The sequence below is a fragment of the Myxococcus sp. SDU36 genome, from assembly GCF_030168875.1.
GTDB classification, from domain to species: domain Bacteria; phylum Myxococcota; class Myxococcia; order Myxococcales; family Myxococcaceae; genus Myxococcus; species Myxococcus vastator.
The window spans coordinates 1,143,316-1,597,711 of record NZ_CP077414.1 but is presented as its reverse complement, the minus strand read 5'-3'; the positions used below and the strand labels follow the sequence as shown (position 1 = coordinate 1,597,711).

Genomic DNA, 454,396 nt, shown 5'->3' with positions numbered 1-454,396 from the left:
ACGCTGCGCGTTGTCCGCTCGCCAGCGGACCCGGCGCGGGCCTCCGTTGGCCCCGTGCTGCACGCCGCCCTGCAGGTGGCGGACGGCGCAGGGCGCTCCCTGGTGCTGGACGCCGTGGACTGCCGGAGCGTGCTGGACGCGCTCGGCCAGGGCGACGCGCCGCCGTGCGTGTGCGCCACCCTCGGACGCGCGCGCTGCATGCCCTGCCGCTTCGCGGGCATGGAGAAGGACCTGGCCGTCCTGCGGGCATTTGAAGAAGGCCAGTGGAGCATCCAGGAGCAGCTCGCCAGCCAGGACTCCATTCCCACGGAGGTGCTCACCGGTGCGCTGGTGGCGCTCAACGGCCTGCTGCGCGCCTCGGAGCTGCGCCGCGAGCAGGAGCTGGCTGACGACAAGGTGAAGGCGCGGGGGCGCACGACGAGCGCGACGGACTGACACGCGGCCCGTCGCGCCGTCCTGACCCGGCACGGCTCGGAAGACCGGGACCCATGCAGTGCCCACCCCCAACACCTGGAGTTCGTCATGAAGCGTTTCACGCTGCTGTTGCTGTGCACCCTCTCCGCTGTCGGCTGCTCTTTCGCCCCCAAGTCGTGGCGTCTTCATGGCTTCGCCAGTCCGCCAGGTGTCCCCTCGGATGCGTGGGACGTCTGCGCCAACTCGATGCTGAGCGACACCGGCCGCATCATCACCGGCCCCGCGCACGAAGCTGGCTTCCAGCAGATGAAGCCCTTCGAGCAGGACTGCATGCGCGCTGAGTACCTGCGAGCCTGCCTGTCCGATGCCTACCAGTTGGAGCGCGCGCAGGGGCTCAGGCTGCGCCCCAATGCCGTGAGCTGGAGCGCGGACTGGAGGGACGTCCTCGACGACGCGGTCGACAAGTACTGCGACGACGAGGGCGGCGACACGTCCGGCGCTCGCGGCCTGGTCCGCGTGCTGAACGAGAAGGCCGAAGAGAACGGCCGCCGCTGTGTCCCCTGCACCACTCACTGACGCGCCGCCCTGCCCCGCTGGCGCAGTCGCGCCAGCGGGGCCCACGCCACCACCACACCGGAGACTCACCGTGAAGGCACCCAACAGCCTCAAGTCCGCGCCCTGCGCCAGGGGGCTGTTCTCGCGCCGATGACGTCCGGCGCCAGCCCGCATCGGGAGGAAGGACATCCCTCGTGCGGGCATTCCAGCCACAAAGCGGGAAACAAGATTGGAGCGACTTAAATATTTGTCATATATGGACTTCAATTCCTGATTTCGGGCAGGAGGGGTTCATGTCAGCAGTGCGGTTGGGACGCGTCGCGACGTTCAGCGTGGCTATCGGCTGTGCCGGTGCCCCTGAGCTGAGCGGTACGCGGGACTATTGGCGCACAGGCCCCCATGTCTACGTCCGTGGGCCCTGGGAAGCCGTCACCCCGTCATCCAACGTGGACGAGGTCATCGACCAGCTCTGCCCCACCGTCATGAAGCTAGAGAACGCGACGACGGGCGATTACGGGCAGGAGTACTGCGGCGCCATCTACTCACTCGGAGACGGCGTCTACTACGCCAGCGCAGCCTCACCATTGGGAGAGCCCGCGCCCGTTGGCCCCGCGAAGCTGAAGAAGTGCATCCCCCCGCGCTACGTCGTCGACGAAAGAGGCCGGGCGATTGTGCTCGGGGACTTCCACAGCCACCCATGGTCCCCCTCGCCGATGTCGGAAACGGACCGACTGAAAGCGACGCAAATCTGGAGCATCCGCATCCAGTTCGACCGCACCTGCACCATCACCAAATTCGTGCCGAATCTCGGCAGCGAGCAACCCGGAGAGGTCTACCTCCGACAACGCAAGCGATGGAAGCTGGTGGGCATCATCAAGCAAGAGGACAAGCGCCTCGGGGTCGTCACCGCGGTGGATGACTGAGGGATGAGCGTGTCGATGCACATCCGGAATCGTGGCCCGCACGGAGGCCCCATGAAGCGCGTTCTGTTGCCCCTTCTCTGCATGCTCCCGGCATGCGCCCTGTTCCAGAAGCCGCCGCGCCCAGTCCATGCCCCACCGGAAGAGGCTGCGATCGTCGAAATCCCGCTCGCGTTTCCGACCGAGGGGCGACAGGTCATCAGCGGCACCACCCTTCGCGCCATCCAGCTCGCCATGGACGACTTCCTGCCCTGGGACCGGAAGCTGCCCAGCGACGCCACGCCGCTCTACGAGTGCCTCAACCGCCGCGAGTCCTACGAGGTCGTAACGGCACCCGCCTCAGATGGCGTCGTGCTCGTCAGCATCATCCCGAACCCGGATGCATGCGACATCGCCACGGCCCCCATCCTGGACGTGGGTGCCACCTATGCGGTTGATGTGAAAGGCTGGCGCATCCTCGCGGTGCGGCTGTAGTCGCACGAGAAGTCGCCGCCGGGGATGCGCCGGCATGGCCCGGCAGGGCAGCCGCGTGCAGCCGCCCCGCCGGATGTGTCACGCGACCTGGGGCTGCCCCCCGAGGGGCGCCCTTGATGCGCAGGTGCGCCGACACCGCGTCGTAGAAGTCGGGCCACGACTCCCAGTGGCAGAACACGTAGGCGTGGGCGTCAGGCGCCAGCGCATGGCTCGCAGCGGCCAGGGCCTGGCGCAGCACCCGCATCCCCTGGCGGGAGCCGTCGGCGCGGATGGCGGCGGCCGTCTTCCCCTTCCCCTCGTAGGCCCTGCCATAAGGCGGGTCCGTGAGCAGGAGGTCCACGGACGAGGACGGTAGGTCCACGAGTTGGTCGCGGCAGTCGGCGAGATACAGGGTGACGAGGGCGTTCTGGAGGTAGGGCTTCACGGGCACCCCTTTCAAGGTGATGGGGGAGGCTCCCTGGCGGGAGGGGTATCGGGGGAGGTAGCGCTCGTTGCGGGCAGGGGCGCTGGGAGGGGCCCCCGAGCGCATCTTTCAGGGAGGTATGGCCGCAGGAGGAGACATGGCCCTGGACGTCGTCTTCGAGCGCTTCGTGAACCAAAGCCCCTTGCCCGTCATGGCGCGACTGCTCATGCAGCGGGCCCTGAGTCCCGAGTGGCTCGACGGCTTGTTCGAGCAGCATCGCCAGCGGCAGTACACCCGGGAGCTGCTCTTCTCCACCGAGGTGGACCTGATGGCGCTGGTGGCCCTGGGCCTGCGGCCTTCGTTGCATGCCGCAGCCCAGGCCAGCGACGGGTTGAAGGTGTCGATGCAGGCGCTCTACGACAAGGTGAACCACACCGAGCCGCGGGTGGTGCGGCGGTTGGTGCAGGGGTGCGCGGAGCGACTGACGCCGGTGCTGGGGCAACTGAAGCTTCAGCAGCCGTCCTGGGCGGCGGGCTACCGGGTGCGGGTGTTGGATGGAAACCACCTGGCAGCCAGCCAGAAACGACTCAAGTCCCTGCGAGGCTTCCGGGGAGCGGCACTGCCCGGCCAGTCGCTGGTGGTGTACGCGCCGGAATGGGATTTGGTGGTGGACATGGTGCCAGCGGAGGATGCGCACGCGCAGGAGCGCGCGCTGATGGGGCCGGTGCTGGAGCGAGTGCAGCCGGGGGAGTTGTGGCTGGCGGACAGGAACTTCTCGACGACTCGGATTCTCTTCGCCGTGGCGGACAAGCAGACCACCTTCCTCATCCGCGAGCATGGCCGCTCCCCGAGCCCGGCCGAGGTAGGGCCGATGAAGAAGGTGGGACGAGTCGAAACGGGCGTCGTCTTCGAGCAGGCCGTCGAGATTGAGGACGAGCAGGGACGGAGGATGCGGCTGCGACGGATTGAGTTGCGGTTGGAGAAGCCGACCGAGGACGGCGACACCTGCACTCGGCTGCTGACGAACGTGCCCACTGAACGAATGGGTGCCAAGGAAGTGGCGGGGTTGTACCGGCGGCGATGGAGCATCGAAGGGATGTTCGGCCGACTGGAGTCAGTGTTGAAGAGCGAGGTGAGCACGCTGGGCTACCCGCGAGCGGCGCTGCTGGCCTTTGGCTTGGCGGTGATGGCGTACAACGTGCTGGCGGTGATGCTGGCGGCAGTCGAGACAGAACACCGATTGAAGCCGGCGGAGGTGTCCAGCTACTACGTGGCGGACGAAGTGAAGGCCACCTATGGCGGGATGATGATGGCCATTCCCGAGAAGCTCTAAGGTGAAGAAAGGGTATGCGCCGAGGCAAGAAGTGAACCGGCATGTCTCGACGGCGCGGGTGCTACGGGGAGACGAACGCACCTGACAGCTTTGAGGCAGGCCATTGCGATTCTTCCTTGCGGCGCAGACGCGAAATGACTGTCTAAAATCGGTCCGTCGCGGCGTGACTCCAGGGAACGAGGCGTCTTTCACGAAGCCAGGACACGAAAAAACCGCCCACGGGGGCGCGGAGAGTCGCGAGCGAGGGCTCTCGCGGCGCCCGACATCCCCAGGGAACGGCACGCTCCCAACACCTTGAAAGGTAAGCGTTCAGGTGGGATGAGCGGTTGAAGAAGGAGCAGGCCAGCAGCCGACGGTAGGCTCGTCGCTCGCTAACGCGGCGTGGGGCATGGGACACGGCGTGTCGTGGCCGAGGTCGACCCCAAGGATGCGCGCATCGCGGAGCTCGAGCGTCAAGTCGAAGAGCTGACTCGACTGGTGCAGGAGCTGCGGGAGCAGTTGCGGCGCAACTCGGGCAACTCGAACCGGCCACCGTCGAGCGATACGCCGGGGCAGAAGGCGGAGCGGCGCAAGCAGAGCGGGAGTGGGAAGAAGCGCGGGGGTCAGCCGGGACACAAAGGCCTGACACGCGCGCTGGTTGCCGAGGAGAAGGTGAGCGAGTTCAAGCACCTCTTCCCGTCCGCGTGTGAGAATTGCTGGACTCCCCTCTCGCCCGAAGGCGGCACGCGGGTGCGGCGCTACCAGTCCGTGGAGTTGCCGCCGCTCAAGGCCCACGTCACGCAGTGGGTGCGCCATGGCGTGGAGTGCCCCAGGTGCAACCATGAGACGTGGGCAAGCACCGCGCCGATTCCGGCGTCGCCCTTCGGCCCGCGGCTATCCGCCGTCGTTGGCCTTTTGACGGGCGTCTACCACCTGAGTCGGCGCTCGGCGGTGAGGCTTCTGGGGGATGTGCTGGGCATCGACATTTCTCTGGGGGCGGTGAGCGCCGTCGAGGCGCGCGTCAGCGAGGCGGTGAAGCCCGCGGTGGACGAGGCCTGGGCCCAGGTGTTGTCGGCGCCGGTGAAGCACACGGACGGCACCCAGTGGCTTGAGGGTGGCCAGGCGCGCGCGCTGTGGACCATCGCCTCGTCAATGGCCACCGTCTTCAAGATTCTGATGGACGGCAAGTCGCGGACGCTCGCAGCGCTCTTCGGCCTGAAGCTCGGTGTCCTCGTGAGCGACCGCGCCACCGCGCTGAATTTCTGGGCCATGGAAGCGCGGCAGGTGTGCTGGGCTCACCTCTTGAGGAAGGCCATTTCCTTCTCGGAGCGCGACGGGCCAGCCGGAGCGATTGGGCGCGAGCTCCTCGACTACATCGGCATCCTCTTCGACTACTGGGGACGACTCCAAAGCGGCGAATTGCAGCGGGACACGCTGCAAGGGCGCATGGCCCCAGTACGCGCCCAGGTGGAGGCCCTGCTTGAGCGCGCGGTGGCCGCGAGGCTGCCGCACGTCTCCGGCTCCTGTGAGGACATCCTCGAGCACCGGGCGGCGCTGTGGACTTTCGTCGACAGGGACGGAGTCGAGCCCACCAATAACCACGCGGAGCGCGAGTTGCGCGCCTTCGTCCTGTGGCGCAAGCGAAGCTTCGGCACACAGAGCACCCGGGGGAACCTCTTCGCCGAGAGGGTGATGACGGTGGCGCACACCGCCCGCAAGCAGGAAAAGAATGTGCTCGAATTCCTGACGGCCTGCTGCACCACCGCCCGGACGGGGGCGCCCCCGCCCTCGCTCTTCGCCGCGCCCTGAGCGCTACGTGGCCTTCCCGCCCATGGGGAAGTAGCGCGTCGCGTTCCGCTCTCCTGCGCTGCGCACGCGGCCCTCGTGCTTCAACCGCATCATCGGCCGATGAAGCGCCCGAGGCTTTTCTCCGACGTGCGCGGCGATGACCGTCATCGTCTCGCCCGGACACGCCTGCACCGCATCGAGCAACCGCTTCGCGAGGTTGGCGACGGCACCTGAAGAGCGTCGGACTCTCGTCCCCTGCCGCTGCATCGCCACGGAGGGCGCGGGAGCCAACACCGAGAACGCTCGCTCCACCGCCGCCTTCACCAGGCGTTGCTGCTCCACCATGTGCTCGTGGACCAGTCGTTCAATCTTCGATTCCAGCGTCGCAGGGGTTTTCGTGTGCATCCGCCACGGGTTGCACACCGCGACGACGGCCTCAACACCACCCCTGAACGGTTACCTTGAAAGGGGTGGCGCTCAGGACTCGTAGGCAGCCGCGATGGACGGGAAGACGCCAGCGGCGGCGAGCCAGCCGGCACGCACAAGCACGGAGCACTCCCGGAATGGGGGCAGCACCGCGCCCGTCACCGCTGAGCGCCCGTCCATCACGGCGCCGCAGGACAGGTACAACGTGATTGCTCGGCGCGGTACAATCTGGCGCTGCGGAATTAATCGGGATTTTTCCGAGGGGGAACTGAGGGCAGACCCCCATTTTTCTGGGCCCCTCGCGTTCCTGGCGGGCCGCTGGCGCACGCTCCAGCCCCGCACCTGGGCCGGCACGGTGGGTTGCGGATTCCCGCGTGATGTGAGATCTGCCGGGCACGTCCAGCCCTTCCATGAGGGGCTGCCTGTCCCGTTGCTCCATGCGCCCCTCTCCTCAGACGCCCAGGTTCGTCCTGGAACAGCCGAGCGAAGCTGACCGCCGGCACCTGATGCGAGGAAGCGGCCAGACCGGGCCGATGACGCCACCCTGCCCCCGCGTCCTTGCGCAGCCGAAGCGGCCTGCACGGCGGCGCTCTGCCGCTCGCGAGCCTGCCCGGCCTCCGCCCTGACCTGTCACTCCGTCCCGACGGAGCGCGTGCGGCGTCGCCCACACCGCGCCCGTCGAGGCGCTGCTCGATTCATCCGCGTGCTCGGGGCCCCATGGGTCCGCGGGTACGGCTCCCTCACGAGAACAGCTCAACCATGAACACCGCTTCTTCCCAGGCGGCCCCCAACGGCCGCTCGCGATTCCTCGACCTTCCTCGCTTGAAAGCGGAGTGGTTCTCCAATGTTCGCGGCGACCTGATGGCCGGGCCCGTGGTGGCGCTCGCGCTCATCCCAGAGGCCATCGCCTTCTCCATCATCGCGGGCGTGGACCCGAAGGTGGGCCTCTATGCCTCCTTCATCATCGCGGTGATGACGGCCTTCTTCGGAGGCCGCCCCGGGATGATCTCCGCGGCCACGGGCGCGATGGCGCTGCTGATGGTCACGCTCGTCAAGAACCACGGCCTCGAGTACCTCTTCGCGGCCACCATCCTCACCGGCGTGCTTCAGCTCACCTTCCGGCTGCTGCGACTCAGCCGCTACATGAAGTTCGTCCCCCGCGCGGTGATGACCGGCTTCGTCAACGCGCTCGCCATCCTCATCTTCCTCGCCCAGTTGCCTCAGTTCGTCGGCGCGAACTGGCAGATGTACGCGATGGTCGCCGGGGGGCTGGCCATCATCTACGGGCTGCCACGCCTCACGAAGGCCGTTCCGTCTCCGCTGGTCGCCATCGTCGTCATCACCGCCATCTCGCTCCTCAGCGGCGCCTCCGTGCGCACCGTGGGGGACATGGGCGCGCTGCCCACCGCGCTGCCCTTCTTCCACATCCCCCAGGTGCCCTTCACCTTCGACACCCTGCGCATCATCTTCCCCTACGCGCTCACCCTCACCTTCGTGGGCCTGCTCGAATCACTGCTCACCGCCGCCGTCGTGGACGACATGACGGACTCGCCCAGTTGCAAGCACAGCGAGGCCGCCGGCCAGGGGCTCGCGAACATCGCCGCGGGCTTCTTCGGCGCGATGGCGGGCTGCGCGATGATTGGCCAGTCCGTCATCAACGTGCGCTCCGGTGGCCGCGGCCGGCTTTCGACCTTCGCCGCGGGCGTGCTGCTCCTCTTCCTCATCCTGGTGCTGGGGAGCTGGGTGGCGCGCATCCCCATGGGCGTCCTCGTCGCGGTGATGTTCATGGTCTCCGTCGGCACCTTCGACTGGAAGTCGCTCGGGGCCATGCGGCGCATGCCGATGAGCGACTCCATCGTGATGGTGGCGACGGTGGTCACCGTCGTGTTCACCCATGACCTGGCGAAGGGCGTCGCGGTGGGCGTGGTGCTGAGCGCGCTGCTGTTCGCGCGCACCGTCGCCAAGCTCGTCAACGTGGAGAGCTCGCTCGCCCCCGATGGCCTGAAGCGGCACTACCGCGTCTCAGGCGAGATCTTCTTCGTCTCCGTGGAGGGCTTCGCCAGCGCCTTCGACTTCAGGGAGCCTGTCAAGGCGGTGGAGATCGACCTCACGCACTCCCACATCTGGGATGCCTCGGCCGTGGCGGCGGTGGACCGGGTGGTGCTCAAGTTCCGCGACCGGGGCGTGGTCGTGACGCTCATCGGCCTCAACGAGGCGAGCGCCACGCTCCTCGGGCGCATCGGCATTCATGACAAGCCGGGGGCGTCGCTCAGCAGCGGCCACTGACCAGAACCATGCACTCCCCTGCCCCCAGGTGCCATTGCCAGGTTACCCAGCTATCCTGGCTACGCATCACCTTCCTACAAAAGGAGAATTCATGCGTAAGGGCATCATGGTGGGCCTGCTGGCGGTAGGGCTGCTGACGGGCTGTGGCGGCATCGAGGAGGAGGCTGCCGCCGGGCTCGAAACGGAGGCCCAGGCGATCCCCTGTCGTGACATCACCGGCCGGGATTACGTCGTCACGTACTACGCGGAGCCCGCGAAGGTCACCAAGGTCGGTGAGCTGCTCTGCGGATGCAGCACACCGGAGACGGTCCTCACCGGCACGAAGACCTCCTACTACGAGAAGGTCTACGGCTGCGTCGCGATGTAGCGACACAGCCCTGCCCGCCCTGACACCGCGGTACGGCGCGCGCGCACGGAGACCTGCACAACACTCCAAGCAGGCTCCAGGGCTGCGCTCCTTGCGGCAACTGGCGAAGCCGGTGGCCCCGTCCCCCCCCGGTCAGCGCTTCGGGCGGACGGCCTTGCGCGGCGGGGCTGGGTCATCCTCGCCTTCCACGAGCGCGATGAGCGACGCCACGCTGCGGTGCCGCTCCACCGGGTGGCGCAGGGGCAGGTCGGCGCGCACCGTGTAGTGGTTGCGCCGCCCCTCGCGCTCTCGCTGGAGGTAGCCGCCTTCCTCCAGGTCACTGACGATGCGCTGCACCGCGCGCTCGGTGATGCCCACCCGCGACGCCACGTCCCGCAGGCGCACCTCCGGGTCCGCCGCGATGCACAGCAGCACGTGCGCGTGGTTGGTGAGGAACGTCCACGAGGGAAATTCCAGGTGCGTCCCTTTCAAGGCGTCCATGAGGCTCCCGCCACTGCTCGAATCCACGACGATTGACAAGCGACACGAAATTCGCATATTTCCAGTCGCGCATCAAGCGTCGCGAATTTATATTCCAGAAATGCGGACCGAGCAGGGACGGACGCCACCTCCTCCGCCCCCCTGGTCCGGGAGGGGTTCGGGAGGAGAGCCCCAGGCCTCTCGAGGTTTCCCGGCAGGAATCCATTCGACGGAGAGAAACGGTTCATGTCTCACTCAGTGACGGAGCCCCAGGCGTCAGGCGCCCTGCGGGAGCGCGAAGGGAATGAGGTGGCGGCGGCGCCTGACGGCTTCTCATTGGAGGCGCTGCTGCCGGTCCTGGAGGCGCTGGGCGCGCCCGCGGGCGTCAACGTGGAGGCGCAGGCCGTGCAGCGGTGGACGCGCGGCGAACGCGCGGCGGCCGGACGGACCTGGCCCGAGCGCCTGGCATCCGCCTGCGAGGCGGTGGGCCTGCGCGCGGTGGCGCGGCGCGCGTGCGTGCGCGAGGTGATGGCGGGTGAGGTGCCCCTGCCGGTTGCCCTGCTCGGGCCGGAGGGCTGGTGCCTCGTCACCGCGCGCAGGCCCGGGCAGGTGCGGGTCCACTCGCGAGGCGTGGCGCACCCGGACTGGGTGGGCGGGCCCGCGCTGATGGCCACGGCGGGCGCTGAGACTCCGGCGCAACCGCTGGACTGGACGGTGGCGGTGCCCGCCGCGCCGCTGGAGCGGCTTGGAGGCGGCGACCCTCACGGCCACGGCGACCACCCCACGCCCATGCAGCGGCTGCGCTCGCTGCTGTGGCTGGAGCGGGACGACCTGAAGGTGGTGCTCGTCTACGCGGTGGCAGCGGGCCTGCTGTCGCTGGCCACGCCGGTGGCCGTGCAGGCGCTGGTGAACACGGTGACGTTCGGCACCCTGCTGCAGCCGCTGGTGGTGCTGTCCATCCTCGTCATGGCGGCGCTGGCCTTCGCCGCCACGCTGCGGGCGCTCAACACCCACGTCGTGGAGGTCATCCAGCAGCGCATGTTCGCGCGCGTCGCGCTGGATGCCTCGCACCGCATCCCCCGGGTGCGGCAGGAGACGTTCGACCGCAACTACGGCCCGGAGCTGGTCAACCGATTCTTCGACGTGCTCACCCTCCAGAAGACGCTGTCCATCTTCCTCCTGGAGGGCGTCAGCCTCGTGCTCCAGGCCCTCATCGGGATGGTGGTGCTGGCCTTCTACCACCCGGTGCTGCTGGCCTTCGACGTGGTGCTCATCGCGGCCACCGCCTTCATCATCCTGGTGCTCGGCCAGGGCGGCACGGCGACGGCCATCGAGGAGTCGAAGGCGAAGTACGCGGTGGCCGCCTGGCTGGAGGAGCTGGCGCGGCACCCGCTCGCCTTTCGCTCGCGGGACGGGGCGGTGCTCGCGGAGGAGCAGGCGGACGTGCTGACGCGCCGCTATCTGGGCGCGCGGCGCCGGCACTTCAGCGTCGTCTTCCGGCAGGTGGTGGGCTCGCTGGGCCTGCAGGTCGTGGCCAGCGCGCTGCTGCTGGGCCTGGGCGGCTGGCTCGTCATCCAGCGGCAGCTCACCCTGGGCCAGCTCGTGGCGGCCGAGCTGATCGTCACCACCGTGCTGACCTCGTTCGTCAAGTTCGGCAAGCACGTGGAGGCCTTCTATGACTTGCAGGCCGCCCTGGACAAGCTGGGGCACCTGGTGGACCTGCCGCTGGAGGAGGACGGCCCCCACCAGGAGCCGCTGCCGGAGGAGCGCGACGGGCTGCCGGTGCGGATCGACGGCGTGCACTTCTCGCATGGCGAGGCGCGGGCGGCGCTGACGGGACTGAACCTGGAGCTGGCGCCCGGGGAGAAGGTGGCCCTCCTCGCGCCCAGCGGGGGCGGAAAGAGCACCCTGGCGGACCTGCTCTTCGGCCTGCGCCAGCCCACCCAGGGCCGGCTGGCGGTGGGCGGGGTGGACACGCGGCGCGTCTCGCTGGCCGCGCTGCGCTCGCAGGTGGCGCTGGTGCGGGGCGTGGAGGTCCTGGAGGGCTCGGTGCTGGACAACGTGCGCGCGGGGCGCGCCTCGGTGCCCCCGAGCGAGGCGCGGCGGGCGCTGGAGTCGGTGGGGCTGCTGGAGGCCGTGCTGTCGCTGCCGCGCGGGCTGGACACGCCGCTGGGCCCCAGCGGGGCACCGCTGTCGAGCGGCCAGGTGCGGCGGCTGATGGTGGCGCGCGCGCTGGCGGGCGCCCCCCGGCTCATCGTCCTGGACGAGGTGCTGGAAGGCCTGAGCGAGCGCGGACGCCAGGAGGTCATGGACTCGCTGCTGTCACCCGGGGCGCTGTGGACGCTGGTGGTGCTGGCCAGCGAGGAGGACGCGGCCGTGCGGCGCATCACCCGGCGCCACACGCTGGCGGAGCTGATGGCGGGCTCGAGCCCGGAGGAGCGCTGAACATGGCCACGACACCCCTGACGCAGTCCCTGGTGGGCGAGCGCGCCGAGCGCGCCGCCTTCACCCTGGTGCGCGCCCCCCGGGCCGCCCATGTCCTCACGCGCGTGCTGCTGGCGCTGGTGGGCGCCGCGGTGCTGCTCGCCTTCGCGCCCTGGCAGCAGACTGCGGTGGGCCACGGCCGCGTGGTGGCCTTCACCCCGGTGGAGCGGCAGCAGTTCGTGGAGGCCCCCATCGAGGGGCGCGTGGTGCGCTGGGAGGTGCGCGAGGGCAGCCGCGTGAAGAAGGGCGACCTGCTGGCGGAGATATCCGACAACGACCCGCAGTTCATGTCGCGGCTGGAGCTGGAGCACGCGGCGCTGTTGCAGCGGCTGGAGGCGGCGCGGACGCGCGCGGAGGCGCTGGAGTCGCGCGCGGAGCAGCTCTCCGGTTCGCGCACCCTGGCCACGTCCGCGGCGGAGGCGCGGGTGGCCATGGCGAGGGACCGCACGCTGGCCGCGCAGCGCGCGCTGGAGGCGACGGAGGCGGCGTACCGCACCTCGAACCTCAACCTGGAGCGCCAGAAGCGGCTGGCGGAAGGCGGCCTCACCGCCACGCGCGCCCTGGAGCTGGCGGAGCTGGAGGCGGTGCGCGCCGGCACCGAGGTGGACCGGGCCCGGGTGACGCTGAGCGCCGCGCGCAGCGAGGAGGCCGCGCTGCGCGCCGACCAGGGCCGGGTGGGCAACGACGTGGGCGCCTCCGTGGCGGACGCTCGCGCCTCGCGCGCGTCGGCCCTGTCCGAGGTGGCGTCCGTGCAGGCGGAGCTGGCCCGCATGGACGTGCGCCTGGCGCGCCAGCGCACCCAGGAGGTCCGCGCCCCCATGAACGCCACCGTCTTGCGGCTGGTGGGCGGCCTGGGCGGGGAGATGCTCAAGGCGGGAGACCCGCTGGCGGTGCTGGTGCCGGACACCGAGTCGCGCGCGGTGGAGCTGTGGATGGAGGGCAACGACGTGCCGCTGCTGGCGGACGACCGGCGCGTGCGGCTCCAGTTCGAGGGGTGGCCCGCGGTGCAGTTCAGCGGCTGGCCGTCCGTGGCGGTGGGCACCTTCGGCGGCAAGGTGGCGCTCATCGACTCCACCGACGACGGCAAGGGGAAGTTCCGCATCCTCGTGGTGCCGGACGAGACGAGCGACGCGTGGCCCTCGGGGGCGTTCCTGCGCCAGGGCGTCCGCGTCAACGGCTGGGTGTTCCTCAACGAGGTGACGGTGGGCTTCGAGGTGTGGCGCCGCTTCAACGGCTTCCCGCCCGTGGTGGACAGCGCGGAGCCGACACAGGCGAAGAACAAGGAGGACAAGGGATGACGTGGGTGAGTCTGCGCGCCGTGCTCCTGGCGAGCCTGCTGGCCGCGCCAGGGCGGGCGTCGGAACAGGCGCGCGTGGAGGGAGGGGAGGCCACGCTGTCCCTGGAGGCGGTGCTGGAGTCGGTGGAGCGCCACTACCCCGTCGTCGAGGCGGCGCGCCGGGACGCGGAGGCGGCAGGCGCGGAGCTGCTGGCGGCCCAGGGCGGGTTCGACCCTGTCCTGCGGGGCCGGGCGGCGAGCACGCCGCTGGGTGGCTACCCGTACACCCGCTTGGAGGGCGTGGTGGAGCAGCCCACGCCCCTGTGGGGCGCCAACCTCTTCGCCGGCTGGCGACGGGGCACCGGCGAGTTCCCGACCTACGCGGAGCAGTACCAGACGAACGCGCTGGGCGAGGTGCGCGCGGGCGTCAGCGTGCCGCTGTGGCGCAACGGCCCCATCGACCGGCGGCGGGCCGCCGTGGCCCGCGCCGAGCTGGGCACGGACGCCGCCGCGCACGCCGTGGAGCAAGCGCGGCTGGAGTCGTCTCGCGCCGCGACGTGGCGCTACTGGGAGTGGGTGGCCGCCGGGCGCCGGTACGCCGTCGCCGCGGAGCTGCTGCGCATGGCGCGGGCCCGGGACGGCCAGCTCTTCGAGCGGGTGCGGCGCGGCGACCTGGCCGCCTTCGAGCAGGTGGACAACCAGCGGGCGGTGGTGCAGCGCGAGGGCCAGGTGGTGGCCGCCGAGCGGCTGCTCCAGCAGAGCGCCATGGAGCTGTCCCTCTTCCTGCGCGACGCGGAGGGCCAGCCCGTGCTGCCGCAGCCCGCGTGGCTGCCGCCGACCTTCCCCGTCCCCGTGGCCGCGGAGGAGGCGGTGGGTCCGCTGGCGATGGAGGACGTGCTGGGTCGCCGGCCGGACGTGCAGCGGCTGGAGCTGACGCGTCAGCAGCAGCGCGTGGAGCACCGGCTGGCCCGCAACCAGCGCGCCCCCGCCGTGGACGTGAGCGTGGCGGCCGCGAAGGACCTGGGCGCGGGCAGCCCGAAGAGAGACAAGCCGGAGCTGGAGGTGGGGCTCCTGCTGGACATCCCCACGTTCAACCGGGGCGCCACCGGCCGCGCATTGCAGGTGGAGGCCGGGCTGGCCCGGCTGGAGGCCCAGCTGCGCCTGCAGAAGGACCGGGCACGGGTGGAGGTCCGCGACGCGCTCTCGGCCTTGGAGGCGGCTCGGGAGCGCGTCACCGTGGCGCGACGGGAGCTGACGCTTGCTCGCGAAATCGAGCGGTCCGAGCGCACGCGCTTCGAGCTGGGCGAGAGCACGCTCCTCTTCGTCAACCTGCGAGAGCAGACAGCCGCCGAGGCCGCCGTGCGCGAGGTGGACGCCCTCACCGACTACCACAAGGCCGTGGCCAGCCTGCGGGCCGCCGCCGCCCTCCCGGTGGCCGTGCGCTGAAGGCGCCCCCCCCGTGCATCCCCCTCCGAATCCGTGTATCTACGGGCTCCAAGTTTGCCACGTTCCCGACGTTTTCCGGACCTCGCTCGGAGGAGACCGCCATGATGGACCGACCCATGTACCTCAAGCCGAACGTCGCCATCGAGCCGCTGTACAACCAGTGGTACGCGTGGTGGTACCTGCTGTCCCCGGCGACGGCCCCGCTGTTCGTGACGAACCTGCACCAGAAGCTGATGCAGTCCTTCGTGGCGAACCCGGACGTACACGTGGCGGCCCTGAAGAACCCCATGTTGATGGGCGGCCCGTTCATCAACCACCCGGCGGCGAAGGCCCCGCGCGTGAAGGAGCTGTTGGAGCGGACGCAGAAGGAGCAGGCCAACATGCTCGCGTACACCAAGGCGGTGGCGGAGTTGGAGCAGCTCATGGCGCCCAACAACGGCGGCTCCCTGGAGGGCCTCTACGCCAAGGTGCCCGACATCCTCCGCGGCTACGTGGAGCTGACGTACGACTTGAGCAACCGCGCCAGCGCGCGGTACATCGAGCCGCTCCTGTACCGCAGCCCCTTCCACAAGGAGTCCTCGCAGAGCGTGACGCTCATGCAGGTGGACGGCGACTGGCGGCCCTACATCTTCAGCACGCCCCGCCTGGAGGAGGACACGCCCCTGTGGCTGCGCGTCCCCTACAAGCACGAAGGCCTGGACGCCCTCTTCCGCATGCGCCACACGCCGGGCTCGCCCGGTCAGGTGGCGGAGATGCTCGGCGTGCCCGCCTCCGCCGCGGACGCCTTCGCCGCGCTCTTCACCGACGTCGAGCCCCGCCGCACGGAGCGCTACACCGGTGAAGGCGTGCGCGTGCGCTACTTCGGCCACGCCTGCGTGCTGCTGGAGACGAAGGACGTCAGCATCCTCACCGACCCCGTCATCAGCTACGAGTTCCCCACGGACCTCCCCCGCTTCACCCACTCCGATTTGCCCGAGCGCATCGACTACGTGGTCCTCACGCACGGCCACGCCGACCACCTGATGATGGAGACGCTCATCCAACTGCGGCACCGGGTGGGCTGCATCATCGTCCCGCGCAACAACGGCAACTCGCTGGCGGACCCGTCGCTGCGGCTGATGCTCCACCACAACGGCTTCAAGAACGTGGTGGAGATTGACGACCTCCAGGAGATTCCCGTGCCGGGCGGCTCCATCACCGGCCTGCCCTTCCTGGGCGAGCACAGCGACCTGGCCATCCAGGCCAAGACGGCGCACCTGGTGCGCCTGGGCGGCAAGTCCATGCTGATGGCCGCGGACTCCAACGCCATCGAGCCGCGCATGTACCAGCACCTGCGCGACATCGTCGGCACCATCGACGTGCTGTTCCTCGGCATGGAGTGCGAGGGCGGCCCGATGAGCTGGATGTACGGCCCGCTGCTGTGCAATCCCCTGCCCCGGAAGATGGACCAGGCCCGCCGGCTCAACGGCTCGGACAGCGCGCGCGCCATCGAAATCACCCATTACCTGTCGCCCAAGGAGGTCTACGTCTACGCCATGGGCCAGGAGCCGTGGCTGCGCCACGTGATGATCCTCGTCTACGACGACAAGGCCCCGCAAATTGTCGAGTCGAACAAGTTCCTGGAGCACTGCCGCGCCCACGGCATCCAGGCCGAGCGCCCCTACGTGAAGATGGAGCGCATCCTCGCTTGAGTCCACGGCGCCCCCGAGGTGCGCGGCCCCTGCCCCACCTCGGGGACGCGCGTCACGCCGCCGCGGCGGCGTCGAGCAGGCCCCGCTTTCGCAGCGCCTCCAGCACGCGCCGCAGGCCCACCTCCACGGTGTCCACATCCGAGCGGACGGTGACGTCGGGCGCCTCAGGCGCCTCATAGGGGTCCGACACGCCGGTGAAGTGCGCCAGCTCGCCGGCCAGGGCCTTCTTGTAGAGCCCCTTCACGTCCCGGGCGATGAGCACGTCCAGGGGCGCCTGGACGAAGACCTCCACGAAGGGGATGCCCGCCTCCTCGGCCAGCCGGCGCACCTGGGCGCGCGAGCCCGCATAGGGCGAGATGGCCGCGGCGATGACGCCCACCCCGTGCTTCGCGAGCAGCCGGGCCACATGACCGATGCGGCGCACGTTCTCCTCGCGGTCCTCGCGGGTGAAGCCCAGGCCGCGGGACAGCCAGGTGCGCACCTCATCGCCATCCAGCACCTCCGCGGGCATCCACGGGGCCAGGTGCGCATGCAGGGCGCGGGACAGGGTGCTCTTGCCCGCGCCTGACAGACCTGTCAGCCAGAGTATGAAGCCCGCCGAACGCCCCATGGTGACTCCAGAACGACGCCCCTGAGCGTCCCCGAAACGCTAACACGCCACGCGGCCTCCGGGACTTGACCCGTTTTCCGTGGCCATGCGACAGAGCCTTCACGTCATGCAAAGCGCGTCCAACTCGAGCCCTCACGCCCCCGACCGCTGGTTCCCCACTCGCAAGCCGTTGACGGACCCGCGGCTGCGGCTGTTCTGCCTGCCGTACGCCGGTGGCAGCGTGGCCATCTACAACCAGTGGAGCCAGGGCCTGCCGGCGGGCGTGGAGCTGTGCCCCGTCCAGCTCCCGGGCCGCGAGCGGCGCCTGTCGGAGAAGCCCATTGGCAGCCTGACTGCCCTGGTGGACGCGCTGCTGCCCGCCATCGCGCCGCTGCTGGACCGCCCCTTCGCCTTCTTCGGCTACAGCATGGGCGCGCGCATCTCCCTGGAGCTCGCGCGGCGCCTCCAGGCCCGCAACGGCCCGCGCCCCGTCGGCCTGTTCCTGGGGGCCGCCGGGCCGCCGTCCGTCAACGCCCGCGAGCCCATCCACCACCTGCCCGAGCCGGAGTTCATCGCGCAGCTGCGGCGCTATGACGGCACGCCCGAGGAGATCTTCCAGCACCGCGAGCTGCTGGAGCTGGTGCTGCCCATGCTGCGCGCCGACTTCGGCATCGCCTTCACGGAGGACGGCCCCCAGCCCGCGAAGCTGGAGGTCCCCCTCTCCATCGTCGGCTCGCCCGAGGACACGCACGTGCCCACCGCGAACCTGGAGCGCTGGCGCGACGAGACGCGGAGCGAGGACGTCCGCGTCCGCCTCTTCCCCGGCGGCCACTTCTTCATCAAGTCGCAGCGGGACGCCCTCCTCGCGCACGTCAGCGAGGACCTGAACCGGTGGATGGGCCGCGCGCCCTGAGCCCGCCGGCTACGCCGCCTGGAACCGGGGCGGCGTGTCCCCGGCCAGCGGCACGGTGAACTGCCAGCGCACCGTCAGCGGCTGCCCACGGGGCCGGTTCACCGCCACCGCCGCCTGGTGCCGCTCCGACGGGCGCAGTTGAACGAACTGCCACGCCTCCGGCACGTCTTGCATCCGCGGGTCGAAGGAGATGCGCGGCGCCTGTCCCGGCTCCAGGTGGAAGGCGAACTGATCCAACGGCAGGGACAGCCCCGCGCCGCGCGCCTTGATGTAGGACTCCTTCAGCGTCCAGTACTCGAAGAAGCGCTCCCGGTGCCGCTCCGGCGGCAGGGCCTTCAGCGCCGCCACCTCCGAGGCGGCGAAGTAGTGGTCCGCGATCTCCACCGTCTCCCCCTGCCGCTGCGCGTCCTCCACGTCCGCGCCCAGCTCCGCGTCCCACCCCACCGCCACCAGCGCCATGCCGTCCGTATGGGACAGGTTGAAGCGCAGCTTCGGGCCCCACTCACCCCGCACCGTCGGCCGGCCGTACGTGTTGGTGTCGAAGGCCCAGGCCTCCGGCGCCACCGGCGCGTAGCGCGACAGCGTCAGCCGCACCAGCGCATGGCTCACCAGGTACTGGCGCTGGTGCCGCTCGAAGCGGAAGCGCTGCTGCTTGTCGCGCTCCTTCGCGTCCAGCAGCGCCCAGTAGGCGTCCAGGAGGCGCCGGTCGTCGATGCGCTCGGGCTCGACAATCCATACATGGACCTCATCCGGACGCAGCGCGAGGGGCTGGAAGTCGGTCGGCATGCCTCCTTTCTACCACCGCTCTGTGCTCGCTCCTGCGTGCTTCTGCGTGGCATGGCCACTGATGGCCACTGTCACCGCCCCCCGAGGCAGTTTGCGCACACCGTTGTCCCCGCCAACCTTTCGCTCGCTCGTGTTGGGGTTCGCGGTGGTGGCGTGATGGGGGGCAGGGACGGATGGAGCTCTTTCCAATTCAGTTACTCTTCATGGTGGTTCTGATGAACCGCTATGTCCTCGGGCCATTGCTACGGCGCCTGAAGGGGCGGCAGTTCGACCGGGTCGACGACACCTACCTGCCGCGAGTCGCCATCGTCATCCCGCTGTTCAACGAAGGCGAAGGCATCTACCACGGCGTCCGCAGTCTCCTGGAGCAGGACTATCCCAGCCACCTGCTGCAAATCGTGGTGGTGGATGACTGCTCCAAGGATGACAGCTACGCCTGGGCCTTGAAGGCGGCGGAGGGAAACCCCAACGTCATCGTCATGCGCAACCCGGAGAACATGGGCAAGCGCAAGGGCATCAACCGCGCGGTGAAGGCCGCCACGGACGCGGAGATCATCGTGTCGGTGGACTCGGACGTCATCGTCGACAAGGCCGCCGTCCGCCAGCTGGTGCGCCGCTTCGCCAGTCCGCGCATCGCCGCGGTGGGCGGCCGCACCTACGTGACGAACCGTCATCAGAACTGGATGACGCGGATGATTGAAATCAAGTTCCACTTCGCCCAGGAGTGGCTCAAGGACCTGGAGCGCAGCTTCCGCCAGGTGATGTGCCTGTCGGGCTGCCTCACCGCGTACCGCCGCCACGTGCTGCTGGAGCTGGAGCCCATCCTGGAGGCGCGCGCCATTGCGGGCATCCCCATCAAGTACGGCGAGGACCGGTTCCTCACGCGGCAGATCGTCAAGCACGACTACGAGACGGTCTACACGCTGGACGCCTTCTGCTTCACCGCCGCGCCGTCGACGCTGGCCGGGTACTTCTCCCAGCAGCTCCGGTGGCGCCGCTCCAACCTGGTGGACCTGCTGGGCGGCCTGTCCCACGCCTGGCGGCTCCATCCGGTGGTGACGGTCCACTACGTGTCGCAGCTCGCGCTGCTCCTCTCCTACCCGCTGGTCATCGTGCACAACGTCTTGACCGGCGAGTTCTGGGACATCCTCGCCTTCCACTTCCTGGTCATCGGACTGCTGGGGGTCATCTATCGAATCGAAACGCGGCACCTTCCCGCGGACCGCCGGGTCCACGGCGCCAGCTTCCTGCCCATGGCCATGCTGATGCCGGTGACGTACGCGCTCTTCACGCCGCTGGCCCTGCTGACGCTGGACTCCGGGAGCTGGGAGACACGGGGCAGCGCCAACGCCGCTCCCGAGACGTCACCGCTCGACTCCGGGGGCCGCTTTCCTCCCACCCATGCTGGTGAAGGCACCACGCCATGAACCAACGCGTCGCCAATCGCGTCAACAGCATCGCCGTCTCGGCCTACAAGTTCATCGGGTCCCTGCTGCTCACGCTCATCATGCTCGGGCTGGTGTCCTTCCTGTCCGTCCAGGGCTTCTTCCTGGTGAGCCGCAGCTGGGTGACGCCCACGGTCATCTCGCCAACGGACCCACAGATTCTCACGCTCAATACCCAGGTGGCCGCGCAGACGTCCGCGCGCGACCACGTGTTGTCGGACCGGCGGTCGGTGGAGAACCGCATCTCCGATGCCGAGCGCACCATCGGCGCGGAGCACGCGTTCCAGCAGCGCTTCCTCGTCGCCCTGCGCGGCGAGCGCGACGCCAGGGACCGGGTGGCGCGGCGCCTGTCGTCCCTGCGCCGTGAGTACAGCAGCGCCCGGGCGGAGATCATACAGTCCAACCGCGCCTACGCCGGCCTGGCGCGAACGCGCGCCGACGCGCTGTACAACGCCCGCCTCCTGGAGCAGGAGGAGAAGCTCACCATCAACCACCACCTGGCGCAGCTGGCGCAGAGCAACCTGTCGCTGGCGCAGTCCTCGGTGGACCTGGAGACGCGGCTGGATTCGCTCCAGCGGGAGATCGCCGGCCTCTCCGCGGTGCAGTCCGGCATGGGCAAGGACGAGACGCCGCAAGGCATGACGTCCGACGTGCTGCTGCTGGAGCGCGAGTACACGCACTCCGTCCTGGAGCAGGCCCGCGCGGAGGCGACGCTGAAGAGCCTCCAGACGGACCTGGCCGCCCTGGACGAGGTGGCCCTGCGCTACGACACGCTGATTGCGTCGCTGCGTGCGTCGCCCTACCTCAAGGCCATCGAAAAGGACCTCACGGTCGCCTTCGTCCCGTACGAGAACATCCCGAACGCCGAGCAGGGCACACCGCTGTACTCGTGCGCGGCCAAGGTCTTCTGGTGCCACGAGGTGGGCGTCATCGGGCGCGTGCTCGAGGGCGAGGTGTCCCTCAAGCACCCCATCCGCCAGTACATGCTCCGCGGCGTCATGGTGGAGGTCCAACTGACGGACGCGCCTTCCGCCCGGGAAGACCTGCTCCACCTGGGCCGGCCGCCGCTGCTGCTGTGAGCCCAAACACCCTTTGCCTGGAGACGGCCTCGGAGCCGGAGACACTCGACCATGCGGATGACCGTCACTTGTGGCGCATTGCTTTCAATCGCCGCGCGGCTGGCGCTGGCCCAGCCGGCGCCTCCTCCCGCGGGAGAACTCACGTCGCAGTCCAGCGAGGACCGGGCCGCCGGTTACTGCGACTTCGTGCGCGGCGTGGGCAGCGCGGAGGCCGCGCTCGAGCTGGCGCCCGAGGTGTTCGGGGCCTTCGGCGTGGTCAACGCGGGCGAAGCCACCGGTGGCACCGGTACCACGCCGCTAGGTGAGCCCACCCCGCGAATCACCGCGGGTTTAATGTACGACTTCGTGGGCCTCTACCGCGGCCGTGCCCTCCACAAGCGCGCGGAGGCGGACTGCCGCAGGCAGCGCGCGATGGTGGTGCTGGAGGCCGCCATCCGCCAGGGCAACGGCCTGGGGGAACAGGCCGCGCTGGAGGCTCGGGCTCGCGTGCTGGAGGAGGCGCTGCCCAACGCCGAGGCGCTGCTCACGTCACTGCGCAACGACATGAAGCAGGGCCAGGTGACGCTGGAGGAGCTGAACGCGGTGCAGGTCCGGCTGGATGGGCTGCGACAGCTCGCCACCAGCACGCAGGTCGCTCGCGCGCGGCTGGCGGCACGGCCCCGGTTTCAACAAGGTCAGCGGCTGGAGAGCGTGCTCAACGAGCTGCGCGCCGCGGATGACCAGCTCGAGTCGTATAACGGCGCGCTGCGCCGCTCGCGCGCCTGGCGCGTCAGCTTGCGCGGCGGGTACGACGAGCTCATCGACGCCGACCAGGACCTGCCCCTCTTCGGGCAGCTCACGCTGTCCTTCAACCTGGGCCACCTGTGGCAGGGCTCGGCCAACGCACGCGCGCGGGAGGGCCGCCGCCGCGCGACGCTCGACGACGTGTCGGGCGTGCCCCAGCGGGTCAACGAGCTCATCGCCGAGCTGCGCGCCGTCCACCGCACCGAAGAGGGCCGCCTGCGCGAATTGAGCACCCTGGTGTCGGACCTGGAGGCCCAGCTCCAGTCCATGGACGCGCTCCAGACGCGGGAGATTCGCCGCTTCCGCGGCTACCTGATGATGGAGCTCACCCGCCTGCGCGCGGAGCAGGCCTATCTGCGCGCGCACGTGGAATCGCTTCAGTCCTTCCTGGGTGCCCGGTCGCCGTGACACCGCGCCGGCTGCTCGTGGGCTGCGGCGTCATGGCCGCGCTGCTGGGCGCCGGCGCCCGTCCGGCGGATGGGGACCGGGATGGCGGGGTTGCGGCGCCACGGCTCGCGCCGAGAGAACGGGGGGAGCCACGCCCCCCTGGGGCTTCCCGGAAGAAAGGCAGGCGCATGCTGACGCGCGTCCCGTTGTCCCGACTGAAGGTCACGGAAGGACGCCTGGAGCCCGGCCCCGGCGAGCAGCTCCTCGTCGACGGGCCCCGCATGCGCGCGGTCGTCCCTGGAAGCACGACACGCGACGTGGCGCTGCGCTTCACCCTCCTGGGCCCCACCGAGCGCCAGGTGGCCCTGGCCTCGGGGGAACAGCGTCAGCAGGTGGGCCTCAAGCTCTTCGCGGTGGACGCGTGCAACGTGCTGTACGCGATGTGGCGGCTGGCGCCCAAGCCGGGCATCGTCGTCAACTTCAAACGCAACCCGGGACAGCACACCAGCCGCGAGTGCGGAAACCGGGGCTACGCCATCCTGCGCCCCGCGCGGCACGTCCGGCTGGAAGCGCCCGCGCCAGGCGAGCCCCACACGCTGCGGGCCCAGCTCGACGGCAACGTCCTCCGCGTCTGGGCGGACGACGCGCTCGCGTGGACGGGCGAGGTGCCCCAGGAGGCGCTCGCACCGGAGGCACCGGTGGGCCTGCGCTCGGACAACGTGCGGCTGAGCCTTCAGCTCTCCACGCAGCCGCCCTGAAGCACGCGAACGCCACCACGGCCGCGTGAGCGCACGGCCTCCCATGAGCGCCACGTCGACCGCGCGGCGCCCAGGGGACCTGGCATTACAGATGAGGCCGCGGGTCCGCCGCCGGCGTCTGGGGCTTCTCCTGCTCACGCTCGGGCAGCAGCTCCGCGCAGAGCGAGGACGTGTTCTGCGTACACGCGCCCCCGGCCTCCAGGTCGAACTGCCAGCGGTGGCGAGGGCACACCAGGTAGCGCCCCTCCTCCACCCAGCCCTCGGACAGGTCGGCGCCCTGGTGGGGGCAGAAGCGCTGGATGGAGAAGCGCCGCCCACCGGCCTCCACCACCGTGCGCTCGCGCTGCGACTCGGTGGAGCGGATGCCCTCGCAGAACTCGCGCATGTCCTCGATCTCCACCCCCAGGAAGCCGTGCAGCACCGGCTCGTACACGTCCGGGTTGCGGCTCAGGCGCAGGCGGAACGACAGCAGGAAGTCCTCCCACGTGAGCTTGCGGTCCAACACGCGCCCCACGTCGGCCGCGCTCGTCTTCAGCGTGTAGCGGACCTCTTCCTGGATGTTTTCCACCACGTGGACACGGCGCGCCTTGAAGTCCACGCGCAAGCGCTGCTCCGGGAGCTCCGTCAGCTCCACGTAGAGCGGCATGCCCACGCGCTCGTGCAGGTCCAGGAGGTCCAGCTTACGCTGCAGCTCCACGCGCAGCCGCTCGTGAATCTCCGCCACCTCCGCGACGAGCAGGTTGCGCCGCCGCTCGCGGAACACGGACTCCTGCCGCTTCGCGTAGTCGTCCAGGTACGCCTTCATGTTCTCCGGCGTTACCCGCTCGGCCACCTGCGAGACGAACTCCAGCGTCTTCGCGTCCAGCACGTCCCCGGGCATCGGCTCCAGGTAGCGCGTCTTCCCCTGGGGCAGGCGCTGCCGCAGGAAGGCGAAGAGCTGCGTCGCGTTCGGGAAGATGTTCACCTTCTCGAAGTTGAGGTGGAACTGCGCCGGGTCCAGGAAGGCCGCGGGCCCGGCCGCCGCGATGTACGCCCGCGGATGAAGCACCTCGAGCGTGCGCGCCACCGCCTCGAACTTGCTCTCCCGCTTCTTCAGCGCGATGGCCGCGTACGTCTCCGTCGGGTACTCGTAGCAGGTGGGGTGCCAGATGGCCCCGGAGAACTGCGCGGAGAACACGTCGATGGGCCCCTCCTCCGCGGCGATGCGCCCCATCCGGTCATGGAGCTTGCAGTCGTTGAGGTTGAGGAAGCACTGCCCGTCACCGCGCACCATCACCGCGGAGTCGCGGTTGGTCCCCTGCTCCGACACGAACAGCTTCACGTAGCCGCCCTTGATGGGGGCCTCGTAACCGTCCTCGCAGGCGATGACCTGCTTGCAGCCATACCTGCCGAACACGTCCTGCAGCTCGGAGCGGTGGAAGCGCGGCACCAGCACCGTGAAGTCGCGCTGCCGGAGGGTGGCCAGGAACTCCGGGTCGAAGTGGTCCTTGTGCTCGTGGCTGACGTAGAGGAAGCGCTCCTTGCCAGGCGTCTCCAGCTTCTCCCGCACGAGCGGCGCCAGGTGGTGGTTGCACGGCAGCTGCATCCACGCCGAGTCGAAGGCCCCGCGGGGCGACAGCCACGGGTCCATGACGACAAGGGCCCCCGCCGTCTCCACGATGAACCCGGCGTGGCCCAGGAAAGTAATGTGCATGGGAAGTCTTCCTCTCTGACAGCCAGTGGGCCGGCCTGAACGCCGAGCCCCGACGGACGACACAGGGCTGCCGGCGGCTGGCTGGCGCGTCGGCGCCCGCAAGGTGGGGAGGCCGCAGCCACACGCGCCACCCGCCCGGGAGGTGGACCTTCCCGTCCATGGACGCACGAAGGGCGCGGAGGACCTCGTCGGGTCCCCCACGCCCTCGTGGGACTGCGGACTTGCGCTCAGGCGCGCCCCCGGTCAGCGGGCGCGCCAGGCGTCAGCGGCTCACTGCTCCGGCGCGATTTCGCGCACGGACAGCCACTTGAAGTCCACGTCGTCGGTGCTGTCCCAGCGGAACGTGGCGATGGGGCCGCCCCACGAGAGAGGAACCGCGCCATCCGCGCCGCCACAGTGCTCGGCGTCACCGCCCCAGTCACCGGCGTCCACGAAGTCGTAGATCTTCTCCCAGGAGACCTTGTCCGCGTTCTCGTTGAGGTACATCTCCAGGTGCACGGCCTCCTTGCCGTTCACCTGCGTGTTCCGCATCACCGTCTTGAAGCCCACCCAGCGGCCCGTCAGCGGCTCCGTCACCTGCTCGTAAGGCGCCTGCTCGTAGGAGACGTGCCACGACTCCTTCTGGAAGCGGGCCCGGCCATCGAAGTGCAGCGCGCCCTTGTAGCTGCTGCCCTCGCAGCCCTCGTTGTCGTCGTTGTGCTTCCCGCCACGCGCATACATGTCGAAGTTGTCGGACTCATCGGACGCGGAGTTGAGCTTCACGAAGCCCGTCATCTCGATGTTCTTCCAGTCATTCGGCGACTGCATGTAGCCACGGCTGGTGAGCACGTCGCGGTCATACGTGGCGATCTCATTCGGCTTGTAGCCAGAGGACGTGAAGACGTTCATGCGCACCTTGTCGCTCTTGAGATTCCAGGAGCCGTCCGAGTTGCGCGTGAGGTCGTCCTGCGGATCGAAGCGACTGTCGGACATCGCGTCGTCGGCCAGGAACCACTGCTCACCGCCGGAGACGGACGGGTGAATCATCGTCACGCCGAACTTGTCCGCGCCCGACTCGCCAGGCTGCTCGGGCTCGGTGGACGGGTCGCCGGGGTTCGTCGAAGGCTCCTCGTCGGGCGGCAAGGTGGTCACCGGCTCATCCGGCGACGTGTCAGAGTCCCCAGGCGCCGGGGTGCCGGGGGTCTGCTGTCCAGGGGTCTGCTCGGACGGAGAGGGAGCAGGCACCTGCGGAGACTGACCAGGGGTCTCGGTCTGCCCTGGCGTGTTCGAATCCTCGTTGCCAGCTTCATTCCCGCAGCCCGTGATGGCGGCCAGAGCGAAGAGCGCACCACACGTCGAGGACAGAAAACGATTCCGAGTCAAAATAGCGTCCTTACTGCTTGAGGCATGAGGGTGACGAGCCCCCAGACGCCTATCGCCTGGAGTGCGCTCGACGCGTCTTTCCGTCGGGAGGAGTAGCTGCCCTCAGGGACGGTGACGCCTGGCTGGTCTCATAGCCCCGTGTTTGATTTTTCCAGCCGGGACGGTTCCAAACCCACCGCCGTCAAAACCACTTCCCAAACATTTGGGATGTTTTTGACTGGTCGTATGCTCCCTGGCCGGCCATTTCTTCGGTTTTCTCGATGGAGTGCGGGCAGAATTCCTATTTGTGGAAGGCTCGGATGACTCCTATCTGACGCCACCATATGGAAACCTTCCCAAGCGTCGGCAGTCCGGGCCTGTGGGCCGGCTTTGTCGCCTTCGTCATCGCGATGCTGGCGCTCGATCTGGGCGTCTTCCACCGCAAAGCCCATGTGGTGAAGTTCAAGGAGGCCCTGGGCTGGAGCGCGGTGTGGGTGAGCCTGGCGCTCGTCTTCGGCGCGGGGGTCTGGTGGAACTTCGGGCCCGAGCCCGGCCTCCAGTTCATCACCGGCTACCTCATCGAGAAGTCGCTCTCCATCGACAACATCTTCGTCTTCGTCGTCATCTTCTCCGCGCTGCGAATCCCTTCGCTGTACCAGCACCGGGTGCTCTTCTGGGGCATCCTCAGCGCGCTGGTGCTGCGAGCCATCATGATCTTCGCGGGCGTGGCGATGCTGGCCCGCTTCCACTGGCTCATCTACGTCTTCGGCGGCTTCCTCATCCTCACGGGCGTGAAGCTCTTCCTCCAGCGCAACAAGGAGGACAACCCGGAGGAGGGCGCGCTGATGCGGCTGGCCCGGCGGACCATCCCCTCCACCCCCAACTTCGACGGGCACCACTTCTTCACCGTGGAGAACGGCCGCAAGCTGGCCACGCCGCTGCTGATGGCGCTGCTGCTGGTGGAGGCGTCGGACATCCTCTTCGCGCTCGACTCCATCCCCGCGATCTTCGCCGTGACGACGGACCCCTTCATCGTCTTCACGTCCAACATCTTCGCCATCCTCGGCCTGCGCTCCATGTTCTTCATGCTGGCCGGCGCGGTGGAGAAGTTCAGCTACCTGAAGGTGGGCCTCTCCGCGGTGCTCGTCTTCGTGGGCACGAAGATGGCCATCATCGACTTCGTGAAGGTGCCGCCCGCGGTGTCCCTGGTGGTCATCGCCGGCCTGCTGGGCGCGAGCATCGCCGCGTCGCTCATCAAGGCCCGGCACACGCCCGCCGTCGACATGCCTGACGCGCCCAAGCTCTGAGACGCGCCGCGGCCTCACGCCGCGCTCTCAAGAAGCCCACTCCGCGCAGCAAGCGGGGTGGGCTTTCTTGCGTCCGACGCAGCGGCGGAGCCGGAGCCCGCAAAGCAGAAAGGCCGTGAGTCCCGATTCGGACTCACGGCCTTTCTTGAGTGGGCGCAGCAGGGTTTGAACCTGCGACCCCTGCCGTGTGAAGGCAGTGCTCTACCGCTGAGCTATACGCCCTTCTGCTGCCCGCCGCCGGTGTTGCCAGCCGCGAACGCGGGTGTAGATGCCACTGGCCCGCTCAGGTGTCAACGCATTTTCGACTACAGCGCGTCGAGCTTCTCATCGAGTTCGCGCAGCCGGCGCTTGAGGCCGGAGAGCTGCTTGCCCAGCGTCTTGAACTCGCTGCGGGGCGCGAAGTTCAGCGCCTTCATCAGCTCCTCCTGCCCCCGGTCGAGCGCCTGCTTGCCGCGCTGGGCTTTCCCAATGGCGTTGGCAATGGCCATGGCGCGGCGGTCGTCGGCCATGAGCTTCTCCATGGCCTTGCCCGACACGTTGAGGGCCTGCTTCTTCAGGTCGTCCTTGATTCCCATGACGTCTCCCGCTCAGGGCTCGTCGATGAACTGCGTCTGCAACTGCGCGAAGACGCGATCGGCGATGCCCTTGTACTTCATGCGCTCAATCAGCGGCTGCAGGTCGCCCTTCATGGAGATGCGGCGCTTGAGCACCGCCTCCACCGGGTCCAGCGTCCCCTTGAGGAGCTGCTTCCAGACGCTGTAGGGCGCGCGAGCCAGGTACACCGGCTCCAGCTCCTCCAGGTCGTCCGGATCCGCCAGGACGCGTGCCTTTTCGATGCGGCAGTCACCGGGGACGACGTGCACCACGAAGGTCTTCGCCAGCATGCCGGGCTCGGCTTCCACCACCGCCCCGAAGTCGCCCTTCCAGCCCCTGCCGGCCATGGCGCACTCGGGATCCTCATTGGTGAGGCGGACCGCTTCGTCCACCCACTCCTTCGACGGGAACTTCGCCATCTGGACTCCTAGCCCCTCCGGAAGATGCTCTTGATACTGGAGAAGAGCCCCCGGTCGTCGCTCCCGCTGCTGCTGGAGCTGGGCACCTGCTGTGAGTGTCGCGACGCGACTTCCTGGAGCGCCCGCTTGAGCTGCTCCGGCGTGTCGCGGGTGGCGAGGTCCACCTTGCGCATGCCGCTCGCGTCCTCCACCGTCACCTGGAGCAGACACTCCTCGGTGAGGCGGAAGTCGATTTTCCGGCCAGCCGCGGCCGAGGGCACGCGCACCGTGCCCAGATATTCGTTGTCCACCAGCAGGTCACTGTCCCCCTGGTAGATGTCCAGCTCGATGAAGGGCGAGCCCGGCTCCTTCGGCGGAGGCAGGCGGAAGCTCTTCACCATGGGGATCAGCGAGTTCTTCTCGATGATGCGCTTCACGCGCCCGTTGGGCATCGCGTAGCCAATGGGCATGGACAGCGCGTCCAGCAGCGTCACCGCGTCGATGCTGCCCAGCGAGTCGCCCAGCAGCGCCGCGCCCAGGGCCACGCACTCGTCCGGGTGGACGCCCTTGCGCGGCGCCTTACCGAAGTGCGCCTGGATCTTCTGCTGCACCAGCGGCATGCGGCTCTGGCCGCCCACCAGGATGATTTCGTCGATCTCCGCGCGGGAGATGCCCTTCTCCTCCAGCACGCGGTCGCAGATCTCGAAGGTGCGGTCCACCAGGTCGCCGGTGAGGCTGTTGAGGAACTCGCGCGTCAGGGGGATGCGCAAATCCAGCGGCTTGCCCTTGCGCTCGTCGATGAAGGGCAGGTCGATGACGACGTTGGGGATCAGCGTGAGGTCGATCTTCGCCGCCTCCGCCGCGTTCTTGATGCGCTGGAGCGCGATGGGGTTCTCCGTGCCGAGGTCGACCTTGGTCTCCTCCCGGAAGCGCTCCAGCACGTACTCCATGATGCGGTTGTCGAAGTCCGCGCCGCCCAGGAAGGTGTCGCCACCCGTGGCCAGGACCTCGAAGACGTTGCCGGCCAGGTGCAGCACGGACACGTCGAAGGTCCCGCCGCCCAGGTCATAGACGAGGACCTTCTGATCCAGCCCCCGGTTGAAGCCGTAGGCCAGCGCCGCGGCGGTGGGCTCGTTGACGATGCGCTTCACGTCGAAGCCCGCCAGCCGGCCGGCCTCCTTCACCGCGTTGCGCTGGTTGTCGTTGTAGTAGGCCGGGACGGAGATGACCGCCCCTTCGATGGGGCCGCCCAGGAACTGCTCCGCGATGGTCTTCACCTGGCCCAGCACGAAGCTGGACACCTGGGGCAGCGAGTACAGCTTGCCGCCCATCATCACCGCGGCGTCCCCATTGGCGCCTTCGACGATGTCGTAGGGGAAGTACCCCTTGAGGTCGTCCACCGACTTGGAGTTGTACTTCCGCCCGATGAGCCGCTTGGTCCCCCAGAGCGTGTTCTTGGGGTTGGTGACCATCTGATCCTTGGCCACCCCGCCCACCAACAGGTCGCCGCGCGCCGACAGCGCCACGACGGAGGGCAGCGTGAGGTTGCCGCGATCGGTGGGGACGATCTTCGGGATGCGGTTGCGGACGGACGCCACCAGCGTGTTGGTGGTGCCGAGGTCAATCCCGATGATGCGAGGTCTGTCCGCCATGAAGTGACGGGGCTCGTGCCGGAAGACGCCGCCCCTGATTCCACTGTCTATCACGTCGCGCACGGGAGTGCGCGTTTCTGGGCGACGGTGTCAGTCCGCCGGGTCCGATCCACCCGGAGGGGGACTTTGCGGCCCCATGGCCCCCTCGGGCTCCGCCTCCAGGGTGGACAGGGTGCACCGGTCGAACGGAGCGTCTTCCCCGCCGGGCAGCTCCTGGAGGAACCGGGACGGCCGCAGGAGGATGCGCTCCCCGTCCCGGGGCAACACCGACTGGGGGTACACCAGCGCCAGGGTGTCCCGCGCCCGGGTCAGGGCCACGTAGAACAGCCGCCGCTCCTCTTCCTCCTCCTCAGGCAGGCGCGTGGCCAGTGACAGCGGAAACCGTCCGTCCGCCAGCCAGAGGACGAAGACGGCCCGCCACTCCAGCCCCTTGGCCTGATGGACGGTGGACAGCGTCAGGCACGCCTCGGGCGCCCCCTCCCTCAGGGCCTCCCCCGCCGCGAACTCCGACACCAGGGCGATCTCCGACAGGAAGCGCGCCACGTCCTCGAAGCGGCCGGCGAACTCCGCCAGTTGGCGGACGTCGTCCTCCCGGTGCTCCTCCTCGGAGGACTCCGCCCGGAGGAAGTCCGCGTAGCCCCCGGCGAGGACGTCCTCGATGAGCCGCCCGGGTGAGGGGGGCGCCTCCGGCCGGGTCAGCCGCCCCATCAGGTCACCGAAGGACTGGAAGCCCTGCCGCGCCTTGCGTGGCAGGTGCGCGCGGACGTCCGCATGGGCCAGCCCCTCCGCCAGGGGTGTCCCCTCCGGCAAAGCGCGCAGGGCGGTCCAGAGGTGCTCGGCCGTCGCCGGTCCCACGCCTGGGACGCGCCGGATGACGCGCTTGAAGGCCAGCTCATCCCCCGGGTTGTTCACCAGCCGGAGGTGGGCCAGCACGTCCTTGATGTGGGACTGCTCGAAGAAGCGGACGCCGGAGCGCACCCGGAAGGGGATGCCGCGCCGGGTCAGCTCCAACTGGAGCTCCAGCGAGTGATTGTGGGCCCGGTACAGCACGGCCATGGCCTCCAGGGACAGGCCCTGCTCACGGAGCTCACCGATGCGCTGGGCCACGTAGGCGGCCTGCTCCCCGGCATCCCGGACGGGGACGATGAGCGGCTTGACGCCCGGGGACCGGGCCGCCGTCAGCACCTTGGGGAACTGGTTCGGGTTGAGGGCGATGGAGGTGTTGGCCAGCCTCAGGATTTCCGGCGTGGAGCGGTAGTTGCGCGTCAGCGCGTGGACGGAGCAGCCCGGGTAGCGTTCGGGGAAGCCGATGATGTTGGTGAAGTCCGCGCCCCGGAAGCTGTAGATGGACTGACAGTCGTCCCCCACCACCGTGAGGTCCTTGCGCTCCCCGGCGAGCAGATCCACCAGGTCGCCCTGGAGCCGGTTGGTGTCCTGATACTCGTCCACGAGCACGCAGCGGAAGCGCTCGGTGAGCTGCGCCTTCACGTCCGGGTGGTGCGTCAGCAGGCGCTTGAGGTGCACCAGCAGGTCATCGAAGTCCATCAGGTGCATCTGCGCCTTGCGCTGCTGGAAGCGCGCGGCGGCGGCGAGCACCTCGGGCGCCAGCGGCAACATCTGCGGTCGGCGGTCCATCAGGACGTGTGACACGGGCTGCTGGAGGTTGGCCGCCAGGGACACCAGGTCCAGCACCAGGTCAGGCCGGGGAAAGCGCTTGTCGCTCTTGAGGCGGCGCTCGGCGATGCACGTCACCATCAAGTCCCGCGCGTCCTCGCGGTCCAGCACGGTGAAGTTCCTGGAGAAGCCCAGCACGCCCGCGTACTGGCGCAGCAGCACGTGCGCGGCATGGTGGAAGGTGCCCCCGAGGATGCGCCGCACGTCCACGAAGGCGCCGGCCAGCTCCTCCACCCGGCGCGTCATCTCCCGCGCCGCCTTGTTGGTGAAGGTGAGCAGGAGGATGCCCTCGGGGGGGACGCCCCGCTCCAGCATGCGCGCCACCCGGAAGGTCAGCGTGCGCGTCTTGCCGGAGCCCGCGCCGGCAATCACCAGCACGGGCCCCTCCCCCGCCTCCACCGCCCGCAGCTGCTCCTCGTTGAGGAGGGCGGCGTAGTCGATACGCGGCGAGGGCGTCGCGGCCGGAGCCTGGAGCGTATCGGTGCGGGAGGCCATGGGGGCGCAGACTCTAACCGCCCCGGCGCCCCGGGACACCCGGATCAGGGACCGGGCTTGAGCGCGGTCAGCCGGGCGGACGCGGCCGCGCGGACCTGGGGCGATGGGTCCCGCGCCCGAGCCACCTCCAGGAGCAGCCGCCCCACCTCCGGCAGCTTCGTCGCCACCGAGTCCAGCGCGGCGGTGCGCTCCTTCACGCCGTTCTCCAGGCGCTCCCGCACCCCGCGGTCCGCGCACGTCTTCACGCCGGGCGTCTGCTCCCGCAGCAGCAGCTCCGCGTCCGCCAGCCGCGCGTCCGCCAGGCGCTTGGCGTCCATCGCCTTGCGCTCGAACTCCGCCAGGTCCTCGGGGAACTCGGTGCTCGCGCCCCGGGCGCGGGCAATGGCCGCCACGGCGAAGTTCGCGTTGACGGCCGCCGCGCAGAGCTGCCGCGCCGACGCCAGGGGCACGCGGCCCTCGGGCGTCACCGGCTCCTCCTGCGCCACCTCCAGCGACCACAGCGCCAGTTGCCGCGCCGCCACCGCCGCGGAGAAGTGCTGACGCCGCTCCTCGCGAATCTGCACCCAGCGCCGCAGGATGACCGGATCCGGCACGCCCGACTCGGCGGCGCGCTGGTACTCCGTGGACGCCTGGGCCAGCTGCCCCGACAGGTCCAGCAGCACCGCCACCGTGAGGTACATCTCCGCGCTGTTGGCGCGCTCTCGCAGGGAGTCCAGACGCGAGGACACCTCGTACTCCGCCACCGGCCTGGGCAGCGCCGTCAGCACCGTGCGCAGGGACTCCAGGGCGTGCTGGCGAATCAGCGGGTTGCGCGCCGCGCGCAGGCTCTCCAGCAGCGGATCCAACACGCGCACCGATACGTGCTGGCCCAGCTCCTCCGCCGCCTGCCAACGGTCCAGCGCGTCGGGCGCGACCAGCGCGCGGTTCAGGTCCTCCACTCCGCGCAGGTAGTGCCCCACGTGGGCGGCCTGGGCCAGCGGCTCCGGCCGAGCCAGGGCGGCGCGCTCGGCGCGGGCGTGGGCGAGCCGCGCCGGGAAGGCCGTGAGCTTCGGGCCCAGGGGATGGGCCTTCACCCGGGCCTCGGCCTCGTCCACCAGGCCGGAGACGAGCAGGCCTTCCACCTCCAACTGCAGCAGCAGGACGCGCGCCTCCTCGCGGTGCGCGCCGGCCGGGTGCTCCTTGAGGTACGCGAAGAGCTTCGTCGCGCCGGAGGCCTTGGCCTGCGCGAAGGCCTGGGCATCCAGGCGGGCCTCCACGTCCTGGCGGCGGGGATCATCCGGCGACGCGCGCAGGTACTCCGCCAGCTTGCGCGGATCCTCCGTGGTGGCCAGCTCGCGCGCCTCCGCCTCCGCCAGCAGGCGCTTCGCCTCGTCCCGCTGGACGCCCTCCGGGTGCTCCTGGAGGAACTGGCGCCAGCCGGCGACGGAGTCCGTCTCCTTCGCGCCGTTGAAGCGCAGGCCCTCCAGCAGCGTCTTCGCCGTGCGCGCCTGGGCCGCGTCGGGGTACGCCTCCAGGAAGCGCTTGTAGGCAATCACCGTGTGCAGGCGCCTGGCTTCCTGGAACTCCAGCTCCTCCAGCCGCGCCTCGGCCGCGTCGGTGTCCACGTGCGTGGGGTACTCGCGAAGGAAGGCGCGATAGCCGTCGATGGTGTCCTTCTTCGCCGCGCGGTCATACGGCGAGGGCAGACAGCCAGTGGCCAGCAACAGGACGGCGAGGGCTCGGCGAAAGGAGGCCATGTCCCTGGAGCCATACCGCACCCGCGCCCACCCGGAAACCCGAGCCTGGACGGACGGTTGCCTGGGTGGGTTTTTTGACGACACAGCGTCCCGGGCGGACCATGTGCCCCCAGGACGCTACAGGGAGGTCGCACCATGAGGACAGTCACGCTGATGGGAATCCTCGCCACGCTGGCGACCGGCTGCGCCACCACGGGCGCGCCGCTGGAGCCCTGGCTGGACTCCTACAGTCTTCGCTACCGCTCCGCCTCCCCGCCCGCCTTCCCGCGCGAGTCCCTCTCCAAGCAGGTGGCCACCGCGGACCGCGAGGCGCCCGCGGAGCGTCCCGGCAAGGTGGCCGCCCGCCCGGCCGGGGCGCCGGGTGGAAAATCCCGCGCGACGCCGGCCCGGGCCACGCGCCCCACCCCCGTGGCCGGTGACGCCCGCGCCAAGGTGGTGACCACGGCGCGCTCGCTGGTGGGCAAGACGCAGGTCTCGCTCAACGGCCGGAAGTACCCGTCCGACTGCACGGGCCTCATCGAAGGCGTCTACGCCCAGGCCGGCGTCACCTTCCGGGGAACGGTGCGGCCCGGCGACAACGGCGTCACCGCCATGTACCGCTTCGCCCGCTCGCGAGGCCGCGTGTATTCGGAAGAGCGGCCGACGCCGGGCGACCTCGTCTTCTTCAACGAGACGTATGACCAGAACCGTGACGGGCGCCGCAATGATGGCCTCACCCACGTGGGCATCGTGGAGAACGTGAGCGCCAGTGGGACTGTCACCGTCATCCACCGCGTGCGCCGCGGCGTCGTGCGCTACCGCATGAACCTGGAGCGCCCGCACCTTCGGAGGGATCCCAAGACGGGCGAGGTGCTCAACGACATGCTCCGGCACCCGGGCCCCAACCGCGCGCCCGTCCTCACCGGGCAGCTCTTCGGAGGCTACGGCAGCGTGCTGCCCAATCGCCCCAAGGCCCAGAAGCCCGTCCCCGTGGCACTGCGGTAACGGGCCCCTGGATTTCCGACTACGCGCGCGCCGTCCGGTCCCACGCGGCGCGCTGCGAGTTGCGCAGGAAGCGCCAGAACCCCACGACGATGGCCAGGTTCATGGTCACGAAGTAGTACGCCACCGACGCGGCCTTCTTCGCCGTGCCCCGCTTCAGCACCCCCGTCTTCCCCAGGTACGCGAGCGCGTAGAACAGCGCCTGGCTGAACAGGGTGAACTGGTAGAAGTGCCGGTCCAGCAGGAACAGGTTCGCCACCAGCGCCAGCCCCATCAGCGCGGGGGCGCACCAGCGCAGCAGCTTGTGCGACCAGAAGGCGAAGGCCGGGAAGCCCGCGGTTGGCAGCAGCAGCCCGGGCACCATGCGGATGCTCTGGAAGTTGCCCGCGGCGATGCGCGCCCGGCGGCCGAACTCCTTGCCGTAATCCTCCGTGGTCTCCTCGTGCGCCACGGCGTGCTCTTCGTAGACGACCTTGTAGCCCTGCTCCAGGATGCGCAGCGGAATCACGAAGTCGTCCACGATGGTGGACGGCGGCAGGTGGGTGAACAGCGAGCGCCGGATGGCATAGAGGCCACCGTTCGCCCCCACCACCGCGCCGCGCCGCCCCTCGTACATCTTGATGAGCGACTCGTAGCTCCAGTAAGCGCTCTCCTCGTAGTCCTGCTTCGTGGGGTTGTAGAGCCGCAGCTTGCCGCAGACGGCCCCCACCTCCGGGTCCTCGAAGTGGCGCACCAGCCGCTCGATGGCCTCGGGTTCAATCATCGTGTTGGCGTCGGAGAGGACGACGATGTCCCCCTGCGCCATGGGGATGCAGCGGTTGAGCACCGTCGTCTTGCCCGCCCGAGGCGCCGGCGACAGCCGCACCCGCGCGTCGGAGCAGCCGCGGACGAGGTCATCCGTCCCGTCCGACGAACCATCCGAACCGATGAGCACCTCGAACCGCTCCGCCGGGTACGCCAGCGCGAGGCTGTTCTCCAGCTTCTGCTGGATGCACGAGGCCTCGTTGTAGGCCGCCACCACCAGGCTCACCGAGGGCAACGCCCGCTGCCCGCCAAAGCCCTGCTTGACTGTTTCCGCGCGCCGTACAGCTCGGGCGTTCTTGATGAGCACCTGCGCGGCCCCTTCGAGCAAAAAAAGGCTCAAGGGGTAGAGAAAGTAAGTGTGCGCGAGCAGCAGCACCGCACCCCAGAAGAAGACCTCCGCCATCAACCCTGCCTCCCAAGCACCCAGTCCTCGCAACGGTTCCGGGTTCAGCAAGAGGCGTGCCTCGTCCACGCGCTTGAAATCACACGCAGTGGCGCCACGGAGGGCCCGGCGCTGGGTGAGGGACTGGACTTTCTCCAGCCCTCGCGCCCGAGGACGCGGTCGTCGCTTCAGGGCGAGGCGGCGTCCGCGTCAATCTGCGCGATCAGCCGAGCCGCCGCCTGATGGTTCGGGTTCAGCGCCACGGCGTCGTCCAGGAGTGAACGGGCGGCGGCCGTGTCCTTCAGCTTCAGCGCCACGCGCGCACCGAGCAGGTAGGCGCGCAGCAGCGTGCTGTCAGCCTGGCGCAGCGCCTCCAGCTCCTTGGCCACCGCCTCGAGCGACTCCGGCGGCGACCCGGCGCTCAGCGCGTACTCGGCCCGAACCAGCGTGCTCCACCGGTACGGTGCGCGCTCCACGTTGCGCAGACGCTCTGCCAGGGCCAGGGAGTCCGGCGCCGCCAGGACAGAGGCATGGAGGGCGCGTGCCTTGAGCCGTGCCGCCGCGGCGCTGGGCGGCTCGGACTCCGGCGCCTTGCTCAACTGGGACACCTGCCCGTCCAGCTCCTTGCGCAGCGTGTCGGTGGTGACACGCAGGGACGCCATGTCGCGCGCGTTGGCCTCCTGCTCCTGCTGGAGCGAGGTGCGGCGAGCCACCTGTTCGGACAGGACGCGCATCTTCGCCGCGGCCTCCAGCCCCCGGGCAATGGCATCGCCCCGGAGCCGCAGCCGCTCGGCATCGGCCTGGACGTCGGACAGCTTCAGGGTGAGCGCCACCGCCAGCTCGGCCTGGACGTCGACGTAGCCGGGATTCGCGATGGCGATGACTCCCAGCCGCTCGATGGCCTGCTCGCGAGAGGCTGCGTCATCCCGCCGGAGCAGCACCGATGCCCGGTCCGTCGCCTCCACCACGGCGGCGGGAATCTCCACCCCACGACGCTTCAGCGCGACGTAGCCCAGCGAGGCCACCACGATGAGCCCGACCAGGCTGGCCAGCACGACCCGGGGACGGATTCGTTGAGCCCTGCCGTTCTCGAACGCTCGCGCGCCGTCCATCGACAGACGGGTCGACGCAATTAGGTCCGGAGGGAGCTCCAGCGGGGCCCGGCGCGACGCGGCTCCGGCCAGAGGGCCCAGGTCCGAGCCACTCGCGTCGTCGAGGGAGCTCAGCCCCCCTGCTGTCCCGGTGCCCGGCGTGGCGGTGGGCTCCGATTCAGGAGGGCGCTGGATGCCACCATCAGCGCCCGACAGTGGCGACAGACCGAAGGGGCTCGTCGACCGGACGCCCGCGAAGGGTTCGGCGGCATCAAGCGCGGGCATGGGAACGGGCGGCACGGAGCCGAAGACCCGCTTCGACCCCACAGGCGCCTCGGAGGCAGACGGCGGAACGGCGCTGAACGTCTGACTGCGACCCAGCGGCGCCACGGAATCACTGGCGGGAGGCGCGGCGAATCCAACAGGGACGCCGTCCAGCGAGGCGGCGCCCTGGGAGGCAACCCGCGGAATCGGGCTCACGGGAGGAGGCGTGGGCACAGAACCCGGGTCTGGCGTCATGGAGGCGTCAGCCCGCGCAGGTGCGTATGCACCAAACGTCTGGGTCGCTTGACCTGGTGCCACGGAGCCAGGTCCGGCACTCCCTGGCGACCCAGGTTGCTGTCCGGGAACCGCGCCGTAGGTCTGCGTTCTTCCCACAGTGGGAATCGCAGGTGCCACCGGAGGCACCGCGCCGAACGCCTGTGTCCCGGCTCCGGGAGCCCCGCCCCGCGGCGAGGCGCCAGCATCAGCCGCCGGTCCCCTGAAAGGGATTGTCCCGAACGCCTGCGTCCGCGGCTCGGAGGCGACCGGGGGTACCGCGCCGAACGTCTGCGTCGCGTTGCTTGCATGCCGCGGGCCCGGCACCTCGGCGAAGGCCTGCGTCCTGCTCACAGGGGGCGCCACGCCGAACGTCTGCGTCGCGTTGCTCGCTGCCGGAGCGGCCCCGACGCTCTGCGCGGCTCCAACGGGAGGCACCGCTCCAAACGCCTGCGTCGCGTTGTCGGCGCCCTGCCCCTTCGAGGCCACCGCACCGTACGACTGCGTCGTACCCGCCGGAGCCCCTGGCGAAGGTGTTTGCGCCGGACGGTCCGCGGCCCCCGCGCCGAACACCTGCGTCGTCGTCGTGACGGACGAACCCGCCGTGGCGCCGGGGGGCGTCCCCGCGAAGAGCTGCGTGGACTTCATGCTCGAGCGCGCGGGCCCCGCCCCGCCCGTCACCGCCGGAGTCGAACCCGAGGGCGGCGACGCGCCGTGTGGCGCGGCCTTGAACACGTGACCACAGCGCGTGCACTGAACGGAGGCACCGCCCGGTGGCAGCAAGCGGGAGTCGAGGACGTACTGCATCGAGCACTGAGGGCACGAGATCTGCACCCGACGTGCTTACCACACGGGCCCGGCGTCCGGAGGCGCGCCCAGCGCCGCGGCTGCCCGGAGGGTCTGCAACTTGGCAGCACCCACGCCACGGACGGCATCCACGTCAGCCCAGCTCTTGAACCCGCCCTGCTCCTCGCGAGCCTCCACGAGGCTCCGCGCCAGGGAACGCCCGACGCCCGGGAGCAGGGCAAGCTCCTCTTCGGTCGCCGAGTTCAAATCCAACGGACGCCCCAGGGCCAGCGCCTGAGCCCCGGTCGGCACCGCGCCGTCACCGCAGACGGCCACACCATCCGGACGGATCCGCACTGACGCGGCGGCGCAGTCCAACGCGGGCGCCGCATCCGGCCAGCGCAGGCGTGCGACCACGCCCACGCTCAACACCCCCAGCGCCACGGCGGCGAGCGCGGCGGTGCGGCTCGCCACGCTTTCAGACCTTCTCGCCCATCAGGGCCGCCGTCTCGGAGACGGCGGAGACGCCTTCCGGCGGCATGGGCTGATCCAACCCGAAGGCGGTGTGCAGCGCGCGCACGGCCAGCTCCGTGTACTTGGCGTGGACCACGCATGACACCTTGATCTCCGACGTGGAGATCATCTGGATGTTGATGCCCTCGGCGGACAGCGCCTGGAACATCCGCGCCGCCACGCCCGAGTGATTGCGCATGCCCACGCCCACGATGGACACCTTGGCGATGTCCCCGTCCGTCTCGATGCCGGACGCGCCAATCTCCTCGGCGACCTTCCGCACCACCTCCTGCGCGGTGAGGAAGTCCGTCTTGCCCACGGTGAAGGTCACGTCCGTGCGGCCGTCCTTGGACGGGTTCTGCACGATGAGGTCCACCACGATGTGCTTCTCATTGAGCGGACCGAAGATCTTCGCCGCGGCGCCCGCGACGTCCGGCACACCGCACACCATGATCTTCGCCTCGTTGCGGTCATACGCGACGCCGCGGACCAGCACATCCTCCATGGAACTGTCCTCCTCACACACGAGGGTGCCGGGGTCGTCGGAGAAGGACGACTTCACCCACAGCGGCACCTTGTACTTCATGGCGAACTCGACCGAGCGGATCTGCAACACCTTGGCGCCCACGCTGGCCAGCTCCAGCATCTCCTCGTAGGTGATGCGGTCCAGCTTGCGCGCGGACGGAACCATGTTGGGGTCGGTGGTGTAGACGCCGTCCACGTCCGTGTAGATTTCACAGGCGTCCGCGTTCAGCGCGGCGGCCACGGCCACCGCGGTGGTGTCGGAGCCGCCGCGGCCCAGCGTGGTGACGCTGCCGGACTCGTCCACGCCCTGGAAGCCCGCCACCACGACGATGTGCCCCCGGGCCAGCGCGGCGCGGATGGGCTGCGCGTCGATGCTCTTGATGCGCGCCTTGGAGAAGGTGCTGTCGGTGACGATGCGCACCTGGTGCCCGAGGAAGCTGGTCGCCTTCCCCTGCTGGGCGTGGATGGCCATGGCCAGCAGGCCGATGGTGACCTGCTCACCGGTGGCCACGACGACGTCCTGCTCGCGCTCGTCCGGCCGGTCGGTGATTTGCGTCACCAGCTTCAGCAGCCGGTTCGTCTCGCCGGACATGGCGGACACGACGACGACCACGTCATGCCCGGCCTCCTGGGCGGCCAGACAGCGAAGGGCCACGTTCTTGATGCGGGCCACGTCACCTACGGAGGTACCGCCATACTTCTGGACGATGAGTGCCACGGCGCCTGCAACCTCCCTCTTCAGACGGGCGGGAGCTATACGAGCCCGGCCGCCGGGTGTAAAGCGCCGGCCAGCACCCCCGCGCCCGTTTACGCTAGGGTGCCCGCCCTTTCGCCGCACCCCTTGGAGCCCCGAATGTCGCGCCCCCGTATCCTCATCGACGGTGACACCCTGAAGCTCGAGGAAATCCTCCAGGTGGCTCGCAACGAGGCCACCGTGGAGCTGTCGCCCGACGCCGCCACCCGCGTGCGGGCCTCGCGCGCCCTGGTGGACCGCGTCGCCGCCGGAGACACGCCCGCCTACGGCATCAACACCGGCTTTGGCACGCTGGCCGAGGTCCGCATCGACAAGAAGGATTTGCGCGACCTCCAGCGCAACCTCATCCTGTCCCACGCCTGTGGCGTCGGCACGCCCCTCCCCCTGCCTGAAGCGCGGGCGCTGCTGCTGCTGCGTTGTAACGTGCTCGCCAAGGGCTACTCCGGTATCCGCATGGAGACGCTGGCCCTGGCGCTGGACATGCTGAACCGGGAGGTCGTGCCCGTGGTCCCCGAGCGGGGCAGCGTGGGCGCCTCCGGAGACCTGGCCCCGCTGGCGCACCTGGCGCTCGTCCTCATCGGCGAAGGTGAGGCCTTCTACCAGGGCCAGCGGATGCCCGCGAAGCAGGCGCTGGAGCGCGCGGGCCTGCAGCCGGTGGTGCTGGAGGCCAAGGAGGGCCTCGCCCTGGTGAACGGCACCCAGGCCATGTGCGCCGTGGGTACCCTGCTCCAGCTTCGCGCGGAGTCCCTGGCGGACCTCGCCGACGTCGCGGGCGCCATGACGCTGGAGGGCCTGCTGGGGAGCCACAAGCCCTTCATCCCTGAGATTCACGACGTGCGCGCGCACCCGGGCCAGAAGGACGTGGCGGCGCACCTGCGGCGCATCCTGGTGGGCAGCGAGCTGGTGGAGTCACACATCCACTGCAGCAAGGTGCAGGACCCCTACTCCCTGCGCTGCATGCCCCAGGTGCACGGCGCGGCGCGCGAGGGCATCGCGTTCTCCCGGCGCATCCTGGAGGTGGAGGTCAACAGCGCCACGGACAATCCGCTCGTGTTCGCGGACACGGAGCGCATCGTGTCGGGCGGCAACTTCCACGGCCAGCCCATCTCCCTGGCCATGGACGTGGTGGCCATGGCGCTGACGCAGCTGTCGTCCATCAGCGAGCGGCGCGTGGAGCAGCTCGTGAACCCGGCGCTGTCCAACCTGCCCGCGTTCCTGGCGAAGAACTCCGGGTTGAACTCCGGCTTCATGATTGCGCAGGTGACCAGCGCGGCGCTGGTGGCCGAGTCCCGCGTGCTGAGCCACCCCGCGTCCGTGGACTCGATTCCGTCGTCCGCGGGCCGCGAGGACCACGTGTCCATGGGCATGACGGCGGCGCTCAAGGGACGTCAGGTCAGCGACTTCGCCCGTTCGTGCCTCGCGATTGAAATCCTGGTGGCGGCGCAGGCCCTGGACTTCCGCCTGCCGCTGAAGCCCGGCAAGGGCGCCCTCGCGGCGTACGAGCTGGTCCGCTCGAAGGTCCCCCACATGGACAAGGACCGCGAGCTGCACCGGGACATCGAGGCGGTGACCCAGCTCGTCGACTCCGGCGAGCTGCTCGCGGCGGTGCGCTCCGCCACGGCGTGAGCGGAATCAGCGTCTTGTCCGATGTCGATGGGCCCGAAGCCGAGAGCGTGCTCTCGATGGCTTCGGGCTCATTTCCGTGACGTGACCCCACGCGATGAACAGCGCCGCGCAGGGCGCGCCCTGGCTTCACGGTCCGGTGCAGCTCGCGGTCCTTGTCGTTTCGGCGACAAGGCCAGACAGGTCACGACAGGCCCTACACGCCTCGGCGCCTGGGCGCGCGCGCCGTCACCTGTCGCATGCTCCAAAGACAGGTGATGTTTCCAGTTGAAACCCTCATGGACTCCACGGCCGCGAGGAACGCGCGCCGGACGTCCTCGCGTGCGTCGGGCGGGAGCTGGTCGGCGTCGTAGGTACTGGCGAGTGAAGCCCAGACCTGCTCCGGCGGCCCGCACTCCTGGACCTCGAGGTCGAAGACGTCGACATACTCGAAGGCGAGGCCGAAGAGTGCCCTCAGCCCCTCGGTGGAGCGGAAGCGCGTGTCGCCCAGGCTCAGCACGGGGCGCGGCTGCGCGTCGATGGCGGATTTCATCAGGGCTCGGAACACCGCGAGCACCCCAGAGGGTACGAAGCCGCCGCCGACGACGCAGGACAGCTTCCCGTCGGGCTTCAGGGTGCGGCGAGTCTCGGAGAGGACCGTCTCACAGTCATCCATCAGCATGAGGGCCAGGTGGCTGAGCACGACGTCGAGACTGGCGTCCTCGAAGGGGAGCGACTGCGCCACGCCTCGAATCAGCGTGGCGGCCCCCTTCAAACGCGACTGGGCCTGAGCGAGCTCGTCCTCGCTCATGTCCAGGCCGACGAGTCGCGGCGGCTGAGGCTCCCGCCGAGCGAGCAACTCAAGCAGGTAGCCATCACCGCAGGCCAGGTCGAGCACCGTGTTCGGCCGCGCGTCCTGGGGAACCTCCGCCGCCAGCAGCGCGTAGGTGGAGGCGAAGCGGCTGTCGCCCCGAGTCACAGGCGTCTTCGCGAACCACCGCGCGGTCACGCCCGCGAGCCGGCGGTGGTAGTCGAGGAGGTAGGACTCGGTGTCGGACGGAGCCATGGTGCCCCATAACACAGGCGGAGCCGTTCACCGGGGCAGCCCGCGCGCAAGCCTCGAATCACCTCCCTTGAGCTGGCGGCGCAGTTCCTCCGTGGACATCGACGGCGTCCCCACTGAAGTCATGAGCGTCTGTCCATCCTCGGAATAGAGCGCCGGGCGCCGGTACAACATCCGGAGCGCGTGCAGGTGCGGGTACACCTGTGACGCTTCGGGGTTGAGTTCGCGCAGATGCTTGCGAAGCAGCGGCGCGAACTTCGGGCTCATGGCCGGGAAGATGTGGTGCTCCTGATGGTGGCTGAAGTTGTAGTGCAGCCAGTCCATCACCGGATGCGTCGCCACGCTGGCCGTGTTCACGAAGGGGTTGTCGGACTCCTCGTGCGCGGCCAGCAGCCAGTGGTTGGTGGCGATGTAGATCATCAAGGTGATGTTGCCGATGAGGAGCGGAAGGATGAGCGCATAGAGCGCCCCTAGCGGCCCCATCCACCAGCCCACCGCGACCCAGCCCAGCGTCAGGAGCACCGTGAGGATGCGCTCCCGCGTCCGGTGCATGTGCACATGCTTGAACTGTGGCAGCCGGCTGTGATGCCACAAGAAGGCCTGTCCCTGGGCGGTGAAGAAGAAGCTGAAGCTGACGAAGCTCAGCAACGAGCCCGAGCCCGGGGACATCGCGTGGAACACCTTGGCGAACCACTGGGTCCGCCACTCACTCTGACGCGGCAGGATGTCCGGGTCGCGAACCAGGACGTTCGCCGCGCTGTGGTGTGCCTGGACGTGCCACGCCCGCCAGTTCCCGGGCGTCACCAGGAACGGGCTGAAGCCCACCCAGCCCAGGAGACTCTCGAGCGCCCTGCTGCGGAACACCGCGTGGTGCAGCGCCTCATGCGCCGCCAGGCCCACGGCCGTCACCAGTTGCCCGAGCACGAACGAGATGAGCAGGCACGCCCACCACGGCAGCCGCCCGCTCCCCGCGGCCCACATCAAGCCCCCCATCACCGGAACCAGCCCGAGCGCGATGACGCCTCGCAGGGGCTGCGGCTGGAAGGACTCCGGCGGCATCAACCGGCGCAGCTCGGACCGCAGCCGCCGGGGATCATCGGCGGGAATGGGCCCCGCCTGGGAAATGGAAGAACTCATGCGTTCACCCGAAGGAAGGAGGTCTCAAGCCATGGGCCGCGCAAGGCCGCCCTCGAGCAACATCCGAAGCCGCCCCGCCTCATCGAGCGCCGCCACGCTGCCGCACTCCAGCAGGTCGCCATCCACTCGCGGCGGCAGCGCCTTCAATGAGAGCTGAAGCGGCGCTCCACCCCGGACGTCCACCAGGCCCCGGTCGAACGTGGCCCGCTGGAACTGGATGGGCGCGAACACCGCGCTCGACTCCCCATCCACGTGCATCGCGCTCAGCCGCAAGGCGGCATCCAGGACGAGCGCGGGCACGGTGCTGCCCGCCTGACGAGGCTCGGTCGGCAGCCCCAACCTCGCGAACCGGGCCGACGGCTCGATGTGAATCTCCTCCAGGCAGTCGAACATCCTCCGCAGCTCGATGGGCGCACCCGCCGCGCAGTGCGGGTCGTGGACCCGCAGTGCCTTTCCCGACGGCGCCGCCGCATCCAGCTCCGGCGTGCCCCGAGGCGGCTCCGCCGTCAGCGTGAACCGCGCCTCCGCATAGACGAGGTCCTTCTCCAGCACGACCCCCGAGGCATGGACGATGTCCCCCATCAGCCGGACCCGCACGCCAAGACGTCCGGGCTCATCGATGAGGGGCGTGCATTCGGCGCGCAGGTGCTGGCGGCCCCCCGGCTTGACGCGGATGAAGCGCGAGAACCGGACGTCCTCGATAGTCACGGTGCGCAGCTCCGGCCGCCCGTTGCCCACCGCCGCTTGCAGCATCAGATCCAACGCCCAGGCCCCAGGCAACGTGGGCGTGCCACGCACAAGGTGGTCCTCCAGGCACGGCACACTCGCCGCATCCACGACCAGCTCGCGCTGCACGGGCCCGGCCGACGCGGAACGCGCCTCCTCCGGGGGCAGGACCTCCAGCGCGTAGTAGGAACGCTCGCTCTCCGTGAGCTGGACGTTGATGGCCTGCCGAGGCCGCCCATCCACGAGCTGGAGGAAGAGCGCTTCGCCCTCCTCCGCTCGGATGCCACGCAGATGCCGGCTGGCACCGAGCACGCGGTACTCCGAGCCCCGCGTCATGCCGATTCCATCCCAGGCCAGCCAGCCCACGCTGCACCAACGGACCTCCTGGCTCGCGTCGCTGACCCAGGCGCAGAGCCGGTCCAGCGCCTCGTTCGCCGCGCCGTAGTCCGCCTGCCCGTCATTCCCGATGTAGCTGAACGCGGAGGTGAGGACGTGGAACGGCACCGGCCGCGCGAGCCGGCTCACGCAGGCTTCCCGCAGGTTCCGCAGCCCCAGCAGCTTGGTGCCCAGGTTCGTGCGCAGCTCCCCGAGCTGCCTGCGGTTCAGCTTCTTGGACGTCTGCGTGCCCGCCCCATGCACCACCAGGTCCAGCCGCCCATGCGTGTCGACGATTTCCTGGACCACGCGGTCCACGTCCGACGCGCGCGTGACGTCCACGGCCCGGTAGAGCACCTCACCCGGGAGCCGGCCCAGGCCCTCCAGCGTGGCCTTCAGCTCGCGAGCGGCCAGGAAGCGCTCGAAGCGCTTGCGCAGCTCCGACATCCGCACGCCCCGGTTGCTGGCCAGCTCCGAGGCGTAGAACTCCCGCTCCAACTCAGGCAGGTCTTCCTCACGGGCCTGCAGCACGCGCAAGGGTGCCTCATCCGGGTCACTCCGGCCTACGAGCACCACCTTGCATCCAAACCGCTTGAGCAGGGCCCCCGCGAGGACCGCCGTGACACCCCGCCCTCCGCCCGTGAGCAGGACCACGGAGCGCGAGTCGAGCGTCGCCGCCGGGTCCGCCGTGACGTCCGTCACCCGCAGCACGCGGACACAGCGCACCGGACCATCGAAGCAGACCTCGATGGAGTGATTCCCGTCCATCTCCGAGCCTACCTCCGAGCCCAGCTCCGCCTCGGCCAGCTCGAGCGCCTCCTGGAGCGGCATGGCCGTGGTGGAGAGGGCCCGAACGTTCCGGGCAGGCACTTCCCGCCCGATGGACTTGAGCATTCCCGCGAACAGCCCCGACATCGGATGCAGGCATCGACGTGCGCCCACGGCGCCCATGCACAGGCTCGCCAGCTCCACTTCACCACGAGACAGGCGCTCATACGCGCGACGGGCGACCAGGAAGAGCAACTCCAGGGCCCCGTGCTTCATCGCCGTGTCCGCGACCACCGCGGCCTCGCCCCCCCCTGCCTCGATGCGGCTGACCGCGAGGATGACCTCCGGCTCGAAGCCAAGCGCGGCCAGTCCGGCCTCCGCTGAAGCGTCGGTCGTGAGGTCGACGTACCGGAGGCGTCCCGAGTCCGAACCGGTCCCCGGGCAGAGAATCAGGTGCTCCGCTCCACAAAGGGCATCGGCCCGGGCCGCGAGCTCGCGCGCGAGTGCCACGTCCTCCGCGATGAACAGCACCCGACGGCCTCTGAGATACGACGGCCGCGTCTTCCGAGCCGGCCGCTCCACCAACACGGGTGACAGGTACTGAATGGGCGCGGCATGGTCGAAGCCCCCCGCTGCGCCCTCGCCAGAAGACGACGCGGATTCGACAGAACGGGAAGTTGCCAGCCGCGCTCCCTCGGACGGTCGGGACGGCAGCTCGCTTCGGCCGTCCGTCACGGCATCAATGTGAGTCCGAAGAGGCGGCGTGGAGGCGTCGATTCGCGCCCCCTGCGAAGGCCGCTCGCCTTCGACATCCCGCCCGTCCGCCATCGGCCGGAGCTGCACTTCGAACCGGAGCCCCGTCGCGACATCGGCGTGGAACCGCAGCGTTCCAGCACGCCCCTCCGCCGCCGCCTGTACGGCGCGCAGCAGCGCCAGGCTCTCCGCCGCCGAGTGCGGCGGCAGGTCGACACCCGCACCTGTCCCCTTCGCGCCACGAGTCGAAAGCTGAAGGTGGCACATGGGCTTCAAGCCGAGCCTTCGGGCCTTCTCCGCCGTCGTCACCGCGAAGAGCGCCGCGCCTTCCTCGGGCTGCTGTGCCCCTCTGACTTCACCCGGCCTGCCAATGTGCGTACTGCCCACGAGGACCAGCTCGAAGCCACTCTCCAGCAGCCCTCGCGCGGCCTGGAGCGCCGCCGAAGACGACGCCGCCCCCGCATCCACCACGAAGTTGGGCCCCTTGACGTCGAGCGCCCCCGCGACACGGCCGGGCGTGACGTTCGGCATCATCCCCTGGAGCGTGTACGGCCCCGAGGGGCGGAGGCTCCCCATCACCGCGGATTGAAGACGCTCCGCCAGGGGCAGCACCGCGGCGGACGCTGGCTCGCGACGAGCCTTCTCCCGCAAGCGCCGTTGCAGCGTGAAGGACAGGACGCGCTGGACCGCCTCGACGCCACGGCGCGTCTTGCCTTCGAGCCCCAAAACGATGGCCGTCCCCGCGCGGAGCGTGTTGAACGTCCCCAGCTTCTGGACGAGCGCACTCGCGACCACGAGCCCCAGGTGCTGCGTCGCGTCCATGTCCTCGGAGATGTCGGGCAGCAGGCGCACCGTGGGCGGCAGGCGCAGTGCCTGCAGGTCGAAGCGCGTGCCTGGCTCGACGGGAACACCGGCTTCGGGTCGCCCGTGTCCATCCGGGAACAAGCCCTCCGCGGCCACGACCACGAGTTCAGCATCCGACGGGGTGCCCTCGCGCGACCTCGGCGCTGACGACGGCCCCCGGTACTCCTCCAGCACCAGGTGGGCATTGGTTCCGCCGAAGCCAAAACCGTTGGTGGCGGCACGACGAGGCAATTCGCCGTTCTCCGGCCAGGGCTGCTCGCGCGTGTTCACCTCGAAGCCCGGCCCCATGGCGCGCAGCGAGGCACCGGGCGCATCGAAGTTGGACTGCACCGGGAAGGTCCGATGCTCCATCGCCTTGCACAGCTTGATGACCGAAGCGGCACCCGCGGCCCAGCCAACGTGGCCAATCAGCGCCTTGACGCTGGCGAGCTGAACGCCGCTGCGCTTTCCGCCAAAGACGCGAGCAATCGACTTGAGCTCGGTGGCGTCCCCCGCGGGAGTGGCGGTTCCGTGCGCCTCGACGTACTGCACGCTCGCCGGGTCAACCTGGGCCCCCGAGTAGCACGCCTCCATCGCGGCCACCTGCCCCTCCGACCGGGGCACGTTCGCCGAGCTGCTCCGTCCATCACTGGAGAGCCCCGCGCCGCGAATGACGGCATGGACCCGGTGTCCCGCCGCGACGGCGTCCTTCAAGCGCATCAGTCCCACGACGCCCGCGCCTTCTCCGAAGATGACGCCGTCCGCACGCGCGTCAAAGGGCCGGCTCCCCGTGCCGGACAGTCCGTTGAACTGGGAGAACAGACAGCTGTTTCCAGGCCCCGGAGAGAACACGCCGCCCGCGAGAATCAGGTCCGCGTCCCCACGCTCGAGCGCCTTCATGCCCAGCGCCATGGCATAGAGCGACGACGCACAAGCAGCGTCCAGCAGCGTGGTGGCGACGCCCTGCCCCACCACGTCCGTCACCACGGCCTGCAAGGTGGGATGCGGCGCCAGGTCACTGGAGATGGCGTCCACCCCAAAGGCCTCACGGGCGGCGCTCGCGAGCGCCGCGACGTCCTGAACCCGCTCGCCCCGGGCGCACAGCAGGGCCTCTCCAGCCTCCACGCTCAGCGCGGCGTCGTACTCGGCCGACCCTTCCGCCGTCGAACCGAGCAGGCACTGGATGCGCGCGGGCGACTTCGATGCCACGGGCTTCAGTCCCTGCATGGCCTGCGAAAGGGCGATGGCCAGCAGCTTCTGCTCGCGGACGTACTGCTGGAAACGCGCCGAGTCGAAGCCCGGCGGCGAAACCAGGTCCTCGTCCCGCACACACCCCGAGAGCAGGGTGTACGTCCGGTCTGGAGTCCCCGCGGGGCCCGCGAAGTCCGTCACCAACTCGGGCCGCAACAGGCCCTGGTCGACGATGCCGCTGATGCCCTTCCGGATGTTCTGCCAGTACGTCTCCGGGTCCTTCGCTCCCCCGGGAAGGATGCAGCCCAGCGACACCACGGCAATGCCGCTGTCGTCGACCGCGGCCGCATCCACGGACTTCGGCTCGGCCGGAAGCAGCTTGCTGATGACGCTCACCTCGGCAGCCGCCTCCGCCGGGATGATCTTCTGGACGATGCGCGCCAGGACTCCCGTGGTTCCGCAGTCCACGAAGCGCGTGCACCCCGCGCGGGACAGCGTCTCCACCGTCCCCAGGAAATCGAACGAGCGCACCAGGTGCGATGCGAGCGCATCCGCCAACTCTTGCTGCCCGCCTACATAGGCGCGCCGCTCGATGGGTGAATAGACGCGGCCACGCGGCGCCTGCATGGGCACACGGCCCAGCAGCTCGCGGAAGGCCTTCGCGGCCGGCGCCATGTCTGGATGGTGGAAGGGGTAGCGGCTCGAAACGAAGGTGAAGCCCTGCCCCCGGCCTTCCAGTAGCGCGCGGAGACGTTCGAGCGGACCGCGCGCTCCCGCGACCACCGTCTGCCGCGCATGATTGCGTCCCGCGACGTGCAACCCCGACGCGCCGCACTCCGCGATGGCGCGGACGGCCTCGGGCTCACCGAGCGCCACCGCCGCCAGCGTCCCGAAGTCGTCGGGAAGCACCTGAAGCGCCCGGATGCGCTGGCAGACCACCTGCGCGCCAGCGCGCAAGTCGAGCGCACCCGCCGCCGTCATCGCGGCAATCTCCCCGAAGCTGTGCCCCACGAACACGTCCGGGCACACCCCCTGACGCTGCATCCACCGGGCCCCCAGGACTCCGGACAGGTAGATGCCCAACTGGTCGAGCTGAGGCCGCTGTTCCAGCGCATGCCGGACGTCCGCGACGTCACGCGCGGCGAGCAACGGCTCCGCCTCCACCCCGGCCGCACGACATGCGGCGGCGACACCTTGAAGCGCGTCTCCGAAGTCAGGCTCGAGCGCCTTCAACTGGAGGTAGAGCTCGGGCTCGAACGACCCCTGCCCGGCGAACAGGAAGGCCGTCGCCCCTGGCGGCAGCACCAGCGCATCGGGCCGCTCGGCGGTACGCGCCGCGGGCGCTCCCTCCAGCGAAACGACGCGGGACGTCCCCAGGGACGCCGGGTCCGCGAGCAGCGACTTCGCCAGCGCCCGGAGCGGCTCCGGAAACACGTCCTTGAGCGCCGAGCCCCCCTGCTGGACGCAGTCCCGGAAGCTCCGTGCCCCGGCGCGCTCGAAGATGTCCGACAGGGAGTCGAAGCACCGAAGGAAGGACTCGGGAAACGAGCACAGGGCGCCCGACGTCCGGTCCGCACAGAGCACCGTCTGGAAGCCGCACGCCACCGGCGTCCCATCGCTCTTGAAGGTCCGGAAGCAGAAGCGGATGGAGACCTCTCCCCGCTCCTCCAGCGTCGTCAGCACCACCAACCGGTCTCCCAGGTTGGCCGGTGCCAGGTTGCGCGAGTAGCCCTCGTAGGTGAGCAGCAGCACCTGGTCGAAGTCGCGCCGGAACTCCGGCACGTCGAACACGTCCGGGCTGAAGAGCAGGTGCTCCCGCCCAGCACACTGGAACTTGAAGTTCGTGAGGAAGTGATGGCTCCCGTAGGCCATCGTGTCATCGAAATGAATGTCGTACGGGACCGCGAAGTAACCCATGGCGATTGGCTCCGGTACGAGGTTCAGGAATCGAGCGCGAGGAGCGCTCGCACGTCGTGGTCATGGGTGAGAGACACGCGCTGCGCCACGGGACGCCGTGCGTCCGGTAGCAGCCCGTCCACCGTGCTGGAGAGCCCCGCATCCACCACCCAGATGGCGCCGTTCACCCGGCGCGTCCTGGGCCCCAGGAGGAGCTCGGTGACGTCGGCGACATCCTCGGCGGTGCAGAGTTCCCCGCCTGGCGTGGCTGTCTCCCAGCGCGTGACCCGGCTCGCCGCGTCGGGGAACATGCGCAGCAGCTCTCCATGCACTGGTCCCGCGGACACGCAGTTGGTCCGGATGCCATCCTGCGCCAACTCCGCGGCCAGGTAGCGCGTCAAGGACTCCACCCCGGCCTTCACCACGCCCTGACAGCCCAGGTCGTGCATGTACCGCTGGGACATCGAGGTGGACATCGTCACGATGCTGCCGCCGCCACGCCGGGCCATCAGGGGCCGCGCGCGCATGGCGCACTCATAGGTTCCCGTGATGCACGTACGGAACGCCTTGTCCCAGTCGCGCGGAGTAATCCGGTCAAACGGTCCGATGAGGCCGTTGGACGCGTTGCACACCAGGAAGTCCAACCCGCCGAACTGCGCCTCGATGCTGGCGAACATCCGGTCCAGGTGCTCTTCCTGCGCGACCGAGCCCCAGGCGTGGAACGCCTTCCCCCCTGCGTCAACAATCTCCCGAACCGTCCGCTCTCCCTCGTCACGGGAATGGAACGAGTTCACCACCACCGTCGCCCCCGCGCTGGCCAGGCGCGCCGCGATGACCTTGCCAATCCCCTTCCCGGAGCCCGTGACGAACGCGACCTTCCCCGCGAAGGGCAGCACGGCAGGCGGCGGCGCCTGACGCGGCGCTCGGTCCTCGCGCACGTGCGTCGCGACCACCGGTGGCGCCACGACCTGCACCGGCGCCGCGACCGCCAGCCGGGCGCGCGCCATGTCGCAGATGGAGGAAATCGTCCGCAGCCGCTGGGAAGGCTGCGGAGCATCCGTCAGGCCCAGCTCCTTGATGAGCACGGCCATCACCTCGGCCTGCTTGACCGAGTCGACGCCCAGCTCGTCCTCCAGGTCCGCATCCGGCGTCAAGAGCGCTTCCGGATAGCGCGTCACCCGAGCGAAGACGGCACGGACCCGCGCCTCCAGGTCCGCCACCGGCGGGCCCGCGGATGCCGCCGGGGACACGGAAGCCACGGCAGGCACCGGTGGAGGCGTCGCGATGGCGGCAGGCCGCGCGTCCGCGAGCAGCCGCGCCACCACGTCCGCCATCGCGCCCAACGTCCGCGCCTGAGCGCCCCGTGGCAGCCGCTCCGGCGGAATGTTGAACTCGCGCCCGACCACGGCCGCGATCTCCGCCAGCTTGACGGAATCAATGCCGAGCTCGTCCTCGAGCTGTGCGTCCGCCGTCAGGATGTCCACGGGGTACCGCGTGACGTCCGCGGCACAACGGCGAATCCGCTGGAGAACGTGCTCGACCGCGTGGGTGCCCTGATGCGCTGCGTATGTTGTCATTGCCGACCCCTGGTTTCCCGGTTCGCGGCAATGAATGCATCAGGGGTCTGACACGACTTGCGGAGGCGGATGTCCCCGCACATTCAGCGCACGCAGAAGCTCGCACGCGGGAAATATTTCCGGCGGACGCAAGTTCATCCTTGCGCTGGCGGCTCGTCCGTGGGGCGGACGATGGCCCGCAGGTTCACCAGTGGCGCTGCCCCTTGCTCTTGTGCGCCTTCGCGTCCTCCGGATTCTGGATGCGCGCCCGGTACACCTTGCGGCACACGGAGCAGTAGCACCGCATGAAGGGAGACGGGTGATGCGTCTCCACGCTGAACCGCACGCCGCGACAGTGGCAGCAGCCTTCGAGCTTCATCACTTGTCCTTGGAGAGAATGAGCACGCTATAGGGTCCCAGGTTGTTCAGCGTGCCACTGGCCGGCATGCCGTCCTTGCCGTTCCACCGGCCGCCCACGTCGAAGCTCTGGGCGTTGCCGAAGTCATTGGAGTAGCCCTGCCAGTCGCTGTTGAAGCGCACCTTCCAGGTGCCGTCGGCGGGCAGGCCCAGGTCGTAGTTGGACAGGTGCTTGCCGCCCATGTTCACCACGACGATGGTGTCGTCGCCCGCGCCGCCCTTGTCCCAGCGGTGGAAGGCGACGACCTTGTCGTTGTTGTTCACGTGGTGGACGTTAACGTTCTCACCGCGTAGGCCGGAGGTGTTGTCGTTCCAGTTGCGCCGCAGCTTGATGAGGTCCGTGTACGCCTGATTGATGCCTGCGAAGGTCTCCTTCTTCTTCCAGTCGAGCGGATCCGCGTCCTGGAAGTGGCCGTCCTCCAGGAACTCCTGGCCCTGGAAGATCATCGGGATGCCGGGGCTCGTCATGGTGAGCGCGGCGCCGATGATGGAGCGCTTCTTGGCGTGGTAGCCCCCCGCGTCCCACCCCCCCACCTCGCTGGGCAGGCGCTGCTTGCCGTTGGCCACCTCGTCGTGGCTCTCCGTGTAGATGACGCGCTGGAGGGCGCTGCCGTTGTACTTGAAGCGGATGGCGTCAGCGACGGCGTTCATGTCCCGGTCGCTGTCGGAGAACGCCGTCAGCGCTTCGCGCATCGGGTGGACGAACCTGGCGTCCCACTGGCTGTCGAAGTTCGCCCCGTCCGGGTGCGTGAGGGCTCCGTCGGCGCCCAGGTCCTCGGCGATGATGATCTTCTGGGGGAACTCACGGTTGACGGCGTCGTTGATGTCGCGCAGCAGTTGCCACCCCTCGGGGTTGTCCACGCCGCTCGCCATCCGGATTTCCTTGGTGGCGTCCACGCGCAGGCCGTCCATGTGGTAGTCGCGCAGCCACATCATCGCGTTGTCGCGCAGGTAGTCGCGGACCTCGTGGCGGCCGTAGTCGGGCCGGGTGTCCCCCCACGGCGTCTTGGCGCGCCAGTCCGTGTAGAAGTAGCTGCCGCCCTTTCCGTACGTCTCACCGTCGAAGTCCCAGTGCGGCAGGTCGCTGGGGCCCAGGTGGTTGTAGACGACGTCCATGACCACGCCGATGCCGCGCTTGTGGGCCTCGTCGACGAAGCGCTTGAGGTCGTCCGGCGTGCCGTAGGCGCTCTCCGGCGCGTTGGGATAGGCCGGGTTGTAGCCCCAACTGAAGTCCGCAGCGAACTCGGCCGTCGGCATCATCTTGATGACGTTGATGCCCAGGTCCGTGAGGTGGTCCAGCTTGTCGATGGCGCTCTGCCAGTTGCCAGGACCCCAACCGGGCTCGTCGTTGAAGGTGCCCACGTGCATCTCGTAGATGACCGCCTCGTTCCAGGGCGGCATCCGGAAGTCGTGGTCGTGCTTCCACTGGTACGCGCTGTGGTCGACGATGATGGAGTTGCCGGTGGAGTTGGTGACGTCGTTGGCGCGCGGGTCCCCCTTCCAGCGCCAGTCACCGTGCTTGCCCTGGATGACGAACTGGTACTGGTCGCCCGCCTTGGCGCCGGGAACGTCGAGCGAGAAGTTGCCGCTCGGCTCGCGCTGCAGCTCCACCGCCTGCCAGTTGCTGAACTCACCCGCCACCTGCATGCGCTGGGCGTTGGGCGCCCACACGCGAAACAGGGTGCCGCCGTCGTAGGGAATCGCGCCCATGCCGGGGCGGCTGGACGGCTGCGTGGGCACCGCGGCGGCGCTCATCCGCAGGGGCTCCGGCAACAGCGTCCCAGGGGTGTGTTGCAGCGACTGCGCGCCCGTCTCGCGGCTGCCCGCCAACGTGGCGGTGTGCCGCTGGGCTTCCGAATTGCGCGTCTGACGGGCGTCGTCGAAGAAGTCCTTCACCGGGGCGCGCTGGGACGCGGCGGTGGTCGCCGCCGCTGGACGCTCCTTCGCGCGCGGCTCGGCGGCGCGCTGGGGGGCGGAAGTCTTGGCGGTGGCGGGACGGCTCGGTGGATGGATCCGGGAGGTCATGGCTCGGCCGTGGTTCGTGCGAGGAGTGGGGGCTCCCCGAGTATCGGCTGACCTGAGGCGAGGTTGCGTCCACCCGGCGCAAATTTCCGCTGATGTCCGACATTTGAACCGACAGTTTCCAGGGATGCCATGAATCCCCGGCTCTGACGCGGTCCGCGGAGGTGACGCGAGAGGCCTGTGATCCGCCCCTACCCCACGGCGGTGGCGACCGGAGCCGCAGCATCGGCGGCCTCCGGAAGCGCGTCGAAGCTCTCGAACGGGTTCTCCAGCATCTCCCGGAGCGTGTTGGCGAGCACGCCCGCGTGGAATCCGTCGATGAAGCGGTGGTCGAACGTGGCGTTGATGTTCATCACCTTGCCCGGCACCACCTTGCCGTCCTCCACCACGGGCACCTCCTTCACCGCGCCGGGCGCGACGAAGATGGGCACGCGCGTGTACGGCGCCAGCGGGACGTAGGCCGTGTCCAACCCCAGCGAGCCCACGTTGGTGATGATGGCGGACCCGAAGGCGTCCTTCGGCATGCCGAACCGGCTCATGTCCAGGTTCAGCGTGTACATGAAGAAGGACAAGAGCCAGGTGAAGGTGTTGAGGAACAGGTAGGGGATCTTCTGGATGGTGCCCTTCCCCTTCTCCAGGGCCACGTCCCGGCGCTCTCGGACGCGGCGCACCGCCTCCTCCAGGTCGTTGGCGATCTCCTTCAGGTTCTTCTTGTCCGCGTCCTCGATGCGGGCCGACGTGAGGTCCACCTTGCCGCCGTCCGTCTGGACGACGAGCGTGGACAGCGTCACGCGCTGACGCAGGTAGATGCGGTTGAAGCGGAGGATGGCGTTCGCGTCCGGGCAGCGGCGCAGCGCCTCGCCCATGGCCTTGGCCACCAGGTGCGTCACCGTGAGCCGCACCCCCGTGCGCTGACGGAAGGCCTCGATGTACGCCATCGCCTTGTCCATGCGGACGGTCAACGTCCCGTAGACGGTGGGGTCGTACGCCGTCTTCCAACTTCCAATCGCAAGCTTGCGAAAGCTCGACAGGTCCCGCTTGGGGATCAACTCCAGATGCGCCATGTCCCCAGTGTCGCCGCATGGCCCACCTCAAGGGAAGGGCGGGTCCCCCGGCCAACGCCCCTGCCCGCCCCGGATTCAACATGACGCACCGGGTCGTTGTTCAAACCCCGGCTTTCCAGGAACAACCCTGCCAGTCGGCCGCCTTCTCCACGACCTGTCGGAGTGAAGAATTCACTGTAAGTATAAAATTCACGGCATTCATTGCATGACACGCTCTCTGGGGACGTCAATTCCAAGCAACGTCAATTGATTCTCGGGAGAGGTCGGGAAGACCCATTTACATTCAGTGCCCGGGCGGAAGACCATACGCCCTCCATGGCTGGCTTCCGCTTCTGTTCCGCCCTCTTGCTGATGTTTGCCCTCACGTCCTCGGCCCACGCGGCCGAGGCGGGCCCCCCTGTCAACGTGCTCGACGGGTGGCGCTTCCGGTGGGGTGACTCCCCCGTGGGCTCGGAGGGCACGCCCCTGTGGGCGAAGGAAACGGGGGATTCGAAGGAATGGCGGACCACCCCCGCGCTCGTGGCGCCGGAGGGACGCGGCGACCACAAGTTCATGTGGCTCAGCATCCCCGTCCCCGACGGCGACTGGACGGAGCCCGCGCTGTACCTGGGCGAGGTCACCCACGCGTTCGAGGTGTACGCGAACGGCCGGCACGTCTACACGAGCGGCAAGATCCGGCCGGACAGCTACGAGATTGGAGAGAACCTGTCCTGGCACATCGTGCCCCTGCCGCGCGACGTCCTGGGCACGCGCGTGCTGCTGCGCATCCAGTCCAGCAACCCCAACATCGGCGTGACCCAGGCCGCGCAGGTGGGCTCGCGGTACGACCTGCTGGTCTACGTGACGCGACAGGGCCAGGCGCCCTTCGTCATCTGCTGTCTGCTGATGGCGGTGGCGCTCGGCGCGGGCGGCGCCTTCGCGCTCCACTGGCGGCGGCGGATGCTGGCGGGCCTGGCGGTCTCCGCGGCCAGCGGCGGCATGATCCTCCTGGGCCTGAGCGGCATGCCCACGGCGCTGTGGGGTTCGTCCGCTGGCGCGACGCTGGGCACCACGGTGGGCATCTTCCTGCTCGTCGCCGGTCTGATGGAGTTCGTCTCGGACGCGCTGCTCGACAACCGGCGCGGCTGGTTCCAGAAGGCGGCCATGGTGTTCTCGCCCGTGGCGGGCCTGTGCGCCCTGGCGACGCTCCTGGACCTGGGCATCGGGCAGCGCATCCTCGTGCCCTACCTCCCCATGGCCATGGTGGTGCTGCTGGTGGTGCTCTCGGTGGCCATCACCCAGGCGTGGATGGGCAACCCGGACGCGCGCTTCTTCGTCGGCGGCTTCGCGGGGCTCGTCATCTCCATCGTCCTCACCATCCTCCCCGTCATCGGACTGGTGGGCTGGTCGCTGGGCAACGTCACGCACTGGGGCTACGTCGCGTTGACGCTGTCGCTGCTGGGCATCGTCACCCGCCGCTCCATCATGGTGGTGCGCACGCTCGAAGCGCACACCCACCAGTTGGAGGCGCGCGCACAGGAGGTGCGCAACCTGGCCGAGCGCATGGGCAACGGCGCCGGCGAGCTCGCCACGGTGGTGCAGCAGCTCCGCTCGTCCAGCGACGAGCAGACCGAGGGTGTCAGCCGTCAGGCCGTGGCGCTCCAGGAGGCGGAGCAGACGGTGAAGGAGATCCGCCGCAGCTCGCAGATGACGGCGGAGAAGGCCAGCGCGCTCGCGGCCTCGGCGGAGAGCGCCGAACAGGTGGGCCGCGAGGGCACGGCCGCCCTGGAGCGCACGCTGTCGGACCTGGCGGCCATCCGCACCGAGGTCTCCGACATGGCCCGGCGCATCTTCGCGCTCGACGAGCGCACCCGCGAGGTCTCCGGCATCGTGGACTCCGTGAAGGACCTGGCGGATCAGTCCAACATGCTGGCCATCAACGCCGCCATCGAGGCGGCGCGCAGCGGCGAGAGCGGCCGTGGCTTCGGCGTGGTGGCCCGGGAGATGCGCGGCCTGGCGGACCAGTCCATCCAGGCCACGCACCGCATCCGCGAGGTGCTCGACGGCGTCAGCAACAGCATGCGTGAGGCGGCCCGCTCCAGCGAGAAGGGCGACGAGCGCGTGCGGCTGAGCCTCGACGCCGTGCGGACCTCCAGCGCGCAGTTCCAGCAACTGGCCGACATCATCGGCGACACCAGCTCCAGCGTGCGGCAGATCACCGCCGCCGTCAGCGCGCAGGACGCGGGCACCCACCAGATGGCCCAGGCCATCCAGGAGCTGTCCGGGCAGATGCAGCGCACGCTGAAGACGGTGCAGGAGACGCAGGAAGCCACCCGCTCCGTGCAGTCGCTCGCGGAGAGCATGTCCGGCATGGCCAGCCAGACGCTCAAGGCGGAGGGCCTGTCCGTGCCCGCCGCGCAGGCGCAGGCGCGCTGATTTCGCGGCCTCCCTCTTTCCGAGCCCGGCGGCCCTCGGGGCCAGCTCGGAGGCTCCGGCGGGCGCTGGGATTTCAGCCCAGCGCCTCCTCCAGGAAGGGCGCCGTCTGACTGACGGGCATGCCCACCACCGCCTCTGGTGGCCCCGCCACCACCACCCGCCCGCCCTTGTCTCCAGCGCCCGGTCCCATGTCGATGACCCAGTCGCTGGCGGCCACCACGCGCATGTCGTGCTCGACGAGGATGACGGTGTTGCCGGAGGCCACCAGCCCCTCCAACTGCGTCATCAGCTTGTCCACGTCGGAGGGGTGCAGGCCCGTGGTGGGTTCGTCCAGCACGTACAGCGAGCTGCCGCGCTGGGCGCGCTGGAGCTCCGTGGCCAGCTTGATGCGCTGGGCCTCGCCGCCGGACAGCTCCGTCGCCGGCTGCCCCAGCCGCAGGTATCCCAGCCCCACCTCCCGCAGGACGGCGAGCGGCCGCTGCACCAGCGGCTCCTCATTGAAGAAGTCGTGGGCCGCGTCCACCGTCATGTCCAGCACCTGGGCGATGTTCTTGCCCCGGTACAGAATCTCCAGCGTCTTGGCGTTGTAGCGGGCCCCCTGACACGTGGGGCACGGCGCGTAGACGCTGGGCAGGAAGAGCAGCTCCACGCTGACGAAGCCCTCGCCCTCACACGTCTCGCAGCGGCCCTTGGCCACGTTGAAGGAGAAGCGGCCCACGTCGTAGCGCCGGGAGCGGGCGGCGGGCGTCGCGGCGAAGCGCTTGCGGACGTTGTCGAACAGCCCCGTGTACGTCGCCAGGTTGGAGCGCGGCGTGCGGCCAATCGGCTTCTGGTCCACCTGCACCAGGCGCTTGAGGCCCTCCATGCCGGAGGCAATCCTGCCGCCGGTGGTGTGAATGACGGTGCGCTCCAGCGCCTCTCCTTCGTCCTCGTCCTCCGGCACCGCGTGGCCCAGGTGTCCGGCCACCAGCTCCACCAGGACCTGGCTCACGAGGCTCGACTTCCCGGAGCCGGAGACGCCCGTCACCGTGGTGAGGACGCCCAGCGGGAAGTCGACGTCCAGCGCCTTCAGGTTGTTGCGCGACACGCCCCGCAGGCACAGCCAGCCCTTGGGCGAGCGCCGCGCGCCGCGGTGCTGCTCCGCGTCGCCGAAGAGATAGCGCCGCGTCCGGGACGCCTTCACCGCCTTCAGGCCTTCGAGCGGACCGCTGTAGAGAATTTCTCCGCCCTGCTCGCCCGCGTCCGGCCCCACGTCGACAATCCAGTCCGCGTGGCGGATGACGTCCACCTCGTGCTCCACCACGAACAGCGAGTTGCCCGAGCCCTTGAGCTGATCCAACGCCTTCAGCAGCGCGGCGGTGTCCGCGGGGTGAAGCCCGGCGGACGGCTCATCGAGCACGTACACCACGCCAAACAGGTTGGAGCGCACCTGCGTGGCCAGCCGCAGGCGCTGGAGCTCGCCAGGGGACAGCGTGGGCGTGCCGCGCTCGAGCGACAGATAGCCCAGGCCCAGCTCCGTCAGGACGTTGACGCGCACCAACACGTCGTGGGCGATGCGCTGGGCCACCAGCGCCTTCTCCGGATGCGCGCGGGCGAGCGTGGCCACGTCCTTGGCCGTCCCGTCCGCCACGGGCGCGAGCAGGACCGTGAGCTCGCTGAGCGGCAGGCGTGACAGCTCGCCGATGTCGAGCCCCGCGAAGGTGACGGAGAGGGACTCGCGGCGCAGGCGTTTGCCGTGGCAGTCGGGGCAGTCGCCGCTCACCAGGTACTGCGAGACGCGCCGCTTCATCAGCGCGCTCTGCGTGGTGGCGAACGTCTGGAGCACGTAGCGCCGGGCCCCCGTGAAGGTGCCCATGTAGCTGGGCGGCTCCTTGCGCTTGAGGGCTCGCTGCGTCTCGGCCGGCGTGAAGCCCGCGTAGACGGGCACCGTGGGCTGCTCGTCCGTGAAGAGAATCCAGTCCCGGTCCTTCTTCGGCAGCTCCCGCCACGGCCGGTCCACGTCGTAGCCGAGCGTCACCAGGATGTCGCGCAGGTTCTGTCCGTGCCACGCCGGAGGCCAGGCGGCGATCGCCCGCTCGCGGAGGGTCCGCGTGTCATCCGGCACCATGGACCGCTCGGTGGCGTCGTAGATGCGGCCCAGGCCGTGGCACCTGGGACACGCGCCCGCGGGCGTGTTGGGCGAAAAGGCGTCCGAGTCCAGGTGCGGCTGGCCCCGCGGGTACGTGCCCGCGCGCGAGTACAGCAGCCGCAACGAGTTGGCCAACGTCGTCACGCTGCCCACGGACGAGCGCGTGGTGGGCGCGCCGCGGTGCTGCTGGAGCGCCACGGCCGGGGGCAGCCCGTCGATGGCGTCGACCTCCGGCACCCCCGCCTGGTCGATGAGCCGGCGCGCATAGGGGGCCACCGATTCGAAGTACCGCCGCTGCGCCTCCGCGTAGAGCGTGCCGAACGCCAGCGACGACTTGCCCGAGCCCGACACGCCGGTGAACACGACGAACGCGTCGCGAGGGATTCGGATGTCGATGTTCTTCAGGTTGTGCTGGCGGGCGCCGCGCACCTCCACGAAGCCCTGCTCGGCGGCACCTGACGCGTCTGAGTCCTGCTTCGAACGACGAGCCCTGGCCATGCGCCCCACGCTGAGTTGTCAGAAAGGGATGAACCGCGGCGGCGTTGTACCCGAGGCAACCGAGGGAGACACGCGCGAACACGGGCCATGGCCCGGGACTGGACGAACGCCTCCGGACTCACCGGCCAGGCAGCGTCAGCAGCACCCGCGCGCCCGGCCCCGGGCTCTCCACCACGCGCGCGTCGCCGCCATGGCCCCGCGCGACCTCGCGCACGAGACTGAGTCCCAGCCCCACGCCCCCCGCGTCCCGCTCCAGGCGGTGGAAGGGCGTGAAGACGTCCTCACGATGCGCCTCCGGGATGCCCTGCCCCGCGTCCTGGACAGCGACCTCCCACTGCGCGTCCCGGTGCGCCAACTCCAGCCGCACCTCGGACCCACGAGGCGCGTAGCGGAGGGCGTTGGCCAGCAGGTTGTCCACCGCTCGACGAACGGCCATCGCATCCATCCGGCCATTGGCTTCAGCGGGGCCCACCACACGCAGCGACACACCGCGACGGTCCGCCTCCGCCCGAACCCCCGCGGCGGCTTCGTCGAGCAGCCCGCGCAAATCCCCTGGCTGCAAATCCAGGGCGCCCCCCGCCGCCGACAGCTCCAGCAGCGCACCGGCGACGCTGGCCAGCCGGTCCACCTCGCGCCGGTTCTCCTCCAGCACGGTGCGCAGCTCCTCCGCGCCGCGCTCGCGCCGCAACGCCAGGTCCAGGCCGGTGCGCATGAGGGCCAGCGGCGTGCGCAGCTCGTGCGCGGCGCGCGCGATGAGGCGCTCCTGCGCTTCACGCGCCGCGCGCACGCGCACCGCGGACTCGGTCAGCGCCAGGCGCACCTCCCTGATTTCGTCCCGAGGCTCATCCACGGGCACGGGTGCCACCATGCCTCCGTCGCGCGAGCGAGCCACCTGGTCCGCGATGCCATGAAGCCGTCGCGCGAGCCCCCTCGCCTGCCAGCCCTGGATGCCAATCAGCACCCCGCCCAGGAGCAGCGCCAGTACGGTGGCGACGGTGGTGAAGGTGCCCACCGCCTGGTCCACCGTCCCCAGGGACGCCACCAACTGCAGGACATGGGGCACGCCCTCCGGCGAGCGCACCTGCACCGTCAGCACGCGCAGCCGCAGGCCCGTGCCCAGACGCTGCGTCTCCAGCCGGGACGTGGGCCCGTCCTCGGGTAGCACGCGTTCATGGACGGTGGGTGATTCGGGCGGGAAGACGGACAGCAGCGTCCCATCCGGTCCGTAGAGCCGGGTCGCGGGGACGAAGGCACGCACCTCGCCTGCCAATGGGGAGGGCTCCACGTGCAGATGCGGGCGCCCATCCGGAGCGTCGAAGAGGCTCACGCTCTCCGCCGCGGCTTGCGACAGCAAGGCTTCGTCCAGGGTCCGCTCGAGCACCACGCGGAACACCTGGACGGCAACGCCCAGCGCGGCGACCACCGCCACCATGGGCACCACCGCGCCCCACAGCCACAACCGGCGGACCAACCTCACCGCGCGCCCTCAATCACCAACCGGAAGCCCACCCCACGCACCGCCTGGATGGTGACGCCTTCCGCGCCCACCTCGGTCAGCTTCGCGCGCACGTAGCCCACGTAGACATCCACGATGTTGGGAGGCCCATCGAACGTGGGGCCCCACACCTTCGCCAGCAAGGTGGACCGGGTGTGGACCTCGCCCGCGCGCGAGGCCAGCTCCCCCAGCAGGGCGAACTCGCGGCCCGTCAAGGCCACCTCCCGGCCGCCACACGTCAGCATCCGCCGCCGGGCATCGAGGTGGAGGGGCCCTCCGCCCCAGGATTGCGTCTGGCCCTCGGAGCGGCGGTGCAGCGCCTCCAGGCGCGCGAGCAGCTCCTCGAAGGCAAAGGGCTTCACCAGGTAGTCATCCGCGCCCGCGCGCAGGCCCGTCACCCGCTCACCCACCGTGCCGCGGGCGGTGAGCATCAGCACTGGCGTCATCAACCCGCGTTCGCGCCAGCGCCGCAGCAGCGCCACGCCGTCCATGCCGGGCAGGGCCCAGTCGAGGATGATGGCGTCGTAGGCCACCTCGCCAGCCTGGTCGAGCGCGTCCTCCGCCGTGCGGCAGGTGTCCACGAGGTGGCCCTCTTCTCCGAGCCCCCGCCGGAGCAGGTTCGCCATCCGCTCCTCGTCTTCCACCAGCAGCAGCCTCACGGCACCGGCCTCCGTCGCCCCATCATGCACGCGCCCGCGCGCGCGTCCCACCCGCGAACCACGGGTAGAGCGTGGGGAGGATGACCAGGGTCAGCAGCGTGGAGGTGACGAGCCCGCCCACCACCACCGTGGCCAGGGGCCGCTGCACCTCGGCCCCCACCCCACGCGCGAGCATCATCGGAATGAAGCCCAGCGCCGCCACCAGCGCCGTCATCAGCACGGGCCGGGCCCGCTCGCGTGCCGCCATCACCACCGCCTCCCCGGGAGCATGGCCGTCCGCTTCCAGCCCCTGCTCGCGCGACATCAGCACGACGCCGTTGAGCACCGCGATGCCGGACAGCGCGATGAAGCCCACCGCGGCGGAGATGGACACGGGCAGGTCCCGAGCCGCCAGCGCCATCATCCCGCCCACGCACGCGAAGGGGACGTTGGCGAAAATGGCCACCGCGGGACGCATGCGGCGGAAGGCGAACAGCAGCACGGAGAAGATGAGGAGGGCCACGGCGGGGAGCACAAGGGAAAGCCTTTGCCGTGCCTCCGTCAAGGTCTCGTACTGGCCGCCCCACTCGAGCCGGTAGCCATCAGGCGGAGCGAGCGCCTGCTCCACGCGGCGCCGCGCCCGCTCCACCACCGTCCCCAGGTCCGCGCCTCTCACGTTGAAGCCCACCACCAGCCGGCGCTGCCCCCCTTCCCGGCTCACCAGCCCAGGCGAGGACGTCAACCGCACGTCCGCCACGCGGGAGAGCGGCACCAGGCCCCCCGCCTCCGTGGGGAGGGGCAACTCGGCCAGGGAGAAGGCCTCGGTCGCGCCCGTCAACCGCAGGACGATGGGCACTCGCACCGACCCATCCCAGGTGGCGCCCACCTCCACGCCGCTGCGCACCGCGCTCACCGCCTCCAGCACGTCCACCGCGCCCAGCCCCGCGCGGGCCGAATCCAGCGGACGAGGCGTCACCTCGAAGAGCGGCACCTCCGGCGGCGCGAGCACCCGCACGTCCACCGCCCCCGGCTCCTGGCTCAGCAGCGCCGCGGCCCGGCGTGCCAGGCGCCCGAGTTCGGCCAGGTCCTCGCCGTAGATGCTGAGCGCCACGTCCGTCACCGCGCCGCCGAGCAGCTCGTTGAAGCGCATCTGGATAGGCTGCGTGAAGGAAGGGTCTCCACCTGGGACCCGGGCTTCCAGCACCTGCCCCATCTCCTCGATGAGCGACTCACGGGTGAGCCCGGGCCGCCACGCCTCCCTCGGCGCCAACGACACGAAGACGTCCGCCATCTCCAGGCCCATGATGTCGGTGGCCACCGCGGGGCTGCCCACGCGCGAGACGACCTGGCGCACCTCCGGAATCGCTTCGAGCAGGACGCGCTCCATCCGGCCCGCTTCGCTCACCGCGGCGTCCAGGCTGATGTCGGGAACCCGCGTCGTCTGAATCACCAGGTCGCCTTCATCCAGCTGCGGCGTGAACTCCGTGCCCGCGCGAGCGAAGCTCCACCCTCCCACGCCCAGCAGGAACACGGCCACGGCGGCCACGGGCACGCGCCGGCGCACGCTCTGTCCCAACAGCGGGACGTAGAGACGCTCGAACCAGCGGACCAGCAGCGGCTCCCGCGCGGGGACGTGCTCGGGGCGAATCAGCCAGCTCGCGGCGGCGGGGATGAAGGTCAGCGACAGCAGCAGCGCGGTGGCCAGCGCGAAGACGACCGTCATCGCCATGGGCCGGAACATCTTCCCGTCCACGCCTCGCAGCGACAGGATGGGCAGGTACACGAGCAGGATGATGAGCACGGAGAAGAAGACGGGGCGGGCCAGGGACACGGCCGTCTCCTCGACGTGCTCGCGAGGCGGGCGCTGCTTCTCCTCCGGTGACAGGTGCGCCAGCCGGTGGAACAGGCCCTCCACCATCACCACCGCGCCATCCACCAGCAAGCCGAAGTCGATGGCCCCCAGGCTCATCAGGTTGCCGGGGATGTCCAGCGCCACCATGGCGGCTGTCGCGCCCAGCATGGACAACGGAATGGCCGAAGCGACGAGCAGGCCCGCGCGCACGCTGCCGAGCAACAGGAAGAGGACACCCACGACGAGCAGGCCGCCCTCCAGCAGGTTCTTGCCCACGGTGCGCACCGTTCCCCGCACCAACGTGGCGCGGTCGTAGACGACGTCCAGCCGCACGTCCTCGGGCAGCAGCGCTCGCACCTCGGGAAGCGCGCTGGAGATGGCGCTCGTCACGGCGAGCGCATTGGCATCCCGGAGCATCTGCACCATGACGTAGACCGTCTCGCCGCGGCCGTTGGAGGTGGCGCTGCCGATGCGGGGCAGTGCGCCTTCGGCGACCTCGGCCACGTCGCCCAGGCGCACGGCCATGGCCCCGGGCCGCGGAATCAACGCCTCCGACAGGTCGGCCGGCGCCCGAGGTCGCGCCACGGCGCGAATCAGGACGTGGCGCTCTCCCACCGGAAGGCTCGCGCCCGGAGCGCTGCCGGTGGCGCGCTCCAGCGCGTCACGCAGCTGCGCGAGCGTCACGCCCCGCTGAGCCAGCCGCACCGCGTCCGCGCGCACCTCCAGCGTGCGCTGGTGGCCTCCCCAGCTGTTGACCTCCACCACGCCCGGCACCGAGCGCAGGCGGGGCGCCACGCGAAACTGCGTCAACTCGAGCAACTGCGCGCCCGTGCGCTCCGGCGAGGACAACGTGAAGTGGAACACCTCACCCAACCCACCGGTGAGGGGCCCCAGCTCCGGCGCGTCCACCCCCGGGGGCAGCGTGGAGCCGAGCACGTTGAGGCGCTCCTGCACCTGCTGCCGGGCCCGGTACGGGTCCACGTCGTCCGCGAACACGGCGGTGACGGAGGAGAGGCCATAGCGCGACAGGCTGCGCTGCTCCTCGAGTCCGGGCATGCCGCCCAGGGCCACCTCCACCGGTCGCGTCACCAGCCGCTCCACCTCCTCGGGCGTCAGGCCGGGCGCGCGCGTGAGGACGAGCACCTGGTTGGTGGTGATGTCCGGCATCGCGTCCAGCTCCAGCCGGAGCGACACCGCCACGCCCGCCAGCGCGAGCACGCCCGTGAGAGCCAGGACCCAGACCCGGTGCCGCACCGACCACCGCACGAGGGCTTCAATCACGGCGTCACCTCTTCGCCGGCGCCGGCCTGCGCATCCAACAGCAGCGCCGCGCCGTCAGCGGCGACCGCGTCCCGGGCGGACAGCCCCCCCTTCACCAGGGCCTCCGCGCCGGAGGTGGCCAGCACCTCCACCTCCCGGCGCACGGCCTGCCCCTCACCGCCGCGCGTGAAGACGACCGTGCGCGCGCTGTCGAAGGCCAGGGCGCGCGCGGGCACCAGCACCGTGTCCTCGCCCGCCGCGGCCTGGATGCGCAGCCGGCCCCCCTGCCCCGCGCGCAGCACGGTGGCGGTGTCCTCCGGCTCGAACCACGCGCGCCACGTCCCATCCGCCGCTTCGACGACGGGAGACTGGCCCACCCACCGCACCGGAACGGCGAGGCCCAGGGACGACACGAAGGCGAAGCTGGCGCCCTCGGGGGGACGCGCGGACAGGCGGGCCTCCAGGCGCGAGGGACCGTCGGCGGCCACCCGCAGCAGGGCGGCGCTGGCCTCGGGCTGCATCTCCCCCAGCACCGCGCGCACCTCGGTGACGATTCCGCCGATGGGACTCTTGAGCCAGACGGTGCCGCGCTCCGCCACGCCCCGTGCCTCCCCGGGGGAGATGCCCGCCACGCGGAGCACCGCATGCGCCGCGACCAGGGCGGCGCGGGCCTCGGCCTGTTGCGTCTGGGCGTCGGCCAGATCGGGCAGCTTCGCCAGGCCCTGGGCATGCAACGCCTCCAGGCGCTCCACCTGCCGCGAATAAGCCTCCAGCCGCAACGAGGCGGCGCTGGCGGCCCCCGCAGCCTCCACCACCTCCGGCATCAGCACCTCCACCAGCGGGGCTCCCGCCTTGACCTGCTGGCCCGGCCGCGCGCGGACCTGCTGCACACGGGCGCGGAACGGCGCGGAGAGCACCGCGACGGCCTCCGGGCTGGACAGCACCAGCGCGGGGGCCTCCGCCAGGGCGACGCGAGACGCCGCGCGCACGGGCACCCACGCAGAGGACGCGGAGGCGCGCGCGGGGGGCGGCGTGGGCGGAACCTCCGGGGTGGAGGAACCGGACGTGCACGCCCCGGACAGGACTAACATCGGCACAGCGACGAGACTACGGACGAAGGGCGTCATGGCAGAGCGGAGAGCAGGAGGTGGAGCCGCGCGGCGGCGAGCGAGGCTTCGCCACGTGCGAGCGCGAGCCGGATGTTGGCGGCGGCCCGGGCGCGGCGGGCGCGCAGGACGTCGGGCAGGGTGCTCTGGCCCGCGCGCAGCAACACGTCGGCCAGCCGCACCGCCTCTTCGGCCTTGGGCACCAGGGTCTTCTCGACGACGGAGAGCTGCGCGGCGGTGTGCTCGCGCTCATGGAACGCCAGGGCCAGCTCCGCGGCGGCGCGCAGCGCGGCTTCCTGGGCCTCGCCCTCCAGGCGTTCAGCGGCGGCGAGGAGCGCGCCACGCTCACGCTGGCCAGCGTCGAACAGCGGCGGCGTCACGCCCACCATCAGCAGGCCGCTGAGCCCGCCGTAATACTCACGCACGCCCTGCGCGCCCACCGTCACCTGCCAGCCTCGCGCGGCCCGGACCTCCGCCGCGCGGGCCCGCTCCGCCGCGCCCAGCAGCCGCCGGGCCTCCGCCTCTGGAAGCTCGGAGGCGCGCGCCAGCCACCGCGCTTCTTCGGAAGGCGGCGGCAAGGCCACCTCCGGCAGGGCCTCCGCGACCACCAGGTGCGCATCGGGCCGACGGCCCACCAGCACCGCCAACGACAGCCGCGCGTGCGTCACCTCCGCTTCGCGCGCCAGGAACGCCAGCTGGGCCTCGGCCTCGAACCCCTCCGCCTCGACCAGCTCCAACCGGGTGGCGCCGCCCAGCGCCAGCGCCTCCGCGACGGAGGTGCGCAGCGCACCCGCCAACGTCGCTTCCTGCTCGGCCGTCGCAGCGGCCTGCTGGGCCGACCAGAGCGTGAGCCAGGCCCGCGCCACCTCCAGCCGGCGGTTCAGCAGCGCGGCCACGGCTTCGCGCTCCTGCGCCCGGGTCTCCGCGCTCGCCGCGGCGCGCTGGGCCCCCGACAGGTTCGACAGGAAGAGCGGCTGCTCCACTGACACCGTCAGCTCGAAGCCCGGACCGTCGGGCTGGGCGCGCCGCCCCGGCACCACGCTGAGCGTGGGGTTGGCGGCGAGCCACGGCAGCCGCGCGTCCCACACACGCCGTGTTTCCACGGCGCGCGTCAGGCTCGCGGGCAACGCGGCCTTCGCGGCCAGCGCCTGGGACTCTGCGAAGGTGAGTGGAGGGGCCTCTTGCGCCGGTGCCGCGGCGAGGAGCGTGACGAGAAAGGGCCACATGCCGCGCACCCTAAGGAGGGCGCGCGCGTGCCGGTTGAGGGCATCCTGAGAGAATTCTCAGAGAAGCCCTATCGGGTGGGGCTCTTGCGCGGCGCCGCCGCCTGCCTGCACGCCACCAGCAACATCACGGTGAACGTGGCCACCAGCACGACGACCTCTTCCCAATCCGCCAGCGGGTCCTCGTTCTCATTGAGCAGCGCCAGGCTGAGCAGGCACAGCACCAGGTGCACGGAGAACACCGGCAGGGACGCGCGGCCCAGCGCCTCCAGCACGCGGGGACGCAGCCAGCGGAACAGCTTGGGGCTCAGCCAGCTCGCCAGCAGCGCCACGGCCAGGAAGTTCACCAGCCGCACGGGCGCCAATGTCCACTTGTCGATGAGGGCGCCATACAGGTCCAGGTCGATGCTGAAGATGCCCACCTGGTAGCGCATCAGCAGCAACGCCACGCTCACCACCAGCGCCCCGCTGAGCAGCACGGGCGAAACGGCCTCGCGCTGCTCCGGCGCCGTGGCACGGCCCACGCCCAGCCACACGCCCAGCACCCACAGGAACTGCCAGGCGAAGACGTCGAAGGCCCCTGACAGCTCGATGCGCAGCGGCGGCCACGGCAGCACCGGAATGAACACCAGCAAGTCGTAGAGCGAGCGCTTCAAGCCCAACTGCGCCGACAACCACACCAGCCCGCTCAGACACAGGATGCGCGTCCACCCTCCCTTGCGCGCGCCCAGCAGGATGAAGGGCGTCAGCAACAGCAGCACGACGTAGAGCGGGAGGATGTCGAGCAGCGGCGGACAGTAGAGCAGGAACAAGCTGCTCCACAGCGCGGTGACGGGGTCCTCATGGAAGAAGCCCAGCAGGTTGTGGATGGCGGGACGGTGCGTCGCCATGCCCAACGTCCCGATGACCGCGAACGCGAAGGCCAGCAGCGCCACATGGTAGCCGTAGACCTTGAGCGCTCGCTGCCAGAGGCTGCGCCACAGCACGTTCGGGTCCGCCACTTCAAGCTTGTTGGCGTACACCACGCCCACGAGGAACGCGGACAGGAAGACGAAGCCCTCGGCCGCGGAGACGAAGCCGAAGGGCTGGTTGCTGATCGTGTTCAGCCGCGTTGGCAGGTGCGTCAGCGTCATCAACACGAGCAGGATGCCGCGCAGGCTGTCGAACTCGGGTCTGCGATTCATGGGGACGAAGGTCGGCTTGAAGGGCGCTTGGGGCAGGTGGGCCGTTGAGGATGCCCTCAACGGAGGATTCCACACCGTCCATAGCCCATTCCACCAGGTCAGGCCCAGCGCCCGCCCGCTGCTCAGCCCAGCGAGTCGAGCAGGACCTTCACCGCGTCACGCGTCGGACCCGACGACGTGTCCACCACCGTCTTCAACATGCCTTTCGCCTGCCCCAGGGTCGCGGGCTCCACCTCTTCCAGCGCGGACAGCGCGGCCCCTTGCAGCGCTGGCGCATCCACCGAGGAGAGCTGGGTCTGCAGCAGCGACAGAGCCGGCTGCGCGGGCGCCCCCAGCCGCAGCAGCGCCACCGCGGCGCAGGCGGCCACGGAGGGATTCGCATCCTGGAGATGCCCGGCCACCGCCTCCTGCACTGCGGGCGACGCGGGGCCGGTGAGCCCCAGCAGCGAGAGGGCCTCCACGCGAATGGCGGGCTCCGCCTCCTTCAGTGCGCGGCGCATCGCCTCCTGAAGGTCGGGGAGCGCGGGCAGCGCCCCACCCTTGCGGCGCGCGTCCTCCATCAGGCTCCGCAGCGACGTCAGGGCCAGGTAGAGCCGCGTGCCCTCCGCGGTCCGCGCCTCCTCCAGCAACGCGGGCGTGGCGACCTCGGGAGCCAGTGACGCCAGCGCGCCGAGCGACTCCAACGCCGCGCCCGCCACGTCCTCCTCCGCCTTCAACAACGGCACCAGTCGCGGCAGCAGGGGCACCGCGGCGTCCCCAATCCGCCCCACCGCGCCCGCCGCCGCGCGCCGGACCGCGGGATGCGCATGGCCGAGCGCCGCTTCCAACGCGGCGAGCTGCGCGGGCTCGACGCGGCACACATTGGCCAGCACCAGCGCCGCGTCCTCCACCGCCGGGTGACCGGCCTCCAGCCCCGTCAGGGCCGCCGTCACGGAGCGCACGGCGGCGTCAGCGAGCCGCGCCGGCGGAGGCCACCAGGCCACCTGCAACACGGAGAGGATGGCCCCCACCGCGGCGCCCGGCCGGACCATGGCATCCAGGAGGAACTGGGCCGTCCGCTCCCGGAGGAGGTCGTCCTCCGCTCCCAGTGCGTCTCCCAACCACTCCTGGGCTTCCTCCTGCTCGGGACCCGATGACGTGGAGAGCAGAACAACCCATTCATCGACCGAGCGGACGCGGTTCACCAGAGATTCCTCGAACGAAAATTGCCGGGTGGGACGCAACCCGGGCAAGGCTCAGGCGATAATCCCGCCAAGCTTCCTGATTTCCAAGAACGAGATTCCATCATGAGCTACCGCATCCGATCGGGTGACACGCTGTCGGCACTCGCGAACCGCTACGGGACGTCCGTGTCCGCGCTCGCCAAGGCGAACAACATCAAGAACCCGGACCTCATCTATGCGGGCGCCACGCTCAAGATTCCGGGCCGCAGTGATGACTTCCAGGCGTCCGGCGGGGCCGCCGCGGGTGGTGCGAGCGGGGGCCGTGCGGGAGCTGCTGGCAACGCGGGCGCCGCTGGCAACGCGGGCGCCGTGGGCACGGATCCAGGCCGCTTCGGCTCCAACGCGGAGCGGCTGGCCGCCTCGGCCCGCTCCATGGCGTCGAGCATGAACACGACCGGCTGGTGCGCCAAGGGCGTCAACCGGGCCCTCTCGGCGGCGGGCCTGCACGTCAATCCCCTGCCCTCCGCGTACATGTACGGGAACGTGCTGGCGCGTGACTCGCGCTTCCGCGAGGTGCGGCTCTCGGATGCGCAGATCCAGCAACTCCCGCCGGGCGCCATCGTCGTCACCGACGCCTACAACCGGCCGGGCAACCCCCACGGCCACATCGCCGTCACCCTGGGCAATGGCATGGAAGCGAGCGACCACATCGGTCGGCTCAGCACGGGTGGCACGCAGCGCGTCTTCATTCCCGTCTGAGCGGACCGCACGCGCAGTCTGTGTAACAGCGAGCGCAGCGCACACGCACGCTCGGTAACTGGCTAGGCTACGCGCGCCACGGGTCCACCGGGCGCCGCCGCCAGTGGCAGCGCATCCAGGTCAGGCCCCGCGGCTGCACGGCGGGCCGGTCATGGCCCTCTCACTGCCCGGCGCCACCGGGCACAGGAGAACCTGGATGCGCGCATCGAAGAATCCCCAGCGCTTGCTGCACGCGGCACTCCTCTGCGCCCTGTCCTGGAGCGGCCAGACGCGGGCCTCCGGCGCGGAGCCGCGTGCCCCCGCGGACGCGAGGACGCGGCCCCATCCCCAGAACGCGAAGGCCCTGCTGCACGAGGAGCGCCTCCTCGCGTCCGAGCCGCACCTCATCCCTCCGCCGCTGCCGGACTGTCCTGGGATGATCGACAACGGCGTCGTCCGGCTTGGCGTCGCACCCGCGGGGCACCTCAACCTCCCCTGTCCTACCAATCCCATCTCCAGCGGCACCTTTGGCACGAGCACGATTGGCCTGCGCTACCTGCCCACCAACGGCGAGGCCGCCGCGCCAGGCAGCCCGTGTGAAGGCTGGGGTGTCGCGAGCGCCGACCTGGGCATCTCCGGCCACAGCTCCGCGGCCTGCGGCGCGTCCTCCAACCTCACGGTGGAGCTCAACGCGCCGTCCCCCATCTCCACCATGTCCGTCGTGCGAGTGGGGAACACGCTCCGGGTGACGCACATCTACAGGCCGTCGCCCGTGACGAACCACCTGTACCAGGTGGACGTCCTCATCGAGAACATCGGCACGGCCTTCATCTCCGACCTGCGCTACACGCGCGGCATCGACTACGACATCCTGCCCAACACCTTCTCCGAGTACGTCACCGTCGCGGGCACCACGAGCAACCCCTGGGTGGTGGGCGCGGTCGACAACAACTTCGTGTCGCTGGATCCGCTGGCCTTCAATTACTCACTCATGGGCGGCACGGGGGACTTCACCAACGTGGGGCCCGGTGACCTGGGCGCGCAGCTCGACTTCCGGTTGGGCGCGCTCGCCGTGGGACAGGTCCGCTCCTTCCGCACGTTCTACGGCGCCGCGGGCAACGAGCCGGACGCGCTCAGTGCCCTGTCGGCCGTGGGCGCGAGCACGTACTCGCTGGCCAAGGGGAACTGGAACGGCACCGGGGACCCGCTGAGCCCCAACGGCGCACCCACGGGGACGTTCGGCGTGGCCACCGGCCAGCCGAACACCTTCATGTTTGGCTTCCTCCCGCCGGAGTCGCCGACGAGCTGCACGGTGGAGTGCCCCGGCATCCTGTCCCACGGCGTCTACACCGTGGACCACGCGGGCACCCTGGACCGCTGCGTCGTCAACGGCCAGTACGCGAACAACACCGTGGCCGTCACCTCCCTGTTCGGCGAACGCGTCGAGTTCACCTGCAACGACTACGGCAGCCCGCACGGCAATCCGTGCACTGTCGGCCCCGGCGCTGACACCTGCAACCTGGCGGCCTTCCAGAGCCTGTGCAGCAGCCCGGCGTTCGCGCGGTATTGCCTGTAAGCGACGCCGCGCTCAGACCTTCAAGCTCGACGGCGGCGGCGCGTCCGGAACGCGCCGCCGCAGGAGCGAAGCGCCCACCAACAGCGCGATGCCCGCCGCCACCGCCCCACTGGTGAAGGGCGCACCGGGCCCTATCCGTGAGTAGAGGAAGCCGCTCCACACCGGCCCCACCACGCGCGCGAGCCCGCCCGCCGAATGCACCACGCCCAGCACCCCGCCACGCAGCTCGCGCCCCGCGAACCCGGAGGCCAGGCTGGCCATCAGCGGCTGCAACAACCCCGTCCCCGAGCCCACCAGCACCATGGCCAGCACCAACATGGCCCCGTGGCTCGCGGCGGCGATGCACGTGAGCCCGGTCCCCATGCACGCGGCGCCCACCAGCACCAACGTGGTGTCCCGGACCCGGCGCGTCAGCCAGCCGATGACGAAGGCCTGAAGCACGAAGGTGACCAGGCCCATCAACGCGAAGAGCCGACCAATCTCCTGCTCACCCCAGCCGAACCGCACCTGGGCCAGCAGCCCCAGCGACACCTGGAGGTTCGTCATCCCGATGAACACCAGAAACGTCAGGGCCAGCACCGCGCCCAGCCCGGGCCGGGCCAGGACGTCGGACAGCCGCACCCGGGGGCGGCCTGGCTCCTCGTGCCGCTCTTCCCGCGGGCGGTGCGTCTCCGGAAAGAAGAAGAACACGCCCAGCATCGCCGCCGCCGCCATCACCGCGCCCGCCAGCGGTGGCGCCCAGGCGCCATGCACATGGAGGACGCTGCCAATGACGGGTCCCAGCACCATGCCCAGGCCAATGCCCGCGCCGACCAGGCCCATGGCCGCGGCCCGCCCGCCCTCCTCCGTGACGTCCGCCACCGCCGCCTGACACGCCGCCAGGTTGCCCGCGGTGGCGCCCGCGAGCAGCCGCGACGCGAACAACCACGGCAGCCACTGGACGTGGGTGGAGTACGCGAACAGGGCCATGGAGATGGCGTTGCCCAGCAGGCTCAGCAGGATGACGGGACGGCGCCCCACCCGGTCCGACAGCCGCCCCAGCACCGGCGAGGCCACGAGCTGCGCGAGGGAGAACAACGCCAGCAGCACGCCCGCCGTCGTGGCCGTCCCGCCCATGGACTCCACGTAGAACGGCAGCAAGGGGATGATGAGGCCGAAGCCCACCAAGTCCAGGAACACCGTGACGAAGACGAGCGCCCGTACCCGTCGCTGCACGTTCCGGGGCGCGGGAGAAGTCCATGATGGCGGGGGCATGTGCCAGATGATTGACGGCCCTGCCCGCCAGGGGAACAGGTTTCGCGTCCGGCGAATGGCCAGATTCAGCCATGATAGCCTTCACATCCCCGAAAACCCTGCACACCGACAGGGACCTGGCCTCGGGGATTGAGAGGAACGTCACCATGTCTACCCGTCGACACCGTCTGTCCTGGAGCGTCGCCGTCCTGCTGGCCTTCGCGGCGACCGCCGTGAGCGCGGAGTCCCCCGAGCCCAACGTCGCCGTGGCGAGCGCGGCGGAGTGCTCGCAGCGCGTGCAGTCCGACGCAGAGCTCCGTGAGGGCGACGTCTCGGGCCTCGCCTGTATGTCGGTCCGGTGCAGCTCCGACCAGGATTGCCGTGACGCGTGCCCCACGGCGCGCACGGCGACGTGCTCCTTCAATGCGTGCAGCTACACGTACAGCGGCGGTGGAGGCGGAGGCGGCGGTCCGACGTGTCCGTCGACCCGGTGCATCGATGACGCGGACTGTGTCTGCCGCGGCGTCCAGGGGTACTGCGCGAACCGGGCCTGCGCCTACTGAGCCGCGCTGCCCGCCAGGGTCCGCCTTCAGCGCCGCTTCGCGGGAGGCGGGCCCACGGGCCTGGGGACCAGCAGGTCCTCGAAGAGGGCGAACACCTGCTCCGCCCCGCGCTGGAGCGCCGGCGCTCCGGCGTGCGCCCACTGTTCGAGCAGCCACCCATCCGTGGCCTGTCCGATGCCCATGAGGGACGTGAGCAGCAGGGACTCCGGCACATCGCCACGCACCGCGCCCAGCGCACGCCCGTCCTCCAGGACACGCTGGAACCACGCCACCAGCGGCCCTTCGAAGCGCAGCCACGCCTCCTGGAGCTTCGGATGGGTGCGCGCCTGCGACATGCTCCGGAGCAGCCGGGCCGAGCGCTCGTCGTCCACGATGTGCGTCGTCAGCGCGAGGTAACGCGCACGCAGGGCGCGCCAGAAGCCGTCCGCGTCCGCGGGCCGTTGCCAGGCGCCGAAGCGCCGCGCCAGCGTGTCCAGCGTGAGGGCCAGCACGGCGGCGTACAGGTCGTCCTTGCCCTCGAAGTAGTAGTACGCGACGCCCTTGGAGAAGCCCGCGCGCTCCAGGATGCGGTTGTAGGAGGCCCCGTCGAAGCCGTGCTCCGCGAACTCCTCCGCGGCCACGTCGAGGAGTGCCTGTCTGCGCTCGGGGTCGAGCCTGCTGGCGCGGGGACGGGGCATCGGACGCAGCGCTTCTATCAGGATGCGCCAGGCGTGTCGCCGAGCGCCGCGCGATGCAGGTCGTGCCACGCGGCGATGGCGCGGTCCGCCCGGACGAGCGTCCCGTGTGTCAGCGCGCCGGAGCGAGGCAGGCTGGAGCGAACCATCCGGTAGTCGTCCGGCTGGATGAAGCGGAACTCGAACGCAATCGCCAGCCGGGCGGCGAGCCACCGGAGCCCTGGCAGCCGGACGTATCGCTGATGGAAGCGCGCCGCGATCCACGTGTGCTCGGCATCCACGGGCGTGCAGACCACGGCGGCGTCCAGCCGGGGCGAGAAGCGCAGGTGGAGCACGCCCGGATAGCCCACGTCGATGTCGAACCGGAACCCCGTCCCGGGCGGACGCGTCTCCTTGCGCAGCCAGCCGACGGTGCGGATGGCCCCCGCGTCCACGTGGACCTCGTAGGGGTCCAGCCGCGTGTAGCCCGGCGGGACATAACGCCGGTGCGCGAAGGGAAAGTGGTGGAGGTCCATCATCCCCTCCATGACCCGCGTGAAGCGCGCGTTCCAGACCTCCTCCACCGCGGCGCTGCTCGAATCAGGCTCCGGCGCGTCCGCGAGCCAGGGCAGCGCGGGAAGGGCTTCTGGCGCCCGGCCCCCCAGCCACGCCCAGATGAACCCATGTGCCTCCCGCACCGGATGCAACCGCAGCGCGAGGCCTCGCGAGGGCTTCGCGTCACGGCCCTCACAGGGCATGGCCAGACAGGCGCCGCCTCCGTCGTACCGGAAGCCGTGGTAGGGGCACTCGAGCGCCCCCTGCCGCACGCGTCCAAGCCCGAGGTCCGCGCCCCGGTGGGGACAGGCCGCATCCGCGCAGTGGGCCTCGCCCGCGGCGTCCCGCCAGAGCACGAGCCGCCGCCCCAGGCGCTGGATTCCCAAGGGCCGTCCCGCCCCGAGCGCCGGTGACCGCGCCACCGCGTACCAGTGCGCCGCCCACTGTTCGGCGTGCTTCGAGCCCGTCGCTTCGTTCATCGAACACCTGTCCTGGACCATCGGTTGGACCACTGGTCTAATACTGGCGGCCGGACTGGGTGCTCGCAACCGAAAACGCGCGGGAGTGCCTGCCTGGCTGGCTCAGGACGCTTCCGGCTTCGGAGGGAAGCGCGACAGCAGCTTGTGCACGGCGTCGTTGATCTTCTTCTGGAGTTCATCGGGCGACAGGTCGCGGTGGAGCTCCGCCTGGGCGGTGCCGCGCCAGACCAGCCGCTGCTCGCGGGCATCCACGCCGTCGAGGATGAGCGTGCCCACGTCATATTCGCGGACGTAGGTGCGCGGTCCTCCCATGCCGTACGGATAGCCATAGGGCCCGTAGAAGGAGCTCCATGGGCTCCAGTAGGGGCCCCAGGGGTAGCCATAGAAGGAGTCCACCGTGTCGATGGACACCTTGGTGTCGATGGCCCCCTGCCATCCCACGAAGAAGTCCGGGTCCGCGCCCATGTCCACCTTCTGGTAGCCGCGAGCCTTCAGCTCCTGGTCCACCGCCATGCGCACGCGCACGTCGACGATGTCGTTGTAGACGCGGGCGTCCTTGCCCTGGGGCTGCGGCAGCCAGGCGTAGCGGCGGAAGTCCTCGATTTGCTCGACGGCGCTGGGGTCGTAGTTGGTATTGACGCGGATGCCCGAGCAGGCCGCCAGCGCCAGCCCCAACAGCACGGGGGTGATTCGGAACAACAGCCGCATGGGAGCCTCCTGGATGTCGGGGCGCGGACACATCGCGGCACCGGCTCCCTGCAAACCTAGGCGTCCGTCACGCGACCCTCGGGTACGGCCCGCACGTCCGGCGACTGTGGCGGAGCAGGTCCGGGCGAAAGGTCTGCCCGCTCGGGATGAAACCGCTGAATCCGTTGTTCGGCCTGCGCCTTCGGATGCCAGACCGTCTATATCCCCGGTCTTCGGCTCGCAGCCCCCAGTTTCAGGAGCAATCCTTGACACCTCTCCATCGACGATTCCCCGGCGCCAGGCATGTGCTGATCTCCGCGTGCACCACGGCCCTGCTCACCTCCTGCGCGTCCTCCACCTCCGCGGAGAAAGCCGCACCGCCCGCCCCTGTCGCCGCGGCGCCCGCCGAGCCGCCCGCGTCCAAGCCGAAGCCCACGTATGGGACCTTCGGCTTCGACACCCCCGGCATGGACCGCGACATCGTGCCGGGCAACGACTTCTACGGCTTCGCCAACGGCACCTGGGTGCGGCGGACGGAGATTCCGCCGGACCGCTCCAGCTACGGCATGTTCACCACGCTGGCGGAGCAGGCGGACCAGCGCAACCGCGAGCTCATCGAGGCGCAGCGCCAGGCCCCCGAGGGCAGCGAGGCCCGGAAGGTGGGAGACCTCTTCGCCAGCTTCATGGATGAGGCGGCCATCGAGGCCAAGGGCGTGACGCCGCTCAAGCCGGAGCTGGAGCGCATCGCCGCCATCGGGCAGCGCGAGCAGCTGGCCACGGTGCTGGGCGCCACCCTGCGCGCGGACGTGGACGCGCTCAACATGGGCGACGTCACCACGGACCGGCTCTTCGGCCTCTGGGTGGCCGAGGACCTGAACGAGCCGTCGCGTTACGCCCCCTACCTGCTGCAAGGCGGCCTGTGGCTGCCCGACCGGGACTACTACCTGGCCGACAGCCCGCGCTTCACGGAGCTGCGCGAGCGCTACCAGGCGCACATCGCGGCGATGCTGAAGCTGGCCGGCTTCGATGACGTGGAGACGCGCGCGAGCCGCGTCTTCGCCCTGGAGCGGAAGATGGCCCAGGCGCACGTGTCGCAGGTCGACACGCGGGACATCTCCAAGGCGAACAACCCCTGGCCGCGCGCGGAGTTCACGAAGCGCGCGCCCGGCCTCGCCTGGAAGGCGTTCTTCACCGCCGCGGGCCTGGGCACGCACGAGCAGTTCATCGTCTGGCAGCCGAGCGCGCTGACGGCCCTGTCGAAGCTCGCCCAGAGCGAGCCCCTGCAGGCGTGGAAGGACTACCTGGCCTTCCACGCGGTGGCCCGCGCGGCGCCGTACCTGCCCAAGGCCTTCGTCGACGAGAGCTTCGCCTTCAACGGCAAGACGCTGACCGGAACGCCGGCCCTGAAGGAGCGCTGGAAGCGGGGCGTGGACGCCACCAACCACTCCATGGGCGAGGCGGTGGGCAAGCTCTACGTGGCGAAGCACTTCCCGCCGGAGGTGAAGGCGGAGGCGGAGGCCATGGTCCGCAACATCATCACCGCGTTCGAGAAGCGCATCGACGCGCTGACGTGGATGTCGCCCGACACGCGGACCCGCGCCAAGGAGAAGGTGGGCACGCTCCAGGCGAGCATCGGTCACCCGGAGAAGTGGCGTGACTACTCGGGGCTCGACATCGTGGCCGGTGACGCCTACGGCAACGCCGAGCGCGCCGTCCGCTTCGAGTACCAGCGCAACGTCGCCAAGCTGGGCCAGCCCGTGGACCGGAAGGAGTGGTACATGGTGCCGCAGCTGGTGAACGCGCTGAACTCACCGCAGCAGAACTCCATCATCTTCCCGGCCGCCATCCTCCAGCCGCCCTTCTTCGACGCGAACGCGGACCCGGCCGTCAACTACGGCGGCATCGGCGCGGTCATCGGTCACGAAATCGTCCACAGCTTCGACGACGTGGGCGCGAAGTTCGACGCGCGCGGCAAGCTGGAGAACTGGTGGACGAAGGAAGACGAAGCGAAGTTCCAGGCCGCGGGGAAGGCGCTGGCGGCGCAGTACAACGCCTACCGCCCGCTGCCAGACCTGTCCGTGAATGGCGAGCTGACGCTGGGAGAGAACATCGCGGACATGGCGGGCGTGGCGGTGGCCTATGACGCCTACCAGCTCTCCCTGGGCGGCAAGCCCGCGCCTGTCATCGACGGCTACACCGGCGACCAGCGCTTCTTCCTCGGCTTCGGTCAGGTGTGGCGCACCAGCTACCGCGAGCCGTACCTGCGCCGCATCATCATGACGGACGGCCACGCGCCGGGCCCGTACCGCACCGCCACCGTGCGCAACCTCGATGCCTGGTATAGCGCGTTCGACGTCAAGCCCGGGCAGACGCTGTTCCTGGCTCCCGAGCAGCGCGTCCGCATCTGGTAGACGTCATTTGACGGCGAGGTGTGCCGGCCCGGCGGTTCGAATTCAATATCAAACATGAAGGCGCTTGAAATGTCTCACCTGGCAAGCAGTGGCCCCGTGCTCGAAACGCCGCGTCTCCTCCTGCGGCCTCCCCTGGCCGAGGACCTGGATGGCTTCGCCGCGCTGTCGGCCGACCCGGAGTCGGCGCGTTTCATCGGAGGCGTCCAGCCGCGGTTGATGGCGTGGCGCAACCTGTATGCGATGGCGGGCGCGTGGTCGCTCCAGGGCTTCGCGATGTTCTCCGTGCTGGAGAAGTCCACGGGCGCGTGGGTGGGACGGGTGGGCCCGTGGAAGCCGGAGGGCTGGCCGGGAACGGAGATTGGCTGGAGCCTGCTCCGCCAGTTCTGGGGCCGGGGCTACGCCACCGAGGCGACGGCGGCGACCATGGACTGGGCCTTCGACCACCTGGGCTGGACCGACGTCATCCACTGCATCGTGCCGGAGAACACCCCGTCCCAGCAGGTCGCGCTCCGGCTGGGGTCGCGCGTGCTGGGCCCGGCACACATGCCACCGCCGCACGATACGACCCGCGTCGACCGCTGGGGGCAGAGCCGCGACGAGTGGCGCGCTCGCCGCAAATAGGCGTCGCGTGGCTCCAGGGCAGGGTCCGCCTGCCTGCTCCCAGGGGCGGCTGGCACCCAATTCGCCAGGAAAGACGGGAAGTTGAGGGACCGGCCAAGCACATGTTACGACCGGCGATGGCCAGTCCCTCCTCCCCCGTATTGGCCATTCGGAGCCGGGTTTCCATGAGCGAGCGCAACGACGTCCCGAGGACCACTGTTCCCGTGGCCCCCCTGCCTGTGTCTGGCGCGCCCGCGAGCCCCAACGCTCCGGCCCCGGAGACGCCGGCCCAGGCCCAGGCCACCGCGCCCGCGGCCGCCGCCAACACCCGCGCCGAGGATGAAGCGCGCGAGCGCATCGCCTCCCTGGAGCGCGAGGCCAAGGCCCTCAGCGTCTCGGAGCCCCACTCGGCGGCGCTGCTCTTCCACGAGGTGGGCCTGCTCTGGGAGGAGCCGCTCAAGAATCCACGCAACGCCGCGGTGGCGTTCCAGAACGCGTACAAGCTGGCGCCGCGCTACCTCGTCAACATCCGCGCGGCCCGCCGGCTCTTCGCGGACGTGGGCAACTGGCAGATGGTGCTCCAGTTGATGGACGCGGAGCTGGCGGCCACCGACGACGCGCGCCACCAGGCCGCGCTGCTCTTCGAGAAGGGCATCATCCTCCAGGAGCGCCTGTCGCGGGACGAGGAGTCCGCCGCGTGCCTGAAGCAGTGCCTGGAGCGCCGGCCCACGGACGTCGTCGTCCTCACCCAGCTCGAGTCCGTCTATGCCGTGCGCAATGACGCGCCCGCGCTGGTGGAGGTCTACCGGCTGATCGCCGCCACCGTGCAACAGCCGTCGCTGCGCGCGCACTACCTCACCGCCGCGGGCCTGCTGATGGAAGAGCGGCTCAAGCAGAAGGAAGGCGCCGCGGCCCTGTTCCGCGAGGCCTTCGCGCTGGACCGGTCGGACCTCCTGCTCCTGGCGGCCATGAAGCGGCTGGCCGAGCGCGAGGGCCGTGTGGATGAGCTGCTCGCCGCGCTGGGTGCGGAGGCTGCCGCGCTGGGCGCGCAGGCGGCGCCCGCGTACCTGCAGATCGCCAAGGTCTACGAGCGCAACAACCGCAAGGACGACGCGCTGGCCGCGCTGCTCGCCGCGCGGCAGGTGTCTCCCAACGAGCCGCTGGTGCTGAGCGAGCTGGCCGGCATCTATGAGACGCAGGGCCGCTTCGAGGAGCTGGCGGACGTGCTGCTGGCGCGCGTGGGTTCGCTCAACGACGAGAGCGAGCTGGTGGCCACCAACCTGCGGCTGGCCGCGCTGTACGAGGAGGACCTCAAGCGCGAGTCGGACGCGGCGGCGCGGTATCAGGCCATTGTCGCCCGCATCCCCGGCCACGCGGCGGCGCTGGCGGGCCTGGGCAAGCTGTACTACCGCATGCAGGACTGGGAGCGGCTGGTCGCCGTCTTCGACGCGGAGGTCGCCGCCGCCGAGGACGCGAAGCAGAAGGCCGCGCGCATGTACAAGGCGGCCGAAATCCTGGAGGAGCGGCTGGGACGGCAGGAGGACGCCATCTCCCGCTACAACACCTGCCTCCAGTTGCAGCCGGGCTACCTCCCCGCGCAGAAGGCCCTCACGCGCCTCTACGAGCGCCAGGGCCGCTTCGCGGAGCTGGTGGCCATGTACGAGCAGGACCTGCTCCAGACGAGCGACCGGGATCAGCTCATCACCACGCTGAACAAGATGGCGGTGGTGTACGAGGACCGGCTGGGCGATCTGGACCACGCCATCGAGTGCATGAAGCGCATCCTCGACCTGGCGTCGGACCACCTGCCCACCATCAGAAACCTCGCGCGGCTCCATGAGCGGGCCAGCCGCTTCCGCGAGCTGCTGGAGACGCATGACCTGGAGGCGTCGCTCGCGGGCGACACCAAGCAGGTGCTGTCGCTGCTGCACCGCAACGCGGAGATCCTGGACGAGCACCTCAAGGACCGCGCGGGCGCCATCGCCGCGTATGAGCGCGTGCTGGCGCTGTCCCCGTCCTACCTCCCCGCGCTCAAGGCGCTGGGCCGCTTGTACGCGCAGGATGGCCGGTGGGAGAAGCTGGTGGACATGTACCGGGCGGAGTCGGAGAGCTCCGCGTCCACCGAGCAGGCCGCCGCGCTCATCTACAAGATTGGCGAGCTGTACGAGCAGCGGCTGAACCAGGACAACGAGGCCATCGCGTCGTACAACGAGGCGCTGATGCTGGCGCCCAGCTACTTCCCGGCGCTGCGCGCGCTGGCCCGCATCTACCGCGCGCAGGCCGCGTGGGAGAGCCTGGTGGAGGTGCTGCGCGCGGAAGCCGCCAACCGCACCGACCCGCTGGAGCGCGCCAACGCCCTCTACCAGGCGGCGGCCATCTGGGAGGAGCAGCTGCTGCGGCCCGAGCTGGCCATCGACACGTACCAGGAGGTCCTGCGCCTGACGCCAGCCCACGCCGCCACGCTGCGCGCGCTGGAGCGGCTGTACCTGGCGCAGGACAACGTGAAGGAGCTGGTCGGCATCCTGGACCGCGAGACGCAGGTGGGCACCACGTCCGCGGCCAAGGTGACGGCGTACCTGAAGCTGGCGCGGCTGTACCTGGACCGCTTCCAGGAGCCCTCACGCGCGGCCCAGTGCTGCGAGGCCGTGCTGGCGCTGGACGCCGGCAACCTCACCGCCCTCACGCTGCTGGAGCGCATCCGCGCCTCGGACCGGCCGCGCCGCGCCGAGCTGCGCCAGCGCATCGCCGACCGGGTGACTGACCCGCGGCTGGCCACGGCCCTGCGGCTGTCCGCCGCGGTGGACCTGGACCGCAGCCCCGCCGAGGGCACGCTGGAGGCCTACAAGCGCGCGTTCGAGGCCGACCCGGGCGATGCGCGGCTGGCCTTCCTGCTGGAGCGCGGCCTGCGGCAGGCGGGTGACGCCGCGGGGCTGGCGCGCATGTACACCATGCGGCTGGCGTCCGCGCAGGACGCCGACGAGGCCCTGGAGATGCTGCTGCGCACCGCCGAGCTGGCGGACACGCGCTTCAACGACTTGGAGCGGGCGGCGGCGCTGTACCGGCAGGCGCTGGAGCTCCAACCGCAGTGCCTGCCCGCGCTTCAGGGGGCTCGCCGCGTGGCCTTGAAGCGGGGCGACTTCGCGGGCGCCCGCGCCGCACTGGAGGCCGAGGCCCGGGTGTCGCGCGATCCGCGTGGCGCCATCGAGGCGTTCATCGGCGCGGCGAAGCTGGCCACCAGCCGGTTGAATGACCCGGACGGCGCCACGGCGCTGTACCGGCAGGCGCTGGAGAAGGATCCGCTGCACGCGGGCGCGCAGACGGGCCTGGAGGAGCTGCTGGCGCAGCGCGGTGGCTCCGCGGACCTGGCGGCCCTGCAGGAGCGGCGCGCCGAGGCGAAGCTGGCGCAGCGGGACGGACTGGCGGCGGCCACGGCGTTCGTCAGCGCGGCGCGTCTGCACCACACCGCGCTGAATGACCGCGCGCGGGCGCTGGACCTGCTGGAGAAGGCGCTGTCGGCGCAGCCGGGGCATCCAGAGGCGCTGGAGCTGCGTGGCACGCTGCTGCTGGAGGCGCAGCAGTACCCGGAGGCCGCGGCCATGCTGAGCCAGCGCGTGCAGCTCGGCGGCGACCCTCGCGTCCTGGCGCAGTTCCACATGACGCTGGGGAACCTGTACGCGGCGCACCTCAACGACGCGAGCCGCGCCGCGGCGCACTACCAGACGGTGCTGGCCACCCTGCCCCGTCACCTGGAGGCGCTGGAGCGGCTGGCCGGGCTCCACACCCAGGCGCGCAACTGGGCGGGCGCGGTGGACTGCCTGCACAAGCTGCTCCAGCAGGAGCTGCCGCCGGAGCCGCGGGCCCGCTTCACGCTGGAGCTGGCGCGCACGTATGACGAAGGGCTGGGCGACGCGGGCGCGGCCACCCCGCTCTACCGCCGCGCGCTGGAGCTGTCCCCGGGCAACCCCGCCCTGGTGGACCGGCTGGTGGTCCTCTATGAGCGTGCTCGCAACCTGCCGGAGCTGGCGCAGCTTTTGGAGGCCCAGGCCGCGGGCCAGCTCGCCGTGGAGCCCAAGCGCGCCGCGACGCTGCGGATGCGGGCCGCTGACCTTTACGCGGGGCCGCTGTCCGAGCCCGCTCGCGCCACCGCGCTGTACCGGCAGGTGGTGGAGGGGGATGGCACCAACCTCCAGGCCCGGGCGGTGCTCGCGGAGCTGTACGCGCGGGACTCCTCATCGGTGCCGATGGCCATCGAGGAGCACCGGCAGATTCTCCGGCAGGACCCGACGCGCGTGGACAGCCTGCATGCGCTGTTCAAGCTCTGGGAGGGCCTGAAGCAGCTCGACAAGGCGTTCTGCGCGGCGGCGGCGCTGCACTTCCTGCGCTCCGCCAACGAGGTGGAGCTGGCCTTCTACATGGAGGCCCGCACGCGGCTGGCGCAGGAGGCGCGCGAGGGGCTGACGCAGTCGGACGTGGACTCGGTGCTGATGCACCCGGGGGCCCGGGGCCCGCTGCTCGAGGTGCTGCGCGCCATGGGCGAGCACCTGGAGAAGGTGTACCCGCCCAACTTCGACATCGTGGGCGTCAATCCGAAGACGGACCGGCTCAAGCCGGACTCCGCCGTGTACAAGGCCATCCGCGCCGTGGCGCAGGTGTTCGGCGTGGAGAGCTTCGAGGTCTACCAGGCGCGGCGCGGGCTGACGGTGCTGGAGACCACGGAGCCCATGTCGGTGTGCATTGGCCAGGACGTGGTGCGGCGCTTCAACGCGCGCGAGCAGAAGTTCCTCCTGGGCCGCGCGGCGCTGGGGTTGCTCAACAAGACGGCGGTGCTGGAGAAGCTGTCGCAGGGCGAGACGGCGGACCTCTTCGGCAGCGCCATCCGCTTGCACGCGCCGCAGTTCAGCGCGCTGGGCCGGCGCAACGACGAGTCGGTGAAGCAGCTCAAGCGGGCCTTCCCGCGCAAGGCGCTCAAGGCGCTGGAGCCTCCGGCGATGTCGCTGGGCGACGCGCAGAAGGTGGACCTGGCGCCCTGGCTGGAGGCCATTGACTACTCCGCGGACCGCGCGGGCCTGCTGCTGTGCGGCGACGTGGCGGTGGGCCTGGGCATGGTGCTGCGCGAGGACCCGAACTTCGCGGGCGCCCGGCTGGATACGCCCGAGCCCATGATTCAGGCCGTGCGCGAAGTCGAGCGCCTGAGCACGATTCTGGCGTGGGCCTTCACGGACGACTTCTTCCGGCTGCGCCAGCGGCTGGGCCTGGGGCTGTAGGCGCCTTCGGAGCGCGGCGGGAGCCCTACTCCCGCCGCACCACCGCGCCTTCTGGCAGCCCGGTGATGATGCGCGTCAGGGCGTCATCCACGGGCCCGCGCTGGGCGGACTCCACCGTCACCTTCACCCGGTAGTCCTTGGCCGGGTCGAACTCCGGGTAGGAGCCGATGGCCACGTGCGGCATGTCGAGCGCCACCCGGTCCAGCACGGCGGCGATGTCGCTTTCGCCCAGCCGGAGGTAGAGGCTGCTCACCGCCACGGGCGACCCGCGCAGCCGCGCGAGCACCGTCTCCAACTGCATCCGGAACAACTGCGGCACGCCGGGCAGCAGGAAGACGTCCTCCACGGTGAGCACGGGGAACCAGGTGCTGGACTGGTGCAGCAGCACGGCGCCCTCCGGGGCATCCGCGAGCCGCAGGGCCTCCGGCGTCACCTGCCGCTCCTCGGTGGCGCGGGACAGGATGAGGTCCAGCATCTCCTGCAGCCGCACCACCTTGCGTCCCATGGCCAGGGCCACCGCGCGCACGGTGACGTCGTCATGGGTGGGGCCGATGCCGCCGCTGGTGAAGACGTAGCGCGCCTTGCGCCGGGCCCGAGCCACGGCGTCCACGATGGCGTCCACGTCGTCGAGGACCGTCTCCACCGAGAGCAGCGGGATGCCCACCTCGCGCAGCCGTTGGATGAGGTGTGGCCCGTTCAGGTCCTGGACCTTCGCCGTCAGGACTTCATTGCCGATGATGACTGCCGCTGCGCCGGTCCGCTCCATAAGGGGCGGGATTCTAGTCGAATCACACGGACTTCGCCTCGGAACGTCGGGGCGGCCTCGCCGCGTGAGGCGTCACGCGGCGAGGCGCGGGCTCACGGCGTGGTGAACTGGGTCAGCCAGTCCAGGTTCGTTCGCAGCGACCAGGGCTGGGTGCCCAGGCGCCAGGTCGAGTCGAGCAGCAGCCCGATGCAGCTCCCCGTGCGCATGTAGCAGTGGTCGGCGGACAGGTCCCCGACCTGGCTGTCCCTGACGATGTACCAGCCACTGCCGTTGCCCTGGAGGCAGGAAGTCGCCAGCGGGCAGGAGTAACCCGTCAAATCCCTGTTCTGTGAGCGGACCCCGGACTCGGTCGGACCGAGGAAGGCGTCCCCCTCGCCATTGACCACGCGCAGGCGGTTGCTGGGCAGCGCGCGGTTGCCATTCGCGACGCAGGAGGACAGGTTGTAGATGGAATAGTCGACGCCAGCGCCCAGCCCGTACGCCGCCTGGACGCGCGAGTCATGGTTCTTGGCGAGAATGGCCATGATGGAGCCTTGGCTGAAGCCCGCCACGACGATGCCCTTGGAGCAGTCCGCCTTGGAGCGTGAGCAAAGGGTGCCGACCGCGCTGGTGGAGCGGCTGCTGTCGAAGATGCAGCGGGAGCGAGCGGACATCGTGCTGCAGGAGCCGAAGGTGGCGTTGTCATACTCGACGGTCGCGGCGACATAGCCGCGCGAGGCCATCTCCTCCACCGCGGCCAGCGCCGAGGAATGGTCGTAGTTCTCCGTGGTGCCCACCGTGTAGATGAACACGGGGTACTTGCCCGACGCCGCAGGCTCCTGCCCTCGCAGGTTGTACGTGGCACCGCACAGCGAGGTACCACCCCCCCGGTAGGTCGCCGAGAAGCTGCTCAACGACTGCGCACCCGCGGCGGACGTCCATGTCAGGGCCAGGAGCAATCCAAGACGGAAGGCCAGCTCAGTCTGCTTCATGACTTCTCCTCGTGGTTTTGAAAGGTGTCGACAGACACGGGCCCGCGCGGACTGCACTCACAGGCAGGCTCGCGCCGACCATCTAGCCTTGGAGAACAGCCCCTGTCTATCCTGCTTTTCATATTGTCATGTTCTTGCATATTCAATTCCGCATCGCGGAAATGACTGCCATTGCCCCAGCACGAGCGACCCCTGCGACAGACAATTCCCGCCGGCCTGACATCACGCGTCGGAGGCGCCCCGCGCGTTCCGCATCGCGAAACACAGCCATCGATTTCCCGGCGGATGTCTTTCCACTTCGAACGCACATGGATACTGTGCCCGCCACGAACCGGACGGGGAGGTTGCGATGCAACGACTCGTAGTCGGACTCCTGGCAGCGACACTCGGACTGATGGCTTGCACGAAGGAAGAGGCTTCGACGCCGAAGCCAGCGGGGGCGCCCACGCAGGCGGAGCCCGTGTCGGACCTCAAGACAGACAAGGGCGTCGACGTGGAGAGGCAGGTCGTCTCCATCGGCGCGCTCAACGACGAGAGCGGCCCGGGCGCGGCCATCGGCAAGCCCTTCGCCGCGGGCAAGCGGCTCCTGGTGAAGCAGGTGAACGCCGGTGACAGCGGCCTGCTGCCCGACGGATGGAAGCTCGAGCTGGTCGAGCGCGACCACGCCTACAACCCGCAGAACGCGGTGCAGGCGTACAGCGACATCCACGACGACGTGCTCTTCTTGGGCACCAGCTTCGGCACACCCAACACCCTGCCGCTGCGCGACAAGCTGACCGCGGACGGCGTGGTGGCCTTCCCCGCGTCGCAGTCGTCGGAGATGGCGCGCCACCCGTACACGCCGCCCATCGGCGCCTCGTACAAGCTGGAGGCGATGCGCGCCCTGGATTGGGCCGTGGAGCACGCGGGCGGCGCGGACAAGGTGAAGGCCGCCATCGTCGCGCAGGGTGACGACTACGGGAAGGACGGCCTGGAGGGCTGGACCGAGGCCGCGAAGTTCCACGGGGTCACCGTCGTCTCGCAGCAGAGCGTCGCCCCCGGCCAGAAGGACTTCGCCGCCATCGTCACGGCGCTCAAGGCGTCGGGCGCCAACTACGTGCTGCTCACGGTGCTGCCCAGCGCCTCCGGCCCCATCCTCGGGACGGCCGCGCAGCTCAAGTACATGCCCAACTGGGTGGGCCAGACGCCCGCGTGGGTGGACCGCTTCTTCGACCCCAAGGTCATCCCGCCCCCCGTCTTCACCCACTTCTACTGGGTCACCGGCCTCACCTACTGGGGCGACGACGTGCCGGGCATGAAGGACTTCCTCACCCTGCACGCGAAGCATCCGGACACGCCCAGGGACTTCTACACCCTCTCCTCATACATCCAGGGGCGCGTGCAGCTCGAGGCCCTCAAGGCCGCCATCGAGGCCAAGGACGTCACCCGCGCCGGCTACCTCAAGGCCCTCAAGGCCCTGAACACCACCGCGAGCGGCATGACGGCGGAGCCGGTGAACCTCACCCGCTTCCCGTATGAGACGGCCGTCCAGGTCCGCGTGCTCAAGCCCGTGCTCGACCAGGGCACGTGGAGCGTCGTCGCCGGCTACGCCCGGCCCAAGGCCCTGAACCCCACCACGTCCCGGGCCGCCGATGTCAGCAAGTAGTCCACCGCTGCTGCGCGTCCAGAACCTCCAGGTCGTCTACGCCTCGGTGGTGCGAGCGCTCCGGGGCATCACCCTGGAGGTGCCCGCCCAGGGCGTCATCGCGCTCCTGGGCCCCAATGGCGCCGGCAAGTCCACCGCGCTGCGCGCCATCAGTGGCCTCCTGGACCTGCACGACGGCGCCATCACCCAGGGGCGCATCGAGCTGAGCGGCCACAGCCTCCTGACCCTGACCGCGGACAGCCGCGTGCGCGCGGGCGTGGTGCAGGTGATGGAGGGCCGCCGCATCCTCGACGCGCTCTCCGTGGAGGAGAACCTGCTCGCTGGTGGCTTCGGGATGGGCCTCCAGGCGCGCAAGGAGCTGGTGGAGTCCGCCTTCACGCGCTTCCCGCTGCTGCGCGAGCGGCGCAGGCAGCCCGCGGGCTACCTGTCGGGAGGAGAGCAGCAGCTGCTCGCCATCTGCCGGGGACTGATGCGCCGCCCGCGCGTGCTGCTGCTGGACGAGCCCTTCCTGGGCCTCTCCCCCAGGGCGGTGGGCGAGGTGTCCGAGCTGATTCGACGCATCAGCGAAGAGGGCGTGACGGTGCTGCTGGTGGAGCAGAACGCGAAGGTGGCGCTGGGGCTCGCCAGCCACGGCTACGTCCTGGAGACGGGCAAGCTGGTGCTGGACGGCCCCGCCGAGCGGCTTCGCGAGGACCCGGACGTCCAGGAGTTCTACCTGGGCTTCGGTCGCGAGGGACAGCGCGGCTACCACGAATTGAAGCGCTACCGCCGCAAGCGGCGCTGGCTGTCGTGAGGAGAGGCATGGCCCTGCTCGAGCTCGACAACGTCGGACTTTCGTTCTCCGGAGTCCGTGCCCTGGATGGCGTCAGCTTCTCCATCGAGGCCGGCGCGCTGCACGCCGTCATTGGCCCCAACGGCGCTGGCAAGAGCAGCCTCTTCAACTGCGTCAGCGGCATCCACCGCCACATGGAGGGGCGGGTGTGGCTGGACGGCAAGGACCTCACGGGCGTGGGCCCCACGGGCATCGCCCGCCTGGGCGTGGCGCGGATGTTCCAGAACCTGGCGCTCTTCGAGCACCTGACGGTGCTGGAGAACCTCCTGCTCGGCCGCCACACCCGCTACCGCACGGGCCTCTTGAGCAACCTGTTCTGGACACGCGGCGCGCGCGCCGAGGAGGTCCGGCACCGGGAGAAGGCCGAGGAGGTCATCGACTTCCTCGACCTGGAGCACTTCCGGTGGATGCCGGTGGCGGTGCTGCCCTACGGCATCCGCAAGCGCGTGGAGCTGGGCCGGGCGCTGTGCATGGAGCCTCGCCTGCTCTTGCTCGACGAGCCCACCGCCGGCCTCAATCAGGAGGAGACGGAGGACATGGCCAACCACCTGCTCGACATCCGCCACGAACTGGGCGTGACGCAGGTCCTCATCGGCCATGAGCTGCGCTTCGTGATGGACCTGGCCACGCAAGTGACGGTGCTGGACCGGGGGCGCGTCATCGCGAACGGGCCCCCGGCCTCGCTGCGCGAGGACGCGCGCGTGCTGAGCGCCTACGTCGGCGGGACGGTGGCGGCATGAGCGCGGCGCTGCCCATGACGCTGGCGGGCCAGCTCTGGCTCCAGGCGGAGCAGCGCCCCCACGCGGTCGCCATCCGCGAGAAGCAGCGCGGCCTGTGGCGGGAGCTGTCCTTCCGAGACTACCTGGACCGCGTCGGCTGGGTGGCCCGCGCCCTGTGGGAGCTGGGCGTGCGCGCGGGAGACTCCGTCGCCATCCTCAGCGACAACCGGCCCGAGTGGCTGTTCATGGACCTGGGCGCGCAGGTGCTCGGCGCGCGCTCCGTGGGCATCTACCAGACGAACCCGGCCGCGGACGTCGCCTACATCCTCAACGACGCGCGCTGCGGCGTCGTCCTCTGCGAGGACCAGGAGCAGTACGACAAGGTCGCCGCCGTCGCGGCCCAGACGCCCTCCGTCCGCCACGTCATCGTCATCGAGACGCGCGGGCTGCGCGGCGTGGAGGACGCCCGGCTCCAGCCCTGGTCGGGCTTGCTGGAGCGGGGCCGCGTGTTGCTGGCGGTGACACCGGCGTGGCTGCGCGAGCAGCTCGCCCAGCGCACGCCCGACGAGGCGGCGATGGTCATCTATACGTCTGGCACGACGGGCGCTCCCAAGGGGGCGCTGGTCTCCAGCCGCAACATGCTCCAGGGCTCGGAGCTGTTCGTCGAGCGGCTCGGGCTGGGGCCAGGGGACAGCGTCGTCTCCTACCTGCCGCTGTGCCACGTGGCGGAGAAGCTGTTCAGCCTGCTGCTGCCGCTCGTCGTGGGGGGCCAGGTCCACTTCGGCGAGTCGCTGGAGACGGTGCAGCAGGACCTGGCCGAGGTGTCTCCCACCGTGTTCCTCGGCGTGCCGCGCATCTGGGAGAAGATGCACGCCACGGTGCAGGTGAAGATGAAGGACGCGTCGTGGCTCAAGCGCACCCTCTTCACCACCTTCACCCGGCTGGGCGGCCAGCTTCGCGAGCGGCGGCGCGACGGTCAGCGCCGCTGGTGGGACTCGCTGGTGTGGTTCGTGGGAGACCTGCTCGTCTTCCGGCCGCTCCAGGCGCGGCTGGGGCTGCGACGCTGTCGCCTCCCCCTCTCCGGCGCGGCGCCCGTCTCCCCGGAGCTGCTCGCGTGGTTCGACGGCATCGGCGTGCCCATCCGGGAGGGCTACGGCCAGACGGAGAGCGCGGGCACCAGCCACCTCAACCTCCCGGACGCCACGCGGCTGGGCACCGTGGGGCGCACCGCGCCAGGGGTGGAGTGTCGCGTCGCGGAGGACGGCGAGGTGCTCATCCGCGGCGCCAACGTCTTCCTCGGCTACCTCAACCGTCCGGACGCCACCGCCGAGGTGCGTGGCGAGGACGGGTGGCTGCACACCGGGGACCTGGGTGAAGTCGACGCGGACGGCTACCTGCGCATCACCGGCCGCAAGCGCGAAGTCCTCATCACCTCCGGCGGGAAGAACCTCTCCCCCGAGCGCATCCAGAGCGCGCTGAAGAACAGCCCGTACATCAAGGAGGCGGTGGCCATTGGTGACCGCCGGCCCTTCGTCAGCGCCCTGGTGCAGGTGGACCCGGAGACGGTGGCCGACTGGGCGCTGCGCCGCGGGCTTGCCTTCACCTCGTACACGGATCTCACGCAGCGGCCCGAGGTGCGCGAGCTCATCGACGCGGAGGTGGCCCGCGCCAACGAGGGCCTGGCCCGCGTGGAGCAGGTGCGCGCCTTCCGGCTGCTGCCGCGCGAGCTGACGCAGGACGCGGGCGAGGTGACGGCGTCGCTCAAGGTGCGGCGCAAGGCGGTGCTCGAGCTGCACGCGAGCCTGGTGGAAGCGATGTACGCGAGGACACGCGAATGACGCAGCTGCTCCAGCTCAGCATCTCCGGCCTGGCGCTCGGCGCGAGCTACGCGCTCGTCGCCCTGGGCTTCTCGGTGGTGTACCGGGCCTCCCGGCTCTTCAACTTCGCGCACGGCGAGCTGCTCAGCCTGGGCGCGTTCCTGATGACGGCGCTCGCGGAGGTGCTGCCTTGGTGGGTGGCGCTCGCCGCCACCGCCACGCTCACCGGGGGACTGGCCGCCCTGCTGGAGCGCGCGGTGCTGCGCCGCATGGTGGGCCGGCCCGTCTTCACCACCATCATCCTGACGCTGTTCCTGGGGCTGCTGCTGCGCGCGGGGATCGTCATCGCCTTCGGCGCGGACACGCGCGGCATGCCCACGCCGTGGGACGCCATGGCGGAGGTGCAGGTGGGCGACGCCACGGTGCTCGTGTCCTCGCTCATTTCCCTGGGCGTAACGGCCGCGGTGCTCGTGGGGCTGCACGGACTGGTGCAGCGCACGCCGCTGGGCGTGGCCATGCGCGCGTCGAGCGAGAACCAGGAGGTGGCGCTGTCGCTGGGCATCCCCGTGGGCCGCGTGCTCGGCTTCACCTGGTTCCTGGCGGGCGCGACGGCGGCGGTGGCCGGCATCTTCCTGGGGATGTTCCCCCGCTCGGTGGACTCCAACCTGGGCTACGTCGCGCTGCGCGCCTTCCCCGCCATCATCGTGGGCGGGTTGGAGTCCGTGGTGGGCGCGGTGGTGGCCGCGTTCATGCTGGGCCTGCTGGAGGTGCTGTCGCAGGCGTACGTCAACCCGCACCTGGGCGCCTTCGGCCACAACTTCCACGCCGTCTTCCCCTACGCCGCGATGATTCTCTTCCTGGTCCTGCGTCCGCGCGGGCTGTGGGGGGAGCACGAGGTGCGCCGCGTCTAGTGCGCGCGCTCGCGAGACGACCCATGCCCACCCGCCCCCTGGTGATTCGCTACGAGGACGACCTGAAGCTGCTGCCCGGCACCTGGCACAAGGCCGGCGCGGTGCTCGCGGTGGCGGTCGCCCTGGCCTACCCCTGGCTGGCCAGCGCGCGCTGGCTCACGGTGGGCAACCTGGGGCTGGTGGCCATCGTCGGCGCCGCGGCGCTGATGGTGCTGACGGGGTTCGCCGGGCAGGTGAGCCTGGGGCACGCGGCCTTCCTCGCGCTGGGCGCGTACACGGTGGCGGTGCTCGGCGCGAAGCTCGGCTGGCCGTTCTGGCTGGCGCTGCCCTGCGCGGGGGCGGTGTCCGCGCTCGTCGGCGTCGTCATTGGCGCGTTCGCGCTGCGGCTCAAGGGGCTCTACCTGGCCATCGTCACGCTGGGCCTCGTGTTCCTCACGCAGCACCTGCTGCTGGCCTACCCGGACGTGACGAACGGCCTGAGCGGGACGGCCGTGCCCATGTCCTGGTGGTTCCGCGACGAGGCCAGCGGGGGCGGCGCTCCGCTGGGTGGCACGTGGACGGTGGGCGGGGTGCGCCTCACGTTCGAGCGGAAGCTGTACTTCGTGTTCCTGCTCGTGTCGGGCGGCGCCGTCTGGCTGACGCGCAACGTGCAGCGCTCGGACAGCGGACGGGCGATGATGGCGGTGCGGGACCAGGACCTGGCGGCGGAGGTGCTCGGCGTCGACACGACGCGGGCCAAGCTCCAGGCCTTCGGCGTGTCGTCGTTCCTGGCGGGGGTGGCGGGGGCGATGTTCGCCTTCCAGCAGCAATACATCACCGTCGAGCCGCCCTTCGACCTGAACCTGTCCATCCAATACATCGCGATGATTGTCCTGGGGGGCGTAGGCTCCGTGTTCGGCGCGGTGAGTGGCGCGCTGGCGTTCACGTTCCTGAGCCCGCTGGCGGAGACGGTGGGCGGCGCGGTTCCGCTGCTCAATCAACTGACGTCCTCGCAGCAGGCGACCGTGTTGCTGTCGGTGGTGGTGGTGCTCGTGCTGGTGCGCGAGCCGCTGGGGCTGTTCGGGGTGTGGCTGCGGGTCCGGCGGTACTTCCAGGCGTGGCCGTTCCGCTACTGAGGTCCGCCATGACGAATGACGTTCAACCGAGGAATGGAGACTCACCATGAAGCGCGCGCTGCTTGCCGTCCTGTTCGTGTCGCTCCTGCCAGCGTCCGGTGCCGAGGCCCAGCAGCCGGACCTGCGTGACTACGAGGCGGGCTTTTACGTCCCACACCGGGGCGTCATCACCAACGTGTACCTGCGTCACGTCTCCGCCTCCGGCGATCGTGACTTCTCGCAAATCCAAGCGGCCTTCCGCGCCACGTACGTGCTGAAGTTCGGGGAGCTGGTCGTCGTCCCTTTCGACGTGAGCCTGCCCGTGGTGGACGTCACGGTGTTCCAGGCAGACCCCGCCGCGCCCACGGGGCCCAAGACGGCGCTGCGCGCCTCGGGTGTGGGTGACGTCACCTACATCCCGACGATTGGCTACGGCCTGGTCCAGAACGCGGAGGACCACACGCACACGTGGTTCGCGTTCACGCCCTACGTCACGCTTCCGACAGGCACCTATGACAACACCCGGTTCGTGAACATCAGCGGCAACCGCTGGGTGGTGCGTCCGCAGCTCGTCGCGGGCCAGCGCTTCCTGAAGGCGTTCACCGTGGAGGCCATGGTGAACATGGCGTTCCAGGGCGACAACGATGAGTTCCTCCTGCCCACTGCGAATGGGGCGGCCCAGGTGACGCTGAGCCAGGCGCCGAGCTTCGGCGGCATCTTCCACCTGGGCATGGACCTGTCCCCCACGTTCTTCACCGGCGTGGGCTACCTCATCGACGCGGCGGGCAGGCGCGCCGTGGAGACGCCCGCGGGCGAACTGGAGATTGCCTCGCGCCAGACGGTGCAGTCGCTGCGGCTGACGATGGGCATCCGCCTGGAGAAGGCCTCCACGCTGATGCTCCAGTTCCAGCCGGACATCGGCGCGTCGGAGGGCATGACGAAGAGCCAGTTCGTCGGCGCGCGCTTCACGCACGTGTTCTTCTGAGCGGCCTCGGCGGCGCTGTCGCGGTGTGGGGCCGCCAGAACAGGCGGCCCCTTCCGCGTCAGAAGAGCACGACGCCTCGGGCATTCACGCCGCGCTGCATGTCCGTGAAGGCCTGGTCAACCTGCTCCAGCGTGTACGTCGTCGTCACCAGCTCATCGAGCTTGAGCTTGCCCTGAGTGTAGAGCTCCAGGAGCCGGGGCATGTCCCTGTGGACGTCGGCCGTGCCGAACCAGGAGCCGAGCAGCCGCTTCTCGAACAGCGGCAGCACGAAGATGTTGAGGCTGAGCTGCTCCTTCACGCTGCCCACGCCGACGACGACACACGTGCCCGCCTTGCGCGTGCACAGGTACGCCTGTTCGATGGTCTCCTTGCGCCCCACGGCTTCGTAGGCGTAGTCCGCGCCGCGTCCGCGCGTCAGCTCGCGAATGGCGGCCACCGGGTCCACCTCGCGCGCGTCCACGACGTCCGTCGCGCCGAACACCCTGGCGAACTCCAGCTTCTTCGGATGGACGTCCACCGCGATGATGCGCTCCGCCCTGGCGAGCACCGCGCCCTGGATGATGTTCAAGCCCACACCTCCGGTGCCGAACACCGCCACCGTGGCCCCGGGAGGCATCTGCGCCGTGTTGAACACCGCGCCCACGCCCGTGGCCACCGCGCAGCCAATCAGCGCGGCCTTGTCCAGCGGCGCGTCCTCCGGCAACCGCACCGCGGCCCGCGCCGGCACCACCGCGTACTCCGCCAGCGCCCCCAGCGCGGAGAACACGTTCAGCTCCCGCGTGTCCTTGTAGAGCCGCGTGCCGCCGTCCGGCATCCGGTTGCTCGCGTTGATGCGCTCGCCCAGCTCACACAGGTTCGGGCGTTGGATGCGGCAGAAGTAGCACTCGCCACATTGCGCCACCCAGGAGAGGACGACCTTGTCACCCTTCTTCACGTGCGTGACGTCGTCACCCGCTTCCTCGACGACGCCCGCCCCCTCGTGCCCCAGCACACAGGGCAGCTTCATCTTCACGGTGCCATTCAGCACGGACAGGTCCGTGTGACACACGCCGCACGCCACCATTCGCACGAGCAACTCGCGCGCCCGCGGAGGCTCGAAGCGCACGTCATCCACGGTCAACACGTCCTTCTCGAAACACACGGCGGCCTTCATGAGGGGGCTCCTGGGTCATAGAGAAAACGAGGGGGGAAATGCTCAGAGCTGGATGGCCTTCAGCTCCTGGAACTCCTCCAGTCCGTAGCGGCCCAGCTCGCGGCCGTTGCCGGACTGCCGGTAGCCCCCGAACGGGGCCAGCGGATTGAAGCGTCCGCCATTGATGTCCACCTGGCCCGTGCGCAGGCGCCGCGCGACGCGCTTGGCGCGCTCCACATCCTCGGACCAGACGCCGCCCGCCAGGCCGTAGATGGTGCCGTTGGCGATGCGGACCGCGTCGTCCTCGTCCGCATAGGGCAGGATGGCCAGCACGGGGCCGAAGATCTCCTCCTGCGCGATGACCATCTCCGGCGTGACGTCCGCGAAGACGGTGGGCTTCACGTAGTAGCCCCTGGGAAGGCCCTCGGGCTGCTCCGGCCCGCCAGCGACGAGCCGCGCGCCTTCGCGAATCCCCTGCTCGATGTACTGCCGGACCCGCGCGCGCTGGGCATGGGAGATGACCGGCCCCAGCTTCGCCTCGTTCTTGAACGGATCCCCCAGGGTGAAGGCCGCCGCTGTCTCGGCCGCGAGCCGGGCCGCCTCCTCGTGCAGCGCGCAAGGCACCAGCAGCCGCGTATGCGCCGTGCAGGTCTGCCCCGAGTTGAGGAAGCAGTTGCCAACGCCGCGCTTCACCGCGTTCTTGAGGTTCACGTCATCGAGCAGGATGGAGGCGGACTTTCCACCCAGCTCCAGCGCCACGCGCTTGACGGTGGCGGCGGCCAGCTCCGACACCCGCCGCCCCGCGCGCGTCGAGCCCGTAAAGGACACCATGTCCACCTCCGGGTGGCTGACGAGCGCCTCGCCGACGAGGGGGCCCGTGCCCGAGACGAGGTTGAAGACGCCCGCAGGGACGCCCGCCGCATGGAGGATGTCCGCGAGGATGAAGGCGTTGAGCGGCGCCACCTCGCTGGGCTTGAGCACCACGGTACAGCCCGCCGCCAGCGCCGGCGCCACCTTGGCCACGATTTGATGGAGTGGGTAGTTCCAGGGGGTGATGCAGGCGACGACGCCCACGGGCTCGCGCACCACCAGGGAGTTGCCCACCTGCTCCTCGAAGGAATGCGCCTGGAGGAGCTTCACGTACGAGCCCGTCACCGCGATGGGTGTGCCCACCTGGATGGCCTTCGCCAACCCCAGCGGCATGCCCACCTCGCCGGTCATCGTCCGCGCGAGCTCATCCTGTCGCGCGGTCAGCCCCTCCTGGAGCCGCTTCAGCACGTCGACCCGCGCGGCGACGGGCAGACTGGACCAGGGCTCGAAGGCCGCGCGCGCCGCGCGCACCGCGCGCTCCACGTCCTCCACCGCGCCCTCGGGGACGCGCCCCATCACCTCCTCGGTGGAGGCGCTGTACACATCGATGTGCCCCGAACCACGAGGCGCCACCCACTCACCGCCGATGTACAGCCTGTCGAAGACCTGCATAGGGTTTTCTCCCGCGAGCTCAAACACGTTCGAGGACGGCGGCGATGCCCTGCCCCACGCCAATGCACATGCTCACCAGCGCATGGCGCCCGCCGGACACCTGGAGCTGACGCGCCGCCGTCAGCGCCAGCCGCGCGCCCGAGGCCCCGAGCGGATGCCCCACGGCGATGGCACCACCGTTCGGGTTCACCCGGCTGTCGTCCTCGCCCAGCTCCAGCAGCTTGAGGCAGCCCAGCACCTGCGGCGCGAAGGCCTCGTTGATTTCGATGACCTCCATGTCCCCGAGCGCCAGCCCCGCCCGCTCCAGCGCCTTGCGCGCGGCCGGGACGGGGCCCAGTCCCATCGTGCGCGGCGGGACTCCCGCGATGGCAGCCGACACGATGCGCGCCAGCGGCTTGCACCCCGCGCGCTCCCCCACCGCCAGACTGCCCACGAGCAGCGCCGCGGCCCCGTCGTTGATGCCGGAGGCGTTGCCCGCCGTGACGACCCCCTCCTCCGCGAGCGACTTGAGCGAGGCCAGCTTCTCGAGCGTCGTGTCCGGGCGCGGCTGCTCGTCCACCGCCACGGTGATGACGGCGCCGCGGCGCCCCGGCAGCGCCACCGGCACCAGCTCGCCGTTGAAGAAGCCCCTGGCCCTGGCCGCCTCATACTTCCGCTGCGAGGCCAGGGCGAACCGGTCGCTTTCCTCACGGCCGATGCCCAGCTCGCGAGCGACGTTGTCCGCCGTCTCCGGCATCGTGTCCCCGCCATGGCGGCCGACGAGCAGAGGGTTGGGGAAGCGCGCCCCCAGCGTCGTATCGAAGAGCTTCGCGTCCCGGCTGTAGGCGGACTCCGCCTTCGCCAGGGCGAAGGGGGCGCGGCTCATGCTCTCCACGCCTCCCGCGACGAACAGCTCGCCCTGCCCCGCCAGCACGGCGCGAGCGGAGTCGAGCACCGCCGCCAGCCCGCTGCCGCACAGGCGGTTGACCGTCAGGCCTCCGGTCTCCACGGGCAGCCCCGCGAGCAGCGCCGCGTGGCGGGCCACGTTGCGACAGTCCTCGCCCGCCTGGTTCGTGCAGCCGATGACGACATCCTCCACGTCACCTGGCTCGAAGGGGCCCCGCGACAGGAGCGCGCGGAGGACACCGGCCAGCAGGTCATCGGGACGAACGGGGGACAGCGCTCCGGCGTGGCGACCGAACGGCGTGCGCAGCCCGTCGTAGATATAAGCGCTCATCAGGGGCAGCTCTCGGGGGTGAGGAGGGAGACGCCGAGCCGTGCCCGGCGCGACAACCAGGGGCTCGCGCGGTAGCGCGGATCCCCCGACGCGGCATGAATCGCTTCCAGTGCCTTCAACAACCGGCGAGGCCCGAGCGCGTCACCCCACGCCAGCGGCCCGCGCGGGTAGCCCAGCCCCAACGTCACCGCCGCGTCGATGTCCTCCGGACTGGCGATGCGCTGCTGGGCGATGTCACAGGCGACGTTGACCACCGTGGCGAGCACGCGCTGCGCGACGAAGCCCGTGCTGTCGTGGATGCGGGACACCGCCGTCCCATCCGCGGACAACAAGGCGACGGCCGAGTCGAGGAACGCGGGCCGCGTCACTGGCGTGCTCATCGCCGTGCGGCGGCGCTCCGGTCCGAAGAGCAGGTCCACCGCCACCGTCCGCGCCGGGTCCACCTCCAGCGCGAGCGCGGCGGTGGTCGCATCCCGGCCCAGCGGCGCGATGAGACACAGGGACTCCGGCGCGGGGCGCTCGCCGTCGTCCGGGAACCACCCCGCCGCGCGGACCAGGGACAGCAGCGCGTCACGCCACGCCGGCTCGTCCGCCGCCACCCAGACCGGACGGCGCTCGCCCGTGGGAAGCGCGCGCGCGGGGACCGGCTGCTGCCTGCCACCCTCGTGAGCGTAGAACCCGCGCCCGCTCTTGCGCCCGAGCAGTCCCGCCGCGAGCCGCTGGCGCAGCACGTACGACGGACGGAAGCGCGGCTCCTGGTAGAACTGCTCGTACACGGACTCCATCACCGGGTGCGAGACATCCAGCCCCGTCAGGTCCAGCAACTCGAAGGGCCCCATCCGGAAGCCGGCGGCGTCGCGCAGGATGCGGTCGATTTCGTCGAACGACGCCACGCCCTCCTGGAGGATGCGCAGCGCCTCCGTGCCGAAGCCGCGCCCGGCATGGTTGACGATGAAGCCCGGCGTGTCCGCCGCGCGCACCGGGCGGTGCCCCAGGCGCTTCGCGAGGGACACCAGCGCTTCGCCCACCCAGGGCTCCGTGCGCGCGCCCTCGATGACCTCCACGACCTTCATCAAGGGCACGGGGTTGAAGAAGTGGAAGCCCCCCACTCGCCCCGGGCGCTCGCAGGACGCGGCGATGGCGGTGACGGACAGCGACGAGGTGTTGGTGGCCAGCAAACACTCCGGCCCGACAATTCCCTCCAGCCGGGTGAACAGCTCGCGCTTCACTCGCAGGTCCTCGACGATGGCCTCCACCACCACCTGGCAGCCCGCGAGCGACGCCTCGTCGACGACGACCTCGAGCCGGGCCATCGCGGAGCGCGCGTCCTCGGCGGACATGCGTCCCTTGGACGCCAGCGCGTCGAGCGTCGCCCCCACGGCCGCGCGCGCCTCCGCCGCCGCCCGCGGACGGCTGTCAAGCAGCCACACGGTGATGCCCGCCTGGGCGGCGAGCTGGGCAATGCCGCGCCCCATGACACCCGTGCCGACGACCCCCAGGATGAGCCCCGCGCCGTTGACGTCGAGCATGTCAGTCCCCATCGGGCTTCTCGGCAATCACATCCACCATGGCGGGCATCTCAATTTCGCTATGCGAAACTGAATTTCGCAAACCTTGACCCTCTTTTACTGTCTGTCTATCGTTCTGACAATCCCGCTCATTCCAGGACCGCGAACCCATGCCACGTTTCGCCGCTCCCTCCTTTCCCCCCAATGAAGAAGTCGGTGCTTCCTTCGTGGATTCGCTGGAGCAAGTGAGCGCCGAGGAAGTGAAGGACCGGCAGTTCGTGACGGCGCTGGCGCGCGGGCTGGAAATCCTGCGCGCGTTCACGCCGCAGCGGCCCATGCTCGGCAATCAGGAGCTGGCGGCGAGCACCGGCCTGCCCAAGCCCACCATCTCCCGGCTGACGCACACGCTGACGCGGCTGGGCTACCTCACGTACTCGGAGCGGCTGGGCAAGTATCAGCTCGGAACACGGGTGCTCGCGCTGGGGTTCGCGGCGCTCTCCAACATGGGGGTGCGCGACGTGGCCCGGCCGTTGATGCAGGACCTGGCGGACTACGCGAACGTGCCGGTGTCGCTCGGCAGCAGGGACCGGATGAACGTGGTGTACGTGGAGCACTGCCGCTCCACGGCGGCGGTGACGCTGCGGCTGGACATCGGCTCGCGGCTGCCGCTGGCCACGACGGCCATGGGGCGCGCGCTGCTGGCCGCGCTCCCGGAGGGCGAGCGGCGTTACTTCATGGACCACATGGCCAGGCGCGAGCCGGAGAAGTGGCCGCGCATCGAGGCGAGCCTCGAGAAGGCGCTCGAGGACTACCGCACGCACGGCTTCACGCTCTCCATCGGAGACTGGGACCGGGACGTCAACGCGGTGGGCGTGCCCTTCATCCCTCCGGACGGCAGCGGCATCCTGGCGTTCAACTGTGGCGGCCCCTCGTTCCTGCTGCCCAGACAACGGCTGCTGCTGGATATCGGTCCGCGACTGGTGAACCTCGTCCGCAACGTCGAGACGGCCCTTCAGCGCCGCTGACAAGGAAGACACTTCCATGGCTCGTGAGGACGAAACACTTGCTCAACTGCTGTCCATGCTCGAGCGCTTCGTGAAGGAGCGGCTCATGCCCAACGAGCGCCGGGTCGCGGACGAGGACGCCATTCCCTCGGACATCGTCGGGGAGATGCGGGAGCTGGGCCTGTTCGGCCTGTCCACCCCCGTGGAGTACGGCGGCATCGGCCTGAGCATGAGCCAGGAGGTCCAGGTGGCCTTCGTGCTCGGGCAGACGTCGCCGGCCTTCCGCTCGCTCATCGGCACCAACAACGGCATCGGTTCGCAGGGCATCATCCTGGATGGCACCGAGGAGCAGAAGCGCAAGTACCTGCCCCGGCTGGCGTCGGGAGAAATCGTCGGCGCGTTCGCGCTGACGGAGCCCAACGCGGGCTCGGACGCGTCGTCGCTGCGCACGACGGCGCGCCGCCAGGACGACCACTACGTGCTCAACGGCACCAAGCGCTTCATCACCAACGCGCCGGAGGCCGGCTTGTTCACGGTGATGGCGCGCACGGACGTGGAGGACACGGGCGCCAGCGGCATCTCCGCCTTCCTGGTGGAGGCGGGCACGCCGGGGCTGCACATCGGCCCCGCGGACAAGAAGATGGGCCAGCAAGGCACCCACACCGCGGACGTCCTGTTCGAGGACTGCCGGGTTCCGGGCTCGCAGTTGCTGGGTGGCCAGGAGGGCCAGGGCTTCAAGACGGCGATGAAGGTGCTGGACCGGGGGCGGCTGCACATCGCGGCGGTGTGCGTAGGCATCGCCGAGCGGCTCATCCGGGAGAGCCTGCGCTACGCCATGGAGCGCCAGCAGTTCGGCAAGCCCATCGCGGAGTTCCAACTCATCCAGGCCATGCTCGCGGACAGCCGCATGGAAGCGTACGCCGCGCGCTGCATGGTGCTGGACGCCGCCGGGCGCAGGGACCAGGGAGAGAACATCAGCACCGAGGCCTCCTGTTGCAAGCTGTTCGCCAGTGAGATGGTGGGGCGGGTGGCGGACCGGGCGGTGCAGATTTTCGGTGGCGCCGGGTACATCGCGGACTATGGCATCGAGCGGTTCTACCGCGACGTCCGCCTGTTCCGGCTCTACGAGGGCACCAGTCAGATTCAGCAGCTCGTCATCGCGCGCAACATGATGCGTGAGGCGAGCTGAGCCCGCCCCTTCGAACGCCCACCGGGTCGTCGCCCATTGCGCCTCCGGCCTCCCCCTGATGCAGTAGTGTCAACTCCAGAGGGGAGTCTCGATGCGCGTCCTCATCTCCACCTACGGTACCCGAGGTGATGTTCAACCCTTCGTCGCACTCGCCAAGGCCCTGATGGCGCGTGGTCATGTCGTCGCGCTCTGCACGCCCACCGGATTCCGCGGCATGGTGGAGCGCCACGGCGTTCCGTACGCGCACATGGACAATGCGGTGCTGGAGCTGACGGAGGCGGTCCTTCGCGCCCCCACGCGCGCCGAGCAGCGGCGGCTCTTCAAGGGGTTCGGTGCCATCATCCGGGCGGGCCTGGAGGACGAGTGGCGCGCGGCGCAGGAGCTCAAGCCGGACGTGCTCGTGTACCACTCCAAGGCGCTCGGCAGTCACCACATCGCGGAGAAGCTCGGGGCAGCCGAGCTGCTGGCGATGCCGCTGCCGCTGACGCCGACGCGCGAATTTCCAGTGCCGATGCTCCCAAGCTTTCGACTCGGCGGTTGGCTCAACGCGCTCAGCTACCGGCTCATCACGTTGGCCAACGCGGTCTGGGCCGGCGCGACCAACGACTTCCGGGTGAAGACCCTGGGCCTCGCGCCGCGCTCACGCTTCGCCGACTCGATGAAGAAGGCCGATGGCTCCGCGGTGCCGGCGCTGTACGCGTACAGCGAGCAACTGCTGCCGCGTCCCGCGGACTGGCCCTCCCACGTTCAGGTGACGGGCTGCTGGTTCCTCGACGAGGCGGATGGCTGGACACCGCCCCCAGCGCTACACGCGTTCCTCAATGCAGGGCCACGTCCCGTGTACGTCGGCTTCGGCAGCATGGGCGCGGCGCACGCTGAAGCGCGTGGCGCCACCGTCCTGAAGGCCCTGGCGTTGACTGGCGAGCGCGCGGTGCTGGCCACGGGCTGGGGAGGCTTGAAGACGGGCGCGCTGCCGCCGAACGTCTTCAGGCTCGAGGCCGCGCCGCATGATTGGCTGTTCCCTCGAATGAGCGCGGTGGTTCATCACGGAGGGGCCGGCTCCACCATGGCGGGCTTGCGCGCGGGCAAGCCCACTGTCATCAGCCCCTTCCTGGGCGACCAGCCATTCTGGGGGCACCTGGTTCAACGCGCGGGCGTCGGGCCCTCGCCGGTGCCACAGAAGTCGCTCACCGCCGAACGTCTGGCGGAGGCCATCCGCACGGCACTCTCCCCAACGGTGCTGGCCCATGCGGCGGCGCTGGGCGAACGCATCCGAGCAGAAGATGGAACCGCGCGCGCCGTGCAGCTCATCGAGCAGGAGCACGCGAGGTGGAACCACCGCGATGCGGGCGCGTGCCCTCCGGTCGGCTCGTCGGCGGTCAACCCGTACCGTGCTTGAACTCGGCTTCACTGTCAGTTAGCGTTCAATTCACGCAATTCCGGGAGGGTGAAGTGCGCATCCGTGACGCACAGGTTGAAGCACTGCGCGACGTCAGGGAGACGAACTTCATCGAAGAGCTGGTGGTGCACCTGCGCACCCACTTTCCGGATGAGGTCAAGGACCTCTCCGGGGACTCGCTGCGACAGGAGCTCCGGATGGGGCTGACCCGCGCCCGCGGCTACGGGCTCGCCCGTGGTGAGCTGCAGACGCGGTTCGTCGGGCTCGCGGCCCTCTTTGGCTGGGCCTTCGACCTGGACGAGCCCTGGGTGGCGGAGGCCCTCTCCGACACGACCTTTGAGCCCGATGAGCGGATGAACAGGGTCGAGACCCGCTTCCAGCGGCGGCTGGAGATGTCCGCGCGCAACGCGAAGGCACGCGCGGCATTCGGAATCGAAGCGTAACGCGGCGGAGGGAGCCCCCCATGGCGCATGACATCGTCTTCAAGCCCTCGTCGGTCTTCGACCCGGAGCGGGCCTACTTCAGCAACTGTGGCCCGAGACAGACTCCTCCCAGCCCCCAGGACTCGAGCGCGGCGAAGCTCACCCAACTGAAGGCCGCGAAGGCCGCCGCCACCTCCATCTCCGCCGGGGGCGACGTCATCCTGCCCTGCATGAAAGCGGCGCTGCAGACCCTGGAGGCCACGGTCGTCGACATGGAGGGGAAGCCGCTCGACGACATCCTCATCGAGCTGCGCAAGAGCCCCACCGAAGCCCTGTCCGCCAGGACCGATGCGGAGGGGACGCTGCGCTTCCAGGGCCTCGCGCCGGGGACGTATCAGCTCGGCCTCCCCGACCTGGACCAGGACCGCTGGGAGCTCATCGGCAGTGAGCCCCTGTCAGCGGAGCGGGCCGCCTGCCGCGACGAAGCAGCCTGGACGGCGCCGCGCCCCGCGGCGCAGACGGGCCCCACCGCCCACGTCATCCAGCAAGGCGAGTGCCTTTCGACGCTCGCCCACCAGCATGGACTCCACGCGGACACCGTCTGGGACCTGCCGGACAACCGCGACCTCAAGCGCCGGCGGAAGAACAAGAACATCCTCCTGCCGGGGGACACCGTCATCCTCCCTCCGCGCCGGCTCGCGCTGCGGGACGTGGCGCCCGCGAACGCCTATCGCATCCGCCGCAAGGATGCGGCCGAGGCGCTGCGCATCCGCTTCCTGGACCGGCAGGACCGGCCCCGAGGCGGAGCGTCCTATCTGATTGCCATTGACGGCCCGAATGGCACCGAGGAGCGCACGGGGAAGACGGATGGAGACGGCTTCGTGCATGAGTCCGTGTCAGCGACCACCTCCGAGGTCCGAGTCACCCTGGGGCAGGAGCTCGAACGGGAGACGTTTGTCTTCCGCGCGGCGCACCTCGACCCGCTCGACACCCTCTCCGGAGTGCAGGGGCGCCTGACCAACCTGGGCTATCCCTGCGATAAGGATGAGGGGAAGCTGGGCGCCTTGACTCGCCGCGCGCTGCGGGACTTTCAGCGTGATGAAAAGCTCACGGTGACCGGCGAGCCGGACGCAAGCACCCGCGCGGCCATTGAAGAAAAACACCTCGCCTAGCAACGGCGCGGCGAGCATGGGCCGTGCACGCATGGCCCGGGGGAACCAGCGTGCCCATCACCATCACCCATCTCAACGTCGACCGCTGCTCCGTGGACGGAGGCGTTGAGGTCATCCTCACCGGGACGCAAATCCAGGCGGGGGCCACGGTCACCTTTGGAGGCACCAGCGCCACCGTCCTCCAGGTCGCGCCGCCCACCCAGATAAGGGTGCGCACGCCCAAGCGGGAGCGGGCAGGTCAGGTCACCGTCACGGCGACGAACCCCGACGGCACGTCGGCCCCGTGGGGCACCCTCTTCGAATACTACGCGCTCGTGAGCAAGTGCAGCCCCGACGCGGGTTCAATCGTGGGCGGCACCCAGGTGACCGTCACCGGCCGGGGCTTCATCGCCGGCATGGTGGTCGACTTCAACGGCGCTGCCGCGGCCGCCGTCAACATCATCTCCACCACCGAGCTGACCTGCCAGACGCCTCCCAACGCCGTGGGTGCGGTACCCGTGGACGTCTGGACCAGCGCGGCGCGCACCGCGGGGGGGCGCTGCGGCAATGGCTTTCGTTTCAGTGGCCCGGCGACCACGGGGGCCAGTCCGCGCGAGGTGCCGCTGGCCGGTGGGACGGACATCACCCTCCAGGGGCAGTACTTCGGCGCGGGTGCGGCCGTCACCATCGGCGGAGCTCCCGCGACCCACGTCGTCGTTCAGTCCGACACGCGAATCACCGCGCGCACGCCCGCGCATGCCGCCGGGGCAGTGGACGTGGTCGTCACCGTCGGGGCCGCACCCGTCGGCACGCTGGCGGGGGGACTGACGTACGTTGGCGCGGCGCTGACCGCCATCACGCCCGTGCTGGGACCGGCGGCCGGTGGCACGGTCGTGACGGTCCAAGGCCAGCGGTTCGCCAACGGCGCCGTCGTGACCATCGGCGGAGTCAACGCCGTGCCCACAATCTGGGGCGACGCGAACACGCTCACCGCGACGGCACCCGCCCTTCCAGCGGGCGAGCATGACGTCGTCGTCCAGAACCCGGGCGAAGCCGCGGTGACCCTGCCCCGGCGCTTCAAGTCCATTGGCGCCCCGGTGACCGCTGGGGTCCAACCCCCGCGAGGCGGGACGGCCGGTGGAACAGCCGTCACGCTCACGGGCGACCACTTCGCCGCGGAGGTGAACGTCCGCATCGGAGGGGTCGCGGCCACGAATGTCGTCAGGGTCTCCGCAACCACCCTCACGGCCACCGCGCCCGCGCACGCGGCGGGGACGGTGGATGTCGAAGTCCAGAATGCGGGCGGCGCCTGGGTCACGCTCGCCAACGCCTTCACCTACTCGGACGTCAGCGCCGTGGAGCCGAGCCGGGGCCCTGTCGCGGGAGGAACGGCCCTTGTCATCCGGGGGAGCGGCTTCGACCCGGCCGCGACCGTCACCCTGGGAGGCGTCCCCGCGACGGGGGTGGTCTGGCATTCGGCCAACGAGCTCGCCGCCACCACCCCCGCGCATGCCGAGGGGACGGTGGACCTCGAGGTGCACAACCCCGGGGGCGCGCTCACGCTCGCGGACGGCTTCTCCTATTCGCCCGTCACCTCCATCGAGCCCGCCGCCGGCCCCCTCGCGGGAGGGAGCGTGGTGGTCCTTCGCGGAGGCCCTTTCGCCGATGGGACGACGGTGGAGTTTGGAGCGCTCGCCGCCGCGGCGCTCGACCGCCGCTCAGCGCAGGAGCTGGCGGCCACCACGCCGGTGAGCGCCGCTATCGGGCCGGTCGACATCGTCGTGCGCCACAACGCGGTGGTGAACCGGGTCGCCGGTGGCTTCGTCTATCAAGGGCTCGCGGTCATCCACGCCGTCGAGCCCGTCCAAGGACTGCTCGATGGCGGCACCCCCATCACCCTCACGGGCGACCACTTCCAGGAAGGCGCGACCGTGACGGTCGCGGGGCAGCCCGCGACCCACGTCCAGGTGGTGTCGCCGACCACCATCACCGCGAGGACCCCTTTCGGTCCACCTCCAGGCATGGGAGGGCTGCGGGTCGCCTCGGATGTCGCTGTCACGAACCCAGGCGCCGCGGCGGTCATCGGTGCCGGGCTCTACACCTACCGGGACGCGGCGCGGCTCGTCTCGGTGGCTCCGGCGCGAGGCCCTGTCGGTGGCCGGTGGGTCACGATCACCGGGCAGAACTTCACCGCGGGCGCGCGGGTCTTCCTGGGCAACACCGAGCTCACCGGGGTGACGTTCGTCGATGCCCAGCACCTGGAGGTCCGGCTCCCGGAACACGCACCGGGCGCGGTCAACCTCTCCGTGCAGAACCCCGGCGAGCCCCGCTCCGCGGCCTTGAACAACGCCTTCACCTACGTGACCACGCCCACCGAGTCGGGCGACAACGAGGTGGTGTTCATCCTGGACGGGGAGGCGTACTTCCACGAGCTCCGGTTGCTGCTGGAGCAGGTCCGGCAGGCGCCGCCGGACCCGAACACGTATGTCCGCCTGGCCTTCTGGATGATTGAGCCCTCGGTGACGGTGGGCGACGCAACCTGCTTCGAGCAGCCCCCCCATCGCTTGCTGACGTACATCGAGAAGCTCGTGCGGGCGGGTCACGACGTCGACGTCATCGCCTGGCATGCCCCGAAGCATGAGCGGCAGTTCAACAGCATGGCGGACGACGTCGCGAAGGCAAACGAGTCCTTCGCCGAAGCCATCCGGCGCATCGACACCGACGCCATCGCCACGGGCCCCCAGGTGGGACGCGCGCGAATGTTCCTGGAGCACTACGAGGGGGACATCGTCGGCGCGGCGAACCATCAGAAAATCGCGATTGTCTCCATCGCGGGGCAGCGCACGGCCCTGGTCGGCGGGCTCAACCTCTCCAACCACTACTTCGCGCCCCACGACCACAACGGGAACCAGACCTGGCACGACACCGCCGTGCGCCTCTGCGGCCCGGTGACCGATGACGTCGAAGCGGAGTGGATGCGGCGCTGGAGACGGACCAACGACGTGGCCACCCAATGGGTGTGGAATGCCTTTGGGAGCGGCGGCGACGTCGTGGCGCGCAACTACGCCTACTGGTCCAGCACGACCGTGAAGCAGCAGGCCGTCAGCATCCACGAGAACACCACCCGGCAGGCGCGCCACCCTGACAACCGCAGCGTGAGCATCGCGCTCACGCGCTCCGTGGGCACGACGCGCTACCGCCACATCCGAGACGCGGTCATCGAGCGAATCAACGCGGCGGACGACTACCTCTACTTCGAGAACTACCACTTCGCGGACCCCGACCTGCTCCAGGCCGTCTACCGACGCCATGAGGCGCGGAGACTCGCGGGTCACGAGCTGAGGGTCGTCATCGTCGTGCCCATGCAGGGCGGCACCATGGCGTACATGACTCGCCGGGCCTGGCTGCACATGGTGCTGCGCTTCCGGAGGCCCGATGGGACGCCCTACTGCCGGATGGTCAGCTATCTCGATGACGCGGGCACTGCCCGACAAATCGACCGCACGACGTGTGCCACCTGGAACGTCGTGGACAGCTTCGACACCAACAGCCCGACACCTGGACTGAGGAACCGGTGGCTCGAAAACGATTGCATCCAGTTCCAGCCGACCCTGGCCGACGCCATCACGACGGTGCCCCTTCACAAGATCACCACGGTGGATGGGGATCTCCACTTCTACTCCTGCTTCAACGCGGCTGGCGCGGGCAACGTCTATGTGCACTCCAAGGTCGCCGTCTTCGATGACCGCTGGCTGGTGTGTGGCACCGCCAACTGGTCCTTCCGCAGCATGCAGTACGACGGGGAGATCGCCGCCTTCGTCGACTCACCCCCTGTCGCGCAGGGGGCGCTGACGAACCTGCTCCACCACTACAACCCGGGATACCCTGTCGACTCCACGACCATCGAGGCGGCGGCGGCCTACAACCTCAACCATTTAACGGTGCACGGAGTGCACTACGGCGGCGCCGCCTATGCCTTGCTCCCGCTCTTCCACCACCTGACGCCGGGGCTCGACATGGGGAGAGCCATGCCCGTCGTCGCCAACGACGGGCCGAACTTCACGTGGACCTGAAGCAGGACGGCCCGCCAGGCCTCCGGAGGTTCGCGCGCCGTCACTTGCGCTTCAGCAGCTTGCGAATCTCCACCAGCGACGCGGTCGTCACGGCCTCGATGCCCTGCTCGCCGTCGATGTGGACGATGCGCTCGTGCGGCTCCCGGCGGCGGATGGCGGCCACGTACTGCCTGGCAATCCGCCGCTGCGCCTCGTCCGCCTCGAACAGCTCCGCCGCCCCGCCGCGCGCCTTGCGCCGCCGGGCCGCCACCTCCGGCGCCACGCCGACGAACAGCGTCAGGTCCGGAGACACCGCGCAGGCATTCACCGCCTCCACCCACTCCATGGGCAGCGACGCGCCCTGGTAGGCCAGCGACGACAGGACATACCGGTCACACAGGACGAGCTGCCCCGCCGCCAGCGCCGGCAGCACCCGGGCCGTGAGGTGGTCCGTCCGGTCCGCGGCGAACAGCAACGCCAGCGTCTCCGGCGCCAGCGGGCCCGCCCCACCCGGCAGCCCCAACCGGCCCGTGAGCGCCTGGCGAATCAGCGTCCCCACGGGGCCGTCGGACGGCTCCCGCGTCGTCAACACCGAGTGCCCCTCCGCGCGCAGGGCCGCGGCGAGCCGCTCCACCTGCGTCGTGGTGCCAGCCCCATCCAGCCCCTCCAGGACGATGAAACGCCCTGGACGGCGCGCGGCGGCCTTCTTCCGTGCGGCGCTCACCGGGGCAGCAACGCCGAGGGGTCGTCCAGCCGCAGCTCGCTGCGCAGGGCCAGCATCGACTCGTATTGCTTCAGCTCGTCCACCAGGACCTTCCGGCCCGAGCGGTAGCTGATGAAGGCGTAGACGAGCAGCGACACGGACACCAGGGCCGCCGCCCACGCCAGCAGCGGCGTGCGAAGAGAATCGTAGAAGAGCTTGCCCGACGCCCCACCCACCAGGAGGGCAATGACGGTGGACACCCCCGCTCGGGCGAAGCGCGTCGTGCTCTCGCGGGTGGAAAGGCTGGCTTGGAGCTGGTCGAGCCGAGCCCGGAGTTCCTGGGTATTGGAAGTCATCACGGCGCCAAATACCCTACATCACTGTGACGGTCGCGTCGAGTCGGTGCCTACCCACCGGCCGGCCGTAGGCCCTCCAACGGCCCCCTGCCCACCTCATCCCCGCCATCATCCCCACATGCGCCCTGCGACGGGTTGGCTTGCGAGCCACCCTCGCCCACGCTACATGCGCGACTCATGCAGCCCTCCGCCCGGACCGAAACCTCCATGAGTCACGACAGCGAGATCTCCTCCATTGACGACGCCATCCGTGACATCCAGGAGGGCAAGTTCGTCATCGTCGCCGACGACGAGGACCGTGAGAACGAGGGCGACCTCATCATGGCCGCGGAGAAGGTGACGCCCGAGCACCTGGCCTTCATGGTGCGCCACACCAGCGGCATCGTCTGCATGCCCATGCTGGCGGAGCGGCTGGACGCGCTCCACCTCCCGCAGATGGTGTCGGACAACACCGAATCCCACCGCACCGCCTTCACCGTCTCCGTGGACTACCGCCACGGCACCCACACGGGCGTGTCCGCGGCGGACCGCGCGAAGACCATCCGCGCCCTGGTGGACCCCACCAGCAAGGCCGACGACTTCCTGCGCCCCGGGCACATCTTCCCGCTCCGCTACCGCGAGGGCGGCGTCCTCCGCCGGGCCGGCCACACGGAGGCCACCGTGGACCTGTCCCGCCTCGCCGGCCTGTCCGCCTCCGGCATCCTCTGCGAGTTGGTGAAGGACGACGGCACGATGATGCGGATGCCGGACCTCAAGCGCTTCGCCCGCGAGCACAAGCTGTCGCTCATCACCATCGCGGACCTCATCGAGTACCGCCGCCGCAAGGACCGGCTGGTGCGCCGCGAGCCCGGCCAGCAGACCGTCAACACCCGCTACGGCGAGTTCACCGCCCTCACCTATTCGTGGCTGCCCGACGGCGTGAAGTCCCTCGTCCTGGTGAAGGGCGACCCGGCGTCGCGGCCCAGCGCCCTGGTGCGCCTGCACGCCGCCTGCGCCCTGGGCGACGTGTTCGGCTCCCCGTCGTGCAACTGCAACGTGCTGCTGGACCAGGCGCTGGCGCGCATCGCCCGCGAGGGCGCCGGCGTGCTGGTGTACCTGCCCGGCATGCACGGGGATGACTTCGGCATCCACCACAAGCGCAACACCGACGGCAGCACCGGCCCCACGCGCGGCCCCCAGGACTCGCGCGACCTGGGCATGGGCTGCCAGATTCTCACCGACCTGGGCATCCGCACGCTCCAGGTGATGACCAACTCGGACTTCACCTACCGCGGGCTCGCGGGCTTCGGCCTCACCATCGACAAGCGCGTCCCGCTCCAGCCGGACTGACGCGCCCCTCGCCGGGCGGACCGGGACTGCGTCAACCCAGGTCCGCCAGCGCGCCCTTCACCGCGTCCAGCGTCGCGGGCAGCTCCACTGGCGGGTTGGCGAACTGGCTCATCACCTCCGCCAGCGCGCCGCGGTGGTAGCCCACCTTGAAGTCAGCGAACTTCAGGCCGTGCGCGGTGGACACCACCGCCACGCGCGAGCCCCGGGCAATCACGCCACGCGCCACCAGCTTCTCCAGCGCCGCCAGCGCCACGCCCGTGTGCGGACAGGTGAAGGTCCCCTCGCGGTCCGCGCGCGCGGCGGCGTTGGCCAGCTCGGACTCGCTGGCGTCCTCCACCACGCCGTCGAAGGCCTTGAGCACCTTCACCGCGCGCTTGAAGGACACCGGGTTGCCAATCTGGATGGCCGACGCCAGCGTGGGCTCGGCCCGCAGGGGCACCAGCTCCTGGAAGCCGCCCCGGAACGAGCGCGCCAGCGGGTTGGCCTTCTGCGCCTGCGCCACGGCGATGCGCGGCCGGCGGGTGATGAGCCCCAGCGACAGCATCAGCTCGAAGCCCTTGCCCAGGGCGCTGGCGTTGCCCAGGTTGCCGCCGGGAATCACCACCCAGTCCGGCGGCTCCCAGCCCAGGTCCTGGCAGAGCTCCACGGCGACCATCTTCTGGCCCTCGATGCGCAGCGAGTTCATCGAGTTGGCCAGGTACAGCCCCGTGTCCGCCGTCACCGCCTGCACCAGCTTCATGCAGCCGTCGAAGTCCGTGTCCAGCGACAGCACCCGCGCCCCATTGGCGATGGGCTGCACGAGCTGCGCGAGCGACACCTTGTCGCGGGGCAGGAACACCACCGCCGGAATCCCCGCCGCCGCGCAGTAGGCGGACAGCGCCGCGGACGTGTCCCCCGTGGAGGCACACGCCACCGCGCGCAGCGGAACGCCCCGGGCGCGCATGTGCTTCACCGCGGAGACGAGGACGGTCATCCCCCAGTCCTTGAAGCTGCCCGTGGGCGAGACGCCGCACTCCTTCAAGTCCAGCGCGGCCAGCCCCAGCTCCGCCGCCATGCGAGGCAGCGGCTTGAGCGGCACACGGCCCTCGCCGAGCGAGACGATGTCCTCCGCTGGCAGTTGCGGATACGCCCACTCCCGCTTGCCCCACACGCCCGAGCCGTCCGGCAGGCGCGCGGAGCCGAAGCGTGTCTCGAAGCGGCGCTTCCACTCCGCCGCGGACACCGTGCCCAGGGCCTTCACGTCGTGCGCGACCTCCAGCAGGCCACCGCAGCGCGGGCACCGGTACACCACGTCCATCAGCGAGGCGCGGAAGTCACAGCCCTCACTGCACGCGTACTCCGCGCGGAACTCCGAAGCCGCCCCCTCGCTCATGCCTCCTCCAGTGCCCGCGTGCCACACTCCGGGCAGCTCTTCCCGAGCCGCACGCGGGTATGGCACGACACGCAAGCGCGCCAGCCGTCATCGTCGTCGGCAGGAGACTTTCCAGGCGCCGCGGCCACCGTGGGCTTCACCCGAGGCAGCCGCATGCCGCAGTGGTCGCAGAGCAGCCCCGCCGCCTGGGTGTTGCGGCAGTAACGGCAGACGACTGCGCCCAGCGGCGCGGCGGTGCGCACGCCGTCGTCCGGGGCACGTCCGGTGTCCAGCTCGGACATGGGCGTCACTGGCACGGCCCCCATGTCCCTGGCGCGCGTCAGCTGCAGGTCCGGGACCACCTGCGCCGGCAAATCGGGCCCGGAACGCAGCCGCGTCACGTCCAGGTCGGGCAACACGGCGGTGGCCACCGGCGCACGGCCTCCGGCATGCGGTGTCACTTCCAGCTCCGGCAGCGTCGCGACAGGCGTGGGCTCCGCCACGGCCGCGGGGAACCGCTTGCCGCAGACGTCGCACTCCGTCCCTTCGGGCTGAACGTGGTCACAGAGCGGACAAATAATCATGATGTGCGAACGTTAGCGGGCCGCCGCCGACATGGCGAGCAAGCGGACACCCAGCCTGCCTCCCGCCTCGCTGGGTCAGGAGCCACCCGAGCCCAGGACGTCACCCCTGCGACAGGGGCTGCCCTGTCATGGGCACGAAGCGAACCGGCAGCAGGGACTCCACCTGGGGCACCTCTCCGGGCCGGAGGGCGCGCTGGATGCGCAGCAGTTGCTGAGTGCCTCCCTGGGGCCCCACCGGAATGAGCATGCGTCCGCCCGGCTTGAGTTGCGAAAAGAGCTGAAGCGGAACATCTGGCGGCGCCGCGGCGGCGAGGATGGCATCGAAGGGCGCCTGCTCCGGCCAGCCCAGTGAGCCGTCTCCCTCCCGGAACGAGACGTTTTCGAAGCCCTGCCGCTCCAGCACCTCTCGCGCCGACCGGGCCAGCTCCGGGATGATTTCGACGGTATAGACGGCGCGGCACAACAGGGACAGGAGCGCTGTCTGGTAGCCCGAGCCGGTGCCGATTTCGAGGACGCGCTCGTCCCCTTGGAGCTGGAGCGCCTCCGTCATCAGCGCCACGACGTAGGGCTGGCTGATGGTCTGCCCATGACCGATGGGCAGCGGCACGTCCGCGCGGGCCTCTTCGCGCAGGTCCTCCGGCACGAAGTCGGCGCGGTTCAGCCGGGAGATGGCCTCCAGGACCCGCGAGTCCTTGATGCCATGCCGCGACAGGTAGTCGGCCCTTCCCCAATCACCCATGCCCCTAGCCTAGCCATGACAGGCGCCCTAACCCACCTGTGCGAGCGCGAGCCGCCCTTCCCAGCGTTCCTCGAGCGCCTTCACGAGGCCCTGGTTCTCCTTCGCCTTCATGTCCGGGTCCTTCTCCAGGATGCGCCGAGCCTCGGACTGCGCCATGGAGAGCAGGTCTCCGTCCCGCGCCAGGTTGGCCACCGCCAGCTCGGGCAGGCCACTCTGGCGCGTGCCCAGGAATTCTCCCGGGCCTCGAATCTCCAGGTCCTTCTCCGCGATGACGAAGCCGTCGCTGCTCTGCTCCATCACCGTCAGGCGCTCGGCGGACTCCCAGGAGCGCGCGCTTCCGGCCACCAGGTGGCAGAAGCTCGCCGCCGCGCCGCGCCCCACCCGGCCCCGGAGCTGGTGAAGCTGTGACAAGCCGAAGCGCTCGGCGGACTCCACCACCATGACGGAGGCGTTGGGCACATCCACGCCCACCTCCACTACCGTCGTGCAGACGAGCAGGTCCACGCGCTTCTCGCGGAAGTCCTCCATGACGGAGTCCTTCTCCTCCGCCTTCATCCGCCCGTGCAGCAGCCCCACCTTCGCGTCGGGGAACACCTTCCGGAGCTTCTCCACGCCGCGCGTGGCGTCCTCCAGGTCCAGCTTCTCCGACTCCTCCACCAGCGGGTAGACGACGTAGGCCTGGTGCCCCTTGAGCAGCTGCGCGCCCACGGACTCGTAGACGAGCGCGCGCTGCTTGTCGTTGAACACCCGCGTTTGAATGGGCGTGCGGCCCGGCGGGAGCTGGTCGATGACGGACAGGTCCAGGTCGCCGTACAGCGTCATGGCCAGCGTGCGGGGAATGGGCGTGGCCGTCATCACCAGCACATCCGGCTTGGGGCCCTTGCTCATCAGCGTGTGGCGCTGGAGCACGCCGAAGCGGTGCTGTTCGTCGATGACGACCAGGCCCAGGCGCTCAAAGGAGACGTCGGCCTGGAGCAGCGCGTGCGTGCCCACGGCCAACTGGATTTCGCCTCGGGCCACGGCCTCACGCACCTGGCGCCTGGCCTTCGCCGTGCCCGCCGCGCTCACCAGGCCCACGCGGTAGCCCAGCGGCTCCATCACCTTGCGGAAGTTGCGCTCGTGCTGCTCGGCGAGGATCTCCGTGGGCGCCATGACGGCCACCTGGTAGCCGGCCTGCAACGCGATGAGGGCGGAGACCATGGCCACCGCCGTCTTGCCGCTGCCCACGTCGCCCTGGACCAGCCGGTTCATGGGCTCCGGGCGCGCCATGTCCCAGCAGAGCTCCTCCACCACCCGCGCCTGCGCGCCGGTGAGCTGGAACGGCAGCGCATCGCGCGCCTTGGCCAGACGGGGCTCGGACACGTCGAAGGAGATGCCGACCTCCGCCTTCACGCCCTGCCGCTTGAGCGCCATGCCCAGTTGGAGGAAGAACAGCTCGTCGAACGCGAGCCGCCGGTGCGCGGGGCTCTGGTGCGCGTCGAGCGCCTCCAGGTCCGCGTCCCCGGGCGGGAAGTGGATGAAGCGCAGCGCGTCCGGAAGGCCCATCAAGTCCAGGCGTCGGCGCAGGTCCGCGGGCAGCGGGTCATCCAGCTCGTGCGCGTACTGCTCGCCCACGCGGGAGGTCAGCTCGCGGAAGGAGCGCTGCTCGCCGCGCTCGAAGCCCGGGTACACGGGGACGATGCGGTTGAAGTGGACCGACGTCGTGGAGTCCAGGTCCTCCGCCGGCTCTATCTCCGGATGGGCCATCTCCCGGCCCGTCATGGTGGCGCGGACCTCGCCGGAGAGGACGAGGCGCGTACCCACGGTGAACCGGCTCTTCAGCCAGGGGCCCGCGTTGAAGTACGTGGCGGCGATGCTGCCCGAGCGGTCCCCCACGACGGCGCGGAACATGCGCCGGCCCTGGCGGCCCGCGACGAAGTCCGCCACCTTGACGATGCCCACCGTGACGCCCCGCTCCCCGGGCTCCAGCTCCGCGATGGTGCGCAACCGGCGGCGGTCCTCGTAGCAGCGCGGCAGCATGAAGAGGATGTCGCCCATGCGGCGCAGCCCCTTCTTGTCGAGCGCCGAGACGAGCCTGGGCCCCAGCCGCTTGCCCAGCGTCTTCAGCGGCGACGACAGCGGCCCGGAGCGCGGCGCGATGGAGAGGAGCTTCGCCTCGGAGCGAGAGGCCTCCGCCGCGACAGCCCGCTTCTTCTTTCGCTGCGCCTTCTCCTTGCGCGTCTTCGCGCCGGGAACCGCCTCCGGCCCCGTGTCGAGCGCGGCCTGCCGGAGTCCCTGCTTCGCCCGAGACGACGGCGCGCCCTGCCGCCCGTCGGAGGGCTGCGGCGCGGCGACGTTCGCCCGCGGCGGCGCCATCCGCGGGGGCCGGGCCGCCAGGAGGTCCGAGTCCATCCCGGCCTGACGTCCCCGCGGCCCATCAGGACTCATGCGCGGCAGGGGACCCGCACCGCCGCCTCCACGCGCAGGGGCCGAGGCGCCCCCCGAAGCCGGTCCTCGAGGCGCCTCCGGCCGCGGGCGCGACGAGGGCAGTGGCTCCGCCGACTTCCAGGGCGGCACGTACCCCGGGGGCGTCGTGCCTCCCGAATTTACCGGAGCAGCCTGCGGGGTCCGTGGCCGAGCCGGAACCGCGCCCTCCATCGTCACGCCGCGCAGCTCCGCGGGCAGCTCCACGCCGCTGACCTTCAGCCCGGCCACGACGCGCCGCAGCGCGGCCTTGCGGCGCTCGGGCATGGCGTGGTCCACGTCGGGCAGCGCGGCCCTCAAGTGGTCCAGGGCCCGTGCGTCCACGCCGCTGGCCCCGGCAAGCGCGCGCTCCAGTACCGGGCGCAACGACTTCACGGTGGCCAGCATCGCGAAGTCGCGCTGGCACACGTACCGGAGGGGTCCAACAAGGCTGGCGAGCGGGTGGTTCACGCGGGGGTTCCGCCGTACATCCTACGGAACGGGGATGACGTCGCCCACAAAACGAGACCGGGGAAGCGAGCCCTGGCCCGCTCCCCCGGCAACTCACTGCGGCTTCCGAGGTTCAGCTCTCGCTCGCCGATGCCTCTTCCGCGGGCTCCTCGAAGCGGATCTCCTGGATCTCCAGCTCGCGCACGCCGCCGGGGCTCTGCACCGTGGCGACGTCACCCACCTTCTTGCCGATGAGCGCGCGCGCCACCGGTGAGGTGACGGCAATCCACCGCTTCTTCAGGTCGGCCTCGATCTCCCCCACGAGCCGGTAGCTCACCGGCTTGTCGGTTTCGGTATCGAGCAGGTCCACTGTCGCCCCGAAGATGACCTTGTCGCCGCCCAGCTTCGAAGGGTCGATGACCTCCGCGCGAGCAATCCAGTCGTTAAGGGTCAGGATGCGCCCCTCGATGTGCGACTGCTTCTCCTTCGCCGCGTGGTACTCCGCGTTCTCGCGCAGGTCGCCATGTGCGCGAGCGACCTCGATCTCGCGCGAGATCTTCCCCCGCTCGACGGACTGGAGGTGCTTCAGCTCCTCCTTCAGCTTGCGCAGTCCGGACGGGGTCATCGGGATGTTGTCGCTCCCGCTGCTCATCGACACAGCTCCTTCCACCACACCCAGGTTCAAGACGATGGAGGGCCGACGCTCCGCTTCCAGAGCCCGGCCCCCGCGACCAGCGTCCAATGTAGGGAACCACTGACAAGTTGGTCAATGAAACCCGTACAGGGAACGGCAGATGGGCTGGGCGCGCGCCCGGTGACCCGCTAGTCTGCCCCCGTGCTGTCCGTCCAGGAATTGCGCGCGCTCGGTGCCGCGCTGCCCGCCAGTACCTTCCAGCGTCAACTGGGGCCCTTCGCACTCATCCAGCGCCCGCCCTCCGAGGCCTCGGCCGCGGTGCTCGCCCCCACGCGCATGGCGGCGCCCTCGGAAATCGAGCAGGGCATGCTGGCCTTGCTGTTCGAATTCGAACACCTGCGCGTGGCCACCCTGCCGCCGCTCGACGCCACCGACCGGCTGCGCATTGGCCGCCGCATGGACTGCGACCTGGTCGTCGACGACGCGTCCGTCTCCAAGATGCACGCGGAGCTGCGGTGGAACGAAGCCGACCAGCGCTGCACCGTGCAGGACCTGGGCTCCACCAACGGCACCTTCCTCAACGCCCGCTCCCTGGGTGGCCGAGAGGCGGTGCTGCGCGATGGTGACATCCTGAGCGTGGGCAACGTGCAGTTCTGGTACTTGCTCACCCGAACCCTGCATGAGCGCCTGCGCGCGGGCGAGGCCACCGGGCTGGGCTCACGCAGCGGCTGAGCCTTCACGCGTCCCCACGCCCACGCTGTTTCCGAACGCGACAGGAGCCCGCATGTCCACACCGCCACGCGACGAGCGCGACTACTTCGAGCGCATCTACACCGTCACCGCGCAGGTGCCGCATGGGAAGGTGGCCACGTATGGGGACATCGCCGTCATCGTCGGTGAGGGCTGCGATGCCCGCGTCGTGGGGCATGCACTGGGCGCGTTGGGCACCCGCGCGGACAGCGTGCCCTGGCAACGCATCATCAATCGCACGGGTGGTATCAGCACCTCCGGTTACGGACAGCGCGAGGCCCTGGAGGCGGAGGGCGTCACCTTCGACGAGCGAGACCACGTCCGGATGGCGTCACATCACTGGACTGGGCCCAGCGAGGCGTGGGCCCGCGCCCATGGGTTCCAGCCGTTGCCTCCGCGCGAAGTCGTGAAGACACCCGGCGCGCAATTGAATCTGTTCTGAACAGGCGGTCGCCTTCCCGTCTGCTTGCGTCGAGGCACAGACGCGCGAAAGTTCGGACTCCGGCCATGGGGCCGGCGTCCAAACATGCCGCTCGCGCTGCTCCGCTGGGGAGTCTTCATCCTCCTGTGCCTGTTCGCGCCCCAAGCCCTCGCCGGCGAAACAAAGCCCCGGCGAAGTGAGGCGAAGGGGGCTCGGCTCGTGCGTCTCAAGAACGGGCAACTGCTCCACCACGACGCCGCGGACGCGTACCGGCGGATGAAGGCTGAAGCCCGCTCGAAGAACATCTACCTCTGGGTCCGCAGCGGCTACCGCTCCCCCGCGAAGCAGCGGCGGCTCTATGAGCGCTACCGCAAGGGCAAGGGGCCCCAGGCGGCGCGGCCCGGGCGCTCCAACCATCAGCGGGGCCTCGCGGTGGACCTGGTCATCGGCGGCGTCAAGACGCCGACCTATGACTGGCTCGTGTCGAATGCCTGCCGCTTCGGCTTCAAGCGCACGGTGCGCTCCGAGCCCTGGCATTGGGAGTACCGCCCGCGCAGCACCCGCGAGCCGGCGCCGGGCCGCGACTGCGTGGGCCGGCCCTTGAAGCGCCCACGGCCCAGGCCTCCTCCCGTGGCGAGCACCGAGAAGAGCTGAAGCGCCCTAACGCCAACGCGGGGCGTCGTCAATCCGGCCCCAGGGCATCCCGACCTCACGGGTTGGGGCCATTTGGCCGGGGGGACTGATTTTTATCAGACATCTCGATTACGGTGAGCAGCCATGCTCGTCGTCACATCGAACCTCGAAGCCGTCACCGTCCACGCGGAGGGGGCGCTTTGTACGCGGGTCGCCACGGTGCCCATGGCGGGAGGGATGCTGCCCTCGCAGGTGCGAATCAATGGCCTGCCCTTGTCGTTGCAGCCCGGCTCGCTCCGGGCGTCCGTGGTCCACGGCCCGTCGGGGCTCGCCGTGCGCGACCTTCGTCCCACCTACGACGTCCAGCTTCCGCCAGAAGTCGACGTGCCCGCGGAGCACCGTGCCGTCGAGGAGGCCGAGCACCGCCTCTCCGACCTCACGCAACAGCTCGCCCGCGTGGGCCAGGAGTTGGAGGCGCTGTCGAAGCTGTCCCCCGGCTTCCCTCCCCGGCCGAAGGAAGCACAGGAGCCCCGGGGCGCCCCCGTGTCCGCGATGCTGTCGCTCATGTCCTTCGTGGACACGGAGCTGGCGGCGCTCCATTCGCGGAAGCTGGAGCTGGAGCGGCAGCAGCGTGACGCCGAAGCCGAGCTGCGCTTGCGGCGCAGCCGCGTGGCGGAGGCCTCATCGTCCGTGCGAGGCCAGCGCGCTCGCGTGTACCGCGCGGTCGTGCTGACGCTGTCAGGCCCCCTCCCCGCGGACCAGGGGGCGCGGCTCGCGCTGGAGTACGCCGTCCAGGGGGCGCGCTGGGTGCCCACCTATGACTTGCGCCTGCCGCGCACGCTGGAGGAGGGAACGCTGCGCATGCGCGCCTCCGTGCTCCAGCGCACCGGCGAGGACTGGACGGGGGTGAAGCTCGCCGTCTCCACCGCGGACCTCGCCCGCCACGCGGAGGTCCCCGAACTGAAGGCGCTGCGCATTGGCCGCCACCAACCGCCTCCCGCGCGTTCGGGCTGGAGAGAGGCGCCACCGGGGCTCGAGGAGCTGTTCTCGGGCTACGACGCCAGCCTGCCCACGCCGACGCAGCCCGAGCCCACGCCCCTGCCCGCCGTCTTCGAACAGCCCCGGGAGAAGAACAAGAGCGGCGCCATGCCCATGGCGCCCGAGCCCGACTACGCCATGGAGGAAGTGGCCGAGCCACCTCCGCCACCACCGGGAGCCGCCCCTCGACGTGTACCGGCGCGCCCCAGCGCCGCGGCCCCGTTCCCAGAGAAGAAGAAGTCCCGGGGCGGCGTCATGATGCCGCGCGCGAGCCGGCCGCCACCTCCGGCCAAGGTGGAGGCGGAGGACGAAGGTGCCTTCGACGATGACGAAGACGGGCTCAGCCTGGATGCCGCCTCGCTGGGAGGTGGCGGCGGAGGGGGTGCCGAGCGCACGCCTCCACGGCAGAACCCCTCCGACGCGCTGCTGGACTACGACCGCTTGACGATGGCGCCCGCGGAGGACCTGGGCGCGCGTGGCAGGCTGCAGCCGCGTCCCGGGCACCTCACCCGGGAGCTGGTGGCGCTGGCGGAGGTCCACGCGCAGCTCGACATCACCGTGCGAGTCGCGCTGAGCGTGAAGGAGACCTTGTCCGTGTGGGCGGCCACCGCGCCGGCGTGGTCCCAGCCGCCCCGGACGTCCTCGCCGCACTTCGATGCGCGCTTCGACGTGGAGACGCGCGCGGACGTGCCGTCGGACGGCGCGTGGCACACCGTGCCGGTGTTGTCGGTGCCGGTGGGGCTGTCCGCGGAGTACGTCTGCGTCCCCTCCGTGGAGCCGCGGGCGTTCCGCACGGTGCGCGTGGAGAACCGGACGCCGTATCCGCTGCTGGCAGGTCCGGTGGACGTCACGCTGGAGAACGAGTTCCTGATGACGTCTCCTTTGCCCACCATGGCCCCGGGCTCGACGCAGCGGCTGGGGCTCGGCGTGGAGGAGTCCATCAAGGTCGCGCGCAACACGCGCTTCGACGAGGCGACGGGCGGCATGTTCGGCGGCTCGACGATGCTGACGCACCACGTGTCGGTGGAGCTGGCGAACCGGCTGGCCAATCGCGTGCTGGTGGAGGTGTGCGAGCGCGTGCCCACCGTCCCCGCCAGCACGGAGAAGGACATCAAGGTGGAGGAGCTGGAGGTCGCCCCGCTCTGGCAGAAGCGCCTGCCCCTGCCCGGCGAAGAGAAGGTGGAGGGCGAGCGAGCGTGGCGCGTGGTGCTCCAGCCGGGTGAAGCACAGACACTGAAGGCGACATGGACCGTCAAGATTCCGGGCAACAAGATGCTCGGCGGCGGAAACCGGAGGACATGATGGGCACCCCTTTCATCCTGCCCGTGGTCAAGGTCACCGTCCTCGAGGACCGGGCGCTCGTCGAGCGGCGGGGGGAGGTTCCCCTGTCAGTGGGAACGCAGCGGCTGGTCATCCAGGGACTGTCCCCGCTCGCGGTGGACCGCTCGCTCCAGGCGAAGGTGGCGGGTGGCACCATCTCCCAGGCGCGCATCCGCCGGGCCGCGAAGCCGCAAGCGCCCGAGGCCGAGCGCGAGCACCGCACGGCGCTCGGAGCGCGCGTCGCGGAGCTGGAGCAGGAGCTCCGGCGCGTAGCGGCCGATGAGACCCGGCTGTCGGCCCGGCTGCGGCTGCTGGACACCGCGCGCGCCGAGGTCCACCGCGCCATCTCCGAGCAGGCAGGCGCCGGACAGGCGCGGCCGGAGACGTGGCGGGAGCAATTGGAGACCGTGCGCCGCGAGCAGGTGTCAGCGGACTCGGCGCTCCGTGAGGCGCAGCGGCAGGCGCTGCGCCTGCGGCAGCAGCTCGACGAGGCGCGGGGCTCTCAGTCGGCCGTCGAGCTCCTGGAGCCGAAGGTCGACGTCCAGGCGGAGCTGGAGGTGGGCCACCCCACCGGCGGGCCCGCCACGTTGTCCGTCACGTATCTGGTGCCCTGTGCGGCCTGGCGGCCTTCCTACCGCGCCACGCTGTCCCGCGAAGGCTCCGGTGAGTCCGTCACCCTGGAGTGCGAGGCCGTCGTCTGGCAGCGCACCGAGGAGGAGTGGAAGGACGTGGAGCTGGCCTTCTCCACCGCGCGGCCCACGCTGGGCGCCACGCCGCCGCGGCTCCAGGAGGACCGGCTGTGGCTGCGGGACAAGACGGAGCGCGAGAAGCAGGTGGTGGAGGTGGCCATCCGCGAGGAGGTCATCCAGACCGCGGGCGAGCCCGGCGCGGCGCGGCAGGAGGAGGCGTTGCCGGGCATGGACGACGGCGGCGAGCCCCTGACGGTGACGGCCCCGCATCGGGCCACCGTGCCGTCCGACGGCGAGCCTTATCGCGTCCCCCTGTTCCAGTTCACCGCGCCCGCGGCCTCGGAGCTGGTGGCCATGCCGGAGCAGTCGCCGCTGGTGCACCGGGTGGCCCGGTTCGACAACACGGGCCCCACGGTGTTGCTCGCGGGCCCCGTGAAGCTGGTGCGCACCCACGGCTATGTGGGGCGCGCGCAGCTGCGCTTCACCGGCAAGGGTGAGCGCGTGAAGCTGGGCTTCGGGAGCGAGGACGCGCTGCGCGTGGCGCGCACGGAGGACGTGGGACGGGAGACCAGCCGGCTCACCGGCCGCAAGGTGACGACGCACCAGGTGCGGCTGTTCCTCTCCAACATGGGCGCGCAGGCGGTGCCGGTGGCCATCGAGGAACGGATCCCCGTCTCCGAGGTGGAGGCCGTGGAGATTCAGTTGCTGCGGGAGAGCACGAAGCCCGCGCCCGCCCGCGTCAGCGAGGAGGGCATCGTCCGCTTCGAGCTGACGGCGGCGCCCCGCTCGCAGCAGGAGCTGGCGATGGACTACGTGGTGACGAGCGCGGCGAAGGTGGCCGGGCTCTGAGCAGGCTCGGGTTCCACCGCGAAACAGCCCTGGGGGGCCGGGACTTCCGCCACGGTTGCGACGGCAGCATTCATCCCCCCGGGAGGAAGCCCCATGAGCGTCACTCGCGCGGTGTGCACCGTCGGCATGCTGGTGTCTGCCTGCCTGTCCTCTCCGGCCGTGAGGGCAGCGCCGCCCCCGGAGCAGGAAGCGACGCCCCCTCCGCCTCAGCTCGCGGTGGAGGTCGGCGGGACGCTGTCTCCCATGCGGCACCCCGCGACGGAGGTGCCGACGCTGCGTTCACGGGTGAAGTCGGTGAGCGCCCGGAGCGGCGCGGCGCGGCTCTCCGGTGGGATTCACTTCAACCTCGTCCGCGCCTCCGAGCGGAGCGACTGGTGGTGGACGAACGGCATCGACTGGTACCTGGCGGGAGGTGACGTCCAGGTCCTGGCGATGCGGCCGGGGCTGGAGAAGCGCTTCTCGCTGACGCGAATCGTGACGCTCGGGGTGAGCGCGTTCGGCAACGCGGCGGAGGTCTCCTTGCCCACGGGGCGGCTGGGTGGCAACAACTTCTACGAGGGCCGCAGGAGCAAGTGGGCCTTCGGCGCGGGCGGACTGGCCGCCATCCAGCTCAAGCTCGGCCGCTCCGTGCATGCCCGCGTCCACGGCGGATACACGCACTACTTCGAGAAGGCAGACGGGCTTCAGCCGACTCCCGATGCGGCGCCGTTCACGGTTTCGCTGGATGGGCCGTTCGCTGGGGCGCTGCTTGGATTGGACCTCTAGAAGCCGCGTCGCGCACCTGTTCCCGGACCTGCCGGGCGGCGAGCCCTCGCGGCACGAGCTGGAAGAGCGAATCGCGAATGAAGCGCCCCGCTGGATTCTCCCACTGGGCAACGCGCCCCATGCTCCAGGAGCGCGTCACGAAGCTGTTGGCGCGCTCGAGCCGGCGTTGTTCGTAGGCCACCAGCGCCGCATCCACGGAGCCCTCGCCAGCCAGACACTCCGCCAGCACCACGGCGTCCTCGATGGCCTGACACCCACCCTGCCCCAGGTTGGGCGTCATCGGGTGCGCGGCGTCTCCCAGCAGCGTCACCCGGCCCCGGCTCCAGCGGCTGGCGGGCGGCCGGTCGTGGATGTCCGTACGGATGATGTTCGCCTCATCCGTCGCGGCAATCAGGTCCGCGATGGGCGCGTGCCACCCGCCGAAGATGGACTGCAGCCGGGCCCGTGTTTCCCCGGGAGCATCCTGCCCACCGGCCGGAGCATTCTGCGTGGCGAACCAATACGTTTGTCCGAAGCCAATGGGCACCACCCCGAAGCGCGCCCCAGGCCCCCACGTCTCTGAAAAAAGTCCCGGCGTCGCGCTCGGGACGTCTGGACACACGCCCCGCCAGCTCGTGTAGCCTGAATAGCGCAGCGGCGCGTCGCCCAGCAGCGCCCCACGCACCACCGAGCGCAGTCCGTCCGCGCCCACCAGCGCATCGCCCGTCACCGAGCTCCCGTCCGACAACCGCACCGTCACCGTCTGGCCGTCGTCGTGAAACGCCGTCACGGTGAGCCCCAGCCGGACGTTCTCCTCCCCGGCATGGGCCAGCAGCACGGATTGGAGCCGCGCCCGGTGGGCGCACACCAGCGGCAGCCCCAGTTCCTTCTGAATCCAAGTCACCGGGAGCCACGTGATTGCCGAACCCGACGGCTTCAGAATCGCGATGTCCGTGGCACACGCACCGGTCTGGGCCACCTCCTCACACAGGCCGATGCGGCGCAGGGCCGCCGTGGCGTTCATCTGCACCGTGAGACCCGCGCCCACCCACTTCAGGGCCTCGGAGCGCTCGAAGACGGTGACGGAGATGCCCACGCGCCGAAGCGCGCAGGCCAGGGTGAGTCCACCAATTCCAGCCCCAGCCACGAGAACATGCCTGGGCGATGACGTGCTCATCCGCCGCGCTTTAGCAGGTCTGCCACGGCGAGTCGCGACTCATGTGCAACCCAGTGACGGGAGGTCAGTGCTGCACCACCGCCACGTAGTTGCCGTACCGCGTCTGGATTTCCGACACGTACTTCACCGGCTCGGAGCCGCGGACATAGCCGTGGCGGGCTCGCTTGAAGTACTGCGGCTGTTCGAGCAGCAGCATCGCCTTCGCCACGTTGCCGTACCACTTGTTCGGATCCAACCCCTGCTCGATGGCCAGCCGGCGGGCATCCAGGACGTGGCCCAGCCCCGCGTTGTAGGAGGCCAGCGCGAAGCGCAGCCGCTGCTTGAAGGGAATCTCCGGGGCGATGCGGCCCAGCATCTGGTGCATGTACTTCACCCCCGCGTGGATGCCCTGCTCCGGGTCCTCCAGCTTGACGAAGCCCAGCTCCTTCCCGGTGACGGGCATCACCTGGAAGAGGCCCTGGGCGCCCACGTAGCTGCGCGCCTTCGGGTTGAAGCGGCTCTCCTGGAACATCTGCGCCACCATCAACCGCCAGTCCAGGCCGTACCGCGCCGAGTACGACTGCACCAGGCTGTCGTAAGGCGAGATGCTGCCCTCGGCCGTCGCGAGGCTCGTCGGGGGCGGCTGGTGGCGGCGGCCCTCGAAGTAGCGGCGGCGCGTCATGTTGTACTCGACGCCCCGGTACGTCTTCTTCACGAAGCCATCGAGGAACGCCTGCAGCTTCGCGTTCTCCTTCCGAACGGCGAAGGCGATGCCGTAGTGGCCGTCCTTCCCGGCCGGCTCGCCCTGCCCCGGCAGCGTGAGGGCGGCCTCCACGTCGTCCCGGAACACCTGCTCCGCGGCGAGGATGTGGCTGTCGGTGAGGGTGTACGGAATCTCGCCGCGCGCCACGCGGTCCAGGAGCGCGCTGATCTCCTGGTCCTCGGGCTCCTCGACGACGGTGAAGCCGTGCACGCCCTTCAAGGCGCTCAACGTCGCGGCGTGGCTGGTGCCCTTCGGCACATGAACCGTCTTCCCCTTCAGCGCCTCCAGCGACGCGAGCTTCGGGGCGCCGCTGCGCTGGACCAGCACCTCGTCCGTGTAGAGGTACGGGCGGCTGAACGACACCCGCTCCCGGCGGGCCGCGGTGTCCGTCATCGCCGCGGCAATCAGGTCCCCGCGCCCTTCCCTCAACCACGGGATGAGCTGGTCGAAGGTCGGCGGCACGACAATCTCCAGCCGGACGTCGAGCTCCTTCGCGATCATGTTCGCCAGGTGGTAGTCGAAGCCGGCCTGGTCCCCGCGGTGGAGGTAGTAGCTGACGGCGCTGTTGCGGGTGAGCACGCGCAGCACGCCACGCTTGCGGATGCCGTCCAGGTCCCCGGTGAACCGCTTCTCGCGGTACTCCGTGAGGGCGAACTCCACCAGGAACGTGTTCAGCGCGGTGCGGAGCCTCGGGTTCTCCAGACGCATGGCCCACGCCAGCGGACGGGCCTTGGCGACGGGAAAGAGCGCCTCCACGTCCGTGTTGTACGTCTCGATGGCCGATAGCAGGTGGCTGTCCACCACCGTCAGGGGAAGTTCCCCGCGCGACACCTGCCACACCAGATGCTCGGGCTCGGCGGACTCAGGAGCCTCCGCGATGACGAGCCCCGGGGCCTCCTTCTTCGCCAGCGCCTGGAGCGACGCGGCGAAGGTGGAGCTGGCGCGGACGTGAACGGTGCGGCCCGCCAGGTCCTCCACCTTCCGCGGCAGGTCGTCCGCGCCCCGGCGGCCCACGACGACCTCGTTGACGCGCGTCAGGGGGCGCGTGAAGGCGACCTGCTTCTCCCGGTCCTTCGTCACCGCCAGGTCGGCGGCGATGACGTCCCCGTGGCCCTCCTGAAGCAGCGAGATGAGCTTGTCGAAGCTGTCCACGGTGAGGAACTCGACCGCCAGTCCGTGCTTCGCCCCGAAGCGCTCCAGCAACGCGCGGTCCTGCGCCTTGGGCATGCCCTGGCGCGGGAGGAAGTCCTCGTCGGTGCCCTCCACCAACACGCGCAGCACGCCCCGCTTCTGGAGCTCCGGGAGGTCTCCCTTGAACGGGGGCTCCTTCAACCGCGCGCTCACCGACTCCGTGGTGGCGCCCGTGGGCGCCAGGGGCGCTTCCGGAAAGGGTGAATCCTCCGGGTTCGCCGAGGCCGTGGCAGCGGGCTTCGACGGTTTCGCCGGAGCCTCCGCAGGCTCCTTCTTGCAAGCGACCAACAGGAACAGGGCGGCGGAAACGAGCCACCGCGAGGACGACGGGCTTGGACGGACCAACGGCATCAGGAGGTACCCCCTTGGCACGGATGTCCGCGACGCGACGCCCCAGGCCGGAGGCGCACGAACACCCTCGACGTAAATCTCTACCCGATTCCGCATGGTCGATTGAACCCACCCCTGGCCTTGACTTGCCGGGTGGATTCCGAAGCGCGGCGGGCGCGCACACATGCGCACTCACGTTGAGTGCGCGGCTCACCCGAACCAACGGCCCGCTTCGGGCGCGAAGACGCGGACGCGTTCAGCCAGCGACGGCGGCAGTCGCGCGCGCAACGTGGCATGGACGGCGTCAGGAGGAAGCGCCTGGCTGAAGTGCATGAGGACCAGGGCCTCGTTGCGGAACTGGTCCGCGCGCGCGAGGAGCTCGTCCAGGTGGAGATGCGCCTTCGCCTGGGCGTCCTGCACGGAGTGGCTCGCGTCGACGAAGGTGCACTCGAGGATGAGGACTCGCGAGTCGAACAGGCTCGGCTCCGTGTCCAGGACGCGAGACACGGTGTCGGTGGTGCAGGCGCGACATCACGGCGAGCGACGCCTGGACGTTCTCCTCGATCTCCGCGGGCAGGAAGACCTGGGGTGCCCCCTTTCCGATGAGCCGACGGATGCCGAGCAGCGAGCCCAGCCCGCTGGCATGGTCCGGGTGCGCGTGGCTCAAGAAGATGCGGTCCGAGCCGCAGAAGGAACGAATGGGCAGCCCCACGTCGAGCACCACGTCCAGCTCGGGCACCTGGAGCGACGTGTACACGCCGCCCACGGAGACGCCTCGGACCGTGTAGGGACCTGCCTGGACTTCAGTGAGCGATGTACGCATCGTTGCGACTCCCCTCCAGTCAGGGCCCTATATGGAAAACGCCTCTCTTCAGGAAGTCGTCGCGCCGGAAGGCATCTGCTACGGCTGCGGCTGCAAGAACCCTCACGGCCTGCACATCCAGAGCTACTGGGATGAGGACGGCATCCACGTGGTGGCTCGCCACACGCCCGATGACCGGTACAGCGGCTGGCCGGACCTCGTCTATGGCGGGTTGATTGCCATGCTGGTCGACTGTCACTCGAACTGGACGGCCATGGCGTACCACTACCGCGCGGAAGGCCGCTCGCCTGGCAGCTCGCCGGCCATCGAATGCGTCACGGGGAGCCTGGGCGTGAAGTTCATCAAGCCCACGCCCATGGGCGTCCCGCTCACCCTCCGTGCGCGGGTGGAGGGCGAAGTCGGACGCAAGAGCCGAGTCCTCTGTGAGGTCTTCGCCGGCGAGACGCTGACCGCGGTGGGCGACTCCATCTTCGTCCGCGTCGACACGGCCCAATTGAAGGCCGCGGCGCACGGCCGCGAAGGCTGACGCGAAAGGCCCCGTGCCCTACCCCTTGTCGGGCACTGGCAGGCCCAGCTCGGCGCGCAGCTCCGCGGTGCCGCGCCCCATCTGGTACCGGCGATGGTTCTCCGCGGTGGTGAAGCTCCGTGTCTCCATCCGGTCCACGTAGAGCGCGCCGTCCAGGTGGTCCAGCTCATGCTGGAGGATGCGCGCGTACCAGCCCCGGGCCTGGATGGTCACGGCCTGGCCGTGCTCATCGAGCGCCTCCACGCGCACGGCGCTGGCGCGAGGAACCAGGGCCGCGAAGCCCGCCACGCTCAGGCACCCTTCGTGGAACTCCGCGGGTGCCGCGTCCTCCACCACCAGCCTGGGATTGATGAGCACGTGGAAGGGAACGGGCCTGCGCCCTCGCGCCGCCAGCTCCCTTTCCGACAGGCCCGCCTGATACTCGGCCCGGTCCTCGATGACGACGACTCGCAGGCCCACGCCCACCTGGGGCGCCGCCAGCCCGACACCGGGCGCGTCCCGCATGGTGTCGCGCATCTGCTCGATGAGTCGCGCCGTCTCCGGGCTGGCAATCTCCTCCGGCGTCAAATCGCGCGCCTTGCGCCGCAGCACCGGGTCCCCCGCCTGGACAATCTTGAGCACCATGCCGCCAGCGTAGCAGGGCCCGCTACGCGCCGGACTGACGACGGCCCTCCACCCACTGCCGTCCGGGGGTGGTGTCCACTCCGCACCGTTCCAGGCCGGGGAAGACGACGTCATGCAGGGCCTGGATGAACACCTCGAGCTTGCGCGCATGCGGCAGCACGCCGTGCGCCAGGAGCGTGGCGCTGTCCGCATCGGACAGGCCCTTCGCGAAGAGCCTGGGCGACACGCTCTCCTCCAGCATCTCCGGCAGGTACGGCGAGAGCAGCGACACGTCGCCCGATTCGGAGGCATGCGTGAGGTAGGCCCACCCTAGACGGCTGTGCGCGACCTCGTCCCGGAGGATGTCCCGAAGCACCGCGCGCACCCGAGGCGGTCCGTCCACGGCCAGGACCGAGGTCAACCCGGCTGTGCTCTCGGTCTCCGAGATGCAGCAGGCGGCGACGACTTCGTAGAGCACTCGCTCGCGAAGGCCGAGGTCTCGCGGAGCGGTCTCCCGCGCCACCAGGGGCACGGGGGGCATCACCTCTTGCCCGTAGGTGCGCGCCATCAGCTCGCACATGCCCGCGTGGCGCCGTTCGTCCTCCGACGCGCGGCGCGCGAGTTCCACCAGCGTTTCGGGAGTGGCCAGCTCCTTGAGCGCTCCCGCCAGTCGGGCGAAGCGTAGACTGGCGTCCAGCTCCTCCTGCCTGCGGAAGACCCAGGTCTCCGCGACGAGCTGCCGGAGCGCGGCTGGCATCGTTCGCCCCGGTCTCCGGGGCAGACCCGGGTCGGCCGGACAGCCATCATCAGGAGCGTCGTTCATGGTGGCCTCGAAACGCTGAGCGTAGCCGACGCGCGAGACAGGCCGCGCGAAAGGAAGCATTTGTCGCAGCGAGTCATTGCGGTGGGCAGCGCACGGTCCGGGCGCAGGCGCGTCCACGCTGATGCTAGGCTGACGCGCCATGGCTCGTCGCAAGAAGGCCGATGAACTGGCCTCCCGCGTCCGAAACCTGCTCGCGATGGACGCCGCGGGCATCATGCGCAGGCTCGAGGCCCGCCAGGATGAGATGTTCGCGCTCTTCTCCCGCCTGCGCAGCCGCGAACCGCTCCTGGACTCCATCGCGTCGCGGTACGCCAGCGGCGCGTTCGACCAGCTCATCCACCTGCCCGAGCAGGAACAAGCCGTGGTGGACCACTTCTACGGCCGCCTGGACGAGCTGCGCTGGTACTTCACGTACACCGAGGACATGCCCGGCACCGCCCAGCTGCTCTTCTCCAAGCTGCACAAGCGGCTGGAGGAGTCCTACCGCGTGCTCGTGGTGACGCTGGGCCCGCCGGTTCCGCCAGATGGCTCCCGCGTGGTGGATGTCGAGGCCGTCCGGCACGACGCCGCCGAAGCACCTCCACGAAAGACGCTGGCACGCACCACGCGGCGCGCGTGAGTCGCCCCACCCACGAACAGGATGACCGAGTGACGGACACGACAGGCCCCGGGAAGAGAACCGACTCGGCTTCACGAGTCATCGCGGCCTCGCCAGAGGCCCTCTACCGGGCCTTCGTGGAGCCCGAGGCCGTGGCGACGTGGCTCCCACCGAAAGGCATGAAGGGCCACCTCCACGCGTTTGAACCCCGCGCGGGCGGGACGTACCGGATGACGCTCGCCTACGACAACGCGGACCACACCGCGCCCGGGAAGACCTCCGCGCACGAGGACGTCGTCGAGGGCCTCTTCGTGGAGCTCGTCCCCAACGAACGCGTCGTGCAGCGATTCGCGTTCGAATCGGATGACCCCGCCTACGCGGGCACGATGACCATGACCTGGACGCTGACGCCCGTCGCCGGGGGCACCCGCGTCACCATCACCTGTGAAGACGTGCCCGCAGGCATTCGCCAGGAGGACCACATCGAGGGACTGACCTCGACCCTGGCGAACCTCGCGGCCTACACCGGGTAGCCGGACGTCGCGGCCTCACGCCGCGGGAGCTGGCGCCGCCGCCACTCCGGCCTGGCGCTTCGGCGAGAGCTTCCGCATGGACGTCTTGCCCACCACGACGTCCACCATCTTCTTCGCGCGGGTCCAGACGCTCTCCTGCACGTAGGGGATGCCGTACTTCGCGCAGAGGGCCTTCACCTGCGGCTGCACCTCCCGGTACTTCAGCATCGGCAGGTCCGGCCAGAGGTGGTGCTCAATCTGGTAGTTCAGCCACAGGTGGGCGAAGTCGTTCAGGTCTCCGCCCGTCCGGTAGTTCGCGCTGCCAATCACCTGCTGCACGTAGCGCTCGCCACGGCTCTCCGGCTTCGAGTCGAAGCGGTACAGGTCCTCGCCCGTGTGGTTCGGGCCCACCACCAGGAACGTGTGCAGGCTGGTGAGGACGTCCGCCATCACCGAATTGCAGAACGCGCTGAACGACGCCCACGGCCCCAGCACCAGGTAGAGCGCCGGGAAGAGCCCGAACTGCACGGCCGAATACGGCAGGTAGCAGCTCAGCAGCAGCTCCTTCAGCTCCTCGCGCGTCAGGTCCCCACCCTTGCGCCGGCCCTTGCGGCGCAGCGAGCTGAGCGTCTCCGGTGCGTAGTAGCTGGCCCGCCACGTCAGCGCGAGCAGCGTGAGCTGCACGTACCGCAGCGCCAGCGAGCGCTCCGGGTTGCGCAGCGTCCCCTCCGCGTTGCGCTCCAGGAGGTCGGGGTCCGCGTCCTCGCCGGTGTGCGAATGGTGGAGCACGTTGTGCTCGAACACCCAGGCCTCCGGCAGCATCCAGTCGAGCCAGTCGAGGTAGCGGCGGCGCCCCTTTGCGAAGCCCTTGCCCGTGCGAGACGCAGGCAGTCCCGGCACCCTGTCATAGCCCCGGTGCCCCACGTGGTGCATCAGCAGCCAGCGCGTGGAGCGCCCCACGCTGAGCGCCGCCGCGCTGAGCGGGTTCGGCGCCAGCCAGCACGTCGCCGCGCCCAGCACGGTCGCCGCCCTGCCCCAGCGTTCAATCTTCCGGAGGTGCGCCGCATCCGCCTCTCCGAGCGATGCGTCCAGTTGCTCACGCAGCGCCTTCAACTCACGGAGAAACCCCTCCACGTCCACGGAAGAAATGTCGAAGTCGGGGGCGGACTGGGACGGCATGAAGAGCTCTCCTGGGTCACGGAGGTGGCGCGGGGGAAGGAGGCAACGGCGCGGCGCGAAAGGTAGCCGCCAGGGTCCGCGGGCGTCCAGCCACGCTTTCCCTCGGCCCCTGCTTCCACACGAGGCCATGCGGAGGCACGAAGCGCGGGTTATACCCCGCACTCTGAGTCCGGCCCACGGGGTGGCGACTCACGCCCTTCGAAAGCAAGGTTCCGACATGACAGACCTGTTCGCTCCCCTCGAGCTCCGAAAGAGTGTCATCGCGCCCAACCGCATCTGGCTTGCGCCCCTGACGAACACCCAGAGCCATCCCGATGGCTCGCTCTCCGACGCGGAGCTTCGCTTCCTCGCGATGCGCGCCGACGGCGGCTTCGGCATGGTGGAGACGTGCGCCGCCTACGTCTCGCAGGACGGCAAGGCGTGGCCGGGCGAGCTGGGCGTGCACGACGACGCGATGCTGCCCGGGCTGAAGCGCCTGGCCGCGCGCATCCATGAAGGGGGCGCCCTGCTCTCCGCGCAGCTCTTCCACGGCGGCCTGCGCGCCAACGCCGAGGTCAGCCAGCGTGAGGTGTGGAGCGCCAGCGCGTATGACGCGGACGGCCTCCGCTGCCGCGCAGCCACCGAGGCCGACATCGAGGGTGTCATTGAAGCCTTTGCGAGCGCGGCGCGCCGCTGCGCCGAGGCGGGGTTCGACGCCGTGGAGCTCCATGGCGCACACGGCTACCTGCTCTCGCAGTTCCTGAGCACCGTCTTCAACCGCCGGCAGGACCGCTGGGGCGGCGCGCTGGAGAACCGCTGGCGCCTGCTGCAGGAGACCGTGCGCGCGGTGCGGCGCGCGGCGCCCTCCCTGGTCCTCGCCGTGCGCCTGTCACCGGAGGACGCGGGGCAGGCCAAGGGCCTGGATTTGGACGAGTCGCTGGAGGTCGCGCGCATGCTCACGAGCGAGGGCGTGGACATCCTCCACCTGTCCCTGTGGAAGGCGGCGCTCAACACCCGGAAGCGGCCAGAGCAGCACGCGACGCCGCTCTTCCGGCACGCCGTGGGCCCCGGTGTTCGCATCGTCGTCGCGGGCGAGGTGCGCACGCGCGAGGAGGCAGAGGCCCAGCTCGCGCGCGGCGCGGACGCCGTGGCCGTGGGCCGCGCGGCCATCGCGAATCATGACTGGCCGCGCCGCGTGCAGCGAGGCGACGCGCTCCAGGAGCCGCCGCTGTCCCCCAGCGCGCTCAACGCCGAGGGACTGTCCGACGTCTTCGTGAACTACATGCGCAACTGGCGCGGCTTCGTGACGGACCAGCCCACCTGAGGCGGCGTGTCAGCGCCGGGTGCCCGGGGGCGCCGCGGTGATGCCCAGGTACTCCTGGAGCGGCTTCACTTCCAGCTCCGCGCGCTTGAGCGACTCCAGCGCGCCCACCGCCATGCGCGCCGCCTGCACCGTCGTGTAGTACGGCACCGAGTGCATCAGCGACTCGCGGCGGATGGAGAAGCTGTCGGCGATCTCCTGCTTGCCGAAGGTGGTGTTGATGACCAGCACGATTTCGCCGTCGACAATCTTGTCGACGATGTTCGGGCGGCCCTCCTTCACCTTCTGCACCACCTGCGCCTCGATGCCCTTCGTCGCCAGGTAGGTGTGCGTCCCGGCGGTGACGATGAGCGAGAAGCCCATGCTGCGCAGGCGCCGCGCCAGGTCCACCACCGCCGGCTTGTCGTCGTCCTTGACGGAGATGAACACCTTGCCGCTCTTGGGCAGCTTCACGCCCGCGGCGAGCTGGCTCTTGGCGAAGGCGGACGCGTAGTCGTTCGCCAGGCCCATCACCTCGCCGGTGGACTTCATCTCCGGCCCGAGGATGACGTCCACGCCCGCGAAGCGCGCGAAGGGGAACACGCTCTCCTTCACCGCCACGTGCTTGAACTCCGGCTCTTGCGTGGCGCCCAGCTCCTGGAGCGTCTTGCCCACCATGCAGAGCGCGGCGATCTTCGCCATCGCCACGCCGGTGGCCTTGGAGATGAAGGGCACCGTGCGGCTCGCGCGCGGGTTCACCTCCAGGATGTAGATGGTCTTCCCCTGGATGGCGAACTGCACGTTCATCAGGCCCACCACGCCCAGCTCGCGCGCCAGCGCGATGGCCTGGTCCTTCATCCGCTCCACCAGGTCCGGCGACAGCGAGTGCGGCGGCAGCGTGGCCGCGGCGTCACCGGAGTGCACGCCCGCCTCCTGGATGTGCTCCAGCACGCCGCCAATCATCACCGCGCCGGTGCGGTCCGCCACCAGGTCCAGGTCCACCTCGATGGCTTCCTTCAGGAAGCGGTCGATGAGCACCGGGTGCTCGGGCGAAGCGCTCACCGCCTCGCGCATGTACCGCTCCAGGCTGGACACGTCGTAGACGGTCTCCATGGCCCGGCCGCCCAGCACGTAGGAGGGCCGCACCATGACGGGGTAGCCGATGCGCTCGGCCACCTTGAAGGCCTCCGCGTGGCTGCGCGCGACGCCGTTCTCCGGCTGCTTCAGGCCCAGCTTCTCGATGAGCTTGGAGAAGCGCTCACGGTCCTCCGCGCGGTCGATGGCGTCCGGCGGCGTCCCAAGAATGGGCAGGCCCGCCTTCTCCAGCGGCACGGAGATGCGCAGCGGCGTCTGGCCGCCGAACTGGACGATGGCGCCCACCGGCTTCTCCCGCTGGGACACCTCGAGCACGTCCTCGATGGTCAGCGGCTCGAAGTACAGGCGGTCCGACGTGTCGTAGTCGGTGGACACCGTCTCCGGGTTGCAGTTGACCATCACCGTCTCGTAGCCGGCCTCGCGCAGGGCGAAGGCCGCGTGGACGCAGGCGTAGTCGAACTCGATGCCCTGGCCGATGCGGATGGGGCCACTGCCCAGGATGAGGACCTTCTGGCGGTCCGTGGGGGGCGCCTCGTCCTCCTCCTCGTAGGTGGAGTACAGGTAGGGCGTGTACGCCTCGAACTCCGCGGCGCAGGTGTCCACCCGCTTGAAGACGGGCCGGATGCCACGCGCGTGGCGGTGCGCCCGCACGTCGTCCTCCGGATAGCCCAGCAGCTTGCCCAGGTACTTGTCGGAGAAGCCGTGCGCCTTGGCCTGCCGGAGCACGTCATCCGGGAGCTGGTCCAGGCGGCCGTACTCCTGCAGCGACTGCGCCTCGTTCACCAGCATCTGGATGTAGCGCAGGAACCACGGGTCGATGGCGGACAGCCCGTGCACGTCCTCCACCGTCAGGCCCTCGCGGAAGGCCTGGGCCACGAACCAGGGGCGCTCCGGGCGGGGGATGCGCAGCGCCTCGCGCAGCACCTTCTCCCGCTCCTCCTTCTCCGCGGGCAGCTCCGGAGACTCCAGGCCCACGCGGCCCAGCTCCATGGAGCGCAGCGCCTTCATGTACGCCTCCGGGAAGGTGCGGCCAATGGCCATCACCTCGCCCACCGAGCGCATGCTCGTGGTCAGCGTCCGGTCCGCGTGCGGGAACTTCTCGAAGTTGAAGCGCGGCACCTTCACCACCACGTAGTCCAGCGTCGGCTCGAACGAGGCCGGCGTGTCCCGGGTGATGTCGTTGCGCAGCTCGTCCAGCGTGTAGCCCAGCGCCAGCTTCGCGGCGATCTTCGCGATGGGGTAGCCCGTCGCCTTCGACGCCAGCGCGCTGGAGCGAGACACGCGCGGGTTCATCTCGATGACGACCATGCGGCCGTCCTTCGGGTGGATGCCGAACTGGATGTTGGAGCCACCCGTGTCGACGCCAATCTCCCGGATGATGGCCAGCGACGCCTGCCGCATCCGCTGGTACTCGCGGTCCGTCAGCGTCTGCGCGGGCGCCACGGTGATGGAGTCACCGGTGTGCACGCCCATGGGGTCCAGGTTTTCAATGGAGCAGACGATGATGACGTTGTCCGCCGTGTCGCGGACCACCTCCAACTCGTACTCCTTCCAGCCCAGCACGCTCTCCTCCACCAGGATGGTGGTGGTGGGGCTGGCCTTCAGGCCCGAGCGGCAGATGGCCTCGAACTCCTCGCGGTTGTACGCGATGCCGCCACCGGTGCCGCCCAGGGTGAAGGACGGGCGGATGATGGCCGGGAAGCCGATGTCCTCCACCAGTTGCATCGCCTGGTCCAGCGTCGTCGCGTAGCCGCTCTTGGGCAGGGCCACGCCAATCTTCTGCATGGCCGCCTTGAAGAGCTGGCGGTCCTCGGCCTTGTTGATGGCCTCCAGGGACGCGCCGATGAGGCGCACGCCGTACTTCGCCAGGATGCCCTGCTCCGCCAGCGCCTTGGCGAGGTTGAGCGCCGTCTGGCCACCCATGGTGGGGAGGAGCGAGTCCGGCCGCTCCGCGGCGAGGATGCGCTCCGCCGCCTCCACCGTTATCGGCTCGATGTAGGTGCGATGCGCGAACTCAGGGTCCGTCATCACGGTGGCGGGGTTGCTGTTGAGCAGCACCACCTCCACGCCTTCATCCCGGAGTGCCTTGATGGCCTGTGTACCGGAGTAGTCGAACTCGACGGCCTGCCCGATGACAATCGGACCCGAGCCAATCACCAGAACCTTGCGGATATCGGTACGCTTGGGCATCGGGGCGCCCCCATACCAACGTCCGCCCCCACATGCGAGGACTGTGTTGAGGCCGCCCGCTCGCACGGACGCCGGGCCCCGCCCGCCGTCCTCTGCTAGGCTCCGCCGCCCACGGAGGTTCCATGCGCCACTGGTCCCTGGCACTGCTCGTCTCGCTCGCGTCCCCCGCCCTCGCCCAGGATGCCGCCGCCCCCGCGCCCGAAGGCGCCCAGCCCCCGCCGACCGCGGTGAAGGCCCCCACGCCCGAGGCAGCGCCCAAGACGGCCGAGGCAGCGCCCAAGACGGCCGAGGCCGTGCCCAAGACGGCCGAGGCCGCGCCCAAGGCCGCCGAGGCAGAAGCGCCCCAGGCGGCCGAGGCAGCACCCAAGGCGGCCGAAGCTGCGCCCAAGGCGGCCGAAGCTGCGCCCAAGGCGGCCGAGGCAGCGCCCAAGACGGCCGCGGCCCCCGCGGCGCCTCCTGCCGCTGAAGCCCCCGCTGCGCCGGCTGCCGCTGAGGCACCCGCCAAGAAGGCAGGCGCCACCGCCGCCAAGAAGGCCGAGCCCACCGCATCGCCCGGGGCATCCGCGGAGAAGGCCGAGGCCGCGCCCCCGAAGTCCGCGGCCCCCGCCGCGCAGAAGCCGGCGACCGCCGAGTCGACTCGCGCGGCGCCCACACCGCCCCAAGCGGACGCACCGCCGATTAACCTGCCTCCCGGAATCCTTGACTTGCAGCGCGAGCCCGTCCCGGACACGCCGCCGCTGTCGCCCGAGGAGCAGATCCACCGGGACATCCAGGCGGACGCGCGCTTCCTCTTCCAGTCGCTGCTGACAGGGGACGTGCGCACGGCCTCGAACGAGCTGCTCTACCCGTTCAGCCTGGAGGCGGAGCGCTACGCCACGCCGGAGGAGCTGGTGTCGGCGTGGGTGAAGCAGCTGCGGCTGAAGCGTACGGACCTCATCACCCTCTATGACGTGGAGGTGATGCCGCTGGAGGCCATGGAGAAGAAGTACGGCAAGGCGCCCGCGCGGCTGGGGTTGGACCTGCGCAACCCCAAGGAGGTGTGGACGGCCGTGGGCAACCTCTCCGGCCGCCCCGCCGTCCTCGTCTACCGCCAGTACCGCGACGAGTTCCGCGCCTTCGCCTACACGGACTGAGCGGTCAGCTCAGGGCCTTGACCAGCTCACCCAGGCGGGCAAGGCCCTTCTGCAGCACCTCGCGCGAGGTGACGAAGCTCATGCGCACGTAGCCGTCCGCGCCGAACGGCTCGCCGGGCACGGCGGCGACGCGGAAGTCGTCGAGCAGAATCTCCGACAGCTGCATCGAGGACGTCACCGGCTTGCCCTTGTACGAGCGGCCCAGCAGGCCCCGCACGTCCGCGAAGGCGTAGAAGGCGCCCTCGGGCATCCGGCAGCGCACGCCGTCCAGCGCGTTCAGTCCCGCGACGAAGAAGTCACGGCGCTCGCGGTACTCCTTCACCATGGTGGTGATGGTGTCCGGCGGCCCTTGCAGCGCCGCCAGCGCGGCCTTCTGGCCAATGGACGAGGCGTTGGACGTGGACTGGTCCTGCACCATCTGCATGGCGGCCACCAACGGCTTGGGCCCGGCGATGTAGCCCAGGCGCCAGCCCGTCATGGAGTACGCCTTGCTCATGCCGTTCACGACGACCAGCCGCGGCACCAGGTCCGGCGCCACGTCGCTGATGCCCAGGCGCTCGTCGGTGAAGAGCAGCTTCTCGTAGATGTCGTCCGTGACGATGAGGCAGTCGTGGGGCCGCAGCACCTCCGCGATGCGCTCCAGCGCCGCGCGCGAGTAGACGGCGCCGGTGGGATTGCCCGGGCTGTTGATGATGACGGCGCGCGTGCGCGGCGTGAGCGCGCGGCGGATGGCGTCCGGGTCCGGCGCGAAGCCGTCCTCCTCGCGCGTGGGGACGATGACGGGCGTGGCGCCCGCCAGCCGCACCATGTCCGGGTAGCTGACCCAGAAGGGCGCGAAGATGATGACCTCGTCACCCTCCTCCAGCGCCGCCTGGCAGAAGTTGTAGAGGGCCTGCTTGCCACCGGACGTGACGAGCACCTGGTCCGGCGTGTAGCGCAGCCCGTTGTCCCGCTCGAGCTTGGCGCAGATGGCCTCGCGCAGCTCCAGGATGCCGTTGGTGGCGGTGTACTTGGTGAAGCCCGCGCGCAGCGCCTCCACCGCGGCCTGCTTCACGTAGTCCGGCGTGTCGAAGTCCGGCTCTCCCGCGGCCAGGACCACCACATCCACACCCTTGGCGGCGAGCGCCTTGGCGCGCGAGTTGAGAGCGAGCGTCGGAGACGGCTTGATGGCCTGGAGCCGGCGAGCGAGTTTCATGTCCCCTGCCTAACGCGGAGCGCCACGCCGGACAAGGGGCCTGCCCGCTACTTCCTTCCAGCGAACTTCGCCTTCAAACCTTCGTGCACGTTGGGCGGCACCAGCCCGGTGACGTCCCCCCCGAAGGAGGCCACCTCCCGGACCAGGTTGGAGGAGATGTAGAAGTAGTCCTCCCCCGTCATCATGAAGACAGTCTCCACGTCGGGCGCCAGCTTGCGGTTCATGTTCGCGAGCTGGAACTCGTATTCGAAGTCCGACACCGCCCGCAGGCCGCGGACGATGACGCCCACATTGCGGCGCCGCACGTAGTCCACCAGCAGACCGTGGAAGGCGTCGACCTCCACCCGGTCGTCCTGGACGGCCTCGCGAATCAACGCGCGCCGCTCGTCCTCGGTGAAGAGCGGTGTCTTCTTCGGGTTCACCGCGATGGCCACGATGAGCCGATCGAACATCTTCAGGCTGCGCTGAATGAGGCTCAGGTGCCCGTTGGTGAGCGGATCAAAAGAACCAGGATAGATGGCGACCGGCATGTGCCTGGAAGTCTCGGATGCCCCCGGCAGCCGGTCAAGGACTGCTCACGGCGCCCGATAGAAGCTCACCAACGTGTCCCCGAAGCGGCGCTGGTCTTCCCGGGCGAGCCCCGCATGTGTGTCCGGGGCCGCCTCGCGCTTGTCGTGCTCCACCACCACCATGCCGGAGGGCGTCAGCAGCCCGGCGGCCACGACGCCGTCCAGCACCGTCTCCACCACGCGCGCGGCGTACGGCGGGTCCGCGAAGATGAGCTCGAAGCGGTCGCCTCGCCGTTTCAGCGTCTCCAGCGCCCGGGCCACCGGCGCGGACAGCACCTCCACCTGCCCGGAGAGCCCCACGGCCCGCGCATTCTCACTGCAGAGGGTGAGCGCCTCGCGGTCCTGGTCCACCAGCACCGCCTGCCCCGCGCCGCGAGACACGGCCTCCAGGCCGAGCGCGCCGGTGCCGGCGTAGAGGTCCAGCACCCGCTGGCCGTCCAGGAACTGGCCCAGCACGTTGAAGAGCGTCTCCCGGACGCGGTCGGCCGTGGGGCGGATGTGAAGGGACGAGGACTTGGGGCCGGCCAGGGCGCGGCCCTTGGCGGTGCCGGCGACGATTCGCATGGGGCCCCTTCTACACCGCTCCGGCCTCAGTCGCCCCGCTTCTCCGCCAGGAAGCGCAGCGACGCCTGACCCGTGCGCGTGGCCCCCAGCGCGGCCAGGACCTCGGTGGCCTCCATGAAGGACAGGGCCTCCAGCTTCTCCCGCGCGGCGTCGTCCAGCGGCGGCAGTTGCTCCTCCAGCACGCTCAGCAACTGGCCCGCGGGCAGTCCGGCGGCAGCGGCCTTCTCCTCCACGCTGGCGCGGACGTCCGGCGGCCACGCCCCCAGCGCGAGCCGCTCGAAGCCGCCCACGCAGTCCACCTTGCGCACGCCCGCCGCCACGTACGTGGGCAGCCCGCCGACCCGGGCCGCGCCCGCCTCGCCCACCGACAGCGCGGCGTCGTACTCCGAGGCCAGCTCCACCAGGCTCCGCAGCAGCCGCACGTCCGGCTCGCCCTCGCCCAGCGCGGACTCCGGCACCCGGACGAAGTCCACCGGCACCTTCCACTGCCTGAGGCCCTCCAGCAGCGTCCGGTACGCGTCCACGAACCCACCCGAGGCGGCCGGTCCCGTCAGCTCCAGCGCCAGCTCGCGCTCGGTCACCGGCGCCACCAGGGCATTCACGGCCTCCACGGCCTCGTAGGAGTCCAGCCGGGACAGGTCCAACGACACCAGCGAGAAGCCGGCGTCCACCACGCGGTAGATGCCGTCCTTCAGGGCGTCCAGCGTGTCCGCGTCCGCCCGGGCCACGCGAATGGGCCCGGCCTGGAGGAACAGCGGCCGCGCGTGCTCGGCCTCTGCGGCCACCTGGTGCGCGGCCGCGACGAAGCGCTCGGGCGCCCCACGGTCCGACAGGGGGTGGGGGCAGGCCAGCCCCAGCACGGCGTCCTCGGAGCGGGCCGCGCGCAGCAGCCCTGGCAAGGCGCCCTTCGCCTGTACCGGCAGACACGGCAGCGCCACCGGCGCCTCCGCCAGGGCACGCAGCAGCTCCCGGGGGTTGAGCAGCGGCACGCGCGAGCCCGCGCCCACCCGCGCCACCGTGTTCCCCGGCCGTAACGTCAGCACCTTGTCCAGCACGTTCATGGAGCGCGGAGAATCATCCGCCCGCGCCGTCCGAGGCAAGGTGAAGCTGTCAGGAGCGTCCGCTGGGGCACGCCCCCGGGGCCCGAGGGCCGTCAGTGGACCTCACCCAGGTGGGCGTAGGTCTCGCTCTCGATTTGAATCGTGGTGTGGTCGATTCCGAAGCGGTCGTACAGGTCGTGCTTCACCGCGGAGAGAATCTCGTCGTTGTTGCAGACCATGGGGTCCTGCACCACCAGGTGCGCTGACAGCGCGTAGACGCCGCTGGAGATGGTCCACACGTGCAGGTCATGCACCGCCGTGACGCCCTGCGCGCGCAGCATCAGCTCCTTGATTTGCGCCAGGTCCACGTGCGCCGGCACCGCCTCCATCAGCACGTCCACCGCGTCGCGCACCAGCCGCACCGCGCCAATGACGATGACGAGCGAGATGACCACCGAGATGATGGGGTCCACGACGTACCAGCCCGTGTACGCCATGATGCCCGCGCCCACGAGCACGCCCACCGACGACAGCGTGTCCCCCAGCACGTGCAGGAAGGCCCCGCGCACGTTCATGGAGTGGGAGCTGTGCAGGAACCCCAGCGCGCCCAGGTTGGCCAGCAGGCCCACCGAGGCCACGATGGCCATGGGCCCGATGTCCACCGGCGCCGGCGAGCGCACCCGCTCCCACGCCTCATAGAGGATGAAGCCGGTGATGCCCATCAGCAGCACGCCGTTGAGCAGCGCGCTGAGGATCTCCATCCGGTAGTAGCCGTACGTCTTCTTCACGTCCGCCGGCTTGCCCGCGAACCACAGCGCCACCAGGCTCAGCGCCAGCGCGGACACGTCCGTCAGCATGTGGCCCGCGTCGGACATCAGGGCCAGCGAGTTCGTCAGCCAGCCGCCCACCGCCTCCGCCAACGCGATGGTGGCCGTCAGCACCAGGGCGAAGATGAGCCGGCGCTTGTCCTTCTTCCGCTCCTCCGCCAGTCCGCCCTTCCGGGGACCGTGCCCATGGCCGTGCCCATGCCCATGGCCGTGATGATGATGGTGGCCATGACCGTCGTGGTCATGCTCGTGACCATGCCCGGCTTCACCGCGGGTGTAAGGGGAGGTAGTCACAGGAGAGGGGGGTGCGGATAATGCCCATTCATGAGGTATGAGAGGCCGGGAATCTGGCCGCCGCCAGGCCCGGCGTCCCCTGCTCCGGAGCGTGGGGAGACGCGACGGAGGTGGGGATGGACTACGGGAAGCATCTGAACCTGCACACCATCATCATGCTCAGGGATGTCATCCGCAAGTGGTGGCAGGTCGAGCTGACGTTCGCGGACCGCCACGGCGTGGTGCGTGAGTGGCAGCGCGGGGAATTCAGCCCGCCGCCGAACGCCCTCTGCCGCGTCGCCCTGACCTCGAAGGAGGGCTTGCGGCGCTGCGGCCAGTCCGTCCGGGTGCTGAACGAGAAGTTCAAGGCCAACAAGAAGGTGCGCCGCTCGCTCATCCACGACTGCCACCTCAACTTCACCATCGTGGGCGCGCCCCTCTACATCGCCAACGAATACGAGGGCTTCCTCTTCGTCGAGGGCTTTGCCCGCCAGCCGCTCGACGCGCGTGAAGCGGACGTCCTCAAGTCGAAGGTGCGCCAGTTCGCCCCGCCGCACGCGGCGCTGGACGGGTTGAGCGAGCAGGTCCCCGTCCTGGACGGCGCCGACCTGAGCAAGCTGTCCGACCTGCTCGAGTGCGCGGCGAACGAAATCGCCAGCCACGAAGCGGCGGAGGCCTCCCGCCAGGAGGACGGCGCGCCCGCCGTGTCCCGCGAGCTGAATGAGCGCTACCGCTTCGAGAAGATCATCGGACGCTCCGGGCCCATGATGGAGGTGTTCCGGTTGATGGAGAAGGTGGCCAACTCCGACTCCACCGTCCTCATCAACGGCGAGTCCGGCACCGGCAAGGAGCTGGTGGCCCGCGCCATCCACCTCAGCGGCCCGCGCGCGCAGCAGCCCTTCGTGGTGCAGAACTGCTCCGCCTTCAACGACAACCTGCTGGAGAGCGCCCTCTTCGGCCACACCCGCGGCGCCTTCACCGGGGCGCTGCGCGACAAGAAGGGCCTCTTCGAGGTCGCCGACACCGGCACCTTCTTCCTGGACGAGGTGGGCGACATGTCCGCCGCGCTGCAGGTGAAGCTCCTGCGCGTGCTCCAGGAGGGCACCTTCCTGCCCGTGGGTGGCACGCAGCTCAAGGAGGTCAACGTCCGCGTCATCGCCGCCACCCACAAGGACCTGGGTGAGCTGGTGAAGCGGGGCGAGTTCCGCGAGGACCTCTACTACCGCATCAACGTCATCCGCGTGCAGCTGCCGCCCCTGCGGGAGCGGCGCGACGACATGCCCGTCCTCATCGACCACTTCCTGCGCAAGCACCACCGCGAGGGCCAGCGCGCGCGGGGGCTGGACGCGGAGGCCCTGGCCATCCTGGGCGCCTACGCGTGGCCGGGGAACATCCGCGAGCTGGAGAACGAAATCGAACGCCTGCTCGTGCTGGGGGGCGAGCTGGAGTCCATTCCCGCCGAGCTCATCTCCAGCCGCATCCGCGACGCCGTGTTGCCCGGCGGAGGCCCCTTCATCTCTCCGCGCGCCCACGGCAAGCTGCACGAGGCCGTGGAGGCGCTGGAGCGGGAGATGATTCAGCAGGGACTGATGCGCACGCGCTACAACAAGAGCCGGCTGGCGCGAGAGCTGGGCATCAGCCGCTCCAACCTCATCCTGAAGATCTCCCGCTACGGCCTGGACAAGGGCCTGCCCGAGGACGAGGCGGAGCTGGGCGACGCATGAGCCCCGGCACGCGGTACTTCCACCAGGACCGCCTGCGCGTCCCGGACGGCGCGGAGCTGTACTACCAGGTCCAGGGAGACGGCCTCCCGGGCATCGTCCTCTGTGACGGCCTGGGCTGTGACGGCTTCGCCTGGAAGTACCTGGCGCCCTACCTGGTCCGGAACCACCGCGTGCTGCGCTGGCACTACCGGGGCCACGGCCGCTCCACCGTCCCCGCGGACCGCTCGCGCATCGGCATGCGGTACACCTGCGATGACCTGCGGCGGATGCTGGACGCCGTGGGGATGGAGCGCGCCGTCCTCTTCGGCCACTCCATGGGCGTCCAGGTGGCGCTGGAGTTCCAGCGCCGCTACGCCCAGCGCGTGTGTGGGCTCGTCCTGGTGTGTGGCAGCTACGGCAACCCGCTGGACACCTTCCACGACTCCACCGCGCTCAAGCGGGCGTTCCCGCTCATCCGCCGCGTGGTGGAGCGCTACCCGGAACAGGCCGCCCGCATCATCCACACGGTGCTGCGCACGGAGCTGGCGGTGCAGCTGGCCATCACCCTGGAGATGAACCGGGAGCGCATCGCCCGGAACGACCTGGCCCCCTACTTCGACCACCTGGCCCGGATGGACCCCGTCGTCTTCGTGCGCACCCTGGAGTCCATGGCGGAGCACAACGCGTGGGACCACCTGCCCTACGTGGACGCCCCCACCCTGGTGGTGGCGGGCGGCCAGGACAAGTTCACGCCCGGGTGGATCTCCGAGGAGATGGCCGCCCGGATTCCGGGCGCCGAGCTGGACCTCATCCCCGACGGCACCCACACCGCCCCACTCGAAGCCCCCGGGCGGGTCGAGGCCCGCGTCGAGCGCTTCCTTCGGGAGCGGCTGAATGTGCGCACCGCCGCCCTCTCCCCTTCACCTACACCGGCGGTGAGTCCTCCCCCAGGCCATTGAGCGGGCATAAACGCCCGTTGGAAGGTGCCGACACCCGGGTGTTGTTCATGGGTGGCAGGAGTGAAAACCCGCCCGCTCGGATGCTGGACTTCCGGCTGCATTGCAGGGGACGCACTCGCGGCATATAAGCGCCCGCCTTCCGGGTTCCGGTGGGGTTCGGAAGCCCCGACCTCCTCGGGCGTACCCCACCTTCCATCACAGTTCGGTTCGTATGATTCCTCGCGAAAACATCCGTAACGTCGCCATCGTCGCCCACGTTGACCATGGCAAGACCACGCTCGTCGATCACCTGCTTCGGCAGGCGGGCACCTTCCGCAGCAACGAGCACGTCGCCGAACGGGTGATGGACTCCAACGACCTCGAGCGAGAGAAGGGCATCACCATTCTCGCGAAGAACACCGCGGTCAACTACAAGGGCATGCAGATCAACATCATCGACACCCCGGGTCACGCCGACTTCGGTGGTGAGGTGGAGCGCGGTCTGCGCCTCGTCGATGGCGTCATCCTGCTGGTGGACGCCGCCGAAGGTCCCCTGCCCCAGACGCGCTTCGTGCTCAGCAAGGCCCTGGCCATGGGCCTGAAGACGGTGCTGGTCATCAACAAGATCGACCGCCAGGACGCCCGCGCGAAGGACGTGCTGGACCTGGTGTACTCGCTCTACATCGACCTGGGCGCGGACGAGAAGCAGCTGGAGATGCCCGTCCTCTACACCGTCGCCCGCCAGGGTCAGGCGTCCACGGACCTGGACGTGCCCGGCAAGACGCTGGAGCCCCTGTACGACGCCATCATCAACCACATCCCGCCTCCGCCGACGTCGCAGGAGACGACGCTGCAGTTGCTCGTCGCCAACCTGGACTACGACGACTACGTCGGCCGTCTGGCCGTGGGCCGCGTGCAGGCCGGCCGCATCACCGCCAACATGCCCGTCTCCGTCTGCCGCGAGGGCGGCAAGCTGCAGCCGGGGAAGATCGTCAAGCTGTACGGCTTCTCCGGCCTGAAGCGCGTGGAGATTCCGGACGCGGGTCCGGGTGAAATCGTCTCCATCGCCGGCATCGAGGAGATCTCCATCGGCGACACCATCGCCGACGCCGAGAAGCCGGTGGCCCTGCCCCGCATCACCGTGGACGAGCCCACGATGATGATGATCTTCAAGGTCAACGACGGGCCGCTGGCGGGCAAGGAAGGCAAGTTCGTCACCTCCCGCAACCTGCGTGAGCGCCTCTACCGCGAGGCCTACCGCAACGTGGCCGTCCGCGTGGAGGACACCGAGACGCCGGACGCGTTCCGCGTGGTGGGCCGCGGCGAGCTCGCGCTGGCGGTCATCATCGAGAACATGCGCCGCGAAGGCTACGAGCTGACGGCCTCCAACCCGGAGCCCATCACCAAGGTTGTGGACGGCCAGGTGCACGAGCCCATGGAGCTGCTCTTCTGCGACGTGCCGGAGAACAGCGTGGGCGCCGTGACGGAGCGCCTGGGGCCCCGCAAGGGCCGCATGGTGGACATGGGCAGCCTGGGCTCGGGCCGCACCCGGCTCCAGTTCCGCATCCCCGCGCGCGGCCTCATCGGCTTCCGCTCGGAGTTCCTCACCATCACCCGTGGCGAGGGCATCATGAGCAGCCAGTTCGACGGCTTCGAGCCGTGGTTCGGCTACATCCCCAAGCGGCAGAACGGCGCCATCGTCTCCGACCGCCTGGGCGACACCGTGCCCTACGCGCTCTTCAGCATCCAGGAGCGTGGCTCGCTGTTCATCGGCGCCAGCACCACGGTGTACGAGGGCATGATCATCGGCGAGCACTCGCACGCGTCCGAGCTGAACGTGAACTGCTGCCGCGAGAAGAAGCTCACCAACATCCGGGCCTCCGGCCGCGACGAGAACGTCATCCTCACCCCGCCGCGTGAGATGGGGCTGGAGAAGGCGCTGGAGTGGATTGCCGACGACGAGCTGGTCGAGGTGACGCCCAAGTCCATCCGCATGCGCAAGCGGGCGCTGGCGGTGGGTGACCGCTACCGCGCCGAGCGTGACCGCAAGCGTGAAGAGCGCGCGGCCGACTAGGCCTCCGCGCCCGACTGAAGTGCCGAGGGCCCGTTCCCACAGCGTTGGGGGCGGGCCCTTCGTGCGTCCGCGCTCAGAACGTGTACTTCACCTTCGGAAACACGGCGAAGGACGTGATGTTGGGACCGATGATGTAGCGGGCCAGCAGGTCCGCGCCGACGGAGAAGTGGTCCATGCCCGTGGCGTACTCCACGCCGAAGCCCAGGCCCGCGTTGGGCGCGCTGACGGCGCGTCCCGGGTCGCCCGCGCCAGGGTCCACGGGCGCCGGGTCCAACCGCGTGTAGCCCGCCACCACCTTGGGCGTGAGGAACAGCCGGTCCATGACGCGCACGTGGTAGGCCACCGACGCGTTGAAGAAGGCCATGGTGAAGTTGTCCGACAGCGCGCACGTCTCCGTGCCGGGCAGGTAGCCCGCGAAGCAGTTCTGCGCGGAGGAGCCGAGCCCGAAGTGCGCGCCCAGCGACAGCTTCTCCGTGAGGTCGTACCCCACGCCGAGCTGAAGGTACGTCTGGGCGTTGGAGTAGGCGTTCTCACCGCCCACGGTGAAGAACACGCCGATGTCCGTCTCGGTGAAGAAGCCGCGGCGCGGCTGGAACTCCACCCCCTCCGGTGGCGTGGCCGCAAGAGCCGGAGACGACAGCAGCGCGAGCGCGGCAATCAGCTGAGACTTCTTCACGGGTCCTCCCGACAGACGTGCCCTCCCAGCGCAACGCGGGAGCGGCGCAGACGTTAATGACGCCCCCGCGGAACCGGCAGTGGGGGAAAAACGAAAGTGGCGTGGACCGTTTCGTCCACGCCACTCGGGTCCTTCACGGGCCGCGCCCGCCGCTCACCCGCCCGCGGGCGAAAAGAGCCAGGGGTACGTCACCGACACCACGCCGCCGCCCTTGGGCTCCGGGAACTTCCAGCGGCGGATTCGCGACAGCATGCAGCGCTCCGCCGAGGCGCTGTTCAGCGTCGTCTCGGAGACAGTCGCGTCGGACACCGCGCCCGTGGGGTCGATGACGAAGGCCACCGCCACCTTGCCCGCGAGGCTCGGGTCCTTGTTCAGCTCCGACTCGTAGCAGTACTTGATCTCCCCCTGGTGCCGCCGGATGACCTTGGCGATGACGTCCTTGTCCAGGCCGCCCACCACCGTCGTCTTGCCGGGGATGACCTTGGTGATGGACTTGCCACGGCCGCCCAGGTCGATGCCGCCAGAGCCGCCCGTGCCACGGCCGGTGCCCTGCGTCCCGAGCCCACCGATGCCCAGCGCGGTGCCACCAGCGCCCTTGCCGGTACCGCGCGAGCCCAGGCCGCCGACGCCCTGCGCGTCACCCATGGCCGCGCCGCCCTTGAGGCCGCCCAGCGCGTCGTTGATGCCCGTGCCGAAGCCGCCGGGGCCGAACACGTCCGACGCCCCACCCTTCATTCCCTTGAAGGCGCCCAGCAGGCCAGCCTTGCCCACCGCCTGACGGTCCTTCTCCTTCTTGCTCTTGTCCACCACGGGCGTGCCGGGCTTGGAGGGCGCCGCCTCCTGCTGCTTCGCCTCCTCCTTGCCGAACTTGCCTTCCTCGTCCTTCGCCTTGGCGCCCTCTTCCGGCGCGGACAGCTGGAGCTTCTTCGCCTCCAGCTTCTTCTGCGGGGTGATGAGCAGCTTCGCCACGCGCTGCTGGGACTCGAAGATGTCCGCGCTCCGCGGCAGCTCCTGGCGCGGCGTCAGCACCATGGCCAGCACCACCGCCAGGCCCGCCAGCAGGCAGATGCTGGTGATCTTGAAGAACGTGAAGTCGGAGTCCTTCAGCGACGCGGCGGTGATGACCGGAGACGGCTTCACGTAGCGCGCCACGAAGGACACCGTGCCCAGCGACACCTCCACCCGGTCATGCAGGCCCAGGGTGAAGCGCTGCTCGGCGGCGTCACCGGCCTGGCCGGAGAGCGCGCCCGCGGCCCGCAGCGCGTCCTTGGTGCGCACGTTGCCCTGGTTGGTGACGAAGGCGCGCGAGCCCGCGGGCGCGCGCACCTCCAGCCCGTCCTTCTTGCTGACGGCCAGGACGTGGCGCTTGCCCACCGACGGCGCGAAGACGTTGAAGAAGTTCTTCTTCGCCTCGCCGATGGTGACGGGCACGCCGTCCTTGAAGTGCTGGACCTCCAGCAGGGTGTCGCCCCACAGCAGGGCGACCTGGAGGACGCGCGCCTCGGGCGTGGGCCGGGCCTCGGGAGGCAGTGGCTCCTGGAGGTGTGGCGCCACCGTCCGCCGCGTCGTGGAGGGCATCGTGCGAGGCTGGAGCCCCGGAGGCGCCTGCCGGGGCGGCTCGACCGGAAGCACACCGGGAGAGGCCACCCGCTCCACGCGGTTGCCCAGCGCCGTGGACACCTGGCGCATGGGCGGCGGCGGCGCGGGCACCAGGTTCGGCAGGTCTGCGCGCGGCTGCGTCTGCATGCCACGCATCGGCGGCGGTGGCGTGGCCACCCGCCCCTGGAACACCGGCCCCGCCACCCGCGCCCCCGCGGGAAGCGGTCGCTCGGGCTGGGTCGCTCCGAAGAGCACCTCCACCCGGCTGCCGCCCACCATCAACACATCCCCCGGGTTGAGCGCCGTGGGCAGGACGAGCCGCTGTCCCCGCACCTCCGTGCCGCCCTCACTGCCCAGGTCGATGGCCGTTACCGAGCCATCCTTGTCCACCTTCAGCATCACATGGAGATTCGAGACCCGCGGGTCCTGAATCTTCACTGCTGCCTGAGCGCCCGACCCCACAATGACGCTCTCGGCCTCCGACACGGCTTCCGCCGTGGAGCCATCCGGCCCGGTGATCCGAAGCGTCAAGCCGTTGTTCTTCGCCGCCGCCATGAGGATTTTCCCTCTTCCCTTCCGCCCTGAGAACGACTGCCGCCGCCCGCTGCCGCTAGAGGTTGTCGACTGACTTCTGTAACTCTGGATCGAAGTTGTCCCGGACCTTGATGAGACTCTGGAAGTCCGTCTTCTTCCGGTGGAGCAGGTACGAGCCCTCGGGCTTCGTGAGCTCGCCTTCCACCGCGACATCCGTGAAGTCGATGACCGTCTTCTTCCGGAACACGGTGCGGTCCTCCTCCTGGATGACCTTCACCGTGTCTCTCGACTCCTGCGCCATCGCCACCGAGGGTGCCGCCCACAGCCCCAGCACCACCACCGCTGATACGAGTCGCCTCATGCTCAACCTCCCAATGCACAGCGCGATCCAACCTCAAGTCCTTGAATCCAGGGGAGCTCGCCTCCTCATCCGGATGTTGCAGCCTGGAGAGAGGAAAAAAGTTCCGTCTCTCTTCGCCAGAACTCCAGCCTGCCCGCTGGGGTGATGCCCCGGATGCCTGTCCAACCCCACTCCGCCCACGGGGTTGGCGAGCGCCAGGTGGCTCGCACCAGCCCCTGTCGCGAAGACGGCGTTGCCACTTCGGTGAGTGGCAACGCCGCGGGGTCCTGCATCTCGCTTTCAGGGACAGCCGCTCTACTCGCCCGCGGGCGCACCTTGCTCACCGGCGGCCTCACCCGCCGGAGCGCCGTCCGGAGTGGGCTCGGAGCCGGAGCCCCCCATGGCGTCATCCTCGGGCCGGGTGCCCGCGCCACCCGTCGCGTCGTCCGCGGGCATCGCCTCCGTGCCCTGCCCCGGCGGTGCGCCCGCGCCGCCCGTGGCGTCACCTTCCGGCGCCACCTCCGCGCCCTGTCCAGGCTCCGCGCCCTCCGCACCTTCGGCGCCCTGCGCGGGCTGCTGCGCGCCACCGCCGCCGATGGCCTCATCCGCCGGAGCGCCTTCGCCTTCCGCGGTGGCGGGCGCGGCCTCGGGCGCCGGGGTCTTGAGCATGTTCTCCAGGCCCTGGACCTTGGCGATAATCATCTGCTTGTCATTGTCGGACGTCGTCTCCAGCCCCTTGCAGCGGTCGAGGAACGTGATGGCCTTCTGCCAGCCCGCGCGGTCCGACGCATACGCCCAGCCCGCGCCGCACACGGCCTCCGGAAGGTCCGTGCGGGTGGCCAGCACCTTCTCGAACGCCTCACCCGCGGCCAGCCCCTTCTTCGGATCGCGCCCCTTCTGTCCGTCCAGCGCCCAGGCCAGGTACAGCGTCGCGTCCGGCGAGCCCGGCTCCAGCTCCGCGGCCTTGCCGAAGGAGCGCTCGGCGCCCACGTAGTCGCGGTAGCTCAACGCCAGCGCGCCCAGGTTGAGGTAGCCCGGGGTGAACTTCGCGTCCAGGGAGATGGCCTTCTGGAACTGCACCAGCGCGCGGGCCCGGTCGTCCAGCTTCAGGTAGACCATGCCCAGCAGGTTGTAGAGCGCCGGATCCTTCTCCGAGTGCTTGCGCGCGTTGCCAGCCAGCAGCTCCGCCAGCCGGTACTTCTCCCGCGCGTAGGCCACGTGCGCCAGGTTCTTGTACGCCCCCGGGTTGTCCTTGTTGCGCACTAGCACGCGGCGCGCGGCGGCCTCGGACGCGTCCAGCCTTCCGGCGACGCGATAGGTGATGGACAGGCTGTTGAGCAGCGACGCGTCGTACTCGCGTCCAGGCGTCTTCAGCGCCCGCTCGAACAAGGCGATGGCTTCGTCCAGCCGCCCCTGCTCCCGGTACATGACGCCCAGGTTGACCACCGCGGGCACGTGCGCCGGGTCCAGCAGGAGGACCTTCTCGTAGGCCACGCGCGCGTCGTCCGGACGGCCCTGGCGCTCGGCGATGACGCCCAGGTTGAACTGCGCGTTGAGGCTCTGCGGCAGCACCTCCACCACCGCCTCGAAGCCCTTGCGCGCGCCGTCCAGGTCCCCCGCTTCATAGGACTGGAGCGCCGCCGCGAAGGCGGACTCCGCGCTGCCTGACTTCTGCGTGGGCGGCGGCACCGGCTTCGGCGCGGGCTGCTGCGCCGCGGGCGGCGTCACCTCCGGCACGTCGGTCTGCTTCTTCTGCGGCCCCGACGCACACGCCGCCGTGAAGGCCAGCGAGCCGACGAGGAGCGAACGGAACCAGTTCATCTGCGTCTTCCCCGCCCCAACCTGAAAGGAATCCATGCGAAACGGCTTCATCGCAGCACCTCCCCGCGCGCCGCCGTGGGTGCCTGCGCCTCGTCGTCCAACGGCATCGACGAATCCGCCGGGTCCTCCGGCGTGGAGGCCGGCTCGGAGGCCGGGACTGGCGTCGTCGCGGTGGCGCCTTCCAGCACGCGCACCAGGTCCGACCGGACGAGCGTGTCACTGCCGCGGTAGTTCACCTGCCGCACCTGCGCGTAGGCGCCCGGACGCAGGCGGTTCACCTGGTCCTGCGCGGCCAGGGTCCACGGGCTGTAGACCCCCAGCTCGTAGGCCTTCTCCAGCGCCTTCTCCAGGGCCTCGGAGGCCTTGTCCTCCAGCGGCAGCGCCAGGTTCTCCAGCTCGCCGCGGTACATGGCGAGCTGCTCCTCGTCGAGCCCGGACGGGTCCGGCGAGTCCATGATGTTGCGCGCGAAGTCGGCGTAGGCCAGGCCGATGCGCGTGAGCGCCGCGATGCCCCAGTCACCGGAGCCGGTGGACAGGACGGCGAGGTACTCCTTCTCCAGCCGCACAATCTCCTTCTGCTTCGCCGCCAGGTCCCGGCGGATGGTGCTCACCCGCGAGAAGCGGATGCCCGTGTAGCGCTTCCACGCTGGCTCCAGCGACAGGAAGCGCGCGTGGCCGTAGGCATTGAGCACCACCGTGTCCTTGCGCGCGCTCTCCGGCAGCCGGTTCCACGCCCGCACCAGCTCGCCCTGCACGCGCTCCTGCTCGCGCGCGTTCTTCAGTTGCTCGTACGCCAGCAGCTCGTGGTAGCGCGCCTGGTACACCTGCGCGGAGGTGGAGCGCGAGTCACGGCCGTACGTCTCCGCGAAGGCGCCGAAGGCCCGGGCCGCCTCGCTCCACTTCTTCTCCTTCTCCCACGCGAGCGCCGCCGCGAAGGCCACCTGCGGCACGTCCTTGCGGTCCTTGAAGCGGGAGACGTACGCGTTGTAGGCGGCCACGGCCTTCTGCGGCTCACCCGCGCCTTCCCACCAGACGCCCGCGTTGAACTGCGCGTCCGCTACCCAGCCGCCAGCCTCGTCCAGCAGCGACTTGCGCTCGGCGGCGAGCCGCTGGCGCTTGGACTCCGCGTCCTCGGCGCCCGGCGCGGCCTGCGTCCTGGCGGCCTTCTTCGTCACCTTGCGCTTGCCGTTGGCGTCGTCCGCCTTCAGCGCGGCGTCGTAGCTGGCGACGAAGGACTCCGCCATGACGGCGGCCTTTCGGTACTCGGCGACCTTCTCGTAGAGGCCCGCCAGCGAGTAACGCGCCTTCAGCTCGAAGGGGCTGCGCGGGTACTCCTTGAGGAAGCGCTCGCCCGCGGCCAGGCCCTTGTCGATTTCGCCCGCTTCCTGCGCGATGATCATCACGTAGGTGAGCGCGCGATCCGCGTTCTCCGACTTGGGGAACTCGGACACGAAGCGGAGGAACTCCTCGGCGGCCTTCTTCGGGTTCTTCTCCTGCTTGTAGACGACCTCGTCCACCCACTTGTACTGGCTGCCTTCGACGACGTGGCTGACGCGCACGGCGAAGTCCGTTCCCGGTTTGGCCAGCTTCTTGTTCTCCAGGAACTTCTTCGACAGCGTGTTCAGCTCGATCCACTCCTCGCGGCTCTCCAGCACGTACATGGTGAGGTCGGCCGCGTCGCGAGAGCGGCGCTCCTCGGGGAACTTCTCGATGATTTCACCGAAGCGCCGGGCCGCGTCCACGAAGTGGCTGCGGTCATAGAGGATGACGGCGGCCTGGTAGCGCAAGTCGATTTCGTCCTGCGTGTTCGGATACAGCTTCACGTAGACGTCGCACGCGGCGACCAGCCGGTCCTCGAACTTCGTGAGCGCCTCTTCCTGACGGTCCTTCGCGTCGCGCTTGACGATTTTCTGCTTGGCGACGTCGCCCTTGTCCTTCTTCTCGTCGACCTTCTGGCCGTCGCGCAGGTCGCTCTGGGCGAGCTGGCCGCGCTCAATCTTCACCAGCTTGTCGTAGGCGAGGATGGCGTTGTACGAGGCGCTCTTGCGGTACGTCTCGTTGGACACCTCGCGCGCGGTGTCGCGGTCCGGAATCTTGAACGCCACCACGGCGTCGTACTCGGCCGCGGCCGCCTCCCACTCCTCCAGGGCCCAGAGGATTTCGGCGTAGAAGAAGCGGAGGTTGAAGGCGGAGTCCGCCACGAAGTCCGGGTTCGCGTTGGACGCGAACGCGTCCACGTACTGCTTGTAGATGTCACGCGCCAGCCGGTAGGTCTCCACCTGGCGCGTCTTCTGCGCCTCCTGGTGGTACTCGGTGACCATGACGCGCATGGCCTCTTCGGTGACGTTGAAGGCGTTGCGCAGGACGGTCGTCTTGTCCTCGTTGGCCTGCCACCACTGGCCACCGGGGCTGTAGAGGTCCACCATCCGCTTCATCTCCTTGCGGACCTGCTGGCGCTGGCGGAGCCCCTCATGGGCGCGGACGATGGCCTGCTGGTACTCCGGCGCGTTGGCCCCCATGGGCTCGTCGTCCACGAGCGTGCGGTACGTGAGGATGGCGCTGTCGAAGTGGCCCGCGTCCACCAGGCCCGCGGCCGTCTTGGCCAACAGGCGGCCCATGCGCTGCGCCGGCGCCTTCTCCTTGAAGTAGGAGATGGCCTGCTTCGGCTGGTCCAGTTGGACGTAGAAGACGGTCAGGTCGTTGAGCGCCTCGGTGCGCAGGTCGCCCAGCTCGGGGCTCTTCGAGGCGTAGTCCACCACCTCGTGAAGCTTCTTCAGGCCCGTCTCGTAGTCGCCGGTGTTGTAGTCACACCAGGACAGCTTGTAGACGGCGTAGGCGTAGATCTTCGGCACGCCCGAGTCCCGCGCCTTCTCGTAGTTCTGCTTGGCGGGGATGAGCTTGTTGTTCTCGAAGTAGTGGTTGCCGAGCTGGATGTACGCGTCCGGCACGAACTGCGACGTGGGGAAGTCGCGAATCAACTCCTCGTAGCGGGCCACCGCGTCCTCGCGGCGTCCCAGCTCGTAGTAGTTGTACCCCATGGAGAAGAGGACCTCGTCGCGCTGCGGATAGTCCGGGTACGCGCGGAGGAGGTCCTCGTAGATGCCCATCGTCTCCGTGCGGTAGCGCTCGCTGCCCGCGTGGTCCTGCTTGGGCGCGTCCACCTTCTCACCGCGCGCCACGGCCGCGTCGTATTCCTTCTCCGCCGCGAGGAAGCGCGTCATCTCCAACTCGTAGAGGTACTTGGACTTCTCCCAATAGAGCTCCGACAGGCGGTAGAGCATCTCCGCCTTCTGAGGATTGCCGTCCCGCAGCTTGGGGATGAGGCGCTTGAAGGCGGCGATGGCCTCGTCGCGCTTCTTGTCCGCCAGCGCGTCCCGCCTGGCGTCCGGGATGCGGGGCAGCTCCGCGAACTTCGCCGACGCGGGCCGGACACGCGCGGGCCCCTGCCGCACGTCCTCCGGCGCGACCCCTGGCGGCGGCGCCTTCTGCGCTGCCTTGCGGTCGGCCTGTGCCTTCGCGGCCTTCTTCTTCCCCGCCGCCTTGCTGGACACACCGGAGGTCTTCGACGCGGACGCCGCGGCGGGCTTCTTCCCCCCCCTGCGAGCCTGCGTTTCCGCCGCCTCTCCCACCCCGCCAGTGATGAGCACCGCGCCCACCGCCAGCGCACCGAAACGAAGAACCACCTTCATGCGAGCTCCTGCCGTGAAGCCGACCCGGCATGCGGGCAATCCAGCACCCACTGACGAGGGACGACGGAAAGTAGATGCGCACTTCTGGATTGAGAAGTGGCGGCGTCACGTGGAGCCGGCCCCTCAAGGTAGGTGCAGGCGTGACAGCCACGTCGGGGAGCCTACGGCTGCTGCTCAGCTGTCTTGGCCGGGCAGCCACGCTTCAGCGTGTATTGGTAGTAGCCAATCTCGTCGATCCAGAACTCGCCCTGGAACTTCCAATAGTTCCAGGCCGCGCCCGGCATCTTCGGGCGATACAGCGACTGCCCCTTCAGCAGCGCCTTCTGGTCCACGCCGGCCTGCAGCAGGTCCTTCTCATCCAATGCCGTCTGCACGCGGATGATTTCCGCCTGGTCGGAGAAGGTCCGCAGATTGTCCGCTGCCTCACGGATGCGGCTCTGCGCCAGCGTGCCGCCCACCTGCAGCAGCGTCCCGCGTATCTCCTCGAGCGACGCGGTGGACTGCGCCGCCAGCGGCGTGCCGCGCCAGCGTCCGTTCGCCAGCGCACGCTTCTCGTTGTCCACGCGCTCCAGCATCCGCATCACCTCGCGGATGCGCTCGTTGTTGCGCAGCCACAGGTACACCGGGCGCGGCAGCCGGCGGTTCTCCGCCGCCACCAGGTTGAAGGACTGCACCAGCGGCACGCCCTCCCCGCTGAAGGGCTCCAGTTGGGTCTCCATGGGGCCGTAGAGCTCGTCGAAGGCCGCCAGCGTCGTCTTCACCTCGTCGTAGAGGCACGAGTAGTAATAGACGGTCGCCTTGAGGATCCACGACTCGGGCTGGAAGGCCCCGGTGAACTGCGGCGCGTGCAGCGCCTGGAGGCTGCCGAGCGCCCCGCCGAAGTCCTCGTTCTGGAAGCGCGCGAAGCCGTTCTCGAAGAGGGCCTGGTCCCAGTAGCGCGAGTAGCGCGGCACCCGCTCATAGGCGGCGCTGGCGTCGGCGTACTCACCGCGGCGGTAGTGGAGCCGGCCCAGGGCGATGAGCGCCAGGTGCTGCGTGGCGCGCAAGTCAAGCTGCCCCTCCTTCGCGGCCAGCACCGCGTTGAAGGCGGCCAGCGCGTCCTTGTCCAACACGGAGGACTCGCCGGGGCGGCCCGGGAAGCGCGGGTCCGCCAGCACCACGCCGAGCAGGTAGCGCGACTTCGCGTACACGCGGCTGTCCCGGGGCACCGCCTCCAGCAGCGCGCGCGCTTCCTCGAAGCGGCTCTTGCGCTGGCTCACCGTGCCCACCAGGTAGTTGACGCGCGCGAGCACCTCCCTGGGCAGCGTCACCCAGCGGTCACGCACGTCGTCGGTGGAGGCCTGGGCGAGGATGCTGGGGATGAGGTTGTGCTCATCCAGTTGCTGCTGCAGGTCCACCAGCCCCTCCACCGCTTTGAGGTATGAGGGGTGCGAGGGCCCGGCGTTGACGATGGCCGCGTAGGCGATGAAGGCGGCGACGGGCAGGCCCTTCTGGGCCAGGGCCTGTCCGAGGAAGTACTCCGCCTTACCCTTCACCTCCGCGTCGGAGGCGCGCTCCGCGAGCTCGAAGAAGAGGGGCGCGGCGGTGTCCATGTCACCGGCGTTGAAGGCGGCCAGCGCGCGGTTGTAGCCACCCGAATCAGGCTGGGCGGACACCGCGAGCGGCGCCAGGGCGACGAAGAGGCTGAGCAGTCGTTTCATGGCGGTTCGGGCCTTCCTGCGCATCAGAAGAGGACAGAGAAGCCGGCGTAGAAGCTCACGTTGTTGAGGACGTCCGAGGACGGCTCGGCCACCAGGTCGCGGCCCAGGATGATGTCCTCGCGGTAGTTCTTCCGCGTCTTCGGGTCGACGCCGTCGAACTTCTCGTAGCGGCAGCTGCCGCTCAGGTTCAGCGAGGCGAAGTCCTGGTTGGCGGAGCGCGCCGCCTCCAGCGCCTCGAAGTCCGCCAGGTTGCAGCCGTCCACCCGGTCCACGCGCGCGGTGTAGATGAGGTCCCTCACCTCCACGCGCAGCGCATACGACTCGCCGAACTGGAGCCGGAAGCCGCCCCCCACCGAGCCCATGAACTTGGTGCCGGTGTCACCGAAGCGCGCGGGCACCTGGAACGAGTCGCCCTCCACCTCGTTCGTCACCTCGGGGCGGATGAGGTGGCGCGTGGAGCCGACGCCCGCGCCGCCACTGAGCACCACGCTGAACTGCGCGAGCGAGTTGTTGAGGAAGGCGAACTTGCCGTAGAGCGGCGTCACCTCCACGCCCGCGTGCGCGCCCCACACCAGCAGCAGCGACGAGGCCGCCTGCGCCTGCTCACGGACCTTGTCGATGAGCTCCAGGTTGAAGGCGCTCTCGTTCGAGTACCAGTTGTACTGGCCCATCACCTGGAGGGCGAAGTTCTCCTGCAGGTGGTAGGTGTAGTGCGCCGCCGTGCCCGCGTGGTTGGTGTACTTCCCGTTCACCTGCACCGTGGCCGGGTACACCGTCAGCTCGTGACGGCCCTCGTCCGCGAAGCGCTTCTTCTGGACGATGTGCACCGACACGTTGGGGTTGTAGAGCGGCGCTCCGTTCACCAGTCGCTGCTGCCGCGCATCCGTGGTGCGCGGCGCGTCGGCGGCCAGGCCGTCGGACGCCAGCACCGGCGCATCATCGGGAACTGGCGGCGCCTCCTGCCCGGCCACGCCCGTCGCCGCGGGCGCGGAGTCCGTCTCCACGGTGGGCGCGGGCTCGGCGGCGGGCGCCGGCGAGGGGTCGTCAACAGGGGAAGGCTCGCCGGCGGGCACCTCGCCCGTGCCCTGCTCAGGGGCCGCGCTGGAGCGGACACCCGCGGGCGGCGCGGACGCTTCGGCGGCCTCGGCGGGCACCCGCGGCTCGGGCCGGGACGAAGAGCCGACAGGAGCGTCCGGAAGCGACTGCGGCGGCGCGGACGGCGGCGGCACGGACGTCTCCGCACCGGGCGCGGGCACTTGCTGGACCTGCGCCAGCGCGAAGGCCGGAGCCGGGACGCGCGGCGCGGCCTGCGGGGCCGTGGCGACAAGGAGCGCGAGGGACAGGAACGGTCGCATAGTCAGGTGGACCTAGAAGGAGAAGGTGTAGCCAAGGTCGAACTGCACCAGGTGCGTGAGGCCAGGGCTGCGCGCGGGCTCACCCGTCGCCTGCCCCGCCTCCCACGCATCCCGCATCAGGTTGACGCGGTAGTTGTCCCGGAAGACCCAGTCGCGCAGCTCCAAGCGCACGCCGTGCGTGTCCCGGATGAAGAAGCGGAAGCCCACCGCCGCGGACACCACCGGGGCGACTCGCGACTCATTCACCCAGAAGTCCTGGGTGGCCGAGCCGCGATCATCCACCGACGTGCGGTTGTCACAGATGCCCAGGTCGCGGTTCACCACCTGCGTGCACTGGATGACGGAGTTGCGCTTGAACGAGCCCAGCCCGCCGCCCCCCCAGACATAGGCCTGGAAGTGGGCCGGCAAGTCGGACAGCAGGCTGAGCTTCCCGTAGATGGGCGCCCAGCGGACGCCGGCCACCCCGTGCAGGTTCATCTGCCAGAGGTCTTCCAGCTCGTCGGTGACGCGCTTGTCCTCCCGGTTGAGGAAGCTCTCGGAGATGGAGCGCGCCAGGCCCGTGTGACGGCTGGCCGCGTAGCCGGCCCGCGCCTCCACCGCGAAGGTATTGAAGAGGTTGTAGGCCACGCCGGCGTTGAAGACGTAGTGCGCCGTCAGGTGCGTCTGCAGCGGCAGACCGACACCGAAGGACACCTCCAACTTGCCGCCCGGCTCGTACAGCCGGTTGCGGACGACGACGCTGTCCAGGACGTTCTCGTCATCCTGTGCCGCGGCAACCGGTGCCGCCAGCGAGACGGCCAACGAAGCAAAGACGCAGAGCGTGCGTGCGATCATAATCCTGCCCGGCCCGTGGGGTGGGCCACCATGAGCGGGAGTGCAAGGAACTCCCCGAGCCACGGAGTCCGCGTCACCTGACGCTTGAGACTCCTTCGTGGTGCCTGGAGGTGCGCACGGCTTCCACGACCGACAAGCCGCGATGGCCAGGAGTCGGAATTCTTTTCACGGTCGCTCCCACCGGACGCCCACCGGTCAACGTTTCCGGGGCATGCCGTGGCACGGGACGTGATGAAGCAGGCAGGCGGGTCGTCACGCGGGGCAGACACCTGCCCACCCGCGGAAACCGCGCGCCACCCTGCCCCGCAAGACAAACGCCCCGCCCGGATGCCCGACGAATCGGGCCCGGAAGCGGGGCGTTTCGAGCGCTCAGACGCTCAGCGGCGAACTACGCGCCGCGCGCGGCCTTGTGCTGCGCGCGCATGGCCACCTTGATGCTGGGGCGGATGTAGACGACGCCGTTGTTGTGGCCGGCGACGGCACCCTTCACGAGCACCAGGCCCTTCTCCACATCCACGTCCACCACGGTCAGGTTCTGGGTGGTGACCTGATCCACGCCGTAGTGACCGGGCATCTTCTTGTTCGGGTACACGCGGCCCGGCGTCTTACGCTGACCGATGGCGCCCGGGTGACGCTGGTACTCGTGCGTACCGTGCGTCTTCGTCTGCGAACCCTTGAAGTTCCAGCGGCGCATGACGCCGGCGAAACCGCGACCCTTGGTGACGCCGGTCACATCGACCAGCTCGCCCTTGGTGAACATGTCCGCCTTGACGGCGTCGCCCACGTTGAAGGAGGCAGCCTCCTCCGGCGTGACGCGGAACTCCTTCAGGTGGCGGCGGTAAGGCGCGTTGGCCTTCTTGAAGAAGCCCCGCTCAGCCAGGTTGAGAATCTTCTCGCGGATCTCACCATAGCCCAGCGTCACCGCCGAGTAGTTGTCCTTCTCAGGGGTGCGCTTGCCAACGACCTGGCAGGTGCCCACGTCGATCACCGTGACCGGGACGAGGTTGCCCTCATCGTTGAACACCTGGGTCATGCCGATCTTCTTGCCAATCAGACCCTTCACGTCGTCCTCACTGCCAGCGCGCTGGTGGCGCGGAAAAACCCAATAAGTTCAATGACCTGGACTGCACGCGTCCCCGCGGTCGCCAGGAAGCGGCGCAATGTAGCAGACAGGTCCCCGCCGTCAAGCACTACGGGCGGATGCCTCTCTCACTGCGCGCGATCCAACCGCGGGTAGAACGGTGCGAGCTGCGCATCGTTGATGCGCTGTGCATACACGTCTTCGCCCAGGAGGAACAGGGCTTGATCCAGATAATCCTCCGAGGCCTGGACCTGTTCCTCCTTGGCGGCGATTGCCTGGTCGAGCTCCGCCATGCGGTGCTCGTGGTCCAGCTTCCGCGCCTCCTCCTCGTCCTCCATCTCCAGCAGGCGCTTGTGCGCCAGGATGCCGGCGGCGCCGGGCTGGCCGGGCACGGGCGTGAGGGCGGTGGCCAGGTTGGACTCCAGATCCTCCAGTTGCCGGCCGACCCGCATCTGCTGGAGCCGGTTCTTCTTGAGGTTGCCGCGGGCCAGTTCGATCTTCTCGGGTGACTCGCCGATCAGCTCCATGTCGCTGATCTTCTTCTCGAGCTTGAGCAGGCCGTCCTCGGCGTAGCGCTGTTCGGCCTTGCGAGACGCGAGCGTCTTGCGCAGGTCCTTCACCTTGCCGTCGATGGCGTCCACCGCCTTCTTCCACTTCTTGACGATGGCGGCGTGCTTCGCCCGCTCCTCACCCTGCACGGCGAGAAAGTCTGAATACGCCGCGTCCTCGTCGTTCATCTCCTGCTCGAGCGCCGCCAGTTCATCCCGGCGCGCCACCACGGCCTCTTCGGCGCGGTAGACGCGGTCCATGGAACGGGGGCAGGTGGGCTTGCCCGGCAACCTGTCCCGAGCCAGGTCGCCCAACTGGAAGATGAGATCGTTGTAGCTCTCCTTCGCCATGAAGGGATTTCTACGCCCAATGCTCGGCCACTGTCACCGGCGGAGCGAGAAAGCCGTGTCATTCCCTCAGGAGTCACCCGGGACGGCGCTGGCCGGCGCGTCGGCGTGGACCACGGGCCCCAGGGCCCCTTCGGCCAGGGACAGCAGCTCCCGGGAGCGGTCCTGCTCCTCGGTGCGGTTCAGCTCGCAGACCCACGCGGAGGAGAGGTCCGCCTGCTGACGGGCCAGCTCCGCGGTCGTCTCGTAGCGGGCGGCCGACGCGCGGGCAAAGGCCCCCTCGCGGCGGAGCTCCAGCAACGTATCCGGATCCAGCTCGATGTCCTCGGGAGGAACCGGCAGTGGACCGCGGCCCAGCGCGGCCAGCCGTGCGAGCAATCGCGAGGCGTGAGCCCGGCAGAACGCGGCCAACACCATCAGCCGTGCCCGGACCCTCGCATCCGCGATTCGCTCCGCCAGCGCCGTCATCCGCCGGGCGGAGACGACCTCCGCCTCCCACGCGGCGGCCAGCGCCGCGGCCAACCGGGTATGCCTCGCACCCATTGACGTCCCCCTGTTCCCTACCTTCAATCCGCCAACGTAGGAACGCCTCGCGCGGGATTCAACCGAGGGCGCGTTCAACCATCCAGTACCCACCAGCCGCGAGGATTCCGATGGACAGTCCCCTCACGGCCCTCGTGTGCAAAGCCGGACGGCGCTGGACCATGCGGAGGACGGGCAGCAGCACCGCCACCACCACCGCCTGCCCCAGCTCCACGCCGACGTTGAAGCCCAGCAGCGCCGTCACCGCGGACTCGCCCAGGCCGTAGCCGGCCAGCACGCCCGCGAAGCCGAAGCCGTGGATCAGCCCGAAGAGGAAGGTGACGAGCACCCGGTGCCGGTGCTCGCGCAGCACCAGGTTCTCCACCGCCACGTAGATGATGGACGCGGCGATGGCGGCCTCCACCCACCGGGCCCGGGCGCCGTCCAACACCACCCACCCCAGCGCGGCGGCCCCCAGCGTCAACGAGTGCGCCACCGTGAAGGACGTCACCAGCAACAACACCCGCTTCCAGCCGCCCCCCACCAGCAGCACGGCCAACAGGAAGGCCAGGTGGTCCACGCCCTCGAAGATGTGGCGCATGCCCAGGCCCACCCAGGCCGCGAAGCGGCTCGAGAGCGGCGTGCCGCGTCCGCCCTCCGGGACGTCCACCTCCGGCCGCGCGGCCTCCGCGAACACGGCGCCCGGGACCTCCCCTTCCCTCACGCTGCCCAGGAGCACCCGGTACTCCGGCGGCAGCCGCGCCAGCACCCGGAAGCGCTGGCGCATTCCGCCCGGTGGACACGTGAAGGTGGCGGACAGCTCCACGAAGGACTGGCGCGGCGCCGCGGCGTGCGCGGTCCGCGCGCATGGCAAGCCTCCGGAAGTCAGCGGCATCGCGTCCCAGACGCTCGCGGCGATGGCGTCACGCCGCGCGTCCAGCGCGGCCCGTGTGAGGAGCGAGCCCCCGTCCGCGTCGGCCAGGAGCAACGCCAGCGTCCGCGGCGTCATCGTCAACAGCTGACGGACCTCGGGCGCTTCGGGCCCGGCACGGTGCGCTTCAATATAGAGGATGTCGGCGTCGTGCGCGGCGGCGGCGCCCGTGGCCAACAGCAGGCACGCGAGCATGGCCCGGGGGGAGACCCACGTCATGTCCCCTCCAGCCTGCCGTCACCGCCCGCCCGCGTCCACCCCGGGCGCTACTCCGAGACGAAGCGCAGCTCCACCTGCTGGCGGCCGCTCATCGGATCATGCCGCGCGCCGCAGGAGAAGCAGTGGAGCGCCTGGTCCCAATCCCAGACGACCTTCACCTCTTCGCCGCAGCAGAGCATGGGCATGACGCGCAGCAGCTCGTCCGGCTCTGGCTCCATGGGGCCCGGCAGCGCCTCCGGCTCCACCGCCACGAAGGTCGGCCGGGGGTTGACGGCCAGCGTGCGCGCCACGTGCGCCAGCTGCTCGTACCGCACGTGGTTGGCCCAGCCGCGCGCCACGGCCTCCAGGTGCCCCTGCTGGGCGGGCGTGAGAAAGGCATCCGCCTCCGCGCGGTGGCCGCAGTACGGGCAGCCCCAGACGGGAACGCCCTCCACGCACTCGTGGGCGTTCTCGAAGGGGAAGAAGCCCAGGAGCTTGTGCAGCACCGCGCGCGAGTCCATGGGCCCCGGACGCGTCTTGAAGGGCCGCTGACACTCCGGGCACTCGCGGCGTGTGAAGCCCACGGAGTCCCGCGGCAGCTCCACGCCCATCACCTCGGGCGCCCGGCGCCTCACGCCGAGGCCGCCCGACGGCCGTGAGACACCACCGCCAGCAGGAACGCCACCATCGCGAACAACAGCAACAGGTGGACCCAGTAACCCTCGGTGGAGCCAGTGGCCAACCCCAGCCCCCACAACACCATCAGGATGATTCCCATCGTCCAGTACACGCCGCACCTCCACGCACGCACCACAGCCTGGCGCGGGCAAACCTAGGAACAGGCCCCCGGACGGGCAACCCGGTCCTTTTCACAGCCTCCCGTTGGGAACGGCACGTCCCAAACCGGGTATTTTTTCAGCTCCGCCAGGGAATCCAGCGCACCCGAAGTGGCGAATTCGTTGGCGCTCTTAAGGAGGAACACGCCGCGTACGACCTCTGGCACGCGGGCTGCTTAGGCGCTGCTCCGTCGGCAGGTCGGTACATCCGTATGGATACACGGGGCGCGAGCGGCACGGCGGCGCCGGGAGGGGTGGGATGAGGGGCTGGACGGTGGCGGTGGCGGCGGCGGCTTGGTTGGTGGGGACGGGGACGGGGGCGGTCGCGTTTCCGGTGCAGGTGCCGGAAGGCGCCCAGGGCGAGGGGCCGGAGGTGACGGAGCTGCGCGCGAGGCTGGCCGAGCGCGACGCCGAGCTGAAGGCGACCCTGGCGAGGCTGCACCTCTACGAGGATGAGGCCCTCTACGCCGAGGCCGAGGCCCTGGGAATCACGGAGATGGTGAAGGCCTCTGGCCTCCCCGCCCGGCAGCAGCGAAGGCTGGCGGTGGCCATCGTCCGCGAGGCGGCTCGCAACAACATCGACCCGCTCCTGGTGGTGGCAGTAATCCGCTGCGAGAGCTCCTTCAACAACTACGCGGTGTCCCACGTGGGGGCCATGGGCCTGATGCAGGTGATGCCGGCCACCGGCACCTGGCTGGCGGACAAGGCCGGCCTGCGGCTGGGCCGCTCCAGCAACCTCTTCGACTCGGAGACCAACGTGGAGCTGGGGACCGCGTACCTGGCGGACCTCATCCAGCGCTTCGGCACCGTGGAGAAGGCCCTGGTCGCCTACAACGCCGGCCCCGGGCTGGCCCGCCGCATCCTGGCCAAGAAGGAGGTCCGCACGAAGTTCATGGCGGGCTATCCCGCCAAGGTCGTGAAGGAATTCCGCAAACTGAAGGCCGAACAGACGAAGCAGCTCACACTGCGAGAGGCCCAGAAGGCGCACGGCCAGAAGAGCTGAGCGCTGAGCGACACGCCTTGCGACGGATGCACGACAGTCGCGAGAAAGTTGCGGGGTGGGGGGTAACCAAAACCGCGGACCCTGTGCACTGTGCGCCAGGCGGGAGCACCCCACGGGTCCTCCGTGGAAGGACTGGAGCGAAGACGCTCCAGCCAGGGCTCCGCGCCAACTTGGAGAGCACAGCAATGGCGGCGCTACAGATCCACCGTGAAGAGTCCGCAGGTTTCGTGACGCTGCGACTGGAAGGCACGCTGGACGGCAAGACGGCGGAAGAAGTCCAGACCTCCCTGAGCGCCCTGAGCGGGTGTGAGGTCGTCCTGGACTTCGCCCACCTGCGGGAGTTCAAGGACAGCGCCGTGGGTGTCCTGACTCGAGGCCTGGTGGAGCGCCCCGTCCAGCTGCGAGGCCTGGCCACCCACCACGAGCGGATGTTCCGGTACTTCGGTGTGGGCACAGGGACGTCGCCGCGCCCCGCCTACTACACGCCCGAGGACCTCTTCCTGTCGTAGGCGCTTCGCCGCCCCGGGAGGGAGGGAGCGTCCGCGGTGCAAGCCCGGACGCGAGGCGTGTTGGCAATCGAGGGAGTCGGCTACAGTGGCGGCAGATGAACCAGCCTGCCCGCGCCCTCTCCCCGGTGCCCTCCCCCGCAAACGCGCGCTCGGCGATGGAACGCATCGCCACCCAGTTGGGCCGCGCGGTGCAGGGAAAATCCGCCCAGCTCCAGCTCGTGGTGACGTCCCTGGTCGCCGGCGGCCATGTGCTGCTGGAGGACGTCCCGGGTGTGGGCAAGACGACGCTCGCCGAGGCCCTGGCCAAGGCCTGCGGCCTGAGCTTCGCCCGCGTCCAGTTCACCGCGGACCTGATGCCCGCCGACGTGCTGGGCGCCCAGGTCTTCCACGCGCAGACGGCCACCTTCCAGTTCCGTCCCGGTCCCCTCTTCCGGCAGCTCGTGCTGGCGGATGAGCTCAACCGCGCCCCGCCGCGCACCCAGTCCGCGCTGCTGGAGGCCATGGCGCAGGGGCAGGTCTCCCTGGACGGCGCCACGCACGTGCTGCCCGCGCCCTTCACGGTGGTGGCCACGCAGAACCCGGTGGACTTCTCTGGCACCTACCCGCTGCCGGACTCGCAGCTGGACCGCTTCATGGTGCGCATGTCCCTGGGCCACCCGACGCCGGAGGTGGAGGCCGGGCTGCTCGTCACCCGCGACGGCACGCCGCCCCTGGACGCGGTGGAGAGCGTCTCCGGTCCCGAGGAGCTGGCGTCGCTGCGCTCGTTCGCGGCGGCGCTCCGGCTGGACGCGTCGGTGGCGGACTACGTGGTGCGGCTGGCCACGGCCACGCGCTCACACGGGGACCTGGAGCGAGGCGCCTCCACCCGCGCGGTGCTCGCGCTGGGCGCGGCCGCGCGGGCCAACGCGCTGTGGGACGCCCGGGACTTCGCCACGCCCGGAGACGTCCGCGCGGTGCTGGTGCCCTGCTGGGCCCACCGCATCCTGCTGCGCAGCGCCGTGCAGGGCGTGTCCGCGCGCGACGAGGCGGCGCACCTGCTGGAGGAGATCGCCCGAAAGGTCCCGGCGCCCCGGTGAAGCCCCGGCTGCCGCCATGGTGGGCCCGGGTTCGCGCGCGGCTGCGCCCGCCGCGCACCCTGAAGGTGACGCGCATCGGACGCACCTATCTGGTCGTGACGTTCGGCGTGGGCCTGGGCGCCCTCAACACCGGCAACAACCTCCTCTACCTGCTGCTGGGCCTGCTGCTGAGCATGGTGGTGGTGTCGGGCGTCCTGTCCGAGCGGTGCCTGCGCTACCTGTCGGTGCGGCGCGTGGGCGCAGACGCGGCCTTCGCCCAGGAGCCCTTCGCCTTCCGGTGGGCCATCTCCCGCGGCCAGGGCCACGCCTTCGCGCTCACGCTGTCTGAGACGGACTCGCCGCTCACCGGCGGGGGCGGCGTGGGCTACCTGCCCGCGGGGGTGGACCACGTCGTGCGCGCGGACCTCACCGCGCCCCAGCGCGGGCCCGTGCTGCTCACGGGCGTGCGCGTCACCACCACCTGGCCGCTGGGGCTGTTCGCCAAGACGCGCACCTTTCCGCTGGAGAGCACGCTGCTCGTCTACCCGCGGCGGACCTACGCCTGCCAGGACCCGGGCGCGCCGGAGCAAGGCCCCGTGGGCGACGCGGGCAATCCCCGCCGCAATGACGGCAATGGGGATTTGAGCGGTCTGCGGGAGCTGGCGTGGGGTGAGGACGCCCGGCGCATCCACTGGATGAAGAGCGCCTCCGCCGGGAAGCTGCTGCGGGTGGAGCGCGAGCGCGAGGAGCGGCGCACCTTCATGCTGACGGTGGCGGACGAGCTCGACGCGGAGGCGCTCGAGCGCCGCTGCGAGGAAGTGGCCGCGCTGGCCCACCGGCTCATCGAGGAAGGTCACGAGGTGGGCCTGGACACGCCGGAGGAGCGCCTCCGCCCCGCCGCGGGTACGGCCCAGGAGCGGCGCCTGCTGCGGGTGCTGGCGTGGCTGGGGCACGCGCGCCCTCGCGGTGACGAGGAGGCGGCATGAGGAAGGGCACGCGGCTGAGGCTGGTGCTGCGGGACCTGGGCTCCGGGTTCGCCTTCGCGTCCATGGCGGTGTCCGGCCAGCTCCCCATCTGGTCGTTGGTCCTCTACGGCGTGGCCCTGGTGGTCGCGCTGGCGGGGCGGCGTCCCTTCTCCAACCGGGTGAAGCTCACGGCGCTGCTGCTGCTGGCCGTGGCCCTGACGCTGGGCACGAACGTGCTCGCGGGCTCGCTCGACCTGGTGGTGGCGGCCTGTGCCTTCGCGGGCCTCATCTCCGCGCAGCGCCTGCTGTCCACGCCGGACGCGACCACCGACGGCCAGGTCCACCTGTCCGGCCTGTTGATGGTGGCGGGCGGCGCGGCCCTCTCCGGTGAGCTCGTCTACGGCCTCTTCCTGATTGTCTTCGGCGTGCTGGCCAGCATCGCCCTGGCGCTGGGCGTGGTGGAGTCCGCCGTCCCCGAAGGCGAGCCCGTGCCGGTGCGCGCGGTGATGGGCCCGCTGGCCACGGGCGTGGGCTTCGCCGTGGTGGGCGCGGTGGCCTTCTTCATCCTCTTCCCCCGCCTCAACTGGAACATGATTGGCCCCAGCGCCTCGCCCGGCCTGGGCGTGGCCACCGCGGGCTTCTCCAACACCGTGCGGCTGGGGGGCGCGGGCACCATCAAAGGCAACCCGCGCATCGTGCTGCGCGCCACCCTGTCCCCGGACCCGGAGAAGGACGCGCTCGACGCGTACTGGGTGGGCCGCACCTATGACGTCTTCGACGGCCAGGAGTGGTCCAGCGCGCGCACCACCAGCGACGGCGCCGGGTTCATGACGACGCTGCGGCCGGGCCGGGAGAACCTGGTCCACCAGCGCGTGGAGCTGATGCCCGCGTACGGCGCGCGCACGCTGGTGGCGATGGAGACGCCCTCGCGGCTGGGCAACGCCGTGGCGAACACGCGGCAGGGCTCCCGGCGCACCCAAATCGAGGAGCGGGGCGGCGGAGAGGTGCGCTTCCGCGACTCCGGCATCTCGTATTCCTATGAGGCCTACAGCTTCCCGCCCGGCGCCAGCGGTGACGACGTCCAGGACCTGCCCCCGGAGGAGCAGGACGCCCTGCTGGCGCTGCCGGAGGGGCTGGACGTCCGCGTCGCCCAGACGGCCGCGCGGGTGCTGAATGGCGAGCGCGACCCGCTGGCCGCCGCGCAGAAGCTGTCCGCGTGGCTGCAACGCGAATACAGCTACACGCTGGAGTTGAGCGGCGACGTGCCAGACCCGATCGCCGACTTCCTCTTCCAGCGCAAGCAGGGCCACTGCGAGCACTTCGCCACCGCGCTCACGTTGATGCTGCGCACCCAGGGCATGCGGGCGCGGCTGGCCACCGGCTTCTTCGGCGGCGAGCGCGTGACAGGCGGCTACGTGGTCCGCGCGGGTGACGCACATGCCTGGACGCACGTGCTGGTGCCGGGACGCGGCTTCATCACCGTGGACGCGACGCCGCCGGCCCACCGCGCGAGCCAGTCTCCGCGCCTGCTGGAGCAGCTCATCAACATCTACGAGGTCGTGGAGTCGCAGTGGCGCGACGTCATCCTGGACTACAACTTCCGAGATCAGCTGACGGTCCTCCGCTCGCTCAGCCGCTCGCACGAGGTTCCGAAGAAGGACGAGCCGCCTGGCCGTGCGCCGCCTCCCCGGGCCTTCGGCGCCGCGCTGCTCGCCGCCGCCGCGGCCTATACCGCCTGGCGGTTGCTGACGCGGTTCCTGTCGCGTGAGCGACCGCTGGAGGCCACGCGCTTCGCGGACGCGGTGGAGGCGCAGCTCACCGCCGCGCGAATCACGCGCGGCGACGGAGAGACACTGGAAGCGCTGGACGCGCGGCTTGCCCGGGAGCGGCATCCGCTGGCCCCCGCCCTGGCGCCCGTCACCCGGCGCTACCTGGAAGCCCGCTTCGGCGGCCGCCCGCTCCTGCAGGGAGAGGCCACGCGGCTGCTGGCGGACTTGAGACGCGCTGTTCTCACGCAGCCCCAGCGCGTCGCCAGCGAGGGCACTCGCCCGCCACAAGCGCGCGCTTCCTGACACCCTGGCTTCAGTCCCCGCGCCTGACTGTCCGGCTGCCCACCTCGCGTGCCGGCGGCCCGGGCGTGTCAGCGGCCCGAGGCGTCGTTACGCCTTTTCCGGCGGGGCGGCCACGTCGTGGGACGGGCATCGCTCCAACGGCCGCGCCCCCACTGGGAGCACGGCCCCGCGCAGCCCCCGGGAGGCCCGAATGCGAACAGTTCTGAATCTCCTACAGCTAGCGCATCCGGCGATTCATGCCGGTGCAACGTAACGGTTACAGGATTGCGGCTTCGAAGACGCCGCTGGAGCGCGCCAACCCCTCGCAGACATTGGGAGTGGCCCTTCGGGGCAGGTTGGCATTTCCGTTGCTCAAGCTCCCGTCGTCACGTCGTCAGACGAAATCCATCCATCTTCGGCCTCCCCGCGAGGCCCACCGTCGGAGAAAACATTCATGCAGGCATCCACCGAGCAGTCGTCCAACTCCGGCTCCCTGGCGATGTACCTCTCGGAGATCAACCACTACTCCCTCCTCAAGGTGGAGGAGGAGCAGGAGCTCGCGCGCCGCTTCCTCAAGGGCGACCTGGCGGCCGGGCACCGGATGGTGACCGCCAACCTGCGCTTCGTGGTGAAGGTCGCCTACGAGTACCGCTCCTACGGCATCAAGATGTCCGACCTCATCCAGGAGGGGAACATCGGCCTGATGAAGGCCGTGCAGAAGTTCGATCCGGACAAGGGCATCCGCCTCATCTCCTACGCGGTGTGGTGGATTCGCGCGTACATCCAGAACTACATCCTCAAGAGCTGGTCGCTCGTGAAGCTGGGGACCACCCAGGCGCAGCGGAAGCTGTTCTTCAGTCTGGCCCGCACGCGCCGCGAGCTGGAGAAGTTCGGCAGCGGCGACGCGGCGGTGAACGTGGATGACATCGCCCGCCGGCTCCACGTGAAGCCGGGCGAGGTGCGGGAGATGGAGCAGCGCATGGGGGGCCGGGACTTGTCGCTGGACGCGCCCATGGGCGAGGACGGCGGCAACAGCCACGTGGACTTCGTGGTGAGCGCCGCGGCCCCGCAGGACGACGAGTTCGCGGACAAGGAGGAGGCGGGCCTCATCAACGCCCGCGTCCGCACCGCGCTGATGCGCCTGGACCCGCGCGAGCGCTTCATCATCGAGCAACGCGTCATGAACGAGCGCCCCATGACGCTCAAGGAGCTGGGGGAGCACTTCGGCTTCTCGCGCGAGCGCGCCCGCCAGCTGGAGATTCGCGCCAAGGACAAGCTCAAGTCGGAGCTGGCCGCGCTCATGGCCGAGGTGGACCCGGAGGCCGTCGCCGTCCAGCAGTAAGCCGGATTTGACGCGGCCAGCGGCCCCGGCATTCCGGGGCTGGCCCGCCTCGAAGCGCCTCCGCCCTGCTGGCGGGGGCGCTTGCCATTTGCGGGCGTTGTTTCACGGCTGGCCATGGGCCTGCTAGAAGGGGCCGGTTTCCCTTCGAAGGAGCCCCCCGCTTGGCCCACGGTTCGCCGCCGATCTCCGAGGATCGCGTCCCGGTCGCTCAAACGCTCGCGACAGTCGCCCATACTCCGTACGTCCCCCCCGACAAGTCTCCGGCGGAGATGACGATGCGGGCCCTGGTGCTCGGCTCGGTGCTGGGCATCGTGTTCGCCGCCTCGTCCGTGTACCTGGCCATCAAGGTGGGCCTCACAGTCTCAGCGTCCATTCCCGTCGCGGTGCTCTCCATCGCCATCTTCCGGGCCCTGGGCAACTCCAGCATCCTGGAGAACACCATCGTCCAGACGACGGGCTCGGCCGGTGAGTCGCTCGCCTTCGGCGTGGCCGCCGCGCTCCCCGCCCTGCTGCTGCTGGGCTACGACATCAGCCTCACCCACGCCTTCCTCACCGCGGCGCTGGGCGGCGTGCTGGGCGTGCTGATGATGATTCCGCTGCGCCAGGGCCTCATCGTCCAGGAGCACGGCAGGCTGCCCTACCCGGAGGGCACCGCCAGCGCGGACGTGCTCATCGTCGGCGAGCAGGGCGGCACCAACGCCCGCACCGTCATCACCGGCTTCCTGGTGGGCGGCGTGTACAAGCTCGCCTACTCCGGCATGAAGCTGTTCCGCGAGGTGCTGAGCACGCCGCTGCAGGGGCTCAAGAGCGCCACCGTCTCCACCGAGGTGAGCCCGGAGCTGCTGGGCGTGGGCTACATCATCGGCCCCCGCGTGGCGGCCATCACCTTCGCCGGTGGTGTGCTGAGCTACCTCATCCTCATCCCGGCCATCTCCTTCTTCGGCGGCGGGCTGGAGACGCCGCTGCTGATGCACAACGGCCAGCTCATCCGGGACATGTCGCCGGACGAGATTCGCAACGCCTACGTGCTCTACATCGGCGCGGGCGCCGTGGCGACGGGCGGCCTCATCAGCCTCATCCGCTCGCTGCCCACCATCATCGGGGCCTTCAAGCGCAGCCTGGAGACGCTGAAGGCGTCGCGGGGCCAGGGCGCCATGCCGCAGCTCTTGCGCACGGAGCAGGACCTGCCCATCACGCTGGTGCTGGGCGGCAGCGCGATGCTGGTGCTGGCCATCTGGCTGGCGCCGCCGCTGGAGGTGAACTTCATCTCCGCCATCCTCATCGTCATCTTCGGCTTCTTCTTCGTCACGGTGAGCGCGCGCATCACCGGAGAGATTGGCAGCTCGTCCAACCCCATCTCCGGCATGGTGGTGGCCACGCTGCTCATCACCTGCCTCGTGTACCTGCTCATGGGCTGGACGTCGTCCGAGGACCGCTTCATGGCCCTCACCACGGCGGCCATCGTCGGCATCGCCGCGTCCAACGGCGGCACCACCGCGCAGGACCTCAAGACGGCCTTCCTGGTGGGCGGCACGCCCCGGCGCCAGCAGGTGGCGCTCTTCGTCGGCGTGCTCACCAGCGCGATGTTCATCGGCCTGGTGCTGGTGACGCTCAACCGCGGCGCCACCGTCACCATCCCCGAGCCCCACCCGGGCGTGAAGGTGACGGAGTTCTCCAACGAGACGCGCGTCCAGCACACCTTCCCCTGGGCCGTCTCCGCCGACACCCTGGCCGCGCGCGGCCTGGACGTGGCGGCGCTGCGCAAGGCCGTCTGGGCGCAGGGCTACGAGCTGAACACGCAGGGCGCCACGCCGGAGCTGCGCAGCTGGCGCGACGTGTCCTCGCAGGACCTGGGCGCGGTGACGCTCAACGTCCCCAGCGGCGCCCCCATCCAGGTGGCGGACCTGGGCGCCGTCACGGACGGCCCGGAGCGCACCTACAAGGAAGGCTACGTGCGCGGCGCGGACACGCCGGTGCCCGCGGGCAAGTACCTGCTCGATGCGTCCGACACCATCCAGTACGTGGTGGACCCGGGCATCGGCGGCCGCATCAGCGTCTACGAAGGCCAGCAACTGACGCGCTACGCGGCGCCCAAGGCGCAGCTCTTCGCGCTCATCATCGACGGCATCCTCACCCAGAAGCTGCCGTGGGATTTGGTGCTCCTGGGCGTGTTCATCGCGCTGATGCTGGAGCTGTGCGGCGTGTCCTCCCTGCCCTTCGCGGTGGGCGTGTACCTGCCCATCAGCAGCAGCGCGCCGCTCTTCGTGGGCGGCATGGTGCGCTACTTCGTGGACCGCATCCGCGGCGGCGAGTCCGACTTCTCGCCGGGCACCCTGCTCTCCTCCGGCTTCATCGCCGGTGGCTCCATCGCTGGCGTGCTCATCGCGTTCCTGGAGATCGCCACCGACGGGGCAGGCACCCGCGCGCTGAACCTGCCTGCCCTGCTGGGCAACCAGGGCGGCCTGGGCGGCTTCCTCAACCTGGTGGGTGAGAGCGAGCACGCCCACCCGCTGTGGTCCAACCTCTGGGGCCTGCTCTTCTTCGGCGGCCTCACGCTGTTCCTGCTGCGCTCCGCCCTCAGGGGCCAGAGCGCCGCCGTGTCCCCGCCGCCGCAGAAGGAAGCGTAGGCCGGTTGAAACACCGCTGAGACACCCCGGGGCGGCGAGGCGCATTCCTCGCCGCCCCGCTCATTTCCGGGGCGGGTGCGGCGTGCCTCCTGAAACCCCGTCCAGGAGGCGGCGCGCACCCACCCGGGCCGGCGCGCTCAGAGCGGCGAGTGGGAGGGCGGCACGTGGTCGGGCGGTGCGACGCCAGCGGCCTCCGCGCACACGTACTCCGTGCGCAGCGGCGCGACGACGCCGAAGGTCGCCGCGAAGACGACGGGGCCCCACCACGGCCAATACACATCCACGCGGGAGAAGCCGTGCTGGCACTCCGGCGTCACCACGTTCGAGGTCGTCAGTCCGGCGACCAGGCTCACGCCCGTTTGCTGTTCGGGCGCCCCTCCGCGCGGCGCTCCGGAGCGGAGGCTCATCCGGAAACACCCCGTCAGTGAGAGCAACAGCAGCGAGCACGTCAGCAACCGCGCCATGGACGTCCCCCCGCGCCGGCGGATGACGCATGTGGCAACACAACCGGAAATCCCCGTCATTCTCATCCCCGTCACCGGGACATCACCCAAGCCCTGGGACTTCCACGGGCCGTGTCCTGGGTGGCCGTCCAAAATCAGGTTAGACTTGGGTGACAGCATGGCCCACCCCCCTAAAGCCATCCAAGAATCCAACGCGGAGCCTCAGCTTTCGCCCGAGGCGCGCGAGAAGGTTGAGTTGGCGAAGACGTTCGCCTTCCACCTGCTCAAGGGCATCAAGCAGATCGGGATGTATCGCCACAACGAGTCGCGTTTCCCGGAGTTCCTCGGGAAGGCGCTCGAGTCGATTTCCTCCTACACGGAGAAGTTCGGCCCCCTGTCGATGAAGGTGGAGCAGCAGAACTTCCTGCTCCTCGGTGAGGCGCTGTTCTCCGAAGACACCCCGCTGCCCTACAAGTTCTTCCGCGACGGCATCCGGCAGCTCATCTTCCGCCCGGGCCTCACCGTGGAGGAGCTGACCACCTTCACGCTCATCGCCCTGTCCGAGCCGGAGCGCGGCGCGGAGGACGTGCTGGCGCAGCTGTGGCGCGCGAGCATGGAGCACGTGGAGTACGTGGTGGTGGAGGGCTTCTCCATGGAGAACGCCTCCGAGGAGGAGGTGCAGGTCGAGGTGGACAAGGTGGTGGGCTACCTCTACTCGCGCCTGCAGACGAACTCGGATGACTACCTGCGCTTCGCGCGCGTGTCCGCGGAGGACCTGGACGCCAGGCTGGACGGCGTGGAGCAGATTCGCGGCCTCGTGGTGGGCGGACGGCACGCCTCGGACGAGCTGAAGGCGAAGCTGCAGCGAGAGGTCTCCGAGGAGGAGAACGCCCGGCTGTTCCCCAAGCTGGTGAGCGCCGTGTTCCAGGTGGTGGAAGGCGGCGTGGATGACGCGTCCCTGCTCGAGGAGATCTTCGTGCAGCTCCTGGACATGCTGCTCCTCCAGGACGACTTCGGCACCGTCAACCAGATTGTCCTCAAGCTGCGCGCGCTGTCCCAGCGCGAGGGCAGCGAGGACCTGGCGAAGATGCTGGAGAACTTCCTCCACAAGATGGGTGAGGAGCAGCGCCTGATGCGCGTGGGCGAGTCACTCAAGACGACGCGGCCGAAGAACCCCGCGGACGTGTCGCGCTACCTCCAGGGGCTGGACCGGGACTCCATCATCCCCCTGCTGTCGGTGCTGGAGAGCATCGAGGTCGCCGACAACCGCACCTTGCTGTGTGACGCCCTCGCGGGGTTCGCGCGCGAGCTGCCCGAGCCCTTCGTCGCGCGCCTGATGTCAGACCGGCCGCAGACAGTGCGCGACATGGTCTACATCCTGGAGAAGAGCAACCACCCGGAGCGGGTGAAGATGTTCGGCCAGGTGCTCAAGAGCCCCAACCTGGTGGTGAAGCTGGAGGTGCTCAACATCATCGGCCGCGGCCGAACGGGCGAGGCCCGGCGCATCATCGTGGACGCGCTCGCGGACCCCATCTCCCAGGTGCGCATGCTCGCGGCGAAGCTGCTGCCGGAGTTCGACCGCGACAAGGCCTACGTGGACCTGATGCGCATGGTGCGGGAGCCCGGCTTCGACAAGAAGACGCCCGACGAGCGCGCCGCGGTGTACGCGGCCATCGGCTCCACGGGCACCCCGGGCGCCCTGTCGATGATGCAGCAGATGCTCGCGACGAAGCCCTCGCTGCTCAACAAGAAGCGCGTGCTGGAGGACAAGCTGCTGGCCATCCACGGCCTGGGCGGCGCGTGCTCCATCCAGGGCTACAAGATGTTGCAGGCGGTGGTGGAGGACAAGAACCAGCCGTTGGAGGTCCTCACCTCGGCTCGCAAGGCGATGTACCAGACGAAGAAGACGCTCTTCGGAGACTCGGCGCTGTCGGAGGAGGCATAGGCGCATGGCCGACAACCTGAAAATCACCCAGTCGCAGGACGAGAACACCAGCGAGTTCGGCCGCGAGCACAACGAGAAGCTCCAGGGCCTGGCGCGCTCGCTGGTGGCCGGCATGTACATGCTGGTGCGCTCGGTGAAGATGTATGACCCGGAGAACGCGGTCTTCCAGAAGCCGCTGCACCAGCTCCAGGACATCATCAATCAAATCATCGGCAAGGAAGGCCGCCTGGAGCTCACGGGCGTCAAGGAGTCGTTCTACCTGAACGGCATGCTGGTGAAGGTGGACCTCAACTCCATCGAGAACCAGCGCTACCTGCTGGCGGAGCTGCGCTCGAAGGACGTGGGTGGCTTCACGCTCACCAAGCCCGTCACCGTTCCGGACCTGAAGAACTTCATCTGGATCTTCAGCAAGGAGCAGACGGCCGCGTCCGAAGAGGACGGCCTGTCCAACCGCAAGCTGCTCAACATGCGGGTGGCCAAGTTCTCCAAGCTGAAGGAGAAGCTGAACAAGGACCTGGACAACCCGGGCGACCAGAAGGTGGACCGCAAGAAGTACGCAATGACCATCTACGCGCGCGCCGTGTTCTTCCTCACGAAGTACCTGCAGTCGGTGCGCGCCGGCAAGCCCATCAACGCCTCCAAGGCGCTGCGCCTGGTGCAGGACTTCGTCGACATCTCCTACGAGCAGCGGACGCACTTCCTGGGCATGACGACCATGCGGCGCGAGGACGACTACCTCGTGTACCACCAGGTCAACGTGTGCCTCATGAGCGTCGTCTTTGGCGCGGAGCTGGGCCTGACGAAGCCGCAGCTGCGCGACCTGGGCTACATCGCCCTCTTCCACGACGCCGGCATGGCCACGCTGTCGGAGGAGCTGTCGACGAAGCGCGGCGCCCTGACGGCCGAGGAGAAGCAGACGGTGCAGCGCGCGCCGCTCATCTCCGTGCGCAACATCCTGATGGAGAAGGGCTTCAGCCGCTCCACCCTGCTGCGCGTGGTGACGACGTTCGAGCACAAGACGGACTTCGGTACCGCCGTGCGCGACTCCCGCGGCAACATCCAGATGATCATCCCGAAGACGAACCTCGGGGCGTACGCGAAAATCATCGCCATCTGCGACGCGTACGACGCCCTCACCTCGAAGCGCCCCTACCGGGATGCCTACGGCCCGGAGGTGGCGCTGATGCTGATGTGGTCGGAGATGCGGAACAAGTTCGACCCGGAGCTGCTGTCCGTCTTCATGCGGGTGATGGCCATCCAGCCCGTGAAGGTGCTGTCCAAGCGCCAGCAGTCGCTCAGCGTGTCCGGCCTGTAGTCCGCTTCGTGCCGCCCGCCGCCTTCCGGGGCGCGGGCTGCTTTCGGGTGGCGAGTGGCGCCTCCGGCGCGGGGACCGTGGCCCGGAGCAGCGTCAGGGCCGCCTCCAAGTCCGCGGGAATGGGCGCCTCCAGCTTCAGCACCTTGCCCGTGCGCGGGTGCGCGAAGGACAGGCGCCACGCATGGAGCGCCTGACGCCCCAGCCGCTCCTGGGCTTGCGCCGCGGCGCCCTTTGGCTTGCGTCCGGCGCCGTAGAGCGCGTCGCACAGCAGGGGGTGGCCGGCTTCTGACAAGTGCACGCGAATCTGGTGCGTACGGCCGGTGAGCAGGTCCACCTCCACCAGCGCCGCGCCTTCGAAGGCCTCGAGGACGCGGTACACGGTGACGGCGTTCTTGCCCTCCTTCACCTTGCCCGTGAAGCGCTGGCGGTGGATGGGGTGACGGCCGTAGAGCGTCTCGATGCGCCCCTCCGCGGGCGGCACGCCGTGCACCAGCGCCAGGTACGTCTTCTCCACCGCGCGCGTCTTGAAGGCCTTCTGGAGCGCGACCAGCGCCTGCTCGTTCTTCGCCACGACGAGGCAGCCGGTGGTGTCCTTGTCGAGCCGGTGGACGATGCCGGGCCGCAGCTCGCCCCCGACACCGGCCAGGTCCTTCACCCGGTGCAGCAGCGCGTTGACCAGGGTGCCAGAGGCGTGGCCCGCGCCGGGGTGGACGACCATGCCCGCCGCCTTGTCGACGACGACCAGGTCGCGGTCCTCGTGCAGCAGCGCGAGCGGGAGCTCCTCCGCCAACGGGACGGCGGGAACGGGCGCGGGAATGTGGAGGACGAGCAGCTCACCGCCGCGCAGACGCCGGGCCGGCTTGGCCGGCTGGCCGTCCGAGAGCACATGCCCGGCCTCGATGAGGCCGTGGATGCGGGAGCGCGTGAGGTCCGGGAACGCGCGCGCGAGGTACTGATCGACGCGCTCGCCGCGAGCTTCGGGCGGAGCGCGGAACTCTCGCGTGTCGGGCGCTACCACGGGGAGGGGGTTACCAGATCTTCGACTTCACATGCGCCTTCGAGCGCAGGACGATGTCGTTGATCGCCCGCTCGAAGAAGTTCATCTTCGTGAAGATCTCCTGGCTGACGCGGCTCTTGTAGAGCTCGCGGCCCTCTTCCAGTTCCTCCTTGAGGACCTCGAAGAGGTTGTCCTGTTCGATTCCCTTGATGATCTTCTGCTCGTTGTAGAGCGAGATATCCGAGGCAATCGCACGGGCGAGCCGCATCGCCTTGACCTTTTCCTCGTCCGTCATCGTGCTACCTACTTAGGCAGCGGCTGAAGGCGAGTCAACTTTCCTCGCAACGCCGGTGACATCCGAGCACTTCCAGGGGGCGCCCCTACTTCCGGCCTGCCTTCTCAGAAGACAGGGCGAGGTAGCTCTTGGAGACGCGGAGTGGATCCAACCCCAGCTCGCGGGCGAGGTTCATCAGGATACCTCGCAGGTAGACGGCGGGCGGGAGCGCGGTGTAGCGGTCCGCCTCCACGTTCTCCAGGTGACTGCGCGTGATGCGGGTGCGGTCGGCCACCTGCTGGAGGGTCATCCCCCGGGCCTCGCGGACCTGGCGGAGCAGCTCGCCGTTGAACTCGGCGTCGGACGGGATTTCCGGAATGCGAGGCCGGGGCTCCCGGGCCCGCGACGCGACCTGGGACACCTGCGCCAGCGCCGCCTCCGCCGTGGCGATGGCGGAGTCCTGGGCGAGCTGCGGTGCGTCTCCCAGGGGCCGTCCAGCGCGCGCTCCAGCCCGGCCGGGCTCGGCCTGCGCCTCCGCGGAGGGCCCCGGATGGACAGGGACGATGGCGGTCGGCCCGGCCTCGGGCGCCGGGCTGGAGGGCTCCGGGGGAGCCGACGGCACCAGGCTGGCGCTTGCAGGGACTGGCGAATCGCTGGCCGGAACGGCGTCAGGCACCACCGCGGCGGCCTCCTGGGCCACGGCCGGCTCACCCACCGAGGCCGCGGGCACCGCACTGGAAGCCTCGCGCGGCGACTCAGCGCTCACAGCCTCCGTGCCCGCCCCATCCGCCGAAGCCTGGGGCTGGATCGACGCCACGGGGACATCCACCGCGCTCCCCATCCGCTGCGTGTCCTGCAGCGAGCTGGACACATACGCGAACGAGAACCCACGGAAGAACGACGCCCGGAAGTCCGCCTGTCCCAGGGTCGCGGGCATCGGCTCCGCCCGAGGCTCCGTCGCCTGGTCCGCGGCCTCCGCTTCCCCGTCCCGCCCCGTGCTCGCGGTCTCCGAGTCCTCCACCGGCACGTCTCGCACTGCCCCTGGCCTCCCGTTCGTCCCCGCTTCGGGGACCTGCGTCGACAGGCGGCCAGTCTCATCTTCCGCGCCGGGTGCGGCAACCCCCACCAGCGTCGGCTCCGCACGCTTTTCCACCGGCGCGTCGGCGTGGGCCCCCGAGCCCCCCGTCGCCGCCGCGTCCATCAACCGGCGGGCCGGGAGCCCCAGGTCCTTGTCGTACTCGGCGCGCAGCTCTTCGTCGGAGAGAATCTCCAGCGCCTCGGCCATCCGAGCGCGGAGCCCATCCACCTGGCCCTCGTCCACGAGCGCATAGACGGCGATGGAGTCCGGTGAATACAGCTCATTGAGCCGTTCGTACGCCGCCCGAATCTCCTCCATCGGCGCGGTGACGGGGACTTCGAGAATCTCGTAATAGGTCTGCTGCTCGAAGGGCTTCATGGTGTGGAGCGCTGGGGGGAGCCGTCGAGCGCGAGGATACGCGTTGCGATGCCCTGAATGGCAGTGGCCGCCGCGGAATCCGGCCGCTCGAGGAGGACGGGCTTGCGCTTGCGCACCGCGCGCCACGCCTCGTCGTCGTAGCGGATGGCCCCCAGGACATCCATTTCGATGCCAAAGAACTTCTTCCATGCGGCGGCCACGGACGCGCCCACGGACAGGTCCGCATCCGTGCGCGCCTGGTTCACCACGAGCCGGATGCGGAACGCGGACAGCTCCCGCTCCAGGCGCTCCGCGATGGCCGGGTCCTTGCGCCGGGCCTGCGCCAGCACGTCATGCAGCGTGCGCAGCGCCCCCTCTCGGGTGGTGAGCGCGTCCTCCACCAGGTCCTCGATGCCGTACTGCGACTCCACCTGCTGGAGCTTGCGGAAGAAGGCCGCCTTCGCGAAGCGGTAGGCGTTCTCCACCGACGTGGGCTCGGGCAGCATCACCAGCACGCCGTGGTCGGCGAGGATGAAGAAGTCGATGGTGTTGAAGCTCGTCCCCGCGCCCAGGTCCAGGATGAGGTAGTCCGCCGACGTGCCCATCAATGTCCGCAGCAGCTTCTGCTTCTGCGCGTACTTGAGGTTGGCCGCGTCCAGCGCGTCCTGCGCCCCGGCGATCAGCGAAAGCCTCGGGATGCCGGTGGGGATGATGACCTCTTCCAGCTGCGCCTTGTTCCGCCGCAGGAAGTCGGAAAGCGTCGCGTTGGGTTGACCGACGCCCAGGCACGTGTGCAGGTTGGCACCGCCCAGGTCCACGTCCACGAGCAGCACGTTGGCCCCGGATTGGGCCAGGGCCACGCCCAGGTTGGCGGACACCATGGACTTGCCAATGCCGCCCTTCCCGCCTCCCACGGCGATGATGCGCCGGGGGCGAGGACGGCGTGACAGACCAGGAGGGCCGGAGACCATGGGGCCTGGCTCCGTGGGGCCCAGGACACGGGATTCGGTCCGGGGCGCTCGCGAGGGTTGGGACATGCCCCCCCATCAAATCCCGAACCCAGGGTCTCGTCGACTCCCCGACCTTCTGCATCCGTTCAGTGGAACATCCCGGCCCGCGCGTGCGCCGGAAACCCGTCACTCCCGGTGTTTCCAGCCCCACGGCGAGCCCGGAGGCCTGGCAGGCAGGCGTTACTCGTCGAGCAGCTCGACGTTCCAGTACGACGCGTCCGCCAGGTGCAGGAACGGCAGCCACTCCCGGTACGTCACCTTGCGGCTGGCACCGCGGAACAGCGGCGTCCAGCGGGGGCGCACGGGCTTCTTGAGCAGCTTCATGTGGGCCTGCTCTGGCGTCCGCCCCCCCTTCCTCAGGTTGCAGGGGACGCAGGAGCACACGACGTTCTCCCACGTCGTCTTGCCACCCTGCGTGCGCGGCATGACGTGGTCCAGGTTCAGCTCGCTGCGCGGCAGACTCTTCCCGCAGTACTGGCAGGTGTCGTTGTCGCGCGCGTAGATGTTGAGCCGGGAGAAGCGCACCCGCCCTCGGGGCAGATGGTCATACGCGCTGAGCACCAGGACACGGGGAACGCGGATGGTGCGCTCGATGGTGGTGATGCAGTCCTGCGTCGCGCTCAGCTCCGCCCAATCCGCGAACTCGTAGAGCCGGTACTGCGAGTCGATGGCCTTGGCCACCCCCAGGTACAGGAGCGTGAACGCCCGCTTCACCGAGGTGACATGAACCGGCTGGTAGTACCGGTTGAGGACAAGCACGGCGCTGTTGATCATGGCGGGTTCCCTGGAATGGCGGCCGCGACGGCATCCGCGACCGCCTGGAGCTCCTCCTCCTCGAGACACCGGACGTCGAGGAGCACCTCGCCATCCGCGATCCTGCCAATAACCGGCGACCTTCCTCCGCGCAGGCGGTCCAGGAATGTTTCCGGCGTCTCTAGGGTGAGGATGCACGCGGAGGACGGCAACCCGGCCAGCGGCATGGCACCCCCACCCACCTGTCCCACCACGCTGGCCACCCGCGCACGCACACCCCGCCCCGCCAGCAGGCCCTCCAGCCGTACCGCCCGGGCGCGCAGGTCCTCTGGCGACTGGGCAAGCAGGCGGTGCACCGGGACCTCCTCCGCCCGGCCATCCCGGTACAGCACCAGGGTGGCTTCGAGCGCGGCGACCGTCAGCTTGTCCACCCGCAGGGCCCGCATGAGCGGGTGGGCCTTGATGCGCGCCAGCAGCGCGGACCGGCCCACCACGACGCCCGCCTGGGGTCCTCCCAACAGCTTGTCTCCCGAAAAGGCCACCACGTCCGCGCCCGCCGCGACGGCCTGGGCCACCGTGAGCTCGCGGCTCAGGCCTTCGCCCTTCAGCGGCACCAGCGCGCCCGCGCCCAGGTCCTGGAACACCGGCACGCCACGAGCGCGGCCCAGCGCCGCCAGCTCCGCGACCTCCACCTCTTCCGTGAAGCCCACCAACGCGAAGTTGGAGCGGTGCACCTTCACCAGCAGCGCTGACTCCGAGCCCAGCGCCGCCGAGTAATCCAACAGCCGCGTCCGGTTGGTGGTGCCCACCTCCACCAGCTTCGCGCCCGACTGCCGCATCACCTCCGGGACACGGAAGCCGCCGCCAATCTCCACCAGCTCACCGCGCGACACCACGCACTCGCGGCCGGACGCCAGCGCCGCCAGCACCAGCAGCACCGCGCCCGCGCAGTTGTTGACGACGACCGCGTCCTCCGCGCCCGTCAACGCGCGCAGCAGCCCCACCAGCGGCGCGTAGCGGCTGCCCCGCGCGCCTTCATCCAGGTCGTACTCGAGGTTGGCGTACCCCCGGGCCACCTCCGCCACGCGCGCCACGGCCGAGGCCGCCAGGGGCGCGCGTCCCAGGTTGGTGTGCAGCACCACCCCGGTGGCGTTGTGCACGGGCCGCAAGCCCGGTGCGGCCAGCGTGTCCAGGGCGTGCTGGACGTCCGCGTCCTCGAAGCCCGGCCCGCCCGAGGCCACCAGCCGGCCCCGGGCCCGGTCGACCGCCAGGCGGAGCGCGGCCACGGCACGGGCCCTGGGGACTCCACTCAACAGGGGCTCCAGCGACGGGCGCCGCAGCAGCTGCTCGACGGAGGGGAGCGCGCGCAAGAGCGCATTCTTCCCACCGTCTCCAATGTTCGACGGGGCGCCCACGCCCCGAGTCTAGGGGAGCCGCCGGGCAAGTTCCAGGCGCGCCCCGGAACATCGGGGTGACAAAAAGGAAAAGGCCCAGCCTCCCTCGGGAGACTGAGCCTTCGGACTGAGCGCCAGGAGCGCTCAGGAGGTACTCAGGCCGGGCGAACGTTCTGAGCCTGCAGGCCCTTGGGGCCACGGGCCACGTCGAACTCGACCTTCTGGCCTTCCTGCAGCGTGCGGAAGCCCTGGGTCTGAATCGCAGTGTGGTGGCAGAAAAGATCCTCGCCCCCGCCGTCCTGCATGATGAACCCAAAGCCCTTCGCGTCGTTGAACCACTTCACGGTACCAGTCGCCATTACGCTTCTCTTCGTCTTTCTCTACCAGCTTCATGAATTGAGCTGGTTGCCACGCCGTGTGAAGGTGCGGCCTTGGCCATGTGTCACGTTTCCGGCCAGTTGCATAGGGGGACCCCCACACGCGGGCACCCTTTTTCAGGGCGTGGACACAACCCGCGGCCTTCGCGCTCCATTCCGCACGAATTCTCTACCGACACCACCCAGCAAGCGCCCGGATGGCGCCGGCGCACCTACTTCGCGGCGCTCTTGAGCACGGGCAGCTTGGGCGCCCGTCCGTACAGCAGTTGGTACGTGTTGAAGGAGCGCAGCACGCGCTTGATGTAGCCGCGCGTCTCGGAGATGGGGATCTCCTCCACCCACGCGTCCAGCGCCAGGTCCGGCCTGTCGGACCTCCAACGATTCACCGCGCCGGGCCCCGCGTTGTAGCTGCCCACCGCGAAGGGCGTGTGTCCGTTGAAGCGCTTGAGCAGGCCGCCCAGGTAGTGGGCTCCCATGCGGATGTTGAGGTCGGGCTGGAGCAGCTGGTCCACGCTGAAGCGCTTGAGCTTCAGCTCGCGCGCCACGCCCTTCGCGGTGGACGGCATCAACTGGGTGAGGCCCATCGCCCCCGCCCATGAGAGCGCCTTGGGGTCCAGCGCGCTCTCCTCCCGCATCAGCGCCTGGAGCAGGTCCGGCTCCACGCCCGCGTCCGCGGTGTGCTTCTCGATGAGGTCGCGGAAGGCGTTGGGATACGCCACCTCCCACACCACGCGCGTCTGCGCGGTGATGGGTCCGCTCAAGTCCTTGCGCAGCGCCAGCCGCGCCACCGCGTGGGCGGAGCGCTCGTCCCCGGCCTCGTGCAGCACCAGCACCAGCAGGCGCACGGACTCCGCGGGCAGGTTGGTCCGGTTGACGGCCAGCAGCTCGGACGACACGGCTTCCTTGAAGCCCAGGCGGTAGAGCTCCACGCCCGCGCGGAAGTGCGGGTCCTCGCCCATGGGGCCGGCGAACAGCGGCCAGGGGCTGACGGCCTCGGGCACGGTGAAGACCTCGGCGGACACCTTCTCCAGCCGCGGCGGGTCCACCTTCGCCAGCTGCGAGCGCGCCATCAGCCCGTAGTAGGTCGCCGGGTGGTCCACGGAGAGCTTCTCGAACAGCTCCGCCGCGCCCTGGATGTTGCCCTTCTCCTGCATCGTCCGCGCCCGCCAGTAGCGCGCGCGCTCCACGTCGTAGCTCTCGTCCGCCTTGGCGAACTGCGCCTCGATGCGGTCCAGGAACGACAGGCCGGAGTCCTCCACGCCGGTGGTGCGGGCAATCCAGAACGCCTTGAAGAGCGCCTCGCCCAGGAAGTCCCCCTGCGGGTACAGCCGGGCCAGCGTGTCCAGGCGGGCCATGGCCTCCTTCGGGCGGCCCGTCTTCAGGTAGAGGTCGGCCGCGTAGAAGAGGCCGTCATCCGCGAACGAGTGGTCCGGGAACTCGCGCGCCAGCCGCTCGTAGGTCTCCATGCCCCGCGCCTGGTCCACGATGGAGCGCGACGAGCCGAGCACATACAGCACGCGCGCCAGCAGGTCGCGGTCCTGGCACTTCTCCGCCACCGGCGTCAGCACCTGGATGGCGCGCGTGTGCTGGCGCTCCTTGCGCATGCCCTTGCCGAAGACGAAGTGCGCGCGGCAGGCCAGCGGGTCCGGGAGCTTCAACTGCGGCAGCAGCGGCTCCAACTGCGCCAGACCGGCCTTGTTGCGGTGCAGCTCCACCAGCGCCTCGCCGCGCCCCACCTTCGCCTCCAACGGCGGCGTCTGCCCCTTGAGGCGCCGCTCGGCCTGCTTCGACAGGGCGGACAACGGATGCGCGGCCCACAGGCGCCACAGCGCGGCGCGCTCGGCGACCCTGTCCTTCTTCTCCGCGGCGATGTCGGCGATGGCCATCAGCGCCTCGGCGCCCACGTTGCGGCCCCAGCTGGGCGCCGCGCGCGACGTGAGCGGCTCCAGCGCGGCCATGGCGCCCTCGGCGTCCTTCTTCTTGCGCAGCACGCGCGACAGGGCCAGCCGCGCGTCCACGTACAGCTTGGACTCCGGCGGCACCTGCTCCAACAGCACCGCGGCTTCGTCGAAGCGGCGCAGGCTCTCCAGCGCCACGCCGCCATGCGTCAGGCAGCGGTCCTTCAGCGCGGGGTAGTCCGGGGCCAGCGCGGCGAACTCCGTGGCGGCGGACGCGTCATCCCCGGCGCGGACGGCGGCCAGGGCGCGCAGGTAGCGCACCGGCGGGCTGTCGCCCTCGTCCTTCAGCAGCTCGCGGGCGCGCGGGTACTGTCCACGATCGAACGCGTCACGGGCCTCCTGCTTCTTGCCCTCGCCGAAGTACGGCGCCAGGTCCTCCAGCCCGTAGCGGCGGCCCCGGTGCATCACCGGCGTGGGTGGCGCGGCGTTGGGAAAGGCGGGGTTGAGCACCTCCACGTAGCCCACCGGCAGCGGCGCCTTCTCCGAATCAGGAGGGGGCGACAGCTGCGCTTCTGGAGGCGCGTTGCTGGGGTGCTGGGCCGGCGCTTCGGACGCCTCGTGCTCGGCCGGGGTGGACGAAACCGCCTGCGGGGCGGGGGCCTGCGCGGTCATCAGGAGCGCGGAGGCGGCGACGGCGAGCTTGGAAAGGAAGGGCTTCATACGCGGGGGCAGGTTCCCAGGGAGATGCGCGCGGGCTCGCCCCAGGACAACCAGCAGGTCATGGAAAATTTCCGGAGGCTGACACAGGTTAGACTGTCCGCCTCCTCATGGACATCCGGACACAGAGCGCGCTGCTGGCATCCATCATCGGGCTCGCCCTGGGCGTGTCCATGTTGCTGCGGCCCGGCAGGCCCAGGGTACTGACGCTGTACTCCGTCTTCGCGCTGACGGTGGCCGGCTACTACCTTTCGCTCTTCTTTCACAGCATCTTCCCGGCCGGCGCCTACCCGTGGACATCCCGCATCTTCGTGGGCGCCACCATCTTGGTGGGTTCGCTGGTGCCGGGCGCGGCTGTCGCCTTCTTCCTTGAGTTCCTGGGCGTCAGCAAGGGGACGAACCTGGTGGGCCGCCGGCTCGCCCTGCTGTCCGCCGTGCTGGGGCTGACCGTGGCCGTCACCCCCCTGGCCGACAAGCTCTGGGCCCGGGTGGGCATGGGCGTGTGGGTGCTGGGCACGTTGCTGACCTACGGCTCCTTGCTGCTCCACCGGGTCCGCACCACGGAGTCGCGCATCGAGAAGTTCCGGCTGGCGTACCTGGCCATTGGCGCGGGCGCGGCCATCCTCTTCTCCGCGCTGGATTTCCTGGTCAGCTTCGGCATCCCCTTCCCCACGCTGGGCTCGGTCTTCTCCACGCTGTACCTGTTCTTCCTGGCCCACACGCTGCTGCGGCTGCGGCTGATGGACCTGCACGAGCTGCTGGGCAAGATTGCCTCGCAGACGGTGCTGGCCAGCATCCTGGCCGCCGTCTTCACGGTGCTGACGGCGTGGGGGAAGGAGAACACCGGCCTCTTCCTCTTCAACACGGTGGTGGCCGCGTTCGTCATCCTCATCCTCCTGGAGCCGCTGAAGGTGAAGGTGGAGGAGATGGTGGTGCGCATCTTCTTCCGCGAGCGCTTCGCCCTCCTGGACTCGCTGGGCTCGCTGCGCGTGCGCATCGCGAACGTCATCGAGATTTCCGAGCTGGCCCGGCTGGTGCTGGACACGCTCCATGAGACGGGCCGCGTGACGCACGCCTCCGTGTACCTGCTGGCGGAGGACCGGCCCGGGTACCGGCTGCTGGACTCGCGAGGCCCGCTGCCGGTGGCCTTCCTGGACACGGCGGTGGCGCGCGGCCTGCTCTTCGCGGCGGCCAGCGGACAGAAGGCGGTGCTGCGGGAGAACGTGGAGCGCCGCATGGCCACCATGCGGCTGCAGGCGGTGGAGGGCAAGCGCTACCGGGACGAGCTCAAGCGGCTCAACGACACGCGCGCGGCGCTGGTGCAGGTGAAGGCCGGCATCGCCGTGCCGCTGATGGGCAATGACCGCGTCATCGGGTTCCTCAACCTGTGGGACGAACGGGTGCCGGAGGCCTTCGCGTCCGACGAAATCGCCATCATCCTGGAGGTGGCGGAGCGGCTGGCGACGGTGCTGGAGAACTCCAAGCTCTACGAGAAGATTCGCGAGCGGGACCGCCTGGCCGCGCTGGGTGAGATGGCGGCGGGGCTCGCGCATGAGATTCGCAACCCGCTGGGCGCCATCAAGGGCGCCGCGCAGTGCCTGGACCCGGCGCAGTTCCACGGCGAGGACGCCGAGTTCCTCGACGTCATCGTCGAGGAGGTCAACCGGCTCAACGGCGTGGTGACGGCGTTCCTCGACTACGCGCGTCCGATGAAGCAGAGCTTCGGCACCACCGACCTCAACGAGGTGGTGACGCGCACCATGCGGCTCATCCAGAACGACGTGCCCTCCAACCTCCACCTGGCCGTGGAGCTGGACTTGATGTTGCCGCGCGTGGACGGCGACGCGGAGCAGCTCAAGCAGGTGCTCATCAACCTGGTGCAGAACGCGGTGCAGGCGCTCGGGACGCGCGAGGGCCGCATCAGCGTGCGCACGGAGAAGCCGGAGCGCTTCGGGGAGCTGCGCAGCGCCGGCGCCGAGTTCGTGGAGGTGCAGGTGTCCGACAACGGCCCCGGCATTCCTCCGGACCAGCACCCGCACATCTTCGTGCCCTTCTACACGACGAAGCAGAAGGGCACCGGCCTGGGGCTGGCCATCTGCCAGCGCATCGTGAAGAACCACGGCGGCAGCATCTCCGTGCAGAGCAAGGCCGGCGAAGGCACCACGTTCGTCATCCGTTTCCCCGCCCTCCCCTCCGAGCAGCAGCCCGCGGACGCCTCCTCCGTGGAGGGCCTGCCCGCTGGGAATCGGCCGTCGCAGTCCCTGCCCGTGCCCGACGAGCTGCGCGACGAGGGCAAGGCCTCCCACGTGGAGGCCCGCGCCAAGCGGGAGCGCCGCAAGCGGCTCCGCGCGTAGCGACACCGCTTTCGCCCCTGGGGGCGAGCACCTATAGGGTGATTCCCATGAGCGCATGCCCCTTCTGCCAATCCGCGATGCAGCCCGCTCCGAGCGGTGAGCTTCCCCTGGAGACCTGTGGTGACTGCGGCGCCGTGTGGTTCGAAGGCGATGCGCTCGCGAAGGTCATGGGAGGCGCCGTCTCAGACGCGCTCCTGCGCCGCGCGAAGGACCGGCCGGGAAGCTGCAAGGGCTGCCACGGTGAGCTCCAGTTCGTTCCGGAGTGCCCCCACTGCTCGACACGCTCCCCCACCTGCCCGCGCTGCGGACATGCGCCCCTGCCCGTGGTGGAGGTGTTCGACGTCCCCCTGGAGGTGTGCTCGGGCTGCGCGGGGGTCGCCCTGGACGCGGGCGAGCTCCAGCAACTCCAAGCCGCCGTCGGTACGTACCGCAATGCGCCGCTCGACCTCCGGCCCACGGTGCGAATCGAGGAGAAGCCGTGCTGCACCGCGTGCCGACGAGACATGCTGCCAGCGCATGGTTTTGTATGGGAAGAAGCCCTCTACTGTGGAAGCTGCGCCCCGAGCGGCGCGACCCCGTTCACGGAGGAGATGGACAGCGGCAAGGGCATCCCCCTCGTCGTCCCCGGTCGGCGGGGGGCCGTGCTCAATGTTGGCGGCTTCGTCTCCGCCGGCATGATCTGGCTGCTCAAGCGGATGATGTCCCGCTCCCGCCACACCTTTCGCTTCTGACGCACGGCGGATACCCGCCAGGCCTCAGCCGAGCGACGCGGTCGCCTCGGCCAGCCTCTCCTGCGCGGCCTCCCAGCGGGCGTAGAGGTCTTCCAGCTCCTCCTTGCTCGCGCGGTGCGTGTCCATCAGCGGCTTGGCGCGCGCGAAGTCGTTGTAGAGGGCCGGGTCCGCGAGCTGCGCCTCGCGCTCCTTCTGCCCGGCCTCCACCTCGGCGATGCGGGCCTCCAGCTTGGCGATCTCCTTCTTGAGGGGCCCTTCCACCACGCTGCGGCGCTGGCGCGCCTCCGCCTCCAGCCGCTTGCGGTCCTTCTCCGTCATCGGCCCGGAGGCCACCTTGTCGCCCCGCGCAGGGGCCGCGGCCTCCGCCGCCGCCTGCTGGAGCTTCTGCTGGTGGTACAGGTAGTCGTCCAGGTTGCCCGGGTGCGGCGTGAGCTTCCCGTCCGCCACCTCCCACACGTGCGACGACAGGCCGTTGATGAAGCTCCGGCTGTGGCTGACGAAGAGCAGCGTGCCGCCGTATCCCTTCAGCGCTTCAATCAACATCTCGGCCGAGTCCAGGTCCAGGTGGTTGGTGGGCTCGTCCATCAGCAGGAAGTTGGACGGCACCAGCAACAGCTTGGCCAGCGCCACCCGCGCGCGCTCCCCCCCACTCAGCACGCCAATGGGCTTCTCCACATCGTCGCCGCTGAAGAGGAACGCGCCCAGCACGCCGCGCACGTAGCTCTCCGGCTTGTCCGCGGCCAGCGGGCGCACCTCTTCGATGATGGTGTTCTGCCGGTTCAGCTTGTCCGCGTGGTGCTGCGCGTAATAGCCCACCACCACGTTGTGCCCCAGCGTCACCGTCCCGGTGTCCGGCGCCAGCTCGCCAGCGACCATCTTCAGGAGCGTCGTCTTGCCCGCGCCGTTCGCGCCCACCACGGCGATGCGCTGCCCACGCTCCACGCGCCCGGTGAGGCCGTCGTAGATGGTCTGCGCGCCGTACCGCTTGGTGATGCCCTCCAGCGTCACCACGTCGCGCCCGCTCCGCTCGACCTCGGGGAAGCGGAACTTCATCGACGTCCGCTCCTCCAGGACCTGCACCTTCTCCAGCTTCTCCAACATCTTGGCGCGGCTCTGCGCCTGCCGCGCCTTGGTCGCCTTGGCGCCGAAGCGGTCGATGAAGCCCTGCAGCTCCGCGCGGCGTGACTCCACCTTCTCTGCGCGGGCCCGGAGCAGCTCCTTCTCCTCGGCGCGCAGGCGCTTGTACTCGTCGTAGTTCCCCGCGTACTCGCGCACGCCCTCCACTTCCAGGGACACCACCCGGTTGATCTGCCGGTTGAGGAAGTCCTTGTCGTGGGAGATGAGCACCAGCGCCTTGTTGGAGCGGCGCATGAAGTCGTCGAACCAGGTGAGCGTGGGCACGTCCAGGTGGTTGGTGGGCTCGTCCAGCAGGAGCAGGTCCGGGTCCTGGAGCAGCAGCCCCGCCAGGGCCGCGCGCATCCGCCAGCCGCCGGACAGCGCGGAGGTGGGCTTGGCCAGGTCCGCGTCGCGGAAGCCCAGGCCCTTGAGGATGCGCTCGGCGTGGTGGCGGCCGTAGCGGTTCTCGAAGTCGTCCAGCTCCGCGTGCAGGTCCGCCAGGGACTGGGACAGCTCCAGCTGGTCCTCCTCGTCCGTGGCGGCGGCGAGCGCCTCCTCGGTCTCCTTGAGGCGCGCCTCCATCGCATCGCGGCCGGGCACGGTGCTCATCACCGCCTCCACCACGGTGCCCTCCGGCAGGCCGGCGATTTCTTGCGGCAGGTAGCCCGCCCGGGCCTTGCGGCTGTACTGCACCGTCCCCGAGTCGGGCTGGGCCACGCCCGCCAGGATTTTCATCAGCGAGCTCTTGCCTGTCCCGTTGGCCCCTACGAGGCCCACCCGGTCCCTGGGACCCAGCGTGAAGCTGTCCTGATCGAAGAGGACCTTCTTTCCGTACGAGAGACAGAGGTCCTGGGCGATGACGAGGCTCATGGCGCCGGGGATGTAACAGCCCGCGGGCTCCTCGGGAATGTCGGATGTGCCTGCCCGTTCGCTCTGGGGCCCCACAGGGGCTTTCCGGGTTGGGCCGGGGCCTGCCTATACTCTGGCCCCACATGGCTGCCCCCTGTCCCCATTGCGGAAGCACCGACGGCGTCGATCATCTCTGCTCAGGCCAGAGCCTCCAGCTCCTCGGCCAGGTGCTCGACGGCCGTTATAAAATCGAAAGCGTCCTGGGCCAGGGCGGCATGGGCATGGTGTTCCGCGCCACCCAGACGTCCGTGCAGCGCCCGGTGGCGGTGAAGACGCTCAACCCGTCGCTGGCCGCCGCCCCCCAGTTCTTCGAGCGCTTTCGCCGGGAGGCGGAGCTCGCCAGCCGGCTGCGCCACCCCAACGTCATCACCATCTTCGACTTCGGCCGGTCGCCGGACGGCACCTGCTACTACGTGATGGAGCTCCTGGAGGGCGAAAGCCTGAAGGAGACGGTGAAGCGCCAGGGCCCCATGTCCCTGCGCCGGGCCTTGAGCCTCGTGGAGCAGGCGTCGCAGGGGCTGGCGCACGCGCACGCGGAGGGCTGCGTCCACCGTGACTTGAAGCCGCACAACATCATGGTGCAGCAGCTCAGCGGCCAGGACTTCGTCAAGGTGTTGGACTTCGGCCTGGTGAAGGCCATGGAGGCCGAGGAGGAGGAGCAGCTCACCTCCACCGGCCAGGTGCTGGGCACGCCCCAGTACATGCCGCCCGAGCAGGCCGGCGGCGAGTCCGTGGACCAGCGCTCCGACCTCTACTCCATGGCGGGCGTGCTCTACTTCTGCCTCACCGGCAGCTCGCCCTTCGGCGCGAACACGGTGCGCAAGGCGCTGACGGCGTCGCTCACCCAGCCGGTGCCCGCCGTCAACACCAAGCGCCAGGGCGCCCCGGTGCCGGCCGCGCTGGATGCCTTCTTCAAGAAGGCGCTTGCCCCGGAGAAGGAGGACCGGTACCAGAACGCGCAGGAGTTCATCGACGCGATGCTGGACACCGTGGCGGACCTCACCTCCGAGGAGCTCGACGCCATGCCGAGCGGCGGCGTCTCCAGCGCCAGCGAGCGCGGCAGCAACAGCCGCAGCCGCTCCAACCGTCAGGGCAGCCAGAGCGGCATCCGCTCCTCGCGGGTGGGCGCCGCGCCGACCCTGGGCCGGGGCTCCACGCCCTCCAACGTCGTCGTCGCCAGGGCCCAGGGCGGCGGGGGCGTCACGGCGTCCTCTCCCAGCCGCGTCCGCTCGCAGACGTCCCGGTCCGCGCCGCCTCCGCCCCCGCCTCCCGAGCCGGAGGGCATGTCCGCCGGCAAGAAGGCGGCCCTGGTCGCCGTGCCGCTGGTCCTGCTGGGCATTGGCGCGGCCGTGGTCCTGGGCACCCAGGGTGGCGGCGGCGCCCCCGCGACGCCGGTGGAGGTGAACGTCCCCCGCGATGCCTCACCGGCCACGACGCAGGTCGCGACGGGAACACCCGAGGAGCCGTCCCTCCTCACCGTGAGCCTCGACTCGACGCCGTCCGGCGCATCCATCTACGAAGGCGATGAGATGGTGGGCACCACGCCCACGAAGCTCCAGCTCCGCCGCGACAAGGTGCACTCCTTCAGCTTCCGCATGCCGGGGCACCAGGACAAGGAGCTCACGCTCAACCTGCGCCGGGTGGCTGGGGATACGCAGACGGCGAACGTGGTGCTGGAGCCCGTGCGCGCCGCGGGCCCCGGGCGCTCGCCACGCCCTCCGCCGAAGCCGGCGAGCCCGTCCGGTCCGGACATCTCCGTCTTCGAGTAGTCCCCACCGGGGGGGCGCGCGGAATCGCCGCGGTGCCCCCCGAGTCCTTCCGCCACCCGCGTCAGGCGAGCTTCGCGAGCGTCGGGAGGACTTCCCCGCTCTTGCCCACGACGCGGTGCTCGAAGCGGCTGGAGTTCTCCGCCGGGTCCAGGTTGACGAGCCACGTCTCCCCGCCGGCCTTGCGCACCTGGTCCACGATTCCAGCGGCCGGGTACACGGCGCCGGAGGTCCCCGCCGCCAGGAAGACGAGGCGTCCCCCCGAGGTGGCGGCTCGCAGCGAGAAGTCCTCAATGCGCTGGATGTCCGCCGGCTCCAGGTATTCGCCGAACCAGACGATGTGGGGCCTCAACCGCATGCCACATGCGTCGCACTCGGGCACCGTCCCCGTGGGGTACACGGTGGCGTCGTCGAACGGGGGCCGCTCGCAGCGGCTGCAGCGCGTCTTGAAGAGGTTGCCGTGCATCTCCACCACCCGCTGACTTCCGGCGCGGGTGTGCAGGCCGTCGACGTTCTGGGTGGCGAGCAGGAAGCGGTCCCCCAGGTGGCGCTCCCAGGCGACGAGCGCCTCGTGGCCCGGATTGGGGTGGACGGCGGCGGCGCCCTTGCGGCGCTCCGAGTAGAAGCGCCACACCCGCGACGGGTCCTTCCGGAAGCCCTCGGGCGACGCCACGGCCTCCACGTGCTGGTCCTCCCAGAGTCCGCTCATCCCACGGAAGGTGGGGACTCCGCTCTCAGCGGAGACTCCCGCGCCCGTGAGCACGAGCAGCCAGGTATTCGAATCGAGGATGAGCGAATCCATGTCGGCTCCTGTGCGGCGGAAAGCGAATCAAGTTATGGAGGGGACGCTGACTCTACCGGGGCCTGACGCTCGCGGGGGTCACCTGGCGAGGTCCCATCATGGCGGAAGTCACCCTGGATCTACGCGGCATGCCCAAGGCCGAAGCCTACGCCGAGCTGAAGCAGCACGCGCGCGCGGTGCTCGAGGGCATCGACGACGACATCACCGGCATGGCCACCATGAGCTGCCTGCTGCACCACGCCTTCGGGCACCTGTGGACGGGCTTCTACCGCGTCGTCACGCCGGGAAAGCTGCTCCGCGTGGGCCCCTACCAGGGCACGCTCGGGTGCCTGGAAATCCCCTTCGGCAAGGGCGTGTGCGGCGCCGCCGCGGCGAAGGGCGAGACGATGGTGGTGGCGGACGTCCACGCCTTCCCGGGCCACATCACCTGCGACGGACGCTCGACGTCGGAGATTGTCGTCCCGGTGTTCGGTCGCAACCGGGAGCTGCTCGCCGTGCTCGACATCGACTCCGAGCACAAGGACACCTTCGACGAGGTGGACCGCCGCGAGCTGGAAGAGCTGGTGCGCTGGTTCCAGAAGTAACGGCGGCCCGCGTCAGGGCGCTCAGCGCGCGCGTGCGTACGCCACGGCGAGCTGCCCGGCGAAGCGCGCGTTGTGGGTGAGCAGCGCCAGGTTGGCCTTGAGCGTCTTGCCCCCGGTGCGCTTCGCCATCTCCGACAGGAGGAAGGGCGTCACGCCCTTGCCGCGGATGCCCTGCCGGTCCGCGTCGGCGAGCGTCGCGGCGATGTGCAGCTCCACCTCGTTGCGAGGCAGGGACGTCTCCTCGGGCGGAGGCACGGTGTAGAGCACCCCGCCCTGCTTCAGCGACTCGAAGCGGGCGCGGGCGATGCGGGCGGCCGTGTCCACGTCATCCGCGCGGTGCTCCAGGGGAATGCCGGAGCCACGGCTGTAGAAGGACGGCAGCTCGTCCGTCCCCACGCCGATGACGGGCACGCCGGCCGTCTCCAGCAGCTCCATCGTCTTGGGCAGGTCCAGCACGGACTTGGCGCCCGCGCACACCACGGCGACGGGGAACCGCGCCAGCGCGGCGATGTCCTGGGAGATGTCGAAGTGCTCGGACGCCCCGCGGTGCACCCCCCCAATGCCGCCGGTGGAGAAGACACGGATGCCCGCGGCGGCGGCCATTTCACACGTGGCGCTCACGGTGGTGCCCCCCGTGGCGCGCGTGGCCATGGCGACGGCCAGGTCCCGGGAGCCCAGCTTGAGCAGGCGCTCCTTGCCCTCCGCCAGCCGGCGCATCTCCGGCTCCTCCAGCCCGATGCACAGCTGTCCATCGATGATGGCGGTGGCTGCGGGAACGGCGCCAGCGCGGCGGATGGCCTCCTCACACGCCCGGGCGGCGGCCAGGTTGTCCGGATAGGGAAGGCCCTGGGCCACGACGCTCGTCTCCAGGGCCACCAGCGGTTGGCCGGCCTCGAGCGCGCGGCGCACCTCTTCCGAAAAGCGTAGGTCCATGCCCAGGCGTTTAGCATGCCCGTCTCCCAACGTCGGCTTGCGCGCGCGGCCCCTCGGGCCTATTCCCCTGCCGCCGTGTCCACGTCCACCACCGCCGTCGTGCCCGCCCCTTCGCGCGGCGTCTCCGCGTCCGACTTGGCCATCGTCGGCGTCGTGATTGTCTGGGGCACCAACTACACGGTGGTGAAGGAGGCGATGGAGACGCTCCCTCCCCTGGCCTTCATGTCGCTGCGCTTCACCATCGCGGCGTTGGCCATGGGCGCGTTGCTGCTCGGCGTCGAAGGCTGGAAGCCGCTTCCCCGCCCGGTGTTCCTCAAGCTGCTGGGGCTCGGGCTGGTGGGCAACACCGTGTACCAGTTGTGCTTCATCCTTGGCCTGGCGAACACCTCGGTGGCGAACAGCGGGATGCTGACGGCGGTCACGCCGGTGCTGGTGGCCGCGCTCGGCGCCCTGTTTGGCGTGGAGCGGCTCACCCGCCCGCTCGTCGTGGCACTGGGCCTGGGCGTGGTGGGGATGCTGCTGGTGCTGGGGGGACGCGGCGCGTCCCAACATGGCGCGTCCTCGCTGGGCGACGGGCTCATCGTCGGCGCCAGCCTCTGCTGGGCGCTCTATACGGTGGGCATCCGCACCGTGGGCCCGGAGGTGTCCGCGCTGCGCATCACCGCCATCAGCATGCTGACGGGCGCGCCGGGCGTGGTGCTCGCGGGCGTGCCCGAGCTGCTGCGACTGGAGACCGAGAACATCACCGCTGGCGCCTGGGCGGGCGTCGTGTACTCGGCGCTGGTGCCGCTGGTGCTCGCGTACTTCATCTGGGGCCGCACCGTGCAGAGGGTGGGCAGCAGCCGCGCGGGCCTCTACAACACCGGCATCCCGGTGGTGGCCGCCCTCACGGCGTGGGCCGTGCGCGGAGAGCGCCCCACCTGGATGCAGGTGCTCGGCGCGGGGCTCGTGCTCACCGGCGTGCTGCTCAGCCGGCGGAAATCGTAGGCCCCGCGGCCTGACTCACTCCCGGCGACCCCGCTCCACCGCGAGTCCGTACTCCTCAATCTTCTTGTCCAGCGTGGGCCGGCTGATGCCGAGCAGCTCCGCGGCGAGGACCTTCTTCCCCGACGCCTCACGCAGGGCTTCGGCGATGGCGTCGCGCTCCAGCCGGGCCACGCGCCCTTGCAGCGTCTTATCGCCCTCGCCGCCGCCGTCCTGGAACTCCGGGGGCAGTTGCAGCGCGCCCACGCGGCTTGACGCATACAGCAGGCCCAGTCGCTCGCCCACCAACTCCAGCTCGCGCAGGTTCTGCGGCCACGCGTACTCCAGCAGCAGCCGCCGGGCCTCGGGGCTGAGCGTCGGTGGCTCCTTGCGAATCCGGCGGGCCGCGCGCGCCGCGAACTGCTCCAGCAGCGGCAGCACGTCCGCGCGCCGCTCACGGATGGGCGGAGGGTCCAGCTCGAAGCCCGACAGCGCCCGAGCCAATGAGGACTCCACCTCACCACGCGCCGCCAACAACGACACCGATGCGGGCGCGGTCGCCAGCACCCGCACATCCACGGGCTCCTCGCCCCCCTGACGCGCGGGCGCCGAGCGCCGGGCCAAGGCCCGCGCCAACCGCTCCGAAGCGGGCCGCGCGAGCGACTCCACGTGGAGCAGCACCAGCGAGCCCCCATCCGCGCGCAGCAGCGCGGACACGACAGGCGGCTGCCCGGGCGCGCTCGCCCTGCCGAACAGCGCCTCCTCCACGGCCTCGGCGGGCTCCCGGCAGTCCACCACGATGAAGGGCCCCAGGGCTCGAGGCGAACGCGCATGGACGAAGCGGGCCAGCAGCGCCTTGCCCACGCCCGGCTCGCCATGAATCACCACCGGCGCGGCGCTGGCGGCCACCCGGCGCGCCAGCTCCAACAAGGCCCGCAGCGGTCGGGACGTACCGGAGAGCGCGGCCACGGGCGGCTCCGCCTCCACGCGGGAGCGCACGGTGGTGTAGGCCTCGCCACCCAACCGTCCAAGCGCCGCGAGCAACTGGCCCTCGCCCTCGCTGAACTTCGGCTCCGCCCGTGTCACGTACAGCACGCCGAAGGGCATGCCGCCCGAGGCAACCAGGGGCGCGCAGAGGATGTCATCCGTCTGGACGAGTTCCTTCCGCTCCAGCGCGGCTTGCGCCAGCGCGCGCGGCATCGTCAGCGCCTCCGCGCCCGCCACCGCCGCGGTGAGCAAGCCATCACTGCTGCCCAGCAGCGCGGCAGCGCGGTCGGCGTTGAGCGCGTGCGCGACCTCGTCCGCCAGGCGCCGCAGCACCAGGGCGCCACTGGTTGCCCCCAACAAGGCGATGCCCGCCGAGTACATCGCCGCCGCCGTGCCCACGTGCGGCAGCACTTCTTCAATCGGAACCTGCCCGACCTTCTCCGGCCCATCGGCAACCAGGGTCACCGGGGGCGGCTCGAAGAGGGCCGTCGTCGCGCCCACGCGCACCTGGTCACCGGGCTTGAGCACCACTTCGCCCACGAGGCGCTCGCCGTTGACGAACGTCCCGTTGCGCGAGCGCAAGTCGCGGATGCACGACTGCCCGTCGAGGACGGAGATCAGCGCGTGCTTGCGGGAGACTTGATGGTCATCCAGCGGGATTTCACACGACGGACTGCGGCCAATCGTCGCCTCCGCGAGCACGTCGTGACGACGCCCCGCGGAAGGACCGGTGAGCAGCAGGAGGGCGGGCATGGGGCGCGGAGCCTAGCGCCCCGCGATGGCCGGGCAAGGCCCCCCGCGCCACTTGCTACATCGGCCGTTCGGCGTTCAGGAGTTCACGGAGTTCCCGCTCGTCCAACGCCCGGCCTTCCCGGCTGATGGCCAGCGCGTTGACCTGGGTCTCCGCGACCTCTACGTGGGCGCCCTTGCGCCACTCGGTTGTATGCACTGCGCCATCCACGAGCTTGCCCACCACGGAGCCCTCATCCCGGCCCATGACCTCCAGCCACAGGTTTTCCGTGACGGTGCTCCCTTCGGGATGGGTGTCGAAGGGTGCGCGCACCAGGAAGGTGAGCGGCTCCATCAGGCCCTTGCGCTGGAAGCGCGCCAGGAAGGACGGGAGCACCAGCTGGGCCTCGCGCCGCATGGCCTGGGTCTGCTCCTCCGGTTCCTTCTCGAAGCGCTCGCGATAGGGCTCCAGCATCTGGGACGTGTTGTGCCGGCCCAGCGGGGACACCACGGTGAGGAAGAGCCCCTCATGGCCCTCGAAGGTGTCCAGGGGGACGCCCAACAGGTTGGCGCGGGCCTCTTCCGAGGGCACGAGCGTGAAGACCTGCCCCTCGCTGGTGCCCACCTGGGTGCGCAACGCCGGCCCCTGCCCGAAGGCCAGGTCGGTGCACAGCTCGTGAAGGAAGCTCTCCGCGGCCAGCAGGTCCTTCTCGGCCAGGTGGAAGATTTCCAGGTCCCGAGCCCCGAACTTCTCCATCCCGTGTGAGTGCACCCACAGGGGCGTGTCCCCCTCCGTCGCCTCCACGGCATGGAGGTGGACGTGGTCGCGGATGTCGAAGTCCAGCTCCGTGATTTCCACCACGTCGTCGGGTTCGTGGAGCTTGAAGGCGGTGAGGTCCACCAGCACGCCCCGCACGTGCTCCAGCAGCGTGCGCACGGCCCACAGCGCCTCGAAGACAGGCAGCGTGGGCTGCGCCCCACCCGGCTCCACGGACAGATGGTAGTAGGCCGTGGCGCGCCCCAGCCGCTCGAAGGCGTCCGGGCTGCCGCTGAACACCTCCTTGCGGAAGCGAGGCAGGCCCTCGGAGCCCCGCGTCAGGCGCACCAGCACCTCGGAGCCGTCCGCCCGCAGCGTGAAACCCTCGCCGTCCGCGTCCGGGGTGAACTCCACCTCATCATTCGCGAAGGACGCGCGCAGTGCCTCGATGGGAGCCGGGCCCTCCTGCTCCGTCGCCAGCAGGTAGACCTCCATCACAGGTGCTTCTCGATCTGCCGGAAGAGGTCCACGCGGTCCACCAGGTTGGTCAAATAGTCGAGCTTGTCCGTGGGAAGCACGAGCACCGGCGACAGGCGGTAGCCCTCGAACCACTCCTCGTAGAGGGCGTTGAGGCGCTGCAGGTACCGGGTGGGGATGTCCCGCTCCATGGCCCGGCCGCGGATGCGGATGCGCTCACGAATCGTCTGCACCGGGCAGCGGAGGTAGATCATCAGGTCGGGAGGCCGCAACGACTCCGAAATCGTCTCGTACAGCTCGCAGTACGTCTTCCAGTCCCGCTTGTCGATAAGCCGCTGCCGGTGGAGGTTCTTGGCGAAAATCTCCGCGTCCTCATAGAGGGTGCGGTCCTGAAGCACCGTCCCGGAGGTGCGCTCCAGCTCCCGGTGCAGGCGGAACTTGTGCGTCAGGAAGAAGAGCTGCGAGCGGAACGCCCACGTCTTCATGTCCTTATAGAAGTCCGCCAGATAGGGGTTCTGGTCGTTGGGTTCGAAGGAGGGCGTCAACCCGTACTTCCGGCAGAGGAAGGACGTCAGCTCCGTCTTTCCGGCGCCGATGTTGCCCGCGATGGCGATGAACTTTTTCCTGGCCACACCACCCCTGCTTGTAACCCCGCCGAGCGGCGCGCACCAGAAACAACGTGTAGGTAGGACGTGGTAGAAGAAGTGCATGCCCCCCCGTCGTCCCGTTCAACGCGTGACAGGTGCCGCCGTCCTCCCTCGTGGGAGTCGCCGCCTGACCGCCTGGACAGGGAGCTTCGGCGGGCAAGCCCGCGGGCCCGGGCACCTTCCGGCCCTGAACATCGGCCCCCAGGAGGCGGGCTGAGGGATGCGCAAGCTCTTTTGCATTTTCGTGGCGGGCGTCTGGACGTTCGTCTGTTTCTTCCTCGCCATCCTGGCGATGCTGCTCACGCTCAACCCATCGAACTCCATCTGGGTGGCGCGAAAGATCTGGTCGCCCGTGCTGCTGTGGGCAGGGGGCGCGACACTGGAAGTCATCGGCCAGGAGAACGTGGACCCGAGTCGGCCCACCATCTACGTGGCCAACCACCAGTCCACCATCGACATCCCGGCGCACTTCATGGCCGTCGCCGTCCCGTTCCGCTACGTCGCCAAGTCGCAGCTCAAGTGGGTGCCCCTCATCGGCTGGTACCTGGCGCTCGCGGGCCACGTCTTCGTCAACCGGTCCAACCGCTCCAAGGCCATTGCCTCGCTCAACGCGGCAGCGGCCAAGATTCGCGGCGGCACCAGCATCTTCCTGTATCCGGAAGGCACCCGCTCGACGGACGGCCGCGTCCTGCCCTTCAAGAAGGGCCCCTTCGCCCTGGCGCTGAAGGCCCGCGTCCCCGTCTGCCCCGTCACCATCGAGGGCTCCGGCAACCTGATGCCCAAGTCCACCTGGAACATCACCCCCGGGCCCATCCGCGTGAAGATTGGCCAGCCCATCGACACGACCACGTTCGCCGAGGGTGACCGCGAAGGCCTGGCCCGAGCCGTCCGCGCCGTCATCATCGCGGACAGCCTGACGCTCGGGGGCAAGGGCGGCGACGTGGATGACGCCGTCGCCGCCGCGGGCGCCGAGGGCATCAGCGACGCGCGCGCCCGCGCAGCCTCCTCCTCCTGAGAAGCCCCTTCGAGATGACCATTCGCCACCTCCGTTCCCCTCCCTGGATTCGCGCCGCGGTGCTCGGCGTGGGCCTCCTGGCTGGCTGCAGCACCACCTCCACCCACTCCGCCAAGGCGCGCCCCACCGATCCACTCTCCCAGGCGCGGGCCTACCTGGACGAGCATCAGCCCACGAAGGCGCTGGGGCTGCTGACGGAGTTGCACCGGCAGTCGCCGGACAACCTGGACGTGGCGCGCTCGCTCACCGAGGCCTACGTGAAGGCGGGACAGACGGACGCGTGGATCGCGGAGCTCCAGAAGCGAATCGCGGCGGGTGAGCGCGCGAGCGACCAGTACATGCTGGGCCTCGCCCTCTTCTCACGCGCTCGCGACGCGGGGGCGCCCAGCGTCGCCGCCTTCGAGCGCGCCGCGGCGTTGGCACCGGACACCGCGGAGTTCCACTACCGGCTGGGGCTCGCGCGGCTGGAGTCCGAACAATACGCAGAGGCGCTCGAGCCGCTGCGGCGCGCCACGGCGTTGGCGCCGGACCGCACCGCCTGGCGCCTGCCGCTGGCCAAGGCGCTGCACCGCACGGGAGACGCGCCCGGGGCCGTGGAAGCGCTCGGCACGGTGGTGCGGGGCCAGCCCACCCCGGCCGAAGTCACCACCGCGCGGGCGCTGATGGAGCAGATCGCGGACCCCTTCTCCGGCTTCCCCAAGGCCGCCGAGGCGAAGCTGGAAGAAGGCATGCGCTACCTCAAGGACCTGGATGCGCCCCAGCACGCCATCCTCGCCTTCGAGGAAATCCTGCTCGACTACCCGGACGTCGCGGTGGTGCATGCGCTGCTGGGCCTGGCCTACCAGCGCCTGGATGACGCGGGACGCGCGGTGGATGAGTTCAAGCAGGCCATCGAGCGCGCCCCCCGCGACGGCAAGAACCACTTCTACCTGGGCGAGCTGTACCTGGCGCGCCAGCGTCCCGACGCGGCCCGCGCCTCCTTCGAAAAAGCAGTGGCGCTCCATCCACTGCTCGAGACTGCCTGGTTCCACCTGGGAGACCTCCACCTGGAGCGCAGGGACCTCACCGCCGCCCGCGAGTCCTTCACCGTGGCCACCTCCCTGGCACCGGAGGCCGTGGCGATGCGAGGCAAGCTGGCGCTCGTGTACCAACTGGAGGGTGACTTCGCCGCCGCCGAGCGCGAGCTGCGCCGCGTGGTCGAAAAGGACCCGGAGAACATGGAGTTCAGCCTGCGCTTGGGGCTGCTCTACACCGAGCAGGCGATGAAGGCCTCGCGTCCCGAGGCGCGGAAGAGCGCGGCCAGTGAAGCCGAGCGCTGGCTGATGAAGGTGCTGGAGACCCAGCCTGAAAACGCGGTGGCGTCCCGTGCGCTTCAGCAACTCAAGGCACAGTAGCCATCCACAGGCCCAGCCCTCTACACTCGTTGCCCGATGAGCGACGGTCGCAAGCCCCCTCCGCCTGGAACGCAGCCTCCTCGGGCGGCGTCTCCGTCTGGCTCTCAGCCGCGCACGCCGACGAACCCCGGCATGCCGCGCGCACCCAGCCAGTCCAATTTGCGGGTGATGTCCGCCGCGCGCGCAGAGCCGCTTCAGAAGGAGAAGCCAGACGGTCCGCTGGGGAAGCGGCTGGCGGGAGATGCGTCGAATCACCTCCTCAACGGCCTCTCCATCCTCAAGGAGCTGGTCGCGGACTTCCGCCAGAGCGACCGCTTCTTCAAGTACAAGGCGTCCATCATCGCCGGCTGGCTGGTGATGACGGTGATGAGCCTGGCCATTGCGTGCCCGGGCAGCACGGTGCGCAAGGGGGACATGGACGCGCGCCTGGTGCTCAGTGACAGGTTGGACCGGCCCTCGGTCACCATCTGGAACGAGAGCAAGGAGCCCTGGTACGACGTCACCCTCACCGTCAATGGGCAGTACCAGGCAGCGGTGCTGACGGTGGCCCCGGGTGAGTTCATCACCATCACCCCCAAGCAGCTGATGGGCTCCAGCGGCGCCGCGCCCGCGGACCTCCGCTTCCAGTCCATCCAGATGCGCAGCCGGGATGACAGCGCGGACCTCACCGAGGACCTCAACGCCGCCTGGGAGCGCCTCCGCAAGCCGCAGCGGTAGTCCGCCCTGGACACACGAAGGGCGCCCTTCCTCTCGGAAGCGCGCCCTCGCGTTGCTCCCAGCCCCTCCTCACGAAGGGGCCAGGTATGCCGTCTGTACTGAACTACTCCGCCTTCGTCTCTTCCGCAGGCTCAGCCGCCGCCTCGGTATCGACAGGAGCAGCCTTCTCCGGCCGGTCCACGAGCTCCAGGAGGGCCATCTCCGCGGCGTCGCCCCGGCGGAAGCCGAGCCGAACGATGCGGGTGTAGCCACCAGGACGGGTGGCGTACCGGTCCTTGTACTCGCTGAACACCTTCTGCAGCACGTCGCGGTCCTTGACCGTACGGGCCGCCAGGCGAACGTTGGCGAGGCCGCCACGCTTGCCCAGGGTGATGATCCGCTCCGCGATCTTCCGGGCCTCCTTGGCCTTGGGAAGCGTGGTGCGGATGGCCTGGTGCTCCAGCAGCGAGGTCACCATGTTGTTGAGCATCGCGAGCCGGTGGCTCGTGCTGCGGTGAAGCTTCCTCTGTCCGACCTTGTGGCGCATCGTCGTGCTCCAGAGTCCTTGTGGGGACTCCACCACTCCGGCCGTGTCAGGTACCGGGTGGGATGGGAGGACCCGGCACGGGGCCCACCGCTGTCATTCGGACCGGAAGACGTCCCAGCCCCCTCCCCTCGCGCCGCTGACTGCCGTACCCGCGGCCGCGTGGGGAGGTCCTGCGTGAACCCTACTACGCCTTCGGCTGCGCGGGAGCCGGCGCCTGCTTCGGCGGCCAGTTCTCCAGCTTCATGCCCAGCGACAGGCCCATCTCCGCGAGGATCTCCTTGATCTCCTTCAGAGACTTGCGGCCGAAGTTCTTCGTCTTGAGCATCTCGGCCTCGGTGCGCTGCACGAGGTCGCCGATGGACTTGATGTTCGCCTGCTGCAGGCAGTTCGCCGAGCGGACCGACAGCTCGAGCTCATCCACCGAGCGGAACAGGTTCTCGTTCAGCTTCGCCTCTTCCTTCGGCGCCTCGGCGACGACGGGCTCCTCCGTCTCGTCGAAGTTCACGAAGACGGTGAGCTGCTCCTTGATGATCTTCGCCGCGTACGCCACTGCGTCCTGCGGCGACACGGAGCCGTCCGTCCAGACCTCGAGCGCCAGCTTGTCGAAGTCGGTGACCTGGCCGACACGCGCGTTGGTGACCTGGTAGTTCACCTTGCGGATGGGCGAGAAGAGCGAGTCGATGGGAATGGTGCCGATGGGCGCACCCGCCACCTTGTTCACGTTGGCCGGCGTGTAGCCACGGCCGCGGCGGCACGTCAACTCCATGCGGAGCTTGCCACCCTCGGAGATGGTGCAGATGTGGTGGCCCGGGTTGAGGATCTCGGTGTCCGGGTCGGTGATGATGTCACCGGCCTTGACCTCCTTGGGTCCCTCCGCCTCGATGCGGAGCGTCTTCGTCTCGTTCGTGTGCATCCGAAGGAGGACTTCCTTCAGGTTCAGCACGACGTCCGTGACGTCCTCGGACACCTCGGGGATGGTGGTGAACTCGTGGTCCACGCCTTCAATCTTCACGGAGGTGATGGCGGCGCCCTGCAGCGACGACAGCAGCACCCGGCGGAGCGAGTTGCCCAGCGTCGTACCGAAACCGCGCTCGAGCGGCTCCGCGACGAACTTGCCGTAGGTGGGGGTCGCGCTGTCCTGATCCACCTCCATGCGACGGGGCTTGATCAGGTCACGCCAGTTCTTCGCAACGAACGTATCAGCCATGGTGTACCGCTCCTCAAGTCGTGCCGCACCACCGACTTACCCACCGGCCTGGCGGGAGGATGCGCACGCGGGGACTGCGACTGCTTGAAAGCAAGACGCCCCGGCCTCGTCGGCCAGGGCGTCCACTGCGACATCCAGCGTGCTTACTTCGAGTAGAGCTCGACGATGAGCTGCTCGGAGATGGGCATCGTCAGGTCCTCACGGTTCGGAACCGTGGTGACCGTGCCCTTGAACGCCTTCTTGTCCAGGGAGATCCACTGCGGAACGCCACGGCGGTCCACCGTCTCCAGGGCCTCGGAGATGCGGAGCACCTTGCGGCTCTTCTCCACCACCTCCACCGCGGTACCCGGCTTCACGGCGAACGAGGGAATGTTCACCTTGCGGCCATTCACCTGGAAGTGGCCGTGACGCACCAGCTGGCGCGCCTCGTTGCGCGTGTCCGCGAAGCCCATGCGGAACACCACGTTGTCCAGACGGAGTTCCAGCTGCTGCAGGAGGTTCTCGCCCGTCTTGCCCTTGGCGGCGGACGCGCGGTGGTAGTAGCCGCGGAACTGGTTCTCCAGCAGGCCGTACATGCGCTTGACCTTCTGCTTCTCGCGCAGCTGCACGCCGTAGCCGGAGAACTTCACGCGGCCCTGGCCGTGCTGACCCGGGGGATAGGGGCGACGCTCAATGGCGCACTTGTCCGTGTAGCAACGGTCGCCCTTGAGGTACATCTTCAGGTTTTCGCGCCGGCAGATGCGGCAGACGCTGGCAGTGTAACGAGCCATTGAGGGGTCCTTAGAGGTGATCTGGAGCCGCCCACACACCAGGGCGTGAGGGCAGCCCTGACGAAGGGGTTAGACGCGGCGACGCTTGGGCTGACGGCACCCGTTGTGCGGGATGGGCGTCACGTCGCGGATGAGGTTGATCTTCAGACCGGCGGCGGCCAGCGCGCGCAGCGCCGACTCGCGGCCCGCGCCAGGGCCCTTCACGAACACGGACACGTTCTTCAGGCCGTGCTCCATCGCCTTCGCCGCGGCGTCGCCAGCGGCCACCTGCGCCGCGAACGGGGTGGACTTGCGGCTTCCCTTGAAGCCACGCGCCCCGGCGGACGACCAGGAGATCACGTTCCCGGACACGTCCGTGATCGTGATGATGGTGTTGTTGAACGTGGACTGGATGTGGACCACGCCGTTGAGGATGCTCTTCTTGCCCTTGCGCTTCGACTTCTTCGCGGCAGGGGCCTCGCCCTCGGTGCCCGTGGGCGCCGCCGCCGAAGTATTGATCTCGTCAGCCATGTGGATTGCTGCTCCTGAGAGGAGGTGATCGACGCCGGCACCTCATGGGACCGGCGCTGCGTTTAGCGGCCCGCCGCCGGCTTCGCCCGGACGATGCCCCGCTTCGGACCCTTGCGGGTACGCGCGTTGGTGTGGGTCCGCTGGCCACGAACCGGCAGGCCCTTGCGGTGACGAAGGCCCCGGTAGCAACCCAGGTCCATCAGCCGCTTGATGTTCATGGTGACTTCACGCCGGAGGTCGCCCTCCACCTTGTAGCTGGCCTCGATGATCTCGCGGATCTTACGGGCCTGCTCCTCGGTGAGGTCCTTGGTCCGGGTCGTGGGATCGATGCCCGCCGCGGCAATGATGTCTTGCGCGGACTTGTTGCCGATCCCGTAGATGTACTGGAGCGAGATCACCGCGCGCTTGTTGGGCGGCAGATCGATGCCGGCGATACGAGCCATCTTCGGTCTTCCTTCCTAAGTGGAGTTGGTCTGAAGCCAACGGCCGGTTGGCCGTTAGCCCTGGCGCTGCTTGTGCCGGGGGTTGGAGGCGCAAATGATGCGCACGATTCCCTTACGGCGAACAACCTTGCACTTGTCACAAATCTTCTTGACGGACGCCCGAACCTTCATTGGAGCGAACTTCCTTCCTCAGCAAAAGAAAAGCCCAGCGGGCGGCCCACCATTCCCAGGCGGGAACACCCTACTACTTCGCCCGGTACGTGATCCGACCGCGCGTCAGGTCGTATGGAGACAGCTCGACCTTCACTTTGTCACCCGGGAGGATGCGGATGAAGTGCATCCTCATCTTGCCCGAGATGTGCGCGAGCACCTTGTGGCCATTGTCCAGCACCACGCGGAACATCGCGTTCGGGAGGGGCTCCATCACGGTCCCCTCAACTTCGATGGAATCATCCTTCGGCAAGCGTCAGACTCTCTTCCCCGGACCACGAACCTCTTGGAAGCGCGGCGGGATAGCACTTTGGTCCGCAAGTGGCAAGCGCCGCGCGACTGCAAAACTTGGATTCCTACCAACCCCACATAACGGCGGACTATTTCACCCGCAGTCACGGCAAAATCAACTCTTCCTGTCAGCCCCCGTCAAGGCCCATCCCTGGATCGAGTCCTCTGACTGAGGGGTGAACTTGCGCCCTTCCCTCACGGGAGTCCAGGCCGCCCCAGGCCGGAGCTCCCCGTGTCCGGGAAAAGCAAGCTCCGCCCCTGGCGCGGCAAGCCGGTGAGCGGGCACCCACCTGGCCCTTTCCTGACTGCCAGGCGGATCAGGACGTGCCCGCCGCGGCCCTGATTTCCTCGTAGATGCCCTCCGGTGTTCCCACGCCGTCCACGCTCTTGAGCAGGCCCTTCTTCTCATAGAAGGCCTTCAGCGGCGCCGTCTCCGAATCATACTTCTGGAGCCGCTTTTCAATGACCTCGGGCATGTCATCCGGGCGCTGGACGAGCCCGGTGTTGCACTTGTCACAGTACCCCGCCCGCTTCGGAGGGCTCTGGTAGACGTGGTAGACGCTGCCGTCCGCCGGGCAGACCCGCCGTCCGGAGCCCCGCTCCACCAGCTTCGCGTGCGGCACCTCCAGCGAGATGACGGCGCTCAGCTGCTTGCCCAGGCGGTTCAGCATCTTGTCCAACGCGTCCGCCTGTCCCGGCGTGCGTGGGAAGCCATCCAGGACGAAGCCCTTGGCCACGTCCGCCTCCTTGAGGCGCTCTTCGACGATACCAATCACGACCTCGTCTGGGACGTACTGCCCGGCCGCCATCAGCGGGCCGGCCACCTTACCCAGCTCCGTGCCCTCCGCGACTGCCTTGCGGAGGATGTCCCCGGTGGAGATCTGGGGGATTTGGAAGTCGGCGAACAATCTCTTCGCCTGCGTCCCCTTCCCCGCGTTCGGCGGCCCCAACAGGATCAGGTTCATGTGTCCTCTCAGCTCCGAAGGAAGGCACGGAAGTCGTAGGACTCAAACCCCCGAGCGCGCTCCGTGTGCACCAGCGAATATCCTTGACCATCACCTGGCCTGGGAACGACGAGGCGCCCCTCCCCGCGACGGGGAGAGGCGCCCGGAACGCCCGCGCGGAGGCTCAGGCCGCCACGCGCACCCGGCCCCGGATGCGCGGGCCGCGAGGGCCGGCGAAGCCCTCGTAGTTACGACTGATGAGGTGCCCCTCAATCTGCTGCACCGTATCCAGCGCCACACCCACGACGATCAGCAGCGCCGTACCGCCGAAGGTGAACCGCACCCCCAGCAGGCCGCTGATGACCGACGGAATCACGCAGACGACCGACAGATAGATGGCGCCACCAAACGTGAGCCGGTTGAGCACGCGCTCGATGAACTCCGCCGTCTGACGGCCCGGACGGATGCCTGGGATGTAGCCACCCTGCTTCTTGATGTTGTCCGCCACATCGTCCGGCCGGAACGTCAGCGCCGTGTAGAAGTAGGCGAAGAAGATGACCATCACGACGAACAACCCGTTGTAGATCCACAGGTTGCCTTCGATGGCACGCTGGAAGCCCTGCAGGAACGGGAACCAGGTCCCCAGCGTGGCCGGGAACGACAGCACGGCGCCCGCGAAGATGGGCGGAATCACGCCCGAGGTGTTCACCTTCATCGGGAAGTACGTCGCCTGGCCGGCGAACATCCGGCGTCCCGCCATCCGCTTGGCGTACTGGATGGGGATGCGCCGCATGCCGCGCTCGACATAGACGACCGCGGCGATGATGACGAGCATGAAGAAGACCAGCGCCAACACCTCGGCCACGGAGATGACGTCCTGACGGGTCAGGTCCATCAGCTGCTTCGCGCCCGGGAGCAGACCCGCCACGATACCGGCGAAGATGATGAGCGAGATACCGTTGCCGATGCCGCGCTCGGTGATGCGCTCACCCAGCCACATGATGAAGGCCGTGCCGGCCGTGAGGCTGACCACCGTCATGAAGGTGAACCACACGCTGTCGTCGGGGACGACCACCTGGGTGAAGCCGCTCTGGCCACCGTCGGAGCGGCCCAGCGACGCCAGCCACCGCGAGATGCCGATGCCCTGCACGATGGACAGCGCGATCGTGCCGTAGCGGGTGTACTGGTTTATCTTCTGCCGGCCGCCGGCGCCTTCCTTCTGCAGCCGCTCCAGGCTGGGTACCACGACGGCGAGCAACTGCATGATGATGGAGGCGCTGACGTACGGCATGATGCCCAATCCGAAGATGGACATCTGCTCCAGCGCGCCGCCGGAGAAGAGGTTGAACAGCGAGACGAGGCCGCCCGACTGCTTCTGGGCGTCCATGAACGCGTTCATCGCCGAACGGTCCACGCCTGGCGTGTTGATGAAGATGCCGATGCGATAGACGGCGAGCAGCGCGAGCGTATACGCGAGCCGACTGCGCAGCTCAGCGATACGGAAGACGTTGGCGAAGGCGTTCAGAGCCACGGGGTAGCCATCCTCTTCGAGAGGGTTCTGCCAGGACGACAAAACGCCCCTGTTCCACGAGCGGGAAAGGGGCGCAGAAGCCTACACAAGCGAAACTGCGCGCACCACTAGCAAGTGATGCGCGCCAGACACGCTCAGGCCTTGGGCTGCCGGGGAGCCTTGACGCCCTTGCCAGCGTGCGCCTTGGCCGCGGACTCCGGCTTGTGGGCCACCAGCGGAATCTCTTCCACCGCGCCGCCCGCCTTCTGGATGGCAGCCTTCGCCGCCTCAGAAGCCTTGTGCACGACCACGGTGACCTTCTTGGTCAGCTCGCCGCGGGCCAGCAGCTTCACACCGTGGTAGCGGCCCTTGACCAGACCGACCTTGCGCAGCGTCTCCACGTCCGCCGTGGCGCCGGCATCGAAGTGCTGCTCGAGGTCCGACAGGTTGACGACCGCGTAGGCGGTCCGGTTCGGCGGCGTGAAGCCAAACTTCGGCAAGCGCCGCTGCAGGGGGCTCTGGCCGCCCTCGAAGCCTTCGAACCGCATGTTGCCGCTGCGGGCCTTCTGGCCCTTACCACCGCGGCCGGCCGTCTTGCCAAGACCACTACCCTGGCCGCGGCCCACGCGCTTCTTGCGGTGCCACGAGCGCGCCGGACGCTGCAGTTTGTTCAGAGTGCTCATCGTCTCGATCCTCTCGTGACTCAGGCCTTGTGCTGCTTGGCCTGATACGCGATCGCCCGCTCCCGCAGGGCAATCTTGGCGGGCTTACGGCGCTTGGGCGCCGGCGCCTCGTCGGAAACGGTTTCCAGGGTGACCAGGTGCTTCACCTTGAACGCCATCCCGCGAATCGCAGGCGTGTCCTTGAGGAGCCGCTCGTCACCGAACTTCTTCAGGCCCAGCCCACGGATGGTGTCCAGCATCTCGCTGGACGACCCCGAAAAGCTCTTCACCAGCTTCACCTTGAGCGCCATGGGCTAGCCCCTCTGCTCCCCGGCGAGCTTCGCCGGCTCGACGTCCTTGCCGCGGAGACGCGAAACCTGCTCCGCGCTGCGCAGCAGCTTCAGGCCCGCGACAGTGGCCTTCAGCACATTGTGCGGGTTCCGCGAACCCTGGCTCTTGGTCAGGATGTTCCGGATGCCCGCCGCCTCCAGCACCGCGCGAACCGCGCCGCCGGCGATGACGCCCGTACCCTGGCTGGCCGGCTTCAGAAGCACCCAGCCAGCGCCGAAGTGCCCGAGCACCTCGTGCGGAATGGTGTGACCCACGAGCGGGACGCGGAACAGGTTCTTCTTCGCGTTCTCACCACCCTTGCGGATGGCCTCGGGGACTTCGTTGGCCTTACCCAGGCCGACGCCCACGTGTCCGGCGCCGTCCCCCACCACCACCAGGGCGGCGAACGAGAAACGGCGGCCGCCCTTCACGACCTTGGCCACGCGGTTGATATTCACCACGCGGTCGGTGAGGTCCAGATCGTTCGGATTGATCGGAGTTGCCACTTGGGGGATTCCTTTCGAATTCTTAGAACTTCAGCCCGGCCTCGCGCGCGGCGTCGGCCACGGCGGCGATGCGCCCGTGATAAGGGAAGCCGTTGCGGTCGAACACCACCGCTTCGACGTTGGCGGCCTTGCACTTCTGCGCAATCAGGGAACCCACACGCTTCGCGTCCGCCTTCTTGTCGCCCTCGTCCTGACCCTTCAGGTCCTTGGACAGCGACGAAGCAAACGCAAGCGTCTTGCCCGTGGTGTCGTCCACCACCTGCGCATAGATGTGCTTGAGGCTCTTGTAGACGGTGAGCCGCGGCCGCTCTGTCGTGCCCGACAGCTTCTTGCGGATGCGGTTCTTCCTCTTGAGACGGGCTTCGATCTTCGTAGGCATGGCTGCTTCCTTTTCCGTCCGGAGGCGATGCGGCCTTCCGCCGCCGGATGATGCCACCAGGCCCAGAGGACCTGGTGGAGTTTGGAACACTCAGGAAAGACGGGACGACTAGGTCGTACCGGTCTTGCCCTCCTTGCGGCGGATGCGCTCCTCGGAGTACTTGATGCCCTTGCCCTTGTAGGGCTCTGGCGGACGCAGCGAGCGGATGTTCACCGCCGTCGCGCCCAGCACTTCCTTGTCCGAAGAACGGAGCGTCAGGCCCACGGTGGGCAGGCTGTCCTCGTTGCGCGGCGCCTTGTCGACTTCAGCGGTCACGCCCTCGGGCAGGTTGAAGACCACCGGGTGCGAGTAGCCCAGCGCGAAGTGAATGGCCTTGCCCTTCACCTCGGCGCGGAAGCCAACGCCGCGGATGTCCAGCTTCTTCTCGAAGCCCGTGCTCACACCCTTCGCAGCGTTCGCGAGGATGGTCCGGGTCAGCCCGTGCATGCTGCGCGCCTCGCGCGAGTCATCCACACGCTGCACGGTCATCTGACCGTCCTTGATCTCGACCTTGACCTTGCCAGGCAGCTTCACCGACAGCTTGCCCTTGGGGCCCTCGAAGTTCACCTGCTCGCCGGCGACGACGGCCTTCGTCTTGTCGCCGAGCTTGATCGCCAGTTTTCCAATCCGACTCATGGTTGCCTCGGTCCTGTGTGCCTGGGGCGCGCTCCCTCGCGGGGCGCCGCACCCGGGCGGCTGGCTAGTAGACGGTGCAGAGCAGCTCGCCGCCGACCTTCTGCTTGCGGGCCTCGGAATCCACCATGATGCCACGCGAGGTGGAGAGGATGGAGATGCCCAGACCACCCAGCACCTGCGGAATCTCACGCACGGCGGCGTAGCGGCGCAGGCCCGGCTTCGACACGCGGCGGATACCGGTGATGGCAGGCGCCCGGTCCGGACCGTACTTCAACTGCACGGAGATCTCCGGGAACACCGTGCGCTTGTTCTGCACCGTCTGCTCGTGCACCACGAACTCGCCGATGTAGCCCTCGTCCTTGAGGACCTTGATGATCTCGAGCTTGAGCTTCGAGTGGGGGATGACGACCTTGTCGTGACGCGCGCGCGACGCATTGCGCAGGCGGGTCAGCATGTCGCCGACGGGATCATTGACCGGCATGGGATACCTTCCAAACCGAGGCCTCGTACCGAGCGCCTCGCGTTCGCGGCCACCGCGCCTGCCGGGCCCATCCCGGGGGTTCGCGCTGACCGCCACTACGAACTTCCTGCTTCAATGTGCCTGGCCGGCCGGTGAGGCCCGCCAAGCACCCTGCCCTTCCGGCTACCAGGACGACTTGGTAACGCCGGTGATCTCGCCGCGGAGGGCGCGATTGCGGAGGCAGATACGGCACATCTTGAACTTGCGCAGGAACGCGCGCGGCCGGCCACACAGCGGGCAGCGGTTGTACTGGCGCACCGAGAACTTCGGCTTGCGCTTTGCCTGGGCGATCTTGGAGAGCTTGGCCATGTTTCGTCGGGTCCTTGGCTCGAGGGCTTACTGACGGAACGGCATGCCGAAGTGACGCATCAGCGCCAGCCCCTGCTCGTCGTTGGCCGCAGTGGTGACGAAGCTGATGTTGAGCCCCTTCACCTTCTCGATCTGGTCGTAGTTGATCTCAGGGAAGATGATCTGCTCGCGCACGCCGAGCGTGTAGTTGCCCTTCCCGTCGAACGCCTTGGGGGACACGCCCTTGAAGTCACGCACGCGCGGCAGCGCCACGGTGATGAGGCGGTCCATGAACTCGTACATGCGGTCGCCGCGCAGCGTGACGGCGGCACCGATGGCCTGCCCCTGGCGCAGCTTGAAGTTCGCGATGGACTTCCGGGCGCGCGTGACGATCGGCTTCTGACCGGTGATCGCCGCGAGCTGGTCCACCGCCGACTCCAGGATCTTGTTGTTGGCGAGCGCCTCGCCCAGACCCATGTTGACGACGATCTTCTCCAGCCGGGGAACCTGCATCGGGTTCTTCAGGCTCAGCTCCTTCAGGAGGGACGGAACACCTTCCTTGAAGAAACGCACCTTCAGACGGGCCGGCTTGGACTCCAGGCCTTCCTCGATGTTGGCGGCGAAGCCAACCTTCTTGGCCTCTTCCTTCTTGCCCCGCTTCGCCTTCTTTTCCTTCTGCTCGGCCTTCTTCTCGTCAGCCATCGTCCTGTCCTCTGCTTCGGGGCGCCGTCGTGGACCCAGCGCGCCCGATCAGTCCTTCGTATGGAACCTGGAAACACCGCGAGGGCCCCTGTTGCTCCACGGGGCCTCCATGCCTGCACGCCCGCCCTTCGCCACCACCGGGGTGGGCAAAGGGCGCGCATACATGCACCAACGCGGACACCTAGTCAATCAGGGCGTCGCAGTTCTTGCAGAACCGCTTCTTCTTGCCCTCTTCACCTTCAGTACGGATGCCCACCCGGGTCGGCTTGTCGCACTTGACGCAAACCACCTGCACGTTCGCCAGCGCGATCGTGCCCGGCTTCTCGACGATGCCGCCTTCAGGGCTCTGGGGCGTCTTCTTCATGTGACGCTTGACCAGGCGCAGGCCCTCGACCGTCACGCGCTCAGCCTCGCGATCGATCTTCAGCACCTTGCCGCGCTTGGTCGCCGGGTTCTTCTCGGAGGCCTCGGCCCCGGCCATGACCTGGACCGTGTCTCCTACCTTCAGCTTCTGCATGGCTTCCTCTCTCTGGCTGCTCGCCGTCCGGCCTGCCGTCCTCTCAGAGGACTTCGGGCGCCAGCGAGATGATCTTCATGAACTTGCGGGCGCGGAGCTCACGGGCCACCGGCCCGAAGATACGCGTACCAATGGGCTCCATGTCCTTGTTGATGAGGACCGCGGAGTTGCCGTCGAACTTGATGTAGCTGCCGTCCGGACGACCCACCTCGCGCCTGGTGCGAACGATGACGGCCTTGGCCACGTCACCCTTCTTCACCTTCGAGTTGGGAAGCGCCTCGCGCACCGAGACGACAATCACGTCGCCGATGGACGCATACTTGCGCTTCGAGCCGCCGAGCACCTTGATGCAGAACACCTTCTTCGCGCCCGAGTTGTCCGCCACGTCGAGCACGCTCGTCATCTGAATCATCTGGAAATCTCCTGTCGCCGGTGACCATCCCGCGCCGCCTCACGGCCGCGCGGAAGGGGCATGCGTGCTAGACGTTCTTGCTCTTCTCCAGCACCTCGACCACGCGCCAACGCTTGTCCTTCGAAGCGGGCTTGGTCTCGGCGATCCGGACCCGATCACCCTCGTTGATGGTGATCTTCTTGGGGTAGTCGTGGTCCTCCACGTGCGCCTTGTACTTCTCGCGCAGGCTCATGATCTTCCCGTACTTCGGGTGCGGAGCCCGGCGCTGGACGGTGACGACCACCGTCTTCTGCATCTTGTTGGACGTGACAATCCCCACGCGCGTCTTGGGACGGCCACGGGTGGAGGTCTCGGCAGCCTGCGTCTCGGTCGCTTCAGCCATCTTCTCTCTCACTGTCTCTCATGCACCCGGGCATTGGCGCCCGGATGGCCGCACGCGCTCCTCTATCAGCTATCAGCTGAGCGCGCTTGGAGTCGTGGGTGTTCAGCCCTGGGCATTCGTCTTCTGGGTCAGCACGGTCAGGATCCGCGCCAGGTCGCGCCGGTGCTGGGTGCGCTCAGCCGGGTTGTCCAGCGAACCGGTCCGCCGCTTCAGCTGGTCCTGGAACAGCGTCGCACGCAGTTCGGCCGCGCGCTGCTTCAGGTCGTCCGCTGACAGTTCCTTCAATTCCTTCGCAGTCGCCATTTCACTCTCCATGCGAGAGGGAGCCGTCCAACGGACCGGCCCCCGCCGCTCGGTGCCTAGAGGCTCAGGTCCGCGCGGGTCACGATCTTCGTGAGCACCGGCAGCTTCGCCTGCGCCAGCTTCAGCGCCCCAGTGGCCACTTCCGGCGTCATCCCCTCCATCTCGTAGAGGATGCGGCCGGGCTTCACCACCGCGACGTAGTACTCCACGCCACCCTTACCGGTACCCATTCGGGTCTCCGCGGGCTTCTTGGTGATGGGCTTGTCCGGGAAGATACGGATCCAGATCTTGCCGCCACGCTTCACGTGACGCGTCATCGCGATACGAGCCGCCTCGATCTGCCGAGAGGTGATCCACCCCGGCTGGAGGCTCATCAGGCCGTACTCACCGTAGGTCATGTCGCTACCCCGGTGGGCACTGCCAGGCATGCGGCCCTTGTGCATCTTGCGGTACTTCGTACGAGCAGGCTGAAGCATCGTCGCTGTCCTTCGCCGCCCTGCCCCGGGCGCCCCTTGGGGGAGCGCCCGGCGCGGGTGGGCTGGTTACCGGTTGGAGGGCATGGGGGCCTGGCCACCCTTGCCCGGGAGGACCTCGCCCTTGCAGACCCAGACCTTGCAGCCGATCTTGCCGTAGGTCGTCTTCGCCTCGGCGAAACCGTAGTCAATGTCCGCGCGCAGGGTGTGCAGGGGCACGCGGCCCTCGCGGTACCACTCGTAGCGCGCCATCTCCGCGCCACCGAGGCGGCCCGAGCAGGCGACGCGGATGCCCTTGGCGCCGAACTTCATCGCCGTCTGCAGCGCCTTCTTCATGGCGCGGCGGAAGGCAATGCGGCGCTCGAGCTGCGTGGCGATGTTCTCCGCCACCAGCTGCGCGTCAGTCTCCGCCTTGCGGACCTCGACGATGTTGAGGAAGACCTCGTTCTTCGTGAACTGCTGGAGGTCCTTCTTCACCGTCTCGATGCCCGCGCCACGCTTGCCGATGACGATGCCCGGCCGCGCGGTGTGGACGTTGACCTTGACCTTGTTGGCCGCGCGCTCGATCTCCACCTTCGACACGCCCGCGTGGTTCAGCGACTTCTTCACGAACTCGCGGATGCGGATGTCCTCGTGGAGCCACTGCGCGTAGTTCTTGTGCTCGAACCACTTGGAGTCCCAGGTCTTGATGACACCAAGCCGGAACCCGATCGGATGAACTTTCTGTCCCAACGTGATTCTCCTTGAAGCGTCCGGGCAGGGCCCGACGGGTCCTACTTCTTCGCCTCGGCGAGCACCACGTGGACGTGGGCCGTCTTCTTCTTGATGGGGGTGGCCCGGCCCATGGCGCGCGGCATGAACCGGCGCTGGGTGGGACCCTGGTCCACGGAGATGGTCTTCACGTAGAGCGTGTCCACGTCGACCTGGCCCTTGGACTTGTCAGTCGCGTTGGCCACGGCGCTCTTGATGAGCATCTCCACCGGCTTGGCCGCGGCGCGCTTGGTGAACTTCAGGATGTTGAGGGCCGCCTCGACAGGCTTGCCCCGGATGAGCTCCGCAACGGTAGAAATCTTGCGGGGGCTCATGCGCAGAAAACGCAGATGTGCAGTCGACTCCATGGTCTTCTCCTCAGGCTCTCAGGCAATGCGCCAGGCTACTTGCCCGGGGCCTTGGCGACCTTCTTCTCCGCCGAGTGACCGCCGAACGTACGCGTCGGGGCGAACTCGCCGAGCTTGTGGCCAACCATGTTCTCCGTGACGAACACCGGGATGAACTTCTTCCCGTTGTGCACCGCGAAGGTGTGGCCCACGAACTCCGGAAGAATCGTGGAGCGGCGGGACCACGTCTTTACGACCGACTTCTTGTTCGTCGTGATCATGTCCTCGATTTTCTTCACGAGGAAGTCGTCAACGAACGGACCCTTCTTGATCGAACGAGCCATGGAATCCTCTTACTGGCTGCGCGCGCCCTGGCGGCGGCCGGAGACGATGAACTTGTCAGTGCGCTTGTTGGTGCGCGTGGTGAGCCCCTTGGTCTTCTTGCCCCACGGGGACACAGGGTGCGGGTTACCCTGACCGGACTTGCCTTCACCACCGCCGTGCGGGTGGTCGACCGGGTTCATCGCCAGACCGCGGACGGTGGGACGGATGCCCAGCCAGCGGCTCTTACCCGCCTTGCCGATACGGATGATCTCGTGCTCGATGTTGCCCACCTGGCCCACGGTGGCGCGGCACTCGATGAGGACCTTGCGGACGGTGCCGGAGGGCATGCGCACCTGCGCGTAGCGGTCCTCCTTCGCCATCAGCTGGCCGGACGTGCCGGCGGAGCGGATGACCTGGGCGCCACGGCCCGGCTTCAGCTCCACGTTGTGGATGACCGTACCCACCGGGATGTTCTGCAGCGGAAGGCTGTTGCCAGGCCGGATGTCCGAGCCCTCGCCAGCGAACACCGTGTCACCCACGCTCAGGCCCACCGGAGCGAGGATGTAACGCTTGTCGCCGTCCGCGTAGTGGAGCAGCGCGATGTTGGCGGTGCGGTTCGGGTCGTACTCGACGGCCACGACCTTCGCGGGGACGCCATCCTTGTCCCGGCGCTTGAAGTCGATGACGCGGTAGCGACGCTTGTGGCCGCCACCCTGGTGCCGGCGGGTGATGTGCCCGTGGACGTTGCGACCACCGGAGCGCTTGAGCGGCTCGGTGAGGCTCTTCTCGGGCGAGTCCTTGGTGATGTCCGCGAAGTCGGACACCGTCATCAGACGGCGGGCGGCGCTAGTCGGCTTGTACTTCTTGATGCCCATGGTGTGTTCCTCAGGCTGGCTTAACGCCGTGGCGTCAGGCCGCCCCTCCCTCGAAGAGTTCGATCGAGTCGCCCTGCTTCAGCGTCACAACCGCCTTCTTGAAGTTGGGCCGCTTGCCGATGCTACGACCCACCCGCTTGATCTTGCCGCGGACGATGTTGGTGTTCACGCCCTCGACGGTGACCTTGAAGAGCGTCTCCACCGCGCGGGCCACGTCGTGCTTCGTCGCCTTGCGGTCGACGATGAACGAGTACTTGCGGAACTTCTCGCGGGCCTTGTCCAGCTTCTCGGTGATGAGCGGGCCCTTGATGACGTCGTTCAGATTCATGACAGCGCCCCCTCGAGGGTCTTCGCGGCCGCGGACGTAAGAACGAGGTGCGAGTGCCGGAGAACGGCCTCGAGGTTCAAGCCCTCGGGCGGCAGCACGTCGAACTTCGCCAGGTTCCGCACGCTGCGGTGCAGGTTGGTGTTGCCCTTGTCGTCAATCACCAGGGCGTTCTGGAGCTTCAGACGCTTGGTGAGGACCTCGAAGGCCTGCTTGCTCTTCGGAGCATCCAGGGAGAAGCCGTCCAGGATGATGAGCGTCTTCTCCTGGGCCCGCAGGGACAATGCGGACTTCAGGGCGCCGCGGCGCACCTTGCGGGGCGGGCGGTAGAAGTAGTCGCGCGCCTTGGGAGCCATCGCCTTGCCGCCGCCCACCCAGTGGGAAGCGCGGATGGAGCCCTGACGAGCGCGGCCGGTGCCCTTCTGCTTCCAGGGCTTCTTGCCGCCGCCGCTGACCAGCGAGGTGTTCTTCACCCCGACCGTGCCGCGGCGCCGGTTGATCTGCTGCATCTTCGCCACCTCGTAAAACAGGTGGGCGTTCGGCTCGGTGCCGAAGACATCGTCGGAGAGCTCAATCTCCGACACCTTCTTCAAATCCAGGTCGACTACGTCAAACTTCGCCATGGCACTTTCCTCGCGGGGGTCGGAGTGAAACCACTCGAACGCCCACCCGCTTCCTAGGACTTGATCTCGACGTCAACGCCAGCCGACAGATCCAGCTTCATCAGCGCATCCAGCGTCTGCTGCGTGGGCTCGAGGATATCGAGCAGGCGCTTGTGCGTGCGGATCTCGAACTGCTCACGGCTCTTCTTGTCCACGTGCGGAGACCGCAGCACCGTGAACTTGTTGATGCGCGTGGGAAGGGGGATCGGACCGGCCACCTTCGCGCCCGTGCGCTTGGCCGTCTCGACGATCTCACCCGCACTCTGGTCCAGGAGCTTCGAGTCGTACGCCTTCAGCCGGATGCGGATCTTCTGTGTCGCCATTCGCAAGAACCTCTTTGGACGAACTCTGCCTCTGCCGCGGGAGGGCGTTACGACCGACATCCCCTGGATTTCACAGAGCCGTTTCTTCAGAACGAAGGGGCGCGGTGTCTACCATCCCGCCCCAGGGTGTGCAACTGGATTCCCATCGGCTCCCTGAAAATTCCCTATCTGAGGGACCCAGGGAGCCGTTGGGGGTCTCGGCTACTCGACGACTTCCGCCACGACGCCGGCGCCCACCGTGCGGCCGCCCTCGCGAACCGCGAAGCGCAGCTCCTTCTCCATGGCCACCGGGGTGATGAGCTCCACCTCGATGGCGATGTTGTCGCCCGGCATCACCATTTCGACGTTCTCCGGCAGCTTCACCGAGCCCGTCACGTCCGTGGTGCGGAAGTAGAACTGCGGACGGTACCCCTTGAAGAACGGGGTGTGACGGCCGCCCTCTTCCTTCGACAGCACGTAAATCTGCGCCTTGAACTTGGTGTGCGGGGTGATGCTGCCCGGCTTGGCCAGCACCTGGCCGCGCTCCATGTCCTCGCGCTTCAGGCCACGCACCAGCGCGCCGATGTTGTCGCCCGCCATGCCCTGGTCCAGCAGCTTGCGGAACATCTCCACGCCCGTGACGACCGTCTTCTGCGTCGGACGCAGGCCGACGACTTCCACTTCCTCGCCGACCTTGATGATACCGCGCTCGACGCGGCCGGTGGCCACCGTGCCGCGGCCGGAGATGGAGAACACGTCCTCCACCGGCATCAGGAAGGGCTTGTCCGTCGCGCGCTGCGGCGTCGGGATGTAGCTGTCCACCGCCTCCATCAGCTTCAGCACGGCCGGCTCGCCGATGTCGCTGGTGTCACCCTCCAGCGCCTTGAGCGCGGAGCCCGGGACGATGGGGATGTCGTCGCCAGGGAACTCGTACTTCTTGAGCAGGTCGCGGACTTCCATCTCCACGAGCTCGCGCAGCTCGGGGTCGTCCAGCATGTCCACCTTGTTCAGGAAGACCACGATGTACGGAACGCCGACCTGGCGCGCCAGCAGGATGTGCTCACGCGTCTGCGGCATCGGCCCGTCCGCCGCCGACACCACCAGGATGGCGCCGTCCATCTGCGCCGCGCCCGTAATCATGTTCTTCACGTAGTCGGCGTGACCCGGGCAGTCGACGTGGGCGTAGTGCCGGTTCGCCGTCTGGTACTCGACGTGCGCGGTGGAGATGGTGATGCCGCGCTCACGCTCCTCCGGCGCCTTGTCAATCTGGTCGTACGCCAGAAACGTGGCGCCGCCCGTCTTCGCCAGCACCTTGGTGATGGCGGCCGTCAGCGACGTCTTGCCGTGGTCCACGTGTCCGATCGTGCCGATGTTCACGTGGGGCTTGTTACGCTCGAACTTCTCCTTGGCCATGGCCTCTCCTCACGGGGTTGCCGGTCCGAAGCCCGGCACGTCTCGACTCGCGGAAAACAACTGCGAAGGTGCTGCGTCCTGCTCCAAACCCGCCACAACGTCAACTGAAATCGCCCGGCCGGTCCGCGGCCGGGCCAAGCCGAAGCCACTCAGCGGTTGAGCGCCGTCTTGGGCGCGGGCGCGTAGTGGCTGAACTGCATGGTGTACGTCGCCCTTCCCTGGCTGCGGCTGCGCAGGTCGGTCGAGTAGCCGAACATGGCCGCCAGGGGCACCTGCGCCTGGATGGCCTGCACGCGGCCAGGCCGGGGAGTCATCCCCTGCACCTTCCCGCGGCGCCCGTTCAGGTCGCCGATGACGTCGCCCATGAAGTCATCAGGCGTGACGATTTCGCAGTTCATGATGGGCTCGAGGAGCACGGGCGTGGCCGTGCGCACGGCATCCTTGAACGCCAGCGAGCCGGCGATCTTGAACGCCATCTCGCTGGAGTCCACGTCGTGCATGGAGCCGTCGAAGGCCTCCACCTTCACGTCCACCATGGGGTAGCCGGCCACCGGGCCGTTCTGCATGGCCTCCGCGCATCCGGCCTTCACCGCGTCAACGAACTCCTTGGACACCGCGCCGCCGGTGACCTTGTTCTCGAAGGAGAAGCCCTGCCCCGGCTCATTGGGGGCCACGCGCAGCCAGATGTGGCCGTACTGGCCTCGGCCGCCCGTCTGGCGGATGTACTTCCCTTCCATCTCCACCTGGGAGGTGACCGTCTCGCGGTAGGCCACCTGGGGCTTGCCGATGTTCGCGTCGACCTTGAACTCGCGCAGGAGGCGGTCGACGATGATTTCCAGGTGGAGCTCGCCCATGCCGGCGATGAGCGTCTGCCCCGTCTCCTCGTTCGTCTTCACGCGGAAGGACGGGTCCTCCATGGCCAGGCGCTGCAGCGACTGGAGGATCTTGTCCTGGTCCGCCGTCGACTTCGGTTCGATGGCGATGTCGATGACGGGCTCGGGGAACTCCATCCGCTCCAGGATGATGGGCTGCTTGTCGTCGCAGAGCGTGTCGCCCGTGCCGGCCAGCTTCAGGCCCACCACCGCGCAGATATCACCGGCGTAGCACTCGGTGATTTCGTCCTTCTTGTCCGCGCGCATCTGCACCAGCCGGCTGACCCGCTCTCGCTTGCCCTTCACCGAGTTCCACACCGCCGAACCCGCCTCCAGCTTGCCGGAGTAGACGCGGAGGAAGGTCAGCGTCTGGGACTGGAACGAGGGGTCGTTCATGATCTTGAACGCCAGCGCGCTGAAGGGCGCGTCGTCCCGCGTCTCTCGCACGGCGTCCTCGCCGTTGGGCGTCTTGCCGTGGATGGGCGGCACCTCCAGCGGACTGGGCAGATAATCCACCACCGCGTCCAGCAGCGGCTGCACGCCCTTGTGGCGAAAGGCCGAACCGCAGAACACCGGGAACAGCTTCAGGCCCACGCAGCCCTTGCGGATGGCGCCACGCACTTCGTCCTCGGTCAGCTCCACGCCCTCGAGGAACTTCTCGGTGAGCGCGTCGTCCTGCTCGGCCGCGGCCTCGAGCAGCTCGGCGCGGGCGGCTTCCGCCTCCTCCTTGAGCTCCTCTGGGATGTCCGTCTCGTCGTAGCGGCTGCCCTGCTCGGAGTCCTGGAACACCAGGGCCTTCATCTTCAGCAGGTCGATGACGCCGCGGTGCTTGTCCTCCGCGCCCAGCGGCAGCTGCATGCGGACCGCACGCGCGCCCAGCTTCTCGCGGATGGTTCCCACGGACATCTCGAAGTCGGCGCCCACCCGGTCCATCTTGTTGATGAAGCAGATGCGGGGAACCTTGTACTTGTCCGCCTGGCGCCACACCGTCTCCGACTGCGGCTCCACGCCGTTCACCGCGTCGAACACCGCGATGGCGCCGTCCAGCACGCGCAGGCTGCGCTCCACCTCGATGGTGAAGTCCACGTGTCCCGGCGTGTCGATGATGTTGACGCGGTAGCGCTGGTCGCGCCGCTGCCAGAAGGCGGAGATGGCGGCGGACGTGATGGTGATGCCGCGCTCACGCTCCTGGACCATCCAGTCGGTGGTGGTGTTGCCTTCGTGCACCTCGCCCATCCGGTGGATGGCGCCGGTGTAGAAGAGGATGCGCTCCGTGGTCGTCGTCTTGCCGGCATCGATGTGCGCCATGATGCCGATGTTGCGGTAGCGCTCGAGGGGGTACTCACGGGCCATGACTCAATACCTCTCCAGGAAGGAAGGGCGGGCCCGAGGCCTCGACACCTGCCGGCCGGACGATTTCAGAGAACCTGCTACATCTAACAAAACCGCCCGGATGCATCCTCTGCATCCGGGCGGCAACCGCGAAGCCTCGAGGGCCTACCAGCGGTAGTGAGCGAAGGCCTTGTTGGCCTCCGCCATCTTGTGCGTGTCTTCACGCTTCTTCACCGCGTTGCCGCGGTTGTTGGCAGCGTCCATGATCTCACCGGCCAGCTTCTCCTGCATGGTCTTCTCACCACGCGCCTTGGAGTAGGTGATGATCCAACGCATGCCGAGCGCCACGCGGCGGTCCTGGCGGACCTCGACGGGCACCTGGTAGGTGGCGCCACCGACGCGGCGGCTCTTGACCTCGAGCACCGGCTTGACGTTGTCGAGGGCCTTCTTGAAGGTCTTGAGGGGGTCTTCCTTCGCGCGCTCCTCGATGAGGGCGAAGGCTCCGTAGCAAACGCCTTCCGCGATGGACTTCTTGCCCTTCCGCATCAGGTCGTTGACGAACTTGGTGACGAGCCGGTCCTGGAACTTCGGATCCGGAAGAATCTTGCGCTTGGCGACTACGCGACGGCGAGGCATCTCTTCTCTCTTCCCTTACGCCCCACTCCCATTGGGAGAAATCCACGGGGCTTCAATTGCTGCAGGAGGAACTTCACAAGGACGCTCCCCAGGGTGCGGGGCCATGCGTCCAGACGCTGCGCTACAGAAGGTGATCCGCGTGACGAGCGATCAGCTCGGACGCTTCGCGCCGTACTTGGAGCGGCTCTGCTTGCGACCCGCGACACCCACGGAGTCCAGCGTTCCACGGACGATGTGGTAGCGGACGCCCGGGAGGTCCTTCACACGGCCACCGCGAATCATCACCACCGAGTGCTCCTGGAGGTTGTGACCCACGCCGGGGATGTAGGACGTGACCTCGATCCCGTTCGTCAGACGAACACGGGCCACCTTGCGGAGGGCCGAGTTCGGCTTCTTCGGGGTCGTGGTGTACACGCGCGTGCAGACGCCACGCTTCTGAGGGGACTCCTTGAGCGCGGGGCTCTTGCCCTTGACGACGAGCTTCTCGCGGCCCTTGCGGACCAGCTGGCTAATGGTCGGCACTGATACCTCTTCTTCGGGTTCGTCGCCGCCAGAGACACCAAGCGGCGCATATCTACCTACAGGACTACGGAAAGGCGCGCGAGTATAGGAAGGGGCCCATCCGTGTCAAGCACGGCCTGTCCCTTGCCTACAACCGGCCAGGGTCCCAGGTCCCATTCCCCGGCTCGGCGCTTCCACGCACGGCGGGTCTACAACGGGGCGGTCCTCTACTCCGCGTGCGGTTAGAAGTCGAGGACCATCACGACGGCGTCCTCGCCCTCGTCGACGTAGTAGTTCGGCCGGATGCCGACGGGGCGGAAGCCGAAGGCCCGGTAGAGTTGGAGCGCAGCCTCGTTGCTCTTGCGCACCTCCAGGGTCGCCAGGGTGCAGCGCCTGGCCCTCCCCCGCTCCAGGACCTCGTCCATGACGGCCCGCGCCACGCCCCGGCGCCGGTGCTTGGGCGCGGTGGCCACGTTCAGCACGTGCACCTCGTCATGGACAATCCAGAAGATGGCCAGCCCCAGCAGCTCCGGCCCGTCCAACTCCCGCGCCTCCTCCACCAGGAGGATGGTGGACCATTCGTGCTGGAGTTCGCGCTTGAGCAGGTCCTGGGACCAGGGGTTCTTGAACGCGGCCTGCTCCAGCAGCATGACCGCGGGCAGGTCCTCCGACATCATCTGCCGGATGATGTAGCCGTGCCGGGCGCCGGGCGCCGGCTCCTCGCGCATCCGCCTCATCGGCTTGCCTCCCGGGCAAAGGGCGCCACGCGGCGCACCTGCGCCGAGGCCCGCACCTGCGCCAGCTCTTCCGCCGCCAGCGCCCCATACCGCTCCCGAACCAGCTTCTCCCGGATGGCGGCGCGCGCCGCCTCGTAACCTTCCGGATATTCGTCCGCGTGCTGCTCGAAGTGGCGGCGGACCTCGGTCTCCCCCACTTGCGCCCGCAGCCGGATACGGCTGTCGAGGATGCGCTCGGCCCGAAGCCCCCGGGCCAGCACCCGCTCCAGTCCCTGCACGTCCACGTCATGGCGGGACAGGAACCGCTTCAAGGCCGCCTCCCCTCCCAGCCCCGCCTGGAACGCCTCCACCCGCGCCTGGACCTCCGCGGGCTCGGCCGGGAAGGCCTGCAGCCGGTCGGCGTTCAGGACCTGGACCCGTTGGTTGATGATGAACTCCAGGGCCCCCCGGAGCGTGTCCTCGTCGAGCGGAAACTCCAGGGCCTGCACGCCTCCTCGCTGGAGGAGCGCGACCCGGGCCTCGAAGCGCAGCTCGCTCAAGGTGAGCACCTGGCCCTCGATGATGGCCACCACCCGGTCCGCGACCCGGGCCTCCACGGCGGACGGCGGGGCCGCCGCGTTCCCCACGGCCGGCGCCAGCGAGAGCCAGCCCGCAAGCCACAGGGTATCCGCGCCGAGCCAGCGAGGCGGTGACATGGGCTCCCTCATCCTCCGGCGACTTTATACATCTCGCACGGTCCGGACAGTCCTTGCTGGCGCGTGCCTACCGGCTGGTTACGTTGAATCGGGTACACCACGGCGGGAACAAATGGCGGACGACTATTACCAGACCCTCGGCGTCGACCGGTCGGCTTCAGCGGAGGACGTCAAGAAGGCGTACCGCAAGCTGGCACGCAAGTACCACCCGGACGTCAACCCGGGCAACAAGGCCGCCGAGGAGAAGTTCAAGCAAGTCAGCGCGGCGTTCGAGGTGCTGTCGGACGCTCGGAAGCGCAAGCTCTACGACGAGTTCGGCCCGGACGCGGAGAAGATTGGCTTCGACGAGAAGAAGGCGGAGGCCTATCGGGCCTACAAAGCCTCGGCCGGGAGCGCTGGCGCTGGGGGCATCCCCTATGGCGCCGAGGGCTTCGACCTGGGTGACCTCTTCGGCGACCTGTTCGGAGGCCGCGGCGGTGGCGCGGCGGGCGGCGCCCCGGGGGGCTTCGACGTCGGAGAGATGTTCGGGCGTCGCGGCCGCGGCTCCGGGCCGGAGCGTGGAGACGACCTGACGGTCCGCGTCCAGCTCACCCTGGCCGAGGCCGTCTCCGGTACCGAGCGCCCCCTGGCCTTCAGCCGTCCGGGCCGCTGCGCCACGTGCAGCGGCCGGGGTACGTCCGGGCCAGTGTCCACCTGCACCGTTTGCAACGGCACGGGCCGGTCCCGCCGGTCCGGGAGCCTGTTCGGTGGCGCGGGGGCGTGCCCCAACTGCCACGGCACGGGCAAGGCCGCGCCGCCCTGCCCCCAGTGCGGGGGCTCGGGGATGAAGGAGGAGCAGGCCCGGCTGACGGTGAAGATTCCCGCGGGCGTGCACACCGGCTCGAAGGTGCGGCTCTCCGGCCAGGGGGCGGCGGGGACACGAGGCGGCCCCCCGGGTGACCTCTACATCGAGACCGAGGTGGCCGAGCACCCCCTCATGCGTCGCGAGGGCGACGACCTGCACCTCGACCTGCCCGTGACGGTCTCCGAGGCCCTGCTGGGCGCCGACGTGCGTGTCCCCACGTTCCAGGGGGAGGTCACCGTGAAGGTGCTCCCCCATTCCCAATCCGGCCGCCGCATGCGGCTGAAGGGGCGCGGTGTCCCCTCGCTCAAGGGCGGAGCACAGGGCGACCTGTACCTCCACCTCCAGGTGAAGGTCCCCGAGGAGACCACCGCCGAGGCCCGGGCCGCCGCAGAGGCGCTCGCCCGGGCCTACCAGGGCGACGTCCGCCGCGAGCTGACGCTCTAGCCTCTTGCCTCTTGTCCTGGGCGCCGCACCGTCATAGACGGACGGCGCCCCACCTTTTCACGCCGCCGAACCCTACGGAGCACACGCGCACATGGGCCTCTTAGACATCTTCACGGGCGGCTCGGGCCCCGAGAAAGCCCTCAAGCTCAAGCCCAAGGTCACCCAGAAGTACGGGGACCCCTCGACCCGGCAGAAGGCCCTCCAACAGCTGGGGGAGATGAAGGTGCCCGAGGCCGTGTCCGTGCTGCTCAGCCGCTTCACCATCACCGTGGACCCGCTCACCACGGACGCGGATGAGAAGGAGCACACGTTCGAGCTGGTGAAGAGCTTCGGCAAGGACGTCGCCGTGCCTCCCATCCTGGAGTTCCTGCGCACCAGCGAGCAGGCCGCCTCGTGGGCACTGCGGCTGCTCGGAGAGCTGACCTCCGAGGAGGAGACCATCACCGCCTGCGTGAGCGCGCTCCAGCACCTGTCCGCCCACTACACGCGCAACCCGGAGAAGCGGGTGGTGCTGCTGCACCACGTGGCCGGCAGCCAGGATCCCCGCATCCCCCCCGCGGTGGTGCCCTTCCTGGAGGACATGTCGGACGACGTGAAGATCGCCGCGCTCAAGACGCTGGGCGCCTTCAAGTACGAGCCGGCGCGCGAGCCCATGCTGAAGCTGCTCACCGCCGACGAGACGGCTCGCCGGGTGCAGACGTCCGTGCTCAGCGCGCTGGCGGAAGGCGGCTTCTCCGTGGAGGGCTACCAGGAGAAGGTGGCGCCGCTGCTGGTGGAGCCCTACGCCCTGGGCAACGACCAGCGCATCCAGCGCCGGGCCTGAGCCCCGGCTGTCGGCCAGCCGACATGGACACTGTCCTCCGGAAGGCCTCGGAGGACAGAGGCCGTTCACATGCGCGCGGAACTTGAGCAAGGATTCACCCGTGCGCTCAAAGAAGAAGGGGACGCTGGCGGAAGTCGTACCACTGCGTCCGGTTGCGAAGGCGGCCAAGAAGACTCCGAAGCGGCCCGCGAAGCCGCTCCCCTCGGTGGATGCGGATGTGGCTCACCGCGCCCTGCTGGAGATGTCGCGGCACCTGACGGACAACGCGGGGCCCACCGAAGCGCTCCGCTCCCACCTGCAGACCCTCCACACGCTCCTCAAGCCGAAGGTCTGCTACGTGGCGCGCTACTTCCCTTCCCGGGAGCAGCTCCACGTCGAGCACGTGCGAGGCCGCTACGACGACCGCGTCACCGCCGCCGTCCCCGGTGAGGGCGTGGTGGGCCGGGCCTTCTCCCAGAAGGCGCTGCTGCGGGATGGGGACATCATCGCGGTACCGCTCGAGGGCCCGCAGGGCGTCGGTGGCGTGCTGGTGGTGCTGGGCTCCCGGCGCGAGCCGTCCGACATGCTGTTGCAGTCACTGGCCGCGCAGCTCACCGCCGCCTACGAGGTGGCGCGCCTGCGTGACGACAGCGCCCGCCGCAACAAGGACCTGCAGACGGCCATCGCCGGCCTCAAGAGCCTGGAGCAGAACCGCGAGGAGCTGCTGGGCAACGTTTCGCATGACTTGAAGAACCCGCTCACCACCATCAAGTCCTACCTGGCGATGATGGGCCGCGAGAAGCTGGGGCCCCTCACGGATGCCCAGCGCCGCGCGGTGCAGATCTGCGACCGGAACTCGGACCGGATGCTGCGCATGGTGAATGACTTGCTGCTCATGTCCCGGCTCCAGTCCGGGAAGATGCAGCTCAATCAACGTCCCTTCGGACTCAAGGCAGTGGCGGAGGAAGTGGTGCGCTCGCTGGGGGCGCTCGCGGAGCACTGCAAGGTGCGCGTGTTGATTCCCCCCTGCCCCGAGGTGTTCGTCCGCGGCGACCGCGAGCGCATCGCCGAGGCCATCCACAACCTCGTGGAGAACGGCATCCACCACAGCGAGGCGGACGACTCCGTCGAGGTGCGCGTCTCCGCCGAGGACGGCCTGGCGATGTTGACCGTGAAGGACAGCGGTCCGGGCATGTCCAGCGAGGCCCTGGAGCACGTCTTCGATGCCTTCTACCGCGCCACCCCGGGCATGCCCCGGCCGCCCGGTGCGGGGCTCGGGCTGCCCCTGGTGGGGAAGATTGTCGCCCTCCACGGCGGACGCATGGAGAGCGCCAGCGTCCTGGGTGAAGGCAGCACTTTCCAGATGGTGCTCCCCATGTTCGCCGGCGCCGTCAGCGCGCCGGAGATGGCCCAGGCCGCGCCCAAGTCCGGCGGCATCCTGCTGGTGGAGGACGACGCCGACTGCCGCGAGGTGTTGCAGCAGGTGCTGGAGCAGGAAGGCTACCGGGTGATGGCCACCTCGGGCGCCTCCGAGGCACGGTCCATTCTCTCCCACATCCGGCCGGCCATGGTCCTGCTCGACCTGCGGCTGAGCGAGGAGGACGGGCAGTCGGTGCTCCGCTACATCCGCGGCAACGAGTCGCTGGCGGACATCGTCGTGTACATCATCTCTGGAGCAACCGAGGTGGCGTCGCTCACCTCGGGCCAGGGGCTGGAGCGCATCGACGGCTTCTTCGAAAAGCCTCTCAACCTGCCCAAGCTGCTGGACACCGTCTCCGCGGTGGTCCGGCCCAGTCGGCGAGCCCCCGCCGTGCCTTGAGTGGGGGATTCGCCGTGGGCGCGAACAAGAGGTGGGCGGAAGCCACCTCGGTTTGTCTAGTATCCCCGCGGTCCCATGAGCACATCCGTCTACTCCCGCTATCGCGCCGCCTTCGCCCAGGCTCTTGCCACTGCCCTGGGCGTGCCGGCCGCCGACATCGAAGCCCAGGTCAAGCCCGCCGAGCCGGCGCACGGCGACCTCAGCTTCGCCACCTTTCCTCTCGCCAAGGCCCAGAAGAAGGCCCCGCCCGCCATCGCCGCCGGGCTGGCGCAGTCGCTCAGCGTCCCCGGGCTGGAAATCAAGGCCGTGGGTCCGTACGTCAACGCGCGCTTCACCGCCCTGCCCTTCACGGCGGAGGTCATCGACGCCGCGCGCGGCGCGGGCATTCGCTACGGCGGTGACGAGGACGCGGGCCGCGGCAAGACGGTGGCCATCGACTACTCGTCGCCGAACATCGCCAAGCCCATTGGCTTCCACCACATCCGCACGACGTTCCTCGGCCACTGCATCGCCAACATCTACCGGGCGCTGGGCTGGCGGGTGGAGGGCATCAACTACCTGGGCGACTGGGGCAAGCAGTTCGGCCTGGTGGCCGTGGGCTTCCAGGAGTACGGCGACCCGGCCCGCATCGACGACATGGGCCACCTGGTGGAGGTGTACGTCAAGGCCAACAAGCGCGCCGAGGCCGAGCCCGAGTTCGACGAGAAGGCCCGCGCCTTCTTCCGCCGCATGGAGGCCGGTGACGCCGAGGCCCTCAAGCTCTGGAACCAGTTCCGCGAGACGAGCATCAAGGGCTTCAAGAAGATCTACGCGCGGATGGGCATCGCGTTCGAGCACATCGAGGGAGAGAGCCGCTACCAGGGGAAGATGGACGCGGTCATCGACCAGATTGCGAAGAAGCCCGGCGTGAAGGAGTCGCAGGGCGCGCTCATCGTCGACCTGCCCTACGCGGAGAACGAGCCGCCCATCCTGCTGAAGAAGAACGACGGCAGCACGCTGTACGCCACGCGTGACCTGGCCGCCGCGCAGGACAGGTACGAGCGCTTCCAGTTCGACAAGTCGCTCTACGTCGTCGCGCAGGACCAGGCGCTTCACTTCCGGCAGGTGTTCCGCACGCTGAAGGAAATGGACCTGCCCTGGGCGGACCGCGCCGTCCACATCGCGTTCGGCCGCATCCACGGCATGAGCACGCGCAAGGGCCAGGTGGTCCAGCTCAACGACGTGCTGGACGAGGCGCGCGAGCGCGTCTCCGTCAAGGTGCGGGAGAACGTGGAGGCCGGCCGCATCCAGACGGACGACGCGGACGCCCTCTCCGAGCAGATCGCCCTGGGCGCCATCGCCTTTGGAGACCTCAAGCACAAGCGCGCCAGCGACTACACCTTCGACTGGGACGAGGTGCTCAGCTTCGAGGGCCACACCGGCCCCTATCTCCAGTACGCCCACGCGCGCGCCGTCAACGTGCTGCGCAAGGGCGGCGGCGCTCCGGCCAGCTACGACGCGGCCCTGCTGACGCTCCCCGAGGAGCAGGCCCTGGTGCGCGAAATCATGCGCCTGCCCGAGGTGGTGCGCGACGCGGCGGAGCAGTACGAGCCCAGCCTCGTGGCGCGGCTGCTGCTCGACGTGGCCTCGGCGCTCAGCCGCTACTACACGCTGGGCAACCAGGAGCGCGACAAGCGCATCAACGTCGAAGGCAATGACGCACTGCGTGCTGCGCGACTCGCCCTCATCGACGCCGCCCGGGTTACGCTGGCCGCGGGGCTGACGCTGCTGGGCATTCCCACGCCCGACAACATGTAGCCGGGAGCATTCTTGGAGACCGCGCTGTCACCGACTGCGAATCAGGGAGCGTCCTCACTGAAGGACGAGTTCGGCCCCATGGGCCGGGCGCTGGGAACGCGCTACCTGGAGAGCGTGCACTTCCCGCCGGAAGCGGAAACAGAGCTCCGGAACCTGCACGCGAAGGGCTTCGTGGTGCACGTCATGCGCACCACCGCATGGGTGAACTTCCTCTACCTGACGTGGGCCATGGTGCGCCGGGCGCTGCCGCCCGTGCGCGCCGTGGTGAACCTGCGGCCGTGGTTCACCAAACCGTGGCGCCAGGCGAAGCAGGGCGGTGACTTCACGCAGCGCTTCGAGCACGCCCGGCAGACGGGGGGCAGCGGCCTGGTCTTCCTGCGCCGCACCGCCCTGCTCCGGCCGTCCGGGAAGGAGACGCGCGAGGACCCCTTCCCCGCCCTGGTGGCCATGGCCCGCCAGTCCGACACGCCGGTGTACCTGGTGCCGGAGCTGTTCGTCTGGGAGAAGCGCCCCGCGCGCCTGAAGCCCAACTGGGTGGACGTGGTGTTCGGCAGCCCGGAGGCACCGGGCTTCCTGCACTCGATGCTGGCCTTCTTCCGCAACTACAAGCGCGCGCAGTTCCGCGTGGGCGAGCCCATCGACCTGCAGCGCTTCGTCGCGGAGAACCCTCGCGACTCGGATGACCTGCTTGCCCGCAAGGTGCGCAGCAGCCTCCACGTCCACCTCGCGCGCGAAACGCGGGCCGTGTTCGGTCCACCGGTGAAGCCCGCCTCACGCGTCATCGACGAGACGCTGCGCGACAGGGCCCTGCGCAAGGTGGTGGAGGAGTGCGCGGCGGAATCCGGGCGCAAGCCAGAGAGCGTCCTGCGCGAGGCGCGCCGCAACCTGGAGGCCATCGTCGCCAAGCCCAGCCCCACCGCGCTGGCCTTCACCTCCCCCGTGCTGGAGTGGGTGTTCAACCGCATCTACGACGGCATGCACGTGGACGAGGCCGGCCTCCACCGCGCGCTCAAGGCCGCGAGCCACGCGCCCATCGTCCTGTGCCCCAGCCACAAGAGCCACGTCGACTACCTGGTGATGAGCTGGGTGCTGTGGAACCGGGGCTACGCGGTGCCCCTGGTGGCCGCCGGCGCCAACCTCTCCTTCTGGCCCCTGGGCACCTTCTTCCGCCGCTGCGGCGCGTTCTTCCTCCGGCGCTCCTTCAAGGGCGACAAGGTCTACGCCGCGTCCTTCAAGGCCTACGTGCGCAAGCTGGTGCACGACGGCATCCACCAGGAGTTCTTCCCGGAAGGCGGCCGTTCGCGCACGGGCAAGCTGTTGCTGCCCAAGCTGGGCATGTTCACCTGGCAGGTGGAGTCCGTGCTGGAGGGCGCGCGCGATGACCTCATCTTCGTGCCGGTGGCCATCGACTACGAGAAGGTCGTCGAGTCCGGCAGCTACTCGAAGGAGCTCGCCGGCGGCGAGAAGAAGCCCGAGGACCTCAAGGCGCTGTTGAGCACGCCCAAGGTGCTGGCGGCGCGGTACGGCCGCATCCACCTGGGGTTCGACGAGCCCATCTCCCTGCGTGCGTTCATGCAGGCGCGTGGCATCAACCCGGACGAGCCGGTGTCAGACGAGCAGAAGAAGGGGCTCGTCCGCGCGCTGGGCAACCGGGTGATGTACGGCATCAGCAAGGTGTCCACGGTGACGCCGCACGCGCTGGTCAGCACCGCCCTGCTCTCGCACCGCCGCCGCGGCCTGACGCAGCGGGAGATGGCGGACCGCATCAACATCCTGCGCCGCATCGCCGTGGAGGAGGGCTCGCCGCAGTCGGTGGAGATGCGCAACGCCCCCAGCAACCCGGAGACGATGGGCCCCATCCAGGACGCCATGCGCACGTTCATCTCCGACGAGATGGTGCGCACCCAGGAGGCGCGCGGCGAGGTCATCTACCAGGTGGAGGACGCACGCCGCCCGGAGCTGTCCTTCTACAAGAACACGCTGATGAACCTGGTGGCCTCCCGGAGCCTCGTGGCCAACGCCATGCTGGCCAGCGGCAGCCCCGCGCCCTTCGACACCGTGAAGGAGCGCGCGCTGTTCCTGTCCCGCCTCTTCAAGGTGGAGTTCATCTACCGGGTGGGCACCACGTTCGACTCCATCTTCGCGGAGACGGTGGAGCGGCTGGAGCGCATGGGCCTGGTGCTCGAGGAGAACGAGACGCTCCGCGTGGCCCCCGAGGCCCACGCGCGTCCGGACCTGGAGTTCCTGGCCGACATGCTGCGCGACTACCTGGAGGCCTACCTGCTGGCGGCCATGACGCTCCAGGACGTGGCCAACGGCACCGTCGAGGACCGGAAGTCCTTCGTGAAGATGGCCCTGGAAACGGGCCGCGCGGAGTACCACGCCGGCCGCCTCACCGCCTCCGAGTCCCTGGCCAAGGTGACGCTGGAGAACGCGGTGGCGTTCCTCGTGGATCAGAAGCTGCTCATCGAGGCCGACAAGAAGCTGACGCTGGGCCCCGCCGCCACCGAGCAGCAGGCCCGCACCCAGCTCGTTGACGACATCCGTGGGTACCTGAAGCGCGGCTGAGCGGCCCGCCAGTCCTCAGGGCTGCGTCGTGAATCCACGCGGACCTCGACCGGCAGCGGGTTTCCTTCCAAGTCCGTGAAGCTGTCACACACCCCAGGACGCCCAGGAGGCGAAAGCCACGCCTCCATGTCCGCCGCGCTGCTCGAGCCAGGATGAAGGACGTCAAGGTTCGGACAGTACAGAAACAGGAGAAAGCCCGTTGGAGAACGCCACCCCCAGCGACGTTGCGCCCCCTCCACCGGGGCCGCCCTCTGGCACCCGCTTCAGCACGAGCCCCAGGTGGCTGGCGGTGGTGAGCGCCGCGCTCGCACTCGGCGCGTTCATCCTCGTGGGCGGCACCGTCCAGCTCGCCAACCCGGCCTTCGGCATCTGGTTCACCGAACTGGTCGTGTTCCTGGGCCTGGGCTGGGTGATGCTGCGCAACGCGGGCTGGCGCCCCGTCCTCTACACGGGGCTGCTGCCAGCGCCGCGAGCGGCCACCCTCTTCGGCTTCCTCCTGGGCGTGGCGAACTTCTTCGCGGTGGTCGTCCCCATCCAGTTCCTGGCCCAGTCGGTGGCGCCGGAGTGGCTGACGCGGATGTTCGACAGCTCGAAGCTGTTCGCGGACCAGACGCCGCTGGAGCTGGCCATCATCCTCCTGGGGGTGTCGGTGGCCGCGCCCGTTTGCGAGGAGTTCTTCTTCCGCGGCATCTTCCAGCGGGGCATCACGCCCTCGGCGCCCGCGCCCACCACCGCGCCCCTGGTCATCTCCGCCGTGGTGTTCAGCGCCTTCCACCTGGACCCGGTGGGCTTCCTGGCTCGCACGGAGCTGGGCCTGCTCTTCGGGTGGCTCTACCTGCGCACCGGCTCGCTGTGGCCCGCCATTGGCGCCCACGCGGCCAACAACCTGGTGTCCTCGGTGCTGTTCCTGTCCGCCAAGGCCCTGGGCGCGGAGGCCTCCGAAGCGACGTCTGAAGCGACGGACCCTCGCCTGGTGTTCGTGCTCGCGGCGGCGGGCTGGGCGGGCATGAGCGTCCTGCTGTCCTACGCGCGGCGGCAGCCCGGCGTCTGGGGCCCCGGCACACGCGCCAGCGACGAGGAGGCCCGGGAGCCCGGCCCCACGCCTTCGCTCGCGCGGCTGATGCTTCCCTGGGTGGTGGGGGCCACGGTGTCACTGGGCCTGCTGGTGGCCGTGGACTCGCGAGGCCTGTCCCTCAACTTCTACGACGCGCAGCACCCGCTGCCGACGCTGGAGTCCACCAAGGCCCCCGCGCTGCATGCGGAGCGCAAGGCGCTGAGCGCGCTGCGCGCCTCGGCGCGCCGAGGGGAGCTGCCCATGGAGGCCTACTACGAGGAGCGGCAGCGGCAGATTCGCGCGCACCGCGTCCAGACCGGGCCAGGGCTGAAGCCCTGACCCGCGGCGCGTCGCTTCAGACGAAGCGGTACGTGCTGACGTGGAAGATGGGGCCCACCATGGCGCTGGTGAGCGTGTTCCCGTCCACGCTGCCTTCGGCTTCGATGCGCTGACCGTCCTTCTTTATCTTCCGGTCTCCGCCAGCGAGCTGGTACGTGGTGCCGTCGTCGCCCTCCAGCACCCAGACGCCCGTTTCGATGTCACGGAAGACGACGCGACCGGTGAGCTTCACGCGTCCTCCTGCTGGAGCATCGCGCGGGCGATGACGAGACAGATGAGGGTGTTGAAGCCCAGCCAGGGCTTGGCGAGGAACGCGAAGGGCAGCCACGCCAGCGCCGGCGCCCCGGCCCAGGCCGTGTAGGCCAGGAAGCCCGCGAAGCCGAGCGCCAGACCGCCCATGGCCGACCGCAGCCCACGCCACTTGATGGCCGGCAGCGACAGGAGCAGCGGGATGAGCGCGCTGTAGAACAGCGGGTTCACCGTCCGGCCCCGGCCGAAGATGATGCGCTCCCAGTCCGGGAGAGGCAGCGACGCCACCTGCACCACGTCCCCCGCGGCGCCCTCAGCGCCCCCGAACCAGCCACGCAGGAAGAAGGCGCCCACCGTGGACAGCAACAGGGTGAGGAGGAAGGCGGGCCGCACCAGCACGTTGAGGTAGCCCGGCCGCGCCCGGCCGCGCAGCGTCAGCAGCACGAACGCCAGCAGCGCCAGCGCCCAGTACAGCGGCGGCCACTGCGCCGAGCCCCCGCCGCGCAGCGACGCGAGCGACGCCTCCGCGTTGAGCAGGCCGTGGCCGTACTGCTCGCTCCACGCCTGGTCCGCCGACTTCTTCGCGCCCGCGTAGAGAGCCTGCTCCACCTCGTCCGGCCCCTTGGCGCCGGCCGCATACAGCATCGCCGACACCGCCGCGACGTGCGGCGTGGCCATGCTCGTGCCCTGGTAGGACGCGTAGACGAAGCGCGAGACGTCGCGCGGGTCCAGCGTGTTCTGGAGGATGCCCCCCTGGTCGCCCCGGCGCTTGTCGCCACCCGGCGCGGCGATGTCCAGCTCCTTGCCGTAGGAAGAGTATGGAGCCAGCACGCCGTCCGGCCCCACGGCCGACACCGCCACCGCGCCCGGGTAGGCCGCGGGGAACTCCACCGTCGCACGCCCGCCGTTGCCGGCCGCGGCCACCACGGTGACGCCCTTCTTGCGCGCGTACTCCACCGCGCTGGCCATCACCTGCGAGTACGCCCCGCCGCCAAGGGACAGGTTGATGACGTTGGCGCCCTTGTCCGCCGCGAAGCGGATGGCGTCCGCGATGTCCGCCGTGTTCCCGCCACCGAAGTGGTTGAGCACCTTGACGGGCATCAGCGTCGCGTCGAAGGCCACGCCCGCCACGCCTTCGCCATTGTTGGTGGCCTGGGCGATGGTGCCCGCCACGTGCGTGCCGTGCCCATGGTCGTCGTTGGCGTGCTCGTCGTCGTTGACGAAGTCGAAGCCCTTCACGAACTTCACGCCCTTGAGGTCCGGCGCCTGCTTGAAGTCGCCGTGGTCCTCGTACGCGATGCCGGTGTCCAGCACCGCCACCACCACGCCCTTGCCCCGGTTGCGCTCCCAGGCCTTGGGCATGTCGATCATCCGCAGGTTCCACTGCTGCGTGAAGTGCGGGTCGTTCGGCGTGAAGCTGGCGCGGACCTCCATCAGTGGCTCGGCGGCCTCCACGGCCGGGTGCTGGCGGATGCGCTCGAGCACCCCGTCCACGTCGTCCACGCCGACCGCCACCGTGAGCGCCTCGTCGGCGCTCTCCACGGAGTTGAGCTCCAGGTCGACGCCCCAGTCGCTCTCCCAGGCGTCGAACTCCGCCTTCGTCGTGCCGTCCTTGAAGTCCACGACGATGGCGCCCGCCACCACGTCCCGGGCATCGAGCGTTCGCAGATTCGCGGGGGGAGGCGTGTCCTGCTCACGAGAAGCGGGCGCACAGGCGGCCGTCAGCGTCAGGGCCAGCGCCGCGCCACCCAGGGTCCATCGCACCTTCCGCATCAGGCCACTCCTTGAGAAACGAAACACGCGTCTGGAAGACCCCTACGAACGAACGTCGCGACGATTGGGTCTGCACCGACAGTCTGGATGTCCTCTCTCCCTGCGTGCAAGGGCGGCAAGGAGGAGAAACGTGAAGAAGTACAATGGTTTGCGCTACATCGGTCATCCGCCGGAGAGCCGCCGCAGCCAGGCCGCGACGGCCCGACCGACCTGAGGAAGGTTCCGCTGGAAGGTGGGACCGGCATCGTCGATGACCTCTAAGTCGCCCCCCGTCCGAGCGACAGCGGCGGAGATGGCGGCCCGGGGCAACCGGGTGTCCTCCTCGCCCTGTACCACCAGGAGTGGGCACGTCACCCGGGAGAGGACTTCCGGCGCCACCAGGGCCGGGGCCACCAGACACAGGCCTCCCACGGCGGGGTGCTTCGCCTGAAGCGCCAGCGCCACCTGAGCGCCCCCGTGGAGCGACGCCACCGCCAGCGCGTGGGTCCCCGCGTTCTCCAGGAGCATCCGCATGGCGGCCTCCGCGTCCGCCAGCAGCTCCAGGTCCCGGCCCCGCTTGCCCTGGCTGGCCCCCACACCCCGGTGGTTGAAGCGCAGCGTCGGAAAGCCCGCGTTCGCCACCGCCCAGACCAGCTCCGCCGCGATGACGTGGTCCATCCCGCCCCCCTCGTCCGGCCGGGGCGGAATCACGAGCAGCGGCGGCGCCCGGTTCCCCCGGTGCGCGGTGCCCTCCATGACCTCCGACCCCACCGGCACCAGCGTCGCGCGCTCGAGGAACTGACCTTTCTGGACCATGCCCCACCTTAACCCCTGCCCCCTCGCGCGGCCGCCCACACGCGCCGTCCGACAAAAACCCACACACGATTCCACGCAAAATCTCCGCCAGAAGGAAACTTCCAGGTGGATTCGAGGACAATGCGGAAACACCCCCAGACTCCGCAGGAGCCCCCACCTCATGAGCACCATCCAGCGCGGACGGAACAGCATCGCGCAGACCTCCCGCAGCACCGCCGACCGTGTTCGTGGAAGTGGCGCACCTGCCACCAACACCGTGCAGCCTCCCGTGACGGGTGGCGCCGCTCAGCGCGGCGTCGTGGTGGATGGCTTTGACAGCCGCTCCGCGCAGACGCGCGCCGTGGGTGGCGTCTTCACCGCGCCCGCGGGCTCCAAGGACAAGGTGTTCGACGGCAAGCTGGTGGGCGCCGGCGGCCAGACGTTCGAGCCGAACACGCCGCTCAACCAGGTGCCCGCCTTCGTTCCGGCGAACAACCCGAACGCCACGGCGACGGTCGTCTACGTCAACGGCATCAGCACCAACAAGGACGGCCAGGCGCGCGAGCTGCAGGCCCTGGCGAACAGCACCGGCATGCGCGCCATCGGCGTGCACAACGCCACGTCCGGAATGATCGCCGACGTCATCCAGGCCGCGAAGGACAAGCTGAACAAGGGCAAGAACCCCGCGGTCGACTCGCTGTCGGACATCGTCTACTCCGAGCTGAAGGCGGGCCGTGACATCCACCTGATGGGCTACAGCCACGGCGGCCTCATCACCTCGCGCGCGCTGAAGGATGTCGGCAACCGGCTGCGCATCGAAGATGGGATGTCCAAGGCGCAGGTGGAGCAGCTGCTCAGCCGCGTCAACGTGGAGACCTTCGGCGCGGCGGCGGCCACCTACCCGGACGGCCCCAACTACGTGCACTACGTCAACAACAAGGACGCCGTGCCCGTCATCTTCGGCCAGGGCAGCAAGGGTTGGACGCCGGGCGACCTGTTCCGCGACGCTGGCAAGGGCGCGCAGGTCCACCACTTCTCCGAGGGCGGCATGTTCAGCGGCGCCCACTCGCTGACGGAGACGTACCTGAACCACCGCGCCCCGTTCGACGAGGCCCGCGCCGGCAACTTCTGAGCCGCCCTCCCCTCACGGGGAAACAGCAGAGGCCACGAGGCTCATCGCCTCGTGGCCTCTTGCATTTCAGCCCTGGAGCGCGGGCGCGCTACACGGACTGCAGCACGTAGAACTTGAGGTACTTCCCCTCCGGGAACTGCAGGCGCACCGGGTGGTCCGGCGGCTGGTAGCGCTCCTCGACAAGCGCCAGGTCCACGCCCGCCTTGAAGCCCGCCTCGCGCACCGCGCCCATGAAGTCATCCGGAGTCACTCGCGCCGAGCACGACGCCGTCGCCAGCAGCCCACCTGGCCGGAGGATGGCCAGCGCCTGCCGGTTGAGGGACGCGTACCCGTCAATGGCCGCCTGCACCGCGCGCTGAGTCTTCGCGAAGGCGGGCGGGTCCAGGATGATGAGGTCGAAGGTGCGGCCCTCTTCCTTGAAGGACTGGATGATCTTGAAGACGTCCGCCGCCAGGAAGTCGTGCTTCTCCGCGGCGAGGCCGTTGCGCGTGAAGTTCTCCCGAGCCAGGGCGATGGCGTCCGGGTCCTGATCCACGGAGAACACGCTGTTGGCCCCGCCCAGCGCCGCGTTGACGGAGAAGCCGCCGCTGAAGCTGAAACAGTTGAGCACGTCGCGGCCCTTGCCCAGCCGCCGGATGAGGTAGCGGTTCTCCCGCTGGTCCAGGAAGAAGCCCGTCTTCTGCCCCTTCCAGGCGTCCACCAGGAAGGTGGCCCCGCGCTCGCGGATGGGAATCAGCTCCGGGGCCTCGTGGCCGTAGAGCATCTTCCCGGAGCCGCGGCCCTCGTCCTCGTCGACGTCGTCGCGGCCCACCTCGTCACGGCCGATGATGCCCTTGAGCCCAGGCACGCCGGCCTTGAGCGCCTCGATGAGGAGCGGCCGGTACGGCGTGAGGCCCGCGGAGTACAGCTTCATCACCGCCCAGCCCGCGTACAGGTCCACCACCACGCCCGGCAGGCCGTCGCCCTCGCCATGAATCAGGCGGTAGCTGTCCGTGTCGGTGAGGTCGATGAGCGCCGTGCGCTCGGACAGGGCCTGGCGCACCCGCCGGGTGATGAAGCCCGCGTCCACGGTGTCACGCGGGTCGCGCGTGAGCACGCGCACGGCGATGGCCGAGTGCGGGTCGTAGTACCCGCGTGCCACGAACTTCCCGTTCTCCGTCAGGTCCACCACGCTGCCGGCCGGAATCCTCGGCACGTGCTCCAGCGCCTTGCGGAACACCCACGGGTGCCCCGCGCGCAGGTGGCGCCCCAGCCCGCGCGCCAGCTCCAGCTTCACGACATTCACGGTGTCACTCCTCACGGGCCGCGCCGCGGCCCCTCCGGGCCAGGATGGCGCGAGCCAGTTCCTCGAAGCCCCGCCCCTCGGGCGCCCGGGTGATGAAAGCAGGTGGCGCCGCAATGCGGTCCAGGACGGCCCGCACGTTGGCCACGCCCACGCCCAGTCCAAAGGCGGCGAACATCGGGGCGTCGTTGAAAGAATCCCCCGCGTATACATAACGGCCGTCACGCGGGTCCAGCCGTTCGCCCCACGCCGCCCGCGCGAAGCGCCGCGTGGCGCTCAGCTTGTCGAAGCGGCCCAGCCAGCAGTTGATGTGGACCGACGAGCGCACGGCCGTCACGCCTCGCGCCACCAGCAGGGACTCGATGCGGTCCGCCCCCGCGGCCCCCAGGCGGGCCTCCTCGTTGTAGTCCACCGCCAGGTCCACTTCCGTGTACGCGCTGTCCATCGACAGCCGCGCGCCAGGCACCTGCTTGAAGACCCGGGCCACCTCGGACTGGAGTCGCCGCCGGTTGGCCACCCGCTCCGCCGGCGCCTCCGCGTAGACCTTCCGCAGCCGGCCGTGCGCGCCCTTCAGGAAGAACAGGCCGCCGTTCTCCACGATGACGCCATCCACGGGGAGCTGCCGCGCCCAGGCCTCTCCCCAGCCCGCCGGGCGGCCGCTCACCAGCACCACGCGCAGGCCCGCGGACGACAGGCGCTCCAGCGCCCGCACCGTGCCCGAGCGCAGCTTGTGGCCCGTGGTCAACGTGCCATCCACGTCGGAGAAGACGCCCTCCACGCGGGACAGGTCGGCCTCGCGAAGCGGGCGCGGGAATCGCGCCTTCATCACATCACGTCCAGGCCGGCGAGCAGACCTTGGAAGGTGACGATGGTGGAGCGCAGCTCGTCGGGCGGGAGCTGGCCCACCTGGAGCTTGCGCGCCTTGCGCAGGAAGGCGTCCAGCTCCGTCGCACGGCCGTAGAGGGACTGGCCGCTGCCGGCCGCCTCGGCCAGGGCCCGGGCCGCGCCCGCGGGGTCCGAGCCCACCAGCGACATGGCGCGCTCCAGCCGGACGCCGCACGACGCCCACACCTCGCGGTCATGGATGATGAGCAACTGGCGCTGGTTCACCGCGGACAGGCCTTGGACGAAGGTGTCCAGGGCCTCCACCACCGTCACCAGCTCCGCGCGGGAGGGGTTCGGGAGGATGGACAGGCGGCCGACCTCGGCGCGCATCTCCACGACGTGCCGCTTGTCCTGCGCGCGCAGGTTCCGGTACGCGGCCGTGCGCCCGAAGGCGTCCAGCTCCGTCTGGAGCTGCTGGGCATTCCACTGCACGTCCTGCGCCTCCGCATCGCGGACCTTCTTCAGGCGCGCGGCGAGGATGCGGCCCAGGTCGGCGGTGATGGCGCGGACCGTCACCGCGGCCTTCACCTCCGCCGCGTAGCCCGGCACCACCTGGGCCCGCGTCACCTCGCCCAGGAGGCTCGCCGACTCGAACACCAGGTTGCTCATCTGCTCGCGGAACCGGGCGCGGACGCGCTGGATTTCCGCCAGCAGCGTCCACCGGTCGCTCACCACCGACGGGTTGCGCATGGCCTCGCCCAGTTGGGTGATGCCCTGGGCAATCTGGCTCATCGCCTCCTGGAGGATGCCGACGGGGGCCTGCGGGCTCGCGCCACCCGGGGACTGCACGGGGAACTCTTCCCGGATGACGTTGAGCAGGCCGTTGACGTCCATCACCGTGTCGCGAATGACTGGCGCCATCTCTTCCCAGAGGGAGAGGTCCGGCGAGGAGTCCACGACGGGCGCCTCGTACCGCACCAGGTCGAGGTCGCTCAGCCGGGAGATGGCGTGCGCGGTGGCGACGTACACCTTGCGCAGGCGGCCGGCGAACGCCGGATCCGGATGGGACTGGAGGATTTCTTCGAGTCTCGCGGACAGCGAGGCCTGGGGGTTCTCAGCGGCTTCAGACACGGGTGTCACACTCTAGCGCTCGACTTCCGCGCGGGGGAGTTCTAGCACTCGCCTGCGGGCCATGCCGCTGGCTTGGGAGCGCTACGGGATGATTCAGGTCTGTCTTGTGAAGGACGGTCAACTTCTCACCGGTGGTGAAGAGCTGCTGGGCGAGGAGGGCCGGAAGTGGATCGACGTCCTTCATCCGACCGAGGAGGTGTTGGCCCGGCTGGCCGCGCGGTTCGGGTTGCACAAGCTGGCCGTGGAGGACTGCCTCCACCTGGACCAGCGGCCCAAGCTGGAGGAATACCCCAACCACCAGTTCGTCGTCCTCCAGGGATTCACCGTCACGGGCAAGGACATCTGCGAGCTGACGTTGCACGAGCACCACTACTTCCTGGCGAAGGACTGGCTCATCAGCGTCCACGAGCTCCCCTTCGCCGGCCACGACACCGTGTTGCGCCGCGTGAAGGACGACCCGCAGGCGACGCTCATCCGAGGGACGGACTTCGTCTTCTACATGCTCGCGGACACGCTGGTGGACGCGCAGTTCCCCATCCTCGACGCGTTCAGTGACGAGCTCGAGGACCTGGAGGACGCCATCTTCGAGAAGCCGGAGAAGTCCCACCTGCAACGCATCTTCGCCCTGAAGCGGATGCTGGTGACGCTCCGGCGGGTACTGTCGCCCCAGCGCGACGTGGTGGGCCTCTTGTCCCGGCGAGGCATCCCCCATGTCCACGAGAAGACGACGCTCTACTTCCGTGACGTGTACGACCATCTGGTGCGGCTGTACGAACAGATTGACGCCGGGCGCGACATCATCGGCAACGTGATTGATGGCTACCTGTCCATGGTGGCGAACAAGACGAACGACATCTCCAAGCAGCTCACCATCTTCGCCACCATCTTCCTGCCGCTGTCCTGCATCGTCGGCTTCTTCGGCCAGAACTTCGACCGGCTCTACACGAACGGCGCCTGGTACTTGATGTGGGCGTCGATTCTGGGGCTGCCGGTGGGGATGATCTTCTGGTTCAAGCACAAAGAGTGGCTCTGACATTTCCGCGAGGAGAGGAAACATGCTGACCGTCACCGTGGATGGCGTCCCCCTGCACTACCGGGACGAAGGCAAGGGCCTGCCCGTGCTGCTGCTGCATGCGTTTCCGCTCAACGGCAGCGCGTTCGACAAGCAGGTGAAGGCGCTGTCGGGGCGCTACCGCTTCATCGTCCCGGACATCCGGGGCTTCGGTGAGAGCGCGCTGGGCGACGGCCCCACGGAGATGTCCCGCATCGCGCGTGACGTGCTGGCGCTGCTGGACGCGCTGAAGCTGGACACCGTGGTGGTGGGCGGCGTGTCCATGGGAGGCTACGCCGCCATGGCCCTGCTGCGCGAGGACGCGGGCCGCGTCAGCGGGCTGGTGTTGATGGACACGCAGGCCACCGCGGACGACGCGGAGGGCAAGGCGCGGCGAGAGGCCTCGGCGACGCAGGCCTTGGAGGCCGGCGTGGAGCCCATCATCCAGGCCATGCTCCCCAAGCTGGTGGCCGCGGGACCGGACTCACCGGTGGCCCAGGAAGTGGCCGCACTGATGCGCGCGGCCTCCCCCGCGAGCGTCGCGGCCGCGCTGCGCGGCATGGCCCTGCGCCCGGACAGCAAGGACATGCTGGCGCGGTACGCGGGCCCGGCACTGGTCGTGGTGGGCGAGCACGACGCGCTCACCCCGCCAGCCAAGGCGAAGGAAATCGCCGGACTGATTGCCGGAGCGAAGCTGGAGGTCATTCCGGAGGCGGGGCACCTGGCCAACCAGGAACAGCCCGAGCGGGTGAACGCCGTGCTGGAGGCCTTCCTGACGTCGCTTCAGGGGCCCAGCGCCTGAGTGAAGGCTGGTGGCTCGCCGTGCCCCGTGCGAGCATGCGGGCCGGACGTTCCAGCCCGTTTCCGCCGAGGGTGCCGTGGACCGCATGCATTTGAAGGACGTCGAGGACCGCGACGCCGATGGCCACTACGGCCGGCTGATTCGCATGGCCCGCGAGGTGGGCTCGCCCGTTCCGCAAATCTGGCACCTGTTCGCCTACAAGCCTCGGCTGGGTGAGGCCCTGTCCCGCTTCACCCATGAAGTCATGCGGGGCCCTTCCCCGCTGTCGCCCGGACTGAGAGAGCTGATTGCCGCGTACACCTCGCGCGGCAACCAATGCTTGTTTTGAACGGGCTCTCACGCCGCGGTCGCGGCGGAACTGCTGGGTAGTCCCGACATGGTGAAGGCGGTCCTGGAGGACGTGGCGACAGCCCCCATCTCCGAGGCCGAGAAGGCCCTCTTTGTCTTCGTGGACACCCTCAACCACCGCGCGGCGCAGGTGGGACGGGAAGACATCGCGCGCTTGAAGGACGCCGGGTGGACGGACGAAGCCGTCTTCGACACCGTGACGGTGTGCGCGCTCTTCAACTTCTACAATCGCTGGATTGACGGAACCGGCGTCCAGGACATGCCCGCGGAGATGTATCAGCGCAGCGGGCAGCGGATGGCCGCCGCAGGATATGCGCCGCCGCCACCACCAGCGAAGCCCGAGGAGTAACGCCGCCGCGTGAGGGCTCAGCGGCGATGCTTCCGCTGGGCGGCTTCGAGGACGGAGTCCTTGAGCAGATAGCCGAATCCGGCGTTTCTCAGGCGGAGGGCCAGGTCGCTGGCCGTGGTGCGCAGGCGCTCCGCCGTGACCTCCAGATGCCAGTCGCACAGGGCAAGCTGCGACAAGAGGTAGGCCCGGCGCGTCTGGGCCGCCGACAGGCGATATGTCTTGAGGTACTCCAGGGTGCCGTCCGGACCGACGATGGCCTCGCCGATGTGGTTCTCCTCCGCCGGGTCCAGCGAGCTATGGAAGCGCTGGAGGAGAAAACCACCCGCCTTGTAGACACGGGTGGACGTCATGTTGGCGCCGAAGAGGCTCCCGGCCATGAACCCGTGGAAGTCGGCCCAGTCCTGGCGCATCCGGTGCACCTCGTTGCGCAAGGCCTCCAAGCTGGACACCCGCGCGTCATCCAGGGTCAGCCCCCATTCGGGCGCGTCCCCCAGGAATCCGTACTGGAGCAGCAGGTCGCCGTAGAAGTCCTCCACCAAGGTCCTGTGGAGCGCGCGGTAGTCGTCCGGGTGCGCGACGACGAAGGCCGACAACAACACGTCCGCGTTGAACAGCAGCAGGCCCACCTGCCGCGGATGGATTTCGAAGGTGCGCAGCGCCCCATCCAACATCGGCGAAGCCCACCCGGGGACCGAACCCTCGATGCGAGGGTTCAGGCCTCGCGCGAGGCCCTCGCGTGAATACTCGGCCCAGGCAATCTCCGGCCCGCCGAACTGCAAGGACAGGAAGCCCTCCATCGCCAGATGCAACGGGAGCAGCCGCAGCTGGCGGCGGTCCTCACGGTGCACCATCCGGTGCAGCAGCCGGATGGAGAAGGGGCCGGCCTTCAGGCGCTTCCCGTCCACGGCTTGCAACTGCGTTCCATAGACAGCTTCCGCCTGGCGGTTTCCCCACGTCATGACCAGGCCGTGAGGGACATACGAGATGTACTTGAGGCCAGGCTCCTTCAGCCCACCCTTCACCGAGACGACCGCGGCCACTTCGTCGTACGTCCGCAAGGACATGCGGAGGTCGCCACGCACCTCGTCCCTCAAGACGGGCACCAACCGGATGCCACCCCAGACTTGCGAGGGCGCCAACCGCAGGCCCGCGGGCTCCAGCCGTTGAATGAGCCGTACGTCCGTCATGATTCGGCCTCCTCCGCCAGCGGCGCATCCTGACGGCGCCCCTCGTCGTGGCCCTGCCGCCCCCCGGCGTCCCGCTGCAACATCGCGCCCACGCGCGACGCGAGGTAGGCCTCCAGCTCGGAGAGCGACGCCGCCCCCTCCGCGAAGCGCGCGAAGCCCAGCACCGTGGGCACATCCTCCGCGTCCCGGACGCCCACCGTGGGCACGGCCGCACCGAAGGAACGGGGGGCATACCCCTCTGAGTCGAACACCGGATTGATGTGGACCAGCGCCGTGCGGTGCTTGGGGTCGAGCTTCGAGCGGAACACGCGCGTCAGCTCGGCCACCGCCCTGGGCGGGTCATTGTCATAGCCATCGGAGACGATGACCACCAGGTCGGCGCCCCAGGCCAACGCTTCCAGCAGCGGCGTGGCGATGTCCGTCTGCCCTCGTGCACTGACGAGCAGCGGCTCCTCCACCGGGCACGTCCACCACGCGCGGTACTCCCGTGCGGCAGCGGACAGCAGGTAGTGCGTGGCCAGCGCCACACCCAGAGGACGACGACGCTTCTCCAGCGACCCGGACGACGAATAGCTGTTGTCCAGAATCGCGGCCACCCGCTGCAACGGCGACGGGGCCCGGCGCAGAACGCGGGCCGCGGCCTGCTCCAGCGCGGCGTGCAGCTCCGCGTGGCGCTCCCGGCGAACCTCCGGCGACAGGGCCAGGACATACAGCGCCAGCTTCGTCAGGGAGGCCCGCCCCAGGTCCACCGGGGGAGGCGTCCCGCGCCCGCGCGCCGCGGACTCCTGCAGGCGCAGGCGCTCCGCCGCCGTGAGGCGCGGCTCGATGCGCTGGAGGAACACCTCGCGGGAGATGCCGTGCTTCACCGCCAGGCCCTCCGCCACCGTGTAAGGCAGCTCGTAGAGGGCCTCCTGGGTGTAGTGCGCGCGGCGAAAGGTCTCAAGCAAGGGCTGGGTGAAGGAGCGCTTCTTCCAGCCGCGGAAGAGGAACGGCCCCAGCTCCCCCTCCAGCTTCAGGTGCCCGTGGGACACGGCGGCGCGCAGCTTGGAGCGGTACTTCACCGCGTCAAAGGCCAGGTTGGCGCGACCGTGCACGTAGTCCCGGGCAATGGCGCGCGCCCGGCGGTTGTTGATGCGCCGGCCGCGCAGGGACTCCAGGACACGGAAGGCCCGCTGGGGCGGCAGGGCGCGCAGCGCGGCGGCGATGAGCGCGCCCTCCTCCGCCTTGTCCCGGGCATCCGCCGGGCTGCCACTGGCGAGCAGGTTGAGGATGATCTGCGCCTGATTGAAGTGGTTGATGCCCGCGGCGAGCGTCCGCGCGTAGAGCCGGCGGTAGTTGCCCAGGATGTACTGGTGCAGGAACTCGATGGAGACGGACTGGCCACGCGCGTCGCCGTAGAACTCCCGCTGCCCCGTGCAGGAGAAGCAGGCGTTGACGAACATCACCAGGTCTTCGCGGGCGACCTGCTCGCCGCGGACTTCCGCCAGTGCGGCCATCGTGTGCACGTCCTCCCCGGGCACCCGGGCTTGGGAAAGGAAGCGCCGCTCGGGGAAGAGTGAAACGACCGCGGGTCAGGCTCCAAAGGCTTGAATCGGAAGTCGCATCGGAGTCCCGCGAGCGGCGCTCCGAGCCTACCACACGATTCGAGGCGAGTGGCCTGACACCCCGCTCAGCACCCACCTCAGGGCTGGCACGTCACCTGGCTGTTCTCCACGGTGCAGGCGGAGCAGGTGGCCGTCTCCGTCAACACGCCCTGACGGCATTCCAATACGGCCTGGCCGTCCGCGCGGCACAGCCCCGTGCCCTCGGCGCTGGAGGCGCAGGCGTCCCCCGCGACGTTGTTGGACGTATCACACCGCACGGACTCCGACGTCTCACGGCAGCCCAGCGGGCCCCGGCAGGGCAACTCATGCCAGGCGCCACCCCGGCACTCCAGCGCCAGCACCCGCTCCTGACAGACGAAGCCGCCCCCGTCGCAGTCGCCTCCCGCGCTCGGGCCACAACCAGCGAGGAGCAGAGAGCCAACCAACGGGACGAGTGCGAGAAGTGAGCGGTTCATGGGCATCAGCCAATATTTCGAGCGTCCCGGCGCCGGTCAACCACCCAGTGTCTCCTGGAAGAAACGGCGGAAGTTTCCACCCATGACGCGTTCCACCCAGGACGGTGGATGGCGGCGCAGCAGCGCCTCGGTGAGCAAAGGCAACCCGGTGACATCCTTCATGCCACGGGGAAGCGGCACCATGCCGTCGTAGTCGGAGCCCAGCCCCACCCCGCCCTCCCCCATGACGTCCACGGCGTGCTCGATGTGCCGGACCACGTCATCCACGGTGTCACCGCCCAGATAGACGGGGGCGAAGATGATGCCCACCACCCCGCCCCGGTCCGCGATGAAGCGCAGGGCTTCGTCGGAGAGGTTGCGCCAGCCGCCGCCCGCCGCGCGAACGCCCGTGTGCGAGCAGAAGAACCGGACCGAGGGGTGGGTGAAGAGGTCCTTGAGGGTGGACTCCGAGGCATGCGCCACATCCACGCTCATGCCCAGCCGGGCCATCTCCTCCATGACCTCCTGCCCCAGCGGCGTCAGGCCCAGGTTGCCCATCATCGGAAAGGAAGAGCCTCCCAGGTCGTTGTTGGACAGGTGGGTGAGGCCCATGAAGCGCACCCCACGCTGGTGGAGCTCCGCAAGGCGCGCCACCTGGCCTTCAATGGCGTGCCCCCCTTCCACGCCCAGCACCGCGGACAGCCGCCCCTGGGCGAGGTTGTCCTCCAACATGGCGCCAGTGGTGGTGATGCGGGCGGCGTCCCCTGAGCGCTCACAGAAGGACGCCATCTGCTCAATCTGCCAGAGCGCCCGGGTCCACTCGCTTGCCCGGGCGTCCCGGGGCCACCCGCGCCACGCGGCGAACACGGGGAAGCCTCCGATGAAGGGAAAGCCCCGGGTGACGATGGTGAAGCACTGCAGCTTCACCCCCGCCTCCCGCAGGCGGGGGAAGTCCACGTGGCCCTCTTCAGAACGTGCACACAGGTCGCGGTTCCACATGAGGGAATCCGCATGGCCGTCCGCGATGCACCACCGCTGGTGGAACTCTTTCACGTCACCCATGCGCGCAAGTCTGCCCACCCGCGTGCGCGAAACAAGCACCACCCGCGTCCCAGTGCCCACACACAGGCCCTGCCCCGGGGACCGTGCCCCCGCCGCCCCTCAAGGCCCCGACCCGGACGTCGACCGCGGAGGGGCCTCCGGACGCACGGAGTCCTCCCAGCGCAGCACCTCCGCCGTCTGCCGGCGGCAGCGGGCGTCGCGGCGGACCTGGGTGGCCTCCCGCACGGCTTCGTTCGGGCCGTAGGCGTACCCCTGACCGGCCAACACGGCGCGCAGGGCGTCCGCCAGCTCCTGCCCGGACTGGAAGCGCTCCGAGGGCTCCCGACGCAAGAGCCGGCCGAGGATGGCCCGCATGGCCGGGGACAGTCCCTGGGTGGCGCGCTCCACATGCGCCGGGGCCAGGCACGCCATGCGCGCGGCCATCAAGGGCGCGGGCAGCCAGCTGGGCACCTCCGCCAGCAGCACCTCCGCGTCAGGCAGCGGCCCCGCGGCAAGCGCGGCCCGCTCCACGTCCTCCAAGTCCAACAGGTGCAGGCCGGTGAGCACCTCCAGCAGCACCACCCCCAGGGAGAACAGGTCCGCGCGGCCGTCCAGCGGCTTTCGCTCCAGCGCTTCCGGTGAGGCGTAGGCCAGGTCTCCCCGGACGACCTGGGTCTCCGTGACGAGGCGCCCCGGCAGCTTCGCCCAGGCCATGGCGAAGTCAGACAGCTTCACGTGGCCCCGCGCGTCCAGACGCAGGCTCCGCGGCGACACGTCCCGGTGGACGATGCCCAACGGACGGCCCCGTGCGTCTTCCAGCGTATGGGCATGATGCAGCGCATCCGCCACTTCCGCGCCCACATAGGCGGCGAACGCCTCCGAGAAGGGGCGGCGCCGCAGGGCCGCGTAGCTGATGAGCGTCTCCAGGGACTTTCCGTCCACGTGCTCCATGACGAGGTGGGGCAGTCCTTCATGCACCCGCACCAGGAACACCTGCACGATGGCCGGGTGGCTGAGCCGCATCAGCAGCTTGACCTCTTCCCGCAGACGCGCGCGGCCCTGCGCGTCTTCGACATCCTGCAAGCGCTTGATGAGCACGAGATCGCCGGGGACGCCCGCATAGTGCCGCCGGGCGAGCAGCAGCTCTCCGGAGCCCCGTGCCCCGAGGTAGCGGATCAACTCATAAGCCGTGGCCCCGGTGGTGAAGAGGATGAAGGGCTTGGAAGCGGGTGGCTCTGGGGGGTGAGTGGACATCTCGGGTGATGCCTCCTGGGCAGGAAGTCCTCCCCTGGGTTGGGAAGGCGTGAGAAAACCTCACGCATCCCTCCTACCACCCACGTCCGACACACCCTTCCAACCTCCCAGCACGGATTCAGGGAAAAAAAGGAAACGGCCCCCGCCGAAGCGGAGGCCGTCTCTGAGCGGTCCGTGAGTCAACGTGCCGCCCGGTGCGCTCGATGCGTTGACTACTTCTTCTTCTGCACCGGCTGCGTCACGGTCAGCTCGCGAACCACCATGTCCTCGCCGTCCTGCACATACGAGGCGCGGACCTGGGCCCCCTCCTCGATGTCATCCAGCTTCAGCGGCTGGTTGTTGTGCAGGATGCGCGTCTGGTCGTTCGTCTTCAGCTCGAGCTGCTTGTTGTTGCTGGTATCGACCACGGTCAGCTCATCGCCGCCGGTGGAGAGCACGCGGCCGCTGACGCTGCTCGCGGCAGCACCCGCCACGCCGGAGCCACCCAGGGCCAGGTCGTCATTCAGGTCCGCCCGGCGTTCAGCCTCGGCCTCGGCCAGGTCCTCGCGCTCCTCCTGTACGTCCTGCCGCGCGCTGGCGACCTCTTCCGCGGCCTCACGCTGTGTCCCAGCGATGTCCTCCTGGGCCTCCGTTTGCGTGCTGGCGATGTCCTCCCGCGCGTCCTGACGGATCTCCGCCGTCTCCTGCTGGGCCTCCATCCGAGCCTCGGCGACGTCCTGGCGCTGCGACTCGACGTTGTCGCGCTTGCTGCAGCCAGTGACGACCAGCGACATACCCGCAACCGCAGTGACCGCCATCATGAGCTTGCGCATTTGTTCCTGCTCCTTTCACGTGGAAATGGGAGAAGGTTTCCCCCTCACTCACTTGCGGCCGAGAGAGCGTTTCCCCCGGCGTTGGGCAGAAAATGGGTGCTCCCCCCGCCCTTGAACAGGGGTTGTCCGGATTACACGGAGGCCTTAGGGGCACGCAGCGGACCACGGGCCGCCTGGCCGCCTGCCTGCCCTACCAGGGAACAAGGGAGGAGAATGGAGATACCGGGCACAGCCGCGCGACCGGCTAAGGGCCGCCGTCCACGCCACCGTCACCGAGCAGCGCTTCGGTGCCAGCGTCAGCGCACAGCGGCGCGCCCTCCCGCGCCCACCGCGCGATGCGCTCGCGCTCCTGTGCCGTCGGCATGGGCACCGGACTCCCCGGAGGTGGCATGTCCTGGAACACGTAGGCTCGCGCCTGGATTCGCGCCGCCATCGCCTGCGCGCCTGGGACGCCTCCATCCTCGGGCGCGAAGTAGTCCAGGCGGAATGACGTCACCCTGCTGCTGCTCGTATCGGCGCCGTGGCACGAGCCCACGCAGCTCGCCGCCATGATGGGCTGGATGTCTTCGCACCACGTGGGCACGGGCCCCGCGTCCCCGCCGTCCGGGGCCCCCGGCAGTCCCAGCACTTCACAGGTGCGCCCCTCCCCTGGCCTCGCCGCGACACAGACGTACGGCGGTGGGCAATCCTGTGCGTCCTCGCACGTCTGGCCCGTGAAGTCGGTGACGTCCAGCGTGCACGCCATGGCCACGCAGACGAAGAAGGATGCGCTCGCGAGAAGTCTCTTCATGGGGCGTGTGGCATGCCCCCCGAGTATACCGGTGACGGCTGCGGGCGCTCGGGCCGGCGAGCGCGTTGACAGCGCGGAGTCACCCTTGTAGTGCGTGCCCAGGTCCCCGTCGTCGCAAGGAGCCGTGAGGCCATGCAGGTCTGGGTCAACGGAGAGACGCGCGAGGTGCCGGAGGGCACCACCCTTTCGGCGCTGCTGGAGTCGCTTCAAGTGGGCGGCCCCGGTGTCGCCGTGGAAGTGAACGCGGAGGTGGTGCGCCGCGCGCGCCATCCCGAACACCACCTCCAGGCGGGGGACCGCGTGGAAATCGTCACCTTCGTCGGCGGCGGCTAGCCAGGAGTCCGCACATGAGCATCCAGGACAAGCCTTTCACCATCGCCGGAGTGACGTTCAGCTCCCGGCTCATCCTCGGCACGGGGAAGTACCCCAGCCACGACATCATGAAGCGCTGCCACGAGTCCTCCGGCACGGAGATGGTGACCGTGGCCGTGCGCCGCCTGGACCTCAAGGCCACGGGCGATGCGTCGCTGATGAGCTGGATTGACCGCAACCGCCTGCGCCTGCTCCCCAACACGGCGCTCTGCTACACGGCGGATGACGCGGTCCGCACCTGCCGGCTCGCCGAGGAGCTGGGCATGAGCAAATGGGTGAAGCTCGAGGTGCTCGGCGACGAGAAGACGCTCTACCCGGACGTGGAGGAGACGGTGAAGGCGGCCCGCATCCTGGTGAAGGAGGGCTTCACCGTGCTGCCCTACACCAGCGACGACCCCATCACCGCCCGCAAGCTGGAGGACGCGGGCTGCGCGGCCGTGATGCCGCTGGCGGCGCCCATCGGCAGCGGCCTGGGCATCCGCAATCCGCACAACATCCGCCTCATCCTGGAGACGGTGAAGGTCCCCGTCATCGTGGACGCGGGCGTGGGCACGGCGTCCGACGCGGCCATCGCCATGGAGCTGGGCGTGGAGGCGGTGCTGATGAACACCGCCATCGCCGGCGCGCAGGACCCGGTGCGCATGGCCGTGGCCATGAAGAAGGCGGTGGAGGCCGGCCGCGACGCGTACCTGGCGGGCCGCATCCCGCGAAAGGCCTACGGCTCCGCGTCCAGCCCGATTGAAGGGCTCGTCCACCACTGACGGCCGGGTGCGCACGGTGGTGCCCTCCCCCCTTCCCCGGCTCGTCGTCATCACCGACTGGCGCCTGCCGTCGGAACGGCTGAGGTGGGCGCTCGCCCGGGCGCTCGACGCCGGGCCCGAGGTGGCCGTCCAGCACCGCCACCCCGAGGCCGCCGGGCGTCGCTTCCTGGAAGAGGCGCGCGAGCTGGCCGCGCTGTGCCTCCCGCGTGGCAACCCGCTCTTCATCAATGGGCGGGTCGACGTGGCGCTGCTCGTCGGCGCCCATGTCCACCTCCCCGCCCATGGCCCTTCCCCTGTGGACGTCCGCCCGCACCTCCCCGCCGGGAGGTGGATCAGCGCCGCCGTCCATGACGTGGCGGAGGCCCATGTGGCCCGAGGCGCGGACCTCGCCCTGGTGAGCCCGGTGTTCGCGCCCGGCTCCAAGCCAGGGGACACGCGGCCTTCCCTCGGGCCGGAGGGGTTCAGCGCCCTGGCCGCGGCGCTGCCGTGCCCCGCGCTGGCCCTGGGCGGAATCACCCCCCCGCGCGCGGTGACGCTGCCAGAAGCGGCGGGCTTCGCGGTCATCTCGTCCGTCCTGGAGGCCGACGACCCCACGGCGGCGGCGCGGAGCCTGCTGGCCGCGTGCGCCAGGCGGGCTATGCTGCGCGCCCCGTGAGCTCAACTCCCGCTGCCGCAGCGCTGCGCCCCCTCGCCATGGGGGAGATGATTGACCGTGCCGCCACCTTCTGGCGCTCCCACCTGAAGCCCCTCTTCGTGCTGAGCTTCGGCTTCACGCTGGTGAACTACATCGTGACCAAGGCGACGCTGGTGATGGGCCAGCGGGTGGCGCCCCTGTTCTACATGGGGAACGCGGAGGCGCGCGCCCAGTTGGACCCGGCGGTCATGCTGCCGCAAGCGAGCATCACCATGGCGCTGTGGATGGGCCTGTTCCTGTTCCTCGTCTGGACGTACTGGCTGGCCACCGTGGCCGCGTCCCGCTACGTCCTCGCCTCCCAGTTGGGAGAGCCGGTCCGCCCCGCGGAGGCCCTGCGCCGGGGCTTCTCGCGGCTGGGCACGCTGACCGGGGTGTACCTGCTGTCGCTCGGCTGGTCCACGCTGGTGACGGTGGCGCTCATGCTGCCCGGGCTCATCCTCGCGGTCATCGGCATCGCCGTCGGAGTGACCTCGGGCTCCAACACCCTGGCCGTCGTGCTGGGCGTGGTCGGTGCGTTGCTCGCGAGCCTGGGCCTGCTGGCCGCGGCGCTCTGGTACATGCTGCGCTTCCTGCTGGTGCCCCCGGTGCTGGCCATGGAGGACCTGGGCGCCTGGGAGACCTTCCGGCGCTCCGGTCAGCTCCTGTCGGGCCGCGTGGAGCCGGGCTTCATGGGCCGGGTGATGGTGCGGGCGATGATTCTCTTCACCGTGGTGAGCCTCATCCTCATCTCCGTCCAGCTCGTCTCCGGGTTGCCGTCGTGGCTGGCGATGATGCCCTACGGCAGTCCCTTCGATCCGGGGACCATGGCTCGCACGCCGCAACTGCTGCTGGTGCCCGTGGAGCTGCTGCAGACGGTGGCGCAGTCCTTCTTCACGCCCATCAACTTCGTCTTCTGCGCGCTCTTCTACCTGGACATGCGCGTGCGCCGCGAAGCCCTGGATTTGGAGCACCAGCTCAACACGATGACGCCCGTCGTCTGACGGCGCGCCCTGGACTCCACCGTGCCGAGCCTGCCCCTCCTGCTGCTGCTGGCCTCCCTGCCCTGCGCCGAGCGCGAGGACCTCGCCCTGGACCTGCGCGAGACGGCCGAACACCGCCCGGCCGGGTTCGCCGATGAAGTGAGCACGCTGTCAGCACGCCTGGGCGGAATCCCGCTGCCTCCCGCCCAGGACGGGGACACCCCGCCCGAGCGCGCGGAGCAGCTCGCCCGCTTCCTGAAAGAGGCCTGTGACGTCCAGGCGCTGGCGAACAGCCCTAGCGCCGTCCCACCCCCACCGACAGAACCCGAGCGGCTGGAGGCCATCCTCGACCGGCCCGAGTTCGCCCGCGCACGCCAGCGGCACGGCGATGCCTTGAAGCGCATCATGCGGGAGGTGACTGCGTGGCTGGAGGGCCTCTTCGAATCGAGAGAGGCCCAGGGCTTCGCGGTGGCCACGCGCGCGGTGATGCTAGGGCTGGCGCTCGCGCTCATCCTTTGGAGCGTGCTCCGGCTCCGCGCGAGGCGTGGACGCGAGGCGGAGCGGGCCTCCGTCTCCTCCGCGGCGAACGCGGAGCCGTGGGTCCTGGACTCTCCGGCGGAGCACCTGCGCAGGGCCCGAGCGGCGCTCTCCACCGATGCGCGCGAGGCCATCCGGGAAGGACTGCTGAGCCTGCTGTCCTCACTGGAACAGCAACGGCTGGCCCGGCCAGACCGTGTGCGGACGAACCGTGAGCTGGCGGCGGAGCTGCCGGGCCGCGGCGCACCCGCGACGCTGGTGCGCGAGGTGGAGCGGCTCATGGGCTGGTACGACCGGACCTTCTATTCGCTCGCGCCGGTGGCACAGGAAGAAGCCGCCCGCTTCGTCACCGAGGTCGAGTCGCTGAACGGAACCCTGGCCACGGAGGGCGCGCGGTGACGAACACCCGGGCCGTCGTCTTCTTCGGAGTGCTCATCGCGCTGGCCCTGGCGGTGGGCCTGTCCACGCGCACGGACGCACCCGACTCGCCGGTGCCCACCGTGGAGAACACGGCGCCGCAGGGGGCTCGCGCGCTCTATCTGTACCTCCGCGAGGGGGGCCGGGCCGTGGACACGCAGCTTTCGCCGCTCGAAGCCCTTCCCCCTGGCACGCGAACCCTGGTGCTGGCGGCGCCCGAGGGCAGGTCCGTGTCGACGGAAGAAGTCACCGAGCTGGAGCGCTTCGTCACGGAGGGCGGGACGCTCGTGTACCTGTCGCCCCGCGAGCTGGGGAAACATCAGGCCGCGCTCGAGGCGTGGCTGCATCTGGAGTCCGGGCTGATGTTGCCCGCGAGCAGCCGCGGCCTGGATTCGACGTTGTCCGACGTGGGGGGGACCACCGTGGATGTGTGGCTGCCCGTGGGCCCCCTGCACGGACTCTCCCGGCTTCGAGTCTCCCAGGACCGGGGCCTGCGCATGGACCACGAAGACGCCGTGCCCGTCGCCGGACTGGGCGGCGCGGTGGCGGTGTGGCGCAGGGCCGTGGGCAAGGGCGAGGTGTACGTGCTGGCCGGCTCGGACCTGCTGGAGAACCGGCGCCTGGAGCTGCTGGACAACCTGCGCTTCTGGGAAGCGCTGGCCGCCCGCGGGCCCCTGCTGTTCGACGAGTACCACCACCAACTCGCGCCGCCGCCCCCCTTCTCCCGCGGCATCTGGGTCTTCGCGGCGCAGGTGCTGGCGGTGGGCCTGCTCTACGTCGTGTCGCGAGGCACACGCTTCGGCGCCCCGCGCCCGCTGCGCGTGGAGCGGCACCGGTCCGCGCTGGAGTACGTGCGCAGCATGGGCTGGCTCATGCGCCGCGCGAAGGTGGAGAAGGAGCTGCTGCCGGAGCTGGACCAGGCCCTGCGCCAGCAGCTGCAGGAGCGCCTGGGCATCCCCCTGAGCCTGTCGGACGCGGACGCCGCGCGCCTGATGGAACAGGACGGAGGCGTCCAGGCCACCGAGTACCTGGAGGCGAAGGCCGACCTCACGCGGACCCACGCGCAGCCCACCGTGGCACCGGCGGACTACGCGCGGGTGGCCCGCCGCTACGCCCACCTGGAGCGGGCGCTGGCGGGCCGCGAAGCCCGCCCCTAGGAACGTCAGAGCTCCTTGCCGTCCGCCATGAGCGCCGCGCCGACATGGTGGCGAATCTCATCCACGCGCGCGTCCCAGCTCTCGTTGAAGATGCGCTCGGCGCGCTCGCGGTTCGGACCGGGCTTGTCCGCCAGGCACTCGTCCACCTTGCGCACGAAGTCCTCGGTGTCCTTCGCAATCTTGCAGAGCCCCACCTTGCGCACCTCCGGCAGGTCCGTGGACACCACGGGCAGGCCGGACGCCAGGTACTCACGCACCTTGAGCGGGTTGGCGTTGAGCGTCAGCTCGCTGACCTTGAACGGCATCAGCGCCACGTCGAACGCCTTGCTGTAGCCGGGCAGGTCCGCGTACGGCTTGCGGCCCAGCATGTAAATGTTCGGCTCGGCGCGCAGCGCGGAGTCGTCACAGTCCGGCGTCGTCTTGCCGATGATGACCACCGAGCCCTCCGGGTGGGCGCGGGCCGTGGCGATTAGGGCCTCCTGGTCCACCCAGTCCGCCACCAGCCCGAAGAAGCCGATGATGGGCTTGGGCAGGCGGGCGATGTCCGCGGGAATCGTCGTGGCCGGCTCACACGCCTTCACGAAGTGGGTGAAGTCGGTGCCATGCCGCACCAGCACCGTGCGCGGATTGACGCGGGCCTTGTTCTCACGCAGCCGCTCCGCGGAGGTGATGCAGAGGTCGGCGCGCTTGAGCAGCCGCTCCTCCAGCTCCGCGATGTGGCGGCCGTTGGTGTCGCTGAAGGCGGAGAACTCGTCCACGCAGTGGTAGATGACGAACTCCTCGCCCAGCGTTCCGGACACCGGCGCGGACGCGGGCAGGAAGCTCCAGGAGATGGGCTTCTGGAAGCCCAGCTGCTTCATCGCCCGCAGCACCTGGAGCCGCAGCAACCGCCGGTTGGCGCCACGCACCAGCTCCGAGCCGTAGAAGGGAATGGCCAGCGGCGACAGGACGTGGATGTTGGGCTCCACCTCGCGGACGCCTTCGGTGAAGCGGCCCAGCTTGTCGAAGATGCGCTTCACGTCATGCGCGTTGGCCTTCGGCGCGCGGTTGCCGATGCTGTTCACCCAGAGGACGCGGTTCTCCCGGGAGAGAATCCGCATGATGTGGACCTTCGACAGCGGATCCCCATCCCAGTCGTTGGAGAACACCACCAGGTCACGTCCGCGCAATGCCCTGCGCGCGAGGTCCAGCTCATCACTGCGCCGCATGTCTCGTCTCCCCCAGGCCTGAACCTTGTTCGTGTGACGACTTCAAAGCGTTGTTGGAGGACAGCTCCCCGTACAACGAGAGCAGCTCCGGCCCCGCATCCACCTGGGGCACATGCATGGGCCCTGCCGCCACGGCCTCGCGAATCACCCGCGCCAGCTCCCCGGCATTGCCCGCGGCGAACACGCGGGTGGGCTCGGGCCGGACACAGACATCACTGGCCACGCAGGGCACGCCCAGCGTCAGCGCCTCCCTCACGGAGAGGGAGTCTCCGTCATGCGTGGTGGGCCGCACGAAGGCGTCGCTGCGCGCGATGAGCCCCAGCGCGGCGGAGTGCTCGAGCTCCCCCAGCACCTCCAGATGGCCCGCCACGTGCGCCTCACGGACGTCGCGGATGAACGCCTCGGACTCCAGGCCCGGACCGAAGAGCGCCAGCCCCACGTCCGGCCACGTCCGCGCCAGCTCGCGCAAGGCCCGGAACATCAGCGTGCGTCCGTAGACGGGCGATGGATGGTGCGCCATGGACAGCAGCACCCGCCGCCGGGAGCGCGCGGCCTCCACCGTTGATGGAACGGGCCCCGGCCGCACCTGCGAGGCGCAGAAGGCCGGGAGCACGTCAATCTTCTCCCCGGGCACGCCGCAACCCACCAGCGCGGACCTCACCGCTTCGGACACGGCGACCACCCGCGCGTAGCCCGCCAGCGCCACGCGCGCGAGGTTCCGCCGCGTGCTGGACGCGGCGAGGTAGTCCGGCAGCAATCCAGAGTGGAGCGTGATGACCCGGGGAGACTTCGGCCCGGGCAGGCCCCCCACCATCCCCGCCAGCACCCAGGACTTCGGGTTGTTGCCACTGGTGTGGAGGTGAATCGTCCACCCGGTGGCAACGTGCCGCGCGAGCCGCAGGGCGAACGGAGCGGCGCCGCGAGCCGGGATGACGTCCGGAGCCGGCCGGCCACCCTTCCCGATATCGAGCACCTTCACGTCGACCCCGCGGCCGCGCAGGGAGCCATGAAGCTGTTGAACATGAACCGCGACGCCGCCATGCGGCGGCGGATAGTCCCCAACGAGCAGCACGCGCATTGATGTGGCTCCCGCGGACTACTGGCGCAGCGTGGAAGACGACGGCACCGACACCAGTGGCACGCGGGGAGGCTCCTGCCCCATCTCCCGCTGGTACGTCCCTATCGGATCCGGGTCCTGCCGGATGACCCTCGCGGGCACCCCTGCGACCACCGTTCCCGGCGCCACGTCCTTCACCACCACCGCGTTGGCGCCAATGACGGCGAAGTCACCGATGTGGATGTTGCCCAGGATCTTCGCGCCCGCGCCCATGCGCACGTAGTCACCGATGACGGGGGCGCCCTCGATGCCCGAACGCCCGCCAATGGTCACCTGCTGCGAGATGAGACAGTGGCGTCCAATCCGCGCGGCCCTGTGGATGACCACGCCGATGCCGCCGTAGCCCAACTGCGTCCCTTCGCCAATCTCCGCGTCCTCGGGGATGTGCGAGCTGTGCAGATAGTAGATGGCCTTGCGCAGCACGGCTGGCAGCAGGGGAACACCCCGCTTCTTCAGCCCGCGCGCGAGCCGGTAGAACGTCATCGCGTCGACACCCATCACGCCTCCCAATCCCCATGTTCCGACCCGCACCAAACTAGGTACCACCCCGCGGGGAGGGAAGTGCGCTACCCCGCCCTTCGCGCCCGCAGCCCCGCGATCAGGCTGAGCGGTCTCACCCCCGTGAAGTGCAGCACCACCAGGTATCCGGTGAAGAACAGCGTCCCGGCCACCGCCAGTGGCAGCACGCGCCACAAGAAGCCCGTGGGCAGGTGCGCCCAGGTCCCGTGGGCACCGGCCCGCAGGACGAACACCGCCGCCGCCGCCGCGCACGCCGCCAGCGTCGCCTTGCCCAGCGACGGCCAGGGAATCACGTCCGCCACACTCAGCTTCCGCGACGGCGTGGACAGCGCCGCGGGCACCCGGGCCAGCAGCATGGCCTTGCCCACCACCTCCGCCACCGCCCACGAGCCGATGCCGCCCATCAGCCCGAAGTGCTTCACACCCAGCCACACCAGCGGCACCGTCACCGCCGCCTTCACCGCGTAGGACGCGAAGATGGCCCGCGTCTGCCCCCGGGCGCGCAGCGTCCCGTCCATGGGGAGGATGGAGAGCACCACGCCCAGCACGCTGATGCGGAAGACGGGCACCGCGGGCAGGAACTTCTCACCGAACATCGCCCCGATGAACTCCGGCGCCGCCGAGAAGAGGAACGCGGCGAAGGGCAGGAAGAAGTAGGCCAGCTTCCCGGCCGCTTCACGGAAGGCCTCCACGCCTTCCTCCAGACGGCCCTCGCGCTCCAGCTCGCCCAGCCGCACCATCAGCACCTCGCTGGTGGGCGTGTACAGCAGGTCCACCACCGGCAACTGGAAGCAGCCGACGCGGTAGAGCGCGTACAGCGCCGGCGCCACCGCGCCCGCCACCGCGTACAGGTGCGCGTTCTGTTGGGGAATGGCCAACAGCATGGCCGCGCCGAACGGCGCCGCGTAGGTCAGTTGCTCGCGGAAGCGCTGGCCATCCACCAAGGGCCCGGCGGCACCGCGCAGTGACACCACCCACGTCGCCAGGTAGCGAAGCGCCGCGAAGGCCGCCACCGCCATCATCATTCCGTAGAGCGAGGCGCCCAGGAGCGGCGGCACCACCATCACCGAGGCCCGCACCGCGTCTGACACCAGGTACACGACCGCGGACGCCTTCGTGCGGCCCTGCGAGGTGAGGGACACCTCCAGCGGGAAGCTCCCCAGCAGGAACGCGGTGTACGCGGCCAGCGGCAGGCGGTACTCGGCCAGCGCGGGGTTGGAGAACCAACCCGCCACATACCCGAGCAGCGCCCACACCGCGCCCGCGCCCACCAGGCCCATGGCTGACATGAACAGCAGCGTCTGTCCCAGGAAGGGCCGCTTCGCGTCCGTGCGCGGCAGGAAGTAGTAGAGGCTCTGCACCACGCCGAACGGCAGGACGTAGTAGAGCGTCGTGGCGATGAGGAACAGCTGGTAGTACGTCCCGTAGTCGTCCAGGTTCAGCACCCGGGCGAGCACGAGGGGAATGGACAGCGTCAGCCCGGCGGTGAACAGCCGGGCCAACACCAAGGGGCCGGCGCGCCCGAGGAACGAGCCCCCGGACGCGGCCGATGTGGAACTTCCGCTCACGGAGCCTCCTGGAGGGTCGTGGCGGTCTCCGGACCCACCACGATTTCGTTGCTGTTCGCTGGGTTGGGGCTCACCCGCGCCGGGGCACTGCTCAACTGGTTTCCCCCGGCGGGGGCACTGATGAAATGGGGGCGCTTCCCCGGCACCGGGCTGCTCATGCCCAGCACCCCGAAGCAGTCATCCAGTTGGCAGCCGGTGAGCGCCGACGAGTAGTCACCGAGCATGCCCAGGCTGAAGTTCTCCCACAGCACCTTGCGCTTGAGGGTGAACGGGTCACCGCCAATGCGGTTGGGCATGTCCTCCGTGGTGACACCGGAACGGAAGCCGTTGGCCGACAGCACGCGGATGACCTCGTCCGAGTACCAGCCGTTGCAGTAGGCGAAGTCGCGCACGATGATGCCCACCTCGCGCTCGATGGCGCGCTTGGACTCCAGGATTTCGCGCTCCACGACCTCCTGCGGCTCCAGCGTCAGCACCGTGTGGCCCAGCGTGTGCGCGCCGAACTCGAAGCCGTCGCGCGCCATGCGGCGCACCTCGTCCCAGTTCATGACGTCGCCCTGCTCCGGCACCAGGTCCGCGCCGCCGCCGAGCTGCTGCTCCAGCGCGTCGATGATGTCCGTCAGCACGCGCGTGGGGTGCTCGCCGATGAAGTCGTCCAGCGACGCCGACACCGTCTTCTGTCCGGAGAGGATGGGCCCCAGCAGTTGCAGCGCGGGCGCGGGCAGCGAGTCGTAGAACGGCCGGAAGCGGCGCTCCTGGACCCGGCGAAGCAGGTGGAACAGCCGGTCATGGTTGAAGCGCTTGTCGGTGTTGATGAACGCCGTGGGCAGATAGGTGATGGCCGGAACGCCCATCTCCTTGAGCACCGGATAGGCGTGCCGGTAGACGTCCCGGTAACCATCGTCGAACGTCACGACACACAGGTCCTTCTTCGCCACCCGGCGGCCATGCATGACGTCCACCGCGTCACCGATGGAGGCCAGCTCGAAGCCCGCCGCGTGCGCCTCCTCCAGATGCCGGCGGAACGTCTCCTGGGAGATGAGCAGCCCGGGAATCGAGCGCTGCAGCTCCCCGGTGAAGTCGCTCACCACGCGGTGGTAGCTGACGATGAGGATGCGCCTCCCGCCGGACTGGGAGCGCCGATACGCGGCCATCGCCCGCCGCATCCCGCTGTAGTGGATCATCCCCGCCGCCGCCGCCTTGACCGCTCTTCGCAACACCTTGCCCGTCGCCATTCACGCCCTCCGCGCGGATCGGCTGCGTCCGCCTCGCATGCCCGCGCACCGTTGCAGGGGAGGTGCCAGGAGGTTGGGCACCCCGGACCGGGCAGTCGAGTGGGCCGTCCGGCCGAACGGCTCGCCTGGTGAGCAGTGGACGTTCCCCTCCGTGGAACCCTGGAGGCCCCCGGCGGGCACCTGCGACCACATGGGGAGGAAAACCTTTCCTCCTCCCGGGCTCGCCCTTTCTCCGTCCAGGCCACCACCTTGGGTTTCACTGGTGGACGTTCTGGTTTCCGGATACGAACGCCCCCGCCGATGCCTCCCTTCTCCGCCGCCCCCGCGCTTGCCCTGCATGACGTCAGCAAGCGGTATGGCCGCCGGTGGGCACTGGCGCGTCTCACGTACGCGCTCCCCGCCGGACGCTCGCTGCTGCTCACCGGCCACAACGGCTCCGGGAAGACGACCCTGCTGCGCCTGCTGGCCACCGCCCTGAGCCCTACCGCGGGCCGGGTGGAGGTGCTCGGTCGCGACGCGGTGGTGGAGCGCGACGCGGTGCGCCGTGACGTGGCGCTGCTGTCGCACGCCAGCTTCCTCTATGAGGACCTCACCGCGCACCAGAACCTCACGGTGCTGGCCCGGCTCCTGGGGCTGCCTTCGCCCGCGGACGCCGCCAACGCGGAGCTGACCCGGGTGGGGCTCAGCCGCCGCTCCGACAGCCCGGTCCGCGGCTTCAGCGCCGGCATGCGCAAGCGTCTGGCGATTGCCCGCCTGCTGCTCAAGGCGCCGTCCATCGCGCTGCTCGACGAGCCCTTCGGTGAGCTGGACCCCGCGGGCATCCGCGACATGGAGGCCATCATCGCCCAACTCAAGGCCAGCGGCGTCACCGTCATCCTGGCCACCCACCTCGTCGAGCAAGGCCTGACGCTGTGTGAAGAGCGGCTTCACCTGCAGGACGGCCGGGCGGTGGCGGCATGAGCGCCTCGCGTCCCCGCCCCATCGGCCTCTTGACGGCCACCCTGGCGCTGCTGCGCAAGGACCTGCTCATCGAGTGGCGCACCCGCGCGCGCCTCAACGCCATCATCTTCTTCGCGCTGGCCACGCTGCTGATGTTCTCCTTCGCGCTAGGCCCCGACACGAAGCTGCTGGAGAAGAACGCCGGCGGCTACTTCTGGCTGGCCATCCTCTTCGCCAGCGTGCTCGCCCTGGGCGAGTCCTTCCGCGTCGAGTCGGAGAACGCGTGCATGGACGGCATCCGGCTGGCGCCCGGCGACGCCCGCGCCATCTTCCTGTCCAAGGCCCTGGGCAACACCCTGCTGCTGACGGCCCTGGGCGTCCTGCTGGTGCCCGTCATGGTGGCCCTGTACGGGGTGCGCATCGTCACCAGCGTGGTGGACCTGGGGCTCATCCTCCTGCTCGGCAGCCTGGCCCTGAGCGCCCCGGGGACCGTCTACGCTGCGATTTCGAGCAATGCCCGGGCACGGGATGTGCTCCTGCCTTTGCTATTGTTCCCGCTGGTCATCCCCGCCCTCCTCTCCGCGGCCAAGGCGACCACGCTCGTACTCCAGGGAGACCCCATGAATCAGTTTGGCTCATGGTTGGGGCTTTTGGGCGGATTCAATCTGATTTATTGGGGCGTAGGCTTCTTGCTGTTCCCGCGGATCATCGAGGACTGACGGATGGGAAAGTTCATCAAGTGGGGTCTGCCGGCGCTGTCGCTGGCCGTTCTCGCCGCGGGGTGGTGGCTGGGACTGGCGTGGGCACCGCCGGACCGTGAGATGGGCGACGTGCAGCGCATCATGTACGTGCACGTCCCGCTCCAGTGGGTGGCCATGGTGGCCATGGCCATCAACTTCGTGGTGGCCATCGGCTACCTCATGAAGGCGAGCTGGAAGCTGGATGCCACCGCCGAGGCCTCCGCGGAGATTGGCCTGGTGCTGGGCACCGCGGGGATGATCACCGGCGCCATCTGGGGCCGGCCGACCTGGGGCGTCTACTGGTCGTGGGATCCGCGGTTGACCTCGCAGGCCATCATGCTGGTGACGTACACCGGCTACCTGGTGCTGCGGCGCTTCGTGGAGGACCCGGAGAAGCGCGCGACCTGGAGCGCGGTGGTGGCCATCATCGGCGCCATCAACCTGCCCATCGTGTGGTTCTCCGTGCGGTGGTGGCGCAGCCTGCACCAGGTGCAGTCCACGCCCAAGACGGTGGACCCGGAGATGACGCTGGCCCTGCGCGTGTCGGCGTTCGGCATGTTGTTCCTCACCATCTGGTTCCTGGTGCAGCGCTACCGCCAGGCCCTGGCGGAGCGCCAGGCGGAGGTGGCCCTGCCGGACGCGCTGCCGTCGGACCTCGCCGCCGCGGGCGGCGCCAACTCATCGAGGGTGGCCTGACCATGATGACGCTTTCCACGCAGTGGCTGTGGCTCCTCGCGGCGGCGCCCGGACAGGTGGGCAGCGGCCGCATCGTCGGCGGCTGGGGCTATGTCTGGGCCTGCTACGGCATTACAGTCGCCATGCTCGTTCTCTACGCTGTGTCCCTGTGGGCGCGTCGGCCCAAGGCCCCCACCGACGCCAAGGAGTGAGTCGCCATGTCCCCTGTCGCTCGCAACCGTCTGATTGCCCTGGGGGCCCTGCTCGTCGCGGGGGCTGGCCTGGGATTCGTGGCCTTCGGCAACATCGGAGAGAACCTCGTCTACTACTGGAGCCCGTCGGAGATGCTGGGCCAGGGTCAGAAGGCGTACTCGGCCACCATCCGCCTGGGCGGCGTGGTGGAGCCGGGCAGCATCCAGTGGAACGCCGAGCACACCACCCTGCACTTCCGCGTGGCGGATGACGTCAAGGAGGGCGCGCCCAGCGTGCTGGTGCGCTCCACGGAGACGCCGCCGCAGATGTTCCGCGACAAGATTGGCGTCGTCGTGGAGGGCACCTACGACAAGTCCGGCGTCTTCAGCTCCAACCGGCTGATGGTGAACCACTCCAACGAGTACCGCGCCCCCAAGGAGGGTGAGGATCCTCGTCAGTGGCAGGAGACGCTCTCCGACGCCACCACCGTGATGGGTGCGAAGTGAACGGAACCGTGGGCTACGGCCTGGTGCTCGGAGGGCTCGCGTTCGCTGCCTTCGGCGCGCTCGTGGGCCTGGTGAGCGGCCTGCGCCGCAGTGACGCGGGCTTCCCGTGGGTGCTGCGCGCGGTGTGGGGCTTCGCCGCCTGCATGGTGGGCGCCAACCTGGTGATGGTCCATGCGCTCGTGACGCACGACTTCAGTGTGCGCTACGTGGCGCAGGTGGGCAGCCGGGCCACGCCGCTGGTCTACACCATCGTCTCGCTGTGGAGCGCGCTGGAGGGGTCCATCCTCTTCTGGGGCCTCATCATGGGCGGCTACATCGCCGCCTTCGCCTTCATCCACCGCAAGGAGCACGCGCGCTACATGCAGCTGGCGCTGGGCACCATGCTGGCGGTGGGCGTCTTCTTCGCCTTCCTCATCGCGGGCCCGGCCAACCCCTGGGGCGCGGTGTCCCCGGTGCCGGCGGACGGCCCCGGCCCCAACCCGCTGCTCCAGAACCACGTCCTGATGATCATCCACCCGCCCATGCTGTACCTGGGCTACGTGGGCATGACGGTGCCCTTCGGCGTCGCGGTGGCGGGCCTGCTGCGCGGCGAGATTGGCGAGGCGTGGATGGCGCCCCTGCGGCGCTGGACGCTGGTGGCGTGGCTCTTCCTGTCCATTGGCATCATCCTGGGCGCCTGGTGGGCCTATGCCGTGCTGGGCTGGGGCGGCTACTGGGCGTGGGACCCGGTGGAGAACGCGTCCTTCCTGCCCTGGCTGACGGCGACGGCGTTCATGCACTCCACCATGGTGCAGGAGCGCAAGCGGATGCTGAAGCTGTGGACGCTCAGCCTCGCGCTCGCGTCCTTCGTGCTCACCATCCTGGGCACGTTCATGACGCGCTCGGGCATCTTCAACTCGGTGCACTCCTTCACCCAGTCCGACATCGGGCCCACCTTCCTGGTGTTCCTGGGCGTGCTGCTGGTGCTGTGCGTGGGCCTGCTGGCGGTGCGCGGTCCGCTGCTGGTGCCGGAAGGCCAGCTGGCCTCGCCGCTGTCCCGCGAGGCGAGCATCCTGGTGAACAACCTGGTGTTCGTCGCCATCACCTTCACGGTGCTGCTGGGCACGCTGTACCCGCTCATCTCCGAGGCGGTGCGCGGCGTGCGCGTGAGCGTGGGTGAGCCGTACTTCAACAAGATGGCGGTGCCGGGCGGCATCGCGGTGCTCTTCCTGATGGGCGTGGGGCCCGTGCTCCCCTGGGGCAAGCCGGACAAGGCCACGCTGCGCCGGCAGTTCATCATCCCCGCCGTGGTGGGGCTGGTGGTGACGGCGGCGTGCTTCGCGGTGGGCCTGCGCGGCGTGTACCCGCTGATGACCTTCGGGCTGGCGGGCTTCGTCACCGTCGTCACCCTGCGGGAGCTGGTGGCGCCGGTGCGGGTGCGCATGGCCGAGCGCAAGGAAGGCCTCGTCGCCGCGGTGACGACGAGCGCGCTCAAGGCCCAGCGCCGCTTCGGCGGCTACGTGGTGCACCTGGGCATCGTGCTCATCATCGTCGCGGTGGCCGCGTCCTCCGCGTACGTGAAGCACACCTCCGGCACGCTGAAGAAGGGGCAGGTCATCGAGCTGGGCGGATACCAGATGAAGTACCTGGGCCTGGTCAGCGGCGAGGAGCCGCACCGCACCTACGTGGCTGCGCGCGTGGAGGTGACGTCCCCGGGCGGCAAGGTGTCCGAGCTGAAGCCGCGGCTCAACTACTACGAGCGCAGCACGGACCCCATTGGCACCCCGGGTGTCCGGGAGACGCCGGGCGAGGACCTCTACGTGTCGCTGATGGCCTTCTCCGAGCAGGCCGGCACGGCGAGCATCAACATCTGGGTCTTCCCGCTCGTCGGGTGGATCTGGTGGAGCATCCCCCTGCTGGTGCTGGGCACGCTCATCTCGCTGTGGCCGCGCCGGAAGGCCGCCATGGCCATGGCGGGCGCGCCGGCGGTGGGTGCGTCCCCGCTCACGGGTGGTGACGCCGAGCGAGGGGCCGCCTGATGAAGGGCTGGCGCTACACGCTGGGCTTCGTGGTCCTCTGCGCGGGCCTGCTCTTCGTGTTGTTCAAGGGCTTCGGGCGCAACCCGCACGAGGTCCCCTTCATGATGAAGGGCAAGCCCGCCCCGGACTTCGCGCTGCGCGCGCTGGACAGCGGTGAGAAGGTGAGCCTGGCGGACCTGAAGGGCCGGCCGGTGGTCATCAACTTCTGGGCGTCGTGGTGTAGCCCGTGCCGCGTCGAACACCCCGTGCTGGAGTGGGGCGCGCGGCAGTACGGCTCGCAGGCGGTGTTCCTGGGCGTGGTGTTCCAAGACACCGACGACAACGCGCGCGGCTTCCTCCAGCAGCACGGCGCCAGCTTCCCGCAGTTGGTGGATCCGCGCTCGCGGATGGCGCTGGACTACGGCGTGGCGGGCGTGCCGGAGACGTACTTCATCGACCCCAACGGCGTCATCCGGGGCAAGCATGTGGGCCCTATCGACCCGCAGACGCTGGCCCTGCGCATCCAGGAACTGTCCACGCCCTCCGCCCCCGCCGAGGCCGCTCGGAAGTAGCCCCTGTCGTCCCAACGAGGTGGCGGTATGCGGTGCCAGGAGTGTGGTGAAGACTCCAATTCCCGGTTGCGGTACTGCGAGAACTGCGGGGCGACCATGCCCGAGCCGCCCAAGGGAACGGGTGCCCGGTCCGCGCTCCGCTCCTCGCGGCCCCAGCGCGACTTGGAGGTGCCCGCCTACGCGGCGGACATCCTCGACGAAGCGGATGAGCACTCGCGGCCCTACGTCGCGAGTGACGCGCCCGAGCTTCCGCCCGAGGACAAGACGGACCCGGGCCAGTCCGCCCCGCCCTATGACGGGCCGAAGTGGCTGGCGCACGTGCCGGCCCACTCGCCCACGGTGCTGGGGGTCATCGTGGTGGGCTGCGCCGTCGTCCTGTCCGCCCTGCTCTCCTCCAGCGGCGTGGGCCTCCTTGGTGCGCTGCTGGCGGTGGTGAGTGGCACGGTGCTGTGCGCACGCGAGCTGCGCGCCGCGGAGCAGTCCCCTGGCTTCACCGAGCGGATGCCCGCGGTGCTGATGACGCCGGAGGCCGCCGCCACTGCCACCGCGGTGATGGTGGCGCTGGCGCTGCGCTCGCTCAGCCTGGGCGTGCTGCCGCTCCTGATGGTGGCGGGCGTGGGGCTGGTGGCCCATGACCAGTACCGCAAGGTCATCGCGGGAGCGGACGGCGTGGGCGCGTACTTCGAGCCCCGGCAGCTTTTGGCGATGCCGCGGTTGGTGGGCCTGGGCGGCGTAGCGGTGTGCCTGCTGGCGCTGTTCGCGCCGTGGGGCACGGTGAAGCTGGACCTGGGGGTGCCGGACAACGCGCCGGTGCCCCAGGGCCCGCCCGAGCTGCGTGTCATCGCCACGCAGCGGCCCACCGACGACATGCTCTACAGCTACGGCGGCGGCGTCACCCACCTGCGGGGCTGGGACTTGCCGGCGTCGGTGGTGGTGGAGCTGGCGCTGCTGGCCGTGCTCGCCCTGCTGGCGCTGCGTCCGGAGGTGGAGCGCCCGTCCTGGACGCGCTACCTGCCCGCGGGCGCGGTGGCCCTGGCGCTCGCCTTCGCCGGGCTCCACATGCGCCTGCTCCCCGGGCCCTTCGTCTTCGTCTTCGGCCTGGGCGCGGTGGGCTTCGTCGCCGTGCAGCACCTGCGCGCGGCTCGCGCCGCCGAGCTGGCACCGCGGTACGACGACTCCGAAGATGAAACCGAAGAGGCGGGCTGAGCCGCTTCAGCCCGCGAAGGGCACCGGCGCGACGCCGCGGACGCCCGGTGTCAGCTCGAAGAGCCCACCGGCCAGCGGCTGGGCCTCGAGCTCCTCCGCGCTGAGCCCGTCCCGCCCGGTGGTGACGAACAACCGGTCCAAGGCATCTCCGGCGAAGGCGACGCTGGTCGTCTTCGCCACGGGCAGCTGGTACTCGGCCAGCCACGCGCCTTCCGGGGAGAAGCGGCGCACGCAGCCGCCTCCGTAGAAGGCAATCCACAAGCCGCCCTCCGCGTCGACCGTCATCCCGTCGGGGAAGCCGTGCGCCTCCTCGAAGCGGAGCAGCTCCCGGCGTCGGGAGGCCGCGCCGTCCGGCCCCAGGTCGAAGGCGTAGGTGACGCGCCGGGGCGAGTCGTTCACATAGAGGGTCCGCCCATCGGGGCTGAAGGCCGGGCCGTTCGTCACCGTATAGCCCTCATCGATTCGCGCGAGGTGCCCCTGGGCGTCGAACCGGTAGAGCCCGCCGGTGGGCGCCTCCTCGTCGTCATCCATGGTGCCCACCCAGAAGCGGCCTTGCGGGTCCACCTTCCCGTCATTGCAGCGGTTGTGGGGGCGCTCAGGCTCCGGATTCAGCAGCCGCTCCAGGCGCGCGCTCCGGGGCTCGTAGAAGGCCAGGCCCCGCTCCGTCCCCGCGATGAAGCCTCCACCCTTCCTGGGCGCGAGCGAGGCGATACGCAAAGGGGTGTCCCAGCTCGCCTGCGCGCCGCTCTGGAGCTCCAGCCGGTGCACCTTGCGGCCCGGAATGTCGAGCCAGTAGAGCGCGCCCTCCGTGGCCATCCAGAAGGGGCCCTCGCCGAGCACGGCCCGTGCGGGCCAGATGCACCTGGCTTCGTCGTGCCTGACAACGTCCGCAGTGCGCATGCGTGGCGCCTCCAAGAGAGCGAGAGACAACGTCCGTGGGCAAGATAGCCACGCCGCACGCGCCGGGCAGGCACGCGGCGGCGGACGCGACCTCGTCCGGCTGGCCATGCCTTGCGTCCTCTGACTGACCCACCAGGTTGAGGTCCGTTAACCCGACGCACAGAACAGGGTTATCCCAGAACTTCCGGTGATGGAGGGCGCTCCGGGTTCCCGTACCTTGGGCAGGCCTTCAACGACGAGCAGACACCATCGCGAATCCAGGCACGGGGGGAGCGCGGCATGGTCAGTCCGAGGACGGCACCAGTCCGGACAGGAAACACCAGTACCTTCATCCTGAAGCAGCGCAGGCTGCATCTGGTCCTGGTGGATCCACAGGAAGTGCCCTACGTGGATACGGAGTACGTGCTCACGGTCGGCCGCACCGAGCACTGTGGAAGGACCGCGGCGGATGGCTCGCTGAGCCACGAAGTGCCGGGCCTCGCCGCGGGGGAGCTGCTGGTGAAGCTGTCCGGGCCGCCAGCGCCGCCGCCCCGCCGGAGCGCGCCGCCCGCCGCCCCCAAGGGCGTGCCACCGCCCTACCCGCCCACCATCACCGATGAGGACTTTCCGGACGCCGCGCCCGCCGCCGCGTCCGAGCCGGTGACGCTCCGCTGGGCGCTGCAGCTCCAGTCGCTCCCGGGCTTCGAGTCCGACGCGCTCCGGGCCGCGCAGGAGCGGCTGCACAACCTGGGCTACGCCATCGACGGGGAGCGTGGGTCGCCCGGAGCATCGACGAAGTCCGCCGTGCGAGCGTTCCAGCGCCGCCATGGCCTGCCGGAAACGGGACAGCTCGCGGACATCTCCCGCGAGCTCATCCGCCTGCACGACGCCTGAGGCCCTACCCATGGCACGCATCTCACTGACGGCCAGTGTCGCCCTCGCTGCGCCCGGAGGACGCAACCGCAACCGCCTCCGTCCCGCCAGCCATGGCGTCGCGGACTTCCGGCTCCGCAGTCCGGGAGGTCCCCAATCCCGCTGCCACCGCCCCGCGCCCTTCCCCGCGCTGGCGGGGGGTGATGACGGCTTCCACTTCGCGCCCGAAGTCGAGCCGGTGGAGCTGACGTGGAACCTGCTCAATACGGGCGGACGGGTGCGCGCCGGAAAGCTGGAGCTCTTCACGCGCTACCGCAAGGCGCCGCTGTGGTCGCGTGAGCTGGGCGCCGAGGAGCTGCTCCAAGGCGAGCACCAGTGGAGATGGGATGGCCGCGTGCCCAAGTCGGAGACCTTTCCGGATGGCGTCGTCACGGTGGAGCACTCGCCCTACAAGCTGAAGCTGACACTCCAGGGCAGCGGACTGGCGCAGGCGCCCGTGGCGTGGACGTTCTTCCACGTCCTGGTGGCGGGCGTTGACCTGGAGCTGGGCGAGCCCCGGGTGCTCTCGCGACCACGCGACCGCGAGCTGACCCAGGCGTTGAGGCGGCTCCCCGCGCCCGGCGAGAAGGCGGAGCTCCGGCTGGTGGGGAACGTCTTCAAGACGAAGCCATCGGAGATGATCGACGACACCGACCACCAACTGCACCGGAAGCACTGGGGCGGCGGACCGGAGCTTCCGCTGTTCGCCCGGGCGTGGCTGAAGGACTCGCGCGGCAACCGGGTGGATGCCCCCAAGGCCCTGGGCCGCGTGCGCTTCCTCTGGGACTGGGAGGACGAGACGGAGGCGCTCGACCACCATGCGCCCACGGCCCGTGCCTTCCTCAGGCATGCGCTGGACCGGCACTGTTCGACGTCACGACCCAAGGGCGACAACGCGCACCGGGACGTGGGCGGCAAGCGCGGCGCGCCGTCCTCGGCGGTGTTCCCCAGGCAGGCCGGCTACGCGCCCCAGGCCGAGCCCCGTGACGGCGCCTTCCCCTTCCGCGTCACGCCCTGCAACAAGCGCGGCTGGGCGGCCTACAGCCAGGCCTGGACGACGGGCGCCTTCGCGGGTCGCACCGGCGTGGTGTTCCAGCCGTCCAGCATCGCGGGAGACGCGTGGCGCGTCACCGTGCAGCTCGCCTATGACCGCCGCAGGGACGGCGGCGTGGTGCTGGACGTGGATGATGACGGACCGCTGCCCGCCGCCGTGCGCGCGTCCACCGGCGTCTTCGAGTCGTGGCGTGAGGTCCACCTCTCCCGGCTCTTGCGCAAGGACGCGGGCGCCTCCGGACTCTCACTCTCCACCGTGCAGGGCCACTTCGAGCAGGCCTTCCTGCGCCTGGAGGACCGCACGGGCGGGGGCTCGGGATGGAGCGCCGAGGACTACAACGCGCGCATCGCCGCGGCCGTGGCGGAGTCCCGGCACTGGGAGCTCCGGGCGGCCATCGACCCCGCGGTGGACCAGTACGCGGCGGGCGGCCACGCCGTCACCTTCCGCACCCACGCGGAGTTCCTGGCCGAGGTGCGGCGCGTGAAGCGCTGCGGCGATGCGGACCTCCCCCTGTGGCTGGCACCTACGCGGGAGCGAAAAAAGCCCCTGCTGGCGGCGCGCGAGTATCACCACCAATGCAAGGACTGGGCGAAGTTGCTGCTCACCCGGGCGCTGGACTCGGCGCTGGGAACGGCACCGGGCATCGCGCTCTTCCAGTTCTCCGGGCTCTACAACCTGGAAGATGCGGTCGGCGGCATTCGCGTCAACGGGTTCGCGTCGGAATTCCCCTCGCGGAATCGAGACCGCTGCGCCGTCATCCAATGCGCCGCGCCGGACAACTACCGAAACACCGTCAACACGCTGGAGCAGACGCTGGCGCATGAGATCGGGCACCAGCTCTTCCTGCCGCATGCCCCCTTCCCCACGCACCGCGAGATTGGCGGCGCCCAGGCGAAGCGCCACGACATCGACGGGAAGGACTGTCTGATGGGATATGACTTCACGACGGTGCGGCGCTTCTGTGGGCTCTGTCTCCTGCGCCTGCGGGGATGGAATACCCGCGCCCTGCGCCCTGCCGGTGCCCGGAACGCGCGGCCATGAGCGCCTTCGTCCTCGCCGGGCCATGGCTGCTCGTGCTGACCCTGTCGGCGGCGCGCCCCCTTCCCCCGCCGTCCCAAGCCAAGACGGTACCGCCCCCACCGCCTGGAGGTACGCCCATGCGCATCCAACTCAGACTGCCCAAGGCGCAGCTCGTCACTTCAGAAGACCTGAACGTGCACATCACCCTGTCCAACGAGAGCGCCACGCCCCTGGAGTTTCCCGACCCCTTCCGGCACTCCGACCAATCCCTGACGTACACCGTCACGGGCCCCGAGTACCCGAAGGGCCATACCGTTAATCACTACAGGGTCATCGAGCGTGAAGGCACGCAGCCGCTCGGTGGCCTCGTCCCGCCTCAGATCGAGCTGGGCCCGGGACGCAAGCTCGAATCCGTCGTGCCGATCCAGGAATGGCTGCCCATCCGCCAGCCCGGCCGTTACCGGCTGACCGCGAGGCTTCAGTCCGCGGGTATCGACATGGTGTCCGCGCCAGTCGAGTTCGACATCATGTCAGGACGACCAGGCTCCGCGTCCGCAGGAGTGATGATGGGGGAGGGGGCGTACTCGGAAGTGGGCACTGTGTGGCTCCAGCACATGGAGGGGCAGTCGCTGCTGATGCAGGCCGTCTTCATGGACGATTCGGACGAGGAGGGAGGCGGCGTCTCCCGGCGGACCTCGAGGGTGTTGGGGACGGTGGCGCCAGGGGCGTCCGACGCACTTGCACCGTGGACCAACGATGCGACGGGCGGTGAGGCCGTGACCTGGGTCCTGTGGCGCCATGGCGCGTCGATTCTCGCCCTGGCTCCGCCCGCGACGACCACTGCACCCTTCCGCTTTGATTTAGAGGCGCCACCCGAGCGGATCGTCCGTCCGCCCCTGGAGACGAATGCCGGAGAGCTCTTCGTCCCCATCGTGGATGCTGGGGGCAGTGGGCTCCGACTTCTGCGATTCCGGTCGAGCATGAATGCGACCCAAGTCACGCCCGGAAAGGAAGTGGGGCGCGTGAGGCTTCCATCCGCGCCCCTGGGAGCTCGGGCCACGCTGCAGCCCGGGTCCGTGGGCAATGGCATCAGCATCGTCATCGTGAGCGAGGCCGCGGGAGGGCTGGAAGTCCAGCACCTGCGAGCCACGGGCGCCCGTCGCCTGAGCCGCACGGCGAGCACGCTCCTCCGAGGGCTGAGCGCGCTTCCTGATTCCGAGCCGAGTGTCTGGATTGATGATGCGGGCCGCGTCCATGCGGCCGTGGTGGCGGCGTCGCTGAAGAACCCTCGACAACCCATGCTGGCGGAAGTCCGCTTCCGCTCCGACGGAAGGCTCGCGGCGCCCCCGCGCATGACGCCTCTGCCCGAGCTCCCCACGACGGCACGCGCCGCGGTGGCTCGACACTGCCACCACCCCGACGCCTGCAGAACGGGCGAAGTGCGCTGGGCCATTCTCCTGGAAGACGGGAGGTTGATGCATGCGGGGCAACCCGATTCGCCCTCGTCACCGAAACATCCCGTGACGGGTCCACTCGAGTTGATTGAAACCCACCAGGGCACGACCATCCTCACCACGGACCCCATCCGGGGTCCTGTGTTTGAATGGCTTTAGGACGCGGGGTGATTCCCGACCTGCTTTCACTCCTGACAGCAGACCCCGAGGGCGGTCCGTCAGGAACGTGACACTGCGGCCCGCGTCCTTTCCTTCACCAACCAATTATAGACCCCGTGGGGCCCGGCCTGACTTGCCAGCTCCACGAAATTATCTATCATTACCAGCCCCTGCCTCAACGAATGACGCCCCCTGCCCCACGCCCCAGGAAGAAGCGCGCTCATGCCTTCCCGCAAGCGTTCACCCCCGGCCGCCATGCTGCTGCTAGTCGCCGTGGCCCTGAGCGGGGGCTGTCAGGGATTGAACATGGACGAGGAGATCCGGTTCGCTTGTGATTCGGACAAGCGCTGCAGTCAGAAAAACCATACGTGCGGCCTCGACGGGCTCTGCCACCCCAGCAAGGTGCGCGGCTTCGCCTCGCTCTTCGACGCCACGGACACGTCTGGCGAGGTCCACTCCGCCGCCTATGCCACTTCGGTAGCAGGCAGCGCGTCCCGGAAAGCAGCGCTCGCGGCCCGGGAGCGGCCTGGAGACCATGACTGCGCGAAGCGCTGCGCGAAGCGGCTCGCGGGGTGCACCGCTGGGTGCGAGGGGCGCTTGAAGTGCCGCGAGCACTGCAGCCGCGCCTCGGACCTCTGCTATTCGCGGTGCCGGAACGTCAACGACGCGCTCGAGGTGGCCCGGCAGCGTCGCGACGAAAAGCTCTGCATGAGTGAGAAGGGCCAGATGCGACGATGCACCGCGGCGGAGAACGAGGAACTGAACGCGGAGATTGCGCGGGCGGCGAAGATGTTCTGCCAGGACCGACACGGCGAGCACGTCCTCTGCCCCGAGCAGCGCGAGCAGCTCCAGAAATCCAAACGCTTCATACCAAGGGACTGCCATGGGGTCGGCTGCGACGGTGCCGGGCAGGAATAGACAAGCGGGGTCTGGAAGCACCAAACGCCTTCAGGAAAGAAGAACCATGCGGCGCGAATCCGGTCAGGCGTTTGTGGAAACCGCCTTGACGCTCCCCCTCGTCTTGTTCGTGATTCTGGGCAGCCTGCAGCTCTTCCTGCTCTCCCAGGCCCGCCTCTTCGCGCAGTACGGCGTGTTCCAGGCGACCCGGGTCGGCTCCTTGAATCACGGGGCCTGCACGCCGATGACCCACGCCGCGCTCCTGTCCGTGCTTCCCGCGGTGCATTCCTTCCTCGGCGACCGGACGCTCCCGGGTGTCACCCCCGGCGAACAGCTCGGCGAGGCCTTTGGCCGCTTCCGCGACAACCACTACCTCGGCTACAGGGGCCCAGGTTGGAACAGCGCCGGTGCTGAAACCGAGGCGCTCGTCTGGCTCGTGCGGGAGCAGCCGGTGCCCACGGCCGCGGACGTGGTCGCGTTCGATCAGCCCCTGCCCCGCCCGGGGCGAGCGGAGCCGCTGCGACTCGAGGTCCGGATGATCTTCTGGGCGCCGCTGCGCATCCCCTTCGCGGACTGGGTGTTCTCACGCATCGCCGCGGCACGGCTGGGGCTCGACAGCTTCACGGGCCAGGACCCGCTCATGCTCACCCGGAGCGCGGAATGGGAAGCCGAGGCCCGCCCGAGCCTCGATGCCCGGATGGCGTCCGAGCTGCGGCGCAGGCTCGCGCGCGGCCACTACATGTTCCCCATTGAGGTCTCCTCCACCATGCGAATGATGACGCCTCCACGCTTGTCCGAATTCGCCGGGGCTGAGTGCTCGGCGCCGGGGTTCACGCCATGAACCTCCGGACCTGGCCGGTAGCGCGAGGACAGACGCTCGTGCTGTTCGCACTGACGCTGCTGCTGCTCGTGGTGATGGTGTGCATGACGCTGTCCATGGGCGCCAAGGTGAAGGAGCGCATGGAGCTGCAGACGCTGGCGGACGCTGCCGCATACAGCTCCGCGGTGACGACCGCGCGCGCCTTCAACTCCGTGGCGGTGATGAACCGGGTCCAGGTGGCGCACGCCGTCTCGACGCTCGGGACGCTGAGCCTCATCTCCTGGTCCACGCTGTACTGGAAGCACGCGGACAACGCGGCGGAGCTGTTTCGCCTGATGGCCGTGCCGTATAGCGTCAACACCTTCTTCCAGTGCTATCCGGTCCGCAAACCCATGTGCGGGCTGTGCACGCGTGCGCTCGCACAGACGCTCGTGCTCGCCACGCTGTCGACGGTGCATGCGAATCAGACGCGCGGCAAGCTGCGGCGCGACACGGAGCTCTTCACCGCGGAGACGCTGCCGCGCTGGAACGCGGCGCAGCGCATCCACGCCGCGCAGGTCGAGGTGCTGGCGCGTGCCCGGGCTCGCGCGGGTGACGGCCCCGACGGACTCGCGCAAGAGTACCTGTCCCGGGCGAACCTCGTCGCGCCCGACGAGGTCCGTGTCCAGCCAGCCGGGACGGCCGTCACCCGGCGGGAGCTGAACGATGCGGTGCTCGACCATGCGTCGGCTCGTCAAGGCAGCGAACCGCATGAGGTCGGGCACCTCGTGATGGGCACCCGCGGGCACCCGTTCCTGCGCAACCGGGGCGAGGGGGGCGCGTGGGATCGGATGTTCTCGTCGGACAGCGTCGGCCACCGCTCCCTCCTGCTGTTCGCGGCCGGTCACGTCTTCTACAGCGGCTCCCGCAATGGCAAAGGCTATTACGACAGCGACTACGCGCCGCTTCCCTCGGGCCGGCCCTATGAGCCACGCGCCCATGATGGACAGGGTGGGCGTACACGCGTCACCTTCCTCCCCGCCGCCGACGTGGGCCGGATACCGGGGGCCGTGGCGCGACTCCGCAGGTGGACGATGTGCATGTCGCCCCTCCCCGCCTTCCCCATCGCGGGGGCCATTGGCCTGGCGGGGCGAGGAATTGGCGCTGGCGCGGTGCGGGTCACCGCGACCCAGCACGAAGGCATTGGCCATACGACGCGGCACGCGGTCGAGACGTTTCCGCCCTTCGTCGACTTCAACGGCGCACAGGTCCTGGATGTGGCGAACCTCCAGGGGCAGCCAAAGCTGGTGACGGCGCTGTCGCGCGACCCGGTGCCCGAGCGGGATGTCTGGAACCTCTCGTTCAACTTCCGCACCACTGCCGAAGACAGCAGGACCCTCAGCCTGGGGGGTGGACACACCTTCGGCGGAGCGCCACGTCAGGTCGCGGTGGGCTCCGGCATCGTCTACTACCACCGGTTCCAGCACTCGACGGAGCCGCCCAACCTGTTCGCGCCATACTGGCGGGCCGGCTTGACGAGGCTGTCCATCGACCGGCCCAGGGACGGGTCTCCCGATCGCACCCTGTTCGATACACAAGCGGGTGAGTTCCTGTCGGGCACCGGGGCCACGGAGGTGCACGGCGCGTTTGAAAGCCTGGTCAGGAACGGGTACACCGGATGGTGACGCGCAAGGGACGCCAGGGTGCCGCGAAGGGCGCGCGGGGACAGGCCATGCTGGAGGCCGTGCTCGGCCTCCTCGTGCTGGTCACCGTCCTGATGTTCGGCCTGCACTTCGCCGAGCTCGCGCATCTGTCGCTGAAGGCCCATGAAGCGGTGGCGGCGGCGGCGTGGGATGCCACCGCGTACCGCGTCGAGCGCCCGGGCGTGGACACCGTCGACGACTGGGCCTGGTACGACTCGGGCAGGATTGCCGCGACGCGAGTAACCTACGCCACCAACGAGCGGTACGCGGATTGGGATGGCCGCGGCAGCACACCGGGCGACAGGGGGCCTACGCAGCTCTACTCCCAGGCGGGCCCACTCAACACGGCGTGCATCCGCAGCCAGGACCCACGCAATGGCTTCCGCGTGTCCGCGACAGCGAACACGCCTGCCTACGGAGAGCCGGGCGCGCTCTCGTGCATCACCCAGGGCTCCGTGAGGACCATCAACCTTCCGGCGCGATTCCTCCAAGACGCGGACGACGGCCTCTTCTCCGCCGAGCACCTCTCACGGAGCTCCTTCAGCCTGTGCGGCCTGGGCCGGCCCGCCGCGGGCGACACCTGCCGCGGCTCGCTGAACATCCTCCTGGGGGACCACGGGCTCACCTCGGGAGAGGACGAGGAGCGCGAGTGCGCCCTCCTCCAGGACGACGTCCCTGGCCAGCGCTGTCAGAACCGGGCGTTCTACAGCCTCGCGCACGAGGGGTGGGACCGCTCCATGGGGTGGACGGGGCTGCCCGAGCGATGGGCGAACGACATCGTCGGGAGCACGCCCCGTGGGCGGGTGACGGGCTTCTACCTGAGCTTCCGGGGCGAGGAGTCCGGCACCTTCGGAGAGTCCCACGAGCGCATCTGGCAGACGCAGCCCATGGACCACAACTTCGTGGACGACCCGTCGCTGGGCAGGAGGCGCGGAACGTATCGCGAGGCCTTCGACGCAGCGAACAGGCTCCGTTCGACCTCGGCGACGCGGTTTGTCTACCTCGGGAAATACACATGCGACTGAGCCGAACCCTTCTTGTCGCGACCGCGTGGGTGATGACGCTCTCGGTGGGGCCGGCCGCCTCCGCGAATCCCTTCGTGAAGGACGTCCCGGGGGCCGTTTCGCAGCCGACCCAGGCGGACAAGATGGTCGTCGACGGCGTCGTCATCGAGACCTCGACGCTCGTCTCGAGCAAGGACGTCGCGACGCTGAAGGCTCACTTTCGCGCGCTCTTCGCACGCAGGGGCCTGTACCTCGCGGAGGAGACGGCGGAGATGAAGTTGAAGCTCGGTGAACAGGTGACCGGGCTGGATCCGGAGCGCCTCATCTCGTACAGCGTCATCCTGCAGCCGTCGGGAAAGAATGCGACGACGCTCATCGTCAGCTCGGCGGAGCTGGCCAGGCGGCAGCAGAAGGCGGCGCCAGCGTTCGCGCCCGTCTACCCGGGCAGCGGCCCTGTCACCAGCACCCAGCTCGAGTGGATGAAGTCCATGAGCTACACGACAACGGCGACTCCGGCCGAGGTTCGCGCGTTCTATCGTGAGAAGCTCTCCGCGCAGGGTTACGCGCCGGGCCCGGACGACGCGTTCATCAAGGGCGCGGAGCGCATCGCGCTGACCGTGGCGCCGGGCGTGACGGAGCGCACCGTCTTGCTCATCCAGGAGCTGGGCGTCGCGGAGTGACGAGGCATCTCACGGGAGTCGAAGCCCAGGGGATGCCACCACCTCCGCGCCATGGCTGCGTTGCTTCAGGACGGGCCGAGCGACTGCGCATGCCGGAAGACATTGTCCGGGTCATACTTCCGCTTCACTTCCTGGAGCCGCGAGAGGCTCTCTCCATAGTACGCGCGCCGCCAGCCCTCCAGGCGACGGTCGGCGTAGCCTGAGTAGACTCCCGCCTGGGTTTGGGGACGAACCAGTCCCCACGACGCATCAACCCAGCCTCGCGCGTGCTCGCGCAGCGCCTCCGTGGAGCGCGCGCCGACCACCGTCGTGTGACGAATCATCATCCGTGCGCCGCGGTGCGGGAAGCAGGAGGTGTCATCACCGCGCGCGTAGGCGCCGCCCCAGGGAATGAACTCCAGCTCTCGGTGCTGCGCGTAGCGGCGGTCCACGGTCAGCGCCTCCACACAGGCGCGAATCGCGTCCGCGCCAAGCGGCGCGTCGAAGAAGTTGGAGCGAGTGAACTGGTAGGCGACGTCCCGATACGGACGGCTCGGCATCCACGCGGGCTCCCCGTCATGGTTCAGCAAGCCCACGAGGTAGTCCGCGGCCTGGGCCGGTGCCAGCCGCCTGGCGTGAAGCTCGGACGCCAGCGGGCCAAGCCGCCGCTTCACGTCCTCGAGGTGCGCCAAAGCCCGTGCCTCGTCACCGAGGATGACGCCAAAGAGCTCCACGGAAGGGGGGCTCTCGTCATCGTCCAGCAGCGCGAGCCCCAACTCCAGGTTGACGTCCGGGTCCGCCTCGGGCGCCCACGCCTGCCACTGCTCCACCAGCGCGGCGGCCTCTGACAGTGCCCAGCGCCCATGGCAGAGCGTGAGCGACTCCAAGGGGAACGTCCGGAGCGCTAGGCGAGTGACGATGCCGAAGCCCGCGCTCCCGGCTCCACGCAGCGCCCAGAACAAGTCTGGCGCCTCGTCCCGGCTCGCGTGGACGAGGCGCCCATCCGCGAGGACAACGTCCATCCGCTCAATCTGGTCGGCGGTGAGCCCATGGCGGCGCCCCAGGAAGCCAAAGCCTCCCACGAGCCCGAGCCCGCCCAGCGCGACGAGCCCACACCCGCCCGTGGGAAGCACCCGCCCCCGCGCGGCCAGGGCACGGCTGACCACCAACGCCTGCGCCCCAGGCCCGGCGATGGCGACCTCGCCATCACACTCCACCTGGTTCAGCTCCGAAAGGTCCAGCACCACGCCCGCGCTGGAGGACAGGTCGGCGAAGCAGTGCCCCCCGCTGCGCACCGCGAAGGGCAGTGAATGCTCGACGAGCAGCGCCAACGTCCGCTGCACCTCCGAGGCGTCCCGGCATTGGACCAGGACCCGCGGCAGCGGCAGCGGCTGGCCCGCGGCGAACTGCTTCTTCGCCAGCCCCATTCGCTCGTCGCCCGAGAGAATCACCGAGCCTTGCAGCCGCTGCCCCAGCGCCGCCCAGTCCACCGCCCGGCAACGTTCCTCGAGTTCAGTGGGATTCATCGTCCAGTCCATGCAGCTTCGTCTGAAGTCGATAGAGCTCGGCGTACCGCCCGTTCTCCCGCATCAATTCCTCGTGGCGCCCCTGCTCCACCAAGGCGCCGCGCTCCAGGAAGTAGATGCGGTCGGCGTTGCGGACGCTCGCCAACCGGTGCGTGATGAGCACCACGGTGCGGCCTCGGGCCAGCTTCCGGAGGGACTCATAGACGGCGTGCTCCGCCTTCGCGTCCAGCGGCGCCGTCGGCTCGTCCAGGATGACCAGCGGCGCGTCCCGATACAGCCCGCGGGCCACCGCGAGCCGCTGCCACTGCCCACCCGACAGGTCCTGCCCACCGAGGAACTGCCGCGACAGCAGCGTCTCCCAGCCCCGAGGGAGCGTGTCGATGACCTCGTGAGCGCGCGCCTGTTCGGCCGCGTCGAGCAGCGCTCGTGAATCGGGGTCCTCGCGCTGGTGGCGGCCCAACCGGACGTTGTCGCGTGCGCTGCGCGGCCAACGGATGGGGTCCTGCAACACCATCACCACCCGGTCCGCGACGCTGGCCGGCGTCATCGCCTTCACGTCCACGCCGTCCCAGGTGATGCGGCCCGTGCTCGGATGGTAGAGCCCCCCTATCAGCCGGGCCAGGGTGCTCTTGCCAGAGCCGTTCTCTCCGACGAGGGCGATGCTCTGACCCGCCTCCAGCGTCAGGGAGATGTCGCGCAGCGCCAGCCGCCCCTCCTGCCCCGGATACTGGAAGCTGACGCCTTGCAGCTCGATGCGGCCCGGCCGCTCCGGGGCCTTCACGCCCGAAGCAGGACGGACGCGCGCGGTCGACTGCTCGATGAACTCACGGTAGTCGCTGATGTACAGGCCCTTCTCGAACAGCCCGTGCATCATCACCATCAACTGGGTCAGCGCCGTGCTCGCGCTCCGGATGGCCATCACCGCCGTCCCCGCGACGGCCAGCCCCAGCCACTGCGCGTGGAGCATCATCCCCAGCGCGACGAAGGTCGCCACCAGCCCGAGCCCCGACAGGAGCCGGCCGACCAGCGTCGCCCTCGCGCCGACGAGCCCCAGGTGGACCAGATGCTCTTGAAGCGCCACGGCGCTGTGCCGGTACTCGGCCAGGACATAGTCCTGCGCCTGGTTGGCGCGAATCTCCGGCGCGGACTCCCGCTGCGTGGCGAGCTCCGCCATCAACTGCGCCTGCCGCGTGAGGCCGATGGTGGTCGCCATCCCCACGTACTGGAGCCGCGCCGAGTGAAGCGCCGCCCACCCTTCCGGCAACAGGGCGACCCCGAGCAGCGGCACGAGCAAGGGGTGCAGCCACAGCAGCGCCAGCGCCGCGCCGCCCACGGAGAACACCGCGCTGACGGCCTCCACCAGCGCCGTGGTCGCGCCCTCCAGGTGCATCAGCCCCCGGTCCCTCGCGCGGTGCAGCCGGTCATAGAAGGCCGGGTCGTCGAAGCACGCCAGCTCCACATCGAGGCTGACCCGGAACAGCGCCTCCTCGGCGACCCGGTGCACCCGCGGCGCCAGGTACGCGCCCGCCATGGTGGTGGCGGAGTCCAGGGCCAGCTTCACCAGCAGCATCAGCCCCAGCAACAGCAGAGGCACCAGCACCGCCCGGGGCTGCGTGAAGGCCGGCGCGTCCGCCAGCAGCCGCCCCAGCACCTCGGTCCCCAGCAACAGCGTCGCCGTCGTCGCCACGCCCGCGAGCAGTTGGAGGACGACGACGGCCACTGCGACACGCGGCGAGGCGCGACGCAGCACCGACACCACGGGCCGCACCGACATGCCCACGCGCCGCGCGAGCGCCAGGACTCCGGGGCTCGACGGCGCGGCCCCGCCCAGATGCCAGTAGGGCCGCTCCAGCTCCACCTGGCTTGCGTCCGTGCTCAGAATGCCCCTCCCCCAAGAGTCAGGATGGAGGGCAGCGCATGCTCTGGATGCGCACGCAGCAACTGGTAGGCGACGCCCCCCAAGCCTGGCAGCAGGCCTGGCGCGAAGGCGTCTCGCACCAGCCCACAGGAAGGCCCATGGTCCTCGATGCTGGTGATGAGGGTGGCCAGCAGCCCCTCCCGCGTCACCCCGTCGGGCGCCTCGCCCGCGCGAAGGGCGTGCTCCAGCAGCTCCCAGGAGCCGAGGTCGCCGTGGCAGGCGCAGTGGTTCCAGCCGAGCCCCAGACGCCACGTCGCGGCGGCGGCCCGGCGCAAGGTCAGCCGCGTGTGAGAGCGCTCGAGACCGGGGTCCAGGTCGAGGTGTGCCAATCCAATGCCCACCGCGCCGTGACACCATGCCGCGGCTGTCTTCGCGCCCTCCAACATGCGCAGGTCCAGCCAGTTCTGCTCGTCCGGGTCGAAGAGGGCTTCATCGAACGCGAAGGCCGCGCGCGCCAGCTCCGCGTAGCGCGCCTCACCCGTCGCGCGGGCCAGCAACGTCAGCGCCCAGCCCATGCCCGTGGTGCCGTGCGCGAACCCTCCAACGCCCTCCGGCCACTGCTCGTGCGGCCAGAAGGCCCGGTCGTTCTCGCGCCGCGCCTGCTCGCCAATCGTGTCGCCCAGCGCACGCGCCATCTGGAGGTAGCGCGCCTCCCCGGTCCGCCTCGCCAGCGCGAGCAACGGAGGTATCGCCCCCGCCGTGCCCGACAGGACGTCGTGCGTGTCCGCGGCCGCAGCGGAGTCGGGGATGGCGTCAGCGAGCCGCACGGCACGCGCGAGCCCGTCACCCCCGTCTTGCTTCCAGTCCGCCAGCACCAGCCGCGTCCAGATTTGTGAGCCCAGGCCAATGTAGGCCCCAGGTGGCGGTGGACGCAGGCGGATGCCCTTGCGCTGACGCAGCGCCTCGAAGCGGTCCTCCGCCAGCGTCAGCGTGTGGACCAGCGACGCCAGGAGCGGCTCCAGCCCCTCCACGGGGTCCGCCCGGCCCTTCTCCACTTCGCGCAGGTAGCCCCCGACCAGCAGCGCGACACCGGACGCGCCGCCGTAGAGGTCCTGCTCCAGGGGCTGGACGGACCACCCCGTCGGCCCACGCGTGGGGGCAATCCAGGTGACGCTGCCGTCCGTCCCCCGGATAGCGGTGGAGACGAGCTGGCGCACGATGTCGGCCGCGATACGCCGACGACGCGCATCGACGTCGTCCGTGCGGACATGCGCCGGCAGCATCGACGCCGCATCCGGCATCCACCCGTCGTTGACGTAGGCGCTGACCAGGGTGGCCTGGATGACGTCGCGCTCCAGGGTGAAGTCGGCGGTGCGCCAGTGCGCCAGCGCGGCCTCCACCAGGTTGCACCGAGGCTGCCACCGCGTCCCCCGAGGCCCCTCCAACTGGCCGTCTCCCGCCAGCGTGGTGAAGAACGGGACGTCCCCTTCGAGCAGGTCCTCGACCTCCGCCGCGATGACCTCCGGGTCCGCCGGCGCGGTGGACACGTTGGCGGCCATCCTCGTGAGCAGGTCCATCGCGCGCTGGCGCGCTGGCTCCGCCTTGTGCAGGGAGACCGGGTGCCACAGCATGCGCGCCACTTCCCCGTACACCTCCGTGGCCCGCGGCACGACACGGATGCGGCAGGGCTCGAAGGGCGCGAGCAGCCCTGGAAGGGCCCCCGCACCATCCAGCCGTCGCAGCGTGGCCGTCATGCCGTCGAAGCCCGCCAGGACGTCCGGCCAAAAGCGGGCCAGCGCGGGCTCCGGGCTGGGGTGGTTCTGGGAGACCTGGGCGGGGACCTGGGTGATGCCGACGCGCGCTTCGTCCGTCCCCTTCTGGAGGATGTCCGGCTGCTGCACCATGGGCTGCTGCCCCGGGAGCATTCCGACGGCGGAGTTGTCCACGCCGCGAAACCCGAGCCCCAGCCCCCGCCCCGGCAGCATGCCAATGGACAGCACCGAGCCGCCCACCAACTCCGCGGCGTGGTCCATCGCCTGCCCCAGCTCCGACGGCTTGGGCGGAATGCGCGGGGTGAAGAGCGTCTCGCAGTCCACGACGATGGGGGCATCCCCATGGGCGATGACGTTCTCCGAATGCAGGTCGCTGCCACCCAGCAGTCGCATGACCGCCAGCCAGTGGCCAATGCCCCGATAGAAGCCGCGGAGCGCCTCGTCACCCGAGGCGTACTCGTGCGGGACGAACTCGGCCCAGCCATGCGTTCCCCGCTCCACCACCTCCGGGACGCGGATGGACAGGGGGCCGTCGTGCCGCGCCTTCAGCTCCGAGAGGAACCGCCCCAGCGTCGCGTCAATGGCCACCGAGCGCGGCTTGTAGACCAACCGCTCGGTGCCACACTGGAGCAGCGCCACCGTCTGGCCGCCCCGGTGACTGTCTCCCGCCCCGAAGGACAGGCCCGTCAGCTCGCCCACCGCCCTGCCCTGACACAACACGCCCAGCGCAGGGCGGTCCTGGGTCCAGCGCTCCGCGAAGCGCAGCGAGGCCTCCGCGCGGTTGCGCAGGATGCACTCCACGCGCGGCGGCATCGTCGGATAGTTGGCCGCTTGCGCATCCCAGAAGGCGCGCCGCGAGGAGAGCTCCAGGAACTCCGCCCAGCGCCCCTCGGGGTCCGGATGAGTCAGCCGACCCGTCACCCGCGCGGCGTTCAACTCCAACACAAGCAGCCGCCCCAGCTTGAGGGTGAGCTGCACATAGAGGGATTCGCGCGTCGCGGAGAGAACGACGTCGCGCTCACTCGAAGCGAGCCCAGCAACCCGGTCAAGCCGGGATGCCAGCTCCTCCATCACAGGCAGGAGCAGGCACCCCAGCGAGGCATCGAAGTTGCTGGCGTCCAGGTCAGACGCCATGGGGATTCAGCTCAGCAGCACAAACGGGTCTGCGACCCCGAGCAACCCGTGCCACAGCGACCGGAGATGACGATGGTCTCGTGGACGATGTCCGACTCGGTGAACTCACCACCGATGAAGAGCGGCCCCGCGGGGTTGCTCTTGTCGGCGTTGTTGCGCCACTGATCCACCAGCTCGGTTCCCTGAACGCTCTCGTTCATGACGTGTCTCCTGGTTACGGTTGACGGACGCGTCGAACAGAATGCCAGACAGCAGGGTGGCCTCCTGTCGACTTGGCAACGCTACTCCTTGCTTTCAATTAAAGGCAAGGTTGCCAGGATCGAAAAACGCCTCACCCAACGTGGTGGGCGGAAATATCTGCTCAATCCGTTTGCAAGTGATTGACGCGGCGCGCCTTTCAAGCGCGGTCTCGTCATCCAGGACGCATCGGCTACCAGCGCCCGCTCGAACCACCACCCGACGAGCGCCCACCGCTTGAGGTGCTGCTCCGGCTGGACGAACTCGACGACGTGGACCGAGTGAGCTTCGGCGTCGAGTGACGGGACTTCGCGGTGTGGTGACAGTGCTTGCAACGCACCGTGACTTCAATCGTCCCGCCACTGGAGTACGTCGCGCGGTGAATCGTCCGGCTTGTCTTGGTCGCGGTCACGTAATTGCATTTCATGCACCGGACATGACGTGTGAAGAGCGTGCCATAGCGCTCCACCACCGCGCCGTCGCATGGCTCACACCACCACACGTCGCAATCCACCGAGCCCAACTGCTCCTCGTGAGCCTGCCCTGGCTCCAGGTGGACATCGTCGGCCTCCTCATCGAGCCGCGTCCTCGGCCGTCGCGAACCAGGGCCTCGCCGAGCTGGTCCACCTCCGCGAGCGTCCGCGGCGTGAGCGTCCCGGTCATGTCCACGGACCAGGCTCCGCTTGCAAGCCGCGGCACTGCTTCCACGGTGACACCCAGGGCCGGAGCGCCAAAGGCGCAACACGCCAAGAACACCCAGCACATCCAAGTACGCATGGGCGCGGAAGCCACCCTGCTCAGGAAAGCCGGGTAAGGGGCGGACGGGAGACACCGCGGCATCGTCCCGGGGGCTTTCATGAAATGAGGCCGGTGAGGCCACCGGCGTTTCCTCGATTGCGTCCTCCGCCCCTCCCGGGCGTCACGAAACCAGGCGGAGGCGCATGACGAGGCGGCCTATGCGCCCGTCGCCGCCCGCTCATCCAGGATGGGCACGAAGCCGCCATGGGTCCGGCGGCCCTCGTCGTAGGGCACGTTGTCCGGGTGCATGCGCGAATCGGCCATGGCCTTCCCCCACCCCGCGTCGCGAGCCTCCTTCGACGGCCACTCAATCCAGGCGAAGACGACCTGCTCCTCCGCGGTGGCCTTCACCGCGCCCTTGAAGTCAGTGACCTTCCCGTCGGGGATGTCATCTCCCCACGCGTCGACGACGCGCAGGGCGCCATGCTCCAGCAGCACCGCCGCGAGACGGGACGCGATGGCATGGTAGGCCTCCTTGTTCCCCACCGGGACCGGCACGAGAGAGCCATCGACGTAGCCCGGCCTCCCCGCTCCGCCCTCGTGGAGGTCGGGGACGAAGCCGCCGAAGATCATCCGCTTCCCATCAAAGGGCAGGTGCGCACCCAACTCCTTCATCCGCGGGTCGCGGTACGCCTTCGCGTTCGCTTCGTCCCGCACCGCCTTGCTGGGGTACTCAAGCCAGGAGAAGACGATGACCTCATCAGGCTCGGCCTTCACCGCGCGCCGGAGGTCGGTGACCTTGCCCTCGGGGACATCGTCCCCCCAGCACTCAACGAAGCGCGTCGCACCAAACTCCCTGTACAGCGGCGCCGCAGCGACAGCCGCCTGCCGATACGCTTCCTTGTTCGCCGCGGGTACTGCGATCACGAATCCATCGATATAGGCCATGGCAACGCTCCAGTCAGGCATCCCTGCTTTGACAAGAAAGGTTGATATCAACATAATGTCCCCTGTCAATGTCCAGAGCCGTCCCATTCGCCACGACGCTTCATGTCCGTGACCACTGCCTGTGCCTGGCGGTCCAGCAGGCCGCGCGCGCCCTGGCGCGGCGCTTCGATGAAGCCCTGCGCCCCGTGGGCCTCACGCACGGACAGTTCTCACTGCTGATGTCGCTCAATCGCCCCCAGCCGCCGTCCATCGGTCCGGTCGCGGAGCTCCTGGCGATGGACCGGACCACGCTGACGGCCAACCTGAAGCCGCTTGAGCGGCGCGGGCTGGTGAAGACCACCGTCGACCCGGCCGACCGGCGCGGGCGATTGCTGACGCTGACGGGCGCAGGGCTCCAGCTCCTTCAAGCCGCGCTGCCCCACTGGGAGCGGATGAACGAGGAGACGGAGCGGCTGCTGGCGCGGACCGACGTCGACGCCCTTCGCGCTGGACTGCGGGCGCTGTCCTGAGTCCGCGTCCCGCCTTCGGCGCGCCGGCGGCGTGCGCCGCCCGTTCTGCTATAGGGGGCCCGTGAGCATCGCGACCCACGAAGAAGGCCCGCTGCGAGGGCCGAGCTTCTTCTTCAACCGCACGGCGCTCCGCTCGCTCGCGCTGGCCCATCGCGCCAGCTACGGCGCGGCGCGGCCTCATCCCCACGCTGTCATCGATGGCTTCCTGGGGGAGCCGCTGGCGTCCGAGCTGGCCAGCGTCTTCCCGGGCGCGACCGAGGCCAGTTGGAAGCGACGCGACCACCCCGAGCAGGCGGCTCGGCTGGGACAGCTTCAGCGCAAGGCCTTCGAAGACGTCCCCGGAGCGCTCCGGCACCTGCTCTCGGAGTTCTCCGGCATGGCGTTCATCGACTTCCTGGAGTCGCTCACCGGAGTGCAAGGGCTCATCCCGGATCCACACTTCCGGGGCGCCGGGCTGCACCTCACGTTGCGTGGGGGGCATCTGGCGCTGCACGCCGACTTCAACCGAGATCGCTTCCGCGCGCTCTCACGCCGGCTCACCGTCCTCTACTACCTGAACCCCGGGTGGGAGCCCGCCTGGGGAGGCGACCTCGAGCTGTGGAGCACGGACCTCTCCCGGTGTGAGACGCGAATCGCACCGCTCCTGGATCGCCTGGTCGTGATGGCCCACGGCGACGACCACTGGCACGGACACCCCACCGCGCTGGAGTGCCCCCAGGGACGGGGTCGCGCCGCGGTCGCGGCCTACTTCTACACCGCGGAGGAAGCCCCCAACGCGCCGGAGCCCCACAGCGCCATCTGGGCGCCACCTCAGCCGTAGCTCACGCGTCGCTACGCGGTACGGCGCCCCACGCGGACGCCCCTCCGTCAGGCCGTGGGAGCCACGGCCTTCCCAGCGGCGTCCGTATGCGTGAAGCGGTCCTTGAGACACAGCAAGGGCTTCTCGAAGAAGCGCCACGAGACGAGCGTGAGCGCCAGCAGCACCGCGTACTCGAACAAGATGCCCAGCGCGGTGGCGACGAAGGTCGAAGGAATGTAGCGGGAGAACAGCGGCCGCGTGCAAATGACCGCCAGCGGGGATGACGAGCGCGTGGAAGAGGTAGAGCCCATAGCTCACCTGCCCCACGAAGCGCAGCGGCCGCCACCGCAACACGGCTTGAAGCACCCGCGCGCGGCCGGAGAGCACCCACCCCAGCAGGCCCGCGAAGCCCGCCGCCCAAAGCGTGTACAGGCCCGCCACCATCAGCGCACGGACCTGAGTGCCGCCTGGCCCCGTGAGCGCCGTTGCCATGTGGATGGCGGCCCCCTCGCCGAAGAAGACGAGGGACAGCCCGAAGGCCACGAGCAGCGCGGGCACCGCGAGCCGCGCGCCCCACCGCGCCAGGCCGTCCACCGTGGCGCGGCCATCCACCACGCCCAGCGCCAGCAGCCCCCGAGCGCCAGTCCATCCAGTCGGAACAGCGTAAAGGTGTAGACCTGGATGGGCGCCGCGCCCTCCCACAGGGCCACGAGGCGCGCCGCGGGGGACAGCAGCACGCACGCCCACAAGAGCGCGCGGAGCTGCCCGTTCCGGAGGAAGAACACGAGCAGCGGCCACACCAGGTAGAACTGCTCTTCGATGGCCAGGGACCACGTCACGTTGATGGGCGCGGGACCGAAGTCCGTCATCCATAGGTTCTGCAGATACAGCGCGTAGGTCGTCCAGGCGTAGCGATGCGTGTCGAAAGCCAGGGCTGGCAGCAGCCGCCCCATGACGCCAAACGTGAAGACCAGCACCAGGAAGTACAGGGGCCAGATGCGCAGCGCCCGCCGCGCGTAGAAGGTACGGAAGTAGCCTCCGCGCGCACGCGTCTGCACGAGGATGCGCGTAATCAGGAAGCCAGAGAGGACGAAGAAGAGATCCACTCCCGCCCAGCCCACCTGGAAGAGCGAGCCCAGTGACGCGCTGCGCAGCCCTGTCAGCGAGTGATAGGAGATCACCATCAGCACCGCCACGCCGCGCAGCCCATCCAGCACGGGCAGGTACTCCGGCAGGTGCGGCGGCTCCGTGGGTCCGGTCTTCATCTCGGTGCGGACAATAGGCAGGAACCGCGAGGGCGCCCCACCTGTCCCCAAGGGCATGGACGGCCGGGTCGACCGGGACCGCCCTGGCCCCGCCAGGAGCAGCGATGGCGCGCCACTTTCAGCCCTGACTCTGCAATAGTTCTCGCGATGCCCGCCGCGCCCTCGAGCGACGACATCCTGATGGAGCCCGTGATGCGCCAGCACGCGGCGGCGTTCCATGCGCTTGCGTCGGACCCGGCGGTCAGCGCGACCACCCACCTTCCCTCCCCCTTCCCGCCCGGCCAGGCGGAGGCGTGGATTGACACCGCGATGGGTGCGCGAGCGAAGGGCGAAGCCTTCCACTTCGCCATGCTTCATCCCCAGGACGGCTTCATCGGCTGCTGCTCGCTGGTGGCCCTGTCCCCGAGAGCGCGGACCGCCCAGCTCTCCTATTGGGTCGGCCGGCCCTACTGGGGACGTGGCCACGCGACGCGCGCCGCGCGGTGGATGCTCGACTTCGCCTTCGAAACGCTGAAGCTCGACCGGGTCCGCACGTGCGCCCTGGAGAGCAACACCGCGTCCCTTCGCGTCCTGGAGAAGCTCGGCTTCCAGCAGGTCCTGCGCGCGCCGAACCGGAACCCGAAGTTCTCGCTCGACGATGTCCTCGTGTTCTTCGAGCGCGCGCCCGAAAGCGACAGGAGGCGCCCCGAGGACACGTCCCTTCCTGGCAAGAGGTAGCGGCTCGTCGAGACGAGCTGGCCGGTCGCGGATGTGCGGTCGGGCGCATCCACGCAACCCCCAACGACGACAAGCCGCAGCGGCCCTGCCTGCTCTCCAAGGTCCTGTGGATGAACGCCACCGGTTGAGCGGAACGCCGCGGCCTTCAATCCCTTGCACGCATCCCCAGGAGGTCAATGTCAGAACCTGGCCTTGCGGACGTCGTGGCACCTCCCATATGACGCACGCGCTCATGCTCCGACTCGTGACAATCATTGCCCTGTTGGCCACCCCTCCAACCTTCGCGAACGAAGAGGTGGTCGGCTCCGCATCCTTCGCCGAGCGGGGTCCTGTCCTCAGTCCAGAGGAAGCCTTGGAGCAATATGAGCTCCGGCACATCGGGTTCGATGAGTTCGTCACTGTTTCGCTGACGTTTTCGCCACTGGCCCTGTTCGGACCGCCGAGGTGGTGGACGGTTGCCTACGAGGGGAAGTTCAAGAAGCCGCTCAAGGGCGAGGCTTTCTATCGGAAGCTCGGCCGAGACGACCTGCTGGCGGAGTATCAGGCGAGAAGCACCATGAACCTCACGCTGAAACTCGTAGGTGGAGTCGCAACGGTGGGAGGTCTCACCTATGTAATCGCCGCAGCCGCCTCCCTGCCGGACTACTGCCCATCCGGCCCTGATTTCGCGTCCTGCACCCGCCGCAAATCCGCGGCGGAAGAACGAATGCGCACGAAGTTCTGGGTGGGTTCGAGTGTGAGCATGATTGGCGCCGGGCTGCTGATGTGGGGCGTCTTGCGCGATCCACACCCCATCACCCCCAGCGAGGCGCGTGAACTGGCGGATGGCCACAACAAGCGGCTGCGCCAGGAACTGGGCCTGACGGGTGGCCCCACTCCAGCACCTCGCGCGCGGCCCAACGTCATCCAGGCGCGTGTGACGCCTGTCCTCGGCCCGCACACCGGCGGCCTGATGGTGGAGGGGACGTTCTGAGCAGGCGCGTCAACGTGGCGACCCTCCCCTGCCTGTCAGGAAGCGTGTCACCAGCAAGTCGTGGCGCCACACCCACGCCCGGCCAGCGCGCGTTCCGCCACGACGGACCGTGGTCCTCCCCTGAAGCCGATGCCCGCACGCCCTTCATCACCGTGCGAGCTTGAAAGGACGTCCCGGATGCCCCCCGCCCCCTCCGATGCCTCCCAGCTTGTCGAGCTCGCCGCCCGCCACGGCTTGAAGCTCCAACCCGACACGCTGTCGGTCAACGAGGCCGGGCTCGACTATCGCGTCGTGATGGCGCGCGACCTCGAAGACACCCTGTGGGTCCTCCGCATCCCCCGGCGCGAGGACGTCTCCGCGAAGCTCGCGGACGAGAAGACGATTCTCGACTTCGTCGGTCCCCGGCTGGGCGTGGCGGTGCCGCGGTGGCAGGTCGCCGACCGGGAGCTCATCGCCTACCCCGCGCTGCCGGGCAAGCCGGGGCTGACGCTGGACCCCGCGTCGGGCCAGCCGGTGTGGCACTTCGACCGCGAGTCCCGCGTCTATGCCCGCCACTTCGGTCAGCTCCTGCAGCGGCTGCACGCCATCGACATCGGCGCCGCCCGCCAGGCCGGCCTCGTCGTCGAAACGCCCGAGCAGGTCCGCGCCAACTGGGCCTCCGACATCGCCCGCGTCACCCAGGCCTTCGACGTGGCGCCGTCCCTCACCCAGCGCTGGGAGCGGTGGCTGGGCGACGACGCCTACTGGCCCCGCTTCGTCGCGCTGACGCACGGGGAGCTGTACCCCGCCCACGTCCTGATGGACCCGGACGACTCCCTCACCGGCGTCCTCGATTGGACGACCGCCAAGGTCGGCGACCCCGCGCGCGACTTCGTCTTCCAGAAGATGCTCGGCGTGGACGCCGTGTTCGAGGCCACCTTGGACGCCTACGTCAAGGCGGGCGGACAGGTCTGGGACCGCCTGGGCGACCACTGCGCGGAGCTGCTCGCCGCGTCGCCCGTGGCCTACGCCCTCTACGCGCTGATCACCGGCCAGCCGGAGCACCGGGCGGCCGCCCAGGCGCAGCTCACCCCGGACGCCCCCATGTAGGCACAGCAGGCCGGGCGGCGGGACAGGCCACCGCCGCTCAGGTTTCACTGTCCAATCACGGCCTGGGGCGCTAGGTAGGGACGGCTCGATGGAGCTTCGATGACCGCTGCCCTCCTGTCCCTGTCCCTCGCCTTCACACTCGTCACCGGCCAGTTCGCGCCCCAGCAGGCGGGAAGCGACCCGCTCGCGCCGGAGCTGGAGGCGCGTGCCCAGACGCTGGGCAAGCAGCTCCGGTGCGCCGTGTGCCAGGGCTTGTCCGTGGCGGACAGCCCATCCTCCATGGCGCGCGCCCAGCTCGACATGATTCGCGAGCTCGTCTCCGAGGGGAAGAGCGACGCCGAAATCGTCGAGTACTTCGTCGCCCGTTACGGCGAGTGGGTGCTGCTCTCCCCCCGCGCGGAGGGCTTCAACTGGTTCGTGTGGCTGGGCCCGGTGGCGCTCGTCGCCGTGGGCGCCTTCGTCATCTGGCGGCAGCTCCAGCGCGGCGCGGGTGCCCCGGAGCAGACCGCGCCCGCGACCCCGACTTCGGAAGAAACGGCGGCCCCGGCCGCGCCCGCTGGAGCGCCTCCGGTGGATGAAGAAGACCCGTACCTCCAGGCCGTGCGCCGGGAGCTCGAGCGCTAGGAGCGCCAGGCCATGCAGCCGCAGACGACGAATTGGTTGCCCGGAATCATCGTGCTCGCCATCACCTTCGTGTTGGCGGCGGGCTGGCTCCTCTTGCAGCGCCGCAAGGGCGCCCTGGCATCGGCCGAGCCCCGCGACGGCGTGCTCGATGACCTGACCCAGCGCGCGCAGTCCCTCATCGACCAGCTCCGCGCGCTGGAAGCGGAGAAGCACAACCAGAGCGCCAAGCAGTACGCCGCCGAGAAGTCCCGCCTGGAGCGCGAGGCCGCCGCGGCGCTGCGCGCGAAGGACGAGCACCTCAAGCGCAAGGCCTCCGGCGAGGGCGTCCGTGCCCGTCCCCAGGCCCCGGCCCCCACCGGGTGGGCGTCTCGCAATCCGCAGCTGGTGGGCGCGCTGTGGGGCGCGGGCATCGCGGTGTTCTTCGGGGGGCTGGGCTACCTGCTCGTCTCCGAGCAGCAGACGCGCACCGACGGCATGGAGGCCACCGGCCGCATGCCCCCGGGCGGCGCCTCCGCGCAGCCGCAGGGCGCGGGCATGGGCGAGCCGCTGCAGGAAGGCCCGGAGATGCAGGAGGCTCGCGCCCGGCTGAACGCCAACGCCGGAGACGTGGACGCGGCGGCGCTGCTGAGCCACGAGCTCATCCGCCGTCAGCAGTTCGACGAGGCCGTGAAGGTCACCGCCAAGGGCCTGGCCGCGGACCCCTTCAACGTCGAGCTGAAGGTGCACCGCGGCGTGCTGCGCGCCACCCAGGGTGACATGGCCGGCGCCGAGGCGGAGCTGACGGAGCTGGTGGACACCTGGCCGGACGCGCAGGAGGCGCTCATCTTCCTGGGCAGCCTCGCCCTGCGCCGCGGCGACAAGGCCACCGCGCTGGCCTACTTCGAGCGCTTCTCCGTGGAAGTCCCGCGCAACATGCAGCCGCCGCAGCTCGGCCCCGCGATTGCCCAGCTTCGCGCGGAGGTCGCGGGCGGCATGCCCTGACGCGCGGCCTCCTGGACAGCACCCGCGGCGTCGCTGGCGTTTCCAACACTCAGTGCACCGCGGCCCGCCGGCGGCGCAGGCGCCGCACCTTCTCCACCAGCGTGTCCGGCATCGCCGCCTTGGCTCCGTTGCGCAGCAGGCGCGCCAGGGCTTCGGACTGGGAGAACCAGCGCCCCTCCCACGTCCCGGCATGGACGCGCACGGACAGCGTGCGCCGCTGCTTGGACACCCAGTCGGACTTGTACGTCTCGGTGCCCCGGAGGAAGTCGTACTCAGTGAGGCCGGCCTCCATCGCGTCGCGGAACGTCTCGCCCACCAGCACCAGGCCCACGCTGCGGTTGCGCCACGCCGGGTCATAGCCGGACTGGAAGTACACGAAGCTGTCGCGGTGGAGGATGCCGTACACCGACGCCACGGCCTGGCCACCCACCTTCATCGTGTAGAGGCGCAGCCGGCCCCGCTCCGCCAGGAACTGGGTGGCATCGCGGTGGAACGCCTCCACGCCCGAGCCCTTGATGCCCTGCGAGCCCCCATCCGCGGCCCACCGCGCCGAGTGCAGACGGAAGAAGTCCGTCAGCGGCGCCGCCAGCTCGCCCGGGGCCTCCGTGCGCTCGATGCGGTAGCCCTCCTGCTTCTCCAGCCACTTGCGCCGCCGCAGGAAGTTGTCGCGGCGTCCCGTGCGCTTGAGGAACGCGTCGAAGGGCTCGCCCGGCGTCAGCGTGTCGTACGGACACACGTAGCGCGGCGCCACGCGGACGTCCTGCCCGAAGAAGGTGTCCCGGAGCACGTCGACCGTGGGCGAGTCCTCGCGCAGGTCCGACAAGTCCAACACGTCCCACTCGTCACGCAGCGCGTGCAACATCCGCGCGAAGGCGCCCGCCACCTCGCGCTCACGGCCCCGCCGCGCCACGACATCCAGGTAGTCACTGCCGACGTGCGTCTCCCCCAGGAAGCTCAGCCGCCGCACCGGCACGCCGGTGACGCCCAGGTACTCGACGGCCAGCGGCATCAGGCCCACCAGCGTGCCCGCCGCGTCGCGCGCGGTCAGCACCAGCGGGCGCCGGCCCGTGGCGATGCGCCGGCACCACGGGTACACCCACTCCCAGGCATTGAAGGGCCCCGTGTCGCTCGCGTCCATCAGCGCGGCCCACTCCTCCCGCATCCCCGCCAGCGTGGAGAGGCTGCCCACGGCGCCTACCTCCAGCCGGTGCGCGGCCCACGCTCCCTGTGACAGCTCATCCTCCCGAATCAACGCCCGTCCTCCCGGAGGGGCAGCCGCCCCTCCCCTGTCCCCTGAATGCACCTCAACCCGCGCGCTTCTTCGACCGATGGTCCGACTTCACGGCCTCGCGCACCGCGTGCGCCACGTCCGCCATCACCTCCGGCGTCAGGTCCTGGTGGCACGGAATCTCCACGATGGAGCGCCGCAGCTGCGCCACCTCCGGGAAGGCCGCGGCGTCACAGGCCGGGTGGAAGCGCTTCCAGAAGTCGATGGCGTCGATGCCCTGCGCGCGCAGCCGCGCCAGCACCTCCGCCTTGTCCTGCACCACCAGCGGGTAGAACAGCGGGCAGGCGCCCGGCGGCAGCTGGTTGAACAGCGGCGGAGAGATGTCGCGCAGCCGGCCCAGCAGGAAGAAGTAGTTGCGGCGCCGCTGCTCGACGATGGCGTCCAGGTCCTGGGCCTGGGCAATCCGCTTCGTCAGCGGGCTCATGCCCAGGTCCACGTGCTTGCGGTCGAAGTGCTGCGTCCCCGTGGCCACGCGCTCGATGCTGGCCGCCTTCACCGTGCCATGGCCCAGCGTGCGCACGGCGCTGCGCAGGGCCCGTCCGGCCAGGCCGCCGCGCAGCTCCAGGTTCTGCAGCAGCGCGGACACCGTGTGGCTGAAGGTGGACGCGGACGGCGGCGCGGGCGGCTCCGGCAGGCTGTACTGGCGCGGGCCGTTGACGACCAGCGCGCCCCCATTGGGAACCGGGAGCGTCTTGTAGAGGCAGAAGATGCCCACGTCTCCCGTCGTGCCCAGCGGCACCGCGCCGTCGGAGGACAGCAGCGACAGCGCGCAGTCCTCGATGAGGATGAGGCCGTGCTGGTCCGCCAGCTCGCGCATCCGCGCGACGGGGCCCGGGAAGCCCGCGTAGTGCGTCAGGTACAAGGCCCGCGTCTTCGGGCCGATGCGCCGGGCCACGTCGTCCAGGTCCACGTCCCAGCGGCTGCCCACGCGGTAGAAGCGCGGCGTGGCGCCGGCGTCCACCAGGGCCTCCACCTCCACGCCGTGGTGGTAGGACGGCATCAGCACCTCGCCCGAGTCCAGCCCCAGCATCTTCACCGTCAGCCAGATGGCGTTGCGGGCGAAGTAGAAGTAGCGGACGTTGGGCGAGGAGAACGGCGGGAGCGCGCCGGGCTTAGGCCGCGACAACAGCATGTGTGGCCACAGTGTGGGCAGTGACGGCACGAACAGCCGGCCAGAGTGCTTCATCGTCTCCATCGCGACACCACCTCTTTCACCGCGGGCCCCCACCGGAACTTGGCCGCACACAGCGCCCGGCCGAAGGGGGAGTCATTGAACACGTAGAGCCAGGTGTGGCGCCGGACCTCGTTCGTCCAGTCGCGCTTCCACACCATGTCCGGCCCCAGGAAGTCGAACTCGTGCAGGCCCCGGTCGATGCAGCTTCCAATGACCTCGTCCACCAGGAGCTGGCCCGGGCTGCACTCACGCAGGCTTTCGTCGTAGCCGGGCTTCAGCAGGAAGTAGCGCCCGCCGTATTCCAGGCCGTAGTGGAAGGCCACCGGCCGACCGTCCAACCGCAGGAAGTACAGCGCCAGCCGCTGGCGGTAGGCCGAGTCCCGCGCCAGCTCCGTGTAGAAGCCGCGCGTGCGCGCGTCCTGCGCCATGGCCGTGCCGCGCGCGCCCTTCCAGCCGCTCTGCTCCAGCAGGAAGCCTTCCTCCAGCGCGCCCTCCAGGCCGAGCCCGCTGTCCACCCGCTCGAAGGTGAGGCGGCCCTTCTCCTCCAGCTTGCGGCGGCGACGACGGCAGTTGGCCTTGAGCTTGGACTGCAGGCGCTTCTGGAAGGCGTCGCGCGTCTTGGGCAGCGGCACGTAGGGCGAGCGCAGGGACTCCCACGCGCCCACGGCCATCCCGGACTCGCGCGCCACCGCGTGCAGCCGCCAGGCAGTCCCTCCGTCGGGGACATCCGTGAGCCGCAGCACGTCCCAGCCACCCGCCGACCGCAGGTGGGACACGAAGGCCGCCGCGGCGACCTCCGGCTCCTTCGCCACCAGGTCGAACCGGCAGGAGTGGGCGTTGGCCGCCGCGGACAGCTGCCGCACCGGGACGCCCAGCAGCGTCGTGCGCTCCTCCCACAGCGGGAGCACCGCGCCGAGGCGCCCGTCCGCGTCCCGCAGCGTCAGCACCCGCGGGTTCACGCCGGGAACGAAGTTGTCCATCCAGACGCGGATGAACTCATGCCGGTAGAACAGCTCGTTGGAGGTGGCCTCCACGAGCGCGTTCCACTCGGACTCCAGGGCCATGAAGGCCGCGCGTCCCGTCACTTCGGTGACGCGCGGCGAGGCAGAAAGGTCTCTTGCTTCCATGAGGTATCGGGCGCCCAAGGTGGTGATGGAGGTTCGCGGCTACAACCCGCTGCGGGCCATCTTCAGCAGGCAGGCGGCGACCTTGCGGCTGTCGTGTCGAATCCTGGACCCTGCCTTGAGGAGGTCCGCCTGCACCGGCACCACGCCCGCGCCAATCAAGTCTCGCGGGTGGGCCGACACGACGAACGAGCCGCGACGCGCATAGCGCCGGGTCGCCTCTTCCGTGGGCAGCGTGCCGTTGACGAGCACCGCGTCCAGCACCGGCCCCACGTGGTCCGTGACGGCCTGCACGTGGTCCAGGCAGGACATGCCGTCCGTCTCCCCCGGCTGCGTCATCAGGTTGGCCACCATGACCTTCAGCGCGCGCGTCTCCTTGAGCGCCTGGGCCACGCCGTCCACCAGCAGGTTGGGCAGCACGCTCGAGTACAGCGAGCCCGGGCCGATGGCGATGAGGTCCGCCGTGTAGATGGCCTCCAGCAGGCCCTCGGTGGGCGGCGGAGAGCGCGGGCTCAGCGTGACGCGGCGCACCCGGCCGTGCGCGCGGCAGATGTTGCGCTCCCCCACCACCTCCGTGTCGTCATGCATCTGCGCCACCAGCTGCACGGACGCCAGCGTGGACGGCAGCACGTGGCCCCGGGCGCCCAGCAGCTCCCCGGACATGCGCACCGCCTCCATGAAGTCCCCCTTCAGCTCCGCGAGCGCGGCGATGAGCAGGTTGCCCACCGCGTGACCCGCCAGGCCGCGCGCCCCGCCAAAGCGGAACTGGAAGACGTCCTTGAGCGCGTTCTTTCCACCCGCCAGCGCCACCAGGCAGTTGCGGATGTCGCCCGGAGGCAGCGCGCCGTGTTGGCGCCGCAGCCGGCCAGAGCTGCCGCCGTCGTCGCTCATGGCCACCACCGCGGTGATGTCGATGCCGGGCTGCCGGGCCTTCGGCGTCGCGCGCCGGGCCAGGCCGCGCAGCACCATGGGCAACCCCGTGCCTCCGCCGATGGCGACGATGCGCGTCGGCCGGTCCACCTGCCCCTGAAGCACCTCGTTGCCCTGGCCCTCCAGCTCCAGTTCCAGCCTGCGGCGGGCCTCCGCCCACTCCGCGGGCAGCGGCGCTTCCATGTCCATTCCCACCATGACGCTGACCCCCATCCACGACGCCCCAGCCCGCCTCCCCAGGCGGGCCCACCTCCCGGCCTCCCTCAGCGGAGGCCGGGAAAGCGAAATGCCCTACCGCGCCCCACGACCGAGAAGCACATGCCTCACGGTGTGGAAGATGATTCCCACATCCAGGAACAACGAACCGTTCTTCACGTAGTACAGGTCGAACTCCAGCTTGTTCCGCGCATCCTCCACCGACGCGCCGTAGGGGTAGCGAATCTGAGCCCACCCCGTCAGGCCTGGCTTCACGGCCTCCCGCAGGCCATAGAACGGAATCTGCTGCTTCAACTGCTCGACGAACACTGGCCTTTCGGGGCGGGGCCCCACGAAGCTCATGTCTCCCGTCAGGATGTTGAAGACCTGGGGAATCTCGTCGATGCGCGTGCGGCGGATGAAGCGGCCCACCCGGGTGACACGGTCATCGTTCGCCTTCGCCCACACCGCGCCATGCTTCTCCGCGTCCGTGCGCATGCTGCGGAACTTCCACAGGTGATACGTGCTCCCGAACAGCCCGGTCCTTTCCTGCCGGTAGAAGAGGGGTCCCTTCGAATCCAGCTTGATGGCCACCGCGACCAGCAACAGGAAGGGCGCGGACAGCATTAGCAGGAGGGATGCCACCGCGATGTCGAAGCCCCGCTTCAGCGTGCGGCGCAGCGGGGACACGGTGAGCTCGTCCGCGAAGGCGAAGTCGCTCGCCCGCAGGAACTGCACGGGAATCCGGCGCAGCACCCGCTCGCAGAACCCCGTGGCCTCATACACCCGCCGGCCCTGGAGCCGGCAGCGCAGCAGGCCGTCCACCCAGTTGGCCCCGCGCATGTCATCCGCGGCCTGCACGACGTACGCCGCGTTCAGCCGGGCCGCCGTCTGCTCCAGCGTCTCCCCCGAGGTGCGAGGGTCCGTCAGGCCCACGATGCGGTAGGTGCCCTCCCCGCCCGCTTCAATCGCGCTGGCCACCGCGCGACCCTTGGGCCCTTCGCCGACGATGAGCACCGCGTGCGGGGCACCCACCAGGGCGCGGATGGACACCCGCACCATCAACGTCCCGGCCAGGGCCCCCATGGCCCCGCCCAGCAGCGTGCCCGGCGGGAGCTGCATCGGCACCACCAGCGGGGTGACGAGCATGACGCCGCCCGCCACCATCGCCGTGACACCCGCGGCCTTGAGGAACCGGTAGCCCCTCACCCGGTCCTCCGCGGCCACACGGAGGTCATACAAGTCCAACAGGTACAGCGTGAACTGGAAGGTGATGACGAACGCCGCGCCCACCCACAGCAGCGTGGGCCACAACTGCGACAGCGGCGTGTGCATCCCGTCAGGCGCGAAGAGTGCCGCGCAGGCCGCCGCGCCCATCACGCAGGCCAACGCGATTGCCGAACTTTCGGCGAGGAAGAACGTCAGCTTCTTTGCAGAGAAATAATGGTGAAAAACCCGGAGCACGTGCCCCTCCAACCTACCCGCCCGACCCTCTTCCACCTCCGGCCCCGCCCCCTGTCACCAGGAGGCGGGAGCCGAAGCCAAAGCCACCCGCCGCTACTTCTTCACGTAGTTCTTCAGGTACGGCGCCGAGTGGACCTCCGCGCCGTTCAGCACGCACCCGACGATGGGCGCGCCGCCCAGGCTCTCCACCGCCTGGTGCACCGCCTTGCCCGACGTCACGTTGGCGCGGATGACCATCAGCACGCCGTCCGCCTGGTGGCCCAGAATCGCCGCGTCCGCGAAGGGCAGCGTGGGCGGCAGGTCGATGTAGACCTCGTCGAAGCCCTCACGCACCGCCTTGAGGAACTGCTTCATCCGGCCGCTCGCCAGCACCTGCGCGGTGTCCTCGGGGGTGACGCCCGCGGGGATGAGGGCCAGGCGCGTGGAGTTGAACCGCCGCACCACGTCCCGCACCTCGCAGTCCCCCGCCAGCAGCTCCGCCATGCCCGTCTTGTTGCGCATGCCCAGCGTGGCCGCCACGCCGCCCCGGCGCAGGTCCGCGTCCACCAGCAGGATGCGGCGCTCCGGGTTCGCCCGGGCCGCGGCGAGCGCCAGGTTGACGCTCGTCACCGTCTTGCCCTCCCCCGGCATCGCCGAGGTGAGCGCGACGACCTTCATCGGCCGCAGGTCCCGCATCCGCTCCAGCCTGTAATAAAGGCTGCGGTACTGCTCCGCCGCGGCCGATGCCGGCGCCGTCAACGTCACCACCCGCCGGTCCACCGCATTGCCGCCCGTCGGGTTGTCATCCACTCGGGGGAGGAAGTTGCCCGCCCGTTCCATCGTCTGATCCATGTCCGTCCTCCGTCCTTTTCCGGCGAGACTCAGTTCAACGTCGTGGGGTTGGACACGCTGTTTCGAGCCCCCGAAGCCGGCATCAGAATCCGCCGCTCCGTCTTGCCTTGCATTTCCGGGACCACCGCGAGCACAGGCAGCGTCAGGCGCTGGCGAACCTCGGTACCATCGCGCAGGCTGTCGTCACGCATCTCCAGGACCGAGCCCGTCAGCACCCCCAGGCCCAGGGCCAGGAGGAAGACGATGAGCATGCCCGCCATGCGGTCCGGCCGGGCCGGGGTCGCCGACACGCCCGCCGGGGAGATGACGTTGAACAGGCTCTTGGCGCTCTTGGCCTCCAGCTCCTGCGCGATCTCCGCCTCCACCTTGCGGCTCACCACGCTCTGGTACTTGGTGCGCGCGATTTCGTAGTCGCGGTTCATCACCGCCAGCTCGTGCGCCCAGCGCGGGGTGTTGTTCAGCCGGGCCTGGTACGCCTCGGCCTGCTTCTGGAGGTCCTGAATCTCCTGCTGGATGTTGCCAATCAGCGAGGCCACGCGGGTGCGCTCGACGCGCTCGGCCCACAGGCGGCCTTCAGCGTCCTTGCGGCGCGCGGACATGCTGTCCAGCTCCGTCTTCAGGCGCTTCACCTCCGGGTGGTCCTCCGTCCAGGTGGTGCGGGCGTTGACCAGTGAACGGGTGAGCCCGTTCTCCGCGGCCTCGAGCCGGCCGGCCTCGCTGTCCACCGCGTTGCGAGCGCGGGCCAGGTCGGAGCGGCGCGCCTCGGCGACCCGCAGCTCCTCCGACTTCGTCTGGAGCTGGTGCGACACGCGCTCCAGGCCGCGCATGTTCATCTCCATCTGCTCGGGCAGCTCGCCCAGGTGGTCCACCTTGAACTGGGAGATCTTCCCCTCCCAGGCGCTGACCGCCTTGCCCAGCGCCACCATCTCCTCGTTGAAGAGGTCGGTGGCGCGCGCCGCCTGCGCCTGACGAATCTTCAGCGTCTCATCGGAGAAGATGGTCGGCAGGCGGTTGGCCACCTGCGCCGCCACCTGCGGGTCGCGGTTGGCGTAGGTGAGCTCGAAGGCCGTCTCACCCTCCACGCGCACCGTGAGGTCCTTGCGCATCTGCGCGACGGCGGACTCCATGCCCTTCTCCGAAACGATGTCCGGATAGAGGTTCATCTCCTCGATGGCCTTCTGGAGCACCGGACGCGCCAGCAGCTCCTGTCGCACGGTGAGCAGCCGCTGTTCGATGATTTCGCTCACCGTGCGCTGCACCATCTCCTCACCTGGCCGCTGCGGCTCCACGCGGACCACCGCTGAAGCCTCGTACATGCTCGGCCGGGTCATCACGATGGCTGCGCCCACCAAGAAGACCACTGCTGCGATGGCACCGACCAGGGCCTTGCGTCGCCACAGGGCTCCCAGAAGCTGGTCTGCCGTCATCCCTCGCTCCATGTTCCGCTCCTCCTCCATCCCACGCGCTGTAGCTACCAAGGCGTCACCACCAAACGGACGGCGAACACATTGCGCGTCAGGTCCACCGCGCTCGCCGAATCCGCCAGCCCGACCTGAGCGATCCGATCCACCGCACCCTGCGCCGACAGGCGCCGGTCAATGCGGTACTCCACACCACCACTCACCGCGTAGCCCTGCGACACCCGCGGCGCTCCCCTGAACACGGCCCAGTCCAGCGACGGGGCCTGCCCGTTGCGGAAGAAGCTGGCCGCGCCAAAAAGCGAGAACTTCTGGGTGAACCGGCGCGCCAGCATCACCGACGCGTAGTCCGCCCACAGCGCGTTGGTGAAGCCGTTCGCGCCCACCAGGTCGTGTCCCATCGACACGCCCACGTCGAACAGCTCCCCCTCGCGCTGCAGCTCCACGTTCACTCGCGGAACCCACCCCCCCTGCTGGGCCACCGGCGCCAGGTACCGCACGGGGCCCGCCCGGACGGTGAAGGTGGTAGGCCGCGTCAGCCGATACCGCAACCCCAGCGCCGCGCCGTGCGACTGGCTCAGCGTCCCCTCATAGAGGAAGCCCTGGTACCGGTACTCCAGGCCCAGGCTGAGCCGGCGCGTGGCGCGGTACCAGCCTTCGATGGAGGGCGTGTGCGCGTACCCCGCGCGCTGCCCCACGTCGATGATGCGCACCGCCTCGAAGCGGTAGCCCGCGCGCATGTCCAGCCGCTCCGCCACGCGGTTCGTCACGCCCAGCGTCGCCTGCGTGAAGAAGGTGGGCAGCGTGGAGCGCGCCAGGCCGTCACGCGGCAGCGAGCTGGGGTCCGTGACACGGAACACCCGGATCGCCGTGTCCAGCCGCAGCCGGCGCGTCATCTGGTGCCGGGCCTCCAGGCCGCCCCGGTGGTCCAGCGTCGTCCTGCCCGACCCATGCCGCATCAGCAGGTCGGCCGCGTAGAAGCTGTCCAGCGTGAGGCGCGCGTCCTTCGCCTCCAGTCCCAGCCGCGGCGTCACCTTCGTCATCAGCTGGCCGGTGCCGTCACCGCCCAGCCGCAGGTCGTCGTCGAACCGCTCCTCGGCCGTCAGCCGAAGCCGGGGTTCCCACACCGTCGCGGCCTGCGTGGCGGGCGCGCCGAACATGAGGCCCGCGAGTAGCCACTTCTTCCAGTTGCCCTTCACCGTCGCCCTCCGTCCCGTACGCCAACCACCGCCCACGTCCACGACGCCCACCGCGGCATCACCCTTCACGGAACGACGACGGTGTCACCCGGACGGAGCATGACCTCGTGTCCGCCATCCGGAGCGATGAGGTCGCTGTAGCGCACCGGAATCTGGCCGCCCTTGCTGTCGGTGCGGATGACCACGATGCCGTCCGAGTTGGCGAAGTCCGTGAAGCCACCCGCCAGCGCGATGGCCTGCAGCAGCGACACGCGGCCGCGCAGCGGATAGGCGCCCGGGTGGGCCACCTCGCCGGTGACGAACACGCGGCTGCTGTTCACCTCGCGGACAATCACCGTCACGCGCGGCTCCTGCACGTACGGCTGATAGGCCACCTTCAGGGAGTCAGCCAGCTCCGTGGGCGTCTTGCCCGCGGCGTGGACCTCGCCCACCATGGGCATGGAGATGTAGCCATCCGGACGGACCGGCAGCGTCCGGGACAGCTCCGCGTCACGCCACACCGCGATGTCCAGCACGTCCTCACGGCCAATCCGGTAGGGCTGCTCCGTGTTGTCCACCTTCACCTGCGGCTGGTGCGCGCAGCCCCCCAGGAGCATCACGCCCAACACCGTCCAGAACCCCGCGCTCGTCTTGCCCATCATCAGCTCTCCCTCAAAAGCGTGTGTCGCGCTCCCGGCCCCACCGCGGCCGAGCGTTGCTTCCGGCTGCGTTGCCTTAGCAGCGCGTGTGCCACGTACTGGAGGGAGGGAAAGCCCTTGGATAGCAGTGGGTTACGAAGTGCCCTCCCGGGAGACCCCATGGGGTTCAGGAAATTTTTCCGGCATCGTACCCGCGTCGCACCCGGTGCTTTCTTCAGGCATTGCGCTGATCGGGGAACGACTTTTCCCTCCGCGACCCCTCCCGCTTCCCACTTCCCCGGGGCCGGAGGCTGGCACGCGTCTTGGATTGAGGTGCGCGCAGGGTAGTGAAGTCCACAGCGCATGATGCGTGCGCGAGAACGGGGGAGGGTCAGATGAGGAAGGCGGCTGGGGCGGTGGCGGCGTCGTTCGCGATGGGCACGGGGGCCATGACCATGATGGGTGTGGCCTTCGCGACACAGATGGAGGCCGCGGTGGTCGCGGTGGTGGGCCTGGCGTTGTACGCGAGCAGCGCGCTGCTCACGAACAAGGCGCCGGCGGCGGCGGCCACCAGCGTCGCGAAGCAGGCGTAGTCGTCCAGGGGCGACAAAAGAGGCCGGGTGCCCCCGCGTGGCGGCGCCGGGCCTCTTTCATTATGGTGCGCCGCCATGGCCAAGCCACAGTACTGGCTCATCAAGAGCGAGCCCTCCGTCTACGCCTACGCCCAGTTGGAGAAGGACGGGAAGACGGAGTGGACCGGCGTGCGCAACTTCGAGGCGCGCAACAACATCCGGGCGATGAAGCCCGGGGACCTCTGCCTCTACTACCACTCCAACGAGGACAAGGCCGTGGTGGGCGTGGCCCAGGTGCTCACGCCGCCGGGACCGGACTCCACCGTGCCCGATGAGGACTGGGCCGCCACCTTCATGGGGCCCGTCACCGCCTTCACCCTGCCGGTGGACCTGGGCACCATCAAGGCCACCGCCGCACTGAAGGATTTTCCGCTCGTCACCCGCGGCCGGCTGAGCGTGGCGGCTGTCTCCGCCGCGCACTTCAAGCAGGTGTTGAAGATGGGGAAGACCGTCCTACCGAAGGAGTCCGGTGGCACTGGTGGGGCGCCGCCCCCCGAGGGCATACTCCGGCGCCGTGAGCGCCCCTGACATCCGCGAGCTTCCGGCGCGGGAGACGCGCGGCCTCCGCCCCATGTGGCGCAACCTCGGAGCCTCGTGATGACCACCCTCCCCGACCTCGACCTCATCCGGACCTCCATCGAGGGCATCGATGAGGAAATCCTCGATGCCCTCCGCCGCCGCATGGCGCTGGCGGACGACGTGGCCCGGGCGAAGCTGGCCGCCGCCGCGCCCTTCCGGGACCAGCGCCGCGAAGACTTGCTGCTGCGCCGCATCCGCACCCGCGCCGCGGAGCACGGCCTGGACCCGCACGAGGTGGAGCGCATCTGGCGGCTCTTCATCGACATGTCCGTGGCCCGGCAGCACGAGCTCGTCACCCGCCTGGACACCACGCCCCTGCGCGTGGCCTACCCCGGCGTGGAGGGCTCCTACAGCCACCTGGCCGCGCGCCGCCGCTACGGCCACCGCGCGGGGGGCGTGCTGCTGTCCGGCTTCGACCACGCGCGGGAGGCCGTGGACGCGCTCCGCCGAGGCGAGCAGGACCTGGTGCTGCTGCCCATTGAAAACACCACCGCGGGCAGCATGAACGAGACGTACGACTTGCTCGCCGAGGGCGGCGTGGTCATCACCGCGGAGCTGGTCAGCCAGGTGGACCACCGCCTGCTGGGCCTGCCGGGCGCGAAGCTGGAGGGGCTGCGGGAGGTGCTGTCCCATCCGCAGGCGCTGGCGCAGTGCGAGGCGTTCCTCCGGGAGAAGGTGCCCTGGGCCCGCGCGGTGCCGGACGTGGACACCGGCGGCGCGGCGCAGAAGGTCCGCGAGCGCAACGACGCGTCGGTGGCGGCCATCGCCAGCGAGACGGCGGCGCAGCGCTTCGGCCTGGAGGTGCTCGCGGGCGAGCTGCAGCCGGCCTTCGACTACACGCGCTTCGTGGAGGTGGGCCGCGAGGCCACGCCCCTGGCGCCCGGTGTGCCGTGCAAGACGTCCCTGCTGGTGGTGCTGGAGCACAAGCCCGGCACGCTGGGAGAGATGCTCCAGCGGCTCACCCTGCGCGGGGTGAACCTGAGCAAGCTGGAGTCGCGCCCCATTCCGGGGCAGCCGTGGCAGTACCGCTTCTACCTGGACGTGGAGGGCCACGCCGCCTCCGCGGCGGTGACGGCGGCGCTGGACGACATCCGGCCGCTCACCTCGTCGCTGCGCGTGCTGGGGACGTATGCGCGCGCGGAGCCGCCCCATGCCTGAGTCGCCGCGGCGCATCGCCTTCCAGGGCGAGCCTGGCGCCTACGGAGAAGAGGCCCTGCGCGCGCTGCATGGCGCAGGCGTGGAGGCCGTCCCCTGCCTCACCTTCCGCGCCGTCTTCGAAGCCGTGGCCGAAGGGCGCGTGCACGGCGGCGTGGTGCCGGTGGAGAGCTCGCTGGGCGGGCCCGTGGCGGAGACGGTGGACCTGCTGCTGGAGCATGACGTGCCGGTGACGGGCGAGCTGTCGCTGCGCATCCGCCACTGCCTGCTGGCCCCGCCGGGCCTGTCCCTGGACGACGTCCAGCAGGCGCTCTCCCACCCGCAGGCCCTGGCGCAGTGCGCGGGCTACCTGCGCCGGCGGGGCATCACCCCGCTGCCGGAGACGAACACCGCCATCGCCGCGCGAAAGGTGGCGGAGGAGAAGCCTCCGCACACGGCCGCCATCGCCAGCCGCATGTCCGCGGGTCTGTACGGACTGGCCGTGCTGGAGGAAGGCGTGGAGGACTCGCCGGACAACTACACGCGCTTCGTCTCCCTGGGGCCCGCGCCCGAGCGGACATGGACGCGGAGGAAGACGGCGCTGGCCTTCACCGTGGAGAACGGGCCGGGCGCGCTGTACCGCGTGATGAGCGCCTTCTCCTCGCGCGGCCTCAACGTGGCGCGGCTGGAGTCCCGGCCCCAGCGCCGCGCCTGGGAGTACGTGTGGTGCCTGGACGTGGACGGCGCGCTGGAGGACCCGCGGGTGCGCGAGGCGGTGGCCGCGGCCCAGGCCGCCTGCGTCACCCTGCGGGTGCTCGGAAGCTACGGCGTGGTGTGAGGCGCGCTCAGGCGCTGGTGGCCTGGAGCCCGTCACCGTGCTGCACGGCCGTCTCGTACGCGGAGCGCACCAACTGGACGTAGCGCTGCAGCGCGGGGAGCTGCTCCATGCGCAGCGCCTGGGGCCCGTCACACAGGGCGGCCTCCGGCTGCGGGTGGAAGTCCACCAGCACCATGGACGCACCGGCGATGATGCCCTGGCCAATGGCGTGGAAGACGTCCGGCAGCCCGTCCGGCGGCGGCGCGGCCTGGCCAATGGCGTGCGACGGGTCCACGCACACCGGCAGGCGCGTCAGCCGCCGCACCACGGGCACATGGGCGAAGTCCACCATGTTGCGGTGCGGGTCACCCAGGTGTGTCTTCACGCCGCGGAGGCAGAAGATGATTTTCGGGTTGCCCTCGCTCGCCACGTACTCACACGCGTTGAGCGACTCCTCCAGGGTGATGCCCATGCCGCGCTTGAAGAGCACCGGGAAGACGCGCTGCTGACCAATGCTCTTGAGCAGCTCGAAGTTCTGCGCGTTGCGCGTGCCCACCTGGAGCATGACGCCGGTGGCGTTGCCGGAGCGCTCCAGCGCGTCGCGAATCTCGTCGATGTGACGCGGGTGCGTCACCTCCATCGCGATGACCTTGATGCCGTGCTTGCCCGCCGACTCGAACACCCAGGGCAGGCAGGCGGCGCCCAGGCCCTGGAACTCGTAGGGGTTGGTGCGGGGCTTGTAGGCGCCCATGCGCGTGGTGCGGATGCCGCAGCGAGCGAGCGCCGCCATCATCGTGTCCACGTTCTCCGGGTTGTCCACGGCACACAGGCCGGCGAACACATTCACGGAGCGCTCGTCGAAGCTGACGCCGTTGTACTCGAAGCCCGCGGACGTCCGCTGGCCCTTGTGCCGGCCGATGACGCGGTACTTCTGCGACACACGCACCACCTGCCGCACGCCCGGAATCTGCTCGAAGGGCTCCACCGGCACCTGCGCCGTGGAACCCAGGAGGTAGATCTCCGTAATCGTGTACTCGGAGCCCCCGATGACGTGCGTCCGAGGCGTCACTCCCTTGTACTGAGCAGCGACCTGGAGGACGGCGGACACCACGGACTCAGGCGAGTCCGGCTCGAGCATGACGATCATCTTGGATTCTCCCGGGCGGCGTTGTCGGACTTTACGCGAATTGCGTGAAGTATAGCGGAAAAAGGCCGCGTCAGGTGTAACACTTCGAGCCGCTTTGCCGCGTCCGGACTTGAAACCGGAATGGGGCTTCAAGTCGTCCAGGCCCCGGCGGGCCGCCTGCTAGGCCGGCACGGGGCGGAGCCGGGTGGCGAGCTGGGCGTAGTGGTCCCTCTGAGCGGAATCCCCCAGGTGTTCCCACACGTCGGCCAGGGCCCGGGCGCACTCGGAGGAGCCGGGGGACAGCGTGAGCGCCAGTTCGAAGACGTGGCGGGCCTGCCGGTAGCGCGCCTTGTCCGGGCGGCGGGAGCCCCGCGTCAGCAGCGCGTTGCCCAGGGTGTAGATTTGGACGGCGGCGGACTCGCGGTAGCCCGGCGTGGGGTTGAGCTGCATGGCGCGCTGGAGCAGCAACGCGGCGGCCTCCGGCTCCCCCAGCTCCAACTGGCAGAGGGCGGCGTCGCGGTGGGCCTCGGCCTCCGTGGGGTCCACTTCGATGGCGCGCTCGAAGCAGCGCAGCGCCTCCTCGAAGCGCTCCAGCGTGGCCAGCGACGCCCCCTTCCCGGTGAGCGCCGGGACGTGCTTGGGGTCCACGGCGAGCACCTTGTTGAACGCGAGGATGGCCGCCTCGTGGTTGCCCGCCATGGACAGGCTCACGCCCTCATTGAAGGCCGCGAACAGCAACTTGGACATCTCTCCCCCAGCGCAAGGGTGACACCGGCCGCGCTCCTGGGCCGGAGGGGCAGCCTGTCACCGGGGAAGTCCCCATGGAAAGACGTCATTCCCGGGCGCGCTTTCGTCCCGCTGATGGGAGCCATTGGCCCCTGCGTCAGTCAGATGCGCAGGCCCAGCTGCACACCCGGCCACAGGCGCACGCCCCCCGCGTCCAGGCTCGGCAGGCGGCTCAGGTTCGACGCGGGCTCCCCGCTGACGTCGTGCAGCACGTTGAGCGTGGGCCCGCCGATGATGGCCAGGTTCGGCGCCACCTGGAACCCCGCCACCAGCCGGAGCTGATGCAGGAGGCTGTTGCCTTCGAAGGACACGTCCCAGTCGTAGAGGGTGTTCGTCACCGCGTCCACGTCCAGGAAGAAGCGCTCGGACACCGGGATGTGCGCGCCGAGCCCCAGGCCCAGCGACCAGTGACTGGGACCGCGCGCCCCCTCCATGGAGCCCATGCCCAGCACGAGCGTCGTGTAGAGGTAGCGGCTGCCCACCTTGATGGCGGTGTTGGCGTAGTTGAAGTCACTGCCGAAGGCCTCGACGTGGAACTGGCCGTTGCGCGCGATGCTCACCAGGCCCACCGGCACACCGGACTCCAGCTCCCGTGACACGTTCACCAGTCCGAGCTGGAGGCCGTTCATCCGCCCCGCCACGTTGACGAGGCCCACCTGCGCGCCCTTCACGTCGCCGCCCACGTTGAGGAGGGACAGCTGCGCGCCCCGGGCCTCCGCCGCCCAGTTCAGACCCACGGCCACCTGGAGGCCCGTCACCCGGTCCCGCGCACGGTTGAACCCCACCGCGCCCTGCACGCCGTCAACGTCCCCCGCCGTCCAGTTGCCGCCCACGGCCAGCTGCGCGCCCGCCAGCGACGTGCCGGACACGTTGGCCCCCACCGCGAGCTGCCCCAGCGTGCCGCTGGCCCGCGCCAGGTTGAGGCCTATCGCGGCCTGGACGCCCTCCGCCTTCCCGTGCGTCCAGTTGCCGCCAACGGCCCACTGCGTGCCCGACATGTCGCCCCGCACCACGTTCGCGCCCAGGGCCAGTTGCAGCCCGTCCACCTGGTCCGTGGCCACGTTCGCGCCCAGGGCCATCGCCACGCCGTCCAGCCGCGCCATGCGCGCCATGCCGATGGACACGGAGAGGTGGTTGTCCACGGGCTCGCCGGAGGTCATGAGGTCATTCGTCTGGAGGCCGGGGAACAGGCCCACGTTGACGAAGCGCGACCGGCGCCCGCTGCCCGCCGCGGCGACCTCCGACGCGCCCGCGGAGACCGTCGCGGGCAGGGACCCGCCGCCGCGCATGGCCGTCAACTCCCCCTGCACCGCGCGGAAGGCGGAGGCCGCCAGCACCGTCCGGCCGCCCTCCCCCAGCTCGAACTCCGCCCGCGAGGTCTGGTCCAGCACCTTGCGCGTCACCGAATAGCGGCCCTTCTGCAGCCCCAGCTCGGTGGTGCGGCCCGCGTACTTCTTCAGCTCCACCACCAGACGTCCCTGGGAATCGCGGACGTAGAGCCGCCCGTCCACCAGGTCCTCCAGGACGAGCACCGCGGCGGTGGAGCGCAGGTCCGTCATCACCAGGTCGCCGGTGCCCGCCAGCTCGATGTCATACGCGGGGTGCTGCGCCCCGGCCCGCGTCTCCTCCGTGCGAGCCAGCGTCTCGTGGAAGGCGAACTGGTAGGCCTCGTGCAGCGTCACCCGGCCATCCCCGGAGACGTCCGCCGCGCCTCGCAGGCCAGACACCAGGTTGTGGGTGAAGAACGAGCCGCCGATGCGGTCGGACTCCTGGGACACCTCGTCCTCGGAAGACGACGTGAGGATGGCGTGGCCGCGCACCGCGGAGGACGCATCCACCATGAATGCGGGACGCCGCACCCCGCCCTTCTGGCGGGCCAGCGTGCCGGACGCGCATGAGTCCAGGATGGCGATGCGCACGTCGGCGGGAAGCGACTCCAGCGCCTGGCGCAGTTCGCGGTAGCCGAAGCGGTCCTTCTGCAGGAGCAGCCCCTGCTCGTCGGAGTGGCCCGAATAGTAGATGAGCGCCTCGATGCGCGTGCCCGGCGTGGTCGCCGCCGCCACCATCGCCTTGAAGCGGGCCAGGGCGGACTCCAGCGCCGCACGGTCGCCTTCCAGCAGCAGCAGCGTGTCCCGCGGCTGCACGCCGCCGAGCTCCTCCAGCACGTTGCCGAACGAGCGCGCATCCGTGACGGCGTACCGGAGCCGGGCACGTCCCTCGCCCCCGTCGTTGACGCCCACCAGCAGCGCGAAGCGGCGCACCGACGCCCGCTGCGCCGAGGGCGTGGGAGCCGCGGCGGCCAGGGCGGGCACGAGCAGGAGCGAAAACAGGAGGGACCGCGTCATCACCGCACCTTTTCCAACGTGAAGGACGTCTGGCCCAGGGTATCCGGAAGTGGCAGCGGCAGGGTGCGCGCGTCGCTGGGCTGGCGGGCGAGCGCGCGCGCCGCCTCCAGGACCGACGCCACCTCCAGGGGGGCCTCGGACGTGACGAAGAGGAAGCGCTCGAAGTCCGGCGCGTCATCGAGCTCGTAGGAGTGGGCCAGCGGCACCGCCTCGCCGGGGCCCAGCTCCGTGCTCCCCGTCAGCGTGGAGGGATGGTGCAGCGTCACGGCGCCGCGCCCATCCACCGACACCACGACCCCATGGCGGCTTCCACCCGGCACGTAGCTCAGTTGCAGGACGTCACCGCGGCGCGCCCGGGCCTGTTCACCGAGCAGCTCCGGCTCGCCCGCGCCCTGCCGGTGGACCCGCAGGCGCGGCCCGCCCTTGATGCGCACGGTGTCCAGCATCACGATGAGCGGCACCGGTGACTCGGGCGGCTCCGGCTGCGCCTCTGGCGCGGACATGAAGAGCAGCGCCAGCGAGGCGGCCACGGGGATGCTGAGTGACAGCCCATGCCACCCCTGCGAGTCGCCGCGCCGCGCCGCCGCCGCGCGGGCCAGGGCCTGGTGCTCGCGCCGGGACACCTCGGCGGCGACCGCGGCGGGAGGATGGCGCTCTAGCGTCTGGCGGGAGTCGGCGTCCAGCCGGGCCAGCCTCGCGGCGCCGCCGGGCTCACGCTCGAGCCGGGCTCGCGCGGCGGACAGCGCCGCCGCCGGCAGCTCGCCCAGGATGATTCGCTCCAGAAGCCAGTCAGGGGTGCCAGGGGCCATGCGCAGTGCGTCTCCAGCGCGGCGAAGAGCCCTCGGTGCCCGTGTACCGCCGCCTCCGGCCTCGCGCGTCTCCTGGAACACCGGGCCCTCGAAAATCTGTCACCCGCCCCGGCTCACAGGGTGAGGACCATCAACTCCTCGTCGAGGAAGCGCTCCCCCACCTTCAGCGCGTTGGGCTCCACGCCGTAGGTCCGGAACCCCAGCGAGCGGTACAGCGCGTGCGCGGGCGCGTTCCCCACCGCGACGGCGAGCAGCAGGCACTTGAGGCCGCCCAGCTTCCGCGCCTCGTCGATGAGCGCGGTCAGCAGCCGCCGGCCCACGCCCCGCGAGCGGACCTCCGGCGCCACGTACATGCCCCACACCACCGCCTTGTGCGCCAGCCGGGCCCGGGACTCGCGCTTCAACCCCAGCGCGCCCACGAGCTGCCCACCGTGGAAGGCCCCCAGGACGCACTGGGACTCGCCCACCAGCCAGCCGCGCACGGCCTCCAGGGACAGCGCCGAGTCCTCCTCCACCGAGGCCGCGAAGGACTCCGGGTTGTCCCGCAGCCCCCGCAGCCGCAGCGCCTTGAACGCCTCCGCGTCCTCCGCCACCAGCCCGCGGATGACGACCTGGGTCGGTCCGGCGCCGCGACCCTCCGCCTCCAGGAGCGCCGTGTACCCCGCGATGAAGTCCGGGTAGCGCGGCGCCCAGCCCAGCGACTTCAGGCGCGCGTTGGAGATGGCGCGGTCGCCTCGCACCGTCTCGTTGAGCTGCTCCACGGGAATGCGGGGCGGCATCGGGACGCCCAGGCGCTGGCTGAGCCAGGCCACCGGCTCCTCGGTGGGCGCGGCGCGGTCATCCGCGACGCAGTACAGGGCGCCGGGCTCGCCGCGCGTCAACACCACGCGGATGGACTCCACCAGGTCATCGACATAGATGCGGGAGATGCGTCCGCCGCCGCCTTCGGGCAGCCGGAGCGCCCCCGACAGCAGGCGCGTGTGCATGCCGCGCCCGGGCCCGTAGATACCGGCGATGCGCATCACCATGGCGCCCAGCGGCAGGTAGCGCGACTCCGCCTCGATGCGCTCGCGCGATGACGGCGTGGACAGCTCCACCGGGGTGTCCTCGTCCACGTGGCCCCGCGCGCGGCCATAGACGCCGGTGGAGGACAGGTAGACGAGCCGCGCGGGAGCCTGACCGGCCAGCGCCGAGGCGATGCGCGGGTCCAACCCCGCGTCGGGCGGCACCGAGACGACGACGTGCGCCCCCGCGGTGCGCGTGAGCGCGTCATCCAGGTCGGTGACGCGGGCTCCGGAGCGCTCCAGGTCGGCCCGGCGCGCGGCGTCACGCGTGGCCGCCAGCACGTCGCGCCCGGCGCGGGCCTCCGCCACCGCGAGCCGCGTGAGCGTGTAACCGGACCCCAGGAGGACGAGAGGAGGCGTCATGTCCCCGCGATAGCGAGACCGCGGGGACAGTGCAAGCGACGGTTGCGGCGCGCCTACAGCTCCGCGCTCGAGCGCGGGTCGATGATGCCGCACTCCTTGATTTTGTAGAGGAGCGCCTTGTAGCTGATGCGCAGCTTGGTGGCCGCGCGCCGCTTGTTCCACGCGGTGCGTTGGAGCATGGCGAGAATCGCCTCGCGCTCGGCCAGCATCGCGGCCCGCTTGCCGATGTCCTTCAGGGACGGCTCCCCAGCAGGCGCGGGCGGAGGCGGCGGCTGTGGCACGTCGAAGGGATTGACGTAGCGCGGCGCGGCCACCACCGCGTTCGCGGACTCCATCAACATGGGCGCGTGCGAGGGCGGCGCCAGCGGCGCGACGGACGCAAGCCCGAAGGCGGCCCCGCGCGACGGCATCTCCAGCACCTGCACGGCGGGCGGCGGCGTGCGGAAGCCCTCGTCGTGCGCGCGGCCGAAGGGCCCACCGTCGTCACCCGCGTAGGACGTGGGCAGGGACGGCGCGCTCGCGGGAGCGCGGACCCCGGCCCGAAGCTCGTCGAGCACCAGCGTCGGGTCCTTCAGCACGCACAGCCGGCGGACCATGTTCTCCAGCTCACGCACGTTGCCCGGCCAGTCATAGTCCGCGAAGGCGTGCAGCACCTCCGTGGGCAGCTCGGACACGCCGCTGATGTAGCCCCGGCCGTACTTCTTGAGGAAGTGGTCCGTCAGGGGCACCACGTCCTCACGGCGCTCGCGCAGGGCCGGCAGGCGGATGGCCACCACGTTGAGGCGGTAGAAGAGGTCCTCGCGGAAGTTGCCCAGCGCGATTTCCTTCTCCAAATCGCGGTTGGTGGCCACGACGACGCGGCTGTCCACGCGCACGCTCTTCTTGCCACCGACGCGGAAGAACTCCTCGTCCTGGAGCACCTGGAGCAGCTTGGCCTGGAGCCGGATGGCCATTTCGCCAATCTCGTCCAGGAAGATGGTGCCCTGGTCGGCCAGCTCGAACTTGCCGGGCTTCTCCGCGGTGGCGCCGGTGAAGGCGCCGCGCTCGTGGCCGAACAGCTCGCTCTCCAACAGCTCGCCGGGCAGCGCCGCGCAGTTCACCTTGATGAACGGACGGTTGCGCCGCTGGCTGCGCGCGTGAATCTCCCGCGCGATGACCTCCTTGCCCGTGCCGGACTCACCCAGCAGCAGCACCGGGACGTCGGTGTCGGCGATGCGCTCCACCAGCGCGCGCGCGCGGCGCATGGCGGGCGAGGTGGAGATGAGGACGCGCTGCTCCTGCGCCGGCTCCGCCGCCGGCATCACCCCGCGCGCGGGCAGGACGGGCGCCACGACCTGGCGCTCCGGCGCCCGCGTTCCCAGGGCCCGGGCCAGCGCGTCCTGGAGCTCGTCGTTGCCGAACGGCTTGGCCAGGTAGTCGCTGGCGCCCATCTTCATCGCGCGCACGGCATCGTCCGCCCCCGACAGCGCGCTGAGCACGATGACGGGCGCCCCGCCGCCCATGGACTGGTAGCGGCGCAGCACCTCCAGACCGCTCATCTCCGGCATCACCACGTCCAGCAACACCGCGTCGAAGGAGCCGCCTGACAGCATCTCCAGCGCCTGGCTGCCATTCGCGGCACAGCGCACCTGGTACCCCGCACTGCCGAGCAGCTCAGACAGAAACGTGCGCACCGACTCTTCGTCATCCACCACCAGCACCGCGATCCGGTCCATCCCCTCGCCTCCACTCGCCCGCTGCATCGAAGTCCGACCACCCTCACACCGACAGCCGGGAGGTGCTCCCGACCATCCGGCGAAACTCACGCGCGCGTCGCATGTCCTGCTGCGCCGCGCTCAACAACTGCGTGGGCGTGCCCACCGAATCCGGGAAGCTCACCGTTCCCAGCTCCAGGGACGCACGCACCACCTTCCCCTCCACCTGGAAGCGCGCCGTGTCGAAGCGCGCCGCCACGCGGCCTACCACCTCCTGAACCGACTCCGCGGGCGTCCCCGGCAGCATCAGCGCGAACTGACATTCACCCACGCGTGCCACCGCGTCCGCGTCGCGCACCGTCTGCCCCAGCACCACCGCGCTGTACACCAGCAGACGCTCCGCCATGCCGCGCCCGAACTCCTTGCGGAAGGCCGACCAGCCCCCGACCTCCGCCGCCATCACGGAGAAGCCGCCGCCGTAGCGCTCCGCCCGCCGCGCCTCCAGGTTGATGAGCTCCAGCAGGAAGGGCCGGTTGTAGAGCCCCGTCACCGGGTCATGGAGCGCCTGGGCCGTGCCGGCCTCCTCCCCCGCCGCGGCCCGCAGCACCGCTTCCTTCAGCTTCAGCTGGGCGTGAAGCTTGGTCGCCAGCTCCACGCCAGTGCCCGAACGAGGTACCAGGTCCACGCATTGCCCCCGCTCCAGGCAGTACCGCCGGGCCTCGGCGTCCCGCTCATCCACCAGGTAGAGCAGCGGCACCGCGCCATGGCTGAGCTGCCTCAACCGGCGCGCGACCTGGACGGCCGCGAAGTCAGGCGCCTGCGCGGCCAGCAACACCGCGGCCGGGCGGATGACCTCGAAGAGCGGCACCGCCGCGTCGAAGCGCGTCACCGGCACCACCCGGAAGCCGGCCTCCCCCAGGAGCAACCGGGTCCGCTCCAGGTCTGCTGCTCGTGGCTCGACGACGAGCACGGTGGGCGGCTGTCCGGCCTTGCCCACTCGCTTCCTTCGCACACCCACCGTTCCACCTTCCCGCGTAATTTTTCTCCGCCGCTTTTCGAGGCCCACCCCGGATTTACAGCCTCGAACCCCATCCCGCCTTCTTCATCCCCTCGGATTTACTAGCGAAGGGAAGCTGGCTACCCATTCTGGGCAGCGGATTTAGCAACGGCTGTGCCACCTTTGACCTCATGCAGCCGCGCCTCGAACTCGGCGGCGTCCACGCGGTGCTTGAAGGCAGGCACCCCCTCGATGACGACCACGGGGATGTCGTAACGCCAGGCGGTGAAGGCCTCCGCGTCCTCCAGGATGGAGATGATCCGCAGGTCGAAGGGGATGCGAGCACGCACGGACTCCACGACGGCGGCCGCCTTGTCACAAAGAGGGCAATTGGGTTTCGAGTAGATATCGACGCGCATGCGGGGCAGGATGGACGGTTAATGCGTGGCTTGTCTGGCGACTTCTCGACGATGCCTCTCAAGGACCTCGTCGTCTATCTCGGGAACCGGCGAGCGACGGGGTCCCTGAAGGTGGAGCGTGGGGACGTGCGCAAGCAACTGGAGCTGCGCGAAGGCCATGTGGTCAGCGCCAGTTCCAACCAGCCGCGCGAGTTCTTCGGTCAGTTCCTCATCAATATGGGGCACCTGACGGAGGACCAGTTGGAGAAGGCGTTCTCCACCCAGGCGGAGACGCGCATCTTCCTGGGGAAGATATTGGTGATGACGGGGCTGGTACCGGAAGCCACGGTGCGCGGCACGCTCAGCCACAAGTTCCGGGAGATGATCCTCGACGCCTTCCATTGGGAGGACGGCGACTTCGTCTTCGAGGCGGCGGACACGGCGCCGGAGGTCGCGGGCCTGGACGTCAGCGTGGAGCTGCTGGACGTCCACCGCGAGGGCGAGTTCCGGGAGACGGCCTGGCAGGCCATCCGCGCCGTCTTCCCCTCTGGCGCGGTCCGGCTCGCGGTGGACGAGCGCAAGCTGCCCGAGCGCAAGCCCGGGAGCATGGACGAGCGCATCGTCCAGCTCATCAAGGAAGGCCTCACCATCGACGGCATCGCGCTGGCGCTGCACGCCACGGACTTCTTCCTCTACCAGCGGCTGTACGCGCTCTACCGCCTGGACGCGGTGAAGGTGTCCGACGAGCCGCCCGGGTCCGAGATGTCCGTGGTGGAGGAGGAGGACGGAGAGCCGGGCATCATCGGCTCGGAGACGTCGTCGGACGAGGTGCTCCAGGCCGCGCAGCTGTTCCTCGACGCGGGCAACGCGCGGGACGGCGAGGCGCTGGCGCGGCGGGCGCATGAGATGTCCCCCTCCGCTCGCACGGCGGAGTTCGTCAAGGCGGCCCAGGAGAAGCTCCTGGTGCACCTGCGGCGGGAGCTGGCGGACCCGCCCAGGGTGCCCACGCTCCAGGTCGCGCCCGGGCACCTGAAGACGCTCCAGCTCTCCGCGCCGGAGCGCTACCTGCTGTCGCGCATCGACGGACGGCGCGACGTGGCCGCCATCGTCCACGTGTCGCCGCTGCAGGAGCTGGATGCGCTGAAGTTCTTCGCCGGCTTCGTGGACGCGGGGCTGGTGAAGCTGACGCCGCGCTGACGGACGCGTCAGTGCTCGCCGGCGGCGGAGGCCGGGGCCGTCATCTCCACGGGCGCGGGCAGCCGCTCCAGGCCCAGGCGGAGCGCCTCGCGTCCCAGCCAGGTGCCCCGGATGCGCCACTTGGGGTCATTGACGATGATGGCGGCCACGGCGACGCGCGGGTTGTCCTTGGGCGCGAAGCCCACGAACCAGGAGTAGTCGCGGAAGGGCTCGCGGTCGGCCAGGGAGCCTGTCTTGCCCACGGCGTCGTCCACGCGGAAGCCGCGCTCGCGGAACACGGCGCGCGCGGTGCCGTGCGTGACGGTCTCCTCCAGCATCACCGTGAGGTCCTTCGCGGCCTCCGGCGAGAGGACGGGCTCGCCTTCCACCGGGAGCAGCGGCGCCGGGCCCTCGGGCTCGAAGAGGATGGGGTCCACCCAGCGGCCCTCGTTGGCGGCCACCGCGGCGACGAGCGCGCCGTGCAGCGGGGACAGGTACACGTCCCCGAAGCCCGCGCCCGTGTTGGCCAGGCTGAACGGCTCCTCCGGAATGGCGGCGAGCGACACGTCCGTCGGCACGGGGAACTCAATCTCACGGTTGAAGCGGAAGCGGGCCGCCATGCGCCGCAGCGCGTCCACGGTGAGGTGCTTGTTCGTCAGCTTGGCGAAGATGACGTTGGCGCTCTTGCCCATGGCCAGCGCCAGCGAATAGCAGGAGCCGTCCCGCTCACTGTCCTGCAGGTGCTTCTCGGAGATGCGCCGCTTGCCGCCGTGGAAGCACTCTTCTGTCTCCGGGGTGACGCCGGCCTCCAGCAGCGCGCTGCCGGTGACGATTTTGAAGACGCTGGCCGCGGGGAACACCGCGCGGACCGGGAGGCCTCGCAGCTCCGGCCGCGCCGCCGAGTGCTCCGCCAGCGCCAGCACCCGTCCGGTGGACGGCTCCAGCACCACGGCCGCGCCGTAGGGCGTCTCATAATTGCGGAGGATCTGCGTCAGCGACGCTTGCAGCACCGGGTCGATGGTGAGCCGCGTCTTCTTGCCGCCCTTCTCCTTCACCACCAGCCTCCCGCCCTCCAGCGTCGCGCGGGCCATGAGGTCCGCGGACCTGGGCAGCGGCTTCACCATGGCGATGGGCGGCGCCTTCGCGCGCGAGGGCACGGGAACGGGCGGAACCATCCCCGGCTCCGCGGCCAGCGCCGCGAGGCCCCCGTCTGGAGACTCCCCCCCGAGCACGGCCGCGGCGGACACGGCGGCGGAGCCTGAATGCCCCGCGTCCGTCTGGGCGGTATCCTGGGACGCCGTGCCGGAGCCCGTTGTCCCCGCGTCCGTCTGCGCGCCCTGCGGCGCCGTGCCAGGGGCGCTCGCCCCCACCCCATCGTCTTCGGAAACGCCTGCGGACGCGGGCTGCTCCGGCTCGGTCGCTCCAAGGACGAGGACCAGGGGGAGCAGCGCGGCGGCGGACAGGAGACGGCGGTGGAGGCGCATTGCTACGGGGGGCTCCGGGGGTGAGCGGCGCCTGGATCCTACCGGCTGGGGGCGCGCTGTCCACGGATGCCTCCCCGGCCGCTTCCGCGCCCCGCTGAAATCAGAAACTTGGCGGACGGGTGTGCAACTCCGCTAGGTTCGCCCACACTTTGGACGGATTGAAAGAAACGGTGGTCATCTGGAGCGCCGAGCTCCGCCGGGCCGTGCGCAGTGGCCGGACGGTGGTGCTGCTCGGCCTCTACAGCATGTTCTCCGCGTTGGTGCTGCTGGTGGTCGGCTGGCTCGCGGGAGAAGTCCGCGGCGCCGTCGCCAAGCAGTTGGAGGGCGCTGGGGCGGATGCGAGCGCCTCCGTGCAGATCAACGAGGAGATGCGCAAGGGCGTGCTGGGCTTCCTCACCAGCAACGACTCCGCGATGATCGAGGCCCTGGCGCAGGTGCCGCTGGAGGTGTTGATCGTCTTCAAGATCACCCTCTTCTTCCTGCCCGCGTACATCGCGCTGATGGGCTTCGACCAGATCAGCGGTGAAGTGGGCCCGCGCTCCATGCGCTACCTCACGGTGCGCGCGCGGCGCTCGTCGGTGCTGCTGGGCAAGTTCCTGACGCAGGCGACGCTGCTGCTCGGCCTGGTGCTCATCATCGACCTGGCCATCTTCGTCTACGCCCGCGTGGCCAACCCGGACTTCGGCTTCGCCGCCGTGGCGCTCAACCTGCTGAAGTTCTGGCTGGCGGCCATCGTCTTCTCGCTGGCCTACGTGGCCCTCACGACGCTGTGCTCCAGCCTGTTCCGGTCGCCAGCGGTGAGCCTGGTCTTCAACTTCATCCTGCTGTTCGTCTTCTGGCTGATGGACACCATCGGCCGGGCGTCGGGTGACACGGGCAACCTGCGCTTCCTGCGCTACCTGTCGCCGTCGTACTACGCCAGTGACCTGCTGCACCCGGGCCTGGCGCAGTTCGGCGCGAGCGGAGCCGCCTACGCGGTCTTCGCGCTCGTCTTCCTGATGGCGGCCTACGGCATCCTGCGCGCGAGGGACCTGTGAGCGACGTGGCCATTGAACTGTTCGGCGTCTCCAAGCGCTTCGGCCCCAAGGTCGCCGTCGACGGCGTCAGCTTCTCGGTGCCCAAGGGCGCGGTGTACGGGCTCATCGGCCCCAACGGCGCCGGCAAGACGACCACCTTCTCCATGATGTGCGGCTTCCTCTACCCCTCCGAGGGCACGCTCAAGGTCATGGACGTGGATCCCACCACCCCGGGCGCCCTCAAGGGCCGCCTGGGCGCGCTGCCCCAGGACGCGGTGCTGCCGCCCGGCTGGGAAGTGGGCGCGCTCTTGACGTACTGGGCGCGGCTGTCCGCCCTGGCCGACCCCGAACGCGAGGCGCGCGAGGCCCTGGACAAGGTGGGCCTCATGGAGGCCTGGAACGTCCAGACGCAGGCGCTCAGCCACGGCATGGCCAAGCGCGCGGCCATGGCGCAGGCCCTCATGGGCAACCCGCCGCTGGTGCTGCTGGACGAGCCCACCGCCGGGTTGGATCCGCGCATCGCCGCCCAGGTGCGCCAGGTCATCCGCGACATGAAGGGCCGGCAGACGGTGGTGGTCTCCAGCCACAACCTCCAGGAGCTGGAGGAGCTGTGTGACGCGGCCGCCATCCTCGACAAGGGCACGCTCGCCCAGGCGGGGAGCATGAGTGAGCTCACGGGCCAGGGCGCCGAGTTCCGGGTCCAGATCGCCCGCGGCAGCGTCATCATCCCGGAGCTCACCGGGATGCCCCACGTCACGGACGCGCGCATGGAGAGCGACACCGTGCTGCGCGTGCGCTTCAGCGGCGGCGTGGCGCCCGAGGAGGTCATCAGTCAGGTGGTGCGGCACCTGCTGCAGCACGACGTGCTCATCCTGGGCGTCAGCCGCGGCCAGCGCCTGGAAGACCGCGTCCTGCAGATGCTCTGAAGCAAGGTGTGGGCTGGCGGCAGGCGGCTCAACCCGCCTTGCGCACCCAGCCCACGTAGAGCGCCTCCCGGCGCTCCAGGCGAACCAGTGGATTCCCCGTAGCCTCACACCAGGCGGGGAGGTCCGCCTCCAGCCCGCGATCCGTGGAGACGAGCTCCACGAGCGTCCCTGGCGCCAGGGCCCTCATGGCCTTGGCGAGCGCCAGGATGGGCATGGGGCACAAGGCCCCTCGGGTATCGATGCACACGGCGACGTCCATGATCGGGACTCTGACGGAATTTTTACGAAGTCTCCCAAGTTTGGGGCCCCCTGAGGGGGTGCGCCTCCCTGGAGGGCCAGAGCGGCTTGCTTGCGCGTCTGGAATTCCCTCTGTTAAGACCGCCGCCCTCTGCCCTCGTTGAAAACCCGCTCGGGCCCACATTGCCGGCCCCATGGCGAAGGAGCAAGACCCACTCATGAAGCCCAATGTCATCGTGGCCCTGCTGGTCGGCCTGGTGCTCGGGTTCGTTGGCGGCCGCGTCACCACCGGCCCGTCCACGAAGTCCGAAGTCGCCAAGGCCGCACCGAACTCTCCTGCCGCCGCCCCGGCGCCGGGTGGACGCCGACCGGTGGATCCCACCGTGTTCAAGGTGCCCGTGGAGAACTCGCCCACCCACGGCAGCGCTGACGCGCTCATCACCGTGGTCGAGTTCTCCGACTACGAGTGCCCCTTCTGCAGCCGGGCGAACGTCACCATCGAGAAGCTGCAGGAGCAGTACGGCAAGAAGCTCCGCGTAGTGATGAAGCAGAACCCCCTCTCCTTCCACCCGCGCGCCAAGCCCGCGGCCATCGCCGCGATGGCGGCCGGCGAGCAGGGCAAGTACTGGGAGTACCACGCCAAGCTCTTCGCCAATCAGAAGAAGCTGGATGACGCGTCCCTGGAGCAGTACGCCAAGGACCTGGGCCTGAACCTGGACAAGTGGAAGGCCGAGCTGGGCAACCCCAAGTTCCAGGACATCATCACCCGCGACCAGGCCCTGGCCAGCCAGCTGGGCGCCAGCGGCACCCCGGCCTTCTTCATCAACGGCCGCTTCCTGTCGGGCGCGCAGCCCATCGCCAACTTCCAGGCCCTCATCGACGAGGAGCTGGTCAAGGCGGAGAACCTGGTGAAGGGCGGCGTGCCCGCCTCGCAGGTGTACGCGAAGATCATCGAGAAGGGCGCCGAGCGCGCCGCGCCCAAGGCGCAGCAGCAGCAGCCCGCCGCCAAGGTCCACAAGGTGGAGGTCCCCTCGGACTCGCCCTCCTTCGGGCCGGCCACCGCCAAGGTGACCATCGTCGAGTGGTCTGACTTCGAGTGCCCCTTCTGCAGCCGCGTGGGCCCCACCCTGTCGAAGATCAAGGACGGCTACGCCAAGGACGTGCGCGTGGTGTTCCGTCACCAGCCGCTGGCCTTCCACGCCAACGCGAAGCTGGCCGCCGAGGCCTCGCACGCCGCGCACGAGCAGGGCAAGTTCTGGGAGTACCACGACAAGCTCTTCGCCAATCAGAAGGCCCTGGACCGCGGCTCCCTGGAGAAGTACGCGCAGGAGCTGGGCCTGAACCTGGACAAGTTCAAGGCCGCCCTGGATTCGGGCAAGTTCAAGGCGAAGGTGGAGGCCGACATGGCCGCCGGCAACGCCGTGGGCGCCAACGGCACCCCGACGTTCTTCATCAACGGCCGTGAGTTCGTCGGCGCGCAGCCCTTCGAGGCCTTCAAGCGCGTCATCGACGAGGAGATTGGCAAGGCGGACAAGCTGCTCGCCGCCGGCACCCGGCCCGAGGAGCTCTACGCGAAGCTGAACGCGGAGAACGTCGCCAACGCCCCGAAGGCGGCCGCCGAGGCCCCTGGCGCCCCCGCCGAGCCCCCGGTCCAGAAGGTGGACGTGGGCAACGCCCCGGTAAAGGGCAACAAGAACGCGCCCATCACCATCGTCGCCTTCTCCGACTTCGAGTGCCCGTTCTGCAGCCGCGTGGTGCCCACGCTGAAGCAGCTGGAGGACCAGTACGGCGGGAAGATCAAGGTCGCCTTCAAGAACCAGCCGCTGCCCTTCCACGCCAACGCCAAGCCGGCCGCCGCCGCCGCGCTGGCCGCGCACGAGCAGGGCAAGTTCTGGGAGTACCACGACAAGCTCTTCGCCAATCAGCGCGCGCTGGACCGCGCCTCGCTGGAGAAGTACGCGCAGGAGCTGGGCCTGAACATGGACAAGTTCAAGGCCGCGCTGGACCAGGGCAAGTTCAACGCGCAGATTGAAGCCGACATGGCGCAGGCGTCCAGCGTGGGCGCCAGCGGCACCCCGACGTTCTTCATCAATGGCCGCACGCTCGTGGGCGCCCAGCCCGTGGACGCGTTCAAGCGCCTCATCGACGAGGAGCTGAAGAAGAGCGGCCCCACGGTGGCCGACTCGAAGTAGTCCCCGCCGGGGCCTCGAGGCCCTGACGCGACAAAGGCCGTCGGACTCCTCTGAGTCCGGCGGCCTTCGTCTTTCCGGCCGTTGCCTCAGGACACGGCGATGGCGTCAATCTCCACCTGGGAGCCACGCGGCAGCGCGGACACCTGCACGGTGGCGCGGGCCGGCGGCGCGCCGGTGAAGTAGCGGCCGTAGACTTCGTTCACCCGGGCGAAGTCGCCCAAATCCATGAGGAAGATGGTGCAGCGCACGACGTGGGAGAAGTCCAGCCCGCTGGCGGCGAGCACGGCCTTCAGGTTCTCCATCACCCGCTCCGCCTGCACGGCGACGTCGCCCTGCACCATCTCCATGGTCGCCGGGTCCAGGGGAATCTGGCCGGAGAGGAAGGTCATCTTCCCGGCGTCCACCTGCACCGCCTGGGAGTACGGGCCAATGGCCTTGGGGGCCTGGTCGGAGTGGATTGTCTTGCGAGCCATGCGGCGCACCTCGGGGGTGAGAGCGGCCCGAACCGGGCCGCCGGGGTTTCCGGGCGCTCTAACACGAAAGCCGAGGGCGGTTAGATGCGCTCGACCGAGTAGACGCCCTGGAGCCGCTCGATGGTCCGCATCAGGTCCGTGAGCTGTTTGAGGTCGGAGATGGTGACCTCGAAGGTGTTCACCGCCCGGTCATCCCCGGTGGCCCGGCAGTTGGCCTGGGAGATGTTGACGCCCTTCTTGGAGAAGGTGTTGGTGATGTCCGCCAGCAGGCCCGGCCGATCCGCGGTGAGGACGCGCAGGGTGACGGGGCGCTTGAAGTCGCCCCGGACGTCCCACGACACGTCCACGCGCCGCTCGGGGTCCGTGGCCAGGGCCTTTTCACAGCCGACCGTGTGAACCGTGACGCCCCGCCCCCGGGTGATGAAGCCGGCGATGGGGTCTCCAGGGACGGGGTTGCAACACCGCCCGAAGCGCACGAGGACATCGTCCACCCCGCCAATCTGCACGCCGCTGCGGCTGCTGCGGCCCACCAGCCGCTTCGCCAGGTCGGTGACGCGGGACAGGCCCGGCAGCACCGAGTTGCCCGCGCCACCGGAGGACGCCGAGGCGGCGGTGTTGGCGTCCGAGCGAGCCCCCGCCTCCGCGGCGTTGAGCTTCTCCTGGGGGACGAGCCGGTGCGACAGCTGCTGCGGCGTCACCTTGCCGTAGCCAATGGCCACCAGCATGTCGTCTTCCACGCGGAAGCCCAGGTCCACGGCGACCTTCTTCATCTCACCGGACTTGAGCAACCGGTTGAAGTTGAGCTGGAAGCGCTTGAGCTCGCGGTCCACCAGCTCGCGCCCCAGTTGCAGGCTCTTCTCGCGCTGCTGCTGCTTGATGAAGCCGCGGATGCGCTGCTGCGCCCGGCTCGTCTTGACGAAGGTGAGCCAGTCCTTGGACGGGTGCTGCTGGGGGCTGGTGAGCACCTCCACCGTGTCCCCGTTCTTCATCTTGTAGCGGAGCGGGACGATCTTCCCGTTCACCTTGGCGCCCACGCACCGGTTGCCCACGTCCGAATGGATGGCGTAGGCGAAGTCCACCGGCGTGGCGCCACGAGGCAGCGAGCGCACGTCGCCCTTGGGCGTGAAGACGAAGACCTCGTCGGTGAAGAGGTCCACCTTCACCGTCTCCAGGAACTCCTTCGGGTCCTTCAGGTCCTGCTGCCACTCCATCAGCTGCCGCAGCCAGGCGAACTTCTCGTCATCCTTGGAGATGACGGCCTTGCCCTCCTTGTACTTCCAGTGCGCAGCGATGCCTTCCTCGGCGATCTTGTGCATCTCCGCGGTGCGGATCTGCACCTCCACGCGCTCGCTGAGCGGACCGATGATGGTCGTGTGCAGCGACTGGTACATGTTGGGCTTCGGAATCGCGATGAAGTCCTTGAAGCGCCCCGGCACCGGCTTCCACATCTCATGCACCAGCCCGAGCGCCTCGTAGCAGGAGGGCGCGGCGGGCGCGATGATGCGAAAGGCGATGATGTCGTGGATCTGATCGAAGTCGATGCCCTGTGACTTGATCTTCTTGTAGATGCTGTAGACGTGCTTGAAGCGGCCGCTCACCTCGCCCTTCAGCCCACGCTCGGCCAGCTTGGAGCGGATGAGGTCGCACGTGTCCTCGATGTACTTCTCCCGCTCCTTCTTTCGCTTGTTCAGCTTCTCCTGGAGCGCGAAGAACTCCTGCGGTTTGACGTAGCGGAAGCTCAGGTCCTCCAGCTCCGTCTTGATCCAGGAGATACCGAGCCGGTTGGCCAGCGGCGCGTAGATGTCCAGCGTCTCCTGCGCGATGCGGGCCTGCTTCTCCTCCGACATGTGATCCAACGTCCGCATGTTGTGCGTGCGGTCCGCCAGCTTCACCAGGATGACGCGGATGTCCTGCGCCATCGCGATGATCATCTTCCGGAAGTTCTCCGCCTGCTTCTCCTCCTGCGACAGGCTGGCGGATGCGGAGAACTTGGACAGCTTGGTGACGCCGTCCACCAGTTGGGCCACTTCCGAACCGAAGAGCTCCGTCAGCTCCTCCGCGGTGGCCAGCGTGTCCTCGATGGTGTCGTGAAGGAGTCCGGTGACGATGGACGCCTCGTCCAGCTTGAGCTCGCCCAGGATGCCGGCGACCTCGAGCGGGTGGACGAGGTAGGGCTCGCCTGACTTTCGGAGTTGACCCTGGTGGACCTTGGCCGAATAGACGTAGGCCTTCTTGATGATGTCCAGGTCGGGGTCGGGGTGGTACTGGGAAACCCGTTGGAGGATGTCGTTCAGGCGAATCATCGAATGAGGAGCAATCGTAACTTTGCACCAACGGAGGGGCAACGTTGCCCCACACCTGGACGTCACCTCCCTCCAGGACACCCCGGTTGGTGCGTTCGCTTTCGTTGACCCGGTGTTTTACGGCCCCGTAGATTCGCCTCCGCTCATGTCACAGCTCCTGCTGTCCTCCCTCGCCGTGGTCTGCCCGAACTGTGACGGGTACAACTCGCTTCGCTCGGCCGCATGTGCGCTCTGCGGCCAGGCCCTGGGCGAGCCCGCAGCCGCGCCCCGCCCCGCCGCCACGAAGCCGCCCCCGGCCGTCACCCGGCCTGGTACGCCGCCCGGCAGCCGGCCGGTCGCGGTGTCCAACTTTCCCGGCGGCAAGGTGGCGGACCCGGTGGTTCCCCCTGCCCACAGCGCCATCCCGCCGGGCATGCGCCCCTCCGCCCGGACGCCGCCACCCACCGCCGCGGGCCTGTCGGTGGAACGGCCACCTCCACAGCGTACCCCCACGACGCCCCCGGGCATCATGGCCCGCACGGGCGGCGCGTCTGGCCACGCCACCACCCGCCCGCCCCCGCCAGTTCCGGACAGCGCGATGCCCGGACGGGCCGGTGTGGCCACCGCGGCGCCGCGCGCTGCCCCGCCGGCCGCCTCCCGCTTCGGGCTCGCGGTCATCGCGGGCTCCGCGCGGGGGCAGCGCTACAAGCTGCCTGTCACCGGTTGCGTCGTGGGCCGCCAGCGCGGTGCCATCCTGTTCGCGGACGACGCCTTCGTGTCGCCCCTGCACGCCACCTTCCTGGTGAAGGAGGGCTCGCTGTACGTGCGGGACGAATCCAGCGCCTCCGGCGTCTTCGTCACGGTGGGGGGCACGGAAGCCCTCACCCCACGCACCCTCTTCAGCGCGGGCCAGCGGCTGTTCCGCTTCACGGGCCGCCTGGAGCCCCAGCCCCCCGTGACGGGACGGCCCGCCATCTACGGTGCCCCGGTGCCACTGGGGCAGGCCGTCTACGGGGTGGAGGAAATGCTCGTCGGTGGCCGGGCGGGACGGGCGGTGATGACGGCGGCGCCGCTGCTCACCATCGGCCTGGCCCACTGTGACTTGAGCTTCCCCGGCGACGAGGGCCTCGCGGGGCGCCACTGCGAGCTGTCCCCCACGCCCACGGGCGCCCTGCTGAGGGACCTGTCCGGAGGCCTGGGCACCTACGTGCGCCTCGCGAGCGGCGTCGAACGTCCCCTGCGTCCGGGAGACCGCGTCCGCCTGGGACAGCATGTGCTCCAGGTGGAGACACTGGGCTGACGCGGGGCAGACCACACCGCGGCCGCCCGTCAGGGCGACGTGGGCTGAGCCACGGTGCCGCCCAGGCGCTGCTCGATGAGGGCCCGCGCCTTGGAAGCCGGCTGCTCACGTAGGTGACGGTTCCACCAGCCCCGAGCCTCGTCCTGGTTCTGCCGGTGCCAGTAGACCTCGCCCAGCTTCAGGGCCAGCTCCGGGTCACCGCTGCGGCCGAAGGCCTCGCGATACTTCGTCGCCGCCAGCCCCACGTCCGCGCGCTGCAGGGCCTTGTCGCCTTCGCGTGCCAGCTCCTGCGCGCGCTCGACGTTGCGCGCGCCCGAGACAATGGCCCGGTCATAGAGCGGCACATCGGGGCTCGCGCCCACGGCGGAGTTGTTGGCCCCCGCCGGCACCGGCGCATTCGTGGGCAGCGCGTAGGGCAGGTCCTGCGCGCCCCCGCTGCCCGCGCCCATGAAGAAGTAGTAGGCGAAGAAGCCCAGCGCGGCGACCACCAGCAGGATGGTCAGCGACTTGAAGAAGAACGCCACCCCGCTGCCGCCGCCGGTCCCCGGCTGCGTGTGGACCAGCGAGTCCGTTTGCTCACGCGTGGCGGACATCGCGTCGGCGTTCGCGGGCAGCGGCTCGAGCACCCCCGGCAGGGCGCGCACCGTGGCCTCCATGGTCACCTCGTTGCCCCACCCGGGCAGCGTGGCATCCCGGACGTCACTCTGCGGACTGGCGGCGGACTTGCGCGGCAACGGCGCCAGCACCGCGGACGAGTTGGCCGAGCGCCGCGGCGCCGAGTCCATCCGGCGGCGCTCCTTGTCCACGGCCTGCAGCTCGGCCTTGAAGGCCTCGGCGGTGGCGGGCCGGTCCGCCGGGTTCTTGGACAGCGCCCGGAGGATGAGCCGCTCCATGGCCGGAGAGATTCGCGCATCCGGCCGACGGCGCGTGGGCGGCGGCGGCTCCTCGGTGAGGTGCTTGGTGGCGAAGCCCACCGCCGAGTCCGACTCGAAGGGCAGCAGCCCCGTCATCAACTGGTAGAGGATGACGCCCACCGCGTACAGGTCTGAGCGGTGGTCGAGCTGCGAGCCCCGCGCCTGCTCGGGCGACATGTATTCGGGGGTGCCGCACACGAAGCCCGCGCGGGTGAGCGCCGGACCGTCGTCCGTGGAGTCGGTGATCTTCGCGATGCCGAAGTCCAGCACCTTGACGAAGTCGGGCTCGTTGCGCCGCGGCTCCACCATGATGTTCTCGGGCTTGAGGTCGCGGTGGATGACGCCGGCGCCGTGCGCGTCCGACAGCGCGCTCAGCACCTGGCTGACGATGCGCACCACGCGCCCTTCGTTCAGGGGCCACTCGCGGCTGAGGATCTGGTGCAGGTCCTGCCCCGCCACGTACTCCATGGCGATGAACAGGGCCCCGTCCTCGGCCTGGCCGAAGTCGAGCACGCTGATGGAGTTGGGATGGTTGAGGCGGCTGGCGGCCTTGGCCTCGCGCTGGAAGCGCGCCACGGTGCGCTCGTCCGACAGGAGCGTGTGCCGCAGCACCTTCAGCACCACCACCTTGTCCAGGGAGATCTGGCGGGCGCGGAACACCTTGCCCATGCCGCCCTCGCCAATGAGGGCTTCGACCCGGTATTTGGAGGCAATCGTCTTGCCGACGTACTCGTCCGAATCGGGCGTACGCACGAGGGTCGCGCCACAGGCGGGACAGAAACGGGAAGATTCTTGGGCGTCAGCGCCGCAGGAGGGGCAGTGCAAGGAAACAATCCCCAAAGGGGTGGGACACCGACTTCATCACGCCGCTCGGGTAGGGGGCAAGCCGCGAGCAACGCAAGGCGAGCAACCGGGCCCCGGCCCTGGTACAACCCCTAGCCCTCCATGGACGCGATGGAATACTGCCCCCGCTGTGACACCGAAAATCCTCGGGACGCCTCCGTCTGCCGGGCGTGTGGCTCGCCGCTGCGCTCCGGAACGATGGTGATGGCCGTCGCCAGCGTCGCCTCGCGCCCGCAGGTCTCCATCCGCGTGGTGCGCGCCGATGGCGGCCCCGAGTCCGTCGTCCGCATGCAGCGCGACACCCTCACCTGCGGTCAGCAGGCGGACATCTCGCTCACGGACGACCCCTTCATCATGCCGCTCCAGGTCCGGTTCTTCTTCTCCGGCATCCGCCTGGCCGTGGAGGACGTGGGCGGCGCCAACGGCGTCTTCGTCCGCCTGCGCCAGGAGCGAGAGCTGCCCCCCGGCGGCGAGCTGCGACTGGGACGCCAGCGGCTGGTGCTGGAGCCCATTCCCACCGCGACCACCGGCCCGGGCGGAACCCAGGTCTGGGGCTCACCGGATCCCGGCTACCGGCTGCGGCTGGTGCAACTGCTGGAGGGCGGCCTGCGCGGCGGCGCCTTCCCCCTGCGCGAGGGCGACAACCTCCTGGGCCGCGAGCAAGGCGACCTCACCTTCCCCACGGACGGCTTCGTGTCCGGGCGGCATGCCGTGCTGCAGGTGCGGCAAGACAGGCTCCAGGTCCGGGACGTCGGTTCGTCCAACGGCACCTTCATCCGCCTGTCGGGCCCCACCTTCGTGGACAACGGGGACCACTTCCTCATCGGCCGTCAACTGCTGCGCGTGGAAATCCAGGCGCCCGCGGCCTGAAATGCCAAGGGCCGCACGGGGCATCCCCCGCGCGGCCCTCACTGCCTCGGCGCTCAGCCGTAGGACTTCTCCTTCTTCTCCTGCTCTTCCTTGCAGCGGATGCAAAGCGTCGTCACCGGGCGCGCCTCCAGGCGCTTGGGCGAGATGTCCTCTTCGCACCGCTCGCAGATGCCGAAGGTGCCGTCCTCGATGCGGACCAGCGCCTTTTCGATCTTCTGCAGCAGGAACTTCTCCCGGTCCCGAAGGCGGAAGACCATGGACTGCGCATACTCGGAAGACGCCAGGTCGATCTCGTCGGGGAGGTCGTCCGTGTCGAAACTGGACTCCTCCACCAGGGTCTTCTTGGCGCTCTCGAGCAGGCTCGCCTTGCTGTCCTCGAGCATCTTCTTGTAACGCTTGAGATCTTTCTGGTTCACAGCCTTCGCTCCAGTTCAGCGAGGTTTTGGGGCCCTGCACCCCAAAAAAAGGGCCCGAAAGCTTTATTCATGCCGTCTTCGGTGTCAAGCTGACCTCGGTATGAGCGAGAACACGAAGTTTGATCGAGAGTTCCTGCGCTCGGCCCTCTCGTTGGCCGGCAAGAACGAAGTCGATCACTTCCTTTATATCTGCGACACGCCCATTCCCGCTGAAGAGTTTCGCGGCCGGCCTGCTCGCAAGAAGCTCGTCTACGCCGTCACGATGCCCAAGCTGGCCGAGGAGCACCTCGCCAAGAAGGTCCGCGCGCTCGTCATCCCCGCGTACGACTACTCCCGCACTGAGCGCGTCAAGGTGGCGCTCGTGTCCGCGCTGTCCCAGGGAGCGTTCAAGGAAGGCGACCTGGTCCTTTGCATGACGGGCAAGGTGGGCCGGGCGCCGGACACGCTGATGCAGATGCGCATCGGCGGCTCGCTTGATGACCGCGTCGCCATCGAAGGCGTGAAGCTGGGCGACGAGTTCAACTCCCAGGTGGTGGACGCCCTCATCCAGTTGGCGCTGCAGATTGGCCAGGAAGGCTTCGAGGGCCACCCCATTGGCACCATCATCACCATTGGCGCCCACAACACCGTGATGGAGAAGAGCCGGCAGATGACCATCAACCCGTTCCAGGGCCTCTCCGAGGCGGAACGGAACGTGCTTGACCCGAAGATTCGCGAAGCCATCAAGAACTTCTCCGTGCTCGACGGCGCCTTCATCATCCGCGAGGACGGCGTCGTCCTGGCCGCGGGACGCTACCTGTCCGCGGCGGATGAGGCCGTGAAGATTCCGCTCGGCCTGGGCGCGCGGCACGCGGCCGCCGCCGGCATGACGTCCACCACGGGCTGCATCGCCCTCGTCGTCAGTCAGACGTCCGGCGCGGTCCGGCTCTTCAAGGGCGGCAACATCGTCCTGGAGCTGCACCAGACGGCGCGCCGCACCTGAAGCCGCGCTCAGTCCTCCAGCGACTTCTCCTCGCGGTAGATGTCCGCCAGCGCGTGCGCGCGCTCGATTTCATCCCGAGCCGCGTCCACCACCAGCGCCTGGTCGAAGCGGGCCACGCGCTCGCGCAGAGCGTCCGTGACGAGCCCGCCCACGGTGAGCCGCGCGGACGCGCTCTCCCGCTCGCGGCGCAGCTCCACCACGCGGTCGCCCAGCTCGCTCGCCGCCTCCAGCAACAGCCGCCCGTCCGACTCGGCCCGCTCCAGCGCATCACGCGTGCCGGCCAGGAGGTCCTCCGCCTGCGCCTGGTCCTTCTCCAGCACGCGCACCGCCTGAGCATCACCGCGCTCCTTCGCGGTGGCCCGCCGCGAGGTGAGCTCCAGCAACCGGCGCGCATAGCGCTCCTCCGCGCGCACCAGGTCCGCCTTGAGCGCCAGCAGCGTGGCCGCGGACTTGCGGACCTCGGCGGCCTGGCGCTCCAGGTTGCCGATGAGCTGGTCGAAGGCAGCCAGCGGATCCGCTGGGCGTGACGGCTCCTTCTTTCGTCTCCTCAGCAGGCCGAAGAACATGGGTGTGGGGCGCAGCCTACCCGAAGGGCCGGCACAACAGCCGCACGCGCTGCAACGCCTCCTGCGTGGCCTGCCCACCCGCGGACAGCGCGGACAGGTAGCGCGCCGGGGTCAATCCGTACACACCCAGCAGGTGTTGAAGCAGCAGCAGGCTCTCCGCCGCGCGCCGGTCCGCGGGGGCCAGCGAGGCAGCCTCCACCAGTGCGCCCAGGATGTCCGTCACGCGGTGCGCGAGGTCAGTACCAGGCGGCGCGGCCCCGGGGGGCGGCGTGAGCGTCTCCGGGAAGAGCGCATCGAATGAAGCATCCACCGCCACGGGCGACGGAGCGGCCTGCCCGGCGGCGACAGCCTCCAGCGCCTCCAGGTGCGGCGTGAGTTGCTCCAGCGCATCGCCGGACGCCGGCACGTCACGCGGCAGCAACGTGCGCCAGGGCGTGTCGAACTCCGTGCGCGCCCACAGAATCTCCTCGTCGGAGAGGTGGTGGTAGAAGGCGCGGCCTCCGGCGGCCCGCTGCTCCCGGACGAGGAGGCGCAGGTCCAGGTTCTCCTCGCCCAGGGACACGAAGCTCAACGCGATGTCCAGCGCGTCCATGGGCGCGCGCGTGCGGCGGATGAGCTCCAGGTCCACGCGGTCCTCGCCGTCGGTGATGAGCACCACGGTGGCCCGCGCGAGGTACGGGTCCCTCCCCTGCGCGGCGCGGATGGAGTCGAACGCGGACATCAGCGCGAGCGTGATGTCCGTCTGCCCCTCCGCGGGTGAATCGCGGAAGAGCTTCTCCAACTGCCGGGTGGCCTCCAGCGCGGTGTCCACGCGCGCCAGCTCGGTGGGCACGTCGTTGAAGAAGCTGAAGTACAGCGGGTCGAAGTGCTCGCCCCGGCGGGCCTTGACGCGCAGGTTGTTGAGCTCCGCGATGACAATGGCATCCCGGAAACGGGCTCGCGCGCCGTGCATGGAGCCCGACGCGTCGCAGACGTAGACCCGCACCGCGGTGCGCTTCACCTTCCGAGGGCGCGGAGGCGGCTCGTCGTCCAGGTACGCGCGCACCAGCTGGTGACTGGCGGCCAGGTCGCGCAGCAGCATCCGCGGGTCCGTCAGGACGAAGTTGTGCACCTCATGGAGGCTGCCCGTCGTCTCATACGTCATCGTCTGCGTCGGGTACGGGACGCGCCGGGGCACCGCCCGCGCGGTGCGCGTATCCGCCAGGACGATTTCCTCCGACAGCGAATCCTCGACGTCGAAGTAGCGGGCACAGCCCGCCGCCAGCTCGAACGTGGAGAGCTGCTCGGGCTTCAGGGAGAAGGCCAGGTCCGTCAGCAGCTCATCGGCCCTGGGCGGGCCAGGGACTTCGTCAGGCGCAGGGGGCGCCTCGCCGAACCAGTGCGACAGGCCATCGAGCTCCGCGCGCTCCATCAGTGACGACAGCAGAGGAGGTGCCGGCAACAGCGGCGTCAGCGCCGCACGCGCCGCGTCCGCCAGCGCCACGTCCCCCGCCTCCAACGCCCGCTCGTAGAGCCCCTTCAGCGAGCGGTAGGCCACCTGGGGCTCGCGCCGGGCCGTGTGGCGCACGTGCCGCAGCAGCTCATCCATGGAGCGCACGGCCGGAACGGCCCGCACCCGCTCGCGGGCCTCGGCCACGTGACGCCGCAGCACCATGCCCCGCTCGCGGTCGTGGTCCGCGCCCAGGCGGATGAGCAGCTCGTGCGCCAGGTCCAGGTCCCTGCGCTTCTGCATGACGTCGGTGGCGTTGGCCCGGGCCCGCTCCGCGAAGAACTCCGCCACGGCCAGGCGAGCACTGGAAGGCACCTGACGCGGGGTGCGCCCATCGGCGCGCCCGTAGATTTCCAGCGCCGCGTCGTCATCCTCCGGCTCCGACGAGGGAGGACGGGCAAAGAGCTCCGCCACCTTCACCACGCGCGCCAGTTGGATGAAGCCCTTCTCCAGCACCGCGACCGCGCCGGGAAGTGGCTCGCCCGTGCGCCAGGCCCGCTCCACCAGCGTCAGGCCCTGCTCCACCTCCGCGAGCGCTTGATGGGCCCTGTCGAGCAGCCCCTGCGCCAATGCCCCCGCCCTGCCCTTGCGCAGGCCCAGCGCCTTGAGGAGCCGCGCGTCCGCCGACGTGTGCACGCCGACCCGGTCCAGGTCCCGGTCCAGCGCGGCCAGCACTGGCAGCGCGATGTCCTCTGCTCCGCGCGCACGGCGCCCCAGCAGCGTCCACGCCCGCCAGCCGCCGCGAGCGGGCGCGGGCTGGTGGAGCGCGTCCAGCCGCCGCCGGAGGTCCGCGAGGCGCCGGGCCAACACGCTCAGCGTCCCCTCTCCGCTTCAACGTGTCGCCCGCCGAAGCACCGGCTCATGGCGAGGACCGCCGCGCCAGCACCTGCCGGCTGAAGCGCCCGAAGTCCTCGTCGATGCCGCGCAGCTGTCCCTCCAGCTTTCGAGCCCCCTCGCCCAGGTCACCGGGCATGGTGCCCAGGAGCGCGAGGACACCCTGAAGCCGAACCAGCTCGCCTTCCTTCAACGCGAGCATCGGGAAGCGGCTGCGCACCAGCCGGTCCACGGTGCGCTCGGCATCCGCGCGCTCGGTCATGGATTCGGGCGGTGGAAGCGACGTGAGCAGCTGGGTCAGCCAGCTCCGCAGGTATTTGACGCGCGTCTGGACGAACCCGAACTCCGCCTGGGCCACCGCCGAACGCACGGCCTCCGACAGGAAGCCGGGCGCGGCGCCGCCGTGGTTCGCGGCTAGCTGTCCATCCAGCCCCAACAGCGCGGACAGCTCTCCATCAGGCGCCTTCGCCGCGAAGTCGCCCCGGTAGAAGACGTACGCATCCCCGTTGAGCACCGACGTGGACGTGGGCGGTGGGCTGGGCACCTCGCGCGTGAGGAGCTGGGCATGCTCGCGCAGCCGGGACTCGATGACCTCGCGACACTCGGAGAACACCGCGTCCAGGGACACCCCCTCGCGCCGGAGGTTCTCCGCCACCGACTGCACCGCGCGCCCGTATTGCTCGATGCGTTCGAAGGGCGTGGAGGACAGCACCTCCCGGGCGTAGGCGATGCCCAGCGGGAGCAGCAGCTCCTGCTTGAGGCCCTGTTGCGTCGGGTCCAGGACCGCCAGGGCGTTCTCCAGCTGCGTCAGGCGGCGCGAATCTCCCGCCAGCGCTTCGAGCGGCTCCCGACGTCCCCGGGCCAGGTTTCCCTGGAACGAGAACACCGCGCGCCGGCGCAGCGCGGACACGACGCGGCCGCGGACCTCCGCCTCGGCCGCGCGCAGGCGCTCCAGCGCGGCGGGGGCGCCGTCCGCCAGCTGTCCCGCCAGCTCCCCTGTCTGGGAAAGCTCCTCCTCCAGGTTGTCCGCCAGCCCGACCAGGCCCTCCAGCTTGAGCCCATCCTCGAAGTCCACGCTCTCCGCAGACAGGGCGATCATCTCCTGGGCGCCGTCCAGGAAGCGGGCCGTGGCCTCGCACAACGCCCCATGGACGGGCCGCAGCTCGGGGACGCCGCGACAGAGCGTCAGCACGTCGCCGAACGACGCCAGCAGCGCGATGCCGCCCCGCCCTTCCCCGTGCCCCGCCATGCCGCGCGCCAGCCGCTGCTCCTGCGCCGCCACCAGGGCCCGCGCCGCGGACAGCAACGGCATCCGGTTCTGCGCATGGCGAGGCCCGGGCACCAGCTTGGCCAACAAGGCCCGCGCCGTGGTGGAGACGACGCCGGGCTGCCAGTTGCGGCTCACGGACTCGACGGAGCTCACCTCTTCGGAGGACCCGAGCGCTTGCGCCTCGCGCTCCACGCCGCCCCCCAGCTCCTGCCGTACCCTGGCCAACGCTTCGTCGAACGCGCGCTGCTCCAGGCGGACGATTTCGAGCTGCGCCCGCTCCCGGGGGTCCACCACGGACTTGAGCAGCGCCTCCGTCTCCCCCGCGGGCGGACCGCCCAGGAGGAAGAACCAGCGCAGCGAGTCCAGGTCCTCGACGGTGGCCTCCAAGGCCCGCTCGGGGCGCCGGTAGATTTGATCCCGCACCACCGCGGCCTTGAGCGCCCACAGCGCCTTCACCACCGAGCGTTGGGAGAAGTACTTCGTCGGCACGTAGTCCGGCAGCTTCGCCACCTGGGCCGCCAGCGCGCGCTCCAGCGCATCCGCCAGCAGCTCCACCCCCTCCATGACGTGGCTGGGCACCCCCACCTTCGTCACGGCGTCCTGCAGCAGGTCCACCTGCTGGAGCGACAGCTGCGCGCGCAGGTCCGGCCGAGCGCCATGGGAGAAGCGTTGCAGCATGGCCGCCCGGCTCTCCCGGCGCGCGAAGGACTTGGGCACGAAGCAGATGAAGCTCAGCCGGTCCGCGAAGGCCAGGAGCAGCTCCGGCGAGCGCGCCAGCACCTCGGAGAGATACCGGTTGCTCGTCATGACGACGCACTCGATGCGCCCCGTCGTCACCCGGCGGCCATGCTTCAGCTCCCGCTCGTGCAGCACGTTGAGGATGGAGCGCAGCAGCATGTCCCGGCCGTCGAAAATCTCGTCCAGGAAGGCGTGCTCGGAGCCCAGCATGCCCTCGTCGGTGAGGTACTCGGTGCGTCCCGTCTCCGTGAGCACCTTGAAGTCCACCGGGCCGATGAGGTCCGTCTGCACGGTGGACTCGGCCAACTGCTTGGAGAAGAGCGACGGCGAGCCCGTGCGCTCGTCGATGATGCGCCCCAGCACGGCGCTGGCGATGGCGCTCTTGGCCGTCCCAGGGGGCCCCACCACCAGCACGTGCTCGCGCCCCAGGAGCGCCAGCTCCAACTGCGTGAAGAGCGTCTCTCGCTCCAGGTAGGCATCCCGGAGCTCGGTGAAGAAGTGCCGGAAGGCGCGCGCGGCCTGGACGTAAGGGGACGTTGGTGATTGCACGGACGAACCCGAGGTGGCGGGGAGACGCCATGCTACCCGCCGCGCGCGCCCTATTTGAAGCGGACCGCGCACGCCCCGTCCGGACACTGACGTCCCGCGATGCGAAACCGATAGCGGGCCACGACGCGGTAGAGCGCGTCCAGCAGCTGCCGCAGGCCTGGCGCGTAGTACACGCGGAGCAGCCGCCCCAACGGCCGCCGACCCAGCGCCAGGACCATGGCCTCCAACCCCTCCACCACGGCCCCATCCGACAGGACCAACTGCAGGGCCCGCTCACAGCGGTCCGCACTGACACCCGGGAAGGACGCCAGCACCCCTTCCTCCCGAAACGAGCGCAGGCGCGTCCCCGTCCCGCCCAGCAGCCGATGGAGCCGCCGGGCCGCCCCACCGCACAGGCGGCAGTGCCCGTCATAGAGAATCACGTCATGCCCGGGAGGCGTCGTCCGCGGCACGGGCGCCATCAGCGAGGCCTCAGCGTGTCATGCAGGTGCGCATGCACCGCGCGCCAGATGTCGTGCTGCCGCTCGATGGGGTCCATCAGCGTCATGCCCACCGACGTCGCGGGCGAGCTCCCCTGGAAGGCCGAGTACTGCCGCACCTGCGTCCCGCCCGCGCCGTCCTCGTCGAAGACGAAGCGATTCGTGCCGCGCAGCGGGTGCCCGTCCAGCGTGGTGATGTGCAGCGTGTTCGCGGCCGGCTCCAGGCGCACGGTGATGGGCGCCCACACGGGCGGAAACCCCTTCTCCTCCAGGAACAGCTTCGCCCCATCCACCAGCGCCGCCGTCGCGGGGCGGACGCGGATGCCGGCGGCCTCGAACACCGCCGCCGGATGACGGACGAAGTAGGCGTAGGCCTGGGCGGGGGCCACGTCCGGAATGCTGCTGGTGTAGTCCGTCAAGGACGTGGGCGCGCCGGTGATGGGCGGACTGGGCTTCAGGTGGTCCAGGTGAAGGCGCGCGTACCCATCCACGGCGGCGCTGTCCCCCATCAACCGGCTGGCGGCGGCGGCTTCGGACTGAGCGGCGGTGAGCGCCCCCTGCCGCACCTGCTCCATCAGGTTGCCCGTGGGCTTGGGCGGAAACGCGCCGCCCACGCCGAAGTCGAACTGGTTGTCGGCGCCCGTGCGGGGCCCCGAGCGAGGCCCGGGCACTTGCAGCGCCGGCGGATGCCCCATGGAGGGCCCCCGGTAGGGCTCCACCGTCGAGGACGCCGCGGCGGAGGCCGGCCGGCACTGCGCCGTGCGCGTGGGGGGAGGGACGGCCGCCGGCGCGGCGACGCCCTCGGAGGGCGCGGTACCGGGCGGGAGGAAGGACGGTGACGGCTGGATGCGGGACATGGAACGCCAGTCCCTGCACCCCCACCGCCAGTCCTCGCCCCAGTCCCATCAACCCCTTGGCGCGGCCCGACGTCCCGCTTCCCGTACGCCCGTCCTCCCTTTCGGAAGCACCCCTCCGCCCCGCAAGACAGAAGGGCCGGCCCCCCACTCGCGTGGGAGCACCGGCCCTCTGCGTCACTTCAGGCGGCTCACCGCGCCGCGACTACGACTGGCGGAACTCGGCGTCCACCACGTCGTCCTTCTTCGCGCTGGCCTGCGAGCCCGGCGCCGCGGAAGGATCGGCCCCCGGAGCGCCCTCGGCGCCCGGAGCGCCGCCCGTGGCGCGGTACATCTCCTCGGCGGACTTGTAGCTGGCGGCCTGGAGCGCATCGAGCGCCGTCTTGATGGCGTCCTTGTCCTGGCCGTCGCGGACCTTGTTGAGCTCCGCCACCGCGTCCTCGAGCGCCTTCGCCGTGTCCGCGGACAGCTTGTCCTTGTTCTCCTTCAGCAGCTTCTCGGCCGCGTAGGACTGGCTCTCCGCCTGGTTCTTCATCTCCACCAGTTCGCGGCGGGACTTGTCGGCGGCCTCGTTGGAGCGGGCGTCGGCGACCATCTTCTCCACCTCGTCCTTCGCGAGGCCGGACGAGTGGGTGATGGTGACCTTCTGCTCCTTGCCCGTGGCCTTGTCCTTGGCGCTGACGTTGAGGATGCCGTTCGCGTCGATGTCGAACGTCACTTCAATCTGCGGCACGCCACGCGGCGCCGGCGGCATGCCCGTCAGGTGGAAGCGGCCGAGGCTGCGGTTGTCGCCCGCCATCTCACGCTCGCCCTGGAGCACGTGGATCTCCACCTGCGTCTGGCCGTCCGCGGCCGTGGAGAAGGTCTCCGACTTGCGCGTGGGGATGGTGGTGTTGCGCTCGATGAGCTTCGTCATCACCCCGCCCAGCGTCTCCACGCCCAGGCTCAGCGGCGTCACGTCCAGCAGGAGGATGTCCTTCACCTCGCCGGAGAGCACGCCGGCCTGCACCGCGGCGCCCACCGCGACGACTTCGTCCGGGTTCACCGAGCGGTTCGGCTCCTTGCCGAACAGGCGCTTCACGGCCTCCTGCACCTTCGGGATGCGCGTGGTGCCGCCGACGAGGACGATCTCGTTGAGGTCCTTCGGCTCCACGCCCGCGTCCTTGAGACACTTGCGGCAGGGCTCCAGCGAGCGCTCGATGAGGTCGTCAATCATCGCCTCGAACTTGGCGCGCGTGAGCTTGACGTTGAGGTGCTTGGGGCCCGTCGCGTCCGCGGTGAGGAACGGCAGGTTGACGTCCGTCTCCATCGCGGCGGACAGCTCGATCTTCGCCTTCTCCGCCGCCTCCTTCAGGCGCTGGAGGACCATCTTGTCCTTGCTGACGTCCAGCCCCGTGTCCTTCTTGAACTCGGAGATCAGCCAGTCCATGATCCGCAGGTCGATGTTGTCACCGCCCAGGTGCGTGTCGCCGTTGGTCGCGAGCACGTCGACCACGTTCTCACCTACCTCGAGGATGGACACGTCGAACGTGCCACCGCCGAAGTCATAGACGGCGATCTTCTCGTCCTTCTTCTTGTCCAGGCCGTACGCGAGCGCCGCGGCGGTCGGCTCGTTCACGATGCGGCGCACGGTGAGGCCCGCGATTTCACCCGCGTCCTTGGTGGCCTGGCGCTGGGCGTCGTTGAAGTACGCGGGGACGGTGATGACCGCCTCCGTCACCTTCTCACCCAGGTAGTTCTCCGCCGCGCGCTTCAGCTTCAGCAGCACCTGCGCGCTGATCTCCGGCGCGCTGTACTGCTTGCCGTCGATGTCCACGCGCGCGTCGCCGTTGGGGCCCCGGGCGACCTTGTAGGGGACCAGCGTGGCCTCCTCGGTCACCTCGTCGTGCCGCCGGCCCATGAAGCGCTTGCTGGAGTAGATGGTGCGCTCCGGGTTGGTGATGGCCTGGCGCTTCGCCACCTGACCGACCAGACGCTCGCCGTCCTTCGTGAACGCGACCACCGAGGGCGTGATGCGGCTGCCTTCCTCGTTGACGATCACCTTGGGCTCGCGACCCTCCATGATCGCGACCACACTGTTCGTGGTGCCCAGGTCGATCCCGATAATCTTGCCCACGGTTCGTATCCTCCGGAAAAGACTGCGTTTTCTTTGGAAACTTCTGATGTACGCCCAACGTAACCACCCACCCCTCACTGTCAAACGCGGGGGCCACCGGGCCGCACACCTGAAGGTGGCACTCCCCGCTGCGTAGCGCAGTGCGCAGGGCCACACGCACCGCGTCACAGTCTCGCCACTCGCACGCCACGGGTGCGTAACGCGCTCTACACCTCCGTCACCCCGCGGTAGCAACCGGGCAGGCTTCTGGACAGCAGGGAACGATTCAACCCCTTGGAATCTCAAGCTCGCCCGCCTGCTAACGCCGTGCGTCAGGGCTTGGCGAGGATTGTGCACAGGGCATGGGTGTCGCCGCCCGGTCCCCCACGGGCGCCAACCTTCGGAGCCGCCCTCATGCTGGTCCAGCCCCTCCGCTCTCCCGATCTCCGCCGTGCGCCCACCTCGGACGTCACCGCTGAGCCCAAGGTCGCGGTCCTGCTGAACGCCAACGCCCGGAAGGTCGACGCTCGGGTGGTGAAGTCCCTGTCCCACGTGGTGCCGGAGCAGGACCTGTTCCTCTCCCGCTCGCCGCTGGACGCCCGCCGCATCATCCAGACGGTGCTGGAGCGTGGCTACCCCATGGTCTTCACCGGTGGCGGTGACGGCACCTTCATGGGCTTCGTGAATGAAGTCCTCCACCAGGTCGGCCCGCGCGGCCGCTTCGCGGGGAAGACGGCGCCGCGCTTCGGCGTCCTCAAGCTGGGCACCGGCAATGGCCTGGCCGCCTACGTCAACGCCTCCGGCACCCGGGGCGACGGCATCCTCAATGACGTGCTGCGCGCCCGCACGGGCGAAGTCCCGGGCTACCGCCCCATGGACCTGCTGATGGTGGACGGGCAGCGCGCGCCGTTCGCCGGCCTGGGCGTGGATGGCAAGGTGCTCAACGACTACATCTGGGTGAAGGAGAACCTGGGCAAGGGCTTCTTCAAGAGCGTCCTCAGCGGCAGCGGCGGGTACTTCTCCGCGGTGGCCTGCAAGACGGTGCCTCACTACCTCACCCACTCCCACTGGGTGGAGTGTGAGGTCATCAACGGCGCCTCCGAGGCCTACCGGCTGAGCCCGGATGGCGGCCCCCTGGGTGAGCCGCTGGCCCCGGGCGCCACGCTGTTCCGCGGCCGGCTGATGTTGGCCGCGGCGGGCACCATGCCCTTCTATGGCTACGGCTTCCGCATGTTCCCCTTCGCGGGCCAGCGCCCGGGCTACATGCAGCTGCGGCTGGGCCAGGTGACGCCCACGCAGGTGCTCGCCCACCTGCCCAAGCTGTGGAACGGCCGCTGGTTCCCCGAAGGCCTGATGGACTTCCACGCGCGCGACGTCACCATCCGCTTCGCCAACCCCATGCCCTTCCAGGTGGGCGGCGACGCGGCCGGCTACCGCGAGCAGGTCACCATGTCCGTGGCTCCGGAGTCCGTCGAGCTGGTGGACTTCACCGGCGCGCTGAACTGAGCGCCCGCCGGGTGCCGCCCCTCGCTACCCGCGATCTCGGGACGCCGGGGGCTTTTCGCCCTGCTCCTTGCGCCGGACCACCACGAAGGCGTAGCTGACGCTGGCCTTGCCGTTGCTCTCGCGGTGCAGCGCCAGCTCCTCGCGGAGCGCGGCGGGCTGCGCGCCGGGGATGGACGAAAGGAACGCCTCGATGTCCCGGTAGTGCGCGTCCAGCTCCGCGTCATGGAGCGACTCGGCGGACTCGGGCTCGTAGCCGGCGCCCTCCGCCACCTGCAGCAGCTCGCGCGGCAGCAGCAGCGCCCCGGAGACGCGGCGCTCCCAGAAGTCGAGCGTGGCCTTGGGAGCAAAGCGCCCCACCCGCGCGGGGAACGTGAAGCCCAGCCGCCCGCGCTTCGCCAGCAGGCCGCGCATGTTCGCCAGCGTGGCCTTCAACGGGTAGAGCACGCGGCCCTGGATGAGGATGCCGTTGAACTCGCCGTCGGACAGGCCCAGCGCGTCCAGCGCCACGCGGCGGACTTCAATCTGCTCCGCCAGCCCCTGCGCCCGCACGCGCTCTCGCACCGGGTTGAGGACGGTGTCATCCGTGTCGGCCGCGACGACGGTGCAGCCCAGCTCCCGGGCGAGCAGCAGCGCGGCGCTTCCGTCGGGGCCACAGCCGAGCACCAGCACGCGCGAGCCGGGCTCCAGCTGGGCCACCTTCGCGAAGCGCCGCGTTGCATCATCCGAGCTGAAGGCGCGCCGGACATCCGCGGGGTGATACAGCGGGAAGGGCTCAGGCGGGCTCATGGCTTCCCATATACCCGCCTCGTCCAGAGACTTCCAGCCACGGCCCCTACAAGTAGTAGATGACCCGCTCGTCCTTGTGGAGCCCGTCGTAGATGGCGCGCCGCTGCTCTTCGGACAGCAGGTACACGGACACGCTCAAGGAGACGTACTTGCCCTTGCTGCTGGGTTGCTCGTGGATGGCGTCCGGCGAGAGCTCCGTGCCCATGAGCCGCTTGAACAGCTCACGGACATGCTCCATGAAGCCGGCCCCCTGCGCGCCCATCACCTTGAAGGTGTAGTCGGAGGGGTACTCAATGAGGGGCTTCTTCTCCCCTTCGCCGGCGGAGGGGCTTCCTGCGTCTTCCTTCGTCATGTCTCGTACCAGCGGCTACAGCAGGTTGGCGGCGAGCTCGGCCAGGGCGCTGCGCTCACCCTTGGACATGGTGATGTGCGCGGCGATCTTCTCGCTCTTGAAGCGGTTGACCACGTGGACCAGGCCGTTGTTCGTAGCGTCCACGTACGGGTTGTCAATCTGGAACGGGTCTCCCGTGAGGATGATCTTCGTGTTGTCGCCCACGCGGGTGATGATGGTCTTCACCTCGTGCGGCGTGAGGTTCTGGGCCTCGTCCACGATGATGAACTGGTTGGGCAGGCTGCGGCCACGGATGTACGTGAGCGGCTCTATCTCCATCAGCCCCAGGTCCAGCAGCTCGTGGTAGCCGCGCCCGGCCTTCTTGTCCGCGCGGCTGAGGTTCATCAGGAACTCCACGTTGTCGAAGATGGGCTGCATCCAGGGGTTCAGCTTCTCCTCGACGCTGCCGGGCAGATACCCGATGTCCCGGCCCAACGGGAAGATGGGACGGCTGACCAGCAGCTTCTGGTAGAGCCCCTCCTCCGTCACCTTCTGCAGCCCCGCGGCGATGGCGAGCAGCGTCTTGCCCGTGCCCGCCTTGCCGACGATGGTGACCAGCTTGATGTCGTCGTTGAGCAGCAGGTCCAGGCAGAAGGCCTGCTCCATGTTGCGCGGGCGGACGCCCCACGTGCCGTCCTTGATGTGCCGCACCAGCGGCACCAGCCGGCCCTTGGACCCGTTGAAGCGGCCCATGGCGGTATGGGACGGGTTCGTCTCGTCCTTGAGGAGCACCACCTGGTTGGCGAACAGGGACTCGGCGTCCGGCAGCTCCACCTCGGCGCCCTGGCGGTACATCTGGTCCACCAGGTCCTTGGGGACCAGCCGCTCGGCGAAGCCGGTGTACAGCTCCGTGATCTCCACCCGCTCGGTGTCGTAGTCCTGGGCGATGAGGCCCAGGGCGTCCGCGCGGATGCGCAGGTTGGTGTCCTTGGTGATGAAGACGGCCTGCGTGTCCGGCTCCGCCCCCATCAGGTCGAGCGCCACCCCGAGGATGCGGTTGTCCATCAGGTTGCTGTCCGCCATGGACGGCGGCAGCGCGCGCTCGGTGAAGCTCACCCGCAGCAGGCCACCGTGCGGCAGGGGCACCCCTTCCTTCAGGGAGCCCTCGGCGCGGAACGAATCCAGGTAGCGCGCCACCAGGCGCGCGTTGCGGCCCAGCTCGGAGAGATCGCGCTTGAACTGGTCGATCTCCTCGATGACGTAGATGGGGATGATGACGTTGTTGTCTTTGAAGCCGTAGATGCTGCGGGGATCGTGAAGAAGGACGTTGGTGTCGAGAATGAAGTTCTTACGCATCGTGGGTTGCGCGACCTGAAGGTTCGGCTGCGACCGCGAGGGACCTTGCGACGGTGAGTCTCCTGACCACTATAGGCACCCGCTCCAGGGGAAACAGCCTGCTTGTCGCCAGGATGTGCGGCTGTCCGAAACCCCACGCCCCAGGCGCCGGGGATGACGGCGGTCCCCACGGCGCCTTTCAGCGAGTCACCATGGATCAGCCCTGTAGCACGAGCGGCCGTCCGTTCAGTGCGCCACGACAGGCGCGAGCGGATCATACCCGAGCAGCTCCGCCACCCGCTCGGGCGGCGGCCCCGGGGGCATCCGCTCCCAGGGAAAGCTCCGCTGGAGCGTCTCCTCGTCGAGCGTGAGCTGCCGCCGGGCCTCCAGTTGGAGCGCGTCATCCCACGCGTTCGCATCGAAGTGCTGCCCCAGCCGCGAGCTCAGCGGAGACACCATGGGCGAAGGCTTGAAGGCCACGGCCGCGCCGTGCTCGTCCCGCATGCAGTTCAGCTCCACCGCCCACGCATGGAGCCAGCGCGGCAGGTGCCGCCCCGCCTGACGGAGCGCGAGGAAGCGGCCCTGCGCGGCGCCCTCCACGAAGAGGAAGCGGCGGTCATAGACGCAGGCGGCGGAGAAGGTGGAGGGCGTGAGGGCCAGGGCCTCGGTGCCGATGCGGCGGGCCATCAGCAGGAGCACGTCCAGGATGTGGCCGGCGAGCTTGAGCCCGGGGTGGCTCTGCCCAGGCAGGGGTGGCCGGTTCCAGTCAAAGGCGCGCCCCGGGTTCTGGAGCAACAGCGAGTCCAGGTACAGCAACGGCGTGGCGGCGAGCGCGTCACCGAGCCCCACCTCGGCGCCAGTGGTCCGCCGCAGGTCCAGGTCCGCCACGGGGACGTAGAACCGCCGGCTCCAGAGGATGATGCGGGGCCGGTACGGGTCCGTGCACACGACGCGAAGCTCCAGCGGTCCGACCCGCTCCTCGACGCGCTGGAAGAGCCCATAGGCGCGCAGGGCCCGCTCCAGGCCCTGGGGGCTGTAGGTGCCGAAGACGAGGTCCGCGCGGGAGTCTTCGGCGCTGCCCAGCCCCAGGTCTTCCAGGGTCATCCCCTCGCGCTCGGAGACGGCCAGGTCCGGCCCGCTCAGCGCCTGATAGATGCGACGGTAGCGGGGATTGACGGGCTGAGTCCGAGGCATGGCTCCCACCTATTCGTAGCGGATGTCCACCACCGTGAGTTCGATATCCCCGCGTGGCCGCCGTACCTCGACGGAGTCCCCCACGGCCTTGCGGAGGAGCGCCCGCCCCATGGGGGACTCCACGCTGATGCGCCCCCCGGAGGCGTCGATTTCGTCGGAGCCGACGATTTGATAGGTGCTTCGGCCGCCGTCCTCATCCTCCAGGCTGACCGTCGCGCCGAAGAAGACGCGGGAGCGGTCGGGCTGCTCGGCGGGCGTGACGATGGTGGCGGTGTCCAGGCGCTTCGTGAGGAAGCGGAGGCGGCGGTCGATTTCGCGCAGGCGCTTCTTCCCGTAGATGTACTCGGCGTTCTCGGAGCGGTCGCCCTGAGCGGCGGCGGCGGAGACCTCGGCCGTCACCTTGGGGCGCTCCTCGTTGAGGAGATGGACGAGCTCGCGGTGCAGGCGCTCGGCGCCCGCCCGGGTGAGGTAGCGACGGAACGGGGCCCGCTCGGCGTCGTCCTCGGGCTCCTGTTCATCCGGTTGTACGTCCTGGGACATGGTTCCTGTATATCGCCACGGGGTGACGCGAAGCGAAGGACGGTGGTCCGGACGTTCACCGGAGAGCGGTCGGGGCGCTGTCAGAAACGGCCCCATGCGCTCGCCAGTGGAAAGCGTCGCCGAGTGCTGGTAGGAAGCGCCTGCCCGGGGGCTTCCGGGTGGTGGCGAAAAATTTAAAAAAGAATAGTGCGAGTCGCTAGCTCAGCTGGTAGAGCACCGGCCTTTTAAGCCGAGGGTCGGGGGTTCGATCCCCCCGCGACTCATGTTGTCGCAGTAGAAGGTGTGCCGTCCCCGTCGTCTAGAGGCCCAGGACGCTGGCCTTTCAAGCCGGTAACACGGGTTCGAATCCCGTCGGGGACACTGTAAAAACGCGGGGTTGGACGGGTCAAACCGTCCAACCCCGTTCTTTTTTGGCGACGCCTTGGCGGTGTGGTGACGTTACGGCGGAGTGGGCAACAACCGCTGCCCCGTGGCGCGGTGTAGCGCGACACGTGAAGTCCGGATGCCTGCTCAGCACCGGAAACAAATTCACAACGCGCCCACATCGTCAGTCGAACGTCAGCCTACCCGCTCGCCACTCACTCAACACCGTTTCCGCATTGAACCTCGCGATGCTCGGTGGCCCGTTTGCAAGCTGTTCCAGTACGGCTTCAGCAGCCTGGGGAGCTGACTCCAGGGCATGTGACGCTGCCCACCCACGCACATGGGGATTCGCGCTCCCCAGCAAGTTCAAGAGCGCGCCAGAACCCTCGCTTTTCCGGGTTCGCAGCTCCTTCCAAACTGCATCGATCCGGCGAAACTGCGCATTGGCCTTCCGATGGTCACCCGTCTCGCTCGCCTGACCATGTGCCGCTGCGAACTCTTCGTACATCGAGGCTAGGTCCTGAAGAGAGAGCTTCTCCAGCGACGTCTTCATCAAGGGGAGGCTCCGAAATCGCGAAGGAGTTTCAGTCCGAACTCGCGCTGGGCTTCATAGGACTGTGCCCGCAGCCATTCTCGCACGGTCCTGCCTCCTGAAAACCGCTGGATCGACGAATAGAATGCGCTGACCCTGGTGTGAAGGTTCTTGTCGAGCGCGATGATGTTTTCCGTGTTGTGGAGCGACTTCGGGCCGAACCGCGCCACGTTTCCGTCCGTCTGCTCGACGATGTGATGCCATTCCTTCCCTGGTCCCGCTGGCCCCATCGCTCGTTTGAAGGACTTGAACGACGAGTAGGATTTCACGCCGGCAGGGCCCGAGGGTGGCGTCGCCCCCGAATTGCTCACCTCCCCTGCTCGCTGAAAGATAATGGCGGCACCAGGTCCGCCACTCAGTACCGCCGCCGCACGCCCTACAGGCACCGCCGCGATTCGCATGGCGACTGTGCCCTCGGCGGACAGCACGAGCGCTGGAACTTCCGCCGTGGCGAGAACTGTTCCCTCCAGCGTGCGCGTAGCGGCGGACACCGTGCCCCACGTGGCGATGAGGTTCGTTACCAGTTTTGAGACAGCCTGCACCTGCTCGCCCCTGGTCATGTACCGGAAGCGCTCCAGGTACTCGGGCGACGACTCCAGCAACGCCACGACGGCGACTGGCAGTCGTTGGAGTGCAGCGAGGTTGTCCGCTGGCGACGTCGAGAAGAACTTCCCTACCGCCAGCGCCAGCCCAACGAAGGCCTCTTCCGCCCCGTCCAACGTGCGGCTGATGACGTCGGCATCGTCGTGGACGTCAGCCAGAGGGAAGCCGCTGACCTCCTGCAGTTCGTCATTGAGCAACCGGAAAACCCTGTGCGCCCGTCGTAGAAGCGGCCCAGTTCGAAGCCACGGGACCGAAAGGCGCCATCCCGCCATTCGACAGGCGCCACCCGTTGCTGCGTTCTCCCGCTGCGCACCCACGCGAGGCATCCGTCAGGCCGGAGCACCACAAGATGATCGAAGCGCGCTACCCGGCGCTCCAACTCGGCCCACGACACCTCTCCTGTGGTCAACACCTCCCGCAGCATGAAGCCCACCGCGAGGCGTGCAGGGAACTGCCCCAGTGACACGTCCTTGCCCAAGAGCGCTTCGAGGAGCCGTGAAGCCTGGTGTAGAGCGACAGCAAAATTGACCCCCTCGTGCCACTAAAACTGACCCCCTCTCCGGGCCTGCAAACCAGGGAGGTAGGCAGCAATGGAAGGGACAGCAGTAGTAGCCCTCCGCTCGACAGCGGAGGAGTCGATGGTCGAGCAGGAAGTGGTGCGGCAGGTGCGCGTGCTGGCGGAGGCGGGCTGGGGCGCCAAGCGCATCGCGCGTGAGGTGGGCGTGGCGCGCAACACGGTGCGGCGCTACCTGCGTGCGGGGAGTGCGGCCGACACGCAGGTCCGACCGAAGGCCCGGCGGCTCACCGAGAGCGAGCAGCAGCGCGCGGTGGAACTCTGGGATTCGGCTGCTGAAGGTAACGCCGTTGTCGTCAAGGCGCTGCTGGCGCAGGAGGGAGTGGAGGCCAGCGTGCGCACCGTGCAACGCGCGGTGGAGAAGAGGCGGCGCCAGGTGCACGCAGCTCAGACGGCGACGGTGCGGTTCGAGACGAAGCCAGGGCAGCAGATGCAGGTGGACTTCGGCGAGAAGAAGGTGCGGCTGGGCGGGCAGGTGGTGAAGGTCTTCCTGCTGGTGGCGGTGCTCTCGTTCTCCAGGCGCTTGTTCGTGCGAGCCTTCCTCAACCAGCGCGGGGACGACTGGCGCGAGGGCGTGGCCGCGGCCTTCGTGCACTTCGGGGCGTGCCGCTGGAGGTGCTCTCGGACAACGCCCGGCCCCTGGTGGAAGAGAACAACCGGCAGGCGGGCACCGTGCGCTTCCACCCGGCCTGGGTGCAGTTCTGCCGGGACTGGGACGTGACGCCCAAGGCGTGCGGGCCCTACCGCGCTCGCACCAAGGGCAAGACGGAGTCGGGCGTCAAGTACGTCAAGCGCAACGCGCTGGCGGGCCGGGACTTCGAGGCCTTCGGTGCGATGGAGGCCCACCTGGCGCAGTGGATGGGCGAGGCGGATGAGCGCGTGCACGGCACCACGCACGAGCCGCCCCTGGAGCGCTTCGAGCGCGAGGAGAAGGCCGCCCTGCGCCCGCTGCCCCTGCGAGTGCTGCCGCGCCGTCACCAGCGGCTCAAGCGCAAGGTGGCCAACGACGCGCTCGTGGACGTGGACACAGTGCGCTACAGCGTGCCGCACCGGCTGGTGCGTGAGAATGTCGAGGTGCAGGTGGGGACGACGAGGTGCGCATCTTCCACGCCGGTGCGCTGGTGGCCACGCACGCTCGCCATCGGCAGCCGCACGCGCGCGTCGTCGACCCGGCGCATTGGGAGGGGCTGTGGCGTCCGCGTGACGAGGAACGCTCCGAGAAGGACTCGTCGCTGACAGGCCTCGGGCGCTCGCTGGAGGACTACGCCGCCGTCGTGGAGCAGGACTCGAAGCGAGGTGCCGCATGAGCCACGACCTGGTCCACGCGCGCGTACGGGAGCACCTGGGCCGGCTGCGCCTGGGCCACCTGGCCGAGCGGCTCGACGCGCTGCTGTCGGAGGCGGCCCGCACCGAGCCCACCTACCTGGACTTCCTCGACGCGCTGCTGCGCGAGGAGATAGGCGCCAAGCAGAAGAAGCGCGTGAGCATGGGAATCACCATCGCCCACTTCCCCGCGGTGAAGACGCTGGAGGACTTCGACTTCAAGGCGCAGCCCTCGGTGGACAGCAAGCTGGTGCGGGAGCTGGCCACCGGACGCTTCATCGCGCAGACCGAGAACGTGCTGCTCTTCGGCCCGCCGGGCGTGGGCAAGACGCACCTGGCGATTGGACTGGGACGGGCGGCAGTGGAGGCCGGGCACTCGGTCCTCTTCACCAGCGCGACGGCGCTGCTGGCGGCGCTGGCCAAGGCCGAGAGCGAAGGGGCCCTCAAGGACAAGCTCAACTACTTCGCCAAGCCCAAGCTGCTCATCATCGACGAGCTGGGCTACCTGCCCTTCGAGAAGAGGAGCGCGCACCTCTTCTTCCAACTGGTGGCGCGACGCTACGAGAAGGGCAGCCTGCTGATTACCACCAACCAGTTGGTGGGCCAGTGGGGCGGCGTCTTCGGCGACGACGTGCTGGCCGCCGCCATCCTCGACCGACTGCTGCACCACAGCCACACGGTGCTCATCCAGGGCGACAGCTACCGGCTACGCCAGAAGCGCAAGGCGGGGCTGCTGGGCCGCAGCGCGCCGCCTGGCAACGACGGCTGAGTCGAGCACGAGCGCAGTGCCTCGGACGTGGCCTGCGCGCGCCCTCGCTTGAGAAGCAGCGAGGGCGCGCTCCGGCGGACGCACGCAGGGAAACGACGTAGCATCACGGCGCAGTCCAACTGGGCCCGGGGAGGGGGGCAGTTTTAGTGACGTAAGGGGGTCAAAAGTTCCTGTCGCCTGACACCTGGGTCGGAGTGAGTGCACTTCCCGATATGGGACGCGCGTCCCGCGCGTCCAGCCCCGCGATGCGAAGCAACGTGGCGAACGAATCGCTTTTCGCTCCTCGCGGGGAACGATCCCCAAGGAAGGTCTCTCCCATCAATGGAGAGCGGCGGAAAAGCAGCGATCTGGGAGGCCCCTCCGTTGCGTCCTCTGGATGCTGCCGGTCGGCGGATTCGCGCGCCTCCGTCCGCCCCTCTCCAGGGAGTCCTGCGCGTTGCTGGAATGCGTTTCTGCGAGATGACGAGTCAACCCCGGTGCAACCCAAGACAACGAGGACGACGCAAAAGACCCAATAACAAGCACGCATTCCTCACCTCCGCCCCCAGGGGAGGCAACCAGAGCGAATACTGGCACGCGCGTCTGACACGTCCAGACGAGCGGCAGATTGGTGAAACTCTACGACGTCACGCAGACCTTCCCATATGTATTCAGGGGAGGGGCTCGTCGCGAATCGAAACCACTCAGGAGTGGGATTGAGGCACTGAGTCGCCCCCCAGAATGCAACTTATGGCATTAGGCAAAGCGTTCGCAAAGCCGCTGGACGCACCTCAACCTGGAGGGGAGAGAGCGACGCACTTCGTCGCCCCGCCCCCAGCGCGCCTACGATTCCTTCGTCTGAGCCGCGAGCTGGGGAAGCTGCGTGCGAAGGACCTCGGCCCAGGCATCCAGGCGGCCCGCGATTGATTCGATGCGCGGGGTCTTTCCGTCGAGTCGCACCTGCCACTTCGTGTGAGCGCCCCAGGGCATGGCGGCGACCGTTCCACCCCACGCGGAGGCGAGCGCCTCGCTGTAACGCCTCCCGAAGTCCTCCGTGCTCCCCATGCCGGCCTCGTTCGTCCAGACCTGCCCATCCCGCTGGATGATGCCAAGGTTCACGGTCCTGCCATCCGGCGCCTCCCACTTGAGGCTGAGTGCGCGGCGAAAGTCGCCGGATACCCCCAGGGCGGAGAGCTGGACGATGAACCTCTGAAGCTGCTCCGGCAGCTTCGGGTCCCGCGCCCGCATCGTGTCGAAGAACTCCTCCGCGCTGATGTTTCCGGAGAAACGGTTCACTTCCAGCACCGCCGACGCGGGAACCACAGGCGTCACGGTGACGTGCCCGTCCTCGATTCGCACGACTCCACGCTCGACCATCTGCGTGCGCAACAGGGTCCGAGGAATGACGAGGCGGCCCTGCCCTCCGGGCAGCAGGAACACCGACAGCTCGACGAGCGCGAACGTGAAGCGGAAGCCCGCATGAAGCTGAAGCACCTCAATCAATTGCTCCGTGCCCTCGCGAATTCCGTCACCGACGACCAGGACCAGGATGCGCCCGCGCTTCAAGTTCCGGCTGACCGCGTCGATGAACTCGGGCTCCGGCAGCCGCAGCGCTTCCGGCACCACCTCCCAGAGGCGCTGCGGCTTCTGCCCTCCTCGGAGCTGGCCGCCCAGGGCAGCGGCTTCGAACTCAGCGTAGCTCATGCGGAACAGGCAACTCGCATAGTCCAGGGACTGTGCGACGACCTCCCGCCGGGCCTGGGGGTTTCGCCATAGCTTGGCTTCCGCGATGACAATCTGCCCGTCCGCGGTGATGAACAGGTTGTCGATGAAGCCGCGCGGGGTTCGCATCTCGCGGCACACGGAGATGAGCCCCTCGATGGCGCCCTCGATTTCGGCGACCGGCAGAACTTCGGGGTGCTCGAACATGAGCTCCTGGAGGAACGCCTCCTGAAAGGTCCCGTCAGCCCCACCGGTCAGCGGGACTGGCGTCAAAGGAGCCTGGGAGCCAGATGCCAGGAGTACGGGGGTGCCATCACGCCGGTTCGTTCGTGCCATGCGCTCGAGAAGATACCCATTCACGAGGCTCCGCTGCCTTCAGGATGAGCGCACGCATCCCCGCCCGCGTCACTGCGGCGCGTTACTCGACTTGGCGCGCCCATCACCTCGTGTTCCCCGGCGTGCGCTTCAGTGATAGGCCCTGCTGCCATGTCCGGCGACTCACCCGTCCCCACCTCCGGCGGCTTGCCCACCCTGCACTTCCCCCCCGAGCTCCCCATCTCGAGCCGGGTGGAGGACATCACCGCGGCCATCGCCGCCCATCAGGTGGTCATTGTCGCGGGGGCCACCGGCTCGGGGAAGACGACGCAGTTGCCGAAAGTCCTGCTCGCCATGGGGCGCGGCCGCCCGCGCCAGATTGGCGTCACCCAGCCCCGGCGTATCGCCGCGACGAGCGTGGCGGCGCGCGTGGCACGCGAGCTCGGCACGGAGCTGGGCACGGACGTCGGCTACCAGATTCGCTTCGAGGACCGCTCGTCCCGGCAGACGGCCGTGAAGTTCATGACCGACGGCGTCCTCCTCGCGCAGATTCACAGCGACCCGCTCCTGCGCCGCTACGACACCATCGTGCTCGACGAGGCCCACGAGCGCAGCCTCACCATCGACTTCCTGCTCGGGTGGCTCAAGCGCATCCTCCCCAGACGCCCCGACCTCAAGGTCGTGGTGAGCTCGGCCACCATCGAGACCGAGCGCTTCTCGCGGTTCTTCGGGGGGGCGCCGGTCATCCAGGTGGAGGGCCATACCTTTCCGGTGGACGTGCTCTACGAGCCGCCTCCCGAGGACGCCGAGCTCGCCGACTCCGTCGCCGATGCGGTGGCGGACGTGCTCTCGCTCGACCCGGACGGGGACGTCCTCGTGTTCCTCCCCGGGGAGCGGGAGATCCGCGAGGCCGAGAATGCCCTGAACGCGCGCGAGCTCCGCGACACGGTGGTGCAGCCCCTCTATGCGCGCCTGTCGGCCGCCGAGCAGTCGCGCGTCTTCGCCACCATCCCCCAGCGCCGGGTCATCCTCGCCACCAACGTCGCGGAGACGTCGGTCACCATCCCGGGCATCGTGTACGTCGTGGACACGGGGGTGGCGCGCCTGTCGCGCTACGAGCCGCGCTCGGGCACCACGCGCCTGCACATCGAGCCCGTCTCCCAGGCCAGCGCCGACCAGCGCAAGGGGCGCTGCGGCCGCGTGCGCGAGGGCATCTGCGTGCGCCTCTACGACGAGGCGAGCTTCACCACGCGGCCCGCCTTCACCGACCCCGAAATCAAGCGCACCGGGCTCGCGGGGGTCATCCTGCGGATGAAGTCCCTGGGCCTCGGTGACGTCGAGGACTTCCCCTTCCTCGACCCGCCCCAGCCGAAGGCCATCGCCGAGGGCTGGCGGGTGCTCGAGGAGCTCGGGGCCATCGAGGGCAAGGAGCGCACTTTGACGCCGCTCGGGCACCAGCTCGCGCGCTTCCCGGTGGACCCGCGCATCGCGCGGATGATTCTCGCCGGCGCCGAGTACGGGTGCCTGGACGAGGTGCTCATCGTCGCCGCGGCGCTCAACCTGCAGGACCCGCGCGAGCGGCCACGCGAGGCCGCGCAGAAGGCGGACGAGCTGCACCGGCGCTTCCGTGACGAGCACTCGGACTTCACGGGGCTCCTCAAGCTGTGGGCGTTCGTGCGCGAGGCCGACGGCCGGGGGACGTCCCATCTGCGGCGCGTGTGCCGGGACAACTTCCTGTCCTTCCTGCGGGTGCGCGAGTGGCGGGACGTCCAGCGCCAGCTCGAGGAGACCGTCCGCGAGCTGCGCCTGCCGCGCAAGGGCCGGGGCGCCCCGGCGCGAGGGGACGTCCTGCACCAGGCGCTCCTCACCGGGCTCCTGTCCCGCATCGGCCAGTGGAATCCGGAGCAGCGCCACTATACGGGCGCGAAGCAGACGCGCTTCATGGTTCACCCCTCGTCGGCGCTCGCGAAGAAGCCCCCTGCCTGGGTGATGGCGTTCGAGCTCGTGGAGACGTCCCAGCTGTTCGCGCGCACCGTGGCGAAGCTCGACCCGGAGTGGCTCGCGGCGGCGGCCCCCCACCTGCTCAAGCGCAGCTACTCCGAACCGCACTGGTCGGAGAAGTCCGCGCGCGCCGTGGTGAAGGAGAACGCGACCCTCTTCGGGCTTCAGGTCTTCAAGGAGCGCCCCGTGGCCCTGGCCAGCATGGACCCCGCCCGGGCACGGCTGATGTTCCTCGAGCATGCCCTGGTGCGCGGCGAGTACCGCACCCGGGGGGCGTTCCAGGAGAAGAACCGCCAGGTGCTCGAGCGCGTGGCGCGCCTGCGGGACAAGGCCCGGCGCAGCGAGCTGCTCGACAGCGAGGCGCTGCTGACGTTCTTTGACCGGCGCCTCCCGGCGGACGTGACGGACGGAGCGGGCTTCGAGGTCTGGCGCCGCAAGGCCGAGGCGGCCGACCCCGACGTGCTCGTCCTCTCGATGGAGGACGCTCTCTCGCACGACCCGGACCTGTCCCCAGCGCACTACCCGGACACCATCCCCCTGCACGGCGCGTCCGTGCCGGTGACGTACACCTTCGACCCCTCGGCCGAGGACGACGGCATCACCCTGAGCGTGCCCCTGCTGCTGCTCGCCCAGCTCGTCCCAGGTGAGCTCGACTGGACCATCCCCGGGTGGCAGCGGGAGAAGCTCACCGCCCTGCTCGAGCAGGTCCCCCGCGCCCAGCGCAAGCAACTGGGGCCGGTGCCGGCCCTGGTCGACCGTCTCGAGAAGGAACTGGTCCCCTTCCGCGGGCCGATGATTCCAGCGCTCGTGCGTGCGGTGTCCCGGCTGTGCGGCGTGGACGTGCCCGAGGAGTCCCTCCGGACGGATACCGTGGTGCCGTACCTGCGCATCACACTCCGGGTGCTCGACGAGCGGGGAAAGGAGCTCGCGCGGAGCCGCGATGCCGACGCGCTGCTCGAGCAGCACGGGGGACGTGCACGGGCGGCGCTGCGCAGCGCGGCACCGGCTTCGGACTGGGAGCGCAAGGGCCTGACGGCCTGGACCTTCGGCGAGCTGCCCCCCGTGGTCACCCGGCGGGTCGGCGGGCTCGACGTTCGCAGCTACCCCGCGCTCGTCGACCGGGGCGCTGCCGTGGACCTGGTGCTGCTCGAGACCTCCGCCGCCGCCGAGGCGGCCACGCGCACGGGGGTCCGCCGGCTCCTGATGCTCGCCGCGCGGGGACACGTGGCCGTCAGCGCCGCGCGCATGCCGCTGCCCTTCCCGTCCCTGGACGGCGCGCCGCCCGCGCGGGGCCAGGCCGACGCCTTCCGGGCGCTCGTCCTCGCACGCGGCGTCGACGATGCGTTCAAGCTCGCACCGGGTGCGCCGCTGCCCCGCACGAAGGAGGCCTTCGAGTCACTTGTCCGAGAGGGCTCACCGCGCATCGAGAGCGCGGCCCGGGACTGGGCGAACGCCGTCGTTGTCACCTCCTCGGAGCTCGCCGCGACGCTCGCCGCACTCAAGACGGCATCAAAGGGGCCGAGCGGCGCGGCGGCCGTGCGGGACCTCCGCTCGCAGCTCGGGCACCTGTTCCCCGCGAACCTCATCGAGTGGATTCCCTTCGTGCGCCTGCTGCACTACCCGCGCTACCTCCGCGCGGCCCAGGCACGGCTGTCGCGTGCGGTGGCGAACCCCGGCAAGGACGCGGGGAAGGCCGCGCCCTTCACTCCCCTGTGGGAGACCTTCCTCGCCAGGCGCGCCACCGTGCGTGACCAGGGGGCGGCGCAGGAGCTGCGGTGGGCCTTCGAGGAGCTCCGCGTGGCCATCTTCGCTCCGGAGGTGACGACGCCCGTGTCGGTGACGGTGGCGAAGGTCGGCGCGGCCCTCGCGGCGCTGCGCTAGAAACGGGTAGCGCCACCTCGCCAGGGTGTCGCACCGCGGGGCCCACGGCACCGCTGCCGCTACGGACAGATGAAGAAGATGTCCGTGTAATACGCAGTCACCTGCCCCGACTGCCCGATGTACCCCGAGCAGTCGGCGTGCCACGCCCCCGCCCAGTTCACCTTGGCCGCCTCACGGTAGTAGGTCCGGTGCTGGCCGTACCGCGTTCCACCACCAGGCTCCTCCGCGCGCTGCTCCACCGTGCGCATGTCGCCCATGGGAAGCCCGGCCTCCGACTCCGACTCAGCCGGTCCACCGCAAGCGCTGAGAAGCAGCGCGGAGATTCCAACGACCCAACGAGACAGCGCCATCTGGGACTCCTTGTCGTGAGAAATGTTTCGAAGTTGCAGTTGAAATCTTATCGAGACAGGGCTTGGCGCGTCCACCCTGCGTGAAGGTCTGGTGGAAGAAGTCCGCGTACGGGACGCCCCGGGCGGTGTTGAACGGTGGCCACGGCCACGCCGCGAGGAAAGGCCATCTTGAAGTCCTCGTAGCCCATGTGCGCCGACAGCGTGGGCGGCGTGGGGCTGTCAGGACATGCGTCGCGCATGACGCGCAGCAAGTCTGCATTGCCCCAGCGGAAACCCCTTAGTCTGACATCCCAATGGCGTACGCCACACCCGGGCCACAATCATCCACATTCACTGGATTGCCAGTTTTGCTCGTTTGGATTTGAAATCAATTCAAGACCAATGCTAGTAAGGCATTGGCTTCGGCCACCCCCGCATAAACAACACAGGAGTAGTCCATGACGCGGAACGTGAAGCGTTTCCTGGCTGGCTCGCTGCTGTCTCTCACCCCGTCGCTCGCTTTCGCCGGGCAGCTCGAACTCGACTTTCCCGACTTCCTCACCCAGCGTGGCGAGTACGTCAGCGTCCGCGAGGGCGTGGTGCAGGTCCCCGTGCGGAAGGGCCCTTCGGTGGAGGCCATTGGCCCTGCCATTGAAGACTTCTTCGTCTTCAACCAGACCGGCGTCAACCTGACCCTGGGCCTCCAGATCCTGACGGGCACGTTCAATGGCATCTGGAACACCCACCCCGTGCCCACCGGCACCTATGGTGGGTTCCAGGTCAGCGCCCCCGCCCCCACGCCGCTGGTCGTCCAGCAGTACTACTACACGGTCGACCCGGCGAATCCGGCCGGCTCGAAGACCTGTGTCTGGCGCGTGGAGGTCTCTGACGTCGCCGGAGCCTGCTCCGCGCAGGTCTTCTTCGGGACCTACGGCGGCGCCGTCTGCACCGTCGACACGGCCCAGTCAATCATCGACCCGGTGACGTGTCAGACGCAGATCGTCACCAACATGCAGTGAGTTGAAGCTCGCGCCGCCAGGGCCGCTCCGGAGGCCCTGGTGGTGCGTTCACCGTCATCGACGGTCGGCACGGCTCCAGCGGAACGTCAGCCCGGCATGGCCGGTGGGCGGGCGACTCCCGCCCCTCATGCCCAGGGGAAACTCAAGGCCCCCCTCTGCGCGCACTTCGAGGGAGGGGCTCAAGCGAACCCCAATCCCCAGGGCCCCCCCCGGTGAGAGCAGCAGGTTCGCGCCATTGAACCGCCCCTGAAAGGCGGTGAGCGGTCCCGCGAAGGCGCCCGTCAGCGATGCGCCACCGGTCAGCGTCCACGCGCGACTCAGCCGAAAGTCGAGCAGGGTCTGCGCTCCGAGCCGGAGGTTGACGGGCTCCGTGGAGTTGTTGGTGACGGGCACGAACCAGACTCCAGCGCTCGGAGCGACGGACCACGTCCACCGGGACTGCTCGATGAGCCGGTGCCGTGTTCCGAGCTCCAGGCCCAGCAACGTGAGGCGGCCGCCCCAATCCCAGTTCTTGCCAGCGCCCTTGCGAAACGTGAGCTCGGGGCTGGGGAGGTACGCCTGGTCCCGCCCATGCTCGAAGGCCAGCGCGTTCAATGAAACGCCGACCTCTGTCGTCCCGACGGGGGTTGTCGCGGCGCCGATGTTCCGCGCACCGCTCAGACAGCCTGGCACGAGGACGAGCGTCCCGGCCACCGAGAGCGTCCGTGTGACGAAGCCTCGCATCACGGAGGCCATGCGAACCGCACCCAGACGGGATGGTGGTCGCTCCCGGCGGGACGCCGGTCCACGCCGCGCTCCAGCGGAGCGAGCCCCTGGGCGAAGACGAAGTCGAGCGGAAAGCCGCCAATCACGGAGTCCACCGTGTCCCCCACGCCATCCGAGGCCCATTGGAAGCCCCGCTCGGAGAACAGCTTCACCATCTGCCTCAGGCTCCCCGGGTCCGAGGTATTGAAGTCGCCGGCGATGACCTGCACCGGCCCCGTGCCCTCGAGCGCGTCGATGATGGTCTCCGCCTGGTCGAGCCGCCCGCCCAGCCCGACGATGGGCGTGGCGTTGTGCACGGAGGCCGTTTGAACCAGCGTCCCGCCGAGGTCCAACGTCGCGAGGACCGCGATGCGGCGGCGCTGATGGTACGGGTCGTCGTGGGGGAGGTGGACCTTCCGGTCCGCGGTGATGGGCCACCGGCTCAACAGCGCGTTGCCGAAGTCGTCGTCGTCCACCTGCACGGAGGCGGGGTAGTAGACGTAGGCCAGCCCCAGCTCACGTGCGATTCGGTCGACGGACGCAGCGTCCATCTCCTGCATCGCGATGACATCCGCCCCCGCGAGCGGAGGCCTTGAGAGCGCGGTGATGGCCTCGGTGACGTGTTCGGAGAAGGCCAGGTTGAACGTCACCACGGTGATGGAAGCGGGCGCCTCGGTGGAAACGGAGCCAGGCGTCCGATGGTCGCCGCTGTACCGGGGACCGGCCTCATCGGTGTAGTTCTCCGCGAGCGGGCATCCCGTCAGGAGCGTGAGCAGGAGAAGCGCCCACGGCGGCGCGATGCGCAGCCGCTGGAGGTCGCCAGGCGCCTCCGCGGCGCGTGCGTCATTGCATTTCAAGGACCGGTGCATCGCGCAACTGAACGGAGCAGCGCCCCAGAGATTCCATCCGCCGCGGCGCCAACACCGCACCGCTTCCTCCAACGGCCGCGGAGCAACAGAGGGAGTGAACGCCTTGATTGCGCCGCCGCCTCATGGCCCAGGCCAGCCAGGCGGCCGGATGCCGTGCTTGCACTGCGGCGCTCACGCACCGTCTCAGCGAGCCCAGTCCTCCACTTCACTCGCGGCGGCACGGGCGAGCTTCGCCGCGGCCAAGGGGTCCACCCGCGCGGTGACCAGCACACCGATGACGGCGCCCAGCAACAGCTCCACCCGGCGGGCCACCGTCTTCCGGGGCATGACACCGGCCCGCGCCGCCGCCTCCAGGGCCCGGGTCAGGTGTCCCTGCAAGAGCGCGCGGTAGTCCTCCACCGCGCGATGAGCCTCGGCGTCATGCGGGGCCAGCTCCGTGGCCGTGTTGACGAGCAGGCATCCCCGGCGCGTCAGGGCCGGCGGCGCGGTCCCCATCGTCGTCGCGAGCGACTCGAAGTACGCCGTCACCTGCGGCAGGCCCGCCGGGCCCTTGGCGAAGACGGCCAGCCGGGGCGTGATGACCTCCTGGAGGTACAGCGCCACCGCGCGGGAGAACAGCCCCCGCTTGCTCTCGAACGCCTGGTACAGGCTGGAGCGGTTCAGCCCCGTGGCGGACTCCAGGTCCGACAGGGACGTGGCCTCGTACCCCCGGGACCAGAACACCCCCAGCGCCTTGCGCACCGCCTCCGTCTCGTCAAACGCACGCGTCCGCGCCACATCACCCTCCTTGACAATTCTGAACCGACCGTTTCAGTATGATTCGGAACTGACTGGTTCAGAATACCGCATCCCAGAGGGGAGTCATCATGTCGCTGCTGGCACAGGTCTTCGCGGTCGTCGCCGCGCTCATCCACGTCCTGTTCTTCGTCATGGAGAGCGTCGTCTTCTCGCAGCCGAAGGTGTGGCGGCGCTTCGGACTGAAGTCACAGGCGGACGCGGACGTGGTCAAGCCGATGGCGCTCAACCAGGGCTTCTACAACCTGTTCCTCGCGGTGGGCGTGCTGGTGGGCGTGGCGCTCGTCCACACCGGCGCGGCCGCGTCCGGCGTGGCGGCCGTGGTGTTCGGCTGTGCATGCATGGCGCTGGCGGCCCTGGTGCTGGTGTCCAGCAACCGCCGCTTCCTCAAGGCCAGCATCGTCCAGGGCGCCCCGCCCCTCCTGGCCATCGCGCTCATCGCGGTTCGCCTGGGGGAATGAGCGGGCAAGGCGCCAGGCTGCCGTTGACGCCCCGCCCTTCTCGTCTATGGCTTGGAGCTGCTGCGCAGGTACCGGTAGAACTCGGACTCGCCGCCCAGGAACAGTGACGTGGAGGCGTCCACCACGTCCGGGTAGGCCTCCAGCGTCCGCATGAACTGGTAGAACTCCGGATCCCTGCCGAAGGCCTCCGCGTAGATTTTCGTCGCCTCGGCGTCCGCCGCACCGGTGATGTCCTGGGCCTTGCGGTAGGCCGCCGAGCGGATCTCCTTCAAGTCACGCTCACGCTGGCCCCGGACCTCCGCCGCGCGGCCCATGCCCTCCGAACGGGAGCGCTCGGCGATGCGCTTGCGCTCGGAGATCATCCGCTCGAACACCTTCACCTGGACCTCGTCCACGTAGTTGATACGGCGAATCTGCACGTCGACCAGCTCCACCCCGAACTCCTTGACGATCTCCGCGGCCCGGAGGCGAATCTGGCGGGTGAGCTTGTCCCGTCCCTGGGCGACCTGCTCCAGTGACTCGCCGCCCCGCTCCGTCTCGGCGGTGTACTCGTCGTCCTCGAAGGGACGGTTGGTGGAGCGGACCGCTTCAATCAGCGCGAACGACGCGATGGTGTTGCGCGTCTCACCGTCGATGATGTCGTCGAGCCGGGACTGTGCGTTGCGCTCGTCCCGCAGGCGCTGGAAGAAGCGCAGCGGGTCCACGATGCGCCAGCGCCCGAAGGTGTCCACCCAGATGTACTTCTTGTCCTTGGTGGGAATCTGGTTCGGGTCTCCGCGCCAGTCCAACCACCGCTTGTCGAAGCGGTTCACCGTGTCGACGAAGGGCATCTTGAAGTGGAGCCCCGGGTCCACGACGGACGCGCCCTTCGGCTCGCCGAACCGGGTGATGACGGCCTGCTCGTGCTCGCTCAGGGTGTAGGTCGAGGAGAAGCCCACCACGACGACGAGGGCGGCCAATACGCCGAGGGGAATGACCAGGCGGCTCATCGGCGGCCCTCCGTCTGGCTCGCGCTCCCGGACACCGCGGGGTCGTTCGCCTGCATGTTCAACAATGGCGTGAGGCCCTTGACGGACTCATCCAGGACGACCTTCTGTCCAGCGCTCCGGAGCACCTGGCTCACCGTCTCCAGGTACATGCGGCGGCGGGTGACGTCCGGGGCCTTGCGGTACTCCTCGTAGACGCGCGCGAAGCGGTCCGCCTCACCCTTGGCGCGGTTCACACGCTCAATGGCGTAGCCCTCGGCGCCGCGCAGCGCCTCCTCGGCCTCGCCCTTCGCGCGGGGAATGACGCGGTTCAGTTCGGCATAGGCCTCGTTGATGACGCGCTCCTTCTCCTGGATGGCCTGGTTCACCTCGTTGAAGGACGGCTTCACCGGGTCGGGCGGGTTCACGTCCTGGAGCACCACCTGCTGGATGTCCACGCCCGTCTCATAGCGGTCCGCCAGGTCCTGGAGCAGCAGCTTGGACTGGGTGGCCACCGCCTGGCGGCCCGTGGTGAGGACCTCGTTCACCGAGTGGTCTCCCACGACGGCTCGCATCGAGGCCTCGGAGATGTCCCGGAGCATGCTCTCCACGTTCTTCACCTTGAAGAGGTACTGGTACGGGTCCTTGATTTTGTACTGGACGATCCACTCCACCACCGCGACGTTGAGGTCACCGGTGAGCATGAGCGACTCGCGCTTCATGTCCGAGGTCTCCGCCGCATAGGAGGAGCCCGCGCGCGTGCGGGACGACTCCGTGCGGAAGCCGAACTCCGCCTTGAGCTGACGCTGCACCGGGACCTTCACGATGCGGTCCACCCAGAAGGGCACCCGGAAATGCGGGCCCGGCTCCACCGTGCCCGCGAAGCGCCCCAGCCGGAGGATGACGCCCACTTCGTCCGGCTCCACCTGGGCGTAGCTGGTCATCAACCCCACCAGCAGGAACAGACCGAGCACGACGAACAGGAGGCGGCGCCCCATTCCAGGCCCCAGTTGCCGCTGGAGCTCACGTAGTACTTCTGACGGATCCCGCCCGCGTGGGTCGGAGTTCATGACGCGAGGTTCCCATGCCATCCGTCCGTCTTCCCCCGTCCAGGCTGCTTCATGCAAGGGGAACCACGCGAATTCCTGCCAGCCGGGCACCGTGCGCGGCGCTCACGCGCTTGAACGGTGGGGGCACGTCGCTTCGATTGACGCTCCCCAGCACGGTCATTAGGAAAGTCGCGCTCGACCCGGCGGACGAAACGAAATGATGACCGACACGGCAACGAAGACGTTGGAAGCGGACGGGCAGACGCTCGCCTATCGCGATGTGGGCACCGGAGAACCGGTGGTCCTCATCCACAGCGGTGGCTTCTCCGGCCGCCAGTGGCGGAAGCTGGGCGACACGCTGGCCACCACTCACAGGACTGTCATTCCGGACCTGCTCGGCTACGGCGGCTCCAGCGAGTGGCCCGCGGGAACACCCTTCCACTTCCGCCAGGACCTGGCGGCGCTGGAGGCCCTGGCGGCGCGACTGGAGCAGCCGGCGCACTTCGTTGGCCACTCGTATGGCGGCTTCCTCGCGATGCAGCTCGCGCTGTCACGCCCCCAGGCGGTGAAGTCGCTGGCCGTCTTCGAGCCCGTGGCGTTCGGCGTGCTCGAAGCAGGTGACTGGGAAGGTTCGCCCGACCTGCCGTCCACCTTCGAAGGCACCGGCGAGGCCTGGCTGTCCGCGTTCGTGTCGGGATGGAACGGGCCCGGCGCGTGGGACGCGCTCAACGCGGAGACGCAGCAGGCCTTCCGCAAGGTGGGCTGGAAGGTCTACCAGGAGGTCGCCTCCCTGGCGTCGGACAAGACGACGCGCGAGACGTACGCGACGATTGCCGTCCCCACGCTCCTGCTTGGCGGGGAGCGCACGCCCACCTTCGAACGGCGGGTGCTCGACACGCTGGCCCGGGTGCTGCCTCGCGCGGAGCTGCAGGTGTTCCCGGGCGTGGGCCACATGGGGCCCATCACGCATGCCCGGGAGGTGAACGCCGCCATCCTGCGCCACCTCCAGGCCTGAGGCGGACGCGCGTGAAGCGCCGCCCGCGCGCCCGGAACACCCGGGCACGCAGGGGCGACCTGGCTCAGCTCGGCCTGGCTCGCACGGACTGGAAGGCCCGCGTGGCGCCCGTCACGAGCAGCACGATGAGGCCACCCGCGATGATGCCGGCCACCGCGTTCATCAGCGACGGCAGGAGCGCGCCCAGCAGCCCGCCAACGCCCGGCACCGCCGCGGCCGCGGCGCTCGCGTGCTCGATGAAGTGATGCAGGGGCGCGATGCCGTGCGTGAGGATACCGCCGCCCACCATGAACATGGCGGCCGTGCCCACGATGCCGAGCCCCTTCATCAAGTACGGCGCGGTCGTCAGGATGCCCCGGCCCAGGCTTTGATTGAACCCGCCATCCTTCTTCATCAGGTAGAGGCCCGCGTCGTCGAGCTTCACGATGCCCGCGACCAGACCGTAGACGCCCACCGTGATGAGGATGGCGATGCCGGACAGCACGGCGACCTTCATTCCAAAAGACGCGGCGGTGAGCGTCCCGAGCGAGATGACGACGATTTCGGCGGACAGGATGAAGTCGGTGCGGATGGCGCCCTTGATCTTGTCCTTCTCCATGGCGACCAGGTCCACCGAAGGGTCCGCCACCGCCTTGACGCGCTCCTGCCTCTGCGCCGCCTGCTCCTCCTTGCCGTGCAGGAACTTGTGGGCCACCTTCTCGAAGCCCTCGAAGCACAGGAAGGCGCCGCCCAGCATCAGCAGCGGGGTGATGGCCCAGGGCGCCAGCACGCTGATGGCCAGGGCCGCGGGGACCAGAATCGCCTTGTTGACCAACGAGCCCTTGGCGACGGCCCAGACGACAGGCAGCTCACGGTCGGGGCTGACGCCGGAGACCTGCTGGGCGTTGAGCGCGAGGTCATCCCCGAGCACGCCAGCGGTCTTCCGGGTCGCGACCTTCGTCATCGCCGCGACGTCGTCCAGCAGGCTGGCGATGTCATCAATCAGGGTCAGCAGGCTGCTTCCGGCCACGAGATTCGTCCTGGTGTAGAGGGCACGGGTGCGTCGAAAAGACGTCCCCACCCTGGATATAGCCTGGATTAAGCGCGCCCACGCGGCTTCGATAGCCACGTCCCCCCGCTTGTCCTCCACCCCGCCCCATTCTATTTTCCTTGAATTCACCGAACAGGGTCGTGACATGCGAGCTCGACATCGCGGGTGGGTTCCCCGGTGGATGCTGATGTTCCTGGCGGCTTCCTGCGCCCACCCGCCTCCCGCGCGGCCCCGTGCCCCGCACGCCTGCGAGTCTCCTGGAACGCGCTGCTGGGACTTCGAGGAAGGCCGCGTCCCCGACGGCTGGACGCCCTACCGCGACGAGTTCAGCGGCACGCTGCTCGTGGACGACACCCGCGCATACCGGGGCCGGTACGCCCTTCATGCCCGTCAGCTCGTCGGTGGCACGGAGGGAAGCCAAGGGGGGCCCAAGAAGACGCTCCGCTTCGAGCTGCCCGCCCACTTCGGCCCCGTGCTGTGGGGCCGCGCCTACGTCTACACGTCCCCCGCGCGCCCCATGTCCCACGCGGGCCTCTTCAATGCCCGCTACCCCAGGCCCGGCCAAACGGGCGGAGCCCTGGACACGCTCGACTGGTACGAGGTCGCCACGTACCGGCAGCGCTACATGGCCATCTGGCACCCACCCGAGCCGCCGGGGTTCCCCGAATGGGTGCAGGTGTCGGACACGCCGCTCGTGCTCGACGAATGGGCGTGTCTGGAATGGCTCTTCGACGGCGCCAATGGAACGCAACCGGAGGCCGCCGAGCCGCGCGTCTGGCTCAACGGCACCGAGCTTCAGTGGCCTGAGACCTTCGTCTTCTCCGAGCCACCGACGCAGCAGCGGCCGGTGCGCGAGAAGGTCAGCGACTTCACCGTGCTCGAGGCCGGCGTGTTCCTCTACCAGGGGCTCCCCGTGCCCACCGACTGGTGGATGGACGAGCTCGCCGTGGGCCCGCGGCGCATCGGCTGCGAGTAAGCGCGCTGGACCTGGCCGACTGAATGGGGCATGCGTGAGGCCCACCCGCCACCCGGGGCCCCACCTGGCCCGGCCATCCCGCGAGAGGAGTCCATGCGAGCCTGCCCGTGCTGCAGGGAGGTGCTGACCGCCGGCATCCTGGGCCTGGGCGTCCGCCGCCTCGCGGGGAGCTGCGAGGTTTGCGGCAACAGGGTCTGCCAGGTGTGCCTGAGCACGCAGGTCCTGGAGGCCGGTGACTTCCGGCAACGCCCGGTGGCGCCCGGCCACACGAACCGGAAGGCCCGGGGCCGCGTCTGCCGCGCCTGTTGGTGGGAGCACCTGACGGAGCGAGGCCTCAAGCCCCCCTTCCCCGCCCCGCCTGGCCAGCGCGAGCGGGCCGCCCACGCGGCGAGGTCCTCCTGTCAGCACCCCGACGTCACGCAGGCCATGGGCTTCTGCCCCGGCTGCGGCGACGAGGTCGAATGGAAGGCCGAGCACGGCAACCCCGTCTGCGTGGCGTGCGAGGCGCCCTCCCACCCGCGCTTCAATCACTGCTGGGCCTGTGGCGAGTCCTTCGACGAGGCCAACGCGCCCGAGCCCGTGGCCCAGGGCTACCGGCTCGAGTTCGACTGCGACGCGGACGACTGCGCCGGGAAGCTGGCGTGGCTGATGCCCTGCTGCCCGTGGTGCGGAGAAGCGAAGCACTGGGAGCCCGCGAGCGGCGGCGACCTGGAGTGCACGGAGTGCGAGCACCGCCTGGACCGCGCGTGGGCCCACTGCGTGCGATGTGGCGAAGAGGCCCCCCTGCCAGACGACTGTCTCCGATGCGGCCAGGACCTGGACGACGCCGCCTCCGCCGCGCGCTGTGAGTCCTGTCGCAACATCGTGTGTGGGGACTGCTTCGACACACGCGTCGTTCCCTCCGCCTCCAGTGAGCCCCAGGAGCGGCTCCTGTGCGCCACCTGCGGCGTGGGCTTCGACCGGCCCGCGCCTCCCGTCGAACCTCCCGAAGAGGTGGAGGAAGAAGCCGACGACGCGGACGAATCGCCAGCCGCGGAGCCTGAGCCTGAGCCCGTGGCGTCTGCGTGGGAGGTGCTGGGAATCACGCCCGGCACTCCGCTCGCGGATGCACGGCGGGCCTATTTGTCCCTGGTGGCCCAGTACCATCCAGACAAGGTCGCGCAGCTCGGCCCCAAGCTGCAGGCCCTGGCGCAGGAGGAAACGCGCAGGCTCATCGAAGCCTGGGAGTACGTTCGCAGGAAAACTTCAGATACAGGCAAAACTTAGTTTCCTGGAAACTCCAACCATGCTCCCGCCGACAACCTCGCGGAGAACGGCGATGACAGGAGCCATGGGATGAAGACGAACGGGATGACGTGGAACACCGCGCTGTTGTCAGTGGCCATCGTGCTGGGTGCGTGTGGCGGCGCCGCCGAGGACACGGAGGCGCTCACGCCGGACGCGCTCGAAACCGAGACGTCCGAGCTGAACTCGCCCATCTATGACAGGGCGCGAGCCTTCGCCGCCGCCAATCCCAAGCGGGACGGTGGCACGTGGGACCAGTGGTGTGGTTCGTTGATGTGGCGCTTCGGCCAGTTGCCGGAGTCGTCGGCGCGGCCCTCCGCCATCGAGGCGTTCCGCGCGTCACGCATCATCTCCATGGACCCGACCCAGGCGCCCACGGGTGCGTTTCATTGGTGGGACATTGGCGCGTACGGCCACGTCGGCGCGGACCTGAATGGCGGTGGCGGCACCGTGTTCATGGCCACGCGCAAGCTGGCGCAGTCCTGGGGTGATGCCATCGGCGTGAACAGCGTCCACGGGTATTCGGGCGCGACGGGCGCGCGCTATCTCGGCTGGTCCATGGACTACGCGGGCGGGCGCATCGCGGGCGGTGGCACGCCTCCGCCGGCCGGTGGTGGCCTGCCGCATACGACGACGGAGTACGACGGCGTCCCCGGCCCCATCTATTACAAGCGCATCCAGACGGTCGCCCGGCGCGACTACGGCTACACGGGCCCGATTGACGGCGTCACCGGGCCCAGCACGGAGAAGGCCCGCGTGCGCATCACCGCGCGCGAACTGAACCGTCGCGGCGGCCCCCGCACGTCCGCCCAGGAGGACGGCATCCCCGGGAAGGTCTATTGGACGCGCGTCCAGACGGTGGGCCGGAGCTTCGGCTACACGGGCCCCATTGACGGCATCCCAGGCCCCAACACGTACAAGGCCGAGCACAAGATTTGCGGCTACGCGGTGAACCGCGCGTTCTGACGCGGCGTCCGCGGTCCCGGCGCGAGGCCGGACCTCACCCGGTCCGGTCCTCGTGCCGTCCAGGTTCAGGCGCGAGAGGACGGCTGCACGTCCGCGCCCGCGCGAATCTTGTCGGAGCGCTCCCGCAGCTCGCGCCACGAGTCCTCGTAGTCCTTCTTCAGCTTCGACCAGTTCTCGCCGTGGCTGCTCATCAACCGGCGGAGCGCGGACTCCGTGTCATGGAGCGAGCGGCGGATGAACTCGAGTTCCTGCCGCGTGAGCCGTGAGTCCTCGGCCCGGGACTGCGCGGCGGACGCTTCCCAACCATCCACCTGCGCGCCAAGCGCTCGGAGCTCCGCCTCCCGCTTGCGCTCGTAGCCGGCACGGACGAGCGCCATCTTCGCTTCCATCTCGATGACAGCCTGGTTGGTGTCGTCGTAGGACTTCCGGAGCTCGGCCTTGCCCTGGTCGAAGTTCTGCGTCTGCCGCTTGCCCAGCTCATCCAGCTTGAGGCGGAACTTTTCGAAGACGCGGCGAATCGCGGACATGTCCTTGAGCTCGTCGCTTGCCTGGCGGACGTCGGCCTGCGCCTCCGTTTCGGCAATCCGGGCGTCGAGCCTCCGCTTCTCCGCATCCATCTGCTTCACGTAGGCCTCTTGCTCCGTCATGACGCGTGTCTCCTTCCGCGCGACCTTCCGGGCGCGGCGCTGTGCTGACGTCATGCATGAGGGCTCACCCCCATGGACGCACACAGTGCGGCGGCCGAGCCCCGGGCGTCCGGCTCCCCGGGCCAGCCGAGGAAGGAGCGCGCGCCTGGCGAGTGCATGTCAGGGCGAGGCGCCATGCCGCGTCAGGGGCGTCATGCCGAAGCTGAATCAAATCATCGCCGTCGAGAAGGGCGTCAAGAACCGCTCCCAGCAGGAGCTGACGCAGGCCCATCACGACCTCCAGAAGCCGCAGCTGCTCAGCGGCATCTCCCGCACGTACCAGCCCCGCGACGAGGAGGGTGAGCGCTTCCCCCCCGAATCCACCCGCGTGCAGGTGCGCACGCAAGACATCCTCAAGAAGACGCAAGAGATCCTCACCCGGCTCTTCGACGTCACCGCGACCAAGGACCTCACCAACTGTCACGCGAAGGCAGACGTGCGCGTGGATGGCAGGGTCCTGCTGAAGGGTGTTCCCGCCACCTATCTTCTCTTCCTGGAGAAGCAGCTGGTGGACCTCCACACCTTCGTGATGAAGCTGCCCGCGCTGGACCCGTCGGAGTCGTGGGTTCCCGACCCGGCGCAGGGCCTGTGGGCCACCGAGCCCGTGCAGACGGCGAAGACGAAGAAGGTTCCCCGCAACCACGTGAAGTCCGAGGCCACCGAGAAGCACCCGGCCCAGGTGGAGGTCTATTACGAGGACATCGTCGTCGGTTACTGGAAGACGGTGAAGTTCTCGGGGGCCCTCCCCGCCACGCGCATGAACGACCTGCTGGAGCGCGTGGAGAAATTGCAGCAGGCCGTCAAGTTCGCCCGCGAAGAGGCGAACGCCGTCGAGGTGGAGGAAATGAAGGCCGGCGAGGCCCTCCTCGGCTACCTGTTCGGCTAGACTCACGGCCGCAGACCTTTTGGAGTCCAGACTCAAGCTCAGCAGCAGCTTCACGCCGAGCGTTCTCCGGCCGTCCCCCAGTGCAGGTTCGAGCCCTGCCCCCGCCATTCAGCATCCTACGCGGCGGGGTAGCCCAATCACGGTAGAGGCAGGCGGCATCACGAGCGCGCGAAGCACCCCAAACTCAAATTCCCACTCCAGACTCAGCATTCGCTGTCGCAGGCCCGATCAACCGCTCCCGCCCCCTCCCTCGTGATGCTGGTGCAATTCCAGCCCGCCGCTCCATTCCACCTTGCGCGGCGGTCGTTCAATCGCAGGACCCGAGGTCTCAACCGCAGGCGGGAACTTAAACGTGCGGGTCTCATCCATGGCAGCACCCCGAGCCCGGGCAGGAGGACACCCTACTCGGGCTCACTCTTTTCCAGCGGCGCAGCGGGACTTGACGCGCCTGGGCGGGAGCGCTCGGATGCGCCCCCATGAACCGGCTGCTGACCCGCGCTGAAGCGTCGAACTACACGCAAACGTCCCTTCACTCCGACGTGCTGTCCTTCGTGGACGAGCTCTGCCGCCGCACGAAGCTCGCCCGCCGGGTGGACTTCGGCCTGAGCGGCGAAGGCCAGCCCCTGGTGGCGCTGGTGGTGAGCGACCGCGGCTGCTTCACGCCCGAGCAGGCGCGCAAGCAGAAGAAGGTCGTGGTGATGGTGGAGGCCAACATCCACGCGGGCGAAGTCGAAGGCAAGGAGGCCGTGCTCGCGCTCGCGCGCGACCTCACCCTCACCCGGCTCGGGCAGACGCTGCTCGACAAGGTGTGCCTGGTGCTGGTGCCCGACTTCAACCCCGACGGCAACGACCGCATCAGCCCGAACAACCGGAAGCTCAACCTCCAGGACCTCGAGGGACAGGTGAACCCCGAGGGCGGCGTGGGCACCCGCTACACGGGCGAGGGCTGGAACCTCAACCGCGACAGCACGAAGCAGGAGGCCCCGGAGACGCGCGCCATGGCCGCGCTGCACCAGACCTGGTGGCCCCACGTCTTCATCGACTGCCACACCACCGACGGCAGCATCCACGCCTTCGACCTGACGTTCGACACGTCCCATTCGAACGAGCCGCTCTTCTCCAAGCTCCGCGCCTACAACCGGGGCATGCTGGAGCGCGTCGCCAAGGCCGTGCAGGGCCGCCACGGCTTCGACAGCTTCTGGTACGGCAACTACAAGGCCGAAGGCGACCCGCGCTCGGGCTGGCACACGTACCCGGCGCTGCCGCGCTTCGGCAGCCACTACCGGGGCCTGCTCGGCCGGCTGGACGTGCTGCTGGAGACGTACAGCTACATCGACTTCCCGCGCCGCTGCGCGGTGATGCGCGCGTGGCTGCTGGAGCTCTTCCGCGACGCGGCCCGGAACGCCGCCACCTACCGCGCCATCACCGACGAGACGCAGGCGGACATCATCGCGCGGGGCAGGGCTCCCGACGTGGAGACGCTCGTCGGCATCAACTACGGCGTGGCCACGCGCGATGACCAGGGCGCGCTGGCGTTCGAGTACCCCGCATACGCCCGGCCCGGGGACATGGCGAACATCCTCGCGTTCGACGAGGCGAGCATCACCGCGCGGCGCTACCCCGGTAAGCGCAAGCGCACCTACGCGATGCCGCACCACCGGACCTTCGTCCCCACCCAGTCCGTGAGCACCCCGGAGGCCTATCTGGCCCCCGCGGAGCTCGCGTCGCGACTGGAGGGCCATGGCATCCAGTTCGAGCGGCTGCCCAAGTCCCGGCCGTTCACGGTGGACAGCTACCGCGTGGCCCGGCGCGAGGAGACGTTCAGCCCCGACGTGGCGGCGAACGTGCCACCGCCCGGCGAGGCCGAGGTGCCGCTCAGCCAGAAGCCCAAGCCGGTGCGCTTCGAGACGGTCCTCACGGTGGCCCCGGAGCGCACCACGCGCGAGTTCCCCGCGGGGACGCTCTACGTGCCCACGGCCCAGCGCGCCGGCACGCTCGCCGTGTACCTGCTGGAGCCCCACTCCGATGATGGCTTCTGCCGCTGGCAGTTCCTCGACGGCGCCATCACCCCGGGTGAGTTGTACCCGGTGCACCGCGTGGTGGGCTCCGCCACCGCGCCGAAGAAGGCGGAGTAACCCCGGCGCCGGGACTGGCCGGCGGGGCAGCGCGCCGGGCGCTCAGCGGCGCCGGCTGGGGGGACGCCGGTCGTCACGGACTTCCCGCCGGGACTGGTTCAGCTCCTGCTCCGCCACCTGGATGAGCTCCAGGATGAGCGTGCGCTTGTAGCTCAACGCCCCGGGCTGCCGCAGTCCCTCGATTTCGTCGAGCTCGCGGGCAATGGCCTTCCGTGTCCGCAGCGCGGCGTGCTCGGCGCGCAGGTCACTCCGGGCCTCAATGGCGGAGGCCCGGCCCCACTGGGCCGCCCGGGGTCCGCCCCACTGGGCCACGCGCGCATCCCGTCGGGACCGCCGCGACTGCGCCCAATCCTTGGACATCTCCCGCTCGCTCTCCGCCAGCTCGGCTCGGAGCAGCTTGCGCAGACTGACCTCCACGTTCGCCATCTGCCGTTCGCTCCGGCTGCTCCACGCGGCGTCAAAGCGGGCCAGCAGTTTCCGCAGGTCCTCCACGTCGCGGCGGTCGTCGCGCAGCTCGCTCCGCTCCACGCGCGTGGGACGGGGGCCGAAGCCCTGGGCCTGGGCACTGCCAGTGAGGAGAAGGGCTGCGACCAGCGCGGAAGCGATGCGGTTCATGGGGTGCGTCCTCGTGAGCTCAGGGCCCGCCGTCGTGTTCATGAGGACAGACGCAAACTCCGCGGCTCTATTCAGGACCCATCACCCCGCGGTGGGCCGCGGACTGTGCGATACCACACACCTCTCCTGGCACGCCGTCGCACGTTGGGGATTCCGTTCGGGTGAATCCAAGCCCATCTTCCTGGAATGGAACCCAGCAGCGCGTCAAGACGACCGAAGGAGGACGCGCCGGTGCGCGCCACCATCCTCAACGTCAATGACGCGCCCGCAGTCCTCTATCTCACGGGCCGCATCCTCACGAACGCGGGCTATCACGTCGTGGGAGCCACCAGCGGAACGGAGGCGCTCCGGCTGGCGAGCGGGCGCCCGGACCTGGTGCTGCTGGACGTGCACCTGCCCGACGTCGACGGCTACGAGGTCTGCCGGCGCCTGCGGGAGCAGGAGGAGACGCGCGACCTGCTGATTGCACACCTGTCCGCCGTCTCCGTCCGCCGAGAGGACCGGCTCCGCGGGCTGGCCCAGGGGGCGGACGCCTATTGGACCACGCCGCTGGGAGACGACGAGCTCCTCGCCAACATCGAAGCACTGCTGCGGCTGCAGGCACGGGCCCAGGCGGCGGTGCAGCTCCGCGACGAATTCCTCGCCATCGCGGCCCACGAGCTGAGGACACCGCTCACCGCGCTGCGGCTCAACCTGGAGCGAGTGCTCCACCACCTGGCCCGCACGCGGGGCGATACCGTGTCGCGGAAGACCGTCGAAGCCAGCACCGCACCCGCGCTGCGCCAGTTGGTCCGGATGCAAGAGCTTCTGGACACGCTGTTGGATGTGTCCCGAGTGGGCCACCGGAGGATGCGCCTCCACCTGGAGATGATGGACCTGGCCGAGGCCGCGCGCGACGTGGCCCAGCGGCTGGCCATGCAGGCCCGGGCAGCCGGCGTGGCGTTGACGCTGGCCCTGCCTGAGCGGCCCGCGCTGCTCGCGGGAGACAGGCTCCGGCTGGAGCAGGTCATCAGCAACCTTCTCACCAATGCCTTTCGCTACGGCGACGGCAAGCCCGTCCGCCTCATGGTGGAGGACCATCCAGACGTCCTCCGGATTCGCGTCAGGGACCAGGGCATTGGCATCGCGGAGCAGGACCTGGCCCGCATCTTCAACCGCTTCGAGCGCGCGGTCACCACCGCTGGCACGGATGGGCTGGGATTGGGGCTCTACATCGCCCGGGAAATCGTCGCCGCGCACGAAGGAACACTCACGGTGGAGAGCCAGCCGGGCGAAGGCTCGACGTTTCAAGTCACGCTGCCCCGTCACCGGGTGGAAGCGTACTGACCGAAAGGAAGGCGTGTCGTGTCGTCAGGGGAAGACGGTGGAAGCGAGCGAAAGGCGATGCCACCCCGGTTGGAGACCGGCGTACGCCGGCTCGACTTCATCACCAAGGGCGGCCTGATCCAGGGCGCATCCTACGCGGTGTTGGGCCCTCCCGGCTCGGGCAAGACGTTGTTGGCGCACCAGATTGCCTTCTGGCATGTCAAGCATGGCGGCAAGGCGCTCTACGTGACGCTGCTCACGGAGTCCCACGCGCGCATGCTGGCGAACCTGGAGGCGATGTCGTTCTTCGACGCGTCCGTCATCCCCGACAAGCTCCACTACATCAGCGCCTATCACCAGTTGGAGACCGAGGGACTCAAGGGGCTCCTGGAGCTGGTGCGGCGCGCGGCCCGGCAACACCAGGCCACGCTGCTCATCATGGACGGCATGGACGCGGCGAAGGAGTTCGCTCGCGGCGACCTGACCTACAAACGCTTCCTGCAGGAGCTGCAGACCTTCATCGGCATCATCGGCTGCACGACGATACTGCTGTCCCCTCACTTCGCCGGAGACATGCCTCCGGAGACCACGGCGGTGGACGGCGTCTTCGAGCTGTCGCTCTGGCTGTCGGGACCGCGCGCCGTCCGCGAGCTGGTCGCGCTCAAGTTCCGCGGCAGTGACTCCTTGCTCGGCAAGCACGAGCTCGAAATCTCCGACCTGGGCATCATCATCCACCCTCGCACCGAGGTGCTGTTCTCCAATCCCCAGGAGAAGGAAGAGGGGCGGCGCAGACGGATGGCCTTCGGGGTTCCTCGCCTGGATAAGTCCCTGCACGGCGGCCTCTTGTCGGGGTCCACCACCCTGCTGCTGGGCGCTCCCGGCACGGGCAAGACGCTGCTGGGCCTGCGCTTCCTCCTGGAGGGCGCCAGACAGGGACAGCCCGGTGTCTACTTCGGCTTCTACGAAACGTCCCAGCGGCTCATTGAAAAAGCCGAGGGCGTGGGCATGGGCGACTTCAAGAAGTACGTGGACGCGGGGCTCATCGAAATCCAGTGGCAGCCGCCGCTGGAGCACAACCTGGACGCGCTCGCCGAGCGGCTGCTGGAGCGCATCCAGGAGCGCAAGGTGAAGCGGCTGCGGCTCTTCGTCGACAGCATCGCGGGCTTCCGCTCGGCGACCGTCTACCCGGAGCGGATGAGCCGCTTCTTCTCCGCCCTGTCCCACCAGTTGCGGATGCTGGACGTCACCACCGTCTACTCCGATGAGACGGCCCTCTTCTCCCCGAACGTGGACGCTCCGCAGCCAGATGCCACCGCGTACGTGGAGAACGTCATCCTGCTGCGCTACGTGGAGCTGCGCTCCCAGCTCTACCGGCTGATCTCCATCATGAAGATGCGGGAGAGCCAGTACGACAGCGGCATCCGGGAGTTCTCCATCACCGACAAAGGCATCACCGTCGCGGAGACCTTCGAGAGCGCCGAAGCCGTGCTCACCGGCCATGCCGTGGTGAGGGGAGCACCGCCCAAGGCCAAGAGAAAGTCGCCCATGGGCGTCAGGGCGGCGGCGAAGAAGGCGGCCCGGAAGCCCAAGCGGAAGCCCGCGGGGCGGAGGCCCTCATGAAGACGATTCTGGTCGTCGACGATGAGATGGACATCGCGGAAGCGGTGAAGTCCATCCTCGAGGACGAGGGCTACCGGGTCGTCACCTGCGCGAATGGCCGTGAGGCACTCGACTGTCTGAAGGACGCGCGTCCAGACCTGGCCATCATCGACGTCATGATGCCGGTGATGAATGGCTTCGAGACCATCCGGGCCATCCGCGGCTCGCGGGAGTTCGCGTCGCTGCCGGTGCTCATCATGAGCGCCATCGACCCGTCGGTGCGGCCGCCCGACTACGACTGGGCGGGGTTCCTCAAGAAGCCTTTTTCGCTCGAACGCCTGCTGGAGCAGGTGCACAAGCAACTGCCGCCCGGCCCGGCGCCAGCGTGATGACGTTGCCCTCCGGCTACTCCTTGCTCAGCAGCACGAACTCCACGCGGCGGTTCAGCTCGCGCCCGCGGGGCAGCAGGTTCGGCGCCTTGGGCCGGGTGTCGCCCAGACCCAGGGTTTCGATGCGCGACGCCTCCAGGCCCTCGGCGACCAGGGCCTTGGCCACGGCGTCGGCGCGCGCCTCGGACAGCGTCTTGCGGGCGGCGGCCGCGGGGCGTTCGCGGTTGTCGGTGTGCCCTTCGATGCGGAGCCGGAGCTTCTCGTCCCGCACGAACATGTCCATCAGCAGGGCCAGCCCCGCGGTCGTTCCCTTGCGCGGCGCGGCCTGCTTCTCCGCGAAGCGCGGCGCGCGCGGCAACTCCACCACGTCCTTCTTCAGGCGCACCTTCTGGGACTTCTTCACCGGCGCCTTCGCCAGGGTGAAGGACACCGTGGGCACCGCCTCCCGGGAGAGCGTCACCTTTCGCGTCTGCGCCAGGTAGCCCTGGGACAGGACGTCCAGCCGGTACTCCCCAGGCGGCAACATGATTTCCTCCGGCTTGCGCGCCTTGCGGTCCACCATCACCCGCCGCGGCGCCCCCGAGGCGGACTTCACGTACACGGTGGCCGCGACGGGCCGCTTCCCCGCCATCACCTTCAGCAACAGCTTCGCGGGCGCCACCGGCCCCTGCTCCGGCGCCTCCACCGTCTTCACCGGCGCGGGAACGGGCGGCGTCGGTGAGATGGGGGCCGTCACGGGCTGAGGGGGTGGTGTCGCGGGCGCCCGCGCCACTGGTACACCCGCGTCCGGAACATCGGGAATGGCCACGTCCGCCATGGCGGCCGTCATCTCCGCCTTCACGTCATGGGACAGCTTCAGCTTCAGCCGGGGATCCGGCGCGGTGGGGTTGATGGCGGGGAGCACCCGCACCCGCGCCCGAAGGCCGCGCTGCACCTGCACCGTCACCGACGCCGTCAGCTTCCAGAGGAAGCCGCTCTCCTCGCTGAAGAGGTTCCAGGACTCGTTGGCGTAGGTGACGTGCGAGACGAGGGTGTAGGAGCCCTCCTCCACGGTGAGCATCGCGAGCCGGTGCACCCCGGGGCCGTTGAGCTTGTCCAGGCCGGGGATGGCCAGGGGCTGGCCGTTGACGAGGAAGTCCGCCTCCACCAGCTTGTAGCCCCGCGACGTGCCCGCTCCGGGAAGGCCCTCAAAGGAGATGACGATCTCCGGCGGCGGCGTCTTCACCAGTTCCTGGAGCTGCCGGTCCAGGTCCTCGCGCGCCCGCTGCTCAACGGCGGAAGGCTCCGCCGCGCGCGCGGAGGTGGCGAGCAGGGCCATGAAAACCAGAAGGGGGACTTGAGCGGAGATGGCGGCCACGGGGGCTCACAGCATCGCACAACCTGGCGGCTCCGCGAGTTGTCCGCCACCCCGGCTGACGGCCAGCCAACCCTCGGCCGCCTTCCCTCCCCTGTCCAGGTATCAGGCTGTTTCAGGAGTGAAGGGACTTGTAGCTCCCATGCGGCGAGGTTTCTCGCGCCGCGCGTTCCAGCTACCCACGAGGGCCGCATTGGCGCTACGCCTACGGGTATGACCGACTTCCAGTTCCAGGACATGCTGCCGCTGGGCAAGGACGAGACGCCATACCGGCTGCTCTCCAAGGACCACGTCTCCACCTTCGAAGCCGGCGGTCGCACCTTCCTCCAGGTCGCGCCCGAGGCGCTCACCCTGCTCACCCGCGAGGCCATGCGCGACATCGCGCACCTGCTGCGCCCCGGACACCTGAAGCAGCTCTCCCACATCCTCGAGGACCCCGAGGCGTCGTCGAACGACCGCTTCGTGGCGCTGGAGCTGCTGAAGAACGCCAACATCGCCGCCGGCGGCGTGCTGCCCTCCTGCCAGGACACGGGCACCGCCATCGTCATGGGCAAGAAGGGCCAGTACGTCATCACCGGTGGCAATGACGAGGAGGCCATCTCCCGCGGCGTGTTCGACACGTACCAGACGTCGAACCTGCGCTACTCCCAGATGGCGCCGCTGGACATGTACAAGGAGGTCAACACCGGCAACAACCTGCCCGCGCAGATCGAGCTCTACGCGACGGACGGCGACGCCTACAAGTTCCTCTTCATGGCGAAGGGCGGCGGCTCCGCCAACAAGAGCTACCTGTTCCAGGAGACGAAGGCGCTGCTCAACCCGCAGAGCCTGCTGAGCTTCGTGGACGCGAAGGTTCGCGCGCTGGGCACCGCGGCCTGTCCGCCGTACCACCTGGCCATCGTCGTGGGCGGCACCTCGGCCGAGTACGCGCTGAAGACGGCCAAGTATGCCTCCGCGCGCTACCTGGATTCGCTCCCCACCGAGGGCAACAACCTGGGCCGCGGCTTCCGCGACGTGGCGCTGGAGCAGGAGATCCTCAAGCTCACGCAGCGCACCGGCATTGGCGCGCAGTTCGGCGGCAAGTACTTCTGCCATGACGTGCGCGTCATCCGCCTGCCCCGCCACGGCGCGTCCTGCCCGGTGGCCATCGCGGTGTCGTGCTCGGCGGACCGGCAGATTCTGGGGAAGATCACGAAGGACGGCATCTTCCTGGAGCAGTTGGAGGCCGACCCGGCGAAGTACCTGCCCGAGACGACGGACAACCAGCTCGGCGGCGAGGTGGTGAAGATCGACCTCAACCGACCCATGAGCGAGATTCGCGCGGAGCTGTCGCGCTACCCCATCAAGACGCGCCTGATGCTCAGCGGCCCGCTGGTGGTGGCGCGCGACATCGCCCACGCGAAAATCAAGGAGCGCCTGGACGCTGGCGACGGCATGCCCCAGTACCTCAAGGACTATATGGTCTACTACGCGGGCCCCGCGAAGACGCCGGAGGGCTATGCCTCCGGCTCCTTCGGCCCGACGACGGCTGGCCGCATGGACGCGTACGTGGACCAGTTCCAGGCCGCAGGCGGCAGCTTCGTGATGCTGGCCAAGGGCAACCGCTCCCCCGCCGTCACCGAGGCTTGCAAGAAGCACGGTGGCTTCTACCTGGGCTCCATCGGCGGCCCGGCGGCGCGGCTGGCCAAGGACTGCATCACGAAGGTGGAGGTGCTCGAGTACGCCGAGCTGGGCATGGAGGCCGTCTGGAAGATTGAAGTGGTGGACTTCCCGGCCTTCATCGTCGTGGACGACAAGGGCAACGACTTCTTCGCCAACATCAACAAGCCGTCGGCGGCGAAGAAGGCCTGAGCGGGAGCCCCCTGACGCTCAGGGCCGAGGCGGCTCCCCTGCCGTGGGAGCCGCGGGCGGGGCGCGCCGCTTCGGGATGATGGAGCGGCGCGGCCCCTTGAGGGCCACGCCCAGCAGCATGGTGGCGGGGAGCAGCATGCCCAACCCCTGCGTGAGGTTGTCAGGGGGCTTCACGATGGCCCCTGACACCAGGACGGCGAACAGCAGGCCACAGACGAGCCGGACGGCGAGAGCGTTCACGCCTCCAGCCTAGACAGTCCGTGGCCGCTGTCCAACGGCCCCCTATCGCCGGGCTACCAGATCTTGACGCGCTGCTCGGACGGCAGCCAGTTGCCGTCGCCCTGCTTCACGCCGAAGGCCTCGTAGAACTCCGGCATGTTCCGGACCACGCCGTTGACGCGGTACTGCGGCGGCGAGTGGGGGTCCGTCAGCAGCATCTGCCGCATGGCATCGTCCCGGTACAGGCCGCGCCAGATCTGCCCCCAGCCCAGGAAGAAGCGCTGGTCGCCCGTGAAGCCGTCGATGACGGGCGGCGTCTGGCCCTGGGTGGACAGCTTGTAGGCCTGGTACGCCACGGTGAGGCCGCTCAGGTCGCCGATGTTCTCCCCCAGCGTGAGCTTGCCGTTGACGCTCATGGCCTCCAGCGGGCTGAAGCCGCTGTACTGCTCCACCAGCATGTTGGTGCGCTGCTCGAAGCCCGTCTTGTCCTCGGGCGTCCACCAGTCGCGCAGGTTGCCGTCGCCGTCGGAGCGGCTGCCCTGGTCGTCGAAGCCGTGGCTGAACTCGTGGCCGATGACGCCGCCAATGGCGCCGTAGTTCGTCGCGTCGTCCGCCTCCGGGTTGAAGAACGGCGGCTGGAGGATGGCGGCCGGGAAGACAATCTCGTTCATCGTGGAGCTGTAGTAGGCGTTCACCGTCTGCGGCGTCATGCCCCACTCCTCGCGGTCAATGGGCTTGCCCAGCTTGCCCACCGCGCGCTGGTGCTCGAACAGCTCGCCCCGGCGGACGTTGCCCACCAAATCACCGGCGACGATGTCCAACGAGGAGTAGTCCCGCCACTTGTCCGGGTAGCCAATCTTCACGCCGAACTTCTCCAGCTTGGCCTGGGCCTGCGCCTTGGTGGCGGGGCTCATCCAGTCCAGGCCGTCGATGCCCTTGCGGAAGGCCTCGCGCAGGTTGGCCACCAGCTCCTGCATGCGCTTCTTGGAGTCGGGGCTGAAGTGGCGCTCCACGTAGAGCTGGCCCACGGCCTCGCCGACGACTTCGTTCACCTGGGCCACGCCGCGCTTCCAACGCGGGCGGTTCTCCTCCAGGCCCTGGAGCGTCTTGCCGCGGAACTCGAAGTGCGCCTGCTCGAAGGCGCTGCTGAGCAGCGGCGCGCGGGTGTCCAGCACCTTCAACGCCAGGTACTGCTTGATGACCGGCAGCGGCGTGGACTTCAGCAGCCCGCCCAGCGCCTGCAGGTAGTCCGGCTGACGGACGACGACGGAGGGCGTGGCCTCCGCGCCGGAAGCCTTGAGGAAGCGGTCCCAGGAGAAGCCCGGCGTCAGCGCGTCCAGCTCCGCGACCGTCTTGGGGTTGTACGTCTTCTCGCGGTCGCGGTTGCGCGCCCGGTCCCACTGCTTCGCGGCCAGCGCCGTCTCGAACGCCATGACATCCTGGGCGGCCTTCTTCGCGTTCTTCTCACCGGCCAGCGTGAGCAGCTTCTCGAGGTAGGCCACGTACGCGGCGCGGACCTCGACGAAGCGCGGCTCCTGCTTGGTGTAGTAGTCCCGGTCCGGCAGGCCCAGGCCCAGCTGCGTGGCGTAGACGGTGTAACGCGTGGCCTGCTTCTGGTCCTGGCCCACGTAGATGCCGAACGGCGCCGGCACGCCTTCGCGCAGCAGCGTCGCGAACAGCTCCGGCAGCGCGTCCGCGCGCTTCACGGCCTTCACGCGCTCCAGCTCGTCGCTCACGGGCTTCAGGCCCAGCGACTCGATGTGCTGGGTGTCCATGAAGCTGTTGTAGAGGTCCCCCACCTTCTGCGCGTTGGAGCCGGGGTGGCGCTCCTTCGCGGCGGCGGACTCCTCGATGATGGCGCGCATGGCCAGCTCGGCCTTGTCCGCCATCTCGATGAAGGTGCCGTACCGGGCGCGGTCCGCGGGGATGGACGTCGTCTTCAGCCAGTTGCCGTTGACGAAGGTATAGAAGTCGTCCTGCGGCCGGACGCCGCGGTCCAGGTGCTTCAGCTCCACGCCCAGCGAACGCACGGCCTGCGTGGAGGCGGCCTGGGCGGCGGGCACGGCCGGAGGCGGCGCATCATCGGCAGGGGGCGGCTGCTGCGTGGTGGCACAGCCGGTGAGGAGCAGGGTGCCCAGGGCGCTGCGGGACCAGGCACGGCGGGAGAAGGTCTTCAGGGGGCTCAATGCGGCTCCGAGAGAAGTGAGGGGCGGCGGATGCTGCCAGACGCGGGGGGTCGTCGTCCCTCCGGGCAGGCAGGAAGAACATCCGGGCGCGTACCCTATTCCATGGAGCGGGCCCCGCCCGCACCTTCCGCGCGGTGGGGCCCCTGGCGGCGTGCGCTAACGCTGCGGCTGACCCAGCACGGGCGCCGGTACGGGCGCGGGCGTGGTGGGCGCCACCGCGACGTCCTGGGCCAGCGCGTCCACGTCGTGGAAGCCCTTGGCGCTCACCTCGGCGCCGCGGAACAGGGCCCAGCCCGGCAGGCCGCGCTGGTAGGCGCGCGTCATGTGCCAGAGCTGAAGTCCACTGTTGGACACGAACAGGTACATCGACCGCTTCGGGTTCCAGGGGTTCGGCAGCGCCACGGCCAGGCCCTCATCCGGGCGGCCGTACGTCTTGCCCTGCCAGCGGAAGTAGCGCCGCCCCAGCTCCACGGGGAGCTGCTTCTCGGCCGCCAGCCGCGCCAGCAGCGCGTTGTCCTCCGCGCCGCCGAAGAGGACCAGGTCCCGGTCCGCCAGCTCCGCGTCCGTCACCTCGGCGTCCGGCTTGATGGGCATCAGGTACTCCACGAACGCGTCCGCCAGCACCTCGCGGTAGCCCAGCGCCAGCGTGCGCATGGACTCCGTCTGGCGCGCCGTGCCGTGCACCAGGAGCAGCTTCTCCCAGGCGTCGAGCTGGTTCGACAGCGTCTGGTGGTGCTCGCGCGGAACTGGAATGTCATTGCCGGCGTTGAACACCACGCGGACGGGCGGCTCCGCCGTGCGGAAGGTGAAGGTCTCGTTGAGGCCCTTCACCTCCACGCGCTCCAGCGTGGCGCCCTTCGCGGTGCGCACCTCCACCTGCGTGACGAAGTGCCAGGGTCGCGAGCCGGGCTGCTCCACCTTCAGCGTCACCTCGTAGCCGTCCTTCACCTGCGCGGCGCTGGCGCGGATGCGCGGCTGCGGCAGCCCCGCCTGCTCCACCCACTGCGACACGATGAGGCCCACGTCCCGGCCGGTGGCCTCCAGCACCGCGCGCTTGAAGTCCGCGGTGGTGACGTTCTTGTTGGCGTAGCGGCCGTGCAGGGCATTCATCGCCTTGGAGAAGGGGGCGTTGCCCAGCAGCAGCCGCAGTTGGTGCAGCAGGAAGGTGCCCTTGATGCGCGGCAGCATGTAGGCGCCGTAGCGGCCGTAGTCCGTCTTCGCGGCGGCGGGCACCACGTCCGCCTCGCGCGAGGTGGTGAAGAGGTAGCGCGCGTTGAGGTCGGCCAGCGCGTCGCGCTGGTATTCGAAGGCCTTGTCGGACGTGTCCGCGCCGGCCGGCAGGTCCTTGAGCAGCTTCCAGTACGCGGCGGTGCCGCTGACCAGCCAGTTCTCCCCATCCGTCGCGGGGAACACGGTGTTGGCCCACAGCAGGGGCTTGCCGAAGACGAACGCGTCCTTCACCTTCGACACGTCGCGCTTGAGCGCGGCGGGCTCGGCGGGAGGCGTCCAGCCCTTGCGAGCGGCCTCCAGCTTCTCCGCGACGACGACGGGGCTGAAGGCCGTATAGCCCAGCGACAGGTGCGGCGTGGCGCCGGGCAGGTCGGGAATCCACCGGCCTCCCACCATCTTCTCGCGCAGCGTCGTCTTGCCGTAGTGGGCCAGGAACATCAGCTTCTGGGCCATCTCCGACGTGGTGACCTTGCCATCACACGCGTGCGGCCGGTTGATGGGGCTGGAGGCCAGCATCCGGATGGCGGTGTCCAGGTCGAAGCCCTTCTTGCCGTGCTTCGCGTAGTACTCCTGGAAGGCGATGTCGCGGTTCCAGGTGTTGAAGGCCAGGTCCACCGGGGCGTTGTCCGGGTTGGGCACGTACTCCTTGCGCACCTCCAAGTCCCGGTTGTTGTTGTTGGCCCAGATGAAGTCCTTGAGGTTGCCCGGCGTGTCCCCGGCCTGCCCCTTGCCGCCGGTGCGCCACAGGCGCGTCTTCTTCGTGCCCAGCAACAGACACGCACCCTCGTCCGTCTTCGTGTCCGCCAGCGTCCAGTCGTTGGTGTAGAGGCCGTTGTTGCCATCCTTCATGATGCGGGCGACGTCGTCGATGGACGACGCGTACTGCGCCGCCTTGCGGATGCGGTTGCTCTGGGGCGTGCCGTTCATGTCGAACGGCGACTGCCCCACCGTCGTCTCGCCAATGACGATGCCGGCGGCGTTGACGTACCAGTCCGCGCCGCTGTGGATGCCCCCGGGGAAGGTCTGCATCACGAAGCGGTGGCCCTTGGTGGGCTTCACGTCCAGCACCACGTCCCAGTGGACGCCCGTGTAGCCGCCCCACATGAAGATCTGCCCCATGATGGCGCGGCCATCCGGGGTGGCGGATTGGGTGGCCACGAAGGAGGAGCAGTGGTCCCCCTTCCCCGCCCGCTCCGCGTCCTCCTCCGCCTTGAGGAAGGTGCGGCCGGTGAGCGGCGTGCCCGTGGCCCGGTTCGCTTCGGCGAGCTGCCCCGCATCCACGGCGGAGTTGAGCGTGACGATGTCCAGCAGGTCCAGGTCGCGGTCCTTGAACTTCGCGCCCGCCTGGTTGGCGCCGTCCGCGATGCCCTTCATCTCCTCCAGGAACTCCGTGTCGTACTTGCGCAGGAAGAGCGCGTCCGCGAGCAGCCGCCGGTGGTTCCACCCCTTGGAGGCGTCCGTCTTGTCCTTCTCGATGCCGAGCTTCTCCATGTAGCGGACGATTTCCCGTGGCACCAGCCGGCCGAACTGGTGGCCCCGCTCGTAGGGCTCGCCCTCGATGTGGACGTAGATCCACCCGCCCTCGTCATAGCGGAAGCCCTTGCCGGCCCAGCGCACCGACTCCAGCGGGATGTACGCGGTGATGTCGTCCACCTTCTCCATGCGGACGTCGTCGAACCAGGCGGTGCCCGTGGCCTTGCCGTTGCGGCCCAGGTGGAGCTGCACCCGGTCCGAGGACTGGGTGGCGAAGAAGAGCACCGACGCGCGGCCGCCCGCCTCCGTCGCGGGCGCGGGCGAGCAGTTGGTGAAGGGGAAGCTCTTCATCGACAGGCAGGCGCCGTGCGCCGTGGGGTAGCGCGCCTGCGGGTCCGCCTGGACGCCTCGGGTGCGGACCCAGGCGCTGAGCCGGTAGAGCTGGCCCACCTGGAGCTTCATCGCCTCGGACTCCACCGTCGTTTCGGCGCCGCCCAACGGGTTTTCGATGGCCAGCCCGCGAGCGCCCTCCACCTTCGCAGCGGCGCTGCCGGACGCCTTCCCCTGGCCTCGAGCCTTCCAGAAGGCGGGGAGCGAGCCGGAGCCTCCCGCAATCTCGAAGTTCCCGTTGGGCACGGCGACGGGCGTGGAGGCGGGCGCGGCGGCCCATGAGGGTGCCGCGTGGAGCGTGCTCGCGGACAGCAGCAGCGCGCCGAGCAGCTTGGACGTCATGCGAAGAGCGGACATGAGGCTCCCAGCCCGGAAGGGACGCCGGGCATCGGGTGGAGGTGGCCGGGGCGCATGACACCCCCGCCCTCCCCAAGCGTCAATCGCGATGCGCCACGACACAGCGATGACGCACGGCGCCTACCGGGCTGTCCGCCCGTCCGTCCTTCAACGAAGGACCCAGGCGCTCGTGCGGAGGAGCAGCCGGGCCGCGCGCCTCACGGCATCCACGCGGCGCGCCGCGGTCGCTGGCGGGGTGATGGGCGCATCCCAGTCGAAGGCGCGGAGCCGGTTCAGGAAGCCCTGTTGGACGCAGCCCTCCAGGCTGAAGACGTGGAGGTCATGCGACCAGCGCACCGCCAGACGCAGGTCGCGCGAGAACTCCGTCCAATCCAGGGGCTTCGCGGCGAAGGCGCCGGGGAGTTCCACCCCGCCGCCCGTGACGCCCACCGCCAGGGACTGACTTCCGGACCCGTAGCTCCAGAGCACGGAGGGGCCGTAGGGCCGCAGGAAGCTGGTGTAGAGCATGAGGACCTCGCGGTCCGCCGGCAGGTCGAGCACCCCCACCAGCCGCTGCACCAGCGTGGAGCGGGACTCCCGCTCGTCCACGATGATGGGGAACTGGTAGACATCCACCCGGTGACCGTTCGCGCGGATGCGCTCCATCAGCCGCGCGTACCCTGCCCGCGCATCTCGGACGCGGCGCCCCTGCACGAGCCTGGGCAGGATTTCGCCCAGCTGCCGCCACCCGCCCTCCATCCACCGCCGCAGCTCGCGGATGTCCGGCTCGATGTCCAGCCCCACGCCCTCCCACGTCAAGCCGTGCTCGGCTGTCCAGGCCTGGAAGGCCTCGTAGCGCGCCGTGGCCTGCGCCACGTTGCCTGCATGGAACCAGTAGCCCTCGTCGGTGGGCAGCAGCAGCCACGCCGTGACGGGAATGCCCACCCGGTTCAGCCGCTGGACCACCTGGGCCCGCTCCGGCCCCAGGTCGAGCAGTCCCAGGCTCACCCCGGCCTCCAGCGCCGCCAGGTCCTCCACGACGCCAGGCGTGGCGAACAGCTCGCGCAGAGGCTCCGCCTCCAGCTCGCAAAAGAAGGTCAGCATGTGAGGTTTCATGTCGGCCTCGCGCCTCCCGACGCACCGCTGGGGGACAGTGCGCCATACCACCGCGGAGGAGCCACGGGGCGTTCCGCGAGGGTCGGCTGTTCGATCACGTCCATCCGCGCTTCCCGGACCTCGATACCCGCAAGCGATTCCATCGCGCGGTGCTGGACGCTCGGGCGGTCCGGGCGTCAGAAGGTGGACGGGATGTCCCGCACGCTGACGCGGTGATGACCTGCGATGATTACGAGCAGTTCATGGCGTCCCGAGATGGCACCGATACCCTGCTCCTCATCGAGAGCGTCAAGCCCCGGCTGCGAGGCGTCTCCCACGCCGTGGCCTTCGTGGCGGCGCTGGTCGGGTGCATCCAGCTGGCGCTGCTGCCGGCGCGAGGCCCCCAGTATGTGGCCGACCTCGTGTTCGGCGGCAGCCTGGTGCTGATGTTCGGCGTGAGCGCCACCTACCACCGCTTCACCTGGGGCATGGCTGCGTACCGGCGCATCCAGCGCTTCGACCACGCGGCCATCTACATCCTCATCGCGGGCTCATTCACCCCCATGGCCACGCTGGACACCACGGGTGACACCAGCCGGTATCTCCTCTGGCTGATGTGGATCGCCGCGCTGACGGGCGCGGGCCTCACGCTCCTGGGGGTGCACACCTCGCGGGGGATGCGCTCCGCGCTCTACGTCGCGCTGGGCGCCGTGGCCGCGCCGGTGATGCTGCGACTCCCGGAGGTGATTGGCTCCGGGCGCGTCGCGTGGCTCGTGCTGGGCGGCATGCTCTACGCCGTGGGCGCGGTCATCTATGCGCGCCGCTGGCCCGACCCGATTCCCACCGTCTTCGGCTACCACGAAATCTTCCACCTGCTCGTCGTGGCCGCGGCGGGCGTGCACTACGCCGTCATCGTGGACATCGTGGGCGGCGCCTGACGCCAGCTTAGCGGGTGGGGAGCTCGCGGAAGGTGATGCCCTCCAGGCCCAGGCGCTGCACGGCGTCCTTGAAGCGCTCGGTGCCCACCATCACGGTCGCGAAGTTGCCCACGCGGAAGAGGTCCCGGTCCGTGGGCAGCGAGGCCGCGTCGAGGATGGGGGCGTCCGGCAGCGTGAGCTTGAACCGGCCACAGGTGTCACACGGTGGAGGCAGCTCCGGCGGATAGCAGTCCGGGTGCAGCTGTCCTCGCAGTTCGACTTGAGGCTCCAGGTATTCGGGCGGTGACTTCTGACGGAAGCGCAGTTCAGCCTTCCGGCTCGCGAGCCCTAGAACACCTTCGGCGTGGAGCCCTTCGAAGGCGTCTCGGCGAAGCAACAGCAGATAGCTTCCCTGCCACGTCAGTGGCCCCAGATCGCCACGAGCGGTGCCCACCAATGGGCCGAACGCCGTACCAGGAGGCAGGGCGACACCTGGAGGGGCCAGAGGGCGAACCAATTCCCGGAGACGCACGAACTCGGTGAATGGCTCGGGCCTGGCCTTCAGGAACGCGTCCTGCTCTGGCAGCGCTGACAGCTCGACAGCAGGGTAATTATGGCCGGTAGAGGCCCAGGTCACACGACAGCCGGGGCACTTCGCCAACCCAGGCAGACTCCATTTGTGCGCGGCATTGAAGTCCCCTTTGTAAGCGGCCAACGCCGTCCAGTCCTCCAGGAGCCAGAAGTAACGGGGCATGCATCCTCACGTTCCAGGCCGAGAATAATAGGGCCGGATGGGTCCGCCCATGAGCTGGAAGCGATAGATGAGCTCCCCTGCGTGCTTGAAGATCTCTTCAGGCGACGCGCTTGGGTTACGGCCCCTGAAGTCGCGCCACGCCTGATTCCACGCGCCACCCCGATTGCCTCCCTGATGAATCCTGAGATGGAGGTCTCTCGGTATCGGCATGGTGTAGTCGTGAATTTTGACGCCTTGCTGCACGAACCAGCCGGCGAGGTCCTCGGCCTGGGGAAAAATGTGGTGCTTCTCCCAGCGCCCGGGCGACAGCCGATGTGATGGCGGGATGACTCGCTCAGGCGCACCACCCCAGTTGGGGAACACCATGACAGCGCCCCGAGGCAACTGCTGCCCGATGCCCCAGTTCCGGCGAGGGCCTCGGCCCGGTGCCGCGGCAGCAGCGGGTGGCCGAGCGGGCGGGAAGCGCGCCAGCTCCACCTCTCCAGGCAGGTCCGCGCAGCGGTAGAAACCGCAGGCGTCACCCAGACACAGCAGGGAGACACAAGTGTCCTCGTGCGGAGTCGAACACTCCAGCTCCGCGTCGTCCCATGCCTGCTGTATGGGCGGCTTGACCGAGGTGGAACACCCCAGCCAAAGCACGGCGAGCACTGGAAGCCATCGGAGCAGGCAGGTTCGCATTCCGTGAAGCCTATTCGACCACGAGGCCCCTTCCACCGACCATCACCCTGGATGGGTATTCCCAGGGCGGCCGCGCCGCTTCAGCGTCCGCCGTTTCAGTAGGACCAGGGGAAGCGCTTGAAGTCGCGCTTGCGCTTCTGGACGAAGGCGTCGCGGCCTTCCTGCGCCTCGTCGGTGCCGTAGGCCAGGCGCGTGGCCTCGCCCGCGAAGAGCTGCTGGCCCACCAGTCCGTCGTCGGGCAGGTTGAACGCGTACTTCAGCATCTTGATGGCCGTGGGGCTCTTCGTGTTGATCTCCGCGGCCCAGTCCAACGCGAACTCCTCCAGTTGCGCGTGGGGCACCACGGCGTTGACCATGCCCATCTGGAAGGCCTCCTCCGCCGAGTAGTTGGCCCCCACGAAGAAGATCTCCCGCGCCCGCTTCTGGCCAATCTGCCGCGCCAGCAGCGCCGAACCGTAGCCCGCGTCGAAGGACGCCACGTCCGCGTCCGTCTGCTTGAACACCGCGTGCTCCTTGCTGGCGATGGTCATGTCACAGACGACGTGGAGGCTGTGCCCACCGCCCACCGCCCAGCCCGGCACCACTGCGATGACGGCCTTGGGCAGGAAACGAATCTGCCGCTGGACCTCCAGGATGTGGAGCCGGCCCAGGCGCGCGGGGTCGGACTCGCCCTCCTCGCCTTCGTACTTGTAGCCATCCTTGCCGCGGATGCGCTGGTCACCACCGGAGCAGAAGGCCCAGCCGCCATCCTTGGGCGACGGCCCGTTGCCGGTAATCAGCACGCACCCCACGTCCGTCATGAAGCGCGTGGCCTCCAGCGCCCGGGACAGCTCGTCCACGGTGCGGGGCCGGAAGGCGTTGCGGACCTCCGGGCGGTTGAACGCAATGCGGACCGTGCCCTGGTCCACCGCGCGGTGGAAGGTGATGTCCTTGAACTTGAAGCCCTCGACGGCCTTCCAGCGCGCCGGATTGAAGATGTCCGAGACCATGGTGTTCTCACTCGGGAGGAGAGAAGTGGATGCGCGCGGACCCTAGGCGCAGCGGCAGCGTCCGTCCAGGGATGCGCGCGCAGCCCGCACGAGGGCCAATTGTCCAAACCTCGCGGGAATGCTCAGACCCCAGCCGGAGCGCTCCGTTGGGCGCCCTACAGCGACACGCGGCGGCGCCAGCGCCCTGCTTGTGCGCGGCGGGATGACGGGTGTTCCCTGCCGCCAGGCGAGTCCTGAGCGAGGGAGAACCATGCACCTGGACCCGAGGTTCCTGCTGCACCGGCGCGCCGTGCTGACCGCGATGGTCGGAGGCGCGGCCGTCTCCGTCCTGGGCTGCCTGCGAAATCCGTCACCCACGCCCCCGCCGGAGGGCGTCTACATCCCCGACGTGAAGCCGGGTGAGGACGTCTTCGGCTACGTCCAGCGGCTCCGGGGCGGCTTCGACGAAACGCTCTACAAGCAGGTGCTGGGCGCGGCCAACACCTTCAAGGAAGGCGACTCGCTGGTGGGCGTCGCCGCCGCGGATGAGCACTCGCGTGCGAACGCGCGCAGGCTCTTGGGGCACACGCGGCTGGCGGACGTGCGGCGACACCCGCTGCAGCAGGACGCGTTGCACGCGCTGAGCCTGGAGGCCGAGGACCCGCAGGCGACGGCGCAGACGGCGGACTGGACGCTGGGACGGCTGCGGCGCTTCCTGCTGGAGTCCGATGAGGCCGCCATTCATGCCATCAACTCCGGGCTGGGCAGCGACGCCATTGGCTGCGTCGTCAAGTTGATGAGCGACGCGGAGCTCATCGCGCTGGGAAGAAAGGTGTTCAACCCGCTGCCGGGCAGCAAGGTGGGCGCGCGCGGCTACATGGGAGCGCGCATCCAGCCCAACTCGCCCACCGACAACGTGGACGACATCCGCTGGCAGGTGTTCGACGGCTTCTCGTACGCGGTGGGAGACGTGGTGCTCGGGTGCAACCCGGTGTCCTCCTCGCCGGAGTCCGTGGCCGCCATCGAGTCCGCGCTGCTCGAGGTGCTGGTGACCTTCGGGCTGACGGACGTGCTGCCCCACTGCGTGCTGTCCCATATCGACGTGCAGGCGGCGGTGGAGCGGCGGCAGCCCGGCACCACGGGCGTCTGGTTCCAGAGCATCGCTGGCAGCGACAGCGCCAACGCGACCTTCGACATCTCCGTGGAGAAGATGCTCGCCTATGCGGACGAGCGCACCGGCCCCTACGGGCTCTACTTCGAGACGGGCCAGGGCGCGGACTTCACCAACGGCCACGGCCATGGCTACGACATGGTCCTCCATGAGTCGCGCAAGTACGGCTTCGCGAGGGCCCTGTCCCAACGGGTGTCCCGGGCGAGACACGGCGCGGCGCCGTGGGTGCACCTCAACGACGTGGCGGGCTTCATCGGGCCGGAGGTGTTTCGCACCCGCGAGCAGTTGGTGCGCTGCTGCCTGGAAGACATCGCCATGGGCAAGCTGCACGGGCTCACCATTGGCCTGGACATCTGCTCCACGCTGCACATGGACGTGTCACTGGACGACCTGGACTGGTGCATCGAGCGCATCATGCCGGCGAACCCGGCGTACCTCATGGCGCTGCCCACGAAGAACGACCCGATGCTGGGCTACCTCACCACCGGGTTCCAGGACCACGTCCGCATCCGCGAGCAGTTCGGCTACAAGGTGGATGACCGGATGTGGGCCTTCTTCCAGCGCCTGGGCGTCATCGACGCACAGGGGAAACCCACCTCGCACTTCGGAGATCCCGTCTGGGTCTACCTCCAGTACCTGCGCGCGAAGGGTGACACCCGGCCAGAGGCGGACATCCGGGCGGACGCGGAGCAGCAGCTGTCCGCGATTCGCGCGCGCGGCGTGCCCATGGCGCGTGGACACGGCGCGCACCCGTGGGACCTGGAACCCACGCTGGACGCGGAGCTGCGCCGTGTCTATGCGGACTCGAAGAAGAGCCTGTGGACGGAGCTGACACCCACGTTCATCACCACCGTGCCGGAGGGCGTCCGTCTGGTGTCGAAGTCGCAGGACCGGACGGAGTACATCCTCCACCCGGAGACAGGCGAGCAGCTCGACGCCGCGTCCCTGGAGACCGTGCGCGCGCTGAGGACACGGCACGCGGGACGGTATGACGTGCAGTTGATGGTGTCCGACGGGCTCAACGCGCTGGCCATCATGGACGAGGGACAGCTCGCGCCCTATCTGGAGGCGCTGCGCGCGGCGCTGATTGCCGCGGGGTACCAGCCCGCGCCGGAGCACCTGGTGCTCACGTCCGGGCGCGTGCGCGCGGGGTACCGCGTGGGCGAGGCGCTGTACGCGGGCCTGGAGGACACGGCCCGGCACCGGGCCCTCATCCACGTCATTGGCGAGCGGCCCGGCACCGGCCACCACACCTTCTCCGCGTACATCACCGCGCCTCCCGGGGCCGTCTGGTCCCAGGCTGGCAAGGTGGACCACAACATCACCCGCGTGGTGTCCGGGGTCGCGCTCACGGCGTATGCGCCCGCGCTGGCCGCGCCGGAGACAGTGCGGCTGCTCCAGCAACTGGCGCCCCGAGGCGGGTGACGTCCGGGGGCGACGGCGTGCGGCGCTCGTGCGCGGGTCAGTCCACGACCGCGGTGGCTTCAATCTCGACGAGGACGCCCGGCTCGAAGAGCACGGAGACGCCAATCAGCGAGGCGGGTGCCGGCACGACGCCGAACTCCTTGGCGGCCTGCTCGATTCCGGCCTGGAAGGCAGGCATGTTCTCGAGCTTCCAATCGACCACGTAAATCGTCAGTCGAACGACGTCGTTGAACGTCGCCCCGGCCGCCGCGAGTGCGATGGCGACGTTGCGGTAGGCCTGGGCCACCTGTCCAGCCAGGTCCCCGCGCGCGATGAGCTGCCCATCCGCGTCGTACGCGACCTGCCCTGCGATGTGCACCTGCCGGCTGCCAGTGGCGATCGCCACCTGTCGGTACACGTCGGGCTTCATCATTCCTTCGGGGTTCATCAGCGTGACAGGCATGGGTGCTCTCCAAATGGCGGGGTTGAGGAAAGGAGCGATTGCCGGATGCGTATACCGAGCCCACTGACGAACGGCGTTCCCCACTCCAGCGACCCGAGGGCTACAATCGAGCGTCCGCCATGAAACGCGCCCACCTGGATGAGATCTTCGCCTTCATGGCCGTCGTGGACGCGGGCAGCTTCGTCGGCGGTGGCCGGGCCATCGGGCTGACGCGCTCCGCGGCGGGCAAGGCCCTGGCCCGGCTGGAATCACGGCTCGGGGTGCGCCTGCTCAATCGCACGACGCGCCACGTGAGCCTCACCGACGATGGCCGTGTCTTCCATGAGCATTGCCAGCAGGTCCTGGCGGCGTTGGATGAAGCGGAAGCCAGCGTTGGAGATCGCACGGGCACGCCCCGGGGCGTCTTGCGAATCACCGTGCCCGACGCATTCGGCAGACTGCATGTCCTGCCCGTGCTGAAGAAATATCTGCAGACCTGGCCTGACGTGCAGGTGGAGGTGAGCTTCACCGATCGCGTCGCGGACATCATCGAGGAGGGCTACGACCTGGCCGTGCGCATCAATGTGACCAGCACCGACACGCGACTGGTGTCCCGGCTCGTGGCGCAGCATCGGGTGTTCGTCTGCGCCGCCCCCTCCTACCTGGCCGCGCGCGGCGAACCCCAGACGCTGGAGGAGCTCGCGACGCATGATTGCCTGCTCTTCAGCAGCCGGTCGCGCCGGCAGCGCTGGCGACTGCGCCCGAAGGGGGGCGCCTATGTGACGGTGGAGGGACGAAGCCGCCTTCGGCTCGACAGTGGCGAGGCCCTCCGGGACGCGGCGGTCGCCGGACTGGGCATCGCCTTTCTTCCCGCCTTCCTGGTCGGCGAGGACCTGGCGCGTGGACGGCTCAAGGCGCTGCTGCCGTCATGTGAGACGGAGGTCGTCCGCATCATGGCGTTCTACCCGAGCAAGCGTCACCTGCCAGCCAAGGTGCGGCGCTTCATTGACCTGCTGGTCGCGCCGTAGCGCAGCCGCAAGGAAGGCCAACACCCACACTCGCCCGGGATACCGAGTCTACTCCCGGAACTTCACGACACCGGTCGCGCCCCCCGGATGGGAGCTGCTCGCCGCCCCCCGACGAAGCCGCCTCGCTCGTGGGATGGAGCAACGTCCAGCAGGTCATCGCGTACCGGAGCGCGGACTGCACCGTTCAGCCGATGGGCCTGGGCACGCTCCGCACCTTCACGCCGGGCGAGTTCGCCAGTTGCGTCGCGTCCTGACCCGGTCGTCGAGGGCGCTCGGGCAGCCCGCCAGGCACGGCACCCGAATACACCGTGGCTCCTGTCAGACGCTCCAGGTAGGGTGGCGCTCACTCACGCCACCATGAATCCCGCCGAGAAAGCCGCCCTCTTCCTCGAGCGCCTCCGGGAAGCCCATCCGGATGCGCGCTACGAACTCAACTGGTCCACACCCTTCGAGCTGCTCGTCGCCACCATCCTGGCCGCGCAGTGCACCGACGAGCGCGTCAACCGCGTCACCGCCACTGTCTTTCCCAAGTACCCCGGTCCACGGGCATTCGCCGACGCGGACACCGCCGCGCTGGAGGAGGACCTCAAGCCCACCGGCTTCTTCAAGCAGAAGACGAAGTCCGTGCAGGCCATGAGCCGCGCGCTCCTCGATAAGTTCGGCGGTGAGGTGCCCCGCACCATCGACGCGTTGGTGACGCTTCCCGGCGTGGCGAGGAAGACGGCCAACGTCGTCCTCAACACCGCCTTCAACCTCCCCTCCGGCATCATCGTCGACACACACGTGGCGCGCGTCAGCCAGCGCCTGGGCCTGACGAAGAAAGAGAAGCCCGAGGCGATTGAAGAGGACCTGATGGCGCTGCTGCCTCAGGAGGAGTGGACCTTTTTCGGTCCGGCGACCGTCCTCCATGGCCGCTACACCTGTACCGCGAAGAAGCCGAAGTGCGAGACGTGCATCATCCGCGACGTCTGCCCACGCATTGGCGTCTGACGCCCACCCGCTGCCAATGGGCAGCCCCTGTGAGCGGGCCTCGGCATCGCGCATTGGCTCGCCGTGGTGGGCCTCCCCTCGGCAGAATAGACAGACGCCGCGTCCAAGCCGGACGCGGTGGCGGGGACCGATAGCCCCCCGCCACCCTCCTGTTTCAACCCCTGTACGCGTATTACTTTCCGCTCAGCGCCTTGACGGCCATCTGGGCACTCTTGGGATCGTCACAGGGGTTGCTCAGCGGGAACCACCTGCATCCCTGCGGGGGCTTGCCCTGCGGGAACCATTCGTGGTCGGCCCCGAACGCGAGGACGTAGGCATTGAGGTGTTGGTAGCCGAGCTGCGCCAGGAACTGCGAATCCGGGGTCCAGGGCACGCCGGTGTTCTTGCTGTCGGTGTAGGGCGCCAGCGGGCCGTCGAACGCGGGGGTCGGCTCGAACTGCACGTAATTTTGATTCGCGGCGCTCTGCTGCTGAGCGCCGATCAACTGCCCGACGGGATCATTGGCCACGACGTCGAGACCATAGATGTTGCCCGGGTTCGTCAGCGCCTTCATCGTGTCCTTGTCCCAGGAGTGCGGCACCACGTCCTTGGCATTCCAGACGAAGGTGGCCAGGGCATTGTCGGCACTGAACACGCTCTTGAAGTGCTCAAGGAACGCCGCATTGCCAATCGACGGGCCCGCTGTCGCCAGCAGGTTCACCTGCCGCCACAGGCTCAGGTTCGTGTCCTTCGTGTCCAGCAGCGAGTCCGGATCCATGAGCGCGAGCATCAGCATCGGGGAGAGGGCTCCGCCCAGGCTGTGCCCGGTGAACCAGAGCGTGATGGACTCTTTTCCCTTGAGTCCCCCCAGGTAGGACTGGATGTCATGGAAAGGCCACTGCATTCCGAGGAGCCTCGTAAGGCCGTCCATATCGCCCGTCGTCACCTGCATCTGCGAGGGCGCATTGCCCGAGCGCTTCCACTCCGTCGGATCGATGTCGAGGTCCTCGGTCTCCGCGTCGTAGGTCGACAGCGCATTGGTCCCAGCCACGGCCACCACGTAGACCGGAAGAAGATTGCCGTGATTTCCCACCTGCTGCGCGACGAACATCGCGTTGCTCACCTGAGGGGGGAACGGGCCGTCCAGGGTGTAATACGGGCCCCACACCACTCTCCAATTCGAGAAGGGAGCATTCAGGCTGTTGATCTGCGCCTGCAGGTCACTCTGGCTCCAGGGACCAACCAGGTTGCCCACGGTGGCTTGGCTCGCCAGCCACGAGAGGGCAAACACCTGCTTCTGCATCGGCGTGGGATTGAACATGCGACCTCCGGATAAGGATGTGGTTGGGATTGTGAACCCCAATGGGCCAGCGCCCACGCGGCAACCACTACAAGCGTTGTGCCACCCGCGGCGTGGACGCCTCTGAGAGGGCGCTGCGTCGTGAAGCCCCAGTCCCAAGGCAGTCCTGCGCTGGGGCCTGACGCGTCTCGCCTCAGTTCTGACACGTCAATCCCTGGCGCCGACATGTCAGACAGGGCGAGGATGAGGATGAGGGGCTTCTCAATAGACGTGATACGAACGAACCTGCCCGACAGCGGTAGGGACCACGTCGCTCACGTCGACGGTGAGTCGGGAGACCCGACGCGCGTGGGCGATTCTCTTCGTGGGATGGAAGAACGTCAGGATGACATCCCAGTGGTCCCCCACTACCTGCTGGAGCGGGCTCGCCTCGACCCGGAGGTCCCCGAATGCCAGCCCATCCTCGAGCGCCTGGCCAAAGACCTGCCCGAGTCGAACGAGGTGCATGGCCGCGAAGTTCAGGGCGCGATCTCGAGCGCTCCGGCCCGGGTTCTGCAGTTCGTGGTGGACGCGCGCGAGGAAGCTCTCGACGTCGCCAATGACGGATGGCTTCAGCACGTCCATCGGCCAGCCGTCCAGCCCGCGCAGCGCCGGCACGAGGAGCGGCACCTTGCGGGGAGAATCCCACGGGGCTTCGCCGACAATCCATCCCGGCACCGCCACCCGCGACACCGCGCCGTTCAACTGCCGCCGCAACAGCTCGCGCAGGCGGTCGTGAATTTCCCGGGCAAAGGCGCCCCGAGGCGCGAGCGCATAGATGGGGGTCTTCTCGCGGCACACCGTCCAGACGAGGGAGTCCACCGCCTCCGGATGGCTGTCGAGGTACGAGAGGAGCTGACCGGTGTCTTCCGGATGAGAGAGTCCCGCCTGGACCAGGGAGCGCTTCGGGGCCTCGCTCTCGAAGTCGTAGCCCAGGCTCCCCAGGACATACACCTGCTCCAGCGCCTCCGGGGCGGCGGTCGACGCAGCGGCGGCCCTGGCAGGTGAGCGCCGCGTGCCCTCCTGGCTTTGAGGGGGCAACGCCAGACTTTCGACCGAGCCGAACGGACTGTTCCTCAGCACCCCCTTGGGGTCGCAGCGCCGCTTGAGCTCCGCGAGCTCGTCCATCGCCCCGCCATAGAGGGAGCGCGCCTGGTCCCCCGAGATGGCGTGGGCGCCGTGGAGATAGGGCCGCCCGCCCAGGGTGATGCAACGCTCGAGCGCCTTGCTCAGCTGACGGGCCACCTGCGCTTCCGCCGCAGGTCGGTCCCGCGGCACCATGTAATAGAGGCCGACGGTGTAGAGGAGCTTCGGCGGCGAAGGGGGCACCGGCTCGAACGCGAAGGAGAACTTGTCGTCGGGGGGACGGATGGTCAGCAGATACGCGACCGCCAGGTACTCAGAGCCCTCACCGGACTGGAGCTCCTGCTGGAAGAACTCCATGAACGAACAGAACGCACTCCACTCGAAGGCGTAGTCCGACCAGAGCCGCTTCCAGCCGGGGAACTCACCGACCCAGCGCTCACGCTGCTCGTAGAGCCACCACGGAAAGTCCTTGCCCGCCGTGTCGCTGACATGGGCCGCCCCCACCCCCAGGCCGTCGAGCCGCGCATCCGTGAGGCGAGGAGGCTCCACGGACGAAAACCCCAGCATGCACTGGAACACGTTCCTGGACAGGGAACCGCAGAAGACGTCGGGCCCCTCCGCGCTGTCTCGCAGGCTGGCGAGGGTGCGCAGCAGGTCCTCGACGCGTGGATAGAGGCAGCTACGCAGCAAGGTGAACGGCCGGTGGGGCACTGTCCGGAGGATGACCTCGGTGATGGCCCCGAGTTGCCCCTGCCCCGAGAGCGTGAACCTGAACAGCTCGGGGTGCTCGTCCCGAGCGCACCAGACGGCCTGCCCACTGGGCATGGCCAGGCGCAGGCGCACCACCTGATCGATCTGGCCACCGTGGGAGATCGACCACGGCCCGTAGCCTCCCGCAGACAACGTCCCGCCGACCGTCAGCGACAGGTAATCCGGCAGCACCGCCATGGAGCGACCCTGCCGCTCCAGCGCGCGTTGGACGTCGCCCCAGCGCGCGCCGGCGCTGACTCGAACCCGCCCCTCCTTCAGCACCTCGATCCGCGGCGCCTCCAGCCCCATGGACAGGACAACGCCTCCGTCCACCAGGGTCTGCGCATTCGAGGAGTGCCCGCTGCCACGGATGGCCAGCGGGACCTGGTGCGCTCCGGCCACGTCGAAGGCGTGGAGGACGTCCTGCTCGTCGGCAGGCTTGACGATGACGTGCGGCGTTTTCCGCACCCTCCTGCCGAAGTCCTCTCGGAAATCCTCGGCCGAGCGCGGCGACTCCGCGAGCGCGCCGCCAAGGCGGGCGCGCAGCGCGTCCACGACGTCCCCCGAAGAGGGGCGCGTATAGACGGGCTCCATCCGAGGCCCGCCATACAGGGTGACGAAGGGCTGGCCGCGGCGACCGCTGCCGATGGCCACGCGTCCGCAGTACTCGCCCCGGGCCGACGCGTACCACGCGGCATAGGCGTCCCGAGGGACGGACAGCTCCTCCGCGAGGGCGGCGACCTCCTCCCCGACATCGGAGAACAGCAAAACCTTCTCGCCGGGCGAGTGGCCCCCGAACGCGCTGAAATCGATGGAGCGCCGGGAGCTACCCTCCTCCTTCACCTCGTATGTATCCGGGTAGGCCCCCCGCTGCAGGAGCCGGAAGAACGCCTCGACGAGGGCCTCGTGAGACACGGGCGCCCCTTCGTGCTCCGCGACGGAGCAGCCGAGGCTCTCGCGAATCAGCCGGCGGGCCTCCTCCGGCGAGAGCGGATCGCGTCGATGGTACTCCCTCAGGGCGAACGCCTCGCCCGAGACAGTCCAGTCCAGCGCGAAGCTCAGGGGGGACTGCCCCTCCTGGAACCCGAAATACAGCCGGTAGGCGAGCGTCTCCCCGTCCTCCGCCGCGCCGACGAAGGTGACGCGGTACTCCGCGCGCAGCCGTTCGACTGTCGCGAAGGCGGCGGCAGGCAGGCCCAGGTCCCGGCAGATGTCGAGGAGGCCCGCGTTCAGCGCGTCGAAGGCCTGGGCTCCGGCGAGAATGACACCATAGCGATTGCGGTCGATCCGGCCAGCGGACAGCTTGGTGCTCATGGCGACGCTGAGGCCCTCCGCCCCCACCGCCGCACGCACCTTCGCGAAAGGCAGCCGGTATCGATGCTCCCTATCGGCGTCGATGGTCACGTCCGCCCTCCCAAGGCAGCCCCCAGGTCAGTACGCCGACCACTTGCGGACGGGGCCGATGGTCACGGGAATGACGTCGCTCACGTCGACGGTGAAGCGGTACTCCACGTTGGCCCGCTCCAGGCGCTTCTCCGGCTGGAAGAAGGTCAGCTTGACGTCCCAGGCATCCGAGCCCGGCAACCCCACGGGGCTCTTCAACACGTCGATCTTGTGCAGCTCCATGCCCTCGCGCAGGGCGTGGGCATACACCTGCTCGGCCTGATAGGCATTCGTCGCCGCGAAGTTGAGGGCCCGCTCCTGCGAGGTGAAGCCAAGGTTGCGCAGCTCGTAATAGACCCGCTCCAGGAAGTCGAAGACCCGCTGCTGCTTGCGCTCGTGGAGCTGCTTGCCCGCCTCGTCCGTGGGCTGCGGCCCGGTGACCTTGGCGACCAGCGCCTCGGTGGTCCAGCTGTACATCCCGCGCAGTTGGGGCAGCAGGAGGGGCAGGTTCTGACCGGACTGGAGCTTCACGGTCTTTCCTGCCGTCTGGCCGGGGATGGAGACCCGGTGGATCTTGCCGTTGACCTGGTCCCGGAGGAACTCCGTCAGGCGCTCATAGACGTCGGTGGCATAGGCACCGAATGGCAACAGGGCGTAGATGGGCGTGGCGTCCATGTTCAAGGTCCAGATGACGGACTCCGCCACATGCGCGTTGGCCTCGAGGTGCTCCAGGAAGCTCTCCAGGTTGTGCGGATCCTGGTTCTTCATCGACTGGGCAATCGAGGTGCGGCGCGACTCGCTGCTGAACTCGATGCCCACGGTGCCCAGCGCATACACCTTGCCCGCCGGGGGACCCGCTGGGGGCGCGGACTTCGCATCGAGCTCCGCCCGGCACTCGTGGCACGTGGACGGCCTCACGGCGCCTGAAGCGTGCTCGCTGTGGCTCGACTCGGGCGAAAGGGAAAACGGGGCGGGCAGGTCAGGATGCCGGATCGCGTCGCCCAGGGAGGCGGTGTCCACGGCGTCCAGATCGCGTTTAGACATGGGGGATCCTTTGTACGAGTGAGAGTGGCTGGCGGGAGAAGGGGGCGGACGACGCCCCAGGACGTGGCGCAAGGCGCCTTCGACATTCAGGCGCCCAGTCAAATAACGGCGGCAATCCGTGCCCTCTTCGGGAGGGCACGGATGGGCGCTCTCCAGGAGCGCCCGGCGGACGGCTTCGGGATTCGGGGTGAGGCCCTGGGAGCGCTGCACGCTGAGGAGCAGGCCCGCCACCCCGGAGACAAGGGCCGTGGCGAGGCTGGTGCCACTGCGCACTCCTTTCTTCCCTCCTGGCAGGGCAACGGGAATGTCATCGCCCGGGGCGAGGATGCCATGGCCCTGGTAGGCCGCGCCCCAGTTGCTCGCCTCGAGCGGGACGCCCCGGCGGCTCATCGCGCCCACCGCGAGGACCGAGGAGAGAGCCGCAGGGACATGCAGGCAGGCACATGCGTCGTTGCCCGCCGCCGCGACGATCAAGATGCCGCGTTGCCGGCACTGCTCGACGGCTCGCTCGAGGAGGGGATCGGTGGCGCCGTCAGGCGAGAATTCCCCTCCACTGATGTTGATGACCTGGGCTCCCGCCTCCGCGGCCAGGAGAATTGCCCGGGCCAACTCTATCTGAGAGCACGGGGACACCTCTCCGTCCTCGTCGTCGGTGAAGACAGGCACGAGGAGCCCCTGACACCGGGGGGCCACCCCCTCCACCCCGCTGCCGGGCTGGCCGAAGATGATGCTGGTGATGGCGGTCCCATGCGCCGCCGAGCCCCCCGAGGGCGCTCCGTCCCCCGGAGCCCAGAGTGCGCGCAGTGAGCTGCCTTGAAGGACCGGGTGCGAGCGGTCCACCTGCCCATCCAGGACGGCGATGCAAATGTCTGGACTTCCAGGGGTCTGCTCCCGAAGTCGAGCGATATCACCCAGCATCTTGCACGCCGATTCCTTGAGGGCTCTGGCCACTCCTGCGGCCGCGGCGGGCCCGACAGCTAGCGCCGCGCGGGCTCGCCACGTCCACGTCTTCACATCAGCACATCAGCAGTTCGCGATGCATTGGTCGTAGATTTGGTGACAATTGAGCGGGTTGTCGCCGTGGTTCTGCGAAGCTGCGCAGAGCGCTAACGAGGCCTCGCATTTGGCATTACAGGTGAAGTAGCTCGGCTTCACCCCAGTGGGTGCCTTCACCAAGATGTTGCTCTTTGCGGCCGGCGGATTCTGGGCGGGAAGTCTCACGAATCGTCTCCTTCTACCTGGGTATGAGATACAGCCTCGTAAGAGGCACCTATGCTTCCATGAGCGCAATACCAGCGCAAGCCAATACGCATACATCCCATGCAATCCTATCCAGCAAGTCACCCCTCACTCCGAGCAACGACTGTGGCTAAGAGGAGCCGCGCACAAGGCAAACAAATATGCATGGATTCATGTAGACCTATCCAGTAAGTCCTTCCCCGATCCGACGGCAACTGGGCGAGGGAGGAGTCGCGCAAAGACTGAGTCAAGGTTGGAGGTCCCTCGTCGCCCGTTCTCCGCGAGGTGGCAAAAAACACGGTGCTTGTATTTTCTCCACCGCCCACACCCTGCGTGAACCAACAGACGGAAATGAAGAGGCAATTCAATTTTCCACAGCCGAACGCTGTTGCTGCCTCCGTCGTCCGCCGTCATGCTTCATGGCAATCGAAGCACGATTGCGGCGTTTTCCGTTCACCATGGCCCCTGCCCCAAACTCCCCAGTCCCTGCGCCACCCGCCGACGCCCGTCCGGTGGACGCGCAGGAGCGGCTGGAACTCCTCGACGCCCTGCGCGGCTTCGCGCTCTTCGGCATCCTCATCTCCAATGTGCAGATGTGGTTCAGCGGCAGGGTGTTCCTGCCCCGGGAACAAGCCGAGGCGTCCATCGCCAATGCCTCGCTCCTGGACACCGTCACCCGGTATGCGTTCGAGGTGCTGGTCTCCGGGAAGTTCATCACCCTGTTCGCCTTCCTCTTCGGCCTGGGCTTCGCGGTGCAGCTCGGCCGGGCCGAAGCGCGCGGTGGTGACTTCGTCCCGCTGTATGCGAGGCGGCTGACGGTCTTGCTGGTGTTGGGTGTCCTGCACCTGTTCCTGCTCTGGTACGGCGACATCCTCTCGTCGTATGCGCTGATGGGCTTCGCCCTGCTGCTCCTGCGGCGGCGTTCGGACCGGACGCTGCTCATCATCGCCGCGGTGCTCGTCTTGCTGTTGCCGGTGCTCACGAACCTCCTCTTCCGGCTGCCGCAGCTCCTGGCGGAATCCCCCGAGGCCGGTGCCGCGGCCGTGGCCGCGGCCCGCGAGAAGTCCACCGTTCTTCAAGGGCGGATGCTGACGGCCATCACCGGGGGAAGCTGGTGGGAGGTGACGAAGACCAGCGCCGGGTTCTACCGCGATGAGTTCTTCATGATGATGCTGTCCGGCCTGCTGACCTGTCTGGGCCGCTTCGCGCTCGGGCTCTGGGCGGGACGGCGCGGCATCTTCCAGGATGTCCCCGCGCACCTGGGGTTCTTTCGCCGCCTGCTCGGCTGGGGGCTGGTGGCCGCGGTGGTGGGCTCCGCGCCCGGCCTGGTAGTGACGGTGCTCATGCAGAACAAGGTGCTCACGCCGGAGTCGATGCCGGTGTGGCTGCCCCTGGTGCTGGCGCCGCTGCGCAACCTGGCACAGGTGGGGCTCGCGGGCGTGTACGTGGCAGGCATCACCCTGCTCTTCCAGCGCGCCACCTGGCAGCGGGCGCTGGGACTGCTCGCGCCCGCGGGACGCATGGCGCTGACGAACTACCTGTCGCAGACGGTCATCAGCCTGCTCATCTTCTACGGCTATGGATTGGGACAGGCGGGCAAGCGGGGCCCCTTCGCGTGCGTCGTCATCTGCGTGGGCGTCTTCTGCGTCCAGGTCCTTTGGAGCCACCTGTGGCTGTCACGCTTCCGCTTCGGTCCGGTGGAGTGGGTGTGGCGCTCGCTGACGTACGGAAAGGCCCAGCCCATGCGGCGCGCCGCAGCCGACGCACCCGCGCCCCTGGCGGCGTGAGCCAGAAGGGAGCGTCCGCCAGTCGTCGGCCACGGAATGTGGGCACTTCTCCCGCCGGGCGAAGTGCGCCATGTACGGCCCATGTCGAACCTGGACCTGTTCCCCCCGGCCCCGCCGCCCTCGGAGCCCGGCCCCCTGGACCGGCTGCTCAAGGTGTCCCGCATCTACGTGGAGACGGGCGTCGAGGAGCACCTGCGGGGCCGGGAAATCCTCGCGCGCTTCCCGGACGCCGAGCGCATCCCCGTGGCCTCGCACCAGGGCATCCCCGGGCTGTTCGGCAATGAGGGCAACGCGGAGGCGTGGAACCGCATCAAGGGCAGCACCCTGGTGCTGGGGGTGAAGAAGACGATGTCCTTCACGCCCAACGGGCGCAGCTGCGACTTCATCCCGCCCTCCGCCGCCAACGGCTGCGTCATGAGCTGCGCCTACTGTTATGTCCCCCGGCACAAGGGCTACGCCAACCCCGTCACCGTCTTCGTCAACATCGACCGGATTGTCGCCGCCATCCGCCGGCACGCGGGGAAGCTGGGGCCCAAGACGGAGCCCAACAGCGTGGACCCGCGTTACTGGGCCTATGATATCGGCTGCAACAGCGACTGCGCCGCGGACGCCGCCCTCAGCGACAACGTGCGGGATTTGGTGCGGCTGTTCACCACGCTGCCCAACGCCATGGGCACCTTCGCCACCAAGCTGGTGAATCACGAACTGCTCCGCTACGCCCCCAAGGGCAAGACACGCATCCGCTTCAGCCTGATGCCCGCGGCCAAGGCGAAGCTGCTCGACGTGCGCACCAGCCCCGTCGCGGAGCGGATTGCCGCCATCGACGCGTTCGTCGCCGCCGGCTACGAGGTCCACCTCAACTTCTCCCCCGTCGTCGTCTACGAGGGCTGGCAGGAGGAGTACGACGCGCTGTTCCAACAGGTGGACGCGGCCATCGGCCCCGCCGCCAAGGCGCAGCTGGCCGCCGAGGTCATCTTCCTCACCCACCACCCGGGCCTCCACGAGGTGAACCTCCGCTGGCACCCGAAGGCGGAGTCTCTGCTGTGGACGCCGGACACCCAGGAGGCCAAGGTGTCCCAGGGCGGAGGCCACAACGTGCGCTACCGCACCGGACTCAAGGGCCGCCTGGTCGCTGAATTCAAGGAACTGCTGGCCCGCCGCCTGCCCTACTGCCAGGTGCGCTACGCGTTTTGAGTCGGACTCCGCGTCATGGGCGTGACGTGGGCGGCCCGGCCTGTGGCAGACTCGGCCGGACCATGTGGGATTGGGTCCGCCAACTGGCGGAGTGGTCGCGGGACGATGTTCCGTTCGCCGTGGCGACCGTGACGGTGTGTCAGGGAAGTACCCCCGCCGAGCCCGGCGCGAAGCTGCTTGTCCGCGCTGACGGCACGTTCCACGGCACCGTGGGCGGTGGCCACCTGGAGCAGCTCGTCCTCGCGGACGCCCGCGCCTGCCTGGAGAGAGGAGAAGCCCGTGCCTACCGGTATCCGCTGGGCTCGAAGCTGGGCCAGTGCTGTGGCGGCGTGGTGGACGTCTTCATGGAGCCGGTGAACCACGGCCCGCGCCTGTACCTCTTCGGCGCCGGCCACGTGGGTCAGGCCCTGTGCCGCACGTTGGACGGCACGCCCTTCCAGGTCCACCTGGTGGACGAGCGCCCCGAGTGGGTCCACGGAGAGCGCATCCCCGCCTCCGTCATCCGCCACGAGGAGCCGTGGGACGTCTTCGCCTCGCGGGCCGTCTGGGACGCCCGCCGCACGTACCTCGCGGTGATGACGCACCGGCATGACCTGGACCAGGACATCATCGCCTTCGCCCTGGAGAAGCCCGCGCGCTACGTGGGCCTCATTGGAAGCAACACCAAGTGGGCCCGGTTCCGTCAGCGCCTGGAGGCCCGGGGCGCGACGGCGGCGCAGCTGGCCCGCGTGCGCTGCCCCATGGGGCTGGAGCTTGGCGGCAAGTCGCCCCAGGAGGTCGCGGTGAGCATCGCCGCCGGACTCCTCCAGCTCCACCACCTGGGCGCGGACGCCCCGGGTGAAGACACCGACACTACCGCCGAGGCCCCGTCCTCGGAGACGCCCCGTCTGCGCGGGGTCCCGTCAGGAGAATGAGCAACATGTTCGAGTTCCGGCTCAATGGCGCGACGGTCCGCGTCGATGGCGTCTCCCCCAACACCACGCTGCTCGACTTCCTGCGGGCCCGCGGCCTCACCGGCACCAAGCAGGGCTGCGCCGAGGGCGACTGCGGCGCGTGCACCGTGGCCCTGGTGGACCGGGACGCCCAGGGCAACCGCTGCCTGCGCGCCTTCAACGCCTGCATCGCCCTGGTGCCCATGGTGGCCGGCCGTGAGCTGGTGACGGTGGAAGGCGTGGGCAGCAGCGAGAAGCCCCACCCGGTGCAGCAAGCCATGGTGAAGCACTACGGTTCGCAGTGTGGCTTCTGCACGCCGGGCTTCATCGTCTCCATGGCGGAGGCGTACTCCCGCAAGGACGTCTGTACCCCGTCGGCCGTGGCGGACCAGCTCTGTGGCAACCTCTGCCGCTGCACCGGCTACCGCCCCATCCGCGACGCGATGATGGAGGCGCTGGCCCAGCGCGACGAAGGGCCGGCGCCCGCCACGGCGATTCCCTCCGCGCCGCTCGAAGGCCCCGCTGAGCCGTTGTCCCCGCTGCGCTACGAGGCCGGTGGACAGACGTTCCTGCGCCCCACGTCGTGGGAGGAGCTGCTCGACCTGCGCGCGAAGCACCCGGAGGCGCACCTGGTGGCGGGCGCCACCGAGCTGGGGGTGGACATCACCAAGAAGGCCCGCCGCTACCCCTTCCTCATCTCCACCGAGGGCGTGGAGTCCCTGCGCGCCGTCCGCCGTGAGCCGGAGGGCTGGTACGTGGGCGGCGCGGCCTCGCTGGTGGCGCTGGAGGAGGCCCTGGGTGACGAGCTGCCCGAGGTGAAGAAGATGCTCAACGTCTTCGCCTCCCGGCAGATTCGCCAGCGCGCCACGCTGGCGGGCAACCTGGTGACCGCGTCGCCCATTGGCGACATGGCGCCGGTGCTGCTCGCCCTGGAGGCCTCGCTCGTCCTGGGCTCGGTGCGCGGCGAGCGCACGGTGGCGCTGTCCGACTTCTTCCTCGCCTACCGGAAGACGGCGCTCCAGCCCGACGAAGTGGTCCGCCACATCGTCATCCCCCACGCCGCCGTGCCCGAGGGCGGACGACGGCTCTCCGACGCCTTCAAGGTGTCCAAGCGGCGTGAGCTGGACATCAGCATCGTCGCCGCGGGCTTCCGCGTGGAGCTGGACGCAAGCGGCGTGGTGACGCTGGCGCGCCTGGGCTACGGCGGCGTCGCGGCCACGCCCGTGCGGGCGCGCCGCGCGGAGGCGGTGCTCACCGGGCAGCCCTGGACGGCCGAGACGGTGGCGCGCGCGCTGCCCGTGCTCGCGGAGGAGCTCACGCCCATCAGCGACTTGCGCGGCAGCGCGGCGTACCGGCGGGGGCTGGTGGCGAGCCTGCTGGAGAAGTTCTTCTCCGGCTCGCACAGCCCGGCCCTGGACGCCGCGCCGGGCTTCGACGCGGGTGACGCGCAGGTCCCCGCGGACGCGGGGCGCGCGCTGCGGCACGAGAGCGCGCTGGGCCACGTGACGGGCAGCGCGCGGTACGTGGACGACCTGGCGCAGCAGCGGCCCATGCTGGAGGTCTGGCCGGTGTGCTCGCCCCACGCGCACGCCCGCATCCTCAAGAGAGACCCCACGGCGGCGCGCAAGGTGCCCGGCGTGGTGAAGGTGCTCATGGCCGAGGACATCCCCGGCATGAATGACACCGGCCCCATCCGCCACGACGAGCCGCTGCTGGCGGACCGCGAGGTGCTCTTCCACGGGCAGATGGTCGCGCTGGTGGTGGGTGAGTCCGTGGAGGCCTGCCGCGCGGGCGCCCGCGCCGTGGAGGTGGAGTACGAGCCCCTGCCCGCCATCCTCACGGTGGAGGACGCCGTGGCGCGGAGCAGCTACCACACCGAGCCGCACGTCATCCGCCGGGGCGACGTGGACGCCGCGCTGGACGGCAGTCCCCACCGCCTGTCGGGCACGCTGGCCATTGGCGGGCAGGAGCACTTCTACCTGGAGACCCAGGCCGCCTTCGCCGAGCGCGGCGACGACGGCGACATCACCGTCGTGTCCTCCACCCAGCACCCGTCCGAGGTGCAGGCCATCATCTCCCATGTGCTGCACCTGCCGCGCAGCCGCGTGGTGGTCAAGTCGCCGCGCATGGGCGGCGGCTTCGGCGGCAAGGAGACGCAGGGCAACGCGCCCGCCGCGCTCGTCGCGCTGGCCGCGTGGCACACGGGACGTTCGGCGCGGTGGATGCTGGACCGTGACGTGGACATGGCGGTGACGGGCAAGCGCCACCCGTTCCAGGCCTCCTACGAGGTGGGCTTCGACGACCAGGGGCGGCTGCTGGCCCTGCGCGTCCAACTGGTGTCCAACGGCGGCTGGTCCCTGGACTTGTCCGAGTCCATCCTGGACCGCGCGCTGTTCCACCTGGACAACGCGTACTACGTGCCGGCGCTGGCGTACACCGGGCGGGTGGCGAAGACGCACCTCGTCTCCAACACCGCCTTCCGCGGCTTCGGAGGTCCGCAGGGCATGCTGGTGACGGAGGAGGTCCTCGCCCGCGTGGCCCGGGCCGTGGGGCTGCCGGCGGATGAGGTCCGCGAGCGCAACCTCTATCGCGGCACCGGAGAGACGAACACCACGCACTACGGCCAGGAGCTGGAGGACGAGCGCATCCTCCGCGTGTGGGAGGAGCTCAAGAAGTCGTCGGAGTTCGAGCACCGGCGGCGCGACGTTGCGGCGTTCAACGCCCAGTCCCCCTTCATCAAGCGGGGGCTCGCCATCACCCCCATGAAGTTCGGCATCTCCTTCACCGCCACCTTCCTCAACCAGGCCGGCGCGCTGGTGCACGTGTACCGGGACGGCTCGGTCATGGTGTCCCACGGCGGCACGGAGATGGGCCAGGGCCTGCACACCAAGGTGCTGGGCGTGGTCATGCGCGAGCTGGGCGTCACGGCGGACGCGGTGCGGATGGCGAAGACGGCGACGGACAAGGTGCCCAACACCTCCGCCACCGCGGCCTCCAGCGGCTCTGACTTGAACGGCGCCGCCGTGCGCGTGGCCTGCGTCACGCTGAGGGAGCGGCTGGCCCCGGTGGCCGTGCGCCTGTTGTCGGACCGGCACGGGCGGAGCGTGGCGCCGGACGCCCTGCTGTTCAATGACGGGAAGGTGGGCCCGCGCGGTGAGCCCGAGGTCGCCCTGCCCTTCGCGGACGTGGTGGAGGCGGCGTACCTGTCCCGCGTGGGCCTGTCCTCGACGGGCTACTACCAGACGCCGGGCATCGGCTACGACAAGGCCAAGGGCCGGGGACGCCCCTTCCTCTACTTCGCCTACGGCGCGGCGGTGTGCGAGGTGGAGGTGGACGGCCACACGGGCATCAAGCGCGTGCTGCGCGTGGACCTGCTGGAGGACGTGGGCGATTCGCTCAACCCCGGCGTGGACCGCGGGCAGATTGAAGGCGGCTTCGTCCAGGGCCTGGGCTGGCTCACGGGCGAGGAGCTCCGCTGGGATGCCAATGGCCGGCTGCTCACGCACTCCGCCAGCACCTACGCGGTGCCGTCCTTCAGCGACGCGCCCATCGACTTCCGGGTGCGGCTGCTGGAGCGGGCGCACCAGCACAACACCATCCACGGCAGCAAGGCCGTGGGCGAGCCGCCGCTGATGCTGGCCATGTCCGCGCGCGAGGCCCTGCGTGAGGCGGTGGCCGCCTTCGGACAGGCCGGTGGCGACGTGGAGCTGGCCTCCCCCGCCACGCACGAGGCGCTGTTCCTCGCCATCCAGAAGCGGCTGGCGCGCGCGGCGGCGGAGAACGGACGCGAGGCGGCCTGAGACGCCGCTCGGACGGACGGCGGCGGCCCTGGCTCGGCGTGGGGCCTGGAGCCGCTCCCGCCGGAAGCCCGCCGGGCTCAGCCCCCACGTGCGCTGAAGCGTCAGCGCACGTGCAGCAGCGCCAGCAGCACGAAGAGGCCGTTGAGGCCCACGCCCACGGACATGTAGTTGCCGCTCGCCCGGGACATGCCGGCCGCGACGTTGACATGGCCGAAGTACCCCAGGGCCAGCCGCGTGCCCACCTCCGCGCCCACGTTGAAGCCCGGGTCGCGCGAGGCGCGCGTCGCGGTGCCCATCATCACCCGGCCGTAGGGCACCACCCAGGTATTGACGAAGTGCTGGTAGCCGACGAAGCCGTTGAACTCGGAGATGCCCCGGCTCGTGTAGGCCAGGTTCGAGCCGATGTTGAGCCGCCGGCTCAGGAAGGCCATGGGCTGGATGGTGAGGGCCAGGTCCGCCGACGGCCGCCACGCCCCCACCCGGTACTGCATGGCGAAATCGAAGGGGGGCTTGTCCAGCGCCGGCGCCTCCCACCGGAGCCGTGCCGCCTCCAGGGCGTGCGCTTCGCCACCCCGCGCGTCGTAGAGGTCCGCGAGCGCCAGGGCGCCTTCCTCGATGTCCGCCTCATACACCGTGACGAGCGGCGCCTCGGCGCCCGCGAGGTTGCCGTCCGCCATGCGCAAGCGCCCCAGGGCCAGGCACCCCTGCTGCGAGCCACCGTCACACGCCCTGGAGAAGGCCGTCTCCGCCTGGCTCCGGTCGCCGTCCTGGAGGAGCTGCTCGCCCCATTCGTTGCAGGCCCAGAGCTGGCCCTTCTCGCAGGAGGTGCTGCGGGGCAAGGCTTGAGTCGTGGCGCATGCCACCAGGAGAGGAGCCATCACCGCCAGGAACGCCAGTTGCCGCATGTCCGGTATTCAACCACAAGCCCGCCCGGGCTTCCTCGGTCCCCAAGCCCGGGACAGCGCGCCCGGGTGCCTGGCCGCCTTCCGCCCGAACGGGGCAGCCCGGCCAGCCCTCCATTCCCCGGGAGCCCCCTGGTCATGGGGAGGGCGAGCACAGACCTTGAGGGCATCGAGGAGGACCCGTGGCGCCAGTTGCCTTTCACGAAGACACCTTCCGCCCTCAACCCGCGCAGCCGCTCCCGCGGCAGGAGCCCCGATGAAGGTTCCGGAGATGTTGGAGCACCTGCCGGGGGTCGGCCCCCTGATTGGCCGGATTGCGCACGGGCACGAGGACGCCGTGCCGCGCCGGGAGACCACCGTGACGCTTCCGGACTTCGCCGCCGTACCCCTGCCGAAGACAGAGCGGGCGCTGGGTGACGGCCGCACGCTGGTGGTCCGCAACCCCGCGGTGCGCTCGCCGCGCGGTCCAGGGCTCACGGTGATGACGTACAACATCCTGCTCGGTGGGCAGCGCCGCGAAGCCTTGCTGGGCTACTTCGACGACCTGGAGGCCCAGGGGCGGCTGCCGGACGTGCTGGGCCTGCAGGAGGCCAACGTCCCCATCTCCGTGCTCCTGGCGGAGCGCTACGGCTTCCACCTGGCGTACCAGGGGCATGACGGCGGTCCCGGGGCGCGGCTGGTGAACGGAAAGGCCTTCCTCACCCGGCACCCGCTGGTGGACGCGGCGCACTTCACGTACGCCACCCCCGACGCGGAGCGGGACGCGGCCATCATGCGGCGCGGCGGGGACCCCTGCGAGATTCCCGAGGACCGGGGCGCGCTGTACGTGCGCCTGGAGGTGGAGGGCCACCCGGTGGTGCTCTACAACGTGCACCACACCCTGGGCGACTCCGGCATCAACGCCCGCAACCTCCGCCAGCTCAACGCGTTGCTGCACCATCGCGAGGTCATGCACGCGGTGGTGCTGGGGGACTTCAACGCCAACACCGCCATCAAGACGGGCGGCTCCTGGCTGATGGCGCACCTCAGGACGTACGACGACACCGACACGGTGGAGGAATACGAGGTGCGCTACGGCGAACCCCACGCCAGCGTGGGGGACGAAGGGGTGGGCAACATCGCCGACCCGCGGCTGCGGCACGAACTGCACGTGCTGGAGCAGAGCCTGCCGGAGACCATCGCCCACGCCACCACCGCGCAGGTGCGCCTGCCGGGAGGGACGCTCATGACGCCGAAGCAGGCGTGCGCCGAGCTGCGCTCCGGCCGGGTGCAGCGCGGCAGCGAGCACTGGCTGCGGCTCCAGGACATCGCCGACAGCGCCACCCTCACCTCGCTGCCGGATGAGAATGGCGTGGTGCCCGCGACGGGCAAGCGCTTCGACAACCTCTACGCCAGCCCTGGACTGGTCCCCCGCCTCTTCGAGGTGGACCGCGGCACCGAGTCCTCCGACCACCAGCCCGTGGTGGCGCACTACGATGTGCGGACGCCGGGGTTGAAGGACGGCAAGCCCGCCTCCGGCACCGTCCAGCGGCCCACCTGAGGCGCCAGCCTCACCGGTGCTGGCGCCCCCGTCCCGCGAGGCCTCAGGGCCCCGCGGGACACGCGGGCAGGGACGTAATCCACGCATCCACCAGCCCCACGCCCTCCGTGTCCTTCACCGCGCTGGCCAGTGGCGGCATGCGCGTCATCGACAACGAGTGCATGCGCCGCGACAGGACCGACTTCGACGGGGCTCCCGGGGTGACCAGCATCGCTCCGGGCACGCCCAGCTCGCCCTGCTGCGGCGCCACGCCACAAATCTTCGCGGCCGCGAGCGACGTGGAGTAGCGCAGGTCCGACTCACCGCGGCCCAGGCCATTGGGCCGGTGACAGACGGCGCAGTTGGCGTGCAGGTAGGCCCGCGCGCGCGCCTCCACGGGCTCCGGCCCGGCGTACGTCGGCATCCGGGGCAGTTGCTCCACCGGGGCCGGCAGGGTCAGCACGCCAATGTGCTCCAGGGTCCGGAGCTGCGACGCGATGCGCCCGCCCGGGTATTCGAAGTCCCCGTTGAGCTGCGCCACCTCCAGGCCCAGCACGAAGCCCGCGGTGGCGTTGTGACACTGCATGCATTCGCCCCGGCTGGGGTATGTCCACGTTTGCCCCCCCACCGTCTTCACCTTGCCCGTCTCCAGCAACGTCGCGTCGGTCCCCGCCTCATTCCACTCGTACGTGTAGCCCGCCCAGACGCCGTCCGGATGGCGCATGAAGAGGCGCGTCTCCACGCGCTTCCCGCCCAGGAGGAACGTCTTCACCGTCACGGTGCCGGGAGGCGCGTCCAGCACGCCCTCCGGTCCCACCGTCATCGCCGTCCCGTCCGGCACGCCGAGGAACCGTTCCTTCTGCGCGCCGTCCGACCAGAGCGGGGCATTCACGCCGTATGGGATGAGGCCCGCCGAGGGGAGATTGGCGTTCGTCGGGTCCGCGCAGCCCGTGGCGGACAGCAGCGTGGGAAACGCTTCGCCGCCAGGCGCGGGGGGCAGTGACGCGTGGATGCGGTGCAGTCCTCCCCCCGCGAAGTCCACCACCAGCAGCTCGCCGTCGTTCAGCTCGGCGAACGAGGCGATGCTGAGCGGCGTGGTGACGAGCACCTGGGGCTCCACGGCGGCGCCCGGCGGGGCGTCACCCGGCAGCGTCCAGATGCGGCCCGAGCCGAAGTCACCGAAGACGTACCTGCCCGAGAGCGCCGGCACGGCGGCGCCGCGGTACACATAGCCGCCGGTAACGGAGACGCCTTCGGTGCGGCCATAGACGGCCACGGGCGGCGTCAACCCGGTGGTGCCGCAGCCGCCGCCGCGCACGCACTCGGTTCCCTCCAGGACGCTCCAGCCGTAGTTGCCGCCCAGCTCGACGCGGTTGATCTCCTCGAGGAGCTTCTCACCCACGTCGCCCAGCCAGAGCGCGCCGGTGCTCCGGTCGAAGCTCCAGCGCCACGGGTTGCGGAAGCCGGTGGCGTAGATTTCCTTCCGCCCGCCGCTGGTGGCGTAGGGGTTGGTGGGCGGAATGGCATAGGGCCGCGCGCTGTCCACGTCGAGCCTCAGCATCTTCCCCAGCAGGAGCTCCGGATTCTGGGCCGTCTGGTTCGGGTCCACCCGTCCGCCGCCGTCACCGAAGGCGAAGTAGAGGAAGCCGTCCGGTCCGAACGCGAGGTGGCCACCGTTGTGGAAGGAGAACGGCTGGTCCTGTTCGAGCACGACCTCCGCGCTCGCCGGGTCCAGGGTGGCCCCACCATCCGGGCTGAGGTAGCGGACGATGTACGAGCGGAGGCCCCCCATCGCGTTGTTCCCCACGTAGGAGAGGAACACCTGACCGTTGGTGGCGAACGCCGGGTGGAAGGCCATCCCGAGCAAGCCCGTCTCGTCATGTTCGGTGTTCACCCGTCCGGAGAGGTCAATGACGACGGAGCTGGTGGGCGGCGTGGCGTCCTTGTCGAACACGCGCACCCTTCCCCCCCGCTCCACCACGTAGATGCGACGGTTGTCCCCCGGCGCCTGGAGGGCGAACAAGGGCTGGGTGAAGCTCAGCTCCGGGAACGCGCGAGAGAGGGTGGCCCCCGCGGGGTCCGGGGGCCGGGGAGGCGCGACACACGTCGGGTTCGCGGGGCGCACGTCGAGCCCGAAGGGCACCTGGGTCTCCGGGCCCCCGTCATCTGGCGCCATCGGCGTGCTCCCGTCGCCACCCGTGCCTGGCCCTCCGTCTGCGTGTGGGTCGATGATTTCATCTTCGTCCCCAGGGTGACCGGAGCGGTCATCCGAGGAGCCAGGACATGCGAGCGAGATGCCGAGCAGGCCCATCGCGAGCGCCACCACGCCCAGCAGCATCAGGACAGACGGTCGTCGTTGTTTCATGGCGCTGTTGTGGTGGTTCGGGATGGGGCGAAACGCCAGGGACTGGACCTCGCGGCTGGGGCGGCCTCTGCCGGATGCCGGACCCCGTAGATGGCAGTCGTCGTGAATCAGGCCCGCGCATCGTCTCAGGGACGTTTGCCCCAGGACACTGCGCGCGACCTGCCAGTCCCGCTGAAAAAGACAGACAGCGGAGCGACCCCTTCCCGGGTCGCGCCGTCCCGGGGCGGACGGCCGTGCAGGGGCCGGCCTCACCGCGCGCAAGCCCCTAGATTGCTCGGAAAGGAGGCCTCATGAAGACAGGCAGTGGGACATCCAGCTTCGTTCGTCCGTTCGCGGGCGCCGCGCTCATCGCCGTGCTCGCCTTCATGGGAGTGCCCGCGGCGGCGGTCGCCCAGGGCCTCGTACCCCAGGTGTCCTGCTACCAGCGCGCGACCGACGGCGGACTCGACGATTCCCTGGCCACCCAGCTCTGCCGCGGCGCGCGTTCATCCACGCCCGCCGACTGCTTCGTGCGCGCCCAGGATGAAGGCTCACTTACGCAGAGCCAGGCCGTCCAGTTGTGCCAGTTCGCCGCGCCCGATGAAGACCCCGCGGGTTGTTACCTCCAGGCCCGGGAGCAGACCTTCACGGACCCAGCGCGCGTGCTGCAGCTGTGCCAGCCCGCGGTCCAGAACTGTCCCGGCTACGTGGAGTAGGACGGCGCGGCTCACTTCGTCGGTCGCAGCAACTCCCGCAGGCGAGCGAGGTCCACCGGCTTCACCAGGTGCTCGTCGAAGCCTGCCTCCAGCGCGCGGCGCCGGTCCTCTTCCAGGCCGTAGCCCGTCACGGCGATGAGCACCAGGTCGCGCCCTTCGTCCGTCGCACGGAGCGCGCGGGCCACCTCGTAGCCGTCGAGCCCGGGCAGGCCGATGTCCAGCAATACGATTTCGGGACGCAGCTCGCGCGCCCGCGCCAGGCCGGAGGGGCCGTCCTCCGCTTCGCTGACGGTGTGCCCCTCCAGCTCGAGCAGCTCGCGGACGAGCTGCCTGCTGTCGGTGTGGTCATCCACCAGCAACACGTGACGTCCGGGGGCCGGCGCCACGGGCGCGTCTTGAACCCGAGGCGCGTGTTCGGCCTGGCCGCGCGGCAGCCGCACCGTGAAGGTGCTGCCCTTCGCCAGCCCGTCACTGTGCGCGCGCACGGAGCCGCCATGCAGCTCCACCAACCGCTTCACCAGCGTGAGGCCAATGCCCAGGCCTCCCTGCGCGCGGTCCAAGGTGCGCTCGGCCTGGAAGAAGAGCTCGAACACGCGCTCCTGGAGCTCCGGTGACAGGCCATCTCCGGTGTCGGACACCTCCAGCACCACGTGGCCAGGCTCCTCCCGCGTCACCACGCGGATGTGACCGCCGTGCGGCGTGTACTTGAGCGCGTTGGACACGAGGTTCGTCACGACCTGCTCCAGGCGGCTCGCGTCCCCCTCCAGCCAGGCCCGCGGGGCCTCCACCTCCACCCGGTGCGCCTGCGTCCGTCCGGAGGACTCCAGCGCCGCGACGGCGCGCCGCACGCACTCCGACAAGTCCATGGTCTGCTTCTGGAGCAGGATGCGGCCACTGCTCACCCGCTCCATGTCGAGCAGGTCATCCACCAGCCGCGCCAGATGGAGCGCCTGCCGCTCCACCAGGGCGCGCGTCCGCTCACGGCTGGCGGCGTCCTCCGTCACCGACAGCACCTTCACGCCGCTGGTGATGGCGGACAGCGGGTTGCGCAGCTCATGGCCCAGCATGGCCAGGAACTGGTCCTTGGCGAGGTTGGCCGCCTCGGCCTCCGTCATCTTCGTCCGCAGCGCGGCCTCGCGCTCCATCACCATGGCCGCGGTGAGCGCGAGCGTCGCCCGCAGGTCCTCCAGTTCGGAGATGCCCGTGGGCCCCACGTTGGTGAAGGCATCCGCCGAATCCGGGCGCTCGCGGGCCGCGCGGGCCAGGGCGCGAAGCGGACGCGTCATGCGGCGGCTCACCCAGGCGGCCCAGGCGGTGGCGACGACACAGCACCCCAGCCCCGCGATGAGCAGCGCGAAGAGGGACTGGTTCACCGACGAGGAGAACTCCTCGCGAGGCCCCGAGAACGACACCGTCCAGGGCACCAACCGCAAGCGCGAGTAGGCCGTGAACGACTTCATCCCGTCCACCGTCTGCGTCGCGAAGAAGCCCTCGCGGCTCGCGCGGATTCTCTCGATGTATTCGGGCCGGGCCTTCGTTCCGACGAACCGGGCGCGGCCCCGGCTGCGCGAGAGGATGACGCCCTCCTCGTCCACCAGCGCGCCCAGCCAGTCCCCCGGGACGCGCTGTTCGTCCCAGAGCTTGTCGAAGTGCTGCATGGCGTACGTCGCCACCAGCACGCCCGCGAGCACGCCCTGCCGGCGCACCGGCATCGCCACCACCACGGTGGGCGCCCCCTGGAGGCGCTTGGAGGGAAAGTCGGAGATGACCACGCGTCCCGTCTCCACGACCTCGCGCACGTAGGGCCGCTCATCCACGAGCGCCGTCAGGTCGGTTCCGAAGGGCTGCTCCGTGGAGAACATCGTCCGGCCCTCCCCATCCAGCAGGAAGAGCGAACCCCATTGTGCCTGGGACGCCACCACGGCCCGGCAGGTGGCATGGAAGGTCTCCAGGTCGCCTTGCGCCAGCGGGGCTGAATGTGACAGCACCTCCAGCGCCCGGACCGACTGCCCCAGCTCGCGCTCCACCACGAGCGCCAGCGCACGGGCCGTCTCACGCATGCCCTGCGCACGGGCCTCCCGCTGCGACACCGCGAAGCGGTTCACCGCCCCCGCCGCGAAGAGCACCAGCGGCACGAGCAGGCCGAGCGCGAGCAACCCGAGATAGAAGCGAAGCGAGCGCGGCTTCATCGACCGGCGACCTTCCAGGGAAGCATCGCGCCGCATCCTGCACGGACGGGAGCACGAGGTGCCCTCCAGTACACTGGAATGACGTGGCCTGAACAGTCTCGCGGAGGATGGGTTCAAGCGTCGACTTGCGGATGCATGCTCGCCTCCCGTCAACAGGCCAGGGCCAGGGTCGCGTTGACTGCGGGCGAAGCCGGAGCGCACAGTTTTCCGCGCCATGAACGAAAAGAGCGCGTCCTACCAGTCGTGGCTGGAGTCGTTCGCCAGCGAGCACGGCGCCACCGCGGGCACCATCCACCTTCAGCGGGGAGATGACCTCTTCCTCGTGGCCGCCCTCAACATCCCGCCGCCGTTGATGACGGCCGTCCAGCACGTGCCACACGGCAAGGGAATGGCGGGGCTCGCCCAGGTGCGCAAGCAGCCCGTGCAGACGTGCAACCTGAAGGAGGACACGTCCAGCGACATCAAGCCGGGCGCGAAGGCGGTGGACGCGCGCGCGGCGGTGGCGATTCCGGTGCTCGATGCGACAGGCCGGGTGCGCGCGGTGGTGGGCATCGCCTTCACCGAAGAAGGCGCGCTGGCCGCCGAGCGCGAGACATCCCTGATGGCCGCGGCGTCCCGGCTTCCCATCGCGGATGGCTGAGCCCACGCCGGGCCTGACGGCGGCGGGTGAAGGCGGGCTGTCCGGCCGCGCCGTCATGGGCTGGGCGGCCTTCAGCGGGCTGCTGCTGGCCGCCATCCTGGTGCCCTTCGCCTGGTTCGGCGCCAGCCTGGAGACGGCGGCTGGAGACTTCCTGGCCATGCGGCCACCGTCCTGGCAGGTGGCGCTGCTGCTCGGGGGGCTGCTGGCCGGTGATGTCGTGCTGCCCGTGCCCTCCAGCCTGGTGGGCACCGCGGCCGGGAGCCTGCTGGGCTTCTGGGGCGGCGCGGCCACGTCCTGGCTGGGGATGATGGCGGGCTGCGCGGTGGGCTATGGCCTGGGCGCGCGCGCCGGCACTGCGGCGCTGCGGCGCATGGCGGGTGACGCCGAGCTGAGCCGGCTGTCCCGCGCCGCCGAACGGATGGGGCCCTGGTTCCTGCTCGCCTTCCGCGCGGTGCCGGTGCTGGCGGAGACGTCCGTGCTCTTCGCGGGCACCAGCCGCATGCGCCCCCGGACGTTCCTCACCGTGAGCGCCCTGGCCAACCTGGGCGTCTCCGTGACGCATGCCGCGCTGGGCGCCAGCGCCGCGCGGCTGGAGTCGTTCCTGCTGCTCTTCGCGGGCATGGTGCTGCTGCCCGGCCTGGCGCTGGCCTGGATGCGGCGAAGGACGCCACCGCATCCGGCCCCGGCGCCACGTTAGGGCGACCCGCTCAGCTCCGCGCCGCGCGAGCGTCACGGCCCCGGGCGCGGGCGGCCTTGGCGAGCGCGTCCGCGCCCTTCTCGTCACCGCGCATCCACTCCTTCATCGCGGGGACGACGCTCTTGCTCCAGCCCTTGCCGGCGCGCACGGACAGGTAGTCCTTCACCAGCGCGTCCACCATGGCGGACAGCTGCTCCATCAGGAAGAGCCGCTCGGAGAGCTGGTCATCCTCCTCCTCGCTCATGAGCGCCGGCAGCTTGCCCGCGCGGATGTCGAGGAACTCGGAGTCCACCGTGGCCTCGAACTCCCTCTCGCCCTGGGTGAAGCGCAGGCGGGCCTGGGCCACCAGCAGCCCGCGGTCCAGTGAGTGCTTCACCTGCTCGGAGTACGGCGCCAGGGTGCCCTTGGCGCTCATCTCCGTCACGTCGCCCGCCACGCCGCGCAGGACGACGCGGCCCATGAAGAGGACGCTGACGCCTTCACCTTCCACCTCCACGAGCGGCCCGCCCGCCTCGGTGCGCCACAGGAGCCACGTGAGGAACTCCCGGCCCAGGTAGGCGCGGCCGCGCAGGAGCTGGTCCTGCGCTTTGCCCTTCTCGGCTTCGGCCTCGTCCTTCGTCTCCTCGGTGGCGCCGCCGTCCACGCCGACATCACCGCGCATGAAGGCCGCTTCGGCCCGCGCCTCGTCACGCCTCGCCATGTGCCACCTCCGCCGTCGCCGGCAGGTCCATGCCAATCAGCTCCGTGGTGGGCCCCAGCAGGGACTCGTCGATGCCCGCCGTCTGCGCCATGGCCGACGGCGTCATGCCGAAGAACTTCACGTTCAGCCCGCCCTCCAGCGCGACGGTGATTTCGTCCACCACCTTGCGCGACGCGGACCAGATCTGCACCTGCTGCGTCTTCAGGTTCCAGCTCACGTCCACCGTCGACGTGCGGGGCGTGGCGCGGTTGCGGAGCAGCTGGCGGATTTCGCCGCGGCTCTGCGTCTTCTCGCCCCGGCTGGGCGGACGGCCATTCTCCTTCTCGAAGGCGGCGGCCCACTTCGCCAGCTCCGCCTTGAGCGCCACGGCCGGCACCTTGATGGTGTCGATGCGGAAGGCGAACAGGGCGTACTCGCCGTAGTAGAGACGGCCGGCGGAGAACTCGCTGGACTCCTCGTTCTCCAGCTCCACGAAGCCGACGGCGCGCTCTTCTTCGGAGCGGCGGTCGATGGGCTCGAACGCGTGCGCCTTGAGGCCGCGCGTCAGCCAGCGTTTGACATCCGAGGGCGCTTCCTTTGCCGGTTCGACCCGGAAGCGCGACAGCGTGACAGCACCACGAAGGACAGGCATGGGGCGCGGCAGGATGGGGGGCGAGCGCCGTGCCGTCAAGGCACTCGGCGTGGGTGGCGGCCCACCTCGGCCCCATGACAGGCCCGCCCCACGGCGGTAGCGTGGCGGGCGACATGCGCCGCGTCCTGTCCGCCTCACTGCTGCTCATGGCCCCCCTGGTGCTCTCCGGCTGCTTCCGCGAGACGCGGCCCGAGGGCGACACCCTCCCCTCCCTGGCCCGCGCGCTCTTCGACACCCTGGAGGCCGAAGGCGCCCTGGCCAGCGCCTACGTGGTGGATGCACGGACGGGCGAGCCGCTCTTCACCCACCGCGAGCACGTCCGGCTCCTTCCCGCCTCCACGCTCAAGGTCGTCTCCACCGCGGCCGTCCTCTCCACGCTGGGCGCGGACTTCCGCTACCAGACGCCGGTGGTGCTGGAGGGCTCGCTGGAGGGTGGCCTCTTCCTGGGCGACATCGTGGTGGAGCCCACCGGGGACCCGTCCCTGGGCTCGTGGCGCTTCCCCGAGACGGCCCTGGCGTGCGAGCAGGTGGCGGAGGCCCTCCAGGCGCGCGGCGTCCGCCAGTGGCGCGGGCAGGTGCGCGTGCGCGGCGCGAAGGAGGCGGAGTTCCCGTTCGGCCCTGGCTGGGCCTGGGATGACGCCGCCTATGCCTACAGCGCGGCGCCCACGGCCTTCGTCTTCCGGGAGAACGTGGTGGACGTGGCGCTGTCCCGGGCCGCGGGCGCGGACTGCGCGCAGCCCCCCACCCTCCAGGTGACGCCCGCCTTCGCGACGCTGACAGCCGTGGTGGGCGTGGACACGAACGCGGAGCGCCCCTCCCTGGCCTGCGTGCGCCAGCGTGGCGGGCCCGGCGTGCGCTGCCTGTGGCGCTCCGCCGCGGACACCTGCCCCCGCTCCGCCGCGGTGCGGCTGTCGGTGGACGACCCCGAGCAGCTCTTCGCCGCCTGCGTGGAAGCGTCCCTGCTGGAGCGCGGCATCCCCCGGCTTCCCATGACGCTGGAGGCGCCCACGCCGCCGCGGCCCTCCGTGCCCGCACCCCTGGTCACCCTGGTCAGCCCGCCGCTGTCCGCATTGGTGAAGGTGACGAACAAGGAGTCCCTCAACCTGTACGCGGAGCGCCTGGGCCTGCGCTTCGCGCGCGAGCTCACGGGCACGGAGAGCTATGGCGCCCTGCGCACCGCGCTGACGGAGGAGCTGGCCCGCCGCGGCATCCCCTCGCGGGATTTGCGCCCGGTGGATGGCAGCGGCCTGTCCCGGTACAACCTGGCCACCGCGCGGGGACTGGTGCGCGTCCTCTTCACCAGCCTTCGTGAAGCCTACGGCGCCGCGCTGCTGGACAGCCTGCCCGTGGCCGGCCAGGACGGCACGCTCGCGGCCCGCCCCGTCACCGCCGACACGGCGGGCAACATCCGCGCGAAGACGGGCACGCTGTCGGGACAGCGGTGCTTCGTGGGGGTGGTGGACCGGCCGACAGACGCGCGGCACCCGCGCGTCGTCTTCGCGCTGATGCTGGGGAACATGGACGACGGCACCGCCCTGCCCGCCAATGAGGCGTTCGACCGGTTCGCGGCGGCGCTCGTCAGCCTGCCGCTGCGCTGACGGTCAGGACGCGCCGTCTCATTCTCAACAGTCACACGGCGGAGGCGCGGGCGAACACCCGGCGCGCGGTGGCATTCCCGACGCAACGAAGCCGTTTCCCGTCCCAAGGGACGTGGCAGGCTGCCGCGCGTTTTCCAACCCCGAGGTGAACCGTGAAGCTGACAACCGCATTGACGGCGGCGGTGCTGACCCTGCCGCTGGCTGCGCCGGCCGCCCCCTCCCCCGCGCCCACCGCGGCGGCGCCCCGCAAGGCCGCCTCCCAGGCGCCCGCGACGCCGAAGAAGGAGCAGGTGGACACCTACCACGGCACGGCGGTGAAGGACCCGTACCAGTGGCTGGAGGACTCGTCCGACGCGCAGGTGAAGCAGTGGAACGACGCGCAGAACGCGTACACCCGCGCGCTCCTGGACAAGCTGCCCGGACGCGAGTCCATCCGCCAGCGCGTCTCCGAGCTGCTGAGCTGGAAGTCCCCTGGCTACGGCGGGCTGCACGAGGCCGGCGGCACGCTGTTCGCCATGAAGTACCAGCCGCCGAAGCAGCAGGCCTTCCTGGTCGTGCTCGGCTCGGTGGAGGACACGTCCAAGGAGCGCGTGCTGCTGGACCCCATGGTGGTGGACCCGTCGGGCCACACCACCATCGACTGGTACGTCCCCACGCTGGACGGCAAGAGAATCGCCGTGTCGATGTCGAAGAACGGCACGGAGAGCGGCGACGTCACCGTCTATGACGTGGCCACCGGCAAGCCGCTGCCGAATGAATCCGTGCCCCGGGTGAACGGAGGTACGGCGGGCGGCAGCCTGACGTGGACGGCGGACGGCAAGGGCTTCTTCTACACGCGCTACCCGCGCGGCGAGGAGCGCCCCGCGGCGGACCGGGACTTCTTCCAGCAGGTCTACTTCCACCAGCTCGGCGCGCCCGCGGAGAAGGATACGTATGTGCTGGGCAAGGACTTCCCGCGCATCGCGATGACGGAGCTGGACACGTCCCACGACGGCAAGCACATCTCCGCCGTCGTGGCCAACGGCGATGGCGGCGAGTACATGGTGTACCTGCGCGACGCCGCCGGGAAGTGGTCGCAGGTGTCGAAGTTCGAGGACAAGGTCATCCGCGCGCGCTTCGGCCACGACGGCGCGATGTACCTGCTCAGCCGCAAGGACGCGCCGCGCGGCAAGGTGCTGCGGCTGCCGCTGGCCACGCCCACGCTGGACAAGGCCACGGTGGTGGTGCCGGAGGGAGAGGCCAGCATCCAGGGCTTCTTCCCCACGAAGTCACGGCTCTATGTGAGCGAGCAGCTCGGCGGGCCTTCGCAGCTGCGCATGGTGGACCTGAAGGGCAAGGCGCTGGGGATGGTGCCCACCCTGCCCGTGTCCTCCGTGGGAGGGCTCGTGAGCCAGGGCGATGACGACGTGCTCTTCATCAACACCAGCTTCACCCAGCCGATGGCCTGGTACCGGTACTCGGCGAAGGACAACACGGTGAAGAAGACGGCGCTGGCCCGCACGTCGCCGTTGGACCTGGGCGACGTGGAGGTGGTGCGCGCGTTCGCCACGTCCAAGGACGGCACGAAGGTGCCGGTCAGCATCCTCAAGAAGAAGGGCACGAAGCTCAACGGCAACAACCCGGCGCTGCTGACGGGCTACGGCGGCTTCAACATCTCCATCAGCCCGAACTTCAACGTGCTCGCCGGCTTCTGGCTGGAACAGGGGGGCGTGTTCGCGGTGGCCAACCTGCGCGGCGGCTCGGAGTTCGGCGAGAAGTGGCACGCCGAGGGCTCGCTCACGAACAAGCAGAACGTCTTCGACGACTTCTACGCCGCCGCGAAGCTGCTGGTGGACCAGAAGTACACGCAGCCGAAGAAGCTGGCCATCCAGGGTGGCAGCAACGGCGGCCTGCTGATGGGCGCGTCCGTCACCCAGCACCCGGAGATGTACGGCGCCGTCGTGGCGCGCGTGGGCATCTACGACATGCTCCGGGTGGAGCTGACGCCCAATGGCCAGTTCAACATCACCGAGTACGGCACCGTGAAGGACCCGGAGCAGTTCAAGGCGCTGCACGCGTACTCGCCGCTCCACAACGTGAAGGACGGCACGGCCTACCCCGCCGTGCTCTTCACGTCCGGCGCGAACGACCCGCGCGTGGATCCGTTCCACTCGCGGAAGATGGTGGCCCGGATGCAGGAGGCCACCAAGGCGAAGAACCCCATCCTGCTACGCGGCAACGCGGAGACGGGCCACGGCGCCGGCACGCCGCTGAACGCGCGCATCGAGGAGGAGGTCGACGTGTACGCGTTCGTGTTCAACGCCCTGGGCATGAAGTACCAGCCCCCGGCGAAGAAGGTCGCGGCGCCCAAGCCGCAGTAGCCGCGTGAGGACTGCATCCACCGCCGCCCGGACACTGGCGCGGCGGTGGATGCGGTACGGCGGTGCGACTCAGCAGGTCCAGGTGCAGGCCGTGCCGCCCCACACCTGGTTGCAGCGCCCTTCCGTCTGGGGAAGCGAGTCGCAGAAGGCCTGCGTCGTCCCCGGAAGCGCCTGGCAGCACCCCGTGCACGTCCAGATGCAGGAGGTGCCCTGGTTGACCCCATTACACCGCCCCGGCGTCTGGGGAATCGAGTCACAGAAGGCCTGGGTCGTCCCCCCTTGCGCCGTACAGCACCCCGTGTTGAGCGCCGCCTCTTCGCTCACCGCGTCGGATACCGCGCCTTCTTCATCCACCACGCCACACGCCGTGAGGCCCGCGACGGCCAGCAACACGGCACCATGGAGCGCGAACCGCTTCAGTGAAACACGCATGCGAAACCACCTTTCTTGAGCAAGCTGCCTGAACAGCCTAGCCCAAGGAAAAGCGGAAAAGCACGACGCACTATAGAGGCAGCCAGTGGGTTCTGAAGTTGCCCCGGTTCCACAGAGAGTTCCGGGCTATTGCCATCAAGCAGCGGCCCGGTGCTTCTTTTCGTAGTTGGCAGGAGACTCGTAGTCGAGCGCGGAGTGCCGCCGGTGGGGGTTGTACCAGCCCTCGATGAATTCGAAGAGGGTCATCCGTGCCTCTGCCTGCGAGCGAAGACTGCGTCGATTCAGCAACTCGCATTCAAGTGTGGCGAACTCCCGCAGCGTGCGTACCTCGCGCCTCAGCGTCTCCAACTCCGCCTTCTCGTCGGCGCCGAGGCCGGGCTTGGGAGCGCTGCTGGGGACACCTCCTGTCTGCTTGCTCCAGCTACGAATGTTCTGCTTGGCACAACCGAATTCGGCCGCCAGGCTCTTCAACGACCGGCCAGAGCGGTGCAGTTCAACAATGCGTTGCCGGAACTCTGAGTCGTACGGGGGACGTGTCTTCGGCATCGTGGGGTCCTTTTCGCACAGCGAGTGGGACTCCGCGAAAACGGGGCAACGTCAGGTCGCGCGATGTCCACGCCCATCCAGCCCGAGGAGCAGTCGGTGCAGGCTCGGGTGACGCTGACCTTCATCATCGAGTAACCACCGCCCGCACGGCACCGGTACGCCCCGCCCCCCAAGCGCTGTTGGGGACGGGGCCGTCTTCCGCGCCGCGCGCGTCAGGGCTGTGCCCCCGGCGGTGCCAGGAGCGTACCCGCGAACTGCCGGATGTCGGCGTCGGGGTCGTTCTGGCTGACCCAGGCCAGCAATACCCCCGCTTGGGGCTCGCGCGTGCGGCGCTCACCGAGCAGCCGGACGATGTCATTGCGGACGGCGGATTCCCGCTCCGAGCGCAGCGCCTGCCCCATGGCTGGAAACAGCGGCTGCAAGCTCCGGAAGCTGCTGGCGAAGACGGCGCCGCGACGCACGAAGGGGGAGTCATCCCCGAGCAGGCGCTCCGATAGGAGTTGGTCCACGGTGGGGTCCTGGATGAGCCGTAGTGCGCCGACCGCTGCCTCCCGCACAATCCAAGAACTGGAGCGCAGGGCCGCCTGGATGGTGGGTAGGGCGCGTGGGTCCGCCGTGTTCGAGAGCGCCTTGAGCAGGAGTGCCTGCCGGGCCGGGTCCGACTCTGCTCGCAGCAATTGCTCCAGTTCCCGGAGAAGCGTCTCACCCGTTGAATCGCCCAGCTCGTTCATCCGGCGTGCAGCGTTGCCGAGCGCCAGTGTCGCGGTCGTGCGGAGCTCCTCGTCCGGGCTCTGACTCAGGCGCCGGAGTGCATCCGCGCCTTCAGGCGTCGGCGTCTCCGTCGTCCCCAGCCCTGCGATGGCGTCCACCCGAACGGGGGTCGGCAGCATCGCGTCAGAGGAGATCTGCGCCAGGGCCTGTACCGCCTCGGGAGTGCTGGCGGAGGACAGCGACCCGATGAATGGACTGTACACTTCGCGCGAGCGCTCCTGGCGGATGAGCTCGGGTACCTGGGCCGCCGCGCCCGGTTCCAACTGGAAGAGCGCGTTCAACCGCTGCATCAGCTCCGCGGTCACGGGGCCTCGCTGCGCCTCCTCGAGCTTCGGCACCATGCGCAGCGCGCCCGTGAGGCTGGCCAGTGTCCCCCCTGCGAGGACGCGGCGAAGCTGGGCCCGAGGGTCCTGCGGTATCACCGTTTGGACGGAGAACTCGCTGGAAAGAAGGTGGCCTTGGTTGGCGGAGAACGCGCCGACCAGCAGCGGGATGGAGTGCTTCTCGCGCAGGCGTAGGCGGACCTTCGAATCACCGATGGCGGTTGGCAGACCTGGGCCAGGGACGACCTCGACCCGCTCCTCTCCGCGCAGTGTGTCGACCCAGAGCCCCTCATCCAACACGAGGTGCGCACCGCCAGCGACCGTGATGCGCATGCTCCCTGGCAGTGGCCGCAGGCCCTCTGGCGTGGTCACCATTTGGTAGCGCACCTTCTTCTTCTCGAACTCGCGCGCGCCTTCAAGACGCTGATACGACGCCTCGTATCGCCCCGTCGTATCCACCTCCTGGGCGGGCCAGCGCTCCATCGCCTCCGGCGGTGTCACCACCTGGATGGAGGCCACCAGGGAACGAAGAACGTTCTGACTCAGCAAGTCCACCCCCTGCTCCAGGTGCAGCGTCACCGCCGCGCCTTGGGGGTTGAATTGCACATAGAACGGCGACCGGAGCGACTGGAGCATCATGGACCGTGAGCGCTCGTCGAGTGCGCTCTTGCCGTCCGAGTCGAAGGACAGCGCCGAGGGCCGCAGTAGGTATTGGACATAGACGCGGTCGGCTGCCTTCTCCACGACGGTCGCGGAGAGCTGCGCTGTCAGCGCGGAGAGGACCAGCGGCCCCGCGGCCTTCGCTGCAGTCTGGGGCTCTTCGGTCTGCTTCAACTGGATTTGCTGCTCGAACTCCAGGTCATACACGTACTGTTGACCCACCTTCCAGGAGCGCCGCCAGGAAGGAACAGGTGCTCCCTGCTGCTGGGGCAGGGTTCCCGCCGTGGAAAGCGCGCGTGTTTGGGAGGGCTCGATGCCAGGCGCGTCAGGGGGAGGCTGACGATTGGCCCACCATGCACCGGTGGCGCCTGCCAAGGCGACCCCCAGGGACAAACTCACCCATGTCTGACGCTTGACCAAGACAGCTCCTCAACCTGGAAGAGAGACCCGGGGAGGAGAGAGGTCCTCCCCAGGCAAGGTGTGAAAGGGCTCAGCGCAGGCGCGAAGCCCCTATTGTCTCACATCGCGAGTGACGCCAATCCGTCGCATGTGGGGATGTGCCGGACGCTGGTGTCGGTGGTGTCCTGGACGACGCACCCCACGCCGCCGCCTCCTCCTCCTCCTCCTCCGGTGCCGCCTCCTCCCGTGCTACCTCCGCCGCCCGTGGTGGTTCCGCCAGAGATGGTGCCAATGCCCCCCACGGGAACTCCGTTTGCGCAGGCGAGCGTAATTGGATTCTGCGCCGTGGCCGTGAAGAGGTTCTGGGTCCGGCTCTGGCCGCTCCATCTGGCGATGGTCACCGTGCCCCGGATCTTGATGAACAAGAGTTTGATTTTCAGCTTCACCTTGATGTCACCGGCGAGGGCCTTGATGGTGGCGTCCGCGGTCAGCTTCCAGTTCAAGGTAGAGCAGGAAGATGCAACGATTTGAGTGTTGACGGGGAGTTGCGCCTCAATGAGCGTCAGGGTGCCGTCAACCGACAGGCTCGCGACGACGAAATCCACCCCCGCTGAGGCCGTGGCATAAAGCTTCGCGGAGGGAGTCGTGGTCAGCTTCACCGTCGACAGCCCCAGTTCACCGGTGACAGCGATCCCGGTTTCTCCAGTGACAGCCGCTTTCAGCTTCACGGGATAACCCATCACCGTGATGCTCTTCTCTGCCTCGAAGTACTTGCGGGTGAACTTCGGGGCATCATTCACCGGCCCCACGGTTCCGAACTGCTTCTGGTAGGTCAGCCGCCCTTGATAGTCGAAGACTTCGACCAGGCCGAAGACAGGTCCGGACTGCGGGACGACGCCGGTCGCCTTGCCTCTTAGGACGTCATGCCGGATGTTGAAGACACGCGCCCAGACTTTACCTTCACCCACGGCCTGGAACTGTCCGGTCGTGGTTCCGGTAGTCGGGAACGCAGTTAGCGTCGCGCTGAGAGTGTAGCCCGTTCCGAACGTGTTGTTACCGAAGCCAACCTCCTTGACGAAGTTCTTGGTGAAGACTGGCACCACTGTCGTGGATGGGTTGGATTGCGTGCCCGCGGGTTCCGTCGTGTTCGACGCGTCCGGCGTGTTGCCCTCGTCCTTGAAGCCGATGGCGTCTGGGTCCCCTGCTTCGGTGCCGCCGTAGCAGTACCCGTAGCAGTTGGGGTTAATTTCGTAGTTCATCTCCAGTTGGGCTTGCTGGGCCACGACTGGCGTTGGGTAGAAGATGGCGGAGCCGTCATCCAGTTCGAGCCGGTCTTCAATGGCTTGTATTGCCTGGGCAGATTGGGCGAGTGCCAGTGCCGAAAAGCCGAGCGTGGCTCTCAGGAGGGGTTTCATCATTTTGGGGAGTTCCGGAAGAAGGTGCTTCTTGGGTTTGCCCCCCTTGATGCACTGAGCCTGGAAGGAGTTGGCAGTAAAGGGAATGAGAGATATTTCGTTTTCTTTGGTGTTTGTCAATCTGGGTCCGGATTGACGCGGATGGTGGATGAGACATCGGGGCGGGCAATTTCGACTTGGTGCACTTGAGGCAGGGCGTACCCTGCGGGAAACCGCATATGGCGAGGTGATAGCGAATGGGTGTTTGCTGGTTTTCTTGGATGGATGGCATGTGTGGTCGCAGTGCTGGAGAAAAGGGGGCCCTGCCCGCGCAAGGGCCTGAGGACGCGCGGCAGGCGTACCAGGCGCACTCACTGCAGCAGCGGCTGCGCTGGACGGAGGTGGACGTGCGGGCCTGAGCGATCCCCGCATTTAAGCGAGTGGATCGCCAGGCGCCTACCTGACAGCTCCGTGCGAAGCGGAGTGGTGGGGTACAGGAGGAGAGGCCATACTGGTACGCAAGGTGGCCATCAACGAAGAGCAGGTGCGGGCGTTCCTGGAGAACTTGTTTGAGGAGGACCTGCACGCCAAGCGGGTGTTGTCGCTGTCGCATGCGACGTTGGGGGTGGTGCACGCCGCGTCCTTGTCGGTGCACGCCATTGGCCAGGCGCTGGCATGGGCTCGAGGCGGCGTGCAGAAGCACGGCATCAAGCAAGTTGACCGGCTGCTGTCCAACGAGGCAGTGGACGTGTGGAAGCTGGTGGCCTCGTAGGTTCCGTACGTGCTGGCCGAGCGCACCGAGGCGGAGGTGGCGCTGGACTGGATGGACTTCGAGGCCGATGACCACACCACGCTGGTGGCCAGCCTCGTCACCTCGCACGGGCGCACCACGCCCCTGCTGTGGCTGACGCTTCAGAAGAGCGCTTTGGCGGGGAACCGGGCTCACGCGGAGGATGAGCTGCTGCTGCGGTTGAAGGAGTGTGTGCCCGAAGGGGTGAAGGTGACAATACTTGCGGACCGGGGCTTCGCGGACCAGCGGCTGTATGCCTTGTTGGCACAGGCGGGCTTCGAGTACGTGGTGCGCTTTCGCAAGGGCGTGCGGGTGGAGGTGGGAGGGGGCCACCAGCGTCCTGCGGCCGAGTGGATTCCTGCCAGTGGCCATGCCAAGAAACTGACGGACGTGCGCGTCACGGCGGACCGGGCTCCGGTGCCCGCGGTGGTGCTGGTGCACCAGAAGGGCATGAAGGAGCCATGGTGTCTGGCCACCAGTCTGGAGAGCGCCAGCGCGCGCCAGGTGGTGGACCGCTACTCTCAGCGCTTCTCGTGCGAGGAGACGTTCCGTGACGTCAAGGACTTGAGATTCGGGATGGGGCTGTCCACGGTGCGCGTGAAGAGTCCCGAGCGCAGGGACAGGTTGCTGCTGGTGAGCGCCCTGGCCCAGGTGCTGCTGACGCTGCTGGGCGCCGCCGGGGAGAGTCTCGGTATGGAGAAGGGCTTGAAGGCCAACACCGTCAAGACGCGCACCTACTCGCTCTTCCGTCAGGGCTGCATGTATTACCAAGCCATTCCTATGATGAAGGAGGAGCGCCTACGGCCTCTCGTCGAGCGCTTCGCCGAACTCCTTCACGGCCATCGTGTTTTCCAGGAAACGCTCGTTTTCATTTGAGGGGATGGCTCAGGGTCACGGCTGTGTGTCTCCCATCTTGCGCGCAGCGTGTCTCGCTCCCTTGCATCCATGCCGCAGGGGCCGGATTCTGGGAACGGCTGGAGCGGTGTACCCGTCGCGGCGCTCAGGCGGCCGACGCTCGCGGCGGACACAGGTGGACACGATGAGTCATCACAAAGAGGGCGAGGGGAGGAGCACTGAAGCGCTCATCCAAGCTTCACTGGAAGGTGATGAGGAGGATGAGCGCGCCTGGGACGCAATCTGGGCGCTGCGTCGCCGAGGGACGCGTGACGTGCTGGACGCCGCCATCCATCTTCTTCGCGATTCTTCCGCGAAGGCGCGAGGGCGCGGTGCAGCCATTCTTGGCCAGCTCGGGGGCAAGACTCCGACCTTCCCGGCGGAATGTGGCGACGCGCTGCTGGGCCAGCTTCGACGGGAGCAGGAGCCCGCAGTCCTGTTGTCCATCGGCGTCGCGCTGGGACACCTGGGGGAGCCGCGTGCCCTTTCAGGACTCATCACCCTGGCGATGAATCCATCTGACGAGGCACGGTATGGCGCAGCGCATGGACTGGCGGTCCTGGCTGCGCCGGAAGCTGTTGATGCGCTCATCCGGCTTTCGGCCGACGAGGACCGCGACGTTCGGGACTGGGCGACTTTTGGCCTGGGCGCGCTGATGGAGGAGGTCGACACCCCCGAGTTGCGTGATGCGCTCGCGGCGCGGCTCGACGACGAGGACCCTGAAATCTTCGGGGAAGCCCTGGTGGGCCTCGCGCACCGCAAGGACCCACGCGCTGTCGAACCCGTACGCGCGGCGCTTCGTGGCGAGGAGGTCATGGTGTACGCCCTCGAGGCAGCCGCCTCTCTCGGCGACCCGAGCTTCTATCCACTGCTCCTCGCCATTCGCGATTCCCAGACCCCCTCGGATAGCTACTTCGAAAGCGTCCTGAAGGACGTCCTCTCCCAATTCGAGCAGAGAAACAGGTCCCAGGCAGATGAACAGACCTGAACCAAGGAAAATGAAACCCGGTACCACCGACGCACCTGTCGTCGTCTACCATGACCTTGAGAGCTGGGCGGCGATGCTGGTGCTCGACCTGGTGGCGCTTGTTGCCCTCATCGTCGCGCATGTCCTCGATATGGACCTCGCTGTGTTCGGGGTGTTCGCGTACTGCATTCTGGGCAGTTCGGCGGTAATCGCAGTGGTGGGCCGCCGACGCATCGAGATGGACCCCACGGGCATCCGGGTCTATCGGCGCGGCAGACTGCGCTTGCAGCGTTCGCTCTCTTCCTTCTCGCGGCTGAAGCCCCTGTTCGCTGGGACGGTGGCCATCGTCTTCGACGATGGTGCGTGGACCTGGATTCCCTCCGTGAGTCAGGAGGGAACAACCATCTTGGACTTTCTCTCTGCGTCGCGAGAGACGGAGGTCATCCGAGGGCCGACTCGTGGCTCGAATGTGCTTGAGATGCTCGTGACCGCGTTGCGCTTCCCCGCGGGGACGTGTGTCGGCTGTAACCGCGAGGCCACCACCACCGTGGAGTTCTCGGCAAGCTCAGGATGGGACTTCGTCCTGGTCTCCTGGGGTGTCAGCCGCACGCTGCGGGCGCCGGCCTGTGGGAGCTGCCGGTCTCGGCGCAAGTGGCTCTTCCGGGGAGCGTTAACGCTCCCAGCGCTCGCGATGATCTACGTCCTGCCCGGTCCATGGTCGCCTGCGGGGCAACCCGACCCGCTTCGGACCGTCTCCTTCATCGTCGCGGTATCCTCCTTCGTGGTGCTGCGGCGGTGGGGGGATTCCCTGTGCGACTGGTGGATCTTCGGGCTCTGGGGCTTCTCCTTGTCGAGAGATACTTCGCGCGTGCGGTTGCGCGTGCGTGATCCCGGCCTGCGCCACGACATCGCCGGGCTGGCGCGGTCTCCGGGCACGGGCGTGGCCGCCGTTGATGCCGAGGGCACGATGTACGAGCTCTGAGGCCGGAGTCCTTCACGGCGCACGTGTCACGACAGGGCTTCGAGCGCCGGACACGCACTGCTGAAGCCGTTGGCGCTGGACTTCCTGTCAATGCCCTCGAACCTCGAACGTGCGGGCTTCGGGCTCAAGGAAGCGCAGGAGCGCCTCGCCCTCCCTCGCGAGCGCGTCACGGTCCTTTTTCTTCTTGAGCGGCGCGAAGGGCTCAACGACAAGCGCGGCCACCGCGCGCTTGCGCTCCACCGTCCACGTCCCGGCGACGAAGCCGTCCACGAGAAACGTCGCGGGGATGCGCAGGTTCTTGGTGATGAGCCTGGCGCGGTACGCCTCATCCACCAGCCGGGCCCGGTCCTCATGGCCGAGCACCAGGCTGTCGAACTCCGGGAGGAAGCGCGCGGGCGCGGCCGTGTCCTCGTCCGGCCGAGGCGCCTCGGGCAAGTCGAACAGCTCCCTCCCCTTCTCATCGCGGAAGGTGCGCAGCGACGGGCGCAGCGCTTCAAAGGCGGGCTTCAGGCCCTTGAGGCCCGACCACGTCTGGGCATCCGACACCGACGCCGGACCGAAGGCCGCGAGGTAGCGCCGCACCAGCGTGGGCAGGTCCGCCTCGGCTCGCAGGGGCGCCCCCAGCCACGCTTCCGCGACCGCGAAGTCCGTGGTGCCGGGATAGCCCCACTCCGTCTCCGTGGGAACCTGGATGAGCGGCAGGAACATGCGCACCGCGAAGCCCATGGCGCGCTCGTCGCTCTGGGGATGGCGGGCCACCAGGTGGTCGCGGAGCGCCTCGAAGGTGCGCGGGGCCTCCTCGAAGAAGGCGCGCGCCTCCTTGACGAGCGGAGCGACGTCCAGCCCCTTCGCGCGCTCGCGAAGCACCGACGCCACCGAGGCTTCGAGCAGCGGTGTGAAGCTGGCGCGCAGGTTCCGGTAGTCCTTCGCGCTCGCGAGGTGCAGCGTGCCGCGCATCAACGTGGCCCGGACGACCTCCCTGCGCTGAAGCAAAACCTGGAGCGCAGCTCGCTCGAAGCCCTCGACACGCGACCACAGGCCGATGAACGGCGGCTTCGCCTGCTGGGCCTGGAGCGCCAGGAGCCGCTCCACCGCGCCGAGCACGGAGGTCTGCTCACGCGCCAGCAACATCTGCCGCGCCAGCGTCGCGCGGTTGAGGGCCCTGAGGGTCAACGAGGTGTCTGGCATGTGGCCTCTCCCGCGTGGCGAGCAATGGAATGTGCCGCCTCACCTCGCGGGTCGCGGAGGTGTAGCACTTCACGAACGCGAGGCGAACGCCGCCAGAGCCCCTGGAGCCGGGCGCTTCGGGGTGCCACCATGCGAGGCATGGACGTGACCTCGCTGGACATGATGACGACCCCCGCCGCCCTCGTGGACCTGGACCGCGTGGACGCCAACCTGAAGCGAGTGGCCACGTACACCCGCCAGCACGGCCTGCGGTGGCGGCCGCACACGAAGACGCACAAGACGCCGGAGCTGACCGCGCTCCAGCTCGCCGCCGGAGCCCAGGGCGTCACCGTGGCCACCGTGCGCGAAGCCGAGGTCATGGCCGCCGTCTGCGACGACGTGTTGCTCGCCTATCCTCCCGTGGGAGCGGAGCGGCTTGTCCGGCTCATGCGGCTGCCCTCTCTCGTCCGGCTCACCGTGGCCCTGGACTCGGGCGAAGCGCTGGAACTGCTGAGCCGCGAGGCCCGCCGGGCCGGCCGCACCGTGGGCGTGCTGGTGGAGCTGGACCTGGGCATGCGGCGCGTGGGCGTCCAATCCCCCGAGGACGCAGTCGCCCTGGCCCTCGCCGTGACTTACAGCAGTGGTCTGGAGTACCGGGGCATCACCTTCTACGCCGGCCACCTGCGCATGTCCCAGGCGGAGCTGGGCCCGGCGATGCGCGAGCAAGCCGCGCGGCTGGCCACCTACTTGGACACCCTGACGGACGCGGGACTGCGGCCCTCTACCGTGAGTGGTGGCTCCACGCCGACGCTGTGGCGGTCGCATGAGGTCACCGGGCTCACGGAGATTCGCCCGGGCATCAACATCTTCAACGACCGCAACTCCGCGGCGGTGGGCGCATGCCAGTGGGACGAATGCGCGTACTCCGTGCTGGCCACGGTGGTGAGCACCACGGTGCCAGGACAGGCCGTCATCGACGCGGGCTCCAAGGCCCTGGCCAAGGAGGAAGGCTTCGCGGACGCAGGCGGGTACGGCGCCCTGCTCGACATGCCGGACATCCTGGTGCGCGGCCTGTCGGAGGAGCACGGCCTGCTCGACCTCTCCCGCACCTCCTGGCGGCCCCGCGTGGGCGACCGCGTGCGCGTGGTACCCAACCACGCCTGTGCCTCCGTCAACCTGCACGACCGGTTGCACCTGCTGCGCCAGGGCACCTGGGCCGGCACGCACGCCATCACCGCGCGCGGCTGGTGACGCGCGCCGCTCAGTCCACGCGCTGGAGCTCCTTCGACAGCAGCGTCTCCAGTTCACGGATGTTGCGGTAGACAATGCAGCGATAGGACGCGACGTCGAAGCGGAGCTCGTTCACGTCACGAACCAGCAGCAGCGTGGGCCGCCCGCGCCCCCACGCATAGCCGACCTCCAGGTACACGTTCGGATTGGCCAGGGACAGGTCGGCGATCACCACCTTCGCTGTCTCGATGCGCTCGCGGATGCGCTGGATGATGGGGCCATCGAACAACTCCTGGTCCACGCGCTCGCACAGCATGCCCGCGGCCTTCACCGGGCCCTGGATGCCGTAGTGATACGTATCCTCCAGTTCGGCCGCGAAAGGCATGGCCACGAAGGCGTGAGGCTTTGCCATGGACACAGTGCCCGCCGTCGCCAGGGACGGAGCCTGCGTCACGGCTGACATTCGCCGCACCCGGAAGCCACCCTCCGGAAGCGGCTCCACGCCAGGCGTTGCGCTCAAGCCGCGCGTGAAGGCCTTGGCAAGTCTTTGCGCACGGCGAGCGTCCCGCTCCACCACCGTGAAGCGCGTCAGGGATTGAGGCCCGGCGCCACGTTGGAAGGCTTCAACGAGCCCGCCCACGAAGGCGAGCACGGCCTCGTCTTCATCCAAGCCGTAGTTGGGGCCATGGACGGTGCCCGCGACATGCGCGAGGCCCGAGTGGTGCTCCAGCGCCGCCAGCGCACGCACCGCGAACTGACGAATCTCGTGGTAGCCGAACTCTCCCAGACGAACTGTGCCCAGGAAGAGCGCCAGTGGCGCCGTCAGGGACCCCCGCGTCTCCACGAGGCGGCTCGCACCGGGCGCGAGCGTGAGCTGCGCCAAGGGAACCCCCGCCAGCTCCAGGCGCCGGGCCGCTTGACCCGTCGCGCCATAGAGACTCTGTGCGTATTTGAACAGCACCGCGTCCGCGGTGAACTCGGTCAGGTCTCCTACCTTCAACGCCACGTCGAGGAACTGGGCCATTGAGCCCCACTGTAAAGCCTTGCGCTTGCTGTTCCCAACCCGACGTCCACGTCTGCCCATCAGGGCATGACGCAATGCGCCTCCCTTTTTCTCGGCTATCAAGTACGTCCCGTCTGAAGATCTCCGTTTGTGTTGTGTTAAGGAACCACCCCGACCCTTGGGGGGTCCATCCCGACACGGCCATGACGGCGCGGGGCACGGAGGAGAGTCATATGGAGCGCATTGGAATTGTTGGCGCCGGCACCGCGGGACTTCACCTGGGTCTGAAGCTGCTGTCCCACGGCATTCCCGTGACGATCTTCACGGAGCAGGAGCCGAGCCGGCTACGGGGTTCCCGTCTGCTCAACACGGTGGCGCACCATGCCCCCACGCGCATGCGTGAGCGCGTCCTGGGCGTGGACCACTGGAGCGGCCCCAACGCCGACATGTTCTATATCGGCATCCATGTGAACGGCGGCCCTCAGCCGTTCAGCCTCCGGGGCCGCGTGGATTCCCCCTCCATCTTCGTGGATTACCGCCAGTACCAGCCGCGCCTCGCGGAGGACTTCGTCGCGCGCGGCGGCAAGCTGGAGGTGCTCCCCGTGGACGTCGACGTGCTGGAGCGCCTGGCGCGGCAGCACGCGCTGATGGTGGTCGCCACCGGACGCAATGGCCTGACCCGCCTGTTCCCCCGCGTGCCCGAGCTGTCGCCGCACACGCAGCCGCCGCGCATGCTCTTCGCCGCGCTGCTCAAGGGCGTGCGGATGCAGGAGCCCATCGGGATGAACGCCCACCTGATTCCCGGTCAGGGCGAAATCTTCGAGTCCCAGGTCGTCACCGCGAGCGGGCGCGTGCCCAGCGTGCTCATCGAGGCGCTGCCCGGCAGCGAGCTGGCCCGGCTCAGCACGCAGCGCTACGACGAAGACCCGCGCGCCTTCGAGGCGATGCTGATGGACTTCCTGCGCCGCTTCGCCCCCGCCACCTACGAGCGCGTGGACCCGGCGAGCTTCGGCGTGCTCGGGCCACTCGACTACCTCCAGGGTTCCTTCACGCCGACGGTGCGCCAGGGATGGGCGCCTCTTTCGGGTGGCCGCTTCGTCCTGGCGGTGGGCGACACGCACGTGACGAACGACCCCGTCGCGGGCCAGGGCGCCAACGCGGGGTCCGCCTCCGCGTTCGCGCTGGCGGAGCACATCGTCACCGCGCTGGCGGAGAGCAGGCCCTTCGACGCGGCCTTCTGTCGCGAGGCCGAAGCCGGTTCGTGGGCCGCCACCGCGCCGGCGACGCATTGGACCAACGCGCTGCTCCAGCCGCCGCCTCCGCACGTGATTGAGCTGCTGGCGGCTGGAAGCAAGGACGTCCGAGTCGCGGATGCCATCGCCACCGCCTTCGTGACGCCCGAGCTCATCCTCTCCGCATGTGCCAGCCCGGAGAGCACCGCGGCGTTCATCGCGCGGCAACGCCCCCTCGCCCGCGAGGCCGCGCCTCCGCCCAGCCCCCTGGCGTGGCACCCGCCTCCCGAGGAGCCCAAGGCGCCTGTGTCGTTGACCCGCTGAGCACCGTTGAAGTCGTCGCGACGAGGCGACGCGAGCAGGCCGCCTCGTCGCGCGACCGTGCCTCCACACAGGTGCCCCGCCGGCTGATGCGCGGAGCGGCGTGGACGGTCGACGCCCGGCTGGAGGACAGCCAACACCCTCCCCGCCTTCAGGGCCCGCGCAATCGCCGGGCCGGATGGGCATATGAACGGCATATGACCGAGCCGAAGCCCCGTCCTCCCGAGAACGAGCTGCCCCCCGTTTTGGGCCGCGTGGCCTTTCTCGCCGTCGTGTCCGGCCTGACGCCGCTCATCCCCGTTCCCTTCCTGGATGACTACGCACTCCGGCAGGCCCGCGAGAGCATGGTCCTCACCATCCTCTCCGAGCACGGCCTCCCCAGGCCGGCTCGGGCGGTGGAGGTCCTCGCCGGCTCCCACCTCGGCCGGACGGCGGGCGGGCGCCTGATGAGCTCCCTGAAGGCCCTGGCGCTCTTCCCGGTGCGCAAGGTGTTCCGCAAGCTCTTCTTCGTCTTGTGGGTGAAGGACTGCGTGGACGTGGCGTCGTCAGCGCTGCATCACGGCTACCTGCTCAACCATGCCCTGGACCGTGGCGACCTGAAGCCCGAGGACCTGGAGGGCCCGCTGCCCGGGAAGCTTCACGACGCCATCGTCGCCGCCTGCTCGGAGCTGGACCCGCGCCCCGTCAACCAGGCCCTGCGCCGGCTCTTCTCGGGCAGCCGCCTGCTCATGGCCGAGGCCACCCGCGCCTTCTTCAGCTCCGGTGCCCCGGGCCCCCGCACGCCCGAGCCGGGTGAGAGCGCCGAGGTGAAGACCTTGACGGAGCGCCTCATCGCCGCGCTCTGGGAGGAGCGCGGCTACTTCGCCTCGCTGCAGCAGCACTACGACACGCACCTGAAGGCGCGCCCCGCCCCGTGAGGGGCCTGGCGTGTCACTGCACGGTGCCGGCGGTGGTGGCGGCCAGCGGCTCGCGGATGCGCCGCGAGAAGTCCGGGCGCCCATCCGCCGCCTGCGCGCGTGCGTTGATGTGGTGGCGCTTGCGCACCTGCTCCAGCGGCGCGTCCCGGTCGATGAGCTCCAGCTCATACGCCAGGGCGTCCGAGAACGCCGGCAGCAAGGTGCGGTGGTCGTAGGGCACCTGGCTCTGGCTCACCTTCTCCAGGTGCCGCACCAGGTTGGTGGTGCAGTTGTTGGTGAGCGTGTCGTAGAACTCCGGCTTGTCGTGCAGCGCGTTCATCCGCGCCACCATGTCGAGGAAGAAGCTGACGATGCGCTCCTTCGACGCATCCACCGGGTAGAGGTAGACGTCATCCTTGCGGTGGTTGGAGCGCAGCTGCACCAGGTCCCGCTCATCCCCCACGACGTAGGTGAGCTCGAACTGGCGGAACAGGCCGCCCAGCGCGGAGAACGTCTCCCCCTTCTCGCGGCGGACCTCCACGGAGAAGACGAGGTAGCGCCCATCCGCGAAGCCGAAGCTCACCATGGTGTGGGCCGCGCCCCAGACACCGGAGAAGGGCTCCACGATGAACCACGCCCCCGTGAGCTCCCGCGTGTCGTACGTGGCCGAGTACCACGACGCGTCCCAGTCCGACGGGGTGCGGTAGCGGAAGTCCCGGACGTCATGCAACGTCACACGGGGGCCCTCCACCACCGCCCGGGCGGAGCGCGCCAGGTCCGGCGCCCAGTCCGCCTGCGTCGCGGGCCGCACCGTCTGGGTCCACCCCCAGATGGACACACACCCGACGCCGATGACGGACACGGCGGCCCACTGTGAATGGCGCCGCCAGGCCACCCCCGCGCCCGCCGCGAGCAGCACCGCCCCCAGCGCCCGCGGAACGTGCGCGCCCTCGGGGCCCGCCCCCGTCAACGCCAGGGCCAGGGCGGCCCAGGTGACGCCCAGCGCGAGGAGCAGCGCGGTGATGGCACGGAAGACACTTTGCATGGCCGGTGAGTATATGCGGGCTTCAGACGCCGACCGAACCCACGCCTCCCGTGTCTTGACCCTTTTTCCTGGATTGTGGCCAGAATGCGGCCCGTTCCAGGAGAGACATCAATGGCGGATGAGCGAGAGGACACGACCATCTACAAGGTCGTGGTGAACCACGAGGAGCAGTACTCCATCTGGCCGGCCGACCGAGAGAACGCGCTCGGCTGGAAGGACGCGGGCAAGCAGGGGCTCAAGGCCGAGTGCCTGGAGTACATCAAGGAGGTCTGGACGGACATGCGTCCGCTGAGCCTCCGCAAGAAGATGGAAGAGCTGAAGTCGTAGTCGCGGCGCCGCCCGTGCGCACGCCCCTCGCGAACCCTGGCAACGGCGCCAGGGTCCGGGGGGCGTGCTGCATGCGCGGAACGACCGCGACGCCTAGAGGTCCGGCGGCGGCCGGACGCCCAGGTGGCACGCCCTCAGCGCCAGCTGCGTGCGGTTCTCCGCGCCCAGCTTCCGGTAGAGCTGCGTGACGTGGGACTTCACGGTGCGCTCGGCGATCTGCAGGTGCGCGGCGATCTTCAGGTTGTCCGCGCCGCCCGCGACATACGCCAGAACCTCGCGCTCCCGCTGCGTGAGCGCCAGCAGCACGCTCGCGGTGGGTGACGTCACCGGTGGATGCTCGAAGTCGTTCCTCAGGAGCTGCACCGGGAACAGCCGCTCGCCTCGGACCAGGGAGTTGATGGCGGACGCCACCGCCGTCGTGCCCAGGCCCGCGCGGAACAGGTAGCCGGAGGCACCCTCGTCGAAGCACTGCGAGATGATTTCCGGTGAGCTCACCGCGGAGAGCAGCAGCATCCTCACCTCCAGCCGGCGCTTGCGCGCCTCCCGCAGGAGATTGATGCCTTCCGTGACGGAGCAGCCCACGGCTGCCTCGCTGTCACCCTCCACGTCCATCACCGCGACCTGCGGCGGGTCTGTCCCCAGGCTGTCGAGGAACAGGCGCACGTCTCTCGTCACCGAGGAGATCTGCACGCCTTCACCACGGAGCCCGTCGGCCAGGCCCTGCCAGGCCGCCCACGGTCCTTCGAGAATTGATACACGAATCGCTGCTTGATTGGTTGCCATGCGAAGGCCCCCCAGCCGTCATGGCGAAAACTGCATGAACAGACAACTGACCACAGCCGGCTCCGGTACCATCTGGGCCAGTGGGTTGCATGACAGGGAAGAACGAGCGTGTCCGCTGAGCCACTCCGGAGTCGACCTACCGATGTACGACTCGACTCCTGACTGTTTTTGACTTTCAGCTACTCCTGACGTCCCTGCGGGCCGCACCTCCTTCGGCCCAGGTTCATGGTCCAACGCGGAAACCCTATCACTGGGGAAGCGCAGACGCGAACCAGCCCTGACGGGAGTGTCCAGTGTGCATGAATCAGAGCCCGTTACAGGGGTTTCATCCGTTGGTTCGTCATCGCTGTCCGGCGCCGGACACGCCCTGGCGTCCACAAGTCGATGAAAGCCCCCTCCCGCACGGCGCGGACTGTCGACCGTGACACACGCGCCTGGGACCTGAAAGTCCCGCAAGTCCAAGCAGAAAAGAGGGTGCGACATGGGAGGCGTGGAAGGAAGGCAGACGTGTATGCTGCCGACCCCGCATGCGCTCCACTCCGACTCCCCATCTCGACGTCGCCACCCCCGAGCGCGTCGCGCTCACGCTCCCCGTCGCGGGCATTGGCTACCGGTGCCTCGCGTGGCTGGTGGACGCGAGCCTGCTGTTCTTCTTCTGGCTGGTGGCCTACTTCGTCTTCACGCTGCTGGTGTCGGACGTGCTGGGCGTCTTCCAGGCGCTGTCGGGCGTGGGGCAGACGTTGCTGGTGGTGGGCGTCTTCGCCACGCAGTGGCTGTACTGGACGGTGAGCGAAGTACTCTTCCACGGTCAGACGCCAGGCAAGCGGGTGCTGGGCATCCGGGTGGTGCGCATGGACGGCTCGCCCGTGGGCGTCTACGAGAGCGCGGTGCGCAACCTCTGCCGCGCGGTGGACTTCCTGCCCATGCTGTACGCCGCCGCCTGCGTCAGCATGCTCCTCACCCGCCAGCACCGCCGCCTGGGAGACCTGCTGGCCGGCACGCTGCTGGTGCGCGAGGAGCGCATCGACCTGGACAAGTACACCGCCGCTCCGGCCACGTCCGCGCCACTGCCACAGGCCGCGGGCGCAAGGCCCCTGTCGCCGGAGGACGTGGAGCTGGTGCTGTCCTTCCTGTCGCGCGCGCCCGGGTTGGCGCCGGAGGTGCGGCAGCGGCTGGGCACGCGGCTGGTGGAGCGCGTGGGGCCCGAGGACGCGGAGGCGCGCGCGGCGGTGCTGGCGTCCGCGGAGCGCACCGAGGCCTTCCTGCGCGCCCGCGTCCAGGGGGAGCGCTGACATGGCCACGCCCCTGCCCACCTACGTGGCCCAACGCCGCGCGGACTGGGATGCGCTCCAGGCCCTGCTGGCGAAGCAGCGCTCCGGCACGCTGAAGCTGGGCGAGCTGCGCACGCTGGACACGCTGTACCGCCGCGCGTCCGCCGACCTGGCGCACGCGCAGACGTTCTACGCCGGCACGGACGTCCACCGCTTCCTCAACCAGCTGTGTGGCCAGGCCTACGCGTCCATCTACCAGCCGCCGCGCGAGCGCTGGCCCGCGGTGCGGGACTTCTTCCGCCGCGAGTTCCCCGCCACCTTTCGCCGCGAGCGCGGCTTCGTGGGCGCCAGCGCCGTGGTGTTCCTCCTGGGCATCCTGCTGGGCGCCCTGGTGGTGCTGTGGGAGCCCCGGGGCGCCGAGCTGCTGGTGCCCTCCGGCGTGCGCCACTACGTGGCCCAGGGCCGCATGTGGACGGATGACATCCTGTCGGTGGCGCCGCCCAACTCGGTGGCGTCCGGCATCGCCACCAACAACCTCACCGTCACCATTGTCACCTTCGCCCTGGGCATCACCGGCGGCCTGGGCACGCTGTTCCTGCTGGTGAACAACGGGGTGCATATCGGCGCCATCAGCGCGCTGTGCGCCCGCGAGGGCATGCTGGGCGGCCTGCTGGACTTCATCGCCGCGCATGGCCCGGTGGAGCTGTCCATCCTGGTCATCGCCGGCGGGGCGGGATTGATGGTGGGCCAGGCGCTCATCGACCCGGGGGAGCTGCCCCGGGGACAGGCGCTGGCGGTGCGCGGGCGGGAAGCGGTGAAGCTGGTGCTGGGCTGCGCGCCCTTCCTCGCCCTCATCGGCGTGGTGGAGGGCTACGTCTCCCCAGGGGATTTGTTCCCCACCTGGCTGAAGGCGGGGCTGGGCCTGCTCCTGGGGGCGCTCTTCTGGGCCTACCTGCTGCGCGCGGGGAGGACGGTCGCCGAGGCCACGGGCGTGCCGGCCGACAGCGCCTCCTGACGCTTGCGCTGGCGGTGACGGAGGATGCGCTCATAGGCCGCGTTCAGCTCGCGCATCTTCTCCGGGGAGCCGCCGCGGTCCGGGTGCTGCTCCATGGCCAGCGCGTGGTAGCGCGCGCGGACCGTGTCGGCCGAGTCCAGCGGCGAGACCCCCAGCAGCCGGTAGGGGTCCTGCTCTTCCAGCGCGGACAGCCACTTGTCCAGCCGGTCCTTGACCTCGATGAACTGCTCGTCCTGAGCGCCGCTGTCCTTCACCGGGTGCGTGCGCACCTTCGCGTCCGCCCGGAAGACGTCGGAGTACACGCTGGACACCCAGCGGTGGCACCCGGAGCACCGGAAGTAGCGGACCCGGGTCCCCGGTTGCTGGGTCATCCGGATGCCGCAGTGGGTGCACTCCACATCGACGTTTTCCAGTGTCTGCCAGTTCGCTGCCGCCGCGTTCATCGAACCTTGCTCCCGTTTGCAACACGCATGTAGCAGGGGGGAAGCTCCCACGATGGGAGATCGCGTCAAGAAAATCACTCCGCCCCGGGTTAGAAGGGCGTCCATGCGTCCCCTGCTTCTCGCTGGCCTGCTCCTCGCCACCGCCGCCCGCGCCCAGGCCCCGGCGGCCCCCTCGGGGCCGGCGCCCACGCCCCCGGCGGAGGCCGCCCCGGCGCCCGCGACGGACGACGCCGCCCTCCTGCGAGGCCTGCTGGGGGCGGTGCGGCCGGCGCCGGCGGAGATTCGCGCCATCGCCATTGAAGACCTGGCGCTGCTGGGGGACGCCCGCGCCCTGGATGCGCTGGCCACGCTCTTGTGGGACCCCAACCCTCGCATCCAACAGGCGGCGCTGCGGGCCGTCACGCTGTTCCAGCACCCCCGGGCGGAGGAGCTCCTCGCCAACGTGGTGCGCCACCCCCGGCTGCCGGACGCGCTGAAAATCCAGGCGCTCAACGGGCTCGTCTTCCAGCGCACGCCCACCGCGCGCCGGGCCGTCCAGGACGCCGCCGTGGACTCGCGGCTCTCCGCGGGGGTGCAGAACGCCGCGCGCACCGTCGTGTCCCAGTGGGACGCGCCGCGCCGCTGACGCCCGCCCGCCGGGCAGCCATGCGGCCCCCCGCCAGCGCCGGCGCCCAGGTCAAGGGCCGATTCCTGGAGATGTGACGCCCCTGGGCTACACTGCGGCGTCATGAAAATCACTCCGCTCGACATCCGGCAGAAGCGGTTCGAAACGGCCCTGCGCGGCTTCTCTCGCCGTGAGGTGGAGGCCTACCTCGAGCTCATCGCCGGTGAATTCGAGGAGGTGGTGAAGGAGAACATCGCGCTCAAGGAGGAAGTGAAGCGCACCCAGTTCAAGGTGGAGCAACACCAGGAACGGGAGCGCACCCTCCAGGAGACCATGGTCACCGCCCAGCGCATCAGCGAGGACCTGAAGGACGCCGCGAAGAAGGAGGCGGAGATCATCATCGCGGACGCCGAGCACCAGGCGGAGAAGATCGTCCACGGCGCCCACCAGCGGCTGGTGCAGGTGGTGGAGGACATCAACGAGCTGAAGCGCCAGCGCACCCAGTTCGAGTCGCAGGTCCGCTCCGTGTTGGAGGCCCACCAGAAGCTGCTGGAGACCTTCAAGAGCCCCACCTTCGCGGACCGCGACTACGCGCGCGTCGAGGACAACGTGGCCTATCTGTCCCAGAAGAAGGCCAACGGCGACTCCTGACGCGCCGCGCCGCGCGGTGAGGTTGCTGCAACCGGGGGCGAGGCTGTTATGTCAGTGGGAACGTGAGGCCGCCGCACATGCGCCACCTGCCTGTCCTGCTCCTGCTGCTCGCCGCCTCCGGGGCCTGGGCCCAGGAGCCGGGCGGCCCTCATGGCACCCACGCCCATGACGTGGTGAATGACGCCGCGCTGGTGCCCCGGACACGGCCGCCCCAGGTCAGCGGGGAGGTGACGACGGAGCGCTTCCGCATCCTCCACACCGCCGCCGCCACCGCGGCCGCGCACGAGCTGTCCCGGCAGATTGAAGGCGTGCGGGACAGGTTCGGCACCATCCTCGGCAAGGACTGGCCGGGCGTCACCGAGATTCGCCTGGGCGTGGGCCGCACGGAGTTCGAGGCCCTGGCGCTGCCCGGAGGAAAGCCCCCGGGCTGGGCCGTGGCGCTGGCCTACCCCGCCCACCAGATCATCCTGCTGGACGCGCGCAGCCTCCACGAGCCGGAGGGCCAGCAGACGCTCCGGCACGAGCTGGCGCACGTGGCCCTGGGACAGCTGGCCCCGTCGTGGCCCCGCTGGTTCCAGGAAGGCGTCGCGCAGTACGTCACCGGGGAGCGCTACTCCCTGACGCACTACTCCGCCCTCTTCCGGGCCGTCACCCAGGAGCGCGTCTTCCACTTCGAGCACCTCGACCGGGCCTGGCCGGACGTCCCGTCGGACGTGGAGATCGCCTACGCGCAGAGCGCCGCCTTCGTCGCCCACCTGTCGGCGAAGTTCGGCCCCCAGGCCATGGCCGCGCTGGTGGACGGCGTGGCGCGCGGTGAGCCCTTCGAGACGGCCTTCGGCAAGGCCTTCCGCACCTCGCTGCTGGTGGAGGAGACGGACTGGCGTGAAGGCCTGGCCGCGCGCTACGGCTGGCTCCCGCTCACCACCAGCTCCACGCTCGTCTGGCTGGGCGCGTCCTTCCTCTGCGTGGCCGCCTATGCCCGCCGCCGCCAGCAGCGTGCCGCGAAGCTGGCGGAGATGGCCGCCCAGGATGCCGCGGAGGACGCCGCGCTGCGCCTGCTGGCCGCCCAGGCCGCGCAGGCCCAGGCCCAGGGCACCGCCGTGAGCGCCGGGGACTCCACCTGGCCGGACTGGCCCGCGGGCTCGCAGGGCACGCAAGCCCACCTGGAGGCCCAGGACGGCGAGGCGCCCGCGGACAGCGCCGTCAGCGACCTCCCGGGTGAGCTGGACGACGAGGACGGCCCCCATGGCCGGCCGCCGAAGCCCACCCTCCACTGAGCGCCGCCCGCTCCGTCCTGCCAGGGCTACAGGGCGGGGGCTGTAGTTTCTACCGGTGTCCTGCTCCGCTGCCTACCCCTCCCTTCAAGGCAAACAGCTGATTTCACTGGGAATACATATCCCAGGGGCGTTGGCCGATGGATTGCTTTGGCCTCCGTACGCGATGCGGAAGGCACTGGACATGAGCGAGCGTGGACGTAAGGCAGCCGTGCTGGCGCGGTTCTTCCGTCAGCAGCCGGATCGAGTCTCCGCGCTGTGGCGGCGGATGGTGCTGGCGGCGCCCGATTCGGACGCGTCGCAGGGCGCGCCCACCCAGCTGGACAACCTGGTGGAGCCCTTCATCCGCGAGCTGGGCCGGACGCTGGCGGGCGAGGAGTCCAGCCCCTGGAGCCGCACGCGCGCGGTGCTGCGCTTGTCGGCGCACCGGAGCGCCCGCTCGCTCTATGACGAATTCGCGGCGCTGCGGCGCTGCCTGGTGGATGCCTCCGAGGTGCTCGGTGGCGGGGATTGGGAGCGCGAGCGCATCAACCGCGCCGTGGACGAAGCGGTGGACTCCGCGGTGGCGCTCCTCCAACGGATGAAGGACCCGCGAGCCGATGGCCCGCGGGTGCCCTTCGGTGGGCTGGTCGTCGAATATTTCGAGCGTCCTTCCCGGACGCGGCGCGTGTCTCCGGACACGGGAGATGGACGTACAGCAATGCACTGAGGGCGTGTAGGGGTTGGCCGGCCCGTTCGACTTGACGTGCCCGGAAGACGGGCGCGTCCGAGACCGGCGGGAGGGAGTGTGCCTGGGTGGGGGCCCATGGCGCGCTTTGTGGGAAGGCGTGCTCCCGCTGGGGAGTGGTGAGCGCGCACCGCGAGCCGCTGGCAAGACGCGTGGATGGGGGTCCACGCGACTCGCCGGTCGGACGGGTCGGCGTATTTGTCGCAGGGAGTGCAGCAGCGGCTGTGGGGGCCGTGGGTGGAGCATGCGGGAGGGGCGCCTACGGGGGTGGGCGCTCCTCCCGTGTCTTTTTTCGCGCCGCCCTGCCCGCGTCTCAGTGCGCGTCCGCCCAACTGCGCCCCGCGCCCACGTCCACCTTGAGCGGCACCTTCAGCTCGGCCACCGAGGACATGGCCTTCACCGCCAGCGCCTTCACCTGCTCCACCTCCGCGTCGGGCGCCTCGAAAAGGAGCTCGTCGTGGACCTGCAGCAGCATCCGCGTGCGCAGCTTCTGGGCCGTCAACGCCGCGTCCACCGCCAGCATGGCCTTCTTGATGAGGTCCGCGGCGGTGCCCTGGATGGGCATGTTGATGGCGGCGCGCTCGGCGGCCTGCGCCACGCCGCGATTCTTCGAGTTCAGGTCCGCCATGTAGCGGCGGCGGCCGTAGAGCGTCTCCACGTAGCCCGTCTTGCGCGCGCGCTCCACCGTCTCTTCCAGGTAGCGCTTGATGCCCGCGTAGCGCGTGAAATAGCGCTCGATGATGTCGCGGGCCACGTCCTGGGCGATGCCGAGCCGCGCGGCCAGGCCGTGCGGTGACAGGCCGTAGGCGATGCCGAAGTTCACCATCTTCGCGACGCGCCGCTGCTCGCGGTCCACCTGCTCCCTGGCCACGCCGAACACCTCCGCCGCGGTGCGGGTGTGGATGTCCTCGTCATGGAGGAAGGCCTCGATGAGCACCGCGTCTTGCGCGATGTGCGCCAGCAGCCGCAGCTCCACCTGGCTGTAGTCCGCGCTCACCAGTTGGTGGCCCTCCGCGGCCACGAAGGCGCGGCGAATCTCCCGGCCCAGCTCGGTGCGCACGGGGATGTTCTGGAGGTTCGGGTCGGTGGAGGACAGGCGCCCGGTGGCGGTGGCCGCCTGGTGGTAGGTGGTGTGGATGCGCCCGTCCGCCGCCACCAGCGTGGGCAGCGTGTCCAGGTAGGTGCTCTTCAGCTTGGACAGGCTGCGGTATTCGATGATGGCGCCCGGCAGCGGGTGCTCCTCGGACAGCTTCTCCAGCACCTCCTGGTCCGCGGAGGGGCCCGTCTTGCCCTTCTTGATGATGGGCAGCTTCAGCTCGTTGAAGAGCACGTCGACCAGCTGCGGGTTGGAGCCGATGTTGAACTCGCGGCCCGCGTGCCGGTAGACCTCCTTCACCTGCGCCTCGACGGCGGCGTCCACCTTCACGGAGGTGCGAGACAGCTCGGAGGTGTCCAGCAGCACGCCCCGGCGCTCCATCTGCGCCAGCAGCGGCAGCAGCGGCAGCTCCATGTCCCGGGCCAGCTCCGCCAGCTTCGCCGCCTCCAGCTCCTTCCACAGCTCGGGGGCCAGCCGGCGCGCGGCCTCGGCGCGGATGGCGAAGCCGGTGGCCACCTCCTCCACCGTGTGGTCCGCCAGCGCGCGGTCCTTCTTCCCGCGCTTGCCCTCCGCGGCGGGCGGCAGGAGCGGAAGCTCCGTGTTCAGCCGCTCGCGCGACAGGTCCACCAGCGCGTGCTCGCGGCGGGACGGGTTGAGCAGGTAGCTGAGCAGCTCCACGTCGTCATGCGCGCCGTGCAGGGTGATGCCGTCGTTGGCCAGCGTCAGGCTGAGCGCCTTGAGGTCGTGCCCGCCCTTCTTCACCGCCGCGTCCTCCAGCACCTCGCGGAAGGCCGCGGTGAAGGCCTCCGGGCGCACCTGGGTGACGCCGAGCTGCGCGTGCCGCAGCGGCACATACGCCGTCTGTCCGTCCGGCAGCGCCACGCCCAGGCCCACCAGCTTCGCGGCGAAGGGCGAGCCCTCATAGGCGGGAATCAGGGTGACGGCGCCCGCTTCACGCACGGCGCCGGCCAACCAGGTGAGCGCCGCGTCCTCGCCCACCAGTCGCGGCGTCACCGTCAGCGGCGCGGGCTTCTCCTTCGCTTCCTCGGGCGCCCCGGCGACACCGTCCTGCTGGGGCAGTTCCTTGAGGAGGGCGAAGAACTCCAGCTCGGTGAACAGCTCGCGCGAGCGCTGCGCGTCCACCGGCCGGCGGGCCAGGTCCGCCATGCGCACGTCCAGGGCCAGGTCCGTCTTGAAGGTGACGAGCACCTTGGCGCGCAGGAGGCTCTCTCGGTGCGAGGCGATGTTCTCCCGAATCTTCGGCTTCTTCACCTCGTCCAGGCGCGAGAGCAGCGTCTCCACGTCACCGAACTGCTGGATGAGCTCGGTGGCCGTCTTCGGGCCGATGCCCGGCACCTTGGGGACGTTGTCCACCGCGTCGCCGATGAGGGCCAGGTAGTCCCGCATCTGCCCCGGCTCGATGCCCAGCCGCGCCTTCACGTCCGCCGGCAGCGTGTGCACGTCCTTCATCGGGTCATACAGGCGCACGTCGTCGTCGACAATCTGCACGAAGTCCTTGTCGCCGGTGACGACCTGGACGCAGAAGCCCTCCTCCTTCGCCTTCACGGCCAGGGTGCCGATGACGTCGTCGGCTTCCCAGCCGGCCACCTCCAGCACGGGCACGTTGATGGCTTCCACCACGCGGCGGATGAGGGCGAACTGAGGAACGAGGTCCTCCGGGGGCCCCTCGCGGTTCGCCTTGTAGGAGGGATCAATCTTCTGGCGCTCGGTGCGGCTCTCCTTGTCGAAGGCGAGCGCCACGTGCGTGGGCTTCAGCTCGCGCAGGGCCTTGAGCACCATGCGCGTGAAGCCCAGCACCGCGTTGGTCTGCACGCCCTTGCTCGTCGTGAGCGGGGGGATGGCGTGGTAGGCGCGGAAGATGAAGCCGGACGCGTCGATGAGGACCAGGGTGGGCGCGGGGCGCGAAGGGCTGGTGTCGGCCATGCCCCCGTGCCTAGCGCGCCCGCCCGGCCCTGTCCACGGCGCGTGCTACTTGCAGCCCAGCTCCGCCTGCTTCGCGATGACCATCTCCTCCACGCCGTCGCCCTTGACGGCGTAGTCCAGCGCCACCGCCATGTCGCCGCAGCCCTCCGCGGCACGGAAGGACTCCAGGGCCCGCGAGGAGCAGAAGGCCGCGGCCTTGTTCAGGTTCGGATTGCCCGCGTAGAAGCTGAAGCCCAGCTTCCACACGCGGCAGGCGCGGCGGCGGTCCTCGCGGTCGGCCCATTGCTTGCCGCGCAGGTACGACTTCTCCGCGATGTCCTGGAGGATGTTGCGCCGGTAGAAGGACGGCTTGGACTCGGCCAGCTCCATCATCACCGCCTTGTCCATGGCCAGCGCCTCGCGGAAGGGCTCCGCGGCCTTCTCCGGGTCCTCGGCGGCCAGGAAGCTCTGGCCCGCCTTGAAGAGCTGATCCACGGTGGACATGACCTTCATCATCTCGTCCGCCTCGGCGTGGTACTGCGCGGCCTCGTAGTTGGCGCGCAACTTCTGCATGGTGGCCAGCGCCTCGCTGCCCCGGCCACCCCAGTAGTCCAGGAGCGCGGCCTGCATCAGCTTGTTGGGGAAGCGCTTCTTCGCCGCCTCCATGACGAAGGTGCGCGGGTCCACGACCCGCTCGTCTCCGGCCAGCACCTCCGCCACCGGGCACTGCCAGGGCGCCGCGTTGGCATCCATCTTCTCGCGCGCGATGAGGAACTTCACGAACAGGGGATCCTTGGGCCGCCACTCGTCGCGGCGCAGCCGGCCCAGCAGCTTCAGCGTGAAGCCCAGCGGCGGCTGCAGATCCTCGCGCGTCTTCGACTGGCACCACACCGACATGTACACCTCGCACCGAGACACGGCGGCGCTCCACTGCGAGTTGCCCAGGTACCGCTTGCAGTCATCCAGCGCGCGCTTCGTCACCGACTCGGCGGCCTCGCGGGCCTTGGAGCGGGCGCGGCGGAAGTACTCGCTCTCCTTCTGGATCTTCCGGAACGACTCCAGGGCCTCTTCCGGCTTGAGGCGCTGCAAGAGCCGCTCGCCCTGCGAGTAGTGCTCGAAGGCTTCCTGCTCCAGCTTGATGCGCCGGATGAGCGTGTTCGCTTCCGCGTGGATGGGGTCCAGGTCCAGCGCCTGGGTGCAGATCTCGTTGGCCTTCTCCCAGTTGGGGGCGCCCAGCTCGCTGGACGCGTAGGAGCGGCACTCGCTCAGCAGCTCCTGGATTTTCTGCGCCGGATCCATCTGCGCGCCCGCGCCCGGCCCCTGAACATCCACCGGCGTGGGGTTCAGGATGGACGACACCATGCCCACCATCAGCAGCACGCCCACCAACCCCGCAGCCACCATGATGAGCTTCTTGCGTTTGGCGGCGGGATCCTCGTCCGCGCCCCCTCGCGCCGCGCCCGCCGCGCCCGCCGCGCCCCGGCGCACGGGCGCCGCGGACGGTTCGGGCTCGAAGGACATCTCCACCACGCCGAACTGGAGCTGATCCCCCGGCTCGAGCGGTACCGGCGTCTGGTCCAACGGCTCGCCGTTGAGCAGCGTCCCGTTGGCGCTGCCCAGGTCCCGCACCGTCACGCCCGCGCTGGTCGCTTCCAGCTCCGCGTGGCGGCGACTCACCGAGTCGTCATCCAGCATGATGCCGGCGGGCGGCTGCCGCCCCACGAGCACCTTGCCCTTGAGCGGATACGTCTGGCCGGCCCACGGACCGACCATGCCGCGAAGCACCGGGCCCCCCGCCGGCGGCGGCCGGGCGCCGCCACCCGGGGCGGGACGTGCCGGACGCGCGGGCCGCTTCGCCAGCGCGGCACCGGGCGCACCCTTCGCCGCGCCCGGGCCCTTCTTGATGCTGGGCATGGCCCGGGTGGCGCGTGCACCGCCGCCCTCGCCGCCCACCGGCATGGCCTCATCGCCTCCCGCCGCGGGCTTCGCCGCGCGGCGGGAACCCGAGCCCCGCGCTGCGGCCGCCTTGAGCCGCAGCACGTAGTCCCCGAGGAGGACCTCCGACTGCGGCGTCAGGGCCGTGGGCGCCATGATGCGTTGGCCGTCCACGAACGTGCCGTTGGCGCTGCCCACGTCCTCGATGAAGACGGTGCCGCCTTCGTCGAAGACGCGCGCATGCGTCCGCGACACGCCCCCTTCGGTGATGAGGATGTCACTGCCCTGCTGGCGGCCAATCTTCAGCTCGCCCGCGATGGCGAATTCGTTCTCAGTGCCGTCAGGGTGACGGACGACCAGGGTGGCCATGGGGCGCGTCAGTCCTCGCGGAAGATGCTCATGTTGACGGGGATGCCCTTACGCTGCAGCTCGTCGTAGAACTTCGGCACGAAGCCCGAAGCGACGTAGCGGCCACGGACCTTGTGGTCCTCCGTGAAGCCATCCTGTTTGAAATAGAAGATGTCCTGGAGGGTCACGATGTCGACCTCCATGCCGGACACTTCCGTGATGTAGCAGATCTTCCGCGTCCCGTCGGAGAAGCGCGTCTGCTGCACGATCATGTGCACCGCGCTGGCGATCTGCTCACGGATGGCCTTCACCGGCAGGTCCATGCCGGACATGAGCACCATCGTCTCCAAGCGGGCGATGGCGTCCCGCGGCGTGTTCGCATGGAGCGTGGTGAGCGAACCGTCGTGGCCGGTGTTCATGGCCTGGAGCATGTCCAGCGTCTCACCGGAGCGGCACTCGCCCACGACGATGCGGTCGGGCCGCATGCGCAGGCAGTTCTTCACCAGCTCGCGGATGGTGATGGCGCCCTTGCCTTCCAGGTTGGGCGGCCGGCTCTCCAACTGCACCCAGTGGTCCTGCGGCAGCTGCAGCTCGGCGGCGTCCTCCACGGTGACGATGCGCTCCTCCTCCGGGATGAAGGAGCTGATGATGTTCAGCGTCGTCGTCTTCCCGGAGCCGGTGCCGCCGGAGATGACGATGTTGCGCCGGGCCTTCACGCACATCTCCAGGAACTCGGCCATCTGCGCCGTGACAGTCTTGTACTTGATGAGGTCCGAGATCTTCAGCGAGTCCTTCTTGAACTTGCGGATGGTGATGCAGGGCCCCTTCAGCGCCAGCGGCGGGATGATGGCGTTGACGCGGCTGCCGTCCTTGAGGCGCGCGTCCACCAGCGGGCTGGACTCGTCGATGCGGCGGCCGATGGGCGCCACGATGCGCTCGATGACGCCGAGCACCGCCTGGTTGGAGGAGAACGTCTTCTCCGACAGGGTCAGCTTGCCCTTGCGCTCGATGTAGATCTGGTTCGCGTGGTTCACCATGATCTCACTGATGTCATCCGAAGCGAGGAACGCCTCGAGGGGCCCGAGCCCCAGCGCCTCGTTGATGACGTCGGTGAGCAGCTCCTCGCGGTCCACGTCCTCCGGAAGCTCTCCGTCCGCCTCCATCTGGTCGATGATGTCGCGGATGGCCTTCTCGGTGCGGCGCCACAGCTCGTCGTCGCCGAGCCGGTCCATGTCCATGCGGCGCAGGTCGAGGTACTCGATGAGCCGGTCGTGGATCTCCTTCTGGAGCCGGGTGTAGCGCTCCTGGCGCGGGTCCACCTTGCGCTTGTTCTTCGCCAGGGCGGACGCCAGCGACGCCGGCATGCCCTTGGGCGCGGGCGCGGGCGGCGGCTCTTCTTCCTCCTCATAGGGCTCTTCTTCTTCGTAAGCCCCTTCCTCGTCCTCGTAGGGCTCCTCGCCCTGCTCGTCGTAGTACTCCTCTTCGGGCTGACCCGCCCGGGTCATCACCGGGCCGTCGTCCGCGAGCGCCTCGACGTTGAGGATGTAGTCGCCGATGTAGACCTGGTCGGTCGGCTTGAGAACCTGGGGCGCGGCAATCTTCTTGCCGTTCACGAACGTGCCATTCGTGGACTTCATGTCCACGATGATGAACTTCCCGTCCT

General features: G+C 69.5%; 389 protein-coding genes, 3 tRNA genes and 5 pseudogenes (2 of these 397 running past the window's edge). 171 read left to right on the top strand and 226 right to left on the bottom strand.

Annotated features, from left to right (window positions below; genetic code table 11):
* From KGD87_RS06655 to tnpC, 6 genes are all read left to right on the top strand, one after another.
* On the top strand, positions 1–435 hold the 3' portion of the coding sequence (locus KGD87_RS06655; RefSeq protein ID WP_284666649.1) for a hypothetical protein. Its footprint begins 366 nt before the window's first position; only the last 435 of its 801 coding nucleotides appear in the window; the start codon falls outside the window, past its left edge; the stop codon is at positions 433–435.
* 87 nt (positions 436–522) lie between these two features.
* A complete protein-coding gene (locus tag KGD87_RS06650) occupies positions 523–990 on the top strand; it encodes a hypothetical protein (RefSeq protein WP_284666648.1) in 468 nt (155 codons plus the stop codon).
* Positions 991–1,262: 272 nt separating this feature from the next.
* Entirely contained in the window at positions 1,263–1,892 is a 630-nt protein-coding gene (locus tag KGD87_RS06645; RefSeq protein WP_284666647.1) for a hypothetical protein, read from the top strand.
* A 51-nt stretch (positions 1,893–1,943) separates the two neighbouring features.
* Positions 1,944–2,363 (top strand): hypothetical protein, encoded by a 420-nt coding sequence (locus KGD87_RS06640; RefSeq protein ID WP_284666646.1) that lies wholly within the window; start codon positions 1,944–1,946, stop codon positions 2,361–2,363.
* Between the two features lie 560 nt (positions 2,364–2,923).
* Positions 2,924–4,099, top strand: a complete 1,176-nt coding sequence (locus KGD87_RS06635) for an IS4 family transposase (protein WP_284666645.1) — start codon at positions 2,924–2,926, stop codon at positions 4,097–4,099.
* Between the two features lie 381 nt (positions 4,100–4,480).
* Positions 4,481–5,887 carry an IS66 family transposase gene (tnpC, locus tag KGD87_RS06630; protein ID WP_284666644.1) on the top strand — a complete coding sequence of 469 codons (1,407 nt, stop codon included), beginning with the start codon at positions 4,481–4,483 and terminating at the stop codon, positions 5,885–5,887.
* Between the two features lie 3 nt (positions 5,888–5,890).
* Here the strand turns inward: tnpC and KGD87_RS06625 are convergent, their stop codons facing one another.
* Positions 5,891–6,271: a winged helix-turn-helix domain-containing protein gene (locus tag KGD87_RS06625; RefSeq protein WP_284666643.1), complete on the bottom strand. Its 381-nt coding sequence runs from the start codon at positions 6,269–6,271 to the stop codon at positions 5,891–5,893.
* A gap of 780 nt (positions 6,272–7,051) precedes the next feature.
* Here KGD87_RS06625 and KGD87_RS06620 point away from each other — a divergent pair.
* Positions 7,052–8,578 carry a SulP family inorganic anion transporter gene (locus KGD87_RS06620; RefSeq protein WP_284666642.1) on the top strand — a complete coding sequence of 509 codons (1,527 nt, stop codon included), beginning with the start codon at positions 7,052–7,054 and terminating at the stop codon, positions 8,576–8,578.
* Between the two features lie 91 nt (positions 8,579–8,669).
* Positions 8,670–8,945, top strand: coding sequence for a hypothetical protein (locus KGD87_RS06615; RefSeq protein ID WP_284666641.1), 276 nt, complete (start codon positions 8,670–8,672; stop codon positions 8,943–8,945).
* A gap of 132 nt (positions 8,946–9,077) precedes the next feature.
* On the opposite strand, the gene KGD87_RS06610 is transcribed toward KGD87_RS06615, so the two are convergent.
* Positions 9,078–9,425 (bottom strand): helix-turn-helix transcriptional regulator, encoded by a 348-nt coding sequence (locus KGD87_RS06610; protein WP_284666640.1) that lies wholly within the window; start codon positions 9,423–9,425, stop codon positions 9,078–9,080.
* Between the two features lie 225 nt (positions 9,426–9,650).
* Between KGD87_RS06610 and KGD87_RS06605 the strand changes: the two genes are divergently transcribed.
* From KGD87_RS06605 to KGD87_RS06590, 4 genes are all read left to right on the top strand, one after another.
* A complete protein-coding gene (locus KGD87_RS06605; RefSeq protein WP_284666639.1) occupies positions 9,651–11,849 on the top strand; it encodes a peptidase domain-containing ABC transporter in 2,199 nt (732 codons plus the stop codon).
* Between the two features lie 2 nt (positions 11,850–11,851).
* Positions 11,852–13,186, top strand: a complete 1,335-nt coding sequence (locus KGD87_RS06600) for an HlyD family secretion protein (RefSeq protein ID WP_284666638.1) — start codon at positions 11,852–11,854, stop codon at positions 13,184–13,186.
* A complete protein-coding gene (locus KGD87_RS06595) occupies positions 13,183–14,610 on the top strand; it encodes a TolC family protein (protein ID WP_284666637.1) in 1,428 nt (475 codons plus the stop codon). The genes KGD87_RS06600 and KGD87_RS06595 overlap by 4 nt, the downstream gene beginning before the upstream one ends.
* A 101-nt stretch (positions 14,611–14,711) precedes the next feature.
* Complete coding sequence (locus tag KGD87_RS06590) at positions 14,712–16,301, top strand: MBL fold metallo-hydrolase (protein ID WP_284666636.1); 1,590 nt, start codon at positions 14,712–14,714, stop codon at positions 16,299–16,301.
* Positions 16,302–16,353: 52 nt separating this feature from the next.
* Here KGD87_RS06590 and cysC read toward each other — a convergent pair whose 3' ends face one another.
* Positions 16,354–16,911, bottom strand: coding sequence for an adenylyl-sulfate kinase (gene cysC, locus KGD87_RS06585; protein WP_284666635.1), 558 nt, complete (start codon positions 16,909–16,911; stop codon positions 16,354–16,356).
* Between the two features lie 106 nt (positions 16,912–17,017).
* Here cysC and KGD87_RS06580 point away from each other — a divergent pair, with 106 nt between their 5' ends.
* Entirely contained in the window at positions 17,018–17,803 is a 786-nt protein-coding gene (locus KGD87_RS06580; RefSeq protein ID WP_284666634.1) for a thioesterase II family protein, read from the top strand.
* 9 nt (positions 17,804–17,812) lie between these two features.
* Here KGD87_RS06580 and KGD87_RS06575 read toward each other — a convergent pair whose 3' ends face one another.
* Complete coding sequence (locus KGD87_RS06575) at positions 17,813–18,589, bottom strand: 4'-phosphopantetheinyl transferase family protein (protein ID WP_284666633.1); 777 nt, start codon at positions 18,587–18,589, stop codon at positions 17,813–17,815.
* A 173-nt stretch (positions 18,590–18,762) separates the two neighbouring features.
* Between KGD87_RS06575 and KGD87_RS06570 the strand changes: the two genes are divergently transcribed.
* From KGD87_RS06570 to KGD87_RS06555, 4 genes are all read left to right on the top strand, one after another.
* Positions 18,763–20,016, top strand: a complete 1,254-nt coding sequence (locus tag KGD87_RS06570; RefSeq protein WP_176415474.1) for a glycosyltransferase family 2 protein — start codon at positions 18,763–18,765, stop codon at positions 20,014–20,016.
* Positions 20,013–21,113, top strand: coding sequence for a hypothetical protein (locus KGD87_RS06565; protein WP_284666632.1), 1,101 nt, complete (start codon positions 20,013–20,015; stop codon positions 21,111–21,113). The genes KGD87_RS06570 and KGD87_RS06565 overlap by 4 nt, the downstream gene beginning before the upstream one ends.
* A gap of 51 nt (positions 21,114–21,164) precedes the next feature.
* Positions 21,165–22,304 carry a hypothetical protein gene (locus KGD87_RS06560; RefSeq protein WP_284666631.1) on the top strand — a complete coding sequence of 380 codons (1,140 nt, stop codon included), beginning with the start codon at positions 21,165–21,167 and terminating at the stop codon, positions 22,302–22,304.
* 167 nt (positions 22,305–22,471) lie between these two features.
* Positions 22,472–23,041: a hypothetical protein gene (locus KGD87_RS06555; protein WP_284666630.1), complete on the top strand. Its 570-nt coding sequence runs from the start codon at positions 22,472–22,474 to the stop codon at positions 23,039–23,041.
* Between the two features lie 85 nt (positions 23,042–23,126).
* Here KGD87_RS06555 and KGD87_RS06550 read toward each other — a convergent pair whose 3' ends face one another.
* Together KGD87_RS06550 and KGD87_RS06545 are read right to left on the bottom strand one after the other, a co-directional pair.
* On the bottom strand, positions 23,127–24,734 hold the full coding sequence (locus KGD87_RS06550) for a Rieske 2Fe-2S domain-containing protein (RefSeq protein WP_284666629.1): 1,608 nt from the start codon (positions 24,732–24,734) through the stop codon (positions 23,127–23,129).
* Positions 24,735–25,004: 270 nt separating this feature from the next.
* On the bottom strand, positions 25,005–26,096 hold the full coding sequence (locus tag KGD87_RS06545) for a carbohydrate-binding protein (protein WP_284666628.1): 1,092 nt from the start codon (positions 26,094–26,096) through the stop codon (positions 25,005–25,007).
* Between the two features lie 323 nt (positions 26,097–26,419).
* Here KGD87_RS06545 and KGD87_RS06540 point away from each other — a divergent pair, with 323 nt between their 5' ends.
* Positions 26,420–27,382, top strand: a complete 963-nt coding sequence (locus KGD87_RS06540) for a TerC family protein (protein ID WP_284666627.1) — start codon at positions 26,420–26,422, stop codon at positions 27,380–27,382.
* A 150-nt stretch (positions 27,383–27,532) separates the two neighbouring features.
* Here the strand turns inward: KGD87_RS06540 and KGD87_RS06535 are convergent.
* The 6 genes from KGD87_RS06535 to KGD87_RS06510 all read right to left on the bottom strand — a co-directional run bounded on the left by KGD87_RS06535 (position 27,533) and on the right by KGD87_RS06510 (position 33,931).
* A tRNA-Val gene (locus tag KGD87_RS06535) sits at positions 27,533–27,604 on the bottom strand.
* Between the two features lie 83 nt (positions 27,605–27,687).
* Positions 27,688–27,957: a hypothetical protein gene (locus KGD87_RS06530; RefSeq protein WP_284666626.1), complete on the bottom strand. Its 270-nt coding sequence runs from the start codon at positions 27,955–27,957 to the stop codon at positions 27,688–27,690.
* 12 nt (positions 27,958–27,969) lie between these two features.
* Positions 27,970–28,395, bottom strand: coding sequence for an SCP2 sterol-binding domain-containing protein (locus tag KGD87_RS06525; RefSeq protein WP_284666625.1), 426 nt, complete (start codon positions 28,393–28,395; stop codon positions 27,970–27,972).
* Between the two features lie 8 nt (positions 28,396–28,403).
* The gene (locus KGD87_RS06520) at positions 28,404–30,026 is read right to left on the bottom strand and encodes an Hsp70 family protein (protein WP_284666624.1); all 1,623 of its coding nucleotides are present in this window, start codon (positions 30,024–30,026) and stop codon (positions 28,404–28,406) included.
* A gap of 90 nt (positions 30,027–30,116) precedes the next feature.
* Positions 30,117–32,195, bottom strand: a complete 2,079-nt coding sequence (locus KGD87_RS06515) for an ATP-dependent helicase (RefSeq protein WP_284666623.1) — start codon at positions 32,193–32,195, stop codon at positions 30,117–30,119.
* 44 nt (positions 32,196–32,239) lie between these two features.
* Positions 32,240–33,931, bottom strand: coding sequence for a HEAT repeat domain-containing protein (locus KGD87_RS06510; RefSeq protein WP_284666622.1), 1,692 nt, complete (start codon positions 33,929–33,931; stop codon positions 32,240–32,242).
* A gap of 135 nt (positions 33,932–34,066) precedes the next feature.
* On the opposite strand from KGD87_RS06510, the gene KGD87_RS06505 reads away from it, so the two are divergent.
* Positions 34,067–34,915, top strand: coding sequence for a CHAP domain-containing protein (locus KGD87_RS06505; protein WP_284666621.1), 849 nt, complete (start codon positions 34,067–34,069; stop codon positions 34,913–34,915).
* A gap of 19 nt (positions 34,916–34,934) precedes the next feature.
* On the opposite strand, the gene KGD87_RS06500 is transcribed toward KGD87_RS06505, so the two are convergent.
* Together KGD87_RS06500 and KGD87_RS06495 are read right to left on the bottom strand one after the other, a co-directional pair.
* On the bottom strand, positions 34,935–36,119 hold the full coding sequence (locus KGD87_RS06500) for a glycosyltransferase family 2 protein (RefSeq protein ID WP_284666620.1): 1,185 nt from the start codon (positions 36,117–36,119) through the stop codon (positions 34,935–34,937).
* Positions 36,120–36,286: 167 nt separating this feature from the next.
* Entirely contained in the window at positions 36,287–37,669 is a 1,383-nt protein-coding gene (locus KGD87_RS06495; RefSeq protein WP_284666619.1) for a tetratricopeptide repeat protein, read from the bottom strand.
* A 643-nt stretch (positions 37,670–38,312) separates the two neighbouring features.
* Here KGD87_RS06495 and KGD87_RS06490 point away from each other — a divergent pair.
* Positions 38,313–38,465 carry a hypothetical protein gene (locus KGD87_RS06490; RefSeq protein ID WP_284666618.1) on the top strand — a complete coding sequence of 51 codons (153 nt, stop codon included), beginning with the start codon at positions 38,313–38,315 and terminating at the stop codon, positions 38,463–38,465.
* 104 nt (positions 38,466–38,569) lie between these two features.
* Here the strand turns inward: KGD87_RS06490 and KGD87_RS06485 are convergent, their stop codons facing one another.
* Together KGD87_RS06485 and KGD87_RS06480 are read right to left on the bottom strand one after the other, a co-directional pair.
* The gene (locus tag KGD87_RS06485; protein WP_284666617.1) at positions 38,570–38,986 is read right to left on the bottom strand and encodes a ComEA family DNA-binding protein; all 417 of its coding nucleotides are present in this window, start codon (positions 38,984–38,986) and stop codon (positions 38,570–38,572) included.
* Positions 38,987–38,990: 4 nt separating this feature from the next.
* Positions 38,991–40,268 (bottom strand): aspartate kinase, encoded by a 1,278-nt coding sequence (locus KGD87_RS06480; protein ID WP_284666616.1) that lies wholly within the window; start codon positions 40,266–40,268, stop codon positions 38,991–38,993.
* Between the two features lie 135 nt (positions 40,269–40,403).
* Here KGD87_RS06480 and hutH point away from each other — a divergent pair, with 135 nt between their 5' ends.
* Positions 40,404–41,930 (top strand): histidine ammonia-lyase, encoded by a 1,527-nt coding sequence (gene hutH, locus KGD87_RS06475; protein WP_176415458.1) that lies wholly within the window; start codon positions 40,404–40,406, stop codon positions 41,928–41,930.
* A 193-nt stretch (positions 41,931–42,123) separates the two neighbouring features.
* Here hutH and KGD87_RS06470 read toward each other — a convergent pair whose 3' ends face one another.
* The 7 genes from KGD87_RS06470 to KGD87_RS06440 form a co-directional block, all read right to left on the bottom strand.
* On the bottom strand, positions 42,124–42,972 hold the full coding sequence (locus KGD87_RS06470) for a class I SAM-dependent methyltransferase (RefSeq protein WP_284666615.1): 849 nt from the start codon (positions 42,970–42,972) through the stop codon (positions 42,124–42,126).
* Positions 42,973–42,999: 27 nt separating this feature from the next.
* Positions 43,000–44,106 carry a fatty acid desaturase family protein gene (locus KGD87_RS06465; RefSeq protein ID WP_284666614.1) on the bottom strand — a complete coding sequence of 369 codons (1,107 nt, stop codon included), beginning with the start codon at positions 44,104–44,106 and terminating at the stop codon, positions 43,000–43,002.
* Between the two features lie 24 nt (positions 44,107–44,130).
* On the bottom strand, positions 44,131–50,679 hold the full coding sequence (locus KGD87_RS06460; RefSeq protein ID WP_284666613.1) for a type I polyketide synthase: 6,549 nt from the start codon (positions 50,677–50,679) through the stop codon (positions 44,131–44,133).
* Between the two features lie 23 nt (positions 50,680–50,702).
* Positions 50,703–52,235 carry an SDR family oxidoreductase gene (locus KGD87_RS06455; protein ID WP_284666612.1) on the bottom strand — a complete coding sequence of 511 codons (1,533 nt, stop codon included), beginning with the start codon at positions 52,233–52,235 and terminating at the stop codon, positions 50,703–50,705.
* A 184-nt stretch (positions 52,236–52,419) separates the two neighbouring features.
* Positions 52,420–52,593 (bottom strand): GFA family protein, encoded by a 174-nt coding sequence (locus KGD87_RS06450; RefSeq protein WP_284666611.1) that lies wholly within the window; start codon positions 52,591–52,593, stop codon positions 52,420–52,422.
* Positions 52,593–54,656 carry an alpha-amylase family glycosyl hydrolase gene (locus tag KGD87_RS06445; protein ID WP_284666610.1) on the bottom strand — a complete coding sequence of 688 codons (2,064 nt, stop codon included), beginning with the start codon at positions 54,654–54,656 and terminating at the stop codon, positions 52,593–52,595. The genes KGD87_RS06450 and KGD87_RS06445 overlap by 1 nt, the downstream gene beginning before the upstream one ends.
* Positions 54,657–54,844: 188 nt before the next feature.
* Positions 54,845–55,717 (bottom strand): 2-oxo acid dehydrogenase subunit E2, encoded by an 873-nt coding sequence (locus tag KGD87_RS06440; protein ID WP_284666609.1) that lies wholly within the window; start codon positions 55,715–55,717, stop codon positions 54,845–54,847.
* A 315-nt stretch (positions 55,718–56,032) separates the two neighbouring features.
* Between KGD87_RS06440 and KGD87_RS06435 the strand changes: the two genes are divergently transcribed.
* Positions 56,033–58,132 carry a methyl-accepting chemotaxis protein gene (locus tag KGD87_RS06435; protein WP_284666608.1) on the top strand — a complete coding sequence of 700 codons (2,100 nt, stop codon included), beginning with the start codon at positions 56,033–56,035 and terminating at the stop codon, positions 58,130–58,132.
* 73 nt (positions 58,133–58,205) lie between these two features.
* Here KGD87_RS06435 and KGD87_RS06430 read toward each other — a convergent pair whose 3' ends face one another.
* From KGD87_RS06430 to KGD87_RS06395, 8 genes are all read right to left on the bottom strand, one after another.
* Positions 58,206–60,758: an excinuclease ABC subunit UvrA gene (locus KGD87_RS06430; RefSeq protein ID WP_284666607.1), complete on the bottom strand. Its 2,553-nt coding sequence runs from the start codon at positions 60,756–60,758 to the stop codon at positions 58,206–58,208.
* A 118-nt stretch (positions 60,759–60,876) separates the two neighbouring features.
* Complete coding sequence (locus KGD87_RS06425) at positions 60,877–62,235, bottom strand: sensor histidine kinase (RefSeq protein WP_284666606.1); 1,359 nt, start codon at positions 62,233–62,235, stop codon at positions 60,877–60,879.
* Entirely contained in the window at positions 62,232–62,912 is a 681-nt protein-coding gene (locus KGD87_RS06420; RefSeq protein ID WP_284666605.1) for a response regulator transcription factor, read from the bottom strand. The genes KGD87_RS06425 and KGD87_RS06420 overlap by 4 nt, the downstream gene beginning before the upstream one ends.
* Positions 62,913–62,934: 22 nt before the next feature.
* Positions 62,935–66,024, bottom strand: coding sequence for an efflux RND transporter permease subunit (locus tag KGD87_RS06415; protein WP_284666604.1), 3,090 nt, complete (start codon positions 66,022–66,024; stop codon positions 62,935–62,937).
* Entirely contained in the window at positions 66,021–66,992 is a 972-nt protein-coding gene (locus KGD87_RS06410; protein ID WP_284666603.1) for an efflux RND transporter periplasmic adaptor subunit, read from the bottom strand. Before KGD87_RS06410 ends, KGD87_RS06415 begins: the two co-directional genes overlap by 4 nt.
* Before the next feature lie 134 nt (positions 66,993–67,126).
* Positions 67,127–68,335 (bottom strand): TolC family protein, encoded by a 1,209-nt coding sequence (locus KGD87_RS06405; protein WP_284666602.1) that lies wholly within the window; start codon positions 68,333–68,335, stop codon positions 67,127–67,129.
* Between the two features lie 68 nt (positions 68,336–68,403).
* On the bottom strand, positions 68,404–69,516 hold the full coding sequence (gene opgC / locus KGD87_RS06400; RefSeq protein WP_284666601.1) for an OpgC domain-containing protein: 1,113 nt from the start codon (positions 69,514–69,516) through the stop codon (positions 68,404–68,406).
* Positions 69,517–69,638: 122 nt separating this feature from the next.
* On the bottom strand, positions 69,639–70,700 hold the full coding sequence (locus KGD87_RS06395) for a HEAT repeat domain-containing protein (protein ID WP_284666600.1): 1,062 nt from the start codon (positions 70,698–70,700) through the stop codon (positions 69,639–69,641).
* Between the two features lie 102 nt (positions 70,701–70,802).
* On the opposite strand from KGD87_RS06395, the gene KGD87_RS06390 reads away from it, so the two are divergent.
* Both KGD87_RS06390 and KGD87_RS06385 read left to right on the top strand, forming a co-directional pair.
* On the top strand, positions 70,803–71,438 hold the full coding sequence (locus KGD87_RS06390) for a LysM peptidoglycan-binding domain-containing protein (RefSeq protein ID WP_284666599.1): 636 nt from the start codon (positions 70,803–70,805) through the stop codon (positions 71,436–71,438).
* A gap of 196 nt (positions 71,439–71,634) precedes the next feature.
* Positions 71,635–72,993, top strand: a complete 1,359-nt coding sequence (locus KGD87_RS06385) for a hypothetical protein (RefSeq protein WP_284666598.1) — start codon at positions 71,635–71,637, stop codon at positions 72,991–72,993.
* Between the two features lie 12 nt (positions 72,994–73,005).
* Here the strand turns inward: KGD87_RS06385 and KGD87_RS06380 are convergent, their stop codons facing one another.
* Positions 73,006–74,208, bottom strand: a complete 1,203-nt coding sequence (locus KGD87_RS06380) for an MFS transporter (protein ID WP_284666597.1) — start codon at positions 74,206–74,208, stop codon at positions 73,006–73,008.
* 185 nt (positions 74,209–74,393) lie between these two features.
* Here KGD87_RS06380 and KGD87_RS06375 point away from each other — a divergent pair, with 185 nt between their 5' ends.
* On the top strand, positions 74,394–74,789 hold the full coding sequence (locus KGD87_RS06375) for a hypothetical protein (RefSeq protein ID WP_284666596.1): 396 nt from the start codon (positions 74,394–74,396) through the stop codon (positions 74,787–74,789).
* A gap of 26 nt (positions 74,790–74,815) precedes the next feature.
* Here KGD87_RS06375 and KGD87_RS06370 read toward each other — a convergent pair whose 3' ends face one another.
* The 3 genes from KGD87_RS06370 to KGD87_RS06360 form a co-directional block, all read right to left on the bottom strand.
* A complete protein-coding gene (locus KGD87_RS06370) occupies positions 74,816–75,466 on the bottom strand; it encodes a TetR/AcrR family transcriptional regulator (RefSeq protein WP_284666595.1) in 651 nt (216 codons plus the stop codon).
* Between the two features lie 17 nt (positions 75,467–75,483).
* Positions 75,484–76,476, bottom strand: a complete 993-nt coding sequence (locus tag KGD87_RS06365) for a Rieske 2Fe-2S domain-containing protein (RefSeq protein WP_284666594.1) — start codon at positions 76,474–76,476, stop codon at positions 75,484–75,486.
* A gap of 102 nt (positions 76,477–76,578) precedes the next feature.
* On the bottom strand, positions 76,579–77,184 hold the full coding sequence (locus KGD87_RS06360) for a DUF4136 domain-containing protein (protein WP_163786525.1): 606 nt from the start codon (positions 77,182–77,184) through the stop codon (positions 76,579–76,581).
* Between the two features lie 245 nt (positions 77,185–77,429).
* Between KGD87_RS06360 and KGD87_RS06355 the strand changes: the two genes are divergently transcribed.
* The 3 genes from KGD87_RS06355 (at position 77,430) to KGD87_RS06345 (ending at position 85,438) form a co-directional block, all read left to right on the top strand.
* The gene (locus KGD87_RS06355; RefSeq protein WP_284666593.1) at positions 77,430–79,574 is read left to right on the top strand and encodes a M13 family metallopeptidase; all 2,145 of its coding nucleotides are present in this window, start codon (positions 77,430–77,432) and stop codon (positions 79,572–79,574) included.
* A gap of 69 nt (positions 79,575–79,643) precedes the next feature.
* Positions 79,644–80,195: a GNAT family N-acetyltransferase gene (locus tag KGD87_RS06350; RefSeq protein WP_284666592.1), complete on the top strand. Its 552-nt coding sequence runs from the start codon at positions 79,644–79,646 to the stop codon at positions 80,193–80,195.
* Between the two features lie 164 nt (positions 80,196–80,359).
* Entirely contained in the window at positions 80,360–85,438 is a 5,079-nt protein-coding gene (locus tag KGD87_RS06345; protein WP_284666591.1) for a tetratricopeptide repeat protein, read from the top strand.
* Between the two features lie 25 nt (positions 85,439–85,463).
* Here KGD87_RS06345 and KGD87_RS06340 read toward each other — a convergent pair whose 3' ends face one another.
* Positions 85,464–86,204, bottom strand: a complete 741-nt coding sequence (locus KGD87_RS06340) for a competence/damage-inducible protein A (RefSeq protein ID WP_284666590.1) — start codon at positions 86,202–86,204, stop codon at positions 85,464–85,466.
* A gap of 92 nt (positions 86,205–86,296) precedes the next feature.
* The gene (locus KGD87_RS06335) at positions 86,297–87,175 is read right to left on the bottom strand and encodes an alpha/beta hydrolase family protein (protein ID WP_284666589.1); all 879 of its coding nucleotides are present in this window, start codon (positions 87,173–87,175) and stop codon (positions 86,297–86,299) included.
* A 394-nt stretch (positions 87,176–87,569) separates the two neighbouring features.
* On the opposite strand from KGD87_RS06335, the gene KGD87_RS06330 reads away from it, so the two are divergent.
* Genes KGD87_RS06330 through KGD87_RS06300 form a run of 7 tightly spaced genes read left to right on the top strand, consistent with a single transcriptional unit; the run spans position 87,570 to position 95,178 of the window.
* Positions 87,570–88,820, top strand: a complete 1,251-nt coding sequence (locus KGD87_RS06330) for an ABC transporter substrate-binding protein (protein WP_284666588.1) — start codon at positions 87,570–87,572, stop codon at positions 88,818–88,820.
* On the top strand, positions 88,807–89,613 hold the full coding sequence (locus tag KGD87_RS06325; RefSeq protein WP_284666587.1) for an ABC transporter ATP-binding protein: 807 nt from the start codon (positions 88,807–88,809) through the stop codon (positions 89,611–89,613). The genes KGD87_RS06330 and KGD87_RS06325 overlap by 14 nt, the downstream gene beginning before the upstream one ends.
* Before the next feature lie 8 nt (positions 89,614–89,621).
* Positions 89,622–90,392, top strand: a complete 771-nt coding sequence (locus KGD87_RS06320; RefSeq protein ID WP_284666586.1) for an ABC transporter ATP-binding protein — start codon at positions 89,622–89,624, stop codon at positions 90,390–90,392.
* A complete protein-coding gene (locus KGD87_RS06315) occupies positions 90,389–92,209 on the top strand; it encodes an AMP-dependent synthetase/ligase (RefSeq protein ID WP_284666585.1) in 1,821 nt (606 codons plus the stop codon). Before KGD87_RS06320 ends, KGD87_RS06315 begins: the two co-directional genes overlap by 4 nt.
* Positions 92,206–93,099, top strand: coding sequence for a branched-chain amino acid ABC transporter permease (locus KGD87_RS06310; RefSeq protein ID WP_284666584.1), 894 nt, complete (start codon positions 92,206–92,208; stop codon positions 93,097–93,099). Before KGD87_RS06315 ends, KGD87_RS06310 begins: the two co-directional genes overlap by 4 nt.
* Positions 93,100–93,122: 23 nt before the next feature.
* Positions 93,123–94,214: a branched-chain amino acid ABC transporter permease gene (locus KGD87_RS06305; RefSeq protein ID WP_284666583.1), complete on the top strand. Its 1,092-nt coding sequence runs from the start codon at positions 93,123–93,125 to the stop codon at positions 94,212–94,214.
* Between the two features lie 46 nt (positions 94,215–94,260).
* Positions 94,261–95,178 (top strand): transporter, encoded by a 918-nt coding sequence (locus KGD87_RS06300; protein ID WP_284666582.1) that lies wholly within the window; start codon positions 94,261–94,263, stop codon positions 95,176–95,178.
* A gap of 58 nt (positions 95,179–95,236) precedes the next feature.
* Here the strand turns inward: KGD87_RS06300 and KGD87_RS06295 are convergent, their stop codons facing one another.
* The 4 genes from KGD87_RS06295 to KGD87_RS06280 are packed head-to-tail and all read right to left on the bottom strand — an operon-like array spanning position 95,237 to position 100,537.
* Positions 95,237–96,331 (bottom strand): Zn-dependent alcohol dehydrogenase, encoded by a 1,095-nt coding sequence (locus tag KGD87_RS06295; protein ID WP_284666581.1) that lies wholly within the window; start codon positions 96,329–96,331, stop codon positions 95,237–95,239.
* Positions 96,332–96,373: 42 nt separating this feature from the next.
* Entirely contained in the window at positions 96,374–97,792 is a 1,419-nt protein-coding gene (locus KGD87_RS06290) for an aldehyde dehydrogenase family protein (protein WP_284666580.1), read from the bottom strand.
* A 19-nt stretch (positions 97,793–97,811) separates the two neighbouring features.
* Positions 97,812–99,008, bottom strand: coding sequence for a 3-oxoadipyl-CoA thiolase (locus tag KGD87_RS06285; RefSeq protein WP_502888006.1), 1,197 nt, complete (start codon positions 99,006–99,008; stop codon positions 97,812–97,814).
* Positions 99,008–100,537, bottom strand: a complete 1,530-nt coding sequence (locus KGD87_RS06280; protein WP_284666579.1) for a 3-hydroxyacyl-CoA dehydrogenase — start codon at positions 100,535–100,537, stop codon at positions 99,008–99,010. The genes KGD87_RS06285 and KGD87_RS06280 overlap by 1 nt, the downstream gene beginning before the upstream one ends.
* Positions 100,538–100,686: 149 nt before the next feature.
* On the opposite strand from KGD87_RS06280, the gene KGD87_RS06275 reads away from it, so the two are divergent.
* The 6 genes from KGD87_RS06275 (at position 100,687) to KGD87_RS06250 (ending at position 109,754) form a co-directional block, all read left to right on the top strand.
* Entirely contained in the window at positions 100,687–101,541 is an 855-nt protein-coding gene (locus KGD87_RS06275) for an IclR family transcriptional regulator (protein ID WP_284666578.1), read from the top strand.
* 16 nt (positions 101,542–101,557) lie between these two features.
* The gene (locus KGD87_RS06270) at positions 101,558–102,709 is read left to right on the top strand and encodes an acyl-CoA dehydrogenase family protein (RefSeq protein WP_284666577.1); all 1,152 of its coding nucleotides are present in this window, start codon (positions 101,558–101,560) and stop codon (positions 102,707–102,709) included.
* Between the two features lie 91 nt (positions 102,710–102,800).
* Positions 102,801–104,108: a glycosyltransferase gene (locus KGD87_RS06265; protein WP_284666576.1), complete on the top strand. Its 1,308-nt coding sequence runs from the start codon at positions 102,801–102,803 to the stop codon at positions 104,106–104,108.
* A 53-nt stretch (positions 104,109–104,161) separates the two neighbouring features.
* Positions 104,162–104,551: a hypothetical protein gene (locus tag KGD87_RS06260; RefSeq protein ID WP_284666575.1), complete on the top strand. Its 390-nt coding sequence runs from the start codon at positions 104,162–104,164 to the stop codon at positions 104,549–104,551.
* A 20-nt stretch (positions 104,552–104,571) separates the two neighbouring features.
* Complete coding sequence (locus KGD87_RS06255; protein WP_284666574.1) at positions 104,572–105,702, top strand: peptidoglycan-binding protein; 1,131 nt, start codon at positions 104,572–104,574, stop codon at positions 105,700–105,702.
* Positions 105,703–105,752: 50 nt separating this feature from the next.
* Positions 105,753–109,754, top strand: coding sequence for an IPT/TIG domain-containing protein (locus KGD87_RS06250; RefSeq protein ID WP_284666573.1), 4,002 nt, complete (start codon positions 105,753–105,755; stop codon positions 109,752–109,754).
* A gap of 40 nt (positions 109,755–109,794) precedes the next feature.
* Here the strand turns inward: KGD87_RS06250 and tmk are convergent, their stop codons facing one another.
* Together tmk and KGD87_RS06240 are read right to left on the bottom strand one after the other, a co-directional pair.
* Entirely contained in the window at positions 109,795–110,457 is a 663-nt protein-coding gene (tmk, locus tag KGD87_RS06245; RefSeq protein ID WP_284666572.1) for a dTMP kinase, read from the bottom strand.
* Positions 110,454–110,792, bottom strand: coding sequence for a hypothetical protein (locus tag KGD87_RS06240; RefSeq protein WP_225888999.1), 339 nt, complete (start codon positions 110,790–110,792; stop codon positions 110,454–110,456). The genes tmk and KGD87_RS06240 overlap by 4 nt, the downstream gene beginning before the upstream one ends.
* A 177-nt stretch (positions 110,793–110,969) precedes the next feature.
* On the opposite strand from KGD87_RS06240, the gene ribB reads away from it, so the two are divergent.
* Positions 110,970–112,121, top strand: coding sequence for a 3,4-dihydroxy-2-butanone-4-phosphate synthase (gene ribB / locus KGD87_RS06235; protein WP_350101591.1), 1,152 nt, complete (start codon positions 110,970–110,972; stop codon positions 112,119–112,121).
* A gap of 31 nt (positions 112,122–112,152) precedes the next feature.
* Here the strand turns inward: ribB and thrC are convergent, their stop codons facing one another.
* From thrC to greA, 5 genes are all read right to left on the bottom strand, one after another.
* Positions 112,153–113,493, bottom strand: coding sequence for a threonine synthase (gene thrC, locus KGD87_RS06230; protein WP_284666570.1), 1,341 nt, complete (start codon positions 113,491–113,493; stop codon positions 112,153–112,155).
* On the bottom strand, positions 113,490–114,056 hold the full coding sequence (locus tag KGD87_RS06225) for a hypothetical protein (protein WP_284666569.1): 567 nt from the start codon (positions 114,054–114,056) through the stop codon (positions 113,490–113,492). The genes thrC and KGD87_RS06225 overlap by 4 nt, the downstream gene beginning before the upstream one ends.
* A gap of 100 nt (positions 114,057–114,156) precedes the next feature.
* Positions 114,157–114,795: a protein-L-isoaspartate(D-aspartate) O-methyltransferase gene (locus KGD87_RS06220; RefSeq protein ID WP_284666568.1), complete on the bottom strand. Its 639-nt coding sequence runs from the start codon at positions 114,793–114,795 to the stop codon at positions 114,157–114,159.
* A gap of 27 nt (positions 114,796–114,822) precedes the next feature.
* Positions 114,823–117,708, bottom strand: coding sequence for an ATP-dependent DNA helicase RecG (gene recG, locus KGD87_RS06215; RefSeq protein WP_284666567.1), 2,886 nt, complete (start codon positions 117,706–117,708; stop codon positions 114,823–114,825).
* Positions 117,709–117,820: 112 nt separating this feature from the next.
* The gene (greA, locus tag KGD87_RS06210; RefSeq protein ID WP_284666566.1) at positions 117,821–118,339 is read right to left on the bottom strand and encodes a transcription elongation factor GreA; all 519 of its coding nucleotides are present in this window, start codon (positions 118,337–118,339) and stop codon (positions 117,821–117,823) included.
* A gap of 183 nt (positions 118,340–118,522) precedes the next feature.
* Between greA and KGD87_RS06205 the strand changes: the two genes are divergently transcribed.
* The 6 genes from KGD87_RS06205 (at position 118,523) to KGD87_RS06180 (ending at position 124,786) form a co-directional block, all read left to right on the top strand.
* The gene (locus KGD87_RS06205) at positions 118,523–119,053 is read left to right on the top strand and encodes an FHA domain-containing protein (RefSeq protein WP_284666565.1); all 531 of its coding nucleotides are present in this window, start codon (positions 118,523–118,525) and stop codon (positions 119,051–119,053) included.
* A gap of 52 nt (positions 119,054–119,105) precedes the next feature.
* The gene (locus tag KGD87_RS06200; RefSeq protein ID WP_284666564.1) at positions 119,106–119,513 is read left to right on the top strand and encodes an MGMT family protein; all 408 of its coding nucleotides are present in this window, start codon (positions 119,106–119,108) and stop codon (positions 119,511–119,513) included.
* Positions 119,514–119,711: 198 nt separating this feature from the next.
* Positions 119,712–120,146: a M15 family metallopeptidase gene (locus tag KGD87_RS06195; RefSeq protein WP_240358117.1), complete on the top strand. Its 435-nt coding sequence runs from the start codon at positions 119,712–119,714 to the stop codon at positions 120,144–120,146.
* 123 nt (positions 120,147–120,269) lie between these two features.
* A complete protein-coding gene (locus KGD87_RS06190; RefSeq protein WP_284666563.1) occupies positions 120,270–122,465 on the top strand; it encodes a mucoidy inhibitor MuiA family protein in 2,196 nt (731 codons plus the stop codon).
* On the top strand, positions 122,465–124,021 hold the full coding sequence (locus KGD87_RS06185) for a mucoidy inhibitor MuiA family protein (protein WP_284668588.1): 1,557 nt from the start codon (positions 122,465–122,467) through the stop codon (positions 124,019–124,021). Before KGD87_RS06190 ends, KGD87_RS06185 begins: the two co-directional genes overlap by 1 nt.
* A gap of 93 nt (positions 124,022–124,114) precedes the next feature.
* Complete coding sequence (locus KGD87_RS06180; RefSeq protein WP_284666562.1) at positions 124,115–124,786, top strand: hypothetical protein; 672 nt, start codon at positions 124,115–124,117, stop codon at positions 124,784–124,786.
* Here KGD87_RS06180 and KGD87_RS06175 read toward each other — a convergent pair.
* The 3 genes and pseudogenes from KGD87_RS06175 to KGD87_RS36865 form a co-directional block, all read right to left on the bottom strand.
* A complete protein-coding gene (locus KGD87_RS06175) occupies positions 124,731–125,912 on the bottom strand; it encodes an FAD-dependent monooxygenase (RefSeq protein WP_284666561.1) in 1,182 nt (393 codons plus the stop codon). The genes KGD87_RS06180 and KGD87_RS06175 overlap by 56 nt on opposite strands.
* A 94-nt stretch (positions 125,913–126,006) precedes the next feature.
* A complete protein-coding gene (locus KGD87_RS06170) occupies positions 126,007–128,226 on the bottom strand; it encodes an MltF family protein (protein WP_284666560.1) in 2,220 nt (739 codons plus the stop codon).
* A gap of 189 nt (positions 128,227–128,415) precedes the next feature.
* Positions 128,416–129,028: pseudogene (locus KGD87_RS36865) on the bottom strand (MBL fold metallo-hydrolase).
* A gap of 31 nt (positions 129,029–129,059) precedes the next feature.
* Here KGD87_RS36865 and KGD87_RS06155 point away from each other — a divergent pair.
* Positions 129,060–129,554: a PaaI family thioesterase gene (locus KGD87_RS06155; protein WP_284666557.1), complete on the top strand. Its 495-nt coding sequence runs from the start codon at positions 129,060–129,062 to the stop codon at positions 129,552–129,554.
* A gap of 18 nt (positions 129,555–129,572) precedes the next feature.
* Here KGD87_RS06155 and def read toward each other — a convergent pair whose 3' ends face one another.
* Together def and KGD87_RS06145 are read right to left on the bottom strand one after the other, a co-directional pair.
* On the bottom strand, positions 129,573–130,178 hold the full coding sequence (gene def, locus KGD87_RS06150) for a peptide deformylase (RefSeq protein WP_284666556.1): 606 nt from the start codon (positions 130,176–130,178) through the stop codon (positions 129,573–129,575).
* A gap of 22 nt (positions 130,179–130,200) precedes the next feature.
* Entirely contained in the window at positions 130,201–130,914 is a 714-nt protein-coding gene (locus KGD87_RS06145) for a ferritin-like domain-containing protein (RefSeq protein WP_284666555.1), read from the bottom strand.
* A gap of 205 nt (positions 130,915–131,119) precedes the next feature.
* On the opposite strand from KGD87_RS06145, the gene KGD87_RS06140 reads away from it, so the two are divergent.
* Positions 131,120–131,599 (top strand): hypothetical protein, encoded by a 480-nt coding sequence (locus KGD87_RS06140; RefSeq protein ID WP_284666554.1) that lies wholly within the window; start codon positions 131,120–131,122, stop codon positions 131,597–131,599.
* A gap of 29 nt (positions 131,600–131,628) precedes the next feature.
* Positions 131,629–132,111 carry an SRPBCC family protein gene (locus KGD87_RS06135; protein WP_284666553.1) on the top strand — a complete coding sequence of 161 codons (483 nt, stop codon included), beginning with the start codon at positions 131,629–131,631 and terminating at the stop codon, positions 132,109–132,111.
* Positions 132,112–132,126: 15 nt separating this feature from the next.
* Here KGD87_RS06135 and KGD87_RS06130 read toward each other — a convergent pair whose 3' ends face one another.
* The gene (locus KGD87_RS06130) at positions 132,127–133,269 is read right to left on the bottom strand and encodes a fatty acid desaturase family protein (RefSeq protein WP_284666552.1); all 1,143 of its coding nucleotides are present in this window, start codon (positions 133,267–133,269) and stop codon (positions 132,127–132,129) included.
* Between the two features lie 217 nt (positions 133,270–133,486).
* Between KGD87_RS06130 and KGD87_RS06125 the strand changes: the two genes are divergently transcribed.
* A complete protein-coding gene (locus KGD87_RS06125) occupies positions 133,487–134,572 on the top strand; it encodes an NADH:flavin oxidoreductase (protein WP_284666551.1) in 1,086 nt (361 codons plus the stop codon).
* A 9-nt stretch (positions 134,573–134,581) separates the two neighbouring features.
* Here the strand turns inward: KGD87_RS06125 and carB are convergent, their stop codons facing one another.
* Entirely contained in the window at positions 134,582–137,833 is a 3,252-nt protein-coding gene (gene carB / locus KGD87_RS06120) for a carbamoyl-phosphate synthase large subunit (protein WP_284666550.1), read from the bottom strand.
* 122 nt (positions 137,834–137,955) lie between these two features.
* On the opposite strand from carB, the gene KGD87_RS06115 reads away from it, so the two are divergent.
* On the top strand, positions 137,956–138,966 hold the full coding sequence (locus tag KGD87_RS06115) for a hypothetical protein (protein WP_284666549.1): 1,011 nt from the start codon (positions 137,956–137,958) through the stop codon (positions 138,964–138,966).
* A gap of 4 nt (positions 138,967–138,970) precedes the next feature.
* Here the strand turns inward: KGD87_RS06115 and KGD87_RS06110 are convergent, their stop codons facing one another.
* The 5 genes from KGD87_RS06110 to KGD87_RS06090 all read right to left on the bottom strand — a co-directional run bounded on the left by KGD87_RS06110 (position 138,971) and on the right by KGD87_RS06090 (position 143,455).
* Positions 138,971–140,161 carry a pyridoxal phosphate-dependent aminotransferase gene (locus KGD87_RS06110; RefSeq protein ID WP_284666548.1) on the bottom strand — a complete coding sequence of 397 codons (1,191 nt, stop codon included), beginning with the start codon at positions 140,159–140,161 and terminating at the stop codon, positions 138,971–138,973.
* Positions 140,162–140,208: 47 nt separating this feature from the next.
* A complete protein-coding gene (coaD, locus tag KGD87_RS06105; protein WP_163784165.1) occupies positions 140,209–140,691 on the bottom strand; it encodes a pantetheine-phosphate adenylyltransferase in 483 nt (160 codons plus the stop codon).
* 45 nt (positions 140,692–140,736) lie between these two features.
* The gene (gene rsmD, locus KGD87_RS06100; protein ID WP_284666547.1) at positions 140,737–141,294 is read right to left on the bottom strand and encodes a 16S rRNA (guanine(966)-N(2))-methyltransferase RsmD; all 558 of its coding nucleotides are present in this window, start codon (positions 141,292–141,294) and stop codon (positions 140,737–140,739) included.
* 26 nt (positions 141,295–141,320) lie between these two features.
* Positions 141,321–142,355, bottom strand: coding sequence for a hypothetical protein (locus KGD87_RS06095; protein WP_284666546.1), 1,035 nt, complete (start codon positions 142,353–142,355; stop codon positions 141,321–141,323).
* A gap of 92 nt (positions 142,356–142,447) precedes the next feature.
* On the bottom strand, positions 142,448–143,455 hold the full coding sequence (locus KGD87_RS06090; protein WP_284666545.1) for a cation diffusion facilitator family transporter: 1,008 nt from the start codon (positions 143,453–143,455) through the stop codon (positions 142,448–142,450).
* 116 nt (positions 143,456–143,571) lie between these two features.
* Here KGD87_RS06090 and KGD87_RS06085 point away from each other — a divergent pair, with 116 nt between their 5' ends.
* From KGD87_RS06085 to typA, 3 genes are all read left to right on the top strand, one after another.
* A complete protein-coding gene (locus KGD87_RS06085; RefSeq protein ID WP_284666544.1) occupies positions 143,572–145,158 on the top strand; it encodes a sigma 54-interacting transcriptional regulator in 1,587 nt (528 codons plus the stop codon).
* Entirely contained in the window at positions 145,155–146,096 is a 942-nt protein-coding gene (locus tag KGD87_RS06080; protein ID WP_284666543.1) for an alpha/beta fold hydrolase, read from the top strand. Before KGD87_RS06085 ends, KGD87_RS06080 begins: the two co-directional genes overlap by 4 nt.
* A 211-nt stretch (positions 146,097–146,307) precedes the next feature.
* Positions 146,308–148,149, top strand: a complete 1,842-nt coding sequence (gene typA / locus KGD87_RS06075; protein ID WP_284666542.1) for a translational GTPase TypA — start codon at positions 146,308–146,310, stop codon at positions 148,147–148,149.
* 73 nt (positions 148,150–148,222) lie between these two features.
* Here typA and cglE read toward each other — a convergent pair whose 3' ends face one another.
* From cglE to KGD87_RS06005, 14 genes are all read right to left on the bottom strand, one after another.
* Positions 148,223–148,825 carry an adventurous gliding motility protein CglE gene (cglE, locus tag KGD87_RS06070; RefSeq protein WP_284666541.1) on the bottom strand — a complete coding sequence of 201 codons (603 nt, stop codon included), beginning with the start codon at positions 148,823–148,825 and terminating at the stop codon, positions 148,223–148,225.
* 153 nt (positions 148,826–148,978) lie between these two features.
* Positions 148,979–150,979, bottom strand: a complete 2,001-nt coding sequence (locus tag KGD87_RS06065) for a TonB family protein (protein WP_284666540.1) — start codon at positions 150,977–150,979, stop codon at positions 148,979–148,981.
* A 55-nt stretch (positions 150,980–151,034) separates the two neighbouring features.
* Positions 151,035–151,319, bottom strand: coding sequence for a hypothetical protein (locus KGD87_RS06060; protein WP_176420846.1), 285 nt, complete (start codon positions 151,317–151,319; stop codon positions 151,035–151,037).
* 294 nt (positions 151,320–151,613) lie between these two features.
* Entirely contained in the window at positions 151,614–153,170 is a 1,557-nt protein-coding gene (locus KGD87_RS06055; RefSeq protein ID WP_284666539.1) for a tetratricopeptide repeat protein, read from the bottom strand.
* Positions 153,167–156,808, bottom strand: a complete 3,642-nt coding sequence (locus KGD87_RS06050; protein WP_284666538.1) for a tetratricopeptide repeat protein — start codon at positions 156,806–156,808, stop codon at positions 153,167–153,169. Before KGD87_RS06050 ends, KGD87_RS06055 begins: the two co-directional genes overlap by 4 nt.
* Positions 156,809–156,969: 161 nt before the next feature.
* Positions 156,970–158,508 (bottom strand): tol-pal system YbgF family protein, encoded by a 1,539-nt coding sequence (locus KGD87_RS06045; RefSeq protein ID WP_284666537.1) that lies wholly within the window; start codon positions 158,506–158,508, stop codon positions 156,970–156,972.
* A gap of 23 nt (positions 158,509–158,531) precedes the next feature.
* Positions 158,532–159,863, bottom strand: a complete 1,332-nt coding sequence (locus tag KGD87_RS06040) for an outer membrane beta-barrel domain-containing protein (RefSeq protein WP_284666536.1) — start codon at positions 159,861–159,863, stop codon at positions 158,532–158,534.
* A 12-nt stretch (positions 159,864–159,875) separates the two neighbouring features.
* Positions 159,876–160,697 (bottom strand): outer membrane beta-barrel domain-containing protein, encoded by an 822-nt coding sequence (locus KGD87_RS06035; RefSeq protein ID WP_284666535.1) that lies wholly within the window; start codon positions 160,695–160,697, stop codon positions 159,876–159,878.
* A 388-nt stretch (positions 160,698–161,085) separates the two neighbouring features.
* Positions 161,086–161,760, bottom strand: a complete 675-nt coding sequence (gene rplC, locus KGD87_RS06030; RefSeq protein ID WP_163783976.1) for a 50S ribosomal protein L3 — start codon at positions 161,758–161,760, stop codon at positions 161,086–161,088.
* 146 nt (positions 161,761–161,906) lie between these two features.
* On the bottom strand, positions 161,907–162,677 hold the full coding sequence (locus KGD87_RS06025; RefSeq protein WP_284666534.1) for a hypothetical protein: 771 nt from the start codon (positions 162,675–162,677) through the stop codon (positions 161,907–161,909).
* Positions 162,678–162,743: 66 nt separating this feature from the next.
* Positions 162,744–163,217 carry a hypothetical protein gene (locus KGD87_RS06020; RefSeq protein ID WP_163783978.1) on the bottom strand — a complete coding sequence of 158 codons (474 nt, stop codon included), beginning with the start codon at positions 163,215–163,217 and terminating at the stop codon, positions 162,744–162,746.
* 58 nt (positions 163,218–163,275) lie between these two features.
* Positions 163,276–164,346: a HupE/UreJ family protein gene (locus KGD87_RS06015; protein ID WP_284666533.1), complete on the bottom strand. Its 1,071-nt coding sequence runs from the start codon at positions 164,344–164,346 to the stop codon at positions 163,276–163,278.
* A gap of 47 nt (positions 164,347–164,393) precedes the next feature.
* Positions 164,394–164,960 carry a hypothetical protein gene (locus KGD87_RS06010; protein ID WP_284666532.1) on the bottom strand — a complete coding sequence of 189 codons (567 nt, stop codon included), beginning with the start codon at positions 164,958–164,960 and terminating at the stop codon, positions 164,394–164,396.
* Positions 164,957–165,115, bottom strand: a complete 159-nt coding sequence (locus KGD87_RS06005) for a lmo0937 family membrane protein (protein ID WP_163787560.1) — start codon at positions 165,113–165,115, stop codon at positions 164,957–164,959. The genes KGD87_RS06010 and KGD87_RS06005 overlap by 4 nt, the downstream gene beginning before the upstream one ends.
* 305 nt (positions 165,116–165,420) lie before the next feature.
* Between KGD87_RS06005 and KGD87_RS06000 the strand changes: the two genes are divergently transcribed.
* From KGD87_RS06000 to KGD87_RS05970, 7 genes are all read left to right on the top strand, one after another.
* On the top strand, positions 165,421–166,164 hold the full coding sequence (locus tag KGD87_RS06000) for a lytic transglycosylase domain-containing protein (RefSeq protein ID WP_284666531.1): 744 nt from the start codon (positions 165,421–165,423) through the stop codon (positions 166,162–166,164).
* 185 nt (positions 166,165–166,349) lie between these two features.
* A complete protein-coding gene (locus tag KGD87_RS05995; protein WP_163783065.1) occupies positions 166,350–166,673 on the top strand; it encodes an STAS domain-containing protein in 324 nt (107 codons plus the stop codon).
* 95 nt (positions 166,674–166,768) lie between these two features.
* Positions 166,769–167,749, top strand: a complete 981-nt coding sequence (locus KGD87_RS05990; protein WP_284666530.1) for an AAA family ATPase — start codon at positions 166,769–166,771, stop codon at positions 167,747–167,749.
* Positions 167,746–168,714, top strand: coding sequence for a DUF58 domain-containing protein (locus tag KGD87_RS05985; RefSeq protein WP_284666529.1), 969 nt, complete (start codon positions 167,746–167,748; stop codon positions 168,712–168,714). Before KGD87_RS05990 ends, KGD87_RS05985 begins: the two co-directional genes overlap by 4 nt.
* On the top strand, positions 168,711–170,765 hold the full coding sequence (locus KGD87_RS05980; protein ID WP_284666528.1) for a transglutaminase TgpA family protein: 2,055 nt from the start codon (positions 168,711–168,713) through the stop codon (positions 170,763–170,765). The genes KGD87_RS05985 and KGD87_RS05980 overlap by 4 nt, the downstream gene beginning before the upstream one ends.
* A gap of 433 nt (positions 170,766–171,198) precedes the next feature.
* Positions 171,199–172,086 carry an RNA polymerase factor sigma-32 gene (locus KGD87_RS05975; protein ID WP_176410570.1) on the top strand — a complete coding sequence of 296 codons (888 nt, stop codon included), beginning with the start codon at positions 171,199–171,201 and terminating at the stop codon, positions 172,084–172,086.
* 161 nt (positions 172,087–172,247) lie between these two features.
* On the top strand, positions 172,248–174,713 hold the full coding sequence (locus tag KGD87_RS05970; RefSeq protein ID WP_284666527.1) for an OPT family oligopeptide transporter: 2,466 nt from the start codon (positions 172,248–172,250) through the stop codon (positions 174,711–174,713).
* Between the two features lie 137 nt (positions 174,714–174,850).
* Here KGD87_RS05970 and KGD87_RS05965 read toward each other — a convergent pair whose 3' ends face one another.
* Positions 174,851–175,177, bottom strand: a complete 327-nt coding sequence (locus KGD87_RS05965) for a hypothetical protein (protein WP_284666526.1) — start codon at positions 175,175–175,177, stop codon at positions 174,851–174,853.
* A gap of 157 nt (positions 175,178–175,334) precedes the next feature.
* Here KGD87_RS05965 and KGD87_RS05960 point away from each other — a divergent pair, with 157 nt between their 5' ends.
* Together KGD87_RS05960 and KGD87_RS05955 are read left to right on the top strand one after the other, a co-directional pair.
* Positions 175,335–177,101, top strand: coding sequence for a HEAT repeat domain-containing protein (locus KGD87_RS05960; protein WP_284666525.1), 1,767 nt, complete (start codon positions 175,335–175,337; stop codon positions 177,099–177,101).
* Positions 177,102–177,105: 4 nt separating this feature from the next.
* Positions 177,106–178,416: an HD-GYP domain-containing protein gene (locus KGD87_RS05955; protein WP_284666524.1), complete on the top strand. Its 1,311-nt coding sequence runs from the start codon at positions 177,106–177,108 to the stop codon at positions 178,414–178,416.
* Here the strand turns inward: KGD87_RS05955 and KGD87_RS05950 are convergent.
* The 8 genes from KGD87_RS05950 to KGD87_RS05915 form a co-directional block, all read right to left on the bottom strand.
* Positions 178,397–179,434, bottom strand: coding sequence for an RluA family pseudouridine synthase (locus KGD87_RS05950; RefSeq protein ID WP_284666523.1), 1,038 nt, complete (start codon positions 179,432–179,434; stop codon positions 178,397–178,399). The two genes, KGD87_RS05955 and KGD87_RS05950, sit on opposite strands and share 20 nt — an antisense overlap.
* Before the next feature lie 10 nt (positions 179,435–179,444).
* Positions 179,445–179,708 (bottom strand): hypothetical protein, encoded by a 264-nt coding sequence (locus KGD87_RS05945; RefSeq protein ID WP_011553384.1) that lies wholly within the window; start codon positions 179,706–179,708, stop codon positions 179,445–179,447.
* Positions 179,709–179,793: 85 nt separating this feature from the next.
* Positions 179,794–181,143, bottom strand: coding sequence for a helix-turn-helix domain-containing protein (locus KGD87_RS05940; protein WP_284666522.1), 1,350 nt, complete (start codon positions 181,141–181,143; stop codon positions 179,794–179,796).
* Entirely contained in the window at positions 181,140–182,093 is a 954-nt protein-coding gene (locus KGD87_RS05935; protein WP_284668587.1) for a P-loop NTPase, read from the bottom strand. Before KGD87_RS05935 ends, KGD87_RS05940 begins: the two co-directional genes overlap by 4 nt.
* A gap of 219 nt (positions 182,094–182,312) precedes the next feature.
* Complete coding sequence (locus KGD87_RS05930; RefSeq protein WP_163783077.1) at positions 182,313–182,906, bottom strand: HNH endonuclease; 594 nt, start codon at positions 182,904–182,906, stop codon at positions 182,313–182,315.
* Positions 182,903–184,300 (bottom strand): L-seryl-tRNA(Sec) selenium transferase, encoded by a 1,398-nt coding sequence (selA, locus tag KGD87_RS05925; protein WP_284666521.1) that lies wholly within the window; start codon positions 184,298–184,300, stop codon positions 182,903–182,905. The genes KGD87_RS05930 and selA overlap by 4 nt, the downstream gene beginning before the upstream one ends.
* Positions 184,301–184,434: 134 nt before the next feature.
* Positions 184,435–184,638, bottom strand: coding sequence for a cold-shock protein (locus tag KGD87_RS05920; RefSeq protein ID WP_284666520.1), 204 nt, complete (start codon positions 184,636–184,638; stop codon positions 184,435–184,437).
* A gap of 230 nt (positions 184,639–184,868) precedes the next feature.
* On the bottom strand, positions 184,869–187,274 hold the full coding sequence (locus KGD87_RS05915; RefSeq protein ID WP_284666519.1) for a transglycosylase SLT domain-containing protein: 2,406 nt from the start codon (positions 187,272–187,274) through the stop codon (positions 184,869–184,871).
* 107 nt (positions 187,275–187,381) lie between these two features.
* Between KGD87_RS05915 and KGD87_RS05910 the strand changes: the two genes are divergently transcribed.
* Together KGD87_RS05910 and KGD87_RS05905 are read left to right on the top strand one after the other, a co-directional pair.
* Positions 187,382–189,625 (top strand): ATP-binding protein, encoded by a 2,244-nt coding sequence (locus KGD87_RS05910; protein WP_284666518.1) that lies wholly within the window; start codon positions 187,382–187,384, stop codon positions 189,623–189,625.
* Between the two features lie 47 nt (positions 189,626–189,672).
* Positions 189,673–190,356, top strand: a complete 684-nt coding sequence (locus KGD87_RS05905) for a TFIIB-type zinc ribbon-containing protein (RefSeq protein ID WP_284666517.1) — start codon at positions 189,673–189,675, stop codon at positions 190,354–190,356.
* A gap of 24 nt (positions 190,357–190,380) precedes the next feature.
* Here the strand turns inward: KGD87_RS05905 and abc-f are convergent, their stop codons facing one another.
* Positions 190,381–192,342: a ribosomal protection-like ABC-F family protein gene (abc-f, locus tag KGD87_RS05900; protein ID WP_284666516.1), complete on the bottom strand. Its 1,962-nt coding sequence runs from the start codon at positions 192,340–192,342 to the stop codon at positions 190,381–190,383.
* 122 nt (positions 192,343–192,464) lie between these two features.
* Between abc-f and KGD87_RS05895 the strand changes: the two genes are divergently transcribed.
* Entirely contained in the window at positions 192,465–194,150 is a 1,686-nt protein-coding gene (locus KGD87_RS05895; RefSeq protein ID WP_284666515.1) for a serine/threonine protein kinase, read from the top strand.
* 61 nt (positions 194,151–194,211) lie between these two features.
* Here the strand turns inward: KGD87_RS05895 and KGD87_RS05890 are convergent, their stop codons facing one another.
* Positions 194,212–194,949 carry an SIR2 family NAD-dependent protein deacylase gene (locus KGD87_RS05890; protein ID WP_284666514.1) on the bottom strand — a complete coding sequence of 246 codons (738 nt, stop codon included), beginning with the start codon at positions 194,947–194,949 and terminating at the stop codon, positions 194,212–194,214.
* A 98-nt stretch (positions 194,950–195,047) separates the two neighbouring features.
* Here KGD87_RS05890 and msrC point away from each other — a divergent pair, with 98 nt between their 5' ends.
* Entirely contained in the window at positions 195,048–195,533 is a 486-nt protein-coding gene (gene msrC / locus KGD87_RS05885) for a free L-methionine (R)-S-oxide reductase MsrC (protein ID WP_284666513.1), read from the top strand.
* A 21-nt stretch (positions 195,534–195,554) separates the two neighbouring features.
* On the opposite strand, the gene KGD87_RS05880 is transcribed toward msrC, so the two are convergent.
* Positions 195,555–196,466, bottom strand: coding sequence for a pseudouridine-5'-phosphate glycosidase (locus KGD87_RS05880; RefSeq protein ID WP_163779854.1), 912 nt, complete (start codon positions 196,464–196,466; stop codon positions 195,555–195,557).
* 75 nt (positions 196,467–196,541) lie between these two features.
* Between KGD87_RS05880 and KGD87_RS05875 the strand changes: the two genes are divergently transcribed.
* Positions 196,542–197,453: a DMT family transporter gene (locus KGD87_RS05875; RefSeq protein WP_284668586.1), complete on the top strand. Its 912-nt coding sequence runs from the start codon at positions 196,542–196,544 to the stop codon at positions 197,451–197,453.
* A 15-nt stretch (positions 197,454–197,468) separates the two neighbouring features.
* On the opposite strand, the gene KGD87_RS05870 is transcribed toward KGD87_RS05875, so the two are convergent.
* Genes KGD87_RS05870 through KGD87_RS05860 form a run of 3 tightly spaced genes read right to left on the bottom strand, consistent with a single transcriptional unit; the run spans position 197,469 to position 201,011 of the window.
* The gene (locus KGD87_RS05870; protein ID WP_284666512.1) at positions 197,469–199,169 is read right to left on the bottom strand and encodes an FHA domain-containing protein; all 1,701 of its coding nucleotides are present in this window, start codon (positions 199,167–199,169) and stop codon (positions 197,469–197,471) included.
* Between the two features lie 55 nt (positions 199,170–199,224).
* Positions 199,225–200,400, bottom strand: a complete 1,176-nt coding sequence (locus KGD87_RS05865) for a DUF2314 domain-containing protein (RefSeq protein WP_284666511.1) — start codon at positions 200,398–200,400, stop codon at positions 199,225–199,227.
* Positions 200,397–201,011 carry a deoxynucleoside kinase gene (locus tag KGD87_RS05860; RefSeq protein ID WP_011553366.1) on the bottom strand — a complete coding sequence of 205 codons (615 nt, stop codon included), beginning with the start codon at positions 201,009–201,011 and terminating at the stop codon, positions 200,397–200,399. The genes KGD87_RS05865 and KGD87_RS05860 overlap by 4 nt, the downstream gene beginning before the upstream one ends.
* 235 nt (positions 201,012–201,246) lie before the next feature.
* On the opposite strand from KGD87_RS05860, the gene KGD87_RS05855 reads away from it, so the two are divergent.
* From KGD87_RS05855 to KGD87_RS05845, 3 genes are all read left to right on the top strand, one after another.
* Positions 201,247–202,041 (top strand): lysophospholipid acyltransferase family protein, encoded by a 795-nt coding sequence (locus KGD87_RS05855; RefSeq protein ID WP_284666510.1) that lies wholly within the window; start codon positions 201,247–201,249, stop codon positions 202,039–202,041.
* Positions 202,042–202,055: 14 nt separating this feature from the next.
* A complete protein-coding gene (locus KGD87_RS05850) occupies positions 202,056–203,435 on the top strand; it encodes a tetratricopeptide repeat protein (protein WP_284666509.1) in 1,380 nt (459 codons plus the stop codon).
* Between the two features lie 132 nt (positions 203,436–203,567).
* The gene (locus tag KGD87_RS05845; protein WP_284666508.1) at positions 203,568–204,152 is read left to right on the top strand and encodes a hypothetical protein; all 585 of its coding nucleotides are present in this window, start codon (positions 203,568–203,570) and stop codon (positions 204,150–204,152) included.
* A 103-nt stretch (positions 204,153–204,255) separates the two neighbouring features.
* Here the strand turns inward: KGD87_RS05845 and rplQ are convergent, their stop codons facing one another.
* The 35 genes from rplQ to KGD87_RS05670 all read right to left on the bottom strand — a co-directional run bounded on the left by rplQ (position 204,256) and on the right by KGD87_RS05670 (position 226,483).
* Positions 204,256–204,678: a 50S ribosomal protein L17 gene (gene rplQ, locus KGD87_RS05840; protein WP_163779839.1), complete on the bottom strand. Its 423-nt coding sequence runs from the start codon at positions 204,676–204,678 to the stop codon at positions 204,256–204,258.
* 184 nt (positions 204,679–204,862) lie between these two features.
* Entirely contained in the window at positions 204,863–205,885 is a 1,023-nt protein-coding gene (locus tag KGD87_RS05835) for a DNA-directed RNA polymerase subunit alpha (protein ID WP_163779837.1), read from the bottom strand.
* A 143-nt stretch (positions 205,886–206,028) separates the two neighbouring features.
* Complete coding sequence (rpsD, locus tag KGD87_RS05830) at positions 206,029–206,655, bottom strand: 30S ribosomal protein S4 (protein WP_013939890.1); 627 nt, start codon at positions 206,653–206,655, stop codon at positions 206,029–206,031.
* A 69-nt stretch (positions 206,656–206,724) separates the two neighbouring features.
* The gene (rpsK, locus tag KGD87_RS05825) at positions 206,725–207,165 is read right to left on the bottom strand and encodes a 30S ribosomal protein S11 (protein WP_140791196.1); all 441 of its coding nucleotides are present in this window, start codon (positions 207,163–207,165) and stop codon (positions 206,725–206,727) included.
* A 62-nt stretch (positions 207,166–207,227) separates the two neighbouring features.
* Positions 207,228–207,608, bottom strand: coding sequence for a 30S ribosomal protein S13 (gene rpsM, locus KGD87_RS05820; RefSeq protein WP_013939888.1), 381 nt, complete (start codon positions 207,606–207,608; stop codon positions 207,228–207,230).
* Positions 207,609–207,662: 54 nt separating this feature from the next.
* A complete protein-coding gene (rpmJ, locus tag KGD87_RS05815) occupies positions 207,663–207,779 on the bottom strand; it encodes a 50S ribosomal protein L36 (RefSeq protein ID WP_043321360.1) in 117 nt (38 codons plus the stop codon).
* A 73-nt stretch (positions 207,780–207,852) separates the two neighbouring features.
* The gene (gene infA, locus KGD87_RS05810) at positions 207,853–208,071 is read right to left on the bottom strand and encodes a translation initiation factor IF-1 (RefSeq protein WP_002614803.1); all 219 of its coding nucleotides are present in this window, start codon (positions 208,069–208,071) and stop codon (positions 207,853–207,855) included.
* A 355-nt stretch (positions 208,072–208,426) separates the two neighbouring features.
* Positions 208,427–209,074, bottom strand: a complete 648-nt coding sequence (locus KGD87_RS05805; RefSeq protein ID WP_284666507.1) for an adenylate kinase — start codon at positions 209,072–209,074, stop codon at positions 208,427–208,429.
* Between the two features lie 163 nt (positions 209,075–209,237).
* Positions 209,238–210,584: a preprotein translocase subunit SecY gene (secY, locus tag KGD87_RS05800; protein WP_284666506.1), complete on the bottom strand. Its 1,347-nt coding sequence runs from the start codon at positions 210,582–210,584 to the stop codon at positions 209,238–209,240.
* 134 nt (positions 210,585–210,718) lie between these two features.
* Positions 210,719–211,246: a 50S ribosomal protein L15 gene (gene rplO, locus KGD87_RS05795; protein WP_284666505.1), complete on the bottom strand. Its 528-nt coding sequence runs from the start codon at positions 211,244–211,246 to the stop codon at positions 210,719–210,721.
* Positions 211,247–211,266: 20 nt separating this feature from the next.
* Entirely contained in the window at positions 211,267–211,536 is a 270-nt protein-coding gene (rpmD, locus tag KGD87_RS05790) for a 50S ribosomal protein L30 (protein WP_163779831.1), read from the bottom strand.
* A 3-nt stretch (positions 211,537–211,539) separates the two neighbouring features.
* Positions 211,540–212,061, bottom strand: a complete 522-nt coding sequence (gene rpsE / locus KGD87_RS05785) for a 30S ribosomal protein S5 (protein ID WP_140791186.1) — start codon at positions 212,059–212,061, stop codon at positions 211,540–211,542.
* A 22-nt stretch (positions 212,062–212,083) separates the two neighbouring features.
* Positions 212,084–212,440 carry a 50S ribosomal protein L18 gene (rplR, locus tag KGD87_RS05780; RefSeq protein WP_002633592.1) on the bottom strand — a complete coding sequence of 119 codons (357 nt, stop codon included), beginning with the start codon at positions 212,438–212,440 and terminating at the stop codon, positions 212,084–212,086.
* Positions 212,441–212,548: 108 nt separating this feature from the next.
* A complete protein-coding gene (rplF, locus tag KGD87_RS05775; protein WP_284666504.1) occupies positions 212,549–213,115 on the bottom strand; it encodes a 50S ribosomal protein L6 in 567 nt (188 codons plus the stop codon).
* Between the two features lie 64 nt (positions 213,116–213,179).
* The gene (gene rpsH, locus KGD87_RS05770; protein WP_140791182.1) at positions 213,180–213,596 is read right to left on the bottom strand and encodes a 30S ribosomal protein S8; all 417 of its coding nucleotides are present in this window, start codon (positions 213,594–213,596) and stop codon (positions 213,180–213,182) included.
* A 162-nt stretch (positions 213,597–213,758) separates the two neighbouring features.
* Positions 213,759–213,944, bottom strand: coding sequence for a type Z 30S ribosomal protein S14 (locus tag KGD87_RS05765; protein ID WP_002633595.1), 186 nt, complete (start codon positions 213,942–213,944; stop codon positions 213,759–213,761).
* A 27-nt stretch (positions 213,945–213,971) separates the two neighbouring features.
* On the bottom strand, positions 213,972–214,625 hold the full coding sequence (gene rplE, locus KGD87_RS05760) for a 50S ribosomal protein L5 (RefSeq protein WP_140791180.1): 654 nt from the start codon (positions 214,623–214,625) through the stop codon (positions 213,972–213,974).
* A gap of 181 nt (positions 214,626–214,806) precedes the next feature.
* Positions 214,807–215,142: a 50S ribosomal protein L24 gene (rplX, locus tag KGD87_RS05755; protein ID WP_002633597.1), complete on the bottom strand. Its 336-nt coding sequence runs from the start codon at positions 215,140–215,142 to the stop codon at positions 214,807–214,809.
* A gap of 43 nt (positions 215,143–215,185) precedes the next feature.
* Positions 215,186–215,554 carry a 50S ribosomal protein L14 gene (gene rplN, locus KGD87_RS05750; protein ID WP_163779830.1) on the bottom strand — a complete coding sequence of 123 codons (369 nt, stop codon included), beginning with the start codon at positions 215,552–215,554 and terminating at the stop codon, positions 215,186–215,188.
* Between the two features lie 67 nt (positions 215,555–215,621).
* Positions 215,622–215,948, bottom strand: a complete 327-nt coding sequence (gene rpsQ / locus KGD87_RS05745) for a 30S ribosomal protein S17 (RefSeq protein WP_176410557.1) — start codon at positions 215,946–215,948, stop codon at positions 215,622–215,624.
* Between the two features lie 90 nt (positions 215,949–216,038).
* Positions 216,039–216,251 (bottom strand): 50S ribosomal protein L29, encoded by a 213-nt coding sequence (rpmC, locus tag KGD87_RS05740; protein ID WP_284666503.1) that lies wholly within the window; start codon positions 216,249–216,251, stop codon positions 216,039–216,041.
* Positions 216,252–216,295: 44 nt separating this feature from the next.
* Positions 216,296–216,715, bottom strand: coding sequence for a 50S ribosomal protein L16 (gene rplP, locus KGD87_RS05735; RefSeq protein WP_163779823.1), 420 nt, complete (start codon positions 216,713–216,715; stop codon positions 216,296–216,298).
* A 66-nt stretch (positions 216,716–216,781) separates the two neighbouring features.
* A complete protein-coding gene (gene rpsC / locus KGD87_RS05730) occupies positions 216,782–217,444 on the bottom strand; it encodes a 30S ribosomal protein S3 (protein ID WP_002633602.1) in 663 nt (220 codons plus the stop codon).
* Between the two features lie 41 nt (positions 217,445–217,485).
* The gene (gene rplV / locus KGD87_RS05725; RefSeq protein ID WP_163779821.1) at positions 217,486–217,830 is read right to left on the bottom strand and encodes a 50S ribosomal protein L22; all 345 of its coding nucleotides are present in this window, start codon (positions 217,828–217,830) and stop codon (positions 217,486–217,488) included.
* Between the two features lie 35 nt (positions 217,831–217,865).
* Positions 217,866–218,153, bottom strand: coding sequence for a 30S ribosomal protein S19 (rpsS, locus tag KGD87_RS05720; RefSeq protein WP_163779819.1), 288 nt, complete (start codon positions 218,151–218,153; stop codon positions 217,866–217,868).
* A 9-nt stretch (positions 218,154–218,162) separates the two neighbouring features.
* Positions 218,163–219,008, bottom strand: a complete 846-nt coding sequence (gene rplB / locus KGD87_RS05715; protein WP_002633605.1) for a 50S ribosomal protein L2 — start codon at positions 219,006–219,008, stop codon at positions 218,163–218,165.
* Between the two features lie 34 nt (positions 219,009–219,042).
* Positions 219,043–219,336: a 50S ribosomal protein L23 gene (locus KGD87_RS05710; protein WP_163779817.1), complete on the bottom strand. Its 294-nt coding sequence runs from the start codon at positions 219,334–219,336 to the stop codon at positions 219,043–219,045.
* A complete protein-coding gene (gene rplD, locus KGD87_RS05705; protein WP_002633607.1) occupies positions 219,333–219,956 on the bottom strand; it encodes a 50S ribosomal protein L4 in 624 nt (207 codons plus the stop codon). The genes KGD87_RS05710 and rplD overlap by 4 nt, the downstream gene beginning before the upstream one ends.
* Before the next feature lie 53 nt (positions 219,957–220,009).
* Entirely contained in the window at positions 220,010–220,318 is a 309-nt protein-coding gene (gene rpsJ, locus KGD87_RS05700) for a 30S ribosomal protein S10 (RefSeq protein WP_002633608.1), read from the bottom strand.
* Between the two features lie 201 nt (positions 220,319–220,519).
* Positions 220,520–221,710, bottom strand: coding sequence for an elongation factor Tu (gene tuf / locus KGD87_RS05695; protein ID WP_284666502.1), 1,191 nt, complete (start codon positions 221,708–221,710; stop codon positions 220,520–220,522).
* A 149-nt stretch (positions 221,711–221,859) separates the two neighbouring features.
* Positions 221,860–223,935, bottom strand: a complete 2,076-nt coding sequence (fusA, locus tag KGD87_RS05690; RefSeq protein ID WP_284666501.1) for an elongation factor G — start codon at positions 223,933–223,935, stop codon at positions 221,860–221,862.
* A gap of 144 nt (positions 223,936–224,079) precedes the next feature.
* Positions 224,080–224,550 carry a 30S ribosomal protein S7 gene (gene rpsG / locus KGD87_RS05685; RefSeq protein WP_011553340.1) on the bottom strand — a complete coding sequence of 157 codons (471 nt, stop codon included), beginning with the start codon at positions 224,548–224,550 and terminating at the stop codon, positions 224,080–224,082.
* 150 nt (positions 224,551–224,700) lie between these two features.
* Complete coding sequence (gene rpsL / locus KGD87_RS05680; protein WP_002637381.1) at positions 224,701–225,072, bottom strand: 30S ribosomal protein S12; 372 nt, start codon at positions 225,070–225,072, stop codon at positions 224,701–224,703.
* A 221-nt stretch (positions 225,073–225,293) separates the two neighbouring features.
* The gene (rimI, locus tag KGD87_RS05675) at positions 225,294–225,788 is read right to left on the bottom strand and encodes a ribosomal protein S18-alanine N-acetyltransferase (protein ID WP_284666500.1); all 495 of its coding nucleotides are present in this window, start codon (positions 225,786–225,788) and stop codon (positions 225,294–225,296) included.
* Positions 225,785–226,483, bottom strand: a complete 699-nt coding sequence (locus KGD87_RS05670) for a hypothetical protein (RefSeq protein ID WP_284666499.1) — start codon at positions 226,481–226,483, stop codon at positions 225,785–225,787. Before KGD87_RS05670 ends, rimI begins: the two co-directional genes overlap by 4 nt.
* A 112-nt stretch (positions 226,484–226,595) precedes the next feature.
* On the opposite strand from KGD87_RS05670, the gene KGD87_RS05665 reads away from it, so the two are divergent.
* From KGD87_RS05665 to KGD87_RS05640, 6 genes are all read left to right on the top strand, one after another.
* Positions 226,596–227,771 (top strand): DnaJ C-terminal domain-containing protein, encoded by a 1,176-nt coding sequence (locus tag KGD87_RS05665; protein ID WP_284666498.1) that lies wholly within the window; start codon positions 226,596–226,598, stop codon positions 227,769–227,771.
* Positions 227,772–227,862: 91 nt separating this feature from the next.
* Complete coding sequence (locus KGD87_RS05660) at positions 227,863–228,594, top strand: HEAT repeat domain-containing protein (RefSeq protein WP_284666497.1); 732 nt, start codon at positions 227,863–227,865, stop codon at positions 228,592–228,594.
* A gap of 100 nt (positions 228,595–228,694) precedes the next feature.
* Entirely contained in the window at positions 228,695–230,392 is a 1,698-nt protein-coding gene (locus KGD87_RS05655; protein WP_284666496.1) for an ATP-binding response regulator, read from the top strand.
* Positions 230,393–230,467: 75 nt separating this feature from the next.
* The gene (gene argS / locus KGD87_RS05650; RefSeq protein ID WP_284666495.1) at positions 230,468–232,189 is read left to right on the top strand and encodes an arginine--tRNA ligase; all 1,722 of its coding nucleotides are present in this window, start codon (positions 230,468–230,470) and stop codon (positions 232,187–232,189) included.
* Between the two features lie 12 nt (positions 232,190–232,201).
* Positions 232,202–234,757, top strand: coding sequence for a 1-acyl-sn-glycerol-3-phosphate acyltransferase (locus KGD87_RS05645; protein WP_284666494.1), 2,556 nt, complete (start codon positions 232,202–232,204; stop codon positions 234,755–234,757).
* A gap of 199 nt (positions 234,758–234,956) precedes the next feature.
* Positions 234,957–236,150: a type II CAAX endopeptidase family protein gene (locus KGD87_RS05640; RefSeq protein ID WP_284666493.1), complete on the top strand. Its 1,194-nt coding sequence runs from the start codon at positions 234,957–234,959 to the stop codon at positions 236,148–236,150.
* Between the two features lie 16 nt (positions 236,151–236,166).
* Here KGD87_RS05640 and KGD87_RS05635 read toward each other — a convergent pair whose 3' ends face one another.
* From KGD87_RS05635 to sglT, 3 genes are all read right to left on the bottom strand, one after another.
* Positions 236,167–236,382, bottom strand: coding sequence for a DUF5818 domain-containing protein (locus KGD87_RS05635; RefSeq protein ID WP_284666492.1), 216 nt, complete (start codon positions 236,380–236,382; stop codon positions 236,167–236,169).
* Positions 236,379–238,172, bottom strand: a complete 1,794-nt coding sequence (locus KGD87_RS05630) for a S8 family serine peptidase (RefSeq protein ID WP_284666491.1) — start codon at positions 238,170–238,172, stop codon at positions 236,379–236,381. Before KGD87_RS05630 ends, KGD87_RS05635 begins: the two co-directional genes overlap by 4 nt.
* 162 nt (positions 238,173–238,334) lie before the next feature.
* Entirely contained in the window at positions 238,335–238,967 is a 633-nt protein-coding gene (sglT, locus tag KGD87_RS05625; protein ID WP_284666490.1) for a type IV pili motility protein SglT, read from the bottom strand.
* A 160-nt stretch (positions 238,968–239,127) separates the two neighbouring features.
* On the opposite strand from sglT, the gene KGD87_RS05620 reads away from it, so the two are divergent.
* A complete protein-coding gene (locus tag KGD87_RS05620) occupies positions 239,128–240,078 on the top strand; it encodes a hypothetical protein (protein ID WP_284666489.1) in 951 nt (316 codons plus the stop codon).
* 88 nt (positions 240,079–240,166) lie between these two features.
* Here KGD87_RS05620 and KGD87_RS05615 read toward each other — a convergent pair whose 3' ends face one another.
* From KGD87_RS05615 to KGD87_RS05605, 3 genes are read right to left on the bottom strand one after another with little or no spacing between them, the layout of a single operon-like run.
* The gene (locus KGD87_RS05615) at positions 240,167–241,363 is read right to left on the bottom strand and encodes a class I SAM-dependent rRNA methyltransferase (RefSeq protein WP_284666488.1); all 1,197 of its coding nucleotides are present in this window, start codon (positions 241,361–241,363) and stop codon (positions 240,167–240,169) included.
* A 4-nt stretch (positions 241,364–241,367) separates the two neighbouring features.
* Positions 241,368–242,186 carry an HAD-IIB family hydrolase gene (locus tag KGD87_RS05610; RefSeq protein ID WP_284666487.1) on the bottom strand — a complete coding sequence of 273 codons (819 nt, stop codon included), beginning with the start codon at positions 242,184–242,186 and terminating at the stop codon, positions 241,368–241,370.
* A complete protein-coding gene (locus KGD87_RS05605) occupies positions 242,186–243,325 on the bottom strand; it encodes a hypothetical protein (protein ID WP_284666486.1) in 1,140 nt (379 codons plus the stop codon). Before KGD87_RS05605 ends, KGD87_RS05610 begins: the two co-directional genes overlap by 1 nt.
* A 52-nt stretch (positions 243,326–243,377) precedes the next feature.
* Here KGD87_RS05605 and KGD87_RS05600 point away from each other — a divergent pair, with 52 nt between their 5' ends.
* The 4 genes from KGD87_RS05600 to KGD87_RS05585 all read left to right on the top strand — a co-directional run bounded on the left by KGD87_RS05600 (position 243,378) and on the right by KGD87_RS05585 (position 245,866).
* Entirely contained in the window at positions 243,378–244,349 is a 972-nt protein-coding gene (locus KGD87_RS05600) for a magnesium transporter CorA family protein (RefSeq protein WP_284666485.1), read from the top strand.
* Between the two features lie 22 nt (positions 244,350–244,371).
* On the top strand, positions 244,372–245,169 hold the full coding sequence (locus KGD87_RS05595; protein ID WP_284666484.1) for an alpha/beta fold hydrolase: 798 nt from the start codon (positions 244,372–244,374) through the stop codon (positions 245,167–245,169).
* Positions 245,170–245,254: 85 nt separating this feature from the next.
* Complete coding sequence (locus tag KGD87_RS05590) at positions 245,255–245,497, top strand: carboxymuconolactone decarboxylase family protein (RefSeq protein ID WP_240358618.1); 243 nt, start codon at positions 245,255–245,257, stop codon at positions 245,495–245,497.
* Between the two features lie 48 nt (positions 245,498–245,545).
* Positions 245,546–245,866 (top strand): carboxymuconolactone decarboxylase family protein, encoded by a 321-nt coding sequence (locus KGD87_RS05585; protein ID WP_284666483.1) that lies wholly within the window; start codon positions 245,546–245,548, stop codon positions 245,864–245,866.
* 17 nt (positions 245,867–245,883) lie between these two features.
* Here KGD87_RS05585 and KGD87_RS05580 read toward each other — a convergent pair whose 3' ends face one another.
* From KGD87_RS05580 to KGD87_RS05550, 7 genes are all read right to left on the bottom strand, one after another.
* On the bottom strand, positions 245,884–247,053 hold the full coding sequence (locus tag KGD87_RS05580; protein ID WP_284666482.1) for an ARPP-2 domain-containing protein: 1,170 nt from the start codon (positions 247,051–247,053) through the stop codon (positions 245,884–245,886).
* Entirely contained in the window at positions 247,050–248,549 is a 1,500-nt protein-coding gene (locus KGD87_RS05575; RefSeq protein ID WP_284666481.1) for a hypothetical protein, read from the bottom strand. The genes KGD87_RS05580 and KGD87_RS05575 overlap by 4 nt, the downstream gene beginning before the upstream one ends.
* Positions 248,550–248,734: 185 nt before the next feature.
* Positions 248,735–249,112: a hypothetical protein gene (locus KGD87_RS05570; protein ID WP_284666480.1), complete on the bottom strand. Its 378-nt coding sequence runs from the start codon at positions 249,110–249,112 to the stop codon at positions 248,735–248,737.
* A gap of 36 nt (positions 249,113–249,148) precedes the next feature.
* Entirely contained in the window at positions 249,149–250,153 is a 1,005-nt protein-coding gene (locus tag KGD87_RS05565; RefSeq protein ID WP_284666479.1) for a dipeptidase, read from the bottom strand.
* A gap of 99 nt (positions 250,154–250,252) precedes the next feature.
* Entirely contained in the window at positions 250,253–251,386 is a 1,134-nt protein-coding gene (locus tag KGD87_RS05560; protein ID WP_284666478.1) for a serine/threonine-protein kinase, read from the bottom strand.
* A 212-nt stretch (positions 251,387–251,598) separates the two neighbouring features.
* Positions 251,599–252,198, bottom strand: a complete 600-nt coding sequence (locus KGD87_RS05555; RefSeq protein WP_284666477.1) for a hypothetical protein — start codon at positions 252,196–252,198, stop codon at positions 251,599–251,601.
* Positions 252,199–252,442: 244 nt separating this feature from the next.
* Positions 252,443–252,988, bottom strand: a complete 546-nt coding sequence (locus KGD87_RS05550; RefSeq protein ID WP_284666476.1) for a hypothetical protein — start codon at positions 252,986–252,988, stop codon at positions 252,443–252,445.
* A gap of 132 nt (positions 252,989–253,120) precedes the next feature.
* Between KGD87_RS05550 and thiS the strand changes: the two genes are divergently transcribed.
* The 6 genes from thiS to KGD87_RS05520 are packed head-to-tail and all read left to right on the top strand — an operon-like array spanning position 253,121 to position 257,885.
* On the top strand, positions 253,121–253,321 hold the full coding sequence (gene thiS / locus KGD87_RS05545) for a sulfur carrier protein ThiS (RefSeq protein WP_140791124.1): 201 nt from the start codon (positions 253,121–253,123) through the stop codon (positions 253,319–253,321).
* Positions 253,322–253,335: 14 nt separating this feature from the next.
* Entirely contained in the window at positions 253,336–254,121 is a 786-nt protein-coding gene (locus tag KGD87_RS05540; RefSeq protein WP_163787016.1) for a thiazole synthase, read from the top strand.
* Between the two features lie 16 nt (positions 254,122–254,137).
* Positions 254,138–254,776 carry a thiamine phosphate synthase gene (locus KGD87_RS05535; protein WP_350101529.1) on the top strand — a complete coding sequence of 213 codons (639 nt, stop codon included), beginning with the start codon at positions 254,138–254,140 and terminating at the stop codon, positions 254,774–254,776.
* A gap of 47 nt (positions 254,777–254,823) precedes the next feature.
* Positions 254,824–255,795 (top strand): hypothetical protein, encoded by a 972-nt coding sequence (locus KGD87_RS05530; RefSeq protein ID WP_284666474.1) that lies wholly within the window; start codon positions 254,824–254,826, stop codon positions 255,793–255,795.
* A 21-nt stretch (positions 255,796–255,816) separates the two neighbouring features.
* Positions 255,817–256,710 carry a DUF4129 domain-containing protein gene (locus KGD87_RS05525; RefSeq protein ID WP_284666473.1) on the top strand — a complete coding sequence of 298 codons (894 nt, stop codon included), beginning with the start codon at positions 255,817–255,819 and terminating at the stop codon, positions 256,708–256,710.
* Entirely contained in the window at positions 256,707–257,885 is a 1,179-nt protein-coding gene (locus tag KGD87_RS05520; protein WP_284666472.1) for a DUF4350 domain-containing protein, read from the top strand. The genes KGD87_RS05525 and KGD87_RS05520 overlap by 4 nt, the downstream gene beginning before the upstream one ends.
* Before the next feature lie 5 nt (positions 257,886–257,890).
* Here the strand turns inward: KGD87_RS05520 and exoP are convergent, their stop codons facing one another.
* The 5 genes from exoP to exoL all read right to left on the bottom strand — a co-directional run bounded on the left by exoP (position 257,891) and on the right by exoL (position 263,451).
* On the bottom strand, positions 257,891–259,093 hold the full coding sequence (gene exoP / locus KGD87_RS05515; protein ID WP_284666471.1) for a spore coat polysaccharide biosynthesis glycosyltransferase ExoP: 1,203 nt from the start codon (positions 259,091–259,093) through the stop codon (positions 257,891–257,893).
* Positions 259,080–260,171, bottom strand: a complete 1,092-nt coding sequence (gene exoO, locus KGD87_RS05510) for a spore coat polysaccharide biosynthesis glycosyltransferase ExoO (protein ID WP_284666470.1) — start codon at positions 260,169–260,171, stop codon at positions 259,080–259,082. Before exoO ends, exoP begins: the two co-directional genes overlap by 14 nt.
* A gap of 18 nt (positions 260,172–260,189) precedes the next feature.
* A complete protein-coding gene (locus KGD87_RS05505) occupies positions 260,190–260,708 on the bottom strand; it encodes a serine O-acetyltransferase (protein WP_284668585.1) in 519 nt (172 codons plus the stop codon).
* A gap of 68 nt (positions 260,709–260,776) precedes the next feature.
* On the bottom strand, positions 260,777–262,297 hold the full coding sequence (gene exoM, locus KGD87_RS05500; RefSeq protein WP_284666469.1) for a spore coat polysaccharide flippase ExoM: 1,521 nt from the start codon (positions 262,295–262,297) through the stop codon (positions 260,777–260,779).
* Complete coding sequence (exoL, locus tag KGD87_RS05495) at positions 262,294–263,451, bottom strand: spore coat polysaccharide deacetylase ExoL (RefSeq protein WP_284668584.1); 1,158 nt, start codon at positions 263,449–263,451, stop codon at positions 262,294–262,296. Before exoL ends, exoM begins: the two co-directional genes overlap by 4 nt.
* Positions 263,452–263,832: 381 nt before the next feature.
* Here exoL and ccmA point away from each other — a divergent pair, with 381 nt between their 5' ends.
* The 8 genes from ccmA to KGD87_RS05455 all read left to right on the top strand — a co-directional run bounded on the left by ccmA (position 263,833) and on the right by KGD87_RS05455 (position 270,359).
* Positions 263,833–264,492, top strand: coding sequence for a heme ABC exporter ATP-binding protein CcmA (gene ccmA, locus KGD87_RS05490; RefSeq protein ID WP_284666468.1), 660 nt, complete (start codon positions 263,833–263,835; stop codon positions 264,490–264,492).
* On the top strand, positions 264,489–265,190 hold the full coding sequence (locus tag KGD87_RS05485; RefSeq protein ID WP_284666467.1) for a heme exporter protein CcmB: 702 nt from the start codon (positions 264,489–264,491) through the stop codon (positions 265,188–265,190). The genes ccmA and KGD87_RS05485 overlap by 4 nt, the downstream gene beginning before the upstream one ends.
* Positions 265,191–265,193: 3 nt before the next feature.
* On the top strand, positions 265,194–265,907 hold the full coding sequence (gene ccsA / locus KGD87_RS05480) for a cytochrome c biogenesis protein CcsA (protein WP_284666466.1): 714 nt from the start codon (positions 265,194–265,196) through the stop codon (positions 265,905–265,907).
* A gap of 2 nt (positions 265,908–265,909) precedes the next feature.
* Positions 265,910–266,098: a hypothetical protein gene (locus tag KGD87_RS05475; protein WP_284666465.1), complete on the top strand. Its 189-nt coding sequence runs from the start codon at positions 265,910–265,912 to the stop codon at positions 266,096–266,098.
* Between the two features lie 6 nt (positions 266,099–266,104).
* Entirely contained in the window at positions 266,105–266,584 is a 480-nt protein-coding gene (locus KGD87_RS05470; RefSeq protein WP_284666464.1) for a cytochrome c maturation protein CcmE, read from the top strand.
* On the top strand, positions 266,581–268,602 hold the full coding sequence (locus tag KGD87_RS05465) for a heme lyase CcmF/NrfE family subunit (RefSeq protein WP_284666463.1): 2,022 nt from the start codon (positions 266,581–266,583) through the stop codon (positions 268,600–268,602). The genes KGD87_RS05470 and KGD87_RS05465 overlap by 4 nt, the downstream gene beginning before the upstream one ends.
* Positions 268,602–269,153 carry a TlpA family protein disulfide reductase gene (locus KGD87_RS05460; protein ID WP_284666462.1) on the top strand — a complete coding sequence of 184 codons (552 nt, stop codon included), beginning with the start codon at positions 268,602–268,604 and terminating at the stop codon, positions 269,151–269,153. Before KGD87_RS05465 ends, KGD87_RS05460 begins: the two co-directional genes overlap by 1 nt.
* A gap of 96 nt (positions 269,154–269,249) precedes the next feature.
* Positions 269,250–270,359 (top strand): zinc ribbon domain-containing protein, encoded by a 1,110-nt coding sequence (locus KGD87_RS05455; protein ID WP_284666461.1) that lies wholly within the window; start codon positions 269,250–269,252, stop codon positions 270,357–270,359.
* 6 nt (positions 270,360–270,365) lie between these two features.
* On the opposite strand, the gene KGD87_RS05450 is transcribed toward KGD87_RS05455, so the two are convergent.
* Entirely contained in the window at positions 270,366–271,259 is an 894-nt protein-coding gene (locus tag KGD87_RS05450; protein WP_284666460.1) for an SMP-30/gluconolactonase/LRE family protein, read from the bottom strand.
* 378 nt (positions 271,260–271,637) lie between these two features.
* On the opposite strand from KGD87_RS05450, the gene KGD87_RS05445 reads away from it, so the two are divergent.
* The 8 genes from KGD87_RS05445 to KGD87_RS05410 all read left to right on the top strand — a co-directional run bounded on the left by KGD87_RS05445 (position 271,638) and on the right by KGD87_RS05410 (position 280,920).
* A complete protein-coding gene (locus KGD87_RS05445; RefSeq protein ID WP_284666459.1) occupies positions 271,638–272,132 on the top strand; it encodes a peptidoglycan-binding domain-containing protein in 495 nt (164 codons plus the stop codon).
* A gap of 10 nt (positions 272,133–272,142) precedes the next feature.
* Entirely contained in the window at positions 272,143–274,245 is a 2,103-nt protein-coding gene (locus KGD87_RS05440; protein WP_284666458.1) for a hypothetical protein, read from the top strand.
* A gap of 116 nt (positions 274,246–274,361) precedes the next feature.
* Positions 274,362–275,837, top strand: a complete 1,476-nt coding sequence (locus tag KGD87_RS05435; RefSeq protein WP_284666457.1) for a hypothetical protein — start codon at positions 274,362–274,364, stop codon at positions 275,835–275,837.
* A 222-nt stretch (positions 275,838–276,059) separates the two neighbouring features.
* Positions 276,060–276,755, top strand: a complete 696-nt coding sequence (locus KGD87_RS05430; protein WP_284666456.1) for a hypothetical protein — start codon at positions 276,060–276,062, stop codon at positions 276,753–276,755.
* On the top strand, positions 276,721–277,575 hold the full coding sequence (locus KGD87_RS05425) for a TadE/TadG family type IV pilus assembly protein (RefSeq protein ID WP_502888005.1): 855 nt from the start codon (positions 276,721–276,723) through the stop codon (positions 277,573–277,575). Before KGD87_RS05430 ends, KGD87_RS05425 begins: the two co-directional genes overlap by 35 nt.
* Entirely contained in the window at positions 277,572–279,218 is a 1,647-nt protein-coding gene (locus tag KGD87_RS05420; protein ID WP_284666454.1) for a pilus assembly protein TadG-related protein, read from the top strand. The genes KGD87_RS05425 and KGD87_RS05420 overlap by 4 nt, the downstream gene beginning before the upstream one ends.
* A complete protein-coding gene (locus KGD87_RS05415) occupies positions 279,212–280,261 on the top strand; it encodes a hypothetical protein (RefSeq protein WP_284666453.1) in 1,050 nt (349 codons plus the stop codon). The genes KGD87_RS05420 and KGD87_RS05415 overlap by 7 nt, the downstream gene beginning before the upstream one ends.
* A complete protein-coding gene (locus KGD87_RS05410) occupies positions 280,252–280,920 on the top strand; it encodes a hypothetical protein (RefSeq protein ID WP_284666452.1) in 669 nt (222 codons plus the stop codon). The genes KGD87_RS05415 and KGD87_RS05410 overlap by 10 nt, the downstream gene beginning before the upstream one ends.
* Before the next feature lie 65 nt (positions 280,921–280,985).
* On the opposite strand, the gene KGD87_RS05405 is transcribed toward KGD87_RS05410, so the two are convergent.
* From KGD87_RS05405 to KGD87_RS05385, 5 genes are all read right to left on the bottom strand, one after another.
* A complete protein-coding gene (locus KGD87_RS05405; protein WP_284666451.1) occupies positions 280,986–282,425 on the bottom strand; it encodes an FAD-binding oxidoreductase in 1,440 nt (479 codons plus the stop codon).
* Positions 282,412–284,283 (bottom strand): ABC transporter ATP-binding protein, encoded by a 1,872-nt coding sequence (locus KGD87_RS05400; RefSeq protein WP_284666450.1) that lies wholly within the window; start codon positions 284,281–284,283, stop codon positions 282,412–282,414. The genes KGD87_RS05405 and KGD87_RS05400 overlap by 14 nt, the downstream gene beginning before the upstream one ends.
* A gap of 17 nt (positions 284,284–284,300) precedes the next feature.
* Complete coding sequence (locus KGD87_RS05395; RefSeq protein ID WP_284666449.1) at positions 284,301–287,189, bottom strand: type 2 lanthipeptide synthetase LanM family protein; 2,889 nt, start codon at positions 287,187–287,189, stop codon at positions 284,301–284,303.
* Between the two features lie 11 nt (positions 287,190–287,200).
* Positions 287,201–287,389 (bottom strand): DUF6229 family protein, encoded by a 189-nt coding sequence (locus tag KGD87_RS05390; RefSeq protein WP_163786786.1) that lies wholly within the window; start codon positions 287,387–287,389, stop codon positions 287,201–287,203.
* 991 nt (positions 287,390–288,380) lie between these two features.
* A complete protein-coding gene (locus KGD87_RS05385) occupies positions 288,381–289,112 on the bottom strand; it encodes a DUF1428 domain-containing protein (RefSeq protein WP_284666448.1) in 732 nt (243 codons plus the stop codon).
* A 68-nt stretch (positions 289,113–289,180) separates the two neighbouring features.
* Here KGD87_RS05385 and KGD87_RS05380 point away from each other — a divergent pair, with 68 nt between their 5' ends.
* The gene (locus tag KGD87_RS05380; protein WP_284666447.1) at positions 289,181–289,621 is read left to right on the top strand and encodes a MarR family winged helix-turn-helix transcriptional regulator; all 441 of its coding nucleotides are present in this window, start codon (positions 289,181–289,183) and stop codon (positions 289,619–289,621) included.
* 61 nt (positions 289,622–289,682) lie between these two features.
* Positions 289,683–290,441, top strand: coding sequence for a 2OG-Fe(II) oxygenase (locus KGD87_RS05375; protein WP_284666446.1), 759 nt, complete (start codon positions 289,683–289,685; stop codon positions 290,439–290,441).
* A 47-nt stretch (positions 290,442–290,488) separates the two neighbouring features.
* Here the strand turns inward: KGD87_RS05375 and KGD87_RS05370 are convergent, their stop codons facing one another.
* Together KGD87_RS05370 and KGD87_RS05365 are read right to left on the bottom strand one after the other, a co-directional pair.
* Positions 290,489–290,731: a hypothetical protein gene (locus tag KGD87_RS05370; protein WP_284666445.1), complete on the bottom strand. Its 243-nt coding sequence runs from the start codon at positions 290,729–290,731 to the stop codon at positions 290,489–290,491.
* Positions 290,732–290,863: 132 nt separating this feature from the next.
* Positions 290,864–291,685: an acyltransferase family protein gene (locus KGD87_RS05365; protein WP_284666444.1), complete on the bottom strand. Its 822-nt coding sequence runs from the start codon at positions 291,683–291,685 to the stop codon at positions 290,864–290,866.
* Positions 291,686–291,832: 147 nt separating this feature from the next.
* On the opposite strand from KGD87_RS05365, the gene KGD87_RS05360 reads away from it, so the two are divergent.
* From KGD87_RS05360 to KGD87_RS05340, 5 genes are all read left to right on the top strand, one after another.
* Positions 291,833–292,402: a GNAT family N-acetyltransferase gene (locus KGD87_RS05360; RefSeq protein WP_284666443.1), complete on the top strand. Its 570-nt coding sequence runs from the start codon at positions 291,833–291,835 to the stop codon at positions 292,400–292,402.
* 232 nt (positions 292,403–292,634) lie between these two features.
* On the top strand, positions 292,635–293,375 hold the full coding sequence (locus KGD87_RS05355; RefSeq protein ID WP_284666442.1) for a hypothetical protein: 741 nt from the start codon (positions 292,635–292,637) through the stop codon (positions 293,373–293,375).
* Between the two features lie 177 nt (positions 293,376–293,552).
* Positions 293,553–294,464, top strand: a complete 912-nt coding sequence (locus KGD87_RS05350; protein WP_284666441.1) for a macrolide 2'-phosphotransferase — start codon at positions 293,553–293,555, stop codon at positions 294,462–294,464.
* A 99-nt stretch (positions 294,465–294,563) separates the two neighbouring features.
* Entirely contained in the window at positions 294,564–295,088 is a 525-nt protein-coding gene (locus KGD87_RS05345) for a cytochrome c-type biogenesis protein (protein ID WP_163785852.1), read from the top strand.
* 12 nt (positions 295,089–295,100) lie between these two features.
* Positions 295,101–296,069 carry a tetratricopeptide repeat protein gene (locus tag KGD87_RS05340; RefSeq protein ID WP_284666440.1) on the top strand — a complete coding sequence of 323 codons (969 nt, stop codon included), beginning with the start codon at positions 295,101–295,103 and terminating at the stop codon, positions 296,067–296,069.
* 49 nt (positions 296,070–296,118) lie between these two features.
* Here KGD87_RS05340 and KGD87_RS05335 read toward each other — a convergent pair whose 3' ends face one another.
* From KGD87_RS05335 to KGD87_RS05295, 9 genes are all read right to left on the bottom strand, one after another.
* Complete coding sequence (locus KGD87_RS05335) at positions 296,119–297,321, bottom strand: GNAT family N-acetyltransferase (RefSeq protein ID WP_284666439.1); 1,203 nt, start codon at positions 297,319–297,321, stop codon at positions 296,119–296,121.
* A gap of 52 nt (positions 297,322–297,373) precedes the next feature.
* Complete coding sequence (locus KGD87_RS05330) at positions 297,374–298,543, bottom strand: DegT/DnrJ/EryC1/StrS family aminotransferase (protein WP_284666438.1); 1,170 nt, start codon at positions 298,541–298,543, stop codon at positions 297,374–297,376.
* Positions 298,540–299,658, bottom strand: a complete 1,119-nt coding sequence (locus KGD87_RS05325) for a GNAT family N-acetyltransferase (protein WP_284666437.1) — start codon at positions 299,656–299,658, stop codon at positions 298,540–298,542. Before KGD87_RS05325 ends, KGD87_RS05330 begins: the two co-directional genes overlap by 4 nt.
* Positions 299,659–299,697: 39 nt before the next feature.
* Positions 299,698–300,783, bottom strand: coding sequence for a gluconeogenesis factor YvcK family protein (locus KGD87_RS05320; RefSeq protein WP_284666436.1), 1,086 nt, complete (start codon positions 300,781–300,783; stop codon positions 299,698–299,700).
* Positions 300,784–300,876: 93 nt separating this feature from the next.
* Positions 300,877–302,244, bottom strand: coding sequence for a polyisoprenyl-phosphate hexose-1-phosphate transferase ExoE (gene exoE, locus KGD87_RS05315; RefSeq protein WP_284666435.1), 1,368 nt, complete (start codon positions 302,242–302,244; stop codon positions 300,877–300,879).
* Between the two features lie 93 nt (positions 302,245–302,337).
* Entirely contained in the window at positions 302,338–303,075 is a 738-nt protein-coding gene (locus KGD87_RS05310) for a CpsD/CapB family tyrosine-protein kinase (RefSeq protein WP_284666434.1), read from the bottom strand.
* A 29-nt stretch (positions 303,076–303,104) separates the two neighbouring features.
* Entirely contained in the window at positions 303,105–304,532 is a 1,428-nt protein-coding gene (locus KGD87_RS05305; RefSeq protein ID WP_284666433.1) for a GumC family protein, read from the bottom strand.
* A gap of 14 nt (positions 304,533–304,546) precedes the next feature.
* Positions 304,547–305,692 carry a porin family protein gene (locus tag KGD87_RS05300; protein WP_502888032.1) on the bottom strand — a complete coding sequence of 382 codons (1,146 nt, stop codon included), beginning with the start codon at positions 305,690–305,692 and terminating at the stop codon, positions 304,547–304,549.
* Positions 305,693–305,757: 65 nt separating this feature from the next.
* Positions 305,758–306,330: a polysaccharide biosynthesis/export family protein gene (locus tag KGD87_RS05295; RefSeq protein WP_284668583.1), complete on the bottom strand. Its 573-nt coding sequence runs from the start codon at positions 306,328–306,330 to the stop codon at positions 305,758–305,760.
* Between the two features lie 374 nt (positions 306,331–306,704).
* Between KGD87_RS05295 and KGD87_RS05290 the strand changes: the two genes are divergently transcribed.
* The 4 genes from KGD87_RS05290 to pheA all read left to right on the top strand — a co-directional run bounded on the left by KGD87_RS05290 (position 306,705) and on the right by pheA (position 309,492).
* Complete coding sequence (locus KGD87_RS05290) at positions 306,705–306,902, top strand: hypothetical protein (protein ID WP_176412177.1); 198 nt, start codon at positions 306,705–306,707, stop codon at positions 306,900–306,902.
* A gap of 75 nt (positions 306,903–306,977) precedes the next feature.
* Positions 306,978–307,469, top strand: a complete 492-nt coding sequence (locus KGD87_RS05285) for an EVE domain-containing protein (RefSeq protein WP_284666431.1) — start codon at positions 306,978–306,980, stop codon at positions 307,467–307,469.
* A 69-nt stretch (positions 307,470–307,538) separates the two neighbouring features.
* Positions 307,539–308,678, top strand: a complete 1,140-nt coding sequence (locus tag KGD87_RS05280; protein ID WP_284666430.1) for a bifunctional chorismate mutase/prephenate dehydratase — start codon at positions 307,539–307,541, stop codon at positions 308,676–308,678.
* On the top strand, positions 308,671–309,492 hold the full coding sequence (pheA, locus tag KGD87_RS05275; RefSeq protein ID WP_284666429.1) for a prephenate dehydratase: 822 nt from the start codon (positions 308,671–308,673) through the stop codon (positions 309,490–309,492). The genes KGD87_RS05280 and pheA overlap by 8 nt, the downstream gene beginning before the upstream one ends.
* A 7-nt stretch (positions 309,493–309,499) precedes the next feature.
* Here pheA and KGD87_RS05270 read toward each other — a convergent pair whose 3' ends face one another.
* The 8 genes from KGD87_RS05270 to KGD87_RS05235 form a co-directional block, all read right to left on the bottom strand.
* Complete coding sequence (locus tag KGD87_RS05270; RefSeq protein WP_176418101.1) at positions 309,500–310,618, bottom strand: 3-deoxy-7-phosphoheptulonate synthase; 1,119 nt, start codon at positions 310,616–310,618, stop codon at positions 309,500–309,502.
* A gap of 159 nt (positions 310,619–310,777) precedes the next feature.
* Positions 310,778–311,344, bottom strand: a complete 567-nt coding sequence (locus KGD87_RS05265; protein WP_284666428.1) for a tetratricopeptide repeat protein — start codon at positions 311,342–311,344, stop codon at positions 310,778–310,780.
* Positions 311,345–311,484: 140 nt separating this feature from the next.
* Positions 311,485–313,728, bottom strand: coding sequence for a caspase family protein (locus tag KGD87_RS05260; protein ID WP_284666427.1), 2,244 nt, complete (start codon positions 313,726–313,728; stop codon positions 311,485–311,487).
* Positions 313,728–314,537, bottom strand: coding sequence for an ActD protein (locus tag KGD87_RS05255; protein ID WP_284666426.1), 810 nt, complete (start codon positions 314,535–314,537; stop codon positions 313,728–313,730). The genes KGD87_RS05260 and KGD87_RS05255 overlap by 1 nt, the downstream gene beginning before the upstream one ends.
* A gap of 113 nt (positions 314,538–314,650) precedes the next feature.
* Positions 314,651–315,964 carry a GNAT family N-acetyltransferase gene (locus tag KGD87_RS05250; RefSeq protein ID WP_284666425.1) on the bottom strand — a complete coding sequence of 438 codons (1,314 nt, stop codon included), beginning with the start codon at positions 315,962–315,964 and terminating at the stop codon, positions 314,651–314,653.
* A gap of 53 nt (positions 315,965–316,017) precedes the next feature.
* A complete protein-coding gene (locus KGD87_RS05245; RefSeq protein WP_284666424.1) occupies positions 316,018–317,679 on the bottom strand; it encodes a sigma-54-dependent transcriptional regulator in 1,662 nt (553 codons plus the stop codon).
* 43 nt (positions 317,680–317,722) lie between these two features.
* On the bottom strand, positions 317,723–318,655 hold the full coding sequence (locus KGD87_RS05240; RefSeq protein WP_284668582.1) for a GGDEF domain-containing protein: 933 nt from the start codon (positions 318,653–318,655) through the stop codon (positions 317,723–317,725).
* Positions 318,656–318,795: 140 nt separating this feature from the next.
* Positions 318,796–319,074 (bottom strand): glutaredoxin family protein, encoded by a 279-nt coding sequence (locus KGD87_RS05235; RefSeq protein WP_284666423.1) that lies wholly within the window; start codon positions 319,072–319,074, stop codon positions 318,796–318,798.
* A gap of 21 nt (positions 319,075–319,095) precedes the next feature.
* Here KGD87_RS05235 and KGD87_RS05230 point away from each other — a divergent pair, with 21 nt between their 5' ends.
* On the top strand, positions 319,096–320,250 hold the full coding sequence (locus KGD87_RS05230) for a DUF4388 domain-containing protein (RefSeq protein ID WP_284666422.1): 1,155 nt from the start codon (positions 319,096–319,098) through the stop codon (positions 320,248–320,250).
* An 8-nt stretch (positions 320,251–320,258) separates the two neighbouring features.
* Here the strand turns inward: KGD87_RS05230 and KGD87_RS05225 are convergent, their stop codons facing one another.
* Complete coding sequence (locus KGD87_RS05225; protein WP_284666421.1) at positions 320,259–321,713, bottom strand: penicillin-binding transpeptidase domain-containing protein; 1,455 nt, start codon at positions 321,711–321,713, stop codon at positions 320,259–320,261.
* A 119-nt stretch (positions 321,714–321,832) separates the two neighbouring features.
* Here KGD87_RS05225 and KGD87_RS05220 point away from each other — a divergent pair, with 119 nt between their 5' ends.
* Both KGD87_RS05220 and KGD87_RS05215 read left to right on the top strand, forming a co-directional pair.
* Positions 321,833–322,750 carry an ABC transporter permease gene (locus KGD87_RS05220; RefSeq protein ID WP_284666420.1) on the top strand — a complete coding sequence of 306 codons (918 nt, stop codon included), beginning with the start codon at positions 321,833–321,835 and terminating at the stop codon, positions 322,748–322,750.
* Complete coding sequence (locus tag KGD87_RS05215) at positions 322,747–323,655, top strand: ABC transporter ATP-binding protein (RefSeq protein ID WP_284666419.1); 909 nt, start codon at positions 322,747–322,749, stop codon at positions 323,653–323,655. The genes KGD87_RS05220 and KGD87_RS05215 overlap by 4 nt, the downstream gene beginning before the upstream one ends.
* A gap of 28 nt (positions 323,656–323,683) precedes the next feature.
* Here the strand turns inward: KGD87_RS05215 and KGD87_RS05210 are convergent, their stop codons facing one another.
* Positions 323,684–323,914 carry a sulfurtransferase TusA family protein gene (locus KGD87_RS05210; RefSeq protein WP_284666418.1) on the bottom strand — a complete coding sequence of 77 codons (231 nt, stop codon included), beginning with the start codon at positions 323,912–323,914 and terminating at the stop codon, positions 323,684–323,686.
* 196 nt (positions 323,915–324,110) lie between these two features.
* On the opposite strand from KGD87_RS05210, the gene KGD87_RS05205 reads away from it, so the two are divergent.
* Complete coding sequence (locus KGD87_RS05205) at positions 324,111–326,084, top strand: DsbA family protein (RefSeq protein WP_284666417.1); 1,974 nt, start codon at positions 324,111–324,113, stop codon at positions 326,082–326,084.
* 86 nt (positions 326,085–326,170) lie between these two features.
* Here the strand turns inward: KGD87_RS05205 and KGD87_RS05200 are convergent, their stop codons facing one another.
* Together KGD87_RS05200 and KGD87_RS05195 are read right to left on the bottom strand one after the other, a co-directional pair.
* A complete protein-coding gene (locus KGD87_RS05200) occupies positions 326,171–326,566 on the bottom strand; it encodes a RidA family protein (RefSeq protein ID WP_284666416.1) in 396 nt (131 codons plus the stop codon).
* A gap of 71 nt (positions 326,567–326,637) precedes the next feature.
* Complete coding sequence (locus tag KGD87_RS05195) at positions 326,638–328,860, bottom strand: RelA/SpoT family protein (protein ID WP_163786151.1); 2,223 nt, start codon at positions 328,858–328,860, stop codon at positions 326,638–326,640.
* A 145-nt stretch (positions 328,861–329,005) separates the two neighbouring features.
* Between KGD87_RS05195 and KGD87_RS05190 the strand changes: the two genes are divergently transcribed.
* Positions 329,006–330,139, top strand: coding sequence for an FHA domain-containing protein (locus KGD87_RS05190; protein ID WP_284666415.1), 1,134 nt, complete (start codon positions 329,006–329,008; stop codon positions 330,137–330,139).
* A gap of 29 nt (positions 330,140–330,168) precedes the next feature.
* Here KGD87_RS05190 and KGD87_RS05185 read toward each other — a convergent pair whose 3' ends face one another.
* A complete protein-coding gene (locus tag KGD87_RS05185; RefSeq protein ID WP_284666414.1) occupies positions 330,169–331,878 on the bottom strand; it encodes a serine/threonine-protein kinase in 1,710 nt (569 codons plus the stop codon).
* A 120-nt stretch (positions 331,879–331,998) separates the two neighbouring features.
* Between KGD87_RS05185 and KGD87_RS05180 the strand changes: the two genes are divergently transcribed.
* Complete coding sequence (locus KGD87_RS05180; protein WP_284666413.1) at positions 331,999–332,766, top strand: double zinc ribbon and FHA domain-containing protein; 768 nt, start codon at positions 331,999–332,001, stop codon at positions 332,764–332,766.
* A 53-nt stretch (positions 332,767–332,819) separates the two neighbouring features.
* Here KGD87_RS05180 and KGD87_RS05175 read toward each other — a convergent pair whose 3' ends face one another.
* Positions 332,820–333,182, bottom strand: a complete 363-nt coding sequence (locus KGD87_RS05175) for a TraR/DksA family transcriptional regulator (RefSeq protein WP_163785741.1) — start codon at positions 333,180–333,182, stop codon at positions 332,820–332,822.
* Positions 333,183–333,282: 100 nt separating this feature from the next.
* On the opposite strand from KGD87_RS05175, the gene KGD87_RS05170 reads away from it, so the two are divergent.
* On the top strand, positions 333,283–334,164 hold the full coding sequence (locus KGD87_RS05170; RefSeq protein WP_163785740.1) for a DNA integrity scanning protein DisA nucleotide-binding domain protein: 882 nt from the start codon (positions 333,283–333,285) through the stop codon (positions 334,162–334,164).
* 8 nt (positions 334,165–334,172) lie between these two features.
* Here KGD87_RS05170 and KGD87_RS05165 read toward each other — a convergent pair whose 3' ends face one another.
* The 6 genes from KGD87_RS05165 to dnaK all read right to left on the bottom strand — a co-directional run bounded on the left by KGD87_RS05165 (position 334,173) and on the right by dnaK (position 343,059).
* Positions 334,173–334,730, bottom strand: a complete 558-nt coding sequence (locus KGD87_RS05165; RefSeq protein WP_284666412.1) for a PspA/IM30 family protein — start codon at positions 334,728–334,730, stop codon at positions 334,173–334,175.
* 16 nt (positions 334,731–334,746) lie between these two features.
* Positions 334,747–337,029, bottom strand: coding sequence for a vWA domain-containing protein (locus tag KGD87_RS05160; RefSeq protein WP_284666411.1), 2,283 nt, complete (start codon positions 337,027–337,029; stop codon positions 334,747–334,749).
* A gap of 49 nt (positions 337,030–337,078) precedes the next feature.
* Positions 337,079–339,610, bottom strand: a complete 2,532-nt coding sequence (locus KGD87_RS05155) for an AAA family ATPase (RefSeq protein WP_284666410.1) — start codon at positions 339,608–339,610, stop codon at positions 337,079–337,081.
* Between the two features lie 50 nt (positions 339,611–339,660).
* Complete coding sequence (locus KGD87_RS05150; RefSeq protein WP_284666409.1) at positions 339,661–340,071, bottom strand: thiol-disulfide oxidoreductase DCC family protein; 411 nt, start codon at positions 340,069–340,071, stop codon at positions 339,661–339,663.
* Positions 340,071–340,946: a hypothetical protein gene (locus KGD87_RS05145; protein ID WP_284666408.1), complete on the bottom strand. Its 876-nt coding sequence runs from the start codon at positions 340,944–340,946 to the stop codon at positions 340,071–340,073. Before KGD87_RS05145 ends, KGD87_RS05150 begins: the two co-directional genes overlap by 1 nt.
* Before the next feature lie 202 nt (positions 340,947–341,148).
* On the bottom strand, positions 341,149–343,059 hold the full coding sequence (dnaK, locus tag KGD87_RS05140) for a molecular chaperone DnaK (RefSeq protein WP_284666407.1): 1,911 nt from the start codon (positions 343,057–343,059) through the stop codon (positions 341,149–341,151).
* A gap of 393 nt (positions 343,060–343,452) precedes the next feature.
* Between dnaK and KGD87_RS05135 the strand changes: the two genes are divergently transcribed.
* The gene (locus tag KGD87_RS05135; RefSeq protein ID WP_284666406.1) at positions 343,453–344,544 is read left to right on the top strand and encodes a diacylglycerol/lipid kinase family protein; all 1,092 of its coding nucleotides are present in this window, start codon (positions 343,453–343,455) and stop codon (positions 344,542–344,544) included.
* Positions 344,545–344,568: 24 nt separating this feature from the next.
* Here KGD87_RS05135 and KGD87_RS05130 read toward each other — a convergent pair whose 3' ends face one another.
* From KGD87_RS05130 to greB, 5 genes are all read right to left on the bottom strand, one after another.
* Positions 344,569–345,330 (bottom strand): SAM-dependent methyltransferase, encoded by a 762-nt coding sequence (locus KGD87_RS05130; RefSeq protein ID WP_284666405.1) that lies wholly within the window; start codon positions 345,328–345,330, stop codon positions 344,569–344,571.
* Positions 345,331–345,376: 46 nt separating this feature from the next.
* Entirely contained in the window at positions 345,377–345,682 is a 306-nt protein-coding gene (locus KGD87_RS05125; RefSeq protein WP_284666404.1) for an HP0495 family protein, read from the bottom strand.
* 15 nt (positions 345,683–345,697) lie between these two features.
* Positions 345,698–347,017 carry a PhoH family protein gene (locus KGD87_RS05120; protein ID WP_163785557.1) on the bottom strand — a complete coding sequence of 440 codons (1,320 nt, stop codon included), beginning with the start codon at positions 347,015–347,017 and terminating at the stop codon, positions 345,698–345,700.
* Positions 347,018–347,242: 225 nt separating this feature from the next.
* Positions 347,243–348,190, bottom strand: coding sequence for a deacetylase (locus KGD87_RS05115; RefSeq protein WP_284666403.1), 948 nt, complete (start codon positions 348,188–348,190; stop codon positions 347,243–347,245).
* A 9-nt stretch (positions 348,191–348,199) separates the two neighbouring features.
* Complete coding sequence (gene greB / locus KGD87_RS05110; protein WP_163785561.1) at positions 348,200–348,730, bottom strand: transcription elongation factor GreB; 531 nt, start codon at positions 348,728–348,730, stop codon at positions 348,200–348,202.
* Positions 348,731–348,920: 190 nt separating this feature from the next.
* On the opposite strand from greB, the gene KGD87_RS05105 reads away from it, so the two are divergent.
* Together KGD87_RS05105 and KGD87_RS05100 are read left to right on the top strand one after the other, a co-directional pair.
* Positions 348,921–348,993 (top strand) — tRNA-Lys (locus tag KGD87_RS05105).
* Positions 348,994–349,017: 24 nt separating this feature from the next.
* A tRNA-Glu gene (locus KGD87_RS05100) sits at positions 349,018–349,090 on the top strand.
* A 187-nt stretch (positions 349,091–349,277) separates the two neighbouring features.
* Here the strand turns inward: KGD87_RS05100 and KGD87_RS05095 are convergent.
* Together KGD87_RS05095 and KGD87_RS05090 are read right to left on the bottom strand one after the other, a co-directional pair.
* Positions 349,278–349,646 (bottom strand): DUF2019 domain-containing protein, encoded by a 369-nt coding sequence (locus KGD87_RS05095; protein WP_284666402.1) that lies wholly within the window; start codon positions 349,644–349,646, stop codon positions 349,278–349,280.
* Positions 349,646–350,485: a hypothetical protein gene (locus tag KGD87_RS05090; RefSeq protein ID WP_284666401.1), complete on the bottom strand. Its 840-nt coding sequence runs from the start codon at positions 350,483–350,485 to the stop codon at positions 349,646–349,648. The genes KGD87_RS05095 and KGD87_RS05090 overlap by 1 nt, the downstream gene beginning before the upstream one ends.
* 441 nt (positions 350,486–350,926) lie before the next feature.
* Here KGD87_RS05090 and istA point away from each other — a divergent pair.
* Positions 350,927–352,169, top strand: a pseudogene (gene istA / locus KGD87_RS05085) (IS21 family transposase).
* Positions 352,166–352,954, top strand: coding sequence for an IS21-like element helper ATPase IstB (istB, locus tag KGD87_RS05080; protein ID WP_284665371.1), 789 nt, complete (start codon positions 352,166–352,168; stop codon positions 352,952–352,954). The pseudogene istA and the gene istB overlap by 4 nt, the downstream one beginning before the upstream one ends.
* A gap of 822 nt (positions 352,955–353,776) precedes the next feature.
* Here the strand turns inward: istB and KGD87_RS05075 are convergent.
* Positions 353,777–354,862 carry a PDDEXK family nuclease gene (locus KGD87_RS05075; RefSeq protein ID WP_284666400.1) on the bottom strand — a complete coding sequence of 362 codons (1,086 nt, stop codon included), beginning with the start codon at positions 354,860–354,862 and terminating at the stop codon, positions 353,777–353,779.
* A 279-nt stretch (positions 354,863–355,141) separates the two neighbouring features.
* Here KGD87_RS05075 and hrpA point away from each other — a divergent pair, with 279 nt between their 5' ends.
* Complete coding sequence (gene hrpA / locus KGD87_RS05070; protein ID WP_284666399.1) at positions 355,142–358,852, top strand: ATP-dependent RNA helicase HrpA; 3,711 nt, start codon at positions 355,142–355,144, stop codon at positions 358,850–358,852.
* 59 nt (positions 358,853–358,911) lie between these two features.
* On the opposite strand, the gene KGD87_RS05065 is transcribed toward hrpA, so the two are convergent.
* Complete coding sequence (locus KGD87_RS05065; RefSeq protein WP_284666398.1) at positions 358,912–359,202, bottom strand: hypothetical protein; 291 nt, start codon at positions 359,200–359,202, stop codon at positions 358,912–358,914.
* A gap of 437 nt (positions 359,203–359,639) precedes the next feature.
* Here KGD87_RS05065 and KGD87_RS05060 point away from each other — a divergent pair, with 437 nt between their 5' ends.
* Positions 359,640–360,200: a hypothetical protein gene (locus KGD87_RS05060; RefSeq protein WP_284666397.1), complete on the top strand. Its 561-nt coding sequence runs from the start codon at positions 359,640–359,642 to the stop codon at positions 360,198–360,200.
* 54 nt (positions 360,201–360,254) lie between these two features.
* On the opposite strand, the gene KGD87_RS05055 is transcribed toward KGD87_RS05060, so the two are convergent.
* The 3 genes from KGD87_RS05055 to KGD87_RS05045 all read right to left on the bottom strand — a co-directional run bounded on the left by KGD87_RS05055 (position 360,255) and on the right by KGD87_RS05045 (position 362,590).
* Positions 360,255–360,935 (bottom strand): hypothetical protein, encoded by a 681-nt coding sequence (locus KGD87_RS05055; RefSeq protein ID WP_284666396.1) that lies wholly within the window; start codon positions 360,933–360,935, stop codon positions 360,255–360,257.
* On the bottom strand, positions 360,923–361,813 hold the full coding sequence (locus KGD87_RS05050) for an endonuclease/exonuclease/phosphatase family protein (protein ID WP_284666395.1): 891 nt from the start codon (positions 361,811–361,813) through the stop codon (positions 360,923–360,925). The genes KGD87_RS05055 and KGD87_RS05050 overlap by 13 nt, the downstream gene beginning before the upstream one ends.
* A 183-nt stretch (positions 361,814–361,996) precedes the next feature.
* Positions 361,997–362,590 (bottom strand): TetR/AcrR family transcriptional regulator, encoded by a 594-nt coding sequence (locus KGD87_RS05045; protein ID WP_284666394.1) that lies wholly within the window; start codon positions 362,588–362,590, stop codon positions 361,997–361,999.
* Between the two features lie 89 nt (positions 362,591–362,679).
* Here KGD87_RS05045 and KGD87_RS05040 point away from each other — a divergent pair, with 89 nt between their 5' ends.
* The gene (locus tag KGD87_RS05040) at positions 362,680–363,069 is read left to right on the top strand and encodes a DUF1304 domain-containing protein (RefSeq protein WP_284666393.1); all 390 of its coding nucleotides are present in this window, start codon (positions 362,680–362,682) and stop codon (positions 363,067–363,069) included.
* Positions 363,070–363,113: 44 nt separating this feature from the next.
* Here KGD87_RS05040 and hflC read toward each other — a convergent pair whose 3' ends face one another.
* Both hflC and hflK read right to left on the bottom strand, forming a co-directional pair.
* On the bottom strand, positions 363,114–364,058 hold the full coding sequence (gene hflC, locus KGD87_RS05035; RefSeq protein WP_284666392.1) for a protease modulator HflC: 945 nt from the start codon (positions 364,056–364,058) through the stop codon (positions 363,114–363,116).
* Positions 364,055–365,125: an FtsH protease activity modulator HflK gene (hflK, locus tag KGD87_RS05030; RefSeq protein WP_350102481.1), complete on the bottom strand. Its 1,071-nt coding sequence runs from the start codon at positions 365,123–365,125 to the stop codon at positions 364,055–364,057. Before hflK ends, hflC begins: the two co-directional genes overlap by 4 nt.
* Positions 365,126–365,300: 175 nt before the next feature.
* On the opposite strand from hflK, the gene KGD87_RS05025 reads away from it, so the two are divergent.
* Positions 365,301–366,098 carry an alpha/beta fold hydrolase gene (locus KGD87_RS05025; RefSeq protein ID WP_284666390.1) on the top strand — a complete coding sequence of 266 codons (798 nt, stop codon included), beginning with the start codon at positions 365,301–365,303 and terminating at the stop codon, positions 366,096–366,098.
* Positions 366,099–366,162: 64 nt separating this feature from the next.
* Here KGD87_RS05025 and KGD87_RS05020 read toward each other — a convergent pair whose 3' ends face one another.
* Positions 366,163–367,107 (bottom strand): DUF808 domain-containing protein, encoded by a 945-nt coding sequence (locus KGD87_RS05020; RefSeq protein WP_284666389.1) that lies wholly within the window; start codon positions 367,105–367,107, stop codon positions 366,163–366,165.
* 166 nt (positions 367,108–367,273) lie between these two features.
* Between KGD87_RS05020 and KGD87_RS05015 the strand changes: the two genes are divergently transcribed.
* The 3 genes from KGD87_RS05015 (at position 367,274) to KGD87_RS05005 (ending at position 370,354) form a co-directional block, all read left to right on the top strand.
* Positions 367,274–368,104, top strand: coding sequence for a hypothetical protein (locus tag KGD87_RS05015; RefSeq protein WP_284666388.1), 831 nt, complete (start codon positions 367,274–367,276; stop codon positions 368,102–368,104).
* Between the two features lie 93 nt (positions 368,105–368,197).
* Positions 368,198–369,370 (top strand): J domain-containing protein, encoded by a 1,173-nt coding sequence (locus tag KGD87_RS05010; protein WP_284666387.1) that lies wholly within the window; start codon positions 368,198–368,200, stop codon positions 369,368–369,370.
* A 69-nt stretch (positions 369,371–369,439) separates the two neighbouring features.
* Positions 369,440–370,354, top strand: a complete 915-nt coding sequence (locus KGD87_RS05005; protein WP_284666386.1) for a hypothetical protein — start codon at positions 369,440–369,442, stop codon at positions 370,352–370,354.
* A 65-nt stretch (positions 370,355–370,419) separates the two neighbouring features.
* On the opposite strand, the gene KGD87_RS05000 is transcribed toward KGD87_RS05005, so the two are convergent.
* Entirely contained in the window at positions 370,420–371,001 is a 582-nt protein-coding gene (locus tag KGD87_RS05000; RefSeq protein ID WP_284666385.1) for a sll1863 family stress response protein, read from the bottom strand.
* Between the two features lie 193 nt (positions 371,002–371,194).
* Here KGD87_RS05000 and KGD87_RS04995 point away from each other — a divergent pair, with 193 nt between their 5' ends.
* Together KGD87_RS04995 and KGD87_RS04990 are read left to right on the top strand one after the other, a co-directional pair.
* The gene (locus KGD87_RS04995) at positions 371,195–371,926 is read left to right on the top strand and encodes a DUF7873 family protein (RefSeq protein WP_284666384.1); all 732 of its coding nucleotides are present in this window, start codon (positions 371,195–371,197) and stop codon (positions 371,924–371,926) included.
* A 476-nt stretch (positions 371,927–372,402) separates the two neighbouring features.
* A complete protein-coding gene (locus KGD87_RS04990) occupies positions 372,403–374,061 on the top strand; it encodes a M14 family zinc carboxypeptidase (protein WP_284666383.1) in 1,659 nt (552 codons plus the stop codon).
* A gap of 42 nt (positions 374,062–374,103) precedes the next feature.
* Here KGD87_RS04990 and KGD87_RS04985 read toward each other — a convergent pair whose 3' ends face one another.
* On the bottom strand, positions 374,104–374,676 hold the full coding sequence (locus KGD87_RS04985) for a hypothetical protein (RefSeq protein ID WP_284666382.1): 573 nt from the start codon (positions 374,674–374,676) through the stop codon (positions 374,104–374,106).
* Between the two features lie 231 nt (positions 374,677–374,907).
* Here KGD87_RS04985 and KGD87_RS04980 point away from each other — a divergent pair, with 231 nt between their 5' ends.
* Genes KGD87_RS04980 through KGD87_RS04970 form a run of 3 tightly spaced genes read left to right on the top strand, consistent with a single transcriptional unit; the run spans position 374,908 to position 377,969 of the window.
* Entirely contained in the window at positions 374,908–376,002 is a 1,095-nt protein-coding gene (locus KGD87_RS04980) for a hybrid sensor histidine kinase/response regulator (protein ID WP_284666381.1), read from the top strand.
* An 18-nt stretch (positions 376,003–376,020) separates the two neighbouring features.
* Positions 376,021–377,601 carry a DUF7125 family protein gene (locus tag KGD87_RS04975; RefSeq protein WP_284666380.1) on the top strand — a complete coding sequence of 527 codons (1,581 nt, stop codon included), beginning with the start codon at positions 376,021–376,023 and terminating at the stop codon, positions 377,599–377,601.
* Positions 377,598–377,969 (top strand): response regulator, encoded by a 372-nt coding sequence (locus KGD87_RS04970; RefSeq protein WP_284666379.1) that lies wholly within the window; start codon positions 377,598–377,600, stop codon positions 377,967–377,969. Before KGD87_RS04975 ends, KGD87_RS04970 begins: the two co-directional genes overlap by 4 nt.
* A 16-nt stretch (positions 377,970–377,985) precedes the next feature.
* On the opposite strand, the gene KGD87_RS04965 is transcribed toward KGD87_RS04970, so the two are convergent.
* Complete coding sequence (locus tag KGD87_RS04965; RefSeq protein WP_284666378.1) at positions 377,986–379,287, bottom strand: OmpA family protein; 1,302 nt, start codon at positions 379,285–379,287, stop codon at positions 377,986–377,988.
* A gap of 249 nt (positions 379,288–379,536) precedes the next feature.
* On the opposite strand from KGD87_RS04965, the gene KGD87_RS04960 reads away from it, so the two are divergent.
* Positions 379,537–381,174, top strand: coding sequence for a fumarate hydratase (locus KGD87_RS04960; protein ID WP_284666377.1), 1,638 nt, complete (start codon positions 379,537–379,539; stop codon positions 381,172–381,174).
* Between the two features lie 18 nt (positions 381,175–381,192).
* Here KGD87_RS04960 and KGD87_RS04955 read toward each other — a convergent pair whose 3' ends face one another.
* From KGD87_RS04955 to KGD87_RS04940, 4 genes are all read right to left on the bottom strand, one after another.
* Entirely contained in the window at positions 381,193–381,414 is a 222-nt protein-coding gene (locus KGD87_RS04955) for a hypothetical protein (protein ID WP_163786277.1), read from the bottom strand.
* Between the two features lie 53 nt (positions 381,415–381,467).
* Positions 381,468–383,579 (bottom strand): M13 family metallopeptidase, encoded by a 2,112-nt coding sequence (locus KGD87_RS04950; protein ID WP_284666376.1) that lies wholly within the window; start codon positions 383,577–383,579, stop codon positions 381,468–381,470.
* A gap of 156 nt (positions 383,580–383,735) precedes the next feature.
* A complete protein-coding gene (locus tag KGD87_RS04945) occupies positions 383,736–387,029 on the bottom strand; it encodes a C45 family autoproteolytic acyltransferase/hydrolase (protein WP_284666375.1) in 3,294 nt (1,097 codons plus the stop codon).
* Between the two features lie 147 nt (positions 387,030–387,176).
* On the bottom strand, positions 387,177–388,175 hold the full coding sequence (locus tag KGD87_RS04940; RefSeq protein ID WP_502888004.1) for a hypothetical protein: 999 nt from the start codon (positions 388,173–388,175) through the stop codon (positions 387,177–387,179).
* 191 nt (positions 388,176–388,366) lie between these two features.
* Here KGD87_RS04940 and trhA point away from each other — a divergent pair, with 191 nt between their 5' ends.
* The gene (gene trhA / locus KGD87_RS04935; RefSeq protein ID WP_284666373.1) at positions 388,367–389,041 is read left to right on the top strand and encodes a PAQR family membrane homeostasis protein TrhA; all 675 of its coding nucleotides are present in this window, start codon (positions 388,367–388,369) and stop codon (positions 389,039–389,041) included.
* A 7-nt stretch (positions 389,042–389,048) separates the two neighbouring features.
* Here trhA and sitI6 read toward each other — a convergent pair whose 3' ends face one another.
* From sitI6 to KGD87_RS04920, 3 genes are all read right to left on the bottom strand, one after another.
* Positions 389,049–389,774 carry a SitI6 family double-CXXCG motif immunity protein gene (gene sitI6 / locus KGD87_RS04930; RefSeq protein WP_284666372.1) on the bottom strand — a complete coding sequence of 242 codons (726 nt, stop codon included), beginning with the start codon at positions 389,772–389,774 and terminating at the stop codon, positions 389,049–389,051.
* A 6-nt stretch (positions 389,775–389,780) separates the two neighbouring features.
* Positions 389,781–390,452 (bottom strand): SitA6 family polymorphic toxin lipoprotein, encoded by a 672-nt coding sequence (sitA6, locus tag KGD87_RS04925; protein WP_284666371.1) that lies wholly within the window; start codon positions 390,450–390,452, stop codon positions 389,781–389,783.
* Between the two features lie 95 nt (positions 390,453–390,547).
* Positions 390,548–391,441: a 1,4-dihydroxy-2-naphthoyl-CoA synthase gene (locus KGD87_RS04920; protein ID WP_191265260.1), complete on the bottom strand. Its 894-nt coding sequence runs from the start codon at positions 391,439–391,441 to the stop codon at positions 390,548–390,550.
* 250 nt (positions 391,442–391,691) lie between these two features.
* Between KGD87_RS04920 and eutB the strand changes: the two genes are divergently transcribed.
* Positions 391,692–394,016 (top strand): ethanolamine ammonia-lyase subunit EutB, encoded by a 2,325-nt coding sequence (gene eutB / locus KGD87_RS04915; protein ID WP_284666370.1) that lies wholly within the window; start codon positions 391,692–391,694, stop codon positions 394,014–394,016.
* Between the two features lie 37 nt (positions 394,017–394,053).
* Here eutB and KGD87_RS04910 read toward each other — a convergent pair whose 3' ends face one another.
* Entirely contained in the window at positions 394,054–394,458 is a 405-nt protein-coding gene (locus tag KGD87_RS04910; RefSeq protein WP_284666369.1) for a RidA family protein, read from the bottom strand.
* 119 nt (positions 394,459–394,577) lie between these two features.
* On the opposite strand from KGD87_RS04910, the gene KGD87_RS04905 reads away from it, so the two are divergent.
* The 3 genes from KGD87_RS04905 (at position 394,578) to nth (ending at position 396,455) form a co-directional block, all read left to right on the top strand.
* Positions 394,578–395,465: a LysR family transcriptional regulator gene (locus KGD87_RS04905; protein ID WP_284666368.1), complete on the top strand. Its 888-nt coding sequence runs from the start codon at positions 394,578–394,580 to the stop codon at positions 395,463–395,465.
* A 128-nt stretch (positions 395,466–395,593) separates the two neighbouring features.
* Complete coding sequence (locus tag KGD87_RS04900; protein WP_284666367.1) at positions 395,594–395,719, top strand: hypothetical protein; 126 nt, start codon at positions 395,594–395,596, stop codon at positions 395,717–395,719.
* 103 nt (positions 395,720–395,822) lie between these two features.
* A complete protein-coding gene (gene nth, locus KGD87_RS04895; RefSeq protein WP_284666366.1) occupies positions 395,823–396,455 on the top strand; it encodes an endonuclease III in 633 nt (210 codons plus the stop codon).
* Between the two features lie 172 nt (positions 396,456–396,627).
* Here the strand turns inward: nth and KGD87_RS04890 are convergent, their stop codons facing one another.
* From KGD87_RS04890 to KGD87_RS04880, 3 genes are all read right to left on the bottom strand, one after another.
* Positions 396,628–397,755 carry a lipase family protein gene (locus tag KGD87_RS04890; protein WP_284666365.1) on the bottom strand — a complete coding sequence of 376 codons (1,128 nt, stop codon included), beginning with the start codon at positions 397,753–397,755 and terminating at the stop codon, positions 396,628–396,630.
* A gap of 240 nt (positions 397,756–397,995) precedes the next feature.
* Positions 397,996–401,013 carry an FAD-binding protein gene (locus KGD87_RS04885; RefSeq protein WP_284666364.1) on the bottom strand — a complete coding sequence of 1,006 codons (3,018 nt, stop codon included), beginning with the start codon at positions 401,011–401,013 and terminating at the stop codon, positions 397,996–397,998.
* Between the two features lie 27 nt (positions 401,014–401,040).
* On the bottom strand, positions 401,041–402,954 hold the full coding sequence (locus KGD87_RS04880; RefSeq protein WP_284666363.1) for a PatA/PatG family cyanobactin maturation protease: 1,914 nt from the start codon (positions 402,952–402,954) through the stop codon (positions 401,041–401,043).
* Positions 402,955–403,733: 779 nt separating this feature from the next.
* Between KGD87_RS04880 and KGD87_RS04875 the strand changes: the two genes are divergently transcribed.
* The 4 genes from KGD87_RS04875 to xdhB all read left to right on the top strand — a co-directional run bounded on the left by KGD87_RS04875 (position 403,734) and on the right by xdhB (position 410,988).
* On the top strand, positions 403,734–405,062 hold the full coding sequence (locus tag KGD87_RS04875; RefSeq protein WP_284666362.1) for a DUF418 domain-containing protein: 1,329 nt from the start codon (positions 403,734–403,736) through the stop codon (positions 405,060–405,062).
* 81 nt (positions 405,063–405,143) lie between these two features.
* The gene (locus KGD87_RS04870) at positions 405,144–406,256 is read left to right on the top strand and encodes a spore photoproduct lyase family protein (RefSeq protein ID WP_284666361.1); all 1,113 of its coding nucleotides are present in this window, start codon (positions 405,144–405,146) and stop codon (positions 406,254–406,256) included.
* A gap of 62 nt (positions 406,257–406,318) precedes the next feature.
* Positions 406,319–407,170: a xanthine dehydrogenase accessory protein XdhC gene (gene xdhC / locus KGD87_RS04865; protein WP_284666360.1), complete on the top strand. Its 852-nt coding sequence runs from the start codon at positions 406,319–406,321 to the stop codon at positions 407,168–407,170.
* Positions 407,167–410,988 carry a xanthine dehydrogenase molybdopterin binding subunit gene (xdhB, locus tag KGD87_RS04860; protein WP_350101480.1) on the top strand — a complete coding sequence of 1,274 codons (3,822 nt, stop codon included), beginning with the start codon at positions 407,167–407,169 and terminating at the stop codon, positions 410,986–410,988. Before xdhC ends, xdhB begins: the two co-directional genes overlap by 4 nt.
* Positions 410,989–411,089: 101 nt before the next feature.
* Here the strand turns inward: xdhB and KGD87_RS04855 are convergent, their stop codons facing one another.
* The gene (locus KGD87_RS04855; protein ID WP_284666358.1) at positions 411,090–411,893 is read right to left on the bottom strand and encodes a tetratricopeptide repeat protein; all 804 of its coding nucleotides are present in this window, start codon (positions 411,891–411,893) and stop codon (positions 411,090–411,092) included.
* 253 nt (positions 411,894–412,146) lie between these two features.
* Between KGD87_RS04855 and KGD87_RS04850 the strand changes: the two genes are divergently transcribed.
* Positions 412,147–413,430 (top strand): endonuclease/exonuclease/phosphatase family protein, encoded by a 1,284-nt coding sequence (locus KGD87_RS04850; protein WP_284666357.1) that lies wholly within the window; start codon positions 412,147–412,149, stop codon positions 413,428–413,430.
* A 43-nt stretch (positions 413,431–413,473) separates the two neighbouring features.
* Here KGD87_RS04850 and KGD87_RS04845 read toward each other — a convergent pair whose 3' ends face one another.
* On the bottom strand, positions 413,474–415,774 hold the full coding sequence (locus tag KGD87_RS04845; RefSeq protein ID WP_284666356.1) for a PQQ-dependent sugar dehydrogenase: 2,301 nt from the start codon (positions 415,772–415,774) through the stop codon (positions 413,474–413,476).
* A 290-nt stretch (positions 415,775–416,064) separates the two neighbouring features.
* Between KGD87_RS04845 and KGD87_RS04840 the strand changes: the two genes are divergently transcribed.
* Positions 416,065–416,469: a hypothetical protein gene (locus tag KGD87_RS04840; RefSeq protein ID WP_284666355.1), complete on the top strand. Its 405-nt coding sequence runs from the start codon at positions 416,065–416,067 to the stop codon at positions 416,467–416,469.
* A gap of 11 nt (positions 416,470–416,480) precedes the next feature.
* Here the strand turns inward: KGD87_RS04840 and KGD87_RS04835 are convergent, their stop codons facing one another.
* On the bottom strand, positions 416,481–418,658 hold the full coding sequence (locus tag KGD87_RS04835; protein WP_284666354.1) for a hybrid sensor histidine kinase/response regulator: 2,178 nt from the start codon (positions 418,656–418,658) through the stop codon (positions 416,481–416,483).
* 214 nt (positions 418,659–418,872) lie between these two features.
* On the opposite strand from KGD87_RS04835, the gene KGD87_RS04830 reads away from it, so the two are divergent.
* Both KGD87_RS04830 and KGD87_RS04825 read left to right on the top strand, forming a co-directional pair.
* Positions 418,873–419,298 carry a GAF domain-containing protein gene (locus KGD87_RS04830; RefSeq protein WP_284666353.1) on the top strand — a complete coding sequence of 142 codons (426 nt, stop codon included), beginning with the start codon at positions 418,873–418,875 and terminating at the stop codon, positions 419,296–419,298.
* Positions 419,291–419,995, top strand: a complete 705-nt coding sequence (locus tag KGD87_RS04825) for a TVP38/TMEM64 family protein (RefSeq protein ID WP_284666352.1) — start codon at positions 419,291–419,293, stop codon at positions 419,993–419,995. Before KGD87_RS04830 ends, KGD87_RS04825 begins: the two co-directional genes overlap by 8 nt.
* Before the next feature lie 10 nt (positions 419,996–420,005).
* On the opposite strand, the gene KGD87_RS04820 is transcribed toward KGD87_RS04825, so the two are convergent.
* Both KGD87_RS04820 and rdgC read right to left on the bottom strand, forming a co-directional pair.
* Positions 420,006–420,695, bottom strand: a complete 690-nt coding sequence (locus KGD87_RS04820; protein WP_284666351.1) for a hypothetical protein — start codon at positions 420,693–420,695, stop codon at positions 420,006–420,008.
* Positions 420,682–421,326 (bottom strand): recombination-associated protein RdgC, encoded by a 645-nt coding sequence (gene rdgC / locus KGD87_RS04815; RefSeq protein ID WP_284666350.1) that lies wholly within the window; start codon positions 421,324–421,326, stop codon positions 420,682–420,684. Before rdgC ends, KGD87_RS04820 begins: the two co-directional genes overlap by 14 nt.
* A gap of 113 nt (positions 421,327–421,439) precedes the next feature.
* Here rdgC and dacB point away from each other — a divergent pair, with 113 nt between their 5' ends.
* Together dacB and KGD87_RS04805 are read left to right on the top strand one after the other, a co-directional pair.
* Positions 421,440–422,924: a D-alanyl-D-alanine carboxypeptidase/D-alanyl-D-alanine endopeptidase gene (gene dacB / locus KGD87_RS04810; RefSeq protein WP_284666349.1), complete on the top strand. Its 1,485-nt coding sequence runs from the start codon at positions 421,440–421,442 to the stop codon at positions 422,922–422,924.
* 152 nt (positions 422,925–423,076) lie between these two features.
* Complete coding sequence (locus KGD87_RS04805) at positions 423,077–425,284, top strand: prolyl oligopeptidase family serine peptidase (RefSeq protein WP_284666348.1); 2,208 nt, start codon at positions 423,077–423,079, stop codon at positions 425,282–425,284.
* Between the two features lie 69 nt (positions 425,285–425,353).
* Here KGD87_RS04805 and KGD87_RS04800 read toward each other — a convergent pair whose 3' ends face one another.
* From KGD87_RS04800 to KGD87_RS04785, 5 genes and pseudogenes are all read right to left on the bottom strand, one after another.
* A complete protein-coding gene (locus KGD87_RS04800) occupies positions 425,354–425,716 on the bottom strand; it encodes a hypothetical protein (RefSeq protein ID WP_284666347.1) in 363 nt (120 codons plus the stop codon).
* A gap of 135 nt (positions 425,717–425,851) precedes the next feature.
* Positions 425,852–426,025, bottom strand: a pseudogene (locus tag KGD87_RS04795) (integrase core domain-containing protein); the annotation flags it as partial.
* A 27-nt stretch (positions 426,026–426,052) separates the two neighbouring features.
* A pseudogene (locus tag KGD87_RS36860) lies at positions 426,053–426,262 on the bottom strand (transposase); the annotation flags it as partial.
* 212 nt (positions 426,263–426,474) lie between these two features.
* Complete coding sequence (locus tag KGD87_RS04790; protein WP_284666346.1) at positions 426,475–428,238, bottom strand: HEAT repeat domain-containing protein; 1,764 nt, start codon at positions 428,236–428,238, stop codon at positions 426,475–426,477.
* A 296-nt stretch (positions 428,239–428,534) separates the two neighbouring features.
* Positions 428,535–429,950, bottom strand: a complete 1,416-nt coding sequence (locus tag KGD87_RS04785) for a hypothetical protein (protein ID WP_284666345.1) — start codon at positions 429,948–429,950, stop codon at positions 428,535–428,537.
* Positions 429,951–430,099: 149 nt separating this feature from the next.
* Between KGD87_RS04785 and KGD87_RS04780 the strand changes: the two genes are divergently transcribed.
* The 4 genes and pseudogenes from KGD87_RS04780 (at position 430,100) to KGD87_RS04765 (ending at position 433,442) form a co-directional block, all read left to right on the top strand.
* Entirely contained in the window at positions 430,100–430,228 is a 129-nt protein-coding gene (locus KGD87_RS04780; RefSeq protein ID WP_284666344.1) for a hypothetical protein, read from the top strand.
* 104 nt (positions 430,229–430,332) lie between these two features.
* Positions 430,333–431,475: pseudogene (locus tag KGD87_RS04775) on the top strand (IS4 family transposase).
* Positions 431,476–431,638: 163 nt separating this feature from the next.
* Positions 431,639–432,481, top strand: a complete 843-nt coding sequence (locus tag KGD87_RS04770; RefSeq protein ID WP_284666343.1) for a HEAT repeat domain-containing protein — start codon at positions 431,639–431,641, stop codon at positions 432,479–432,481.
* Positions 432,482–432,491: 10 nt separating this feature from the next.
* Positions 432,492–433,442 (top strand): hypothetical protein, encoded by a 951-nt coding sequence (locus tag KGD87_RS04765; RefSeq protein ID WP_284666342.1) that lies wholly within the window; start codon positions 432,492–432,494, stop codon positions 433,440–433,442.
* 87 nt (positions 433,443–433,529) lie between these two features.
* Here KGD87_RS04765 and KGD87_RS04760 read toward each other — a convergent pair whose 3' ends face one another.
* Positions 433,530–434,630: a winged helix DNA-binding domain-containing protein gene (locus tag KGD87_RS04760; protein ID WP_284666341.1), complete on the bottom strand. Its 1,101-nt coding sequence runs from the start codon at positions 434,628–434,630 to the stop codon at positions 433,530–433,532.
* 138 nt (positions 434,631–434,768) lie between these two features.
* Here KGD87_RS04760 and KGD87_RS04755 point away from each other — a divergent pair, with 138 nt between their 5' ends.
* Positions 434,769–435,860: a D-TA family PLP-dependent enzyme gene (locus tag KGD87_RS04755; protein WP_350102478.1), complete on the top strand. Its 1,092-nt coding sequence runs from the start codon at positions 434,769–434,771 to the stop codon at positions 435,858–435,860.
* Positions 435,861–435,870: 10 nt separating this feature from the next.
* Here the strand turns inward: KGD87_RS04755 and KGD87_RS04750 are convergent, their stop codons facing one another.
* Positions 435,871–436,863: a hypothetical protein gene (locus KGD87_RS04750; protein ID WP_284666339.1), complete on the bottom strand. Its 993-nt coding sequence runs from the start codon at positions 436,861–436,863 to the stop codon at positions 435,871–435,873.
* Positions 436,864–437,075: 212 nt separating this feature from the next.
* On the opposite strand from KGD87_RS04750, the gene KGD87_RS04745 reads away from it, so the two are divergent.
* Entirely contained in the window at positions 437,076–438,398 is a 1,323-nt protein-coding gene (locus KGD87_RS04745; RefSeq protein ID WP_284666338.1) for a styrene monooxygenase/indole monooxygenase family protein, read from the top strand.
* Positions 438,399–438,592: 194 nt separating this feature from the next.
* Entirely contained in the window at positions 438,593–439,312 is a 720-nt protein-coding gene (locus KGD87_RS04740) for a hypothetical protein (protein WP_284666337.1), read from the top strand.
* Positions 439,313–439,325: 13 nt separating this feature from the next.
* Here the strand turns inward: KGD87_RS04740 and KGD87_RS04735 are convergent, their stop codons facing one another.
* Positions 439,326–440,336, bottom strand: a complete 1,011-nt coding sequence (locus tag KGD87_RS04735; RefSeq protein WP_284666336.1) for an Lnb N-terminal periplasmic domain-containing protein — start codon at positions 440,334–440,336, stop codon at positions 439,326–439,328.
* A gap of 111 nt (positions 440,337–440,447) precedes the next feature.
* Between KGD87_RS04735 and KGD87_RS04730 the strand changes: the two genes are divergently transcribed.
* Positions 440,448–440,663, top strand: a complete 216-nt coding sequence (locus KGD87_RS04730) for an MbtH family protein (RefSeq protein ID WP_176418402.1) — start codon at positions 440,448–440,450, stop codon at positions 440,661–440,663.
* Positions 440,664–440,756: 93 nt separating this feature from the next.
* Here KGD87_RS04730 and fruA read toward each other — a convergent pair whose 3' ends face one another.
* On the bottom strand, positions 440,757–441,446 hold the full coding sequence (gene fruA, locus KGD87_RS04725) for a response regulator transcription factor FruA (protein ID WP_191265293.1): 690 nt from the start codon (positions 441,444–441,446) through the stop codon (positions 440,757–440,759).
* A 527-nt stretch (positions 441,447–441,973) separates the two neighbouring features.
* Between fruA and KGD87_RS04720 the strand changes: the two genes are divergently transcribed.
* Positions 441,974–442,738, top strand: coding sequence for an RDD family protein (locus KGD87_RS04720; protein WP_284666335.1), 765 nt, complete (start codon positions 441,974–441,976; stop codon positions 442,736–442,738).
* 1 nt (position 442,739) lies between these two features.
* Positions 442,740–443,732: a stage II sporulation protein M gene (locus KGD87_RS04715; protein WP_284666334.1), complete on the top strand. Its 993-nt coding sequence runs from the start codon at positions 442,740–442,742 to the stop codon at positions 443,730–443,732.
* Here the strand turns inward: KGD87_RS04715 and KGD87_RS04710 are convergent.
* Positions 443,666–444,175 carry a J domain-containing protein gene (locus KGD87_RS04710; protein ID WP_284666333.1) on the bottom strand — a complete coding sequence of 170 codons (510 nt, stop codon included), beginning with the start codon at positions 444,173–444,175 and terminating at the stop codon, positions 443,666–443,668. The genes KGD87_RS04715 and KGD87_RS04710 overlap by 67 nt on opposite strands.
* A gap of 103 nt (positions 444,176–444,278) precedes the next feature.
* Here KGD87_RS04710 and KGD87_RS04705 point away from each other — a divergent pair, with 103 nt between their 5' ends.
* The 4 genes from KGD87_RS04705 to KGD87_RS04690 all read left to right on the top strand — a co-directional run bounded on the left by KGD87_RS04705 (position 444,279) and on the right by KGD87_RS04690 (position 447,413).
* Positions 444,279–444,800: a HEAT repeat domain-containing protein gene (locus KGD87_RS04705; RefSeq protein ID WP_284666332.1), complete on the top strand. Its 522-nt coding sequence runs from the start codon at positions 444,279–444,281 to the stop codon at positions 444,798–444,800.
* Positions 444,801–444,902: 102 nt separating this feature from the next.
* Entirely contained in the window at positions 444,903–445,430 is a 528-nt protein-coding gene (locus tag KGD87_RS04700; RefSeq protein WP_163787238.1) for a DivIVA domain-containing protein, read from the top strand.
* 77 nt (positions 445,431–445,507) lie between these two features.
* Complete coding sequence (locus KGD87_RS04695; RefSeq protein WP_284666331.1) at positions 445,508–446,707, top strand: peptidase MA family metallohydrolase; 1,200 nt, start codon at positions 445,508–445,510, stop codon at positions 446,705–446,707.
* A gap of 163 nt (positions 446,708–446,870) precedes the next feature.
* Positions 446,871–447,413, top strand: coding sequence for a hypothetical protein (locus KGD87_RS04690; protein ID WP_284666330.1), 543 nt, complete (start codon positions 446,871–446,873; stop codon positions 447,411–447,413).
* A 331-nt stretch (positions 447,414–447,744) separates the two neighbouring features.
* Here KGD87_RS04690 and polA read toward each other — a convergent pair whose 3' ends face one another.
* The 3 genes in view from polA to KGD87_RS04675 are tightly spaced (at most 45 nt apart) and all read right to left on the bottom strand, a layout consistent with a single transcriptional unit that may run on beyond the window.
* On the bottom strand, positions 447,745–450,471 hold the full coding sequence (gene polA / locus KGD87_RS04685) for a DNA polymerase I (protein WP_284666329.1): 2,727 nt from the start codon (positions 450,469–450,471) through the stop codon (positions 447,745–447,747).
* A gap of 45 nt (positions 450,472–450,516) precedes the next feature.
* The gene (locus KGD87_RS04680; RefSeq protein WP_284666328.1) at positions 450,517–452,754 is read right to left on the bottom strand and encodes an FHA domain-containing protein; all 2,238 of its coding nucleotides are present in this window, start codon (positions 452,752–452,754) and stop codon (positions 450,517–450,519) included.
* Between the two features lie 8 nt (positions 452,755–452,762).
* A protein-coding gene (locus tag KGD87_RS04675; RefSeq protein WP_176410659.1) for a TadA family conjugal transfer-associated ATPase crosses the window boundary here: on the bottom strand, positions 452,763–454,396 show its 3' portion. The gene runs 148 nt beyond the window's last position; the window shows 1,634 of its 1,782 coding nt (coding positions 149–1,782); its start codon lies off the right edge, out of view; its stop codon occupies positions 452,763–452,765.

Excerpts from the sequence above, each read along its gene's own strand:
- KGD87_RS05280 (WP_284666430.1), top strand. The coding sequence starts at position 307,539 with ATGACCACCCTCCCCGACCTCGACCTCATCCGGACCTCCATCGAGGGC.
- KGD87_RS04695 (WP_284666331.1), top strand. The coding sequence starts at position 445,508 with ATGCGCCACCTGCCTGTCCTGCTCCTGCTGCTCGCCGCCTCCGGGGCC.
- KGD87_RS05435 (WP_284666457.1), top strand. The coding sequence starts at position 274,362 with ATGCGCATCCAACTCAGACTGCCCAAGGCGCAGCTCGTCACTTCAGAA.
- KGD87_RS06435 (WP_284666608.1), top strand. The coding sequence starts at position 56,033 with ATGGCTGGCTTCCGCTTCTGTTCCGCCCTCTTGCTGATGTTTGCCCTC.
- KGD87_RS05395 (WP_284666449.1), bottom strand. The coding sequence starts at position 287,189 with ATGGCGTCTGACCTGGACGCCAGCAACTTCGATGCCTCGCTGGGGTGC.
- KGD87_RS05980 (WP_284666528.1), top strand. The coding sequence starts at position 168,711 with ATGAGGAAGGGCACGCGGCTGAGGCTGGTGCTGCGGGACCTGGGCTCC.
- KGD87_RS06025 (WP_284666534.1), bottom strand. The coding sequence starts at position 162,677 with ATGGCGAAGGAGAGCTACAACGATCTCATCTTCCAGTTGGGCGACCTG.
- dacB (WP_284666349.1), top strand. The coding sequence starts at position 421,440 with ATGCGCCGCGTCCTGTCCGCCTCACTGCTGCTCATGGCCCCCCTGGTG.
- rpsD (WP_013939890.1), bottom strand. The coding sequence starts at position 206,655 with ATGGCTCGTTACACTGCCAGCGTCTGCCGCATCTGCCGGCGCGAAAAC.
- KGD87_RS05150 (WP_284666409.1), bottom strand. The coding sequence starts at position 340,071 with ATGGCGCCCGTGCCGCGGACGACGCCTCCCGGGCATGACGTGATTCTC.
- KGD87_RS04705 (WP_284666332.1), top strand. The coding sequence starts at position 444,279 with ATGCGTCCCCTGCTTCTCGCTGGCCTGCTCCTCGCCACCGCCGCCCGC.
- KGD87_RS05165 (WP_284666412.1), bottom strand. The coding sequence starts at position 334,730 with ATGTTCTTCGGCCTGCTGAGGAGACGAAAGAAGGAGCCGTCACGCCCA.
- KGD87_RS05975 (WP_176410570.1), top strand. The coding sequence starts at position 171,199 with ATGCAGGCATCCACCGAGCAGTCGTCCAACTCCGGCTCCCTGGCGATG.
- KGD87_RS06540 (WP_284666627.1), top strand. The coding sequence starts at position 26,420 with ATGGAAACCTTCCCAAGCGTCGGCAGTCCGGGCCTGTGGGCCGGCTTT.
- KGD87_RS04905 (WP_284666368.1), top strand. The coding sequence starts at position 394,578 with ATGAAACGCGCCCACCTGGATGAGATCTTCGCCTTCATGGCCGTCGTG.
- KGD87_RS05385 (WP_284666448.1), bottom strand. The coding sequence starts at position 289,112 with ATGGCCTATATCGATGGATTCGTGATCGCAGTACCCGCGGCGAACAAG.
- KGD87_RS06110 (WP_284666548.1), bottom strand. The coding sequence starts at position 140,161 with ATGAAACTCGCTCGCCGGCTCCAGGCCATCAAGCCGTCTCCGACGCTC.
- KGD87_RS06145 (WP_284666555.1), bottom strand. The coding sequence starts at position 130,914 with ATGCCAGCCGCGCTCCGGCAGCTCGTCGCGGAGACCTGGGTCTTCCGC.
- rplN (WP_163779830.1), bottom strand. The coding sequence starts at position 215,554 with ATGATTCAGATGACGAGCGTGCTCGACGTGGCGGACAACTCGGGCGCG.
- KGD87_RS06015 (WP_284666533.1), bottom strand. The coding sequence starts at position 164,346 with ATGACGTGGGTCTCCCCCCGGGCCATGCTCGCGTGCCTGCTGTTGGCC.
- xdhB (WP_350101480.1), top strand. The coding sequence starts at position 407,167 with ATGAGCAACATGTTCGAGTTCCGGCTCAATGGCGCGACGGTCCGCGTC.
- rplF (WP_284666504.1), bottom strand. The coding sequence starts at position 213,115 with ATGAGTCGGATTGGAAAACTGGCGATCAAGCTCGGCGACAAGACGAAG.
- KGD87_RS04730 (WP_176418402.1), top strand. The coding sequence starts at position 440,448 with ATGGCGGATGAGCGAGAGGACACGACCATCTACAAGGTCGTGGTGAAC.
- KGD87_RS06525 (WP_284666625.1), bottom strand. The coding sequence starts at position 28,395 with ATGGCGAAGTTCCCGTCGAAGGAGTGGGTGGACGAAGCGGTCCGCCTC.
- KGD87_RS05295 (WP_284668583.1), bottom strand. The coding sequence starts at position 306,330 with ATGGGCAAGACGAGCGCGGGGTTCTGGACGGTGTTGGGCGTGATGCTC.
- KGD87_RS06330 (WP_284666588.1), top strand. The coding sequence starts at position 87,570 with ATGGCTTGCACGAAGGAAGAGGCTTCGACGCCGAAGCCAGCGGGGGCG.
- KGD87_RS06590 (WP_284666636.1), top strand. The coding sequence starts at position 14,712 with ATGATGGACCGACCCATGTACCTCAAGCCGAACGTCGCCATCGAGCCG.
- rpmC (WP_284666503.1), bottom strand. The coding sequence starts at position 216,251 with ATGGAGAGTGAAATGGCGACTGCGAAGGAATTGAAGGAACTGTCAGCG.
- rplO (WP_284666505.1), bottom strand. The coding sequence starts at position 211,246 with ATGAGCACTCTGAACAAACTGCAGCGTCCGGCGCGCTCGTGGCACCGC.
- KGD87_RS04825 (WP_284666352.1), top strand. The coding sequence starts at position 419,291 with ATGGCTGAGCCCACGCCGGGCCTGACGGCGGCGGGTGAAGGCGGGCTG.
- KGD87_RS05345 (WP_163785852.1), top strand. The coding sequence starts at position 294,564 with ATGACCGCTGCCCTCCTGTCCCTGTCCCTCGCCTTCACACTCGTCACC.
- KGD87_RS06170 (WP_284666560.1), bottom strand. The coding sequence starts at position 128,226 with ATGCCGTTGGTCCGTCCAAGCCCGTCGTCCTCGCGGTGGCTCGTTTCC.
- KGD87_RS05415 (WP_284666453.1), top strand. The coding sequence starts at position 279,212 with ATGGTGACGCGCAAGGGACGCCAGGGTGCCGCGAAGGGCGCGCGGGGA.
- KGD87_RS05890 (WP_284666514.1), bottom strand. The coding sequence starts at position 194,949 with ATGGATTCGCTCATCCTCGATTCGAATACCTGGCTGCTCGTGCTCACG.
- KGD87_RS05405 (WP_284666451.1), bottom strand. The coding sequence starts at position 282,425 with ATGAATCCCACTGAACTCGAGGAACGTTGCCGGGCGGTGGACTGGGCG.
- KGD87_RS04745 (WP_284666338.1), top strand. The coding sequence starts at position 437,076 with ATGGAGCGCATTGGAATTGTTGGCGCCGGCACCGCGGGACTTCACCTG.
- KGD87_RS05225 (WP_284666421.1), bottom strand. The coding sequence starts at position 321,713 with ATGCGCCTCCACCGCCGTCTCCTGTCCGCCGCCGCGCTGCTCCCCCTG.
- KGD87_RS06095 (WP_284666546.1), bottom strand. The coding sequence starts at position 142,355 with ATGAACGTGCTGGACAAGGTGCTGACGTTACGGCCGGGGAACACGGTG.
- greB (WP_163785561.1), bottom strand. The coding sequence starts at position 348,730 with ATGTCCCAGGACGTACAACCGGATGAACAGGAGCCCGAGGACGACGCC.
- KGD87_RS05600 (WP_284666485.1), top strand. The coding sequence starts at position 243,378 with ATGCCGCTGGCTTGGGAGCGCTACGGGATGATTCAGGTCTGTCTTGTG.
- def (WP_284666556.1), bottom strand. The coding sequence starts at position 130,178 with ATGGTGCTCAAGATTGTCCAGGCGGGGGACCCGGTGCTGCGGCGCAAG.
- KGD87_RS04750 (WP_284666339.1), bottom strand. The coding sequence starts at position 436,863 with ATGGCCCAGTTCCTCGACGTGGCGTTGAAGGTAGGAGACCTGACCGAG.
- KGD87_RS06505 (WP_284666621.1), top strand. The coding sequence starts at position 34,067 with ATGAGGACAGTCACGCTGATGGGAATCCTCGCCACGCTGGCGACCGGC.
- rpmD (WP_163779831.1), bottom strand. The coding sequence starts at position 211,536 with ATGGCGCTCAAGGTGAAGCTGGTGAAGAGCTTTTCGGGGTCGTCCAGC.
- KGD87_RS05260 (WP_284666427.1), bottom strand. The coding sequence starts at position 313,728 with ATGACGCGGTCCCTCCTGTTTTCGCTCCTGCTCGTGCCCGCCCTGGCC.
- KGD87_RS06645 (WP_284666647.1), top strand. The coding sequence starts at position 1,263 with ATGTCAGCAGTGCGGTTGGGACGCGTCGCGACGTTCAGCGTGGCTATC.
- KGD87_RS06080 (WP_284666543.1), top strand. The coding sequence starts at position 145,155 with ATGAGCCCCGGCACGCGGTACTTCCACCAGGACCGCCTGCGCGTCCCG.
- KGD87_RS05015 (WP_284666388.1), top strand. The coding sequence starts at position 367,274 with ATGCGAGCTCGACATCGCGGGTGGGTTCCCCGGTGGATGCTGATGTTC.
- KGD87_RS05430 (WP_284666456.1), top strand. The coding sequence starts at position 276,060 with ATGCCTTCCCGCAAGCGTTCACCCCCGGCCGCCATGCTGCTGCTAGTC.
- KGD87_RS05585 (WP_284666483.1), top strand. The coding sequence starts at position 245,546 with ATGGTGAAGGCGGTCCTGGAGGACGTGGCGACAGCCCCCATCTCCGAG.
- KGD87_RS05460 (WP_284666462.1), top strand. The coding sequence starts at position 268,602 with ATGAAGGGCTGGCGCTACACGCTGGGCTTCGTGGTCCTCTGCGCGGGC.
- KGD87_RS05230 (WP_284666422.1), top strand. The coding sequence starts at position 319,096 with ATGCGTGGCTTGTCTGGCGACTTCTCGACGATGCCTCTCAAGGACCTC.
- KGD87_RS06190 (WP_284666563.1), top strand. The coding sequence starts at position 120,270 with ATGCTCGTCGTCACATCGAACCTCGAAGCCGTCACCGTCCACGCGGAG.
- KGD87_RS06500 (WP_284666620.1), bottom strand. The coding sequence starts at position 36,119 with ATGGCGGAGGTCTTCTTCTGGGGTGCGGTGCTGCTGCTCGCGCACACT.
- KGD87_RS05620 (WP_284666489.1), top strand. The coding sequence starts at position 239,128 with ATGAGCACCATCCAGCGCGGACGGAACAGCATCGCGCAGACCTCCCGC.
- KGD87_RS05135 (WP_284666406.1), top strand. The coding sequence starts at position 343,453 with ATGCTGGTCCAGCCCCTCCGCTCTCCCGATCTCCGCCGTGCGCCCACC.
- KGD87_RS04965 (WP_284666378.1), bottom strand. The coding sequence starts at position 379,287 with ATGGCCCTGCTCGCCACCTCCGCGCGCGCGGCGGAGCCTTCCGCCGTT.
- KGD87_RS04780 (WP_284666344.1), top strand. The coding sequence starts at position 430,100 with ATGTGTGGTCGCAGTGCTGGAGAAAAGGGGGCCCTGCCCGCGCAAGGG.
- KGD87_RS06340 (WP_284666590.1), bottom strand. The coding sequence starts at position 86,204 with ATGGAGCGGACCGGCGCAGCGGCAGTCATCATCGGCAATGAAGTCCTG.
- KGD87_RS05000 (WP_284666385.1), bottom strand. The coding sequence starts at position 371,001 with ATGACGGAGCAAGAGGCCTACGTGAAGCAGATGGATGCGGAGAAGCGG.
- KGD87_RS05075 (WP_284666400.1), bottom strand. The coding sequence starts at position 354,862 with ATGTTCGAGCACCCCGAAGTTCTGCCGGTCGCCGAAATCGAGGGCGCC.
- KGD87_RS04970 (WP_284666379.1), top strand. The coding sequence starts at position 377,598 with ATGAAGACGATTCTGGTCGTCGACGATGAGATGGACATCGCGGAAGCG.
- KGD87_RS06520 (WP_284666624.1), bottom strand. The coding sequence starts at position 30,026 with ATGGCGGACAGACCTCGCATCATCGGGATTGACCTCGGCACCACCAAC.
- KGD87_RS06365 (WP_284666594.1), bottom strand. The coding sequence starts at position 76,476 with ATGAACGAAGCGACGGGCTCGAAGCACGCCGAACAGTGGGCGGCGCAC.
- KGD87_RS05570 (WP_284666480.1), bottom strand. The coding sequence starts at position 249,112 with ATGAACCGCTCACTTCTCGCACTCGTCCCGTTGGTTGGCTCTCTGCTC.
- rpsJ (WP_002633608.1), bottom strand. The coding sequence starts at position 220,318 with ATGGCGACACAGAAGATCCGCATCCGGCTGAAGGCGTACGACTCGAAG.
- KGD87_RS04800 (WP_284666347.1), bottom strand. The coding sequence starts at position 425,716 with ATGCGTGTTTCACTGAAGCGGTTCGCGCTCCATGGTGCCGTGTTGCTG.
- KGD87_RS05120 (WP_163785557.1), bottom strand. The coding sequence starts at position 347,017 with ATGCGTAAGAACTTCATTCTCGACACCAACGTCCTTCTTCACGATCCC.
- KGD87_RS05660 (WP_284666497.1), top strand. The coding sequence starts at position 227,863 with ATGGGCCTCTTAGACATCTTCACGGGCGGCTCGGGCCCCGAGAAAGCC.
- KGD87_RS05530 (WP_284666474.1), top strand. The coding sequence starts at position 254,824 with ATGATTGACCGTGCCGCCACCTTCTGGCGCTCCCACCTGAAGCCCCTC.
- KGD87_RS05005 (WP_284666386.1), top strand. The coding sequence starts at position 369,440 with ATGAAGACGAACGGGATGACGTGGAACACCGCGCTGTTGTCAGTGGCC.
- KGD87_RS05350 (WP_284666441.1), top strand. The coding sequence starts at position 293,553 with ATGCCCCCCGCCCCCTCCGATGCCTCCCAGCTTGTCGAGCTCGCCGCC.
- opgC (WP_284666601.1), bottom strand. The coding sequence starts at position 69,516 with ATGAATCGCAGACCCGAGTTCGACAGCCTGCGCGGCATCCTGCTCGTG.
- KGD87_RS06305 (WP_284666583.1), top strand. The coding sequence starts at position 93,123 with ATGCCCACCCGCCCCCTGGTGATTCGCTACGAGGACGACCTGAAGCTG.
- KGD87_RS06605 (WP_284666639.1), top strand. The coding sequence starts at position 9,651 with ATGTCTCACTCAGTGACGGAGCCCCAGGCGTCAGGCGCCCTGCGGGAG.
- KGD87_RS05565 (WP_284666479.1), bottom strand. The coding sequence starts at position 250,153 with ATGGGTGACGTGAAAGAGTTCCACCAGCGGTGGTGCATCGCGGACGGC.
- KGD87_RS06335 (WP_284666589.1), bottom strand. The coding sequence starts at position 87,175 with ATGAAGCAGACTGAGCTGGCCTTCCGTCTTGGATTGCTCCTGGCCCTG.
- KGD87_RS06550 (WP_284666629.1), bottom strand. The coding sequence starts at position 24,734 with ATGCACATTACTTTCCTGGGCCACGCCGGGTTCATCGTGGAGACGGCG.
- KGD87_RS05170 (WP_163785740.1), top strand. The coding sequence starts at position 333,283 with ATGAGCGAGAACACGAAGTTTGATCGAGAGTTCCTGCGCTCGGCCCTC.
- KGD87_RS06510 (WP_284666622.1), bottom strand. The coding sequence starts at position 33,931 with ATGGCCTCCTTTCGCCGAGCCCTCGCCGTCCTGTTGCTGGCCACTGGC.
- KGD87_RS04715 (WP_284666334.1), top strand. The coding sequence starts at position 442,740 with ATGGCCACGCCCCTGCCCACCTACGTGGCCCAACGCCGCGCGGACTGG.
- hutH (WP_176415458.1), top strand. The coding sequence starts at position 40,404 with ATGTCGCGCCCCCGTATCCTCATCGACGGTGACACCCTGAAGCTCGAG.
- typA (WP_284666542.1), top strand. The coding sequence starts at position 146,308 with ATGATTCCTCGCGAAAACATCCGTAACGTCGCCATCGTCGCCCACGTT.
- KGD87_RS05065 (WP_284666398.1), bottom strand. The coding sequence starts at position 359,202 with ATGGCGCTGTCTCGTTGGGTCGTTGGAATCTCCGCGCTGCTTCTCAGC.
- KGD87_RS06020 (WP_163783978.1), bottom strand. The coding sequence starts at position 163,217 with ATGGGTGCGAGGCATACCCGGTTGGCCGCGGCGCTGGCCGCCGCGTGG.
- KGD87_RS06125 (WP_284666551.1), top strand. The coding sequence starts at position 133,487 with ATGACAGACCTGTTCGCTCCCCTCGAGCTCCGAAAGAGTGTCATCGCG.
- coaD (WP_163784165.1), bottom strand. The coding sequence starts at position 140,691 with ATGCCGGTCGCCATCTATCCTGGTTCTTTTGATCCGCTCACCAACGGG.
- KGD87_RS05610 (WP_284666487.1), bottom strand. The coding sequence starts at position 242,186 with ATGAAGGCGCGATTCCCGCGCCCGCTTCGCGAGGCCGACCTGTCCCGC.
- KGD87_RS06325 (WP_284666587.1), top strand. The coding sequence starts at position 88,807 with ATGTCAGCAAGTAGTCCACCGCTGCTGCGCGTCCAGAACCTCCAGGTC.
- KGD87_RS05475 (WP_284666465.1), top strand. The coding sequence starts at position 265,910 with ATGATGACGCTTTCCACGCAGTGGCTGTGGCTCCTCGCGGCGGCGCCC.
- nth (WP_284666366.1), top strand. The coding sequence starts at position 395,823 with ATGAATCCCGCCGAGAAAGCCGCCCTCTTCCTCGAGCGCCTCCGGGAA.
- KGD87_RS05180 (WP_284666413.1), top strand. The coding sequence starts at position 331,999 with ATGGACGCGATGGAATACTGCCCCCGCTGTGACACCGAAAATCCTCGG.
- exoO (WP_284666470.1), bottom strand. The coding sequence starts at position 260,171 with ATGCGCGTGCTGCTCGTTGGGGACTATCCGCCGCCGCATGGCGGCGTC.
- sitA6 (WP_284666371.1), bottom strand. The coding sequence starts at position 390,452 with ATGCGAACCTGCCTGCTCCGATGGCTTCCAGTGCTCGCCGTGCTTTGG.
- KGD87_RS06045 (WP_284666537.1), bottom strand. The coding sequence starts at position 158,508 with ATGAAACGACTGCTCAGCCTCTTCGTCGCCCTGGCGCCGCTCGCGGTG.
- KGD87_RS06385 (WP_284666598.1), top strand. The coding sequence starts at position 71,635 with ATGCGCGCATCGAAGAATCCCCAGCGCTTGCTGCACGCGGCACTCCTC.
- KGD87_RS04820 (WP_284666351.1), bottom strand. The coding sequence starts at position 420,695 with ATGGCGAGGCGTGACGAGGCGCGGGCCGAAGCGGCCTTCATGCGCGGT.
- KGD87_RS06240 (WP_225888999.1), bottom strand. The coding sequence starts at position 110,792 with ATGACTTCCAATACCCAGGAACTCCGGGCTCGGCTCGACCAGCTCCAA.
- KGD87_RS05290 (WP_176412177.1), top strand. The coding sequence starts at position 306,705 with ATGAGGAAGGCGGCTGGGGCGGTGGCGGCGTCGTTCGCGATGGGCACG.
- KGD87_RS05995 (WP_163783065.1), top strand. The coding sequence starts at position 166,350 with ATGGCGGCGCTACAGATCCACCGTGAAGAGTCCGCAGGTTTCGTGACG.
- KGD87_RS04985 (WP_284666382.1), bottom strand. The coding sequence starts at position 374,676 with ATGAACCGCATCGCTTCCGCGCTGGTCGCAGCCCTTCTCCTCACTGGC.
- exoP (WP_284666471.1), bottom strand. The coding sequence starts at position 259,093 with ATGCGGCGCAGTGATGAGCTGGACCTCGCGCGCAGGGCATTGCGCGGA.
- KGD87_RS05310 (WP_284666434.1), bottom strand. The coding sequence starts at position 303,075 with ATGGATCAGACGATGGAACGGGCGGGCAACTTCCTCCCCCGAGTGGAT.
- KGD87_RS06635 (WP_284666645.1), top strand. The coding sequence starts at position 2,924 with ATGGCCCTGGACGTCGTCTTCGAGCGCTTCGTGAACCAAAGCCCCTTG.
- rplB (WP_002633605.1), bottom strand. The coding sequence starts at position 219,008 with ATGGGCATCAAGAAGTACAAGCCGACTAGCGCCGCCCGCCGTCTGATG.
- KGD87_RS04770 (WP_284666343.1), top strand. The coding sequence starts at position 431,639 with ATGAGTCATCACAAAGAGGGCGAGGGGAGGAGCACTGAAGCGCTCATC.
- KGD87_RS06320 (WP_284666586.1), top strand. The coding sequence starts at position 89,622 with ATGGCCCTGCTCGAGCTCGACAACGTCGGACTTTCGTTCTCCGGAGTC.
- KGD87_RS06055 (WP_284666539.1), bottom strand. The coding sequence starts at position 153,170 with ATGAAGCCGTTTCGCATGGATTCCTTTCAGGTTGGGGCGGGGAAGACG.
- rdgC (WP_284666350.1), bottom strand. The coding sequence starts at position 421,326 with ATGCCTGTCCTTCGTGGTGCTGTCACGCTGTCGCGCTTCCGGGTCGAA.
- KGD87_RS05010 (WP_284666387.1), top strand. The coding sequence starts at position 368,198 with ATGCGAGCCTGCCCGTGCTGCAGGGAGGTGCTGACCGCCGGCATCCTG.
- KGD87_RS06370 (WP_284666595.1), bottom strand. The coding sequence starts at position 75,466 with ATGCCCCGTCCCCGCGCCAGCAGGCTCGACCCCGAGCGCAGACAGGCA.
- KGD87_RS06050 (WP_284666538.1), bottom strand. The coding sequence starts at position 156,808 with ATGAAGGTGGTTCTTCGTTTCGGTGCGCTGGCGGTGGGCGCGGTGCTC.
- KGD87_RS06285 (WP_502888006.1), bottom strand. The coding sequence starts at position 99,008 with ATGAGCGCTTATATCTACGACGGGCTGCGCACGCCGTTCGGTCGCCAC.
- KGD87_RS06185 (WP_284668588.1), top strand. The coding sequence starts at position 122,465 with ATGGGCACCCCTTTCATCCTGCCCGTGGTCAAGGTCACCGTCCTCGAG.
- KGD87_RS05920 (WP_284666520.1), bottom strand. The coding sequence starts at position 184,638 with ATGGCGACTGGTACCGTGAAGTGGTTCAACGACGCGAAGGGCTTTGGG.
- KGD87_RS06060 (WP_176420846.1), bottom strand. The coding sequence starts at position 151,319 with ATGAGGCGACTCGTATCAGCGGTGGTGGTGCTGGGGCTGTGGGCGGCA.
- KGD87_RS05285 (WP_284666431.1), top strand. The coding sequence starts at position 306,978 with ATGGCCAAGCCACAGTACTGGCTCATCAAGAGCGAGCCCTCCGTCTAC.
- KGD87_RS05195 (WP_163786151.1), bottom strand. The coding sequence starts at position 328,860 with ATGATTCGCCTGAACGACATCCTCCAACGGGTTTCCCAGTACCACCCC.
- KGD87_RS05410 (WP_284666452.1), top strand. The coding sequence starts at position 280,252 with ATGCGACTGAGCCGAACCCTTCTTGTCGCGACCGCGTGGGTGATGACG.
- fusA (WP_284666501.1), bottom strand. The coding sequence starts at position 223,935 with ATGGCCCGTGAGTACCCCCTCGAGCGCTACCGCAACATCGGCATCATG.
- KGD87_RS04850 (WP_284666357.1), top strand. The coding sequence starts at position 412,147 with ATGAAGGTTCCGGAGATGTTGGAGCACCTGCCGGGGGTCGGCCCCCTG.
- KGD87_RS05940 (WP_284666522.1), bottom strand. The coding sequence starts at position 181,143 with ATGAAGCCCTTCGAGCAGCAGACCTATTACGAGATTCTCGAAGTCCCC.
- KGD87_RS05870 (WP_284666512.1), bottom strand. The coding sequence starts at position 199,169 with ATGCCCGCCCTCCTGCTGCTCACCGGTCCTTCCGCGGGGCGTCGTCAC.
- KGD87_RS06455 (WP_284666612.1), bottom strand. The coding sequence starts at position 52,235 with ATGACAACATACGCAGCGCATCAGGGCACCCACGCGGTCGAGCACGTT.
- KGD87_RS06570 (WP_176415474.1), top strand. The coding sequence starts at position 18,763 with ATGGAGCTCTTTCCAATTCAGTTACTCTTCATGGTGGTTCTGATGAAC.
- rplD (WP_002633607.1), bottom strand. The coding sequence starts at position 219,956 with ATGGCGAAGTTTGACGTAGTCGACCTGGATTTGAAGAAGGTGTCGGAG.
- KGD87_RS06430 (WP_284666607.1), bottom strand. The coding sequence starts at position 60,758 with ATGGCCAGGGCTCGTCGTTCGAAGCAGGACTCAGACGCGTCAGGTGCC.
- KGD87_RS05125 (WP_284666404.1), bottom strand. The coding sequence starts at position 345,682 with ATGACGAAGGAAGACGCAGGAAGCCCCTCCGCCGGCGAAGGGGAGAAG.
- KGD87_RS04720 (WP_284666335.1), top strand. The coding sequence starts at position 441,974 with ATGCGCTCCACTCCGACTCCCCATCTCGACGTCGCCACCCCCGAGCGC.
- KGD87_RS06465 (WP_284666614.1), bottom strand. The coding sequence starts at position 44,106 with ATGAGTTCTTCCATTTCCCAGGCGGGGCCCATTCCCGCCGATGATCCC.
- KGD87_RS05115 (WP_284666403.1), bottom strand. The coding sequence starts at position 348,190 with ATGCCTCGGACTCAGCCCGTCAATCCCCGCTACCGTCGCATCTATCAG.
- KGD87_RS05895 (WP_284666515.1), top strand. The coding sequence starts at position 192,465 with ATGGCTGCCCCCTGTCCCCATTGCGGAAGCACCGACGGCGTCGATCAT.
- rpsS (WP_163779819.1), bottom strand. The coding sequence starts at position 218,153 with ATGGCTCGTTCGATCAAGAAGGGTCCGTTCGTTGACGACTTCCTCGTG.
- KGD87_RS04700 (WP_163787238.1), top strand. The coding sequence starts at position 444,903 with ATGAAAATCACTCCGCTCGACATCCGGCAGAAGCGGTTCGAAACGGCC.
- KGD87_RS06405 (WP_284666602.1), bottom strand. The coding sequence starts at position 68,335 with ATGTGGCCCTTTCTCGTCACGCTCCTCGCCGCGGCACCGGCGCAAGAG.
- KGD87_RS04765 (WP_284666342.1), top strand. The coding sequence starts at position 432,492 with ATGAAACCCGGTACCACCGACGCACCTGTCGTCGTCTACCATGACCTT.
- KGD87_RS06000 (WP_284666531.1), top strand. The coding sequence starts at position 165,421 with ATGAGGGGCTGGACGGTGGCGGTGGCGGCGGCGGCTTGGTTGGTGGGG.
- KGD87_RS06555 (WP_284666630.1), top strand. The coding sequence starts at position 22,472 with ATGCTGACGCGCGTCCCGTTGTCCCGACTGAAGGTCACGGAAGGACGC.
- rpsK (WP_140791196.1), bottom strand. The coding sequence starts at position 207,165 with ATGGCTGACGAGATCAATACTTCGGCGGCGGCGCCCACGGGCACCGAG.
- KGD87_RS04690 (WP_284666330.1), top strand. The coding sequence starts at position 446,871 with ATGCGGAAGGCACTGGACATGAGCGAGCGTGGACGTAAGGCAGCCGTG.
- KGD87_RS04880 (WP_284666363.1), bottom strand. The coding sequence starts at position 402,954 with ATGCTGGGTGATATCGCTCGACTTCGGGAGCAGACCCCTGGAAGTCCA.
- KGD87_RS05025 (WP_284666390.1), top strand. The coding sequence starts at position 365,301 with ATGATGACCGACACGGCAACGAAGACGTTGGAAGCGGACGGGCAGACG.
- rplP (WP_163779823.1), bottom strand. The coding sequence starts at position 216,715 with ATGCTTCAGCCTGCTCGTACGAAGTACCGCAAGATGCACAAGGGCCGC.
- KGD87_RS05880 (WP_163779854.1), bottom strand. The coding sequence starts at position 196,466 with ATGGACCTACGCTTTTCGGAAGAGGTGCGCCGCGCGCTCGAGGCCGGC.
- rplR (WP_002633592.1), bottom strand. The coding sequence starts at position 212,440 with ATGCCTACGAAGATCGAAGCCCGTCTCAAGAGGAAGAACCGCATCCGC.
- KGD87_RS05945 (WP_011553384.1), bottom strand. The coding sequence starts at position 179,708 with ATGACGGACGAGGAAAAGGTCAAGGCGATGCGGCTCGCCCGTGCGATT.
- KGD87_RS05960 (WP_284666525.1), top strand. The coding sequence starts at position 175,335 with ATGGCCCACCCCCCTAAAGCCATCCAAGAATCCAACGCGGAGCCTCAG.
- KGD87_RS06255 (WP_284666574.1), top strand. The coding sequence starts at position 104,572 with ATGGCGCATGACATCGTCTTCAAGCCCTCGTCGGTCTTCGACCCGGAG.
- rpsM (WP_013939888.1), bottom strand. The coding sequence starts at position 207,608 with ATGGCTCGTATCGCCGGCATCGATCTGCCGCCCAACAAGCGCGCGGTG.
- KGD87_RS05665 (WP_284666498.1), top strand. The coding sequence starts at position 226,596 with ATGGCGGACGACTATTACCAGACCCTCGGCGTCGACCGGTCGGCTTCA.
- KGD87_RS06610 (WP_284666640.1), bottom strand. The coding sequence starts at position 9,425 with ATGGACGCCTTGAAAGGGACGCACCTGGAATTTCCCTCGTGGACGTTC.
- KGD87_RS04875 (WP_284666362.1), top strand. The coding sequence starts at position 403,734 with ATGGCCCCTGCCCCAAACTCCCCAGTCCCTGCGCCACCCGCCGACGCC.
- KGD87_RS05855 (WP_284666510.1), top strand. The coding sequence starts at position 201,247 with ATGCGCAAGCTCTTTTGCATTTTCGTGGCGGGCGTCTGGACGTTCGTC.
- KGD87_RS06200 (WP_284666564.1), top strand. The coding sequence starts at position 119,106 with ATGTCCACACCGCCACGCGACGAGCGCGACTACTTCGAGCGCATCTAC.
- KGD87_RS04995 (WP_284666384.1), top strand. The coding sequence starts at position 371,195 with ATGCCGAAGCTGAATCAAATCATCGCCGTCGAGAAGGGCGTCAAGAAC.
- KGD87_RS06085 (WP_284666544.1), top strand. The coding sequence starts at position 143,572 with ATGGACTACGGGAAGCATCTGAACCTGCACACCATCATCATGCTCAGG.
- KGD87_RS05255 (WP_284666426.1), bottom strand. The coding sequence starts at position 314,537 with ATGGCCCCTGGCACCCCTGACTGGCTTCTGGAGCGAATCATCCTGGGC.
- hrpA (WP_284666399.1), top strand. The coding sequence starts at position 355,142 with ATGTCCGGCGACTCACCCGTCCCCACCTCCGGCGGCTTGCCCACCCTG.
- KGD87_RS05575 (WP_284666481.1), bottom strand. The coding sequence starts at position 248,549 with ATGGCCGCACTGGCGGAAGTCCGCGGCGAGCAGGTCGCCCGCGAAGAC.
- KGD87_RS06345 (WP_284666591.1), top strand. The coding sequence starts at position 80,360 with ATGAGCGAGCGCAACGACGTCCCGAGGACCACTGTTCCCGTGGCCCCC.
- eutB (WP_284666370.1), top strand. The coding sequence starts at position 391,692 with ATGCACCTGGACCCGAGGTTCCTGCTGCACCGGCGCGCCGTGCTGACC.
- KGD87_RS05425 (WP_502888005.1), top strand. The coding sequence starts at position 276,721 with ATGGGGTCGGCTGCGACGGTGCCGGGCAGGAATAGACAAGCGGGGTCT.
- KGD87_RS05250 (WP_284666425.1), bottom strand. The coding sequence starts at position 315,964 with ATGACGCCTCCTCTCGTCCTCCTGGGGTCCGGTTACACGCTCACGCGG.
- KGD87_RS06275 (WP_284666578.1), top strand. The coding sequence starts at position 100,687 with ATGCCACGTTTCGCCGCTCCCTCCTTTCCCCCCAATGAAGAAGTCGGT.
- KGD87_RS04945 (WP_284666375.1), bottom strand. The coding sequence starts at position 387,029 with ATGTCCGCTCTTCGCATGACGTCCAAGCTGCTCGGCGCGCTGCTGCTG.
- KGD87_RS04845 (WP_284666356.1), bottom strand. The coding sequence starts at position 415,774 with ATGAAACAACGACGACCGTCTGTCCTGATGCTGCTGGGCGTGGTGGCG.
- KGD87_RS06155 (WP_284666557.1), top strand. The coding sequence starts at position 129,060 with ATGGAAAACGCCTCTCTTCAGGAAGTCGTCGCGCCGGAAGGCATCTGC.
- KGD87_RS06530 (WP_284666626.1), bottom strand. The coding sequence starts at position 27,957 with ATGGGAATCAAGGACGACCTGAAGAAGCAGGCCCTCAACGTGTCGGGC.
- KGD87_RS05935 (WP_284668587.1), bottom strand. The coding sequence starts at position 182,093 with ATGGTCTCCGGCCCTCCTGGTCTGTCACGCCGTCCTCGCCCCCGGCGC.
- KGD87_RS06580 (WP_284666634.1), top strand. The coding sequence starts at position 17,018 with ATGCAAAGCGCGTCCAACTCGAGCCCTCACGCCCCCGACCGCTGGTTC.
- KGD87_RS05210 (WP_284666418.1), bottom strand. The coding sequence starts at position 323,914 with ATGGACGTCGCCGTGTGCATCGATACCCGAGGGGCCTTGTGCCCCATG.
- KGD87_RS06440 (WP_284666609.1), bottom strand. The coding sequence starts at position 55,717 with ATGGCGCATCTGGAGTTGATCCCCAAGCGGGACCTGTCGAGCTTTCGC.
- KGD87_RS05235 (WP_284666423.1), bottom strand. The coding sequence starts at position 319,074 with ATGCGCGTCGATATCTACTCGAAACCCAATTGCCCTCTTTGTGACAAG.
- KGD87_RS05930 (WP_163783077.1), bottom strand. The coding sequence starts at position 182,906 with ATGATCAACAGCGCCGTGCTTGTCCTCAACCGGTACTACCAGCCGGTT.
- KGD87_RS05450 (WP_284666460.1), bottom strand. The coding sequence starts at position 271,259 with ATGCGCACTGCGGACGTTGTCAGGCACGACGAAGCCAGGTGCATCTGG.
- KGD87_RS05590 (WP_240358618.1), top strand. The coding sequence starts at position 245,255 with ATGCATTTGAAGGACGTCGAGGACCGCGACGCCGATGGCCACTACGGC.
- polA (WP_284666329.1), bottom strand. The coding sequence starts at position 450,471 with ATGGCCGACACCAGCCCTTCGCGCCCCGCGCCCACCCTGGTCCTCATC.
- KGD87_RS06040 (WP_284666536.1), bottom strand. The coding sequence starts at position 159,863 with ATGCGACCGTTCCTGTCCCTCGCGCTCCTTGTCGCCACGGCCCCGCAG.
- greA (WP_284666566.1), bottom strand. The coding sequence starts at position 118,339 with ATGAGCAGCGGGAGCGACAACATCCCGATGACCCCGTCCGGACTGCGC.
- KGD87_RS05845 (WP_284666508.1), top strand. The coding sequence starts at position 203,568 with ATGCCGCGCGCACCCAGCCAGTCCAATTTGCGGGTGATGTCCGCCGCG.
- KGD87_RS05320 (WP_284666436.1), bottom strand. The coding sequence starts at position 300,783 with ATGGTGGGAATGGACATGGAAGCGCCGCTGCCCGCGGAGTGGGCGGAG.
- KGD87_RS06600 (WP_284666638.1), top strand. The coding sequence starts at position 11,852 with ATGGCCACGACACCCCTGACGCAGTCCCTGGTGGGCGAGCGCGCCGAG.
- KGD87_RS06270 (WP_284666577.1), top strand. The coding sequence starts at position 101,558 with ATGGCTCGTGAGGACGAAACACTTGCTCAACTGCTGTCCATGCTCGAG.
- KGD87_RS05265 (WP_284666428.1), bottom strand. The coding sequence starts at position 311,344 with ATGTCCAAGTTGCTGTTCGCGGCCTTCAATGAGGGCGTGAGCCTGTCC.
- KGD87_RS06515 (WP_284666623.1), bottom strand. The coding sequence starts at position 32,195 with ATGGCCTCCCGCACCGATACGCTCCAGGCTCCGGCCGCGACGCCCTCG.
- pheA (WP_284666429.1), top strand. The coding sequence starts at position 308,671 with ATGCCTGAGTCGCCGCGGCGCATCGCCTTCCAGGGCGAGCCTGGCGCC.
- thiS (WP_140791124.1), top strand. The coding sequence starts at position 253,121 with ATGCAGGTCTGGGTCAACGGAGAGACGCGCGAGGTGCCGGAGGGCACC.
- KGD87_RS05805 (WP_284666507.1), bottom strand. The coding sequence starts at position 209,074 with ATGAACCTGATCCTGTTGGGGCCGCCGAACGCGGGGAAGGGGACGCAG.
- rplV (WP_163779821.1), bottom strand. The coding sequence starts at position 217,830 with ATGGAGTCGACTGCACATCTGCGTTTTCTGCGCATGAGCCCCCGCAAG.
- KGD87_RS05965 (WP_284666526.1), bottom strand. The coding sequence starts at position 175,177 with ATGGCGCGGTTGCTGACGTGCTCGCTGCTGTTGCTCTCACTGACGGGG.
- KGD87_RS04710 (WP_284666333.1), bottom strand. The coding sequence starts at position 444,175 with ATGAACGCGGCGGCAGCGAACTGGCAGACACTGGAAAACGTCGATGTG.
- KGD87_RS05455 (WP_284666461.1), top strand. The coding sequence starts at position 269,250 with ATGCCCGAGCCGCCCAAGGGAACGGGTGCCCGGTCCGCGCTCCGCTCC.
- KGD87_RS05835 (WP_163779837.1), bottom strand. The coding sequence starts at position 205,885 with ATGGCTGATACGTTCGTTGCGAAGAACTGGCGTGACCTGATCAAGCCC.
- rplX (WP_002633597.1), bottom strand. The coding sequence starts at position 215,142 with ATGCAGAAGCTGAAGGTAGGAGACACGGTCCAGGTCATGGCCGGGGCC.
- xdhC (WP_284666360.1), top strand. The coding sequence starts at position 406,319 with ATGTGGGATTGGGTCCGCCAACTGGCGGAGTGGTCGCGGGACGATGTT.
- KGD87_RS06650 (WP_284666648.1), top strand. The coding sequence starts at position 523 with ATGAAGCGTTTCACGCTGCTGTTGCTGTGCACCCTCTCCGCTGTCGGC.
- KGD87_RS06625 (WP_284666643.1), bottom strand. The coding sequence starts at position 6,271 with ATGCACACGAAAACCCCTGCGACGCTGGAATCGAAGATTGAACGACTG.
- KGD87_RS05355 (WP_284666442.1), top strand. The coding sequence starts at position 292,635 with ATGCTCCGACTCGTGACAATCATTGCCCTGTTGGCCACCCCTCCAACC.
- KGD87_RS06360 (WP_163786525.1), bottom strand. The coding sequence starts at position 77,184 with ATGCGGCTGTTGTTCCGAATCACCCCCGTGCTGTTGGGGCTGGCGCTG.
- ccmA (WP_284666468.1), top strand. The coding sequence starts at position 263,833 with ATGCCTCCCTTCTCCGCCGCCCCCGCGCTTGCCCTGCATGACGTCAGC.
- KGD87_RS05505 (WP_284668585.1), bottom strand. The coding sequence starts at position 260,708 with ATGGGTGTCGACGCGATGACGTTCTACCGGCTCGCGCGCGGGCTGAAG.
- KGD87_RS05055 (WP_284666396.1), bottom strand. The coding sequence starts at position 360,935 with ATGGCCTCCGTGATGCGAGGCTTCGTCACACGGACGCTCTCGGTGGCC.
- KGD87_RS06280 (WP_284666579.1), bottom strand. The coding sequence starts at position 100,537 with ATGCTCGACGTCAACGGCGCGGGGCTCATCCTGGGGGTCGTCGGCACG.
- KGD87_RS06180 (WP_284666562.1), top strand. The coding sequence starts at position 124,115 with ATGAGCGTCACTCGCGCGGTGTGCACCGTCGGCATGCTGGTGTCTGCC.
- KGD87_RS05555 (WP_284666477.1), bottom strand. The coding sequence starts at position 252,198 with ATGCGCAAGCTCATGATGGCGGTCACTGCGGTTGCGGGTATGTCGCTG.
- KGD87_RS06140 (WP_284666554.1), top strand. The coding sequence starts at position 131,120 with ATGGCTCGTCGCAAGAAGGCCGATGAACTGGCCTCCCGCGTCCGAAAC.
- KGD87_RS06300 (WP_284666582.1), top strand. The coding sequence starts at position 94,261 with ATGAAGCGCGCGCTGCTTGCCGTCCTGTTCGTGTCGCTCCTGCCAGCG.
- KGD87_RS06460 (WP_284666613.1), bottom strand. The coding sequence starts at position 50,679 with ATGGGTTACTTCGCGGTCCCGTACGACATTCATTTCGATGACACGATG.
- KGD87_RS04835 (WP_284666354.1), bottom strand. The coding sequence starts at position 418,658 with ATGAAGCCGCGCTCGCTTCGCTTCTATCTCGGGTTGCTCGCGCTCGGC.
- KGD87_RS04680 (WP_284666328.1), bottom strand. The coding sequence starts at position 452,754 with ATGGCCACCCTGGTCGTCCGTCACCCTGACGGCACTGAGAACGAATTC.
- KGD87_RS06065 (WP_284666540.1), bottom strand. The coding sequence starts at position 150,979 with ATGGCGGCGGCGAAGAACAACGGCTTGACGCTTCGGATCACCGGGCCG.
- KGD87_RS04910 (WP_284666369.1), bottom strand. The coding sequence starts at position 394,458 with ATGCCTGTCACGCTGATGAACCCCGAAGGAATGATGAAGCCCGACGTG.
- KGD87_RS05095 (WP_284666402.1), bottom strand. The coding sequence starts at position 349,646 with ATGAAGACGTCGCTGGAGAAGCTCTCTCTTCAGGACCTAGCCTCGATG.
- KGD87_RS05270 (WP_176418101.1), bottom strand. The coding sequence starts at position 310,618 with ATGATCGTCATGCTCGAGCCGGACTCGCCTGAGTCCGTGGTGTCCGCC.
- KGD87_RS06595 (WP_284666637.1), top strand. The coding sequence starts at position 13,183 with ATGACGTGGGTGAGTCTGCGCGCCGTGCTCCTGGCGAGCCTGCTGGCC.
- trhA (WP_284666373.1), top strand. The coding sequence starts at position 388,367 with ATGGCGTCCCGAGATGGCACCGATACCCTGCTCCTCATCGAGAGCGTC.
- KGD87_RS04990 (WP_284666383.1), top strand. The coding sequence starts at position 372,403 with ATGAACCGGCTGCTGACCCGCGCTGAAGCGTCGAACTACACGCAAACG.
- KGD87_RS06035 (WP_284666535.1), bottom strand. The coding sequence starts at position 160,697 with ATGATCGCACGCACGCTCTGCGTCTTTGCTTCGTTGGCCGTCTCGCTG.
- KGD87_RS05340 (WP_284666440.1), top strand. The coding sequence starts at position 295,101 with ATGCAGCCGCAGACGACGAATTGGTTGCCCGGAATCATCGTGCTCGCC.
- KGD87_RS05910 (WP_284666518.1), top strand. The coding sequence starts at position 187,382 with ATGGACATCCGGACACAGAGCGCGCTGCTGGCATCCATCATCGGGCTC.
- KGD87_RS05560 (WP_284666478.1), bottom strand. The coding sequence starts at position 251,386 with ATGTCCACTCACCCCCCAGAGCCACCCGCTTCCAAGCCCTTCATCCTC.
- KGD87_RS05060 (WP_284666397.1), top strand. The coding sequence starts at position 359,640 with ATGACGCGGAACGTGAAGCGTTTCCTGGCTGGCTCGCTGCTGTCTCTC.
- KGD87_RS06615 (WP_284666641.1), top strand. The coding sequence starts at position 8,670 with ATGCGTAAGGGCATCATGGTGGGCCTGCTGGCGGTAGGGCTGCTGACG.
- rplQ (WP_163779839.1), bottom strand. The coding sequence starts at position 204,678 with ATGCGCCACAAGGTCGGACAGAGGAAGCTTCACCGCAGCACGAGCCAC.
- KGD87_RS06575 (WP_284666633.1), bottom strand. The coding sequence starts at position 18,589 with ATGCCGACCGACTTCCAGCCCCTCGCGCTGCGTCCGGATGAGGTCCAT.
- KGD87_RS06130 (WP_284666552.1), bottom strand. The coding sequence starts at position 133,269 with ATGCCGTCCCAGTCCGCCCCCGACTTCGACATTTCTTCCGTGGACGTG.
- sglT (WP_284666490.1), bottom strand. The coding sequence starts at position 238,967 with ATGGTCCAGAAAGGTCAGTTCCTCGAGCGCGCGACGCTGGTGCCGGTG.
- KGD87_RS06445 (WP_284666610.1), bottom strand. The coding sequence starts at position 54,656 with ATGACCTCCCGGATCCATCCACCGAGCCGTCCCGCCACCGCCAAGACT.
- msrC (WP_284666513.1), top strand. The coding sequence starts at position 195,048 with ATGGCGGAAGTCACCCTGGATCTACGCGGCATGCCCAAGGCCGAAGCC.
- KGD87_RS06450 (WP_284666611.1), bottom strand. The coding sequence starts at position 52,593 with ATGAAGCTCGAAGGCTGCTGCCACTGTCGCGGCGTGCGGTTCAGCGTG.
- rsmD (WP_284666547.1), bottom strand. The coding sequence starts at position 141,294 with ATGCGAATCGTCGCCGGCACCGCCAAGGGCCGCGCCCTGGCCGGCCCC.
- KGD87_RS05050 (WP_284666395.1), bottom strand. The coding sequence starts at position 361,813 with ATGCACCGGTCCTTGAAATGCAATGACGCACGCGCCGCGGAGGCGCCT.
- KGD87_RS06265 (WP_284666576.1), top strand. The coding sequence starts at position 102,801 with ATGCGCGTCCTCATCTCCACCTACGGTACCCGAGGTGATGTTCAACCC.
- KGD87_RS06115 (WP_284666549.1), top strand. The coding sequence starts at position 137,956 with ATGCGCCACTGGTCCCTGGCACTGCTCGTCTCGCTCGCGTCCCCCGCC.
- KGD87_RS05420 (WP_284666454.1), top strand. The coding sequence starts at position 277,572 with ATGAACCTCCGGACCTGGCCGGTAGCGCGAGGACAGACGCTCGTGCTG.
- KGD87_RS04870 (WP_284666361.1), top strand. The coding sequence starts at position 405,144 with ATGTCGAACCTGGACCTGTTCCCCCCGGCCCCGCCGCCCTCGGAGCCC.
- tuf (WP_284666502.1), bottom strand. The coding sequence starts at position 221,710 with ATGGCCAAGGAGAAGTTCGAGCGTAACAAGCCCCACGTGAACATCGGC.
- KGD87_RS06390 (WP_284666599.1), top strand. The coding sequence starts at position 70,803 with ATGAGCTACCGCATCCGATCGGGTGACACGCTGTCGGCACTCGCGAAC.
- rplE (WP_140791180.1), bottom strand. The coding sequence starts at position 214,625 with ATGGCTGACGAGAAGAAGGCCGAGCAGAAGGAAAAGAAGGCGAAGCGG.
- exoL (WP_284668584.1), bottom strand. The coding sequence starts at position 263,451 with ATGGCCGCGTATCGGCGCTCCCAGTCCGGCGGGAGGCGCATCCTCATC.
- KGD87_RS04855 (WP_284666358.1), bottom strand. The coding sequence starts at position 411,893 with ATGCGGCAACTGGCGTTCCTGGCGGTGATGGCTCCTCTCCTGGTGGCA.
- KGD87_RS04890 (WP_284666365.1), bottom strand. The coding sequence starts at position 397,755 with ATGTTCAATCCCACGCCGATGCAGAAGCAGGTGTTTGCCCTCTCGTGG.
- KGD87_RS06470 (WP_284666615.1), bottom strand. The coding sequence starts at position 42,972 with ATGGCTCCGTCCGACACCGAGTCCTACCTCCTCGACTACCACCGCCGG.
- KGD87_RS05540 (WP_163787016.1), top strand. The coding sequence starts at position 253,336 with ATGAGCATCCAGGACAAGCCTTTCACCATCGCCGGAGTGACGTTCAGC.
- KGD87_RS05325 (WP_284666437.1), bottom strand. The coding sequence starts at position 299,658 with ATGGAAGCAAGAGACCTTTCTGCCTCGCCGCGCGTCACCGAAGTGACG.
- KGD87_RS05330 (WP_284666438.1), bottom strand. The coding sequence starts at position 298,543 with ATGAAGCACTCTGGCCGGCTGTTCGTGCCGTCACTGCCCACACTGTGG.
- KGD87_RS06315 (WP_284666585.1), top strand. The coding sequence starts at position 90,389 with ATGAGCGCGGCGCTGCCCATGACGCTGGCGGGCCAGCTCTGGCTCCAG.
- sitI6 (WP_284666372.1), bottom strand. The coding sequence starts at position 389,774 with ATGCCCCGTTACTTCTGGCTCCTGGAGGACTGGACGGCGTTGGCCGCT.
- KGD87_RS05550 (WP_284666476.1), bottom strand. The coding sequence starts at position 252,988 with ATGAAGAGACTTCTCGCGAGCGCATCCTTCTTCGTCTGCGTGGCCATG.
- KGD87_RS04755 (WP_350102478.1), top strand. The coding sequence starts at position 434,769 with ATGGACGTGACCTCGCTGGACATGATGACGACCCCCGCCGCCCTCGTG.
- KGD87_RS04920 (WP_191265260.1), bottom strand. The coding sequence starts at position 391,441 with ATGGTCTCGGACATCTTCAATCCGGCGCGCTGGAAGGCCGTCGAGGGC.
- KGD87_RS05765 (WP_002633595.1), bottom strand. The coding sequence starts at position 213,944 with ATGGCCAAGCTCTCCAAGATCGCCCAGGCAAAGCGCAAGCCGAAGTTC.
- KGD87_RS04840 (WP_284666355.1), top strand. The coding sequence starts at position 416,065 with ATGAAGACAGGCAGTGGGACATCCAGCTTCGTTCGTCCGTTCGCGGGC.
- KGD87_RS05040 (WP_284666393.1), top strand. The coding sequence starts at position 362,680 with ATGTCGCTGCTGGCACAGGTCTTCGCGGTCGTCGCCGCGCTCATCCAC.
- rpsG (WP_011553340.1), bottom strand. The coding sequence starts at position 224,550 with ATGCCTCGCCGTCGCGTAGTCGCCAAGCGCAAGATTCTTCCGGATCCG.
- KGD87_RS05580 (WP_284666482.1), bottom strand. The coding sequence starts at position 247,053 with ATGACGGACGTACGGCTCATTCAACGGCTGGAGCCCGCGGGCCTGCGG.
- KGD87_RS05305 (WP_284666433.1), bottom strand. The coding sequence starts at position 304,532 with ATGGAGGAGGAGCGGAACATGGAGCGAGGGATGACGGCAGACCAGCTT.
- KGD87_RS05145 (WP_284666408.1), bottom strand. The coding sequence starts at position 340,946 with ATGTCCCGCATCCAGCCGTCACCGTCCTTCCTCCCGCCCGGTACCGCG.
- KGD87_RS05470 (WP_284666464.1), top strand. The coding sequence starts at position 266,105 with ATGTCCCCTGTCGCTCGCAACCGTCTGATTGCCCTGGGGGCCCTGCTC.
- KGD87_RS06375 (WP_284666596.1), top strand. The coding sequence starts at position 74,394 with ATGTCTACCCGTCGACACCGTCTGTCCTGGAGCGTCGCCGTCCTGCTG.
- KGD87_RS04735 (WP_284666336.1), bottom strand. The coding sequence starts at position 440,336 with ATGCAAAGTGTCTTCCGTGCCATCACCGCGCTGCTCCTCGCGCTGGGC.
- KGD87_RS05710 (WP_163779817.1), bottom strand. The coding sequence starts at position 219,336 with ATGAATCTGAACGACGTCATCAAGGGCCCGCTCATCACCGAGAAGCTG.
- rpmJ (WP_043321360.1), bottom strand. The coding sequence starts at position 207,779 with ATGAAGGTTCGGGCGTCCGTCAAGAAGATTTGTGACAAGTGCAAGGTT.
- KGD87_RS04960 (WP_284666377.1), top strand. The coding sequence starts at position 379,537 with ATGACCGACTTCCAGTTCCAGGACATGCTGCCGCTGGGCAAGGACGAG.
- ccsA (WP_284666466.1), top strand. The coding sequence starts at position 265,194 with ATGGGAAAGTTCATCAAGTGGGGTCTGCCGGCGCTGTCGCTGGCCGTT.
- hflK (WP_350102481.1), bottom strand. The coding sequence starts at position 365,125 with ATGGCATGGGAACCTCGCGTCATGAACTCCGACCCACGCGGGCGGGAT.
- KGD87_RS05905 (WP_284666517.1), top strand. The coding sequence starts at position 189,673 with ATGAGCGCATGCCCCTTCTGCCAATCCGCGATGCAGCCCGCTCCGAGC.
- KGD87_RS04830 (WP_284666353.1), top strand. The coding sequence starts at position 418,873 with ATGAACGAAAAGAGCGCGTCCTACCAGTCGTGGCTGGAGTCGTTCGCC.
- KGD87_RS06565 (WP_284666632.1), top strand. The coding sequence starts at position 20,013 with ATGAACCAACGCGTCGCCAATCGCGTCAACAGCATCGCCGTCTCGGCC.
- thrC (WP_284666570.1), bottom strand. The coding sequence starts at position 113,493 with ATGAGCGAGGGGGCGGCTTCGGAGTTCCGCGCGGAGTACGCGTGCAGT.
- KGD87_RS05360 (WP_284666443.1), top strand. The coding sequence starts at position 291,833 with ATGCCCGCCGCGCCCTCGAGCGACGACATCCTGATGGAGCCCGTGATG.
- carB (WP_284666550.1), bottom strand. The coding sequence starts at position 137,833 with ATGCCCAAGCGTACCGATATCCGCAAGGTTCTGGTGATTGGCTCGGGT.
- KGD87_RS05390 (WP_163786786.1), bottom strand. The coding sequence starts at position 287,389 with ATGAACGAGAGCGTTCAGGGAACCGAGCTGGTGGATCAGTGGCGCAAC.
- KGD87_RS06640 (WP_284666646.1), top strand. The coding sequence starts at position 1,944 with ATGAAGCGCGTTCTGTTGCCCCTTCTCTGCATGCTCCCGGCATGCGCC.
- KGD87_RS05955 (WP_284666524.1), top strand. The coding sequence starts at position 177,106 with ATGGCCGACAACCTGAAAATCACCCAGTCGCAGGACGAGAACACCAGC.
- KGD87_RS05440 (WP_284666458.1), top strand. The coding sequence starts at position 272,143 with ATGGCACGCATCTCACTGACGGCCAGTGTCGCCCTCGCTGCGCCCGGA.
- KGD87_RS04740 (WP_284666337.1), top strand. The coding sequence starts at position 438,593 with ATGACCGAGCCGAAGCCCCGTCCTCCCGAGAACGAGCTGCCCCCCGTT.
- KGD87_RS05190 (WP_284666415.1), top strand. The coding sequence starts at position 329,006 with ATGTCACAGCTCCTGCTGTCCTCCCTCGCCGTGGTCTGCCCGAACTGT.
- rimI (WP_284666500.1), bottom strand. The coding sequence starts at position 225,788 with ATGAGGCGGATGCGCGAGGAGCCGGCGCCCGGCGCCCGGCACGGCTAC.
- KGD87_RS06225 (WP_284666569.1), bottom strand. The coding sequence starts at position 114,056 with ATGATTATTTGTCCGCTCTGTGACCACGTTCAGCCCGAAGGGACGGAG.
- KGD87_RS05245 (WP_284666424.1), bottom strand. The coding sequence starts at position 317,679 with ATGGACCGGATCGCGGTGCTGGTGGTGGATGACGAAGAGTCGGTGCGC.
- hflC (WP_284666392.1), bottom strand. The coding sequence starts at position 364,058 with ATGAGCCGCCTGGTCATTCCCCTCGGCGTATTGGCCGCCCTCGTCGTC.
- KGD87_RS06350 (WP_284666592.1), top strand. The coding sequence starts at position 79,644 with ATGTCTCACCTGGCAAGCAGTGGCCCCGTGCTCGAAACGCCGCGTCTC.
- KGD87_RS05850 (WP_284666509.1), top strand. The coding sequence starts at position 202,056 with ATGACCATTCGCCACCTCCGTTCCCCTCCCTGGATTCGCGCCGCGGTG.
- KGD87_RS06560 (WP_284666631.1), top strand. The coding sequence starts at position 21,165 with ATGCGGATGACCGTCACTTGTGGCGCATTGCTTTCAATCGCCGCGCGG.
- KGD87_RS05365 (WP_284666444.1), bottom strand. The coding sequence starts at position 291,685 with ATGAAGACCGGACCCACGGAGCCGCCGCACCTGCCGGAGTACCTGCCC.
- rpsH (WP_140791182.1), bottom strand. The coding sequence starts at position 213,596 with ATGCCGGTCAATGATCCCGTCGGCGACATGCTGACCCGCCTGCGCAAT.
- KGD87_RS05370 (WP_284666445.1), bottom strand. The coding sequence starts at position 290,731 with ATGGGCTCTACCTCTTCCACGCGCTCGTCATCCCCGCTGGCGGTCATT.
- KGD87_RS05380 (WP_284666447.1), top strand. The coding sequence starts at position 289,181 with ATGTCCAGAGCCGTCCCATTCGCCACGACGCTTCATGTCCGTGACCAC.
- KGD87_RS05485 (WP_284666467.1), top strand. The coding sequence starts at position 264,489 with ATGAGCGCCTCGCGTCCCCGCCCCATCGGCCTCTTGACGGCCACCCTG.
- KGD87_RS06295 (WP_284666581.1), bottom strand. The coding sequence starts at position 96,331 with ATGAAGGCCGCCGTGTGTTTCGAGAAGGACGTGTTGACCGTGGATGAC.
- KGD87_RS05205 (WP_284666417.1), top strand. The coding sequence starts at position 324,111 with ATGAAGCCCAATGTCATCGTGGCCCTGCTGGTCGGCCTGGTGCTCGGG.
- KGD87_RS05990 (WP_284666530.1), top strand. The coding sequence starts at position 166,769 with ATGAACCAGCCTGCCCGCGCCCTCTCCCCGGTGCCCTCCCCCGCAAAC.
- KGD87_RS04760 (WP_284666341.1), bottom strand. The coding sequence starts at position 434,630 with ATGCCAGACACCTCGTTGACCCTCAGGGCCCTCAACCGCGCGACGCTG.
- KGD87_RS05130 (WP_284666405.1), bottom strand. The coding sequence starts at position 345,330 with ATGAGCCCGCCTGAGCCCTTCCCGCTGTATCACCCCGCGGATGTCCGG.
- KGD87_RS05595 (WP_284666484.1), top strand. The coding sequence starts at position 244,372 with ATGCTGACCGTCACCGTGGATGGCGTCCCCCTGCACTACCGGGACGAA.
- istB (WP_284665371.1), top strand. The coding sequence starts at position 352,166 with ATGAGCCACGACCTGGTCCACGCGCGCGTACGGGAGCACCTGGGCCGG.
- KGD87_RS05670 (WP_284666499.1), bottom strand. The coding sequence starts at position 226,483 with ATGTCACCGCCTCGCTGGCTCGGCGCGGATACCCTGTGGCTTGCGGGC.
- cysC (WP_284666635.1), bottom strand. The coding sequence starts at position 16,911 with ATGGGGCGTTCGGCGGGCTTCATACTCTGGCTGACAGGTCTGTCAGGC.
- ribB (WP_350101591.1), top strand. The coding sequence starts at position 110,970 with ATGCAGCCCTCCGCCCGGACCGAAACCTCCATGAGTCACGACAGCGAG.
- KGD87_RS05630 (WP_284666491.1), bottom strand. The coding sequence starts at position 238,172 with ATGCGGAAGGTGCGATGGACCCTGGGTGGCGCGGCGCTGGCCCTGACG.
- KGD87_RS06290 (WP_284666580.1), bottom strand. The coding sequence starts at position 97,792 with ATGCAGGTCTTCGACAGGCTGTACATCGGCGGTGAGTGGGTGGCGCCT.
- fruA (WP_191265293.1), bottom strand. The coding sequence starts at position 441,446 with ATGGCAACCAATCAAGCAGCGATTCGTGTATCAATTCTCGAAGGACCG.
- KGD87_RS06310 (WP_284666584.1), top strand. The coding sequence starts at position 92,206 with ATGACGCAGCTGCTCCAGCTCAGCATCTCCGGCCTGGCGCTCGGCGCG.
- KGD87_RS05915 (WP_284666519.1), bottom strand. The coding sequence starts at position 187,274 with ATGAAGCCCTTCCTTTCCAAGCTCGCCGTCGCCGCCTCCGCGCTCCTG.
- abc-f (WP_284666516.1), bottom strand. The coding sequence starts at position 192,342 with ATGAGCCTCGTCATCGCCCAGGACCTCTGTCTCTCGTACGGAAAGAAG.
- argS (WP_284666495.1), top strand. The coding sequence starts at position 230,468 with ATGAGCACATCCGTCTACTCCCGCTATCGCGCCGCCTTCGCCCAGGCT.
- KGD87_RS06220 (WP_284666568.1), bottom strand. The coding sequence starts at position 114,795 with ATGGGTGATTGGGGAAGGGCCGACTACCTGTCGCGGCATGGCATCAAG.
- KGD87_RS06620 (WP_284666642.1), top strand. The coding sequence starts at position 7,052 with ATGAACACCGCTTCTTCCCAGGCGGCCCCCAACGGCCGCTCGCGATTC.